This window comes from Erythrobacter sp. NFXS35 (assembly GCF_040148725.1).
Lineage (GTDB): Bacteria > Pseudomonadota > Alphaproteobacteria > Sphingomonadales > Sphingomonadaceae > Erythrobacter.
The window spans coordinates 338,821-795,719 of record NZ_JAGDEB010000001.1; the positions used below are offsets into that span (position 1 = coordinate 338,821).

The 456,899-nt window shown below is 63.1% G+C and carries 432 protein-coding genes, 12 tRNA genes, 1 other RNA gene, 1 pseudogene and 1 other annotated feature (2 of these 447 only partly in view); of the genes and pseudogenes, 224 read left to right on the plus strand and 222 right to left on the minus strand.

What is annotated here, in order from left to right:
* The 6 genes from trpC to J3454_RS01700 form a co-directional block, all read right to left on the minus strand.
* On the minus strand, positions 1-115 hold the start of the coding sequence (gene trpC, locus J3454_RS01675; RefSeq protein WP_349512024.1) for an indole-3-glycerol phosphate synthase TrpC. Its footprint begins 680 nt before the window's first position; the window shows 115 of its 795 coding nt (coding positions 1-115); the start codon lies at positions 113-115; the stop codon falls past the left edge of the window.
* Between the two features lie 4 nt (positions 116-119).
* Positions 120-1,112 (minus strand): anthranilate phosphoribosyltransferase, encoded by a 993-nt coding sequence (gene trpD, locus J3454_RS01680; RefSeq protein ID WP_349512025.1) that lies wholly within the window; start codon positions 1,110-1,112, stop codon positions 120-122.
* Complete coding sequence (locus J3454_RS01685; protein WP_349512026.1) at positions 1,109-1,720, minus strand: anthranilate synthase component II; 612 nt, start codon at positions 1,718-1,720, stop codon at positions 1,109-1,111. Before J3454_RS01685 ends, trpD begins: the two co-directional genes overlap by 4 nt.
* Positions 1,717-2,565: a phosphodiester glycosidase family protein gene (locus J3454_RS01690; protein ID WP_349512027.1), complete on the minus strand. Its 849-nt coding sequence runs from the start codon at positions 2,563-2,565 to the stop codon at positions 1,717-1,719. The genes J3454_RS01685 and J3454_RS01690 overlap by 4 nt, the downstream gene beginning before the upstream one ends.
* Positions 2,562-4,058 (minus strand): anthranilate synthase component I family protein, encoded by a 1,497-nt coding sequence (locus tag J3454_RS01695; protein WP_349513122.1) that lies wholly within the window; start codon positions 4,056-4,058, stop codon positions 2,562-2,564. Before J3454_RS01695 ends, J3454_RS01690 begins: the two co-directional genes overlap by 4 nt.
* Positions 4,059-4,140: 82 nt before the next feature.
* The gene (locus J3454_RS01700) at positions 4,141-6,075 is read right to left on the minus strand and encodes a peptidylprolyl isomerase (protein ID WP_349512028.1); all 1,935 of its coding nucleotides are present in this window, start codon (positions 6,073-6,075) and stop codon (positions 4,141-4,143) included.
* A gap of 267 nt (positions 6,076-6,342) precedes the next feature.
* On the opposite strand from J3454_RS01700, the gene tpiA reads away from it, so the two are divergent.
* From tpiA to pyrG, 3 genes are all read left to right on the plus strand, one after another.
* On the plus strand, positions 6,343-7,116 hold the full coding sequence (tpiA, locus tag J3454_RS01705) for a triose-phosphate isomerase (protein WP_349512029.1): 774 nt from the start codon (positions 6,343-6,345) through the stop codon (positions 7,114-7,116).
* A 118-nt stretch (positions 7,117-7,234) separates the two neighbouring features.
* A complete protein-coding gene (gene secG, locus J3454_RS01710) occupies positions 7,235-7,609 on the plus strand; it encodes a preprotein translocase subunit SecG (protein WP_502878568.1) in 375 nt (124 codons plus the stop codon).
* Between the two features lie 164 nt (positions 7,610-7,773).
* Positions 7,774-9,411: a CTP synthase gene (gene pyrG / locus J3454_RS01715; RefSeq protein ID WP_349512031.1), complete on the plus strand. Its 1,638-nt coding sequence runs from the start codon at positions 7,774-7,776 to the stop codon at positions 9,409-9,411.
* A 371-nt stretch (positions 9,412-9,782) separates the two neighbouring features.
* Here the strand turns inward: pyrG and J3454_RS01720 are convergent, their stop codons facing one another.
* Positions 9,783-10,268, minus strand: coding sequence for an Hsp20 family protein (locus J3454_RS01720; RefSeq protein WP_349512032.1), 486 nt, complete (start codon positions 10,266-10,268; stop codon positions 9,783-9,785).
* 151 nt (positions 10,269-10,419) lie between these two features.
* Between J3454_RS01720 and grxC the strand changes: the two genes are divergently transcribed.
* The 13 genes from grxC to J3454_RS01785 all read left to right on the plus strand — a co-directional run bounded on the left by grxC (position 10,420) and on the right by J3454_RS01785 (position 20,804).
* Positions 10,420-10,683, plus strand: a complete 264-nt coding sequence (gene grxC / locus J3454_RS01725; protein WP_349512033.1) for a glutaredoxin 3 — start codon at positions 10,420-10,422, stop codon at positions 10,681-10,683.
* Positions 10,683-11,501 (plus strand): carbon-nitrogen hydrolase family protein, encoded by an 819-nt coding sequence (locus J3454_RS01730; protein ID WP_349512034.1) that lies wholly within the window; start codon positions 10,683-10,685, stop codon positions 11,499-11,501. The genes grxC and J3454_RS01730 overlap by 1 nt, the downstream gene beginning before the upstream one ends.
* Positions 11,502-11,509: 8 nt before the next feature.
* Entirely contained in the window at positions 11,510-11,983 is a 474-nt protein-coding gene (locus tag J3454_RS01735; protein WP_349512035.1) for a DUF1178 family protein, read from the plus strand.
* Positions 11,984-12,016: 33 nt separating this feature from the next.
* Positions 12,017-12,093: transfer RNA gene (locus tag J3454_RS01740), tRNA-Arg, on the plus strand.
* A 94-nt stretch (positions 12,094-12,187) separates the two neighbouring features.
* Positions 12,188-13,351, plus strand: coding sequence for an acyl-CoA dehydrogenase family protein (locus tag J3454_RS01745; RefSeq protein WP_349512036.1), 1,164 nt, complete (start codon positions 12,188-12,190; stop codon positions 13,349-13,351).
* A gap of 105 nt (positions 13,352-13,456) precedes the next feature.
* Positions 13,457-13,759, plus strand: coding sequence for an FtsB family cell division protein (locus J3454_RS01750; protein WP_349512037.1), 303 nt, complete (start codon positions 13,457-13,459; stop codon positions 13,757-13,759).
* 145 nt (positions 13,760-13,904) lie between these two features.
* Positions 13,905-15,011, plus strand: coding sequence for a pyruvate dehydrogenase (acetyl-transferring) E1 component subunit alpha (gene pdhA / locus J3454_RS01755; protein ID WP_349512038.1), 1,107 nt, complete (start codon positions 13,905-13,907; stop codon positions 15,009-15,011).
* A gap of 3 nt (positions 15,012-15,014) precedes the next feature.
* A complete protein-coding gene (locus J3454_RS01760; RefSeq protein ID WP_349512039.1) occupies positions 15,015-16,376 on the plus strand; it encodes a pyruvate dehydrogenase complex E1 component subunit beta in 1,362 nt (453 codons plus the stop codon).
* 174 nt (positions 16,377-16,550) lie between these two features.
* Positions 16,551-18,293 (plus strand): pilus assembly protein TadG-related protein, encoded by a 1,743-nt coding sequence (locus J3454_RS01765; protein ID WP_349512040.1) that lies wholly within the window; start codon positions 16,551-16,553, stop codon positions 18,291-18,293.
* A gap of 38 nt (positions 18,294-18,331) precedes the next feature.
* Complete coding sequence (locus J3454_RS01770) at positions 18,332-18,880, plus strand: TadE/TadG family type IV pilus assembly protein (protein ID WP_349512041.1); 549 nt, start codon at positions 18,332-18,334, stop codon at positions 18,878-18,880.
* Positions 18,871-19,557 carry a TadE/TadG family type IV pilus assembly protein gene (locus J3454_RS01775; protein ID WP_349512042.1) on the plus strand — a complete coding sequence of 229 codons (687 nt, stop codon included), beginning with the start codon at positions 18,871-18,873 and terminating at the stop codon, positions 19,555-19,557. The genes J3454_RS01770 and J3454_RS01775 overlap by 10 nt, the downstream gene beginning before the upstream one ends.
* 261 nt (positions 19,558-19,818) lie before the next feature.
* Complete coding sequence (locus J3454_RS01780) at positions 19,819-20,295, plus strand: hypothetical protein (RefSeq protein ID WP_349512043.1); 477 nt, start codon at positions 19,819-19,821, stop codon at positions 20,293-20,295.
* 44 nt (positions 20,296-20,339) lie between these two features.
* Positions 20,340-20,804, plus strand: coding sequence for an EF-hand domain-containing protein (locus tag J3454_RS01785; RefSeq protein ID WP_349512044.1), 465 nt, complete (start codon positions 20,340-20,342; stop codon positions 20,802-20,804).
* On the opposite strand, the gene trmFO is transcribed toward J3454_RS01785, so the two are convergent.
* The gene (trmFO, locus tag J3454_RS01790; protein ID WP_349512045.1) at positions 20,805-22,190 is read right to left on the minus strand and encodes a methylenetetrahydrofolate--tRNA-(uracil(54)-C(5))-methyltransferase (FADH(2)-oxidizing) TrmFO; all 1,386 of its coding nucleotides are present in this window, start codon (positions 22,188-22,190) and stop codon (positions 20,805-20,807) included.
* A 78-nt stretch (positions 22,191-22,268) separates the two neighbouring features.
* Between trmFO and J3454_RS01795 the strand changes: the two genes are divergently transcribed.
* Positions 22,269-22,934, plus strand: coding sequence for a lysoplasmalogenase family protein (locus J3454_RS01795; RefSeq protein WP_349512046.1), 666 nt, complete (start codon positions 22,269-22,271; stop codon positions 22,932-22,934).
* Here the strand turns inward: J3454_RS01795 and gyrA are convergent.
* Positions 22,927-25,737: a DNA gyrase subunit A gene (gene gyrA / locus J3454_RS01800; protein ID WP_349512047.1), complete on the minus strand. Its 2,811-nt coding sequence runs from the start codon at positions 25,735-25,737 to the stop codon at positions 22,927-22,929. The two genes, J3454_RS01795 and gyrA, sit on opposite strands and share 8 nt — an antisense overlap.
* Before the next feature lie 313 nt (positions 25,738-26,050).
* Here gyrA and J3454_RS01805 point away from each other — a divergent pair, with 313 nt between their 5' ends.
* The gene (locus J3454_RS01805; protein WP_349512048.1) at positions 26,051-27,391 is read left to right on the plus strand and encodes a hypothetical protein; all 1,341 of its coding nucleotides are present in this window, start codon (positions 26,051-26,053) and stop codon (positions 27,389-27,391) included.
* Positions 27,392-27,473: 82 nt separating this feature from the next.
* Here J3454_RS01805 and J3454_RS01810 read toward each other — a convergent pair whose 3' ends face one another.
* Entirely contained in the window at positions 27,474-28,187 is a 714-nt protein-coding gene (locus tag J3454_RS01810) for an NYN domain-containing protein (RefSeq protein WP_349512049.1), read from the minus strand.
* A gap of 103 nt (positions 28,188-28,290) precedes the next feature.
* Here J3454_RS01810 and lipA point away from each other — a divergent pair, with 103 nt between their 5' ends.
* The gene (gene lipA / locus J3454_RS01815; RefSeq protein WP_349512050.1) at positions 28,291-29,250 is read left to right on the plus strand and encodes a lipoyl synthase; all 960 of its coding nucleotides are present in this window, start codon (positions 28,291-28,293) and stop codon (positions 29,248-29,250) included.
* The gene (locus J3454_RS01820) at positions 29,250-29,711 is read left to right on the plus strand and encodes a type II toxin-antitoxin system RatA family toxin (RefSeq protein ID WP_349512051.1); all 462 of its coding nucleotides are present in this window, start codon (positions 29,250-29,252) and stop codon (positions 29,709-29,711) included. Before lipA ends, J3454_RS01820 begins: the two co-directional genes overlap by 1 nt.
* Here the strand turns inward: J3454_RS01820 and J3454_RS01825 are convergent.
* From J3454_RS01825 to J3454_RS01835, 3 genes are read right to left on the minus strand one after another with little or no spacing between them, the layout of a single operon-like run.
* Entirely contained in the window at positions 29,672-30,184 is a 513-nt protein-coding gene (locus tag J3454_RS01825) for a CinA family protein (RefSeq protein WP_349512052.1), read from the minus strand. The two genes, J3454_RS01820 and J3454_RS01825, sit on opposite strands and share 40 nt — an antisense overlap.
* Before the next feature lie 6 nt (positions 30,185-30,190).
* On the minus strand, positions 30,191-30,757 hold the full coding sequence (locus J3454_RS01830) for a hypothetical protein (RefSeq protein WP_349512053.1): 567 nt from the start codon (positions 30,755-30,757) through the stop codon (positions 30,191-30,193).
* Positions 30,758-30,770: 13 nt separating this feature from the next.
* Entirely contained in the window at positions 30,771-31,940 is a 1,170-nt protein-coding gene (locus tag J3454_RS01835) for a bifunctional 2-C-methyl-D-erythritol 4-phosphate cytidylyltransferase/2-C-methyl-D-erythritol 2,4-cyclodiphosphate synthase (RefSeq protein ID WP_349512054.1), read from the minus strand.
* A 79-nt stretch (positions 31,941-32,019) separates the two neighbouring features.
* Here J3454_RS01835 and dusB point away from each other — a divergent pair, with 79 nt between their 5' ends.
* From dusB to hflX, 7 genes are all read left to right on the plus strand, one after another.
* Positions 32,020-33,036, plus strand: a complete 1,017-nt coding sequence (dusB, locus tag J3454_RS01840) for a tRNA dihydrouridine synthase DusB (protein ID WP_349512055.1) — start codon at positions 32,020-32,022, stop codon at positions 33,034-33,036.
* 30 nt (positions 33,037-33,066) lie between these two features.
* On the plus strand, positions 33,067-34,170 hold the full coding sequence (locus J3454_RS01845; protein WP_349512056.1) for a two-component system sensor histidine kinase NtrB: 1,104 nt from the start codon (positions 33,067-33,069) through the stop codon (positions 34,168-34,170).
* 3 nt (positions 34,171-34,173) lie between these two features.
* A complete protein-coding gene (locus J3454_RS01850; RefSeq protein ID WP_349512057.1) occupies positions 34,174-35,628 on the plus strand; it encodes a sigma-54-dependent transcriptional regulator in 1,455 nt (484 codons plus the stop codon).
* A 79-nt stretch (positions 35,629-35,707) separates the two neighbouring features.
* Positions 35,708-37,927 (plus strand): sensor histidine kinase, encoded by a 2,220-nt coding sequence (locus tag J3454_RS01855; RefSeq protein WP_349512058.1) that lies wholly within the window; start codon positions 35,708-35,710, stop codon positions 37,925-37,927.
* Between the two features lie 34 nt (positions 37,928-37,961).
* On the plus strand, positions 37,962-39,350 hold the full coding sequence (gene ntrX / locus J3454_RS01860) for a nitrogen assimilation response regulator NtrX (RefSeq protein ID WP_349512059.1): 1,389 nt from the start codon (positions 37,962-37,964) through the stop codon (positions 39,348-39,350).
* 159 nt (positions 39,351-39,509) lie between these two features.
* Positions 39,510-40,097: an RNA chaperone Hfq gene (hfq, locus tag J3454_RS01865; protein WP_349512060.1), complete on the plus strand. Its 588-nt coding sequence runs from the start codon at positions 39,510-39,512 to the stop codon at positions 40,095-40,097.
* A 26-nt stretch (positions 40,098-40,123) separates the two neighbouring features.
* Entirely contained in the window at positions 40,124-41,419 is a 1,296-nt protein-coding gene (gene hflX, locus J3454_RS01870) for a GTPase HflX (protein WP_349512061.1), read from the plus strand.
* An 11-nt stretch (positions 41,420-41,430) separates the two neighbouring features.
* Here the strand turns inward: hflX and mazG are convergent, their stop codons facing one another.
* From mazG to J3454_RS01915, 9 genes are read right to left on the minus strand one after another with little or no spacing between them, the layout of a single operon-like run.
* Positions 41,431-42,189, minus strand: coding sequence for a nucleoside triphosphate pyrophosphohydrolase (gene mazG, locus J3454_RS01875; RefSeq protein ID WP_349512062.1), 759 nt, complete (start codon positions 42,187-42,189; stop codon positions 41,431-41,433).
* A 38-nt stretch (positions 42,190-42,227) separates the two neighbouring features.
* Complete coding sequence (locus J3454_RS01880) at positions 42,228-42,425, minus strand: hypothetical protein (protein ID WP_349512063.1); 198 nt, start codon at positions 42,423-42,425, stop codon at positions 42,228-42,230.
* A complete protein-coding gene (locus tag J3454_RS01885) occupies positions 42,422-43,204 on the minus strand; it encodes an MBL fold metallo-hydrolase (RefSeq protein WP_349512064.1) in 783 nt (260 codons plus the stop codon). The genes J3454_RS01880 and J3454_RS01885 overlap by 4 nt, the downstream gene beginning before the upstream one ends.
* Positions 43,201-43,977, minus strand: a complete 777-nt coding sequence (locus J3454_RS01890; RefSeq protein ID WP_349512065.1) for a TatD family hydrolase — start codon at positions 43,975-43,977, stop codon at positions 43,201-43,203. Before J3454_RS01890 ends, J3454_RS01885 begins: the two co-directional genes overlap by 4 nt.
* A complete protein-coding gene (gene metG / locus J3454_RS01895; RefSeq protein ID WP_349512066.1) occupies positions 43,977-45,554 on the minus strand; it encodes a methionine--tRNA ligase in 1,578 nt (525 codons plus the stop codon). Before metG ends, J3454_RS01890 begins: the two co-directional genes overlap by 1 nt.
* On the minus strand, positions 45,547-46,503 hold the full coding sequence (locus tag J3454_RS01900) for a DNA polymerase III delta subunit-related protein (protein WP_349512067.1): 957 nt from the start codon (positions 46,501-46,503) through the stop codon (positions 45,547-45,549). The genes metG and J3454_RS01900 overlap by 8 nt, the downstream gene beginning before the upstream one ends.
* Entirely contained in the window at positions 46,500-47,153 is a 654-nt protein-coding gene (gene tmk / locus J3454_RS01905; RefSeq protein ID WP_349512068.1) for a dTMP kinase, read from the minus strand. The genes J3454_RS01900 and tmk overlap by 4 nt, the downstream gene beginning before the upstream one ends.
* On the minus strand, positions 47,150-48,346 hold the full coding sequence (locus tag J3454_RS01910; RefSeq protein WP_349512069.1) for a D-alanyl-D-alanine carboxypeptidase family protein: 1,197 nt from the start codon (positions 48,344-48,346) through the stop codon (positions 47,150-47,152). Before J3454_RS01910 ends, tmk begins: the two co-directional genes overlap by 4 nt.
* Positions 48,347-48,378: 32 nt before the next feature.
* Positions 48,379-49,431, minus strand: coding sequence for a lytic murein transglycosylase (locus tag J3454_RS01915; protein ID WP_349512070.1), 1,053 nt, complete (start codon positions 49,429-49,431; stop codon positions 48,379-48,381).
* A gap of 89 nt (positions 49,432-49,520) precedes the next feature.
* Between J3454_RS01915 and J3454_RS01920 the strand changes: the two genes are divergently transcribed.
* Positions 49,521-49,610 (plus strand) — tRNA-Ser (locus J3454_RS01920).
* 68 nt (positions 49,611-49,678) lie between these two features.
* Here the strand turns inward: J3454_RS01920 and J3454_RS01925 are convergent.
* The 4 genes from J3454_RS01925 to J3454_RS01940 form a co-directional block, all read right to left on the minus strand.
* Positions 49,679-50,392 (minus strand): MarR family transcriptional regulator, encoded by a 714-nt coding sequence (locus tag J3454_RS01925; protein ID WP_349512071.1) that lies wholly within the window; start codon positions 50,390-50,392, stop codon positions 49,679-49,681.
* Between the two features lie 172 nt (positions 50,393-50,564).
* The gene (gene lpdA, locus J3454_RS01930; RefSeq protein ID WP_349512072.1) at positions 50,565-51,974 is read right to left on the minus strand and encodes a dihydrolipoyl dehydrogenase; all 1,410 of its coding nucleotides are present in this window, start codon (positions 51,972-51,974) and stop codon (positions 50,565-50,567) included.
* Between the two features lie 163 nt (positions 51,975-52,137).
* Positions 52,138-52,530 (minus strand): acyl-CoA thioesterase, encoded by a 393-nt coding sequence (locus J3454_RS01935; protein ID WP_349512073.1) that lies wholly within the window; start codon positions 52,528-52,530, stop codon positions 52,138-52,140.
* A gap of 534 nt (positions 52,531-53,064) precedes the next feature.
* The gene (locus J3454_RS01940) at positions 53,065-54,519 is read right to left on the minus strand and encodes a 2-oxo acid dehydrogenase subunit E2 (protein ID WP_349512074.1); all 1,455 of its coding nucleotides are present in this window, start codon (positions 54,517-54,519) and stop codon (positions 53,065-53,067) included.
* A 137-nt stretch (positions 54,520-54,656) separates the two neighbouring features.
* Here J3454_RS01940 and J3454_RS01945 point away from each other — a divergent pair, with 137 nt between their 5' ends.
* Positions 54,657-55,109 (plus strand): universal stress protein, encoded by a 453-nt coding sequence (locus J3454_RS01945; protein ID WP_349512075.1) that lies wholly within the window; start codon positions 54,657-54,659, stop codon positions 55,107-55,109.
* 27 nt (positions 55,110-55,136) lie between these two features.
* Here J3454_RS01945 and rnr read toward each other — a convergent pair whose 3' ends face one another.
* The 9 genes from rnr to radA form a co-directional block, all read right to left on the minus strand.
* Positions 55,137-57,437: a ribonuclease R gene (rnr, locus tag J3454_RS01950; RefSeq protein ID WP_349512076.1), complete on the minus strand. Its 2,301-nt coding sequence runs from the start codon at positions 57,435-57,437 to the stop codon at positions 55,137-55,139.
* Positions 57,438-57,595: 158 nt separating this feature from the next.
* On the minus strand, positions 57,596-58,927 hold the full coding sequence (locus J3454_RS01955; RefSeq protein WP_349512077.1) for a M20/M25/M40 family metallo-hydrolase: 1,332 nt from the start codon (positions 58,925-58,927) through the stop codon (positions 57,596-57,598).
* Positions 58,928-58,965: 38 nt separating this feature from the next.
* Positions 58,966-60,519: an aminoacyl--tRNA ligase-related protein gene (locus tag J3454_RS01960; RefSeq protein ID WP_349512078.1), complete on the minus strand. Its 1,554-nt coding sequence runs from the start codon at positions 60,517-60,519 to the stop codon at positions 58,966-58,968.
* A gap of 50 nt (positions 60,520-60,569) precedes the next feature.
* Entirely contained in the window at positions 60,570-61,145 is a 576-nt protein-coding gene (gene phaR / locus J3454_RS01965; protein WP_349512079.1) for a polyhydroxyalkanoate synthesis repressor PhaR, read from the minus strand.
* A 79-nt stretch (positions 61,146-61,224) separates the two neighbouring features.
* Positions 61,225-62,271, minus strand: coding sequence for an alanine racemase (alr, locus tag J3454_RS01970; RefSeq protein WP_349512080.1), 1,047 nt, complete (start codon positions 62,269-62,271; stop codon positions 61,225-61,227).
* Positions 62,264-63,895 (minus strand): MFS transporter, encoded by a 1,632-nt coding sequence (locus J3454_RS01975; RefSeq protein ID WP_349512081.1) that lies wholly within the window; start codon positions 63,893-63,895, stop codon positions 62,264-62,266. The genes alr and J3454_RS01975 overlap by 8 nt, the downstream gene beginning before the upstream one ends.
* A 51-nt stretch (positions 63,896-63,946) precedes the next feature.
* Positions 63,947-64,387 carry an iron-sulfur cluster assembly scaffold protein gene (locus J3454_RS01980; RefSeq protein ID WP_349513123.1) on the minus strand — a complete coding sequence of 147 codons (441 nt, stop codon included), beginning with the start codon at positions 64,385-64,387 and terminating at the stop codon, positions 63,947-63,949.
* Between the two features lie 5 nt (positions 64,388-64,392).
* Entirely contained in the window at positions 64,393-64,938 is a 546-nt protein-coding gene (locus J3454_RS01985) for a CvpA family protein (protein WP_349512082.1), read from the minus strand.
* Positions 64,939-64,950: 12 nt separating this feature from the next.
* Positions 64,951-66,315: a DNA repair protein RadA gene (gene radA / locus J3454_RS01990; RefSeq protein WP_349512083.1), complete on the minus strand. Its 1,365-nt coding sequence runs from the start codon at positions 66,313-66,315 to the stop codon at positions 64,951-64,953.
* Between the two features lie 73 nt (positions 66,316-66,388).
* Between radA and J3454_RS01995 the strand changes: the two genes are divergently transcribed.
* Positions 66,389-68,704 carry a patatin-like protein gene (locus tag J3454_RS01995; RefSeq protein ID WP_349512084.1) on the plus strand — a complete coding sequence of 772 codons (2,316 nt, stop codon included), beginning with the start codon at positions 66,389-66,391 and terminating at the stop codon, positions 68,702-68,704.
* Here the strand turns inward: J3454_RS01995 and J3454_RS02000 are convergent.
* From J3454_RS02000 to dnaK, 3 genes are all read right to left on the minus strand, one after another.
* A complete protein-coding gene (locus tag J3454_RS02000) occupies positions 68,701-69,324 on the minus strand; it encodes a DUF6445 family protein (RefSeq protein ID WP_349512085.1) in 624 nt (207 codons plus the stop codon). The genes J3454_RS01995 and J3454_RS02000 overlap by 4 nt on opposite strands.
* A 6-nt stretch (positions 69,325-69,330) precedes the next feature.
* Positions 69,331-70,479 (minus strand): molecular chaperone DnaJ, encoded by a 1,149-nt coding sequence (gene dnaJ / locus J3454_RS02005; RefSeq protein WP_349512086.1) that lies wholly within the window; start codon positions 70,477-70,479, stop codon positions 69,331-69,333.
* A 91-nt stretch (positions 70,480-70,570) separates the two neighbouring features.
* Positions 70,571-72,493 carry a molecular chaperone DnaK gene (gene dnaK / locus J3454_RS02010; protein WP_349512087.1) on the minus strand — a complete coding sequence of 641 codons (1,923 nt, stop codon included), beginning with the start codon at positions 72,491-72,493 and terminating at the stop codon, positions 70,571-70,573.
* A 166-nt stretch (positions 72,494-72,659) separates the two neighbouring features.
* Between dnaK and J3454_RS02015 the strand changes: the two genes are divergently transcribed.
* Together J3454_RS02015 and J3454_RS02020 are read left to right on the plus strand one after the other, a co-directional pair.
* A complete protein-coding gene (locus J3454_RS02015) occupies positions 72,660-73,199 on the plus strand; it encodes a copper chaperone PCu(A)C (protein ID WP_349512088.1) in 540 nt (179 codons plus the stop codon).
* Between the two features lie 41 nt (positions 73,200-73,240).
* Positions 73,241-73,738 carry a vgr related protein gene (locus J3454_RS02020; RefSeq protein WP_349512089.1) on the plus strand — a complete coding sequence of 166 codons (498 nt, stop codon included), beginning with the start codon at positions 73,241-73,243 and terminating at the stop codon, positions 73,736-73,738.
* Between the two features lie 10 nt (positions 73,739-73,748).
* Here J3454_RS02020 and J3454_RS02025 read toward each other — a convergent pair whose 3' ends face one another.
* The 3 genes from J3454_RS02025 to hrcA all read right to left on the minus strand — a co-directional run bounded on the left by J3454_RS02025 (position 73,749) and on the right by hrcA (position 75,772).
* A complete protein-coding gene (locus J3454_RS02025) occupies positions 73,749-74,018 on the minus strand; it encodes a YMGG-like glycine zipper-containing protein (protein ID WP_349512090.1) in 270 nt (89 codons plus the stop codon).
* Positions 74,019-74,124: 106 nt separating this feature from the next.
* Complete coding sequence (locus tag J3454_RS02030; protein WP_349512091.1) at positions 74,125-74,712, minus strand: nucleotide exchange factor GrpE; 588 nt, start codon at positions 74,710-74,712, stop codon at positions 74,125-74,127.
* A 16-nt stretch (positions 74,713-74,728) separates the two neighbouring features.
* Positions 74,729-75,772, minus strand: coding sequence for a heat-inducible transcriptional repressor HrcA (gene hrcA / locus J3454_RS02035; protein ID WP_349512092.1), 1,044 nt, complete (start codon positions 75,770-75,772; stop codon positions 74,729-74,731).
* 79 nt (positions 75,773-75,851) lie between these two features.
* Between hrcA and rph the strand changes: the two genes are divergently transcribed.
* Genes rph through J3454_RS02055 form a run of 4 tightly spaced genes read left to right on the plus strand, consistent with a single transcriptional unit; the run spans position 75,852 to position 79,239 of the window.
* Positions 75,852-76,565 (plus strand): ribonuclease PH, encoded by a 714-nt coding sequence (rph, locus tag J3454_RS02040; protein WP_349512093.1) that lies wholly within the window; start codon positions 75,852-75,854, stop codon positions 76,563-76,565.
* A complete protein-coding gene (gene rdgB, locus J3454_RS02045) occupies positions 76,562-77,191 on the plus strand; it encodes an RdgB/HAM1 family non-canonical purine NTP pyrophosphatase (protein ID WP_349512094.1) in 630 nt (209 codons plus the stop codon). Before rph ends, rdgB begins: the two co-directional genes overlap by 4 nt.
* A 9-nt stretch (positions 77,192-77,200) precedes the next feature.
* Entirely contained in the window at positions 77,201-78,352 is a 1,152-nt protein-coding gene (gene hemW / locus J3454_RS02050) for a radical SAM family heme chaperone HemW (protein ID WP_349512095.1), read from the plus strand.
* Complete coding sequence (locus J3454_RS02055; protein ID WP_349512096.1) at positions 78,349-79,239, plus strand: tyrosine recombinase XerC; 891 nt, start codon at positions 78,349-78,351, stop codon at positions 79,237-79,239. The genes hemW and J3454_RS02055 overlap by 4 nt, the downstream gene beginning before the upstream one ends.
* A 3-nt stretch (positions 79,240-79,242) precedes the next feature.
* Here J3454_RS02055 and J3454_RS02060 read toward each other — a convergent pair whose 3' ends face one another.
* From J3454_RS02060 to rsmI, 4 genes are all read right to left on the minus strand, one after another.
* A complete protein-coding gene (locus tag J3454_RS02060) occupies positions 79,243-79,860 on the minus strand; it encodes a DedA family protein (RefSeq protein ID WP_349512097.1) in 618 nt (205 codons plus the stop codon).
* 7 nt (positions 79,861-79,867) lie between these two features.
* The gene (gshB, locus tag J3454_RS02065; protein WP_349512098.1) at positions 79,868-80,848 is read right to left on the minus strand and encodes a glutathione synthase; all 981 of its coding nucleotides are present in this window, start codon (positions 80,846-80,848) and stop codon (positions 79,868-79,870) included.
* Positions 80,849-80,955: 107 nt separating this feature from the next.
* Positions 80,956-81,333, minus strand: coding sequence for a YraN family protein (locus J3454_RS02070; RefSeq protein WP_349512099.1), 378 nt, complete (start codon positions 81,331-81,333; stop codon positions 80,956-80,958).
* Positions 81,330-82,187 (minus strand): 16S rRNA (cytidine(1402)-2'-O)-methyltransferase, encoded by an 858-nt coding sequence (rsmI, locus tag J3454_RS02075; protein WP_349512100.1) that lies wholly within the window; start codon positions 82,185-82,187, stop codon positions 81,330-81,332. Before rsmI ends, J3454_RS02070 begins: the two co-directional genes overlap by 4 nt.
* 50 nt (positions 82,188-82,237) lie before the next feature.
* On the opposite strand from rsmI, the gene J3454_RS02080 reads away from it, so the two are divergent.
* From J3454_RS02080 to J3454_RS02100, 5 genes are all read left to right on the plus strand, one after another.
* Positions 82,238-83,437 carry a penicillin-binding protein activator gene (locus J3454_RS02080; RefSeq protein ID WP_349512101.1) on the plus strand — a complete coding sequence of 400 codons (1,200 nt, stop codon included), beginning with the start codon at positions 82,238-82,240 and terminating at the stop codon, positions 83,435-83,437.
* Between the two features lie 56 nt (positions 83,438-83,493).
* Positions 83,494-85,494 carry a DNA topoisomerase IV subunit B gene (gene parE, locus J3454_RS02085; protein ID WP_349512102.1) on the plus strand — a complete coding sequence of 667 codons (2,001 nt, stop codon included), beginning with the start codon at positions 83,494-83,496 and terminating at the stop codon, positions 85,492-85,494.
* The gene (locus tag J3454_RS02090) at positions 85,487-85,852 is read left to right on the plus strand and encodes a hypothetical protein (protein WP_349512103.1); all 366 of its coding nucleotides are present in this window, start codon (positions 85,487-85,489) and stop codon (positions 85,850-85,852) included. Before parE ends, J3454_RS02090 begins: the two co-directional genes overlap by 8 nt.
* A 22-nt stretch (positions 85,853-85,874) precedes the next feature.
* A complete protein-coding gene (locus J3454_RS02095) occupies positions 85,875-87,185 on the plus strand; it encodes a serine hydrolase (protein ID WP_349512104.1) in 1,311 nt (436 codons plus the stop codon).
* 81 nt (positions 87,186-87,266) lie between these two features.
* Positions 87,267-88,124, plus strand: a complete 858-nt coding sequence (locus J3454_RS02100) for an AAA family ATPase (RefSeq protein WP_349512105.1) — start codon at positions 87,267-87,269, stop codon at positions 88,122-88,124.
* Positions 88,125-88,160: 36 nt separating this feature from the next.
* On the opposite strand, the gene J3454_RS02105 is transcribed toward J3454_RS02100, so the two are convergent.
* Positions 88,161-89,561 carry a methyl-accepting chemotaxis protein gene (locus J3454_RS02105; RefSeq protein ID WP_349512106.1) on the minus strand — a complete coding sequence of 467 codons (1,401 nt, stop codon included), beginning with the start codon at positions 89,559-89,561 and terminating at the stop codon, positions 88,161-88,163.
* A 131-nt stretch (positions 89,562-89,692) separates the two neighbouring features.
* Between J3454_RS02105 and J3454_RS02110 the strand changes: the two genes are divergently transcribed.
* The 3 genes from J3454_RS02110 to J3454_RS02120 are packed head-to-tail and all read left to right on the plus strand — an operon-like array spanning position 89,693 to position 92,101.
* On the plus strand, positions 89,693-90,877 hold the full coding sequence (locus J3454_RS02110; RefSeq protein WP_349512107.1) for a vWA domain-containing protein: 1,185 nt from the start codon (positions 89,693-89,695) through the stop codon (positions 90,875-90,877).
* Between the two features lie 47 nt (positions 90,878-90,924).
* Complete coding sequence (locus J3454_RS02115; RefSeq protein ID WP_349512108.1) at positions 90,925-91,239, plus strand: hypothetical protein; 315 nt, start codon at positions 90,925-90,927, stop codon at positions 91,237-91,239.
* A gap of 1 nt (position 91,240) precedes the next feature.
* On the plus strand, positions 91,241-92,101 hold the full coding sequence (locus J3454_RS02120; protein WP_349512109.1) for a DUF817 domain-containing protein: 861 nt from the start codon (positions 91,241-91,243) through the stop codon (positions 92,099-92,101).
* Here the strand turns inward: J3454_RS02120 and J3454_RS02125 are convergent.
* On the minus strand, positions 92,095-93,294 hold the full coding sequence (locus J3454_RS02125; RefSeq protein ID WP_349512110.1) for an exo-beta-N-acetylmuramidase NamZ family protein: 1,200 nt from the start codon (positions 93,292-93,294) through the stop codon (positions 92,095-92,097). The genes J3454_RS02120 and J3454_RS02125 overlap by 7 nt on opposite strands.
* A 72-nt stretch (positions 93,295-93,366) precedes the next feature.
* Between J3454_RS02125 and J3454_RS02130 the strand changes: the two genes are divergently transcribed.
* Complete coding sequence (locus J3454_RS02130; protein ID WP_349512111.1) at positions 93,367-93,867, plus strand: TspO/MBR family protein; 501 nt, start codon at positions 93,367-93,369, stop codon at positions 93,865-93,867.
* On the opposite strand, the gene J3454_RS02135 is transcribed toward J3454_RS02130, so the two are convergent.
* A complete protein-coding gene (locus J3454_RS02135) occupies positions 93,854-94,369 on the minus strand; it encodes a DOMON domain-containing protein (RefSeq protein WP_349512112.1) in 516 nt (171 codons plus the stop codon). The genes J3454_RS02130 and J3454_RS02135 overlap by 14 nt on opposite strands.
* A gap of 77 nt (positions 94,370-94,446) precedes the next feature.
* On the opposite strand from J3454_RS02135, the gene tyrS reads away from it, so the two are divergent.
* The 5 genes from tyrS (at position 94,447) to J3454_RS02160 (ending at position 99,065) form a co-directional block, all read left to right on the plus strand.
* On the plus strand, positions 94,447-95,676 hold the full coding sequence (tyrS, locus tag J3454_RS02140; RefSeq protein ID WP_349512113.1) for a tyrosine--tRNA ligase: 1,230 nt from the start codon (positions 94,447-94,449) through the stop codon (positions 95,674-95,676).
* 99 nt (positions 95,677-95,775) lie between these two features.
* Positions 95,776-96,114: a PilZ domain-containing protein gene (locus tag J3454_RS02145; protein ID WP_296716638.1), complete on the plus strand. Its 339-nt coding sequence runs from the start codon at positions 95,776-95,778 to the stop codon at positions 96,112-96,114.
* Positions 96,115-96,182: 68 nt separating this feature from the next.
* Complete coding sequence (locus tag J3454_RS02150; RefSeq protein WP_502878569.1) at positions 96,183-97,487, plus strand: MFS transporter; 1,305 nt, start codon at positions 96,183-96,185, stop codon at positions 97,485-97,487.
* A complete protein-coding gene (gene cysK, locus J3454_RS02155; RefSeq protein WP_296716643.1) occupies positions 97,484-98,404 on the plus strand; it encodes a cysteine synthase A in 921 nt (306 codons plus the stop codon). Before J3454_RS02150 ends, cysK begins: the two co-directional genes overlap by 4 nt.
* Positions 98,405-98,483: 79 nt before the next feature.
* Positions 98,484-99,065 carry a hypothetical protein gene (locus J3454_RS02160; RefSeq protein ID WP_349512115.1) on the plus strand — a complete coding sequence of 194 codons (582 nt, stop codon included), beginning with the start codon at positions 98,484-98,486 and terminating at the stop codon, positions 99,063-99,065.
* A 50-nt stretch (positions 99,066-99,115) separates the two neighbouring features.
* Here J3454_RS02160 and J3454_RS02165 read toward each other — a convergent pair whose 3' ends face one another.
* The 5 genes from J3454_RS02165 to J3454_RS02185 form a co-directional block, all read right to left on the minus strand.
* Positions 99,116-100,021 carry an alpha/beta hydrolase family protein gene (locus J3454_RS02165; protein WP_349512116.1) on the minus strand — a complete coding sequence of 302 codons (906 nt, stop codon included), beginning with the start codon at positions 100,019-100,021 and terminating at the stop codon, positions 99,116-99,118.
* A 118-nt stretch (positions 100,022-100,139) separates the two neighbouring features.
* Positions 100,140-101,945, minus strand: coding sequence for an acyl-CoA dehydrogenase C-terminal domain-containing protein (locus J3454_RS02170; protein WP_349512117.1), 1,806 nt, complete (start codon positions 101,943-101,945; stop codon positions 100,140-100,142).
* 57 nt (positions 101,946-102,002) lie between these two features.
* The gene (locus J3454_RS02175) at positions 102,003-102,467 is read right to left on the minus strand and encodes a MerR family transcriptional regulator (protein WP_349512118.1); all 465 of its coding nucleotides are present in this window, start codon (positions 102,465-102,467) and stop codon (positions 102,003-102,005) included.
* Between the two features lie 31 nt (positions 102,468-102,498).
* Complete coding sequence (gene hisI, locus J3454_RS02180; protein ID WP_349512119.1) at positions 102,499-102,894, minus strand: phosphoribosyl-AMP cyclohydrolase; 396 nt, start codon at positions 102,892-102,894, stop codon at positions 102,499-102,501.
* A 374-nt stretch (positions 102,895-103,268) separates the two neighbouring features.
* Entirely contained in the window at positions 103,269-104,012 is a 744-nt protein-coding gene (locus J3454_RS02185) for a ComF family protein (protein WP_349512120.1), read from the minus strand.
* A gap of 180 nt (positions 104,013-104,192) precedes the next feature.
* On the opposite strand from J3454_RS02185, the gene J3454_RS02190 reads away from it, so the two are divergent.
* A complete protein-coding gene (locus J3454_RS02190) occupies positions 104,193-104,879 on the plus strand; it encodes a methyltransferase domain-containing protein (protein WP_349512121.1) in 687 nt (228 codons plus the stop codon).
* Here the strand turns inward: J3454_RS02190 and ppdK are convergent.
* From ppdK to J3454_RS02205, 3 genes are all read right to left on the minus strand, one after another.
* Positions 104,876-107,539: a pyruvate, phosphate dikinase gene (gene ppdK, locus J3454_RS02195; RefSeq protein WP_349512122.1), complete on the minus strand. Its 2,664-nt coding sequence runs from the start codon at positions 107,537-107,539 to the stop codon at positions 104,876-104,878. The two genes, J3454_RS02190 and ppdK, sit on opposite strands and share 4 nt — an antisense overlap.
* A 78-nt stretch (positions 107,540-107,617) precedes the next feature.
* Positions 107,618-109,933, minus strand: coding sequence for a glycine--tRNA ligase subunit beta (glyS, locus tag J3454_RS02200; protein WP_349512123.1), 2,316 nt, complete (start codon positions 109,931-109,933; stop codon positions 107,618-107,620).
* A complete protein-coding gene (locus J3454_RS02205) occupies positions 109,933-110,859 on the minus strand; it encodes a glycine--tRNA ligase subunit alpha (protein WP_349512124.1) in 927 nt (308 codons plus the stop codon). Before J3454_RS02205 ends, glyS begins: the two co-directional genes overlap by 1 nt.
* A gap of 432 nt (positions 110,860-111,291) precedes the next feature.
* Here J3454_RS02205 and J3454_RS02210 point away from each other — a divergent pair, with 432 nt between their 5' ends.
* The 5 genes from J3454_RS02210 to J3454_RS02230 all read left to right on the plus strand — a co-directional run bounded on the left by J3454_RS02210 (position 111,292) and on the right by J3454_RS02230 (position 114,641).
* A complete protein-coding gene (locus J3454_RS02210) occupies positions 111,292-111,498 on the plus strand; it encodes a helix-turn-helix transcriptional regulator (RefSeq protein ID WP_349512125.1) in 207 nt (68 codons plus the stop codon).
* Positions 111,488-111,940, plus strand: a complete 453-nt coding sequence (locus tag J3454_RS02215; protein WP_349512126.1) for a hypothetical protein — start codon at positions 111,488-111,490, stop codon at positions 111,938-111,940. Before J3454_RS02210 ends, J3454_RS02215 begins: the two co-directional genes overlap by 11 nt.
* 61 nt (positions 111,941-112,001) lie before the next feature.
* Entirely contained in the window at positions 112,002-112,922 is a 921-nt protein-coding gene (locus J3454_RS02220) for a TraB/GumN family protein (RefSeq protein ID WP_349512127.1), read from the plus strand.
* A gap of 19 nt (positions 112,923-112,941) precedes the next feature.
* A complete protein-coding gene (locus J3454_RS02225; protein ID WP_349512128.1) occupies positions 112,942-113,868 on the plus strand; it encodes a TraB/GumN family protein in 927 nt (308 codons plus the stop codon).
* A 134-nt stretch (positions 113,869-114,002) separates the two neighbouring features.
* Positions 114,003-114,641: a 50S ribosomal protein L25/general stress protein Ctc gene (locus J3454_RS02230; protein WP_349512129.1), complete on the plus strand. Its 639-nt coding sequence runs from the start codon at positions 114,003-114,005 to the stop codon at positions 114,639-114,641.
* Between the two features lie 62 nt (positions 114,642-114,703).
* Here the strand turns inward: J3454_RS02230 and J3454_RS02235 are convergent, their stop codons facing one another.
* Positions 114,704-115,075 carry a hypothetical protein gene (locus tag J3454_RS02235; protein ID WP_349512130.1) on the minus strand — a complete coding sequence of 124 codons (372 nt, stop codon included), beginning with the start codon at positions 115,073-115,075 and terminating at the stop codon, positions 114,704-114,706.
* A gap of 95 nt (positions 115,076-115,170) precedes the next feature.
* On the opposite strand from J3454_RS02235, the gene pth reads away from it, so the two are divergent.
* The 5 genes from pth to J3454_RS02260 all read left to right on the plus strand — a co-directional run bounded on the left by pth (position 115,171) and on the right by J3454_RS02260 (position 120,223).
* Entirely contained in the window at positions 115,171-115,743 is a 573-nt protein-coding gene (gene pth, locus J3454_RS02240) for an aminoacyl-tRNA hydrolase (protein WP_349512131.1), read from the plus strand.
* Between the two features lie 166 nt (positions 115,744-115,909).
* Positions 115,910-116,908, plus strand: coding sequence for an SDR family oxidoreductase (locus J3454_RS02245; protein ID WP_349512132.1), 999 nt, complete (start codon positions 115,910-115,912; stop codon positions 116,906-116,908).
* A gap of 68 nt (positions 116,909-116,976) precedes the next feature.
* The gene (ychF, locus tag J3454_RS02250) at positions 116,977-118,077 is read left to right on the plus strand and encodes a redox-regulated ATPase YchF (protein ID WP_349512133.1); all 1,101 of its coding nucleotides are present in this window, start codon (positions 116,977-116,979) and stop codon (positions 118,075-118,077) included.
* A 46-nt stretch (positions 118,078-118,123) separates the two neighbouring features.
* Positions 118,124-119,329: an alkaline phosphatase family protein gene (locus J3454_RS02255; protein WP_349512134.1), complete on the plus strand. Its 1,206-nt coding sequence runs from the start codon at positions 118,124-118,126 to the stop codon at positions 119,327-119,329.
* 93 nt (positions 119,330-119,422) lie between these two features.
* Complete coding sequence (locus J3454_RS02260) at positions 119,423-120,223, plus strand: DUF1206 domain-containing protein (RefSeq protein WP_349512135.1); 801 nt, start codon at positions 119,423-119,425, stop codon at positions 120,221-120,223.
* 24 nt (positions 120,224-120,247) lie between these two features.
* Here J3454_RS02260 and mutL read toward each other — a convergent pair whose 3' ends face one another.
* Entirely contained in the window at positions 120,248-122,101 is a 1,854-nt protein-coding gene (mutL, locus tag J3454_RS02265; RefSeq protein WP_349512136.1) for a DNA mismatch repair endonuclease MutL, read from the minus strand.
* 204 nt (positions 122,102-122,305) lie between these two features.
* Between mutL and J3454_RS02270 the strand changes: the two genes are divergently transcribed.
* The 10 genes from J3454_RS02270 to J3454_RS02315 all read left to right on the plus strand — a co-directional run bounded on the left by J3454_RS02270 (position 122,306) and on the right by J3454_RS02315 (position 131,438).
* Positions 122,306-123,349, plus strand: a complete 1,044-nt coding sequence (locus J3454_RS02270) for a rod shape-determining protein (RefSeq protein ID WP_296716697.1) — start codon at positions 122,306-122,308, stop codon at positions 123,347-123,349.
* Positions 123,350-123,396: 47 nt separating this feature from the next.
* The gene (locus J3454_RS02275) at positions 123,397-124,338 is read left to right on the plus strand and encodes a rod shape-determining protein MreC (RefSeq protein ID WP_349512137.1); all 942 of its coding nucleotides are present in this window, start codon (positions 123,397-123,399) and stop codon (positions 124,336-124,338) included.
* The gene (locus J3454_RS02280; protein WP_349512138.1) at positions 124,335-124,892 is read left to right on the plus strand and encodes a rod shape-determining protein MreD; all 558 of its coding nucleotides are present in this window, start codon (positions 124,335-124,337) and stop codon (positions 124,890-124,892) included. Before J3454_RS02275 ends, J3454_RS02280 begins: the two co-directional genes overlap by 4 nt.
* Positions 124,889-127,057, plus strand: coding sequence for a penicillin-binding protein 2 (gene mrdA / locus J3454_RS02285; RefSeq protein WP_502878557.1), 2,169 nt, complete (start codon positions 124,889-124,891; stop codon positions 127,055-127,057). The genes J3454_RS02280 and mrdA overlap by 4 nt, the downstream gene beginning before the upstream one ends.
* Entirely contained in the window at positions 127,054-128,196 is a 1,143-nt protein-coding gene (gene rodA / locus J3454_RS02290) for a rod shape-determining protein RodA (RefSeq protein ID WP_349512139.1), read from the plus strand. Before mrdA ends, rodA begins: the two co-directional genes overlap by 4 nt.
* Positions 128,197-128,315: 119 nt before the next feature.
* Positions 128,316-128,391 (plus strand) — tRNA-Lys (locus J3454_RS02295).
* Between the two features lie 358 nt (positions 128,392-128,749).
* The gene (gene ribB / locus J3454_RS02300) at positions 128,750-129,997 is read left to right on the plus strand and encodes a 3,4-dihydroxy-2-butanone-4-phosphate synthase (RefSeq protein ID WP_349512140.1); all 1,248 of its coding nucleotides are present in this window, start codon (positions 128,750-128,752) and stop codon (positions 129,995-129,997) included.
* Between the two features lie 4 nt (positions 129,998-130,001).
* Complete coding sequence (gene ribH, locus J3454_RS02305) at positions 130,002-130,424, plus strand: 6,7-dimethyl-8-ribityllumazine synthase (protein ID WP_349512141.1); 423 nt, start codon at positions 130,002-130,004, stop codon at positions 130,422-130,424.
* Positions 130,425-130,586: 162 nt separating this feature from the next.
* Positions 130,587-130,760 carry a hypothetical protein gene (locus J3454_RS02310; RefSeq protein ID WP_349512142.1) on the plus strand — a complete coding sequence of 58 codons (174 nt, stop codon included), beginning with the start codon at positions 130,587-130,589 and terminating at the stop codon, positions 130,758-130,760.
* Positions 130,761-130,916: 156 nt separating this feature from the next.
* Positions 130,917-131,438, plus strand: a complete 522-nt coding sequence (locus J3454_RS02315) for a winged helix DNA-binding protein (RefSeq protein WP_349512143.1) — start codon at positions 130,917-130,919, stop codon at positions 131,436-131,438.
* Here the strand turns inward: J3454_RS02315 and eno are convergent.
* Positions 131,435-132,724, minus strand: a complete 1,290-nt coding sequence (gene eno, locus J3454_RS02320) for a phosphopyruvate hydratase (protein WP_349512144.1) — start codon at positions 132,722-132,724, stop codon at positions 131,435-131,437. The two genes, J3454_RS02315 and eno, sit on opposite strands and share 4 nt — an antisense overlap.
* Before the next feature lie 191 nt (positions 132,725-132,915).
* On the opposite strand from eno, the gene J3454_RS02325 reads away from it, so the two are divergent.
* From J3454_RS02325 to J3454_RS02350, 6 genes are all read left to right on the plus strand, one after another.
* Entirely contained in the window at positions 132,916-133,548 is a 633-nt protein-coding gene (locus J3454_RS02325; protein ID WP_349512145.1) for a hypothetical protein, read from the plus strand.
* Positions 133,549-133,596: 48 nt separating this feature from the next.
* A complete protein-coding gene (locus tag J3454_RS02330) occupies positions 133,597-134,037 on the plus strand; it encodes a phage holin family protein (protein ID WP_349512146.1) in 441 nt (146 codons plus the stop codon).
* Entirely contained in the window at positions 134,034-134,441 is a 408-nt protein-coding gene (locus J3454_RS02335; protein WP_349512147.1) for a hypothetical protein, read from the plus strand. The genes J3454_RS02330 and J3454_RS02335 overlap by 4 nt, the downstream gene beginning before the upstream one ends.
* Positions 134,438-135,016 carry a hypothetical protein gene (locus tag J3454_RS02340; RefSeq protein ID WP_349512148.1) on the plus strand — a complete coding sequence of 193 codons (579 nt, stop codon included), beginning with the start codon at positions 134,438-134,440 and terminating at the stop codon, positions 135,014-135,016. The genes J3454_RS02335 and J3454_RS02340 overlap by 4 nt, the downstream gene beginning before the upstream one ends.
* 68 nt (positions 135,017-135,084) lie before the next feature.
* Positions 135,085-135,315, plus strand: a complete 231-nt coding sequence (locus tag J3454_RS02345) for a DUF4170 domain-containing protein (protein ID WP_349512149.1) — start codon at positions 135,085-135,087, stop codon at positions 135,313-135,315.
* A gap of 11 nt (positions 135,316-135,326) precedes the next feature.
* Positions 135,327-135,815, plus strand: a complete 489-nt coding sequence (locus J3454_RS02350) for a GNAT family N-acetyltransferase (protein WP_349512150.1) — start codon at positions 135,327-135,329, stop codon at positions 135,813-135,815.
* 33 nt (positions 135,816-135,848) lie between these two features.
* Here J3454_RS02350 and greA read toward each other — a convergent pair whose 3' ends face one another.
* From greA to carA, 5 genes are all read right to left on the minus strand, one after another.
* Positions 135,849-136,325 (minus strand): transcription elongation factor GreA, encoded by a 477-nt coding sequence (greA, locus tag J3454_RS02355; RefSeq protein WP_349512151.1) that lies wholly within the window; start codon positions 136,323-136,325, stop codon positions 135,849-135,851.
* A 123-nt stretch (positions 136,326-136,448) separates the two neighbouring features.
* A complete protein-coding gene (carB, locus tag J3454_RS02360) occupies positions 136,449-139,787 on the minus strand; it encodes a carbamoyl-phosphate synthase large subunit (protein WP_349512152.1) in 3,339 nt (1,112 codons plus the stop codon).
* Positions 139,787-140,365 (minus strand): carbamoyl-phosphate synthase large subunit, encoded by a 579-nt coding sequence (locus J3454_RS02365; protein WP_349512153.1) that lies wholly within the window; start codon positions 140,363-140,365, stop codon positions 139,787-139,789. The genes carB and J3454_RS02365 overlap by 1 nt, the downstream gene beginning before the upstream one ends.
* Before the next feature lie 100 nt (positions 140,366-140,465).
* Complete coding sequence (locus J3454_RS02370) at positions 140,466-140,816, minus strand: hypothetical protein (RefSeq protein ID WP_349512154.1); 351 nt, start codon at positions 140,814-140,816, stop codon at positions 140,466-140,468.
* Between the two features lie 98 nt (positions 140,817-140,914).
* The gene (carA, locus tag J3454_RS02375; protein WP_349512155.1) at positions 140,915-142,093 is read right to left on the minus strand and encodes a glutamine-hydrolyzing carbamoyl-phosphate synthase small subunit; all 1,179 of its coding nucleotides are present in this window, start codon (positions 142,091-142,093) and stop codon (positions 140,915-140,917) included.
* A gap of 140 nt (positions 142,094-142,233) precedes the next feature.
* Here carA and J3454_RS02380 point away from each other — a divergent pair, with 140 nt between their 5' ends.
* The 3 genes from J3454_RS02380 to rpoD all read left to right on the plus strand — a co-directional run bounded on the left by J3454_RS02380 (position 142,234) and on the right by rpoD (position 146,744).
* Positions 142,234-142,686, plus strand: a complete 453-nt coding sequence (locus tag J3454_RS02380; RefSeq protein ID WP_349512156.1) for a GatB/YqeY domain-containing protein — start codon at positions 142,234-142,236, stop codon at positions 142,684-142,686.
* Positions 142,687-142,763: 77 nt separating this feature from the next.
* On the plus strand, positions 142,764-144,650 hold the full coding sequence (gene dnaG, locus J3454_RS02385; RefSeq protein ID WP_349512157.1) for a DNA primase: 1,887 nt from the start codon (positions 142,764-142,766) through the stop codon (positions 144,648-144,650).
* Between the two features lie 63 nt (positions 144,651-144,713).
* Positions 144,714-146,744: an RNA polymerase sigma factor RpoD gene (gene rpoD / locus J3454_RS02390; protein WP_349512158.1), complete on the plus strand. Its 2,031-nt coding sequence runs from the start codon at positions 144,714-144,716 to the stop codon at positions 146,742-146,744.
* A 31-nt stretch (positions 146,745-146,775) separates the two neighbouring features.
* Here rpoD and J3454_RS02395 read toward each other — a convergent pair whose 3' ends face one another.
* The gene (locus J3454_RS02395; protein ID WP_349512159.1) at positions 146,776-147,927 is read right to left on the minus strand and encodes a sterol desaturase family protein; all 1,152 of its coding nucleotides are present in this window, start codon (positions 147,925-147,927) and stop codon (positions 146,776-146,778) included.
* Between the two features lie 116 nt (positions 147,928-148,043).
* Between J3454_RS02395 and J3454_RS02400 the strand changes: the two genes are divergently transcribed.
* From J3454_RS02400 to J3454_RS02430, 7 genes are all read left to right on the plus strand, one after another.
* Positions 148,044-148,523 (plus strand): RpiB/LacA/LacB family sugar-phosphate isomerase, encoded by a 480-nt coding sequence (locus J3454_RS02400; RefSeq protein ID WP_349512160.1) that lies wholly within the window; start codon positions 148,044-148,046, stop codon positions 148,521-148,523.
* On the plus strand, positions 148,520-149,845 hold the full coding sequence (glyA, locus tag J3454_RS02405; RefSeq protein ID WP_349512161.1) for a serine hydroxymethyltransferase: 1,326 nt from the start codon (positions 148,520-148,522) through the stop codon (positions 149,843-149,845). Before J3454_RS02400 ends, glyA begins: the two co-directional genes overlap by 4 nt.
* A 12-nt stretch (positions 149,846-149,857) precedes the next feature.
* A complete protein-coding gene (locus J3454_RS02410) occupies positions 149,858-150,076 on the plus strand; it encodes a hypothetical protein (protein WP_349512162.1) in 219 nt (72 codons plus the stop codon).
* A gap of 8 nt (positions 150,077-150,084) precedes the next feature.
* On the plus strand, positions 150,085-150,561 hold the full coding sequence (gene nrdR, locus J3454_RS02415) for a transcriptional regulator NrdR (RefSeq protein ID WP_349512163.1): 477 nt from the start codon (positions 150,085-150,087) through the stop codon (positions 150,559-150,561).
* A 7-nt stretch (positions 150,562-150,568) separates the two neighbouring features.
* A complete protein-coding gene (locus tag J3454_RS02420; protein WP_349512164.1) occupies positions 150,569-151,315 on the plus strand; it encodes an RNA methyltransferase in 747 nt (248 codons plus the stop codon).
* 181 nt (positions 151,316-151,496) lie between these two features.
* A complete protein-coding gene (gene rpsD, locus J3454_RS02425) occupies positions 151,497-152,111 on the plus strand; it encodes a 30S ribosomal protein S4 (protein WP_349512165.1) in 615 nt (204 codons plus the stop codon).
* A gap of 111 nt (positions 152,112-152,222) precedes the next feature.
* Positions 152,223-152,858, plus strand: coding sequence for an NAD(P)H-dependent oxidoreductase (locus J3454_RS02430; RefSeq protein WP_349512166.1), 636 nt, complete (start codon positions 152,223-152,225; stop codon positions 152,856-152,858).
* Here the strand turns inward: J3454_RS02430 and J3454_RS02435 are convergent.
* The 11 genes from J3454_RS02435 to J3454_RS02485 form a co-directional block, all read right to left on the minus strand.
* Positions 152,855-153,166 carry a chorismate mutase gene (locus J3454_RS02435; protein WP_349512167.1) on the minus strand — a complete coding sequence of 104 codons (312 nt, stop codon included), beginning with the start codon at positions 153,164-153,166 and terminating at the stop codon, positions 152,855-152,857. The two genes, J3454_RS02430 and J3454_RS02435, sit on opposite strands and share 4 nt — an antisense overlap.
* 60 nt (positions 153,167-153,226) lie before the next feature.
* Positions 153,227-155,251, minus strand: a complete 2,025-nt coding sequence (locus tag J3454_RS02440; RefSeq protein WP_349512168.1) for an alpha/beta hydrolase family protein — start codon at positions 155,249-155,251, stop codon at positions 153,227-153,229.
* A 51-nt stretch (positions 155,252-155,302) separates the two neighbouring features.
* A complete protein-coding gene (gene tgt / locus J3454_RS02445; RefSeq protein WP_349512169.1) occupies positions 155,303-156,439 on the minus strand; it encodes a tRNA guanosine(34) transglycosylase Tgt in 1,137 nt (378 codons plus the stop codon).
* A gap of 113 nt (positions 156,440-156,552) precedes the next feature.
* Positions 156,553-157,077, minus strand: coding sequence for an outer membrane protein (locus tag J3454_RS02450; protein ID WP_349512170.1), 525 nt, complete (start codon positions 157,075-157,077; stop codon positions 156,553-156,555).
* 166 nt (positions 157,078-157,243) lie between these two features.
* Positions 157,244-158,014, minus strand: a complete 771-nt coding sequence (locus tag J3454_RS02455; protein WP_349512171.1) for an ABC transporter permease — start codon at positions 158,012-158,014, stop codon at positions 157,244-157,246.
* Positions 158,011-158,952: an ABC transporter ATP-binding protein gene (locus tag J3454_RS02460; RefSeq protein ID WP_349512172.1), complete on the minus strand. Its 942-nt coding sequence runs from the start codon at positions 158,950-158,952 to the stop codon at positions 158,011-158,013. The genes J3454_RS02455 and J3454_RS02460 overlap by 4 nt, the downstream gene beginning before the upstream one ends.
* Positions 158,953-158,963: 11 nt before the next feature.
* On the minus strand, positions 158,964-160,001 hold the full coding sequence (gene queA / locus J3454_RS02465) for a tRNA preQ1(34) S-adenosylmethionine ribosyltransferase-isomerase QueA (RefSeq protein ID WP_349512173.1): 1,038 nt from the start codon (positions 159,999-160,001) through the stop codon (positions 158,964-158,966).
* A gap of 42 nt (positions 160,002-160,043) precedes the next feature.
* Positions 160,044-160,787: a peptidylprolyl isomerase gene (locus J3454_RS02470; protein ID WP_502878558.1), complete on the minus strand. Its 744-nt coding sequence runs from the start codon at positions 160,785-160,787 to the stop codon at positions 160,044-160,046.
* Positions 160,788-160,869: 82 nt separating this feature from the next.
* Complete coding sequence (gene coaD, locus J3454_RS02475) at positions 160,870-161,382, minus strand: pantetheine-phosphate adenylyltransferase (RefSeq protein WP_349512175.1); 513 nt, start codon at positions 161,380-161,382, stop codon at positions 160,870-160,872.
* A gap of 26 nt (positions 161,383-161,408) precedes the next feature.
* Positions 161,409-162,296: a polyprenyl synthetase family protein gene (locus J3454_RS02480; protein WP_349512176.1), complete on the minus strand. Its 888-nt coding sequence runs from the start codon at positions 162,294-162,296 to the stop codon at positions 161,409-161,411.
* Positions 162,297-162,324: 28 nt separating this feature from the next.
* Positions 162,325-162,594, minus strand: a complete 270-nt coding sequence (locus tag J3454_RS02485) for an exodeoxyribonuclease VII small subunit (RefSeq protein ID WP_349512177.1) — start codon at positions 162,592-162,594, stop codon at positions 162,325-162,327.
* Between the two features lie 83 nt (positions 162,595-162,677).
* Here J3454_RS02485 and J3454_RS02490 point away from each other — a divergent pair, with 83 nt between their 5' ends.
* The 3 genes from J3454_RS02490 to purL are packed head-to-tail and all read left to right on the plus strand — an operon-like array spanning position 162,678 to position 166,053.
* Positions 162,678-163,097, plus strand: coding sequence for a DUF2177 family protein (locus tag J3454_RS02490; RefSeq protein WP_349512178.1), 420 nt, complete (start codon positions 162,678-162,680; stop codon positions 163,095-163,097).
* 1 nt (position 163,098) lies between these two features.
* Positions 163,099-163,773 carry a hypothetical protein gene (locus J3454_RS02495; RefSeq protein WP_349512179.1) on the plus strand — a complete coding sequence of 225 codons (675 nt, stop codon included), beginning with the start codon at positions 163,099-163,101 and terminating at the stop codon, positions 163,771-163,773.
* 30 nt (positions 163,774-163,803) lie between these two features.
* Positions 163,804-166,053, plus strand: coding sequence for a phosphoribosylformylglycinamidine synthase subunit PurL (gene purL / locus J3454_RS02500; RefSeq protein ID WP_349512180.1), 2,250 nt, complete (start codon positions 163,804-163,806; stop codon positions 166,051-166,053).
* Positions 166,054-166,059: 6 nt separating this feature from the next.
* Here purL and J3454_RS02505 read toward each other — a convergent pair whose 3' ends face one another.
* Complete coding sequence (locus tag J3454_RS02505; RefSeq protein ID WP_349512181.1) at positions 166,060-166,857, minus strand: Coq4 family protein; 798 nt, start codon at positions 166,855-166,857, stop codon at positions 166,060-166,062.
* 105 nt (positions 166,858-166,962) lie between these two features.
* On the opposite strand from J3454_RS02505, the gene J3454_RS02510 reads away from it, so the two are divergent.
* Positions 166,963-167,649 (plus strand): nitroreductase family protein, encoded by a 687-nt coding sequence (locus J3454_RS02510; protein ID WP_349513125.1) that lies wholly within the window; start codon positions 166,963-166,965, stop codon positions 167,647-167,649.
* A 7-nt stretch (positions 167,650-167,656) separates the two neighbouring features.
* On the opposite strand, the gene J3454_RS02515 is transcribed toward J3454_RS02510, so the two are convergent.
* Both J3454_RS02515 and serB read right to left on the minus strand, forming a co-directional pair.
* Positions 167,657-168,493: a Coq4 family protein gene (locus J3454_RS02515; protein WP_349512182.1), complete on the minus strand. Its 837-nt coding sequence runs from the start codon at positions 168,491-168,493 to the stop codon at positions 167,657-167,659.
* Between the two features lie 128 nt (positions 168,494-168,621).
* A complete protein-coding gene (serB, locus tag J3454_RS02520; protein ID WP_349513126.1) occupies positions 168,622-169,494 on the minus strand; it encodes a phosphoserine phosphatase SerB in 873 nt (290 codons plus the stop codon).
* On the opposite strand from serB, the gene miaA reads away from it, so the two are divergent.
* From miaA to J3454_RS02575, 11 genes are all read left to right on the plus strand, one after another.
* Positions 169,487-170,443: a tRNA (adenosine(37)-N6)-dimethylallyltransferase MiaA gene (gene miaA / locus J3454_RS02525; protein WP_349512183.1), complete on the plus strand. Its 957-nt coding sequence runs from the start codon at positions 169,487-169,489 to the stop codon at positions 170,441-170,443. The two genes, serB and miaA, sit on opposite strands and share 8 nt — an antisense overlap.
* 166 nt (positions 170,444-170,609) lie before the next feature.
* Positions 170,610-172,355: a biosynthetic-type acetolactate synthase large subunit gene (gene ilvB, locus J3454_RS02530; protein WP_349513127.1), complete on the plus strand. Its 1,746-nt coding sequence runs from the start codon at positions 170,610-170,612 to the stop codon at positions 172,353-172,355.
* Between the two features lie 28 nt (positions 172,356-172,383).
* Complete coding sequence (gene ilvN / locus J3454_RS02535; RefSeq protein WP_349512184.1) at positions 172,384-172,899, plus strand: acetolactate synthase small subunit; 516 nt, start codon at positions 172,384-172,386, stop codon at positions 172,897-172,899.
* 129 nt (positions 172,900-173,028) lie between these two features.
* A complete protein-coding gene (ilvC, locus tag J3454_RS02540; protein ID WP_349512185.1) occupies positions 173,029-174,048 on the plus strand; it encodes a ketol-acid reductoisomerase in 1,020 nt (339 codons plus the stop codon).
* A gap of 63 nt (positions 174,049-174,111) precedes the next feature.
* Positions 174,112-174,765 carry a YceI family protein gene (locus J3454_RS02545; RefSeq protein WP_349512186.1) on the plus strand — a complete coding sequence of 218 codons (654 nt, stop codon included), beginning with the start codon at positions 174,112-174,114 and terminating at the stop codon, positions 174,763-174,765.
* Between the two features lie 45 nt (positions 174,766-174,810).
* Positions 174,811-175,968 carry an alpha-hydroxy acid oxidase gene (locus J3454_RS02550; protein WP_349512187.1) on the plus strand — a complete coding sequence of 386 codons (1,158 nt, stop codon included), beginning with the start codon at positions 174,811-174,813 and terminating at the stop codon, positions 175,966-175,968.
* 54 nt (positions 175,969-176,022) lie between these two features.
* A complete protein-coding gene (locus J3454_RS02555) occupies positions 176,023-176,469 on the plus strand; it encodes a hypothetical protein (protein ID WP_349512188.1) in 447 nt (148 codons plus the stop codon).
* A 208-nt stretch (positions 176,470-176,677) separates the two neighbouring features.
* Positions 176,678-178,366: a 2-isopropylmalate synthase gene (gene leuA, locus J3454_RS02560; RefSeq protein WP_349512189.1), complete on the plus strand. Its 1,689-nt coding sequence runs from the start codon at positions 176,678-176,680 to the stop codon at positions 178,364-178,366.
* A 70-nt stretch (positions 178,367-178,436) separates the two neighbouring features.
* The gene (locus tag J3454_RS02565) at positions 178,437-179,237 is read left to right on the plus strand and encodes a DUF2189 domain-containing protein (protein WP_349512190.1); all 801 of its coding nucleotides are present in this window, start codon (positions 178,437-178,439) and stop codon (positions 179,235-179,237) included.
* 162 nt (positions 179,238-179,399) lie between these two features.
* The gene (locus tag J3454_RS02570) at positions 179,400-180,458 is read left to right on the plus strand and encodes an amidohydrolase family protein (protein WP_349512191.1); all 1,059 of its coding nucleotides are present in this window, start codon (positions 179,400-179,402) and stop codon (positions 180,456-180,458) included.
* 93 nt (positions 180,459-180,551) lie between these two features.
* Positions 180,552-181,556, plus strand: a complete 1,005-nt coding sequence (locus J3454_RS02575) for an NAD(P)H-dependent flavin oxidoreductase (RefSeq protein ID WP_349512192.1) — start codon at positions 180,552-180,554, stop codon at positions 181,554-181,556.
* A gap of 5 nt (positions 181,557-181,561) precedes the next feature.
* Here J3454_RS02575 and J3454_RS02580 read toward each other — a convergent pair whose 3' ends face one another.
* From J3454_RS02580 to J3454_RS02590, 3 genes are all read right to left on the minus strand, one after another.
* A complete protein-coding gene (locus tag J3454_RS02580) occupies positions 181,562-182,080 on the minus strand; it encodes an AHH domain-containing protein (RefSeq protein ID WP_349512193.1) in 519 nt (172 codons plus the stop codon).
* Positions 182,081-182,767: a hypothetical protein gene (locus J3454_RS02585; protein ID WP_349512194.1), complete on the minus strand. Its 687-nt coding sequence runs from the start codon at positions 182,765-182,767 to the stop codon at positions 182,081-182,083.
* A 251-nt stretch (positions 182,768-183,018) separates the two neighbouring features.
* Positions 183,019-183,444, minus strand: a complete 426-nt coding sequence (locus tag J3454_RS02590) for a flavodoxin family protein (protein ID WP_349512195.1) — start codon at positions 183,442-183,444, stop codon at positions 183,019-183,021.
* A 154-nt stretch (positions 183,445-183,598) separates the two neighbouring features.
* On the opposite strand from J3454_RS02590, the gene recJ reads away from it, so the two are divergent.
* The 8 genes from recJ (at position 183,599) to phoB (ending at position 191,993) form a co-directional block, all read left to right on the plus strand.
* The gene (gene recJ, locus J3454_RS02595) at positions 183,599-185,398 is read left to right on the plus strand and encodes a single-stranded-DNA-specific exonuclease RecJ (protein ID WP_349512196.1); all 1,800 of its coding nucleotides are present in this window, start codon (positions 183,599-183,601) and stop codon (positions 185,396-185,398) included.
* Between the two features lie 91 nt (positions 185,399-185,489).
* Positions 185,490-185,564: transfer RNA gene (locus tag J3454_RS02600), tRNA-Glu, on the plus strand.
* A 115-nt stretch (positions 185,565-185,679) separates the two neighbouring features.
* Complete coding sequence (locus J3454_RS02605) at positions 185,680-186,933, plus strand: sensor histidine kinase (protein ID WP_349512197.1); 1,254 nt, start codon at positions 185,680-185,682, stop codon at positions 186,931-186,933.
* 112 nt (positions 186,934-187,045) lie between these two features.
* Positions 187,046-188,431 (plus strand): phosphate ABC transporter permease subunit PstC, encoded by a 1,386-nt coding sequence (pstC, locus tag J3454_RS02610; protein ID WP_349512198.1) that lies wholly within the window; start codon positions 187,046-187,048, stop codon positions 188,429-188,431.
* A complete protein-coding gene (gene pstA, locus J3454_RS02615; RefSeq protein WP_349512199.1) occupies positions 188,428-189,735 on the plus strand; it encodes a phosphate ABC transporter permease PstA in 1,308 nt (435 codons plus the stop codon). Before pstC ends, pstA begins: the two co-directional genes overlap by 4 nt.
* Before the next feature lie 17 nt (positions 189,736-189,752).
* Positions 189,753-190,520 carry a phosphate ABC transporter ATP-binding protein PstB gene (gene pstB, locus J3454_RS02620; RefSeq protein ID WP_296717114.1) on the plus strand — a complete coding sequence of 256 codons (768 nt, stop codon included), beginning with the start codon at positions 189,753-189,755 and terminating at the stop codon, positions 190,518-190,520.
* The gene (gene phoU / locus J3454_RS02625) at positions 190,520-191,188 is read left to right on the plus strand and encodes a phosphate signaling complex protein PhoU (protein ID WP_296716849.1); all 669 of its coding nucleotides are present in this window, start codon (positions 190,520-190,522) and stop codon (positions 191,186-191,188) included. Before pstB ends, phoU begins: the two co-directional genes overlap by 1 nt.
* A gap of 115 nt (positions 191,189-191,303) precedes the next feature.
* Complete coding sequence (gene phoB, locus J3454_RS02630; RefSeq protein ID WP_296716852.1) at positions 191,304-191,993, plus strand: phosphate regulon transcriptional regulator PhoB; 690 nt, start codon at positions 191,304-191,306, stop codon at positions 191,991-191,993.
* Between the two features lie 2 nt (positions 191,994-191,995).
* On the opposite strand, the gene J3454_RS02635 is transcribed toward phoB, so the two are convergent.
* The 8 genes from J3454_RS02635 to J3454_RS02670 form a co-directional block, all read right to left on the minus strand.
* Positions 191,996-192,658, minus strand: a complete 663-nt coding sequence (locus tag J3454_RS02635; protein WP_349512200.1) for an extensin-like domain-containing protein — start codon at positions 192,656-192,658, stop codon at positions 191,996-191,998.
* Between the two features lie 80 nt (positions 192,659-192,738).
* On the minus strand, positions 192,739-196,305 hold the full coding sequence (locus J3454_RS02640) for an error-prone DNA polymerase (protein ID WP_349512201.1): 3,567 nt from the start codon (positions 196,303-196,305) through the stop codon (positions 192,739-192,741).
* Position 196,306: 1 nt separating this feature from the next.
* Positions 196,307-197,767 carry a UdgX family uracil-DNA binding protein gene (locus J3454_RS02645; RefSeq protein WP_349512202.1) on the minus strand — a complete coding sequence of 487 codons (1,461 nt, stop codon included), beginning with the start codon at positions 197,765-197,767 and terminating at the stop codon, positions 196,307-196,309.
* Positions 197,767-199,005: a putative DNA modification/repair radical SAM protein gene (locus J3454_RS02650; RefSeq protein WP_349512203.1), complete on the minus strand. Its 1,239-nt coding sequence runs from the start codon at positions 199,003-199,005 to the stop codon at positions 197,767-197,769. The genes J3454_RS02645 and J3454_RS02650 overlap by 1 nt, the downstream gene beginning before the upstream one ends.
* 98 nt (positions 199,006-199,103) lie before the next feature.
* Positions 199,104-199,436: a PilZ domain-containing protein gene (locus J3454_RS02655; RefSeq protein WP_349512204.1), complete on the minus strand. Its 333-nt coding sequence runs from the start codon at positions 199,434-199,436 to the stop codon at positions 199,104-199,106.
* A 55-nt stretch (positions 199,437-199,491) separates the two neighbouring features.
* On the minus strand, positions 199,492-201,105 hold the full coding sequence (locus J3454_RS02660) for a Y-family DNA polymerase (RefSeq protein WP_349512205.1): 1,614 nt from the start codon (positions 201,103-201,105) through the stop codon (positions 199,492-199,494).
* Positions 201,005-201,775 carry a recA-like protein gene (locus J3454_RS02665; RefSeq protein ID WP_349512206.1) on the minus strand — a complete coding sequence of 257 codons (771 nt, stop codon included), beginning with the start codon at positions 201,773-201,775 and terminating at the stop codon, positions 201,005-201,007. The genes J3454_RS02660 and J3454_RS02665 overlap by 101 nt, the downstream gene beginning before the upstream one ends.
* Before the next feature lie 102 nt (positions 201,776-201,877).
* Positions 201,878-203,281: a sodium-dependent transporter gene (locus tag J3454_RS02670; RefSeq protein ID WP_349512207.1), complete on the minus strand. Its 1,404-nt coding sequence runs from the start codon at positions 203,279-203,281 to the stop codon at positions 201,878-201,880.
* A 138-nt stretch (positions 203,282-203,419) separates the two neighbouring features.
* On the opposite strand from J3454_RS02670, the gene panB reads away from it, so the two are divergent.
* Together panB and J3454_RS02680 are read left to right on the plus strand one after the other, a co-directional pair.
* The gene (panB, locus tag J3454_RS02675) at positions 203,420-204,292 is read left to right on the plus strand and encodes a 3-methyl-2-oxobutanoate hydroxymethyltransferase (protein WP_349512208.1); all 873 of its coding nucleotides are present in this window, start codon (positions 203,420-203,422) and stop codon (positions 204,290-204,292) included.
* A gap of 32 nt (positions 204,293-204,324) precedes the next feature.
* Entirely contained in the window at positions 204,325-205,398 is a 1,074-nt protein-coding gene (locus tag J3454_RS02680) for a DUF475 domain-containing protein (protein ID WP_349512209.1), read from the plus strand.
* Here the strand turns inward: J3454_RS02680 and J3454_RS02685 are convergent.
* The 6 genes from J3454_RS02685 to J3454_RS02710 form a co-directional block, all read right to left on the minus strand.
* Entirely contained in the window at positions 205,370-206,338 is a 969-nt protein-coding gene (locus J3454_RS02685; RefSeq protein ID WP_349512210.1) for a bile acid:sodium symporter family protein, read from the minus strand. The genes J3454_RS02680 and J3454_RS02685 overlap by 29 nt on opposite strands.
* Positions 206,339-206,387: 49 nt before the next feature.
* Positions 206,388-207,869, minus strand: coding sequence for a tetratricopeptide repeat protein (locus J3454_RS02690; RefSeq protein ID WP_349512211.1), 1,482 nt, complete (start codon positions 207,867-207,869; stop codon positions 206,388-206,390).
* Positions 207,853-209,217 (minus strand): PEP-CTERM-box response regulator transcription factor, encoded by a 1,365-nt coding sequence (prsR, locus tag J3454_RS02695; RefSeq protein WP_349512212.1) that lies wholly within the window; start codon positions 209,215-209,217, stop codon positions 207,853-207,855. Before prsR ends, J3454_RS02690 begins: the two co-directional genes overlap by 17 nt.
* Positions 209,217-211,136 carry an XrtA/PEP-CTERM system histidine kinase PrsK gene (gene prsK, locus J3454_RS02700; RefSeq protein WP_349512213.1) on the minus strand — a complete coding sequence of 640 codons (1,920 nt, stop codon included), beginning with the start codon at positions 211,134-211,136 and terminating at the stop codon, positions 209,217-209,219. Before prsK ends, prsR begins: the two co-directional genes overlap by 1 nt.
* Positions 211,137-211,339: 203 nt before the next feature.
* A complete protein-coding gene (locus J3454_RS02705) occupies positions 211,340-212,725 on the minus strand; it encodes a TIGR03013 family XrtA/PEP-CTERM system glycosyltransferase (RefSeq protein WP_349512214.1) in 1,386 nt (461 codons plus the stop codon).
* A gap of 119 nt (positions 212,726-212,844) precedes the next feature.
* Positions 212,845-214,197, minus strand: a complete 1,353-nt coding sequence (locus J3454_RS02710) for a helix-turn-helix domain-containing protein (protein ID WP_349512215.1) — start codon at positions 214,195-214,197, stop codon at positions 212,845-212,847.
* Between the two features lie 177 nt (positions 214,198-214,374).
* On the opposite strand from J3454_RS02710, the gene J3454_RS02715 reads away from it, so the two are divergent.
* Positions 214,375-215,973, plus strand: a complete 1,599-nt coding sequence (locus J3454_RS02715) for an isocitrate lyase (RefSeq protein ID WP_349512216.1) — start codon at positions 214,375-214,377, stop codon at positions 215,971-215,973.
* Between the two features lie 98 nt (positions 215,974-216,071).
* Positions 216,072-216,257 (plus strand): hypothetical protein, encoded by a 186-nt coding sequence (locus tag J3454_RS02720; protein ID WP_349512217.1) that lies wholly within the window; start codon positions 216,072-216,074, stop codon positions 216,255-216,257.
* 85 nt (positions 216,258-216,342) lie between these two features.
* On the opposite strand, the gene J3454_RS02725 is transcribed toward J3454_RS02720, so the two are convergent.
* The 5 genes from J3454_RS02725 to efp form a co-directional block, all read right to left on the minus strand.
* Positions 216,343-217,662 carry an amidohydrolase gene (locus J3454_RS02725; RefSeq protein ID WP_349512218.1) on the minus strand — a complete coding sequence of 440 codons (1,320 nt, stop codon included), beginning with the start codon at positions 217,660-217,662 and terminating at the stop codon, positions 216,343-216,345.
* Positions 217,663-217,863: 201 nt separating this feature from the next.
* Positions 217,864-219,699 (minus strand): SLC13 family permease, encoded by a 1,836-nt coding sequence (locus J3454_RS02730; protein ID WP_349512219.1) that lies wholly within the window; start codon positions 219,697-219,699, stop codon positions 217,864-217,866.
* Positions 219,700-219,767: 68 nt separating this feature from the next.
* Positions 219,768-219,852 (minus strand) — tRNA-Leu (locus J3454_RS02735).
* 57 nt (positions 219,853-219,909) lie between these two features.
* Entirely contained in the window at positions 219,910-220,728 is an 819-nt protein-coding gene (locus J3454_RS02740) for an inositol monophosphatase family protein (RefSeq protein ID WP_349512220.1), read from the minus strand.
* Between the two features lie 9 nt (positions 220,729-220,737).
* A complete protein-coding gene (gene efp, locus J3454_RS02745; RefSeq protein WP_349512221.1) occupies positions 220,738-221,301 on the minus strand; it encodes an elongation factor P in 564 nt (187 codons plus the stop codon).
* A 169-nt stretch (positions 221,302-221,470) separates the two neighbouring features.
* On the opposite strand from efp, the gene J3454_RS02750 reads away from it, so the two are divergent.
* Positions 221,471-221,896, plus strand: a complete 426-nt coding sequence (locus tag J3454_RS02750; RefSeq protein WP_349512222.1) for an elongation factor P — start codon at positions 221,471-221,473, stop codon at positions 221,894-221,896.
* 77 nt (positions 221,897-221,973) lie between these two features.
* Here the strand turns inward: J3454_RS02750 and J3454_RS02755 are convergent, their stop codons facing one another.
* Positions 221,974-222,753: a hypothetical protein gene (locus J3454_RS02755; RefSeq protein WP_349512223.1), complete on the minus strand. Its 780-nt coding sequence runs from the start codon at positions 222,751-222,753 to the stop codon at positions 221,974-221,976.
* A 694-nt stretch (positions 222,754-223,447) separates the two neighbouring features.
* Between J3454_RS02755 and J3454_RS02760 the strand changes: the two genes are divergently transcribed.
* From J3454_RS02760 to J3454_RS02785, 6 genes are all read left to right on the plus strand, one after another.
* Complete coding sequence (locus J3454_RS02760) at positions 223,448-224,692, plus strand: HlyD family secretion protein (RefSeq protein WP_349512224.1); 1,245 nt, start codon at positions 223,448-223,450, stop codon at positions 224,690-224,692.
* A complete protein-coding gene (locus J3454_RS02765; RefSeq protein ID WP_349512225.1) occupies positions 224,689-225,327 on the plus strand; it encodes a cysteine peptidase family C39 domain-containing protein in 639 nt (212 codons plus the stop codon). Before J3454_RS02760 ends, J3454_RS02765 begins: the two co-directional genes overlap by 4 nt.
* Before the next feature lie 23 nt (positions 225,328-225,350).
* Positions 225,351-226,907: a peptidase domain-containing ABC transporter gene (locus J3454_RS02770; protein WP_349512226.1), complete on the plus strand. Its 1,557-nt coding sequence runs from the start codon at positions 225,351-225,353 to the stop codon at positions 226,905-226,907.
* Positions 226,908-226,995: 88 nt separating this feature from the next.
* A complete protein-coding gene (locus tag J3454_RS02775) occupies positions 226,996-227,517 on the plus strand; it encodes a hypothetical protein (RefSeq protein ID WP_349512227.1) in 522 nt (173 codons plus the stop codon).
* 21 nt (positions 227,518-227,538) lie between these two features.
* Entirely contained in the window at positions 227,539-228,492 is a 954-nt protein-coding gene (locus J3454_RS02780; protein ID WP_349512228.1) for a retropepsin-like aspartic protease, read from the plus strand.
* 399 nt (positions 228,493-228,891) lie between these two features.
* Entirely contained in the window at positions 228,892-229,842 is a 951-nt protein-coding gene (locus tag J3454_RS02785) for a retropepsin-like aspartic protease (RefSeq protein ID WP_349512229.1), read from the plus strand.
* An 827-nt stretch (positions 229,843-230,669) separates the two neighbouring features.
* Here the strand turns inward: J3454_RS02785 and thiE are convergent.
* The 7 genes from thiE to tkt form a co-directional block, all read right to left on the minus strand.
* Positions 230,670-231,302, minus strand: a complete 633-nt coding sequence (thiE, locus tag J3454_RS02790) for a thiamine phosphate synthase (RefSeq protein ID WP_349512230.1) — start codon at positions 231,300-231,302, stop codon at positions 230,670-230,672.
* A gap of 58 nt (positions 231,303-231,360) precedes the next feature.
* Positions 231,361-232,245, minus strand: coding sequence for a fructose bisphosphate aldolase (locus tag J3454_RS02795; RefSeq protein WP_349512231.1), 885 nt, complete (start codon positions 232,243-232,245; stop codon positions 231,361-231,363).
* Between the two features lie 166 nt (positions 232,246-232,411).
* Positions 232,412-232,864: a PaaI family thioesterase gene (locus J3454_RS02800; protein WP_349512232.1), complete on the minus strand. Its 453-nt coding sequence runs from the start codon at positions 232,862-232,864 to the stop codon at positions 232,412-232,414.
* A gap of 2 nt (positions 232,865-232,866) precedes the next feature.
* Positions 232,867-233,292 carry a YybH family protein gene (locus J3454_RS02805; RefSeq protein ID WP_349512233.1) on the minus strand — a complete coding sequence of 142 codons (426 nt, stop codon included), beginning with the start codon at positions 233,290-233,292 and terminating at the stop codon, positions 232,867-232,869.
* 1 nt (position 233,293) lies between these two features.
* Positions 233,294-234,496, minus strand: a complete 1,203-nt coding sequence (locus J3454_RS02810) for a phosphoglycerate kinase (protein ID WP_349512234.1) — start codon at positions 234,494-234,496, stop codon at positions 233,294-233,296.
* Positions 234,497-234,613: 117 nt separating this feature from the next.
* The gene (gene gap / locus J3454_RS02815; protein WP_349512235.1) at positions 234,614-235,621 is read right to left on the minus strand and encodes a type I glyceraldehyde-3-phosphate dehydrogenase; all 1,008 of its coding nucleotides are present in this window, start codon (positions 235,619-235,621) and stop codon (positions 234,614-234,616) included.
* A 15-nt stretch (positions 235,622-235,636) separates the two neighbouring features.
* Positions 235,637-237,613, minus strand: coding sequence for a transketolase (tkt, locus tag J3454_RS02820; protein WP_349512236.1), 1,977 nt, complete (start codon positions 237,611-237,613; stop codon positions 235,637-235,639).
* A gap of 236 nt (positions 237,614-237,849) precedes the next feature.
* Here tkt and J3454_RS02825 point away from each other — a divergent pair, with 236 nt between their 5' ends.
* From J3454_RS02825 to J3454_RS02845, 5 genes are all read left to right on the plus strand, one after another.
* Positions 237,850-238,065 carry a hypothetical protein gene (locus J3454_RS02825; protein ID WP_349512237.1) on the plus strand — a complete coding sequence of 72 codons (216 nt, stop codon included), beginning with the start codon at positions 237,850-237,852 and terminating at the stop codon, positions 238,063-238,065.
* Between the two features lie 6 nt (positions 238,066-238,071).
* Positions 238,072-238,509 (plus strand): cell division protein ZapA, encoded by a 438-nt coding sequence (locus J3454_RS02830; protein WP_349512238.1) that lies wholly within the window; start codon positions 238,072-238,074, stop codon positions 238,507-238,509.
* 11 nt (positions 238,510-238,520) lie between these two features.
* Positions 238,521-238,694, plus strand: a non-coding RNA gene (gene ssrS / locus J3454_RS02835) — 6S RNA.
* 144 nt (positions 238,695-238,838) lie between these two features.
* Positions 238,839-239,417 carry a 5-formyltetrahydrofolate cyclo-ligase gene (locus tag J3454_RS02840; protein ID WP_349512239.1) on the plus strand — a complete coding sequence of 193 codons (579 nt, stop codon included), beginning with the start codon at positions 238,839-238,841 and terminating at the stop codon, positions 239,415-239,417.
* Positions 239,417-239,668, plus strand: a complete 252-nt coding sequence (locus J3454_RS02845; RefSeq protein WP_349512240.1) for a DUF2842 domain-containing protein — start codon at positions 239,417-239,419, stop codon at positions 239,666-239,668. The genes J3454_RS02840 and J3454_RS02845 overlap by 1 nt, the downstream gene beginning before the upstream one ends.
* Before the next feature lie 56 nt (positions 239,669-239,724).
* Here the strand turns inward: J3454_RS02845 and J3454_RS02850 are convergent.
* The 5 genes from J3454_RS02850 to thyA all read right to left on the minus strand — a co-directional run bounded on the left by J3454_RS02850 (position 239,725) and on the right by thyA (position 244,697).
* A tRNA-Asp gene (locus tag J3454_RS02850) sits at positions 239,725-239,801 on the minus strand.
* Between the two features lie 118 nt (positions 239,802-239,919).
* Positions 239,920-241,239, minus strand: coding sequence for a dihydrolipoamide acetyltransferase family protein (locus tag J3454_RS02855; RefSeq protein ID WP_349512241.1), 1,320 nt, complete (start codon positions 241,237-241,239; stop codon positions 239,920-239,922).
* 7 nt (positions 241,240-241,246) lie between these two features.
* Complete coding sequence (locus J3454_RS02860; RefSeq protein WP_349512242.1) at positions 241,247-242,305, minus strand: alpha-ketoacid dehydrogenase subunit beta; 1,059 nt, start codon at positions 242,303-242,305, stop codon at positions 241,247-241,249.
* Positions 242,302-243,618, minus strand: coding sequence for a thiamine pyrophosphate-dependent enzyme (locus J3454_RS02865; RefSeq protein WP_349512243.1), 1,317 nt, complete (start codon positions 243,616-243,618; stop codon positions 242,302-242,304). Before J3454_RS02865 ends, J3454_RS02860 begins: the two co-directional genes overlap by 4 nt.
* Before the next feature lie 110 nt (positions 243,619-243,728).
* Positions 243,729-244,697: a thymidylate synthase gene (thyA, locus tag J3454_RS02870; RefSeq protein WP_349512244.1), complete on the minus strand. Its 969-nt coding sequence runs from the start codon at positions 244,695-244,697 to the stop codon at positions 243,729-243,731.
* Between the two features lie 111 nt (positions 244,698-244,808).
* On the opposite strand from thyA, the gene J3454_RS02875 reads away from it, so the two are divergent.
* Positions 244,809-244,885 (plus strand) — tRNA-Pro (locus J3454_RS02875).
* A gap of 291 nt (positions 244,886-245,176) precedes the next feature.
* Here J3454_RS02875 and J3454_RS02880 read toward each other — a convergent pair.
* Together J3454_RS02880 and J3454_RS02885 are read right to left on the minus strand one after the other, a co-directional pair.
* Positions 245,177-246,142, minus strand: coding sequence for an O-methyltransferase (locus tag J3454_RS02880; protein WP_349512245.1), 966 nt, complete (start codon positions 246,140-246,142; stop codon positions 245,177-245,179).
* Positions 246,139-247,473 (minus strand): ATP-binding protein, encoded by a 1,335-nt coding sequence (locus J3454_RS02885; protein WP_349512246.1) that lies wholly within the window; start codon positions 247,471-247,473, stop codon positions 246,139-246,141. Before J3454_RS02885 ends, J3454_RS02880 begins: the two co-directional genes overlap by 4 nt.
* A gap of 137 nt (positions 247,474-247,610) precedes the next feature.
* On the opposite strand from J3454_RS02885, the gene J3454_RS02890 reads away from it, so the two are divergent.
* Both J3454_RS02890 and J3454_RS02895 read left to right on the plus strand, forming a co-directional pair.
* Entirely contained in the window at positions 247,611-248,096 is a 486-nt protein-coding gene (locus tag J3454_RS02890) for a very short patch repair endonuclease (RefSeq protein ID WP_349512247.1), read from the plus strand.
* Complete coding sequence (locus tag J3454_RS02895) at positions 248,093-249,418, plus strand: DNA cytosine methyltransferase (RefSeq protein WP_349512248.1); 1,326 nt, start codon at positions 248,093-248,095, stop codon at positions 249,416-249,418. The genes J3454_RS02890 and J3454_RS02895 overlap by 4 nt, the downstream gene beginning before the upstream one ends.
* On the opposite strand, the gene J3454_RS02900 is transcribed toward J3454_RS02895, so the two are convergent.
* The gene (locus J3454_RS02900; RefSeq protein ID WP_349512249.1) at positions 249,392-250,147 is read right to left on the minus strand and encodes a hypothetical protein; all 756 of its coding nucleotides are present in this window, start codon (positions 250,145-250,147) and stop codon (positions 249,392-249,394) included. The genes J3454_RS02895 and J3454_RS02900 overlap by 27 nt on opposite strands.
* Positions 250,148-250,447: 300 nt before the next feature.
* Here J3454_RS02900 and J3454_RS02905 point away from each other — a divergent pair, with 300 nt between their 5' ends.
* Entirely contained in the window at positions 250,448-251,512 is a 1,065-nt protein-coding gene (locus tag J3454_RS02905; RefSeq protein ID WP_349512250.1) for a tyrosine-type recombinase/integrase, read from the plus strand.
* 464 nt (positions 251,513-251,976) lie between these two features.
* Here J3454_RS02905 and J3454_RS02910 read toward each other — a convergent pair whose 3' ends face one another.
* Positions 251,977-252,555 (minus strand): class I SAM-dependent methyltransferase, encoded by a 579-nt coding sequence (locus tag J3454_RS02910; protein WP_349512251.1) that lies wholly within the window; start codon positions 252,553-252,555, stop codon positions 251,977-251,979.
* Between the two features lie 602 nt (positions 252,556-253,157).
* Between J3454_RS02910 and J3454_RS02915 the strand changes: the two genes are divergently transcribed.
* From J3454_RS02915 to J3454_RS02955, 9 genes are all read left to right on the plus strand, one after another.
* Positions 253,158-253,643: a copper chaperone PCu(A)C domain-containing protein gene (locus tag J3454_RS02915; RefSeq protein WP_349512252.1), complete on the plus strand. Its 486-nt coding sequence runs from the start codon at positions 253,158-253,160 to the stop codon at positions 253,641-253,643.
* A 91-nt stretch (positions 253,644-253,734) separates the two neighbouring features.
* Positions 253,735-255,990, plus strand: a complete 2,256-nt coding sequence (locus tag J3454_RS02920; RefSeq protein ID WP_349512253.1) for a PAS domain S-box protein — start codon at positions 253,735-253,737, stop codon at positions 255,988-255,990.
* A 19-nt stretch (positions 255,991-256,009) separates the two neighbouring features.
* A complete protein-coding gene (locus tag J3454_RS02925; RefSeq protein ID WP_349512254.1) occupies positions 256,010-256,384 on the plus strand; it encodes a response regulator in 375 nt (124 codons plus the stop codon).
* A 129-nt stretch (positions 256,385-256,513) separates the two neighbouring features.
* Complete coding sequence (locus tag J3454_RS02930; RefSeq protein WP_349512255.1) at positions 256,514-256,861, plus strand: ArsR/SmtB family transcription factor; 348 nt, start codon at positions 256,514-256,516, stop codon at positions 256,859-256,861.
* Positions 256,862-256,865: 4 nt separating this feature from the next.
* Positions 256,866-257,294, plus strand: a complete 429-nt coding sequence (arsC, locus tag J3454_RS02935; protein ID WP_349512256.1) for an arsenate reductase (glutaredoxin) — start codon at positions 256,866-256,868, stop codon at positions 257,292-257,294.
* Positions 257,291-258,361, plus strand: coding sequence for an ACR3 family arsenite efflux transporter (arsB, locus tag J3454_RS02940; RefSeq protein WP_349512257.1), 1,071 nt, complete (start codon positions 257,291-257,293; stop codon positions 258,359-258,361). Before arsC ends, arsB begins: the two co-directional genes overlap by 4 nt.
* Positions 258,362-258,375: 14 nt before the next feature.
* Positions 258,376-259,116, plus strand: coding sequence for an arsenical resistance protein ArsH (gene arsH / locus J3454_RS02945; RefSeq protein WP_349512258.1), 741 nt, complete (start codon positions 258,376-258,378; stop codon positions 259,114-259,116).
* 101 nt (positions 259,117-259,217) lie between these two features.
* Positions 259,218-259,272: a sequence feature (sul1 is cis-regulatory element that is thought to sense ions involved in sulfur or methionine metabolism; They are found in Alphaproteobacteria), on the plus strand.
* Between the two features lie 92 nt (positions 259,273-259,364).
* Positions 259,365-260,849, plus strand: coding sequence for a SulP family inorganic anion transporter (locus J3454_RS02950; protein ID WP_349512259.1), 1,485 nt, complete (start codon positions 259,365-259,367; stop codon positions 260,847-260,849).
* A gap of 14 nt (positions 260,850-260,863) precedes the next feature.
* Complete coding sequence (locus J3454_RS02955) at positions 260,864-261,715, plus strand: universal stress protein (RefSeq protein WP_349512260.1); 852 nt, start codon at positions 260,864-260,866, stop codon at positions 261,713-261,715.
* A 14-nt stretch (positions 261,716-261,729) separates the two neighbouring features.
* Here J3454_RS02955 and ctaD read toward each other — a convergent pair whose 3' ends face one another.
* Together ctaD and coxB are read right to left on the minus strand one after the other, a co-directional pair.
* Positions 261,730-264,258, minus strand: a complete 2,529-nt coding sequence (gene ctaD, locus J3454_RS02960) for a cytochrome c oxidase subunit I (RefSeq protein ID WP_349512261.1) — start codon at positions 264,256-264,258, stop codon at positions 261,730-261,732.
* Entirely contained in the window at positions 264,255-265,004 is a 750-nt protein-coding gene (gene coxB / locus J3454_RS02965) for a cytochrome c oxidase subunit II (RefSeq protein ID WP_349512262.1), read from the minus strand. Before coxB ends, ctaD begins: the two co-directional genes overlap by 4 nt.
* 57 nt (positions 265,005-265,061) lie before the next feature.
* Between coxB and J3454_RS02970 the strand changes: the two genes are divergently transcribed.
* Positions 265,062-265,598, plus strand: a complete 537-nt coding sequence (locus tag J3454_RS02970) for a DUF2231 domain-containing protein (RefSeq protein ID WP_349512263.1) — start codon at positions 265,062-265,064, stop codon at positions 265,596-265,598.
* On the opposite strand, the gene J3454_RS02975 is transcribed toward J3454_RS02970, so the two are convergent.
* From J3454_RS02975 to J3454_RS02995, 5 genes are all read right to left on the minus strand, one after another.
* Complete coding sequence (locus J3454_RS02975) at positions 265,519-266,037, minus strand: CopD family protein (protein WP_349512264.1); 519 nt, start codon at positions 266,035-266,037, stop codon at positions 265,519-265,521. The genes J3454_RS02970 and J3454_RS02975 overlap by 80 nt on opposite strands.
* A 3-nt stretch (positions 266,038-266,040) precedes the next feature.
* On the minus strand, positions 266,041-266,745 hold the full coding sequence (locus tag J3454_RS02980; protein ID WP_349512265.1) for a cytochrome c oxidase assembly protein: 705 nt from the start codon (positions 266,743-266,745) through the stop codon (positions 266,041-266,043).
* A gap of 104 nt (positions 266,746-266,849) precedes the next feature.
* Positions 266,850-267,839 (minus strand): SDR family oxidoreductase, encoded by a 990-nt coding sequence (locus J3454_RS02985; RefSeq protein WP_349512266.1) that lies wholly within the window; start codon positions 267,837-267,839, stop codon positions 266,850-266,852.
* A gap of 646 nt (positions 267,840-268,485) precedes the next feature.
* Positions 268,486-270,849 carry an EAL domain-containing protein gene (locus J3454_RS02990; RefSeq protein ID WP_349512267.1) on the minus strand — a complete coding sequence of 788 codons (2,364 nt, stop codon included), beginning with the start codon at positions 270,847-270,849 and terminating at the stop codon, positions 268,486-268,488.
* Positions 270,850-270,976: 127 nt separating this feature from the next.
* Entirely contained in the window at positions 270,977-271,447 is a 471-nt protein-coding gene (locus J3454_RS02995; RefSeq protein ID WP_349512268.1) for a DUF3429 domain-containing protein, read from the minus strand.
* Positions 271,448-271,523: 76 nt separating this feature from the next.
* Between J3454_RS02995 and J3454_RS03000 the strand changes: the two genes are divergently transcribed.
* The 3 genes from J3454_RS03000 to J3454_RS03010 all read left to right on the plus strand — a co-directional run bounded on the left by J3454_RS03000 (position 271,524) and on the right by J3454_RS03010 (position 274,397).
* Complete coding sequence (locus tag J3454_RS03000; RefSeq protein ID WP_349512269.1) at positions 271,524-272,297, plus strand: SDR family NAD(P)-dependent oxidoreductase; 774 nt, start codon at positions 271,524-271,526, stop codon at positions 272,295-272,297.
* A gap of 93 nt (positions 272,298-272,390) precedes the next feature.
* Positions 272,391-273,773, plus strand: coding sequence for an ABC1 kinase family protein (locus J3454_RS03005; protein ID WP_349512270.1), 1,383 nt, complete (start codon positions 272,391-272,393; stop codon positions 273,771-273,773).
* Between the two features lie 123 nt (positions 273,774-273,896).
* On the plus strand, positions 273,897-274,397 hold the full coding sequence (locus J3454_RS03010) for a low molecular weight protein-tyrosine-phosphatase (RefSeq protein WP_349512271.1): 501 nt from the start codon (positions 273,897-273,899) through the stop codon (positions 274,395-274,397).
* Here J3454_RS03010 and recG read toward each other — a convergent pair.
* On the minus strand, positions 274,394-276,457 hold the full coding sequence (recG, locus tag J3454_RS03015) for an ATP-dependent DNA helicase RecG (RefSeq protein WP_349512272.1): 2,064 nt from the start codon (positions 276,455-276,457) through the stop codon (positions 274,394-274,396). The two genes, J3454_RS03010 and recG, sit on opposite strands and share 4 nt — an antisense overlap.
* A 71-nt stretch (positions 276,458-276,528) precedes the next feature.
* Between recG and J3454_RS03020 the strand changes: the two genes are divergently transcribed.
* Positions 276,529-276,807, plus strand: a complete 279-nt coding sequence (locus J3454_RS03020) for an FAD assembly factor SdhE (RefSeq protein ID WP_349512273.1) — start codon at positions 276,529-276,531, stop codon at positions 276,805-276,807.
* Positions 276,808-276,868: 61 nt separating this feature from the next.
* Positions 276,869-280,384: a transcription-repair coupling factor gene (gene mfd, locus J3454_RS03025; protein ID WP_349512274.1), complete on the plus strand. Its 3,516-nt coding sequence runs from the start codon at positions 276,869-276,871 to the stop codon at positions 280,382-280,384.
* A gap of 128 nt (positions 280,385-280,512) precedes the next feature.
* On the opposite strand, the gene J3454_RS03030 is transcribed toward mfd, so the two are convergent.
* On the minus strand, positions 280,513-280,791 hold the full coding sequence (locus tag J3454_RS03030; RefSeq protein ID WP_349512275.1) for a hypothetical protein: 279 nt from the start codon (positions 280,789-280,791) through the stop codon (positions 280,513-280,515).
* Between J3454_RS03030 and J3454_RS03035 the strand changes: the two genes are divergently transcribed.
* A complete protein-coding gene (locus tag J3454_RS03035; protein WP_349512276.1) occupies positions 280,790-281,026 on the plus strand; it encodes a hypothetical protein in 237 nt (78 codons plus the stop codon). The two genes, J3454_RS03030 and J3454_RS03035, sit on opposite strands and share 2 nt — an antisense overlap.
* 33 nt (positions 281,027-281,059) lie before the next feature.
* On the opposite strand, the gene J3454_RS03040 is transcribed toward J3454_RS03035, so the two are convergent.
* Positions 281,060-281,134, minus strand: a tRNA-Asn gene (locus J3454_RS03040).
* 95 nt (positions 281,135-281,229) lie between these two features.
* Positions 281,230-282,024 (minus strand): NAD kinase, encoded by a 795-nt coding sequence (locus J3454_RS03045; protein ID WP_349512277.1) that lies wholly within the window; start codon positions 282,022-282,024, stop codon positions 281,230-281,232.
* A gap of 148 nt (positions 282,025-282,172) precedes the next feature.
* On the opposite strand from J3454_RS03045, the gene J3454_RS03050 reads away from it, so the two are divergent.
* Positions 282,173-283,003: an EAL domain-containing protein gene (locus tag J3454_RS03050; RefSeq protein ID WP_349512278.1), complete on the plus strand. Its 831-nt coding sequence runs from the start codon at positions 282,173-282,175 to the stop codon at positions 283,001-283,003.
* Positions 283,004-283,128: 125 nt separating this feature from the next.
* A complete protein-coding gene (locus J3454_RS03055) occupies positions 283,129-283,905 on the plus strand; it encodes a transglutaminase-like domain-containing protein (protein ID WP_349512279.1) in 777 nt (258 codons plus the stop codon).
* 163 nt (positions 283,906-284,068) lie between these two features.
* Here the strand turns inward: J3454_RS03055 and J3454_RS03060 are convergent, their stop codons facing one another.
* The 4 genes from J3454_RS03060 to J3454_RS03075 form a co-directional block, all read right to left on the minus strand.
* The gene (locus tag J3454_RS03060) at positions 284,069-287,071 is read right to left on the minus strand and encodes a TonB-dependent receptor domain-containing protein (protein ID WP_349512280.1); all 3,003 of its coding nucleotides are present in this window, start codon (positions 287,069-287,071) and stop codon (positions 284,069-284,071) included.
* 428 nt (positions 287,072-287,499) lie between these two features.
* Entirely contained in the window at positions 287,500-288,255 is a 756-nt protein-coding gene (locus J3454_RS03065; RefSeq protein ID WP_349512281.1) for a sulfite exporter TauE/SafE family protein, read from the minus strand.
* Positions 288,256-288,284: 29 nt separating this feature from the next.
* Positions 288,285-291,044: a preprotein translocase subunit SecA gene (gene secA, locus J3454_RS03070; RefSeq protein WP_349512282.1), complete on the minus strand. Its 2,760-nt coding sequence runs from the start codon at positions 291,042-291,044 to the stop codon at positions 288,285-288,287.
* A 116-nt stretch (positions 291,045-291,160) separates the two neighbouring features.
* Entirely contained in the window at positions 291,161-291,436 is a 276-nt protein-coding gene (locus tag J3454_RS03075; RefSeq protein ID WP_349512283.1) for a hypothetical protein, read from the minus strand.
* 88 nt (positions 291,437-291,524) lie between these two features.
* Between J3454_RS03075 and argJ the strand changes: the two genes are divergently transcribed.
* Together argJ and J3454_RS03085 are read left to right on the plus strand one after the other, a co-directional pair.
* The gene (argJ, locus tag J3454_RS03080) at positions 291,525-292,751 is read left to right on the plus strand and encodes a bifunctional glutamate N-acetyltransferase/amino-acid acetyltransferase ArgJ (protein WP_349512284.1); all 1,227 of its coding nucleotides are present in this window, start codon (positions 291,525-291,527) and stop codon (positions 292,749-292,751) included.
* A complete protein-coding gene (locus tag J3454_RS03085; RefSeq protein ID WP_349512285.1) occupies positions 292,748-293,542 on the plus strand; it encodes an inositol monophosphatase family protein in 795 nt (264 codons plus the stop codon). The genes argJ and J3454_RS03085 overlap by 4 nt, the downstream gene beginning before the upstream one ends.
* 192 nt (positions 293,543-293,734) lie before the next feature.
* On the opposite strand, the gene trxA is transcribed toward J3454_RS03085, so the two are convergent.
* The 8 genes from trxA to ahcY form a co-directional block, all read right to left on the minus strand.
* Positions 293,735-294,055 (minus strand): thioredoxin, encoded by a 321-nt coding sequence (trxA, locus tag J3454_RS03090; protein WP_349512286.1) that lies wholly within the window; start codon positions 294,053-294,055, stop codon positions 293,735-293,737.
* Positions 294,056-294,126: 71 nt separating this feature from the next.
* The gene (gene addA / locus J3454_RS03095; RefSeq protein WP_349512287.1) at positions 294,127-297,672 is read right to left on the minus strand and encodes a double-strand break repair helicase AddA; all 3,546 of its coding nucleotides are present in this window, start codon (positions 297,670-297,672) and stop codon (positions 294,127-294,129) included.
* Positions 297,669-300,701 (minus strand): double-strand break repair protein AddB, encoded by a 3,033-nt coding sequence (gene addB / locus J3454_RS03100; RefSeq protein ID WP_349512288.1) that lies wholly within the window; start codon positions 300,699-300,701, stop codon positions 297,669-297,671. Before addB ends, addA begins: the two co-directional genes overlap by 4 nt.
* Complete coding sequence (locus J3454_RS03105) at positions 300,694-301,416, minus strand: nucleotidyltransferase family protein (protein ID WP_349512289.1); 723 nt, start codon at positions 301,414-301,416, stop codon at positions 300,694-300,696. Before J3454_RS03105 ends, addB begins: the two co-directional genes overlap by 8 nt.
* Positions 301,413-302,402, minus strand: a complete 990-nt coding sequence (locus tag J3454_RS03110; protein WP_349512290.1) for an aminoglycoside phosphotransferase family protein — start codon at positions 302,400-302,402, stop codon at positions 301,413-301,415. Before J3454_RS03110 ends, J3454_RS03105 begins: the two co-directional genes overlap by 4 nt.
* Complete coding sequence (tsaE, locus tag J3454_RS03115) at positions 302,399-302,854, minus strand: tRNA (adenosine(37)-N6)-threonylcarbamoyltransferase complex ATPase subunit type 1 TsaE (RefSeq protein WP_349513128.1); 456 nt, start codon at positions 302,852-302,854, stop codon at positions 302,399-302,401. Before tsaE ends, J3454_RS03110 begins: the two co-directional genes overlap by 4 nt.
* A gap of 5 nt (positions 302,855-302,859) precedes the next feature.
* Positions 302,860-305,220, minus strand: a complete 2,361-nt coding sequence (locus tag J3454_RS03120) for a PAS domain-containing sensor histidine kinase (protein ID WP_349512291.1) — start codon at positions 305,218-305,220, stop codon at positions 302,860-302,862.
* 111 nt (positions 305,221-305,331) lie between these two features.
* Positions 305,332-306,756: an adenosylhomocysteinase gene (gene ahcY / locus J3454_RS03125; protein WP_349512292.1), complete on the minus strand. Its 1,425-nt coding sequence runs from the start codon at positions 306,754-306,756 to the stop codon at positions 305,332-305,334.
* A gap of 181 nt (positions 306,757-306,937) precedes the next feature.
* Here ahcY and J3454_RS03130 point away from each other — a divergent pair, with 181 nt between their 5' ends.
* Entirely contained in the window at positions 306,938-307,417 is a 480-nt protein-coding gene (locus tag J3454_RS03130; RefSeq protein ID WP_349512293.1) for a peroxiredoxin, read from the plus strand.
* Positions 307,418-307,493: 76 nt separating this feature from the next.
* Here J3454_RS03130 and J3454_RS03135 read toward each other — a convergent pair whose 3' ends face one another.
* The 4 genes from J3454_RS03135 to folE all read right to left on the minus strand — a co-directional run bounded on the left by J3454_RS03135 (position 307,494) and on the right by folE (position 310,104).
* Entirely contained in the window at positions 307,494-308,183 is a 690-nt protein-coding gene (locus tag J3454_RS03135; protein ID WP_349512294.1) for a cytochrome b/b6 domain-containing protein, read from the minus strand.
* Between the two features lie 6 nt (positions 308,184-308,189).
* Complete coding sequence (locus tag J3454_RS03140) at positions 308,190-308,690, minus strand: c-type cytochrome (RefSeq protein WP_349512295.1); 501 nt, start codon at positions 308,688-308,690, stop codon at positions 308,190-308,192.
* Between the two features lie 183 nt (positions 308,691-308,873).
* Positions 308,874-309,323 (minus strand): hypothetical protein, encoded by a 450-nt coding sequence (locus J3454_RS03145; protein ID WP_349512296.1) that lies wholly within the window; start codon positions 309,321-309,323, stop codon positions 308,874-308,876.
* A gap of 160 nt (positions 309,324-309,483) precedes the next feature.
* Positions 309,484-310,104 carry a GTP cyclohydrolase I FolE gene (gene folE / locus J3454_RS03150; protein WP_349512297.1) on the minus strand — a complete coding sequence of 207 codons (621 nt, stop codon included), beginning with the start codon at positions 310,102-310,104 and terminating at the stop codon, positions 309,484-309,486.
* A gap of 218 nt (positions 310,105-310,322) precedes the next feature.
* Between folE and J3454_RS03155 the strand changes: the two genes are divergently transcribed.
* Positions 310,323-310,712 (plus strand): metallopeptidase family protein, encoded by a 390-nt coding sequence (locus tag J3454_RS03155; RefSeq protein ID WP_349512298.1) that lies wholly within the window; start codon positions 310,323-310,325, stop codon positions 310,710-310,712.
* 103 nt (positions 310,713-310,815) lie between these two features.
* On the opposite strand, the gene J3454_RS03160 is transcribed toward J3454_RS03155, so the two are convergent.
* Both J3454_RS03160 and J3454_RS03165 read right to left on the minus strand, forming a co-directional pair.
* Positions 310,816-310,892, minus strand: a tRNA-Arg gene (locus J3454_RS03160).
* Between the two features lie 60 nt (positions 310,893-310,952).
* Complete coding sequence (locus J3454_RS03165; protein WP_349512299.1) at positions 310,953-311,384, minus strand: (deoxy)nucleoside triphosphate pyrophosphohydrolase; 432 nt, start codon at positions 311,382-311,384, stop codon at positions 310,953-310,955.
* Positions 311,385-311,462: 78 nt separating this feature from the next.
* Between J3454_RS03165 and J3454_RS03170 the strand changes: the two genes are divergently transcribed.
* Both J3454_RS03170 and J3454_RS03175 read left to right on the plus strand, forming a co-directional pair.
* The gene (locus J3454_RS03170; protein ID WP_349512300.1) at positions 311,463-311,645 is read left to right on the plus strand and encodes a Flp family type IVb pilin; all 183 of its coding nucleotides are present in this window, start codon (positions 311,463-311,465) and stop codon (positions 311,643-311,645) included.
* 117 nt (positions 311,646-311,762) lie between these two features.
* On the plus strand, positions 311,763-311,951 hold the full coding sequence (locus J3454_RS03175; protein WP_349512301.1) for a Flp family type IVb pilin: 189 nt from the start codon (positions 311,763-311,765) through the stop codon (positions 311,949-311,951).
* A 99-nt stretch (positions 311,952-312,050) separates the two neighbouring features.
* Here J3454_RS03175 and J3454_RS03180 read toward each other — a convergent pair whose 3' ends face one another.
* The 5 genes from J3454_RS03180 to J3454_RS03200 form a co-directional block, all read right to left on the minus strand.
* A complete protein-coding gene (locus tag J3454_RS03180; protein ID WP_349512302.1) occupies positions 312,051-313,526 on the minus strand; it encodes a M48 family metalloprotease in 1,476 nt (491 codons plus the stop codon).
* A gap of 78 nt (positions 313,527-313,604) precedes the next feature.
* Entirely contained in the window at positions 313,605-314,549 is a 945-nt protein-coding gene (locus J3454_RS03185; RefSeq protein ID WP_349512303.1) for an acetyl-CoA carboxylase carboxyltransferase subunit alpha, read from the minus strand.
* Between the two features lie 9 nt (positions 314,550-314,558).
* Positions 314,559-315,461 (minus strand): tyrosine recombinase, encoded by a 903-nt coding sequence (locus tag J3454_RS03190; RefSeq protein WP_349512304.1) that lies wholly within the window; start codon positions 315,459-315,461, stop codon positions 314,559-314,561.
* 11 nt (positions 315,462-315,472) lie between these two features.
* Entirely contained in the window at positions 315,473-317,383 is a 1,911-nt protein-coding gene (locus J3454_RS03195; RefSeq protein WP_349512305.1) for a hypothetical protein, read from the minus strand.
* Positions 317,380-317,580, minus strand: a complete 201-nt coding sequence (locus J3454_RS03200) for a hypothetical protein (RefSeq protein ID WP_349512306.1) — start codon at positions 317,578-317,580, stop codon at positions 317,380-317,382. The genes J3454_RS03195 and J3454_RS03200 overlap by 4 nt, the downstream gene beginning before the upstream one ends.
* Positions 317,581-317,618: 38 nt before the next feature.
* Here J3454_RS03200 and J3454_RS03205 point away from each other — a divergent pair, with 38 nt between their 5' ends.
* Both J3454_RS03205 and aroB read left to right on the plus strand, forming a co-directional pair.
* The gene (locus tag J3454_RS03205) at positions 317,619-318,194 is read left to right on the plus strand and encodes a shikimate kinase (protein WP_349512307.1); all 576 of its coding nucleotides are present in this window, start codon (positions 317,619-317,621) and stop codon (positions 318,192-318,194) included.
* Positions 318,185-319,306 carry a 3-dehydroquinate synthase gene (gene aroB / locus J3454_RS03210; RefSeq protein ID WP_349512308.1) on the plus strand — a complete coding sequence of 374 codons (1,122 nt, stop codon included), beginning with the start codon at positions 318,185-318,187 and terminating at the stop codon, positions 319,304-319,306. Before J3454_RS03205 ends, aroB begins: the two co-directional genes overlap by 10 nt.
* Here aroB and J3454_RS03215 read toward each other — a convergent pair whose 3' ends face one another.
* From J3454_RS03215 to J3454_RS03275, 13 genes are all read right to left on the minus strand, one after another.
* A complete protein-coding gene (locus J3454_RS03215; protein WP_349512309.1) occupies positions 319,307-319,582 on the minus strand; it encodes a hypothetical protein in 276 nt (91 codons plus the stop codon).
* A 226-nt stretch (positions 319,583-319,808) separates the two neighbouring features.
* On the minus strand, positions 319,809-320,180 hold the full coding sequence (locus tag J3454_RS03220; protein ID WP_349512310.1) for a tRNA-binding protein: 372 nt from the start codon (positions 320,178-320,180) through the stop codon (positions 319,809-319,811).
* Positions 320,180-322,252: an ATP-binding protein gene (locus J3454_RS03225; RefSeq protein WP_349513129.1), complete on the minus strand. Its 2,073-nt coding sequence runs from the start codon at positions 322,250-322,252 to the stop codon at positions 320,180-320,182. The genes J3454_RS03220 and J3454_RS03225 overlap by 1 nt, the downstream gene beginning before the upstream one ends.
* An 88-nt stretch (positions 322,253-322,340) precedes the next feature.
* Positions 322,341-322,751, minus strand: a complete 411-nt coding sequence (locus tag J3454_RS03230) for a lysozyme inhibitor LprI family protein (protein ID WP_349512311.1) — start codon at positions 322,749-322,751, stop codon at positions 322,341-322,343.
* The gene (locus tag J3454_RS03235; protein WP_349512312.1) at positions 322,748-323,539 is read right to left on the minus strand and encodes a heme-dependent oxidative N-demethylase family protein; all 792 of its coding nucleotides are present in this window, start codon (positions 323,537-323,539) and stop codon (positions 322,748-322,750) included. The genes J3454_RS03230 and J3454_RS03235 overlap by 4 nt, the downstream gene beginning before the upstream one ends.
* A complete protein-coding gene (locus J3454_RS03240) occupies positions 323,540-324,388 on the minus strand; it encodes an alpha/beta hydrolase (protein ID WP_349512313.1) in 849 nt (282 codons plus the stop codon). It abuts the gene before it with no gap.
* Positions 324,361-325,371, minus strand: coding sequence for a biotin synthase BioB (gene bioB, locus J3454_RS03245; protein WP_349512314.1), 1,011 nt, complete (start codon positions 325,369-325,371; stop codon positions 324,361-324,363). Before bioB ends, J3454_RS03240 begins: the two co-directional genes overlap by 28 nt.
* The gene (locus J3454_RS03250; protein ID WP_349512315.1) at positions 325,368-325,730 is read right to left on the minus strand and encodes a hypothetical protein; all 363 of its coding nucleotides are present in this window, start codon (positions 325,728-325,730) and stop codon (positions 325,368-325,370) included. Before J3454_RS03250 ends, bioB begins: the two co-directional genes overlap by 4 nt.
* Positions 325,727-327,949, minus strand: a complete 2,223-nt coding sequence (gene scpA / locus J3454_RS03255; protein ID WP_349512316.1) for a methylmalonyl-CoA mutase — start codon at positions 327,947-327,949, stop codon at positions 325,727-325,729. Before scpA ends, J3454_RS03250 begins: the two co-directional genes overlap by 4 nt.
* 147 nt (positions 327,950-328,096) lie before the next feature.
* A complete protein-coding gene (locus J3454_RS03260) occupies positions 328,097-328,882 on the minus strand; it encodes an enoyl-CoA hydratase-related protein (protein ID WP_349512317.1) in 786 nt (261 codons plus the stop codon).
* A 21-nt stretch (positions 328,883-328,903) separates the two neighbouring features.
* Positions 328,904-329,356: a methylmalonyl-CoA epimerase gene (gene mce / locus J3454_RS03265; RefSeq protein ID WP_349512318.1), complete on the minus strand. Its 453-nt coding sequence runs from the start codon at positions 329,354-329,356 to the stop codon at positions 328,904-328,906.
* 120 nt (positions 329,357-329,476) lie between these two features.
* Positions 329,477-329,770, minus strand: coding sequence for a GIY-YIG nuclease family protein (locus tag J3454_RS03270; protein ID WP_349512319.1), 294 nt, complete (start codon positions 329,768-329,770; stop codon positions 329,477-329,479).
* 396 nt (positions 329,771-330,166) lie between these two features.
* Positions 330,167-331,699, minus strand: a complete 1,533-nt coding sequence (locus J3454_RS03275; protein WP_349512320.1) for an acyl-CoA carboxylase subunit beta — start codon at positions 331,697-331,699, stop codon at positions 330,167-330,169.
* Positions 331,700-331,796: 97 nt separating this feature from the next.
* Here J3454_RS03275 and J3454_RS03280 point away from each other — a divergent pair, with 97 nt between their 5' ends.
* Entirely contained in the window at positions 331,797-332,912 is a 1,116-nt protein-coding gene (locus J3454_RS03280; RefSeq protein WP_349512321.1) for an NAD(P)/FAD-dependent oxidoreductase, read from the plus strand.
* Here the strand turns inward: J3454_RS03280 and J3454_RS03285 are convergent.
* From J3454_RS03285 to pgi, 4 genes are all read right to left on the minus strand, one after another.
* A complete protein-coding gene (locus tag J3454_RS03285) occupies positions 332,909-333,631 on the minus strand; it encodes an SDR family oxidoreductase (protein WP_349512322.1) in 723 nt (240 codons plus the stop codon). The two genes, J3454_RS03280 and J3454_RS03285, sit on opposite strands and share 4 nt — an antisense overlap.
* A 29-nt stretch (positions 333,632-333,660) precedes the next feature.
* Positions 333,661-335,013, minus strand: a complete 1,353-nt coding sequence (gene gorA, locus J3454_RS03290; RefSeq protein WP_349512323.1) for a glutathione-disulfide reductase — start codon at positions 335,011-335,013, stop codon at positions 333,661-333,663.
* Positions 335,014-335,127: 114 nt separating this feature from the next.
* Positions 335,128-336,597 (minus strand): DEAD/DEAH box helicase, encoded by a 1,470-nt coding sequence (locus tag J3454_RS03295; RefSeq protein ID WP_349512324.1) that lies wholly within the window; start codon positions 336,595-336,597, stop codon positions 335,128-335,130.
* Positions 336,598-336,830: 233 nt separating this feature from the next.
* Positions 336,831-338,378, minus strand: a complete 1,548-nt coding sequence (gene pgi, locus J3454_RS03300) for a glucose-6-phosphate isomerase (RefSeq protein WP_349512325.1) — start codon at positions 338,376-338,378, stop codon at positions 336,831-336,833.
* A 49-nt stretch (positions 338,379-338,427) separates the two neighbouring features.
* Between pgi and lepB the strand changes: the two genes are divergently transcribed.
* From lepB to era, 3 genes are all read left to right on the plus strand, one after another.
* The gene (gene lepB / locus J3454_RS03305) at positions 338,428-339,270 is read left to right on the plus strand and encodes a signal peptidase I (protein WP_349512326.1); all 843 of its coding nucleotides are present in this window, start codon (positions 338,428-338,430) and stop codon (positions 339,268-339,270) included.
* Positions 339,243-339,950 (plus strand): ribonuclease III, encoded by a 708-nt coding sequence (rnc, locus tag J3454_RS03310; RefSeq protein WP_349513130.1) that lies wholly within the window; start codon positions 339,243-339,245, stop codon positions 339,948-339,950. Before lepB ends, rnc begins: the two co-directional genes overlap by 28 nt.
* Positions 339,951-340,034: 84 nt before the next feature.
* A complete protein-coding gene (gene era, locus J3454_RS03315) occupies positions 340,035-340,967 on the plus strand; it encodes a GTPase Era (RefSeq protein WP_349512327.1) in 933 nt (310 codons plus the stop codon).
* Between the two features lie 165 nt (positions 340,968-341,132).
* Here era and katG read toward each other — a convergent pair whose 3' ends face one another.
* The 4 genes from katG to topA all read right to left on the minus strand — a co-directional run bounded on the left by katG (position 341,133) and on the right by topA (position 347,491).
* Positions 341,133-343,457, minus strand: coding sequence for a catalase/peroxidase HPI (gene katG / locus J3454_RS03320; RefSeq protein ID WP_349512328.1), 2,325 nt, complete (start codon positions 343,455-343,457; stop codon positions 341,133-341,135).
* A gap of 404 nt (positions 343,458-343,861) precedes the next feature.
* The gene (locus tag J3454_RS03325) at positions 343,862-344,503 is read right to left on the minus strand and encodes a response regulator (RefSeq protein ID WP_349512329.1); all 642 of its coding nucleotides are present in this window, start codon (positions 344,501-344,503) and stop codon (positions 343,862-343,864) included.
* Positions 344,491-344,802 carry a hypothetical protein gene (locus J3454_RS03330; RefSeq protein ID WP_349512330.1) on the minus strand — a complete coding sequence of 104 codons (312 nt, stop codon included), beginning with the start codon at positions 344,800-344,802 and terminating at the stop codon, positions 344,491-344,493. Before J3454_RS03330 ends, J3454_RS03325 begins: the two co-directional genes overlap by 13 nt.
* Before the next feature lie 88 nt (positions 344,803-344,890).
* Positions 344,891-347,491 carry a type I DNA topoisomerase gene (topA, locus tag J3454_RS03335; RefSeq protein ID WP_349512331.1) on the minus strand — a complete coding sequence of 867 codons (2,601 nt, stop codon included), beginning with the start codon at positions 347,489-347,491 and terminating at the stop codon, positions 344,891-344,893.
* A gap of 253 nt (positions 347,492-347,744) precedes the next feature.
* Between topA and J3454_RS03340 the strand changes: the two genes are divergently transcribed.
* Complete coding sequence (locus J3454_RS03340; RefSeq protein WP_349512332.1) at positions 347,745-348,302, plus strand: superoxide dismutase family protein; 558 nt, start codon at positions 347,745-347,747, stop codon at positions 348,300-348,302.
* A gap of 23 nt (positions 348,303-348,325) precedes the next feature.
* On the opposite strand, the gene dprA is transcribed toward J3454_RS03340, so the two are convergent.
* Both dprA and plsY read right to left on the minus strand, forming a co-directional pair.
* Positions 348,326-349,432 carry a DNA-processing protein DprA gene (gene dprA, locus J3454_RS03345; RefSeq protein WP_349512333.1) on the minus strand — a complete coding sequence of 369 codons (1,107 nt, stop codon included), beginning with the start codon at positions 349,430-349,432 and terminating at the stop codon, positions 348,326-348,328.
* Positions 349,429-350,013: a glycerol-3-phosphate 1-O-acyltransferase PlsY gene (gene plsY, locus J3454_RS03350; RefSeq protein WP_349512334.1), complete on the minus strand. Its 585-nt coding sequence runs from the start codon at positions 350,011-350,013 to the stop codon at positions 349,429-349,431. The genes dprA and plsY overlap by 4 nt, the downstream gene beginning before the upstream one ends.
* A gap of 111 nt (positions 350,014-350,124) precedes the next feature.
* On the opposite strand from plsY, the gene murI reads away from it, so the two are divergent.
* The 3 genes from murI to J3454_RS03365 all read left to right on the plus strand — a co-directional run bounded on the left by murI (position 350,125) and on the right by J3454_RS03365 (position 353,092).
* Positions 350,125-350,925, plus strand: a complete 801-nt coding sequence (gene murI, locus J3454_RS03355; RefSeq protein WP_349512335.1) for a glutamate racemase — start codon at positions 350,125-350,127, stop codon at positions 350,923-350,925.
* A 167-nt stretch (positions 350,926-351,092) separates the two neighbouring features.
* The gene (gene hemA, locus J3454_RS03360) at positions 351,093-352,313 is read left to right on the plus strand and encodes a 5-aminolevulinate synthase (RefSeq protein WP_349512336.1); all 1,221 of its coding nucleotides are present in this window, start codon (positions 351,093-351,095) and stop codon (positions 352,311-352,313) included.
* A gap of 86 nt (positions 352,314-352,399) precedes the next feature.
* Positions 352,400-353,092, plus strand: a complete 693-nt coding sequence (locus J3454_RS03365) for a nitroreductase (protein WP_349513131.1) — start codon at positions 352,400-352,402, stop codon at positions 353,090-353,092.
* A gap of 48 nt (positions 353,093-353,140) precedes the next feature.
* Here the strand turns inward: J3454_RS03365 and J3454_RS03370 are convergent, their stop codons facing one another.
* The 3 genes from J3454_RS03370 to J3454_RS03380 form a co-directional block, all read right to left on the minus strand.
* Positions 353,141-354,208 carry a phosphatase PAP2 family protein gene (locus J3454_RS03370; RefSeq protein ID WP_349512337.1) on the minus strand — a complete coding sequence of 356 codons (1,068 nt, stop codon included), beginning with the start codon at positions 354,206-354,208 and terminating at the stop codon, positions 353,141-353,143.
* A gap of 234 nt (positions 354,209-354,442) precedes the next feature.
* Positions 354,443-355,648 carry a type III PLP-dependent enzyme gene (locus J3454_RS03375; protein ID WP_349512338.1) on the minus strand — a complete coding sequence of 402 codons (1,206 nt, stop codon included), beginning with the start codon at positions 355,646-355,648 and terminating at the stop codon, positions 354,443-354,445.
* A gap of 224 nt (positions 355,649-355,872) precedes the next feature.
* Positions 355,873-356,445 (minus strand): LemA family protein, encoded by a 573-nt coding sequence (locus J3454_RS03380; protein WP_349512339.1) that lies wholly within the window; start codon positions 356,443-356,445, stop codon positions 355,873-355,875.
* 84 nt (positions 356,446-356,529) lie between these two features.
* Between J3454_RS03380 and J3454_RS03385 the strand changes: the two genes are divergently transcribed.
* Positions 356,530-357,591: a DUF3137 domain-containing protein gene (locus J3454_RS03385; RefSeq protein ID WP_349512340.1), complete on the plus strand. Its 1,062-nt coding sequence runs from the start codon at positions 356,530-356,532 to the stop codon at positions 357,589-357,591.
* Here the strand turns inward: J3454_RS03385 and J3454_RS03390 are convergent.
* From J3454_RS03390 to J3454_RS03410, 5 genes are read right to left on the minus strand one after another with little or no spacing between them, the layout of a single operon-like run.
* A complete protein-coding gene (locus J3454_RS03390) occupies positions 357,588-358,124 on the minus strand; it encodes a type III secretion system chaperone family protein (RefSeq protein ID WP_349512341.1) in 537 nt (178 codons plus the stop codon). The two genes, J3454_RS03385 and J3454_RS03390, sit on opposite strands and share 4 nt — an antisense overlap.
* A 36-nt stretch (positions 358,125-358,160) precedes the next feature.
* Positions 358,161-359,354, minus strand: coding sequence for a carboxynorspermidine decarboxylase (locus J3454_RS03395; protein WP_349512342.1), 1,194 nt, complete (start codon positions 359,352-359,354; stop codon positions 358,161-358,163).
* Positions 359,355-359,356: 2 nt separating this feature from the next.
* Positions 359,357-360,340, minus strand: coding sequence for a peptidyl-alpha-hydroxyglycine alpha-amidating lyase family protein (locus J3454_RS03400; protein WP_349512343.1), 984 nt, complete (start codon positions 360,338-360,340; stop codon positions 359,357-359,359).
* Positions 360,341-360,865, minus strand: coding sequence for an O-acetyl-ADP-ribose deacetylase (locus J3454_RS03405; RefSeq protein ID WP_349512344.1), 525 nt, complete (start codon positions 360,863-360,865; stop codon positions 360,341-360,343).
* Between the two features lie 4 nt (positions 360,866-360,869).
* Positions 360,870-362,096 (minus strand): saccharopine dehydrogenase family protein, encoded by a 1,227-nt coding sequence (locus tag J3454_RS03410; protein ID WP_349512345.1) that lies wholly within the window; start codon positions 362,094-362,096, stop codon positions 360,870-360,872.
* 229 nt (positions 362,097-362,325) lie between these two features.
* On the opposite strand from J3454_RS03410, the gene J3454_RS03415 reads away from it, so the two are divergent.
* The 3 genes from J3454_RS03415 (at position 362,326) to J3454_RS03425 (ending at position 365,212) form a co-directional block, all read left to right on the plus strand.
* Positions 362,326-363,276: a threonine ammonia-lyase gene (locus J3454_RS03415; RefSeq protein WP_349512346.1), complete on the plus strand. Its 951-nt coding sequence runs from the start codon at positions 362,326-362,328 to the stop codon at positions 363,274-363,276.
* A 77-nt stretch (positions 363,277-363,353) separates the two neighbouring features.
* Entirely contained in the window at positions 363,354-364,568 is a 1,215-nt protein-coding gene (locus tag J3454_RS03420; RefSeq protein ID WP_349512347.1) for a BtaA family protein, read from the plus strand.
* A complete protein-coding gene (locus tag J3454_RS03425; protein ID WP_349512348.1) occupies positions 364,568-365,212 on the plus strand; it encodes a class I SAM-dependent methyltransferase in 645 nt (214 codons plus the stop codon). Before J3454_RS03420 ends, J3454_RS03425 begins: the two co-directional genes overlap by 1 nt.
* Here the strand turns inward: J3454_RS03425 and J3454_RS03430 are convergent.
* On the minus strand, positions 365,209-365,955 hold the full coding sequence (locus J3454_RS03430) for a MauE/DoxX family redox-associated membrane protein (RefSeq protein ID WP_349512349.1): 747 nt from the start codon (positions 365,953-365,955) through the stop codon (positions 365,209-365,211). The genes J3454_RS03425 and J3454_RS03430 overlap by 4 nt on opposite strands.
* 209 nt (positions 365,956-366,164) lie before the next feature.
* On the opposite strand from J3454_RS03430, the gene J3454_RS03435 reads away from it, so the two are divergent.
* From J3454_RS03435 to J3454_RS03470, 8 genes are all read left to right on the plus strand, one after another.
* The gene (locus J3454_RS03435) at positions 366,165-366,425 is read left to right on the plus strand and encodes a hypothetical protein (RefSeq protein WP_349512350.1); all 261 of its coding nucleotides are present in this window, start codon (positions 366,165-366,167) and stop codon (positions 366,423-366,425) included.
* Positions 366,422-366,859, plus strand: coding sequence for a Spy/CpxP family protein refolding chaperone (locus J3454_RS03440; protein ID WP_349512351.1), 438 nt, complete (start codon positions 366,422-366,424; stop codon positions 366,857-366,859). The genes J3454_RS03435 and J3454_RS03440 overlap by 4 nt, the downstream gene beginning before the upstream one ends.
* Positions 366,856-367,428 (plus strand): RNA polymerase sigma factor, encoded by a 573-nt coding sequence (locus J3454_RS03445; RefSeq protein WP_349512352.1) that lies wholly within the window; start codon positions 366,856-366,858, stop codon positions 367,426-367,428. The genes J3454_RS03440 and J3454_RS03445 overlap by 4 nt, the downstream gene beginning before the upstream one ends.
* A 6-nt stretch (positions 367,429-367,434) precedes the next feature.
* Positions 367,435-369,162 (plus strand): copper resistance system multicopper oxidase, encoded by a 1,728-nt coding sequence (locus tag J3454_RS03450; protein ID WP_349512353.1) that lies wholly within the window; start codon positions 367,435-367,437, stop codon positions 369,160-369,162.
* Positions 369,159-370,091 carry a copper resistance protein B gene (locus J3454_RS03455; RefSeq protein ID WP_349512354.1) on the plus strand — a complete coding sequence of 311 codons (933 nt, stop codon included), beginning with the start codon at positions 369,159-369,161 and terminating at the stop codon, positions 370,089-370,091. The genes J3454_RS03450 and J3454_RS03455 overlap by 4 nt, the downstream gene beginning before the upstream one ends.
* 18 nt (positions 370,092-370,109) lie before the next feature.
* Complete coding sequence (locus J3454_RS03460; RefSeq protein WP_349512355.1) at positions 370,110-370,490, plus strand: copper resistance protein CopC; 381 nt, start codon at positions 370,110-370,112, stop codon at positions 370,488-370,490.
* A 106-nt stretch (positions 370,491-370,596) separates the two neighbouring features.
* Positions 370,597-371,049 carry an MAPEG family protein gene (locus J3454_RS03465; protein WP_349512356.1) on the plus strand — a complete coding sequence of 151 codons (453 nt, stop codon included), beginning with the start codon at positions 370,597-370,599 and terminating at the stop codon, positions 371,047-371,049.
* A gap of 10 nt (positions 371,050-371,059) precedes the next feature.
* The gene (locus J3454_RS03470; RefSeq protein WP_349512357.1) at positions 371,060-371,488 is read left to right on the plus strand and encodes an MAPEG family protein; all 429 of its coding nucleotides are present in this window, start codon (positions 371,060-371,062) and stop codon (positions 371,486-371,488) included.
* Positions 371,489-371,507: 19 nt separating this feature from the next.
* On the opposite strand, the gene trxB is transcribed toward J3454_RS03470, so the two are convergent.
* Both trxB and J3454_RS03480 read right to left on the minus strand, forming a co-directional pair.
* Positions 371,508-372,485: a thioredoxin-disulfide reductase gene (trxB, locus tag J3454_RS03475; protein ID WP_349512358.1), complete on the minus strand. Its 978-nt coding sequence runs from the start codon at positions 372,483-372,485 to the stop codon at positions 371,508-371,510.
* A 57-nt stretch (positions 372,486-372,542) separates the two neighbouring features.
* Positions 372,543-373,358, minus strand: coding sequence for a tyrosine-protein phosphatase (locus tag J3454_RS03480; RefSeq protein WP_349512359.1), 816 nt, complete (start codon positions 373,356-373,358; stop codon positions 372,543-372,545).
* Positions 373,359-373,509: 151 nt separating this feature from the next.
* On the opposite strand from J3454_RS03480, the gene J3454_RS03485 reads away from it, so the two are divergent.
* Positions 373,510-373,974, plus strand: a complete 465-nt coding sequence (locus tag J3454_RS03485) for a response regulator (protein ID WP_349512360.1) — start codon at positions 373,510-373,512, stop codon at positions 373,972-373,974.
* 51 nt (positions 373,975-374,025) lie between these two features.
* Here J3454_RS03485 and J3454_RS03490 read toward each other — a convergent pair whose 3' ends face one another.
* The 5 genes from J3454_RS03490 to J3454_RS03510 all read right to left on the minus strand — a co-directional run bounded on the left by J3454_RS03490 (position 374,026) and on the right by J3454_RS03510 (position 379,784).
* Positions 374,026-374,916 (minus strand): DUF1295 domain-containing protein, encoded by an 891-nt coding sequence (locus tag J3454_RS03490; protein WP_349512361.1) that lies wholly within the window; start codon positions 374,914-374,916, stop codon positions 374,026-374,028.
* A 28-nt stretch (positions 374,917-374,944) separates the two neighbouring features.
* Positions 374,945-376,075, minus strand: coding sequence for an acyl-CoA dehydrogenase family protein (locus tag J3454_RS03495; protein ID WP_349512362.1), 1,131 nt, complete (start codon positions 376,073-376,075; stop codon positions 374,945-374,947).
* Positions 376,076-376,099: 24 nt separating this feature from the next.
* Positions 376,100-377,305, minus strand: coding sequence for an acyl-CoA dehydrogenase family protein (locus J3454_RS03500; RefSeq protein WP_349512363.1), 1,206 nt, complete (start codon positions 377,303-377,305; stop codon positions 376,100-376,102).
* A gap of 125 nt (positions 377,306-377,430) precedes the next feature.
* A complete protein-coding gene (locus J3454_RS03505) occupies positions 377,431-378,453 on the minus strand; it encodes a LacI family DNA-binding transcriptional regulator (protein ID WP_349512364.1) in 1,023 nt (340 codons plus the stop codon).
* The gene (locus J3454_RS03510; RefSeq protein ID WP_349512365.1) at positions 378,450-379,784 is read right to left on the minus strand and encodes an MFS transporter; all 1,335 of its coding nucleotides are present in this window, start codon (positions 379,782-379,784) and stop codon (positions 378,450-378,452) included. The genes J3454_RS03505 and J3454_RS03510 overlap by 4 nt, the downstream gene beginning before the upstream one ends.
* 175 nt (positions 379,785-379,959) lie before the next feature.
* Here J3454_RS03510 and J3454_RS03515 point away from each other — a divergent pair, with 175 nt between their 5' ends.
* From J3454_RS03515 to J3454_RS03525, 3 genes are all read left to right on the plus strand, one after another.
* Positions 379,960-382,422 carry a TonB-dependent receptor domain-containing protein gene (locus tag J3454_RS03515; protein ID WP_349512366.1) on the plus strand — a complete coding sequence of 821 codons (2,463 nt, stop codon included), beginning with the start codon at positions 379,960-379,962 and terminating at the stop codon, positions 382,420-382,422.
* Positions 382,423-382,510: 88 nt separating this feature from the next.
* Positions 382,511-383,596, plus strand: coding sequence for a glycoside hydrolase family 68 protein (locus tag J3454_RS03520; protein ID WP_349512367.1), 1,086 nt, complete (start codon positions 382,511-382,513; stop codon positions 383,594-383,596).
* Positions 383,596-384,453 (plus strand): ROK family protein, encoded by an 858-nt coding sequence (locus tag J3454_RS03525; protein WP_349512368.1) that lies wholly within the window; start codon positions 383,596-383,598, stop codon positions 384,451-384,453. The genes J3454_RS03520 and J3454_RS03525 overlap by 1 nt, the downstream gene beginning before the upstream one ends.
* A 131-nt stretch (positions 384,454-384,584) precedes the next feature.
* On the opposite strand, the pseudogene J3454_RS03530 reads toward J3454_RS03525, so the two are convergent.
* Positions 384,585-385,223, minus strand: a pseudogene (locus J3454_RS03530) (TonB-dependent receptor domain-containing protein); the annotation flags it as partial.
* A 563-nt stretch (positions 385,224-385,786) separates the two neighbouring features.
* Here J3454_RS03530 and J3454_RS03535 point away from each other — a divergent pair.
* Positions 385,787-387,076 carry an amidohydrolase family protein gene (locus tag J3454_RS03535; RefSeq protein ID WP_349512369.1) on the plus strand — a complete coding sequence of 430 codons (1,290 nt, stop codon included), beginning with the start codon at positions 385,787-385,789 and terminating at the stop codon, positions 387,074-387,076.
* Entirely contained in the window at positions 387,073-388,311 is a 1,239-nt protein-coding gene (locus J3454_RS03540; protein WP_349512370.1) for an amidohydrolase family protein, read from the plus strand. Before J3454_RS03535 ends, J3454_RS03540 begins: the two co-directional genes overlap by 4 nt.
* Before the next feature lie 415 nt (positions 388,312-388,726).
* Here J3454_RS03540 and J3454_RS03545 read toward each other — a convergent pair whose 3' ends face one another.
* On the minus strand, positions 388,727-390,718 hold the full coding sequence (locus J3454_RS03545) for a S9 family peptidase (protein ID WP_349512371.1): 1,992 nt from the start codon (positions 390,716-390,718) through the stop codon (positions 388,727-388,729).
* Between the two features lie 249 nt (positions 390,719-390,967).
* Positions 390,968-391,057 (minus strand) — tRNA-Ser (locus J3454_RS03550).
* 179 nt (positions 391,058-391,236) lie between these two features.
* Between J3454_RS03550 and hspQ the strand changes: the two genes are divergently transcribed.
* Positions 391,237-391,617 (plus strand): heat shock protein HspQ, encoded by a 381-nt coding sequence (hspQ, locus tag J3454_RS03555; protein ID WP_349512372.1) that lies wholly within the window; start codon positions 391,237-391,239, stop codon positions 391,615-391,617.
* Positions 391,618-391,716: 99 nt separating this feature from the next.
* Here the strand turns inward: hspQ and J3454_RS03560 are convergent, their stop codons facing one another.
* Positions 391,717-392,619 carry an ABC transporter permease gene (locus J3454_RS03560; RefSeq protein WP_349512373.1) on the minus strand — a complete coding sequence of 301 codons (903 nt, stop codon included), beginning with the start codon at positions 392,617-392,619 and terminating at the stop codon, positions 391,717-391,719.
* Positions 392,620-392,714: 95 nt separating this feature from the next.
* On the opposite strand from J3454_RS03560, the gene J3454_RS03565 reads away from it, so the two are divergent.
* The 3 genes from J3454_RS03565 (at position 392,715) to J3454_RS03575 (ending at position 396,087) form a co-directional block, all read left to right on the plus strand.
* A complete protein-coding gene (locus J3454_RS03565; protein ID WP_349512374.1) occupies positions 392,715-393,428 on the plus strand; it encodes a GcrA family cell cycle regulator in 714 nt (237 codons plus the stop codon).
* Positions 393,429-393,774: 346 nt separating this feature from the next.
* On the plus strand, positions 393,775-394,704 hold the full coding sequence (locus J3454_RS03570; protein WP_349512375.1) for a DUF481 domain-containing protein: 930 nt from the start codon (positions 393,775-393,777) through the stop codon (positions 394,702-394,704).
* 186 nt (positions 394,705-394,890) lie between these two features.
* Positions 394,891-396,087 carry a GGDEF domain-containing protein gene (locus tag J3454_RS03575; protein ID WP_349512376.1) on the plus strand — a complete coding sequence of 399 codons (1,197 nt, stop codon included), beginning with the start codon at positions 394,891-394,893 and terminating at the stop codon, positions 396,085-396,087.
* Positions 396,088-396,103: 16 nt separating this feature from the next.
* Here the strand turns inward: J3454_RS03575 and J3454_RS03580 are convergent, their stop codons facing one another.
* The 4 genes from J3454_RS03580 to truB form a co-directional block, all read right to left on the minus strand.
* Positions 396,104-396,784: a spermidine synthase gene (locus tag J3454_RS03580; protein WP_349512377.1), complete on the minus strand. Its 681-nt coding sequence runs from the start codon at positions 396,782-396,784 to the stop codon at positions 396,104-396,106.
* 79 nt (positions 396,785-396,863) lie between these two features.
* Entirely contained in the window at positions 396,864-399,158 is a 2,295-nt protein-coding gene (gene pnp, locus J3454_RS03585) for a polyribonucleotide nucleotidyltransferase (protein ID WP_349512378.1), read from the minus strand.
* Positions 399,159-399,333: 175 nt separating this feature from the next.
* Positions 399,334-399,603 (minus strand): 30S ribosomal protein S15, encoded by a 270-nt coding sequence (gene rpsO, locus J3454_RS03590; RefSeq protein ID WP_296718511.1) that lies wholly within the window; start codon positions 399,601-399,603, stop codon positions 399,334-399,336.
* A gap of 12 nt (positions 399,604-399,615) precedes the next feature.
* Entirely contained in the window at positions 399,616-400,524 is a 909-nt protein-coding gene (gene truB, locus J3454_RS03595; protein ID WP_349513132.1) for a tRNA pseudouridine(55) synthase TruB, read from the minus strand.
* Between the two features lie 78 nt (positions 400,525-400,602).
* Here truB and glpD point away from each other — a divergent pair, with 78 nt between their 5' ends.
* Positions 400,603-402,147 (plus strand): glycerol-3-phosphate dehydrogenase, encoded by a 1,545-nt coding sequence (gene glpD, locus J3454_RS03600; RefSeq protein ID WP_349512379.1) that lies wholly within the window; start codon positions 400,603-400,605, stop codon positions 402,145-402,147.
* Here the strand turns inward: glpD and J3454_RS03605 are convergent.
* Together J3454_RS03605 and J3454_RS03610 are read right to left on the minus strand one after the other, a co-directional pair.
* Complete coding sequence (locus J3454_RS03605) at positions 402,105-402,830, minus strand: site-2 protease family protein (protein ID WP_349512380.1); 726 nt, start codon at positions 402,828-402,830, stop codon at positions 402,105-402,107. The two genes, glpD and J3454_RS03605, sit on opposite strands and share 43 nt — an antisense overlap.
* 52 nt (positions 402,831-402,882) lie before the next feature.
* Positions 402,883-403,458: a thymidine kinase gene (locus tag J3454_RS03610; RefSeq protein ID WP_349512381.1), complete on the minus strand. Its 576-nt coding sequence runs from the start codon at positions 403,456-403,458 to the stop codon at positions 402,883-402,885.
* 81 nt (positions 403,459-403,539) lie between these two features.
* Between J3454_RS03610 and J3454_RS03615 the strand changes: the two genes are divergently transcribed.
* Entirely contained in the window at positions 403,540-404,121 is a 582-nt protein-coding gene (locus J3454_RS03615) for a YceI family protein (RefSeq protein ID WP_349512382.1), read from the plus strand.
* A 6-nt stretch (positions 404,122-404,127) separates the two neighbouring features.
* On the opposite strand, the gene rbfA is transcribed toward J3454_RS03615, so the two are convergent.
* The 9 genes from rbfA to pspF form a co-directional block, all read right to left on the minus strand.
* A complete protein-coding gene (gene rbfA / locus J3454_RS03620) occupies positions 404,128-404,532 on the minus strand; it encodes a 30S ribosome-binding factor RbfA (RefSeq protein WP_349512383.1) in 405 nt (134 codons plus the stop codon).
* Between the two features lie 2 nt (positions 404,533-404,534).
* On the minus strand, positions 404,535-404,975 hold the full coding sequence (locus tag J3454_RS03625) for a PaaI family thioesterase (RefSeq protein ID WP_349512384.1): 441 nt from the start codon (positions 404,973-404,975) through the stop codon (positions 404,535-404,537).
* Positions 404,972-407,533, minus strand: coding sequence for a translation initiation factor IF-2 (gene infB, locus J3454_RS03630; RefSeq protein ID WP_349512385.1), 2,562 nt, complete (start codon positions 407,531-407,533; stop codon positions 404,972-404,974). The genes J3454_RS03625 and infB overlap by 4 nt, the downstream gene beginning before the upstream one ends.
* 9 nt (positions 407,534-407,542) lie before the next feature.
* On the minus strand, positions 407,543-408,337 hold the full coding sequence (locus J3454_RS03635) for a DUF448 domain-containing protein (protein WP_349512386.1): 795 nt from the start codon (positions 408,335-408,337) through the stop codon (positions 407,543-407,545).
* Complete coding sequence (gene nusA / locus J3454_RS03640; RefSeq protein ID WP_349513133.1) at positions 408,318-409,979, minus strand: transcription termination factor NusA; 1,662 nt, start codon at positions 409,977-409,979, stop codon at positions 408,318-408,320. The genes J3454_RS03635 and nusA overlap by 20 nt, the downstream gene beginning before the upstream one ends.
* The gene (gene rimP, locus J3454_RS03645; RefSeq protein ID WP_349512387.1) at positions 409,976-410,551 is read right to left on the minus strand and encodes a ribosome maturation protein RimP; all 576 of its coding nucleotides are present in this window, start codon (positions 410,549-410,551) and stop codon (positions 409,976-409,978) included. The genes nusA and rimP overlap by 4 nt, the downstream gene beginning before the upstream one ends.
* Positions 410,552-410,711: 160 nt before the next feature.
* The gene (locus J3454_RS03650) at positions 410,712-411,137 is read right to left on the minus strand and encodes a PilZ domain-containing protein (protein ID WP_349512388.1); all 426 of its coding nucleotides are present in this window, start codon (positions 411,135-411,137) and stop codon (positions 410,712-410,714) included.
* A 77-nt stretch (positions 411,138-411,214) separates the two neighbouring features.
* A complete protein-coding gene (locus tag J3454_RS03655) occupies positions 411,215-411,529 on the minus strand; it encodes a hypothetical protein (protein ID WP_349512389.1) in 315 nt (104 codons plus the stop codon).
* 64 nt (positions 411,530-411,593) lie between these two features.
* Entirely contained in the window at positions 411,594-412,646 is a 1,053-nt protein-coding gene (gene pspF, locus J3454_RS03660) for a phage shock protein operon transcriptional activator (RefSeq protein WP_349512390.1), read from the minus strand.
* Between the two features lie 159 nt (positions 412,647-412,805).
* Here pspF and J3454_RS03665 point away from each other — a divergent pair, with 159 nt between their 5' ends.
* The 14 genes from J3454_RS03665 (at position 412,806) to J3454_RS03730 (ending at position 420,577) form a co-directional block, all read left to right on the plus strand.
* On the plus strand, positions 412,806-412,991 hold the full coding sequence (locus J3454_RS03665; RefSeq protein WP_349512391.1) for a hypothetical protein: 186 nt from the start codon (positions 412,806-412,808) through the stop codon (positions 412,989-412,991).
* A gap of 1 nt (position 412,992) precedes the next feature.
* Positions 412,993-413,958: a phage shock protein PspA gene (pspA, locus tag J3454_RS03670; protein ID WP_349512392.1), complete on the plus strand. Its 966-nt coding sequence runs from the start codon at positions 412,993-412,995 to the stop codon at positions 413,956-413,958.
* A gap of 3 nt (positions 413,959-413,961) precedes the next feature.
* The gene (gene pspB / locus J3454_RS03675) at positions 413,962-414,276 is read left to right on the plus strand and encodes an envelope stress response membrane protein PspB (protein WP_349512393.1); all 315 of its coding nucleotides are present in this window, start codon (positions 413,962-413,964) and stop codon (positions 414,274-414,276) included.
* Positions 414,273-414,650, plus strand: coding sequence for an envelope stress response membrane protein PspC (pspC, locus tag J3454_RS03680; RefSeq protein WP_349512394.1), 378 nt, complete (start codon positions 414,273-414,275; stop codon positions 414,648-414,650). Before pspB ends, pspC begins: the two co-directional genes overlap by 4 nt.
* A 44-nt stretch (positions 414,651-414,694) precedes the next feature.
* Complete coding sequence (locus J3454_RS03685; RefSeq protein WP_349512395.1) at positions 414,695-415,003, plus strand: hypothetical protein; 309 nt, start codon at positions 414,695-414,697, stop codon at positions 415,001-415,003.
* Positions 415,003-415,359 (plus strand): hypothetical protein, encoded by a 357-nt coding sequence (locus J3454_RS03690; RefSeq protein ID WP_349512396.1) that lies wholly within the window; start codon positions 415,003-415,005, stop codon positions 415,357-415,359. Before J3454_RS03685 ends, J3454_RS03690 begins: the two co-directional genes overlap by 1 nt.
* On the plus strand, positions 415,359-415,715 hold the full coding sequence (locus J3454_RS03695) for a hypothetical protein (RefSeq protein WP_349512397.1): 357 nt from the start codon (positions 415,359-415,361) through the stop codon (positions 415,713-415,715). The genes J3454_RS03690 and J3454_RS03695 overlap by 1 nt, the downstream gene beginning before the upstream one ends.
* Positions 415,715-416,035: a hypothetical protein gene (locus J3454_RS03700; protein WP_349512398.1), complete on the plus strand. Its 321-nt coding sequence runs from the start codon at positions 415,715-415,717 to the stop codon at positions 416,033-416,035. The genes J3454_RS03695 and J3454_RS03700 overlap by 1 nt, the downstream gene beginning before the upstream one ends.
* On the plus strand, positions 416,032-416,283 hold the full coding sequence (locus J3454_RS03705) for a hypothetical protein (RefSeq protein ID WP_349512399.1): 252 nt from the start codon (positions 416,032-416,034) through the stop codon (positions 416,281-416,283). The genes J3454_RS03700 and J3454_RS03705 overlap by 4 nt, the downstream gene beginning before the upstream one ends.
* Positions 416,280-416,456 carry a hypothetical protein gene (locus tag J3454_RS03710; protein ID WP_349512400.1) on the plus strand — a complete coding sequence of 59 codons (177 nt, stop codon included), beginning with the start codon at positions 416,280-416,282 and terminating at the stop codon, positions 416,454-416,456. Before J3454_RS03705 ends, J3454_RS03710 begins: the two co-directional genes overlap by 4 nt.
* 46 nt (positions 416,457-416,502) lie before the next feature.
* Complete coding sequence (locus J3454_RS03715) at positions 416,503-416,913, plus strand: SufE family protein (RefSeq protein WP_349512401.1); 411 nt, start codon at positions 416,503-416,505, stop codon at positions 416,911-416,913.
* Between the two features lie 112 nt (positions 416,914-417,025).
* On the plus strand, positions 417,026-419,143 hold the full coding sequence (locus tag J3454_RS03720) for a TonB-dependent receptor plug domain-containing protein (protein ID WP_349512402.1): 2,118 nt from the start codon (positions 417,026-417,028) through the stop codon (positions 419,141-419,143).
* Positions 419,144-419,197: 54 nt separating this feature from the next.
* Positions 419,198-420,094, plus strand: coding sequence for an HpcH/HpaI aldolase/citrate lyase family protein (locus tag J3454_RS03725; RefSeq protein ID WP_349512403.1), 897 nt, complete (start codon positions 419,198-419,200; stop codon positions 420,092-420,094).
* Positions 420,095-420,163: 69 nt separating this feature from the next.
* On the plus strand, positions 420,164-420,577 hold the full coding sequence (locus tag J3454_RS03730; protein WP_349512404.1) for a holin family protein: 414 nt from the start codon (positions 420,164-420,166) through the stop codon (positions 420,575-420,577).
* Between the two features lie 21 nt (positions 420,578-420,598).
* On the opposite strand, the gene J3454_RS03735 is transcribed toward J3454_RS03730, so the two are convergent.
* Complete coding sequence (locus J3454_RS03735; RefSeq protein ID WP_349512405.1) at positions 420,599-421,432, minus strand: FkbM family methyltransferase; 834 nt, start codon at positions 421,430-421,432, stop codon at positions 420,599-420,601.
* Positions 421,433-421,657: 225 nt separating this feature from the next.
* Between J3454_RS03735 and J3454_RS03740 the strand changes: the two genes are divergently transcribed.
* From J3454_RS03740 to J3454_RS03755, 4 genes are all read left to right on the plus strand, one after another.
* Positions 421,658-422,098 (plus strand): type II 3-dehydroquinate dehydratase, encoded by a 441-nt coding sequence (locus tag J3454_RS03740; RefSeq protein WP_349512406.1) that lies wholly within the window; start codon positions 421,658-421,660, stop codon positions 422,096-422,098.
* A 108-nt stretch (positions 422,099-422,206) separates the two neighbouring features.
* Entirely contained in the window at positions 422,207-422,725 is a 519-nt protein-coding gene (accB, locus tag J3454_RS03745) for an acetyl-CoA carboxylase biotin carboxyl carrier protein (RefSeq protein WP_349512407.1), read from the plus strand.
* Positions 422,726-422,729: 4 nt separating this feature from the next.
* Positions 422,730-424,079 (plus strand): acetyl-CoA carboxylase biotin carboxylase subunit, encoded by a 1,350-nt coding sequence (accC, locus tag J3454_RS03750; protein ID WP_349512408.1) that lies wholly within the window; start codon positions 422,730-422,732, stop codon positions 424,077-424,079.
* A gap of 180 nt (positions 424,080-424,259) precedes the next feature.
* On the plus strand, positions 424,260-425,570 hold the full coding sequence (locus J3454_RS03755; RefSeq protein WP_349512409.1) for an NAD(P)/FAD-dependent oxidoreductase: 1,311 nt from the start codon (positions 424,260-424,262) through the stop codon (positions 425,568-425,570).
* On the opposite strand, the gene J3454_RS03760 is transcribed toward J3454_RS03755, so the two are convergent.
* The 3 genes from J3454_RS03760 to J3454_RS03770 are packed head-to-tail and all read right to left on the minus strand — an operon-like array spanning position 425,567 to position 426,983.
* Complete coding sequence (locus J3454_RS03760; RefSeq protein ID WP_349512410.1) at positions 425,567-426,088, minus strand: hypothetical protein; 522 nt, start codon at positions 426,086-426,088, stop codon at positions 425,567-425,569. The two genes, J3454_RS03755 and J3454_RS03760, sit on opposite strands and share 4 nt — an antisense overlap.
* A gap of 36 nt (positions 426,089-426,124) precedes the next feature.
* Positions 426,125-426,499 carry a hypothetical protein gene (locus J3454_RS03765; protein WP_349512411.1) on the minus strand — a complete coding sequence of 125 codons (375 nt, stop codon included), beginning with the start codon at positions 426,497-426,499 and terminating at the stop codon, positions 426,125-426,127.
* 22 nt (positions 426,500-426,521) lie between these two features.
* Positions 426,522-426,983 carry an Lrp/AsnC family transcriptional regulator gene (locus J3454_RS03770; RefSeq protein WP_349512412.1) on the minus strand — a complete coding sequence of 154 codons (462 nt, stop codon included), beginning with the start codon at positions 426,981-426,983 and terminating at the stop codon, positions 426,522-426,524.
* A 288-nt stretch (positions 426,984-427,271) separates the two neighbouring features.
* On the opposite strand from J3454_RS03770, the gene J3454_RS03775 reads away from it, so the two are divergent.
* The 9 genes from J3454_RS03775 (at position 427,272) to J3454_RS03815 (ending at position 437,501) form a co-directional block, all read left to right on the plus strand.
* Positions 427,272-429,074 (plus strand): histidine kinase dimerization/phospho-acceptor domain-containing protein, encoded by a 1,803-nt coding sequence (locus tag J3454_RS03775; protein ID WP_349512413.1) that lies wholly within the window; start codon positions 427,272-427,274, stop codon positions 429,072-429,074.
* A gap of 26 nt (positions 429,075-429,100) precedes the next feature.
* A complete protein-coding gene (locus J3454_RS03780; RefSeq protein WP_349512414.1) occupies positions 429,101-430,102 on the plus strand; it encodes a polysaccharide deacetylase family protein in 1,002 nt (333 codons plus the stop codon).
* Positions 430,103-430,187: 85 nt separating this feature from the next.
* Positions 430,188-430,260 (plus strand) — tRNA-Ile (locus J3454_RS03785).
* A gap of 29 nt (positions 430,261-430,289) precedes the next feature.
* A tRNA-Pro gene (locus J3454_RS03790) sits at positions 430,290-430,366 on the plus strand.
* Positions 430,367-431,902: 1,536 nt separating this feature from the next.
* Positions 431,903-433,984: a TonB-dependent siderophore receptor gene (locus J3454_RS03795; protein ID WP_349512415.1), complete on the plus strand. Its 2,082-nt coding sequence runs from the start codon at positions 431,903-431,905 to the stop codon at positions 433,982-433,984.
* A gap of 5 nt (positions 433,985-433,989) precedes the next feature.
* On the plus strand, positions 433,990-435,222 hold the full coding sequence (locus J3454_RS03800; protein WP_349512416.1) for a PepSY-associated TM helix domain-containing protein: 1,233 nt from the start codon (positions 433,990-433,992) through the stop codon (positions 435,220-435,222).
* A 328-nt stretch (positions 435,223-435,550) separates the two neighbouring features.
* Positions 435,551-436,111, plus strand: a complete 561-nt coding sequence (locus J3454_RS03805; RefSeq protein WP_349512417.1) for a hypothetical protein — start codon at positions 435,551-435,553, stop codon at positions 436,109-436,111.
* A 134-nt stretch (positions 436,112-436,245) separates the two neighbouring features.
* On the plus strand, positions 436,246-436,788 hold the full coding sequence (locus tag J3454_RS03810; RefSeq protein ID WP_349512418.1) for a hypothetical protein: 543 nt from the start codon (positions 436,246-436,248) through the stop codon (positions 436,786-436,788).
* Between the two features lie 530 nt (positions 436,789-437,318).
* Entirely contained in the window at positions 437,319-437,501 is a 183-nt protein-coding gene (locus tag J3454_RS03815; RefSeq protein ID WP_349512419.1) for a DUF1328 family protein, read from the plus strand.
* 37 nt (positions 437,502-437,538) lie between these two features.
* On the opposite strand, the gene J3454_RS03820 is transcribed toward J3454_RS03815, so the two are convergent.
* A complete protein-coding gene (locus J3454_RS03820) occupies positions 437,539-438,540 on the minus strand; it encodes an AI-2E family transporter (RefSeq protein ID WP_349512420.1) in 1,002 nt (333 codons plus the stop codon).
* A gap of 519 nt (positions 438,541-439,059) precedes the next feature.
* On the opposite strand from J3454_RS03820, the gene J3454_RS03825 reads away from it, so the two are divergent.
* From J3454_RS03825 to J3454_RS03835, 3 genes are all read left to right on the plus strand, one after another.
* Entirely contained in the window at positions 439,060-439,659 is a 600-nt protein-coding gene (locus J3454_RS03825; protein ID WP_349512421.1) for an OmpA family protein, read from the plus strand.
* Between the two features lie 94 nt (positions 439,660-439,753).
* Entirely contained in the window at positions 439,754-440,446 is a 693-nt protein-coding gene (locus J3454_RS03830; RefSeq protein WP_349512422.1) for a DUF2382 domain-containing protein, read from the plus strand.
* A gap of 79 nt (positions 440,447-440,525) precedes the next feature.
* A complete protein-coding gene (locus tag J3454_RS03835; protein WP_349512423.1) occupies positions 440,526-440,924 on the plus strand; it encodes a YsnF/AvaK domain-containing protein in 399 nt (132 codons plus the stop codon).
* A 146-nt stretch (positions 440,925-441,070) separates the two neighbouring features.
* Here J3454_RS03835 and J3454_RS03840 read toward each other — a convergent pair whose 3' ends face one another.
* Positions 441,071-442,483, minus strand: a complete 1,413-nt coding sequence (locus J3454_RS03840) for a M28 family peptidase (RefSeq protein WP_349512424.1) — start codon at positions 442,481-442,483, stop codon at positions 441,071-441,073.
* Positions 442,484-442,604: 121 nt separating this feature from the next.
* On the opposite strand from J3454_RS03840, the gene ettA reads away from it, so the two are divergent.
* Complete coding sequence (ettA, locus tag J3454_RS03845; RefSeq protein ID WP_349512425.1) at positions 442,605-444,278, plus strand: energy-dependent translational throttle protein EttA; 1,674 nt, start codon at positions 442,605-442,607, stop codon at positions 444,276-444,278.
* A 111-nt stretch (positions 444,279-444,389) separates the two neighbouring features.
* Entirely contained in the window at positions 444,390-445,040 is a 651-nt protein-coding gene (locus J3454_RS03850; RefSeq protein ID WP_349512426.1) for a GGDEF domain-containing protein, read from the plus strand.
* A 9-nt stretch (positions 445,041-445,049) separates the two neighbouring features.
* Here J3454_RS03850 and J3454_RS03855 read toward each other — a convergent pair whose 3' ends face one another.
* The gene (locus tag J3454_RS03855) at positions 445,050-445,631 is read right to left on the minus strand and encodes a pyridoxamine 5'-phosphate oxidase family protein (protein WP_349512427.1); all 582 of its coding nucleotides are present in this window, start codon (positions 445,629-445,631) and stop codon (positions 445,050-445,052) included.
* 190 nt (positions 445,632-445,821) lie between these two features.
* Between J3454_RS03855 and J3454_RS03860 the strand changes: the two genes are divergently transcribed.
* Both J3454_RS03860 and J3454_RS03865 read left to right on the plus strand, forming a co-directional pair.
* A complete protein-coding gene (locus J3454_RS03860) occupies positions 445,822-446,880 on the plus strand; it encodes an RcnB family protein (RefSeq protein ID WP_349512428.1) in 1,059 nt (352 codons plus the stop codon).
* A 72-nt stretch (positions 446,881-446,952) separates the two neighbouring features.
* On the plus strand, positions 446,953-447,621 hold the full coding sequence (locus J3454_RS03865) for a prolyl hydroxylase family protein (protein ID WP_349512429.1): 669 nt from the start codon (positions 446,953-446,955) through the stop codon (positions 447,619-447,621).
* A gap of 3 nt (positions 447,622-447,624) precedes the next feature.
* Here J3454_RS03865 and J3454_RS03870 read toward each other — a convergent pair whose 3' ends face one another.
* The gene (locus J3454_RS03870; RefSeq protein WP_349512430.1) at positions 447,625-449,244 is read right to left on the minus strand and encodes a lysine--tRNA ligase; all 1,620 of its coding nucleotides are present in this window, start codon (positions 449,242-449,244) and stop codon (positions 447,625-447,627) included.
* Between the two features lie 204 nt (positions 449,245-449,448).
* On the opposite strand from J3454_RS03870, the gene J3454_RS03875 reads away from it, so the two are divergent.
* Together J3454_RS03875 and J3454_RS03880 are read left to right on the plus strand one after the other, a co-directional pair.
* Complete coding sequence (locus J3454_RS03875; protein ID WP_349513134.1) at positions 449,449-452,088, plus strand: ATP-dependent DNA helicase; 2,640 nt, start codon at positions 449,449-449,451, stop codon at positions 452,086-452,088.
* Positions 452,085-452,624 (plus strand): SixA phosphatase family protein, encoded by a 540-nt coding sequence (locus J3454_RS03880; protein ID WP_349512431.1) that lies wholly within the window; start codon positions 452,085-452,087, stop codon positions 452,622-452,624. Before J3454_RS03875 ends, J3454_RS03880 begins: the two co-directional genes overlap by 4 nt.
* Positions 452,625-452,648: 24 nt before the next feature.
* On the opposite strand, the gene J3454_RS03885 is transcribed toward J3454_RS03880, so the two are convergent.
* The 4 genes from J3454_RS03885 to J3454_RS03900 form a co-directional block, all read right to left on the minus strand.
* On the minus strand, positions 452,649-454,817 hold the full coding sequence (locus tag J3454_RS03885; protein WP_349512432.1) for a M3 family metallopeptidase: 2,169 nt from the start codon (positions 454,815-454,817) through the stop codon (positions 452,649-452,651).
* A 204-nt stretch (positions 454,818-455,021) separates the two neighbouring features.
* Complete coding sequence (locus tag J3454_RS03890) at positions 455,022-455,624, minus strand: SOS response-associated peptidase (RefSeq protein ID WP_349512433.1); 603 nt, start codon at positions 455,622-455,624, stop codon at positions 455,022-455,024.
* 4 nt (positions 455,625-455,628) lie between these two features.
* Positions 455,629-456,537 (minus strand): 4-hydroxybenzoate octaprenyltransferase, encoded by a 909-nt coding sequence (gene ubiA / locus J3454_RS03895; protein ID WP_349512434.1) that lies wholly within the window; start codon positions 456,535-456,537, stop codon positions 455,629-455,631.
* On the minus strand, positions 456,534-456,899 hold the 3' portion of the coding sequence (locus tag J3454_RS03900) for a hypothetical protein (protein WP_349512435.1). Its footprint extends 18 nt past the window's final position; 366 of the gene's 384 nt are visible here — the last part of the coding sequence; its start codon lies off the right edge, out of view — the gene reads right to left on this strand; the stop codon is at positions 456,534-456,536. Before J3454_RS03900 ends, ubiA begins: the two co-directional genes overlap by 4 nt.

Here is a 456,899-nt window from a genome sequence, read left to right on the forward strand (position 1 = left end):
CCCGCGGAGCGGTCTGGATGCGTGCTGCCGCAGCCAGCTGCGCTTCGCTGATTGCGAGCTTGCGGGCGGCGACCACTTCGCGCTTGGCGGCGCAGATTTCTTCGAGTTTGTTCATGGTCTCACTTTGCCAACGCAATCCAGTTTTCTAGCATTGCCATCGCCCGTCCGGAATCGAGCGCCTCTGCTGCCATTGCTGCGCGGTCGGGCCAGTCGCTTCCGCGCCCTGCGACCTGCAACGCGCCTGCGGCATTGAACAGCACCGCATCGCGATAGGGGCCGGGCGCACCCATCAGCAATGCCTTGAGGGCGGCGGCATTGTGCTTCGGATCGTCGCCGCGGATCGCTTCAATCGGGGCGTGCGGTAGGCCCGCGGCGCTCGCATCGATGCGTTCCATCGCGAAGGCATTGCCGGTTACCACTGCGACCTCGTTGCCGCCCGCAAGGCTGAGTTCGTCGAGCCCCTCATCGCCCGAGACGATCAGCGACCGGCCGGTGCCGAGCCGCGCCATCGCACCTGCATAGATCGGCACATAGGCCGGGCGGGCGATGCCGATCAGCTGGCTTTTGACTTTCGCCGGATTGGACAGCGGTCCCATCAGGTTGAAGATCGTGCGCTTGCCGATTTTCTGACGGATGGGCTGGATCCGCGCCATCGCCGGGTGGTGGTTCTTGGCGAACAGAAAGCAAATGCCGATTTCGGCGAGCGTTGTTTCCGCTGTGCGACCGGCGGCGTCCATGTCAAGGCCGAGCGCTTCCAGCGTATCGGCCGCACCGGCCTTGGAGCTGGCCGCGCGGTTGCCGTGCTTCGCCACCGGCACGCCGCAGGCCGCGACCACCAGACTGACGGCGGTCGAGACGTTGAGGGTATGATGACCGTCGCCCCCGGTGCCGCACACATCGATGGCGCCTTCGGGGGCGTCGATGGGGATCAGCCGCGCTCGCAAGGCCCTCGCCGCACCGGCAATTTCGTCGGCGGTCTCTCCGCGCGCCGACAGATCGACGAGGAACTGCGCGATCTCGTCTTCGGAAGGCGCACCGTCGAGCAGTACACCGAACGCAGCCTCAGCCTCAGCTTCGCTCATCGGAGCGGCAATTGCGGGGAGGGTGCTCATGCCATCGATCCTTCGGCAAACGCTGGTGCGATCCCGCACAGCGCCAGAAAATTGGCAAGCAGCGCATGGCCATGCTCGGTGGCGATGCTTTCGGGATGGAACTGCACCGAATGGATCGGCAGGTTTTCATGCCGGAAACCCATTACGCTGGCATGATCCGCGCCCGGCGTTTCGGCATGGGCGTTGGCGATCAGCTCTGCTGGCACGTTCACCACCTCAAGGCTGTGATAGCGCGTGGCGATGAAGGGGGAGGGGACGCCTGCAAACAATCCGGTCCCGTCATGCGCCACAGGCGAGGTTTTGCCATGCATCAACCCGCCGCGCTGCACCGTGCCGCCGAAATGCTGGCCGATCGCCTGATGGCCCAGGCACACACCCATCAGGGGCTTTCCGGCATCGGCGCAGGCCGCGACCAGATCGAGGCTGATCCCCGCCTCGGTGGGGGTGCAGGGGCCGGGGGAGATCAGATATCCCGCCGCATTCAGCCGGACCGCATCCGCCGCCGTCAGCGCATCATTGCGCTCCACGCGAACATCCGCTCCCAGCTCCATCAGATAATGGACGAGGTTGAAGGTGAAGCTGTCGTAATTGTCGATGACGAGTATCATTCACCCGTTCCTTCGCGCCCGTTATTTCTGATGCGGCTTGCCACGATGATCGGCCCCGCGCGCCCCTGATCGAGCCTCCCGTTCGCCGGATCCCACAGCGCAGAAGTCTGACTGTCGAGATGCAGCGCGTTGGGGGCCTTCACCTCGTCGCGGAAATAGCGCGCCAGTTGCCCGAAGCTGAGCGGCGCATCGGCAATCACGAAATGCGTGCGGCCCTTGGCATCCACGCCCACGCCGTTGCGGATTGCGCGGGAGGGGCCGTTGTCCTGAATATCGGGATGCAGCTTGCCGTCGATCACCAGCATCGGGCCGGACTGCGTCCCGAATTGCGGGCGGTCGCCCACGGTTGCCACGAAGGCCTCGCTTGCCAACACCCGCCACTGCCCGCCGGTGCCGAAGAACACGCCGTTGGGCTTCATGTAGAAATTGCCATCGCCTTCGCCGCGCTCCAGCTCGGTCAGGCGCTCGCCATTCTCGACGTAGTAGCCGACCGCTTTCAGATCATCGCCGAAAATACCGCCGTTGAAAGCAAAGGCGACCGATCCAGCATCGGCGCTGGCGGCATAGGTGCTGAGCGAACCATAGGGCTGCCCGCCTGCTGGAGCATTCGCCATCGCGATCCGGTGCTGCGCGGGATCGGCGGTGCAATGGGTGAGGGGAACCGTTTCGAAGGTCACGGTACTGCACGCCGAAAGACCTGCCGCCTGGGTGCCGGCGGGGGTGGGTGAGGAAGCCCCGACAACCGGCGTGCCATCGAGGTTGACCGTAACCACCGCATCGCCCGCAGGCGCCTCGGAACAGGCCGCTAGCACAAGGCAGGCCGCGAGCAGAGCCGAGCGCCTCATTGCCCATACCCCGGCTCGCCCGCGACGCGCACGGCTTCGCGCGCGGCGGCGATCAGGGCGCCTGCCTTGGCACGGCATTCGGCGAGTTCGTAATCGGGATTGCTATCGGCGACGATTCCGGCGCCCGCCTGCACATGCATGACCCCGTCCTTCACAACGGCGGTGCGCAGGACGATGCACGAATCGAGGCTGCCATCGGGCGCGAAGTAACCGACGCCTCCGGCATAGGCGCCGCGCGTTTCGGGTTCGAGCTCGGAGATGATCTCGCACGCCCGGATTTTCGGCGCGCCCGATACGGTACCCGCCGGAAAGCCTGCAAACAGCGCGTCCAATGCATCCTTGTCGGGCGCAAGGGCGCCGACCACATTGCTGACGATGTGCATGACGTGGCTATAACGTTCGATGGTGAAGCTGTCGGTCACGGTTACAGTGCCTGCCGCTGCCACCCTGCCCACATCATTGCGCCCCAGATCGAGCAGCATGAGGTGTTCGGCGCGCTCCTTGGGATCGGCCAGCAGGCTGGCTTCGTTGGCGATGTCCTCCTCGCGCGTGGTGCCGCGCGGGCGCGTACCGGCTATCGGACGAATGGTGACTTCGGTATCGCCCCCCTCGTCGGGCCGCGCGCGCACGAGGATTTCCGGGCTCGATCCGACCAGCGCAAAGCCGGGCAGATCGAGGAAATACAGAAAGGGCGAAGGGTTCACGCGCCGCAGTGCGCGGTAAAGCGCCAACGGGGGGAGGGTGAAGGGGCAGGTGAAACGCTGCGCCAGCACCACCTGAAAGATGTCGCCTGCCAGGATGTAATCCTTGGCCCGCAAGGCCATCGCCTTGTAGTCGTCAGCCGCGATCACCGGGGCAAGATCGGGCAGGGTATCGGGCAGCGCTGCGTGATCGGGAGCAGGGGCGGGCTGAGCCAGCTGGCTGAGCGCCGCGTCGATCCTCTCGCCCGCGCGCTCCACCGCCGCCTGAGGGTCGTTCGCCTCCCAGACCGGAGCCACCGCGAACAGCGCGTTGGTGAGGCCATCGAACACCAGAATGACCGTCGGCCGCACAAACAGCATGTCGGGCAATTCGAGCGGACTGTCGGCGGCGCGGGGGAGGGTTTCGACCAGACCGATTGTCTCGTAACCCAGATAGCCGACCAGACACGCCAGCGCAGGCGGCAAGCCTTCAGGCATCGGATCGATCCGGCAGGCTGCGGCAAGGTTGCGTAACTCGCCCAGCGCATCGCCTGCGCAAGCGGCGAAGGCATCACGGTCGGTGCGCCAATCGCAATTGATCGCAGCGGTGTTGCCGGTCGCGCGGAACACCAGATCGGGGTCGAGCCCGAGCAGGCTGTAACGCCCGCGCACTTCGCCGCCTTCGACACTTTCAAGCAGGAAATCGCCGCGCCCCGGCGCGATCAGCCGCCGCGCCGCGCCCACCGGGGTATCACTGTCGGCGATGATCCGCCGCCACACCAGCGCCGGGCGGCCATCGCCCAGCGCCTGCATGGCGGCGGCAGCGTTTTCGGGCAGGCCGGGACGCGGCGCAGTCAGATCAGGGCCGTGGGTCACGAAGCGGCGCTGCCTGCGCTTACTGTTCGCCGGCGAGCTGTTTGCGCACCGCTTCGACCGCGTCGTCATTGACGGTGGTGCCCAGCTGCTCGCGCATCGCCACGGCGGCCTGACGGCGGTATTCCTCGGTCAGGGTCGGGGCGAGCTGCCTGCGGGTCTGTTCGAGCAAGCCCGGTTCCCCGTCCACAGGATCGGTCGCGATCTCGTCGAGGCTGATGACATACCAGCCGATGTCGCGCGGCGCTTCGAGCAGCTTCACCGAGCCTTCGGCCATGCTGAACAACAGCACCAACGGCGGCGGAAGATTGCCCTGTCGCTGGGCGAGCAGCTCGCGGCGTTCAAGATCGATCGCTTCGCGTTCGAACCCCGGCTTGTCTTCGGCTGCCATAGCTGCGGCAAGCTCGGTATCGCCGCGCACCTTGCCCACAATTCTGTCTGCGGCGGCGCGGGCAAGCTTTGCGCCCTGCGCGCGGCGCCATGCGGCTTCGGCCTGTTCCTCAACTTCGGCCAGCGGCGGAGCGGCGGCTTCCTCGATGCGGGCGACCTCGAAGGCAACGAACTGCCGGCCCGGCACCACTTCGGCCAGCTGCGGTTCGCTCTCCTCCATCTGGAAAGCGGTCGAAAGCACCGGGGCAAGTTGCGGCACGATCTGTGCATCCGGGCGACCGAAGACCTCGCCGGTAGCGAGCAGCGGCGGCGTGGTTTCGAGCGTCAGGCCATAAGCTTCGGCCACTTCGGTCAGCGCGGTGCCGCTGTCGATCTCGGCCTCGATCTCGGCGGTGAGATCGGCGATGGCGGCGCTGCGTTTTTCTACGCCGAGCTGCGCGACGATGTCATCGCGGACATCGGCGAGGCTGCGTGCAGGCAGGCGCTCGACCTCGTCGACGCGCGCGACATACCAGCCGAGCGTGCCCTGCGCAGGCGCGACCACGCCGCCATCGGGTGCCTCGAAGACATTTTCGGCAAAGGCAAAGCTGGTGGCGTTGGCCAATTCCTCTCGGGTCCGAAGTTCGGTGGCAGAGGCGCTGAACCCTGCTGCCCGCGCTGCCGCTTCGAGCGAAGTGCCACCGCGGATGCGGGTCGCCAGCGCGTTGGCGGCATCCTGGGTCGGCACCACGAAGCTGGTGATCGCACGCCGCTCCGTGGCCTTGTACTGTTCGGCATCACGCTGGAAGCGTGCGGCGATCTCCGCCGCGGTCGGTGTGGCCGAAACGTCAAGCGTGTCCTCGCCGAACACCGCGAACCGCAAGGTGCGGCGTTCGGGCCGGATGAACTGCGTGCGGTTCTCGCCATACCATTCGGTCAGCTGCGCCTGCGTCGGGCCGGTGGTCGGCGCGAAGGCGGCACTCGGGATCAGGGCGATTTCCCCGCGCCGCCGCTCCAGCACCAGTGCGGCATATTGGCGCGCGATTTTCTCGGGCATCTGCGGTGCGATCAGCGCAGGACGTAGCAACTGGTCTTCCAGCAGCCCGTCGGCAAGATCGCGGCGGAACACCGCATCGGACAAACCGCGCTGTTGCAGAGCGGCAAGATACACCTGCTGATCGAAATCGCCGGTGAGCGAATTGAACGCATCGATCTGCAGGATTTCGCTGTTCACCAGGTTCTCGCCAGCCCGCAGGCCGTAGTTTTCGGCATAGTTGGCGATCGCATAGCGATCAATCAGCTGACGCAGCACCTCGTCGAGCACGCCGGCTTCGATGAATTCGGGCATGGTCAGAGTGGGGTTTTGCTGGCGCACCTGATCCAGCGCAGTGTTGGCCGCAGTCACCAGATCGGTGGTGGGTATCTGTTCGCCGTCAACCACCGCAACACGGTCGCCACCGGACACCCCGCCAAAGGTCGAGCCGGTGATGTCGGCAGCGGCGAAAGCCAGCGCCATCAGCACCAGAAAGCCGATGAATATCGGCAGACCGATCTTCGATTGGAAGAAACGACGGAAGAAGGAGATCATTGCTAGTGTGACCCTACCCGGTGGAACTGGCTGCTGACAGGGACGGGCTTCACGCCCCCGGCGCGCCGAACGGACTGATCGGTGCGAGCGCGCTTTATCGACCATGCGACCGCGCGGCAACAGGTGTCCCGGTCTTTTGTTCAACGGGTGCGTTTTGTTCAACGGGTGTTTTGACTGCGAGGATTTCCTCGGCTAGCGCACCGCGTCCGGTGGCCGTAAAGGCTTCGGGGAATCACTTCCCCTCTTCACTTGTGCAGGACACACCCCATGACACGCCGACCCTACATCGTCGGAAACTGGAAGATGCACGGCACCCGCGCGATGCTTTCCGAAGCGCGGGCCATCGACCGTGCGGCCCAGCGGCATATGAAGGTCGAGGTCGCGCTTGCGCCTCCGTTCACGCTGATCCACCCGATCCACCGCGAGGCTGAGCAGATTTCGGTCGGGGCGCAGGATTGCCATCATGAAGATGGCGGCGCCTTTACCGGCGACATCTCGGCCGCCATGGTCGCCGATGCCGGCGCGAAATTCGTGATCCTCGGCCATTCCGAGCGGCGGCAGGGCCATGGCGAAACCGATGGGCTGGTCCGCGCCAAGGCACAGGCGGCGCTGGCGGCGGGCCTGCGGATCATCATGTGCTGCGGCGAAACCATCGACATCCGCGAATCGGGCCGCGCGGTGGCGTTCGTCGGAAAGCAGCTCAAGGCCTCGCTCCCGCCAGCGGACGAGGCACCGGCCGACCTCGCTGAGCGGGTTACCATCGCTTACGAACCGATCTGGGCGATCGGCACCGGCACGGCCGCCACCACCGACGACATCGCCGAGATGCACGCCGAGATCCGTAAGCTGCTGGTCGAGCTGTACGGCGAGGAACAGGGCGGCGAAGCGCGCATCATCTATGGCGGCTCGGTCAAGCCAGAGAACGCTGCCGAGATTTTCGCCGTGCCCGATGTGGGCGGCGCCTTGGTGGGCGGAGCCAGCCTGACGGCCGACAGCTTCATGGGCATCGCTCTTGCCGCGGGCGAGCCGACCGACCACTGACCCTGCCACCCCAGATTCGGAAAGCCGGCGCGCCCTTGCTGTTCGCGTATGGTGAGCCTACATGGCGCGCAGAGCGCCTTTGCGCCGCCTGCCTTCAAGAAGAGATTTGTTCATGTCGCTGTTTATCTTCCTCACCGTAATCCAGGCTCTGGTGGCCGCCACACTTGTGGGTGTGGTGCTGATGCAGCGCTCGGAGGGCGGAGGGCTCGGTATCGGCGGCGGTTCTTCCAGTGGAATCGGTGCGCGCGGGGCGGCGGATTTCCTGACCCGTGCGACCAAGTGGCTGGCGATTGCCTTCGTGTTGCTGTCGATCGTGCTTGCCGCTTTGGCGGTTCGCGAAAGCAGTGTCGGCACGGTGAGTTCCACGCTCGAACGCGGGGCGAATGCTCCCGCAGGCGCGACAGACCTGTTGGCAGAGCCGCAGGTTCCGGCACAAGCCGCTCCGGCAGAACCGACCCCGGCAACACCGGCGCAGGATCCGCTCGCCGAATAGGCCATCCGTAAAGCAGCCATCGCGGCAGCGTGCTTTTTTCCTTCCGTTCCTGTGCGGGGCGGGGGGTGAACGCGGCCATTGGGCCACAGGCCTGTGGATGGGTTTGCTGCGACGCTGCAATTCGCTTGCCCCGAATCCCTCTCGACGCTTAAGGCCCAACTCCCATGGCGCGGTTCATTTTCATCACCGGCGGCGTGGTCTCCTCGCTTGGCAAAGGTCTCATGGCAGCCTCTCTGGCGGCCCTGCTGCAGGCGCGTGGCTACAAGGTCCGCATCCGCAAGTTCGATCCCTATCTCAACGTCGATCCGGGTACGATGAGCCCGTATCAGCACGGTGAGGTCTATGTGACCGATGACGGGGCGGAGACCGATCTCGATCTCGGCCATTACGAACGCTTCACGGGCGTGTCGGCACGGCAGAGCGACAATATCACCAGCGGGCGCGTTTACCGCGACATCATCACCAAGGAACGTCGCGGCGACTATCTCGGCGCGACGGTGCAGGTGATCCCGCACGTGACCGACGCGATCAAGCAGTTTGCGCTGGCCGATCAGGGCGATCACGATTTCATCCTGTGCGAAATCGGCGGAACGGTGGGCGACATCGAATCGCTGCCGTTCATGGAGGCGATCCGCCAGCTCAGGAACGAGCTTGAACCGCTCCAGACCCTCAGCGTCCATGTCACGCTGGTGCCTTATATCAAGGCGGCGGGCGAGTTGAAGACCAAGCCGACCCAGCACTCCGTGCGCGAACTTGCCAGCCTCGGGATAAAGCCCGATCTGCTGCTGTGCCGCGCGGAGCATCCCATCCCCGATAGCGAACGCCGCAAGATTGCGCAGTTCTGCAACGTGCGCGCCGAAGCGGTGATCCCGGCACTCGATGCGCCTTCGATCTATTCGGTCCCTCTGCAATATCACGGCGAGGGTCTCGACCGTGAGGTGTTGCGCGCCTTCGGCATCCATGATGCGCCCGAGCCCGACCTTGCAGCGTGGGACGATGTCACCGACCGCTATTTCAACCCCGAAGGCGAAGTGACCATCGCGGTCGTCGGCAAATATGTCGGCCTGCCCGATGCCTACAAAAGCCTCAACGAGGCGCTGGTGCATGGCGGGCTGGCCAACCGGGTCAAGGTCAACATCAAGTGGATCGACGCTGAGATTTTCGAAGGCGACGATGCATCGCAGATCATCCCAGCGTTGGAACCGATGCACGGCATTCTGGTGCCCGGTGGCTTCGGCGAGCGCGGCAGCGAAGGCAAGATTTCAGCCGTGCGGTTCGCGCGCGAACGAAACGTCCCGTTTTTCGGCATCTGCCTCGGCATGCAAATGGCGTGCATCGAAGGTGCGCGCGCGGCGGGGTTCGCAAATGCTTCGTCCACCGAATTTGGCGTCACCGATGCGCCGGTGGTGGGGATCATCACCGAATGGATGAGCAAGGAAGGCCTTCAGCAGCGCGAGGCGGGCGGCGATCTGGGCGGCACGATGAGGCTTGGCGCCTATCCGGCCAAGCTCAGCGCCAATAGTCATACGGCGCGGATATATGGCGGCGCCGAAGTGATATCGGAGCGCCACCGTCACCGCTACGAAGTCAACAGCGCCTTCATCGAACCGCTGGAGAAGGATGGGCTGGTGTTTGCCGGCATGTCGCCCGATGGCCTACTGCCTGAGATCGTGGAAAGGCCCGATCACCCTTGGTTCGTCGGGGTGCAATTCCATCCCGAGCTGAAATCGCGCCCTTTCGACCCGCATCCGCTGTTCGCCGGGTTCATTGCCGCCGCGCTGGAGCAATCGCGACTGGTTTGATGTGAGGCGGCTCGGGTGCGTGATGGCGGCGCTCGAGCTAATCCTTCCCAAGCCCCTGCACCGTTTTGTTACAAGGATTTGAAGCCTCGTGTCGCATCCTTACAAGTCTGCAAGATTGCGCTTGCGTGACATTGCGTTTCAGCATTAGACGCAGGGCAGTCGAGACGATTTCGTAAGGCGTGCAGGCTAGAGCCAGCGGATCGCGATAATATCGCGCAGACCGCCCTAGTCTGGTGGTTTTACTTTTTGAGCTTGCCGGATTTTGTCCGTCTTCTGCGACCCGGACGGACAGGATCAGGCGAGGCGGCGTAAGCCGTGGGGGCGGATCGCAAGATCCGCCCCCTTTGATTTTTGCTCGAATAATGCCGGGATCAGGCGGCGCTGGCCGCCGATTCCTCGCCATCATCGACTACCGGCACGGCCGAGAGCCGGGCGGCACCGTTGATCGCGATTTTCTTCGGCTTCATCGCCTCGGGCACCTCGCGCACCAGATCGATGACAAGCAATCCGTCGGCAAGATCAGCGCTTTCGACGCGAACGAAATCGGCCAATTCGAAACGTCGCTCGAACCCGCGATTGGCGATGCCGACATGGATCAGTTCGGAACCGTCGGCGGCTTCATCGCGCTTGCGGCCCTGAACGACCAGGAGGTTCTGCTGCGCGGTTATGTCGATATCCTGCGAACGGAAACCCGCCACCGCCAGCGTGATGCGGTAATTGTCCTCGCCGGACCGCGAAATGTTGAACGGCGGGTAATTGTCGCCGGCATTCAACCGCGCCTGATTTTCCAGCAGGTCGAACAGGCGATCGAAGCCCACGGTGCTGCGGCGATAGGGAGTGAAATCGAAACGTGACATAGTGCAAATCCTCGTGCTTGAGCAATTTGGTTCGGATCGCGGGCCTGCCGGAAGCAGCACCCGCATTGTCGCCGGATCGTTCCCCAAGGCTGGCGGAACGCGGCGACAGACACTATCTGGTTTGCAAGTTTTCGCTTTCAAGAGGATCGTAATGGCCCAGCCACAAATCGACATCTACACCAAATTCGGATGCCCTTACTGCGTGCGTGCGAAGCGGCTGCTCGACGACAAGGGGGCGGAATATGCCGAACATGACATCACCATGGGCGGCCCCAAACGGGACGAAATGCGCGAGCGGGCGCCGCGGGCGATGACAGTGCCGCAAATCTTCATCGGGGAAACCCACGTCGGCGGGTCGGACGAACTTGCAGCGTTGGAACGCGCGGGCAAGCTTGATGGATTGCTGGCGGGCTGATGCCGAAGATCGCTGTCTTGCAGATGTGTTCGGGGATCGATCCCGACGCGAACATGGACGTCATCGAGACGGCAGCCAGGGACGCAGCCAAGCAGGGGGCTGAAGTGCTGTTCACCCCTGAAATGTCGCTGTTGCTGGATCGCAACCGCGAACGGGCAGCGCCATGGATCGATTCCGGCGATTCGGATGAGGCCGCCCATTTGCTGTCGATCATCGCTGCCAAGGGTTTCATCGATCTTGCCGTCGGTTCAATGCCGGTCGCGGCCGGTGACGGCAGATGGGCGAACCGATCCCTTTATTGTCGCGCCCAGGGCGGCGATCCTGTCACCTACGACAAGATGCATATGTTCGACGTCGAACTGGCCACAGGCGAGCACTGGCGGGAAAGTTCCGCTTACGAGCCGGGCCGCAAGGTCGTGACCGTCGAGAATACTCCGGTCGGCAGGCTCGGGCTGACGGTGTGTTACGACCTCAGGTTCCCGGCGCTGTTCGGCGAACTGGGCAATCGCCGCTGCGATGCCATCGCCGTGCCCGCAGCTTTCACCAAGCCGACAGGCGAAGCGCATTGGCACGTCCTGCTTCGCGCCCGCGCGATCGAGGCGAGCGCTTTCGTCATTGCCGCCGCGCAGGTGGGCCACCATGCGGACGGGCGCGAAACCTACGGCCACAGCCTTGTCGTCGATCCGTGGGGCGAAGTGCTGCTGGACATGGGCGGCGATGCGCCGGGGCTGGGCTTTTGCGACATCGACCTTGCACGAATTGCCGAGGTACGCGCACAGGTGCCGTCCCTTGCCAACCGCCGTGCGATTCCCGGATAGAATGAACAATGATCGTATTTGACCTTGCGTGCGCCGAAGGCCACCGGTTCGAAGGCTGGTTCGGTTCCTCGACCGACTTTGCCGAGCAGCAGGATCGCGGGCTGGTGGCGTGTCCGCATTGCGGATCGGCCGAGGTGACCAAGGCGCCGATGGCCCCGGCGGTTCCGGCCAAGGGCAACAGCAGGCCCGAGCGTATGCCAGCCGTGCCCGAACCATCGCAGCAACTCGCCAATGTGCCGATGTCGCCTGAGGTGAAGAAGGCGCTCGCCGCGCTCGCCAAGGCGCAGGCGGAGGCGCTCAAGAAAAGCACCTGGGTAGGCGACAAGTTCGCCGATGAAACCCGCAAGATGCATTATGGCGAGCGCGACGAAGCCCCGATTCATGGGCAGGCGAGCCTTTCCGAAGCGAAGGCGCTGATCGAAGAAGGCGTGCCGGTTGCGCCGTTGCCTTTCCCGGTCGCGCCGCCGGAAAAGTTGAATTGAAAGGTGGACGCGCCCTGCTAAGACAAGCGGTGGGACCCCGTAGCTCAGCCGGATAGAGCACCAGATTCCTAATCTGGGGGCCGCGCGTTCGAATCGCGCCGGGGTCACCACCTTTCTCCTCGATTGTGGCATTGCGAACTGGCGAGGTGGACTCGGCCCCGCTCTCCGCGCTAGCAGCCGCGCCACAGGGAGACGCTGCGCGCCATGCAAAACCACGATACTGATGACCTTGCCGAGATCCGCCGTGCTGTCGCTAGCCTCTGCGAAGGATTTCCGGGTGAATACTGGCGCGCCAAGGACGCGGCGCGCGAATATCCGGCGGAGTTTGTCGACGCTCTGACGAAAGCGGGATTCCTCGCCGCGCTGATTCCGGCCGAACATGGCGGCAGCGGCCTCAGCCTTGAGGCGGCGTGCGTCATCATGGAGGAGATTCAGGCGTCGGGCTGCAACGGATCATCCGCTCATGCGCAAATGTACATCATGAACACGCTGCTGCGTTACGGCAGCGAAGCGCAGAAGGCCGAATATCTCCCGCGCATCGCCAGCGGTGAGTTGCGCTTGCAGGCATTCGGCGTGTCCGAACCGACCAGCGGCACCGACACGCTGTCTCTCAAAACCCGCGCGGTCAGGGACGGGAACGAGTACATCATCACCGGCCAGAAGATTTGGACCAGCCGCGCCGAACATTCCGACCTGATGCTGTTGCTCGCCCGGACGACCCCGCGTGAGCAGGCTGCCAGCAAGACCGAAGGGCTGTCGTTGTTTCTCGTCGATATGCAGGCGGCACTGCAAAACGGCATGACGGTGAAGCCGATCCGCACGATGATGAACCATTCGTCCTGCGAGGTGTTCTTCGATGATCTGCGCATTCCCGCATCCGCGCTGGTGGGCGAGGAGGGGAAGGGCTTCCGCTACATCCTGTCGGGTATGAACGCCGAACGCATCCTGATCGCCGCCGAGTGCATCGGCGATGCCAAGTGGTTCATCGAAAAGGCCACAGGCTATGCCAAGGATCGCAACGTCTTCGCTCGTCCGATCGGCCAGAATCAGGGTGTGCAGTTCCCGATCGCCCGCGCCTATGCCCAGATGCGCGCTGCTGAATTGATGGTCCGGCACGCCGCACGGGTCTATGACGAGGGCGGCAATCCGGGCGAAGAGGCCAATATGGCCAAGCTGCTCGCATCGGAGGCCAGCTGGGCCGCGGCCGACATGTGCATTCAGACCTTCGGCGGGTTCGGCTTTGCCGAAGAATATGATGTCGAGCGAAAGTTCCGCGAAGCGCGCCTTTACACCGTCGCGCCGATCTCGACCAACCTGATCCTGTCTTATCTTGCCGAACACGTACTCGGCCTGCCGCGCAGCTATTGAGTCGCAATCCGCAAGGTTTATTGCGCAGGTGCGCGCATGGTGCTTGCGGTGAGCGCCCAAGTGTGATTCTGTCGTTTCTGCGGCGGTAAGGGGATTGAGCCAGACATGCACAACACGGTTTCAGGCGAGCGAAGGAAACGTATTGCCGCGCTGTGCGTGCTGTTGGCGCTGGCTGGCTTCGCAGTCGCGGGGCCGACAGGGCTGTTGGCATGGAGCGAAAGCGCGGCGACGCTTGAGCAACGCGAGGCCGAGATCGCCCAGCTCACCGAAAAGCGCGATGCCCTGCGCAACCGGGTGATGCTGCTCGATCCCGAAGCCGCCGATCCCGACCTCGCCAGCGAGCTAGTGCGCAAACAGCTTGGCGTCATTCACGAGGACGAGGTCGTCATCACGATCGAGGACGAGTGACGCGCAATTTCCCGGTGACGTGCTGATTTCGTATGCGGGCGCTGCTATCTCTGACGCAACACGTTGCACGGCGGGCGATTCCCCGCCAATAGCATTCGCGCGCGCATCTCCTCCCCCGAGCCGCGCCTGAGAGAGGAAACCGATCTTGGCCAAACAGCCTTCCAAAGCCGCATCGGCTGCAAAGAAACCCGCCTCACCGACCAACACGGCCGCCGCACCTTCGGACGATCCCGATTTCGTCCTGAGTTCGCTGCAGGAAGCGTTCGAAGCGAACAAGCGTTATGCCGCAGATGATGCGGAGATGCTTGAATTCTATCGCCAGATGCTGCTGATCCGGCGGTTCGAGGAGAAGGCCGGCCAGCTTTACGGGCTCGGCCTGATCGGCGGGTTCTGTCATCTTTATATTGGTCAGGAAGCGGTCGCTATCGGGCTGCAGTCCGCGCTCGACAATGATCGCGACAGCGTGATCACCGGCTACCGCGATCACGGTCACATGCTCGCTTACGGGATCGATCCCAAGGTCATCATGGCCGAACTGACTGGCCGCGAAGCCGGGATTTCCAAGGGCAAGGGCGGGTCGATGCATATGTTCTCGACCGAGCACAAATTCTACGGCGGGCACGGCATCGTCGGTGCGCAGGTGGCTCTGGGCGGCGGGCTCGCGCTCGCGCACCAGTACAATGAGGATGGCGGGCTGTGCCTTGCCTATTTCGGTGACGGTGCGGCCAATCAGGGACAGGTCTACGAAACCTTCAACATGGCGGCGCTGTGGAACCTGCCGATCGTGTTCGTGGTGGAGGACAACCAATACGCGATGGGCACATCGACCAAGCGTTCGTCGGCGGAAACACGCTTCTACCGGCGCGGCACGTCGTTCCGCATTCCGGGGATGGAAGTGAACGGCATGGACGTGCTCGAAGTGCGCGCCGCCGCCGAAGTCGCTTTTGCCCATGTGCGCGCAGGCAAGGGCCCGGTGCTGATGGAGTGCAACACCTATCGCTATCGCGGGCATTCGATGTCCGACCCGGCCAAATACCGCACCCGCGAGGAAGTGCAGGACCAACGCGACCACCACGATCCGATCGAGCGGCTGAAAAAGACCCTGATCGAGAGCGGCAAGGCCGAGGACGAATTGAAAAGCATCGACAAGGCTATCCGCGCCGAAGTGGCACAGGCGGCTGATTTTGCCGAAAACTCTCCCGAGCCCGGTGCAGGTGAACTCTACACCGATGTGCTGGTGGGGGAGTATTGAGCCATGGCGATCGAACTGAAGATGCCGGCGCTGTCGCCGACGATGGAGCAGGGCACGCTCGCCAAGTGGCTGAAGGCTGAAGGCGACCGGATCGAACCGGGCGACATCATTGCCGAGATCGAAACCGACAAGGCGACGATGGAATTCGAGGCGATCGACGAAGGCGTATTGTCCAAGATCCTGATCGAAGCGGGCACTGAAGATGTGGCCGTTGGCGCGGTGATCGCGCTGATCGAAGGGGAAGGGGAGGGGCCTGCCGAGGTATCTGCGCCTGAGCCGGAAAAGGAACCCGCGCCGGTATCGACGCCCACACCTTCACCGAAGGCTGACAAACCGTCGCCTGCCACTGCCGCGAAAGACCCGGCCATTCCGGAAGGCACCAGCTTCACCAGCACCGCAGTGCGCGAGGCGCTGCGCGATGCCATGGCCGAGGAAATGCGCCGCGATCCCCGCGTCTTCGTGATGGGCGAGGAAGTCGCCGAATATCAGGGCGCCTACAAGGTCACCCAAGGCCTGCTCGACGAGTTCGGGCCGAAGCGCGTGATCGACACGCCGATCACGGAATATGGCTTTGCCGGGATCGGTACCGGTGCGGCGATGGGCGGATTGCGTCCTATCGTCGAGTTCATGACCTTCAACTTCGCCATGCAGGCGATTGACCACATCATCAATTCGGCCGCCAAGACCAACTACATGAGCGGCGGCCAGATGCGCTGCCCGATCGTGTTTCGCGGCCCCAACGGTGCGGCCTCACGCGTGGGCGCGCAGCACAGCCAAAATTACGGGCCGTGGTATGCCAGCGTCCCCGGCCTGATCGTCATCGCGCCGTTCGATGCCGCCGATGCCAAGGGATTGCTCAAGGCGGCAATCCGCAGCGAGGATCCGGTCGTTTTCCTCGAAAACGAGCTGGTCTACGGGCGCAGCTTCGACGTTCCCGATTTGGATGATTATGTGCTGCCAATCGGCAAGGCGCGGATCATGCGCGAAGGCGGCGATGTCACCATCGTCAGCTATTCGATCGGCGTCGGCATGGCGCTGGAAGCGGCGGCGACGCTGGCGGACGAAGGCATCGAGGCCGAGGTTATCGACCTCAGAACATTGCGCCCGCTCGACAAGCAGGCGGTCCTGACCAGCCTTGCCAAGACCAATCGCCTGATCGTGGCCGAGGAAGGCTGGCCGACCTGTTCGATCGCCAGCGAAATCATCAGCATCTGCATGGAGGAGGGCTTCGACCATCTCGATGCACCGGTGCTGCGGGTGTGCAACGAGGATGTGCCGCTGCCCTATGCCGCGAACCTCGAAAAGCTGGCGCTGATCGATCCGGCCCGCATCGCCGAGGCTGCGCGGAAGGTTTGCTACAAGTAGAAGCGCATACATGACGATCCGTGGCGCGGAGCCGGGTGCAGAGCCTGGTTCCAGGTCGGCGCGGGTGCGCGCATTGAATCGATGCAGCGAAAGCAGGTCACCGCTTTAACGTTCAGTTAGGAGTTTCTGCCTAGGCTGTCCGCTGGAAATCCAATGATTCCAGTGGAGGCTGTCTTGTCCAATTCGAATTCACCGGTTTCAGCGCGCCGCGCTTTCGCCAGGTCCGTCCTGGGTGATACGCGTGCGAACGTCTTGCCGATGATGGCTGCCGCGTTGATTCCAACGATGGCGATGATCGGAGCAGGGATCGACTTCGGTCGGGCCTATTTGGCGAACTCCAAACTGCAGGGCGCTGCGGACGCGGGCGCTCTGGCGGCAGTCCGCGCCAAGCAATTGTCCAGCAACACTGCCAGCGAAGCCACCGCGGTCGGACAAAACTATATCAGCGCCAACTTCCCTTCAGGGTACCTTGGTGCCACGCTCCAGACGCCCGGTGTCACGGTCGTGGATCAGAATGATGTCATCACCGCGACGGTCGAGGCCAGCGGTGTCATCAATACGACGCTGCTTCGCCTGGTCGGCATTCCGACCCTCGCCGTTCAGGCTCGCTCGGTTGCGGAAGCTTCCGAAACGCTGCCAACGTCGATCGAAGCGCTCCTGGTGCTGGATAACACCGGGTCGATGGAAGGTCAGCGGATGCGCGATCTTAAGTCCGCGGCCAAGAACTTCGTCGACACGATCTATGGCAGCCGCGAGTCCCGCGACGGATTTGCCGTCGGCATCCTGCCCTACAACACGATGGTCAATGTCGGACACCTTGTCCGCGCCACGAATGCCAGCGCGATCGAGAGCCATCCGGGCTTCACGGACGTGGGCCTGAATGACGAACTCGGGTGGAAGGGCTGCGTCTTTGCGGACGAGACGATCCAGAACATTTCGACCGACCGCTTTACGATTGACAATGGCGCTTACGATCTGACCGACAATATGCCCGGTGAAAACGGGATGCCGAAGATCGAGCCGTTCATCTATCCGCCGATTTACGTCGATTCGTTTCAGGACATCAATAATCGTTACAAAATCCCGTCCGGCCGACAGGACCAGTTCTTCGAGATTCCGACAATCAAGACGGCTTTGATCCGGCTTCATGGCAACAATATCTGCAAGCGCACTTCGAATGGCGCGCCCGGTAGCTGCAACGATAATAATACCGTCATCGACTTCAATCGCCTGCCTGACAAGGACCAGTATCGCGACGCGAGGTTCTACAATCACAAGTCCGGCACCAGCACCAGTGCATCTCCCAACAACCTCTGGGGCGCTTCGCCGAACTACCAGTGTCCGGCACAGGCTCTGCCGCTCTCCTACGCAGCGACGAAGTCCGGCTTGAAGAGCTATGTCGACAACGAAAATTTTGCGCTGAAACCGGGCACCGGCACGTTCCACAATCCCGCAATGACATGGGCGTACCGGCTCATGCAGCGCGAAGATTATTTCCCGCGGAACCGGCCAGCCAATGTGCCCGTCAAGAAGATCGTGATCTTCATGACCGACGGTAACTTTGATAGCCGCGATGACGGCCGGGGCAGTCCCAAGGTGCTCGACACGGCCTACACGGCCTACAAGACCTATGAAGATCGGTTGATCACCACGTCCACCACCAAAGACTCGACGATCGATCACCTCTCGCGGCGCTTCGCCAAGACCTGCGAGGCGATGAAGGCCGACGGGATCGAGATCTACACGATTGCCTTCGCGCTCGACACCGGTACGCAGGGCAACGCCACGCGCGAAATGTTCCGCGTTTGCGCAAGTGACCGCAACACCCACTTCTTCTCGGCGGCGAACGGCGCGGAACTGAACGATGCATTCACGACAATCGCATCCGAGCTGATCGATCTGAGGCTGACCAACTGATGTTGGGGCTGCGGAACCTATCTCGCGACGAGAACGGCGTGACCGCCGTCGAGTTCGCATTTGTCGCGCCGGTGATGTTCCTGCTCCTCTTCGGGCTGCTCGAACTGGGTTATGTGGGCTTCGCCCGATCGACCCTGGAAAGTTCGATCCTCGTGGCCTCGCGCCAATCGAAGGTCGCCCAGTGTCCGGCCCAGAATGCCGACCTGATCAGAGCCGAACTCGCCGAGCGCATGTCGGTCGTCGCGAGCGCGGACGGGAATCCGCCCGTTCTTACTGTCGCATCCTACGGGACCAACTTCGGCAACGTCGGCAATCCGGAACCATTCAATGACGTGAATGGTGACGGGGTATTCAATGACGGCGAGGCCTATACCGACATCAACGGCAATGGTCAGTGGGATGCTGACATGGGCAAGACCGGCAATTTCGGCGCTTTCGGCGAAGTGGTGGAGTTTACCGCGTCGTACAATGTGCCTTCCCTTATCCCGTACATGGCGAAGGCACTCAACAACACAGACGGTTTCTACACCATCACGGCTGAGACGGTGGTGAGAAACGAGCCATTCAAAGAAGTGACATGTCCATAACCAAAATCGCAAAATTCGGGACCGAATCCACCCGGCGCGTCGCGGCTTTTGCGCGGCGTCTGCTTGGGGATTCGAGCGGCCTGGCATTCATCGAATTCGCTTACGTGCTCCCGGTTTTTCTGGGGTTCGGGCTCGTCGGTCTGGAATTTACGAACGTCGTGCTCGCCCGTCAGAAAACCGAGCGGATCGCCTCGACCGTCGCTGATCTGATTGCGAGCAACCAGGTGCCGCCCAACGAACGGCAGATCGGCGATATGTTCGCCGCCGTGCCGCAAATCGCAAGGCCATTCGAATTCGGGGCAGGCGGACAGGTCATCATCACCGCGGTGCTTGGTATTTACGACGACACGGACAATGAAGTCCAAAACAAGGTCGCGTGGCAGCGGTGCATGGAGGCAGACGGTTTTGCTAGTTCATTCGGGACGCAGTGGACCTCCACGAATGATATCGCCGACGGTCCCGAGGTCATCTTGCCCAACACGCTCGAACTCGGCCAGAACCAGATGGTCGTCGTGGCCGAGGTGTTCTACCCCTATCAGTCGATCATTTCGCAGAGCCTGGTGGGCTTTATCTTGCCTCAGAACAATATGTTCAGGGAAGTCGCCACATTCAGAACCCGTGGCGGCGCGATCATGAACGTGACGCCTGTGACCGGGCAGGCCATGCACGCCTGCTGAGGATCGAAGCGTCCTCGGCGGAAAGCTTTTCCCAAAACGCCTGTTGTTGAGGCGGTGCAACGCGCATAAGCCGTGGCTGTGACACCGGGTGACCACGACATACTCCCGCCCGAAGCCGAGCTGGCCCTGGCCTGGAGCTCGCGGAAGGCTCGCGCGCATCTAAGCCTGTTGCTTCAGCTTGATCGGCGTCTGGCGCGGATCGTATCGCGCACCACCGAGCCGATGCTAGGTCAGATGCGTCTGGCATGGTGGCGCGATGTCTTGAAGCAACCCCTTGAACAGCGACCTCTCGGGGATGCGGTGCTGGATGGCATTGGCACGCTTTGGTCCGGACACGAGGAATCGTTGATCGCCATGGTCGATGGCTGGGAAATCCTGATCGGCGAAGAACAGCTTGGGCCGGACGATGTGACTGCATTCGCCGATGGGCGTGCGGCTCCGTTCGTCAGTTTTGCTGGCGATCCCGGCGGCGCTGTGCGCCAGCGTGTCGCGCAGGCGGCGCGGTGCTGGGCATTGGTTGACGTCGCAGCGGGCGTTTCCAATCTTGCAGAACGCGCCTTGTTCCTCGATGCGGCGAAAGCCTGCAGCACCGCACGGGGGAGGCTTCCTGGCGATCTGCGCGGGCTTGCGGTGCTGGAGGCGCTGGCACGGCGCGCACTTCGGAACGATGGCGCGCCGTTGATGGATGGACGCGGCGCTGCGCTGGCCGCGTTGAGAGCGGCTATCTTTCTGACCTGATTAGGTATATTTCCTTATAGGGATGGACAGGATGGGGCAGACTTTTGCGGCAGGCTGTATTGGGCGTTATTGCGGGGCTCGCGTTAGCCGGGATCGGCATGTTCTGGTGGCAAGGGCGCGCGGCAATCGACGACAACGCTCCGCCGCCGCCTTTGCCTGAAGCGGCCGCACCCGATCCCGAAGACCTGCCGCTGACCGATCCGGGGGCTATGGAAGGCCCCAGCCCGCCCGAGGTCAGCCCGCTCACCCGCGAGGAGCAGCGCTTTTTCCGCTATGATCGCAACCGTGACCGGCTGATCACGCGCAACGAAATGCTCTCGACCCGGTCCGACGGGTTCCGCAAGCTCGATGTGGACGGCAATAATCTGCTGACATTCGAGGAATGGGCGGTGACCACGGTCGATCGCTTCGAGGAAGCCGACGCTGATGGCAATGGCCGTCTTACCCCGCGTGAATTCGCCACCACCGCGCCCAGACCGGCGGCGAAGAAGCCCGCCTGCAAATGCTGATCAGGCGGGCACGGCCTCACGCGCCTGGCTGATCCAGCGCACCAGATCGGCCTTGGCGCGGTCAGTATAGGCTTCTTTGCGCACCTTTTTGCCGACCTCGTGCAGCGGCGGGAACAGACCGAAATTGACATTCATCGGCTGAAAGGTATCGGCCTCGGCATCGCCGGTGATGTGGCTCAGCAGTGCGCCCAGCGCCGTGGTGGCGGGCAAAGGCTGCCAATCGTGCCCAGCCAGTTCGGCGGCAGCCATCATTCCCGCCACCAGCCCGATTGAGGCGCTTTCGACATAGCCTTCGCAGCCGGTGACCTGCCCGGCGAAGCGGATATGCGGCGCAGCCTTCAGCCGCAATTGCCGGTCGAGCACCTCCGGCGAATTCAGGAATGTGTTCCGATGCAGCCCGCCCAGCCGCGCGAACTCGGCGTTTTCCAGCCCCGGAATCGTGCGGAACAGCTCGATCTGCGCGGCATATTTCAGCTTGGTCTGGAAGCCGACCATGTTCCACAGCGTGCCCAGCTTGTTGTCCTGCCGCAGTTGCACCACTGCATAGGGCCAGCGGCCCTGCGGAAATTCGGGCGTTGTGTCGAACGGGTTATCCAGCCCCACGCCCTTCATCGGGCCGTAGCGCAGCGTTTCCACCCCGCGTTCCGCCATCACTTCGATCGGCATGCAGCCATTGAAGTAGGGAGTGTCCTTTTCCCACTGCTTGAACTCGGTCTTCTCGCCTTCCATCAGCCCGCGGTGAAAGGCGCGGTATTGCTCCTCGTTCATCGGGCAATTGATGTAATCCCCGCCTTCGTTCGAGGCATCGGTGCGCTTGTTCCAGCGCGACTGAATCCAGCATTTGCTCATGTCGATGCTGTCGTGATGGATGATCGGCGCAATCGCATCGAAGAAGGCGAGCCGTTCGCTGCCGGTGGCCTGCACGATGCTGCCCGCTAGCGCCTGAGCCGTCAGCGGTCCCGTGGCGACGATGGTCAGCCCGGCGGCGGGGAGAGTGTCCACCCGTTCGCGCACGATGGTGACATTGGGATGCTGGCTTAGCGCCTTCTCGACCTCGGCCGAGAATACATCGCGGTCCACGGCCATCGCGCTGCCTGCCGGTACCTGTGCCACTTCGCCCGCGCGCATCACCAAGCTGTCGAGCGCGCGCATTTCGTGGTGCAGCAGGCCGACGGCGTTCTTGGTGTCATCGTCCGAGCGAAAGGAATTGGAACACACCAGTTCCGCGAGGCCATCTGTCTGGTGGGCAGGGGTCATCTCGCCTGAACCGCGCATTTCCGACAGGCGCACCTTCACGCCGCGCCGGGCGAGCTGCCAGGCCGCCTCGCTCCCGGCAAGGCCGCCGCCGATGATGTGAACATCGTGAATAGTCGCTGCCATGGTCATGGAAGGGCAGGTAATTGCGTGTTAGCGCCGCGGCAAGCCCCCTTGGGAGGCGGGATCGGGCAAAGGGAACGGGCAGGGATGGCAAAACAGGCGCTGATCGAACAACGGCCATGGCTGTTGGGGAGCATCGTGGCGGCAACCGCTTTCTATTTCCTGCGCGACAATCCGGTGGGCGAGGGGACGTGGGGGTTGCTGGCGAAGGGGGCTTCGGTCGGCTTGCTCGCCACCTATGCCTGGCTACGGGTGCCGCATGATCGGCGATGGATCGATGGCATTTTGCTGGTGGCGGCGCTGGCGCTGGCGGCTGCGGGCGATGTTGCGATCGAGCTTTATTTCGAGTTGGGCGCCGTATTGTTCGCGGTCGCGCATTGTTTCGCGGTGGCACTCTATCTCAGGAACCGGCGCCAGCGATTGTCGCCCAGCCAACGGATGCTGGGGCTTGCGCTATTCATCGGAACGCCGCTGATAAGCTACCTGGTCAGCGGGCAGGACCAGATCGCCGTCTACGCGGTTTTTCTTGGAGCAATGGCTGCTACCGCTTGGACGAGTCGGTTCCCGCGCTACCGCGTCGGTACGGGCGCGGTCCTGTTCGTCGTCAGCGACTGGCTTATCTTCGCGCGGTTCGGCAGTTACGATCTCGGCGTGCTGCCCGATCTGCTGATCTGGCCGCTCTATTTCGCCGGGCAGGTGATGATCGCCACCGGCATTGTGCAATGCCTGCGCGGAGAGCAGCCCGTCAGGTGACGGGCGGCTCTTCCACGCCGGCATCGCTGGCGATTTCTGCGGCGACAGCTTCCTCGGCCGGGTTTTCCGGCTCCTCGTTATCGTCGATCAGCGCAGCCCCGACGATATGTTCGCCCTTGGCGACATCGAAGATTTTCAGGCCGGACGACCCGCGTCCGTAGATCGAGAAGCCCTTGTGCAGTTCGAACCCGCCTTCGACGAGGTGACGGAAATCGATCCCCAGCCGGATCAACTTGGCCTGATCGGTCACCAGCATCAGCTGCGATCCGTGGCGCACCGGGAAGCTGGCGACAACCGGGCCGTTGCGCTCCGGATTGCTTTCGGGCGTGCCGATATTGGTGATGCCCTGACCGCCGCGTGATGTGGTGCGATATTCATAGGCGGACGAGATCTTGCCATATCCGTTGGCGGTAATGGTGAGGATGAACTCCTCGCCTTCCGCCATCGCCGTCACCTGTTCGGCGGGCAGTGCAGGGACCGCATCATTGTTCTTCCAAGCGGCGGCACGCAGATAGGCCTCGCGCGTTTCCATATCCACGGTGAGCGGATCGAGCACCGCCATGCTGACGACCTTCGCGTCGCCCTTCAGTGCCATGCCGCGCACGCCGATACCGGTCCGGCTTTTGGTTTCGCGGGCATCGGTGGCTGAGAACCGGATCGCCTTGCCTGCATCGCTGGCGAGGAAGATCTGCTGTTCCTCCGTCAGCAACTGCACACCGATCAACCGGTCGCCCGATCCTTCGACAAAACCCATCGCGTATTTGCCGGCAGTCGGGACATTGGTGAAAGCGTCCATCGAATTGCGCCGCACCATGCCCTGTTCGGTGGCGAACACGATGTTAAGGTTCGCCCAGGTGCTCTCGTCTTCGGGCAGCGGCAATACGTTGGTGACGCGCTCTTCCGTGCCCAGCGGCAGCAGGTTGACCATCGGGCGGCCCTTGGTCTGCGGCCCGCCTTCGGGCAGCTTCCACACCTTCATGCGGTAAACGCGGCCCGTGTTCGTGAAAAACAGCACCGGATTGTGGGTGCTGGTCACGAACAATTCGACCACCGCGTCTTCGTCCTTGGTCGCCATGCCGCTGCGACCCTTTCCGCCGCGGCCCTGCGCGCGGAAGGTGTTGAGCGCGGTGCGCTTGATATAGCCGTCATGCGTGACGGTGATAACCATCTCCTCTCGCTCGATCAGGTCTTCGTCTTCCAGACCATCCCATGCGGGGGCGATTTCGGACAGGCGCGGCGTGGCGTAATTCGTGCGGATTTCTTCCAGTTCCGTCCGCATCACGCCGTACAGCTTCACGCGGTCAGCGAGGATCGAGAGGAATTCCTCGATCGACAGCGCCAGGCCTTTCAGCTCGTCGCCGATCTCGTCACGGCCCAGTGCGGTGAGGCGATGCAGGCGCAGTTCGAGAATAGCCTTCACCTGCCGTTCGGACAGGCGATAGGTGCCGCCGCTTTCGTCGGCGGATGGCTCGATCGCTTCGATCAGGCGGATATATTGCGCGATGTCGCCAATCGGCCATTCCTTCGCCAGCAGGCGTGCGCGCGCTTCGGCGGGGTTGGGCGCGCTGCGGATCATCGCCACGACTTCATCGAGGTTCGAAACCGCAACCACCAGTCCGAGCAACATGTGCGCCCGTTCCCGCGCCTTGGCGAGTTCGAATTTAGTGCGGCGGGTGATCACCTCCTCGCGGAAGCTGATGAAGGCCTGAATGAACTCCCTCAGCCGCAGCGTTTCCGGTCGCCCGCCGCGGATCGCCAGCATATTGGCGGGAAACGAAGATTGCGCCGGTGTGTGCCGCCAGATCTGGTTGAGCACGACTTCGGCCGTGGCATCGCGCTTCAGGTCGATAACCACTCGTACGCCTTCACGCGAGGATTCGTCGCGGATGTCGGAAATGCCCTCGATCCGCTTTTCCTTGGCGGCTTCGGCAATTTTCTCGACGAGGTTCGACTTGCCGACCTGATAGGGGATCGAGGTGAAGACGATGCTTTCGCGGCCCTCGCTTTTCGCGCCGCGTGTTGATTCGATTTCGTGGCGGCACCGCATCAGGATCGACCCGCGCCCGGTGGTGTATGCCTGACGCGCGCCGTGCGTGCCGAGGATCAGCGGGGCAGTGGGGAAATCGGGGCCGGGGATATATTCGATCAGTTCCTCAGACGTGATCGCCGGATTGTCCATATAGGCAAAGCAGGCGTCGATCACCTCGCCCAGATTGTGCGGCGGAATGTTGGTCGCCATGCCGACCGCGATCCCGCCTGCGCCGTTGACCAGCAAGTTTGGGAAGCGCGCGGGCAGAACCGTCGGCTCCTTGCGGCTGCCATCGTAGTTGTCGGTGAAATCGACCGTATCCTTGTCGAGATCGTCCAGCAGGCTGTTGGTGACCCGTGCAAGGCGCGCTTCGGTGTAACGCATCGAAGCCGGCGGATCGGGGTCCATCGAGCCGAAATTGCCCTGACCATCGATCAACGGCACCCGCATCGACCACGGCTGCGTCATCCGCGCGAGCGCGTCGTAGATCGCGCTATCGCCGTGCGGGTGATAGTTGCCCATCACGTCGCCGACGATCTTTGCGCTCTTTCGGTATGGTCGCCCGGCGACGAAGCCGCCTTCCTGACTGGCGAACAGAATGCGGCGGTGCACCGGCTTCAATCCGTCGCGCACGTCGGGCAGCGCACGGCTGACGATCACGCTCATCGCATAGTCGAGATAGCTCGACTTCATCTCGTCGACGATGTCGATGCGGTCGAAACCGCCCATCGGCGAAGGTGCCGGGGAATCGAGAATGTCGCTGTCGTCGCTCAAGGCTCGGGCCGTTTCTGCTAGTGTTTACCGGGCCCCGCGTGCGGGGCGGCGGCCATTATGGGCCGGATCGCAACCTATGTAGGCCTGACCCGGCGGTTTCGCCACCTCCAGAGCGGAACACAGCGGGAACGTAGCGGCTTTTTCCACATCTCGCACAGCATGAACGCTGCACAGGGCCGCCATTCAAAAGCCATTCAGCACGCTTGGCCTACCGAGAATTGCAAATTGCTCGCAAGCCGTTCAAAGGCTGCAAAATGCATAATGGCGTCTTGGCGCGCGTGCCGCCCGGACAGACAATTATCTGGAGGATGAATTGACCGAACTTTCTTCGATCCGTCGCGGTAACCGTGGGCTCATGCGGCAACTTGCGCTTGCTATCGCACTGGCCGGCGGCACGGCAATACTGGCCGCGCCCGGCCTTACCGATCCGGCTCATGCGCAGAAGCGCGATAAGAAGAAGAAGGACGAAGAACCGAAGGCGCAGTACTCGAAGGAATTCGTGGCCGCCTATCAGCCGCTTAACGACGCGATCAACGCTGAAGGAACCGATGTCAGCGCGCTGCTTCCGCAGTTGCAGGCGCTGGTCCAGTCTGCCGTGTCGCCGGACGAGAAACAGGCTGTTGGCGGGCTCGTCTACAATGCCGGTTCCAAGATGCAGGACAGATCGCTCCAGCTGCAGGGCATGGAACTGCTGCTTTCGAGCGGGAAGCTGCCTGCCGAACAGGTCGGTCGCTACAATTTCAACGCCTATCAATTGGCCAACGCGCTGCAGGATTACCCCACGTCGCGCACCTATCTGCAGCGGGCGATCGACAATAATTTCACCACTGAAACGGTTACCACTGCCGATCTCGAAATCACCATGGCCGAAAGCTATTTCTCGTCCGGGGATGTTGCCGAGGGGCTGGCATACCTCGACAAGGCAATCGCCGCGCGCAAGGCGCAGGGCCAAGAAGTCGATCCGCAGTGGTATCGCCGCGGGATCACCGTTGCCTACAACAACAAGGCCGTACCGCAGATCTATGACATCGTGGTCGATTGGGTCAGCGATTATCCGTCGCCCGAAAACTGGCGCGATGCGATCAACCTGACCCGCAATCTGAACGATTACGCAGACGCCGAAATTCTCGATCTGCTGCGCCTTTCCAACCGGGCCGGCGTTTTGACCGAGAAGCAGGACTACCTGTATTACATCGAATCCGCCGATCCGCGGCGCCTGCCCAAAGAAGTCAAGGACCTGATCGATCAGGCCTATGCCAAGGGTGCCTTGAGCAAGGATGACATATATGTCGCGGATTCGTTGAGCACGGCCAACAGCCGCATCGCCTCTGATCGTGCCGAACTTCCCTCGTTGGAAAGGGATGCGAGCGCGCCCTCGGCAGGGTTGCGTACCGTATTCGCGGCTGGTGATGCGTTCCTGAGTTATGGCGACTATGCCAAGGCTGTGACCTTCTACGAAAAGAGCCTCGGCATGGCAGGGGTCGATCGGAATGTAGCATTGACCCGCCTCGGGATCGCCCAGACCGCTCTCGGCAACCACGCGGCCGCGCAGGCGTCCTTCGAGAAGGTCGAAGGGGCACGGATGCCTATCGCAAGATTGTGGGCCACGTATGCGGCGCAACAGGCCGGCGGCGCAACCGCAGCGGCCAGCTGAACCGCTCAAGATTGCAGCATTATCGAACGGGGGCGACAGACTTTGGTCTGTCGCCCCTATCCGTTCCGGTGTCCCGCAGGCGTCAGCGAAGGCGCTTCACCCAGATTTGATTGTCAGCGCGACGTTCGGTCTTGAAGTTCTCGAGCGAGGCAAACAGTTCCGAAAGGCTCTTGAAGCCATAGTTGCGCACGTCGAAGCTGGAACGGTTTCCGGCGATCTGACCGACCTGCTGGATCTTCGCGAATCCCTCCTCATCGCGCTTCGCCTCCCTGTAAGCGGCAAGGATGAGTTCCTGTAGGTCCTGCAGCCCTTGGTTTCCTTCGGACTTGGAGACCGGAAGCTCGTCACGCGAGCTGGCGATCAGCTCGTCGATGTAGAGAAAGCGGGTGCAGACCGCCTGGAATGCTTCCGGCGTCTTCTTCTCGCCAAATCCATAGACGAGAATGCCGTCCTGCCGCAGCCGGGTGACGAGCGGTGTGAAGTCGCTGTCGGATGTCATGATCCCGAAGCCGTCGACCTTGCCCTGGTAAAGCAGGTCGATCGCATCGATGGTCATCGCCATATCGGTCGCATTCTTGCCTTTCGATATATCGAATTGCTGCTGCGGGCGGATGCCGAACTTGTTGGTGATCCTGTCCCACTTCGACAGATTGTCCTTGGCGAAATTGCCATAGGCGCGGCGGATATTGACCTGCCCCAACTCGGCCATCACGGTCAGCACCGGATCGATCGCCTGGGGCGAGGTGTTGTCTGCATCAATCAGCAGGGCGATGTTCTTGAGCGTGGTTTCGGACATGGTCGGCCTATGAAGCCTGGTTGCTTGATCGACAAGTCGGCCATCGAAAAGGTGAACTGCGCCGCGCTTGCGGGAAGGGCTCCGCGCCCCTAAATGGCAGGCTATGAACGATCTTGCCAGCACGCCGCAGCCCGACCCTTCTGCCGAGCGCCCCGCGCGTCAGCGCAAGCCCGACTGGATTCGCGTGCGTGCGCCGGTAAGCGAGGGCTATCACGAAACCCGGCGGCTGATGCGCGAACTCAACCTCAACACCGTGTGCGAGGAAGCCGCCTGTCCGAATATCGGCGAATGCTGGACCAAAAAGCACGCCACGGTGATGATCCTAGGTGACGTCTGCACCCGCGCCTGCGCGTTCTGCAACGTCAAGACCGGGATGCCCCGCGCGGTCGATCCGATGGAGCCGGAGAACACCGCCATCGCCGCGGCCAAGATGGGGCTGGAACATATCGTCATCACCAGCGTCGACCGCGACGATCTGCCCGATGGCGGCGCGATGCAGTTCGTCAAGGTGATCGAGGCGCTGCGCCGCAATACGCCCAGCACCACGATCGAGATTCTCACCCCCGATTTCCGCGGCAAGATGCGCCGTGCGGTGGAGATGATCTGCGAAGCCGGGCCTGATGTCTACAATCACAATCTCGAAACCGTGCCGCGGCTCTATCCCACCATCCGTCCGGGGGCGCGCTACTATGCCTCGCTGCGGTTGCTGGAAGAGGTGAAAGCGCACAATCCGCTGATTTTCACCAAGTCGGGCATCATGCTGGGGCTGGGCGAACAGCGGCTCGAAGTGCATCAGGTGATGGATGACATGCGCAGCGCCGAAGTCGATTTCATCACGATGGGGCAGTATCTCCAGCCCACGCCGAAGCACGCCAAGGTCGAGGAATTCGTCACTCCCAAGGCGTTCAACGCCTATGGCGCGATTGCCCGCGCGAAGGGCTTCCTTCAGGTTGCGGCAACGCCGCTGACCCGGTCAAGCTACCATGCTGGTGATGATTTCGCAGTGATGCGCGCCGCGCGCGAGGAAAAACTTGCAGCCGCGCGGGAGCGGGCAAAGCCGTAATGCCCGGCATCCGCGAAACCCGGCGATTGCCCTACAGCGCGCAGCAGATGTTCGATCTGGTGGCGGATGTGGGTCGCTATGGCGAATTCCTGCCGTGGGTGATCGCGACGCGGGTGCGCAGCGATTCCGAGACGGAGATGGTTGCCGACATGGTGGTGGGTTTCAAATCCTTGCGGGAAAGCTTCACCTCGCGGGTGTCCAAGGAGCGGCCCCGGATGATCGACGTTCATTACATCGACGGGCCGTTGAGCGATCTCGATAATATCTGGACGTTCCGGCCGATCGACGAGACCAGTTGCGAAATAGATTTCGTGGTCGAATTCACCTTCAAGAACCGCCTGTTTGAGCGGATTGCCGGGCAATATTTCGACAAGGCCTTCCGCAAGATGGTGGAAGCCTTCGAAAAGCGGGCAGAGCAGCTTTACGGCAGCAGCAATTCGAGCGCACAGAGCGTCGCCTGACGGCGGATTTCGGCCCGTCCATCCGGCCCTTCGCCCCCTTCGAAGAACTTCAATTCGCCCTCGGGCTCTCCGGCGGCGGTACGGACCACGCGGGCGAAGACCACCGTGCCGACCGGCTTCAATGACGTGCCGCCGCCCGGCCCGGCCACCCCGCTGATCGCCACCGCGACATCGGCTCCCGAACGCTCCAGCGCGCCCTTCGCCATCGCCCAGGCACACGCGATCGAGACCGCGCCGAAGGTTTCGATGATGTCGCTGGCGACCCCCAGCATCTCCATCTTGGCTTCGTTCGAATAGGTCACGAAGCCACGGTCGAGCACTGCGGATGAGCCTGCGATTTCGGTCAACGCTGCCGCAACGAGTCCCCCGGTGCAGCTTTCCGCCACGGCGACCTTGCGCGAAGAAGCCGTGTTTTCCGACACGACCCTGGCGGCAAGTGCAGCAACATCATCGGGCAGGAGGGAAAGGGGCATTGCCGGTTACTTCCTCGCCGGAGCGGGTGCGGGCGCAGCGCCGCAGATCGTCGGGTTCTTGAGATCGGTCAGTTCGGCGATAAAGGCGATCAGCCCCGCGACATTCTCGGTCGGCAGCGGGCTCAGCAACTCCAGTCCGCGCTCGATCTTGTCGCATGATTCGGGTTTGATCTCCTCGGCAATCATCTGACCCACCAGGCCGTCGACAAACGGACGCAGCGATTCTTCGGGCAGGGCGGCGATCATCGCCGTCATATCGGCGTCCGCTCTGCCCTTGTCGGCGCTGTCCTGTGCCATGAAGGTCTTGAGTAGCCGAAAGGCGCCGGGCCAAGCACCGTCCTGCCGTTCGCGGAAACCGTCGATGAAGGTGTCGCCGCCGCGCGCCATGAAGCCATCCGTGTTGAGCCGAGCGGCGCATCGGGTGCTGAACGCGTCATAGGCGATCGGCATGGCATAGATCACCGTGTCGCCGAGATCGTCCGGCGCAACGCATGCCTGCTGCTGCGCCTGAGCGGCCTGCGCAGAAACAAGCGCGGCAAAAGCCATGGCAGGGGCAAGAATATTTCTGTTCATCAAGCTCATCCTCTCACGCAAGCGTCAATGCAACAATGGCTTGGGCTGCGATCCCTTCGCCGCGTCCGGTGAAGCCCAGTTTTTCGGTAGTGGTCGCCTTGATGCTCACCGCGCCCTCCGCAAGGCCGGTCAGCCGAGCCACTTCGGCACGCATGGCAGGCCGGTGCGGGCCGATCTTGGGCGCTTCGCAGATCAGGGTAAGATCGATATTGGCGATTGCATAGCCTGCATCGCGGGCAAGGCCGACAGCGTGTTCGAGAAAGCGCCCTGATCGTGCGCCGCGCCATTGCGGATCGCTGGGGGGGAAATGCGTGCCGATATCGCCTTCGCCGATCGCCCCGAGCACGGCATCGGTGATGGCATGGAGCGCGACGTCGGCATCCGAATGACCGGCCAGCCCCATGTCGTGCGGGACCTGCACCCCGCACAGCCACAATTCCTCGCCCGGTTCGAGCCGGTGGACATCGAAGCCCTGACCGACCCGAAAGGCGGGCAAATGGGAAGGGGGTGAGCCGGTATTCACGAAATCCTCCGCAAAGGTGATTTTCCTGAGGCGCTCGTCACCTTCGACCAGCGCAACTGAACCGGAGCTTTCCATCAGCACCTGCGCGTCATCGCCTGCATCGGTCGCGCCGTCCCAGTCGCGGTGGGCCGCAAGAATCGCGTCGAAGCGAAAGGCCTGCGGCGTCTGCACACGGCGCAGCGCTTCGCGGACTGCCTTGCCGGCCATCACCTCGCCATCCCCCGCCACCGCAAGGCTGTCCACCACGGGAAGCACGGGAATAGCGCCCGGTTGACGATCCAGCGCCGCCAGCAGCCGCTCAATAACGGCAGTCGGCAGATCGGGGCGGGCGGCATCGTGGATCAGAACCGATCCAGGCGCATCGGCGGCAAGCGCCTCCAGCCCATTGCGGACCGAATCCTGACGGGTTGCACCTCCGGCGACAAGTCGTACGCCGTCGACACCCGCGAGCGCAGCTTCGGCGGCATTTTCTCCATCGGCGGCAATCACCACCACCAGCGGCTGTGCACCTGCCGCGACCAGCGCTTCGACCGAATGGCGGATCAGCGGCTTGCCGCGCCAGATGCGAAACTGCTTGGGCAGATCGCCGCCGACGCGCAGGCCTTTGCCCGCGGCAACCACTATGGCCGCAAATGAGGGAAGGGCTGGGGGGATCGCCATGGCGGCCGTTCGCTTAAGGTCTGGACGCGCTTTCGGCAATCCACTATGCGACTGCCTAAATATTAGGCACCCCTAGGCAATGACCATGTTTCTCACCCCTCCGGCGCTCAAGCCGATTGCCATCGGCTCGGTCGCAATTGCCGAGCCGGTGGTGCTGGCGCCGATGACCGGTGTCACCGATATGCCGTTCCGGACGCTGGTGCGGCGCTATGGCTCAGGGCTCAACGTCACAGAGATGGTGGCGACCGAGGCGGCGATCCGCGAAACCCGCCAGAGCGTTCAGAAGACCGCGTGGGACCGGATCGAGGAGCCGGTTTCGATGCAGCTGGTCGGCTGCGATCCCGCCAGCATGGCCGAGGCGGCGAAACTGCAGGAAGGCAACGGCGCGGCGATCATCGACATCAATTTCGGCTGCCCGGTGCGCAAGGTCGTCGGCCAGCTCGCCGGCAGCGCTTTGATGCGCGAAGTGCCGCTCGCCGTGCGCCTGATGGAAGCGACGGTGAAGGCGGTAAAGGTGCCCGTCACGGTCAAGATGCGCATGGGCTGGTGCCATGATAGCCTGAACGCGCCGGAACTGGCCCGCATGGCCGAAGATATCGGCGTGCAGATGATCACCGTCCACGGCCGCACCCGCAACCAGATGTACAAGGGCAGCGCGGACTGGGCTTTCGTGCGCAAGGTCAAGGACGCGGTGAACATTCCCGTGATCGTCAATGGCGACATCTGCACCATCGACGATGCTGCAAAGGCCCTCGAACAATCCGGCGCAGACGGGCTGATGATCGGGCGCGGTGCCTATGGCAAGCCGTGGCTGCTGGGGCAGGTGATGCACTGGTGGCGCACCGGAGAAGCGCGGGCAGAACCCGGCATCAACGAACAATACGCTGTGCTGATGGAACACTACCAGCGCATGCTCGATCATTATGGCCGTGACACCGGAGTGAAGATGGCTCGCAAGCATCTGGGCTGGTATTCCAAGGGCCTGCACGGTTCGGCCGAGTTCCGCAATAAGGCCAATTTCATCGACGACCCCGATCAGGTGCTCGGCGAAATCGAGCGGTTTTATACGCCTTTCCTGATGCAGCAGGCAGCCTGATCGGTGGCTTCCATTGTGCCGACGGGAGAAATGGGCACTCCCGCTATGGCCGCAGCGCTCAAGGCCGACAGCCTGCCAGATGCCCGCGCGCAGATTTCCGGGCTTATCTTTGCGGTCATTCTGATCGATCAAGTCGGCGTGATCGCGGAGGTCAATCATGCTGCCGAAAGCTTGCTCGGCACCAGCGCAAGCCGGATTGTCGGTGCATCTTTGACTGAGCGGATCGGGCCGCTCGACCCGCGCGTCGAAGCGCGCCTGCGCGAGCCGGACGAGGCACTGGTTGCGCGGGACCTCGCCATCATGGCGGGTAGTGCGGAAATCCGCGTCAACATGACCGTGTCGCCGCTCGGCACATTTCCGGGGTGGCGCGTGGTGACGATTTCGGAAATCGGCCATGAAGATCCCGGCCAAAAGCAGGGCGGTGATGCCATGCTCGGCGCGCCTGCAGTGCTCGCGCATGAGATCAAGAACCCGCTCGCGGCCATTCGCGGTGCAGGCCAGCTGATTGCGCGCAAGCTTCCCGATGGCGACAAGAAACTGGCCCGCATGATTACCGACGAGGTCGACCGGATTGCCCGGCTGATTGACCGGATGCAGCAACTTGGCAGCACCCGAACCGGACCGGTCGAGCCGTGCAATCCCCACGAGGCCATCCGCACGGCCATCGCCACGGTGCGCGCGGCAGAGGGCGAGCGGGGCGCGGTCGAGATTCGCGAGGAATTCGACCCTTCGCTTCCGCCAGTGTTGGCCAATCGCGATGCTCTGGAACAGGTGCTCATCAACCTTGTATCGAATGCCCGGGATGCGGCACTCGAAGGGTTGGGGGCAGCCGAAATCGCGGTGCAGACCCGGTTTGTCAGCGGGCTGGCGTTCAGCGCGATCAGGCATGGCCGTGCAGTGCCGCTTTCGATCGAGATCACAGTGACCGACAATGGTCCCGGCATCGCGCCCGAACTGCGCGATCATGTGTTCGAACCGTTCGTTTCGTCCAAGACCTCGGGACAGGGGTTGGGCCTTTCGTTGGTGCGCAAGCTCGTGCGCGACATGAATGGCAATATCAGTCACGACCGCGACCAGCGCGGTGGGTTGACGAATTTTCGTCTGCATCTTCCGCAGGCCCGGCGCGAAGGGTAATCGATGGGCACTTCGGGCAAACAGGCGATCCTTCTGGTCGAAGATGATGCGGCCATCGCAACGGTCATAACGGCGGCGCTCGAGGACGAGGGCTTCGCGATCTCCCACTGCACCGGCATTGCAGCTCGCGACCGCCTGCTGAAGCAGCACGGCTTTGCATTGATGCTGACGGACGTAATTCTCGAAGACGGAGATGGCCTTGCCAGCCTTGCGGCGGTCCGCGAACGCGCGCCGGACATGCCGGTCATCGTGCTGTCGGCACAGAACACGCTCGACACCGCAGTGCGCGCGAGCGAGAGCGACGCCTTCGAATACTTTCCGAAGCCATTCGATCTCGACGAGCTCGTCCATGCGGTGCGGCAAGCGGTGGGCCAACGCGCCAACCTTGCGCAGTCCGAGGCAGAGGTCGAGGGAGAAGCGGAAGGCGTGGGCACGCGCATGCCGCTGGTTGGGCGCAGCACGGCAATGCAAAGCGTCTACCGCATGATAACCCGCGTGCTGCGTAACGATCTCACGGTGTTGATAACCGGGGAAAGCGGCACCGGTAAGGAACTGGTGGCCGAAGCGATCCACGAACTCGGCAATCGTCGCACTGGCCCTTTCGTGGCGGTCAATACCGCCGCGATCCCGGCGGATCTGGTGGAAAGCGAGCTGTTCGGGCACGAAAAGGGTGCATTTACCGGAGCGATTGCGCAGGCGATCGGAAAGTTCGAGCAGGCTAATGGCGGGACCCTGTTCCTAGACGAGATCGGCGATATGCCCGCCGAAGCGCAGACCCGGCTGCTGCGGGCGCTGCAATCGGGGCGCATCCGGCGGGTTGGCGGGCGGCAGGAAATCGCCGTCAATGTCCGTATCATCGCCGCCACCAATCGCGATCTTGCGCCGATGATCGCTGCCGGCACCTTTCGAGAGGATCTGTTCTATCGCCTCAACGTGGTGCCGATCGAATTGCCGCCGTTGCGCGAGCGGCGCGAGGATATCGGCGCCTTGGTGCAGCATTTCCTGATCCTTGCCGCCGAAGATGGCCTGCCGCGCCGCACGCTGACGCCCGAGGCCGTCAACCGACTTGAGCAGCGGGCGTGGCGCGGCAATGTGCGCGAATTGCGGAATGTGGTATACCGACTTGCGCTGATGGCGCGGGAGGACCGGATCGATGCGGAAAGCCTTGCGGACATCATCGGGGAGGAAATCACCTTTGGCGCCGGCCCGGTTCGCGAAAATGGCGGCAGTTTCGCATCCGCTTTGGCTGCATGGCTGGCAAGCGAAACGTTGCCGCCCGGAACGCTTTATCACCGCGCTTTGGCGGCATTCGAGAAGCCCTTGATCGAGCATGCTCTGGGGAGAACCGGTGGCAACCAACTGCGCGCGGCGCAGTTGCTCGGCATCAATCGCAACACCTTGCGCAAACGAATCGGTGAACTGGGCCTCGAACCCGATCGTTTCTCGCAGCCATCCTGAGCGGGATTGGCCATAACCTCAGTTTCGGCTTGCGCAATTGCCACACCATTGTTGTAAAGGAGCAACGATGGATGCGCCCATGACCCGAACGCCGAGCCTTGCGCCGCGACAATCTCCGCGTTGGTGGCGCCGGTTTATCGTCGCCTCGCGGCGCGCAAATATCTTTGGGTGGCTCGAGCTGTTGTGTGCCGTCGCGCTGTTGGCGGCCATTGGTGCCACTTATCTGACCTATTCGCGCACATCGGCACCCGACGATCTGCTGCCGACAATGCAGGTTTCGCTCATCCTCATGGCGACCCTGGTGCCGGCGATGGCATTGCTCGTGCTGATCGGTCGCCGGGTGGCGTTGCGCCGCGCTTCCGGCAGCACCGCGCGGCTGCACGTACGATTGGTGTTCTTTTTCTCGATGGTGGCCGCTCTGCCCACGCTGCTGGTTGCCGGGTTTGCCGCGTTCCTGTTTCAGACCGGAGTCGATTTCTGGTTCTCCGATGATTCCCGCGGCCTGATGGAGAACGCCAACGCGCTGGCGCAGAATTACTACGATGCCAATCAACGCGACGTGCAGCAGGAAACGCTGGCGATGGCGAGCGATATGCGTTTCATTCTGGAACGAGTCGCGATCACCGATGGCGATTTCCCGGATTTCTACGCCTTGCAGGCGCAAGGCCGAAAAATTTCGGAAAGCGCGATCCTGCAACGCATGTCAGACGGTTCTCTGCGTACGGCGGCCATCCTGGACCTGACCGAGGACAATAGCCTACTCGATTTCAGTCGTGATGCCCTGCCGCGTCTCGCTCAGGGGGAATTTGTCGTGGTGGTCGGAAGCCCCGAGCGCATCGAAGCGCTTGCGCCGATCGATCCTGATAGCGGCATCTTCCTATATAACGCCCGCACCACCGAAGAGAGCATGTTCAACTCGTGGTCGCGAGCGCAGTCGATTGTCGGCGCTTATGACCGGCTGACTGGCAGCGCACGGATGCTGCAGTTGCGCTTCAACATCGCACTGGTGGCGGTCAGCCTATTTTTGGTGGGATTGGCCATCTGGTTTGCGCTGCGCTTTGCCGACAGGCAGGTGAAACCTTTGACAGACCTTGTGGGGGCGGCGCGCAAGGTTGGGCAGGGCAACTTCGCGCTCAGGCTCGAAGGGCGCACCGGGGCGGACGAGATCGGCCTGCTCAATCGCGCGTTCAACCGGATGACCGGGCAGCTCGAGAAGCAGACACAGGCACTGGTCAGCGCCAATCGCCAGATCGACGATCGCCGCGCTTTCATGGAGGCGGTGCTCGAATCGGTCACGGCAGGCGTCATCTCGGTCGATGCGGAAAACCGCGTCATGCTGATGAATTCCTCGGCACAGGCGCTGCTCTCGCCTCCCGGCGCTGAAGGGGCGGACATGATCGGCCACGCGCTGGAGGAGCTTGCGCCCGAATTGTGCCGCATGATTGCGGAAGGCAAGGAACGGGCAATCATCACTCACGCCAAGGGAGCAGAATTGCTGACGCTCGCGGTAAAGCTGGCGCCCGGCACCAGCGGCCATGTCATCACCTTCGAGGATATCACCCGCCAGTTGCTCGATCAGCGGCAGGCGGCATGGGCCGATGTCGCCCGGCGGATCGCGCATGAGATCAAGAACCCGCTCACGCCCATCCAGCTCGCGACCGAGCGCCTCAAGCGGCGTTACCGCACGCAGGTCGGCGATGAGGACCGCGACCTGTTCGACGAACTGACCAGCACCATCGTGCGCCAGGTCGGCGACCTCAGAAAAATGGTCGACGAGTTCTCATCCTTCGCTCGCCTGCCCAAGCCGGTGTTCCGTGACGAGGATGCTCTGGATTTGGTGCGTCAGGCGGTTTTCCTGCAGGAAGTCGCGCATTCCGGGATTGCCTTCGGTGTCTCATCCACGAAACTTCTCGACCGCGAAGTACGCTGTGACCGGCATCAGTTCGGGCAGGCCATGACCAACGTGCTCAAGAATGCCGTGGAAGCCGTGGAAGCCCGAGCGAGCGAGGCGCGCGGCGAATATGCCGGCGAAATCGCGGTTACAATCGGCGATGCCGGGGATTCGATCATGGTCACGGTCGAGGATAACGGCGTCGGCCTTCCATCGGATCGTGACCGCATCACCGAGCCTTACGTGACCACCCGAGAGAAAGGTACCGGCCTCGGTCTCGCGATCGTCAACAAGATCGTCGACGAACATGGCGGCGACATGAGCTTCGCCAGTGCGGAGAGCGGAGGAACGCGCGTGACCATGCGCTTTGCCCGCAATCCCCAACCCGTCGATGGCCTGCCCGCCTGATGAACCCTGAACAGCTGACCGAAGGACACTGCCGATGGCGCTCGAAATCCTGATCGTCGACGACGAACGCGATATCCGCGAACTGGTTGCCGGCGTGCTCGGCGACGAGGGGTATGAATGCCGCACGGCCGCCGACAGCACCGAAGCCCTGGCCGCGATCGACGAGCGCCGACCGAGCCTCGTCTTGCTCGATGTATGGCTGCACGGAAGCCAGATGGACGGACTGGAACTGCTCGATGCGATCAAGGCGCGCGAACCAGGTTTGCCGGTGATCATCTTTTCGGGACACGGTAATATCGATACCGCAGTTGCCGCCGTGGGGCGCGGCGCAATGGACTTCATCGAAAAGCCGTTCGAGGCCGAACGGCTGCTGTTGCTGGTCGAGCGCGCGACCGAGACGGAGCGATTGCGCCGCGAAAACAGCCGCCTGCGTGAAGGCAGTTGGGGCAGCGCGGAATTCACTGGCAATTCGCCCACCATCAACGGCGTTCGCGCGACGCTGAAAAGGGTGGCCAATACCGGAAGCCGCGTACTGATTTCCGGCCCTGCCGGCGCCGGGAAGGAAGTGGCCGCGCGCCTGCTCCACGCCTGGAGCGGGCGCGCGCAAGGCGCCTTCGTGCTGGTCAATTCGGCCCGCATCACGCCCGAGCGCTTCGAGCAGGAATTATTCGGGGAGGAAGTCAACGGCAAGCAGATGCGTCCGGGCCTGCTCGAACTGGCCGATGGCGGAACGCTGTATCTGGACGAGATCGCGGACATGCCGCTGTCCACGCAGGCGCGTATCCTGCGTGTTCTGACCGACCAGAGCTTCGTGCGGGTCGGGGGCAGTCGGCAGATCGGGGTCGATGTTCGTGTGGTGTCATCGACGACGCGCGATCTGAATGTGGAAATGGCGGAAAAGCGTTTCCGCGAAGACCTGTTCTATCGCCTCAACGTGGTGCCGGTGGCAATTCCGTCGCTTTCCCAACGGCGTGAGGATATCCCATCGCTGGCGGAGCATTTCTTCACCCGCTATTCGAACGACCAAGGCCTCACCCCGCCGGAAATTTCGTCCGAGGCAATGGCGGCGCTGCAGGCCTATGATTGGCCGGGCAATGTCCGCCAGCTAAGGAACGTGGTCGAGCGGACGATCATCATGACCCCGCGCGAAAAGCTAAACACGGTCGAGCCAGACATGCTTCCGACCGAAATCACCGGCGGACAGGTCGGGGCGGGGGGTGAGAGCCTGTCCGCCATCATGGGCGTCCCGCTGCGCGAGGCGCGCGAAAGTTTCGAGCGCGAATACTTGGCGATCCAGATCCGGCGGTTCTCCGGCAACATCTCTAAAACTGCTAGCTTTATTGGGATGGAGCGTTCGGCCTTGCATCGTAAACTCAAGTTGCTGGGAATGGCAGACCGCCGCGACGAGGCGGACGGCGAGTAGAGCAGCACGCCAGCAAGCCACGCCTGCAGTCCAAATCAAGCCTTGTCGCAAGGCGTTCCAATCGCCATTATATTGCAAGGGTGTGGTGGCCAACCATTTGGCGCGCCTGCTCTTAACTGCGGTCACTTTCGATGGTCGCCAAGAACAGGAGGCAAAATCATGTCCAACGGGCGAACACTCTCTCCCCGCCCCATCGTCCGCCCAACCGCCCCTAGCGAGCCGCGATCTACCGACAATGGCGGATCGACGGGACGGCAGGGGAACTTGCAGGACATGTTCCTGAACTTGCTGCGGAAGAATAAGGTCCCGGTCACCATGTTCCTGGTCAAGGGGGTCAAGCTCCAGGGTATCGTGACGTGGTTCGACAATTTCTCGATCCTGCTACGCCGCGATGGACAGTCACAGCTGGTCTACAAGCACGCGATCTCGACCATCATGCCCGGCCAGATGCTCGATCCGCAGCAGTTCCAGGCCCGGCCCGGTGGCAAGAAGCAGAAGCAACTGCAGGACGTGTTCCTCAGCCGCGTCGCCGATGCCGAGGTTCAGGTGACGATGTTTCTGGTGAACGGGGTCATGTTGCAGGGCCGAATCGCGGCCTATGATCTGTTCTGCATGATGCTGGAACGCGACGGCGCGGTGCAACTGGCTTACAAGCATGCAGTATCCACTATTCAGCCCGCCGGACCCGTCGATCTGAGTGTCGGCGATGACGACGATGCTGTAATTGATGACGGAATAGCAGACTGAGCTTCGACAGCGAATTCAGTGAAGAGGTGACCCGCGGTGCGCGGGCGCTTGTGCTGTGCCCGGATATTAGGGTGTTGCGCTATGATCTCGATGCATCCGATCGCTTGGCGGAGGCCGAAGGGCTTGCGCTGGCGATTGGCATTGTCATCGCGCACTCGGCAATTTTGCCTGTTCGCAAAATGCAGCCCAACACGCTGTTCGGCTCCGGGCAGGTCGAAAATATCGCGGTGTGGTGCGAACAGCACGAAGCCGAACTGGTGATCGTCGACGGGGCGCTCACCCCGATCCAGCAGCGCAATCTCGAAGACCGGCTGAAACGCAAGGTGATCGACCGGACAGGGCTGATCCTCGAGATTTTCGGTGAGCGTGCCGCGACCGCCGAAGGCCGTCTGCAAGTCGAACTGGCGCATCTCGATTATCAGCAAAGCCGCCTTGTGCGCAGCTGGACGCACCTCGAACGCCAGCGTGGCGGCTTCGGCTTTCTCGGCGGCCCCGGCGAAACACAGATCGAAGCTGACCGGCGGATGATCCGGCAACGCATGACCCGGCTGCGCCGCGAACTGGAGCAGGTGCGAAAGACCCGCGCCTTGCACCGCGAGCGGAGGGGCAGGGCGCCGTGGCCGATCATTGCTCTGGTAGGCTACACCAATGCTGGAAAATCCACTTTGTTCAACCGTCTGACCGGTGCCGACGTGATGGCCGAGGACCTGCTGTTCGCAACGCTAGATCCGACGATGCGCGCTATCGGTCTGCCGGGAGTAGAAAAGGCGATCCTGTCCGACACGGTGGGCTTTATCTCCGACCTGCCGACGCAGCTAGTGGCCGCTTTCCGCGCGACACTGGAGGAAGTGACCTTCGCAGACGTCATTTTCCACGTCCGCGACATGGCGAATGCCAGCAATTCAGCGCAGAAAAAGCAGGTGATAGAGGTGCTTGGCGATCTGGGTATCGTCGATACCGACACCGGAGACAGTACGATCCCGATCGTCGAAGTGTGGAACAAGTGCGACCTTCTGGCCACTGAAGACCAAGACGAATTGCGCGGCATGGCCGAACTTCAGGGTGCGGTGATGGTATCGGCCGTCACCGGGGAAGGTGTGGCCGCGCTGGAAGATCGCGCCGCCGCCATGCTGACCGGAACGGCACGTGAAGTGACTTTTACTCTGCCCGTCAGCGAAGGTCGGCAGATCGCGTGGCTACACGCGCACGGCGAGGTTGTCGCAGAGGAGGATGCCGGGGAGGGGGTTGCAGGGCCAATGCGCCGGGTGACTGTGCGCCTCAATCCCAAGGAGCTTGGGCAGTTTGCCACCCTTGGCCATTGATTTTCAAACTTCTATTCGGCGTCCTTCACCTGCTGCCACAAGACCTCCTGCGCGTCGAGAGCAAGGTTCTGGAAGTTGCCGCTTGCTTTGTCTTCCATTGCGCGGAAGCGTCGCTCGAATTTCGCATTGGCTGCCCGCAACGCATCTTCGGCGTTGATGCCGTGGGCCCGAACGAAGTTGACCACCGCGAACAGCAGATCGCCGGCTTCCTCGATTCGATTTGCTTCTGATGTTGCCGAATTAAGCTCTTCGAGTTCCTCGATGACTTTGGCTTCGGAGCCTGAGGGGTCGGGCCAGTCGAAGCCGGTGCGGGCGGCACGTTTTTGCAATTTTTGCGCGCGCATCAGTGCCGGTAGCGCGCTCGCCACACCGTCGAGTGCACTGGTTACGCCTTTGGCGGTGCGCTCGCCTTCCTTGATATCTTCCCAGCGCGCATCGTCCATTGTGCCGCCAGCACCGGCGAAGATGTGGGGATGGCGGGCTTCCATCTTGTTACTGATGGCGTTGGCCACATCGGCAAAAACGAAATAGCCACGTTCCTCAGCCAAGCGCGCATGAAAGACGACCTGAAACAGGAGATCGCCGAGTTCGTCCTTGAGGTCGGCGACGTCGTTGCGCGCGATCGCATCGGCAACTTCGTAGGCTTCCTCGATCGTGTATGGAGCGATGGTTTCGAAGGTCTGCGCAAGATCCCATTCGCAACCGGTTGCACGGTCACGCAACCGGGCCATTATAGTCAGCAGCCGTTCGATAGGGGGCACCTCGCTCATGTCTCACCTTAAGATTGATAATATATATTATGTAAAACCTAAAGCAGTGCGCTGGCAGAGCCCTGGGCAGTCAAAAACCACTCCACCATTAGATAGAGCCCACCGAAAATGGCTAACCAAACCAGCGCCATACGGATGATCTGGCTCCATTTCAGGCGGTAGGACGCGAAAGCGGCGCCGACCAGTATCAGCCAACCGAGGCTTGTGACGATCGGCAGGAGCATGTCTTCGTTCATGCGACAATCTCCAACCCGTCATAGCCGACCGTGACGAAGTCCGGCACCTCGTCACACAGACTGCGATAATCCATGCTCTTGTCTAGATGGCTCAGCACGACGCGACCGGCGTCGCAGCGTTCGCCGAGCTCGATTGCCATCGCCAAATGGGCATGCGTCGGATGAGGCTCCCGCCGCAGACAGTCGGACACAAGGACGTCGACATCATCGAACAGATCGATCATATCTTCGGAAATTTCGCTGAAATCGGTCGCATAGCCGATGGATTTCCCATCGGCTTCGAACCGGAATGCGGTCGTTTCGCCTGGCCCATGCGCCATCTGGCACCATTCGACCCCGAAGCCTGCCACCATCCGCATCCGATCGAGTGTATCGATCGTGCAGATCGTGGGGTAACCGTCCTGTCCCGCAAAGACATAGCCGAAACGTTGCCGCAGGCGCCGCACTGTTTCGGTCGATGCGAAGCCGGGTATAGGCCCAGCGCGCCCGTAACGCAGCACCCGCAGATCATCGATGCCGTGGCAATGATCAGCATGGTCATGCGTCCAGAAAACCGCGTCGATGCTGCCGATCCGGTTCGCCAACAGCTGCGCACGACAATCCGATGACGTATCGACCAGCAGTCGCCTGCCTTCGCCGCTCTCGATCAGGATCGAAACCCGCGTGCGGCGATTGCGCGGCTCGTCCGGGTCGCAGTCGCCCCAATCCCCGGTGCCGTCCGCCCCGCCCAGTCGCGGCACCCCGGTGGAGGTTCCGGAGCCGAGCATCACCACCTTCACGGGCGCGCCTTGCTGAAAAGTTTGAAGAAATTGGCGGTGGTCTGCGCTTTCAGATGTTCCACATTCGTTCCGCGCAAGTCAGCGATGAAGGCTGCCGTATCCGCAACATAGGCCGGTTCGCACACCCGCCCTCGATGGGGCACGGGGGCCAGAAACGGGCTATCGGTCTCCACCAGCAGCCGGTCTTCAGGAACGGTCTTTGCAACCTCCTGCAAGGCTTTGGCATTCTTGAAGGTCACGATGCCGGACAGCGAAATCGTCAATCCCAATTCCAGCACCTTCGCGCCAAACTCTGCCGATGCGGTGAAGCAGTGGATCAGCGCCGGAAAGGCCCCCTTCCCCATTTCATCGGCCAGGATCGAAAAACTATCCTCTTCAGCATCGCGGGTATGGATGATGAGCGGCAGCTGCGTTTCGCGAGCGACATCAATATGCATTCGGAACAGCCGCTTCTGTGCCATTCTGTCAGAATGGTCATAATAGTAGTCGAGCCCCGTTTCGCCGATCGCGATAACGCGCGGATGTTGCGTCGCCTCGAGCAAGGCGGCACGTCCCAAATCCTGATGCGCATCGGCCTCGTGCGGATGGATGCCTACACTGGCGAATACATCGTGTTCGCGCACTGCGGTGGCGACGACCTGATCCCATTCGCTCTGCCGGGTGGAAATGTTGAGGAATGCCCCTACGCCAGCCTGCCGCGCACGGTCGAGTACTGCGGACTGATCCTCGACCAGGCCTTTGTATTCGAGATGGCAGTGGCTATCGACCAGCATCAGGCAGCGGGCTCCGTTTCCGGCAGTTCGAGGCGCGGGAACAGCGGGGTCGGCGGCGCGACCGTGAAACCGCCAGCGACGAGGCGGGCAAACCAGTCGGTGTCCGACATCGCTGCGTAGCTGCGTTCGCCCTCTGGAATGCCAAGTTGATCCAGCAATGCAGCGGCCTTGTCCGGCACAACGGCCTGAATCGCGATGGCAAGATCGCGCAAAGCCACAAACAGCGTTTGCAGCACTGCCTTCATCCGCCCAGGATCGGTCTTCTTCAGCGTCCAGGGTGCCTGTTCGTCGACATACTGGTTGCAGGCATAGACCGCCCGCAGCCATGCCTCGATCCCGGTCGAGAATGACAGATCATTGAATTCACGGGGAAGTTCGGAGCCGCACGCAGCGCGAACTGTTGTCAGCAACGCCGCGTCCGCATCCTGCTGCTCGAACATTTCCAGCCGCCCATCCATGTTCTTCACGATCATCGACAAGGTGCGCTGCGCCAGATTGCCGAAGCTGTTCGCCAGCTCCGCATTGGCCCGTAAAACAATTGCTTCGGGAGAATAGCTGCCATCCTGTCCGAACGCGACCTCGCGCATCAGGAAGTAGCGCAAGGCATCCACACCGAAGCGCTCCGCCAAGGCCAGCGGATCGGTGACGTTGCCAAGCGACTTCGATTCCTTTTGCCCGCGGTTGAGAAGGAAACCGTGACCGAACACCTTTTGCGGCAGCGGTAGCTGTGCGCTCATCAGGAAGGCTGGCCAGTAGATCGTGTGGAAGCGCACGATATCCTTGCCGATCAGGTGCAGGCTGGCAGGCCAGAAGGTGCCCATTCCCTCTGACGTATCGTCTGGATAACCAAGACCCGTCAGATAGTTGGTGAGCGCATCGACCCACACATACATCACATGGCCTTCGCTGCCCGGCACCTTCACGCCCCAATCGAAACTGGTGCGGCTGATCGAAAGATCGCGCAGGCCGCCTTCGACAAAGGCGATCATCTCGTTGCGGCGGCTCGCCGGTTCGAGGAATCCGGGGGTGCGCAGCAGATCGAGCAGCGGCTGCTCATATTTGGAAAGACGGAAGAACCAGCTCTCCTCGACCGTCCATTCGACAGGCGTCCCCTGCGGCGAAAGCTTTTCCCCGCCCTCGCCTTCAGTAAGTTCGCTCGCGTCGTAATAGGCTTCGTCGCGAACCGAATACCATCCCTCATAGCGGTCGAGGTACAGGTCGCCTGCAGCCTCCATCGCCTGCCAAATCGCCTGGCTGGCGTGATGGTGATCGGGATCGGAGGTGCGGATAAATCGGTCATACGAAACATTCAGAGCATCGCACATCTCACGGAAATAGCCGGACATTTCATTCGCGAGATCGGCCGGCGTGCGGCCCTGCTCCTCGGCCTTGCGCGCCATCTTCAGGCCGTGCTCGTCCGTGCCGGTCTGGAACCGCACCTGCCGGCCCTGAAGGCGTTGGAACCGGGCGATCACATCCGCGGCAATCGCCTCATAGGCATGGCCGATATGCGGCCTTCCGTTGGGGTAGCTGATCGCGGTGGTGATGTAGAAGGGGGCGTGGTCAGGGTCAGGCATGGGCCGTTTCGCTAGCTGGGGCGGCGGAGACAAGCAAGGTGCCGATCTCGAACGGAAGCATCGTGGGATCGAAATTGGCGGTAGGCGCATCAGCGGCGAGCGTGACCAGCGCAGCATGGGTATCGATCAGACGGGCGCGTTGCTCTGGCGACTCGCAAGACCGCGCCGCGCGGGCGACGAGGCCTTGCGCCAGATCGAGCACGGCCTGTATCCGTTCCCGGTCAGCGCGCGGCCCGATCAGCCGCGCCAGCTGGCCGCGCTGCTTGAAATCGCTGTCTCTGGTGGACAGCAAGGATGCAATCACTTGCGCCAACGGATTGAGATCCTGCGAAGCAAACCGCAAGGCCGCGCCGAACGAGCCTTCAGCGGCAGCGATGGCAGCCGGATCGACCGGAAGTCCGCCGTCCTCCAGCATCGCGGCAAGCTGGCCATCGGTGAGCGCTGGAAACCGCAAGGTGCGGCAGCGCGAACGGATCGTGGGGAGCAAGCGCGCCGAACGGTGGGAAACAAGCAGAAAGAAAGTGCCGACCGGCGGTTCCTCCAGGCTCTTGAGCAGCGCGTTCGCGGCTGACTTTTCAAGATCATCTGCAGGATCGATGATGATCGCACGGCGCGCGCCGAGTGTCGGACGGGTGGACAGCCGTCGCTGCATTGCGCGGATCTGCTTGATACGGATGCTGCGGGCCAGTTCGAAGGATTTGCCATCGGCCTGTGCTTTTTCCGCCTTGTCGTCCTTTGGCCCATAGCTGAGCACCAGAATGTCCGGATGATCGCCCTGCGGCTGCGGCACGCCGGGCTCTGCCACCAGTTCGCGCGCGGCCTCCATCGCGAAGTCACGCTTGCCTACGCCTGCCTTGCCCGACAACAGCCAGCCATGATGCATCCGTTCGCTGCCGAGCGCATCGCGCCACTGCCGCCAAGGCTCGATGTGGTTCGGCCAGCGGGTCATCGCCCTTCGCCCTCGCCGTCCAGCAGATCGGCCAATGCGTCCATGATGCGGGCGTGGACGTTATCGGGTGCGCCAATGCCGTCGATCCGCACGATCCCGACAGGGTCGGCCACGGCCAAGGCGCGGAAGGCCTCGGCCACCGCACGGTGGTAGGTGGCGGGCCGCCCTTCAATGGCGTCGCTGATCGCACCGCGCGCCGTAAGCCGTCCGGCCAGCACAGTCTCGTCGCCTTCGAGCAGGATCACCCGGTCGGGTCTCAGCCCGCCGCTACCGAAGGCGTGGAGCGACAGGATGGCGTCGTCGCCCAACCCGCCCGCTCCGCCCTGATATGCGCGGCTCGAATCGACGAAGCGGTCGCAAACCACCCATTCGCCGCGTGCGAGCGCCGGGCGGATCAGGTGCGCGACGTGGTCGGCGCGGGCGGCCGCGAACAGCAAGGCCTCTGCCTCGGCGGTCCAGCCCGCATCACCCGGCGGATCGAGCAGCAAGCGCCGGATCGCCTCTGCGCCCAGCGTTCCGCCCGGCTCACGCGTGGTGACCACCGCCAGCCCGCGGGCCTGCAGCGCCTCGACAAGCAACCGCGCCTGGGTGGATTTGCCCGCCCCCTCGCCGCCTTCGAACGCGATGAACCGGCCCTCCGGCGCGCTCATGCAAACAGCCCCGCGACGGCGTTGATGATCCGCTCGAGCGGGCCAGCGACTGCCACATCCTCGCGTGCGTAGAGGGGGATCCGTGCAGGCGCGACGCCGGGCGCGGTGACCTCGAGCACAGCGACGTTCTGCCCGGCCGCAATCGGGGCGCGCAGTGGGCCTTCATAACGGATCGTCGCGGTCAGCCTGCCCTTGCTTCCGCGTGGCATGTTCACAGCCACCGGTCCTTCCGCTACCAGCGGCAGGTCCCGCGCATCGCCATTCTGCACCCGCGCCGCGCCCACGACGGCTCCGGATGCAAACAGGCGGCGGCGGTCGAACGCGGTAAAGCCCCACTCCATGTAACTGCGAGCCAGCCGCCCCCTGAGCCGTCCGTTCTCAACTCCCGCCAGCACCAGCACCAGCCTTTGCCCATCGCGCTGCGCAGTGCCGAGATAGGAGAAACCCGATTCGTTGGTGAACCCGGTCTTGATCCCGTCTGCGCCCGCAGTACGACCGATCAGCGGATCATGATTGATCTGAGCGATACCTTTGTAATTGAAGCCCGCGCGACCGACATAATAGCCGAACTTGTCGCGGTGCCGCGTCACCATCGCCTGCGCGAGCCGTACGAGATCGCTGGCGGTAGTGAACGTCTGCCCTTCGTCGGGGAAGCCATTGGGGGAAGCGAAGTGGCTCCCGCTCATGCCGATCGCGTATGCCGCCTCGTTCATGGCCGCCGTCCATGCTGCGACCGAGCCCGCCTGCCCATCAGCCAGCACTGCGGCCCCGTCATTGGCCGACACATTGGCGATGCCGAGCAGCAGATCATCCACCCGCACTTGCTCGCCGGCGTCGAGGAACATCGTCGATCCCCGGCGCCGCCACTCGCGCGCGATCGCAGGGCTCATCGTGAAGACCTGCGCAGTATCGAGCCGACCCTGTTCGATCAACTCGAATGCCAGATAGAGCGTCATTGCCTTGGTTACCGACGCCGGCATGAAGCGCCGGTCGGGGTTGCGGGCATGGAGCACCTGACCGCTGGTGATGTCGACCAGCAACGCCACCGGCGCTTCGTTAGCAAGCGGAACCGCAGGAACGACAGGCACGCTGGTACGCTGCGCGCCCGCAGGCGATATCACTGCGGCGAGCAGAATCAGCAGCAGGGCCGGGCGAAATTTGAGAATGGCAATCACGGCGCAAGCTATAGCCACACCCCCTGCCCTTGGCGAGGCGTGCGCTGCCCTCAGTTCACGATTTCATCGGCCAAAAGCCCCACACTCATCGCGTAATAGTTGGAGCAGTTATATTCGAGGATAGAGCGGTAGTTGCTGGTCAGCAGCCATGCCGGAGCGCCCGGCCCGTCGGGCTGGAACAACGAGACCATCACCGCGTCAGCCAATCCGCCCTGCCCCACCACGCCGAGCGCACGCCACTCGGCAACCGTCTTCCAAACGCTATGCCGCTCGTGCACCCGCGGGCAGAGCGGTGCGACCAGTTCGGTGTTGTATGCATCGACATCGAAGCCCGAAGGCACATAGGCCCGCACGCCCCACGGTTGGCCCGGACGCCATCCCGCATCGCGGAAATAGTTGGCGATCGAGGCGAAGGTGTCGGCGCGGTTGGAGAAAATGTCGGCGCGGCCGTCCCCGTCGCCATCGGTAGCGAGGCGAATGTAGACGCTCGGCAGGAATTGCGGATTGCCGAAAGCTCCGGCGTAGCTGCCGACCAGTTGCGACCGGGCAAAGCCCCTGTCCGCAATCTTGAGCAGCGCGATGAACTCGCCTTCGAACAGCTCGCGCCGCCGCCCCTCCCAAGCAAGCGTGGCGAGGCTGCGGGCGAGATCGAAATCGCCCTTGATCCTGCCGTAGCTGGTCTCGTGACCGAAGATTGCGACGATGATCGCACCGGGCACTCCGGTTTCGCGCTCGATCCGGGCGAGCAGATCGCGGTGCTGGGCATAGACCGCACGCCCGCTGCCGATCCGCGCACCATTGACGTGGGTGGCGATATACGGCGCAAGCGGTGGATAACCCTGCGCCGTGGCGCTGCCGGGCTGGTTGCGATCGAGCCGGATCACGCGATCATTCGGGGTGAGGCCGGCGGTCATCCGGTCGATCGTCGCGCTGCTCACCCCTTCCGCCTGTGCGCGCGCCTTCAACACCTCGACGTAGGCATCGAACGGAAGCGCCAGTTGATCGGGCGCCTGTGCGGTCGCGGGTGCTAGCACGGCGCTGGTGCCGAACAGGGAGACTGCGGCAAGCGCAACACAGGCGACGGGGAGCAGACGGTGAATCATGTCCGAGGGGATGTCATACCTTTGCTGAATTCCCAACAACCGAAGTATAGTGACTTGTGAATCCGGCTTGGCTAGAGAGCGCGTCATGCGGACAGGTGGCCGAGTGGTTTAAGGCAGCGGTCTTGAAAACCGCCGAGGGTGCAAGCCCTCCGTGGGTTCGAATCCCACCCTGTCCGCCAATTGCCTGCGCGGCATCATGCAGATGCAGCAGCGAGATAAAGCGAAACGACCGAGGCTGCTCTTTAACTCAGGGGCACTGTTCGAGAGCACGACCCACCGCCAAAACTCCCTGTTTAGTCAATGTAATCAGCGTAACTCGGCCATCGGTGAGGCTAGGTTGCCGCTTGATAAGCCCTTCCAGTTCCAATTTATCGACTTGTCGCAGCGCTGTGCTTGGCGCTGCGCCGGAAGCGATAGTCAGGCTTTTTAAGGAAATAGCGGCACCACCAGCAAACTGACAGAAAAGCTCCAGCAGCATCTCCCATGCCGGTTCTCCAAGCAGGTCGGGCGCAATCGTTTTCGTGCGTTCCTTTCGAAAACGAAGGATCGACATTGCGCGCTTTGACAGCCTTGGAGAGTTCCGCTCGATCCTCGCAGCGGCGGAAGGCCAGTGATAGGCGGAACGCACCTTCTCCGGGTGCCAATCCTGATCGATAGCATCGGCGATCTTCAAGAGCGTTTGCGCTACGTCGCGCAATTCTTCTGGCTCTAGATTTTCCAGAAGATTGTTTAGCAATGAGCGCCGGGATGTCGCCGGACTGTCCTGATTGGATGTCAGGTCCGTTGATTTTTGATCATTTGAATACTCGATGGCTTCAGCTTCCATCAGAAAGTCGTCGATGGCGCTATCATTAGAAGCCATAAGATATCTGATTGAGCGAACCCGTTTTCTGGCATCTTCGAGCGACACACCGGCCCTCGCCGCCGCTTCATTCAGAGGCATTCCTTCACCGAGACCCAAAAGCAAGCGCCTCTGAGCGCGATCTGTCGTTGGCCTAGTCGATTTGGTCAATTCACGCCCCCGTCATGTGCTTCGAAGAGAGTGAAGGCTAACGAGTTAGTCGGCAGCGACAACTTTAGAAAACCTGTAGCCCGTTACGGGAGACAAGCGCCTTTCCGCACTAGTTGCGCCATCAGAAGTGGATCGCCCGCCCGTATGCGTCGAGCACGCTTTCGTGCATCATTTCGCTCAAAGTCGGGTGCGGGAAGACGGTTTGCATCAGTTCCGCCTCGGTTGTCTCCAGCACTTTGCCGACGGTGTAGCCCTGGATCAACTCGGTCACTTCCGCGCCGACCATATGCGCGCCCAGCAGTTCGCCGGTCTTGGCGTCGAAGATGGTCTTGATGAAGCCTTCCGCCTCGCCCAGCGCGATGGCCTTGCCATTGCCGATGAAGGGGAAGCTGCCGACCTTGATCTCGAGGCCCGCTGCCTTCGCCCTCGCCTCGGTCAGGCCGACGCTGGCGACCTGCGGGTGGCAATAGGTGCAGCCGGGAATGGCGTTGCGGTCAAGCGGGTGCGGGTGGACGTTTGTGTTGCCCAGTTCCTGCGCGATTGCTTCAGCGGCAGTGACGCCTTCATGGCTCGCCTTGTGCGCCAGCCATGGGCCGGGCGTGCAATCGCCGATGGCCCACAGCCCCTTGGTCTTGGTGCGGCCATAGGGATCGATCTGAATGAAGCCGCGCTCCATTTCCGTCAGCCCGTCGAGCCCGATATTCTCGGTATTGGGGACGATCCCGATGGCGACGATGACGTGGGTGAAGTCCTGCGGTGCGGCTTTGCCGGACTTGTCCTTGATGGTGGCGGTGATGCCGTTCTCGCTGACTTTCATGTCCTCGACACCCGCGCCGGTCAGAAACGTAATGCCCTGCTTCTTCAGCGACTTTTCAAGGAAGGTCGAGACGTCCGCATCCTCAGCCGGCACGATCCGGTCGAGCATTTCGACCACGGTCACGTCAACGCCGAGGTCGTTGTAGAAACTGGCGAATTCGATCCCGATTGCGCCCGATCCGATCACCAGCAGCTTTTCGGGAAGTTCGCTGGGGGTCATGGCGTGGCGGTATGTCCACACGCGCTTGCCGTCAGCCGGGGCAAACGGCAGGTCGCGCGCGCGCGCGCCGGTGGCGACGATGATGTGTTTCGCGGTCAGGGATTCCTCGCCCTTTTCGCCCTTCACCGTGAGGGAGGTCGCGGCGGTCAGCGTCCCCTCGCCCATGTGGACTGTGACCTTGTTCTTCTTCATCAGGTGGCCGATGCCCTGATTGAGCTGTTTTGCCACCCCGCGGCTGCGCTTGACGATCGCGCCTAGATCCGCCTCGATCCCCTTGGCGACGAGACCGTAATCGCCCGCGTGCTGCATGTAGTGGTAGATTTCGGCCGAGCGCAGCATCGCCTTGGTCGGGATGCAGCCCCAGTTGAGGCAGATGCCGCCGAGATTCTCGCGTTCCACTATCGCGGTCTTCAACCCCAACTGCGCGCAGCGAATCGCCGCGACATAGCCGCCGGGGCCGGAACCGAGCACGATCACGTCATAGGAGGCAGACATTCAGGTTATTCCTCGTTTGGCTGAACTGTAGGAGACAGTGAGACACTGTCCAGGAAGCGAAAACCGGCTCCGGTCGCGGGGGTCCGGAGCAATAGTGGGCGGAAAGGCGCGAAGCGAGCGGCATGGCCCAAGTATGGCAAGCGCCGCTTATGTAGGACAGGTGTCACTTACCCGGCTCGGGCAAAGCCGCTGCAGCGATGGGCCGCGGGCAGTTATCTTCGCCCAGCAACACGAATTTGAAGGTGCCTTGGGCAACCTTGGTGGTCGCCTCGCCATTGCGTTCCCGCGCGATGGCTTCGGCAGCGATGGTGAGCGAGGTGGTGCCGGTGGCGTTTACGTCGCAATAGACGCTGAGTTCATCGCCCACCGCCATCGCGCCCGGAAAGGCGAAATCGGTGGCGGAGACGACCACCGCCTTGCCCTGCCCCACGCGGCTCGCGAGCGACCCTGCGCCCAGCGCCATCTGCGCCATCAGCCACCCGCCGAACACCCCGCCATAGGGGTTGGTGTCAGCCGGCATGGCGGTGACGCGGATTTGGGGAGTGCGGTCAGTCATCGTGCTCGGTGGTCTTTGCTACATCTGAGCCGAAAATTTCCGCCAAATTCCTTCGATAGAACTCCCGAGCGGCAGGATCTGATACGTTGAAAAATCTCATGTAGCCTGCGAATGGAACTGTGATTTGGATTACATAGCGTTTTGACGAATGTCTTGGTGGCGGGCTACAGAACGTCTCGAGGTGAGGCTCTCCAATAACGACATCGAATGTCGCATCCAGCCCTGCATGACTGTAGGCGTACTGCGCGTTCACGTCGGTCAGATCGAAAGTCTCCGTTCCATCTCGCGCAGCAGCGCCATTGACGAATGAGACTGACCCAAGACTGTTCTTACCATGCGCCTCATAGAAGCCAACTAGGCGATCCCGTTTCGGATAAGACACCGAAGGGAACGGTATACTAAAATTTGGGCCTCGGTAAGAAACCAGCCTCGGATCGTCCTCATCTAGTCGTGTGACCGATAGATGTCCGTGAGAATATTGGACAGATGAGGTCTGATAAACGAGCTGCTCGGCACAAAAGACGTTACCGACAATCACACCACCAGCCCCATTGGGTTCTCGCACAGCTGCTTGATTGCCTCCATCAGCTGCGCGCCGTCCGCGCCGTCGATGGCGCGGTGGTCGAAGCTGCCGCTGGCGTGCAGCACCGTCGCCACTTCCACCTCGCCGTTCACCACATAGGGCTGCTTCTGCCCCGCGCCGACGGCGAGGATCATGCCCTGCGGCGGGTTGATCACCGCGTCGAACTGCTTGATCCCGAACATCCCGAGGTTGCTGAGGCTCGCCGTGCCGCCCTGATATTCATGCGGCATCAGCTTGCCATCACGCGCCTTGCCCGCAAGCGTCTTCATCTCGGTCGAGATCGCGGCCAGGCCCTTGGTGTCGGCGCTCGTGATGACCGGTGTAATCAGGCCCGAAGGCGCGGCCACCGCCACCGATACGTCAGCGCGTTCGTAACGGCGCAGCGTATCGCCCTGGAAGCTGACATTGCACTGCGGCACGCGCATCAGCGCGCGGGCGAGCGCCTTGATCAGCAGATCGTTGACCGACAGCTTCACGTCGTCCGGTTCCAGCGAAGTGTTCAATTGCGCGCGCAGTTCCAGCAGCGGATCGAGCCGGATGTCGATGGTGAGGTAGAAGTGCGGGACGGTCTGCTTGCTCTCGGTCAGGCGGCGGGCGATGACCTTGCGGACGCCCGAAAGCTTCTCGTCGGTAAACGGCGCGCTGCCGTTCGTCGTGTGAGCACCCGCGGAGGCGGGTGTCTCAGGCTTGGGCGCGCTAGGGCCAGAGGTCCCCGCCTGCGCGGGGACTCGCTCGGTGGCTCCGGGCGTGAAGTTTTCGACGTCGTCCTTCACGATCCGGCCATTGGGGCCGCTGCCCTTGACCTGCGACAGATCGATCCCCTTGTCCGCCGCGATCCGCTTGGCCAGCGGCGAGGCGATAATGCGCTCTCCGTCTGCAGCTGGGGGCGCGGTAGCCGGAGCGGGCGCGGGCGCGGGCTGGGGTGAGCGCGCGCCGGTGACGGATGCAGCGCCGCCCCCGCCCATGGCTGCTTCGATATCGTCCTTGGTGATCTTGCCCTTGGGGCCGGTGCCTTCGATCTGCGCCAGATCGATCCCGTTCGCCTCGGCCAGCTTGCGTGCCGTCGGGGTTGCAGCCGGGCCTTCGTTCGCAGGTGCCGGGGCAGGAGCAGGAGCCGGTTCGGACGATGACGCAGCAGGCTTCGAGGCCGGAGCCTCCTCCTCGCCCTCCACCGTCAGCCGCGCGATCACTGCGCCGACCTTGACGTTCTCGGTCCCGGCTTGGATCAGGATCTCGGCAATCACGCCTTCATCGACCGCTTCGAACTCCATCGTCGCCTTGTCGGTTTCGATCTCGGCCATGATGTCGCCCGATTGCACCGTGTCACCGACGCTCACCAGCCACTTTGCCAGCGTGCCTTCTTCCATGGTGGGCGACAAAGCCGGCATCTTGATATCCAGGGCCATGATCCAGTGTAACTCCCGTAAACGATCCTTGCCCGTTCTCTGGCCAATTCCCTAGCGTCGGGCAAGTGGTCAGAGCGGGGGACTTGCCATTCCATACGAATGCATCGATACCACCGCACCCAACGGGGCTCGAAGACATGCGCACATTTCTGGTCATCATCGACGAAAGCGAAGAGGCGCTGGCCGCCTTGCGCTATGCCGCGCGCAGAGCGGTGGCGGTGGGCGGCGCGGTGCATGTGTTGGCGCTGGTGCCGCAGCAGAACTTCAGCGCGTTCGGCGCCGTGCAGGCCACCATCGAGGAGGAGGCGCGCGACCGCGCGGAGATGCTCGCCCATGGAGTCGCCGGCAATCTGCTGGCGGAAAGCGGGATCATGCCGACGATTTCTGTCAAGATCGGTAATGGGCAAAGGATCGTCAGCGAATTTCTGGCCGAGCATGATGAAGTCGCCGCGTTGGTGCTGGGCGCCGCCACCGGCACAGCCCCCGGACCGCTGGTAACGCACTTCTCGGCCGCTGCCGGCACGCTGCCCTGCCCGCTCTACATCGTCCCCGCCGGTTACGACGAGACCAAGAGCGACCATCAGGTCTAATTCAGGGCCCAGATCAGGTCAGAGCCGCTACTTCTTGCGCCCCTGATGCCTGATATTGCCGGGCCGCCCGCGCTGGCCCGCCATGTATTTGCCCGCTTTCTTCGGCGGCCCGCCGGAACCCCGGCGGCGATTATCGGGACGGGCGCCGCGCTGCTCGATCGCGCCCGCATCGGTATCGGGCAGCACGAACTTCAGCGCGCCGGTGAGCGCGTTGGCCTCGGCCAGTTTCAGCTTCAGCCGGTCGCCGCTCGCATAGGTTGTGCCGCTGTCGGTTCCCACCAGCGCCTGCGCCGCCTCGTCATGGCGGAAGTACTCGCCGCCCAAGGTCGAGATCGGTACGAGGCCATCTCCCCCCAGCCCGACGATGGTGGCGAAAAAGCCGAAGCCCTGCACCCCGGTGATGCGGGTATCGAACACCTCACCCACCCGTGCCGATAGCCACGCCGCGACGTAGCGGTCGATGGTGTCGCGTTCGGCCTCCATCGCCCGGCGTTCTGTCTGGCTGATCGCGTCGGAGACTTGTTGCAAGCTGGCGCGGTCGCGGTCCGACAGGCCGGAAGTGTCCGGCAGTGATCCCGGCGGGGCGGGCTGTTCCAGCTTGTAGGCATCCACCAGCGCGCGGTGCACCAGCAAGTCGGCATAGCGGCGGATTGGCGAGGTGAAGTGCGCGTAAGACCCCAGCGAAAGCCCGAAATGTCCGGCATTGGCGGGGCCGTAATAGGCCTGCGTCTGGCTGCGCAGCACCGCCTCCATCACCAGCGCCTTTTCCGCCTCGTCGGTGACGTCCTTCAGCATCCGGTTGAACAGGCCTGGCGTCACCACCTGACCCAGCGCCAGCTTCTTGTCCATCGTGGCAAGATAATCGCGCAGCGCGATCAACTTTTCGCGGCTCGGCGGTTCATGGACGCGGTAGACGACAGGGGCGGTCTTCGCCTCCAGCGCCTTGGCTGCAGCGACATTGGCAGCAATCATGAAGTCTTCCACCACGCGGTGCGCATCGAGCCGTTCGCGCAGCGCGATCTCGGCGATTTGGCCTTGCTCGTTCAGCACCACGCGGCGTTCGGGCAGTTCCAGCGCGAGCGGATCGCGGGCATCGCGGGCGGCGGAGAGCGCCTTCCATGCGTCCCACAAGTGAGCGAGGTATTCCGGCGGGCTGCCGCTATCGACGGCCTTCTGCGCATCCTCATAGGCAATGTTGTGCGCAATCCGCACCAGCGCGCGGGTGAAGCGGAAGCTGCTGACCTTGCCGTCACCATTGATATGGAGGTGACACGCCATCGCCGCGCGGTCCTCGCCCTCCTTAAGCGAGCACACATCGGCGGACAGGATTTCGGGCAGCATCGGCACCACGCGGTCGGGGAAGTAGACCGAATTGCCGCGCTTCCTCGCCTCGCGGTCGAGCGCGGAGCCGGGACGGACGTAGAATGACACATCGGCAATCGCGACGAGCGCGTTAAACCCGCCCTGCCCGTCCGGCTCGGCCCAGATCGCATCGTCATGGTCACGCGCATCGGCGGGGTCGATCGCGACAATGGGCAAATGCCGCAGGTCCTCGCGGGTCTTTTCCGACAGCTTGAGCTTGGCCGCGCGCGGTGCTTCTTCCAACGCTTCTTCGGGGAACACGTTGGGGATCCCGTGCTTGGCGATGGCAATCAGGCTGAAGCTTTTGGGGGCGAGCGGATCACCCACCACTTCGACCACCTTCACGCCAGCGCGGTCGGACCGCCCGACCCGTTCGGCGATCACCAACTGGCCTTCCTCGGCCTCACCCACGTCGGCAATGGCTGCGGACTGGCGCACGCGTTTGTCTACTGGCGCGAGCCATGCCTTGCCGCTCTTGTCGAACTCGACCACGCCCATCAGCCCTTCGGTGCGCGAAGGCAGCTTCTTCATCGGGTGGGCGATCCAGCCTGCGTCCGTTTCCTCGGTGCGCGCCAGCACCCGGTCGCCGCGCTTGAGCGCAGGCGGGCGCTTTACGCCGGGCTTCGGGCGCGGTTCGCGGATGGTGAGACGCGGAGCATCGCCGGGGGCTTCGGGGTCCCAGTTATCGGGCTCGGCAATCAGATCGCCGTCTTCGATGGCGACGATCTTGAGCGTGGTCACCTTGGGGACTCCGCCCATGCGGTGAAAGGCGGATTTCTTGCCGTCGATCAGCCCATCTTCCGCCATGTCCTTGAGCAGGGCTTTCAGCTTGATCTTCTCCTGCCCCTTCAGCCCGAATGCCTTGGCGATCTCGCGCTTGCCGGCGGGAATGTCGGAGGACTGGATGAAGTCGAGCACCTGTTTGGCGGTCGGCATTCCTTGGGGAAGTTTGGGGGGCTTGGGCATAGGTTAGCCCTAACTCATAAGCCACGTCATTGCGAGCCGAAGGCGAAGCAATCCAGCATCAGACGGCGAGACTGGTTGCAGCGCCGGTTTATGGATTCCCGGGTGGCGCTTCGCGCCGTCTGCGACTCCGCCTTACGGCGCCTCGCAATGACGAAGGTCTATTCCTTCGCCACCGGTTCAAACGCCCCGCCGGGGACAGCGCTGGACACAGGCGAACAGTAATTGCCATCGCAGGCGGCGACGCCGAAAATCCAGTCGTCGCCGCGATAAGGCATGACCTTTGTGCTTGTCGGAGCCGCCACCATGATGACTTCATCGCCACCCCATGCAGGAGCATCGCTTCGGCGTTTGATCAGCCGGTAGGCTTCTGCACCGGCGACCGTCTGCCATTTGACTTCGGTATCCACGCGCACCGCCGCGTCCACCGTCACCTTTGGCGGCATCGGCGCTCGGGCGAGCGCATCCAGTGCCCGCACATTCAGCTGCGTCACCCCGGCCAGATAGGCGAAATCCATTTCGTCCACCGTGTCGCCGTAGAACACCCCGTCCTCGGTGCGCAGGTCCTGATGCTGGTGGTCGTAATCCTCGACCCCGACGGAGAATCGAATCGCGGGATAGCCCTTCTGCAGGAACGGCACCTGATCCCCGCCCCGCCCCATCCGGTCGGTGCGCCAGATCTGGCGGACTTGCATTGCGTCCGGTTGCTCGGCCGCCAGCCCCGCGACCCAGCGCGACAGGTTGCGCGAAGGCGTGTCGTTCTCGCCCCCGAACCGGGTTTGCGCGGCGCGCAAACGGTCGGTCAGGTCGGCGCGTGGGCCTTCGGAGAACACGCGCACCACCTTGGGCTCGCAATATCCGTCCTTGCCGCAGGAATTGCCGACGATGTCGTTGTTGAGCACGGCTTTCACGGTGAAGCCCTGTGCCTCGGCCCAATCGGCGAGTATTCGCCCGCCGTGGAGCCCCTGTTCCTCACCAGACAGCAGAGCGTAGATGATGGTGGAGGGGTATGTCTCGCCCGACAGCGCCCGCGCCGCTTCCAGCACCAACGCGGTGCCCGATCCATCATCGTTCGCGCCCGGCGCATCACTGGTGAAATCGAGCGCTTCGGACACACGGCTGTCGATGTGACCCTGCACGATCACGACCTCTTTGGGGCGTTCGGTGCCGCGCTGGATGGCGACGGCGTTGCGCACCAACGTGGGTGTGGGGATGCGCGGGGCAGCGGTGATCGTGTCGCTGACAGGCAGGACTTCGAGGCAGCCACCGCACTTCGCGCCGATCCGCTTGAATTCAGCCAGCCCCCAATCCACAGCCGCGCCAATGCCGCGTTCGGGATCGGTCTGCGATGACAGGGTATGGCGGGTGCCGAAGCTGACCAGCTTTTCGACATCGCTGCGCAGGCGCTCTGCGGATACCTCGTCTGCGGGATGGGTCTGGGCGGAAAGCGGGCTGGCCAGCAGTGCGGCGAGCAGAAGGGCGCGTTTGATCATGATGCACTGTCTGCCCGCCCTGCGGGATCGACGCAAGCCTAGTAAGCGCGGGCGATCAGAATGCGCTCGGTCGCCGGTGCGCCGGTGAAGATACAGGTGCCGCCAGCAGGTTCGCCGCCGCGCGGTACGTTACGGATGGTGAGCTTCACCGCCTTCAGCTTTTCCACCACTGCATCGAGCGCCGCGCCGGTTGGCTTGGCCCATTCGACCTCGACCCAGCCGGGATGTTTGCCGCCGTTTTCGAAGTGGCGCACGACTGCGGCCCAGTCGGTGATCCCGCGAGTGATGTTGGCATCGCGTCGCAAGCGGGCTTCGTCGAACAGGCCGTGCTGGATTTCCTCGAGCAGCGCGCCTGCTGCCGCAGCAAATTCGTCATGGGCGACGAACTGCATCGCGGGCTTGCCGTTTTCGGCATTCCACAGCCGGTCGCGGCGCAGGACCGCCAGCTTGCCTTCGGCCATGTCGCGCGGGCCGACTTCGACGATGATGGGCGCACCCTTTCGCACCCAGCTCCAGCGCTTGGCCGCAGCCTTGCCCGGCCTGGTATCGAGCAGCACGCGCACCTTTTCTCCCGAGGCGTTTTGCGAAGCCAGCGCGGAGCGAACGTTTTCGCAGTAGGCCAGCAATTCGGCATCCTCGGGCGTTTCGCGCAGCATCGGGATGATGACGATCTGCTGCGGCGCGATAGCGGGCGGAACGCGCAAGCCATCGTCATCGCCGTGCGTCATGATCACCCCGCCGATCAGCCGGGTCGACGTGCCCCAGCTGGTCGTGTGGCAATATTGCTGCGCGCCTTCGCGGTCCTGATATTGAATGCCGGCAGCGTGCGCGAAATTGGTGCCGAGATAGTGGCTGGTGCCCGCCTGCAGCGCCTTGCCGTCCTGCATCATCGCTTCGATCGACCAGGTTTCGACCGCGCCGGGGAAGCGTTCATTCTCCGGCTTTTCGCCCGCGATCACCGGCAGCGCCAGGTCTTCCTCGGCGCAGGCACGATACATTTCCAGCGCGCGGTGCGTTTCGGCAACTGCCTGCTCGCGGTTCTCGTGCGCGGTATGGCCTTCCTGCCAGAGGAATTCGCTGGTGCGCAGAAACATTCGCGTGCGCATTTCCCAGCGCACCACGTTGGCCCACTGATTGGTGAGCAGCGGCAGATCGCGCCACGACTGGATCCAGCGCGCCATTGCATCGCCGATGATCGTTTCCGAGGTCGGGCGCACCACCAGCGGTTCTTCCAGCTTGGCAGCGGGATCGGGGATCAGCCCGCCCTTGCCGTCGGAAATCAGGCGGTGGTGGGTGACGACCGCCATTTCCTTGGCGAAACCTTCGACGTGCGCGGCCTCACGTTCGAAATTGGCAAGCGGGATGAACAGCGGAAAATAGCAGTTCTGCACGCCCGCGGCCTTGATCCGGTCGTCCATCAGGCGCTGGATGCGTTCCCAGATGCCGTAGCCCCATGGCTTGATGACCATGCAGCCGCGCACCCCCGATTCCTCGGCGAGGTCGGCGGCGGCGATCACTTCCTGATACCATTTGGCGAAATCGTCTTCGCGCTTCACGGTCAGCGCGTGGCGGATCTGGGACACGGACTTCATTCCTGACTTTTCTCACGCGGCCCTGTGCCGCAGGCGCGCCGCGCTTCGCGCTATTTGCCCAATTCGTCCAGCTTCTTTTGCATCGCGGCCATCTGTTCGCGCAGCTGGGCGATTTCGTCCTTCGATTCTGCAACGGGCGCGGCAGGCTTATCCTTGCCCTTGGCGACGCCCGGCATAAAAGCTCCGGCAGCAGCGCGCATCATCGCCATATTGGTCTCGTGTATCGCGGCGAAGGGATTGCCGGTCATGCCCTTTTCGAAAGCTTCGCGAATCTTCGACTGGTTCTCGCGGAAGTTCGTCATGCTGGCTTCCAGATAGGACGGCATCAGCGCCTGCATCGAATTGCCGTACATCCCGATCAGCTGGCGCAGGAAGCTTACCGGCAGCATCTGCTCGCCATTGGCTTCTTCGTCCATGATGATCTGAGTCAGTATCGAATGGGTGATATCGTCCCCGCTTTTGGCGTCGAGCACCTGAAAATCGATGTTCTCACGTACCATCCGGGCCAGATCCTCAAGCGTGATGTAGCTTGACGAGGCGGTGTTGTAGAGCCTCCGGTTGGCGTACTTCTTGATGATTACGACACCGCCGTTTTCGCCCGATGCCGCCTTCGACCTGCCCACCATTATGTTATCCTGTCAGTTGACGCTGCACACCCTTAGCACCTGCACAAGCTGCAGTGCAATATAAGCGGCAAGGATAAGCTTACCCTCGGCGCAGACGCTGGCCGATTACCGTCAGCAATTCATAAGGCGAAAGAATATTTTGCTGCGCACAATTTGCGATATCCCACGGCACCTGCAGCCAGTCGCCCGCGGCCAGATCGGGCGCGGCTGAAAGATCGACCACCACCATGTCCATCGAAACCTTGCCAAGGATCGGCAGTCGGCGACCCAGATGGAGCAAGGCGTTGCCGACCCCGCGCAGACGCAGGAACCCGTCCGCATAGCCGATCGACACTGTGCCCACACGCATCGGCGCGGTAGCGGTGAAGGCGGCGTTGTAGCCCACGCTTTCACCCGGCAGGATGGTGCGACATTGCAGGATCGCCGCCTCCACCCGCGCCACCGGGCGGATTGCCGATGCCAGTTGCGGCTGGGGCACTCCGCCGTAAAGCGCGAGCCCGGGCCGGGTCAGATCGAACGCATAGTCGACCCCCAGTGCAATCCCGGCGCTGTTGGCAAGGCTTGCACGGCGATGCGTCACCTGCGCCGCCGCCGTCACGAAGGCATCGCGTTGCAGGGCGTTCATCGCGCTATCCTCGTCCGCGCAGGCGAGGTGGCTCATCACGATATCGATATCCAGCGCGGCGATGCAAGGATCGCTGACCTCGGCAGGGGCGATGCCAAGCCGGTTGATCCCGGTATCGATCATCAGGTGGCACAGTCCGCCGCCCGACGCACGCCAGCGTTCCGCCTGTTCGAGCGAGTTGATGACAGGCAAGGCACCAACGCTGCGCGCATAGTCGCAATCGCTTGCGGTCAGGGGGCCGTGCAGCACCGCGATCTGCGCAGGCGGCACATGACGCGCGACCGCCGCGACCTCGTCCCAGTGGGCCACGAAGAAGGTTTCGCACCCAGCATCGCGCAGCACCGGAACGCAGGTGTCAACGCCCAGTCCATAGCAATCGGCCTTAACCGCCGCGCCTGCCCTGCCCCCGCCCGACAGGTCATCGAGCGCGCGCCAGTTGGCCGCGAGCGCCTGCGTGTCGAGCGACAACCGCAAGGTCGGCTGCGGCATCACCTCAGTCATCGGTAAAGTCCGTCGGCGGTCCGGAGGGAAGGCCCCACCATGCCACCACAAGTCCGAAGGCGACGATCACCCAAGTGTACCACAGGCCCGAATACATATCCCCCGTGCTCGCCACGATCACGCCCGCGATCAACGGCAGGAACCCGCCGAGATATCCGGCCCCGATGTGATAGGGGATCGACATCGAGGAATAGCGGATGCGCGGCGGGAACATCTCGCTCAGCAGTGCCGCGACCGAACCATAGGTCAGCGCCGAAAGCATCCCCAGCGCCAGCAGAATGCCGACGATGCCGATGATGTTGGCGGTATCCGGCTGCTGTTTGGAAAAGTCGAAGCCATACTGGCCCAGCGCGGCATGAATGCCGGTGCGCCGCGCTGCACTGTCGGCGAACCATACCGGGTCGATCGCCACCGGTTCTCCGCCCGCGGTCACGCTCAGCGTGTCGCCGGGGATCAGCGTGTACGGCACGCCCGAGGCGGTCAGCGTCTCCAGCACCTTGCCGCAATCGGTCTGTTCGCGCTGAAACAGTTCGGCGAACGGGTCGGTGACGCAATTGGGACCGCTGACGACGATTGGCGTGCGCTCGGCCGCCGATGCAAGGCCCGGATTGGCAAGGCTGCCCATCATCCAGAATAGCGGGAATAACAGTGCCAGCGTCAACGCAGCGCCGATGATGATCGGCAGCTTGCGGCCTACCCGGTCGGACCATTTGCCGACAAAGATGTAAAAACTCATCGCAATCAGACCGGACACCAGCAGCACCAGTTCCACCGTCTGATCATCGACATGCATCGGGCCGCGTAGAAAGCTCATGCCGGAGAAGAAGGCGGTGTACCAGATCGTCGTCAGGACGCCGGTGATCCCGAACAGCGCGACGAAGATACGTTTCGGATTGCCGGGATAAGTAAAGCTTTCGACGAAGGGATTGCCCGAGGTCTCGCCCGCCTCCTTCATCGCCTGAAACACCGGACTTTCCGACAGCTTCAGCCGCATCCACAGCGATATGACCAGCAGTACGATCGACAGCAGGAACGGCACGCGCCAACCCCACGCCGCGAAGGCATCGGCCGGGATCAGGAACCGGCAGGCCAGCACAACGATGATCGACAGCACGAAACCGCCCGCGACGCTCGCCTGAATGAAGCTGGTGTAGAAGCCGCGCTTTTCCGGCGGGGCGTGTTCGGCGACATAGATCGCCGCTCCGCCATATTCTCCGCCCAGCGCAAGGCCTTGCAGCACCCGCAGCAGGATGACGATGATCGGCGCGGCCATGCCAATGGTGTCCACGGTGGGGATCAGGCCGACGCCTGCCGTCGCAATGCCCATCAGCGTGACTGTGACGAGGAAGGTGTATTTGCGGCCCAGCCTGTCGCCCAGAAAGCCGAACAGGATCGCGCCCAGCGGACGGAAGGCGAAGCCGACCGCAAAGGTAGACCACACCAGCAACAGGCCCAGCGTTTCGTTATCGGTGGCGTAGAACGCGTCTTTCAGAATGTAGGCGAGCGTCCCGTAGATGAAGAAATCGTACCATTCGAAGATGGTGCCCGCGCTCGACGCGCCGATCACCAACCGAATTTCCTTCTCGCTCGGCTCGCGGTTTGCGAGCGCCTGCGCTTCTGCCATGTCGATCGATCCCCTTATGCCGCCTGCGGGGGCGGTCTTGTGGCATGACCCCTAGCCCGCAGCGGCGCGGCTTGAAAGCGCCTTGCTGGCGGCCTTCCACGGCAACAGCAAGGCTGCGTGCCGTGCGGGGTGATCGCGTGCGGGTGCCAGCACGATCAGATCGGGCCACGCGGGCAGTTCCCCTGTCCCGGCCAGCCAGCGCTCGAGGCTGGTCAACACGTCGGCGATCGACCCGGCGCTGCGTCCTTGCGCACTGCGCGCCAGCAGAGCGGCTGAGCCCTGTCCGATTGCGCAGGCGCTCACCTGCATCCCGACCCGGCCGATCGTCCCATCCGCATCCAGAGACAACCCGACAGCTATGGTGCTGCCGCACGTGCGCGACCGGGCCTCGGCCCGCAACGGGAGTGTATCGTCGAGCGGATGTGCGGCAAGTTCGGTTGTGAGCGCTAGGACTTGAGGAGAATACAGCCGAGCCGGGCGTGTGCCGGACATCGCGCTCAACCGCCAGCCTTGGCGGCGGCAGCTTTCTGCACATCGGATTCGCGCCGCAACTGCTCGCGCCGGGCGGCGATCATCGGCACCAGCTGGCGCGAAAAACTGTCCGCCGCAGGATAGGTGCGTGCGGTGGTGATCCATGTCGGGCGACCCTGATAGCCCCAGGATTGGTCGAACCCGAGCACCAGCAGCGAAAAGGCGAAAATGCCGATCAAGGCCCCTTTGACGGCGCCAAAGCCGAAGCCGAGCACCCGATCGATCGGCCCCAGAATCGCGCCCTCTGAAACCCCGCTTATATTGCCGGCGATCAGTTTCATCGCCGCATAGGGAATAAGCAGCAGAAGAACGAAGGAGAAAACCGGCGTCAGCCGCGCCGAATTGAGCAGGTCGCTGAGCGCAGGGGTGAGGACGGGGTGCATGAAATGCACCGCCAGCGCGGCGAACACCCATGCCGCAAGCGAAAGGACTTCCTGCACCAACCCGCGCAGGAATCCACCGATTGCCGCAACACCGGCGATGAACAGAAAGATGAAATCCAGCCCAGCCATAGCCGCGCCTGTCTATGCGTTGCCCATCACCTGGTCAACGAGGTTCGCAAGTGCGGCAAAGCCTCGATATCCCTTCGCATCCTCCGGCTTTACCCCATTCGGGCCGAAACTGCGGGTAAAGCCCAGCTTTGCCGCTTCACGCAAGCGCAGCGGAGCGTGAGCAACCGGGCGGATTTCCCCCGCCAGACTGACTTCACCGAACCACGCCGCCTTGTCCGGCAAGGGCCTGTCCGCCAGCGCGGAAACCAGTGCAGCGGCCACTGCAAGATCGGCGGCGGGATCGGTCAGCCGGTAACCCCCGGCGATGTTGAGATAGACCTCGGCCGACGAGAAGTTCAGCCCGCAGCGCGATTCGAGCACCGCCAGCAACATCGCCAGCCGCCCGCTGTCCCACCCCACCACTGCGCGGCGCGGTGTTGCGCCCGATTGCAGCCGGACGATCAGCGCCTGGATCTCCACCAGAACAGGCCGTGTGCCTTCCAGCGCCGGGAACACCGCGCTGCCCGCCAGGGGCTGATCCCGCCCCGACAGGAACAGAAGCGATGGATTGGCGACCTCCTCCAGCCCCTCGGCCGCCATTGCAAACACGCCGATTTCATCGACCGCGCCGAAGCGGTTTTTCAAAGCGCGCAGGATGCGGTACTGGTGCGAGCGTTCGCCCTCGAAGCTCATCACCACATCGACCATGTGTTCGAGCACGCGCGGCCCGGCGATGGTGCCATCCTTGGTCACATGGCCCACCAGCACCACCGCGCAGCCGGTTTCCTTGGCATAACGGATCAGTTCGAGCGCGCAGCCGCGCACTTGCGACACCGTGCCCGGCGCGCCCTCGATCGTGTCGGAATGCATCGTCTGGATCGAATCGATTACCAGCAGCGCGGGCGGATCGCCCTGCCCTAATGTGGTCAGGATATCGCGCACCGAGGTTTCCGACGCCAGCCGGATTGGCGCATCGACCACCCCCATGCGCGACGCGCGCAGGCGCACCTGCCCTGCCGCTTCCTCGCCGCTGACATAGACCACATCATTGCCGCCGCGCGCGATCGTGGCGGCGGTCTGCAGCAGCAAGGTCGATTTGCCGATCCCCGGATCGCCGCCCATCAGCACCGCCGATCCCGGCACCAACCCGCCGCCGAGCGCGCGGTCGAACTCTGCCAGCCCGGTCGACTTGCGCACCGGCAGTTGGGTCGGCGCATTGAGCGGCTCGAACGCCAGCGCCCTGCCCCCGCGTGACAGATCATGCTTCTGCGAGAACACTGTCGCCGGCACATCCTCCACCAGCGTGTTCCATTCCGCACAATCGGCGCACTGACCCTGCCAGCGCGGCGATACGCTGCCGCAGGCCTGACACACATAGCGGCGTTTCGATTTTGCCATGGGATGCGTCCATAATCGGAACAGAATTAGAACGCAATTGCATTGCCGCGATCTTCCACGCTAGGAGAATGTCATGCGTCAGAAGGAATTGCGCCTTGCCCTTGTCTGCTACGGCGGCGTCAGCCTTGCTGTCTATATGCACGGCATCACCAAGGAAATCTGGCACATGGCACGCGCCAGCCGGGCGTTTCACCAGCCGGGTGCGGTGCCGCTCGACGGGGTGGCGGAGGCCTATCGCGACTTTCTGACCGGGATCGAGCGGGAGAACGGACTGCGGCTGCGAATTCTGCCCGACATCCTGACGGGGGCGAGCGCGGGCGGGATCAATGCGGTGTTCCTGGCGCAGGCGATCCATTCGGGCCACAGCCTCGAACCGCTGACCGACCTGTGGCTGGAAAACGCCGATGTCAGCGAGCTGACCGATCCCAAGGCTGAACCCTTGTGGCGTTATGGCAAGCTGTGGGCTCAGCCGATCGCCGAATGGTTCCTGAGCCGCCCGGGCAATGCGGTGAGCGAGACAGTATCGCCCGAAACGCGTGAGGAAGTGCGCCGCAAGGTATCCCGCTTCGTTCGCGGGCGGTGGTTCAGCCCGCCGTTCTCGGGAGCGCGGTTTTCGGCAATGCTGTACGAAGCGCTGGTGAAAATGGCGGAAAAGGGCGATGGTGTTCCCTTGCTGCCGCCGGGCTACCCAGTCGATCTGGTGGTTACGGCCACCGATTTTCGCGGACATCCGCAGACCCTGCGCCTGAATTCGCCGCCGACAGTGGAGGAGACCGAGCACCGCCTGTCGATCAGCTTTCGCAAGCGGGTTGCCGCCGATGCTCCGCAGCCGTTCGCCGATAACCTTGAACTGGTGCTGGCGGCGCGGGCGACGGCGAGTTTTCCGGGTGCCTTTCCGCCGCTCGGCATCGACGAGATCGACCGGTTGGCTGCCGCTGAAAACCACCACTGGGCGACCCGCGGGCAATTCCTGAAGCGGATCATGCCGGTGCATGTCCGCGATGGCACCATCGGCGAAGTGGCGCTGATTGATGGATCGGTGCTGGTCAACGCCCCGTTCGGGGCAGCACTGGCCGCGCTTCACGGCCGCCCGGCGCAGCGCGAGGTCGATCGGCGTTTCGTCTATATCGACCCGCGCCCGGACAGCCGCGCCCACACGCCCTCCGGCCCGGCGCGTGAAATCGGCTTTTTCGGCGCGATCTTCGGTTCGCTCTCTACCATCCCGCGCGAACAGCCGATCCGAGACGATCTGGAGCGGATCGAGCGCCAGTCGCGCGATGCGGCGCGGCTGAAACGGATCGTGATGGATTTGCAGCCCGATATCGACCGCGCGGTGGAAAAGCTGTTCGGCTACACCTTCCTGCTCGACCGCCCGACGCCAAAGCGACTGGCCGGTTGGCGGGCCAAGGCGCAGCAGGCTGCGGCTGAGCGGGCGGATTATGCCTTCGGCGCCTATGCGCTGGCGAAGTTCGACGCGATCCTCGATCAACTCGCCCGCCTGACGCTGCGGGTGGCGGGCGCGGGGGCGGCAGACACATCCTTCGTGGTTGCTGCCCTGCGCCGGGAACTTGCCGCGCGCGGGCTTGATCGCCTGACCGATGCGCATGGCGGCGCCAGTGCGGAGGCCATCGCTTTCTTCCGTGCGCACGATACCGGCTTCCGCATCCGCCGCCTGCAATTGCTGGCGCGCAAGCTGTCGCGTGATTGGGAGCTCGATCCCGATATTCCCGACGATGCGCTCGACCATGCGCGAGACCGGCTCTACGCGATCCTGGCGCTGTATTACCGCACCGACGAGCGGGTGTTGCAGAACACCCATTTCGCCACGCTCGCTGGCGCTGCTGTGGAGACTCCGGGCGCGGTGCTCGATTTCCTCGCGACCGAGCGTCTGCTGCCCGGCACCGATCTTGCCGCCGAAGAACTGCTGATCGATGCGTTCGAGGAAATGCCGAAAAACTTGAAGCGGCGGATGCTGCTGACCTATCTCGGCTTTCCGTTCTACGATGTCGCCACCTTGCCGATGACCCGAAAGGAAGGGCTGGACGAATTCAACCCGGTCAAGGTCGACCGCATTTCACCCGAGGATGCGCGCGCGATCCGCGAAGGCGGCACCAGCGCCACCTTGCGCGGTATCGAATTCTACAATTTCGGTGCTTTCTTCAGCCGCGACTACCGTGAGAACGATTATCTGTGGGGACGCTTGCACGGGGCCGAACGGATGATCGATCTGGTGGTCTCGACCGTACCCGACGCCCTTCCCGAAGCGCGCATCCGCGAGGCCAAGCGCAAGGTGTTCCTCGCTGTGCTGGAGGAGGAGGAGATCGCCGGGCGCTGCCGACAGCGGCTGATCGAGCAGATCCGGCGAGAGGTTGGGGAACGGTTGGGCTAGTTCTTCACCGGCGCGAAGAACAGCAGCATCACCAGCCGCGCGTCTTCCGGGGTCCGGCCGAAGCCCGGTGCGGCGTTGTGGAACTGCCACGGCGAAAACAGCAGCAACCGGTTGAACCGGGCGGGCACGCGCAGCACCCGTTCCCACTTGGCAGGCGCAAGCGTGTCCGTGTTGACCACATCCTCGATCAGCGCGTTGATATCGGCGTATCCTGACGCAGCAATGCGGGCGGGATCCTGCGGAACGGCCTCGAGCCCTGTGCGCCGGTGCCGGAAGAAGTCGGTGCCGCCAGCGTCGGGCTTGGCGCAGTCCTCGGGACGGGAGAGGTAAAGGATGCCGGAATAGGCGGCGGGGTCGATATGCACTCCGCTTTTGCCCCTGTCTCCCTTGCGCGTCAGCCGGCACGCGCCGTGCTGCGTGCCGGGTGCAGCGCCAAGTTTCATCCCGAGATGCCGGGACACGGCAGCGTCCACCGCTGCAGTATCGAGCGGGGTTGAGGAATTGAGTCCCGGAAAATTGCCGTGCTGACGCGCCGGATCATAACCCAGCGCCAATGCCGCACGCCGCGCCGCCCACGGGTCCTTCAGAAAATCATCGATGATGATGAGCGATGGCAGCATCGCCCATCAGCCGCCGAACACGTCCTTGAGCTTGTCAAGGAAGCCGCGGCTTTCGGGGCATTCGTCGCCGGTTTCGGTGGCGCGGAATTCCTCGAGGATCTCCTTTTGGCGGCGCGACAGCTTTGTCGGGGTTTCGACCGCAATTTCGACCACCAGATCGCCGCGCCCACGGCCTTGCAATACCGGCATCCCGGCGCCGCGAATACGCAGTTGCTTGCCCGACTGGATGCCGGCCGGAATGTCGAGCCGGTTGGTGCTGCCGTCGAGATCAGGGATCTCGACACAGCCGCCAAGCGCCGCAGTGGAGATGCTCACCGGCACGCGGGTCATCAGGGTAGTGCCTTCGCGTTCGAACACGCGGTGCTGCTGGACGTGGAGGAAAATATAAAGATCGCCCGGAGGCGAGCCGCGCTGACCCGCTTCGCCCTTGCCTGTCAGGCGGATGCGGGTGCCGGTGTCGACGCCTGCGGGAATATCGACCTGCAGCGCCTGGGCCTTGTCCACGCGGCCTTCGCCCCGGCAGACCCGGCACGGATCCTCGATAACGCTGCCCCGACCGCCGCACGTCGGACAGGGACGTTCGATCACGAACAGTCCCTGCTTGGCCCGCACCGCGCCCATTCCGTTGCATAGGTTGCACTGGCGTTCGCTGGTGCCGGGCGTTGCGCCGGTGCCGTCGCAGGTGTCGCACGACTGGCTGACCTCAATCTCGACCTCGGTGGACTTGCCGTGGAACGCCTCTTCGAGCGTTACCCGCATATCATAGCGCAGATCGGCGCCGCGGCGGTTCTGCTGCCGCGCGCCTGCCGCGCCGCCAAAGGCACTGCCGAAGATCGTTTCGAAAATGTCACCGATATCGGCAAAGTCACCGCGACCGCCGCCGCCGCCGAACGGGCCGCCGCCGCCGCCGCCGTTCATGCCCTGGGTGAAGGCTTCATGGCCAAAGCGATCATAGGCCGCGCGCTTTTGCGGGTCCTTGAGGCAATCATAGGCCTCGTTGATCGACTTGAACTTGGCTTCGCAGGTGGCATCGCCAGGATTGCGGTCCGGGTGAAACTTCATCGCGAGCTTGCGATAGGCGCTTTTAAGGGTCGCGCCATCGGCATCGCGCGAAACTTCGAGCGTCTGGTAGTAATCTGTTTGGGCGCTGGACATTGGTCTGACCTATTCCCCGTGACCGGTCGCCACCGATGCGCCGGACATCGCGTCCGGGCGCATCGGTACGATACCGGGTTGCATCGGGGCCTTAGCCCTTCTTGTCTTCATCCACTTCGGAGAATTCGGCGTCGACGACGTCTTCTTCGCCCGCCGGTTCAGCCTCAGCCTCGGCAGCCGCATCCGGCCCTGCCGCCTGCTGCTGTTCGTAGATCTGCTGGCCCATCTTCATCGCCGCTTCGGTCAAGGCTTGCGCTTTGGCGTTGATGTCATCGGCATCGCCGCCTTCGAGCGCCGTCTTGGTCGCCGCAAGAGCTTCCTCGACTGCGGTCTTGGTGGCGGCGTCGATCTTGTCGCCGTGTTCGGCCAGTTGCTTTTCGGTCGCGTGGACAAGGCTGTCGGCTTGGTTGCGCGCTTCCGCGGCAGCCCGGCGCTTCTTGTCCTCCTCGGCGAACTTCTCGGCATCCTTGACCATCTGGTCGATGTCGCTGTCATTCAGACCGCCCGACGCCTGGATCTTGATCGTCTGTTCCTTGCCGGTGCCCTTGTCCTTGGCCGCGACCGAAACGATGCCGTTGGCGTCGATGTCGAAGGTGACTTCGATTTGCGGCACGCCGCGCGGTGCGGGCGGGATGCCGATCAGGTCGAAATTGCCGAGCAGCTTGTTGTCCGCCGCCATCTCGCGTTCGCCCTGATAGACCTTGATCGTCACCGCGTTCTGATTGTCTTCGGCGGTCGAATAGGTCTGGGTCTTCTTGGTCGGGATGGTGGTATTGCGGTCGATCATGCGGGTGAATACGCCGCCCAGCGTCTCGATGCCGAGCGAAAGCGGAGTCACGTCGAGCAGCAGCACGTCCTTGACGTCGCCCTGCAGCACGCCCGCCTGAATGGCCGCGCCCATGGCGACGACTTCATCCGGGTTCACGCCGGTGTGCGGCTTGGCACCGAAGAACTGCTCCACCACTTCGCGCACGCGGGGCATACGGGTCATGCCGCCGACAAGGATGACCTCGTCGACCTGATCCTTCGAGATACCGGCATCGACCAGCGCCTTCTTGCACGGATCGAGCGTGCGCTGGATCAGCTTGTCGACCATCTTTTCAAGATCGGAGCGGGAGATCGTTTCGACCAGGTGCAGCGGGGTGGTGCTGCCACCTTCCATGCGCGCAGTGATGAACGGCAGGTTGATCTCGGTCGTGGCCGCGCTTGAAAGCTCGATCTTGGCCTTTTCGGCCGCTTCTTTCAGACGCTGCAGGGCGAGCTTGTCCGTCTTGAGATCCATGCCCTCCTTTTTCTTGAAGGCATCGGCAAGGTATTCGACGATTGCGTTGTCGAAATCCTCACCGCCGAGGAAGGTGTCGCCGTTGGTCGACTTCACTTCGAACACGCCGTCCCCAATTTCGAGGATCGACACGTCAAAGGTACCGCCGCCAAGGTCATAGACAGCGATGGTCTTGCCCTCGTCCTTGTCCATGCCATAGGCGAGCGCGGCAGCCGTCGGCTCGTTGATGATGCGCAGCACTTCGAGACCCGCGATCTGGCCGGCGTCCTTGGTGGCCTGACGCTGGGCATCGTTGAAATATGCGGGAACGGTGATCACCGCCTGCGTCACGGTTTCGCCGAGATAGCTTTCGGCGGTTTCCTTCATCTTCTGCAGAATGAAGGCGGAAACCTGCGACGGGCTGTAATCTTCGCCGCCTGCATTCACCCAGGCATCGCCATTCTTGCCCTTGGTGATCTGGTAGGGGACGAGTTCCATGTCCTTCTTGGTCAGCGGGTCTTCGAACCGGCGACCGATCAGGCGCTTGATCGCGAACAGGGTGTTGTCGGGGTTGGTCACCGCCTGACGCTTGGCCGGTTGGCCGATCAGCCGTTCGCCATCCTTGGTGAAGGCGACGATCGAAGGCGTGGTGCGCGCGCCTTCGGAATTCTCGATCACCTTGGGTTTGCCGCCGTCCATGACAGCAACGCAGGAATTGGTGGTTCCGAGGTCAATACCGATTACTTTACCCATTGTTTCCCCATCCATCTGGAAATTGTTGGACACCGCGCATCGCGCTTCCCACAGGGCGGCAAAGCGCTTTGGCGGCTCGTTGGTGAGCGCGATATAGGTGCGGTTTCGCTTGGCACAAGACTTCCGACGGCCTAGTTTTCCGCCATTCCACAAGGAGACATGTGAAGTGAACAGATCAACGGGGATGCAGGGGCTTACGAAAAACCGGGGCACAGGGTTCGGCGCGATCCGCAGGGGGGCAGCAAGGTTGGGCTTGGCCGCGATGCTCGGTCTGGCCGCCTGCGGGGGCGAGACCGAAACTGCCGCGACGGAGGCGGTGGCAGGGCAGGTGCCCGGCATGACGATCAGCAATGCTCGCATGGTTCTTCCCCCGGTGGCGGGCAACCCGGCGGCGGTCTATTTCGATCTTGCGTATGAAGGCGACAGGGGGCTGACCATCCGCAAGGCCGAGGTGGCCGAAGCGGGCAGCGCCATGATGCACGATTATGGCGAATATGATTTCAAGGTGCAGATGATGGAAGCGTTGCCCATCGCACTCACGACAGGCACCAAGGTCGCGTTCGAGCCGGGCGGGCTGCACGTGATGGCGATGGAGCCTTCCGCAGACCTCGCGCCTGGCGACAAGGTGACGGTGACGCTCACCATGTCGGGCGGTGCGACGCAGGTGTTTCAGGCGGACGTGCGGGCTGCGGGTGAAGAACGCTGAGTGATCCGCTGACCGGGACGGGCGCGGCGGCGGGCAATGGCTTGCCGCACGCCTGCCCGGTCGGCGGCCAGCGCCCGCTTACTCTCGGTGAGGTCGGTCTTGCACGCAGTGTGTTCGGCGAAGCGATCGACTATGCGCGGGTATCGATCCGGCGGCGCAAGTTCTTTGCGTTCCAGCCCCGCAAGGTCACAATGGCCCCGATGGGGCACATCCATTTCCACCCCGCAGCCGCAAGCTACCGCGATGATTTCGCCATCGCATCGCTGTCGCTCCAGGCGCATTTTATACACGAGATGACCCACGTCTGGCAGACCCAGACGCGCGGGCAGTGGTATCTGATCCTCAACCGGCACCCGCTGTGCCGCTACGATTACGCGCTGAAGCCGGGCTGGATTTTGGAACGCTACGGGATCGAACAACAGGCCGAGATCGTGCGGCACACATTTCTGCTCATGAAAGGCGCCAGCGTGGCGGGTGCGCCACCACTGACGACCTATGCCGCCATCTTGCCCTTCGGGCCGAAGGCGGCGTCCTCTTAGCGCGGGCGGCCTAGTTCGGGCAGCGCACCGGATATTCGCGCCCGTCATCGCCGACGCGGTAGCAGTCGCCGTCATCCTTTTCGATCAACGCGCCGCCAGCGCCGCCGGCCGCTGCACCGACTGCTGCACCCGTGCCGACATCACCGCCGGTTACGGCGCCGATCGCAGCGCCCGCAGCCGCGCCAGCTCCGGCGCCCTCTAACGCGTAATTATCAGCACACGCGCCAAGCGATAGGGCGCAGGCAGCAGTGATGGCGGATAGTTTGAGACGATGAGTCATTGGGTATCTCCGTATTCCTGTTACTCTTCCTCAACGGAAAAGCCGGATACAGAGTTCCACCGCTCGTCGCGTCCATCAGGGTATGCGGCGCAGCGAAGGCCAGATACTAGTCGGGCTTCTTCGCCACCGCCACCATCGCCGCGCGCAGCAGGCGATCCTTGATCATCCAACCGGCCTGCATTTCCTGCACCACCGTGCCGGGTTCGTGATCGGCGCTGGGCACTTCAAGCATTGCCTGATGCTGATTGGGATCGAGCGGCAGGCCGATTGACGCAATGCGGGTGATGCCGTGGCTGGCGAAAACCTTTTCCAGCTCGCGCTGAGTGGCTTCGAGACCGATGACGAGGCCCTTCATCTTCTCGTCCTCGCGCAATGACTCCGGAATGGCCTGCACCGCGCGCGTCAGGTTATCGGCCACGCTCAGGACATCGCGGGCAAAGCCGGTTGCGGCATAGGCGCGCGCTTCGTCCTTCTCGCGTTCGAGTCTGCGGCGCACGTTCTGCGTTTCGGCCTGCGCGTAAAGCACGTCCTGCTTGGCGGCTTCGAGATCGCGGCGCAGTCCGGCAAGCGCCTCACCAAGGGCGTCGTCCGCCCCGCCTTCGGTTTCGTCCTCGCCGTCATCGAGGAACTCCTCCGGCACGCCCTTCAATTCATCTTCAGCCGCAGAATCGCGCGGCTTGTCGTTATCGATCATGTCTCGTGTGTTCCATTCAAGCGATGAGCTTGCCCAGCGAACGGGCGGTCATATCCACCATGGGGACAACCCGCGCGTAATTCAACCGCGTCGGCCCGATCACACCCAGCACGCCGACCACCCGCCCTTCCCGATCGCGGTAGGGTGAGGCGATGACAGAGGAGCCGGACAGCGCGAACAACCGGTTTTCGCTACCGATGAATATCCGGGTCGCCTCGGCATCGCGGGCCGAATCGAGCAATTCGGCCACCGACTGCTTGTTTTCGAGGTCTTCGAGCAGGCGTCGCACGCGTTCGATATCGCCCACCGCGCTTTCATCGAGCAGATTGGCCGCCCCGCGTACGATCAGTACCGGGCGCGCAGCGGCATCCTCGCTCCACACGGCGAGGCCGCGTTCGACGAGATCGCGGCTGGCATCGTCGAGCTGCGATTTGCCGGCGTTGATCTCGGTCCGCATCGCTTGCGCCGCCTCGGCGAGCGTGCGCCCGGCGAGCCGCGCGGTGATGTAATTGCTCGCCTGATCGAGCGCGCTGGAGCTGATCGCGCCGCCGATGTTTACGATGCGGTTTTCTACCCCGCCATCCTCGCCCACCAATACCGCGAGCGCCCGCCCCTGCCCCAGATCCACCAGACTGAACTGGGCAAGGCGCTGTTCACGATGTGGCACCAGGACCATGCCCGCTGCCCCCGAAAGGTCGGAGAGGATCGCCGAAGCCTGCTGCAACGCCGCCTCCACCGGGCCCGCTTCGGCCAAGCGGGATTCGATTGCCGTCCGTTCCTGCAGGGTCGGTTCGGCCACCCGCATCAGACCGTCCACGAAAATGCGCAAGCCTGCGTCGGTCGGCATCCGCCCCGCGCTGGTATGCGGCGCTGCAAGCAGGCCCGCCGCCTCGAGATCGGCCAATACAGAGCGGATCGAAGCCGGCGAGAGGTTGAGGGTGCCATCGGCCGCCAGCGTCTTGGACCCGACCGGCTGCCCGCTGTCGATAAACTCCTCCACTACCCGGCGAAAGATTTCGCGGGCGCGGGAGGTCAGTTCGGTGACGGGGAGCGAGGTCATGCAAATCACTTTAGTGTTTGCGCTTGCCGCGACAAGTGGGCCGCGCCTATTGGCCCGGAACTCATCAAAGGACACAACCATGCGGCCATCAGGACGCGCGCCCGACGAGATGCGCGCTATCACCATCGAAACCGGCTTTACCCGCCACGCCGAAGGGTCGGTGCTGATCGGCTTCGGCGATACCAAGGTGCTGTGCACTGCCAGCGTCGAACGCGGCGTGCCGCCGTGGATGCGCGGCAAGGGCGAAGGCTGGGTGACGGGCGAATATTCGATGCTCCCGCGTGCCACTCACACCCGCGGACAGCGCGAGGCTGCCAAGGGCAAGCAATCGGGCCGCACGCAGGAAATCCAGCGGCTGATCGGGCGCAGCCTTCGTGCCGTGGTCGATCTGCAAAAGCTGGGCGAGCGGCAGATCACGCTCGATTGCGACGTGATTCAGGCCGATGGTGGCACGCGTACCGCCGCGATTTCCGGCGCGTGGATTGCGCTGCGGCTTGCGATCAACGGGTTGATGGCGTCGGGCGATATCAAGCATGATCCGATCACCGCACAGGTCGCCGGCATTTCCTGCGGCATCTTCAAGGGCACCCCGGTGCTCGATCTCGATTACGACGAGGATTCCAACGCCGAGGCTGACGGCAACTTCGTGCTGCTGTCGGGCGGCAAGATCGCCGAAGTTCAGGCCACAGCCGAAGGCGCGACCTATGACGAGGAAGCTTTGCTGCGCCTCCTGCGCCTCGCCCGCATGGGCTGCGACCGGATCTTTGCCGCGCAGTTGGATGCGGTAAAATGACACGCCGCCTCGGCTCAGGCTCCCTTGTAATTGCCACGCATAACGCGGGCAAGCTGAAGGAAATCGGCGCTCTGCTTGAGCCTTACGGTGTCAAGTGCCTCTCCGCTGGATCGCTTGGCCTGCCCGAACCGGCCGAGACCGGCACCACTTTCGCGCAGAATGCGCTGCTCAAGGCGCGAGCGGCGGCGGAGGCTTCGGGTCTGACGGCTTTGGCTGACGATAGCGGGCTGAGCGTCGCCGCGCTGGATGGCCGCCCCGGCGTCTACACCGCCGACTGGGCGGAGCGGCAGTGGTTCGAAGGCGCTCCAGGCCGCGACTGGTACATGGCGATGGGCAAGGTCGAAGGGATGCTGGCCGAGAAGGGCGAAAGCGTCGACCGCAGCGCCGCGTTCCATTGCGTGCTGGCGCTGGCGTGGCCCGACGGCGAATATGCGATTTATGAGGGTCGCTGCGAGGGTAGCCTGACTTGGCCGCCGCGCGGCACGCTCGGCTTCGGCTATGATCCGGTGTTCGTGCCCACAGGCCGCAGCCAAACCTTCGCCGAGATTGCGCCGGAGGAGAAACACGCGATCAGCCACCGCGCCGATGCCTTTGCGAAGCTGGTCGCGGAGCAGTTCGGCCGCTAGACTGCGCTGATGGCTCGCGCGCTTTATATACACTGGCCCTTCTGTGCCAAGAAATGCCCCTATTGCGACTTCAACTCGCACGTGCGCGAGCGGGTCGAGATGGGCGCATGGCAGAACGCGCTGATTGCCGATATGCGTGCCGAAGCGGTAACGGCTAATGGAGCGCCGCTGACCTCAATCTTCTTCGGCGGCGGCACCCCATCGCTGATGCCGCCTGCAGTTGTCGCCGCGCTGCTGGGTGAGGCCGAGCGGCTGTGGGGGTTCGATCCGGCAGTTGAGATCACGCTGGAGGCCAACCCATCCTCGGTCGAAGCCGCCAATTTCGCTGCTTTGGCAGGCGCGGGGGTGAACCGCGTTTCGCTGGGCGTGCAATCGCTCGACGATACCGAGTTGCGCTTTCTCGGGCGGCTGCACGGCGCGGACGAGGCACTGGCGGCGCTGGAGATGGCGCAGGCGCACTTCAAGCGCGTCAGTTTCGATCTGATCTATGCCCTGCCTGGACACACGCCCGAGTTGTGGAACGAACGTCTGATGCGGGCGCTCTCCTTCGGCACCGGACACCTGTCGCTCTATCAGCTCACGATCGAGCCCGGCACGCGGTTTGCCAGCGATGTACGGCGCGGGCGGCTGACCCCGCTCGACGATGACGCCGCAGCAGAACTGTTCGACATAACGCAGGAATTGACCGAGGCGGTGGGGCTGCCCGCCTATGAAACCAGCAATCACGCGCGCCCCGGCGAGGAGAGCCGCCACAATCTCGTCTACTGGCGCTATCAGGACTATTGCGGCATCGGCCCCGGCGCGCATGGGCGGCGCGGCGGCGCGGCGACGGTGCGGCACAAGAAACCAGAGAATTTCCTGCGGTCGGTTCGCGAGCGGGGTGACGGCATTACCGAAACGCGCCTGCTCACCCGTAACGAACAGGCGACCGAGGCGTTGCTGATGGGCTTGCGACTTGGCGAGGGGATCGATCTTGCCGCGATGGAGCGCCGCTTCGGCCTGCCTGGCGCCGATCTGGTGGATATGTCCGCCCTCGCCCGCCTGATGGCGCTCGATCTGATATGGCAGGATGGGGATCGCATCGGCGTTTTGCCCAAGGGTCGCGGATTGCTGGATGCGCTGCTGGCGGAGGTCGTGGCCGATGGGCTGGTGGCGGCATGACGTCGCATGAGCTTGTCGCGGCGTGGCGTGCCTATCTGACCGACAACAAGCGCCGATCGCCGCACACAGTGCGCGCCTATGTCGCTGCGGCGCAAAGGCTGGTGGCCGCTAACGGCCTGGACGACTGGGCCGCCGTTGCCCGCACCGAAGCACATCACCTGCGTACCTTCCTTGCCGCACGCCGGGCCGACGGGATCGGCAATGCCAGTGCGGCGCGAGAACTTTCCGCGCTCAAGGCCTTCATCGCCTTCGCCCGGCGGGAGAGCGGCGATCCCGATCCAGCGCCGCCCCGGCTGCGCGGGCCGCGCCTGAAAAAAGGCCTGCCCCGCCCTGTTACGCCCGACGAAGCGGTCAATCTCACCGATCTGGTCGACAGTCTGGCGGGCGAGGAGTGGATCGGTGCGCGTGATCGAGCGGTGCTGCTTCTGCTCTACGGTTCGGGCCTGCGCATTGCCGAAGCCCTGTCACTGACCGGACGCGACGCGATGCTGGGCGAAGTGCTGCAAGTCACCGGCAAGGGCGGCAAGCAGCGCATGGTGCCGGTCCTGCCGATCACTCGCGCCGCCGTGGCCGAATATGTACGGCTGTGCCCGTGGCCGCTGTCCACGAAGGAGCCATTGTTCCGGGGTGCCAAGGGTGGGCCGCTGTCTCCGGGCATGGTGCAGCGCACCGTGGCGCAGGCCCGCCGTGCGCTGGGCCTGCCCGACACAGCGACGCCCCATGCGCTGCGGCATTCGTTTGCCACGCATCTGCTTAGCGCCGGCGCGGATCTGCGATCACTTCAGGAACTGCTCGGCCATGCATCACTGGGATCGACCCAGATCTACACCCGCGTCGATGCGGCTAGCCTGCTGGAGAATTACCGCAAGGCGCATCCGCGCGGCTAGGGCTCAATCCTGCCGCTCATGCGCCTTGACCGGCTTCCATGTGACCACGCGGTAAACATAGAACGCCACCCCCGCGAGCACGAAGAGAACCACGCCGTAACCCGCCAGCTTTTCGAACCGTTCGATGAGCGGTTCGAGCGCCTGGCCGCCGAAGATCAGGATGCCGTTCCAGATCGCCGAGCCCAGCGCGGTGAACAGCACGAAGCGCCACAGCTTCATCTTGGCAAGGCCCGCGGGCAGCGAGACGATGGTGCGCAGGATCGGCGAAAAGCGCAGCAGGAACACAATCCAGTCGCCATATTTGCGGAAGATGTCGCGCGCCTTGGTGAATTCGTCCCATTCGAAGGTCAGCCAGCGGCCCCAGCGGTCGATGATCGCCTTCAGCTGTTCCTCGCTCCAGCGTACGCCGATCCAGTACCAGAACAGATTGCCCACCACCGTTCCGGCAGTGGCGACGATCCACAAGGTCATGAAAGTCATCTGCCCACGCGCTACCAGCACGCCCGCCGCGCCCATGATTACCTCGGAAGGAATCGGGGGGAACACGTTTTCGGCCATCATCAGGAAGAAGATGCCCACATATCCGCCCTTGTCGAGCAGTTCGAGCAGGAAGTCGGTCATTGGGTTCCTAAGCGTTGTCGGCAGCAGCGGCGCGGCGTTCGGTAAGCCGCCGCTCGATCGCATCCCAGATCATGCTCGCCGTATCAGTGTTGTTAAAACGGTCAATCGCAACGATCCCGGTAGGCGAGGTGACGTTGATTTCGGTCAGCCATTTACCACCGATCACGTCGATGCCCACGAAGGTGAGGCCGAGGCGTTGCAAATCCGGGCCGAGCGCATCGCAGATTTCCTGTTCGCGGGGCGTCAGTTCGGTTGCCAGCGCGCTGCCGCCCATGGCGAGGTTGGAGCGGAACTCGCCCTCCCCCGGCACGCGGTTGATCGCGCCCGCCACTTCGCCATCGACCAGCACGATGCGTTTATCTCCCTCGGCCACTTCCGGCAGGAAAGGCTGCACCATGTGCGGTTCGGGCCAAGTCTGGTTGAACACTTCGAACAATGCGGTGAGGTTCTCGCCGCTCTCGCCAATGCGGAAGATCGCCTTGCCGCCGTTGCCGTGGATCGGCTTGACCACGATTGCTCCATGCTTAGCCATGAAGCGCCGTACTTCTTCGACCGAGCGGGTCACCAGAGTCGGCGGCATGAAACGGCGGTAGTTCAGCACCATCACCTTTTCGGGCGCATTGCGGACATTGGCGGGATCGTTGACCACCAGTGTTTCCTGCCCGATGCGTTCGAGCATGTGGGTGGCAGTGATGTAGCCCATGTGGAACGGCGGATCCTGCCGCATCAGTACGACATCGATATCGGTGCCGAGATCGAGCCGCACCTGCTCGCCGCGCTTGAAGTGATCGCCCTCGACCGGCTGCACCGTCACCGGAAAGGCGTGCGCGAACAGGCGATCATCCTCGTCCAGCGTGAGGCTTTCGACGTGATATTCGAACAGCGTGTAGCCGCGTGCCTGCGCCGACAGCATCAGCGCAAAGGACGAATCCCCCGCGATGTTGATCTTGTCGATGGGGTCCATCTGGACAGCGACTCTGAGCGACATTTTCCAAATCCGTTCGTGCTGAGCTTGTCGAAGCACCGTTTTGCTTCGCGGCGGCGGTTTAGAAGGAAATACGGCCCTTCGACAAGCTCAGGGAGAACGGGCGGAATTTATGCAAAGGGCATCCAGGCGTTTTCGATGTGGGTCGGCTTGCGTCCGGGTGCAAGCAGGATGACGTCGATACGGATGTCCTCGCCGTCCGTCGCATAGTTTTGCCACACGCACTCCACTGCCGCCGCCACCCGCCTGAGCCGCCGTTCGTCAATGGCATCGCCCAGCGCAGCGGCACGAGCACGCCATTTGACCTCGACAAAGGCGACCAGACCGGTTCGCTTGGCAATCAGGTCGATCTCGCCCGCCTTGGTCTTGACCCGTTCGGCGACGATCTGCCAGCCCTGCTGGACAAGGTACATTGCGGCCTCCGCCTCGCCTTCGCGTCCGCGCCGGTCCGCCTCGCGGCGCTCGGGAGCGGACCGTTCGACAGTCATTCGCCCTTCAACTCCAAGGCGCGGGCGTAGAGCACCGTCCGATCGATTCCGGTCGCCTTGGCTACCTGCCCTGCAGCCTTGCCCGGCCCCGCATCGTCCAATGCCGCGCGCAGAAGTGCATCGACATCCGCCACCGGCGCCTCGGCCTCAGCGGGCGGGCCGACCAGCAGCACGATCTCCCCCTTGGGCGGGTGCGCTGCGTAATGCGCGGCAAGGCTGGCAGCGGTCCCAGTGCGGCATTCCTCGTGCAGCTTGGTAAGTTCGCGAGCGACAGCCACTTCGCGCTCCGGCCACAACTCGGCGATGGCGAGTAGCGACCGTGTGATACGGGGTGCCGTTTCATAGAACACCAGCGTTGCCGCGACTTCCGCCAGACCTTCCAGCGTCTCACGCCGCGCCTTGTCCTTGACCGGCAGGAAGCCCGCGAACAGGAAACGATCGCTCGGCAGGCCAGCGATCGCAATGCCCGCAATTGCCGCGCAGGCACCCGGAATGCTCGTCACCGTCACGCCCGCCGCGCGCGCTTCGCGCACCAGACGATAGCCTGGATCGGAGATCAGCGGCGTGCCCGCATCGCTCAGCAGCGCGACCGCTCCAGACCTCGCTTGGTCGATAAGACGCGCGCGCACCTCTGGCGGGGCATGATCGTCAAGCCGCTGGAGCCGCGCCTTGATCCCGAGATGTTTGAGCAGCTTGCCCGTGACCCGCGTATCCTCGCATGCAATCAGTGTGCAGGTTTCCAGCACTCTGATCGCGCGCAGGGTAATGTCGGCGAGATTGCCAATCGGGGTCGCCACGATATAGAGCCCGGGTTCGGGAATCCCCGGAGGGATGGATGGAAGCTCACGCGTCATTGCGGGCAGAGCATTGAAGCACCAGCGAGAGGTCGGCAAGGATGAAGCTTATGGTAACGCCAAAATGGGCAGGATGGCTGGCGGCTGCCGGCGGGATCCTGACCCGCCGCAATCTCGCGCTCGCGGGCGCGGCGATGCTGGCTGCCGGGTGCCAAGTCATCCCCAAGGTCGATGTCCCCACCGCGCCGCCCCCGTCTGCGCCGACGCCGGAACCTTCGGCCACCGCGTTGCCGACCGATTCCGGACGCCACCGCATCGCCTTGCTGGTGCCGATGAACGGCGATACCGCAGCCGTGGGGCAAGCCATCGCCAATGCCACCACGATGGCCCTGCTCGACACCAATGCCGCCAACCTGCGGATCACCACCTATGATACCTCTGCCGGCGCATCGGCAGCCGCGCGGCAGGCAATCGCGGACGGGAACCGGCTTATCCTCGGCCCGCTGATGGCCGATGCGGTGCCTGCGGTGCAATCCGCCGCGCGCGGAGCAGGAGTGCCGGTGATCGCGTTCTCGAACGATACCAGCATCGCCAGCCCCGATGTGTTCGTGATGGGTCACAACCCGGAACAATCGATCCGGCGCAGCGTGGAGTTCGCGCGCGGGCGTGGAGCCAACCGTTTCGCCGCGCTGCTGCCCGAAGGCGATTATGGCCAGCGTTCGGCCTCTGCACTCGAAAACGCGCTGCGCGATTACGGCGGCGCGCTGGTCGGGCGCGAAACCTATGCGCGCGGCAATACTGCGATTGTCGGCGCAGCCCAGCGCCTGCGGACCGCGGGCGGATATGACACGGTCGTGATCGCCGACAGCGCGCGGCTCGGGATCGAGGCGGCGGACGTGTTGCAGCGCGATGCCGCATTGCCTACGCGCATCATCGGAACCGAATTATGGAGCGGCGAAGCCGTGCTGGCCCGCGCCGCATCGATGGAAGGTGCGTTGTTTTCGGCGGTCTCCGACCAGCGATACAAACGGTTCGCCGAGAGCTACGAAGCCCGTTTCGGAGCTAAACCCTACCGCGTGGCGACGCTCGGCTATGATGCGGTGCTGCTGACCTTGCGGATCGCACGCGACTGGAAGACTGGCACGCCCTTCCCCAAAAACGAACTCTATGATCGCGGCGGGTTTCTGGGGGTCGACGGCCCGTTCCGTTTCGCCCGCACCGGGGTTGCTGAACGGGCTCTTGAAGTGCGCGAGGTGCGCGGAGGCGAGGTGATCGCGGTCGATCCGGCGCCAAACGATTTCGGTCGCTGAGCAAAACCATGGCGGAACGCTTGTGAGGCGGGCGGACGTGCGCCTATAGCTGGCGTATGTCCGACACCGCCTCCGACGATCTTTTCGCCAACACCCCGACCTCCAGCGGCGATTACAACGCCTCGGCCATCGAGGTGCTGGAAGGACTGGAGCCTGTGCGGCGGCGGCCGGGTATGTATATCGGCGGCACCGACGACCGCGCGCTGCACCATCTGGCTGCCGAAGTGCTCGACAATGCGATGGACGAAGCGGTGGCGGGCCATGCCACGCGGATCGAGATGCGGCTGGAGGAAGGTAACCGCCTTAGCATTGCCGATAACGGACGCGGGATACCCGTCGATGAACACCCCAAGTTTCCGGGCAAGTCCACTCTCGAAGTGATCCTTGCCACGCTGCATTCGGGCGGCAAGTTTTCAGGCAAGGCCTATGCCACCAGCGGTGGGTTGCACGGGGTCGGGGTCAGCGTCGTCAACGCGCTGTCGTCGGACACACGGGTCGAGGTTGCGCGCGATAAACAGCTTTACGCGCAGGAGTTCTCACGCGGGATCACCCAAGGCCCGCTGCAGAGCCTAGGCGCGGCGCCCAACCGGCGCGGCACCACCGTTGTCTTCACTCCCGACACTGAGATTTTCGGCGACCGCAAATTCAGCCCCAAGCGCCTGTTTAAACTCGCCCGCTCGAAGGCCTATCTGTTTGCCGGGGTCGAGATCCGCTGGAAATGCGCGAGCGCCCTCACAAGCGAGGATGTCCCGGCAGAGGCAGTGTTCAAGTTTCCCGGCGGTCTGGCGGATCACCTGGTCGAACAGGTGGGGGCGCGCGAATGCGTTACCGCCCAGCCCTTTACCGGCAAGCAGGACTTCGCGGAAGTCGCGGGCGTGGCGCAGGGCCGGGTCGAATGGGCGATCGCCTGGCCGCTCTATTCCGACGGCTCGACCAGCTGGTATTGCAACACCGTGCCTACCCCCGATGGCGGCACGCATGAGCAAGGTCTGCGCACTGCGCTTACCCGCGGGCTGCGCGCTTTCGGCGAACTGGTCGGTGCAAAGAAGGCCAAGGACATTACCGCCGACGATGTGATGACCGGTGCAGAAGTGATGCTCAGCGTCTTTGTCCGCGATCCGCAATTCCAGTCGCAGACCAAGGACCGCCTGACCTCCCCTGAGGCCGCGCGCCTCGTCGAAAACGCGGTGCGCGATCACTTCGACCACTTCCTCACCGACAATATGGAGCGCGGCAAGGCGCTGCTTGGCGAGGTGATGGAGCGGATGGACGAGCGCCTGAAGCGCAAGCAGGAACGCGAGATCAAGCGCAAGACCGCGACCAGCGCCAAGAAACTGCGCCTGCCTGGCAAGCTCACGGATTGCAGCGGCGAAGGCGGGCGCGAGACCGAACTGTTCATCGTCGAAGGCGACAGTGCGGGCGGCAGCGCTAAACAGGCGCGCGACCGCAAGAGCCAAGCGATTCTGCCGATCCGTGGCAAGATATTGAACGTCGCTTCAGCCACCAACGACAAGATCCGCGCCAATTCCGAAATCGCCGATCTGGCGCTGGCGCTGGGCTGCGGCACCCGCAAGGACTGCGACGCGGAAAACCTGCGCTATGACCGCATCATCATCATGACCGACGCCGATGTCGACGGCGCGCATATCGCGACACTGCTGATGACGTTCTTCTTTCAGGAAATGCCCGACATCGTGCGCAAAGGGCACCTGTTCCTCGCCCAGCCTCCGCTCTACCGCCTGACTGCGGGCAAGGAGAGCCATTATGCCCGCGACGATATGCACCGGTCGGAACTGGAAGCGACGGTGTTCAAGGGCAAAAAGGTCGAAGTAAGCCGCTTCAAAGGGCTCGGCGAAATGAACCCACAGCAATTGCGCGAAACCACCATGGCGCCCGAAACGCGCGGGCTGATCCGCATCACGCTGCCACAGGAGTTCGAGGAACGCGCAGGCGTGGCGCGTCTGGTGGACGAGTTGATGGGCCGCAACCCCGAACACCGCTTCAACTTCATCCAGAACCGCGCGGGCGAGGTGGATCGCGCGTCGATCGATGCCTGATCGCTATCCCGACCCGCGCAAGGAAGACATCATGGCGGGCGACCGCCGCTTGTCGCGTCCCGACAGCGCCTTGCCGGATTCGATCATCCCCGATGCCGCCTATCGTCCCATCCCGATCGCGTGGTTCGCAGCGGCGTTCCTGCTGCAGATGGCGGCGTTGTACGCGATCTTTGTTGCGTTGCTCGGCCAGTCGGGCTGGGTGACGATCGGCCTGTCGGCCCTCGCCACCGGAGCCATCGGTAAGTGGACATGGGAGCGCGGGATGCAGGGCGCCGGGCCGGGCTGGAGGCTTGCAACGGTGCTGTTACTGGCAGGGCAGCTTGGCTTCGTGTGTCTGGGGGCTGCCGCCCGCTTGTGACGAACATGACCGGAGAAAAACGATGCTGCACAAGCGCGTGCTTGTCATTGCCGGATTAATTCTGAGCCTGCCTGCGGTGCCGCTGATGGCTCAGCAATCCGCCGGGATCGCGGCGCCGGCGGCGCAAACCCCGTTGGAGATTCGGAGCCAGCAGATCGTGGGCGTGATCAACGGCACCGTCATGCCCGAGGACGTGTTCAGTGAAGCCTTTCTGGCCGCCATTCCCGCCGCCCAGTTGACGCAGTTGAGCGCCAACCTGACGGCCCAATTCGGCCCCGCGGTCGAGGTTGCGCTGCTCGATCCGCGCGACGGCACCAGCGCTGCGCTGGAAATCCGGTTCGAGCGCGGGCTCGCCAAGGGCGGCATCGCTATCGATCCGGCAGCGGATAACCGGGTGACCGGACTTGTCTTCAACACAGTGGATTCGCTGGCGATCGAAGGCGACACGCCGGAGCAGATCGCCGCTGACCTGGCCGCGTTGCCGGGAAGTGTGAATGCATGGTTCGCCCCGCTCGATGGCGGCACGCCGGCGATCAGCATCGGCGCCGACACACCAATGGCGCTGGGTTCGACCTTCAAGCTGTACGTGCTGGCCGCGCTGGCGGAGGATGTGAAGGCGGGCAAGCGGCGATGGGGTGACGTCGTGCCGCTCACCCAGAGGAGCTATCCCAGCGGCAAGCTACAGGATTGGCCCGCGGGCGCGCCGCTGACGCTGCACACGCTCGCCAGCCTGATGATCTCGATCAGCGACAACACCGCGACCGATCAGCTGATTGCAGTGCTGGGCAAGAAGCGCATCCATGATCTGATGCGCGATAGCGGCCACGCCGATCCTGCGGCCAACGATCCGTTTCTGACAACGCGCGAGTTCTTCACCCTCAAGGCAAGCGAACCGGAAATCATAGCGGCATGGCGCACCAGAAATGTGGCGGGACGCGTCGCGCTGCTGTTGGCCGAAGTGGCACACAGCAGGCCTGCGCTTGAAACCGTGAATGCCGCCTTCGCTGGCGGCCCCAAGGCAATCGACATCGAATGGTTCGCCTCGCCCGCCGACCTTGCCAAGCTGTTTGTCCACATGCGCCGCACCGGCGACCCCAAGGTGTTCGACATCATGGCGATCAACCCGTCGGCCACACCGGCGATAAGAGCGAATTGGGACTATATCGGCTTCAAGGGCGGATCGGAGCCGGGGGTGCTCAACCTCACCTGGTTGCTGCGCGACAAGGCCGGTGCGTTGCATGTGCTGACCTTGGCGTGGAACAATCCGGCGGCGAGCGTCGATCAAGGCGCATTGGAAGCAATTGCCCAGCGCATCCTGTTGCTGCCGCGCTGATCTGCTGCCCCACAACCCCTTGCGCGAGGCGGTGCCGCCCCTTATCGCTTGCCGTCAAATTCAGTCTCACAAGGAAACCCGATGTCAGATCAACAGCGTTTCGAAGGCACCAAGTCCTATATCGCGACCGAAGACCTCAAGGTTGCGGTCAATGCCGCCGTCACGCTGCGCCGCCCGTTGCTGGTGAAGGGCGAACCCGGCACCGGCAAGACCGTGCTGGCGCATGAGATTTCCAAGGCATTGGGCGCCCCCCTGTTCGAATGGAACATCAAGTCGACCACCAAGGCGCATCAAGGCCTGTACGAATACGATGCGGTGGCGCGTCTGCGTGACGGCCAGTTGGGTGAAGAGCGCGTCCACGACATCCGCAACTACATTAAGAAGGGCAAGCTGTGGGAAGCCTTCACCGCGCCGCAGTTGCCCGTGCTGCTGATCGACGAGATCGACAAGGCTGATATCGAATTCCCGAACGACCTGTTGCAGGAATTGGACCGGATGAGCTTCGACGTTTACGAAACGCAGGAGCGGATCGAGGCCAAGGAGCGCCCGATCGTCGTCATCACCTCGAACAATGAAAAGGAACTGCCGGACGCATTTCTGCGCCGCTGTTTCTTCCACTACATCAAGTTCCCCGACCGCGAGACGATGCAGGAAATCATCGACGTCCACTTCCCCGGTATCCAGAAGGTACTGGTGAAGAAGGCGATGGATATCTTCTACGACCTGCGCGACGTGCCAGGCTTGAAGAAGAAGCCGTCGACTTCTGAACTCCTCGATTGGCTGAAGTTGCTGCTGAACGAGGACATGCCGCTGGAGGTGTTGCAGAACAGCAATCCGGCGAGCGCAATCCCGCCACTCCACGGCGCGCTGCTGAAGAACGAACAGGACATCATGCTGTTCGAACGCCTAGCCTTCATGGCGCGGCGCAACCCGACCTGAGGGGGGCATGGGCGGGATCGGCTCCCGCCCTAAACCTCAATCGAAGCGGTAAGCCAGCTCGAAATCGCCCCAGCGCCGACCGCCGATCACCAGCGGGACATAGACGTTGCGCACCACGTGATATGTCCGCCCATCGCCCTCCTGACGATAGACCGCCATCATGTAGGGCGCCCGGCTCTCCTTGGCTTTGCGGTCGATCGCTTCCAACATGATCCGGCCGTTGCGGCAGAACTGGGTGTCGTGCGTGACGTCGCCGGTGGGGTTGCGCGAACGTTCGGTCAGGTGGGTCGGCAGGAAACCGTTCATATCAGTGCAGGCCGCCGCCAGCACGCGCGTGTCGCTGGCCTTTGCGCGGTCGAGGAACGGGCGCCATTCTGATTGCGCCCAGTCTGACAGGCGCGTGCGGAACAGCTGCGGATTGGTGTTCGGCACCGGCTTGTAATCGGTGTCGAAAATCGCTCCTACATCGAGCTTGCCTGCCGCCAGAGCCGCCTCGGTATGCGCCGCCAGCGCCTTCATCATTTCTTGCGCACGCTCCACCATCGCGCTGTCATCGGGGCTGAGCCCGGCCTGCACGATCCGGTCGAACATTTCGCTGGCGGTGATTTCCAGATCTTCCATCTTGCGATGCGCGCCGTGCAGCCGGTCTTCATTGCTGCGCGAGGCCGCGTCATAGCTGGTCAGCACGCGCTGCACCTTGTCGACATGGCCGCTGATCGTGCCGGTGGAACGGGCGATGACGTCGTTCTGCTTGTCGACCTCTTCGACCAGTTCGCCAACATTGGCGATCGTGTTTTCGATCCGTGCAACCGAAGCCTTGGCCTCGCCGCTGGCGCGTGCACCGGCCTCGATCCGGCCGATCACCAGTTCCGCCTCGCCGCCCAATGCATCGATGGTCTGGGCGATTTCCTCGGTTGCCTTGCGGGTGTCGTTGGCGAGGCTTTTCACCTCGCTCGCCACCACTGCAAACGTCCGCCCGGCATCGCCTGCGCGCATGGCCTCGATGGTGGCGTTCAGCGCGAGGATGTTGGTCGTCTCGGCGATGTTGTCGATATCCTGCGCGCTGCGGCGCACCTGTTCCATCGCGGCGGAAAAACTGGTGACGTGCTGGCCGAGTGCTTCCACCAGCTCGATCAAGGATCCGATCTGGCCGAGCGATGATTGAATCAGTGCCGTCCCTTCAGATAGCCGGTCGATCGCGCGTTCGGACAGCAACCGCGCCTCGTCGCTTGCTTCGGCGACCTTCGTCTGGTCAGCCTCCAGCGCGCGCACAGTATCGCGCAGCGCTTCGTGTTCGGAACGCAGCGTCTTGGACGAAGCGATCACTGCTTCGACCACACCCGCCACATCGGTGCACCCCACCGTCACCGCGCCGCAGCTTTCGGGGATCATCCCCAAGGCATGAGCATTGGCGACGTCAATGGCGATGGGTTTCATGTTCTGTGCGGCCCTTGTTCCGGTCGGCGCACTTTAGGCTTGCGATGGTAAGCGAAGCGTTAAGGCCCGGCGTCCGGCCAACCCGATAAAGGGGACTGGTCAGGCCCGCACACGCGGGTTAAGCAGCCCCCATGTTCTTCAATTTCATCGACGAGCTGCGGGCTGCCGGGATCGGTGCCAGTTTCAAGGAGCACCTCACGCTGCTGGAGGCGCTCGACCGCGACGTGATCGACCAGACGCCCGAGGCGTTCTATTACCTCTCCCGCGCCACTTTTGTGAAGGATGAAGGCCTGCTCGATCGGTTCGATCAGGTGTTCCACAAGGTGTTCAAGGGGATCATGTCCGATTACGGCCAGAACCCGGTCGAGATCCCCGAGGACTGGTTGAAAGCCGTCGCCGAGAAGTTCCTTTCCCCCGAGGAAATGGAGAAGATCAAGTCACTCGGCGATTGGGACGAGATCATGGAGACGCTGAAGAAGCGGCTCGAAGAACAGGAAAAGCGCCACCAAGGTGGCAACAAGTGGGTCGGCACCGGCGGCACCTCCCCCTTCGGCCATTCGGGCTACAACCCCGAAGGCGTGCGCATCGGCGGCGAGAGCAAGCACGGCAAGGCGATCAAGGTCTGGGAAAAGCGCGAGTTCAAGAACCTCGATAACACCAAGGAACTTGGCACCCGCAACATTAAGATGGCGCTGCGGCGCTTGCGGCGTTTCGCCCGCGAAGGTGCGCAGGACCAGCTCGATATCGACGCCACGATCAAGGGCACGGCCAAGCAAGGCTGGCTCGACATCCACATGCGCGCCGAACGGCGCAATGCGGTGAAATTGCTGTTGTTCCTCGACGTCGGCGGGTCGATGGACCCTTTCATCAAGCTGGTCGAGGAGCTGTTCAGCGCCGCGACGTCAGAATTCAAGAACATGGAGTTCTTCTACTTCCACAACTGCCTCTACGAGGGCGTGTGGAAGGACAACAAGCGCCGCTGGCAGGAACGCACCAAGACCTGGGACGTGCTCCACAAATACGGGCACGATTACAAGATCGTGTTCGTCGGCGATGCGGCGATGAGCCCCTACGAGGTCACGCATCCGGGCGGTAGCGTCGAACACATGAACGAGGAAGCCGGCGCGGTGTGGCTACAGCGCGTGACCAACACCTATCCCGCGACCGTGTGGCTCAACCCGGTGCCGGAAAAGCAGTGGAACTATTCGCAGTCGACCAAGATGATCAAGCAGCTCGTCAATGACCGGATGTATCCGCTGACGCTTGACGGGCTGGACGATGCGATGCGGGAGCTGTCGCGGAAACACGGGGCTTGAGACTGAGGGCGTTCCTCGCTGCGAGAAGGCTGGAGATACGACGACGTTTGTTCAGCTCACCGCGGGCCAGCTATTTTATTTTGAGCAGCGGTCTCGAGCGTGAAATGGCAAAGGGTTGGGTGTTCGCCCTGCCCGTTTTGTTCGCGCTGACAACTCGCTCTGACCCTGCCTTTATCCTCATACTCTCGATCGTTGCCCTTCCCGGTATCGCCTATGCCGTTTTCGCGGGGATAGTAGGCTTCAAAGCATATGCCGAATGGAGCGACACCTTTTACGACAAGCACACGAAGAAGACCCTGGCTCCCGAATATCAAGCAACTGAAAGTGCAATCCGAGCGCGAAGAAAGCGTCGCAAATCGTAACATGGTGGTTGAGTTCCGCCACACCCGCTTCGAGGCCGTCCGCCTCCGGCTCGAAGCCTTCGATCCCGGCACGGGCTGGCGGCTGTGGCTTTATGAGTTCCTGCTGTTCGGGTTCAAGCAAGGCTGGGCCTGCCTGTTCGGCGGCGTGCTGCTGGCGCTGCTGCTCGGCACGCACCTGTTTTACCCCGATGACGCACCCATCCACCGCTATGACTTCCTGACCATCGCCGCCATCGCCATCCAGGCATGGATGCTCGCATTCAGGCTTGAGACATGGCGCGAGGCGCGGGTGATCCTCATCTTCCATGTCGTCGGCACCGTAATGGAGTTGTTCAAGACGCAGGCCGGATCATGGACCTATCCCGAGGCGAGCGTGCTCCACATTGGCGCGGTGCCGCTGTTTTCGGGGTTCCTGTATGCCGCCGTTGGCAGCTACATCGCGCGGGTGTGGCGGATTTTCGATTTCCGCTTCACCGGCTATCCGCCCGCTTGGGTCACATGGGCGCTGGCGGCGGCGATCTATATCAACTTCTTTGCCCACCACTACACGATCGACGTCAGATGGGGACTGTTTGCCGCCACGGCGGTGATCTTCTGGCGTACCCGCGTCCACTTCCGCAATTGGCGCGCCCACCGCTGGATGCCGCTGCTGGTTGGTTTCGGTCTCGTCGCGCTATTCATCTGGTTTGCCGAGAACATCGCCACCTTCGCCAATGCCTGGAACTATCCCGGGCAGGAGAACGAGTGGCGCATGGTCAGCCTCGCCAAATATGGAAGCTGGTATCTGCTGATGCTGATCAGCTTCGTGTTGGTGACGCTGGTGCAGCCAGTGCGCAGGCCCGAGGGCGACGCCGATCAGTAAAGCAAATGCCCGCGTACCATCTGCACCCACGCCGCCTCGTCATGTGACGCCACGACGTCAAGATCATGCGACGTCGCGGCGCTGTCATCGACCCATTGCCGCAGGGATGGTCCGCCGTTGATGACGTCGATGGCAAGGCGCGACAATTCGTATTCGTAAGGGAAGTCGCGCCACAGCGGATAGCTGGGATACAGCCGCCGGATTGCCTTGAACCCCAGCGCCTGCAGCCGCCAAGGCTTGAAGGCATGGTGCTCGTAGAATCCAGCTTCTGCGTGGATCATCAGTGCGTTGCAAAGCTTTCCTGCGTGCTTGTGGAAAGTCGGTTCGAACCAGCATTCACGGATCGCGCAACCCGCCAGCCACTCGGGCGCGTGGCGGTGCATTTCTGTCAGCACCGCTTTGGCGTCGATATCGGGCGCGCCAAACAGCACCTCCAATGGCCGCGTGGTGCCGCGCCCTTCTGACAGCGTGGTGCCTTCCAGCATCACGGTTCCAGCATAGCAGCGCGCCATGTTGACGTTGGCGGCATTGGGGGAGGGATTGATCCACAGCCGTGACGTCGGCCAGCCCCAGCTGCCATCCTCGTCGGGCCGCCAGCCTTCCATCGCCACCACGCGGTATGCGACGTCGAGACTGAAGTGCTCGATGAACCAGTGGCCCATCTCACCCATCGTCAGCCCGTGGCGCATCGGCATCGGAGCGGCGCCGACGAAGCTTTCCTGACCCGGCACCAGCAGCGTACCTTCGACCGGGCGACCAGCGGGATTGGGCCGGTCGAGAACCCAGACTTCCTTGCCCGCCTTGGCCGCTTCCTCCAGCAAATACAGCAAGGTGGTGACGAAGGTATAGATCCGGCAGCCGAGATCCTGCAGGTCGAACAGGAAGACATCCGCACTGGTCATCATCTGCCCGGTCGGACGGCGCACCTCGCCATAGAGCGAGAAGATCGGGATGCCGTAATGCGGATCCATCTCGTCCGCGGTCTCGACCATGTTGTCTTGCTTGTCGCCCTTTAGCCCGTGCTGCGGGCCGAACGCGCTGGAGATCGTCACCCCCGCCGCGATCAGCGCATCGAGGCTGTGCTGAAGGTCTGACGTCACGCTGGCCGGATGGGCAACCAGCGCCACGCGGCGGCCCTTGAGTTGTGCCAGCAGTGCGGGATCGGCGAGCAGCCGGTCAATTCCTGTCTTCATAAGCGGACGGGTTGAAGCAGCCCTGCGGCAAAGGCAATGGCATTTGCGCCAGCTTTGCCTATATGCAGTAGCATGGATTGGACCTACGCCCTCATCGCCGCCGCCTGGGCCATCATCTTGGGCGGCGCGGGCGGCGCGCTGACCGATATCGGTCAATGGTATCGCGATCTGAACAAGCCGCGCTGGCAGCCGCCCGATTGGCTGTTCGGCCCTGCCTGGACGATCATCCTCGGCCTGGCTGGCTGGAGCTTCTATATTGGTCTGACGTCAGCCCCCACGCCAGAGGCGCGCATTGGGGTTTATGCGCTGTTCGGGGCCAATTTTGTGCTGCATTTCCTGTGGTCGCCATTGTTCTTCAAACTGCGCCGTCCGGATTGGGCGCTGGCGGAGAACGTGCTGCTGTGGACGTCTGTTACCGCGCTCATGGTGGTGTTGCCACGCCTTGTGGGGGATAGCTTTGCAGGCTGGCTCAACGTACCCTATTTCATCTGGGTAAGCTTCGCCTTCGTGCTCAACGCCACCATCGTGAAGCTGAACGCCCCGTTCGGGGCTCAGAAGGCTAGCGCTCGATAATCAGCTGACGGCAGGCTTCGGAGTGGAACTCCGGCTTGCCCGGCGCGAAAGCCAGAGCCCAGAACTGCATTCCGCCATCGGGGTGCTCGACAATCGCGTTGAGCGCCACCTGTGCGGGTGATGGGAGTTCGGCGGCGATGCTGGCTTTGAGCACAAGGCCGTCCCCATCATGCCAACATGAGATCGCGATGGATTCTACCGGCGCATCCCGCATCCCTTCGCGGAACGAGTCGAAGTCGTAAGCCGCCCAGCGTCCCGACGGCGAGAGGTTGAACTCGCGGTAATATGTCCCGCCCAGCGGCTGCCAGAATATTTCGAAGCAAGTGGTCTGCCACAAACTATCCATCCGTTCGGGCGCAGCGGGAGCAGGCAGGACAATTGCGGGGACATGGCCGTCGAGCCGGAACTCCGCTTCGCAGCCCTGCGGCGTGGCGGTGATGGCAGCGGTCACGGCGCGTACGGGTCCGAGATCGCAGGTCTGATGGAGCATGAGCGGTTGCATCGCCTGTCCATGCCGCTGACCCGCATGGCGGGCAAGTCTCTTCCCGTCGCCCTCCCCCGCTGTTAAGCGCCGCCCTTATGACCAGCTACGAATCCGACCTCCTGCGCCTGCTTGATGAGCGCGGCCATATTCACCAGATGACCGATCCGGTCGCACTGGACAAGCTTGCGCGCAGCGAAATAATCACGGCCTATGTCGGGTTCGATCCCACCGCACCCTCGCTGCACATCGGCAACCTCGCATCGATCATGCTGCTGCGCCGGGTCCAGCAGGCCGGACATCGGCCGATTGTGATTATGGGAGGCGGAACCGCCAAGGTGGGTGATCCATCGGGCAAGGACGAAACCCGCCAGATGCTTACCGATGCGGTGCTGGCCAGCAACATCGCGTCGATCAAGAACAGCTTTCGCCAGATACTCCGATTCGACGACAGTCCGACAGGGGCGCTGCTCATCAACAATGACGATTGGTTGAGCCAACTGGGTTACATCGAATTGCTGCGCGCGGTAGGATCGCATCTCACCATCAACCGGATGCTCACGTTCGACTCAGTGCGCTTGCGGCTTGATCGCGAACAGCCGCTCACCTTTCTCGAATTCAATTACATGATCATGCAAGCCTATGATTTCGTAGTGCTTTCACGGGAATATGGCTGCAAGCTGCAACTCGGTGGCAGCGACCAATGGGGCAACATCATCAATGGCGTCGAGTTGGCGCGCCGGATCGACGGAACCGAAGTCTATGGTGTGACAGCGCCACTGATCACCCGCGCGGACGGGCAGAAGATGGGCAAGTCGGTTTCGGGAGCAGTGTGGCTCAACGAGGACCAGCTGCCCGCCTACGATTTCTGGCAATATTGGCGCAATGTCGATGATCGCGACGTGGGCCGGTTCCTGCGGTTGTTCACCGATTTGCCGCTGGATGAGATCACGCGGCTCGAAGCGCTCGAAGGGGCAGAAATCAACGCCGCCAAAACCGTTCTGGCCAATCAGGTGACCGCATTGGTACGCGGTGCCGAAGCCGCTGCGCGCGCCGAGGCGACCGCCCGCGAGACTTTCGCCGGGAGCGGGGCGGGAGAGGATTTGCCCAGCATGGCCACCGGCCCCGAGGGTGCGCGCATCGCCGCCCTGCTGACCGAACTCGGCCTCACCGCCTCCAACGGAGAGGCCAAGCGCAAGCTCGCTGAAGGCGCTGTGAAGCTGGATGGCGCGACGATCACCGATCCGGCGTATCTTGTCGTGCCTGAAGACGGTCAGACGCTTCGGCTCAGCCTCGGCAAGAAACGCCACGCGCTGATCCGGCGTTGAAGCGCGCCCACAAACCGGGGCCAGAGGCTTTTACCAAATCGAAGGCTTTCTGAGGCAATCTTGTCGTTCGGGTCGATATCAGAACAAAGGATCGCATTGGTGGCTGGCGGAGCGAGTCTAAGCGTAACCGACATGCGGCGCGCCGCGCGTCATCCGGTCGACTTTCCGGTGATTGCCGAGCATTTCGAGCACGGCGATATCAAATTGCATATCTGCAACCTTTCGGCCCACGGTTTCATGGTCGATGATGGGGCTCGCCTCGCACGCGGCGACCGGATCATCATTCGCCTTCCGATTGTCGGGCGGATCGAAGCCTACGTGATCTGGACGAGGGACCTGCGCGCTGGCTTCCAGTTCGAACGGATCATCCGGCTCGATGATTTCATCGCCATCATTGACGAGCTGCAACCCAATCCACGCTTGCGCCGCTCGCGCTGACCGGGACGGATAGGCGAGCCTGAAGGCCGTCAAGTTTCGCTAGGTTGGCAGTCGGTGTGCAGCCTGCCATGGGCTGCGGTGTGAGCGATTCCCCCACCCATCCCTTCCGCGTCCATAACTTCCGCTGTTACTGGACCGCACGGCTTTCCATGACTTTGGCGCAGGATGCCATGCTGCTGGTGATCCAGTGGCAGGCCTATAACCTCGCGCGCGACAGCGGCATGAACGTGGCCGAGGGCGCGGGCCAACTTGCGATCATCGGCCTGCTGCAATTCGTACCGCTATTCCTGCTGACCCCATTCTCGGGCCTTGCTGCCGACCGGTTTGACCGAAGGCTGCTCGGATTGCTGACCATCCTCCTGCAACTGGCAACCGCCGTTGTTCTGGTCTGGGCAACCTGGAACGACAGCGTCGATCTTCCGCTGCTGTTTGCCCTTGCAATTGTTCTGGGCATCGCCCGCGGCTTTGCCGGGCCTGCCCTATCCGCGCTCGCCCCGAATCTGGTGCCTCGCGCGATCCTCCCCACGGCCATCGCGCTGTCATCGATTTCGTGGCAGGTCGGCAGGCTGGTTGGTCCGGCGATCGGCGCGGTGCTTTATGCATTCGAGCCCGCCCTGCCCTACGCGATATCCGCCGTGCTGTTCTGCACCGCGTTCGGAGCTTTGGCGCTGGTGGGCAAGGTGCCGCAACCGGCGATGCGCAAGGATCAACGCCCGATCGGCGCTATCGTGGATGGTCTGCGGTATGTCGGACGCAACCGCATGGTTCTGGGTGCGATCACTCTGGATCTGTTTGCGGTGTTCCTGGCAGGCGCCAATGCGCTAATCCCGGTGTTCGCCCGTGACATCCTCCATACGGACGAAGTCGGGCTGGCCCTGCTCGCTTCGGCCACGCCGGCCGGCGCGATCATCACAGGATTGTGGTTCTCCATTCGTCCACTGCACAGCCAGGTCGGGCCGAAGATGCTGGGATCGGTCGCGGTGTTCGGGTTGGCGACCATATTCTTCGGGCTTTCGACCAGTCTTGCCTTCAGTTTGGCGATGTTATTCGTGATTGGCGCGGCGGACATGTTCAGCGTCTATGTCCGCCAGTCGCTAATCCAGCTGCACACGCCCGACGACAAACGCGGCCGCGTATCCTCGGTTAGCATGATGACAATCAGCGCATCGAACGAAGGCGGCGATTTCTTCTCCGGCAGCCTGGCTTTCCTGATAGGGCCCGTCGCGGCTGTGGCCGCTGGCGGTGTGGGTGCGATCATAACCGTTGCGGTGTGGAGCAGGATTTTTCCCGTGCTGTGGACGACGAAGACCTTCGATCCGCCGCCAGACGTGGTACAAGTGGACCAACCCCGAAACACAGGAGGCCTGACATGAAAGCCGACTCCATCCTCGCTACCATCGGCGCCACCCCGCATATCCGCCTTGCCCGGATCTTCCCCGATCACGAGGTCTGGGTGAAGTCCGAACGCGCTAACCCCGGCGGTTCGATCAAGGATCGCATTGCGCTCGCAATGGTTGAAGACGCGGAAAAGTCCGGCGCGCTGCAGCCCGGCGGCACCATAGTCGAGCCGACCAGCGGCAACACCGGCATCGGACTTGCGATGGTGGCGGCGGTCAAGGGCTACAAGCTGGTGCTGGTCATGCCCGAATCGATGTCGATCGAGCGCCGCCGGTTGATGCTGGCCTATGGTGCCAGCTTTGATCTGACGCCGCGCGAGAAGGGCATGAAGGGCGCAATCGAGCGCGCGTCCGAGCTGGTCGAGCAGACTCCCGGCGCATGGATGCCGAGCCAGTTCGACAACCCCGCCAACGTCGCAGTCCACGTGCGAACCACCGCACAGGAGATCCTCGCCGATTTCGCCGATGCGCCGATCGACGTGATGATTACAGGCGTTGGCACCGGCGGACATCTGACCGGCTGCGCCGAGGAGCTTAAGAAGCATTGGGCGGATATGAAGGCTTACGGTGTCGAACCTGCGCAATCACCGGTGATCAGCGGCGGGCAGCCCGGCCCGCACCCGATTCAGGGCATCGGCGCTGGCTTCATTCCCGGTAATCTTCACACCGACGCTATCGACGGCGCAATCACGGTCGATGCCGAGGACGCCAAGGAGATGGCACGTCGTGCTGCGCGCGAAGAAGGGATGCTGGTGGGTATCTCCAGCGGCGCAACGCTCGCCGCTATTGCCAAGAAATTGCCGGAGTTGCCGGCGGGCGCACGTGTGATGGGCTTCAACTACGACACTGGCGAGCGCTATCTTTCCGTCCCGGATTTCTTGCCGGTCGAATAGACCGATTCCTTAACCGGGACGCATTATCCCCGCAGCAAATCCACGAGGCATTCGTGGTGCTGCTCGGGAGAAGGCGCCCATGAAGTTCATCAAGCTCGAATCGCGCGGCGGCAATTACCTTGTCGTGGCCGAGAACATTGCGTGGCTGCGCACCGGCGAAAACGGCCAAACCAATGTCGGCATGGTCGGCGGGTCACCATTGCTGGTGGTCGGTTCGATCGAGGAGGTCGCCGAGAAGATCCTCGCTGCGACCGCGCAGGACGCACAGCCCACCGCGCAAGCACCGGCGGCGGCACCGGCCCAGCCCGCGCCTGAGCCCGCGGCTGTAGCTGCGGATGCTGCTCCCGCTCCCGCGGCTCCCGCGCTGGCTCCCCCGCAGCCGGTGGCCGAGGCACCCGTTGCCGCGTCCGAGCCGCAGCCCGACACGCATGCGGTCGAGGAGGGTCCTTCTGCGGCCCCCGCGCCGCCTGCGCCCGTTCAGGCGAAGGAAGCTCCCGCTCCCCAAGCAGCGCCTCCGAAGCCGAAAGCGGCACCGCCCTCGGAACGTCGCGGCGCGCCTGCTGCGCGCCCATCGACCTTGGCGGACAGGATTGCCCGATCGTCAAGCCCGACAGTCAAGGCCGGGAAACAGCGGTTCATGTCGATGTCGGAAACAGGTTGAGGCGGAACCGGACCTAGGGAGCGGGCGCCCGGTTCCGTCGAACGATCCGATCACTCCCCCGCGATCAGCGCCGCCGCAGCCTCGGCCATACCAGCATTGCTATGGCCGATCCCTGGCACCGTAACCAATGTCCACGCAAGTGGCGTGCGCCTCTCGAAGGCAGATTGTTGCGCCAGCGCGAAGAACTGCAGCCCTCGCGCCAGACGATGCGGCCCCTGCGCCTCGGCTTCGGGGGTCTTGCGCAGGTTAAGCGCGGCAGGATCGATATCGGCGGTGCCCAGCATGATCGTGAGCGGCTTCGCCAGCGCTGCTTCCAGCCCTTCCGCATCCACTGGCGTCCCCGCAAGGCCATAGGTGAAAGCTGCGTTCAAGTCCGGCATGGTGTACCAGCCCGCATTGGCCGCAATCGCGCGTTCGATCCGCGCTTCGGGCATGAACATGATGTAGCGATGTACGAACTGCGCGCCCGCGGAATGGCCGTAGATGGAATAGCGCCGCGCATCGCTGCCGAACCGGCGGCGGACGTCGTCGAACAGCGGTTCGATAGCGGCAAATGACCACAATGCGCGTTTGCGCGAGGTGCCGTCAGGATAGGAGAAATAGCCTGTGTTGTAGCCGAGCGAGCCCGGAAACTCCGTCTTGCTGAACTGCGGAACCACCACGATCAGCCCGCGCCGCCGCGCCAGATCGGCCCATTCGTCGCGGTAACGATCGGCATCGCGGTTGACGCCATGCATGATGAACACAACCGGGGTTTCGGGCGTGACCTCGTCCGGAAGCTGATACCACACCGGCAGATCCGGACCGTCCCATTTGGTGAAGATGAAACGGTCGGCGCGCGCGGAAACGTGCGCCTGATCGCCATCCTGCGCCCCGGAATGCGCGAGCGAGGTGCCCGCAATCAGCGCCGCCGCAAGCAAGGCAATCCACAACCGCCGCACCGTCACCCCCATCAAAGCTTTGTCGTGAGATGCTTTAGCGGCACCGCGGCGTTACGTCTTGCGCAAATCAAAGGGCCGCCCTGCGCACTGCAGAACGGCCCTTGTTTGATGTGCGCCGGAGGCGCCTCGGGTCTCAGGCGGCGGTGGCGAAGGCCTCTTCAGGAAGCTTCATCAGATATTCGCTGCCCGCTTCCAGTTTGCGACGCAGCGCGCCCGCATCGGGAAGGTACCTTTCGGCGTAGTAATTTGCCGACACCAACTTGGCTTCGTAGAATGCCTTGCCCTCAGGCTCGCCCGCAAGCTTGCCCAGCGCGACCTTGGCCATCTTCAGCCAGAAAAAGCCCAGCGTTACGATGCCCATAATGTGCATGTAGTGGTGCGCGCCCGCGCCCAGGTGATTGGGATTTGCCATCGCGTTCTGCATGAACCAGATGGTCGCCGCCTTCTGCTCGCCCAGCGCCTTTTCGAGGCGTTCGGCGATGTCCTTGAGTTCGGCAACCTGCTTAGCCGCGGCGATTTCCTCGTCGAGCATTGCAAAGAAGGCCTGAATGGCCTTGCCGCCGTTCGCTGCCAGCTTGCGGCCGCACAGATCCATCGCCTGCACGCCATTGGCGCCTTCGTAGATCATGGCGATGCGGCTATCGCGCACGAACTGCTCCATCCCCCATTCGCGCACATAGCCGTGGCCGCCATAGACCTGCTGCATGTTGGTTGCGATGTCATAGCCCTTGTCGGTGCCGTAGCCCTTGATGACCGGGGTCATGAGGCCGATCAGCAGATCGGCCTGCTCGCGTTCCTCGGCGGTCTGCGCCTTGTGGGTCAAATCGACCTGCAATGCGCCCCACAGGCACAGCGCGCGCATCGATTCGGTGAAGACCTTGGCGTCCATCAGCATCCGGCGCACATCGGGGTGGACGAAGATCGGGTCGGCCTTCGCCTCGGGCTCTGCGGGGCCGCTGAGTGCGCGGCCCTGACGGCGGTCGAGCGCATAGGTGACAGCGTTCTGATAGGCGACCTCGGCCTGGGCATAGCCCTGAATGCCGACACCAAGGCGTGCGGCGTTCATCATGATGAACATCGCGGCAAGGCCCTTGTTCTCCTCGCCGACGAGGTACCCCGTCGCGCCGTCATAGTTGAGCAGGCAGGTGGCGTTGCCGTGGATGCCCATCTTCTTTTCGATCGAACCGCAGGTAACGCCGTTGCGCTCTGCCGGTTCGCCATTTTCGTCGAGCACGAACTTGGGCACGATGAACAGCGAAATGCCTTTGGTCGAATCCGGAGCGCCCGGAGTCTTGGCCAGGACGAGATGGATGATGTTGCTGGTCAGGTCATGCTCGCCAGCGGAAATGAAGATCTTGGTGCCGGTGATCGCATAGGAACCGTCGCCGTTCGGCACCGCCTTGGTGCGGATCATGCCGAGATCGGTGCCGCAATGCGGCTCGGTCAGGTTCATGGTGCCGGACCATTCGCCCGATATCATCTTGGGCAGATACACCGCCTTCTGCTCGTCCGAACCCTTCGCGAGGATTGCCGAGATCGCACCGGCGGTAAGGCCGGGATACATCGCGAAAGCCTGATTGGCGGTGCCCGCATATTCCTCAAGCACGAAGCCGAGCACATGCGGCAGGCCTTGCCCGCCGAATTCCTCAGGCTGCGCCAGCGTGCCCCAGCCACTCTCGACATAGGCCTGATAAGCTTCCTTGAAGCCCGGAGGCGTAGTGACGCTGCCGTCTTCATGGCGGGTGCAGCCATGCTCGTCCCCGGCTTGGTTAACCGGCGCGAGCACCTCGGCGCAGAACTTGCCGGCTTCGTTGATGACGGTGTCGATCATGTCAGGCGTAGCGTTCTCGAAGCCCGGCAGGTTGCCGTAGCTTGCAAGATCAAGCACTTCGTTGACGATGAAACGCGTGTCGCGGGTGGGGGCGGTATAGGTCGGCATCACATGATCCCTTGAGTGTGCATGGACGGATTATAAATCGCGGAAACGGCCGATCGTTCAGCGCAGGTCGAGCTTCTCGATTTCGGCCACGAAGTCGGTCAGTTCATTGATCGACGAATCGATGTCATCGCGCTGCGCCTTGAGCTTGGCGATATGCGCGCGGCACTTTTCAATCGTGACGCGGCGCTGTTCGACCCGGCCATCATCGAGATCGTAAAGGTCGATCATTTCGCGGATCTCGGTGAGCGAGAATCCGACATTCTTGGCCCGCATGATCCATGCGAGCCGCGCCCGGTCGCGCTTGGAATAGACGCGGGTCAGCCCAACGCGGGCTGGATTGATCAGCCCTTCATCCTCGTAAAAGCGCAGCGCACGAGCGGTGCAGCCGAATTCCGAGGTAAGGTCGGAAATGGTGAATTGTTCGCGCGCATGAACATCCGGCCGATCGAGATGGGCGCCATTACGGCGCGGTTCACCAGTGGCCTGACGGGCGGCGGAATCCTGAGCGGGAGCGGTAGCCATGCCGCCCAATTACCTTACCTTTACGTGAGCGTCAAGTCTTGACCTTAACGAGAACGGAGCCGGAATCGTCATGCTCGATCCGGCGATAGAAGCAGGTGCGTTCACCGGTGTGGCACGTCGGGCCAGCGGCGCGCGCGCGAATCACCAAGGCATCCTGATCGCAATCAACCAGCACTTCCTCTACCGTGAGGATGTTTCCCGAAGTCTCGCCCTTCATCCATAGTGCCTGCCGCGACCGCGACCAGAAATGCACCCGGCCGCTAGCGAGCGTCGCATCCAGCGCCTCGCGGTTCATGTGCGCCACCACCAACACATCGCACGATTGCGCGTCCACCACGACCGCCGTCAGCAATCCAAGCGCATCGAACTTCGGGGAGAATTGCGCTCCCTCCTCGCGTTCCTGGTTGGTCAGGGACTGTTCGGCCATAAAAATACTCCAGCGAAACTGCATCTCCGGCCATCCTGGACCGGAAATCATCGTCACGAAAACGCGGCGCTCATGCGTCGATTGTTGCACGTTCACAACAGAAGGATGCAAAAAACTGCTTATGCGGAGGTTTGCCCTTCCGCCCTGCCCCTCAGGATGGAACAAAGAGGTGTGAGCATCGCAAGGGGCTCTCCACCGAAGAACGGCATCGCCCGATGCCAGGTTCAGGGGGTGATCGGGACGCAGGCTGGCAGCGGGGTGCCAGAGCGACCGGTTGAACGATGAGGGACAGGATCCTGATGGCCAAGTTAGGGGGTGGCCATCTTAGCCCGCAAGGGTGGATCCACACCGTTTCGTCACGCGGCGCCCGAGGCTCAAAAGGCCTCGGGCGTTTCGTTTTGGGCGGATACCTTTTCCAAGTCGGATGTCGTCTCTGCGCTCTGCCTGTCGCCATGATCGCGGCTTGCGGCATTATCCACTCTCGCAAAGCAGGCCACCGCGATGCTGCGCGCTCCGGCGTGCTTCAGCGCCGCGATGCAGGCGCGGGCCGTCGCACCGCTGGTGAACACATCGTCGACCAGCACGACATCGCGCCCGGCGATCAGCCCGATCCTGTGACGATTTACGGCGATTGCTCCGGCCATCGCCCGGTCGCGTGCCTCGCGCCCTAGCCCGCCAAGGCTGGGTGTCCGTTTCCGGCGTTCCAGACCGTCAACCAACGGTTCGCCCTTCCCCAGACTTGCGAGTTCGTGGGTCAATAGTGCGGCCTGATTGAACCCGCGTTGCCATAGTCGCCAGCGGTGCAGTGGCACCGGCACAAGCAACGGCGGCGCACATGACTGCGCCGGACCGGGCAACCGCGCCGCCATCAACCGCGCAAGCAGGCGGGCAAGCGCGATCCGGCCACCATGCTTGTAGGCCAGCACCAGGCGCCGCGAAGCATCGGTGTAGAAGGTCGCCGCATACACCGGTACCCCGGCGCCGATCTCCTGCCGCATACCGATCCCGCCCGCAGAGCCGTCGGCGGGAATGTCGAGCTCGCTCCAGCATCCGGCGCACAGCCCATCCTGGTCGGCAAGCGCCTCGCCGCATAGCGGGCAGCGTGGCGGATAGACCAAGTCGACGACCGGCCTTAAAACTTCGGCAAGTCGTGACCCCCACCTCATTCGTGCGGGTGTGCACCTCTTGCGCACTGCGCGCAAGCACGGCAGGGGGCAGGTATGACCGGACCGAGCGTTCCCCGGATTTTCTCTCGCAGCCGCGTCAGCTCACGAATCCTGCGGCAGAATGCGCGCGCTTTGAAGGGCCCATCTCAGCAGTTCATCTGGCAGGATATCTGCGAAGACACCGCCGAGCGATTGGCGTTCGTTCGGCACGAACCCAGGCGCGCATTGGTGCTGGGCATGCGCCACGATCCGCTCCGGACATTGCTGGATCAGTGCGAGGCCGATGTCTGCGACGGGGCCGGTTGGACCATCGAGGAGCCCTTTCCCGACGGTGGATACGATTTCATCGGCGTGGTGGGCCTCCTCGATGCCGTGAATGATCTGCCCGGCGCACTGATCCATATCCGCAATGCGCTGGTGCCGGGCGGGCTTGCGATTGCCAGTTTCGTCGGTGGGGCCAGCCTGCCGCGCCTGCGGACGGCAATGCTGTCCGCGGACGGCGATCGGCCCGCAGCGCGCATTCACCCGATGGTCGATCCGCGTGCAGTGCCGCAATTGCTCCAGCGTGCGGGGTGGAAGGACCCGGTGGTTGACACCCGCAGCCTGACCGTGCGCTATTCCGCGCTCGACCAGCTTGTATCCGACCTGCGCGACCATGGCCTGACCAGCGCCCTCGCCAATGCCGGACCACCGCTCGGCAAGACCGCGCTGGACCGCGCGCGGGCCGCGTTCGGCAATCAAGCCGACCCTGACGGCAAGACCGCCGAAATCTTCGAGATCGTCACCCTGACCGGACGCCGATCCCTCGCAGGAACCTAACCCTTCAGTGCAGCCTGCGCCGCCGCCAACCGCGCAATCGGCACCCGGTAGGGCGAGGCGCTGACGTAGTCGAGCCCGACCTTTTCGCAGAATGCGATGCTGGCCGGATCACCGCCATGTTCGCCGCAGATGCCCAGCTTGATATCAGGCCGGGTCGCCCTGCCCCGTTCGGCCGCCAGTTCGACCAGTTGGCCGACGCCTTCGATATCGAGGCTGACAAACGGATCGCGTGGGAAAATGCCCTTGTCGACATAGACGCTGAGGAAGCGCGCCGCATCGTCGCGCGACACGCCCAAGGTGGTCTGCGTCAGATCATTGGTGCCGAAGCTGAAGAACGCGCCCTCCTCGGCGATTTCCCCGGCCATCAGAGCCGCGCGCGGCAGTTCGATCATGGTGCCGACGAGGTATTCAACCCGCGTCCCGACTTCGGCGAACACCGCCTCGGCCACCCGGTCGACCAGCGCGCGCAAGATCGCGAGTTCTCGCTTGGTCGCCACCAGCGGGATCATGATCTCAGGCAGAGGTGCCTCGCCAGAAGACGCCTTCACGGCGCACACAGCCTCGAAAATGGCACGCGCCTGCATTTCGTAGATCTCGGGGAAGGTGATCCCAAGCCGGCAGCCGCGATGGCCCAGCATGGGGTTGAATTCGTGCAGTTCCCCCGCCCGGCGCTTGAGGTGATCGACACCCAGCCCGGTCGCATCGGAGAGTTCGGCGAAGTCTTCATCCGCGTGCGGCAGGAATTCGTGCAGCGGCGGATCAAGCAGCCGGATGGTGCATGGCAGGCCCGCCATCACCTCGAAGATCGCGGTGAAATCGGCGCGCTGTTCAGGCAGAAGCTTCTCCAGCGCCCGCCTGCGGCCCGCCTCGTCGTCGGCCAGAATCATCTGGCGAACCAGACTGATACGCGATGCTTCGAAGAACATGTGTTCAGTGCGACACAGCCCAATACCCTCCGCGCCGAACTGCCGCGCCATGCGGCAATCCTCTGGCGTTTCGGCATTGGTGCGCACCCCCATCCGCCGTAGCTTGTCCGCCCACACCATCAAGGTGCCGAAATCGCCCGCCAATTCCGGTTCGACGGTGGGCACGATGCCGAGCATCACCTGCCCGGTCGCACCGTCGAGGGTAATTGCATCGCCCTCTTTCAGTTCATGGTTGCCGACCCGCAGCGCGCGGCTGACCCGGTCGATCGAGACCGCGCCTGCACCGGATACGCAGGGACGTCCCATCCCGCGCGCAACCACCGCTGCGTGGCTGGTCATTCCGCCGCGCGCGGTCAGAATGCCCTGCGCGGCATGCATCCCGTGAATGTCCTCCGGCGAGGTCTCGACCCGCACCAGAATGACCTTCTCGCCGCGCCCGGCCCATTGTTCGGCGGTATCAGCATCGAGCACGATCTTGCCCGCCGCCGCCCCCGGCGAGGCGGGAAGCCCGGTGGTCAACACATTGCGCTCCGCCTTCGGGTCCAGCGTGGGGTGGAGCAGCTGGTCCAATGCCATCGGATCGACCCGCCGCACCGCTTCGCGTTCATCAATCAGGCCCTCTTCGACCATGTCGACCGCCATCTTGAGCGCGGCCTTGGCAGTGCGCTTGCCCGTGCGGGTTTGCAGCATCCAAAGCTTGCCACGTTCTACCGTGAATTCAATGTCCTGCATGTCCTTGTAGTGAAGTTCCAGCAGGTCGAATACGCGCGCCAGTTCTGCGTAAGCGTCGGGCAGCGCCTCTTCCATGCTGAGCGGCTTGGCCCCGGCCTTTTCGCGCGCTTCCCTGGTCAGGTATTGCGGCGTGCGGATCCCCGCGACCACGTCCTCACCCTGCGCGTTGATCAGGTATTCGCCGTAATAGGCGCGCGTACCCGTGGCCGGATCGCGGGTGAAGGCAACGCCGGTGGCGCTGGTGTCGCCCATGTTGCCGAACACCATTGCCTGCACGTTCACCGCAGTGCCCCAATCACCCGGGATGTCATTGAGACGGCGATAGATCTTGGCCCGGTCGCTATCCCAGCTGTCGAACACGGCGCGGATCGCGCCCCACAATTGTTCGTGGACGTCCTGCGGGAACGGGCGACCCAATTCCTCCTCGACAATCCTCTTGAACTGGCCGACCAGCGCCTGCCAGTCTTCGGACGTCATCTCCGTATCGTTATAAAAGCCCTTGTCTTCCTTCACAATCTCCAGCGCTTCTTCGAACAGGCCGTGATCGAGGCCGAGCACCACGTCGGAATACATCTGGATAAAGCGACGATAGGAATCCCAGGCGAACCGCGCATCGCCCGACGATGTGGCAAGACCTTCGACCGTGGCATCGTTCAGCCCGAGGTTGAGGACGGTGTCCATCATCCCCGGCATCGAAACCCGTGCGCCGGAACGAACGGACACGAGCAGCGGATCGGCCGCGTCGCCGAAATTCTTGCCCACCGTCTCTTCGACATGGGTCAGCGCGGTGGCAACAGCATTTCGCAACTCATCCGAGAAGTCCGTTCCATCGCGCAGATAACGAACGCTTTCCTCGGTCGTGATGGTGAACCCAGGGGGGACTGGCAGGCCGATGCTGGCCATAACGGCAAGGTTCGCGCCTTTGCCTCCGGTGATTGTCTTGTCTTTCTGGCGCGGGTCGTCGTGCGCAGCGTTTCCGCCGAAGGAGTAGACTGTTTGCACTTCACATCATCCTGTTAAGCTTGGCCATCGCAAGGCTGAACCGTGAGACACTTGAGACACTGTCCAGAGATCGAAAACTCACCCTTCGATCCGGCTGAAATCGGCTACCCGGTGGACGGCATCGCGAAACCGGGCGAGCAATGCGAGCCGCGCAGCGCGCTTGTTCGCCTCGTGGTCGTTGACAGTCACCTCTTCAAAGAACCGGTCGATGGGCGCTCGCAAGGTGGCTAGCGCGGCCATAGCATCGGCGAACCGTTCTGCCTCGACTGCCTCGGTAGCCCGAGGTGCAGCCACGGCGAGCGCATCGATCAGCGCCTTTTCGGCCGGTTCGGGCGTGTAGGAAAGGTGGTCTGTCGTTGCATGGCGATCCGCCATTTTGGCCGCGATCACCGGCGCGAGATCGGGATCGTCGACCAGCGCCAACGGATCTTCCTCGCCGGTCTGCGCGATTTCGCCTTCGACCCCGCGCCAGTCTTCCTTCTTGAGGATATTGGCGGCGCGCTTGTAGCCTGCGAGGAGGTTGGTGCCGTCCTCGGTGGCCAAGAAATTTGCTAACGCACGGGCACGAGCTTCGACCCTATCGAGGCAACCATCAGTATCCGAACCTTCAATCCAAGCGCGAGATGCTTGAATGTAGTCGTAACGAACGCCTTCGTCCTTCAACTGTACGCCCAAACGGTCGAACAGGAAATCAGCGACCCGCAAACCCTGAATACCATCGAATGGCTCACCCCAAGCCTGTGCCGCCGATTGGAGATTTAATCGAAGACCATTTCGCTGAACCAAGCTGAGATAGCCCAACCCAGCGCGTCGGAGAGCGAAGGGGTCCTTGGATCCCGTTGGTAACAAGTCGATTTTGAAAAAGCTCAAGAGGTTGTCCAGCTTATCCGCCAGCGACACCGCCACAGTGACCGGAGCCGTCGGCACATCATCGCCCTGCCCGACCGGCTTGTAATGATCGCGGACCGCGTCTGAAACTTCCTGCGGCAGGCCTTCCTTGGCGGCGTAATATCCGCCCATAAGCCCCTGCAATTCGGGGAACTCGCCGACCATCTCGGTGACCAGATCGGCCTTGCACAGCCGCGCGGCCTGTTCGGCCATTTCCGCTAAATCCTCGCGAGTCCCCGCGAAGGCGGGGACCTCAGACGATGGAGCGCCAAGCCGACCGAGGTCCCCGCCTGCGCGGGGACTCGCGTCGGGTGTGACAATCCCCTCTTCGCACAACCACCGCGCCAGCTTGGCCACCCGCTCGACCTTGTCGGCGACCGTGCCCAGCTTTTCGTGGAAGGTGATCCGCTCCAGCCCCTTGGCATGCTCGGCCAGCGTCTTCTTCTGATCCTGCTCCCAGAAGAACCGCGCATCGGACAGCCGCGCGGCGAGGACCTTGCGGTTGCCGTCAATCACCACCGCCGGATCAAGCGCGTCGATATTGGCGGTGCAGACGAAGGCGTTGTCCAAATTGCGAGTCCCCGCGAAGGCGGGGACCTCGTGCGGTTGGGCGCCATCGCCTGAGACCCCCGCCTTCGCGGGGGCTCGCTGACAAACAAAGTATTTCTGGTTCACGCGCGCAGTCAGCTGGATCACTTCGGGCGGCACATCGAGAAACGCCTCGTCGAAGCGGCCCAGCAGCGGCACCGGCCATTCGGTGAGGCCCGCGTTCTCAATCACCAGCCCTTCGTCGGCGACCAGCGTCAGACCCGCATCGGCGGCGGCCTTGGCAGCGCCTTCGCGAATGATTGCGGCGCGTTCCTCGTGATCGACGATTACATGGCAGGCACGCAGCTTTTCAGCGTAGTCGTCGGCGCTGCCTATCGTGATTTCGCCCTCGTGGTGGAAGCGGTGGCCATGCGTTGCGGCGCCCGCGGCAATGCCGTCCACCGCGCAGGGCACCACTTCACCGTCGAGCAACGCGACGATGCCGGAGAGCGGGCGCACCCAGCGCAGGCTATCGGTCGCAACCGACGCTGCGCCCCAGCGCATCGACTTGGGCCAGCTGAAATCGCGGATGATCGCGGGGATCGCGGCGGCGAGAACATCGGCCATGGCTCGCCCCGGTTGCTCAATCACCGCGAAGTAGGTCATACGACCTTTGATGTCGCGCAGTTCGAGCGCATCGCGGCTCACGCCGTTCTTTTTGCAGAAGCCGTCAATCGCCGCATCGGGCGCGCCTTCGGGCGGGCCCTTCGCTTCCTCGCTAACCGCCTCGGTAGCGAGCGGCAGTCCGCGCGCGATCAGCGCAAGGCGGCGCGGGGTCGACCAGATGGTGAGTTCGCCAACCTTGACCCCGGCAACATCCAACTCGCGCCGGAACAGCTTTTCCAGTTTAGCGCGCGCACCCGCCTGCATCCGGGCAGGAATTTCCTCGCAGGCCAGTTCGAGCAGGAAGTCAGCCATTACAGCACCCACCCCGGATATTTCGCTTCCCATTCGGGCGTCATCTTGAGCGCGTGAGCCTCGCACGACGACCGCGCCAGATCGCGCACCCGGCCCATGTAGCTGGCACGTTCCTGCACCGAAATTACACCGCGCGCCTGAAGCAGGTTGAACACGTGGCTTGCCTCGACCGCCTGTTCATAGGCGGCAATCGGTACGCCTGCGGACAGCGCGTTGCGGCACTCGGCTTCGGCCTTGACGAACAGATCGAACAACGCATCCGTATCGGCGACCTCGAAGTTCCACTTCGACATCTGGCGTTCGTTTTCGAGGAACACGTCGCCATACGAAACGCCCGCCGCGTTGAACGCCAGGTCATAGACGTTGTCGACGCCCTGAATATACATCGCGAGCCGTTCGAGGCCGTAGGTCAGCTCGCCCGCGACCGGCTTGCAATCGAACCCTCCCATCTGCTGGAAATAGGTGAATTGCGTCACCTCCATCCCGTCGCACCAGACCTCCCAGCCCAGCCCCCATGCGCCCAGCGTCGGCGATTCCCAATCATCCTCGACAAAGCGGATATCGTGGGCCAGCGGATCGATGCCGATGGCCCGCAGGCTGGCGAGATAGAGTTCCTGAATGTTCGGCGGCGAAGGCTTCAGGATCACCTGATACTGGTAATAATGCTGCAGCCGGTTGGGGTTCTCGCCGTAACGCCCGTCGGTCGGGCGGCGGCACGGCTGGACGAAGGCCGCATTCCAAGGCTCCGGACCGAGCGCCCGCAGGGTCGTCGCGGTGTGGAACGTGCCTGCTCCCATGCGCATGTCATAGGGCTGTAGAATTGCGCATCCTTGCGCGCTCCAGAAGTCATGCAGCGTCAGGATCATGTCCTGAAACGAGCGCGCCGGATCGCGCGGTGCAGGGGTGAATGAAGGTACGGCGTTCATGGCGGCTCGCCATGGCCGAACACCCCGAAAGCGTCAATGCCGCAGCGCAGCAACCCTCAGGCGAATGACGCGCTGGTCGCGTTGAGGTGACACAAAGTCAGGTCATCTTGACATAGTCAGCGAATCGCGACATATAGTCAGGCACACCTGACATACAGTCAGGGTCACCTGATGGACGGAGCCCATGAGACCAGATCAAGACAAGCCCCGGAAATGCGGCAGCACCATGAGCCGCGACGATGAGATCGCGTTCTGGATCGCGATTGGTATCTGTCTGTTCACCGTGTTCATTTGAAAGGAAAAGATCATGAAATCCCTTAACCAAACAACCTGCGTCAAGACTTGGCAGATCATTGTCCTGCTCGGTGCCTCCGGCTTCGCATTCGGCACCATTCTATCCAAGACCGCAACCGCACTGGGCTTCTGACGGTCGTGAAAAACCGCCTCAAGGTCCTGCGCGCGGAACGCGACTGGTCACAGGCCGAACTGGCCGGGCGGCTCGACGTGTCGCGTCAGGCGGTGAACGCCATCGAGACCGGCAAGCACGACCCTTCCCTTCCCCTGGCATTTCGAATTGCCCGCCTGTTCGGTATGCGGATCGAGGAGATTTTTGATGATGGAGAGCATCATGACGGATAGGAAAACCCGGCAGGTCGGCCCCGGCGAAGCGCGCAGCATGGCGCGCCGTCGGCGCTACTTTACCTATGTCGCGTTCGGCGGCCTTGTTGGCGGGATTGCCGGATTTGCCACCGGCTTCTTCGATCAGGGTGATGGAAACCTGTTCGCCGGCGATTGGGAACTCCTGCGCCTGCCGCCCGCGCTTGCCCTTGTGATCGCGGGCCTGTTGCTGGCGGGCTTTCTGGCCCTGCCCATCTACAGTTTTCGGCTGATCGACGATTACCAGCGCGAGCAAGGCCTGATCGGCTATTCGGGCGGGTACCTCGGAGTGATGGCCGGATTTCCGACTTGGGCCGCACTTTACGGAGGCGGGTTCGTGCCAGCACCTCATGCCTTCGGAATATTCGCGATCGGCTTTGTGTCGATGTGCGTATCTTACCTCTATGCCCGCTGGCGTCTTTGAAACGCCTTGTTCAACCCACTGAAATCACCCACACACCTCACGAACCCTGAAAGGAAACACCATGAAACTCGCTTCCGTTCTTGCCCTAACCGCCGCTCCGTTCGCGCTGTTTGCCGCCAGCCCCGCGCTGGCCGACAATCACGCCGCCGCGAAAGCCGACCCTGCAACTGCAACCGCAGCCGCAAACGGTCCGGCGATGTGGAAGGTATCTGACGAGGACACCACGATCTACCTGTTCGGCACGGTCCACGTCCTGCCCGAGGGCATCGAGTGGTATGACACCACGATCGCCGACGCGCTGGAAGGGGCGGACATGATCGTCACCGAAGTTCCGATGGACAAGGCGAGCGAGGCGCAGATGCAGCAACTCGCCATGTCGATCGGCGTGCTGCCTGCGGGAACCACGCTGCGTTCGCTGCTCACGCCGGAACAGACTGCCGCATACGAGGCGGGGCTTGCCAAGCTCGGCGCGCCAGCAGCGGCTTTCGATCCGGTCAAGCCATGGCTGGCGGGCCTGACCATGGTCATTCTGCCCTTGATGCAGCAAGGCTATTCGCCCGAAAGCGGCGTGGAAAAGGTGCTGCTGTCCAAGGTCGGCGACAAGCCGCAGGGCGCACTGGAGACCGCAGAGTTCCAGTTCGGCATCTTCGACGGCATGACCACAGAGGCGCAAGTCGCCTTCCTGATGGAAGCGGTGGAAGGCATGGACGAGGCGAAGCCGATGCTCGATCGGATGGTGGCCGAATGGGTCGAGGGTGACGCGGTCGAACTGGCCAGCATCATGAATGAAGGAATGAGCGATCCCGCAGTCGCCGAAGCGCTGCTTTACAGCCGTAACGCCAATTGGGCAGAATGGATCGATGCGCGCATGGACGAGCCTGGTTCGGTGTTCATCGCAGTCGGTGCGGGACATCTGGCCGGTGAGCGCAGCGTGCAGGATTACCTCGCCGAGAAAGGCATTGCCGTGGACCGGGTGAAGTGAGCGGAAAGGTCAGGCGACGATGATCGCTTTGTCAGGGGCCAGTATCGCCAGCCGCGCGTGGGTTGCCGTTGCTGCGCTGCTGGCCCTTGTTCTCGCACTAAACCTCGCCGGGTGCAGTGATGCTCCCGGCGAGGATGCAGCCGGCCCGCCGCCAAACCCGCTGCTGTATGAAATCGCCAGCGCCGGTGGCGCGGTGGAGGGCTGGATGCTCGGAACCATCCATGCCCTCCCCCCCGGCGCCTCATGGCAGACCCCCGCGATCGGCCGGGTGACTGAGGCGGCAGATATTCTGGTGGTTGAAATCGCCGCGCTGGATGATCGCCGGGGTCTTGCCGCCACCTTCGCCGCGCTCGGCACCACCCCGGGCCTGCGCCCGCTGGACGAGCGCGTGCCTCCGGCTCTGCGTCCCGGGCTCGCCGCATTGCTCGACCGCGGCGACATGGAAGCGGATCAGTTCACCACCACCGAAAGCTGGGCCGCAGCCCTGATGCTCGCCCAGATCGATGCGGAGGGCGATTCCGAATACGGCGTCGACCGCGCGCTGATCCGCGACTTCCCCTCGGAAAAGGTGCACGAACTCGAAGGCGCGCGCGGTCAGCTTGCCATCTTCGATACCTTGCCCGAACCCGAGCAGCGCGCACTGATCGCAGCAGTGGTCGCGGAATTCGATGTGTCCCGCACCCGCGCGCGCGCGCTGCGCCGCGCCTGGCTGATGGGCGACGAGGCGGCGCTGATCGAAGCCACCACCACCGGCATCATGGCCGATCCAGAGCTACGCGAAGCATTGCTGCTGGCCCGCAACCGCCGCTGGGACGCCGCCATCGCAACATTGCTCGATCAGGCGGAGCGTCCGCTGATCGCCGTCGGCACTGCGCATCTGGTTGGTGCGGAGGGCCTCGTCGCACTGCTTGAAGCGCGGGGCTACCGCGTAACGCGCCTGCGCTGACGGGCGCAGCGCTGCGCAAAGCGGTTGCCATTCGCCCCTCCTGCCTATAAGGGCCCGCGCTTCGGCGCTCTGGTCATCCCTGGAGGCGGCGCGCCGGACATTCTGTTATAACACGCATTCGAAAGGCACAGCCCATGAGCGAAGCTCTCACTCTGCCGGCAGAAGCGCGCGAACGGGCTGGCAAGGGAGCCTCCCGAGCACTTCGCCGCGATGGTCGGACTCCCGCCGTGATTTACGGCGGCAAGGAAGAACCCACGACGATCCACGTCGAGCAGAAGGAACTGGTCAAGCAATTGATGACCGGTCACTTCATGAACTCGGTCGTGAATATCGAGATTGGCGGCAAGATGATCCGCACCCTTCCCAAGGATGTAGCGTTTCATCCCGTTACCGATCTTCCGACCCACGTCGACTTCCTGCGCCTTACCGGCGATTCCATGGTCGAAGTGCAGGTGCCGGTGGTGTTCATCAATGAAGCCGCCTCACCCGGCCTGAAGAAGGGCGGCGTGCTGAACGTGGTTCGTCACGAGCTCGAACTGATCTGCCCGAATGCCGACATCCCTGAAGAAATCCAGATCGATGTCACCGGCAAGGAAGTCGGCGATGCGATCCACATCAGCGAAGTCACTCTGCCCAAGGGCGTGAAGAGCGCGATTACCGATCGCGATTTCACCATCGCTACGCTGGTCGCCCCTTCGGCGCTGAAGAGCAGCGGTCCCGAAACTGCTGATGCTGATGCTGCTGACGCTGCCGAGGAAACCGAAGTCGAGTAAATTGCGCGGTTTTACCTTGATTCACGACGCCGGGCTTCGCGAGAAGTCCGGCGTTTTCGCGTTCAATTAACTGACGTCATGAAAGCGGAGAGGCCGACCGCCGTCGCAGCAATTGAAACGCTCGAAAATACAAACCAGTCCAGAGCTGTAGGTAGTTGCTCCGGAACGACTTTTTTGATGGCTCGGTCCAACACGAAACCCAATGCCATCGTACCGCCCAATACCGGCAGCCCGATTACCACAACGAACCATGCCCCGCTCAAGTCTGCGACAGAAAGTCCGGATGACGACAGGATGCCTGACACCAGTCCCAGCATCATCGAAGCCGATATGAAACCGGTCAATGGTCCCTGTGCGCCGCTTGGAAAACGCGCTTGTAGATACCTCAGGCAGCGGGCAAACGGCCCAGTGAACATCCTGATGCGCAGCGTCACAACAATTATTCCCCGACCCCATGACGGGTGTCGCATTTACAGCAAACTGGTACCGGCGCGATTGAAATTTCGCGCAAGCGCAGTATGCGGCATCCATGCAAATCTGGGTCGGCCTAGGAAATCCGGGACCGCGTTATGCGCTCCACCGGCACAATGTCGGCTTCATGGCTGTGGATGTCATTGCTGACATGCATGGCTTCGGCCCGATCCAGACCAAGTTTCAGGGCTGGGTTCAGGAAGGTCGGATTGGCGGCGACAAGGTGCTGCTGCTGAAGCCCGCCACTTTCATGAACGAAAGCGGCCGCGCCGTGGGCGAGGTGCTGCGGTTCTACAAGCTGGGCACCGACGCGCTGACCGTGTTCCATGACGAGCTCGATCTTGCCCCCTTCAAGGTCAAGGTAAAGCAGGGCGGCGGCCATGCCGGGCATAACGGCCTGCGATCCATCGACCAGCATCTGGGCGCAGAATTCCGCCGCATTAGGCTGGGCATTGGCCATCCGGGGCATAAGGAGCGCGTCACCGGCCACGTGCTCGGCAACTTCGCCAAGGATGAACAGGATGATCTGGTGGCCATGCTCGGCGCGATCGGCGCGGAAGCGGATTGGCTGGCGAAGGGCGATGACGCCCGGTTCATGAACGACGTTGCGCTCAGGATGCAGGATAACTGACATCCATGCGCAGGCTCATGATCACCGGCCCGCGCCTGCGCACCGATGCGGCGACTACGCCTTCGAGGGCCAGAGTGGTGCGGTTTCGATCTCGGCGTGAGCTTGCGCTTTGGCGGGAACGCAATAACCTTGTGTGACGCTGCCCCTGCCAAGAAGGATTGCGCTCATGACCCAGATCAACCGCCGCCTGCTCCTTGCCGGAGCCGCCGCCACCGGCGCGCTCGCCGCCATCTCGCGGGCGGCAGCTGCCGATCCCGCCTACAGCCCTGATGCCGATTTCAGCGGCAAGAGCGTGCTGATCACTGGCTGTTCGTCCGGCTTCGGGCGGCTGACGGCGGAACTGCTGGCACGGCAGGGCGCGCGGGTGTTTGCCACCATGCGCAATCTCCCCCGCCCCGAGGCTGACGAACTGGCCAGGTTGGCGTCGGCAGAGAACCTCGATCTTCACGTCATCGGTATCGACGTGACCGACCTCAAGCAGGTCAACGTCGGCGTCCAAGAGGCCGAGCGCATCAACGGCGGCCCTATCGACGTTCTCGTCAACAATGCTGGGATCGGTATCACCTCCCCGGTCGAGGTGCAGGACATGGAAGCCACCCGCCTGATCTTCGACACCAACGTCTTCGGCCCGCACCGCATGGCGCGTGCGGTGGTGCCGGGGATGCGCAGCAAGGGCGGCGGCCAGATCATCCAGATTTCCAGCCAGCTGGGCCGGGTAATCGTGCCCTATTCGGGGCATTATTCCGCCACCAAGTTTGCGCTGGAGGCGATGAGTGAACAGCTCGCCTATGAACTGGTGCCGCACCAGATCGATGTCACCATCATCGAACCGGGCGGTTATCCCACCAAGGTCTGGGAGAACCGCAACATCTATTCCGCAGCCCTGAAGGAACGTTCGATGGCGATGCATTCCGAAGGTTATCCGCAGCAGGTGGCGCGCATGGGCGAAGAGGACGGCTCCGGCCGCAATGCCGATCCCGCCGATGTGGCGCGCGCCATTGCCGGGCTGATGGCGCAGGTTCCTGGCACCCGCCCGCTGCGCCTGCCGGTCCATCCGGGGGCCAAGCCGCAAATCCCGATCAACGAAGTCACCGCAAGGGTGCAGACCCAGTGGCTCGGCAATTCCGGCTATGGCCCGCTGATCCGCGCAGTGCATGACAGCTAGCACACTGGTCATGTCGGCAAAGCGGCGCTAAGGGCCAGCGCTTTCCAGCTAGCCAAGAGACAATCATCATGGGTTTCCGTTGCGGGATCGTCGGCCTGCCCAACGTGGGCAAATCCACCTTGTTCAATGCATTGACGCAGACACAGGCGGCCCAGGCTGCCAATTATCCGTTCTGCACGATCGAGCCCAACGTCGGCCAGGTCGCGGTGCCGGACGAACGCCTGCAAAAGATCGCCGCCATCGGCAAGAGCGCCAAGATCATCGAAACCCAGCTCGGCTTCGTGGATATCGCAGGGCTGGTGAAAGGCGCGAGCAAGGGCGAAGGCTTGGGCAACCAGTTCCTCGGCAACATTCGCGAGGTCGACGCGATCGTCCATGTGCTGCGTTGTTTCGAGGATGACGATATCCAGCACGTCGCCAACAAGGTCGATCCCATCGCGGACGCCGAAGTGGTCGAAACCGAGCTGATGCTGTCAGACCTCGAAAGCCTGGAAAAGCGCGTCCCCGCCGCCGCCAAGCGCGGAGCCACCGGTGACAAGGAAGCAAAGGCGATGGCCAGCGTGCTCGGCCAAGCCCTGGAACTGCTGCGCGAAGGCAAGCCTGCGCGCCTGACTGTCCCGGCTGATGACGAGGAGGAACGGCTGTTCAAACAGGCCCAGCTCCTCACCGCCAAGCCGGTGCTGTATGTTTGCAACGTCGCCGAGGAAGATGCCGCGAGCGGCAATGACTTTTCCGCAAAGGTCTTCGAAAAGGCCGCCGCCGAGGGCGCGCAGGCTGTGGTCGTCTCCGCCGCGATCGAGGCCGAACTGGTTGCTATGCCCGAAGAAGACCGCGGCGAATTTCTCGAAGCATTGGGCCTCACCGAAAGCGGCCTCGCCCGCGTGATCCGTGCCGGATACAAGCTGCTCGGTCTGAAGACCTTTTTCACCTGCGGCCCCAAGGAAGCGCGCGCCTGGACCTTCCCGGACGGCGCGAAAGCTCCACAGGCGGCGGGCGAGATCCACTCCGATTTCGAACGCGGCTTCATCCGCGCCGAAACGATTGCCTATGACGATTTCGTCGCGCTGGGCGGTGAAGCCGGCGCGAAGGAAGCGGGCAAGCTGCGGCAGGAAGGCAAGGAATACGTGGTGCAGGACGGCGACGTGCTATTGTTCAAGTTCAACGTTTAAGCCGCGGCGACCCATAATTGTCGCACGTTGCTCGTAGGAACCCGCCATGCACCGTATCCTGATCCTGCTCGCCCTCCTGTTGTTCCCGGTTGCCGTTGCAGCGCAGGACGAACCGCAACCCGTCACCCTACTGATCGGGATCGACGGGTTCCGTCCCGATTACCTCGATCGCGGCATCACCCCGCGCCTTAGCGCGTTGGCTGCCAGCGGTGTTACGGGTGAGATGCGGCCGAGTTTCCCGACCAAGACCTTCCCCAACCATTACGCCATCGTCACCGGAAAGGTTCCGGATCGAAGCGGCATCGTCGGCAATTCGATGATCGATCCGCGCCGTCCGGGGCAGATCTTCAGCATGGGCAATGCGCGTCAGGCGCTCGATCCGTTTTGGTGGGACGAGGCCGAACCGGTGTGGATCACTGCCGAGCGTGCGGGCATCCGCACCGCGACCATGTTCTGGCCGGGTAGCGAGGTAGCGATCCGTGGTCAGCGCCCGAGCGATTGGCTGCGGTTCGACCAGAATGTCGGCAATATCCAGCGGGTCAACACGATGCTCGACTGGCTGCGGAGGCCTGCGGCCATCCGTCCGGCTTTCGCCACGCTCTACTTCGACACGGTGGATACCCAGGGCCACCGCTTCGGCCCCGACAGCGCCGAGGTGAACGCCGCCATCGCCGAAGTCGATGCGCGGATCGGCGATCTGGTGGACGGCATCGCCGCGCTGGGTCTGCAGGCGAACCTCGTCGTCGTCGCCGACCATGGGATGCGTGAGACGGACGAAACCCGGGTGATCCAGCTCGACGACCTGATCGACCGCGCCAGCTACATCGCGGTGGAGGCTGGCCCCTACGCCGCCATCGAACCGGTCGCGGGCACCGACGATCGGGTGGCCGAAGCCCTGCTGGTGCCGCACGATCACATGACTTGCCATCGCAAGGAAGACCTGCCGACGCGGCTTAACTACGGCACCAACCCGCGTGTCGCGGCGATCATCTGTCTTGCGGAGAATGGCTGGACCATCCTGTCCGGCCCGCCTGCCTACCCCGTCAAGGGCGGCGCGCATGGTTATGACAATGCCGACCCTGCCATGCTGGCGCTGTTCGTCGCTCACGGCCCCGCTTTTGCCGAGGGCACACGCTTGCCGGTGTTCGACAATGTCGCGGTGGCAGCCTTGCTGCGCGCGGTGATGGGTCTGCCTCAGGATACCGACGCCGACGGGAAGCTTGCCGACGTGAACGCTGCGCTGCGGCGTTGATGTGTGCCGATGCCGGGCAGACCTAACCTGTGATGGAACACCTCCCGCCGAGTTGCTGTTGAACAGCAAAACGCAAATCAGGGAGATGCTGCGATGGTCGACAAGTCCGAGAAATTCAATTGGCTGGTGCGGGTCGGCTATTTCAGTCGAGCGGTTCTCTATATCGTGCTCGGGTTCATCGCTCTCACCAGTGCGGGACGGGTCAGCGAAGGGACCGAGGGCATCTTCCGCGCGGTGGAGGAACTGCCGGCCGGAACCGCGCTGTTATGGGTGTTGGTGGTGGGTCTTGCCGCCTATGCGCTGTTCCGCCTTGCCTCACCGCTGTTCGATATCGAGAATAACGGCTCGGACGCGAAGGGCTGGGCCATGCGCATCGGCCATGCGGGCAGCGCCATTGCGCATGTCGCATTAGCCTGGACAGCTTACCAATTCGCCACTGGCCAGCCTTCATCGGGAGGACAGGGCGCCTCGCAGGCGGCGGCCGGCGTGCTGTCGATCCAGTTTGGCGATGTAGTGATCGGGCTGCTGGGCATCGCATTCTTTGTCGCGGCGGCGGCGCAGGCGCGCAAGGGCATCAGCGGAAAGTTCATGCAGCGCATTTCGCCTGCCGCACCCGATGCGACCCGCTGGGTCGGCGCGGCAGGTTATCTCGCGCGTGCGGTGGTGTTCGTGGTGATCGGCTGGTCGTTGATCGAGACCGGATTTCTTGCCAGCGGGGCCGGCAACGTCAAGACTTTGGGCGATGCGGTCGCTTCGCTTGCCGACACTGGCTGGCTGTTCACGGTGACGGCAATAGGGCTGCTGCTGTTCGGATTGTTCAGTCTGATCCTCGCTCGCTATCGGATCATCCCCGAGCTCGACCCGAGCGGACGCGTGCCGAACTTTCGCGCGTGAATGGCGCGTCGCGGAGCGTTCGGGTCAATGCCTCCCGAACAGCTTCTCGACGTCCTCCATCGAAAGCTTCACCCATGTCGGGCGTCCGTGGTTGCACTGGCCTGAGCGCGGGGTTGCTTCCATCTCGCGCAGCAGAGCGTTCATCTCCGCGACGCTGAGCGTGCGCCCTGCCCGCACCGAGCCGTGGCAGGCCATCGTCGCCAGCACCAGTTCGAGCCGCTCGGCCAGCAGCAGTGCGCCGCTATCGTCCTGCTTGCCGTGCTTGGCGATGTCGTCGGCAAGGTCGCGTAGCAGCGCGCCGCCATCGGCCTTGGGCAGAGCGGCGGGGATGGCGCGCACCAACATCGCCGCCGGGCCGAAACGTTCGATCACCAGCCCATAGCGCGCCAGGCCTTCCGCCGCGTCTTCCAGTCTGTCGCAATCGACCTCGTCCAGTTCGACCACGTCGGGCACAAGCAAAGCCTGACTGCGGCGGTTGGCCTCCCCTGCCCCGGCGGCGCGCAGGCGTTCGAGCACAAGGCGTTCGTGCGCGGCGTGCTGATCGACCAGCACGAGGCCATCACCGGATTCGGCGACGATATAGGTGTTTGCGACCTGTCCCCGAGCGATGCCGAGAGGGTATTCGCGGGCTTCCTCAGCCATCGGCGCGGCTTCCTCAGCGCGGCCCTGTGGCTGTGCCAAGGGTGCGCTCCAATCGCTCCGTGCTTCGCCGAGCCGTTGTTGCGGCGCATTCCAGTCGCGGCCTGAAAAAATGCTGGAGAGCGCCGGGGAAACCGCAGCCTCTGGAGCAATCGGTTCAGACTGCCAGCGCCCCATCGCGCCGCGATCCGGCCCCTGCGCGCTCCGCCGATCCCCGGTGCCAAGCGCTTGCCGCAGTCCGCTGACGATGAACCCGCGTACCCCCGCGCTGTCGCGGAACCGCACTTCGGTTTTTGCGGGGTGGACGTTCACATCCACATCCTGCGGCGGCAGGTCGAGGAACAGGGCCAGCACGGCATGGCGATCACGCGCCAACATATCAGCATAGGCTCCGCGCACCGCGCCCACCAGCAGCCGGTCTTTCACCGGACGGCCATTGACGAACAGATACTGGTGATCGGCAACCCCGCGATTATAGGTCGGCAGGCCCGCAACACCGGTCAGTCGCATGATCCCGTGCGGTGTTTCGCGCAGCAGTTCGATGGCGACCGAATTGTCCTTCAATTCATGCGCGATGATCCGTGCCACGCGGGTCGCCAGTTCCTCGCCCGCCTGCAAGGACAGCGCGGTGCGTTTGCCTGCCGCGCCGACAGTTTCGAGCGTAAACGCGACATCGGGCCGCGCCATTGCCAGCCGTCGCACCACGTCGAGGCAGGCGGCATATTCGCTGCGGGGCGTGCGCAAGAACTTACGGCGTGCGGGCACCTTGGCGAACAATTGCTCCACCCGCACGCGGGTGCCATGCGGCAGCGCGGCAGGCTCGTCCGCGAGCAGGGCGCCGTGGTCGATCAGCTTGCGCCAGCCTTCAGCCGCGCCAACTTCGCGGCTTTCGATAGTCAGCCGGGCGACACTGGCGATCGAGGGCAGCGCCTCGCCGCGAAAGCCCAGCGTCGTCACCAGTTCGATCGCGCCATCGGGGCCGATCAGCGAATCGGGGAGCTTTGATGTCGCGTGCCGTTCCAGTGCCAGCGCCATCCCATCGGGCGCCATGCCGCAACCGTCGTCCACCACCTCGATCCGGTCCAGACCGCCCTCGGCCAGCGTCACGGTGATTCGCCGCGCACCGGCATCAATCGCGTTCTCAACCAGCTCCTTGAGCGCCGCTGCCGGGCGTTCGACCACCTCGCCCGCCGCAATGCGGTTCACCAGAGCGGAAGGGAGGCGGCGGATTTCGGGCATTTGTCGCACGCTAGCTGGCGGTGGTCGCAAATTCGAGGGGAAGCGCGGAGAAATCACCAGTACCGTGGACAAATATTTTGGCGTTTTCGATACGGATTCGCTAGGCGCGTGAGGTCATGTCATAACCGGGTCGAAATACTCGCAGCCGCCTTCCCTGTCCGGTCTGCTTACGCGCGTCCCGCCACCACTGGAACAGCACCACAGATGAGCTTCCTGTCCAATCTCTTCAAGTTCGGATCGCAGAACCTGGCGATCGATCTCGGCACCGCAAACACCCTTGTTTATGTACAGGATCAGGGCATCGTCCTGAATGAGCCATCGGTGGTCGCGATCGAAACGATCAACGGGATCAAACGGGTCAAGGCCGTGGGCGACGATGCGAAGATGATGATGGGCAAGACCCCCGACAGCATCGAGGCGATCCGACCCTTGCGGGACGGCGTAATCGCCGACATCGAAATTGCCGAGGAGATGATCAAGCACTTCATCCGCAAGGTGCATGGCAAGCGCAATCTGTTCCGTTACCCTGAAATCGTCATCTGCGTTCCTTCGGGATCGACATCGGTGGAAAAGCGCGCGATTCGCGACGCCGCGTCGAACGCGGGCGCTTCGCAGGTGCACCTGATCCTTGAACCGATGGCTGCAGCAATCGGGGCCGATATGCCTGTGACCGAGCCGGTCGGCAGCATGGTGGTCGATATTGGCGGCGGCACAACTGAAGTCGCGGTGCTTTCGCTGCGCGGTCTCGCCTATACCACCTCGGTTCGCACCGGTGGCGACAAGATGGACGAAGCGATCGTCTCCTATGTCCGCCGCCACCACAACCTGCTGATCGGCGATGCCACGGCCGAGCGGATCAAAAAGGAATATGGCATCGCAGTCATCCCCGAAGACGGGATCGGCGAGATCATCACCTTGAAGGGCCGCGACCTCGTGAACGGGGTGCCCAAGGAAATCACTATCAATCAGGCGCACGTCGCTGAGGCTCTGAGCGAACCGATCGGCGCGATCGTCGAAGGCGTGCGCATCGCGCTGGAAAATACCGCGCCTGAACTTGCGGCCGACATCGTGGATCAGGGCATCGTGCTGACCGGTGGCGGCGCGCTGATCCGGCGGCTCGACGAGCACCTGCGCGAGGAAACGGGCCTACCCGTCTCGGTCGCGGAAGACCCGCTCACCTGCGTCGCCATTGGCACCGGGCGCGCGATGGAAGACCCGATTTATCGCGGCGTTCTGATGACTGCGTAAGTAGCGCCAGCTTGAGCCGGGGGATCTGGCAGAAGGGACTATAAGCCATGGCGCCGCCTTCATCGCGACGGTCGGGCTTTTCGAAGAAGGCACAATTCTCGGTGTTCACCGGCTACCTGCTGGCTGGTGTTGGGGCGTTGGCGGGCTTCGGATTGCTGTTGCTGTCCTTGTGGCAACCATCGGCATTTGCGCCCTTGCGGGGCGCTGCGGGTGACGTCGTCGCTCCCGCGGGCGAGGTGACCGCAGCAGCGCGCACCGGCAGCAATGACCTGTTCGATGGCGTCGCGGCCTATTTCCGCGCGGGCAGCCAGAACGCCGCGCTACGCGAAGAGGTCGAAATCGCCCGCATTCGTCTCGCCGAGGCCGAAGCCGTCGAGGCGGAAAACCGGCGGCTGATGGCATTGCTAGAGCTGCGCGAGGGACAGACCAAAGCGGTCGCGACCGCACGATTGGTCGGTTCGACGGCAACAAGCGGCCGGCGACTCGCGTTTCTCGGGGTTGGCCGCAACGACGGCGTCGTGCCGGGAATGCCGGTGACCTCCCAACGCGGAGTGATTGGCCGGGTGCTGGAAACCGGACGCAACTCCGCAAGGGTCCTGCTGCTGACCGACAGCGAAAGCGTGCTGCCGGTGCGCCGGGCAAAAGATGATGTCGTGGCCTTCGCCGAAGGTCGCGGAAATGGTCTGCTGCGCGTACGGCTGGTCAATCTCGGGATCAATCCGCTCAAGCCGGGAGACATGATGGTGACCAGCGGTGCAGGCGGCTATTACCGCCCCGGCGTGGCTGTTGCGGTGATCAGCGAAATCACTCCCGATGGGGGGATTGCGCGATTGGTGGCCGAACCTTCGGCGACCAATTTCGTTGCAGTCGAACCGATTTTCGAGCCTGCTGCCGTGGCCGCCCTGAAAAGCCCGCGCGAACCGCTTGACGAAGCCGATGCAACGCCGCCGCAAGCCGCACCGACGCCTTCCGATCAGGCCAGTGAATGATGGAGCGGCTCAACCAGCGGTCCCGATCCGATCCCTATGGCAGTCGTATCAATCGCACCCAGTCGCCCTTGCGCGCTGGGAGCGTGCCTTACCTGTCGATCATGCTCGGATCGCTGCTCCCGGTGCTGCTGATCGCCGACGTGATGCCGCTGGTGCCGCCGCTGGGATTTCTGGTGCTGCTGGCGTGGCGCCTGATGCGGCCGGGCCTGCTGCCGCTTTGGGCCGGAGCGCCGCTCGGCGCGTTCGACGATCTTGTCAGCGGGCAGCCTTTCGGCAGCGCGGTGCTGCTATGGTCGCTGGCTATGATCGCGATCGAGCTGATCGAAGCGCGCTTCCCCTGGCGCGGGTTTTGGCAAGACTGGTTCACCGCCGCGCTGGCCGCTGCGCTTTACTGGGTCGCCGCGCTGATGCTTTCGGGCGCGCCGGTCACGCCTGAATTACTGGTGGTTGCCTTGCCGCAGGCCTTGTTGTCCGTGCTGATCTACCCAATATTGGTTCGTATGGTGGCCAGTCTCGATCGATTTCGCCTTGCCCGGGCCCGGAGGATTGAGTGAAGTCGCTGTTTTCGCGCGGCAAACGCAATCCTCGCCAGGCCAAGGTCCTCAACGCTTCGATCCTGCGCACTACGTTTGAGCGCCGCGCGGTGCTGATCGGCACGGTGCAGGGTGGGATCGGGGTGCTGCTGGCTGTGCGCATGGGCTATCTGGCGATTGCCGAGAACGAGAAATATCGCCTCGAATCCGAAAGCAACCGGGTCAATCTGACCTTGATCCCGCCGCGGCGCGGTTGGATTCTGGATCGTAATGGTGCGCCGCTTGCCTCAAACCGCGCCGATTTCCGGGTCGACATCATCCCCGAACGGCTGACCGATCCCGAAACGACGATCGACCGGATCGGCGTGCTCCTGTCGCTCGAACCTTCGCGGATCGCCGATATCAAGGACAAGGTGGCTGAATCGCGGGGGTTCCAGCCAATCGAGGTTGCAAGCGGACTGAACTACGATCAATTCGCTGCGCTCAGCGTCCGCCTGCCCGATTTGCCCGGCGTCGTCCCTCAGCGTGGGTTTTCACGGTTCTATCCGACCGCGTCCAGCGTCGGCCACCTGATCGGCTATGTCGGTCCGGCCTCGGCGGAGGAGTTCGAAGAAGACCCCAACCCACTGCTGATCACGCCCGGCTATAAGATCGGCAAGGATGGGTTGGAGAAGCAGTTCGAGAAGGAGTTGCGCGGCATCCCCGGTGCGCGGCGGGTCGAGGTCACTGCCAGAGGCCGGATCGTGCGCGATCTCGAAACCCGCGAAGATATTCAGGGCGACCCTGTGCGTCTCACCATCGATGGGCCGCTGCAGGATTATGCCGCGCGCCGCATCGGGCTCGAAAGCGGGTCGGTGGTGGTGATGGACTGCCGCACCGGCGATCTCATGTGCATGGCCTCGATGCCGAGCTTCGATCCCAACAGTTTTTCCGACGGGATCGGTAGCGTCGAATACGCAATGCTGCGCGATGACGAGCGCGTGCCTTTGCGCAACAAAGTTTTGAAGGGCCTCTATCCGCCCGGCTCCACGGTCAAACCGATGGTGTCGATGGCGCTGATGGAACAGGGCGTCGACCCGAACGAAACGGTGTTCTGTGGCGGTGGCCTGCGGGTCGGCAACCGCGTGTTCGGCTGCTGGAACCGGCGCGGACACGGCGCGGTCGACATGGCCAAGGGCATCTATCAAAGCTGCGATGTCTATTTTTATGCCATGGCCCAGCGCGTTGGCATGGATCCGATCGCGGCAATGGCGCGGCGCTGCGGCATGGGGCAGGAATTCCCGCTCCCCGTCATAAGCCAGTTCTATGGCACCGTACCTGATCCGGCGTGGAAAATGAACAAGTGGGGCCGCGAATGGCAAGCGTTCGACACCGTCAACGCCACCATCGGTCAGGGCTACATGCTTTCCAGCCCGTTGCAGTTGGCCGTGATGGCTTCGCGCCTTGCCACAGGGCGCCACGTGATGCCGCGCCTGACGCTTGGAACCAAGCCGCAGGGGTTCGACAAGATCGATTTCCCTTCCGAGCAGGTCGAATATGTCCGGCAGGCGATGAGCGATGTGGTGAACGGTCCCGGTACCGCCGGGCGCGCGCGGCTGCCGGTCGACGGCACGCTGATGGCGGGAAAGACAGGTACTGCGCAGGTCGTCTCGCTCAGCATCTCCAATGGCCGCACCGGTCCGTGGAAATATCGCGACCACGGACTATTCATCTTCTTCGCGCCTTACGATAATCCGCGTTATGCCGGAGCGGTGGTGATCGAACATGGCGGCGGATCCGGCGCGGCATATCCGATTGCGCGCGATGTGATGACTTTCATGTTCGATCCGGCCAAGGGGATGGAGGCGCTAAGCGCGCTGGAAAAGCAGTGGGGCGGCACAGCCCAGCAGCGGCTTGACATGCGCTATGCCGCTTATGCCGCAGAGCGTGGGGCGCAAGTGCAGCGCCCGCCCCGCCGGGACGAGGAAATCTTCGACCGGGTCGAGGCTGAAGCGCGGCTGGCAGCCGAGCAATCACAGGCCATCGCCAGTGATGTCGTTACTCCGCGTCCGATCGCCAATCCCTCCGGTACACCGCCGGTATCGCCTCCGGGCGAGGCGGCGTCCTCCCCGGCGCCAACTCCCGCACCGGCGCCCGAACCTGCGCCAGCATCGGCAAGCATGCCGGATGGGAGCGCAACGCAATGAGGCTTGGCGGCGGCGCCAGCAACTCGGGTATCGTTCCCGAGCCGATTGCGCGCCAGCCATGGGGAATGCTCATCCCGTTATTCGCGCTGGTCGGCTTTGGCGCGGCGGTGCTGTATTCCGCCGGCGGAGGCGCGATGCAGCCATTTGCCTCGTCGCACCTTCTGCGCTTCGCCATCTTCATGACCATGGCGATCGTCATCACCGTTTTTCCGCGCGATCTGGTGCGGATGCTGAGCTATCCCGCTTACATCATCGTGCTGCTGCTACTGATGGCAGTGGAGGCGATCGGGCAGGTAGGCGGTGGCAGCCAGCGCTGGCTCGACCTCGGCTTCATGGTACTCCAGCCGTCGGAACTGATGAAGCCGACCGTGGTGGTGACATTGGCGATGTTCTATTCGAGCCTGCCGGTGGGCATGACGAACACCTGGCGGGCGCTGCTGATCCCGGGCGGGCTGGTAGCCTTGCCGATGGCGCTGGTGCTGCTCCAGCCCGATCTTGGCACGGCGTTGGCGATCGGATTCGGCGGGGCGATGGTCATGCTACTGGCCGGCCTCCCGCTCAGGTGGTTCGTGGGCGGGGCGGCGGCGGGCATGGTCATAGCCCCGCTTGCCTTTTTCTACGGGCTGCAAGAATACCAGCAGCGCCGGGTGATGACGATGTTCAATCCCGAAGCCGATCCGCTCGGTGCGGGCTATCACATCACCCAGTCGAAGATTGCAATCGGATCGGGCGGCATTTTCGGCAAGGGTTTCAACGAAGGCTCGCAAAGCCATCTGAACTACCTGCCCGAACCGCACACCGATTTCGTCTTCTCCACGATGGCGGAAGAATGGGGCTTCATAGGGGGCATATTCGTTCTCGCAGCGTTTGCGATCATCTTGCGGTGGGGCTGGAAGGTGGCGCAGGATTCGACCGATCGCTTCGGCAGCCTGCTGGCAGGTGGCATGGTGGTGACGATCTTTTTCTATGTCGCGGTCAACCTGTTGATGGTGATGGGCATGGCGCCGGTGGTCGGTATTCCGCTGCCGTGGATGAGCCACGGCGGATCATCGATGCTGACCAACATGATCTGCATCGGCGTGCTGATGATGGTGAACCGCTGGAACAAGAACGCTCCGCGGCGCGGCTTGACGGGCTGAGGGAAACTTTCCCGCGATTACACCCTTGCCATCGGCGCACCGCACGCTAAATGCAGCGCCTCACGCGAATCGGAGCCCGTCAATGGCGGCCTGAATTCGGGCTCCGACCAGGTCGGAATGGACGCATAGCTCAGTTGGTAGAGCAGCTGACTCTTAATCAGCGGGTCCTAGGTTCGAACCCTAGTGCGTCCACCATCCTTTTCTCTAGTTGATATCTTGGCGCTTGAGCAGTCAAGCTCCCGGCGCTGGCGACGATCCGGAGGGCGGGTGGTGTTTCACGCGCCCCGTGTCGCAGAAGGGGCTTGGGCAACACCAGGCAAGCGTTCGCTGCGGCTCAGTTCTTCCCTGAGGATGATCCTGTCGATTGTGAGAAGGCAGACCGCTGTTCGCAGTCGGATGTTTTCCCGTTCCAGCTCCGCGACGACATAGCTCCGCGCTTCCCGGCGCGCCTAGTTTTTCGGCCCTGCCTGGTTGCTCCAAACGCAAATCTGTTCGGAGGTTCAGGCATGACAATCGCGCTTGCCAACACACTGCCGTGTGATATTGGAGGCAAATGAACACATCGCTCATCACACGCGTCCGCGATCTCGTCACATCGGGCGCGATGACACGCGCCGGGCTTGCCCGCGCTGCCGGCCTCCACGCCAACACCTTGCGCGACTGCGGCGAGGATAGCTGGAATCCGACGGCCGAAACGCTCGCCAAGCTGGAAGCCTTTCTCGACGCGAATGATGACCGCCCGGTGCTCGCCAGCATCGAGACAATCATCGACGAGGCCCGCAACGGCCGGATGTACATCCTCGTTGATGACGAGGACCGTGAGAACGAAGGCGACCTCATCATCCCGGCGCAGATGGCGACACCACAGGCGATCAACTTCATGGCGATGCATGGACGCGGCCTGATCTGCCTCGCGCTCGCCAAGGACCGCGTCGACACCCTCGGCCTGCAACCAATGAGCCGCAATAACAAGGAATCGATGCAGACCGCCTTCACTATCTCGATAGAGGCGAAGGAAGGCGTCACCACCGGCATTTCCGCAGCAGACCGCGCCCGCACCATATCGGTGGCGATCGATGCGACCAAGGGTGCGGACGATCTCGTCACACCCGGGCATGTTTTTCCCCTGATGGCGCGCGATGGCGGCACGCTGGTGCGCGCTGGCCATACCGAAGCGGCAGTCGATATCTCGCGTCTCGCGGGTCTCAATCCTTCGGGCGTGATCTGTGAAATCATGAATGATGACGGTAGTATGGCGAGGCTTGATGACCTCGTCACTTTCGCCCGCAAGCACGATCTCAAGATCGGGACGATCCGCGATCTCATCGCTTATCGTATGCGCAATGATCATCTGGTCGAGCGGCTGAGCGAGCGCAGCTTCGAAAGCGACTACGGCGGCCAATGGCGAATGATCACCTACCGCGACCGGGTGGCCGGCAACGAAGCCTACGTGCTGCAGAAAGGGCACGTGATCCCCGGCGAGCCCACCCTCGCACGCGTCCACCCCATTTCGGTATTCGATGACCTGCTGGGTCAGCCCGGCCCGCGCAAGCGCACGCTCCAGCGTGCCATGCAGGCGATCGGCGATCACGGTTCAGGCGTGATCGTCATCCTGACAGGCCGCGTCGGCACCGGCGAATGGCGGCCGGACGAGGAATTGCGCAGTATCGGCATCGGCTCGCAGATCCTCGTCGATTTGGGCGTGTCGGAAATGGTGCTGCTGTCGAACAGCCGCCCCGATCTGGTGGCGCTCGAAGGCTACGGTCTCACCATCACCAGCTTCCATCCCATTCCGGAGTAACCCCATGGCCCGCATTCTGATCGTCGAAGCGCGCTTCTACGCCCATCTGAACGACATGCTCATTACAGGCGCGCGCGCGGCGATAATGGACGCCGGCCACGAGGTTGAAGTGTTGACCGTTCCCGGCGCTCTCGAAATCCCCGGCGCCATCGCCCTGGCCATGGAGAGCGAGCAGTATGACGGCTTTGTCGCCATCGGGGTCGTGATCCGCGGCGAAACCTATCACTTTGAAATCGTTGCGGGAGAAAGCGCACGAGCGATCATGGCGCTGACGATGGATGGCATTCCCATCGGCAACGGCATCATCACCGTCGAGAACGAAGCGCAGGCGCTGGTGCGGGCCGACCCGGCACAGAGGAACAAGGGCGGCGAGGCGGCAAAGGCGGCATTGGCGCTGCTGCATTTGCAGGACCGTTTCGCGCGTTGAGGCTTGGCGTCGGGCGTGTCCCATTCTGAAGCCTCACGCCGACTAGGTATTTTCCCTCTGTAGATTTCCGTAAGCCATTAACGCGATATCCGAGCAGGTTCTGCTGTTGCTCGCCGGTCGCACGGGTTAGCAGCTTCGTGCAGTCAGCCTTGGGATTTTACCGTGAATGACCTCGACACTCCGGCGCCCGATCTATCCGGACTGCCATGTATCATTGCCGTGCTGGAAGATCAGCTAACCGAGCTCGATCGGATGAGCCTCCACATCGGAGCCGCCCATGTCGATGCTGCAATACAGCATCTGCGCACCGAGCAGGCCCGCAGCATGATTGGCTGATAAAACGACGCGGATTATAGAAGGGCAACCTTTCTTCAAAAATTGAATAGCCTCCGTATTCGCCCTTAAAGCCAAACAGGCTCGCTCCCGGTAATTTTCGGGCTGTGGTTCAAGATTCCTTCCCAGCGAACAGACCGTCGCGGATGCGTCCAGCATATGGATGATGCCGCGTCCCTGCCGGGCTACGAGAGGCAGACCGACATCGCCTGGCCATCGAAAGAGGATCTTCATCCGTTGGCCGATGAGCTTGTGGCGGTCGCCGAACGGCTACGCAAATTCGCTGCGGCGCCCACCGATGTCCGCGTAAATCCCGGCGCTGAACGCGCACCGCGCGATTCGCGCCGATATCTCGCCCTCGCACGAATGGCCTATTCCCTCCGGCGTAAGCGGGCGGCGATCTTCGGCAATCCCGAATTGTTCGGCGAGCCCGCGTGGGACATTCTGCTGGATCTGTTCATCGCCCATGGAGAGGACAAACCCGTTTCGGTATCGAGTGCGTGCATCGGCTCGGCCGCGCCTGCGACCACCGGCCTGCGGTGGCTCGGCGTGTTGGCCGAGGAAGGGCTGATCGTGCGCGAGAATGATGCGCAGGACAACCGCCGCGTGCTGGTGCGGCTGACCCGCGCCGGCGTCACGGCCATGGAGCGATTTTTCGACGCTTCGGAAAGCGGCGGCTAGCCGCGCAGATTGCCGAAGCAGCCCTTGCCCGCATAGGCCGCGCTGTCGCCCAATTCTTCTTCGATGCGGATCAGCTGGTTGTACTTGGCAAGCCGATCGGACCGGGCGAGCGAGCCGGTCTTGATTTGCCCGCAATTGGTGGCGACTGCCAGATCGGCGATGGTCGCATCCTCGGTCTCGCCCGAACGATGGCTCATGACGCAGGTGTAACGCGCACGGTGTGCCATATCGACCGCAGCCAGCGTTTCGGTGAGCGTGCCGATCTGGTTGACCTTTACCAGCAGCGAATTGGCAAGGCCGCGCGCGATCCCGTCCTGCAATCGCACCGGATTGGTGACGAACAGGTCATCGCCGACCAACTGAACCTTATCTCCGATCTTCCCGGTGAGCGCTGCCCAGCCTGCAAAATCATCTTCGCTCATACCGTCCTCGATCGAACGGATCGGGTATTCTGCGCACAGCTTGGCAAGGTAATCGGCCATGTCATCGGGCGACAGGCTGAGCCCCTCGCCCGAAATTTCGTAGCGGCCGTCTTTGAAGAACTCGGTCGCCGCGCAATCGAGCGCAAGAACGATGTCCTCGCCGGGGGTGAAACCGGCCTTCGCAATCGACTCCATGATGAAATCGAGCGCGGCGCGGGTGCTGGCAAGGTCAGGCGCGAACCCGCCCTCGTCCCCGACGCTGGTCGCGAGGCCCTTTTGCGCCAGACCCTTTTTCAGGGTGTGGAACACTTCTGCGCCCCAACGCACCGCTTCGGCAATGCTGTCCGCGCCGACCGGCATGATCATGAATTCCTGAATGTCGATCGGATTGTCGGCGTGTTCGCCGCCGTTGATGATGTTCATCATTGGCACCGGCAGCAAGTGCGCCGAAACGCCGCCGAGATAGGAATAGAGCGGCAATCCGCGCGCATTGGCCGCGGCCTTCGCTACCGCAAGGCTGGTGCCGAGAATTGCGTTTGCACCGAGCCGGGCCTTGTTGGGCGTACCGTCGAGCGCGATCAGCGCCAGATCGATATCGCGCTGGTCCTCGGCATCGAATATGTCGACCAGCAGTTCGCGGATTTCGCCGTTGACCGCGTTTACAGCACCCGTCACCCCCTTGCCGAGATAACGCGCCGGATCGCCATCGCGCAGCTCCACCGCCTCGTGAGCGCCGGTCGATGCCCCGGAAGGTACCGCCGCCCGTCCGAAACTGCCATCATCCAGCAGCACGTCGACTTCAACGGTGGGATTTCCGCGGCTGTCGAGAATCTCGCGGCCGTGCAGGTCGATGATCGCGGTCATATTTGGCTCCGGCGGTAAAGTGGTTTAGGATGTTAAGACACTTGTTCGGTATGATATTCGGGACGGCACGATTCTGGCTTGCTGAATCAGGCAGACGCCCGGATGCGAAAAGTCCCTATGCGCGGGAATGGCCCTGCGCAAGCGGGCGGCGGCTCGCAGACCGGACGGAACAATAAACAAGGAGCATCGCAATGGCAGACACCACCCCGATCAAGAAGACTCCGGCCAAATCCGCCAAGGGCGCAACCACCAAGACCGAAGGCCCCACCAAATCCGCTGCGCGCAAGTCGGGAGCGACGAAGCGCGGCACGGACGCGGCGCCCGCTTCTGCAACCGTCGCAGGCAATCACACAGCCGAGGCCAAAAGCCGGTTCAACGCCGCGCTCGAAGAAGCCAAGGCTGGTGCCGCCGCGTTGCGGGCAGAGGCGGGAACCCGCGTCGGCAGCTATGGCGAACAGGCCAAATCCAAGGGCGGCAATTTTGTGACCGAGGCCAAAACTTATGGCGACAAGGCTATGGTGAAGGCGGGAGACATCGCGGTCGAAGGCAAGAAGGTCACGAGCGATGCGATCGCCTCGCTCGGCAAGGTGGTCGGCGAAAGCGCCGAGCAGATCGACGAGAAGCTGGGCGAACAATATGGCGATTACGCCCGCAAGGCTTCGCGCACTTTGCAGGAAACATCGGCCAAACTCGATACCAAGACCGTCGAGGAACTGGGCGACGACGCGCGCGAAATGGTGCGCAAGAGCCCGGGTGTTGCTGTTGGGATTGCGGCGGTGGTGGGTTTCTTCCTCGCCCGATTGCTGGGCGGAAAGCGCAGCTGATCGGACATCTCACCCCCGCGATTGCAGGCATTATTGCAGGACCCGTCAATGCAGGACAGTAACCCCGGCGATCAGGAGCCTTCCGTTGATGCGCCCGGTGCCGGCGATGATGCAGCGGATTCCGCCTTCGCTGCTGCCGAGGATGCGCTGACCGGCCTGCGCGACGAAATCGCCGTGCTGGTGGAAGACGCGCGCACCTATGCCGAAGCCGAGGTCGCGTTTCAGAAAACCCGTGCGGCGGTGGCCGGCAGGACCGCCGGGCGCGCGGCGGCGCTGCTCGTGCTCGCATTGGTGTTCCTGCACATCGCGCTGATTGCGCTGGCAGTGGGCGCGGTGATCGCGCTTGCTCCGCTGGTGAGCATCTGGGGCGCGATTGCAATTGTGGTCGGCGTGCTGCTGGCCGTCGTCGCCGCATTGGTGCTGACCGCCCGCAAGGATGCAGCCATTCTCGCAGCCTTGTTCGCCAGCGTGAAGGGAGACAGCGCATGACCCGCCTTCCCTCCCGCTTTGTCGAGGACCGCGCGCTACGCGATGCCGCTCGCGCGGTGATAGAGGAAGACATCGCCCGCATCCGCGCCAGCCTTGGTGAACAGGGCGTCGCAAGCCGGGTGTCGTCGAGCGTAAGCAGCAGCATTTCCGGCCGTGTGCGCGCCGGAGCCTCAGACGTGCTCGAGCAAGCCAAGCGGCAGGCGAGCGATCATCGCGGCGTTCTGGCGCTGCTGGTCGGCGCAATCATGCTGTGGCTGATGCGCGGCCCCTTGCTAGCGCTGGTGGATCGCGACGAGGAAGAAGACGCGCAAGACGCACAAGACGAGGAGAACGGCGAGGATGTCGGCGCAGATGCCGACACCGGGGCTGAAGCAGCCCGCGCCACCGAAGGAGATTTGCAATGACCGATGTGACCGTACACACACCCACAGACAAGCGTGACGCCCTGCGTGCGAAAATCGATGCAGCCGAGCGCCGCAATGCCGAACGTTCACTGGCAGATCAGGCCCGCGAAGCCGCCTCCGCTGCCGCCGACTACACCCGCGAACATCCGTTGACTGTCCTCAGCGGAGCAGTCGTGCTGGGGCTGTTGATTGGCCTTGCCACCCGCCCCGGACGGCGTGTTGCGACCCGCGCGGCCGGCGCTGTCGGCGCTGCCGCCTCGGGCGCGGCAGGTTCCGCTGCGTCCGGCGTAAAGGGGCTGACCGCTCGCGGCGGAACACGCATTGGCACGTTGATGAACGATGCCGCTCTGGCCTATGTCATGAAGCTGATCGACGATGTGATGGACGCGGCGCGCTCGGGCCAGGACAGAATCGAGGATCTGGGCGACGAAGCCGAGGCGACTGCCCGCCGTATCCGGCGCGATGCTGCGCATGCCATCGGCACCGCCGCCGATACGACGCGCGGCGCAGCGCGCAAATCCCGCCGCAAGACCGCCCGCGTGGTTCGCGACACCGTGAACAAGGTCAAGGGCTGATGCGGGCTTGCCCTCGGCACGGGAATTGTTAAGGCAACGGGCAACGTTCTTCCCCAAGGGCTTGCAAAATGGCAGAAACCACTCCGAACCAGCGCCTCCACCTTGTGATGGGTGGCCGCGTGAAAGACCCGCGCGGGATTGAGTTCCAAGACCCGGAAAGCATCCACGTCGTCGGCGTCTACAGTTCCTATGATGCGGCGGTTGACGCATGGCGTGCGCAGGCGCAGCGCACGGTCGATGATGCCGAGATGAAATATGTCGTTGTGCACATCCACAAGCTGCTGACGCCCGAAGAATAGGGCAGACACGCTTGACCGGCATCATCCGCCCGTTCCGCACGGATGATGCCGAGGCAATGGCGGTGCTGACCGGCGCGGCCATCCGCGGCATCGGTTCCCGCGCCTACGCGCCCGCGCAGGTGGCGGCATGGAACGCGCGCCATCCCGGGCCGGAGCGGTTCCTTGCCAGCGCGGCCAAGGGCGACACCATCCTTGTTGCTGTCAATGCGGCGGACCTTCCGACGGCTTACGCGCTGCTGGAGCCTGACGGGCATCTGGACATGCTATATTGCCACCCCGATTACGCGGGACAGGGTTACGCAGGGAAATTGCTGGCCATGGCAGAGAACCGCGCACGGGCATCGGGGACCACGCGGCTATTCACCGAAGCGAGCGAGTTGGCGCGCCCGGTGTTCGCGCGCGCCGGTTTTCGGGTGGTGCAGCGGCGCGACTTCACCATTCCCCACGCAGGGGCCGACGTCGCAATCCATAATTACGCTATGGAGAAGGTGCTGGACTGACCGGCAGAACACGCTGCGGTCAGCCCCGCCCGATCAGATGAATTCGATCTTTTCGACGTGGTAGAACTTCTCGCCGGAAGGTACCGTCACTTCGATGTCGTCGCCCACCTGCTTGCCGATCAGCGCACGCGCGAGCGGTGAGCTGTAGGAGATGCGACCCTTGTTCGCATCCGCTTCGGTTTGGCCGACAATCTGGTAACGGATCGGCTTGTCGTTATCATCGAGCAAGGTCACGGTCGCGCCGAAAATAATCTTATCGCCGGAAAGCGTCGCAGGATCGATGATCTGCGCACGGCTGACCATGTTCTCGATCTCGCCGATCATCGCTTCGACCTGGCCCTGGCGTTCCTTCGCGGCGTGGTATTCCGCGTTTTCGGAAAGGTCGCCGTGAGCGCGGGCCTCCTCGATCGCCTCGACGATCTTGGGGCGCTCCTCACGCAGCACCTTGAGGTCGGCGGTGAGCCGCTCGTAACCCTCGGCCAGCATCGGGACCTTTTCCATGGTTGCCATAGCCTTTGTCTCTTCCTGTTTGCTCTTGGCTCTGCCCGGCGGACGCTGATTAAATCGTGATAAGGCCGCATTTCAAGAAAACGCAGCCGCGACTGAACAGAATGTCGGGGAGGGCGAGGTCAATTAGACTCCATAATAGTCCTGCAACGACCGGACTTCAAGCTGATCCGGCCTGATTGCGGCAATCGCGGCCGCCGCAGCCAACGAAGCAGCGGCAGTCGTGTAGTAGGGCACCTTGCCTGCGAGCGCCGCCTGACGGATCGATTTGCTGTCCATCAACGACTGCCAACCCTCCGTCGTGTTGAAGATCAGCGCGACGTCGCCGTCGATAATCCGGTCAACGATATGCGGCTGGCCTTCCGCCACCTTGTTGACCCGCTCTACCGGCAACCCCCGTTCGGCCAGCCATGTCTGGGTCCCGCCGGTAGCGATGACGGTGAAACCGTGCTCAATCAATCGTCTGATCGCCGGGACGATCGCCGGCTTGTCGGTATCCTTGACCGATACGAACAAGGTGCCGCCACGCGGAAGGTTCATACCCGCACCGATCTGGGACTTGAGAAACGCAGCCTCGAAGCTGGCATCGATTCCCATGACCTCGCCGGTCGACTTCATCTCCGGGCTGAGTACGGGATCGGCGCCGGGGAAGCGCGCAAATGGAAACACTGCTTCTTTCACCGACATATAAGGCAGATCGCGCTTGAACGGCTCGAAGCTGGAGAGCGACTCGCCCGCCATCACCCGTGCGGCGATCTTGGCGACCGGCTGCCCGGTAGCCTTGGCGACGAAGGGTACAGTGCGGCTCGCGCGTGGGTTGACCTCGATCAGGAAAACGACGCCGTCCTTGACCGCGAACTGCACGTTCATCAACCCCTTGACACCGAGCGCGAAGGCCAGCGCCTCGGTCTGGCGCTCCATCTCGGCGACGATTTCCGGGGCGAGCGAATAGGGCGGCAAGGTGCAGGCGCTGTCGCCGGAATGGACGCCGGCCTCCTCAATATGCTGCATCACCGCCGCAACCCGCACTTCGGTGCCATCGCACACCGCATCGACATCGCACTCGATCGCATCGCGCAAATATTGGTCGATCAGCACTGGACTATCGCCCGATACGTTCACGGCCGTGGCGATGTAATTGTCGAGCTGGGCCTCGGAATCGACGATCTCCATCGCCCGTCCGCCCAGCACATAGGACGGGCGCAGCAGCACCGGATAGCCGATCCGCGCCGCCACCGCCGCGGCCTCGTCGCGGCTGCGAGCGATGCCGTTTTCCGGCTGCTGGAGCTTCAGCTTGCTCACCAGCTTGGCGAAGCGTTCGCGGTCTTCGGCAAGGTCGATCGCATCGGGCGATGTGCCGAGGATCGGGATCCCCGCGTCCTCCAGCGCCTGCGCCAGCTTCAGCGGAGTCTGCCCGCCGAACTGCACGATGACGCCGACAAGCTCGCCGCTCTGCTGTTCGACTCGCAGGATTTCGAGCACGTCTTCAGCCGTCAATGGCTCGAAATAGAGCCGGTCGGAGGTGTCGTAATCGGTAGAGACGGTTTCAGGATTGCAGTTGACCATGATCGTTTCGAACGCCGGGCCGTGCCATTCCTCGCCCAGCGCAAAGCAGGCATGGACGCAGCAATAATCGAACTCGATCCCCTGCCCGATCCGGTTTGGCCCGCCGCCGAGGATCACGATCTTGCGCCGTTCGGACGGCATCGCTTCGCACTCGGCTTCCCCGAAGCTGGGGGCTTCATAGGTCGAATACATATAGGGCGTGATCGCCTCGAACTCGGCGGCGCAGCTGTCGATCCGCTTGAACACGGGCAGCACGCCAAGCTTGTGGCGCAGCGCCCTCACCTCGTCCTCGCTGGTCGCTCCGGCCATCGCGACGAGCGCATCGTGAAGCAGTCCAGACCGCTTCGCCTGTGTTTCCGCCATACCGCCCGCAACCCCCACCGACCGCACCGCCAGCGTGGCAAGGCGCCGATCGGAAAAGCCCATCGCTTTCAAGCGGCGCAGGCCCGCAGCATCGCGCGGCAAACCATCGGCCTGCACTTCGCGTTCGACGGCGATGATCGCCTCGATCTGGCGCAGGAACCACGGATCGTAGAAGGTCACGGCGGCGATGTCCTCGACGCTCAGGCCTTCGCGGAACGCCTGCCCCACCTTAAGCAGCCGGTCGGGCGTGCGGCGTGACAGGGCTGCGTTGATGACATCGCGGCTCACGCCCTCCAACTCAGGCATACGGTTGAAGCCGTCGAGGCCCGTTTCCAACCCCCGCAGCGCCTTTTGCATCGATTCCTGGAAATTGCGGCCAATTGCCATAACCTCGCCAACCGACTTCATCGCGGTCGAAAGATCGGTGGCTGCGCCCTTGAACTTCTCGAAAGCGAAGCGCGGGATCTTGGTGACGACGTAATCGAGCGTCGGTTCAAAGCTGGCAGGCGTCGCCCCGGTGATCTCGTTAGTCAATTCGTCCAGCGTGTAGCCGACTGCCAGTTTCGCCGCGACGCGGGCAATGGGAAAGCCGGTGGCCTTGGATGCCAGCGCGGACGAGCGCGACACGCGCGGGTTCATCTCGATCACGATCAGACGGCCATCCGCCGGATTGACCGCGAACTGCACGTTGGATCCGCCCGTCTCCACCCCGATTTCACGCAGGCAAGCGATGCTCGCATTGCGCATGATCTGGTATTCCTTGTCGGTCAGCGTCAGTGCCGGGGCGACGGTGATGCTGTCCCCGGTATGCACGCCCATCGGATCGACATTTTCGATGGCGCAGATGATGATCGCGTTATCCTTGCGGTCGCGCACCACTTCCATCTCGAATTCTTTCCACCCGAGCAGCGATTCCTCAATCAGCACTTCGGTGGTGGGCGATGCATCGAGCCCTTCGCGCACGATCTGTTCGAATTCGGCCTTGTTATAGGCAATCCCGCCGCCGGTGCCGCCAAGGGTGAAGCTGGGGCGGATGATCGAAGGCAGGCCGGTGCGTTCAAGAATGACCCGCGCCTGTTCCAGTGTCGTAGCAACGCCCGAACGTGCACTTTCCAGCCCAATGGAGTCCATCGCATCGCGGAACCGCTGGCGGTTTTCGGCCTTGTCGATCGCGTCGGCCTTGGCGCCGATCATCTCGACGCCGTATTTTTCGAGCGTGCCGTCCGCATCCAGCGCCAGCGCGCAGTTCAGCGCCGTCTGTCCGCCCATGGTCGGCAGCAGCGCGTCGGGGCGTTCCTTGGCAATGATCTTGGCGACGATCTCGGGCGTGATCGGCTCGATATAGGTCGCGTCGGCAAACTCCGGATCGGTCATGATCGTTGCTGGATTGGAGTTGACGAGGATGACGCGGTAGCCCTCCTCCTTCAACGCCTTGATTGCCTGCGTGCCGGAGTAATCGAACTCGCACGCCTGCCCGATGATGATGGGGCCGGCGCCGATGACGAGGATCGAGGAAATGTCGGTTCTTTTGGGCATCAGGATTCCTGCTCGGAAAGGTCGGGCGCGAAGGCGAAGGTGAATTTGGTGTAGCGGTTCACCAGCGGCAGCACGTCGGGCCTGGACGCGGCGCTGCCGAAGGTGAAGGTGCAATTGCGGCGGATGTCGACCATGCGGTTGCCATCGCGGGCCATGATGTAACTCAGCACGTAATAGCTGCGCGGGGCGTTGCGGCGGCCGATCACGTCGAGCTGGCGCAGGTTGCCATCCTCGGAGGCGAGGCGCTCAGTGTCGATGAAGCCCTGCTGCTTGCGCTGGTCAGCGACGGCTTCGTGGCGAGCGGCGGGGTCGAAGGTGGCTTCGTCGAACGGGCCTTGGCTGGCAGCGACGCGGCAATCCATCCGGCCAGCGACGGGATAGCGGGAACCCTCGTCATGCAGCACCGGCCGCCAGAAGGAGAGCACTGGTAGCCCGGTTTCGGGCGAGGCATCGAGCGTGACGGAGCCATCGCCTTGAAACGCGACGCCCTCGGCGATCTCCGCACCGGGCCATTGGGCGATGGGCGCGGGATTTTGGGCGAGCGCGGGGGCGGCGAGCACGGCGGCCGCAAGAAACAAGGTGCCCCGCCGCCTCACCGCCGAACCCCCATCCCCACCCGTCCCCAAGGGGAAGGGAGAACGAAGGCAGCATTTGCCTTTAAGCAGGATCGCGGATCGATCACCAAACGGATCCCGTGAATGCCTTGAAGGCGCGGCTAAACTTGGCAAACTTGAATTTCTTGGCGATTCCCGGCTTGCTGCAAAGGAACTCGATCTGGTGAAGCCACGCTCGCATGTCAGCTTCGACCCGCGGGCGGGTGACTTGTTCGTCGTTACGCCACTTGCTTGTCGAAAGACTATACCCCGCTTCGAAGTCAGAACCTTCAAACTCGCAATTGGCGGCGGTCGCTGACACAGAGATACTCGAACCCTCTGCCCATCTCACTTCAAGTGCGACCTCGTCATGCTGCTGAGTAAGGTATGCGGCAGCATCGTTCGGCCCGACGCCCGACACGCTGCTGATGCCCATAACTCGCCATTCGCCGAACGTTCGAGTCCACGGCATTGACCCTTGCGCCGCAGACGGCAACACAATTGCGGCGAGCAAGAAAAGGGGCGCTCTTGCGTTCACAGCCCCCCCACGAACTTCTCGAACAGATAGAACGAATCCTGCGGCCCCGGACTTGCCTCGGGGTGATACTGCACCGCGAAGGCCCGCTTGTCCTTGATCGCGATCCCGCAATTCGTACCGTCGAACAGCGATACATGGGTCTGCTCGACATTCTCCGGCAAGGTTGCCGCATCCACCGCGAAGCCGTGGTTCATGCTCGTGATCTCGACGAGGCCCGCAGTTTCCCCCCAGCCCTCGCCAACCCGCTGCACCGGGTGGTTCGCGCCGCGGTGGCCCTGGTGCATCTTGATCGTCTTTGCGCCCGCTGCCAGCGCGAGCAGCTGGTGGCCGAGGCAGATGCCGAAGATCGGCACGTCCGCCTCCAGCAGCCGAGCAATCACAGGAACCGCATATTCGCCCGTCGCCGCCGGATCGCCGGGGCCGTTGGAAAGGAACACGCCATCGGGCGACAACGCCATTACGTCCTCGAACGAGGTTTTCGCCGGCACCACCGTCACCCGCGCCCCGGCCTTCACCAGATTGCGGAAGATATTGTCCTTCGCGCCGTAATCAATCGCGACCACGTGCGGCTTGGCATCGCGCGCGGCGCGCCCGTAACCGTGGCCGAGCCGCCAATAGCCGCCTTCCCAATTCTCGTGCTTGTCGCGCGTGACGCGCACGGCGAGGTCCATGCCTTCCAGCCCCGGCCAGCCCTGCGCCCGCGCCAGCAGTGCGGGGATATCGAACTTGCCGTCGGGCGCATGGACGATCACCGCATTGGGCGCACCGCTCTGGCGGATGCGACGGGTCAGGGCTCGGGTGTCCACGCCCGAAAGCCCGATCTTGCCGTTGCGCACCATCCACTCGCCGAATTTCTCGATGCTGCGGAAGCTGCTCGGCTCGGTCACGTCCTCGCGCACGATGCAGCCGACTGCACCTTCGACCTTGCTTTCGACATCCTCGGCATTCGCGCCGACATTGCCGATATGCGGAAAGGTGAAGGTGACGATCTGCGCGGCGTAGCTGGGATCGGTCATCACCTCCTGATAGCCGGTCATTGCGGTGTTGAAGCACACCTCACCCACCGCGCTGCCTGCCGCACCGAAGCCCCGCCCCCAGATCACCGTACCATCGGCCAGAACGATACAGCCGGTCGCGCCTGAAGGTTGCGCGCGGAAAGATGCGGGGTCGGCCATGGGGCGCTCCGTTACAGGTAAAGCCAGCGATGTTGCTAAGTTTCGTCCGCTAAGCCCGTGGGCCGCGCGCGTCAACCTAGGCTTGGCCCCGCAATTGGGTTAGAGGCCCCTGCATTCAATCCATCCACAGGAAACACGTGATGATCCGTGACGATATCAAGGCCGCTACCATCACCGCGATGAAGGCAGGCGAGAAAGACCGCACCGCCGCGCTCCGCCAGATCAGCGCCAAGATCAAGGACCGCGACATTGAGGAGCGCACCAGCGCCAAGGACATCCCCGACGATGAACTGGTCGTCAGCGTGCTCCAGAAAATGGCCAAGCAGCGGCGCGAATCGATCGAAATGTACGAGGCTGGCGGGCGCGAAGAGTTGGCGGCTAAGGAACGCGCCGAACTGGAAGTGATCGAGGAATTCCTGCCGCGGATGATGGACGAGGCCGAAACCAAAGCCGCGATCGCAGCGATCAAGGCCGAAACAGGCGCGTCCAGCATGAAAGACATGGGCACGGTGATGGGCGAATTGAAAGCCCGCCACGGCGCAGTGCTCGACGGCAAACTGGCGAGCACGCTGGTGAAGGCGGGGCTTTCCTGATCGAAGGCCGTTCTTGACCACAGAACCATCCACAGACCGCGCTTGAACCAGCGCGCCTTCGGGCGCACCTAACCTGCATGGCCATCACCCCGCAATGGAAGGACGAACTGCGCGCGCGGATCACGCTGTCGACGCTTGTCATGCGGTCGGTCAAGCTGACACGCGCTGGGCGCGAATGGAAAGGGTGCTGCCCGTTCCATGACGAAAAGACGCCCAGCTTTTACGTCAACGACCAGAAACAGTTCTACCACTGCTTCGGCTGCGGCGCGCATGGCGATGCGATCAGCTGGATGGTCGATCATGCCGGCCTGCAGTTCATGGACGCGGTCAAGGAACTCGCCGCAGAGGCCGGGATGGAAGTCCCCGCGCCCGACCCGCAGATGGCCAAGCGTGCCGAGCAGCGCGCCAGCCTGATCGACGTGACCGACGCGGCGCAGGCGTTCTATGTCGCAAGCCTCGCCGGGCCGGGCGGCAAGGCGGCAAGGGACTATCTGGAACAACGCGGCTTTTCTCCCGCCGTCATGCGCGAATTCGGCTTCGGCTGGGCGCCCGATGATCGGCAGGCAATGCCGAAGGCGCTGTCGCAATTCGGCGAAGATATGCTGGAGGGCGCAGGCATGCGCGCCGCCAAAGAAGCGGGCGAGCGATACGACCGTTTCCGGGGCCGGGTGATGCTGCCGATTCAGGACGCGCGCGGACGTGTGATCGCGTTTGGCGGGCGGATTCTGGACAAACGGGAAGGTGTCGCCAAGTATCTGAACTCGCCCGACACCGATCTGTTCGACAAGGGCCGCACGCTCTACAACCTCCACCGCGCCGCCCCCGCCTCGCGCCAGACCGGACGGGTGGTCGTGGTCGAAGGCTACATGGACGTGATCGCGCTGGCGAATGCGGGAATTGCCGATGTGGTCGCGCCGCTCGGCACCGCGCTTACCGAAATGCAATTGGAACTGCTGTGGCGCATGACCGAGGTGCCGGTGCTCTGCTTCGACGGCGATGCGGCGGGCCAGCGCGCGGCGATGCGGGCGGTGACCCGCGCCCTGCCCCTGCTCGGCCCGATGCGCTCGCTCAGTATCGTGCGCCTGCCCGCCGGACTGGATCCCGATGATCTCATCAAGCAGCAAGGCACAGGCGCAATGGAGACGCTGCTCAGCCGCCCCGCCAGTCTGGTCGCTACGCTGTGGGAGTTCGAACGCGATGCCCAGCCCCTCGCCACGCCCGAAGCCAAGGCTGGATTGAAAGCGCGTCTGATGGCCCATGTCGAAACCATTGCCGATCCCGAAGTCAAGGGTCTGTACCGCCGCGAACTGGGCGATAGGTTTTCAGCCTTTGCCTATCCCCCACGTCCTCCGCGCGCGCCATACTCCCCGCAGCAGGGCAATCAGCGAGGCCCTTGGCGCGGAACCCCCATGCCGCTGCCGGGCCTTTCGGAGGATGCGCGCGCACGGCTGTCGGGGATCATGTCCGGCGGCCAACGGCAAGGGTTGCTGGCCGCCGTGATTGCCGGCCTCACCCGCTTCCCGCAGGAGATCGACCGCCATGGCGAGGCGCTTTCGCAGCTTGCCCGACATGACCCGAAATCCGCACCATTGGTCGAATCGCTCTTCGAACTTGCAGAAATGCTTGATTCGTCGCCCCCAAGCGCCATATGCGATTCGCTAGGTCATCCTGCCCCGCCGGCAGACATCCGTTACGCCTTCCTTGATGAAGGCACATCCACCGGCGCTGCGTGTGAGGAATTGGCCGAAGCTGTGTCGCTGCTGGTCGAACGGCCGGCGCTTGAGGCTGCGCTTGCGGCCACGATAGCCCGTTTCGACAACGATCCCGAAGGATCGTTCGCCGAACAGACCAGGCTGCGCGCACAGCTCATGACAGTTGACGAGCGCCTCAGGGCATTCGGGCGCAGAAAGGCTGCCCCGGCAGCTAAGGGTGACAACTCCGCCCCTGCGGAGGACATTGGTTAAACAGGCGGCGGTTTTCTGCGAAGCGCAGGAAGCTGCCGCCCGGCAACGGATTGATTGAAAAATATGGCCGACAAGGAAGACGCCCCGCTGATCGATCTCAACGAAGCTTCGATCAAGAAGCTGATCAGCAAGGCTAAGAAGCGCGGCTATGTCACCTATGACGAGCTCAACGAAGCGCTGCCTTCGGGCGAGATGAGCCCCGACCAGATCGAGGATATTCAGACCGCCTTGTCCGAAATGGGCGTTCAGATCGTCGAAAACGACGAGGAAGCCGAAGCCGAAAGCGACGAGGACGGAGAGCGGGTCGAGCCGTTGGTCCCTGACGATGAGGACGAGGACGAGGACGACGAAAAGAAAGGCCCGAGCAAGGATGCTCGCGCTGGGAACAAGAAGCTCGTCACCGGCGAACGCACCGATGATCCGGTGCGCATGTACCTGCGCGAGATGGGTGCTGTCGAGCTGCTGAGCCGCGAGGGCGAGATTGCGATCGCCAAGCGGATCGAGGCCGGTCGTGACATGATGATCATGGGGCTGTGCGAAAGCCCGATCACCTTCCATGCGATCATCCACTGGTCCGAAGCGCTCAACAACGGCGACATGCAGTTGCGCGAGATCCTCGATCTTGACGCGATGCTGTCAAAGGAGCCGCCGGCCGACAAGATGGCCGAAGGCGCCGAGGACGACGACGACGACGGCGAAATCTCCGAAGCCACCGCAGGCCCGACCATCCGCGAGGATGACGAAGTCGAGGACGAACCCGAGGCGGAAGACGATGACGAGGACGGCGAAGGCCGCCCCAAGCGCGAAGAGGAAGAGGAGGAGGACAACACCCTCTCCCTTGCGCAGATGGAAGCGGCGCTGAAGCCCGAGGCGATCGAACGGTTCGCCCGCATTACCGCGCTGTTCAAGAGCTTCGAGAAATTGCAGGGCGAGCGCGTCGATACGCTGGCGGCAGGCAATGATTTCCCCGCGGCGAAGGAAAAGAAGTACGAAGCCCTTCGCGAAGAACTGACCGCAGAGGTCGAAAGCGTGCAGTTCCACGCAACCAAGATCGAGTTTTTGGTCGACAATCTTTATGCCTTCAACCGCCGCCTGACCACGCTGGGCGGTCAGATGCTGCGACTGGCCGAGCGCCACAAGATCAAGCGTATCGATTTTCTCGGCTCGTACCTCGGTAACGAGATGGACGATGCGTGGATCAAGGAACGCGCGAAGAAGGACAAGAAATGGGCCGCCTTCGCCGAACGCGAAGAAGCCGCCATCGAACGCATCCGTTCCGAGATCGCCGATATCGCCGCGCAGACCGGCATGAGCCTCACCGAATTCCGCCGCATCGTGAACATGGTGCAGAAGGGAGAGCGCGAGGCGCGCATCGCCAAGAAGGAAATGGTCGAGGCGAACCTGCGTCTGGTGATCTCGATCGCCAAGAAATACACCAATCGCGGCCTGCAATTCCTTGATCTCATTCAGGAGGGCAATATCGGGCTGATGAAGGCGGTCGACAAGTTCGAATACCGCCGCGGCTACAAGTTCTCCACCTATGCGACATGGTGGATCCGTCAGGCGATCACTCGCTCGATCGCCGATCAGGCGCGCACCATCCGCATTCCGGTGCACATGATCGAGACGATCAACAAGCTGGTGCGCACAAGCCGCCAGTTCCTGCACGAGGAAGGCCGCGAGCCGACCCCGGAAGAAATGGCGCAGCGCCTCTCCATGCCGCTCGAAAAAGTGCGCAAGGTGATGAAAATCGCCAAGGAGCCGATCAGCCTCGAAACGCCGATCGGTGACGAGGAAGACAGCCATCTGGGCGATTTCATCGAGGACAAAAACGCGATCATCCCGGTCGATGCCGCGATTCAGGCGAACCTCAAGGAAACCGTCACCCGCGTGCTGGCGTCGCTCACGCCGCGTGAAGAGCGCGTGCTGCGGATGCGTTTCGGCATCGGGATGAACACCGATCACACGCTGGAGGAAGTCGGCCAGCAGTTCAGCGTGACTCGCGAACGCATCCGGCAGATCGAAGCCAAGGCGCTGCGCAAGCTCAAGCACCCGAGCCGGTCAAGGAAGATGCGGTCGTTCCTCGATCAGTAAAGCCCGGAAAGCCCCGCTTCGGCGGGGTTTTTCATGGCTGCCGCCCCAACGGCCATACCAACTGTCGCACCCAGCCCTCAGGGGCGCGTTCTCCAGCAATCCCGTAGCCTTCGGGCCAGCGTCCTTCCGGCATGTGATAGGTCCCGAACCAGCGGTCGATCATCGGCAAATGTACCGCGAAGTTCACATCGCGTGCCTCCGACTCCACTCCGTGGTGCCAATGGTGGAAACGGGGCATGGCAACCCAGCGCTCCAGCCACTCCCGCCTCGGCGCAAAGTTCGCGTGGATGAACACCGCGTGGAAGCTCACCAGAGCAAGGTAAGCGTAGACCGCCACAGAATCGAACCCCAGCACCACCAGCGGCAGCAGCACCAGCCCGCGCGTCACGATCACATCGACCAGATGCAGCCGCGATCCGGCGAGCCAGTCCATCACCTCGACAGAGTGGTGTACCTTGTGAAACCGCCAAAGGAACGGCAACGCATGAAACGCGCGGTGCACACCATATTGCGACAAATCGGCAACCAGCACTGCCAGCGCAAATTGCAACACCACCGGAAGGCTTTGCACCAAGATCTGCGCAGACGGCACAGCCAGCACCTCTCCAACGGCCACCGCAGGAGCGAGCACGGCGATGCTCATCACCTGCGCCAACACATGGCTGGCAAAGAAATACTGCGTATCGGTCAACCAGCCCCGCCGGAAGGCGTCCTGTTCGCGCCGCCGCGCAAAGGCGCGCTCCAGCGGTACGAAGATCGCCGCCGTGGTCAGCACCCCCAGCACAAACCAGTCAAGCCCGAGATAGAGCACGCTCGCACCGCCGCGCGGAATCTCCACCCCGCCCGCCCCCAGCGCCAACGCCGCGCCCGCCAGCATAAGCCCCGTCACCCCCAGCGCCTTGCGCTTCCTCAGCAGCATCGACAGCCCCGCCAGCGCCAGCGCCGCAAGCAACCCGACATCTATCGCCAACCGCACCAGTTCCAGCGGATAGCGCGCGCGCAGTTCCGGCAGCGTCAGATAGTGCGGGAAATGCAGACACAGCACTGCAAACCAAGCCAACAGCCCCAGCACGATGCCCAGAACGCCGCTGATCCAGCCTGTGCCGAAATGACGCGGCGCGGCGTCGGCAAATACGCGTGCCAGCCATTGCTCGGCCGTCGGACGGGAAGCAGGATTGCTCATCGGGCGGGGGGTAGCACGCCGCCTGTTACGACGGCGTAAACCAAAACCGGCGCTGACCGTCGAAAAGCCCATCCTACGGGGTGGAGAATCTCGTTCCCAGCGACTATGGCGAACCCATGCGCATAGCAATTGCATCCGATCACGCCGCGACCGAGCTGAAGGCCGAACTGGCCGAATGGCTCATCGAAGAAGGCCATGACGTCGCCGATCTCGGCCCTGAGCCGGGGGTGAGCGTCGATTACCCTGATTACGGCTACCGTCTGGCCGAGATCATTGCCGAGGGCACGGTCGAATTCGGCGTCGCCCTGTGCGGCAGCGGGATCGGCATTTCGATGAGCGTCAACCGCCACCCGCAGGTGCGTTGCGCGCTCGTTTCCGAACCGCTTTCCGCTGCGCTCGCCCGTGAACATAATGATGCCAACTGCATCGCAATGGGCGCGCGTCTCGTAGGTATCGAAATGGCCAAGAGCTGCGTCGCCACGTTCCTGGACACCGAATTCGCCGATGCCGGCGATCCTGCCGGGCGCCACCAGCGCCGGGTGGGCAAGCTCGGCAAGCCCCCGTTTCTGCCCGATCATATCGAGACCCATCAATGAGCACAGCCCCGATTGATTTCGCCGCCCGCAGTTCCGCCGCCCCGATGGACGGGTTCTGGAACGATGACTTGGCCCACGCCGATCCCGAAATTGCAGCGGCAGTCACCAAGGAACTGGCTCGTCAGCGTGACAAGATCGAACTGATCGCATCCGAAAACATCGCGAGCCGCGCCGTGCTCGAAGCGGCGGGCAGCGTGTTCACCAACAAATATGCCGAAGGCTATCCTGGCAAGCGGTACTATGGCGGCTGCGAATATGCCGATGTGATCGAAACACTGGCAATCGACCGTGCCAAGCAATTGTTCGGCTGCAATTTCGCCAATGTGCAGCCTAACAGCGGCAGCCAGATGAACCAGGCCGTGTTCCTCGCCCTGCTCAATCCGGGCGACACCTTCATGGGGCTCGATCTGAACTCCGGCGGACATCTCACCCACGGATCGCCTGTTAATATGAGCGGCAAGTGGTTCAATGTCGTATCTTACGGCGTGAGCCGCGACACTGAGACTATCGACATGGACGAGGTCGCCGCCAAGGCGCGCGAAAGTAAGCCGAAGATCATCATTTGCGGCGGCACCGCCTATTCGCGCCTTTGGGATTTCCCGGCTTTCCGTGCCATCGCAGACGAAGTGGGCGCGATTTTGCTGTGCGACATGAGCCACATCTCAGGCCTCGTTGCCGGCGGCGCGCACCCCTCGCCCTTCCCTCATTGCGACATCGTCACTTCGACCACGCATAAATCGCTGCGCGGTCCGCGGTCGGGGATCATCCTATGGAACAATGAGAAGTTCACCAAGCCTTTGAACATGGCGGTTTTCCCCGGCCTTCAGGGTGGTCCGCTGATGCACATTGTCGCGGCCAAGGCGGTCGCGTTCCGGGAGGCGCTGGCCCCGGAATTCAAGACTTACGCCCACCGTATTGTCGAAAACGCCCGCGCACTCGCCGCCAGCCTTGAGGAAAACGGCTTGCGGATCGTTTCGGGCGGCACCGATAACCACTCGATGCTGGTCGATCTCACCGCGAAGGATGTAACCGGCAAGGACGCCGAAAAGGGTCTCGACCGGGCATGGCTCACTTGCAACAAGAACGGCATTCCGTTCGATACCCGCTCGCCCTTCGTCACCAGCGGCATCCGGCTCGGCACGCCTGCAGGAACGACCCGCGGTTTCGGTGCACAGGAGTTCCGCATCATCGGCAAACTCATCGCCGAAGTCGTTGATGGGCTTTCGAAAAATGGCCCTGAAGGCGACGCGCAGGTCGAGGAAAGCGTGCGCGCGCGGGTTTCGGAACTTTGCGCAGCCTTTCCCGTCTATCCCGGACTGTAAGGACACGATGCGATGAACGATCAGGAACCCCGCCAGACCCCGGAATGGGTCGAAGATGCCAAGGCCGAGATTTCTGCCATGGCGAAGGAAGGGGTAAACCATCCCTCGACCAAGCCGGTTCTGATCGGCACAGGGATCGGCGCGCTGGCTGGTGCATTCATCATCGGTGGCCCGATCCTTGGCGGACTGGCCGGAGCAGGCCTTGCGCTCTATCAGCGGATCAGGAAGTAACCCTTTGAATGCGCTGCCCCTTTTGCGCCCACGACGATACCCAGGTCAAGGATAGCCGCCCGACCGAGGACAATGCCTCGATCCGGCGGCGTCGCCAGTGCTCGTCCTGCGGCGCGCGCTTCACGACCTTCGAGCGTGTGCAATTGCGCGAGGTTGTGGTGGTCAAATCCGGAGCCGACGGAGGACCAGGACGCCGCGAACCGTTCGAACGCTCCAAGCTGGAACAATCGGTGGCACTCGCCTGCCGCAAACGGGCAATCGAGCAGGAACGGCTCGACCAGCTGATATCGGGCATTCAGCGCCAAGTTGAAACCTCGGGCGAGCCGGAGGTCCCATCCTCCCGCATCGGCGAACTGGTGATGGATGGTCTTCGCCAGATCGATTCGGTAGCCTATATCCGTTTCGCCAGCGTCTACCGCGATTTTTCCGAGGCGCGCGACTTCGAGGAATTTGCCAGCACCGTTCAGCAAGCGGCGAAAGAATAACCGCGAAATGGGCGACCTCAACAAGCCGGTCATCGTGCTGGTGCGTCCGCAACTGGGCGAGAACATCGGCAAGGCGGCGCGCGCGATGCTTAATTTTGGGTTGACCGAGATGCGGTTGGTCGCCCCGCGCGATGGCTGGCCCAACCCCTCTGCCGGCCCTGCTGCGGCGGGAGCCGATATCGTGCTCGAACAGGCGCGCATTTACGACACGACTGCCGAAGCTGTGGCCGACTGCGCGCATGTCCACGCCACCACCGTGCGCAAGCGGGGTGTGACGAAGCCGGTGATCGGTGCCGACGAGGCCGGACGACAGGTGCACACGCTGACCGGGCGCCACGCGATCATCTTCGGTCCCGAACGTTCCGGACTTGAAACCGAGGACGTCGCGCTAGCTCGCAATATCCTGACGGTCCCGATCAATCCCGAATTCGGATCGCTGAACCTGGCGCAGGCTGTAATTCTGGTGGCCTATGAATGGTCGCGTATTGGGCGCGAAATCGCGGATGCCGGCTGCGCGCTGGTGCAGCCCACGGTCGAGGACGTGCTGCCCCCCGCCCCGCAGGAGGAGCTTGACGGGCTGATCGCACACCTCGAGACGATGCTGAAGCCGCGCGGCTATTTCCTGCCTGAAGGGCGCGCCGAGGCGACTCGCCGGACGTTGCGCGGCGTGCTGACGAAGCCGGGCTGGAACCATTTTGAAGTGCGCACCCTGCGCGGTGTTCTCACCACACTGGGCCGCAAGATTCGCGACTGACCCTTCCGTGCTGGCAGCAATGCTTGACCTTGCGCCCCGTCCTGCTATGCGCGCGCCTTCGCAATTGGCCCTGCACCCCGGTGAAGCAGTGGCCGCATCAGGCATATCGGTCTGGTGGTGCGATGCCGGGTTCAATGGCTGCCCAAAGGGGGCGGTCCAGCAGATATGAAGGACACGACTTATGTCGAAGCGCAAAAGCGCCAAGTACAAGCTTGACCGGCGGATGGGCGAAAACATCTGGGGTCGCCCGAATTCCCCAGTGAACAAGCGTTCCTACGGCCCTGGTCAGCACGGTCAACGCCGCAAGGGCAAGATGAGCGACTTCGGCCTGCAGCTGCGGGCCAAGCAGAAGCTCAAGGGCTATTACGGCGACGTCACCGAAAAGCAGTTCAAGCGCACTTATGCCGAAGCATCGCGCATGAAGGGCGATACCAGCCAGAACCTGATCGGCCTGCTCGAGCGTCGACTCGACATGGTGGTCTACCGCGCCAAGTTCGCGCCGACGGTTTGGTCTGCACGCCAGCTTGTCAGCCACGGTCACATCTATGTGAACGGCGTGAAGTGCAACATCGCCTCGCGCCGGATCGATATCGGCGATGTCATCAGCCTCGGCAGCAAAGCCAAGGAAATGGCGCTGGTGATCGAAGCGCAGAGCCTGGCCGAGCGTGACATTCCCGATTACGTCGCGCCCGACGGCAACGAAAAGGTGCAGTTCACCCGCGTGCCGAAGCTCGACGAAGTGCCCTATCCGGTGACGATGGAACCGAATCTGGTGGTGGAATTCTACTCGCGCTGATCCGGTTTTCAGCGATGGACATACCAAAGGGCGGCCTTGCGGGGCCGCCCTTTATCTTTTGTGCCTCGCAATGCGATTGACCGGCTAGCGAAGGCGTGGGGGTGACGGGCGATGAATGTGCTGCTGATTGACGGGCACCCTGACGAGGGGCGCTATTGCTCGTTCCTGATGGAAGAATACCGAGTCGCGCTGCCTGCACACGCCAAAATTACTGCGGTGGCCTTGCGCGATCTGCGGTTCGACCCCAACCTCGCCCACGGCTATCGCCAGCGCACTGAATGGGAGCCAGATCTGCTCCAACTGGCCGAGGCGCTGGATGCCTGCGATCACCTCGCTCTCGCCTTTCCGATGTGGTGGGGAGCGGAACCGGCGATGCTCAAAGGCCTGCTCGACCGGCTGTTCCTGCCCGGCTTCACCTTTGCCTATCACGATCAGGATACCTTCTGGGATCGCAACATGGCAGGGCGCTCCGCCGATGTGATTATCACAATGGACACGCCGCCGTTCTTTCTATGGCTTGTCTACGGCAATGCCGTGATCCGCCGCTGGAAGGGGCAGGTGCTGGGCTTTGTCGGCTTCAAACCGGTGCGCATTCTGCCGCTGGGTCAGGTCAAGTTCGGCGGGGCGGAGAAGCATGCCGCGAAATGGACCGGCAAGGTGAGGCGGCTGGCGCAAACCATTCGGCAGGCAGAACCGGCAAAAAAGGAACCAAGGTTGGAGCGATTCCTGAACCGCAAGAAACCTTAGCCTTTTACTCGGTCCCACTCGCCGAACTCATACGCGATCGAGCCTTCGACGAGCCGTTCCCAGATATCGCCCACCACATCGCCGGGGATGCCATGCGCCTCTGCCTCGGCGACTGCAGCTGCGATCACGCTGGTCTTGCGCGCTTCGTCGCGAACAGCCTCACGGCTTTTTTTGATCCGGGCAGCGGCACGCATGTAGCCAAAGCGGGTCGCGAGCAAAGCAATCAGTTCACGGTCGAGCGCATCGACCCCGACGCGCACTTCAACCATCGTGGTGCAGTCAGCCGGGCTAAGGGGAATATCGGTCATCCTTGCGGCCCTAGGCGGTACGGGACGGATTTGTCGAGTGCCTTCCAGCGTCAGATCGCGTTACCCACCGCGCCCCAGCGACTCGTCAAGAAAGCGGCCGATGGTGGTGAGCATATCGGTGCGCGCCTTGCTGTCGCCCAGGCCGTGCTGGAGGTCTTCGTATTCATGGTAGATGACAGGCTTGCCAGAATCCTTCAGCGCTTTTTCCATCGCCCGTGCATGGCGGACGTCGACGTTGAGATCGCGGGTACCGTGGAACAGCGCGACCGGTGCAGCGAACTTATCAGCATGGCGGCGCGGGCTGCCCGCCTCGACATGCGACCCCTGCCCGACAAAATCGCGCACCAGACGAAAGCTGGTATAGCCGCGCTTGTCGTCGGCCAGATAGGCGAGATCGGTGACCGGTGCGATCGCCACCACCGCCTTGAACAGCGACGGATCGAGCACCTGCGATTGCAGCGCGGCATAGCCGCCATAGGACCACCCGGCGATGGCCAACTGGTCAGGTCGGGCGATGCCTTCGCTCACCAGCCAGCGCCCCGCGTCGTTGACATCGCCGATCGCCACGTCCCACGCCTTGAACCCGTTGCGGCCATACCAATCCGCGCCGTAGCCCGATGAACCGCGGTAATTGGGCTGCAGCACCGCGAACCCGCGCGCGGTGAAGAACTGCACAAGCCAATCGAACCCCCATTCATCGCGCGCCGACGGTCCGCCGTGCGGCATGACGATAGCCGGCAGGTTCTTGCCGTCCGATCCCGGTGGCAGTGTGAGGTAGCCCGGGATCTGCGTCCCGTCCGCAGCCGGATAGGTCACCGGCTGCATCCGGCCCAACGGCCTCTCGCCGATTTCGGCGCGCACCGGCAAGACCGGTTCGAGCGTGCGCTTGCCCTTGTCGAACAGGTAGACCTGCCCCGGCTGGGTATCGCTCGATGCGATCAGCAGCAATTGCTGTTCGTCACCGCTGGCCCCGACGATGTTGATCATCGGCTGATTAGGCAAAGCCTTGCCAAGATCGCTTGCCAGCTTGTTCAGTTCGGGACTGAAATAGGCGATGGTGCGCTTTTCAGTGGCGTAACTCGCGCCCACGACGCGGCGCTTGCGCCCGATGCGGATCAGGGCATCGACATCGACATCTTCGCGCGCCATCAGCACTTTGCCGGCGCCGCTTCCGTCCAGCACGAACTCCGCGATCGCATCATAGCCGCCGATGTTCACGAAACCGACCGCAATATTGCGGCTGCTCTCCACGGACAGCGGCGAAAACCAGGGAACGGGCTTGTCCGCGATGGTCAGATTGTCGAGCGCTGTCCAACGGCTGCTGTCCGGAGTCCGAAAGAAGTAATCATAGTCACCGGTCAGCCGCCCGCTCGAATCGTAGCGCGCCCGCACCTTGATTCTGATCTGTCCGAACTCGTCAGCGACATAGCGCTGCGCAGCCGGATCGGCCCGTTCCTGCGCCCGCCGCTTGCCGGAGGTGGCGTCGACTAGATCGACCGCCAGCCCGTTGTCGCGTTCCGCGATGCGGGTGCCGGTCGACGATTCCTCGACCGCCTCGCGCGACATCAGGATCTGTCCCTGTTCGCCGCCTACGTCCAGCGCCAGCACATCCCCGCCCTGCTGCGCGAAGCCGAGCGCCCGCGGGGATTGGCGCTTACTCAACTCCTGCACATTGTCTCCATCGGCATCCAACGAGAACAACCGGTCGAACGGCAACAGGAACCCGTCGCCTCGCTGCGCCATCGCCGACACCTGACACACCAATCGCGTGTCGTTGGCCCATTCGCACCAATCAAGATCGGCGCTTATCTCCGAATTGACGAGGATCCGCTTGATCTCGGCATCGCCTGCCAGGTCGATCACGTTGAGCATTTCGGTATGCTCCGGCCCGGCGGCAACGAAAGCGATCTTCGTACCCGACGGCGAAAGCGAAATGTCGAGCACGGTCTCGCGCGCGCCGAACAGCGCTGCCACTGCTTCCACGTCGCCGTCCTGTGCCGCTGCCGAGGCAGCGCCGCCCGCGATACCGCAAAGCGCCATGCCAACGCACACCGCCAGCCTGCTTACCTCGGTTCGGATTTTCATATTTGCGCCCCTGTTCACCAGATCAGCAGGCTAACCCATACCGCTCGTCGATCAAGGCCCTTGGTGCAGGTAATCGCGGCGGAAGTCGCTGGCAAAGCTGGCGAAGGCTCCTGCCGCAATCGCATCGCGCATCGCCTGCATCAGCGCCTGATAGAAGCAGAGGTTATGCTCGGTCACCAGCATCGCTCCGAGGATCTCGCCGGATTTGACGAGGTGGTGGATATAGGCGCGGGAATAGGTCGAACACACCGGACATGCGCAGCGTTCATCGAGCGGTCCGGTGTCCTCGGCAAAGCGCGCATTGCGCAGGTTCAGCGGTCCGTTCCAGGTGAAGGCCTGCCCATTGCGGCCCGAACGGGTCGGCAGTACGCAATCGAACATGTCGATCCCGCGCTCGACTGCGCCCACAAGGTCATCCGGCTTGCCCACGCCCATCAGGTAACGCGGGCGATCTTCGGGGAGCATGGCGGGCGCATAGTCGAGCACGCAGAACATCGCCTCCTGCCCTTCCCCCACTGCCAAGCCGCCGACGGCATAGCCATCGAAGCCGATCTGGGTCAGCGCGTCGGCGCTGATCCGCCGCAGGTCTTCGTGCAGCGCGCCCTGCTGGATGCCGAACAGCGCGGCGCTCTCCGCGTGTTCTTCGCCCGCGTCGAAGCCGTCGCGGCTACGTTTGGCCCAGCGCATCGATAGTTCCATGCTAGCGGCGATTTCATCCTTCGGGCGGTCGGCGCGGGGGCATTCGTCGAACGCCATGACGATGTCGGAGCCAAGCAATTGCTGGATTTCCATCGATCGTTCGGGGGTCAGCATATGCTTTGACCCGTCAAGGTGGCTGCGAAACTCCACCCCTTCTTCGGTCAGCTTGCGCAGTTCGGACAGGCTCATCACCTGATACCCGCCGGAATCGGTGAGGATCGGGCGCTGCCAATTCATGAACTTGTGCAACCCGCCAAGCCGCGCCACCCGCTCCGCGCCGGGACGCAGCATCAGGTGGTAGGTATTGCCAAGGATGATGTCGGCGCCCGTCTGGCGCACGCTTTCAGGCTTCATCGCCTTCACTGTGGCGGCGGTACCGACCGGCATAAAGGCAGGTGTGCGAATGTCCCCGCGGCGCATGGCGATGGTGCCGGTGCGCGCCTTGCCGTCGCGCGCGTGGAGAGTGAAGGAGAAGCGGGTTCTGGTCATTGCGCTCGCCCGCTAGCGCCGCAGCGTGCCGATGTCACGTCCGGGCGTCCGTGCAAGAAAAAGGCAGGAGCAACGCGGGGCTGCTCCTGCCTGATCGTGACGGCTATCAGGTGTCAGAAACCGAACAGCACACCCACGGTTGCGCGGGTGGTGTCGAACGCGATGGTATCGAGCCCGGCACGGAAGCGGATCGGGCTGTCGCCCAGACCAAATTCGACGCCCGCACCGACAAGGTAATCGCCGTCGCTGGTGTCGAAACCGGCGGGCGGATTGATGCCGAACAGGTTACCTACATCGAGATCGACTTCCTGATAGCCACCGCGGACGAACAGCTTGGCCGAGTCGCCAACACGCACACCGGCGCGGGCGGCAAGGCCGTATTCGTTATCGATCGCGCCGCTCCCGAAGTGGTAGTTCCCTTCAGCGCCCACGAAAAAGGTCTCGCCAACCGGAAAATCGACGCCGGCGACGACGCCGTAAATCGTGCCATCATCATCCGGGATGCCAAGCTCCAGATCGTGAATACCGGCGGACGCGCCGACATAGACTTCCGGAGCTTCGTTGGACTGCGCGTGGGCAGCGGCCGGAAGTGCCATCGCGCCCATCGCAACGATCGTAGTGATTGCGAATTTCCTCATGCGTTTGTATCCTTGTTTTTTCTTGCCTGCCACAGGGGGTGCGGCGGTGCGCAAGCCACTAGGATTCAGTGACTTTCTGTTTGATGAACAGGGCGACCAGTGGCGGTTCAGATCAGACAGACGACGTTTGCGGTTCGATCGAAGGCGCTCGCAGACCGGTTCGGCGTTACTCGCGCAGTCGCCACCCTGTACGGAAGATCACGGCAATGATGGCGACGCACAGCGCGAGAAAGCCGAGTGTCAGGCCGAGTGACACGCCAATCGGCACATCGGCAGTGCCATAGAAGGTCCAGCGCAGCCCGCTCACCAGAAACGCGATAGGGTTGGCCAGCGCCACCGCATCCCACGGCGCCGGCAGATCGCGGATCGAATAGAAGGTGCCGCCCAGAAACGTGAGTGGGGTAAGGATCAGGAGCGGAATAATTCCCAACTTCTCGAACGAATCGGCCCAGATGCCGAGGATAAAGCCGAACAGCGCAAAACTGGATGCCACCAGCATGATGTAGAACGCGGCGAGCAGCGGATAGCGGATTTCGTAATCGACAAACAATGTCGCTGTAGCAAGGATGATCGCCGCCAATATCAGACCCTTGGTCATCGCTGCGCCGACGAACCCGGCGAGCGTTTCGGCCACACCGACAGGCGCGGACAGCAATTCGTAAATCGTGCCGGTGAAGCGCGGCATGTAGATGCCGAAGCTGGCATTGCTGGTGGTTTCGCCCAGCAGCGTCAGCATCAGCAGGCCGGGGATGATGAATGCGCCATAAGGCACCCCGCCGATCGGCTCCATCCGCGCGCCGATCACCGATCCGAACACCACGAAATAGAGCGACGTGGTCAGCACCGGCGAAAGGATCGACTGGAACGCCGTGCGGAAGGCGCGGCTCATTTCGCGGCGGTAGATCGCATAGGCGCTGCGGACATTAAAATGCGTCACGCGGCCCGTCCTTCGCCCAGCAGCCCTACGAATATGTCCTCCAGCGAGGAATCGTGGATATCGAGGCTGAGGTAATCGATTCCCGCACGGGTCAGCGACTGCGCCAGCTGCGCCACCTCTGCCCGGCCCCCGCCCTGCCCGTTCCCGCCGCGATAGGTCAGGCAAGTCCCGCCGGCATCCAACTCGACCGGAAAACCAGCGATTTCGGGCGGGAGTGCGCGCAGCGGCGCGGCGAGCGCGATCACCGCTTCGGTGGTGCCCAACCGCTCCATCATCGCCCTTTTTTCATCGACCATCAGAATGCGCCCGCCCTGAATGATGCCGACCCGGTCAGCCATCTCCTCGGCTTCCTCGATGTAATGCGTGGTGAGGATGATGGTGACGCCCCGTTCCTTCAGCGCGGCGATCTGCTGCCACATGCTCTTCCTGAGTTCCACGTCCACGCCTGCGGTGGGCTCATCCAGGAACAGCAATTCGGGATCGTGCGCCAGTGCCTTGGCGATCAGCACGCGGCGCTTCATGCCGCCCGATAGCGCGCGGATCTGGGTATCGCGCTTATCCCACAGCGACAGGCTTTTGAGGATATCCTCGATCCTTGCGGCATCGCTCGGTTTTCCGAACAGTCCTCGCGAATAGGAGACCGCACGCCACACGGTCTCGAACATGTCGGTGGCAAGTTCCTGCGGCACCAGCCCGATCCGCGCCCGCGCCCGCCGCCAATCGCGCGCAAGATCGTGGCCGAAGGCGGTCATTGTCCCGCCGGTGGGCCGCACCAGCCCGCACACCGCGCCGATCAGCGTGGTCTTGCCCGCGCCGTTGGGGCCAAGCAGCGCGAAAATCTCGCCCGGGCGAATCGACAGGTCGACATTGTCGAGCGCCCGAACACCGCCCTTGTAGACCTTGGACAGGCCGCTGATTTCGAGAATGGATTCGGGCATACCTCAATGAGCTAGGGCAGCAGCAACGAGGAGTCACCATAGGAATAGAAGCGATATTCATTGGTGATGGCATGAGCATAGGCCGCCAGCATGCGATCGCGCCCCATCAGCGCGCTGACCAGCATCATCAGCGTCGATTTGGGCAGGTGGAAATTGGTCATCAACCCATTCACCGCCCTGATGCGGTATCCCGGCGTGATGAAAATATCGGTGTCCCCGGCGAATGGCAGAATCGTGCCGTCCTCGGCCGCTGCGCTTTCGAGCAGCCTCAGCGACGTGGTGCCGACCGCGATGATCCGGCCTCCGGCAGCGCGGGCATCGTTCAGTTGCCGCGCGGTGTCTTCGGGGATGCGGCCGAACTCGGCGTGCATCCGGTGGTCGTCGGTATCGTCGGCCTTCACTGGAAGAAAGGTCCCCGCACCGACATGCAGCGTCAGCATCGCCCGCCCGATCCCGGCAGCATCGATCGCATCGACCAGCCTTCGGGTGAAATGCAGCGAGGCAGTTGGTGCGGCGACTGCGCCTTCCTCGCGCGCGAACATGGTCTGATAGTCTTCCAGATCCTGCGCATCGACCCCGCGTTTGGAGGCGATATAGGGTGGCAGCGGCATGGTGCCCGCCCGGTCGAGCAACACCTCGACCGGCTCCTCGCCTGCGAAGAACAGCGTCATCGAGCCATCGGCGTGGCGCGCTTCGGCGATGGCGGTGACGCCGCCGCCAAATACCAGCGTGTCTCCTTCCTTCACCCGCTTGGCATTGCGGATGAAGGCCTGCCAGCGCCGCAGATCGATCCGCTTGTGCAGCGTCGCGCTGATCTTCGCCTCACCGTCTGCACGGCGGCCTTCGAGCTGTGCGGGGATCACGCGGGTATCGTTGAACACCAGCACGTCGCCCCGGTTGAGAAGGTCTGGCAGGTCGCGAACGCCCCGATCCTCGAACGGCGCATCAGCCCCGCGCACCACCAGCATCCGCGCTGCATCACGCGGTCGCACAGGACGCAAGGCAATGCGCTCGGGCGGAAGCTCGAAATCGAACAGGTCAACTTTCATGGGCAGCGCGACTAGCGCGGCGCGGCATCCACGAAAAGCATTTTAGCTCAGCGGGCTGCTCAACATATCGGCGGTGATCGGCGTATTGTCGACCGGAGCAGCCGGCGGAGGCGGCGGCGGGACGTTGTCGCTCGCCAGCGAGGCTTGCACGATATAGGTCGGATCGGCGGGCGGCTCGCCGCGATTGATCGCGTCGACCGCGTCCATGTTCTCGATTACTCGACCAAAATTGGTGTAATTCTTGTCGAGACTGAAACGCGGATAGAACACGATGAAGAACTGGCTGTTGGCGCTGTCTTCCTCGCTAGCGCGGGCCATCGACACCGTGCCGCGCACATGTGGCATCGGGTTGAACTCTGCCTCCAGATCGGGCAGGTCTGACGCGCCCTGACCGGTGCCGGTGGGATCGCCGCCCTGCGCCATGAAGCCTTCGATCACGCGGTGGAAGATCACGCCGCTGTAAAAGCCGTCGCGGGTCAGCGTCTTGATGCGTTCAACATGGGCGGGCGCCCAGTCGGCCATCAACCGGATCTTGACCCGTTCGCCGTTCGACAGATCGAGCACCCAGACATTCTCGGGTTCCACGGCAGGATCATAATTGATCGGGCCAAAGCTGCGCGGCGCAGCGACGGCTGCTTCATCTTGGTCCTCGTCGTCCGTGTCGACGTTATCGCCGAAAGCGACCGGGGGCGTGTCATCGCGCTGTGGTTGCGCCAGCGCAGGATGCGCCGATGCAAGCAGGAAAAGCGCGCCAAGGGCGGTAGGGAGCGTGGCTTTGATCATCATTTCTTCCGTAGCAGACGCGCCGTGTAGCCATGCCCGGCTGACACTTCAATGAATGAAGCGACGCGCTGTCGACAACCCGCGCTCAATAATCGCCCTTCAAGCCCTGTTCGCGAACCCGCGCCTCGACCTCGCCGCAGACAGGAGCGCTGACAAAGCGCGCGATATCGCCGCCATATTGCGCAATTTCCTTGACCAGCTTGGACGCAATCGGCTGCAATGATACATCCGCCATCAGGAACACGGTTTCGATATCGTCGTCCAGCTGTTGGTTCATGCCCGCCATCTGATATTCGTATTCGAAATCGGCGACAGCCCGCAGTCCGCGGATGATGACGCTGGCGCCCTGTTTCTGCGCGAACTTCACCAGCAGCGCGTTGAACCCCACCACTTCGACATTGCCGAGACCCATATTGGCAACCTCGCGTTCGACCATGCGAAAGCGCTCCTCGGTCGAGAACATCGGGTTCTTAGAAGGATTCGTGGTGACCCCGATAATCAGCCAGTCGACTAGCTTGGACCCGCGCCGGATGATGTCGGCGTGGCCCAAGGTGATCGGATCGAAAGTTCCGGGATAGATCCCGACGCGGCGTGTCATCGCGGTTGTCCTTGTAGCTTGGGGAATTACCGATCCCGCTCGACAATATATCGGGCGAGCGCGCGCAGGATGTCGGCTTCGGGGCCATAGGAGGCGAGCCGCAGCACCGCCTGATCCACCAGCGCACGCGCCTGTTCGCGCGCCTTGTCGGCGCCCATCAAGGTGACGAAGGTCTGTTTGCCCTGCTCGTCGTCCTTGCGCAGCGCTTTGCCTGCCTTTTCCTCGTCACCCACCACGTCGAGCAGATCATCGGCGATCTGGAACGCGAGGCCGATGTCGCGGGCATAAGCACGCAGGTGCGCCCGCCCCTGCGGCGCCACCCGGCCGAGGACTGCGCCCATTTCGACACTGGCGGCAAGCAGTGCCCCGGTTTTCAGCTGTTGCAGCCTTGTGATGGTGTGGAGGTCATAGATCACACCTTCCTCGTCGGCGACCATGTCCATCATCTGCCCGCCGGCCATGCCATGCATGCCCGAAGCCTTGCCGAGCGTGGCGATCAGTTCGGATCGCACGAATGGATCGGCGCTGGTCTCATCATCGGCCAGAACCTCGAACGCCAGCGCGTGCAGCGCGTCGCCTGCCAGAACCGCGGTCGCCTCGTCATAGACCTTGTGCAACGTCGGCTTGCCGTGGCGCAGATCGTCATTGTCCATGCAGGGCAGATCATCGTGGATCAGCGAATAGACATGGATCGCCTCGATCGCCGCGCCCGCACGCAAGGCCGCATCGCGCGATACGCCGAACAGGCTGGCAGTGCAGCACACCAGCAAGGGCCGCACCCGCTTGCCCCCGCCAATCGCGGCATAGCGCATCGCTTCGACCAGACGCGCGCTGGTATCGTCCGGCACCGGCAATAGCGCATCGAACAGCGAATCAATATCGGCCTGAACGCTTGCGATCGCGTCGCTCAGCATACTGCCCCCCGTTTGCGCCAGCATCACGTCAGCTTTCCGCGTCGAACGGCTGGGTGGCCGCCGCGCGGCCATCGGCGCCGGTCACGATCTTCTCGATCCGTGCCTGCGCCGCATCGAGCCGCTGCTGGCACGCAAGCCGCAGCGCCTCGCCGCGTTCATACAGGCTGATCGATTGATCGAGCGGCACGTCGCCGCGTTCCAGTTGCTGCACGATCTGTTCGAGCGCGGCCAGCGCCTGCTCGAAGCTCATTTTCGAAATTTCCGGCTGTGCCGCCGGTGATGCTGTGCCCTCGTCCATGGTCATGAGCATTGACGAGGCAAGCCTGCCCGGTCAAGGCTGCCGGTCGTGGGCAGGGCGATGAAACAGGGAATTGCAGACAGATGTTGAAATGGATCATCGCCTACGTGACGGCGGCTGTCGCATTTGGTGTGCTGGATGCGATCTGGCTGCGCTGGGCGGCGGGCAACCTGTATCGCCCGGTGATCGGCGACATAATGGCCAAGGATTTCAACATGGCCGCAGCCGGGGTGTTCTACCTGATCTATCTCGCCGGGATGACGTGGTTCGCGATCAAGCCCGGCATAGAGAGCGGCACGGTTCAGGCTGCGGTGCTTAACGGCATACTGCTGGGTGCGCTGTGCTATGCCACCTTCGACCTTACATCGCAGGCTGTGTTCAAGGTGTGGGCGACCCATATCAGTGTTCTCGATATCCTCTGGGGCGCGTTCGCGACCGGCATGGCGAGCGGGATCGCAACTTACGTCGCCCTGCGGTTCGCCCCATCGGCTCTGCCCGCCTGACATGTTCATCGGTCATTTTGCCCCGGCGTTCGTCGCCGCTGCTGTCAGCCCGCGCAGCCCGCGCCTCGGCACGCTGTTCATCGCTGCACAGCTGGTCGACTGGGGGTTCTTCGCGCTGGCATTGATCGGGGTGGAGAGATTGCGAGTCGATCCGGGGGCGAGCGTGATGGTCCCGCTCGATCTCTATCACATGCCCTATACCCACAGCCTGATCGGCACCGGACTATGGGCGCTTGCCTGCCTGCTGGTGGTGGCGCTGGCGCAGCGCGACGTGTTCGCCGGCGTGCTGGCTGGTCTAGTGGTCGTCTCGCACTGGTTGCTGGACTGGCTGGTGCACGTGCCCGATCTGACCGTCGACGGCGATCCGCCCAAGCTGGGCTTGGGGTTGTGGAACTATCCTGCCATCGCGATGCCGTTGGAATTGTTGCTGGTGGGCGCCGCTTTCGCGTTCTATGTGCGCCGCACCCGCGGCCCGCTCGGCCCGCCGCTGGTATTGCTGTTGACGATGCTGCTCCTTCAGGCGGTCAACTGGTTTGGCCCTCATCCACAAGAGGCGGGCGCCCTCCTGTATCTTCAGGCGCTGCTGGCCTTTGCGATTCTGACTACGATCGCACTTTGGGTAGGGGAGAATCGCTGGTTCCAGAAACGCGGCGGCTTGGCCTTCGGCGAGCAGTGATTTAGGGGGCGAGCCAAGGAGCCGACCCCCATGACTGAATCTTCCGCCATCACCCCCGAAATCGTCGAACAGCACGGCCTTTCCGCCGAGGAATACGAGCGGGTGCTCGCTGCATTGGGGCGAGAGCCGAACCTCGTGGAACTTGGCATCTTTTCGGTAATGTGGTCCGAGCATTGCAGCTACAAGTCCTCGCGACTGCATCTGAAAAGGCTCCCGACCGAGGCTCCGTGGGTGATCTGCGGCCCCGGCGAGAACGCGGGCGTGATCGACATTGGCGATGGCCAAGCCGCGATCTTCAAGATGGAGAGCCACAACCACCCGAGCTACATCGAGCCCTATCAGGGCGCGGCGACCGGCGTGGGCGGCATTCTGCGCGATGTCTTCACCATGGGCGCACGGCCCATTGCCAACGCCAATGCACTGCGGTTCGGGCGGCCCGAACACCCGAAGATGAAGCATCTGGTGCAGGGCGTGGTCGCGGGCATCGGCGGCTACGGCAATTGCGTCGGCGTGCCTACGGTCGCGGGGGAAACGAACTTCCACCCGGCCTATGACGGCAACATCCTCGTCAACGCCATGACGGTGGGCGTCGCCCAGCAGGACAAGATCTTCTACTCCGCCGCCACCGGCCTTGGGAACCCCATCGTCTATGTCGGCAGCAAGACCGGGCGCGACGGCATTCACGGCGCAACCATGGCTTCCGCCGACTTTGGTGAAGACGCCGAGGCCAAGCGGCCGACGGTGCAGGTCGGCGATCCCTTCACCGAAAAGCTGCTGATCGAAGCCTGTCTCGAACTGATGGCGACCGATGCGATCGTCGCCATTCAGGACATGGGCGCGGCGGGCCTCACGTCGTCCAGCGTCGAAATGGCGAGCAAGGGCGGCGCGGGCATCCGGCTCGACATGAACGCTGTGCCCTGCCGCGAAGATGGCATGACGCCTTATGAAATGATGCTGTCGGAAAGCCAGGAGCGGATGCTGATGGTGCTGAAGCCTGGCCGCGAGGCCGAGGCCGAGGCGATCTTCACCAAGTGGGAACTGGATTTCGCGGTGATTGGCGAAGTTACCGATACGGGCCACATGGTCTTGGAGTTCAACGGTGAGGTGGTGTGCGACATCCCGCTGGCCCCGCTCGCCGACGAGGCACCGCTGTATGACCGGCCTTACCTCTCCAAGGCCGAGTACAAGGCGTGGGCGGGCATCAAGCCGCTCGCCGAAGTGCCTGCCAGCGACGATATCGCCGCCGACCTGCTGGCGATGATGGGCTCACCCGATCTTGCGTCGCGCCGCTGGATTGCCGAGCAATACGATTCGCAGGTCGGCGGCGACACGCTCCAGACCGGAGGCGATGCGGGCGTGGTGCGCGTCCACGGCACCGGCAAGGCGCTGGCGATCACCACCGACTGCACCCCCCGTTACGTGTTTGCAGACCCCTATGAAGGCGGCAAGCAGGCGATTGCCGAGGCGTACCGCAATCTCTGCGCCGTGGGCGCGCGGCCGCTGGCGGTGACCAATTGCCTCAACTTCGCCAATCCCCAACGCCCCGAGATCATGGCGCAGATCGTCTACGCGCTCGAAGGCATGGGCGACGCCTGCCGTGCGCTCGATTTCCCAATCGTGAGCGGGAACGTCAGCCTATATAACGAAAGCAAGGCGACCGGCGGCGGCTCGGCGATCCTGCCCACCCCGGCGATTGGCGGCGTCGGCATCATCACCGACCTGTCGAAGATGATGACGATGCACTTCAAGGCTGCGGGCGATGCGATCTACCTCGTCGGGCCGGAATTCTGGGCCAAGCCCGATCCGACCCGGTCGCACCTTGGCCGTTCGCTGTGGCTGAAGGTCATCAAAGGGCTGGAGGATGGCCGCACCCCGCCCACCGACCTTGTCGTCGAACGCAGCGCGGGCGCCATCATCCACGAACTCATCGCCGATGGACTGGTGAATGCCGTGCATGATCTCAGCGACGGCGGGCTTGCGGTGGCGCTGGCCGAGATGGCGCTGGCGGGCGGGATCGGGGCAGATGCCGATCTGGCGGGTAACCCCGATTATACGCCCGCGCAGTGGTGGTTTGGCGAGGATCAGGGGCGCTATCTGGTGACGGTGCCCGATGTCGCCGCCCTCAACGCTGCGCTCGCCAAGGGTACGCGCGACGAAGACACCGCGCAGATCGGGTTTCAGCGGATCGGCACCGTGGGCGGTGATACGGTGCTGGGCGTGCCGCTTGCCGAATTGCGCGCTGCGAACCGACGGTTCTTCGACGAGTGGATGGAGGGGTAACGGGGCTTAAGCCGCCTGCGCCCCTGCCCCGCCCAGCGTCAACTGTTCGCGCATGGTGCCCTCGCTTTCGAGGATCGCGAGGCATCGCCGATAGACCTCGGGCTGGCCGATATTCAGCCGCGCCCGCGCTGCGGCGATGTCCTCGCGCATCAGTGCGGCGATGTCTTGATGGGAAATCTTGGCCGCAGCCCTTCCCAGCCTGCGCCCTTCCTTTATCGCGGCGAAGATCGGCGCTTTCGTGCCGCTCATCCTCTTGATTTGGCGCGCACCGGCATAGGCGATGAACAGAATCCCGGCATTGTGGTTCTGTTGGTAACTGAAACCAAGCAGGCTAGTTTCGCCCAGCGCATCGCGGCCATAGCCGGTCAACACGTGGAACAGGTCATGCGTGTCGCGCAGGCGGTCGAAATACCACTGCGTCTGGTCGCGCGGCAGGTTTTCGGGCGGTGCCCACCGGTGGCTTTCGGCCACCAGTCCCGCCGCAGACAATCCCTCGCGCTTCATGAAGGCAATGTAGTGCGCCGCAACCGTGTTCGGCCCGCAATCGGCCCAGCGGTCATGATCGTCGAGCATCACGGGAATATCGACTTCATCGGCAAGGAAGCGCTGTCCTTCTGGCGAACGAATGAACTCGCGCGCCTGGCGGTGGCTACGCCTGCCCTTGGTCGCTTCGATGATGTGGAACACCTGCTCGGTGTCCTCCTTGTCCTCGACCAGCTTGCCGAAATGGTGGAGCACCTTGAACGGGCGGAAGCCGGAAACCTTGCGTTCGGGAGCCACCAGCGGGAGATCGAGCAACGCCATCGTGTAACATCCTTTGCGCGAGTCGCGAATTAGGTACTTGCAAGGCTACTTACATTGATGTCAGTTATTTGTCCATTCCCCTTGATCGAGGTCGATAGCGAGCCGATGTCCGAACCCGAAACGATCCCCTACACACTGCCGCGCCTGTCCGACGACGAGTCCGTCAAACGCGCGCGCAACCTTGCCGAACGGCTGAAGCAGCGCCGCACCTGCCGCTGGTTTTCCGCCGAACCGGTGCCGCGCGGCATCATCGAAGCGGCAATCGCCGCCGCAGGCAGCGCGCCCAGCGGGGCCAACCACCAGCCCTGGCATTTTGCCGTGGTCACCTCACCCGAAAAGAAACAGGCGATCCGCGAAGCCGCTGAGGCCGAGGAACGGCGGTTCTATGGCGCTGACGGTGACAGTCCCAAGGCATCGGCAGAATGGCTCGAAGCGCTGGCCGACCTTGGCACGGACGCCGACAAACCGTTCCTGGAAACCGCGCCCTACCTCATCGTGGTGTTCGCGCAGCGCAAGGGCGGGATCGACGAAGACGAGGTGACGCAGAACTACTATGTGGGCGAAAGCGTCGGGATCGCGTGCGGCATGTTGCTGACGACCCTGCACGAGGCAGGGTTGGCGACACTGACCCACACGCCCTCCCCGATGGGGTTTCTGCGCGACGTGTGCGGGCGTCCGGAATGGGAAAAGCCGGTGATGATCGTGGTTGCCGGTCACCCGGCGGCCGATGCCACCGTACCAGCGAAAGCGCTGATCAAGAAGCCGCTGGAGCAGATCGCCAGCTGGCTCTGAGCGAATCCTACGCCGCCGCCATTTCCTGCGGCGCATTGTCACTTGCAAGCAGATTGTAGGGATCGATCCCCTCATTGCTCCAAATCCGGTGACATTCGCGATATTGTGTTGGCGCGGGGATGTTGAGCTGCGCACGAACAGCTTCGAGCGGCTGTGCCAAAAGTTCGCGGATCGATTGTTCGATCAACCGCGGCGCGCCTTTGCCGGTGCGATGCGCCTGCCGCACAGCGCCGAACACCGGAGCCTCGCTGCCCTTGACCATCTTCTTGATATTGGCCGCTCCGGCGTAACCGATCAGCAGGTGGCCCTGACTGGGCGACTGGCCGTGGGTGAACAGCAGCACGCATTGTTCGCCCAGTGCGTCGCGGCCATAACCGGTCAGAATGTGGAACAGATCATGCGTGTCGCGCGATCGTTCCATGAACCACTGCACCAGATCGGGATATTTGGGCCGACCGAGCCGCTCGGCCTCGGCCACAAGACCTGCCGCCGACAATCCTTCGGTTTCCATGAAATCGCAATAGGCGTGCGCCAAACTACCCTTCGGCGTGCGCCGCAGCGCAGCGTGATCGTCGAGAATTTCGGGGAGGCGCGGTTCACTGCGGCGCAGATGCTCGCCATGCTCCGACAGCGCTAACTCCGCGACCCGCGGCAGGAAAGTCTTCGAAGGTAACGATTCGAATATCTTGAAGACCAGGCTGGTGTCTTCCTTGTCCGCGATCAGCAGGCGAAAATTCTTCCACGCCCGCAAAGGGCGATAGCGTGGCGGCACCCGGTCGGGGTGGCGCAGTATCGTCCCGTCGGCGGCGAACATCTGGCTATAATCTGCGGTGGAGGCGGTCATCGGCTTTGATCCTGATTGGCGTGCGAGGAGTGCCATGAAATGCTTACATCAGTGTAAATAAGCGATTCGCATCCCGATTCAAAACCCTTTTTTGCGATTGGAACCGCCGCACTCCAAACGCCTCTGCGTTATGCCCCCCGCCAATCCTTGCGCGGAATGCCGAGCAGGCTCAGAACCGCGGTCAGATCGCCGTGATCGACCCGCCCATTGGCCGCCTCCCGCGCCTTGGGCTTGGCACGATAGGCAAATCCATAAGTCGCAGCCTCGATCATCGGGATGTCGTTGGCCCCGTCCCCCGTAGCAAGGCTGATGCGGCCATCGCCGGCTTGTTCACGAAGCACCTCGGCTTTCACTCCGCTATCGACAATCGCCCCCAGCAGGCTGCCGGTGAGCCGTCCGTCCGCAACATCGAGCCGGTTGCCCACCACCCGGTCGAACCCGAGCATGTCCCCGACCGGATCGGCGAAGTGATGAAACCCGCCTGTCACCAGCACCGTGCGCGCGCCGTGTGCCGCCATCGTCGCCACCAGCGTCCGGGCACCCGGCGTAGGGGTAATCCGTTCGTTCAGACAGGCACTTACGGCGCTTTCCTCCAACCCTTCAAGCAGCGCTACGCGTTCCCGCAGCGCGGCGACGAAATCGAGTTCGCCCTGCATCGCGCGTTCGGTGATAGCGGCGATCTGCGGCTTCAAACCGGCGTAATCGGCCAGCTCGTCGATGCATTCCTGCCCGATCATTGTCGAATCCATGTCGGAAACGAAAACCTGCGGCATCTCGATGGTATCGCGGCTCACCAGCATGTCTGCGGGTGCAAAGTGGTGGTCGATCGCGGCCAGCACCTTTTCTGGCTCACCTTCGGCAAAGCGTATCTCCAGCACTTCCTCGCCCGCCAGCAGCGCCGCCGAGGCGAGCGCTGCGCCCTCGCCCTTCAGCGCATCGACCAGGGCATCAAGGCGTGTTTCCCTTGTCGCTGTGTCTGCTATCAGCCGGGCTATGAGCATCGTCACTTCTCCACCATTACCGCTCGCGCTCATTGCAGGGCCGACCGCCAGCGGCAAGAGCGCGATTGCGCTCGCTCTCGCCCATCGCCTCGCCGAAACCGGGCGCACAGGCGTGATCGTCAATGCCGACAGCGCGCAGGTCTATGCCGACCTGCAAGTTCTGTCCGCTCGCCCGTCCGAGGACGAGATGGAGGGGATCGAACACCGCCTGTTCGGCGCGTGGGATGGGGCCGAAGCGTGCTCGGCAGCAGCGTGGGCGGCGCGGGCCAAGGCCGAAATCGCCGATTGCCACGCAGCGGGCGCGGTGCCGATCCTTGTCGGCGGTACGGGCCTTTATGTGAAGGTGCTGCTCGAAGGTATCGCCCCGATCCCGGACATCGACCCTGACGTGCGCGCCACGGTGCGCGCGATGACCGAGGAAGCGGCCTATACATTGCTGCAGATCGAGGACCCGCAGCGCGCCGCAGAGCTGAATCCGGGTGACAGCCAGCGCATCGCACGCGCGCTGGAGGTCAAGCGGTCGACCGGCGTGACGCTAGGGGACTGGCAATTGGCCAAGGCGGGCGGGATCGGCGAGGACGTGACACTTCACCCTCTGCTGCTGCTTCCCGACCGGGCATGGCTTTACGCCCGCTGCGAACATCGGTTCGAAGCGATGCTGCAGACCGGCGCGGTTGCCGAAGTCGAGGCACTTCTGGCACGCGATCTCGACCCGGATTTGCCGGTGATGCGCGCCATCGGCGTAGCGGAAATCGCCGCTTTTCTGGCCGACGATCTGACCGAGGCGGACATGATCGCTGCGGGGCAACAGGCCACCCGCAACTATGCCAAGCGGCAATTCACATGGTTCCGGCGTCAGCCACCCGAAGATTGGCCCCGTATCGCGCCTGAAGCTGAGTCCGATTATATCGACATCGGCGATCATTTCGCATCTTTATTACGCGGCTAGGGGTTGACCCATCAGATTATAACCGATAGCGGCAACCTCACTCGGCTTGATGCGTCCCCTACTGCGTCGGGCCGGTTTTATTGTTATGTTCCCTTTCGCGATGATGGAGTTCGCCGTGCCCGGCCTGCCGGATCCCGCCCCGAGTGACAGCCCCGCCCCTGCCCCGATCAGCGGCGCCGCGATCCTCGTCCAATGCCTGATCGAACAGGGCGTGGAGTACGTGTTCGGCTATCCCGGCGGCGCGGTGCTGCCGATCTATGACGAACTCTTCGGCGATGAGCGGATCAGGCACATCCTTGTCCGGCATGAAGCAGGCGCGGCGCACGCGGCGGAAGGCTACGCCCGCGCCACCGGCAAGCCCGGCGTGGTGCTGGTTACCTCCGGCCCCGGCGCGACCAATGCCATCACCGGGATTGCCGATGCATGGATGGATTCGATCCCGCTGGTGGTGATCACCGGACAGGTGCCGACCGCGCTGATCGGCACCGACGCCTTTCAGGAAGCCGACACCATCGGCATCACCCGCCACTGCACCAAGCATAATTATCTGGTGAAAGACCCGGCAGACCTCGCCGCAACCGTCGAAGAGGCGTTTCGCATTGCCACCACGGGCCGCCCCGGCCCGGTGGTGATTGACATTCCCAAGGACGTGCAGATCGCCGTTCCGTCGGAGCGCCGCACGCTGCTGCGCGCCGGTTCACATCGCTACACCCCGCAGACGGTCGCACCCGCCGATCAGATCATCGAAGCGATCGACATGATCGCCGCTGCCGAACGCCCGATCTTCTACACCGGCGGCGGGGTGATCAATTCCGGTCCGCAAGCGAGCGAATTGCTGCGCCAGCTTCAGGATATCACCGGCGCGCCGGTCACTTCGACACTGATGGGGCTCGGCGCTTTTCCCTCGACCAGTCCCGATTGGCTGGGAATGCTGGGGATGCACGGCACTTACGAAGCCAATATGGCGATGAACAAGGCCGACGTGATGGTTTGCATCGGCGCGCGCTTCGATGACCGGGTGACGGGCAGGCTCGACGCGTTCAGCCCGGATTCGAAGAAGATCCACATTGATATCGACCGCTCCTCGATCAACAAGACCGTGGCGGTGGAACTGGGGATTGTCGGCGATTGCGGCACGGTGCTCGGCCAAATGATCGAAGCCTGGGGCAACCGCAAGCCGCGTGATCTGGGCGACTGGAAGGCGCGGATCGCCGGCTGGCGCGCACGCGAATGCCTTGCCTATCCCGAACGTTCGGTGAAGCACCCGAACATGATCATGCCGCAAAAGGCGGTTGAGCGGCTGTACGCCCTGACCCACAAGCAAAAGCCGATCATCTCCACCGAGGTGGGCCAGCACCAGATGTGGGCGGCGCAGTATTTCCACTTCGACGATCCGAACAAGTGGCTGACCAGCGGTGGGCTCGGCACGATGGGTTACGGGCTTCCGGCGGCAATCGGCGCGCAACTGGGCCACCCCGATGCGCTGGTGATCGACATCGCGGGCGAAGCGAGCATCCAGATGAACATTCAGGAACTCGGCACCGCCAGCCAGTATCGCCTGCCGGTCAAGGTGTTCATCCTCAACAACGAATACATGGGCATGGTCCGCCAGTGGCAGGAACTGACCTATGAAAGCCGCTATTCGAATTCCTATTCGGACAGTCTGCCCGATTTCGTGCGGCTGGCTGAGGCTTACGGATGGAAGGGCATCCGCATCCACGACGAAAGCGAACTCGACGAAGGCATCGCCGCGATGCTCGCGCATGATGGGCCGGTCATGGTCGATTGCCTCGTCGCGCCGGATGCCAATTGCCTGCCGATGATCCCCAGCGGGGCAGCGCATACCGACATGATGCTGTATGGTGACACAGTCGAAGGCACGATGGACGACGAAGCCAAGGCGCTGGTTTGACAGCCGCTTCGGGGAAAGATTGTTGAACATGAAAATCGCTGAAGCTGCCTCTGAGCGCCATGTGCTGGCCGTCACGGTCGATAACGAGCCGGGGATTCTCGCCAAGATCACGGGCCTGTTCACCGCGCGCGGCTATAACATCGACAGCCTGACTGTGGCCGACATTACCGAGGATCATGCCCTCAGCCGCATCACCATCGTCACCAACGGCCCGCCGCAGGTGATCGACCAGATCGAGGCACAGTTGGAACGGCTGGTGCCGGTGCACAAGGTCGTCGACCTCACCACCGCCGGCCCGCATGTCGAGCGCGAACTGGCGCTGATCAAGGTCACCGGCACGGGCGAAAAGCGGGTCGAGGCGCTGCGGCTGGCCGATATCTTTCGCGCGCGGCCCGTCGATACCACCACCGGAAGCTTCATCTTCGAGATCACCGGCCCACCCGACAAGGTCGACAGCTTTATCGCCCTGATGCGCGAATTAGGGCTGGTCGAAGTCGGCCGCACCGGCATCGTCGGGATGCTGCGCGGGGCCGATGGGGCGTGACTTTAACCGTATCTCTCACTCCGCCTTCCCGGGCTTGACCCGGGACCCCGCTTCTTTCGGCAAGTAAGGAAGGCAGCGGGGCCTCGGCTAAATGCCGGGGAGCCGATCAATGGAAAGCAAGGACGAACAATGAAAGTCTATTACGACGCCGATGCCGATCTGAACCTGATCAAGCCCAAAAAGGTCGCGATTGTCGGCTACGGCTCGCAGGGCCACGCTCACGCACAGAATCTGCGCGACAGCGGCGTTGCCGAAGTCGCCATCGCCTTGCGTGAAGGCTCGGCTACCGCGAAGAAGGCGGAAGGCGCGGGCTTCAAGGTGCTCTCCAACACCGACGCCGCCAAGTGGGCCGACGTGCTGATGATCCTCGCGCCCGACGAACATCAGGCCGGCATCTGGGAAAACGACATCAAGGGCCACATGAAGCCCGGCAGCGCGCTCGCTTTCGCGCACGGCCTCAACATTCACTTTGGCCTGATCGAAGCGCCGTCGGACATCGACGTCATCATGATCGCGCCCAAAGGCCCGGGCCACACCGTCCGGTCAGAATACGTGCGCGGCGGCGGGGTGCCCTGCCTGATCGCGATCCATCAGGACGCGAGCGGCGCGGCGCATGATGTCGCCCTCGCCTATGCCAGCGCGGTCGGCGGCGGACGCTCCGGCATCATCGAGACCAACTTCAAGGAAGAATGTGAAACCGATCTGTTCGGCGAGCAGGCGGTGCTGTGCGGCGGGATCACCCACCTGATCCAGGCCGGGTTCGAAACCCTGGTCGAGGCCGGCTACGCCCCTGAAATGGCCTATTTCGAGTGCTTGCACGAAACCAAGCTGATCGTCGATCTGCTGTATGAAGGCGGCATCGCCAACATGCGCTATTCGATCAGCAACACCGCCGAATATGGCGACATTACCACCGGCCCGCGCATCATCACCGATGAAACCAAGGCTGAAATGAAGCGCGTGCTCGCCGACATCCAGTCGGGCCGGTTCGTGAAGAACTTCGTGCTCGATAACCGTGCCGGCCAGCCCGAACTGAAGGCCGCCCGCAAGGCTGCCGAGGCGCACCCGATCGAGAAGACCGGGGCGGAGCTGCGCGCGATGATGCCTTGGATCGGCGCCAACAAGCTGGTCGACAAGTCGAAGAACTGACAGCGGAACTGAAGGTGTGTCTCGTTCATTGCTGACCGAGACACACTTCAGGAGACGCCCGCCATGAAAAGAATCGCTCTTGCCGCCGCCGCCACGATTACCGCCGTGACAGGAGGCATCGCCGCAGCACCGGCCATCTTCGCGCAGGGCGCGCCGCAGGTGCCGGGCCAGATGGATCCGGCGCGGGTGACGGCTGGAACCTACTCCGCCGATCCCGCCCACTCGCTGATCACGTTCGAGGTCAACCACTTCGGCTTTAACGACTACTACGGCATCTTCGGCGATGTCGCGGGAACGCTGGTGATCGATCCGGCGAACCTGGAAGCTGCCAAGGTCGACGTCACGATCCCGGTTGCCAGTGTCACCACCGCGAGCAAGGGGCTCACCGAGCACCTGCTGCGCCCCGGCAAGGATGGCGGCAGCCCCGATTTCTTCGGTCCTGCCCCCGCCCCTGCACGCTTCGTTTCGACTGGGGTCGAGGTCGACGGCACAACCGCGATGATCACCGGCAACCTGACCTTGAACGGCATCACCAAGCCGGTCACCTTGGAGGCCAAGTTCACAGGCGCTGGCACGAACCCGTACAACAAGAAAGAAACCATTGGTTTCGAAGCCGAGACCGAAATCAAGCGGTCGGATTTTGGGGTGAACACTGCGATTCCGCTGGTCAGCGACGAGGTCGAACTCGATATCAGCATGGCGTTCGAAAAGCAGTAAAAGCGCTCTCGACAGCAATCCGGCAATCGGGCAGGCAGCACGCCTATGCGCCTGACCGATTGCCACAATATCGACGATTTCCGCAAGCTGGCCAAGGCCCGCCTGCCCTTCCCCGTGTTCGACTATATAGACGGGGCGGCGGATGACGAGCTGACCAAGGTGCGCAACACGTCCGCTTTCGACTATGTCGATCTGGTGCCCGATGTGCTCGCCGGCGTGGAGGTGATCGACACCTCCTGCACCATGCTCGGCCGCAAATCCGCGCTGCCATTGATGCTCTCGCCCACCGCAGTGCAGCGCGCATTCCACTGGCAGGGTGAGACGGCAGTGGCGAAAGCGGCGGAGAAGTTCGGCCTGTGGTTCGGCATCTCCAGCCTCGCCACCCGCAGCATTGAGGATATCGCCGCGCTGACCAGCGGTCCCAAGCTGTTCCAGCTTTATGTCCACAAGGACACCGGGCTGAATACCCACATGATCGAACGCTGTCAGGCGGCGAAGTTCGATGCGCTGGCGCTGACGGTCGACACAATCGTTTCGGGCAAGCGCGAACGCTGCCTGCGGAGCGGCTTCACCACCCCGCCGCGCTTCACCCCGGCCAGCATCGTCAGCTACGCCACCCGCCCGCGCTGGACGCTCGATTACGTTTTCCGCGAGAAATTCCGCCTGCCCAATCTCGACACCCACGTGTCCGAAGGTAGCGGCAAGGCGGTGAGCATTGCCGAATATTTCAACACCATGCTCGATACCGCGATGGATTGGGACACCGCCGCCGCCATCCGCCAGCAATGGGGTGGGACATTCGTGCTCAAGGGCGTGATGAGCGCCGCCGACGCCCGCCGCGCCGTGGACATCGGCGCCGACGCGATCATGATCTCGAACCACGGCGGCAGACAGCTGGATGGCAGCCGCGCGCCGTTCGACCAGCTGCCGGAAATCGTCGACGCGGTGGGCGGCGAGATCGAGATCATCTGCGACGGCGGCGTGCGGCGCGGCACCCATGTGCTGAAGGCGCTGGCGAGCGGCGCGACGGCGGCTTCTGGCGGGCGGCTTTACCTCTATGCGCTGGCTGCCGCCGGGCAGGAGGGCGTCGAACGCGCGCTCGGCATTCTCAAGGACGAGATCGAGCGCGGTATGCGGCTGATGGGCGTGAGGCGCATCGAGCAATTGACGACCGACCGGCTGAGAAATCGCGGCGTGTCATAATCTTGCAATGCAAGGCGCGCTTGAGGCTGGCAACTCTTCGAATGGATCGACACCATGCCCAAGATTTCGCCTTTACTCCTCGCCCTCCCCCTTGCGCTGGCTCTGTCCGCGTGCGGCAGCGAACCCGACCCGGTCGCCAATGATGCTGACAGTTTCGCCGCGCGAATTAACCAGAACGGCGGAGCGACACCCGCACCGCAAGGCACGGTCGCACCGAAAGTGGCCGAAACACTCCCCGGCGCTGCGCCTGGACCGTTCGCGCCGGGCACGCTCACCGATCCCGCCTCCGCCACCTGCGGTGCCAACCTGATGGGTCCCTTCATCGGCAGACCGGCCGACGATGCGACCCGTAGCGAAATCGTTCTGGCGCTGGGGCGCAGCGACAACCTGCGGTTCGTGGCCTATGGTAGCCCGGGCTATGTCAATCCCGACGCCACCAACCCGCGGCTAAGCCTAATGCTCGATGCGCAGGACATTATCCGCGATGCGCGCTGCGGGTGAGGATTAAGGCGCGGACGGGGCCAATCCCTGCTTGCACCCGGTATAATAATCGGCAAAGACTGCTGTCCATGACGCGGAACGGAAACCTGCTGCTTCGACTTATGCGCCCTTGGGCGTAGGGCACCGCGCGCGAGGAACGCCGCGGCCCCGCTCCCAAGGGTGACCGCCGCCAGCTTTCCTTTTCCATTACCGCGACGAGCCTTATCCCATGCCCATGCTCAAGGATCCTTCCGCCAAGTACCGTGCCTTCGGGCAGATCGACTTGCCCGCCCGCCAGTGGCCATCACGCCTGATCGAACGGGCGCCGCGCTGGCTTTCGACCGACCTTCGCGATGGCAACCAGTCGATCATCGATCCGATGGACGCCGTCAAGAAGCGCCGGTTTTTCGACTTGCTGATCGACATCGGGGTCAAGGAAATCGAAGTCGGCTTCCCCAGTGCAGGCGCGACCGAGTTCGACTTCATTTCCGGCCTCGTGAAATCCGACGCGGTCCCCGATGACGTGATCGTGCAGGTGCTTACGCAGAGCCGCGAAGACCTGATCCGCACCAGCTTTGCCAGTCTCGAAGGCGCCCGGGCAGCGATCGTCCACCTTTACAATGCGGTCAGCCCGGCATGGCGCGACATCGTGTTCCGGATGAGCCGGGACGAGGTGAAGGCCATCTCCGTCGCCGGTGCCCAGGTGATGCGCGACGAGGCGGCCAAGCAGCCCGGAACAGAGTGGCATTTCCAGTATTCGCCCGAAACCTTCTCGACCGCCGAACTGGACTTCAGCATCGAGGTCTGCGCGGCGGTGATGGAGGTGCTTGCGCCCACGCCCGACCATCCGATCATCCTCAACCTGCCCGCCACGGTCGAAGCGGCGACGCCCAACATCTACGCCGACCAGATTGAGTATTTCTGCCGCCACCTGCCAAACCGTGACAGCGCTGTGATATCCCTGCACACCCACAACGACCGCGGCACCGGGGTCGCCGCAGCGGAACTCGGTCTGATGGCGGGGGCCGACCGCGTCGAAGGCTGCCTGTTCGGCAATGGCGAGCGCACCGGCAATTGCTGCCTGGTGACGATGGCGCTCAACCTCTACAGTCAGGGCGTCGATCCGGGGCTGGATTTCTCCGACATCGACCGCGTGATCGCGACGGTGGAATATTGCAACGATATCCCCGTGCACCAGCGCCACCCCTATGGCGGCGAACTGGTCTATACCGCGTTCTCCGGCAGCCATCAGGACGCGATCAAGAAGGGCTTCGAGGCCCGAGACGCGCAGAACGACGAATATTGGCGCGTGCCCTACCTGCCGATCGATCCGGCTGACTTGGGGCGCAGTTACGAAGCGGTGATCCGGGTCAATTCGCAATCCGGCAAGGGCGGGTTTGCCTGGGTGCTGGAGAAGGACCAGGGCCTGAAGCTGCCCAAGAAGATGCAGGCCGATTTCAGCGCCCATGTGCAGCGCATGGCGGACGCTTTGGGCCGCGAATTGAACGCCGCCGATATCTGGGATGCCTTCCGCAAGGCCTATCAGGTTCAGACCCACCCCAAGCATTTCCAGCTGGTGCGTTACGAGGAAAGCCGCAGTTCCGACGGCACGCGCATCTTCGCCGGGACCATCGCGGTCGACGGGGTCGAACAAAGTGTATTGGGGCGCGGCAACGGCCTGATCTCCAGCGTCATGGGCACCTTGCGCGAAGCCTTCGGCGTGGATCTCGAAGTCGCCGATTACACCGAACACGCGCTCGGCTCGGGCACGGATGCGCGCGCGGCGGCCTATCTCGAATGCCGCGCGGCCGATGGCCGCACGATCTGGGGCTGCGGCATCGACGAGGACGTGGCCACCGCCAGCGTGCGCGCGGTGCTTTCAGCCGCAAACGTCGCGGTTGCACAAAGCGCCGCATAGACGCGCCCTACCCGCTTGCACCACGCGCAATTTCCGCGCAATCTTGCGGTCCGCGCATCAGACGCGGATCATGGGTGGGGGAGGCGAGCCGATGGAAGTGCTGGAACAAGATCCCGCCGTGCCGCTGCCGCCGCCGCAGGTTGCTTTCGATCTGTCGTTCGGCGATCTCGGCAGGGCGCTGGCCGCAGGCTGGCGCGATTTCCTCAGAATGCCGCAATACGGAATGTTCTTCGGCGGGGTCTATGTGCTGGCGGGCCTCGCGATCGGGTGGGCAGCGCTTTACGGGGGCGAGCCGACGTGGCTGATCCCGGCAATGGCGGGTTTCCCGCTGGTCGCGCCCTTCGTTGCAGTCGGCCTTTATGAAGCGAGCCGCAGGCGCGAAGCGGGTGAGGCAATCGGCTGGCGCGCGGTGCTGGGGGCGCTGAAGGGGCATGACGACGACCAGATCCTCTCGATGGGGGTGATCGTGTTCGTCGCCTTTTCGTTCTGGATGATCGTCGCCCATGCGATCTTCGCGGTGTTCATGGCCGAAAGCGGTATGGGCGGGGAATCGCTCGCCGCTCTGCTCACCCCGGCAGGCCTGATGATGCTGGCGGTCGGCAGCGCGGTCGGCGCGGTGATGGCATTCGCGTTCTATGCGATGACGGTCATCAGCCTGCCGATGCTGGTCGAACGCAAGGTCGATTTTCTCACCGCGATCATCGCCAGCTTCAAGACTGTGCGCGGCAATTTCGCGGTTATGCTGGCCTGGGCGGCGATCATCGCAGCGGTGTTGTTTGCAGCGATGATCCCGGCGTTTCTCGGCCTTATGGTGGCGCTGCCAGTGCTCGGCCATGCGACCTGGCACCTCTATCGCCGCGCGGTGGTTTAGGCGTTTCCTACCGCCAGACCGTTCCCTACCAGAAGAGGCATGACGCGCGCCGTTCGAACCATTAGAGCTAACCGGATAAAGAGCGGCGCGGGGCGGCGGGTTTTCTGTTCCTGAACAGTGTCTCATGTGTCTCCTACACGCCGCACCAAGAGGGAGAGAACCATGACCGACAGCCGCACGCCCGAAGCGATTCTCGAACCCGATCTGCCCATCATCGATCCGCACCACCACCTGTGGGACTTGCGGCCGATGCTGCCGATGTTCCCCGAACCACATCACCACTTCATCGCCGCGCTGGTGGATAATGCGCACTACACCTTCGACCAGCTGCAGACGCACCTGAACAGCGGGCACAACATCATCGGCACGGTCTTCATGGAATGCGGCGCGTTCTACGATGCTTCGCTGGGCGATACGTTGAAGCCGGTGGGCGAGGTCGAATTCGTCAACGGCGTCGCTGCGCAGGCGGCAAGCGGGCTTTACGGGCCGGGCCGGCCATGCGCCGGCATTGTCGGCCATGCCGATCTGATGCTGGGCAGCGAAGCGGGGGCAGTGCTCGATGCGCTCCGCGCCGCCGCGCCGCGCCGATTCAGGGGCATCCGACATCAGGGCGCGTGGGATGCCGATCCGGTGGTGTTGGGCCCCCCGTTCCATGCACCCGAAGGACTGTACCGCGACGCGACCTTCCGCCAGGGCTTCGCGGAACTCGGCAAGCGCGCGATGACGTTCGATGCGTGGGTGCTGGAACCGCAATTGCCCGACGTGATCGATCTGGCGCGCGCCTTCCCCGATCAGCCGATCTGCCTCGACCATTGCGGTACGCCGCTTGGGGTCGCGGCCTACAAGGGGCGGCTGCATGAACGCTTCGACATCTGGCGCCGCAACATCCACGAACTGGCGAAGTGCGAAAACGTGGTGGTCAAACTCGGCGGGATGGCGATGGCATTCTGCGCCCTGCCCGAAGATGGCCCCGCCGCCGGACACGGATCGGAGCATCTTGCTGCGCTGTGGCGCCCCTATATCGAAACCTGCATCGAAGCTTTCGGGCCGGATCGCGCGATGTTCGAAAGCAACTATCCGGTCGATTACTGGGGCGCGGATTACGCTGTGCTGTGGAACGCGTTCAAACACCTCACCCGCTCGGCCAGCGCGGACGAGAAAGCCACGCTTTACGCAGGCACTGCCGCGCGGTTCTACGGGCTGGATCATTTGCTGGGCTGATGCTGCGCGGGTCTTGCAAAGATCACGCTTGGCAGGTTCGGAACCGCCGCTAGAGACGCGGGTTAATGCCGAATACGTTTTGAGGAGAAACCGATGCCCCTTCCCGCCCCGTTCGATCGCCTGCGTCTACCCCTGATCGGATCGCCGCTGTTCATCGTCTCCGGCCCGGAACTGGTGATTGCGCAGTGCAAGGCGGGGATCATCGGCAGCTTTCCGGCGCTCAACGCGCGGCCGCAAACGCTGCTGGATGAATGGCTGCACCAGATCACCGAGGAACTGGCCGCGCACAACCGGGCGAACCCGGATCGCCCCGCAGCGCCGTTCGCGGTCAACCAGATCGTCCACAAGTCGAACGACCGGGTAATGCAGGATCTGGCCACCTGCGAGAAATGGCAGGTGCCGTTGGTCATCACCTCGCTGGGCGCGCGGACCGAGATCTTCGATGCGGTCCGCAACTGGGGCGGGATCACCATGCACGATGTGATCAACAACCGCTTTGCCCATAAGGCGATCGAAAAGGGCGCGGACGGGCTGATCCCGGTCGCCGCAGGGGCCGGCGGCCATGCGGGAACGCAGTCGCCGTTCGCGCTGATGCAGGAAATCCGCGAATGGTTCGGCGGGCTGGTCGCGCTGTCGGGCTCGATTGCCCACGGCGGCTCGATCCTCGCGGCGCAGGCGATGGGCGCGGACTTTGGTTACGCCGGTAGCGCCTTCATCGCGACCGAGGAAGCCAACGCGGATCAGGCTTACAAGCAGGGCATCGTCGATGGGTCGGCGGAAGGGATCGTCTATTCGAACCTGTTCACCGGGGTGCACGGCAATTACCTGCGCTCCTCGATCGAGAATGCCGGTCTTGATCCCGACGCCTTGCCTGAGAGCGACCCCAGCAAGATGAACTTCGGCAGCGGCGGCAACACCAAGGCCAAGGCGTGGAAGGACATCTGGGGATCGGGTCAGGGGATCGGCGCGGTCAAATCAGTCGGCACCGTCGAGGACATGGTGGCCCGGATGGAGCGCGAATATCACGCTGCCAAGGCGCGGCTGATCGCCAATTCGGGCTATTCGTCATGGGGAGCGCTGGCGGAGGCGGCCGAATAGCTGCGTCACTGCGCCGACCACAGCGCCTCTGCCATCGCGTCGAGATCGGAAAAGTCGAACCCAGTGCCGAGCGGATCTCGCCGATTGAGCACCACGCGGCGACGCTCGGCCAGCAGCTGTCGGCGCAGCGCGCTCTGCAGCAGATGGAGCCGCATCAGCGCGTCCGACAAGGCGGCTTCGGGATCGCTGCTGCGCGCAAGCGCCCAGCTTTCCTCGATCCGGCCGACACGCGCGATGACGACTTGGTTGTAGCGTTGGTGCGGGCCGCGATGCAGCGGCATGCCGGTGCGCACAGTCGCATCCTCGTTGGCTGGAAGTAGCAAGCCATTGGTGCGGAAATCGTCGAACCCGACCTGATCGCGCCCGAGCACATCGAACATCGCGCCAAAACAGCGGCGCGACAGCAATTGCCGGGGAAGCAGGTGGTGGCGCTGCAAGGACGGATCATGACCGGGATCGCCGCGGCGGTTGACCGAGCGGAAGGTGATGACTGTACGGAACGTGGTGCGACCCCGATGCTGCATCTATTCGCGTCTGACCCGGATGTACTCGCTGTTGCGCGACGTCTGCATCACCAGCCGGGTGCCGTCCGGAGCGACGATCCGTTCGCTTTCCTCGATCCCGCCGACGATCACCAACTGGTTGATCAGGCGCACGGCAAGGCGCGTGGCGGCGATCTTGTCGATGGTGAGGGGGGGTTCGATGCGGAGTTCCTGCCCGATCCAGAATGCCAGACCGACGCTTTGCAGCGCGCCATCCGCAGTCTCGTCGAAGGCAGTCAGGCCGAGCGCAGGGAAGGCGCCCCCATCCAGCCATGCGGTGATGACCGATTCGAAGAACCGCCGCCCGATGGCGCTCCCCGACGGGGGCCAGAACACGGCCTGCAAATCCTCGAAGTGCATGGCGAGGTCGCGGGCCACCGCGAGCATGCCCCTGAGAACCGGCATGGTTCGCGCGCCCGCCGACAAATGCGGCCCCGGCGCGATGGCAAGCACCTCCAGATCGGAGTGATCGGGATATGTGCCGAAGTCGAAGCGGTGCGAAATTACGGGAAGCGTCAAAGCGGGGCCGGGAGCAAGGCCGCTGAGGTCAAAGGTCAGCCCATCACGCAGCAGTTCGATCCACAAATGGCCATGCGGTTCCATGTCAGCCGCGATCTGGTGCGCTCGAAGACCTTCAGCGGTCACCGGATCGATGCCGGCGTCTTGCAACGGGTCATGGCTCAGCGAAACTGTGTGCTGGTGCGATATGAAATCCACTATCGCGTCGCGCGTCGGCCTCTTGCCCGGCGCGAACAGCAATTGCAGCCCTGCGGCCTCAGCATGCTGCGACTGTGAAATTGTCCCGATCCCCCCTCGTATCGCGCCTGACCCGGGCCACAATCCGCCAAACATCTTTGGCTGTTTTGACTTATATCGTCGAGTCCCGAATGTCTCCAAACCATGTCAGTACGGGTCATACCTTAGAAGACCCCGAGGTTCAGCCCCTCTGCCATCGCGGCACCCAATTCCCGGCATTGATTCAGGACCTTGTCGGGAACGCGCTTGGGCGCAGCAATCGCTTCAGGGGTCTGGGCAGAAAAATTCACGATCATCGGTTCGACCACGCGTTTGATCCGCCAACCGGTTGCGATCCGGTCAATCTGGCGCTGCGCCCCTTCTCCGTCCGACCCGGCGGCAATGATCGTAGCATAGGGACGGCCTTCTATCTTGCCGAGCACATGGTAGTAGGTGCGGTCGAACATCTCTTTCATCAGGCCGCTCATGCTTGCCAGATTTTCGGGGCAGGCAAAGATATAGCCGCCAGCTTCAAGCAGCGTCTCCCCCGTTACCGCATCGGCCCGCAACAGCCGCGCATCGGGGGCGCCTTCGGCAGCGGCACGCGCCATCGCTTCGCTCGCACCGGTTCGGCTGTGCCAGACTATAAGAAGGTGCGCAGGCGAATTTGTGTCGGACATCGGATGACTGCGTGCCGTTCGTTCCTGTCTATTGTCAATCGCCTGCGCCTGTCCGCCGTGCCCAGTTTGCGATAGGGAGCGAAATATGGCCTCTGCCCCGCTCTCCACTGCCCCGCTTGCCCATGTGCTTGGCGTAACCGCTTCGCTTTCGGGAAAGGCGTGGCGTTGGCGTGGCGGCAATATGGAACTGGGCGATGCCGGGGCGCTCGGGCTGGAGCACTCGATCCTCGATCAATTGCTGCTGACTCGCGGGGTCGCGCCGGACGACCTGGCGCGACACGCTCGCCCGACCTTGCGCGAATTCCTGCCCGATCCTTCCGCCTTTCGCGACATGGATGCCGCTGCCGATCGCATTTCCCATGCGGTGATGACCGGCGAACAGGTAACGATCTACGGCGATTACGACGTCGATGGCGCCACTAGCGCGGCATTGCTGGTCGAATTGCTGCGCCAGCTTGGCCTTGATGCGGGCTATTACATTCCCGATCGGCTGCTCGAAGGCTATGGCCCAAGCGGCGAGGCGCTGGTGAAGCTGGCCGAGGGCGGGTCCAGCCTGATCGTCACGGTCGATTGCGGCGCGATGGCGCACGAAGCGCTCGGTATGGCGAAGCGTGCGGGCGTCGATGTGATTGTGGTCGACCACCACAAGTGTTCGCCTGAGCTCCCCGAGACGGCGGCTCTGGTCAATCCAAACCGCCTGGACGAAAGCGATCTTGGCGCGGCGTACGGGCACCTGGCGGCGGTGGGGGTTGCCTTCCTGCTCGGCATCGCATTGGTGCGCACCTTGCGGACCAAGGGCTGGTTCTCGCAGCGTCGTGAGCCGGACCTCATGGGTCTGCTCGATCTGGTCGCGCTCGGCACGGTCGCCGATGTCGCCGCACTCCACGGCCTGAACCGTGCCTTCGTGGCCCAAGGCCTGAAGGTGCTTGCCCGGCGTGAGCGGATCGGGATGGCGGCGCTGATCGACGCAAGCCGCCTCACCCGCGCACCTGTGTGCAGCGATCTCGGCTTTGCGCTCGGCCCGCGTATCAATGCAGGCGGCAGGGTCGGCGAATCGACGCTTGGCGTGCGATTGCTCACCACCACCGACCCCGAAGAAGCGCGCGCCATCGCGACCCAGCTATCGCAATTGAACGAGGAACGCCGCGCCATAGAGGCGGAGGTGCAGGAAGCCGCCGAGGCGCAGCTCGCAGGCCAGCATAACATGGCGGTGCAGCTATTGTCTGGTCACGGCTGGCACCCCGGCGTGATCGGAATCGTTGCCGGGAGGGTCAAGGAAAAAACCGGCAAGCCTGCCATCGTGATCGCTCTGGACGGATCACTGGGCAAAGGTTCGGGCCGCTCGATCAGCGGGGTCGATCTCGGGGCGGCCATTATCGCTGCGCGAGAGGCCGGGTTGCTGGTGGCGGGCGGCGGCCACGCGATGGCCGCAGGGTTGACCATCGACAGCGGCAGGCTGGCCGATTTTGCCGGGTTCCTCGACGAACGGTTGGCCCGCGATGTCGATCGTGCGCGGGCGGGCGCGGCGATGCTGCTCGATCTTGCACTGGCACCGGGCGGGCTTACGCCGGAACTGGTCGAATCATTGGAAGCAGCTGGCCCCTACGGCGTCGGCTGGCCTGCTCCGCGTGTCGTCGTCGGGCCGGTGCGGATCGTCAAGGCGGATATCGTCGGCAAGGATCATCTGCGGCTGGTCGCCAGCGGAATGGATGGGCGCTCGTTCAAGGCCATCGCCTTCCGTGCAGCCGAAACCGATATGGCGCAGACGCTGCTTCACCGCAGCCAAGGCCGCCGGTTCCATCTTGCAGGCCGGGTCAAGCTCGACGATTGGGGCAACCGTCCTGCCGCCGAACTGCACCTTGAAGACGCCGCCTTCGCCGATTGAGCGCGATGCGCGAAAATTTCCCGCAAGCCAAGCAAACGGGGCTTGACCGATCCCATTCACCCCCCTAGTTGCGCGCTCTCGCAATCGCGACGGCCCCTTCGTCTAGCGGTTAGGACGCGGCCCTTTCACGGCTGAAACACGGGTTCGATTCCCGTAGGGGTCACCACTTCCGGTTACGGAAGGACAATGGGCGGCAGGCTTCGGCCTTGCCGCCCTTTTCGTGTGCTGAACCCGGCTTGCCCGCTTTCCTCACCCGGCGCTTGCCTGTAAGGCCGTGCGCCATGGGCATGGGCCAGAACTTTCCCGTTGCAGGCATCCTGCTGGCAGGCATGGCCGTGGTGGCGATGATACTGCTTGGAGTCGATGCGGTTATCGCCCTTGCTGTGCTGCTGGTGTGGTTCGGCTCGCTCCTCGTCGCAGCCGGTCGACCGCCAGAACCGCCCAAAGCGGTCGTGCGGCAGAAACTTGATCTCGATTCGATCCGCGACCTGATCGAAAATTTTTCGACCCCCGTGCTGATCACCGAACGCAATACGATCGCGCTGGCCAATCGCGCTGCACGCACCATGCTGGGCCTGCATATGATCGGACAGGATGCGCGGGTCGCGCTGCGCCAGCCCGAGGCGATCTCGCTGCTTAACGACAGCCGGAGCGGTGAGGCGATCGTGCGCGGCCTGGTGCGGCGGCAGGACATCTGGCAGATAAGCCGCCGGGCAATAGACGACCGGCTTGCGATGCTGGAACTGACCAACCAGACCGCCGAGGCTGATATCAGCCGCGCCCACACCGATTTCGTCGCCAATGCCAGCCACGAACTGCGCACACCGCTGGCGGCGATCCTCGGTTATGTCGAGACCCTGCGCGAAGACGATGGCAGGGTCGACACACCGACCGCACAGAAATTCCTCGGCATAATCGAGCGCGAGGCGCAGCGCCTGCACGCGCTTGTAAGTGACCTGATGAGCCTATCGCGGGTCGAAGCCGAAAAGCACGAATTGCCGACCGAGCGTATAGAACTTGCCTCGCTCGTCGAGCGGGCTGCGCGCGATGCCGCCGGCTCCGCCCGCATGGATCGGCTAGATCTGGAATTGGCAGCGCAGCCCTGCGTGCTGGGCGACCTCCACCAATTGGAACAGGTCGTGCGCAATCTGGTGGACAACGCTCTGAAATATGGAGCACATGACCAGGCGGTGACTGTCACACTCGATCTTGCGCCGGGCGATCAGGCGCGGATCACGGTTTCCGACGAAGGCGAAGGCGTCTCGCCAGAGCAAATCCCACATCTCACCCGCCGATTTTATCGGACCGATCCGGGCCGCAGCCGTGCCTCTGGTGGAACGGGCCTTGGTCTGGCGATCGTAAAACATATCGTCGAACGCCATCGCGGGCGGCTCGACATCACGAGCGAACGTGGCAAGGGAACCCGCGTCGTGGTGCGCATCCCCTTGGCAGGGCAACAGAATGAGGTCGAAGGCGCATCAGAAGACGGACTGAGCGAGGATGCGATCGGCGCGGAAACCCAAGAACTGTCATAGCTGTGTCTTATTTCTTCAACATGCGCCCGTCATGGCAGGCATACCGGGTCAGCGGGGCCACACCGGCATTCCGATTCACGCGCGCCTCCTGCGGGGTTAACAGGTTCATTAAATGTCGCCGATCACGCTCATCCTGATAGCCATTGGGCTTGCCCTTGCCGGATGGCTGGCGGGGCGGGCCAAGGCGTGGAGTTTCCAGAGCAGCGATCCCGCGTTGCGCCCGGTTTCGCGCCCCATCTACCATGCCTGGTACGTGGCCCTGTGGGTGGTGCTGCCGGTTCTGGCTTTCGTGACCCTGTGGTCGATCATATCGCCGCAGCTGGTGGCGCAGAGCGTGCTCGCCTCGCCGGCGGCGGCAGAGCTTCCCGCCTTCGGGTTCGAGCGCGATGCGTTTCTGGGCGAAGCGCGTGCGGTTGCCCAAGGCAATGCGCCCGGGGTGTTCAACGATGAAGCGGAGGCGCTGATCGAGCCCTATCGCGAGGCGCTCTCCCGCTATAATATCATCGGTATTATCGTTACCGTGCTGATCGCGATTGGCGCAGGCGGGCTCGCATTCCTGCGCGTGCGTCCGGATTTCCGCGCCCGTACGCGGGTTGAACGCACCGTGATGGTGATCTTGTTGCTTGCCTCGCTGGTGGCGATCCTCACCACCTTCGGCATCTTCGCCAGTCTCGTGTTCGAAACCGTGCGTTTCTTCGGCATGGTTTCGCCGGTGGAATTTCTGTTCGGCACGAAGTGGGGGCCAGACACGATGGTCAGCCCCGATGCCGTCGATCCCTCGCGCTATGGCGCACTGCCACTGTTCTGGGGAACGATCTTCATCGGTGCGATAATCGCCATGATCGTCGCGATTCCGCTGGGCTTGATGAGCGCGGTTTACCTCACACAATATGCCGATCCGCGCGTGCGCCGCTACGTCAAACCGCTGCTGGAGATCCTCGCCGGGGTGCCGACCGTGGTTTACGGTTATTTCGCCGCACTCACTATTGCTCCGGCTATCCGCGATGCGGCTGTCTCAATCGGCATCACCAGTGCTTCGACGGAAAGCGCACTCGCTGCGGGGATCGTGATGGGGGTGATGATCATCCCGTTCGTTTCCTCGATGGCAGACGATTCGATGGCGGCCGTTCCCGGTGCGATGCGTGACGGCAGTCTTGCCATGGGTGCAACCAAGTCGGAAACGATCCGCCGGGTGCTGTTTCCCGCCGCGTTGCCGGGTATCGTTGCAGGCATCATGCTGGCGGTCAGCCGCGCCATCGGCGAGACCATGATCGTGGTGATGGCCGCCTCGCCCGCCGCCAATCTGACCGCCAACCCGCTCGAACCGATGTCGACCGTGACAGTGCAGATCGTGAAGCTGTTGACCGGCGAGCAGAGCACCGACCATCCGGCGACGCTCAGTGCCTTTGCGCTCGGCTTTGTGCTGTTCATGGTGACATTGGCACTCAACTTTATCGCCCTGCGCGTCGTCAAACGCTTCCGTGAGGCCTACGAATGAGCAGTTCAGCCCTCCCCCCCGCCGGGTCGATATCGCAGGCTCTGGCATCAGGCCGGCCCGATGCGCTTGGCCCGACCCGCACTGCGGCTTTCGAAAAACGGCTTGCGAAGCGGTATCGCTCCGAACGCAATTTTCGCCTGCTAGGCCTGTCGGCGGTGATGTTCTCTGTTGCCGTCTTGATTTTCCTGCTGGGCAACATGTTGATCAACGGCATCGGTGGTTTCCAGCGCGCGGAAGTGACCGTGACCGTCGACTTTCCCGCCAGTGGCGTGAGCGGCGATGCTGTCTCGCTCACCGCGCCGAGTGCCATGCAGACGCTGGAAATGCAGGGCCTGCCCGAGGTCGTGTCCTTCTTCGCCGAAGAACAGCTCGGCGCCGAGGCAGCGACCAAGCTGTCGGCCGATGCCTGGCGCGATGTCGCAGCGGCACTGGCCGAAGACCCGTCGCTTATCAATCGCACCGCAACGTTCGAACTTCCTGCATCTTCCGGCCTTGCCGCCGGGTTGGAGGGCGAAGGACCGCCTGAGGATCAGGCGTTGGCAGCTCGATTGGCCGAAGCCGGAAAGCTCTCCAAAAACTGGGACTGGGGTTTCCTCGCCCGTTCCGATGCGACTAGCCCGCAGGCAGTCGGCATCTGGGGGGCGCTGAAGGGATCGATGCTCACCATGTTGGTAACGCTGGCGCTGGCCTTTCCAATCGGCATTCTGTCCGCACTTTATCTGGAAGAATATGCGCCGAAGAACCGCTGGACCGATGTGATCGAAGTCTCGATCAACAATCTAGCCGCCGTGCCTTCGATCATTTTCGGTCTGCTCGGTCTTGCGATCTTTCTCACGCTGTTCCCCAACCTGCGATCCGCTCCCATGATCGGGGGAATGACGCTGGCGCTGATGACCATGCCGGTCATCGTCATATCAAGCCGCAACGCGATTAAGGCGGTGCCGCCTTCGATCCGTGATGGCGCGCTGGCGATCGGCGCATCGCCGGTCCAGGTGGTGTTTCATCACGTGCTGCCCTTGGCGCTGCCGGGGATGCTGACCGGCACGATCATCGGCATGGCGCGAGCATTGGGAGAGACCGCGCCGCTGCTGCTCATCGGAATGCGCGCCTTCGTCGCCACTCCGCCTGAAGGCTTCACCTCGCCCGCCACGGTTCTTCCGATGCAGATTTTCCTGTGGTCGGACGAAATCGATCGCGGCTTTGTCGAGCGCACCAGTGCGGCTATCATCGTGCTACTGGTGTTCCTGCTCGCCATGAACGGCCTTGCCATCTACCTCCGCAACAAATTCGAGAAACGCTGGTGACTGTGATCCATCCCAATATGACAGACGAAAGCGCGAAGATTCGCGCGCGCGATGTCTCGGTCTATTACGGCGACAAGAAAGCGATCGACGATGTTTCGATCGACATTTCGCCCGATTACGTCACCGCGTTCATCGGGCCGTCGGGTTGCGGGAAATCCACATTTCTGCGCTGCTTCAACCGGATGAACGACACCATCAGTGCCGCGCGCGTCACCGGCCTGATCGAACTGGAGGGCGAGGATATTCACGGCGACCGGATGGATGTCGTCCAGCTGCGTGCACGGGTCGGGATGGTGTTCCAGAAACCCAACCCCTTCCCCAAGTCGATCTACGAAAACATAGCCTATGGCCCCAAGATCCACGGGCTGGCCGAAAAGAAGGCCGATCTCGACGTGGTGGTCGAACGTTCACTGACCCGCGCCGGACTGTGGGAAGAGGTCAAGGACCGGCTCGAGGATTCGGGCACCGCGTTGTCCGGCGGCCAACAGCAGCGCCTGTGCATCGCCCGCGCGATCGCGGTCGATCCCGAGGTCATCCTGATGGATGAACCCGCCTCGGCGCTCGATCCGATTGCCACTGCCAAGATCGAGGAACTGATCGACGATCTTTCCGGCCGCTATGCGATTGTCATCGTCACCCACTCCATGCAACAGGCTGCCCGCGTCAGCCAGCGCACGGCCTTCTTCCACCTCGGCAAGATGGTGGAATATGGTCCCACATCCGAGATCTTCACCAATCCGATAGAGGAACGGACGAAGGACTACATCACAGGAAGGTACGGCTGATGGCCGAACATACGGTCAAGGCATTCGACGAAGACATCACCCGCTTGCGCGGGCTGATCGCCGAGATGGGCGGCCTTGCTGAGGTCGCGATCCACGAAGCGCTCGATGCGCTGGTGCGCGGCGACGTGGAGCTCGCGGAAAAGGTGGTCGCGCGTGACAAGCGGATCGATGCGCTGGAAACCGAGGTTGACAAGCTCTCCGTGCGCATCATCGCCCTGCGCGCGCCCATGGCCGACGACCTGCGCGAAGTCATTGCCGCGCTCAAGATCGGCGGGGTGGTCGAACGGATCGGGGATTATTCCAAGAACATCGCCAAGCGGGTCGGCATGATCGAAGGCCGCGCGCGGTTCGAACCGCTGACCCTGTTGCCTGCGATGGGCGAACTCGCCAGCGAGATGGTGCACGATGTGCTGACGGCCTATGCTGCGCGCGATCCTGATCTGGCGCGCGAAGTGATCGCCACCGACGCGAAGGTCGACGCCTTCTACAACAGCATTTTTCGCAATCTCGTCAGTCATATGGTGGAAAATCCTTCGACCATTTCTAGTGCTGCGCAGTTGCTGTTCGTGGCCCGCAATATCGAGCGGATCGGTGACCACGCGACCAACGTCGCCGAGATGGTGTATTTCGCCGCGACTGGCTCTTACCCGCCCGAAGGCGACCGATAAGTCTTGTCATTTCCGTGTGGAAAACTTGTCGGCTGCGGTTTCATCAAATTGTAGCTGAAGTGAAACATAGGATCAGGCACCGCCCCTCAGGAGGGGCTTGAGGAGGCATCACCGTATGTCCGCTGCCAAACTGCTGCTGGTCGAAGACGATCCTGCCCTGTCCGAACTGCTGGAATACCGTTTCCAGAATGAAGGTTACAACGTGCGCTGCACCGGCGATGGTGACGAGGCACTGGTGCTGGCGAGCGAAGACGTGCCCGACCTCATCATTCTCGACTGGATGATCGAAGGCACCAGCGGGATCGAGGTCTGCCGCCGGTTGCGCCGCGACAAGGAAACCGCGCACGTGCCGATCATCATGCTGACCGCGCGCGAGGCCGAGGATGACCGCGTGCGCGGGCTGGAAACCGGCGCGGACGATTACCTGACCAAGCCGTTCTCCCCGCGCGAATTGCTGGCCCGCGTGGCGGCAGTGATGCGCCGGATTCGTCCAGCGCTAGCCGGGGAGACGATCGAGGTGGGCGATATCCGGCTCGATCCGGTGGCACACAAGGTGCAGCGCCGCGGCCGCGCATTGCAGCTGGGACCGACCGAATACCGCTTGCTCAAGTTCTTCATGGAAAGCCCCGGCCGGGTGTTCAGCCGCGGGCAGCTGCTCGACGGCGTCTGGGGCACCGGCTCGGACATCGAACTGCGCACGGTCGACGTTCATATCCGCCGCCTGCGCAAGGCGATTGGGTTCGACGGCGCGAAAGACCCGATCCGCACGGTGCGCTCGGCCGGATACGCGCTCGAAGCCACCTGACCCTAGCGGCAGACACCCGACCAGCGTGGGCTCTGGTCGAGGTGGAAGTGATCGGCATGGGCGGCGTTGTAGTCGGGCGACAGCACGGTGGAAAACCACTGGCATGCTCCCTCGCGCGCGCGGCGCAGGAAGCGTGCTTTTTCGCCTTCGCCATCCCAGTCCGCGACAAGGCTGATGCGGCGTCCGTCGTCCAGCACGAAGGCGGTGATGTCGATGGCATTGGCGGTCGCGTGTTCGCTCCACGGCCCTTCGGCACTGCCATAGGTGCGGCGGCAGGAATACGCGCCGAGATGCTCGATTCGGGCGATGCCGGTGCCGAAAATCTCCTGCGCCGCCGGAGCCAATGTCTTGCTGCGCCACAATTCGAGCGCAGCGGCGGCGGAGCAGGTAACCGGCGGGGTATCCGGCGCGAGAGGGTAATCTTCCAGCCTGGTGCGATCGGGCCGTGCGCAAGGCCCCTCGCCCACCGGGTCGAGCGTTTCATTAACCACTCCGCTGCGCTCCAGCACTGCCCGGCAATTGGCGACATCGTCTCGCAGTGTCGCCAGCTTGCCGGCGGTTGCCCACCCGACCGGGTGGTTGAGATTGAGCGGTGCGGTGGGATCGTGTTCGGGGTGGTCCTTGATCCAGCGCCACCCTGCGATGGGCAGCGCAGCGAACATCATCAGCACAATAATCGCACGATCGGTTCGAAATCTTCCGATGCGGCGACTGATCGGGGTTTGGGACCGCTTGCTTGCCATGCTCAGTGAAAGTCGCGGGAACGCGGAAGTATCCGGTGGTTGCGCGGATGGGTGCTGACATTGGGACGGGGTGCAAGTTCATCGATCATGTCCCGCGCGGTCAGCGCCTCGCGTCCCTGCGGCGGCTTGCGCCCGGTAAGCGGCGCGTTCACGTGATCGGCGCGAGCGAGCGGTGCTTCCAACAGATCGTCCGAAAGCGCGTGGAGCGCAGGTGTCGCATCGGTCATCGACTGGGCGATCACGTGGATCACCTCGTCATCATATTCCACCCGCCCGCGCACCTCCATCAACCGCGCGCCCATCACCACCTTGCGATGCTTTTCCTTGAGATCGGGCCACACCACGAGGTTGATCACGCCGGTCTCGTCCTCCAGCGTGATGAAGGTCACACCCTTGGCGCTGCCGGGACGCTGACGGATCAGCACCACGCCCGCGACCTGCACCATGCTGCGGAACTTACGGCTACGCAGATCGGAAGCGCGCACAAATCCGCGCGCGGCAAGGTCTGCGCGCAGGAACGCCATCGGGTGCGCTTTCAGGCTGAGCCGGGTGGTCTGGTAATCGGCCACTACCTCTTCCGACAAGGGCATGGAAGGCAGCGCAATCCGCGTCCGCTCGGCCCCCTCCTCGCGCACTCCGGCAGCGCGGAACAACGGCAGATCGGGCGCGGCAATCAGGCTGCGGGCGTCCCATAGTGCCTGCCTGCGGGACAGCCCCAGCGAGATGAAGGCATCGGCGCTGGCAAGCCGCTCGATATGCGCAGGCGAAAGCTCGGCGCGCGTCCGCAGATCGGCGATATTGCGGAAAGGTTCGCCCTCTTCACGCGCAGCTACCAGCGCGGCAGCGACATGCTCGGGCAGCCCGTCGATCTGCCGCAGGCCGAGGCGCAGGGCGTGCTTGCCATCCTCCCCCTCCCCTTTGAGCGTGCAATCCCAGCCTGAATGGTTCACATCCACCGGCAGCACCCGCACCCCATGCTCCGCCGCATCACGCACGATCTGAGCCGGAGCGTAGAAGCCCATCGGCTGCGAATTGAGCAACCCGCAGGCAAACGCTGCCGGATAATGGCACTTCAGCCAGCTTGAGACATACACCAACTGGGCAAAGCTGGCGGCGTGGCTTTCGGGAAAGCCGTACTCGCCGAAGCCCCGGATCTGGTTGAAGCAGCGCTGGGCGAAATCGCGGTCGTATCCGCGCGCGACCATGCGTTCGACCATCATGTCCTGCAATTCATCGACCATGCCCCGGCTGCGGAAGGTCGCCATCGCCTTGCGCAGACGGTTGGCTTCGAGGCTGGAAAATTTCGCCGCATCCAGCGCGATCTTCATCGCCTGTTCCTGAAAGATCGGCACGCCCAGCGTTCGCCCGAGGATGCTGGTTAGCTCGTCCGGCGGGCCGTGTTCAGACGCGGGCGCGGGGATTTGCACCGGTTCCGCCCCTCGGCGGCGCTTCAGATAGGGGTGCACCATGTCGCCCTGAATCGGGCCGGGACGCACGATCGCGACCTGAATGACCAGATCGTAGAACTCCCTCGGGCGCAGGCGTGGCAACATGTTCATCTGCGCCCGGCTTTCGACCTGAAACACCCCGAGCGAATCGCCCTTGCGCAGCATCGCGTAGGTTTCCGGATCTTCGCGGGGGACGGTGGCCAGCGTCAGTGCGCGGCCATGATGCGCCCCCAGCAGATCGAGGCATTTGCGGATGCAGGTCAGCATCCCCAGCGCCAGCACATCGACCTTGAGAATGCCCAGCGCCTCGATATCGTCCTTGTCCCACTCGATAAAACTGCGTTCGGGCATCGCGCCGTTGCCGATCGGCACGGTTTCGGTCAGCGCGCTTTCGGTGAGGATGAAGCCGCCGACGTGCTGGCCCAGATGGCGCGGCATTCCAATCATCTGCTCGGTCAGCTTCAGAACGCGCCGGAGGTGTGGATCGGTCACGTCCAGCCCAGTCTCGGCCGCATGCTTCTCGCTGATCTCGCGTCCCCACCCGCCCCATACCGTGCGGGCTAGCGCGGAGGTGACGTCCTCCGACAGCCCCATGGCCTTGCCCACCTCGCGGATCGCCATGCGCGGGCGGTAGTGGATCACGGTGGCGCATAACCCTGCGCGGTGGCGGCCATATTTGCGGTAGATGTACTGGATCACCTCCTCGCGCCGCTCATGCTCGAAATCGACGTCGATATCGGGCGGTTCCTTGCGTTCTTCGGAGATGAAGCGGTCGAACAGCAGCTGGTGCTTGGCCGGGTCGACGCTGGTGATGCCGAGGACATAGCAGACGGCGGAGTTCGCGGCGCTCCCCCGCCCCTGGCACAAAATCGGCGGATCGCACCCGCGCGCGAAGTCGACGATGTCCTTGATGGTGAGGAAGTAGCGCGCCAGATCAAGCTTGGCGATCAGCGCCAGTTCGCGTTCGAGCGTGGCCCGCACGGTTTCAGGCAGGCAGTCGGGATAGCGCCGCCCTGCCCCGGACCAGACTTCGGTTTCGAGGAATGCCTGCGGAGTCTGGCCGTCAGGATAGATTTCTTCCGGGTATTCATATCGCAATTCGTCTAGGCTGAAGCGGCAGCGGTCCGCCACCTCGCGTGCTGCGGCGATGGCATGGGGCCAACGCGCGAACAGACGCTGTATTTCGCCCGGAGACTTGAAATGCCGCTCGGCATTGGGGTGGAGCAGGTGGCCGGCTGCCGCCACAGTGGTCTTGTGCCGGATCGCGGTCATCACGTCCTGCAACGCACGGCGTTCGGGCGCATGATAATGCACATCGTTGGTGGCGAGGAGACCGAGACCGTGGATACAGGCCAGCGCGTCCAGCCTTTCAATCCGGGCAATGTCGTCGCCGCGGTAGAGGTAAGCGGCGGCGATGTGGCGCAAGTTCGGCAGCTGGCGGGTCAGGTGGGGCAAGATCTCGGGGAAGGTGGCGGTGAACTCAATAGGGCCAAAATGGGTGGTAATGGCACCCCCATCCTGCTTGCAGGAGGGGCTGGGGGTAGGCCCTTCGTCAGGCTCGCCACACTCGCTCCCACCCCTAACCCCTCCCGCAAGCGGGAGGGGAATTACATTGCTGGGCACTTTGATCGTGAACGCAGCATCCAGATCGTCGGGCGGCAGCAGGATCAGCTGCACGCCTTCGGAATGTGCGCCCAGCAGGGCAAGGTCGATCTCACACACCCCCTTGTCCTGCCATTCCCCGGCAAGCGTCTGCATCCGGCCCGCACTGATCAACCGGCACAGGCGGCCATAGGCGGCGCGGGTTTCGGGGTAGGCGAGGAACGCCAGCCCTTCGACCGTCTCAATCCGGCAACCGATCACCGGGCGCAGCTTGAGCGTCTTGGCCTCGGTATGTAGCCGCACCACCCCGGCCATCGAATTGACGTCCGCAATCCCGACCGCGTCGTAGCCGTGGCTGTGCGCGGTCAGCACCAGATCGACCGCATCTGATGCCCCGCGCAGAAAGCTGAAGCAGCTCGCCAGACCCAGCTCGACGAAGGGCGCACGCGGCGGGGCGGCGACCGCATCGGGATCAATCGCAAGCGTGCGCTTGTCGGGGGTCAGCGGGGCGTCGGGCATCTCAGCCTGCCAGCTCTTCCAGCCGCTCCTTCACCGCCGCAAGGTCGCTTGCGAACAGTGCGGCCTGTGTTTCGCGCGCCTCGCCATCCAGACGCAGCAGGTAGGATGGGTGCGCCGTCACCCACAGCTCGCCCCCATCTTCAAGCGCGAGCGGTGCCCCACGCGCCCTGGAGATGCTCACCGTCCGGCCCAGCAGCCCGCGCGCCGCGCTGGCACCGAGCGCCAGCACGAGGCGAGGTTTCACAATTTCGCGTTCGGCTTCCAGCCACCAGCGGCAGGTATCGATCTCCTTTGCGCCCGGCGACTGATGCAGCCGGCGCTTGCCCTTCCACACGAATTTGAAGTGCTTGACCGTGTTGGTGACATAGGCGGCGCTCCGATCAATGCCGGCGCGGACGAGATAGTCGTCGAGCAGCTGCCCGGCAGGCCCGACGAAGGGCCGTCCGGCGACATCCTCCTGATCGCCCGGCTGTTCGCCAACGATCATCAGCGCAGCGCCAATCGGCCCTTCTCCCATCACCGCGTGGTTATCGAGCTCGCCGATCGGGCAGTTGCGACAGGCGTGGATCGCCTTGTCCACACCTGCCAGCGTCGCGGGCTTTTCGCCCATATTCAGGCTGCCCGATGACACCATCTGCGCCTCCCTCGCCTGTGCCCCGGCGATCAGCTGCGGGATCAACTCCGCCTCGGGCAGGTTCTTCCAGTATTTCTTCGGCATCTCCGAAAGCATCGCGCCGACCTTGAGCCGCGCGGGATTGAAGATCGAAGCGTAGTAGGAGCGCCACAGATCTTCGACAGGATCACCTGCGGGCGCGTCGGAGCGCCGGGCGGGCGGGCCTTCGTGCATGGTCTTGCCGTCCCAATGCACGCTGCCGCGCGGGGTCAGGATCGACCAGCGCATATTGGCGAAACGGCGCATGAAGAATGCCGCCTCGGCGCGCAGGATATGGTGATCGGGTTCGAACCAGGCGACGAAGTGCGGCGTGCCATCCTCCTCGGCAACCTCGCGGAAGCGGACGAAGGCGTGCATCTTGTGCGCATCGCGCCGCACCGCCTTGGCCAGTTCCTCAATCCGGCGCACCTCGAGATCGGCCTTGTCTTCCATCAGCCGCGGATTGCGCTGAAGCCGCCACAGCACGCGATACAGCAGCCCGAATCGCGCCGGATCGGTGTGCAACGCGGCGCTGCGGGCCACCGTCAGGAAGCGCTGGCTGGCGCGCACCGGAGAGCCATCAGCAGGCGGCACCGGCAGGCGCATTTCGCTGCGCGATGGTCCATCGGACGCGAACAGATCGCCGGTGCCGCCCGGCTCGATCCACGAAACCCGGTCAGGCGGGACATCGCATTGGATCAACCCGCGCGCCCGTTCACGCCAGAACGCGAAATCGTCGGGCGCGGGCAGATGCACGGCGTAATGCGCGCCGAGGCTGACGTTCTGCCCCAAGCGTGTTTGGACGGTCATCAGAACAGCTCCAGCTGTTCCTGCTTCGGCGCGAGCAGACCGCGCAGGTCGGCGCGGTCGGTCAACAGCGTGGGCCGCCAGTCGAGCGTGCAGATGAAGGGCCGCACCTTGGCGATCGAGGCAGTCAGCCGCGCGACATCGTCCAATCGCAGCGTCCGGTGCCGCCGCGCCGCGAGTATCCGTCCGACCGCCTGCGTTCCCAGCCCCGGCACCCGCAGCAGTTGTTCTTTCGCAGCGCGGTTCACGTCGACCGGAAAGCTTGCGCGGAACTTCAGCGCCCAGGCGAGCTTGGGATCGATATCGAGCGGCAGATTGCCATCCGCCTCGGCCGCATCGGCGACCTCTCCCGGCGCAAAGCCATAAAACCGCATCAGCCAGTCCGACTGGTACAAGCGGTGTTCGCGCAGCAGTGGCGGGCGCTTCAGCGGGAGCACCGCAGAAGCATCGGGAATCGGCGAGAAGGCGCTGTAATAGACGCGTCTGAGGCCAAAACTGCCATACAGCCGGCTCGCCTTGCCGATGATCGCCGTGTCATTGGCATCATCCGCGCCGACGATCATTTGGGTCGACTGACCCGCAGGCGCAAACCTGGGCGCGTGGCGGAACCGCTTGCGTTCGTCCTTGGCCTCGATGATCCGCGCCCTGGTGCGCCCCATGGCGCCTTCGATCTGCGTTTCGTCCTTATCGGGTGCAAGCCGTGTGAGGCCTGCGCGGGTCGGCAGTTCGACATTGATCGAAACCCGGTCGGCATACAGCCCGGCCTCGTGGATGATCTCGGCATCGGCTTCGGGGATGGTCTTGAGGTGAATATAGCCGCGAAAATCGTGCTCTTCCCGCAGTATCCGCGCAACTTCGACCATCTGCTCCATCGTGTGATTGGCGCTCTTGACGATGCCGGAGGACAGGAACAGCCCCTCGATATAATTGCGGCGATAGAAGTTGAGCGTGAGATCCACCACCTCCTGCGGGGTGAACCGCGCACGCGCCACGTTCGAGCTTTTGCGATTGATGCAGTAGTGGCAATCGAAGATGCAGTGGTTGGTCAGCAGCAATTTGAGCAGCGAGATGCAGCGGCCATCGGGCGCATAGGCGTGGCAGATGCCCATCCCTTCGGTCGAGCCCACGCCTTTCCCGCCCAGCGAATTCTTTTTCGCCGTGCCGGATGACGCGCACGAAGCGTCATACTTCGCCGCGTCAGCAAGGATTTCGAGTTTCTGGCGGAGTGTTTGCTGAGTCATCGGAGGCTTGCGGGAACCATGGGGAACACCTTTCGTGTTCCTTATATGTTCCTACACACTCATTGCCAAATGCAAAGCTTGCAAGCGGCTATGACTGTTCAGGTCGATTGATCCTCTGGAGGAGCACTCTGCACAAATCCGATCTTTTCAAGCAGGAAGTCCAGCACCGCCGGGTGAATCGCGCCTTCAAAGGCCACTCCGGCCACCGGCCCATCCACCCATGCAACCGTACCGAGCGGCGCATTGATGCCGCCGACCTTCATGGTCACCCGGTCGCCGATGGCGGCGAAGCCGGGCTTGCCGCGAAGCTTGCAACCGCCTTCGGAAATGTCGATCAGATCCACGAACACCACGCGCGAACGCACACGGCTCTTCACCATCAGGCTGAGCGGACGGCGCTCCGAGGCGCGGCGGATCGTTTGCAGATTCATGTCGGCTTCAATTGCACAAATCGGTAAAGGAAATCTGAGCGCCGAGCTGCAAATTTCACGCGAACAGGCCTTGCAGGAACCATTCCGGCACGCCCCCGCGTCCATCGCCCGCCAGCCCCGAACGATAAATCCAGTAACGCCGCCCCGCCTCGTCCTCGATTCGGTAGTAATCGCGCAATCGCGTGGTCGAACGTTCGCGCCACCATTCGGGCGCGATGCGTTCCGGCCCCTCCACTCGCACCACTTCCCGCACCCCCCCGCGCCAGCGGAAGCGCTGCGGGAAACCATCGGGCGAGGCGTAAAGCACTGCAATCGGCTCTGCCCGGTCGAGCAGCTTCAAGGGGCGGGCATGGAAGGCAAGCAGCCCTTGCGTCGGGACGAGCTGATCGAGCGGGGCCTGCCAACCCTGCGCACGTTCGGGAATGTGGCTGGCGCGAGGCACCGGGCGCGAGACCGCTTTCGGCCCCAGTCGTACGCTCAGCCGGTCGATGCAGGCCGCGATTGATGTGCCATGCTGCTCGGCCGCCGCATCAAGATCCGCCTGCGACAGCGCCAGCGGCTCGCTCCAGCTGGCGCGTAGCTGCACTGTCTCGATCCCGAATCCCGCCTCGATGTCGTCGAGCCGCGCCGCGAACAACCGGATCATATGGCTTGCCTCGCGGGTGGCGGCGGCGAGTTCGATGCGGCGCCACAGCACCTCGCCATCGACCCGCCACAGCGCCAGTTCGAGCCGCCGCGCGCCCTCCCCCCGCGCCTCGAGCGCACGCACCATGTCCGCGGCAAGATCGCCCACCACCTTATCGAGCAAGGTGCGGTGACGCAGCGGCTCCATCAACCGGCGCTGCACCATCGGCTGCGGCCGGGCGAGCACCGGCAGCAGCGGCTCGGGCACCTTGCCCAGCAGCTGATCGAGCCGCAGCAGCGGATTGGCGGCGGGCGAACGGCGATTGCGGAACCGGCGGCGCAAGCCGTCGCGGGCGGCGGCCTCACCCGCTGGGTCATCCTCCGCACCGCTGACCCCGGCGAGTTCGCCCAGCCGCTTGATCCCCAACCGCCGCAGCACGGTCAGCACATCATCATCAAGCCGCAGCGCCGCCACCGGCAGATCGCCGAGCAGCCGCATCGGATCGTCTCCGGGCAGAAGGATGGCCCCCGGTGGCGCGAAACGGGCAAGCGCCCATGCCGCTCCGGCAGTGGGACCAAGCGCGGCGCGCACCGTCAGCCCGCGCTGCGCAAAGGCGGCGGCGACATCGGCCAGCAGCCGCGCCTCGCCCCCGAACAGATGCGCCGCGCCGGTGACATCCACCAGCACGCCATCGGGCGGATCGAGCGCGCTCCACGGCCCCCAGCGCTGCGCCCACAGGGCAAGCTTCTCCAGCGCGGTCAGATCGCCTGCCGGATCAGCCGGGACAGCGGCAAGTTGCGGACACAGCGCGCGCGCATCAGCCAGCAGCATCCCGGCCTGCGCACCGGCAGCAAGGCCTGCGTCATTGGCGGCGGAAATCCGGGGGCCGTGCGCGGTCTCGGTGATCAGCGCGGTCGGCACTGTGTCGGCAGCGGCACGATTGTCAGGCGCGTGCGCGAGCCGCCAGCGATCGACCGACAGTCGGACGAACCAGATCGCCAGAATCCGTCGCGGCGAAGGCTGGATCGGGGCGTAGTGTTCCATTTGCATCGTTCAATATCCATTCGCCCGGCGCATGGCTGCGCGCGCGAAACAGCTCTGCCCGCCACGTGGCATAGCCTGGCGCAGCCGGGTTCCAGCGGGGGTGCGGCGACGGGGCGGCACTCACCCGCCAACGCATACGGGCCGAGGACAGATCAGGCGCGGCATCCAGCCGCACCAGCCACAAGGAAACCCCATGGCGTTCGGCGGTCAGGCTCAAACGTCGCGACGCGGTGAAGGACAGCGCGCGCGGATTGCCAGCAATCTCGCCGATAACGCAGACCAGATCGCGGCATCTGAGCCCTTCTTCGAGTGCGAACAGCGCATCCTCTGGCGTAGCAGCGGCGACATGAATCAGACGGTGACGCAGATCGGGTGGCAGGCCTTGCACACAGGGCCGCCCGCCCAGCCGGATCGTCACGCGATCCTGCACCCACAGCACCTGGCGACGATCATCATCCTCGCCTGCCGCAGCAAGCGCATCGCGCGCCAAGGCAAGCGCCAGCCCTGCTCCGCTCGCCTCGCCGCCGGATGCAAAAATCTCGGAGTGCAGCGGCTGCTCTTCCAGACCCGGACGCCAGCGCGCATCAGGTCGCCGGGCGGCAAGCGCGCGCGGGATGCGGGAGCGGAGGAAGGGCGCAATCGCCCGCGATGAGGCAGTGACTTCAGGCATGGAACGACTCGCTACCGGACTCGGGTTAGTCCGTTTCGTTCCTATTATGTTCCATATCGGGCGTGCGATTGCAACGCCCGGATCGTAGCCACCCGGTTGAAATCAACCCATCAAGCCAAACACCATGATTGCCCCAAGCGCGAGCGGACAGGCAAAGCGCACAAGGAAACGCCAAAACAGGTGCAACCCGCCCGACAGGCCATTCTCGCTATCGACCAATCGCCGGTCTGCGATCCAGCCGATGAAGATCGACGTGAGCAGCGCCCCGATCGGCATCGTCAGTTTGCTGGTCAAGGCATCGAGCGCATCCAGCGTGCCGAGCCCTTCGAAAATCGGAATGAAGCCGAGTGGGTGGAAGCCCGACAGCGCTCCGGTCGAAAGCGCCGACAGCACGCCAAGTACTGCCGCGCCCAGCGTCACCAACCCCGCCGCAGCCCCGCGGCGCAGGCCGAAACGGTCGATCACCCAAGCGGTCGGCACCTCCATCAACGCCACCGAACTGGTCAGAGCGGCAAAGCCGACCATGACGAAGAACGCGAGCCCGATGAGCGAACCGAACGGGATTTCCTGAAACGCGTGCGGCAGGGTCTGGAACATCAGACCGAACCCGCCATTGGGTGCAAGCCCTGCAGCGAACACGATCGGGAAGATGCACAAGCCTGCGATCAGCGCCACCGCTGTATCGGCCCCGGCAATAATCGCCGAAGTCCCAGCCAGATTCACATCGCGCCCGACATAGGCACCATAGGTGACCATGCCAGCCACCCCGAGCGAGAGCGAGAAGAACGCCTGCCCCACCGCCGCCAGCATGATTTCAGGCGTCAGTTTCTCCGGCTCGAAACTGAACAGATAGGCAAAGGTCTGCTCCATCGCTCCGCCGAAAAGCCCGTAGATCGTGATCCCCAGCAGCAGCACGAAAAAGGTCGGCATGAGATAGACCGCCACCTTCTCGATCCCGCCTGAAACCCCGCGCGAAACGAACACCAGCGTGACGGCGAGAAACACAAGGTCGAGCAGGCTGGTGGCGGTGCCATTGCCTATCATCGCCGGGAACAGCGCATCGACTTCTTCATACGAAAGCCCGTCGAACGCCGGGCCCGTCACACCGGTTGCCACCAGATCGGCGACGAACGTGCCGATATAGTAAAGCACCCAACCGCCCAGGACACAGTAGAAGCTGAGCACCAGAAAGGCCGAGAACACGCCGAGCGAGGCGACCATCTCCCACGCCCTCGACGCCCCCGATTCCATCGCAAGCTTGCGATAGCTCTCCGGAGCCGCCGCCTGCCCGTGGCGGCCGATCAGCGTCTCGCACAGCAAGACCGGCAGACCGATCAGTACGATGCACAAGATATAGAACAGCACGAAGGCACCGCCGCCATTGGCACCGGCCTCGGCCGGAAAACGCACGAGATTGCCAAGCCCGACCGCAGAACCGATCGCCGCCAGAATGAATGCCGTGCGCGAAGACCAGCCGTCGCGTGCCGTACCCGAACTCGCTACCATGATCAAAAGCCCTCTCGCCGCATGTCCCGGACACGTCATCGACGTGTCAGCGCAATTGTCACCTCTGTGCAATGTTTCCGGGGCCGCGCCAAGGGGGAGGTTTTGCGTTCTGACCAAGCGGAGGCTAAAGGCGGCGTCATGTCCACGACTTTTCAGCTCGACACCAGCACCAGCCGGGCCACTCCCACCCCGCAGCCGATGCGGCGCCTCACCGTGCCGCGCATCAGGGCGCGCAAGGTGGACGGCGTCACCGCTGAACCGCTGGTGATGCTCACCGCCTACACCGCGCGCCAGGCGCAATTGCTCGATGCCCATTGCGACCTGCTGCTTGTGGGCGATTCGCTCGGCCAGGTGATCTACGGCCTGCCCTCGACCATTCCGGTCACGCTCGACATGATGGCGAACCACGGTGCGGCGGTGGTACGCGGTTCCTATCATTCGGTAGTGGTTGTCGACATGCCATTCGGCAGTTACGAAAGCTCGCCGCAGCAGGCCTTTGAAAGCGCCGCCTATCTGCTGAAGCAGACCGGAGCAGCGGCCGTGAAGCTGGAAGGCGGGGCGGCAATGGCACCGACGGTCGAATTCCTCAACAACCGCGGCATTCCGGTGATGGGCCATGTCGGCCTGACCCCGCAGGCGGTCAACGTGTTGGGTGGTTATGGGGCGCGCGGACGCTCCGATGCCGAGGCGGAGAAGATCGTGTCCGATGCGGTTGCGCTTGAGGAGGCGGGCGCTTTCGCGATCGTGATCGAAGGCGTGGTGGAACCCATCGCCATCACTGCGACCAAGGCGGTGTCCTGCCCCACCATCGGCATTGGCGCTTCGGCGCAGTGCGATGGGCAGGTGCTGGTGACAGATGATATGCTCGGCATGTTCGAACGCGTCCCGCGCTTCGTGAAGCGCTACGAGGACATTGCAGGCGTGATTGACCGCACCGTCGCGCGTTATGCCGAGGAAGTGCGCGCCCGCGCCTTCCCCGGCGAAGAACAGACATACCAGCCTAAAGACTGACTTTCCCCTCCCACGCAAGGCCCTCCACGAACATGCAGACCCTGCTGCGCTTTTACACGTTTTCCTTCGCTTTCACTGCTGTCTGCTTCGCTTTGGCGGGCTATTACGGGTGGGTCAGCACCGGCACAATTTCCGGCTTGCTCTCGATCCTTTGGATCGTGTTCGTGCTATCGATCCTCGAAGTTTCGCTGAGCTTCGACAATGCCGTGGTCAACGCCACGGTGCTGCGCGAGATGGATCCGGTGTGGCAGCAGCGCTTTCTAACCATCGGCATCCTTATCGCGGTGTTCGGGATGCGGATCGTGTTCCCGATTGCGATTGTCTCAATCGCGGCCAGCATCGGCCCGTGGGAGGCAGTACAGCTTTCACTCGGCGATCCGGAGGAATATGAGCGCATCGTTTCCAGCGCGCATATCGGCATTGCCGGCTTCGGCGGCGCGTTCCTGGCGATGGTCGGGCTCAGTTTCTTCTTCGATGCCGACAAGGAAGTGCACTGGATCCGCACTCTGGAGCAGGGGATCAACCGCTTCTCGACCGTTCCGGCAGTCGAGATCGGGCTGGTGCTGGGGTTGGTCTACGGCGTTTCCACCCTGCTGGGGCCGGATGAATCGCTCACCTTCCTCACCGCTGCCGTGCTGGGCCTCGTTACCTATATCGGGGTCAATGCCCTGGGCGCAATCATCGAACAGCGCGAGGCGGCCAAGAAGGCGAGCGGGGCTATTGTTCGGTCGGGCCTTGGCGGGTTCCTGTATCTCGAAGTGCTCGATGCCAGCTTCAGTTTCGACGGCGTGATCGGGGCGTTCGCCCTGTCCAACAACATGATCGTGATCGCCATCGGCCTATCGGTCGGTGCGATGTTCGTGCGTTCGATGACGATCCACCTGGTCAAGGCGGGAACGCTGGCGGAGTATCGCTATCTGGAACATGGCGCGTTCTGGGCGATCATCGTCCTGGGGGTCATCATGCTGGTCTCGGCACGCTATCATATCCCGGAAACCTTCACGGGGTTGATCGGCGCAGTCCTGATCGGCTTGTCGCTGTGGTGGTCAATCCGCCACAACCGCGCCGAACGAATAGCTAATGGCGAGGCTGTGCCAGACGCGTAGCCAGCGGCGCGGCAAGCACCAACTGTGCAAGGTGATACAGCAGCAGCGGCGCGATCACGAATCCGGCGCTCGCTGGCGGGAACAGGATCGCGGCGAGCGGCGCGCCGATGGCCACGCTTTTCTGCGAACCGGCGAACAGAAAGGTGATGCGATCTTCACGCGCAAGGCCCAGCACGCCCCCGGCGCCCCACGCCGCCGCCAGCGCCAGCGCCAGCAGTATCAGCACCAGACCGACCAGAACCACCCAGTCGGCAGGCGTGAACAATCGCGCCAGCCCCTGATCGACCGCTCCTGAAAAGGCGACATATACCGCCAGCCCGATCACAGCCCGGTCAAGCCAGACAATACGCGCTCGCTGCGCTGCGACACGATCGATCACGAAGTCCTGCACTGCCTGCCCGATCAGAAACGGCAGCACCAAGATCAGACCGATACGGATAATCGCTTCCCTGCCGATATCGCCTGCTTCGCCTCCGCCCAGTAGTGCGAACAGCGGTGCGCTGATGAACACGCCTGCGATATTGATGAGCGCCGCACCCACTACTGCCAGCGCGACATTGCCGCCCGCAAGGCTGGTGTAGGACGTCGCCGACTGAATGGTGGATGGCAGACACCCCAGATAGATGAAGCCGATCGCCACCAGCGGCGGCAGCACGCTTGCGGCAATTGCGGCAAAGCCCAGCCCTGCCAGCGCCATGCCGCCGAACACGAACAGCATCAGCGGCCCGAAAAACCGCCAGTTGGCGATCCCGCGCGTGATTTCGCTGCGTCGAATACGCATCCCATTGACCAGGAACAGCACGAAAATCCCGCCATTCGACACGTCCCCGGCAATCTCACGCCCCTCGCCCATCGCCGGCAGCAACAGCGCCAGCGTTGTCGCCAACAACAGCACCGCGATCATCGGGTCGGACACGAAAGGCAGGCGGCGCGGCATCATGGCGCGAGCGCCCTGCCCCGCCTTGCGCCAATTGTCGAGCGGCGCGGCGTCAGCGTCGGGTGAGCGCGGGCGGCCTCAGGTCTGCTGCCAGCGTCGCGAACCGCTCCGCCGCATCGTTCTGGCCTAGGGCGTGGGCAACTTCGCCGCGAGAAACCAACAGCGCCGGATCATGCCCGCCGCCGAGCGCGATGGCGTGATCGAGAAGCAATGCCGCGCGCTCCCATTCCTTCCGCACGGCGAGCGCATCCGCCAGCGCGGCCAGTGCAGCGATATTGTCGGGCTCGCCTGCCACATGACGGGCAAGCAAGGTATCGGCGGCGATATCATCACCCGTGCGGCGATAGGCGTGCGCCGCCTTGCGGGTGAGATGCCAAGGGCGGCGCATGCGGGCGGCCGGGGCATAGGCTTCCAATGCCGCTGCAGCGTCGCCTCCGCCCAATGCCGCGTCACCGACCAGCTGGGCGAAATCCGCCGAAGCGGGAAACCGGATCCGGAAATCCTGTGCCATGTTGCGCGCCCCGGTCCAGTCTCCCGCCGCACTGCGCCTGCGCAGATCGGCGGTTGGCTCAGGCAGACCGGGACGGTCCGCCAAGGCCACTGGCGCGGCGCTCGATGCCGCGAATGCCCGCTCCAGCAGTGGCGCCGCACGGGCGCGGTCGCCCATCTGTTCGTAAGCACGGCCTGCAATCATCGCGAAATAGGCCGAGGCTTCAGGTTGCGCAGCTTCTGCCGCAAAGCGCTCCACCACCTCGGCGTTGCGTCCGCTGAGCAGTAAAGCGCGGGCCAGCAATTGACGCAGCCGCGCATTGGCAGGCTGGCGCGCGAAAAGGACTTCGAGTTGTTGGGCTGCGCTGTCATGATTGCCTTGATCGAGGCTGATCAGCGCATCGAGCAGCACCGCGGCCGGAACACCCCGCGCCGCCATGCCGCTGCGTTCGAGCAGGCTGCGCGCCAGTACCGGCCTGCCGCCGCGCTGGGCCAGCACCGCCTGAAGGTAGAATATGCGCCTGTCATCCGGCGCCCGGTCCGCCAGTTCCCGAACGGCATCCAGCATGTCGCGGTACCGTCCGTAGTCACCGAGCGTTGCAGCATATCCGGCCCATACGTCCGCATTCGTGCGATCCACTGCCAACGCCGCCTCGAACCACGGCAGGGCATCGGCAAACCCATGGGCGTCGCGCACCATCAGCGCCCGCATCAGCAGCGCAGGGGCATGATCGGGGCCGAGTTGCAGCGCCCGATCCGCAGCTTCGATTGCCGTAAGATGCTCGCCGCCGCGGAACCTCAGGCGGGCGATGGCCACCCACAGATCGGCGTTCTCCGGCGCTATTGCCCGCGCTTCGTCCAGCAAGCGCCCGGCCACGGCAAGATCGCCGCCTGCCATCGCTTCGTCCGCTCTGCCAAGCAGGCGAGTCAAAACCGGTTCGCCCGATGCTGGTCCGCTCTGCGGCGCAAGTTCACTCTGTCCGCCCGAACATCCCGTCAGCGCCAGCGCCACGAGCAGCGCGATGGCGCTAGGTCTGAAGGTCATACTGCTTGATGAGGTCATACAGAGTGGGCCGGCTGATTCCGAGCAGCTTGGCGGTGCTGGAGATATTACCCTCGCTGCGAGCGAGCGCGTGGCGGATCACCCGGCGGTCGGCCGCTTCGCGCGCTGACTTGAGGTTGAGCACGTTGGCATCTTCCTCATCGTCGTCGCCGAAGTCCAGATCTTCGGCGCTCACCAGCTTGCCGTCAGCCATGATGACCGCACGCTTTACGCGGTTTTCGAGTTCGCGCACATTGCCCGGCCACACATGCGCGTCGATCACAGAAAGCGCATCGGGTGCAAAGCCGGTGACAGCCGGGTTCATCTCGGCGGCAAAACGCTTGAGAAACACCTTGGCGAGCAGCACTGCATCGCCGTGGCGCTCGGCTAGGCCCGGAATGCGCACCACGATTTCGGCCAGGCGATAGAACAGGTCCTCGCGGAAGGTTCCCGCAGCAATCATGCTTTCGAGATCCTGATGAGTCGCGCACACAATCCGGGTGTTCACCGGGATCGCCTTGCGTCCGCCGACGCGTTCGATTGTGCGTTCCTGCAGAAACCGCAGCAGCTTGACCTGCAACGGCAGCGGAATATCGCCGACCTCGTCAAGGAATAGCGTCCCGCCATTTGCGCTTTCGATCTTGCCTTCGATCGTCTTCACTGCGCCGGTGAAGGCGCCCTTTTCGTGACCGAACAGCTCGCTTTCGAGCAGGTTTTCAGGGATTGCGGCACAATTGATGGCGACGAACGGCCCTTCGACGCGGTCGCTGGCATCATGCAGGCCGCGCGCGAGCAATTCCTTGCCGGTGCCGCTCGCGCCGAGCAGCATTACCGACACGCCGGTTTTGGCGACACGTTCAATGGTGCGGGCAACCTTGACCATCTCGGGAGCGCCGGTGATCAGGCGGCCCAGCACGGTCTTGTCGGCGCTGGCATTGGCGATGAGCCTGCGGTTTTCCTGTTCGATCCGATGAAGGTTGAACGCGCGCCGGACGATCAGGCCCAATGAATCGATGTCGAGCGGCTTCTGGTAGAAGTCGTAAGCCCCGCGAGCGATCGCCTGCAATGTGCTTTCGCGCGCGCCATGGCCGCTGGCGACGATCACCTTTGTATCGGGCTTGAGCGCCATGATCGCATCGAGCACGGCAAAGCCTTCGCTGGTGCCGTCGGGATCGGGCGGCAGACCGAGATCGAGCGTCACCACCGCTGGCGCTTCAGACCGCAGCGCGGCGAGTGCGCTGTCGCGGTCTCCGGCGATAATCACCTCGAAATCGTCGTAAGACCATTTGAGCTGTGCTTGCAGACCGGGATCGTCTTCGATCACCAGCAAGGGGGGTTTTTTGTCGGCCATCAAGCAATCTCTTTCGAAGACGAGTCGTCAAATTCGTGCGCGCCGATCAGGCGCACGGCATCGGCCGTCGGCAGCACGACGCTGAAACGGGTGCCGACGCCTTCGCGCGATTCCACCGCAACCCGTCCGCCCATCGCCTTGACCAGTTCGCGCGCTTCGAAGGCGCCAATGCCGAAGCCCCCCTGCTTGGAGGAGACAAACGGCTTGAACAGACCAGTGCGCACAAATTCGGGGCTCATGCCGCAGCCCGTATCGATCACTTCAAGCGTGCCGTGCAGGCAATCTGCCGTCACATCGAGATATACCGGCATGGCGGCATCGCTGGCATCGATGGCGTTTTGCACCAGATGCATAATGGTCTGCTCCAGCGCTTCGACATTGCCCATCACGCGCACGTTTTCGTCACGGGTCAGTGCGACCGGATGCACGCCGCGGAAACGGTCTGCAATCGCGCGCGCCAACTGACCGAGATCGATCGCGCGCAGATCGTGGTTGGGGCTTGCACCATACCGCCCGAGACGCGCCAGCAAGCCGGAAAGCTTGTCCGCCGAATTGCGCAAGGTCACCAGCATGTCAGCCCGGAAGGCCGGGTTGTCGGCGTGCTTCTGGGCGTTGGCGGCCAATAGTGACAGCTGGCTGGTGAGATTCTTGATGTCGTGCATGACGAAGGCCATGCGCCGGTTGAAATCGTCGAACCGGGATGCGTCCATCAACGCCTGCTGGCCGGCCTGCTCGGACAGATAGCTTGCCAGCTGCTGGCCCACCACCTTGAGCAGATCGAAATCCTCCCAGTCGAGCCGCCGCTCGATTCGCGGACGGGCCAGCACGACCACACCCACAAGCCGATCGAAATGGATCAGCGGAACCAGCGCCCAGACATCCTCGGCTTCGATCAGCCAGTCAGGAATCAGCGCCAGCTCACCATGGTGATCGATACCGCTGCGGGCCTCGTCCATCGCAATCACGAATTGGTTCTGTTCGAACAGCCCGGACAGCTTATGCTCAGCGGCGACGGCAGGCACAGCGATCGTCGGCCAGTTGAAGCGCGCCACGAGTTCCAGTTGCGCCTCATCATTGGGCATCAGCAACATGCCTGCCGGGCTTTCGGTGATATCGGCAAGCGCCTTGACCGCGCGTTCTTCGAGACTGGCGCTGCCCTTGCCGCCCAGGCCGATCGTGCGCGTAAACCGGAGCCATTCCTCGCGGTAGTCATACCGATGCTGAAACAGGTGCTTCGTGGCCATCACCCGCAGCCAACCGCGCAGGCGCGGAGAAGGAAGCGCCATGATCGCACCGCCCGCGGCCAACACGAGGAAGACCACTTGGCTTGTGCGTGCAAAGTCACCGCCGATCAGCGGCAGAGCCTTGGCCACCAGCAGCATCACGGCAAGATAGGTCCCGATCAGCAGCAGGGAGAGCGTGCGAAAGGTAACGGTCCGCGAAGGGCTGAACTGGACCCGAGGGCCAGCGGGGTTCGCGCCGAGCGCAAACAGCATGGCCATCATTCCGGCGAACAGTCCGCGCAGATCCCGCAGCAATGCCGGGTATTCACCGCTGAGATAGGCAATCGTGGCAAGGTTCAGATCATAGGCGAAAATCCCAGACAGGGCGATAACCGACCAGCGCAGCAGGTAACGCGATGCCGCCGCTGCACCGGCATAGAGGTTGTGCAGCAACATCAGCGCACCTATTGCCACCAGCAGGTCGATTATCATCCGCACCTCGAAAGCGACCTGCGCAACCGCTGGAAAAGCCGAAGCCCGCATTCCCAGGCCCAAAACCAGCGGCTCGCACAGTTGCACCAGCACCAGAGAGACAATCACCGGCCGGATGGGTTTGAGGCTCGCAGCCCGGCCATCTGCGCTGAACATCGCGAAGATCGCCCCGATCAGAGCAAGGTTGCGAGCCATTGTAGCCATGGCGCTGGATGCACTATCCGGGCCGACAGCCGCACTCAGAACGCACCCCGCCCCCACGAATGCGCTGGCAATGGCAAGGGGTTGGCGATCTGGCCGCGCCGGATCGCCGCGACGCCACAGCCACATGATCGCACCGAAACACAACACGGCACCCGCCATCGACGCAATCAAGGCGACAAGGGCCAATTGCTGAGCCATCCCGATCACCGTGCACCTTCCGGCCACAGGATAACGCGCACCGTCTGCAGCAGGATCACAAGATCGAGAAACGGGGTGTAATTCTTGGCGTAGTAAAGATCATATTCGAGCTTGCGGCGGCTATCCTCGACCGAGGCACCATAAGGAAAATTGATCTGGGCCCAGCCGGTAATGCCTGGCTTGACCATATGACGCTCGCCGTAGAACGGGATCACCTCCTCCAGGCTATCAACGAAGGACGGCACTTCGGGGCGCGGGCCGACAAAGCTCATGTGCCCTTTCAGCACGCTCCATGTCTGCGGAAGCTCATCGATGCGGATCCTGCGGATGAAGCGGCCCATCCGGGTGATCCGCGGGTCATTCTCCTCGGCCCATTTGGCCCCGTCCTTTTCGGCATCGGTGCGCATCGAACGCAGCTTCACCAGCGTGAACGGCTCGCCATAAAGCCCCACCCGTTGTTGGCGGAAGAACGCCGGCCCCTTGCTGTCCAGCCTCACCAGAACCGCGAACAGCGCGATGATCGGCAAGGTCAGGGACAGCAGCACCGTGCTGGCGACGACATCGAAAATGCGCTTCACCGCGCTGGAAAACATCCGCCCGCTGGAAAATCCGTCCGAGAAGATCAGCCAGCTGGGATTGATCGTGTCGAGATCGACCCGGCCGGTCTCGCGTTCGATGAAGCTGGAAAAGTCGTTGACGTGCACGCCCTTGGTCTTGATGCGCAATAAATCCTTCAGCGGCAGTGCGTTGCGGCGTTCCTGCAGGGCCAGCACGACCTCACTGACGCCAAGATTTTCGACGAACCGCCCGAGATCGTGCACCGCCGCGCGCGGGATCGCCTCTTCGACAATGCGTTGGTCATCGCTCATCGCAATATAGGACACAACGACAAAGCCGGTTTCGGGCTTGTCTCCCAGTTCGCGCAGTCGCTGCGCCCGGTCGCCCGCACCCAGCACCATCACCCGCCGCCTAAACGCCGATGAACCGAGAAAACTGGTCAGCAAAAGGCGATCCGCCACCAGCACCAAAATCGTCAGACCCATGGTGTAGAGCAGCGTTGAGCGCCAGAAAAAGTTGCTCGGAAAAACGAAGTCGATTACCGCCAGAGCGATGATGCCGAGGCTGATCGCCACCAGCAGACGCGCGCCTGCAAATCGCAAGCTGCGCAAGGCATTGGGGCCGTAAACACCGACCGCGATCATCGCCAGCCAGATGACCAGCGCGGTGCCGATCAGCGACATCCAGCGGTATGAAAAATGATCGATGTCCATGCCGATCTGGCTGGAGCGTAGCTGCCACGCAAGCTCGCTCGCCAGCACCAGCAAGCCCAGATCGAGCAGCCCGAGCAGTAGCACGGCGTGCGGGATATAGTGCTTGAACAGGCGGATCATTGCGGGGCATGCCTTTGGTCGCTTGACCCCGACGTCTAGTTCATAGACCTTAAGTGTCGGTAAACTTTACACCGCTCCGCAACCCTGCTTTTCTGCGGTTCGCGAAGGTTAATGCAACCTCAGGAGCGGCGGCGTCCCGGAGGCAGGGCGCTTGCCATTCGGGCCGGCGCCGGGGTCAGACATTCCGCCCGTCCGCAGCGCAGGCAGGGCGTGCCCAACGGCACCGCATCGGACGGATCGAGCGAGACCCCGCGCGCATAGGCAAGCTCTCCGGCAAAGCGCGCCTCGATCCCCAGCACCACCGCCGCGCGGGCCGCACACATCACGCCGTCGCCATCGACCGTGCGGGTGATGGTGAACCAATGCCGCGGGCTTGCCTCACCTTCGCTGAAGGTGACCGCCTGAGTCAGCACGCTGCCGGGCCGTTCGAACGCGGCATAGGGTATCCACGCTGGCCAGCGTGCGCCGTCGAGCGGATGGAGCACGCCGCTACCCCCGGCAGTAAAGTGCGTCATCCGTCCGGCGCGGTCGATGGTGGCGGTGAAGAACGGAAGCCCACGTTCGCCGATTCGCCCCAGCGTGGTCAGCCGCTGCGCGGCCTGATCGAAACTGACCGCAAACCGACGCTGCAACACCGCCAGATCATATCCGGTCTGCTCGCAAGCGCGCAGGAAGCGGCGATAGGGCAGCAGCAACGCACCGGCGAGGTAATCTGTGATGTGTTCACGAAACAGGTTCTTCGCATCGGACGAATTCAGACCAGCCCCGGCAACCAGCGTCTCGATCATCTCGCGCATTTCCAGCGCGCCGACCTGCCGGGCGATCTGGAAACGTCGCGCCGCGCCGGGCAGCATCTCGGAAAGCTGCAACTGTCGGGCGTGCAGATCGAGCCGATGCACCTGCGCCGGCATCACCTCAGCCGGTAAAACGCGCACCGTCATGCGGTGCTTTTCGCGCAGCCGCTCGCCCAGAGCCGCGCTGATTTCGCCGCGCGACAGGCGCAATTCATCTGCCAGATCCTCGGCTGCATGATCGAGATCGGCGAAGTGATTTTGCCAGCGTTCGATCGCGCGGCGCGCGGCTGCGGCGGCGTTCTCGCCTTCGGCCTTTTCGGAACCGCCGGTGTCATACAGCCGGGCGAAAGCAGCCGCAATCTGCGGCGCGGCGGCAAGGAATTCCTGCACCTCCTCGCGATCGATGGCGAGATCGGCGAAGCGCCGGTCGCTCATGCGGCGCACCAACCCGTCAAGACCGCCGATCGCCTCGTCTTCGCGCAAGGAACGCGGATCGAAGTCGAACCGCTCGATCACCTGTACCAACACGCGGGCCGAAAGCGGGCGCTGGTTGCGCTCGATCAGGTTGAGATAGGACGGCGAAATGCCCAGCGCAGCGGCCATTGCGGCCTGGGTCAGTCCTTCACGCTTGCGCAAGCGGCGTAGCGCGGGTCCGGCGAGGAGATTCGTGTCTGCCATACGCTCTTGTAAATAACTTTACCGATTTACACAAGTTTGCGGCCAAATGTCGGGATGCCGACACGATTTCTTGTAATTTTTCCTGTCATGCTGCGCCGCAACACGCCAAAGCCCGCCTATCCGAAGGCGTGCGCATTTATGCAGCGCGCCGCTCCCCAGGACGGACAGGAGAAGAATATGACTTACCAGAACACCATCACCCGGATGCGCGAAATCGTGACCGCGAACGGCCCGAGCTGGGCTGCCATTGACCCCGAGAGCGCCGCTCGCATGGTCATCCAGAACCGTTTCGCCACCGGGCTCGACATTGCCAAGTATACTGCCAAGATCATGCGCGCCGATATGGATGCCTATGATGCGGACCCGGCACAGTACACCCAGTCGCTCGGCTGCTGGCATGGCTTCATCGCGCAGCAGAAGATGATCGCGATCAAGAAGCATTTCGGGACCACCAAGCAGCGTTACCTCTATCTTTCGGGCTGGATGGTCGCCGCGCTCCGCAGCGAATTCGGCCCACTTCCCGATCAGTCGATGCACGAGAAGACCTCGGTGCCTGCGCTGATCGATGAACTTTACACGTTTCTCAAGCAAGCCGACGCCCGCGAACTTGGCGGCATGTTCCGCGCCCTCGACAAGGCCCGTGAAGCAGGGGACGCGGTTGAAGCCCGCCGCCTCGAAAACGCGATCGACAGCTACGAAACCCACGTCGTGCCGATCATCGCCGATATCGACGCTGGGTTCGGCAATGCCGAAGCGACTTACCTGCTCGCCAAGAAGATGATCGAAGCAGGCGCCTGCGCGCTGCAGATCGAGAACCAGGTCTCGGACGAAAAGCAGTGCGGTCACCAGGACGGCAAGGTAACTGTGCCGCACGAGGATTTCCTCCAGAAGATCCGCGCCTGCCGCATGGCGTTCCTTGAAATGGGCGTGGAAGACGGCGTCATCGTCGCCCGCACCGACTCCCTCGGCGCCGGCCTGACCAAGCAGATCGCTTTCTCCAAGGAGCCGGGCGATCTGGGCGATCAATACAACGCCTTCCTCGATGCCGATGAAGTCGATCCTGCCAACGTCACCAACGGTCAGGTCTTCATCAGCCGCGACGGCAAGCTGCTTGCCCCCAAGCGTCTGCCTTCGAACCTCTACCAGTTCCGCCCCGGTACCGGCGTGGACCGCGTGGTGCTCGACTGCATCACTTCGCTCCAGAACGGCGCCGACCTGCTGTGGATCGAGACCGAGAAGCCGCATGTCGAACAGATCGCCAGCATGGTCGATCGCATCCGCGAAGTCGTGCCCAACGCGAAGCTCGTCTACAACAACTCGCCCAGCTTCAACTGGACGCTGAGCTTCCGCCAGCAGATCTTCGACGCCTGGGCCGAAGCCGGCAAGGATGTGTCCGCCTATGAGCGTGACCGCCTGATGAGCGTCGATTACGACGGCACCCCGCTCGCGGATGAAGCTGACGAGAAGATCCGCACCTTCCAGCGCGACGGCGCAGCGCGGGCCGGCATCTTCCACCACCTCATCACCCTGCCAACGTACCACACTGCGGCGCTCAGCACCGACAACCTCGCCCGCGAGTACTTCGGCGAGCAGGCGATGCTCGGCTACGTCAAGAACGTCCAGCGCGAGGAGATCCGTCAGGGCATCGCCTGCGTGAAGCATCAGAACATGGCAGGCAGCGACATCGGCGACGATCACAAGGAGTACTTCGCCGGTGAAGCGGCCCTGAAGGCTGGCGGCGCGCACAACACGATGAACCAGTTCGAAGCGGCATAAGCTCTGGGAGAGAGCGCCGGAGGGCCGCAATTTTGTGGCCTTCCGGTTGCCCGTAAAGCCGCCTAAGGACTGCGGGTATTCACCCGAGGAGAGTGACAATGAGTGATACCGACGCCCCCAAGACCGAACCTGCCCGCGCCCGCGCGCTGCTTTCGACCGCTGACATGAAGCTGCTGCGCCGCGCGCTGGAAAGCCATGCCCGCAACACCGAAGACCGCGAGGAACTGGCCAAGATCAACGCCCTGCATCATCGCCTGGGCACCTACGTTCCTTCTTCGGAATAAACCGTTTCACAATTCTCCTGGGGAGGAGAACCGGCCGTCGGAATGCGCCTCAACAGGCGCGCTCCGGCGGCCGTATTTTGTGCGCTCAGCGTTTTGGCATGAGATCCAGCGTCGCGGCAGTCAGCGCCTCGGTCGCAGTGGCGATCACCACCGGGGCATCGGGCGCCCAGAACGGCGAATGCAGCGAGGGCAGATCGATCTCGCCCGCCTGCGCCTTTTCCCATTCGCTCTGCCGCACGCCCCCGACCCAGAAGATCAGCGATTCGACCGTCTCCGGGTCGGCGCGGTAGAACTGGCTGAAGTCCTCGCCCCCCATCACGCTCGGCGTTTCGAACACGCGGCCATCGAATCGCTGCTTCAGCCCGGTCATCACGGTTTCGGTGAATTCGGGCGTGTTGTAAGTCGCAGGCGTATAGGGATCGGAAACGGTTACCTTGGGCAGCTTGTCCTCGGGCATTCCGGCGGCCAGCGCCTCTCCCTTGGCGATGCGGGCGATCCCATCAAGCAGGTGCGCGCGTGTTTCATCGGCATAGCTGCGCACGGTGATCTGCAGCCGCGCTTCATCGGGGATGATGTTGTGCTTCGATCCGGCCTGAAAGCTGCCGACGGTGACCACGGCAGGCTCCTGCGGGTCGAGTTCGCGGCTCACCAGCGTCTGCAACCGGCCGACGATGCTGGCCGCGATCACGATCGGGTCCTTGGTGGTGTGCGGATAGGCTCCGTGCCCGCCCACCCCAGGCACGATCACATCGACTGAATCAACATTGGCAAGCGCGAAGCCTTTGGAATAGCCGATGAACCCGGCTGGCGCCTGCGCGGCATCATGGAAGGCGAGCACATAGTCCGGCTTCGGGAAGCGGGTATACAGCCCATCATCCAGCATTGCCTTCGCGCCCTCGCCGATTTCCTCGGCGGGTTGCAGGATCATCACCAGCGTACCGGACCACTGGTCCTTGCGCTCCGCCAGCAGCTGCGCGGTGCCGATCCATGCGGCCATATGCGTATCATGGCCGCAGGCATGCATGATCCCGGTTTCGATCCCGCTCGCCGGAACGCCGGTGCGTTTGGAGGCATAGGGCAAACCGGTCTGTTCGATCACCGGCAACCCGTCCATGTCGGCGCGCAGCATCACCGTGGGGCCTTTCCCGTTTGTCATTACCGCCACCACGCCAGTCTTGCCGACGCCTTCGGTCACTTCGAAACCCAGCGCCCGCGCGCGAGCGGCGAGCTTCTTCGCGGTCTCAACCTCCTGAAAGCTCAGTTCGGGATTGGCGTGCAAGTCCTGATACAGTGCCACAAGTCCGGGCATATCCGCCGCTACCGCATCGCGCAGTTCGTCGGCCTGCGCCGGCACTGCCATCAGCGCCAGCGCGCTTGCCCCTCCCAAGATCGCCGTGATTCGCATCGCTTTCCCCTTCGTTATCCGCTGACTTATGCGTCGTGTAGGAGACACATGAGACACTGTTCAGGACTCGAAAAACCGGGCCCGCTAAGCGCCCCGTTCTGCAATGCATCGCAGAGGTCGGCAAGGGCGGAGCGGATCAACATGGCGGCAGCCTGGCACATTCCCCTGCCGTTAGGAAAGTGCACCCACCGCACCGGCCCGTCACAGCCCGTACCACAGCACCAATATGACCGAGAGCACCGTCACCATCAGAGCGACCAGCGGCACGCCTGCGCGCATGTAATCGCCGAATTCGTATCCGCCCTCGGACATGATCAGCATGTTGGTCTGGTAAGCGATGGGCGTGGCGTAAGCCAGATTGCAGCCGAACAGCACCGCCAGCACCAGCGGCTCAGCCGGCAGACCAAGCTCGGTCGCGATGCTGAAGGCAATTGGGGTGCCGATGGTGGCGGCCGTGGCGTTCGACGCGAAATTGGTGAGGATCGTGACGAACATCATGATCGCCGCCAGCACCAGCGCGGGCGGCAGGTAAGCGAGCCCGAGCGAGAGCGCCTGCCCCAGAAATTCCGCCGCCCCGCTGGCGTCGATCACCCGTCCAATGGCGATGCTGGCCGCGATCAGGACGATCACCTTGGCCGAAAGCGCGCGGCCCACGCGGTCGAACTTCACGCAGCCTGTTACGAACATCAGGATCGAGCCCGCCAGCGCGGAAATCGCAATCGGCAATTTGATCGGCGCAAAGCCATTGGCATCGAACCACGGCAGGCCGACCGAGGCGGTGGCAATTGCACCTGCCATGATCGCACCTGCCAGCACGGCTTTCGACCGGCGCGGCAACTCGCGCGCGCCTTCGAGCCGCAGCAAGCCGTCATTATAGGCGAAGCTCTGCAGGTCTTCCTCGATCCCCATTACCAGCAGCACATCGCCTTCGAGGATTCTTAGATCGCCCGCTTCGGAATAGGTATCGCGCTCGCCCAGAACGCGGGCGGGCCGGTGAATGCCGAGCACAGCCACGCCGTAGAGATCGGCGATGCCCGAACTGGCGAGCGTGCGGGTGATGAGGCGCGAATCCCCCGTCACCGTCATCTCCACCGCGACGATATCCTCACCCTGATCCTTGGCGACGCGCCGGATGCGGTCGAGCACCCAAGTCGGGGCAAGCTCCCCTTTCAGCGCGCGCGCCGCTTCCTCGATCGCCTCGTGCGTGCCGGAGATATGCAGGCGTTGCTGCGGCTGCAGCGGGCCGCTGGGCTGATCGTGGAACGTGATCCCCTCAGGCAGCTTGTCCTGCACCGCGGCAAGCTCTGCCCCGGCAAGCAGGCTACTGCTTCCGACCCGCAACCGGGTGTGAAAAGTGCGGCGAATATTTTCGGGAATAACGCTGTTGTCACGCAGCAGGCGCGGCATCACCAGCCACAGATAAGGCAGCGCAACCACCGCCGCCATCAACACGATCGGGGTGAACTGAAACACCCCGATGGTTTCCATCCCGATATCCTCGGCAATGCTGACCACGAGGATGTTGGTCGAGGTGCCGATGGTCGTGCCCATGCCGCCGATAAGCACCGCGGCATTGACCGGCATCAGCGTCTTGGATGACGCGGCGACCCCCTTGCCCGCCAAGGCGACAAGGATCGGCAACAGCAACACCATAACCGGCGTATCATTGACGAACATCGACAGGCTGAAGGCCACCAGCAGGGCGAACAGCAACCCGATCTGGCTGTTGGTGCGGAACACGCCTTCCAGCAGGCGCGCGAACGGGTCCAGCGCCCCGGTAACCACCAGCCCGCGTCCCATGATCATCAGCGCGCAAATGGTGATCAGCGCCTGATGCCCGAACCCGCCGAACGCGAGGGCGAGCCCGTCAGTCGGCTTGGTCCCGGCGAGCGGTGCGAAATAGAGCCCCACGCCGATGACCGCGATGGTGATGAGCGAGATGATTTCGACCGGATAGCGACCCCGCGCAAAGGCGATGAACATCGCAACGGTCACCGCCATAGCCGCTATCGCGTGATAGGATGGGGGATCCAGCATGGTTATGCCCTCGTGGCTACCCAATAGCGCAGGGCAAAGACAAGCGGTTTATATGAAGGCGAGGTGGGTGGTGCCCCTGGCCAGACTCGAACTGGCACTTCTTTCGAAACTCGATTTTGAGTCGAGCGCGTCTACCAATTCCACCACAGGGGCACACCGGGCAGCGTCGGCACGGCTGTTAAACGTGCCTTCGCTGCAAATCAACTCGCCTTAACGCAGGCTCCCCGCCAGCAATTTATGCAGCCGGGAATGCAGCGCATCATTGGCCGCCAGCACCTGATCGGCATGGATCGGGGCGGAGCGGCCACGGAAATCGGATACGAACCCGCCCGCCTCGCGCACCAGCAGGCAGCCAGCAGCGGTGTCCCATTCGGACAAGCCGCTTTCCCAGAACCCGTCAAACCGGCCCTGCGCGACATAAGCCAGATCGAGTGATGCTGCGCCGAAACGGCGGATGCCCGCCACTTCGGGACCGATCGCACCGAAAATCCGGCTCCATTCCGAAAAGTCGCCGTGGCCGAAGAACGGGATTCCGGTGGCCACCAGCGCATCGCCAAGGCGCGAACGGGCCGAGACGCGCAGCCGCGCATCCTGCAGCCACGCGCCGCGCGATTTTTCGGCCCAGAAGGTCTGATCGGTGATCGGCTGATACACCACACCCGCGACCACATCGCCCCAGCCGCTGCCATCCGGCTTGGGCTCCTGCGCGGCGATCGAAATGGCGAAGTGCGGGATGCCGTGGAGAAAGTTGGTGGTGCCATCGAGCGGATCGATGATCCAGCGCGGCATGCCCGGATCGCCTTCGATGACGCCGGCTTCCTCCATCACAAAGCCCCAACCCGGCCGTGCGGCGAGCAGTTCGTCATAGATCGTGCGTTCGGCACGGATGTCGGCCTTGCTGACGAAATCGGCCGGGCCCTTGCGGCTGGCCTGCAAATGTTCGACTTCGCCGAAATCACGCCGCAAACGCCCGCCCGCCTTGCGCGCGGCGCGTTCCATCACGCGGATCAGGCCGGAAATAGCTGCCATTTTCTGTGCTCAGCTCGCCTTGCCAACATAGGCTTGTTCATAAACATCGACGATGATGCGCGTGCCGCTGCCGATATGCGGCGGCACCATGATGCGCACCCCGTTGTCGAGGATCGCGGGCTTGTAGCTGGACGAGGCCGTCTGACCCTTAACCACAGCGTCCGCCTCAACGATGGTGGCTTCGATCTGTGAAGGCAGTTCGACCGAAATCGGCTTTTCGTCCCACAATTCGAGGTTCACCTGCATACCGTCCTGCAAAAACGGGCGTGCATCGCCCAGCAGATCGCCGGGCAGCGTGATCTGTTCGAAGGTGTCGTTGTCCATGAACACCAGATCGTCGCCCTCGGCATACAGGAACTGGAATTCCTTGGTGTCGAGCCGCACACGCTCGATCGTGTCGGCGCTGCGGAAGCGCACGTTGGTCTTGCGACCATCCTGCAGGTTTTTCATCTCGACCTGCATATAGGCCCCGCCCTTGCCGGGCTGGGTGTGCTGGATCTTGGCAACTTTCCAGATGCCTTTTTCATATTCCAGAATATTGCCGGGGCGAATATCGACGCCGCTGATCTTCATGGGGCTATGGGCCTTTTGCTGAAGGAAATCGTGGGAGGGTGCGCCGCCGACCGGCAGGCATCCCGCAAATATAGCGCGCCGATAGCCGATAGCTGACGGCACGGCAAGCGTGGGCCGACAAGCGGGAAAGCCGTGGCATCGGCGGGATCGGACTGATAGAGGCTGCCCTATGCGAACTCGCTACATCTTCATGCTCACCCTGTGTGCCGCAGCCATTGCGACCTTCGGATCGGGACTGGCCGGCGCGCAGGACCGCAACGCGGCGCGCCCGCAAGGCAGCCCCGGCATAGCCCCCGGCGGCACCATGCTGCGCACCTTGCAGCGCGGCGAGTGGGAGTGCGCTCTACCTGGAGACGCCGGGGGCAAGGCCTACCAGGTGGTCGAGGCTGAGGGCTTCCGCATTGGCAACGCCTCCAGCTATCGCAACCCGCAAGGGCGCGGCATCTACCTGATGCGCGGGGACGAACTGGTCTTCACCCGCGGCCCCAAGACCGACGAGAAGTTTCGGCGGCTGGGCGACAACATGCTGCAAAAGCTGAACCCCGACGGCAGCACGTCACGGCTCATCTGCACACGGGTTAGCGGCAGCGGCTAGGCTGTCGGTTCAGCGCGGCATCCGGGGCCGGGCGCAATTACCCAGCCATCATGGCGATGGCTGTTCAGCCGCCCACCTCAACCACGAGCCAGCATCAGGCTCCATGTCGTGCACAGGTCTTCGGCAGACTTGTTGCGGAACCGTGGTGGCAGCTTTTGCGGCTCGATCGAGGCCAGCGCATCTTGCGCGACGTAAACCTGCGTGTCGAGCAGTCGGAAACCGGCGTCGTCGAGCAGATCGAGGTAATCCGAGTGCCGCAGGCGGTTGGTGTAATCCTGCGGATTGATGCACTGCATTTTCCACGTAACATCGGAGTAGCGCAGGAAATCGACGATCGAGAGTTCTTCGTCATAGGACCGCCGGTGGTCGCTGTTGTCGATCCCATTGCAGAACAAACCACCCTTCCCCAGCCTGTCACGGACCAGCGCAAAAATCTCCGCAAGGGCTGCAGGCGGGATGTGTTCTAGCACGGTGTGGCTGTAGGCGATGTCGATCTCGCCCTTCAGCGTATCGCCGTTGAGCGGAACGGCATAGCAAAGGCCGAGCGCGTCCAGCATCGCGTCCAGGCTTCCTTGTAGCGGAACCTCGAGCACCTCCGAAACCCTCGCCTCCGGCACGCCCAGTTCGCTTGCGAGCCGACCGGCGCGCTGCCGCAGAAAAGCGGCCGCTGCCTGAACCGAGCGCGGGTGAAGCAGCCGGTGCTGGTCCGATAAGATAACCTCGCGCGCCCCGGCGATCCGGTAGATCAGCGGAGCAACGGGTATCCAGCCACTCCCGATCTCGAGCACCCTTGCCCCGGCGATCCGCCCTCCAGCGGCTCTGATCATCGCGACCTGTTCGAATATCCCGTCAAGCACGAGTTCGTGATGCCGGCCGGGGACAGGCGGATTGATCGAGTGCTTCAGCTTTCGCAGCGGCGTTTGAAAGGGAATGCATGCCTTCACGGAATTGGCCGCGATGCGCCTTTGCCATTTGAGCATAGGATCTGGAGCCCCCGGGTGATTTCTGCGTCGGAGCGTTCACAATCAGGGCGATAATCGAAGCTCGCCAGAACCCACGTTCCCCAACCAGATTGGAATGTGCGGGGTTTGCGTTGCAAAACCTCCGAAACCAGATCGGCAATTCCGTGACGCCATGCATTAGGCTTCGGCGGTTGTCTGCAAGCGTTTCAGAGGGTGAGGGGAAAGCGGGCTGAGGCAATGTCTGCTTGTAGGGCTGCTGAGAAAAAACCTGCCATTCGGCTTGCGACCCCAATTCAGACATTAGCTGCCGCTCAAAAAGCGACCGCTGCTCTGCTAACGCCGAGGCACCAAAGCCATGAACTGCTTGCGGTAAGAGATACCGCGAAGGTCCTGTCAATCGCAGCCTGGACATCCGTTAGCGGTAAGTCGATCCGCGGGCACAACGTCAGCTTATCGCGCCTGAAGCACGTCTGAAAATCACAGCCGAAAGCCGGGAATTTCTGGGATTTCTGGAAAAGTGCAAATTTTTCATTTGCCTAATTGATGATCATTCGTGACCTTGCCTCCGGTTTGAAACGCGAGGTCGCACTTGACGTTATTCCGGACAGAAGCGCTTGAGCAGCAAAACGACCGTCTGCATGGCGAAGTCGTCCTTACTCAGCCGCTGTCCACCAAGCTGTTTGCGGGTTCACTTTTTGGCATCATCGCCATCGCGGCTGTCTGGGTGAGTGTAGGCACATACGCTCGGATTGAGACGGTGCCGGGAATGCTGGTGACCAGCGTTCCCAGTGCCAAGGTCGTGGCGCTTCAACCCGGGGTGGTGAGCGAACTGCCAGTTCAGGAAGGACAACTGGTCCGCAAAGGGGACCGGCTGCTGGTGATCAATTCAGACCGCGGGTCGACCGGCGGCGGTGATGTCGCTGGGAGGGGGCTTGGAGCGCTTGCCGCCAGGCAGCAGCTGACCGAGGCTCAGGTTGCAATGGCGGGTGGGCGCGCGACTGCCGAACGTGGGCGGCTCGCTACCATCATCACCTCGGCCGAGCAGCAGGCGATGAGCCTGCGCGATCAGATCGGCCTGCAGGAACAGGTGGTGGTCTCGAACCAGCAAATGTTCGATCAGGTCACAGCCGTGGTCGAACGTGGGTTCGTGAGCAAGGTTGAGATGGAGCGTCGCCGCCAGACCCTGCTGTCATCGCAGCAGAGCCTAGCCAACCTTCGCCAGCAGCTGACCGCGAGAACTTCTGACGCGCAGCAGGCACGTGCTCAACTCGCCAGCGTCGCCATTGAGGCCGAGCAGGGCGTCTCGCAGATCCGCGAGAGCTTGCAAGCGCTGAACGCTGAGCAAGCCCGGCTTGAGGGCGAGCAAAGCTACGCTATAAGTGCGCCCATTGACGGGCGCGTCACCGCCTTGGCCGCAGGCGTCGGCCGCTCTGTCAACGCATCCCGCCCCGTGATGGTAATCGTGCCTGAAGGCGCGGAGCTAGTTGCCGAGCTGTATGCCCCGACCCGCGCAGTTGGATTTGTGGAGGCGGGGAAGGAGACCCGGCTCCTTTATGACGCGTTCCCTTACCAGCGTTTCGGGAGCTTCGGCGGCAAGGTGGCCAATATCTCACGCACGGCTGTTGACCCGCGCGAGACGGACATCCCGTTCCCTTTCGACGAGCCGGTTTACCGGATCAAAGTCTCGCTTGATCAGCAGCGCATAGATGCGTTCGGAGGCCCCAGCCCGCTGCAGGCCGGAATGACGCTTCAGGCCAATATTGTGCTTGAGCGCCAGACATTTCTCGCCTGGCTGTTACAGCCGCTCAATGCCGTGCTGAACCGCACAGCATGAACAGCCCGCTCGACCTTGTGGAGTTTTCCGGGCGGCAACGGACCCCCTATATTCCGCAAGGCGAGGCAAGCGAATGCGCTCTTGCGTGTCTGGCGATGGTCGCCGGGTTCCACGGCTATAAGACCGATCTTATCACCTTGCGCCAGCGCTACGGGATGAGCCTAAAAGGAGCGAACCTCAAGCAGGTGATGCAGGTCGCCGAGGACATCGGGTTCAACGCGCGGCCGCTTCGAGGCGAGATCGAGGATCTGCCGCACCTTGGCATGCCCGCAATCCTGCACTGGAACCTGAACCACTTCGTGGTCCTGACCGCGATCACGGGTGGTATCCGCGGACGGCGCTACCACATCCACGATCCGGCGCGCGGTGCCGTGGTGCTGAGCGAGGCCGACGTCTCGCGCTCATGGACTGGCGTTGCGCTCGATCTGCTGCGCTCGGAAAGCTTCAAGCCGAAGATCGAGCAGCGCCAGCTCAACATCACCCAGCTCTGGTCGAAGATGACCGGCCTTTGGGGGACGATCCGGCAAGTCGTGCTGCTGAGCCTCGTGATGCAGCTGGTGGTGCTGGCAACGCCATTTTTCCTGCAAATTTCGATCGACACGGTTTCCCCGCGTTCGACAGCGATCTCCTGCTGATACTGGCGCTGGGGTTCGGCGGCTTGGCTGTGATCAACCTCTTAGCGAGCTGGCTGCGCTCGCTGATCCTGATGACCCTGTCGAACTCGCTGTCCTATCAGGTGATCGTCAACCTGTTCCGGCACCTGATGCGCCTGCCGCTCGATTACTTCGAGAAGCGTCACGTCGGCGACATCATTTCGCGGTTCGGTTCGACCCAGCCCATCAGCCAGCTGATCAGCCAAGGGATGATCGCGGCCTTCATCGATGGGCTGATGGCGGTGCTGACGTTGGCGCTGATGTTCGTCTATTCGCCGGTTCTTGGCGGGGTCGCTTGCGTGGCCCTCGGGCTTTACGTCACCCTGCGCCTTGCCTTCCTGCAAGCGATTAAGCTCCGCAACCTCGATGTTATCACCACGATGGCGAAGGAGAACTCCAACTTCATCGAGAGCGTGCGCGGGATCGCCGCGATCAAGGCGTTCGGACAAGAAGGCAACCGCCAGCGGTTGTGGCAGAAGAACAAGGCCGATGCGGTCAATGCGCAGGTCAAGCTCGGACGGTTAACCGCCGGTTTCGACGCGCTTGGCCAGTTTGTGATCGGCGCCGAGCGGGTAATGTTTGTCTACATTGCGATAACCCTTGCTTTCGACAGCGTCCTGACGGTCGGCATGATCTTCGCGTTCCAGGCCTACAAGCAGCAGTTCTTGGATGCCGGGATGCGGCTGACCGAGCAGGCGATTAACTACCAGATCGTCAAGGTGCACCTCACCCGCATTGCTGACATTGCGCTTTCTCCAACCGAGGAAGGCGAGACCGAGAAGAGCACCGAGGAGCCGGACTTTTCCAGGCCACTAGTGCTCGACCGTGTGTTCTATCGTTACGGCACCAACGAACCGATGGTGCTCAACGACGTGAGCCTGAACATCGAGCCGGGCGAGTTCATTGCGATCACCGGGCCTTCGGGCGGTGGCAAGACCACGCTGATGAAAATCCTAATGGGCCTGTTCGAACCTACCAGCGGGGCTATCCGCTTGGGCGGAAGGCCGATCTTCTCCTATCGCAAGCGCACATACCGCCGATGCATCGGATCGGTTGCGCAGGGCGATATCCTCTATGCGGGCTCACTCGCCGAGAACATTGCGTTCTTCGACCCCGAGATCGATATGATGCGCGTGCGCGAGGTTGCGCGGCAAGCGCAGATCGATGCCGAGATCGAGAAGATGCCAATGGGCTATGAGACCCTTGTAGGCGACATGGGCTCGGTGCTCTCAGGCGGGCAATTGCAACGCGTGCTGCTAGCGAGGGCACTCTATCCAGACCCCAAGGTGCTGATCCTCGATGAAGGCACCGCCAATCTCGATGCCGAAAACGAGGCGAAGATTCTTGAGGTGCTCAAAGCGCTCAGCATCACCCGCATTGCAGTCGCGCATCGGCCTGCGACGCTGGAAGCGGCTGGACGGATAATTACGGTCAGAAAGGGCAGGCTTGTGACCCACGAAATGATGGATCGAGCGAACGCACTACGCGAGAAGGCGTTGGTCTACGCTGCTGAAAGCAAACGCCCAGACAGCACTGCCAAGCGAATTCAAGCTCATGAGTGATTGAGCTCGAGAGTGTCAGGTTCCGAACGCTCCACCGGGACTCGGTAAAGTGAACCAAAAGAGGAGCGCATTTCTGAGGAGAACTGTAATGTTGCATCGTAGGATTGCTGAAACAAAAGGTTTCCGCTCGCTGAGTGCTTCAGAGCTTGAAACTGTTGCTGGTGGGATTGGGGAGATAATTGTCACGGGACGGCGTCCTGGCGATCCTGACTTCGGCGGCGGCGGAAGCGGCTTTGGCGGCGGCGGGAATGAAACCGGGAACAGCCCCGATCCGGCCCTCGACCCTAACGGTGGCGGTGGTAGCTTTGAGTTGCCAACCGATATCTCAATTAATCCAAACGAGGGAACTGTTGATCTTTCCGTGGAGGTTGAAGAAGGGTTAATCCTTACCGGGACCATCGATCTCGATGGATTTACTTTAGAAAAATTGTCACTATCTTTTTTAAATGGTGGCAACGAGTTGAATTTTGACTTGAACATAAACAGTCTGCAATTTGGCGTCGATACATTATTCGATCTCGGTGGCGGCGTTACACTTCGAGCCATGCTTCAGCTTGATAATGATGGGACATTCAGTAACGGAAGCGTCATTTTCACGGTGGTGTTTTAAATGGATCAGATGAGGGTCGCTATGAAATTTATCTTTGTGCCCTTCGTCAATGGCCTGATCGCCTGCGCAGTTTTTGCTGCGCAGGCGATTATGCCTGCGAGCGAAGCGTCGGCGGCGGAGCAAAGGCAAGCCGACCCGGTCCGGCGAGAGGGAGTCAATCTTAAACTCGAATTTCTCCAACGGACTGGGAGCATCTCTTCGGCAATCTACGACGACAGCATGGGAGTGATCACATTCCGGGCGTTGATCAATGGTCAGGTAGTGTGGGCAGTGATCGATACGGGGGCGGAGGCAACTTTCGTTGACGTCAAGTTCTCCAAGGAAATAGGCCTCGACGTTGAAGCACTTTCGGGGAGCATTCGGGGTTTGGCCGGTGAAATGACCCGAAGCAAAATCACCGGCATTGAACTTGAAATCCCGGGCCAGTTTGTAGTTCGCGAGGCCGTATTCAATGGAACCGATTTAAGTGGGCTGTCGAGGGCGCTGAACAAAAAAACTGCGATCATTATTGGAAGGGATATTCTTAACGTAATATCCTTTTACGTAGACGCTAGCGCAAAAAGAGTAGTTTTTCTGCCATCAAAGTCGATGAAATTTCAAGATACACAGATTGTCCGTCTCCCGATGATCGACGGGCTTCTTACCGGGACAATCAACGGGGTTGCTGCTTCTATGGCGATTGATCTCGGAGCTTCTGGCGTTCTGAACATCCGGAGAGGCGTATGGGACCGCTATATACCTAGCGGCACCACGATTGATGAAGTTACCAGCACTGACCTGGGCGGCGAGACTTATACCTCTGTTTTTACGCAAGGTGTGACTCTCGGTATTGGTTCAATAAGCTCTCTACCGGCGGCAAAACAGGTCCCCGATCTAGATGCGAATTTTGATGCCTACATCGGGTATGGATTTTTCCAAGGCCGTCGAACTTTGTTTGATTATGCGGCCGAAGAGATCTTGATACTCAAAGATTAGGCCGGGTCTTCTCTTTCCTCATCGCGGAGCCGTCGAGTCAGCTGCAGTTCCGGATCCCACAATAGCGACCAACCGATCGTCTGCTGTGCACGTGCAGGTTGCCAAACCCTGAAGAGGGCACTGCCACCGTCTCCGTTGATATCGTAGAAGACGTGGTGAGTGTAGAAGGCGTAATTGACCTAGATGGTTTCAATTTGGAGACTGTGTCTTTATCATTCAATAATAATGGTAGCGAAGTGACATTCGAACTTGACGTCGCAAGTCTCGAGTTTGGAGTCGAATCACAATTCTCATTAGGTAACGGCGTCACTCTTTTTGCCAACCTCCAATTAGATGAAGACGGGACTTTCGATAATGCCAACATAGTGTTTAGACTTACATTTTGATTAGGGCGTATAGATGGCTATGATGAGTAGTATTTTCAAAGGTCTCGTTAGCACTCTCGTCGCCTGTGCAGTATTAGCTGCACAGGCGACATCGATGCCTAGTGAAGCGATTGCACAGCAATCGCAACGAAGCGAGAGACGACTAGCGAACTTCAAGCTTCAATTTTTGCAAGAACAGGGGAGCATCAAGTCCGCGATTTTCGACGACACCAACGCCATAGTAATGTTTCGCGCCATCTTGAACGAACGGGAGGTTTGGGCTGTTCTGGATACTGGCTCCGAAGCGACCTTAATTGACATCCAATTTGCCGAAGCGGCGGGGCTAAAGGTTGTCAGTAAAGGCGGAGGGATCGAAACTGGAAAAAACACTTTGGCCCGCAGTGTAGTGCACGGCGTTAGACTGAAGGTTCCTGGTCAGTTTGAGATTCCTGCTGACTTCAATGGCGTTGATCTAACTGGCCTCGCCAAAGCCTTGAGCAAAGATGTAAAAGTTGTGCTTGGTCGAGATATTTTAAACGCCCTTTCTTTCTATCTGGACACCAAACTGAAACGAATTGTTTTCGTCCCATCGCGCTCTATGAAAGTTAAAGATGAGCAGGTTTTTCGTATTCCGATGACCGATGGTCTCTTGAATGGTAGGATTAACGGTGCCGAGGCAACTCTAGCGATCGATCTTGGTGCCACGGGTGCTCTGCAGATACAGCGCGGCGCATGGGATCGCTACATCGGCAGTAATGCGTCGCTTGGCGAAGTTACCAGCAAAGATCTAACAGGAAAAACCTATAAATCGATCTTTACTCAAGGCGTTTCCATTGATGTTGGCCCCATAAATTCACGATTTGCTGCCAAACAAATCCCTGATTTAAATAAGAGATTTGACGCCTATCTCGGCTATCGATTTTTTCAGGGCCGTCGTATTTTGTTTGACTACGCAGCCGATGAGATTCTGATCTTAAAGGAATAGTCAGCGTGGTCTCGCTTTGCCTCTGCGACGTTCGACGCGGCCAGAGCCTGTGTCTCCTAATCATTGGTAGTCCTCCAACCTGACATTCGCGTTTCCACCCAGTTGAAGTCATTCCCGGCAGCACGCCGCGTTCCTAAAACCGGACGGGCAGCTTCAGCGGGTTTTTTGCTAAGAGCTGCCTTTCAGAAACCGACCCCGTTGCTGCCGTTCATTTTTCAATGCGATAGTGTGGGGATGAGGAAATGGCTCAGTCTCGTTGGGGCGCTCTGCGTGATTGGGTGCAGCGATAACGATGGCGCAGCAGGTATTGTCGCGACAGTTCAGCACTGCGGCGGCGAGGCCCTTGCGCCTGAACTATGGACTAGGGTCAGCCAGTATTCGGTGGGCATACCCTCCAATGATGTCTACGTTCTGCAGATATGCCACCCTGAGCGGGGCTGTTCCGCAGTAGCCTCCTATAAAGATGGCTTCGCGCCAGTCGCTGAACTGCAGAAGGACAGGCTGATCTTTCAGATTCCCGGCGCCAGAGCTCTCAAACCACTTAAAGCCGCTACCTGGATAGGCGAACGTGAGATACCCATCACGGTGATTGCGCCCAAAGCGCCCCAAGATGATGTGGCCAGAAAATCGCTGCAAGGATGCCGGACTGATTGGGAGTTGAGGCCCTATTCTGAGCCAGCGCCTCGCGCTTGATACCATCGAACTGGGCTCGGAAAGCCGCCATTCGCTTTTCCACCCATTTCCGGCCATCCACGCCTCGAAGCGCAGCGCCCGAAAGCGGACGTCTGAAGGCCGATCAGTAGTTCAGGACCATTCGCGCGCCGCAATCAGGCGGGTTTGAAAGCCTCGGCGAAGGCCTCGATCGCGGCCACTTCGTCGCCGTTCCACACCGCGCCCGATACCGCGATGAAATCGGCGCCCGCGGCAATCAGCGGGGCGCAATTTTCCGGTGTGATGCCGCCGATGGCGACGCAGGGGATTTCGAAAATCTGGCTCCACCATTGCAGCGTTTCAAGCTCGGGCACTTCGGCGTCCGGCCCCTTATCCTTGGTGGTGGAAGGGTAGAACGCGCCGAAGGCAACGTAATCCGCCCCCGCCTCGCCTGCTTCCATCGCCATGTGGCGGCTGGCGTGGCAGGTGACGCCGATCTGCGCCTCGCGCCCCAATTCCTCGCGCGCATCACGCGGCGAGCCATCGTCCTGCCCCAGATGCACCCCGTCGGCCTTCAGTCGCTTGGCCAGCGCCACCGAATCGTTGACGATGAACGCCACATCATGCGCGGCGCAGATCGCCTGCAGCGGCGCGGCCAGTTCGGCGGCTTCGTGGCTGTCGATGCCCTTCACCCGGAACTGGAAGGCGGTGACGAGACCCTTCCCCGCCGTCAGCGCGCGTTCGAGCCGCTGAGGGAAGTCGCCGCCGACTTCGAGCGGCGAGATGAGATAAAGCTGCGTATCGGTCATGCCGCGCTCGCTACTGCCTTGTAGCGCGGCTGTCACCTATTCAGGGGCAGACGCCGCGTCAGACGCTGGCGCTGGCAATCTGGTCGATTGCCTTGCCGAGCACGGTATCGAACTCGTCGTCCGACTGGGTTTTACGCAAGTCCTGCAGCAGCCCGCGGCTGAAGCTGGCGATCATGCCGGGGTTCTGCGCAAGCCGCGTGCAAGCATCGTCGGTCGAGAACCCGCCCGACAGCGCGACCACGCGCAGCACCTTGAGGTGGCGGGTCAGCGGGGTGTACAGGCCCGCGGTCGCCGGGATCGACAGCTTGAGCATCACCTGCTGGCCTTCGGGCAGCGCATCGAGGTGCCGGGTGATTTCGGCGAGCAGGATATTCTCGCCGTCAGCACGGTCTGCGGCGGTGATGTCATATTCCGGCTCGATGATCGGCATCAGCCCGGCGGCGATGATCTGCGCTGCCACGTCGAACTGCTGGGCGACCACATCGGCGATTCCGGCCGGATTGGCAGACTTGATGACCGAACGCATCTTGGTGCCGAACATGCCCTGCGCGACCGACTTTTCCAGCAGCGCCGCCAGCTTCGTCATCGGCTTCATCAACTGCACGCCGTCCGCTTCATCCGCGAGACCTTCGTCGACCTTGATGAACGGCACGATGCCGCGCGCTTTCAAGGCTTCGGCGGTGGGCTTGCCTTCGACCGCGCCGTCCATGGTCTTTTCAAACAAAATCGCGCCGATCACCTTGCCGCTGCCGAAGCACGGCGCGGTGATGACGCGGGCGCGCATCGCGTGGATTGCGCCGAACATCTCGTCGTCGCCCGACCACTCGCTGTCATCGACCCCGTACCCGCGCAGCGCCTTTGGCGTGGAGCCGCCCGACTGGTCGAGCGCCGCGATGAAACCCTGTCCGGTGGCGATGCGGGTCGTCATTTCCTGGCTGTTCATAGCGGCGTTCTCCAGTGGCGCGCGGCGTGCGCGATGTGGCTGTTATGGCTGCCTGCACAGGTTTATGCATACCTATGCAGGCGAAGGTTCGCCCGGGCACTTAGCGAGCGTTCGGGCGGGCTGCAACATCCATGCTGCACCTGCACAAGCCGAACAGCAACCTATGTCAGCGCCGGGTCAATCGCCGGATAATGCCGGTAAAGCTGAGCGCAGGCTTGCCGTTACCCGTCACCATCCCGCGCACGAAGATCGTCTTGCCTCCGCCGCGCGTCACCTCGCCGCGCGCCTCGACCATCGAGCCCGATTGCACCGCGCCGAGAAAGTCGCCGGCAAGGTTGAGCGTCACCGCGTGATCGCCGTTCAATTCATCGGTCGCGATGGCGAACAATGCGAAATCGGCGAAGGTCATCAGGCAGCCGCCGTGCATGAACCCGCCGCCGTTCATGTGACGCGGCTCGGCGCGGAAGGCGCTGACATAGGAGCCATCATCCTCGCGGCGGTAGAAGAACGGTCCGGAACGGGACTCGAAAGGATCGCCCTGCCAATAACGCCAGCCTGCGAACTCACCCGTATTCATGACGGAAAGCTGTCCGTAGCTGGTGTCGTCTGCTTCGCTCATGCCTATTTCCACAATTGCAGCTTGCCGACTGCCCCAGCGAGGTTGTCGCCCTCGTCGAGCCGCGCGAGGCTGCGTTCGGCAAGCTTCCACCCCCCGATCGTACCCTTGCGCCACAGGCCGGTGACAAGGAACGGCCCGGACCAGAGCTTTGCCCCCATCGCCAGTTCGAGCTCGGCTCCGCCTACGAACCATGCGGCTTTGCCGTGGCGGCGCACGAACACCTCGTGAAAGGCGAACTTGGTGCAGGCAAAGCCGCGTTCGAGACCGGCGAGGAAGCTCGGCCGGTCGAGCAACTGCGGCGGCAAGGTGCCGACCATGCACATGAAGTCGCGTGCGGTGAGCTTTTTGGCTTCCTTGGCGTCGCCCGCCACCCACGCCCGCATCAGGCGCAGTTCGAGCGCCTCTATCTCGGATTCCACGTTCGCCATGTCAGGCTTCCAGCGCCGCCACGCCCGGCAGGACGCGACCTTCCATCCATTCGAGGAAGGCGCCGCCCGCCGTTGAAACGTAAGAGAAATCGTTGGACGCTCCTGCCTGCGCGAGTGCTGCGACCGTATCTCCGCCGCCAGCCACGCTGATCAGCGATCCTTCGAGCGTCAGTGCCGCAGTCGTGCGTGCCAGCGCGACCGTGGCCGCATCGAACGGCGGCGTCTCGAATGCGCCCAGTGGCCCGTTCCAAACCAGCGTACGGCAGGTCTTCAGCACATCCCCCAGCGCCTCGACCGCCTGCGGGCCAAGGTCCAGGATCATCTCGTCCGCTTCGACTTCATGGACGTTGCAGGTGCGCAAAGACGCAGGGTTCGCCGCAAATTCTTTCGCCACCACCACGTCATAGGGCAGGTGAACGGTGCAACCTGCGTGGTCCGCCTCGTCCATGATCTTCGCCACGGTATCGGCCAGATCATGCTCGCACAGGCTCTTGCCGACATTCACCCCGCGCGCGGCGAGGAAGGTGTTGGCCATGCCGCCGCCGATGATAAGGTGCTGCACCTTGCCCACCAGATGTTCGAGCACGGCAAGCTTGGTCGAAACCTTGGCCCCGCCGACAACAGCCGCGACCGGCGTTTCAGGATTGCCGAGCGCGGCATCAAGCGCCTTCAGCTCGGCTTCCATCGAACGCCCTGCATAGGCTGGCAGGAAGTGCGCCAGCCCTTCGGTCGTCGCATGGGCGCGGTGCACGGCGCTGAAGGCATCGTTGACATACAGCGTTCCGTTGGCCGCGATCGCCTGTGCCAGGTTGGGATCATTGGCCTCCTCGCCCGGCCAGAAGCGGGTATTGTCGAGCAGGCCGATATCGCCGCCCCGCAGAATGCCGATCGACTGAGCCACCACCGGGCCGGTGATTTCGGGGATGAACATCACTTCCTTGCCGAGCACCTTCTCGACATCGCCCACCACCATGCTGGTCGATAGGACGGAGGAGCGCTGGCCGCCCGGTCGTCCGAAATGCGCCAGCAGCAGCACTTTGGCCCCGCGCTCCGCGAGTTCGAGGATCGTCGGCTTGACCGCCTCGACGCGGGTCAGGTCAGTGGCCGAACCATCCTTCATCGGCAGGTTGAGATCGACCCGCACCAGCGCAACCTCTCCGGTGAGATCGGCAGGCAGATCGTCAAGAGTCTTGAAAGAACTCACGTCACATCTCCGTTCGCCCTGAGCCTGTCGAAGGGCTGTTCTTTCTTCCGAACCGACGCTCCAGAAGAAGAGCGGTGCTTCGACAAGCTCAGCACGAACGGTTTTTCGAAGCTCCCCTTAGAGAAACTTCGCCATCACTCCGGCGGTGTCGATCATCCGGTTGGAAAAGCCCCATTCGTTGTCGTACCAGCTGACCACACGGGCAAGCTTGCCTTCCATGACGCTGGTTTCCAGCGAATCCACGGTAGAAGACGCCGGGTAGTGATTGAAATCACTCGAAACAAGCGGCTGATCGGTGAAATCGAGCACGCCCTTCATCGGGCCATCCGCCGCCGCCTTCAAGGCAGCATTGATTTCTTCCGCGGTCGTGTCGCGGCCCGGCACGAACACCAGATCCACAAGGCTTACATTGGGCGTCGGCACGCGCACGCTCGATCCGTCCAGCTTGCCCTTGAGTTCGGGCAACACGAGGCCCACCGCGCGCGCGGCGCCAGTGGTGGTCGGGATCATGTTCTGCGCACCGGCACGGGCACGGCGCAAATCGCTGTGGATCTGATCGAGCATCCGCTGATCGTTGGTGTAGGAATGGATCGTGGTCATGAACCCGCGCTCGATCCCGAACGCATCGTTCAACACCTTGGCCACCGGCGCGAGGCAGTTTGTGGTGCAGCTCGCGTTGGAGATGATGACATCATCACCGCTCAGCGTGTCGTGGTTGACACCGTAAACGATGGTCTTGGACACGCCGGTTGCAGGCGCGGAAATCAGTACGCGCTTGGCCCCGGCGGTGAGATGCGGGCGGCTGGCTTCGTCCGACTGGAAGAACCCGGTGCATTCCAGCACGATGTCCACGCCCATGTCGCCATGCGGCAGCTTGCCCGGATCGCGTTCCTTGGTCACGGCAATCCGCTTGCCATTGACGATGATCGCGTCGCCATCGGCGGTCACGTCACCGTCAAAGCGGCCATGGACGGAATCGTAAGCGAACAACAGCGCGTTCGCCTTGGCATCGGCGAGATCATTGATCGCGACCAGTTCCAGATCGTGGTCGCTGCGTTCGAGGATCGCGCGCGCGACAAGCCGGCCGATGCGACCGAAGCCATTGATGGCAACCTTGGTGGCCATGATAGATACTCCTGCTTAAGCGTTCAATTTGCTTTGGATTTGCGGGACTATTGCCTCCGCGGTGAAGCCGAAATGGGCGAACAGATCGCCCGCCGGCGCCGAAGCCCCGAAACGGTCCAGCCCGATATTGATACCGCCGGTGCCGGTGTAGCGCTGCCATCCGAAGGTGCTGGCAGCCTCGATCGAGACGATCAGCGCGTCGGCAGGCAGCACATCGGCGCGGTAAGCTTCGGGCTGTTCGTCGAACAATTCGCTGCACACCATCGAAACGACATCCACGCCCACGCCAGCCGCTTCAAGCTGCGCGGCGCAATCATACGCCAGCGCGACTTCCGATCCGGTGGCTAGGATCACAACCTTGCGCGTAGCTTCCGCAGATTTGATCCGGTAACCGCCCTTGGCCGACAGGTTCTCGCCCGCTTCCAACCGCAATTGCGGCAAGTTCTGGCGGGTCAGCGCCAGCACCGTGGGGCGATCCTTCTGCTGCAGCGCAATTTCCCAGCATTCGGCTGTCTCGACCGCATCGGCAGGGCGCATCACCAGCAGGTTCGGCATCGCCCGCAGCGAAGCGATGTGTTCAATCGGCTGGTGAGTCGGCCCGTCCTCCCCCAGCCCGATGCTGTCATGGGTCATCACGTAGATGACCCGCGCACGCTGGAGCGCCGAAAGGCGGATCGCGCCGCGGGCATAGTCGGTGAACACCAGGAATGTGCCGCCATAAGGGATCACGCCGCCGTGCAGCGCCATCCCGTTCATCGCCGCCGCCATGCCGAATTCGCGGATGCCGTAATAGACATAGCGACCGGCATAATTGTCACGTTTGAAGGTGCCGATCCCGCCTGCGAGGGTGTTGTTCGATCCCGTCAGGTCGGCACTGCCGCCGATGGTATCGGGCAACGCCGGATTGATGGCAGCCAGCGCGATTTCTGAAGCCTTGCGCGTGGCAATTTTTTGCGGTTCGCCGATCAGGCACGCGATGTGGCTTTCAAGGCTGAAACCCTCCGGCAAATCGCCTGCCATGCGGCGTTCGAATTCGGCCTTGTGGTCCGAAGCCTCCAGCCGCCCAGCCCACGCGCCGTGCGCCGCGCGGCCCGGTTCGCCGGCCATGTGCCAATCGGCGAGGATTTCGGAAGGGATTTCGAACGGCGCGGCTTCCCAGCCCAGCGTTTCGCGGGCGGCGGCAACCTCGCCTGCGCCGAGCGGCGATCCGTGAGTGGCGCTGGTGCCCTGCTTGTTGGGCGCGCCTTTGCCGATCACGGTGCGACAGGCCACGAGCGAGGGCCGCGGATCGGCCTTAGCTTCCTGCAGCGCGCGCTCGATATCGGCGAAATCGTGCCCGTCGCACTCCGTCACGTGCCAACCGGTCGCAACATAGCGCGCCTTGATGTCTTCGCTGGTGGAAAGATCGGTCGCGCCGTCGATGGTGATGCGGTTATCGTCCCACAGAACATTGAGATGTCCGAGCCCGAGGTGTCCGGCCAGCCCGATCGCCTCGTGGTTGATGCCCTCCATCAGGCACCCGTCGCCCGCAATCACCCAGGTGCGGTGATCGACCAGATCGTTGCCGAACACGGCGTTGAGGTGCCGTTCCGCCATCGCCATGCCTACTGCCATCGCAACGCCCTGCCCCAGAGGGCCGGTAGTGCATTCCACCCCGTCGAGCAGGAAGTTTTCCGGGTGGCCCGCACACGGGCTGCTGATCTGGCGGAAGTTGCGGATATCCTCGATCGTCGGGCGCTCGTAACCTGTCAGGTGGAGCAGCGCGTAGATCAGCATCGATCCGTGACCGGCGGACAGCACAAAGCGATCGCGATCGGCCCAGAACGGCGCATTCGGATCGAACTTCAGATGCCGCGTCCACAGCACCGTCGCCACGTCGGCCATGCCCATCGGCATTCCCGGATGGCCCGAATTGGCCGCCTCCACCGCGTCCATCGAAAGGGCGCGGATCGCGTTTGCCATCAGCGGCAGGCGGGCGGGTTCGATCGTCATGGGCGCGCGTGTCTCCTGTGGTATCCCGTGGCTGCCATCCAGCCCCGGAGCCGTGCCCACCACGCCGTCCGGGCGGGCGGGCGATTCGATCCCTCGATTGCGGGCTGAGCCATTGCCGAGCCGTCCGGAGAGGTCAACCTCGCGTGCAAGCGCGGGAGCTGCGGCAATAGGGACGACTTATCAACAGGCCCCGGCAAGACTTTGCGCGAACATGCCAATCTTGATATTTTGCCTGCATGGTAGCCGACCGCATCGAGAACGCTGTGCAGCGCATTGAAGCCGCGATGGAACGCATTGCTGCCGCGCGCGAAGCGGCGCAAAACAATGCCGCCCAGCAGGCAGCAGGCTCCAAACGGGTCGTGGAACTGGTCAACAGCCATGAGAAGTTGAAGGAACAGGTGGCTGAAAGCCTTCGCGAAATCGACGATCTGATCGGCAAGCTGGAAGAATAATGCATCATGAGCACGGTGATGATCTCCATCGGCCCCAAGAACTATCCGGTGGCGTGCGCGGATGGCGAGGAAGCGCATATCGCAGCGCTGGGCGCGATGATTGCAGAGAAATATGCGCTGATCGGTTCAGCCCGCGCGCCTTTGGAAGCGCAGAACCTGCTGTTCGCAGCACTGTTCCTTGCCGACGAACTGGCCGAGGCGAGGAAAGCTGAGCCCGGGAGCACGGCCAAACAGGACGAAGCGCCCGCTTTACGCGCTGAAATCGCGACACTCGAATCGGAACTGGCCGAACTGCGCCGTGCACCAGCCACCGCTCCGTCGCCCCAATCCGAGGCGTCCGCCAGCCCGGAACCCAGTGCCGCCATTGCCGAACAGCTCGAAGCGCTTGCCGAGCGGGCGGAAGCCAGCGCAGCGGCGCTTGAAGCTATCGCGCCAAGCGCCTAGATAAGGCGTTGACGGGACTGCCCGGCACGAGCCGATTGAATATCCCTGAGGCTATAAGTAATCCAAATGGGAGCTGTCCCTGTCCTTGCTTGCTGGTTCGTCCGGAAAGCTTGGGCATACGGCGCCCACCTGACGTACCACGCGTCAGAGGATTTCTAGCGCAAACGACCCATGGTGGTTCCGTCACAACCATTTTTTTAGCCTCAAGCGCTGGCGCGCGCATCCGCGCGCCTGGCTATCCTCCGGGGCCCCGGCCTCTGCGGGGCCACCCCTCCGGGCGGACAGTCACCCTTGCGGCCCTTTGGGCCGTGGCCTACCGCAAGACTGTCATGACCAATCTCACCAAATCGGAACTTCGTCGCACCCTCCGCGCTGCGCGGCGGGCGCATGTTGCCGCGCAGCCCGATGCGATCCGCGCGCTGCTGTTCCATCGTCCGCCCGCGCTGCTTGCCGCGCGAATTGCGCCGGGAGCGACCATCGGCCTTTACCACGCGGCAACACACGAAACCCCGGCGCGTGGTTATGCGCGGTTCTTCCATGAAGCCGGTCACGCCATCGCCCTGCCCCGCTTCGCGTCGCGCGATGCACCCATGGTTCTGGCCCGGCACACTGATCCCTATGGTGAGACCGATTGCGAGCTCGGCCCGTTCGGCATCCTGCAACCCGATGCTGCCGCCGAAGTGATGGTTCCCGATGTCCTGTTCGTGCCGCTGCTCGGCTTTACCGACAGGTGCGAGCGGCTGGGACAAGGCGGGGGGCATTATGATCGCTGGCTGGCGGAACATCCCGGGCGCATGACCATTGGGCTTGCGTGGGACGTGCAGCTTTGCGCTGAATTGCCTGCCGAAGCCCATGACATGCCGCTCGATGCGGTCGTGACCCCGACGCGGATTTACGGATTCAACTGATGCGCGAAACCCCGACCTGGCGAATCCCTCTCGGCATCTTCAGCCTGTTCATCGGACTGATGGTCTATGGCGCGGTCATCGCCCGCTATGCGCCCGGGCTGATCGGTAGCTGGCCCGGTTGGGCGCAGACGGTCATCTACGTGGTGCTGGGCCTCATATGGCTACTGCCTCTGCGGCGCTTCCTGATCTGGATGGAAACCGGTAGCTGGAGCCCGCCTGTAACGGCCGCACCAACGAAAAAGGCGGACTGACGCCCGCCTCGTTTTCCTGATTGGATCTGTCGATGGCCATTCCCGCTGAGGGGAAGTGGCGCGAGTGACGGGACTTGAACCCGCGACCTCCGGCGTGACAGGCCGGCGCTCTAACCAACTGAGCTACACCCGCGTATTTATTCGTCCAATGACGTCCCGGCGATGCCGTTCCGTTCGTTGGAGCAGCGCCATTAGGGCTGGCTTCGAAGGCTGTCAACGCCCTCGTCACCTGCCCCGACGCGAATTTTTCATCAATCCACCAGCAACAATGCCGGGGTTTCAATCAGGCGCTTGATCCCTTGCACAAAGCTGGCCGCATTATGCCCATCGACCACGCGATGATCGCATGAAATCGAGATGTTCATCAGCTTGCGCTTGGCGATTCGTTCACCTCCCATGCCGTCGGAAACGAACATCGGACGTTCGACGATACGGTTTGGGCCGATGATCGCGACTTCGGGTCGGTTGATGACTGGCGTGGTCGCCACCCCGCCGAGCGGCCCGAGCGAGGTGATGGTGAGGGTCGAACCGGAAAGCTCCTCCGACGTCGCCTTGCCGCTGCGCGCGGCTTCCGCCAGACGCACGATCTCGCGCGCCAATTGCCACAGGTTGCGGCTTTGCGCATCGCGAATCACCGGCACCATCAGGCCCGCATCGGTCTGCGCGGCCATGCCGAGATGCACGCTGCCATAGCGCTTCACCACGCCCGCCTCGTCATCATAGCGCGCGTTGATCATCGGATAGTCGGGCACCACCTTGCAGATCGCGCGGATCAGCAGCGGCAGCATGGTCAGCTTGGGCTTGTCACCGCGCGCGGAGTTGAGATCAGCGCGCAGTTCTTCAAGCGCGGTGACATCGCATTCCTCGACATAAGTGAAGTGCGGGATATGACGCTTGGCAGCGGCCATATTCTGGGCGATGCGTTTGCGCAGGCCGATGACCTTGATCGTCTCGTCACCGCGCGCCTTGCCTGCAGTGCCGAACCCGCTGCCTGCATTGTAGGCGAGGAAAGCGTCCAGATCGCCGTGGCGCACGCGGCCATCCTCGGCGGGTTTCACCTCGCCCAGATCGATCCCCAAGTCGCGGGCGCGCTGACGCACGGCGGGGCTGGCGAGGACTTTGTGATCCGTTCGTGCCGAGCTTGTCGAAGCCCTGCCTTTCTCTTGCTCGGCCTCAGCCGGAGTGAAGGAAGACCATTCGGCAGGCTCAGGGAGAACGGTGGCAGGCTCGGGTTCTTTATCGTCCGCCCCTTCGGCATCCGACATATCGTCTTCGATCTGCTCGGCAGCGGCCTCGGCCTGCTCCTCCGAAGCTTCGCCCCCTTCTTCCTGGGCGACTTCGATCACCAGCAGCATCGAACCGATCGCGATTACGTCGCCGACCTCGCCCGCGACTTCGACGACGGTGCCCGCCACCGGGCTTTCGATGTCGATCGTCGCCTTGTCGGTCATCACGTCGACAAGGTGCTGGTCTTCCTCGACCCGGTCTCCGACCTTCACGTGCCATTCGACGACTTCCGCCTCGGCCACGCCTTCGCCCACGTCGGGCATCTTGAAAATGAACTTCGCCATGGTGCGTTCAGTCCTTGAGAAGCTTGTCGATGGCATCGCCGATGCGGACCGGGCCGGGGAAATAGGCCCATTCGAGGCTGTGGGGATAGGGCGTATCGAAGCCGGTGACGCGTTCAACCGGGGCTTCGAGGTGGTAGAAACAGCGTTCCGTGACGAGCGCGGAAAGCTCAGCGCCGAAGCCGGAAGTGCGGGTCGCCTCGTGCACGATCATACAGCGCCCGGTCTTTTCCACCGAGGCTTCGATCGCTTCGATATCGAGCGGAACCAGTGTGCGCAGGTCGATGATTTCGGCGTCGACGCCCTTTTCGCGGGCCACCGCTTCGGCGACATGAACCATCGTGCCATAGGTCAGGATCGTCATCGCCTCGCCTGCACGCACGATACGCGCCTTGCCCAGCGGGATGCGGTAATATCCTTCGGGCACCACGCTGTCGGCGTGCTTCTTCCACGGCTCGACCGGCTTGTCGTAGAAGCCGGAGAACGGCCCGTTATAGATGCGCTTGGGCTCGAAGAAGATGACCGGGTCATTATCCTCGATCGCCGCGATCAGCAGGCCCTTGGCATCATAGGGGGTCGCCGGGATGACGGTCTTGAGGCCCGAAACATGTGTGAAGATCGCCTCGGGGCTCTGGCTGTGGGTCTGCCCGCCGAAGATGCCCCCGCCGAAGGGCGAGCGCACGGTCATTGGCGCGATGAAATCTCCGGCCGAACGGTAACGCAGCCGCGCAGCCTCGCTGATGAGCTGGTCGAGACCGGGGTAAATGTAATCGGCGAACTGGATTTCCGGTACGGGACGCAAGCCGTAAGCGCCCATTCCCACCGCCACACCGATGATCCCGCATTCGGAAATCGGTGTGTCGAAAACGCGGGTCTTGCCGTGTTTCGCCTGCAGCCCAGCAGTGGCGCGGAACACCCCGCCGAAATAGCCCACATCCTCGCCCATGATGATAACATCGGGATCACGCGCCAGCATGATGTCGAGCGCTTCGTTGATCGCCTCGATCATGTTGAGGCGGCGTTCGGGAGCAGCCTCGGCGTTCGCCACAGTCTGGGTATCTTCGCTCATCCGAAGGGCCTTTCGGTGCCGAACTTGGCGAGGCGTTCGCGGATCGCCTGATCGGCCTGTTCCTCAAGGTGCCAGGGCAGCTCCTCGTAGACATCCTCGAACATGGTGTGGAACGGATGGTGCAGGCCGTGGCCGAGGATGCCGTTCTTCTCGGCCTCCTTGGTGGTGGCCTTGACCAGTTCGGCACATTCCAGATCCATCGCCGCGTGGCGCTCTTCGTCCCATTCGCCGATCGCGATAAGATGCGCCTTGAGCCGCGTCACCGGATCGCCCAGCGGCCATTCCTCGCGTTCCTGCGCGCTGCGGTAGCCACTGGGATCGTCCGACGTGGAGTGCCCTTCTGCCCTGTAGGTGAAATATTCGATCAGCGTCGGCCCCTGATTGGCGCGCGCGCGGTTGGCGGCCCATTGCGCGGCGGCGAAGCAGGCGAGCGCATCATTGCCGTCGACCCGCAGCGCGGCAATGCCATAGCCCAGCCCGCGCGCGGCGAAGGTGGTGCGTTCGGCCCCCGCGAACCCGCTGAAGCTGCTGATGGCCCACTGGTTGTTGATAACATTGAGGATAACCGGTGCATTATACACCGCCGCAAAGGTGCAGGCGCTGTGGAAATCGCCCTCTGCCGTGCTACCCTCCCCCACCCAGGTCGCTGCGATCCGGCTGTCGCCCTTGATCGCGCTCGCCATCGCCCAGCCCACTGCCTGCGGGGTCTGCGTGGCGAGGTTGCCGGAAATGCTGAAGAAGCCGTGCTCGCGGCTGGAATACATGATCGGCAGCTGGCGCCCCTTCAGCTTGTCAGCCTTGTTCGAATAGATCTGGTTGATCATCTCGATCAGCGGATACCCGCGCGCGATGAGGATGCCCTGCTGGCGGTAGGACGGGAACACCATGTCGTCGCTCGCCAGCGCCATGGCGGGCGCGATCGAGGTCGCCTCCTCGCCGGTGCACTTCATGTAAAAGCTGGTCTTGCCCTGCCGCTGGCCGCGGAACATGCGTTCATCGAACGCCCGCACCATCGCCATATGGCCGAGCATCTTGCGCAGGGTTTCGGGATCGAGCCGCGGGTTCCACGGGCCGTGCGCCTGATTGTCGTCGCCCAGCACCCGGATCAGGCTATAGGCCAGTTCACCCATCTGTGAAGGATGCGCGCTTTCATCGGGACGTAGTTGACCACCGGGCGTGCCGATGTCGATATCGGAGAAATCGACTGTGTCGCCGGGCCGGTACTTCGGCTCGGGAACATGTAGCGACAACGACGGGCGATTGCCGTCCGGCGCGGGGGCTGGCTGTTTTTCAGAATCGACCGGCTCGGCCATGGCAGCGCTCTCCCAAATGCTTCGCACCGCCAACGGTAGTGCAATCATTGCTTGATCGCGTATTTTTATTTCAACGCCGGCCTCCGGTCAAGCATCGCGCGTTGCGGCCATCACACCGCAACAGGCGCCTTGATCGGAGGCAGCGGAGCGTAATCATGCACCACGAAATCATGGATGCGGTAATCGAATATTGTTTCCGGCGTGCGGGTGATCTCCAGCCTCGGATGGCCCTGCGGTACACGGCCTAGCTGTTCCGCGATCAGATGTTCGTGATTGCGGTAGAGATGCACGTCCCCGCCCATCCACACCAATTCGCCCGGCGCGATGCCAGTCTGCTGCGCGATCACGCGGGTGAGCAACGCCGCCGACCACAGGTTGAACGGCAGGCCCAGCGCGACATCGCAGCTGCGCTGATACAGCAGGCAGTTGAGCCGTGCGCCCTCTCCCTCGCCTGCGACATGGAACTGGTAGGTCTTGTGGCACGGCGGCAGCGCCATCCGGTCTAACTCGGCGACGTTCCAGCCTTCGATGATGTGGCGGCGGCTGCCGGGGCTGGCGCGCAGGCTTTCGATTACGGCTGCGACCTGATTGATGCCCTCGCCCTTCTCGTAAAGGCCATCGGCACGATAGCGGTAGGTTGGCCAATCGACCCATTGCTTGCCGTAAACCGGCCCAAGATCACCCCAGCGCGCGGCGAATGCTTCGTCTGCGGCGATTCGCGAGACGAAATCATCGATGCCGATGTCCTCGCCCGTCTCGCGGACATAGTGCGCGTGCGGCCATTCGTTCCAGATTTTCACGCCTTGCAGCACCAGCGGGCGGATATTGGTTGAACCCGTCAGGAACCACAGCAATTCGCGCGTTGCGGTCTTCCAGTAGACCCGCTTGGTGGTGAGCAGCGGCATCGCGCCATCCGCCAGATCGAATCGAAGCATCGCTCCGCACACCGAGCGCGTGCCCACGCCGGTGCGATCGAGCCGCTCGCTTCCGGTCTCCCAGACCACGCGCATCAGGTCGAGATATTGCTGCTCCGGATGAGGAGCGGCGGGGTCGGAAACGGGAATCGCTGCGCTGGCCATGAATGCGACTATACGAGTGCAATTGCCCGCTTGCCACTATGCTCATCCACACCTATAGGGCGCGCCTTGCCTCGACCCGCGTGAAGCATTTTCATGCGGGACCGACACGGTCGGGGAGTAGCTCAGCCTGGTAGAGCACTGTCTTCGGGAGGCAGGGGCCGGAGGTTCGAATCCTCTCTCCCCGACCAATTATCCATTGTTTTCAAAGCCATAAAGGCCTTCACCTTCCAGTGATCGGCCTTTTTTGCTTTTAATTGTGCCGATAATGCGTCCGTTACCCGATCTAAGTTGCAAACATCGGGTGGGTAAAAATGTTTAACCTAATGTAAAACGTGGCTTTTATTCGTCACGGTTTGGAGGGGCTCTGCTGATGGGAGGCAGGGGCCGAAGGTTCTCACCGACCAACCAAGTGCCTATTCGACGCACTCGCGGGAGAGTAGGCGCATCCTGCGGCCCACGTTGACCCCGGAAAGCGGTGTCTATCGTTCGAATGAAGCGAAGTTGGGCAAATACCGATAAAATTTTGCATATCGGTTCGCCTCCTTCAGAGGAATGGGATCAGCGTTTAATCCGCTGCTGACGGGTGCGGGTAGCTGTCTGTCTAAGTGGCGCATCTCGTGCGGAGTGACCAACGGCATATGAATACGCAATGCCTCCTCATCGTCGCGGAAAAACTCTAAGTCCCTTAATCCAGCGCCGTCGAAATGTGCGTTCTGACCTTGGTCCACGAAAACGCCGCCGACGGTCGTCATTTTTGCGCCGTCCTTGTACTCAAAAGCAACCGTCTGGCGGAACTCGATCCTCTGTCCAGCAGGCCTCGCTGCGTTGGCCAAATTCAGCCCTTCGTTAATTTCTGATCGAAGCATTTGGCGGGAGGTTTTGGAAAGTGTCCAACCACGAAGGTCGGACTGCGCTAAAGCTTCGGGTGTCCGATTGGCTCCGAAGTAGTCTGCAAACTCGTCCTTCGATTGGACGTGGACTGGGTTTTCTTGGTCTCGCTTGTCGAAAATTTTCTCAGATTGGACAGAGACGACAAATGCGGTTCCTGATCTCGCACGTGAAGCGACTGTACGAACGTCCTCTAGGATGCCTAAATTCAATGGATCATCGTAGTCTAACCAAATGATTGAACGGATATCCCAGTCAAGTGTGGGAAGGACATCACTGGCCTCTCCCATAATCAATTTGATGCCCCGCAGCGGATTGTTAAATTCAAATCGCTTCTGGTGATCGATTTCACACTCAATCGATATAATATCCGAGATGCCTAAAGCTCGATGAAAAAGAATGCAGTCAGAAAACCAAATTGATCCGAAACCGACATACCTATAGCTTTCCAAAGACCCAAACACACGCAGGCGTGAGAAAAAATCGCATAGCATTTTCCTCTCTGCGAATTTTGCAGGCCTTAGCGAATAATCAATCAGCTCATAGCTGGCGGTCATTCGTCCTCCCCCTGTTCTGAGAGGATCATATCGAAGGTGGTTTCACCGACGGCTTTAGCGCTATTGACACCCAGAGCTTCCATCAAGGTACGTATCTTGGCGACTTCGCGTGAGTATTGAATCTTAGTCAACTTTGGGCCGGGCGCCTTCGGATTCATATTCCAAGCGAAAGGCCGTGCTCCTCGAATTTTTTCAACGTCCAGCGCGCTCGCTTCCTTAGCTAAAGTTGAGAGCGTGGGAGAATTTTTTCCATATTCTTCGAATTCTTCATCAAGACGATTCAGAAACTTAATGATCGTTCTGGTGTGGTCGAGCATCTTCGGAAACACAGATTGCCATATAGCCGACGCCTCATCGAGCCCAGTCTTTGTGGTGTTCCACGGCAGCTTTTGCGAAGAACTACAATCGAAAAAAACGATCCCCCGAAAGCGAGCATACTGGTTATGAAATTTAGGAATCCCGTCCTTTTGTTCTGAGACTGAATTCCAACCTGTAGCCTCAGAGCGATCTGCTGAAAGGATGACCCTACCGTTACAAACTATGTACCAGCCGGCGTCAGCAGGTTTTGATTCGGAAATTCCAGCGATGATGCGGACTAGGACTGGGGCCTCGGTTTCGCGATCAAAGGTAATTTCTTCGACGACTGGGGAGTAAGAACCACCGCTCAGAACTCGCAGGTCTGTGTGTGTGAGATGCTGGCCGTTGAATTCGATAGCTAAGCCGGAGGACAGGAATTGGCGCTGATGGGCCCTAATCGTTTCGGCCAGAGACCGACGAAAGTATTCAGATGAGAATTTATTGGCGATTTCCGGCCTCAGCTTGTTGACCATGATACGCGTGCCGCACTCATCAGCTGTGAAAGCCTTATCTTCTATAAGTTCTGCAAATTCGAATTGCCAGTCTGTGCCGTGTTCCCACTCATCCACGTCCACCTTCATTGCCCACTTCTCATAGGAAGTAGTGGAATGAACCTCGAAATATCGGCCAAACTTGAAAAGTGCCCTCTTCATACCGACGCCGAACTGTCCGATAGAGTAATCCGTTGATTTGGCATCTGCCGGTCGACCAAAGCGGAATGCATAATTCATTGCAGTTTCCGTATCGAAACCGCCGCAGTTGTCCGATATCTCAAATCGGTCCCCATCCAAGTGTATCTTCACCCATAGGCCATCGAAATTTTCGTCACTGCCGGGCCGGAGTCGTTTTGCCCCATCGATGCAGTTGTCGACAAGGTCGAGGATGGCCCGTTCGGTTGGAATATCGCGCACAAGCATGTCGACAAAGAACGCTTTGGTCGGCATCGCGTTGATGTGTTTAGCTTCGCCTGTCATGATTACTCACTTTCGAAGAGATCGCTATATGCTCGCCCGGCGCTCGTCCAGCATAGACACAGCAGCTTACGTTAGCGGCAACGTTCGCAGGTCGTTACGTCCCGGCATTCCTCCCCACTCAAAACCGAAGCAGCAACTTGACTGATCATGTCGACCCCGAGCGGCGCAGCAAAATTATGGCAAGTGTCAGTGGGAAAGACACAAAGCCTGAGATGATCGTGCGCCGAAGGTTACATCGTCTCGGCTTCCGCTACCGTCTCCATAGACGGGATCTACCAGGATCGCCCGATCTTGTTTTTCCAACACGACGCAAAGTGGTTTTCGTCCACGGCTGCTACTGGCATGGGCATGGGTGTAGGTGGGGCAAGCTTCCGAAATCAAATCAGATCTATTGGCGCTCAAAAATCGAGGCAAACCGCGATCGAGATTCACGCAACATTGCAGACCTTCGCAAAATGGGGTGGAGTTCCCTCGTTGTTTGGCAATGCGCCCTTCGAGCCGAGGATGCCGCGATCAACGCGATTGTGGAATACCTACGATCAGGCGACGACAGCGGTGGCAATCCGGCCGCGCCTTGCATAGAGGAATGTTCCCTAATCGTTCAAACGCGGTGCCACCCATGACACGCCCTACCGGTATCGATCTCTTTGCAGGCGCTGGCGGAATGAGCCTCGGCTTCGAGCAAGCCGGCTTTGACGTCGTTGCGGCCGTTGAGATCGACCCCGTACATTGTGCGACCCATCACTACAATTTTCCAAACTGCACTGTGATCCCGAGTTCCGTTACCGAAGTCACAGGAGATCAAATTCGAACGGCAGCAGGCCTTGGAGACAGGAAGGTTGACGTCGTGTTCGGAGGAGCACCTTGCCAAGGCTTCTCCATGATTGGACAGCGGGCTCTAGACGACCCTCGCAATTCGCTTGTCCGCGATTTCGTTCGCATCGTTCATGAACTTCAAGCCAGCTTCTTCGTTTTTGAGAATGTCAAAGGTCTGACAGTCGGCAGACATCGGAAGTTCCTCGAAGAGGTGATCGAAGCTTTCGAAAACGGCGGCGAGTACCGCGTCGTTCTTAAAGAAAAGGTTTTGAACGCAGCTGATTACGGTGTTCCGCAAAATAGACATCGTTTGTTTCTGATCGGTGCTCGCAAAGGATACAGTCTTCCGAACTATCCAGCACCGCGAACGCACGCCACTGGAACTTCAAATTGCGGATCACCCGAAGGTCCGACCTGTGCAGACGCGTTAGACGACTTGCCCGACGCGGAAAGCTTCGATTCGCTGTGGAAGTCTGATGAGGTCGAGACAAAGAGCTGGGGACCGCTAAGCGCCTATGCCGCCGAGCTCCGGTGCTTGACGAATGATGCATGGCATAACGGGTATCCCCGCGAGTGGGATTCAAGTAAGCTGACATCAAGCCTGCTCACCAGCCACACTCAAATATCTCGTCGCCGGTTTTCGGAAACTCAAGGTGGCTCGGTCGAGCCGATCTCACGCTTTTTCAAACTCGCTGCGGACGGCGTATCCAACACCCTTCGCGCGGGGACGGACGCTGCGAGGGGAGCCTTCACCAGCCCTCGCCCAATTCATTATAAGTACCCTAGGTGCGTGACCGTCCGAGAGATGGCCCGGCTTCATGGCTATCCGGATTGGTTCCGTTTCCATGAGACCAAGTGGCATGGGGCGCGTCAGATAGGAAACTCGGTTCCTCCGCCACTCGCCCGCGCTGTTGCAAGCGAAATTATAAAGGCGCTCGGTCAAGAGACTACGCGACCAATCGAAAGTCTGAAGCTCGGCGATGTCAGTCTTCTGCGTATGGACCTTTCACAGGCATCCAAATATTGGAAAATAACAAACCCGATCGGTAGAAGAGATCGCAAAAGCGGCGCGCGCAAGCGGAAGCAGTCAGAGATTGAAGCGCTAAACGCCCCTAACGCTCGGCTTTAGTTCCAAAATCGAATCGCTCGCGAGCGTAAGAGCTTTTAACATCGGTGCCTCTTCGCGCTTCACACACGCGAACTCGCTGACGTAGAATCCAACGCCTTTGATCGCTCGCAAACCGATTGGGACCGTGACCTCAACATCCGGATTGGCAGCGAACGCTGCTTGGACCTGATTGATTATCTGACTAGGGATGAGTGGATCGGAAGCCTGCTTTGCCTCGCAGGTAACAAGCACCTGAGTTGGAGCTGCCTCCGAACCCGTCTTGCCAAGAAACAGCGCGTCAATTTCGGTGGACCGGAGTTTAATGCCTGACTGTAAGTGCGCGAGTTCAAGAATATTAAAAGCACCGGCGACCGCGAAATGTGTCTCAACAACCCGAAGCTGAACTGCCACTTGGATGTGCCACGTTTCATCGGATCGTCCGAGTGATTTCGTGACAAGCGGAATACTGGTAGACTGTATTAGAAAGCGTTCCGCTTCGAGCCTGACTGGGAAATCGTCCGGAAATGGCTCCGTTTGCCCCGGCAGGTAGGGGATGAATTCAAAACATTCTCCGGCCCCTGTGCGCTGCACGGCAGTATACCGTCGTTTTGAAACGGAAGTCGGCCATCTCGACGACGCATTCCCTCCGCGCAGGATGTCCTTCAGAAAATTCGCAGGATTGCGGTCGCTTAACGTGACTCCTTGATTCCGGCACGCCCGAATTGCGTCAGCAACATCAGTGAGACTCATCAGAGTCCTACGAAGGCGCTGAGCCCCCTGATCCCAATGAAGATCGAATAGATATTCGATGACGAGTGTCTTCTGCGAGGGCATGTTGAAAGATGGCTCCTTTGCTTGCTCAATCTCCTGCGGCTTCCGAATGAATCCGTCAACGTTTCGAACAAGCACCTCCCTCGCTCTCGCTCACTGCTAATCGCTGCTGACGATAGAAGGAGTTTAATTGCCAGTCATGTCAAATAATTATGCCGATGACATCTGAAGAATCGTGCATCATATGGAACGATCTCAGATCGAATCACAGAGGTCGTAATGCCCAGAAAGAGTACCGGCCCCAAGCTTAAGTGGGCCGAAGATCGTAAAACTTACTATATTGTTTGGTACGAGAAAGGAAAAAGGAGGTCCCGCTCGACAGGCACTTCAGATGAGAAACTGGCTCACGAGATTTACGTCGAATACTGTCATTCTCTTTACACCTTCGACAACGAGACGCGACCAGACAGGTTTCTCGTTGTGGATGCGTTAAGATATTACGGTGAGCACAAGGCAATCCACGCGATGGACCCCGCGCGGATCGGATATGCGATGAGCGCTTTGATCCCGTTTTGGAAAACTCGCATGCTGTCAGAGGTCAATCAAGCTTCATGCAACGAGTATGCGGAGTACCGCAGAAAGAGCAGGCCCAAAGGAATTTCCAACGCTACAATTCGCAAAGAATTAGCGACAATCACTGCTGCGCAGAATTTCTGCTTTCAAGAGGGAAAGCTGACGCGCGTGGTCCACGTCCCCTTACCTAAAAAAACGCCTCCCAAGGAGAGATTTCTCACCATAAACGAGATGGCGCGCCTTTTGTGGCAGTCGCGAGGCGGTCACCCTCATACCCGCACCTATCTCCCTCTGTTCATGTTGATCGGCATCTATTCGGGCGCACGCTCCGAAGCTATACTCTCGCTCACGTGGGATCGGATCGACTTGGATCGGCGACGCATAACCTTTCAGATTCCGGGTCGGGAAGTTACCAAAAAGCGCCGTCCAACCGTACCGATACCGGAACGCTTGATGACCTTTCTGAGGTATGCGTACGCGAAGCGGACAGCAGACAATTCACCTGTAATCCTTGCGCGCGGCAAATCGCCAACCCGTGTGATTCGTAGCTTCAAGTCCGCAGCCGAACGGGCCAACCTACATGGCATCACGCCTCATGTGCTCAGGCATACGATCGCCACGTGGATGGCTCAGGACGGCGTGAGTATGTGGGAGATCGCTGGCTATCTCGGACAAGATCACGAGACGACGGCTCGCATTTATTCTCATCACAGTCCCGACTTTTTACAAGACGCGGTCCGTTCAATTGATCGGCGGAAACGGGACAAATGACGGGTGCAAAGCAAACAGATTTCTGTGTCACTCGCTGGGCTACCCAGCTGAACTTATGTCAATCGTCGGTTGCGCTGACCGACACAATCACAATCAGCTTGTCCTAGGTCTTGTCCTAGGTCTTAGCGTCAAACTGGGGCATTTTGCGGCACTTTACGTCACCAAAAACCGCAGAAATCCGCCATTTCCGTGCTGGGGACAGATTTTCGGGAGGCAGGGGCCGGAGGTTCGAATCCTCTCTCCCCGACCAATTTGCCCCTTAAATTGCAAGGGGGAATTCCCCACCGGTTATCCAGACGCGCGACACGGATCGATCACGGCGCTCTCTTGTCAGAATCGCTCTCGATGGTTCGCGCATAACGGGAGACGGAGCGATTGCCGCGCGCCGGCGGCGGAGGGAGCCGGTGTCACAGTGTCCCCAACCCCGAAGGAAATCATGCAAGGCCCGGCTCGCCCGGAGCTCGTTACTGCTGCGACAGCTTCCAGCCCCACGTCAGCAGGCATGGAGGAACATTCAAAAGCGCAAAGCCGGTCTCAACCTTGGCGAATCTTTCCTCTGTAAGCCTGCGCGCCGCATCGCGGAACTGGTAGGTCAGGAAGGCTCCGCCCTCGCGCAGGACCGAATAAGATGTATCGACGATTTCCTGCCCCTGCTCGACCGACAAAGCTGAAAACGGCAACCCCGAAAGGATGTAATCGGCTTTGTCGTGCCCGGTCGCGCGAATGAACTTGTCGACATCGGTGGCAGAGCCGAGAACCGCCTGGAACCGATCGTCATGGATCGACTGCCTGAGATAATCGATGAAGCGAGAATTGGTATCGATCACCAACAGCATGCCGTCGGCGGGCAGGCGGTCAAGAATATGCGACGTGAAGGTGCCGACGCCCGGCCCGTACTCTACGAACAGTTTGCAATTCGCCCAATCGACACGTTCCAGCAGGGCGTCGATCGTGCTTTTCGACGAAGGAACGATCGATGCGACCATGCGCGGATGATCGAGAAATCCGCGAAAGAAGATCGCCGCGGCGTGGGCAAACCGCATCACTGGCCTTCGGGGTTTGCGGATGACCGTTTCATTCAACTCGTCTACCTTCATTTTCGTCTACCTGCGTGAGGTGCTGCGCCAATCGGCGCGCATCCTGATTAAACCAAGAGACCGGCATACATGCACCGGCTTCCCAAAAACTATCCGCCCAAGCGATCTATCGGCTTTTGAGAACTGTCGACCTCCGATGCGAGCAACGTGCGCAACACAGCCGTAGCCGGTCCGCAAAAACTCCCGGTCAGGACCGGCATGTCGATACTGTTGTCCCATGCGCCCTAACTAGGGATTGTGAAAGATTCAGCAATGCAGGGCATGGCCCCCTAACCACCTCGAACCGAGCCGGCAAGGCGAGGAATTTCGATGGATCTTGCCTCCCGAATGCGTTGTGATGGCGCTTTAGGCGCAAGCCGTTTCAAAATCATACCGGAACTTCAGGGTCGCTAACGTGCATCAGCATTGCGCCGCACAGTGCCGTATCGCAGCAACCGCGGACGAAGCGTCCGGAGCCATACACATGTAAGCAAAGCTCGCATCGGCACCTGCTATTTCATCTGCCCCATGGCCGCTTGGCCGCAGTCCAGACTGGATGAGGTGATCCCTTGAGCAAACACAAATGGCTGATTGCAGCACTGATTGTGGGAGGGTTGATCGCAACCATCATGCTGTTGTGGCCTCTTTGGCAGACAGGCACCATATCCGGCACCGAAGCCTCGCAGGCTCCCGATTTCGGCTCGACCATACGAGTCGAAAACCCGCGAATCATGCTGCCCGAACGGGCGGGCGATGGTGCGAGGATTTATCTCGATATCACGAACGTCGGCGACCAGACGACTGTCCTCTCGGAAGTGCGGCTCGCACACGCAAGTGCCACGGGAATCCAGGAAATCGAAGGGCCCGCATGGATGCCGGTCGCCAATCTGCCGATCGAACCGGGCGAGACGCTGAGTCTCAATCCGGACGGCGAGTTCGCCGTTGTCTCGAATTATGATTCCAATGTCGTTCCCGGCGCGATGATCGATGTCTCGCTGGTTTTCGGTACATCGGCCACGATCACTGTGCCCGCGCAGGTATTCAAGGCGGTCTAGGCGGCGTTGCCGACCGCCTGCGCCGAATAAATACCGCTGCGGAAACCAACTCCGAATTGCACGACCACCAAAGAGCTAGCGACAAGAAAGAATGACCAGTAGATCCCAGGTTGAGCGACACCAGGCAGCGCTTTCCGCGTTCGGCGACTTTGTGCTCAATAATGCTGATCTCGATGACATCCTGACCGAAGCCTGCCGCCACGTCGCGCGGGGTCTCGACGTCGAACTAGCAAAGGTCATCGAGATCGACTGCAGCAATGACACCGGACTGGTCCGCGCCGGTGTTGGCTGGCGCCCGGGGATTGTCGGGCAAGAGCGCGTGAGCCTATCGGAAAAATCGTCAGAGGCTTTCGCTATCGAAGAAGAGCGGCCGGTGATCTCCAATGACATATCCAGAGAGGACAGGTTCGAATTCCCGCAATTTTTGATCGACCACGGTGTGGCGGCACTGGTCAACGTCCCGATTTTCCTGCCTGAGCGGGTGCCGTTCGGCCTGTTGCAGGTGGATGCGCGCGAGCCGCGCGAATTCGGCGATCGGGATATCCACTTTCTGAAAACCTACGCCATGATCCTCGGTCCGGTCATCGACCGGCACCGGACCGCCGCCGCTCTGAAAATCGCTGACGGACGTCTTAAGCTGATCGAGAATGCGCGCGCCTATGTCATGATAGTCAGCGACGCCGACGACCGCATCACGGACTGGCTGGCGGGATCCGAGGAAATCCTGGGTTGGTCGGCGGACGAGGCAATCGGGCGGCCCACCGAGATGATATTCACAGACGAAGACCGCAGCGCGAACGTGCCCGAGGACGAATTGGCGCGCGCATCCGATAGCGGATCGACAATAAACCGCCGCTGGCACCAACGGCGCGATGGCTCGCGCGTATTTCTGGATGGACAGACGATTGCGGTACGGGATTCCTGCGGGAACCTGACCGGTTACCTCAAGATTGCGCAGGACGTGACCGAGCGGGTGCAGACCGAATTGGCGCTCAGGGAAAGCGAGAACCGGTTTCGCCAATTCGGCGAAGCATCGCAGGACATCCTGTGGATGCGCGATGCGCAGACCCTTCAGTGGCAATACCTCACCCCCGCATTCGAGAATATCTATGGGCTATCCCGGCATGACGCCCTTGAAGGCAATGATTTTGACAACTGGATCGATATGATCCTGGAGGAAGACCGCGCTCTGGTGCTGGATGCCATTAAGCGGGTTCGCGCAGGTAACCACGTCACTTTCGACTACCGTATCCGGCGCCCTTTGGACGGGTCGATCCGGTGGCTGCGCAATACGGACTTCCCGCTTACCGATGCGCAGGGCAACGTCACGCTGATCGGCGGCGTGGGCCACGACATGACCGAACTGCGCAAAACGGAATTGCGCCTCAAAGTTCTGATGGAAGGTATTCCCCAACTGGTCTGGCGCGCCGACAAGAATGGCGACTGGACCTGGTCCAGCCCGCAATGGAGTGAATACACCGGCTATTCGCGTGAAGACAGCAAGGGCGATGGCTGGCTGCAAGCATTCCATCCCGATGATCACGCAGCTGCGCGCAGTGCGTGGACCGAGGCCTTGAGTACCGGCAACTTCGCGGTCGAGGCGCGCATTCGCAATGTGTCGAGCCAAGACTATCGTTGGTTTCAAACCCGCGCCTTGCCGGTTCGCAATCACGGCGGATCGATTGTCGAATGGCTGGGCACATCGACCGATATCCATCAGCTCCATGAACTGCAGGGTCGACAGCAGGTTCTGGTGGCCGAACTGCAGCATCGCACGCGCAATCTCATGGCTGTGGTGCAGTCGATGTCGCAAAAGACGATCCGTGCCAGCGCCGACCTCGCCGATTTCAAGGATCGCTTCGGACATCGTCTTGAAGCGCTCTCACGGGTACAGGCCCTGCTATCGAGACTGAACGACTCCGATCGAATCACGTTCGACGAATTGATCGACGCCGAACTCAGGGCGTTGGACGGGCGCGTGGGCCAGGTCATTCTCGATGGACCCGACGGCGTGCGACTGCGATCCTCGACGGTGCAAACCCTGGCAATGGCGCTGCATGAGCTTGCGACAAATGCGATCAAGCACGGTGCTCTCAGCCAACCTGCGGCCAAGCTTCATATAAGCTGGTCACTGCTTTGCGATCCCGGCAGCGAATATCCCCTGCTTCGGATCGATTGGCGCGAGATGGGGGTGACCATGCCGCCCGATGTCGCTCAACGGCCCGGTGGACACGGGCGCGAGCTGATCGAGCAGGCGCTGCCTTACCAGCTCGATGCCAAGACGAGTTTTACCCTCCATCCAGACGGTGTTCACTGCACCATTCTGCTGCCGGTTTCGGCGAACTGATCGATCGAGGAGCACCGGAATGACCGCGCTATCATTAAGCAATTGCCGGATCCTGTTGGTCGAGGATGAATATCTCCTCGCCGCAGAGTTGCGTGACGAACTGCAAGATGCAGGTGCAACCGTTGTCGGACCGGCTGCAAGTTTGTCCAAGGCGCTGACGCTCATCGAAGGCACCAAACGTATCGATGGCGCAGTGCTGGACGTGAACCTGCGGGGTGAAACCGCTTTTCCTGCGGCGGCGATCCTGCAAGAGCGCAAGGTGCCGACCTTGTTCGTCAGCGGTTATGACCCGAAGGCGATTCCGCAACGCTTTGAACACACACCGCATTGCGAAAAGCCGGTTGCGGTGCGGCGGGTGATCGAGACACTGATCCGAACCATGCAGCGGACGTAACCTGCGGAACGGGCAGTAGGCGCTGCACTGGTCCCAAGCGCGCCTGTGTTTCTAGTACGAATATTTTCGAAACGTTGATTGACTCGCTCACTGCCCGGTTTAATTCGATATTTCTCGAAAGGTGGTATTTTGGGCAATCTCAATCCTCAGGACTGGGCAGTCGATGCGCTGGGCGCACTGGCGCATGAAACGCGGCTGTCGGTGTTCCGCACGCTGGTGAAAGCCGGTCCGGCTGGCATGATTGCAGGCGCCATCGCCGACCACCAAGGCGTGCCGCCCTCTACGATGTCGCACCACCTGGCGACGCTGGAGCGCGCCGGTCTGGTTCAGTCCACCCGCGAAAGCCGGTTGATCCACTACTGCGCCGATTTTGCCGGGATGCGTCGGTTGCTGACCTATTTGATGCAGGATTGTTGCCAGGGCGCGCCGGAAATGTGCGGCGGCCTGCTGGGTGAAATCTCATGTGCTGTGGAGTAATGGCATGAACACCGATATCATAATTTACCATAACCCGGAATGCGGCACGTCGCGCAATACGCTGGCGATGATCCGCAATGCCGGGATCGAACCGCATGTTGTGGAATACCTCAAGACCCCGCCTTCGCGTGCGCTGCTGGAAAGCCTGATTGCGCGCGCTGGTATAGCGCCCCGCGATCTGCTGCGCGAGAAAGGCACGCCGTTTGCCGAGCTTGGGCTGGATGATCCTACGCTGCGAGATGATCAGCTGATCGACGCGATGATGGCGCATCCGATCCTGATCAACCGTCCGTTGGTGGTTTCGCCGCTGGGCGTGAAGCTGTGCCGCCCTTCCGAAGAGGTGCTCGACCTGATCCCCGCCGACCAGCGCGGAGCTTTTGTGAAAGAAGATGGCGAACAGGTCGTCGATACATCGGGGCTGCGCATGAAATGACCCAGACTCTCGCCAATCCTGCGCCTGCCGCCTCGCCGCTAGGCACGTTCGAACGATACCTGTCGGTCTGGGTGCTGCTCGCCATTGTAGCGGGGCTGGGGCTCGGATTGGTTGCACCCGATGCGGTCGGGGTGCTGGCGGGGCTGGAATATGCCTCGGTCAATCTGGTGGTTGCCTTGCTGATCTGGGCGATGATCTTTCCGATGATGGTTGGCGTCGATTTCGGCAGCATCAAGGACATCGGCCGCAAGCCCAAGGGGCTGGTGATCACGCTGGTGGTCAACTGGCTGGTCAAGCCGTTCACGATGGCGGCGCTGGCGGTGCTGTTCTTCGATTACCTTTATGCCGGGCTTATGAGCGAAGGCGACGCTGATCAGTACATCGCCGGGTTGATCCTGCTGGGCGCTGCTCCCTGCACCGCGATGGTATTCGTGTGGTCGCAACTGACCCGCGGCGATCCTGCCTATACGCTGGTGCAGGTATCGGTGAACGATCTGGTGATGATCGTTGCATTTGCTCCGCTCGTGGCGCTGCTGCTGGGTGTGACCGATATTGTGGTGCCGTGGGATACGCTGCTTTTGTCGGTGGTGCTGTATGTTGTCGTGCCATTGGTGGCGGGGGCCATCACGCGGAGCCGGGTGATTGCGTCGCATAGCGGCGATGAAGCGGCGGTCGATGCCTTCACCGCCCGGCTGAAGCCGTGGTCGATTATTGGCCTGCTGGCGACAGTGGTGCTGTTGTTTGCATTTCAGGCAGGCACGATTGTGTCCAACCCGCTGCTGATCGTGCTGATCGCGATCCCGATCATCATTCAGTCCTATGGCATTTTCGCGGTCGCCTATGCAGCAGCGATGGCGTGGAAAGTGCCCCACAACATCGCCGCGCCCTGCGCGCTGATCGGCACGTCGAACTTCTTTGAACTCGCCGTGGCGGTCGCCATCGGGCTGTTCGGGTTATCCAGCGGCGCGGCGCTGGCGACAGTGGTGGGCGTGCTGGTCGAAGTGCCGGTGATGCTGTCGCTGGTCGCCTTCGCCAACCGCACACGTGGCCGGTTCCCCGCGGCATGACCGAAAGCACGCCGATGACCCGTCTGCGCCCGCTGCCCGATCCCGATCACTTGCCCGCACTGCGCCGCGAATACCTGCATAGCAATCCGGCGAGCGGGCTCGGCGCGATCGATCCGCCGCCGCGTATCCTGCTGCTCTACGGCTCGCTGCGGGAGCGTTCTTTTTCGCGGCTCGCGGTGGAGGAGGCCGCACGCCTACTGCAACTGTTCGGGTGCGAAACACGCATTTTCAATCCGTCCGATCTGCCACTGCCCGATCAGGTGGGCGGCGACGATCACCCCGCAGTGCATGAACTGCGCGAACACTCGCTGTGGTCCGAAGGCCAGGTGTGGTGCAGCCCGGAACGCCATGGGACCATCACCGGGATCATGAAATCCCAGATCGATCACCTGCCGCTGGCCTACAAAGGGCTGCGCCCCACGCAGGGCCGCACGCTGGCGGTGATGCAGGTCTGCGCGGGGTCGCAAAGCTTCAACACCGTCAATTCCCTCCGCGTGCTGGGCCGCTGGATGCGGATGGTCACCATTCCCAATCAGTCGTCCATCGCCAAGGCCTACGAGGAATTCGACGAGGCCGGGCGCATGAAGCCCTCACCCTTTTACGACCGCATCGTTGACGTGATGGAGGAACTGGTGCGCTTCACCGTACTGCTTCGCCCCCACGCAGATTCACTGGTGGATCGCTATTCCGAGCGGAAGGAACGGGACGAGCCGGTGGCAACGCCGGTGGAGGACGCAGGTATCGCTTCGGCCTGAGATGGCGGAGACTTTCGGTAACCCCTAACAGAAGTTGCGTCGACATCGCGTTCTTCGCACTTGCAGCAATGGCAGACTTCGCATATTGCTCGCATCAATTCACCGGACCCGGGTTATCCCGGGTGGCTCGGCCCGGCGCCTATCCCCGGGATAACCTTTTCTTCTCGTTCGATCCGCTTCCTGCATCGCGGCCAAGATAGCCAGCGCGCCGGGTTTTGCGGGACGTCAGGTTGCAAGCAAGGTCACTCATGCCCAATTTCGAAACCCTCAAGCGCGAGTGGTTGTCCAACCCGCGCGGCGACATCCTGGCCGGGATCGTTGTGGCGCTCGCGCTCATTCCCGAAGCGATCGGATTCTCGATCATCGCCGGGGTCGATCCGCGCGTCGGTCTGTATGCCTCGTTCTCGATTGCGGTCATCATCTCGCTGGTCGGCGGTCGGCCGGGGATGATCTCGGCCGCCACGGCTGCCATTGCTGTGCTGGTTCTGCCGCTGGTGCGCGATCACGGCGTGGAATACCTGTTTGCCGCCACGATCCTGATGGGCGTGATCCAGATGATTGCCGGGTTCCTGCGATTGAACCTGCTGATGCAATATGTCTCGCGCTCGGTCATCACCGGGTTCGTGAATGCGCTGGCGATCCTGATCTTCATGGCGCAGTGGCCCGAACTGACCGGCGTGCCAATGCTGACCTATGCGCTGGTGGCAGGCGGTCTCGCGATCATCTACCTGTTTCCGTACCTGACCCGCGCGGTCCCATCGCCGCTGGTCGCCATCGTGGTGCTGACCGTGCTGGTCTACTACACCGGCTTTGACGTGCGCAGCGTAGGCGACATGGGCGAACTGCCGACTTCGCTGCCGATGTGGCTGATACCCGATGTGCCGTTCACACTGGAAACGCTGCGGATAATCCTGCCGTTTTCGGCGACGATGGCGGCGGTCGGCCTGCTGGAATCGATGATGACCGCACAGATCGTGGACGATTTGACCGATACCCCTTCCAACAAGCAGCGCGAGATGAAGGGTCAGGGCATCGCCAACTTCTTCACTGGCTTTCTGGGCGGTATGGGCGGCTGTGCGATGATCGGCCAATCGGTCATCAACGTGAAGTCCGGCGGTTTGACCCGGCTTTCGACCTTCGTGTCCGGCACGTTCCTGCTATTCCTGCTGATGGTGCTGGGCGGATTGGTCGCGATCATTCCGATGGCCGCACTGGTCGCGGTAATGATCATGGTGTCGATCGGCACGTTCTCGTGGCGGTCGATCAAGGATCTTCGCTTCAATCCTTGGCAGTCGTCGGTGGTGATGGTGGTCACCGTCGTCATCACCGTATGGACCCATGACTTGGCGCAGGGCGTGCTGGCAGGCGTCATCCTGTCGGGCCTGTTCTTCGCCAGTAAGGTCAAGCGGCTGTTCGTCGTAGATTCGCAGCTTTCCGACGATGGCCGGACCCGCCATTATCAGGTCTCGGGGCAGGTGTTCTTCGCGTCTTCCGACAACTTCGTCGATGCGTTCGATTTCAAGGAGGTGCTCGATCGGGTGGAGATCGATGTCAGCAACGCGCAGTTCTGGGATATCTCGGCGGTCGGCACCCTCGACAAGGCGATCCTGAAGTTCCGGCGCGAAGGCACAGCGGTGGAGATCGTCGGGCTCAACGAAACCAGCGCGGCGCTGATCGAACGATACGCCACGCATGACAAGTCGTGCGCAGAAGCGCAATTGGGCGGCCACTGATGGGAGAGACACCAATGGAACGCATCCTCGCCGCAATCGACGCCTCTGCCCACGCGACCAGCGTCTGCAAATATGCTGTCTGGGCGGCAGAGCGCCTGTCGCTGCCGATCGAGCTGCTCCACGTTGTACAGCGTCAAGACGCGGTGGCCGCGCGGCGCGATCTGTCGGGCGCGATCGGGCTCGGCGTCAAAAGCGATCTGATGGAAGAACTCGTGCGATTGTCAGAAGAAAGCAGCCGTGCCGAGATCGAAAAAGGCCGCGTGCTGCTGGCTGCGGGCGAGCAGATCGTGCGCGAAGCCGGTGTGACTGATGTCACCACCCTGCACCGCCACGGCGGCGTTGTGGAAACCATCCTCGAACGCGAGGAGGATGCGCGGATCGTGGTGCTGGGCCGGCGCGGCACCGATCACGAATTCGCGCCCGAGCATATCGGATCGATGATCGAACGGGTGGTCCGCTCCAGCATAAAGCCGGTGATGATCGTATCGCGCGCTTATTCACAGCCGGAGCACGTGGTGTTCGCCTATGACGCCAGCCCCGCAGCGAAACGCGCGCTGGAACGGCTCGCCAATTCACCGCTCTTCGATGGCCTGCCGGTTACCATCGTCATGGCCGAAGCATCGGGCAACGCCAAACGCGCCGCGCTGGCCGAGGCGGAAGCGGTGTTCGCGCCCGATCACCCGGTCAGCAGCGTGATCGATCCTGGCAAGGCGGAAAAGATCATTCAGCAGGTCATGGGCTCGGTCAGCAATCCGCTGCTTTTGATGGGTGCCTATGGCCACTCGCCGATCCGCAACCTTATCGTCGGCAGCACCACCTCAGAGATGATCCGCACCATTCATGCGCCGGTGCTGCTGGTGCGGTAGGACGGCGCAGCGCGTCAGGCCAACCACGCGGCGAGATACACCGCCACCAGCACGATCAAGCCTGCGCCCGCACTGAACTGGCAGAAAAGGCGCAGGATCAGCAGGTCACCCGCCCTCGCCCGGGACACGAACCCCGCCCGGCAGCGCGCCGCGACGAAGCCGCTGCCGATGGCGGCGAGCCCTGCGTGAAGCCCGCCGAACAGCGATAAGGCCACGACGCAAGCCGCATAGGCGTGGCTGGTCGCAGGCGCGGTCAGCAGCGACAGGATTAGACCGAAACCTATAGCACTCGCAGCCCCGCCCGCCCCGGCAATCGCCAGCCACCAGCCTCGCGCCCTGCCCTTCCCCTGCCCGTTTGCGCCAACGGCACCTTGGGTGCCGACCGCCGCCGCAGCGAGGCCCGCAAGGATGAGGGCGGCGACCAGCCAGTCGGGCTCGATCATTGCCGGAGGCGGCCAGTCCGGCACGCGCGACAGAAGGAACACATATCCGAACAGTAGCGAGACAAGCAGCGTGGCATCGAAGACCAGCGTGAACACCATGCCCCACCAACCCGGCGACTGGTCACGTGCAGGATGCGGCAGAAGCCTTTGCCCCTTGCCGATATCGACCGGTTGCGGGTCTTCGCGCAGCCCGCTCTGCCACAGCCAGCGCAAACAGACGCCGACGAGCACCGCCGCCAGCACCGCCGAACCGGGATAGAAACCGAACAGGAAACACCCTGCCGCGCCGAACAGCGCCAGTGCGGCCAGCAGCGGCAGAAACGTCGGCCCGGGTAGAATGAGCACGTAATCCGGCCTACCATCCAGCGCATCGACGGCCATGGTCTCTCGCTGGCCCGGAACCGTTGGCCCGGCAAGGAAGCCCTCTCCTCCGGCGATACAGACGGGGACCTCCGGATCCTTCCACAGCGGGTCGCGCCCGGTCACTTCGGGCAAGCTGGCGAAGTTATAGGCCGACACTGGACTGGGCATGGCCCATTCGAGCGAACCGGCCTTCCACGGATTGGTCGTCACATGCGGTGCGAACCGCCATTGGACCAGCATATCCAGCAGCACGAGCGCAAAGCCGACCGCCAGAATAAAGCCGCCGATCGACGAGACGAGGTTGGGCACCTCCCACCCCAGCCCTGCGGCATAGGTGTAGACCCGGCGCGGCATCCCCAGCAGCCCGGTCAGATGCATGATGAAGAAGGTCAGGTTGAAGCCGGTGAACACCGTCCAGAAGGCGAATTTCCCAAGCCCCCGATCGGACCTTCGCCCGGTGAATTGCGGCGTCCAGTAATATAAGCCCGCGATCACCGGGAACACGAACCCGCCCACCAGCACATAATGCAGATGCGCCACCACGAAGTGGGTGTCGTGCACCTGCCAATCGAACGGCACCACCGCCACCATCACCCCGGTCAGCCCGCCGCTGACGAAAATGAAGAAGAACCCGAAAATCCACAGCATCGGCAGGCTGAGCCGCGGCCTGCCTTTCAGCAGGGTCGCCAGCCAGGCGAAGATCTGCACGGCTGTCGGTATCACCACCAGCAGGCTCGCCGCCGAGAATATCGCGAGGCTGAGATGCGGGATGCCGGTGGTAAACATATGGTGCGCCCACAGCCCGAAACTGAGGAACGCCTGCGCGATCAGTGCAACCACGATCCACGTGTAACCGACCATCGGCCTGCCGCAGAATACCGGAAGGATCGTCGACACGACGCCCGCTGCGGGCAGGAAGATGATGTAGACCTCAGGGTGGCCGAACAGCCAGAACAGGTGCTGCCAGAGCAGCGGATCGCCGCCGCGCGTCGGGTCGAAGAACGGCAGACCGAAGGCGCGCTCCATTTCGAGCAGGATCGATCCAAGGATCAGCGGAGGAAAGCCCGCCAGCATCATCGCCGCCGTCACCCACAGATACCATGCCAGCAGCGGCATCCTCATCAATGACATGCCCGGACTGCGCACCTTGAGCACGGTCACCATGATCTCGACCGCGGCGCAGACCGCCGAAACCTCGACCACGGTGATCCCTACCAGCCAGATGTCGGCATTGATGCCGGGAGAATAGGGCTTGGACGACAGCGGCGTGTACATGAACCACCCGCTGTCGGGCGCGACACCGGCCAGCAGCGCGCCCAGCAAGGTCAGCCCGCCAAACAGGTAACACCAATATCCGAAGGCGCTCAGACGCGGAAAGGCGAGATCGCGCGCGCCCAGCAATTTGGGCAGCATATACAGCGCAAATCCCTCGATCAGCGGAATCGCGAACAGGAACATCATCACTGTGCCGTGCATGGTGAAGACCTGCGCGTAATCGGCGGCGTCGAGAAATTGCGTGTTCGCCCCTGCCAACTGCGCGCGGATCAGCATTGCCAGCACCCCGCCCACGAGGAAGAATGCGATCGCGGTTAGCATGAAGCGGATTCCGACGACGGTGTGATTGGTCGCCGCGAACCTGCTGAACCGGCCCTTTGGCGGCGAATACAGGTCCTGCAATTCGTAATGCAGGCCAAGCGCGTGCCGATGATCGGGAGTTTGCTGCGGTTCTCCGCTCATGAAATGCCCAATGCTTTGAATACCCGATCCGTCCAGCGTTCGATGATTTCGCCCGCCGGAGCGCTGCGTTGATCGAGCACCGGCAGCGGCCGGGCCGCGACATCATCGGCATTGGCCAGCGCGGCGGCGTAATCTGCAGGCTGGTGGGCGTGCACCTCGAACTGCATATGGGCATGGCCCAGCCCGCAATACTCCGAACACTGGCCGTAATAGATGCCGGGTTGGTCAGCCTGCAGACGAAGGCGGTTGAGCCTGCCCGGAACAGCATCCATCTTGCCGCCGAGGCGCGGCACCCAGAATGAATGGATCACATCCCCGCTGGTGATCGCGACCGTGAATTCGCGGCCCGCAGGAATATGAAGGACTCTGGCCGACTGCTCGCCGCCAGGGTAGGCAAACCGCCATTCCCATCGCTCGGCATGGACCCGAATGACGTCGCTCTCGTCTTCGCTGCGCGCCAGCAATTGTTCGCCGCGCAGAAATGCGAACGCCATCAGCGCGCTGAGCGTCAACGCCGGGAAGATCAGCCCCCATCCCACCAGAACGCGCCGGGTTGAGAACGCCCGCTCCCGATCGCGGGTGGCCATCGCATAGATCGCGGTCGCCATCACGCCCGTCACAATCGCGACCGCGCTCCAGAACATGATGACCCATAGGACCTCGACCCGCTCGGCAGCTGGCCCAGCGGGGTCGAGCGCCGAATAAATACCGGAACAGGCCGGCAGGGCGATGAGCGGGGGGATCAACGCGGCGAGCCGCGCCGTTCGTCCGTAACCTGCGCTGATGCCGCGTGTTGAGGTGGCATGGCCCGACTCGATGAAGCAAAGGACCTCGGCGTCTCCTCGCGCATCGCACTGGCCGGTCACCCGATCCACGCCATGCTGGTGACGTTCCCCATCGCCCTGATCGTGGCGACATTGGGCGCGGATATCTTCTGGTGGCTGCTGGCCGATCCCTTCTTCGCTCGCGTGGGCCTGTGGACCAGCGGCTGGGGCTTCGGCATGGGCGTGCTTTCCGCCGTTGCCGGCACGGTCGAGCTGCTCGCCGGGCCGGGCATCCGCCGCAATCCGGCCAGTTGGAGTCACGCGGTCGCCGCCATGACGCTGCTCGCGGTGATCGGAGCGAACTGGGGCTGGCGCCTGCCCGATCCCGAAGCTGCAATATTGCCCTGGGGCCTGCTGTTGTCGGCAGGGGGCTTGGTGATGGTCGGCATCGCAGGCTGGCAAGGCGGAAGGCTGGTGTTCGAACATGGCGTCGGCATCATTGTCGATGAGGAAGCTGAAGCGCAGAGGGAGCCTGAGCCGGATCTTCCGAACGTTTCAAAAAACCCGGCTCGCTGAGCCATTCGGGCAGGATCGCGCCGTCCAGAGCAGGCTTGGCGAGCACGAGGTAGAAAATTGCGCACGCCGCCGCGCCCACAGCAATGACAATGATCCTGATCCGCAGCGTCGGCTGCTGCGCGCCTTCTTCCGCCAGATGGGTCAGGACATAGGCATATTGCACATGCGCCACAGCCAGCACCGCCACCGCCGCAAGCTTCGCGAACATCCATGGGTGCAGCGCATCGCCGACGAACAGCAATGCGCTGCCCGCTCCGACTGCGATGAAGCCCGCGGGCGAAACCAGCCCCATATATGCGAACCGGCTCGCCATGCGGATGCGGGCGAAGTCCTGCTGGTCCCGAACAGTACTGTGGCCCACGAGCAGAGCGGCGAGGTAGATCAGTCCGGCGACCCAGATGGCAACGCCGCAGATATGAATGAACTTGAGCCACAGCATCGCTCAGGCCGCGATCCGGCGCCGGGTCTGGGTGAAAAGCCGCACCAGCGGCGGCCATCCGGCCAGGATGGTCAGCGGAAGACTGCCGACCCACATTATCAGCCCGGCAATCTGCTGATCCTCGAGTACGCCGAAACCAAGGCCTTGGGTGGTCAGGAAATGCGGGGCATAGAGCGCGTGCGGTGCGAATGTCAGGATCGCACCCAGCATTCCCATCTGCATCACCATCGCCGCGATGACGAAGAAGACTGAAGTCGGAAGAATATCCTCCCGTCCCAGCGCGCGCCATAGCAAGATCGCCGATCCGAGGAGGGCAAACTGCCCAATCCAATATGCGAGGTCGCTCGACAAAGCCAACTCGTAAGCGGCTGGAAGGTGCCACAGCCAGAACACTGCAAGATGCGCTATCAGCGCCGGAACGAGCCGAACGCGGTCAAGGCGCAGCGCCTCGGCCAGCAGCGGCGCTGCTCCCAGAACGATGACGAGGTGATGCACCGTTCGCGCCGAAAAGAGGCCCGCACTCAGCGCACACAGGGGCGAGACATAGGCAAGCGCAAGCAATCCGAGACCGATCCGGACACGCAAGCCCCGTCGATGCAGCCCCAACGTGAGCAGCGCCAGAGCTACGAGCACCACAGGATCGAAATTCCATGCGGCAAGAACGCCGCCGGGATGCGGGGCTGGACCGCAATAGGGGATGTAATCCAATGATCACTCTCCTCTTGCCGAACTCTCGGTGGCCCGGAGAACCACGGACGTGACGCCAGTGCCGCGCCCGGAAATGGCCCAGGATCGGCGCTGCTGAAAGGGCGTCATCGGTTCCTGAGTGCCAGCCCGGCCACGCCAGCGGCGATTGCCACCCCCGCCAGCGACGCGAAGGGATAGCTGCGCAGCGTGGTGTAAACACTCGTGTGGCGCATGTGCTGTTCGCCATAACGGTCGCCGCGGCCACCGCCGGTGTAAAACCCGCCGCTCTTCTCGCGCTTCGGCTCGTCCTTGTTGATTGCGGTTTTGAAGAAGGCGTAGGCGAAGACCTGATCGGCAAGATTGGGGAAAAGCCGCGAGAACAGCGTCATCGCCCTCCCCGCACCGCCGACGATCATGTCGCGCGTGGGATGCTCGGCTGCACGGCAGATCGCCTCTGCAACGATATCGGGCGAATAGACCGGCGGTGGCACTTTGGATCGCCCATCCATCTGGTTGAGCGCGTGCTCCCCAAATGGCGTATTGATCCCCGAAGGCTGGATCAAGGTGACTGAAACGGGCGCATCTTCGTCAATCAGTTCAAGCCGCAGCGAATCGATATAGCCTTTCACCGCGTATTTGCTGGCGGTATAGGACGACAACACTGGCGCGGGCATTTGAGAGGATATCGACCCGGTGGTAATCAACGCGCCGCCGCGCTGCTTGAGGTGCGGCAGGGCCTCGGTCGCGCAGTGGACCACACCCCAGTAATTGGTGTCGAACAATTGGTGGTGATCCTCGTCGCTCAGTTCCTCCAGCTTGGCATAGGCCCCGACCCCGGCGTTGCTGACCCAGGTATCGAAACCGCCGTGACGCGCGATGACGGTCCGGACCGCGGCCTTCACATCCTCGCGCTGGCCGACATCTGCGCTGATCGTATCGCAGCGCCCGCCATCTGCCCGGATTTGTTCCGCTGCCGCCTCAAGTCCGTCCTCCCTGCGGGCGATGATGACGACATTGGCGCCACGCTCCGCTGCGTGCCTGGCGGTTGCAAGCCCGATACCGGACGATCCACCGGTGATGACGATGGTCTGTTCTTCGAGAGGCTTCAGTTTCATTGATGGCTCCATCAGGTTCCAGGTGGCTTCAGGCTGCTGACCGGGCTTGTCGGCCCTCAGCGATTTTCGGTCCATCCGCGGCCGAGGAGGCGAACGGGACGCACCCCGATCGGTGCGCGCCGATGCGGCCCCCAAGGGGGATTCATGAACGCCGACAGCATCACCGCGCTGCCCGAAGCAGCAGGCTTGGTCGTCGCCAAGGTGTTGCGGTGAAGTAGGCGCGCGCGCGCGGGCCTCACCATAACCTAGGTCAATCGTGAGAGAACCGATGCAGTCACTCGCTAGGTATGGCGAACTTGCGGTGCCGAACAGCACATGCCGCAGGCCGAGATGCACGGGGACGCCCACGCGGGTCGGAGACTGCTACTGCAGGTACGGTAATTGGTCGATCGCTTGCATGGTCCGCTTTAACCAATCGACCGGTCGTAGGAGCGAGGTCGGAAGCGACCCCATGCGGATTTCCCCGGCGCTATGCAGGGCGCGTTTTTCGAGACCCCAACGAAAAAGCCCCGGTTTCCCGGGGCTTTGATGAAATTTTCGGTAGCGAATTAACGCCCGCCAAACGACTCGCGAAACCATACCCAAATCATGTCGATCTCCTACTGGTGATTAGCCGGTAGGATCTTTAACACAAAATTAACCTTAATCAACCGTTAACTATATTTTTCCTGAGGTCCATCATTGCCAGAAGCTCGGCCATGGAGATGGCGTGAGAGAACAGAAAGCCTTGGGCCTGATCGCAGCCCATTGCGCGCAACTCGGCAGCGACAGCTTCGGTTTCCACGCCCTCCGCCACCACGACCTTGCCGAGGGAGTGCGCGATCTCGATGGTTGCCCGCACGACGGCGCGGCTCTCCTCCGACCGGGCCATCTGCTGGACGAACTTCTTGTCGATCTTGAGTTCGGAGCTGGGAAGCTTCTCGAGATATTCGAGATTGGACTGCCCCGTCCCGAAATCATCGATCGACAGGCCGATGCCGCGCTGCTTGAGCGCGGCGATCTGCGGAGCGATCAGTTTGTCTTCCAACTTCGCCGTCTCGGTCAGTTCAAGGGTAAGGTTTTCAGCGGGAAACCCTACGCGGCCCATAATCATCATCATCTCGAACAGTAAATGCGTGTCGCTCAGGCTCTTGGCCGACATATTGATCGCAAGCTTGAAGCCCGGATCGAAGGCAATGGCTTGCCTACCCTCTGATAGCGCGGCCTCCATGACGATCAGGGTCAGTTCGTTAATGCGGTCATTGGCTTCGGCCGCGAGCACCAGTTCCTGCGGGTTTACGAATTCCTTTCCATCAGGCTTCCAGCGGATCAGCGTTTCCGCGCCTACGATACGGCCCGTCGCCAGATCGATCTTGGGTTGATAGGCGACCCCGACAATGCGATCGCGCAGGCCCTTTTCCAGCACTCGGACAATCTCGAGCCGGTGGTTGCGAGCTTCCAGATAGGCAGCATCATTGATAATGAAGCGCGCCCCGCGCGAAGCGGCATCGTCGGCCGCCTGCATGGCCTTCTTGATCCGCTGTCCAACCGGCAGAGCGTAGTTCGTATCGATACCTAGAGCAGGTGCGCTGCTGGTCGACTGCCAATCGTAACTGATTGCAGTCTTGAGCATTGTCGCCAGCCCATCCGCATGGCGTTCCAGGCTCCCTGCCTCCATGCGCGGCGCGAACCAGACGAGGACATCACGCTCGAACGCGACGTCACCGGCGTCGCCCGGCCCTTTGACGTAAGTGATTAAGGTATTGACGAATTCGCCTAACTCGCGCGCGCTCCAGTCTTCAGAAATTTCAGACAAATTGGAGATTTTCAGCGCATAAATATCACGTTCCGCATTGGTCTTCTCGAGGCTCAGAGCAGACGTCGTCATTGCGTCGACCTCGCTGCTGTAATACTTTTTGGCGAGGCGATAGAATCCCAGCGCGGCCGCTCCCATGGCGAGCAGCGCGGACATGACGTCGGCATTGATTCCCGCCTCATCGAGACCCAGCGTGGCGATAGGCAGGCCGAAAGCGGCAATCCACAGCGGCCGTGACGATCGCGACCGGCCGATCGCCTGCATCAGGATGGCGATGCCGGCCACCAGCATTGCCGGAAACCACATCAGTTCGAGCGGAGTGCCCTGTTTGAGCGTGTGGGCGGCGAGGACATGGTAATAGGCACCAGGGACCCTGCCATAGCGCGGATGGCGGAAAATGTCCGTCGACTTGGTGAAGGTCTGGCCAATGATCGCATTTTTGCCGGCAAGCTCGTCGGCGTCAACGCGCCCGCGCAAGATATCGACATAGCGATAGGTTGGCACGCTGTGCGGATTGAATGCAAAGTCCGGCCGATAGCGGATCGGCGGGCCATCATAGCCTGCCAGCACGGCCGAGATCGACGGGTACCTGACGCCTTGATTTACGCTATCGGTCGGGAACTGGGCGGACAGGCCGAAGGGCGACAGGTAACCCACCATCGAAGCCATGCCGGCCCGCTCACGGAAGGTTTCGAGCGGAAGAATTGCCGGGTTCTTCTGCAACTCCACATCCTCTTCCGGCAACATGCCCAGCCACACCCTGCCCCGATGCCGTTCGAGCGTACGAGCAAATTGCGCATCCGCCTGCGGGGTTTCGGGATCGGCATGGGCGCGGTCGAACACGATCTTCTCGACCCCGGACTCGACCAGGCGATTGATGACCTCGCCCTCCTCCTTTCGGGAGGGCATGGAAACGCCGAGCTCGTTGAGCGTGGGATCGTCGACCGCGATCATGACGATGTCCTGCGGCACGGGACGCTCACGTAATTTCGCGCGCACGATGCGGAAGCCATCTTCGGCGGGAAGCGGCAGATCAATCGCAGCCGACACAAGACCGAACAGGATCGCGAAAATGGCTACCTTGATTCGTTTGCGTTTGAGCAGCGCCTCGCCCGGATTGAGGTAAGCCTGATCGCCGGGTTCATCGTGCACCACTCCGGTGTCGCCGGAGTTGCGGCGCAGAAATGCTTTCAATGATGCCAATGATGAAGACATGGCGCGCCCGGACTGTGATAAACCGGCTCCCGGACTAGCGAAGAGTGGTTAATTCATCGCAAACGAATTGCCTGTGCTTGCGGTCCGGACGCGCGCCCCATCAGGTGCAAAGCGCTGTGCTGGTCCCTCAGACGATCTGTCCCGCCAGAAGTCCCAGCGCGATCGTCAGGCCGCCAAGTCCGACCGACAAATGGGTTCGCAGCCGCAAAAAGTCGCTCGATGCATACTCCAGAGCCCGGTCTATCGCAGGCGACAGCAGGATCAGCGCACCAAGGTAAAGCAGAGCCGGGCCCGGCCATTCCCAGCCGAACGTCCACGGCAGAAACAGCGCCACGGCCAGCAGGCTCGGCATGACCGCCACCAGATACGCGCCAGCTGAAGCCCGGCCACTTTGCACCGCCTGCCCCCACCACACGCCGCCCAGAAAGCTGAAGATCGCCGCTGCATAGGCAAACCCGCCCGCGAGCGCGGAATACCGCCATTCATGCCCGCTCGCGACCATGGTGAGGCAGATGATCTGCGGCAGCAGCCCGGCGTAACCGAGGAGCCGAGCAGCGGGAGACAGGCCGGTAGCCTGAGGGTTGGGTGTTCCGTTCATGCGGCGTCAAAACTTGCCGCGCCTGAGGGTTCCCGCATGCTTGCGCGGGACGGGCGTTTGCGACAGACATGCCTGCATGAACCTGTTCGATCTCACCGACCGCACGGCCATTGTAACCGGGGGAAATGGCGGGTTGGGCCTGGCAATGGCGCGTGGGCTGGCGAAAGCTGGGGCCGACGTCGCGATTTGGGCGCGCAACCCGGAAAAAAACGCTTCGGCCCGAAGCGAATTGCAGGCTTTGGGACGGGGTGAGGTCATCGCAATCGCCTGCGACGTGGTTGAGGAGGAAGCAATAGCCGCAGCGGTCGCGAAAACGATCAACGAGCTGGGGCGGATTGATGGCTGTTTCGCCAATGCCGGAGTTTCCGGTGCGGGTACTCCGATCCCCGATATCACCGTCGAGGGGTGGGATCACACGATGGCGATCAACACTCGCGGTGCGGCGCTGGTCTACAAGCACGTGTCGCGCCATATGATCGAGCGGGCCAAGCAAGGCGATGCGGGCGGCAAGCTGATTGCCACCTCATCGGGCCAGTCGATCATGGGGGTCAACCGATCGTCCGATTATGCAGCCTCGAAGGCTGCGCTGAATGGCCTAACCCGAGCCGCCGCGTTTGAACTCGCGCGTTACCGGATTACCGCCAATGCATTGCTGTTCGGCTATTACGAAACCGATATCACCGCGAAGGCCGATCCGCGGTTCGGCGAATGGATGGCAAAGCGTATCCCGCTTCGCCGCCCTGGCGATCACGCCGGCCTGGAAGGGTTGGCGGTATTCCTGGCCTCGTCGCACAGCGATTACATTACCGGACAATGCCTGCCGGTAGATGGCGGACTGTCGATTTCCTGATGGCATCGCGACCGCCCGGCACCATCTCTGCCGGAACGCAGGCCCGCGCCAGCCGTTGCGGCACAAAGCCTTTTACCAAATGGAACCCCCAAAGTGGCCGACGATGATATTTCCGATTTCGATAAACTCCCAGGCGACCGTGCGCGCCAGCGGGCTGTGCCATCGGGCCGGATTGCGCGTATCGGAACCTTCGGCCGACTGGTGAGCGGTGTTGCAGGCGGAATGGTGGCCGAGGGCGCCCGGCGCCTTGCCAGCGGTGAGGGCATATCCACCCGCGATCTCATTCTCACCCCGGGCAATGTCCAGCGGCTGACCGACCGCCTATCGCACCTGCGCGGCGCGGCGATGAAGATGGGGCAGATGATCAGCTTGGATGCGGGAGATTTCCTGCCCGAGGAATTGTCGAAGATCCTCGCCACCTTGCGCGATCAGGCCAATTTTATGCCGACCAAGCAGCTCGACGCGGTGTTGCGCGCTGAATGGGGGACCGATTGGCGCAAGCAATTCCGCTGGTTCAACCCAAGGCCGATTGCCGCTGCCAGCATCGGGCAGGTGCACAAGGCCCTGACCCGGGACGGCGAGGAACTGGCGATCAAGGTGCAATATCCCGGCATCGCCAAATCGATCGACAGCGACGTCGATAACGTGATGACGTTGCTGAAAGTGGCAGGTTTTGCCCCGCCCGAGTTGGAGATGGACAAGCTGATGGCGGCGGCCAAGCAGCAGCTCCACGAAGAAGCCGATTACCAGCGCGAAGGCGAGCAAATGGCGCTGTATCGGGAGCGACTGGCCGACACCCCCGGTTTTGTCGTCCCGCGCCTGCACGAAGGGCTGACGCGCGGTTCGATCCTCGCCATGAGTTTCGAAGACGGCGTCTCGATCGAAGACCTCGGGACTGAACCGCCCGAGCGCCGCGATGAGGTTTTCGCCCGGTTGATCCGGCTGGTGGCGCGTGAATTGTTCGATTTCGGTGTCATGCAGACCGATCCCAACTTCGCCAATTTCCGTTACCGCCGCGAAACCGGCGAGATCGTGCTGCTCGATTTCGGCGCGTGCCGTCCGGTCGATCCGGCGGTGGCGAACGGATATCGCAAGATGCTCGACGCTGGGCTGCGAGGCAGCGCGCAGGAAGTGCTTGCCGCTACGATCGAAGCGGGCTTCATGATGCCGATCGTCGCCGAAAAGCACCCAGAACGCGTAAATCGCATGATCGATATCGTCGTGGGCGAAATGCGCGAGGACGCGCCTTTCGACTTCGGAGACCGGGCCTTCATCCCGCTACTGCGCGACGAAGGCTATGCCATCGCACAGGACAAGGACACCTGGGCGTTCCCGCCGATCGAGACGTTGTTCGTACAGCGTAAGGTGTCCGGCACGGCGCTGCTCGGCGCGCGGCTGAAAGCCAAGGTGAATATCCGCCGCATCACCGAAGATGTTCTCGCGAACACCGCTCCGCTTCCGGCAGCGGCCGCTTGATCGCGTTCGTCCCTGTCAGAACCAGCAACACCCGATTCCTATCCGCAGGCCGTTGGTCCGCGAATGTTTCATGTGAAACATAGCCTGCTGGACTTTGGTGCAAGCACGTAATATCGCACATGAATGCCTGTGGGGGGTGATCATACATTGTCGGTGCTGTTCGTGTGTCTGGGCAACATTTGCCGTTCACCGATGGCTCAGGGGGCGTTTCGGGCGGCTGCTGCGCGCCAGGGGATCGAATGCCACGTGGATTCGGCAGGCACCGCATCCTATCACATCGGAAGTCCGCCCGATCCGCGCGCGATAGCCGCAGCCAGCGCCCAGGGCGTCGACATTGCCGATCAGACCGCGCGCCAGCTGGAACGCGAAGACTTCTTCCGCTTCTCCCACATCTTCGCAATGGACGAAGCCAATCTTGTTGGCATTCAGGCGCGGGCTCCGCGCGACGGAACGGCCAAAATCGCGATGCTGAACGACGCGCTCGAAAATAATGTCCGCAAATCCATTGCCGACCCGTACTATGGCGATGAGGAACTGTTCGCGAAGGTATGGGACGAGATCGCTGCTGCCGCTGAAGATCTCGCCGCACGCATTGCGGGCGGAGGTATCGTGGCCCGCCCCTAACCCCCGCGCAGCAGTTGCACGCCCCAGTCGCGCTCGAATAGATACAGCAGCAGCCGCGCTGCCTCGCCGCGTTCGCTGGTGAGGCCGCCGTCCCGATCGACCAGTAGCCGCGCGTCGGCGTGGGCGACAGGCAGAAGCCGCTGCACCTGATCCAGATTGGCGATCCGGAATGCCGCCTCGCCCGATTGCCTTGTGCCCAGCAACTCACCCCCGCCGCGCAGCTCGAGATCTTCCTCGGCGATGCGGAAACCGTCCTGCGTTTCGCGCATCAGCGCCAGCCGCGCACGACCCGTTTCCGTCAGCGCTCCGCCGCGCAGCAGCAGGCAAGTGGATTTCTCGGCACCCCGCCCCACCCGCCCGCGCAACTGGTGCAGTTGGGCCAGACCGAAGCGTTCGGCCTGTTCGATCACCATCAACGTGGCCGATGGGACATCCACCCCGACTTCGATCACCGTCGTCGCAACCAGCAGCTTCGCCTGACCGCTGGCAAAGCGTTCCATCGCGGCGTCCTTGATCTCGGGCCGCAATTGGCCGTGCACCAGCACGACATCATCGCCGAACCGCTCTTTCAGCGTCGCATACCGCGCTTCGGCGGCGGCGATATCGGCGACTTCGCTGTCATTCACCATCGGGCAGACCCAGTAGGCCTGCTGTCCGCCTGCCAGATGCCGCGCGACGCCTTCGACCACTTCGTCCATCCGTTCCTGCGGGATCACGCGGGTATCGATCGCCTGCCTTCCGGGGGGCAGTTCATCAAGGCGGCTCACATCCATCTCGCCATATTGCGCCAATGTCAGCGATCGCGGGATCGGGGTCGCCGTCATCGCCAGCGTGTGCGGCGCGCGCCTGCCCTTCCCTGCCAGCGCCAGCCTCTGCGCAACGCCGAACCGGTGCTGTTCATCGACCACCGCAAGGCCCAGATCCCTGTAGGCGACGGTGTCCTGAAAAATCGAATGGGTGCCGACGAGCAGCTGGATCGATCCGTCCATCAGCCCCATCAGAATGCTCTCGCGCTCCCTGCCCTTGGCTCGCCCGGTCAGCAGCGCAATCTCCACACCTGTCGGCCCGAGCATTCGGCGCAAGGTTTCGTAATGCTGCCGCGCAAGGATCTCGGTCGGGGCGAGCAGCGCCGCCTGCCTGCCCGCCTCGACCGCGATCAGCATCGCATTCAACGCAACCACCGTCTTGCCCGCGCCGACATCGCCTTGCAGCAGCCGCAGCATCGGTGCCTCCTGCGCCATGTCGCCTTCGATCTCGGCAATGGAACGCACCTGTGCCCCGGTGAGCGCGAAGGGGAGCTGCAGCTTTCCACGCAGGCGTCCGTCGCCAACCAGCGCCTGACCCCTGCGCCGCCGCCCTTCCGCCTTGACCAGCAGCAGCGCGAGACTGTTGGCGAGCAATTCGTCATAGGCCAGCCGGTCACGCGCCCGCTCGTCCGTGCATTCCTGCGCAAGCTGCAAGGCCGCGCCCCAGGCAGGCCATCCGCTGCGTTCCAGCTGGCCCGGTTCGATCCATTCGGGCAGATCGGGCAGCCGCGCCAGCGCCTGTTCCACCAGCCCGGCTACGCGCGGCTGGGTGAGCCCTTCGGCGAGGCGATAGACCGGTTCGGACAAACGCGCCATCTGGCCTGCGCTGTCCACCTCGATGTGGTCGGGATGAACGATCTGCAGCATATCGCCATAGCGGTCGAGCCGCCCGGCGACCCAGCGCAGCTCGCCGACCGGCAGCAATTTCTTCGCGGAATAGGCCGCCTTGCCGAACCATGTCAGCGCGCAGATATTGCCCACCGCGTCCTGCGCCAGCACCCGGTGAGGCCCGCGGCTGCCGGGGCGCGGCGCGCGGTGTTCAACAGCGGTGAGCGCGATGATGACCTGCTCGCCTTCAGTCCCTTCATCCAGATCGGCAATCGTCCGGCGGCTGACGAAGCGTTCCGGCAGGTGATAGGCGACATCCTTCACCCGCGTCAGACCCAGCCGTTCGAGCGGCTTCAGCAGCTTCGGCCCGACGCCTTCGAGCGTCTCGACTTCGGCAAACAGCGGATTGAGAGCCTCTGGGCGCATGGCGGTTCGCTATCATCCATCGGATCGCATTGCGAGTTGAAGCGGCGAAGACCTGTGGCTAGGTGGACAGCATGACCGACACACCGACTTTCGACCAGCGTCTCGCCCGCGCCAAGTTCCGTTCATGGCATCGCGGCACGCGTGAGGCCGATTACATGATCGGCGGGTTCTACGATCGCTATCATGCCGATTGGGGCGATCCCGAGCTGGCATGGTTCGAGGCGCTGCTGGACGAGGACGATGTCGACGTGATGGCGTGGGCACTCGGCAGCGTCCCGCCGCCGGAACATCTCGCCGGGGACCTGCTGGGCGCGATGCAGAAACTGGATTACGTCGACATTCCGCGCTGATCGCGCGCGCCTGCCCGTTCGCGCAACTTTCTGCTGCGCGCGGGGTTTGACTGGATAGACCATGCCCGACCTTAACCGCATCCTGACGGCCAAGGAGCCGCTGACCCTGTCCTCGCTGCCGCGCGGCAGCCTGCCGCTGGTGCTGGCCGATCTTGCGCGGGCGGCGCAGGGCGTCAAAGGCGGGCAACGCGCCGTGTTCATCGCGCCGGACGAGGCGGCGATGCGCGCGGCGGCCGATGCGGCGAAGTTCTTCGCTCCCGAGGTCGAGGTGCTGACCTTCCCGGCGTGGGATTGCCTGCCCTATGACCGCGCCAGCCCTGCCCTGTCCATCAGTGCGGAACGGCTGGCCGCGCTCCATCGTTTGCAGAACCCTGCGGCAACCGCGCAATTGCTGGTGACCACCGCCAACGCCGTGCTCCAACGGGTGCTGACCCCGTTCCGGGTGCGCGAAAGCGTGCGCGAGTTTCGGGTGGGCACCAGCATCGGCCACGCCAGCCTTGCCGCGCTGCTGACCCGGCAGGGCTATAACCGCACCGACACAGTGATCGACCACGGCGAATTCGCGGTGCGCGGGTCGATCGTCGATATCTTCCCCTCGTCGCTCGATGCCGGGTTGCGGCTCGATTTCTTCGGGGACGAGCTGGAAAGCCTGCGGCTGTTCGATCCCGCCACCCAGCTCACTATCGAGCGGATCGATTCGCACCTGCTGCTCCCCGCTTCGGAAGCGCTGCTGGACGAAGACAGCATCAAGCGGTTCCGCAGCCGTTACCGCGAGCAGTTCGGCGCCAACGCCACGCAGGATCCGCTTTACGAAGCTGTCTCGGACGGACGGCGACTGGCAGGCATGGAACACTGGCTGCCGCTGTTCGAGGAACGGCTGGCGACCCTGTTCGATCACATTGCCCCGCATGATCTGGTGGTAATCGATCAAGGCGCGATGGGTGCAGTGGATGAACGCCTGACCGACATCGCCGATTACCACACGCAGCGTGGGCGGATTGCGGGCGAGCGGGCCGGAAGCTACCGCCCCCTTAGCCCAGACGCGCTTTATCTCACCCGCGCCGAGATCGACGCCGCTATGGCCGCCGCCCCGGCCCACCGCGCCACAGGCTTTGCATCGGAAGGCGCCGCCGATGTGGTCGATTTCGGCTTCCGTTCGGCGCGGGATTTCTCGCCCGAACGCGGACGCGGCGAAAATGTGTACGAGGCCGCCGCAGCGCATCTAAAGTCGGTCGCAAAATCCGGGCGCAAGCCGTTGTTCGCCGCCTATTCCAACGGCAGCGCGCGGCGTATCGCCTCGATCCTGGAGGAAGCCGGAGCGCCAACGGTACTGGCGGATGGCTGGCAACAGGGGCTCGGCCTTGCGGCAAAATCCAAGGCCGCGGTGCTGGTGCTGCCGCTCGAGACCGGCTTTGCCAATGATACGCTGGAACTCGTCACCGAAGCCGATGTGCTGGGCGACCGGCTGGTACGCCGCAAGAAGAAGCGCAAGGATTCCGATGCCTTCCTCGCCGAACTTCAGGCACTTTCGCGCGGCGATCTGGTCGTCCATGTCGAACACGGGATCGGCAAGTATCTCGGGCTTGAGCCGATTGCCGTCGGCAAAAGCCAGCATGATTGCGTCGCGCTGGAATATGCGGGCGGGGACAAGCTGTTCATCCCGGTCGAGAATATCGACGTGCTCAGCCGCTACGGCTCGTCCGAACAGGCGGTGCAGCTGGATCGGCTGGGCGGCGAGGCGTGGCAGCGCCGCCGCGCGAAGCTCAAGGAACGCATCACCGCCATCGCCGGCGATCTGATGCAGGTCGCCGCCGCCCGCGCGCTGCGGCAGGCCACGGTGCTCGCGGCAGAGGAGGCCAGCCTCAACCAGTTCGTCGACCGGTTCCCCTGGTCGGAGACCGACGATCAGGAACGCGCCATAGCCGATGTGCTCGGCGATCTGGAAAGCGGGCGGCCGATGGACCGGCTGGTGTGCGGCGATGTCGGCTTCGGCAAGACCGAGGTTGCCTTGCGTGCGGCGTTCGTGGCGGCAATGGCCGGGCAGCAGGTGGCGATTGTCGCCCCCACCACCTTGCTCGCGCGCCAGCATTACCAGAATTTCGCCGAACGATTCGCAGGCTTTCCGCTGAAGGTCGGGCGGCTATCGCGGCTGGTCGCGGCCAAGGAAACGACAGAGACACGCGAAGGGCTGGAAAACGGCCAGATCGATCTCGTCGTCGGCACGCACGCGATCCTGTCCAAGTCCACCAAGTTCAAGAACCTCGGCCTCGTCATCGTCGACGAGGAACAGCGGTTCGGCGTCACCCACAAGGAAAAGCTGAAACAGCTGCGCGCCGACGTGCACGTTCTCACCCTCACCGCCACACCGATCCCGCGCACCTTGCAGATGGCGATGAGCGGCCTGCGCGAACTTTCCACTATCCAGACCCCGCCGGTCGACCGGCTGGCGGTGCGCACCTACGTGATGGAATGGGACGACATGGTGATGCGCGAAGCCCTGCTGCGCGAACACCACCGCGGCGGGCAGAGCTTTATCGTCGTGCCGCGCATCTCCGACATGGCCAATGTCGAAGACTGGCTGCGCGAACATGTGCCCGAGATCAAGCCTGTCACCGCCCACGGCCAGATGAGCCCAAGCGAGGTCGAGGAGCGCATGGGCGCGTTCTACGATCGCAAGTACGACGTGCTGCTATCGACCACCATCGTCGAAAGCGGGCTGGACATCCCCAGCGCCAATACCATCATCATCCACCGCGCCGACCGGTTCGGCCTGGCCCAGCTGTACCAGCTGCGCGGACGCGTGGGCCGCGCGAAGCTGCGCGCTTATGCCTATCTGACGCATGAAAAGGACGTGGCGCTGTCGGAAGTCGCGCAAAAGCGGCTGAAGGTGCTGGGCGATCTCGACAGCCTTGGGGCAGGCTTCCAGCTCGCCAGCCACGATCTCGACATTCGCGGCGCGGGCAACCTTCTGGGCGACGAACAATCGGGCCACATTCGCGAGGTCGGGTTCGAGCTGTATCAGGCGATGCTGGAGGAGGCGATCCTGGCCGCCAAGGCGGGCGAGATGGGCCTTGAGCCTGCACGCGACAAGGTTTCACCCCAGATCACCGTCGATGCGCCGATCATGATACCGGAGGAATATGTCCCCGATCTCGCGGTGCGCATGGCGCTCTACCGCCGCCTCAATCAGGCTGATGGTCAGCACGAGATCGAAAGCCTCGCCGCTGAAATGATCGACCGCTTCGGCGACCTGCCGCAGCCGACCAAGAACCTGATCCGCCTGATCGAAATCAAGCATCAGGCGGTCGGCGCCAATATCGCCAAGATCGATGTCGGCGCACGCGGGACGCTTGTGACGTTCCACAAGGACGATTTCCCCAACCCCCTTGGCCTGATCGCCTATGTCGAGCGGCTCAACGAAGGTGGCAAGGAAACAGCGCGCCTGCGCCCCGATATGAAGCTGGTGATCAACCGCGCATGGGGCGATCCGACCAGCCGCCTGAACGGCCTGTTTCAGCTGACCAAGGGGCTTTCCGGCATCGTGAAGAGGGCCGCCAAGGCCAAGAAGGTGGCCTGAAGGCCGGTGTGCTGAGCTGGCGTCGGACAGCACCGATCTTCGTCCATGCCAGCCCCAGACGTTGCGGCGCCCCACGATTCCCCGTGGGACGCCGCGGAATCAGATCGGGCCAAGGCGGCCCGCTGCAATCACTCCATTTCGTCGGCTACTTCGTTGATCGCATCGGCCCGTTCGTCGCCGATGTCGTCGATCCGTTCAGCCCGTTGGTTGAGAGCGTCCTCACCGGCATCCGTCGGCATTTCGTCGGCGCGTTCTTCAAGGGCTGCGGCGCGGTCGTCGCCATAATCCTCGACTGCATCGGCACGCTCTTCCAGGGCGTCCCCTGTTTCCTCGACCGCGCTGTCCTGGCCGCAAGCAGCCAGCGCGAAAGCAGGGATCGCCGCAATTGCAATAAGATTCGTTTTCATGATCGTTCTCCTGTTGAAGGTGCTCCGTGTTGGTGCGCTGTTCTTCAACCGAGAAAAGATTGCTGGTGTTCCGAGAGTTCGGGTGAGCCGTGCAACTACACCGCCCGGTCGCCATCAGTTCATGATCCATCCACTTGCGATCACCATGCCAATCAACGCATCGGCGATCAAACGTCAACAGGTCGACAGGGTGAGGGCAAGCGTGTGGGGGGCGCTGGGGCCTGCCCGACCCTAGCCACCTGATAAGTGTGACATATTCAGAAGAATTTGGCTCCCCGAGTAGGATTCGAACCTACGGCCAAGTGATTAACAGTCACCTACTCTACCGCTGAGCTATCGGGGAGCAGCTCTTCCAAGCGGTCTAAGGAAGAGCGGAAGCGCGCCTATATGGGGGAGGCCAACGGAATGCAAGGGGGTTTTGATGGGCCATCGCCTATCTCACTCCGTTACGAACTGCTCCGCCACGATGCGTTCCTCCAGCGATTGGCCGGGGTCGAATAACAGAGTCAGCGCGATCTCCTGCGCGATGGCGAGGCGCACCTCGGCGATGTCGCGCAGTTCCTTCTGATCGGCAACCGCGGCTACGGGCCGCTTGGCCGGGTCGAGCACCTTGAGGATGATTTTCATCCGGTCCGGCAGGATCGCTCCGCGCCAGCGCCGAGGCCGAAACGGGCTGATCGGCGTGAGCGCCAGCAGCTTGCTGTCGAGCGGCAGGATCGGGCCGTTGGCGGACAGGTTGTAAGCGGTCGATCCGGCTGGTGTCGCTACCAGCACCCCGTCGCACACCAGCTCCTTGATCCGCACCCGATCGCCCACCGTCACTTCGATCTTCGCGGTCTGCCGGGTCTCGCGCAGCAGAGAAATTTCGTTGATGGCGCACAATTCGTGGCTCTCGCCGTCCTGGGTGATCGCCTCGACCCATAACGGCGCGATACTCCAGCGGCGCGCCTTGGCCACCCGCGATGCGATTGCCGCGCGCTTGTCGTATCGATTCATGAGAAAGCCGACCGTACCGAGGTTCATTCCATAAGCCGGGATCACGCGGCCGGCGTCGATCATGGCGTGGAGCGTGTGCAGCATGAAGCCGTCGCCGCCGAGCACCACGACCGCATCGGCTTGTTCCAGCGGCACCCAGTCGCCCTGCGCCAGAAGTGCGGCGAACGCCTCCTGCGCGCGCGGGGTATCGGATGCGAGCAGCGCGAGGCGCTCGAACGGTGCTGCGTTGCTCGCCAAATTTCCTCCCCCGTGTGCAGGCGCGAAGATGTCGATTATCCCCGCTGCCGTGCTAGCGGATGCTCTGATGTGCCAGATTCGGTCGGATTGCAATTGATGCAGGCCAGCCGCACAATCATGGGCTACGGAGTTGGCCGAAAGGGCGCAAATGGAACAGGGTCGGGCTTCACTGCGCGGATCGCCGACTGGCAGCTTGCCGGGCATTCGCCCGGGCGTGCTTGAGAACGATTTGCTGCGCGCGCTCGACCGGCGCGAGATCGAGGTGCTGTTCCAGCCGCAATTCTCCTGCATCAGCGGCGCAGTCGTCGGTGCCGAGGCATTGGCGCGCTGGCGGCATCCGTCGCTCGGCGAAATCGGCGCACGGGACCTGTTCGCGATTGCCGAGCGCGCGGCGCTGGTTGCGCCATTATCGCGCCATGTCGTCGCCCGCGCGCTTGAAGACGCCTCGACCTGGCCCGATAGCCTCACCCTGTCGCTCAACATTACGCCCGAGGAATTGGCCGATCCGCACTTTGCCGCCGATTTCGCCGCACTGATCGGCCGATCGGACATTGCGCCGCAGCGGCTGATGCTGGAAATCACCGAGGATCTGCTGCTGCGCAACCTCGCACAGGCGGCGAGCGCGCTGAAGGCTCTGCGCGGTCTCGGCTTTCGCACCGCGCTCGACGATTTCGGAGCGGGGTTCTGCAATTTCCGCTATCTGCGCGAATTGCCGCTGGATGCGCTGAAACTCGACAAGACGATGATCGATGGCGTACCGGGAGATGCTACCGCATTGGCCGTGTTGCGCGCGATCATGGCCTTGGGCAAGGCGCTCGGCCTTGCCGTCTATGCCGAGGGAATCGAAAGCGAAATTCAGCGCGCCGCGATCACCGCTGAGGATTGCGATTACTGGCAAGGCTTCTTGCGCGCGCAACCCATGCGAAGCGAAAGCGTGCTGGCACTTGCCCGCACCGCGCGGGGAATGGGGCACGGGTAAGGGAGGCGGTTGACGCTGCCCGGAATAAACCTGCCATCCCCGAAACAAAGCGCCGCCCGGCGGGGTTATCATGCGCACTGCCTCGCCCAATTCCGGTAATCTTACCCCGAACGGAAACGCAAATCGTGAAGCTTCAGATCGACGTGCAACTTGATTACCGGTTCGAACGATCATGCGATGTCCTGCTTCAGGTGGAAGTCGCCGCCGTTCCCGATCAGCTTATCGAGCGCACGCAGATTGCGATCACGCCGTGCGAGCATCTTGTCCGGGTTGCGGCGCAGGACGGTATTGGTGAACGCATCTGGCTGCGGGCTGAGGGGCAGGTGCTGGTCGACTACACGGCGACGGTCGGCATCGACAGGGCCGCTCGCGATGTTGGGCAATTGCCGGCGGTGCCGCTCCACCGATTGCCGGGCGAAGCCGTCCAATATCTGCTGCCGTCGCGATATTGTCCGTCCCACCAATTCGCCGATTTCGTCCAAACGGAATTCGGCGCATTCGAGGGCGGCAGGAAGATCATCGCCATGCGCGACTGGATCGCCGGGCACCTCTCCTATGAAGCGGGATCGAGCAATTCGGACACCACCGCAGCCGATACGTTTCACGACGGCAAGGGAATATGCCGCGACTATGCGCATCTGATGATCACGCTCGCCCGCGCCGCAGACATCCCGGCGAGGATCGCCAGCGTGTACGCACCGCGTGTGACCCCTCCCGATTTCCACGCTGTGGCCGAAGTCTTCGTGGGCGACGAATGGCATCAGGTCGACCCGACCGAAATGGCGGAAGGGGGAGAGATCGCGGTTATCGGGGTCGGCCGCGACATCGGCGATGTCGCTTTCCTGACGGCGTTCGGGGCCTTGCAGATGAACGGTCAGAGCGTCTCCGTGCGGACCCTCTGACCGGAGATTCGCTGGATAATCCCTCTAAGGCGGCAGCACATTTTTCAGGTACGGCGCGCCAGGGCTTGCCAGCCATGCACCGGTCCACCCCGTCCCCGACCGAAAACAAAGGGCACCGCAGGATTGCTCCTGCGATGCCCATTCGTATCCCAAGCCTGAACGATCAGAAGCCGAGGGTTTCGGTGTTGATCCGCACCCCTGCATAGAAGAACCGGCCCAGCCATCCGGTCGGCGAATTGGACAAGCCGCGAGAGGGCTGCTCGTTGGTGAGATTGTTCACCCCGAGGAAGAAGCTTGCCTGCTCGTTGTCGGTCCGGAACTCGGCGCGCAGATCGTGGATGAAGCGATCGTCGAGCTCGAGGAACTCGGGCGCCGCAATATCCGGATCGGCAGCGATCACGTCGTTCTCGAAGCGCAGCTGCTCGCCGATGTAGCGGACGCCGTAGTTGAGGCTGATGCTGTCCAGATCCCACGTCAGGTCGGCCACGCCGGTCCACTCGGGAAAGCCAACCTCGCCGCGTTCATCATCGACGATGCCGCCATTGGCCGGCAGGAACTCGAACTTGTCGAGATAGCCCACCGTCCCGCTGAGATTGAAGCTGCCCAGGTCGCCGTCACCCGGCTCGAACCGGTAGCTGACGGTCAGATCGGCACCGGCAGTCTCGATGAAGGCAACGTTCTGCGGGCCAAGCACGTAGCTGGTCACGAAGGCGGTGCCTTCTGCGCGGGTGATCGAATCGCAGAAGATGTTGTCGAGCGATGCGGAATCGACGCAGAACTCGGCGGTCTCCTGCAGGCCCGGCGTGCGCACGGCATCGCTCAGGCGGATGTCGTACCAGTCGGCGGTGATGAGCAGGCCGGGCACGAAGCGCGGCTGAACGATCACACCCGCCGTCCAGGTCTTGGCTTCCTCCTCGAGCAAGTCCTCATTGCCCGACACGATCCCTTCGAGGCTGGCGCTCGACGCGATATCGCTCTCGAAATCGAAAGTATCGAAATCTGCACCGAGGCCGGTAATCAGCGCCTCGCAATTGTCGCGGCGGAAGCTGGTGCCCTGATTGATGTTCACCGGGCTGCACGGGTCGGTGAGGAAGGCGAAGGTGCCGGTGCGCGGCGCGAACAGTTCGGTGATGTTCGGCGCACGCACCGATTCCGAATAGCCGCCGCGGAAGCGGACATCGCGGATCGGCGCCCATTGGCCATTCACCGACCAAGCCTCGGTGCTGCCGACTGTGGAATAGTCGGAGTACCGGCCAGCAACGGTGAATTCGAGCGTTTCGAAAAACGGCCGGTCGGACAGGATCGGCACGTTGAGTTCGCCGAACACCTCCCAAACGTCGAAGCTGCCGGTTTCGCGCCCGAGCAACGCGAGATCGGCGAGCACGCCCGAGTTGGGATCGAAATCGGTCACCTGAGTCGATATCTCGTCAGGCCGGAAGTCGCTCTTTTCCTTGCGGTATTCGCCGCCGAACGCGAAGTTCACCGCGCCGCCGGGCAGTTCGAAGAAGTTGCCGAAATCGCCCGAAATGAACGCGTTGGCGACATGCTGTTCGATGCGGTAATCATTCGACGTGTCGGTCAGAACGAAGTCGAGCGCTTCCTGGCTGGCGACGCCCTCTCCGAACAGGTTGAGCGGCACGCACTCGCCCGGCTGGAAAGTCTGCGGCGCCTCGCCATAGTTGAGGTTTCCGGCGTCGACGATCGCCCCACCATCCACATTGACGCGGCAATCGAACACACCGCTGGGCGTGCCGGTGGTGAATTCACCCACGTCGACCACGTCGAGCGCCGCGAAGTAGCGATCCTCGATCCGCTGGTTGGTGGAGGTGTAGGTGGTATCGTTGCGCCCATAGACATAGCTCGCCTCGAACCGCACGCGGTCGCTGATGTTGCCGTCGAAGCCCACCACCGTGCGATAAAGATCGCGTTCGAACAGTTCGTTGCGGGTGCCGAGATCAAAGTTGTCGCGGTTGAACAGCAGGCCGCCGAAGGTGTCGAGCCCGGCTGCGCGGACATTGTCCGGGATAAGCGGGTTGTCTTCCGAAATGGCGGTGAAGAAGTCGAAGCTCGGCTGCGCGATAGTGAAGTTGTCACTCTTCACGTACTTGCCTTCGGCAAAGAACCGAAGATCTGGCGAAATCTCGAAGTTGAAGAAGGCATTGAACGCGTGGTGCTCGGTGCCCGCCTGCAGGTCGCCTTGATAATTGGCAATGGGCGTGTTGTCGCCGCCAACCGCGAGGAAACCCGACTGGGGCAGGAAGATGCCCGGATCATAGGGTGTGCCGTCGCCGCTAAAGAGCGGCGCGAAGCTGTCGTCGAGCACCAGCGCGCCCGCGGGCGAGCTGTCGGCATATCCGAGATTGCGGAAGAATACCCGGTCCGGCACGTTCGGATCGTCGGGGATGTCATCCGGGTTGCGTACCAGCCGTTCTGCGTCGGGCCGCCCGAACGGACGATCGCCGAAGCCGACGCGGGCGTCGTCGCGGTATTCGTAGGACAGCGTTATATTGGCGCGGTCGTCGGCGAAATTGCTGCCGACTGTGGCTCCGAAGAACAGGCTTTCAGCGTCGCCGAAATCTGAGATGCCGCTCTGCGCACGGATGTCGACGCCCTCGAAATCGCGGCGCATGATGAAGTTGACCACGCCGGAGACGCCGTCTGCACCATAGACCGAGGAAACGCCGCCGGTGAGCACATCGACGCGTTCGATCAGGCTGGTGGGGATGGTGTTGATGTCGACCGCAGCCTCACCCGCAACACCCGCCACATGGCGGCGGCCATTGACCAGCACCAGAGTGCGATTCGCGCCGAGATTGCGCAGGTTAAGCAGGTTGACGCCAGCCGCACCGGTGCGCGCCTGCGAACCGGCGGCATCGAAATTGGCCTCCGAGTTGAACAGCGCCGGTGTCTGGGTGAGCAGTTCGGTGACGTTCGTGACACCTGACTGAACGATGTTCTCGCTGGTGATGGCCACGATCGGGGTCGCGGTCGCGGCTTCGGGCCGCTGGATACGCGTGCCGGTAACAACGATGGCATTCACGTCGTCTTCAGGAGTTGCTTCGGTGAGGGCTGCGGCGTCTTGCGCGACCGCTACCGATGGCAGCGTAACCGCAAGGGCAACAACAGCCACGCCCGACATGAAGCGAACATTCTGATAGCTATTCAAATTACGTCGCATGGGAAAATGCATCCTCCGAAGAAATTACTCTGCCGTGGCCGTATTATCGACCATCTCCGGAATCATGTCTAAATCGGTACCTGGCCACAACGGCAAATGAAGCGAGTCCGATATTTGCTATTTACGAGTCACAATTTTACAACAATCTGTTTTTACTTGGCTTTTAAACAGAATCTTGCCAACTATATAGTAGCGACTGAGTGCGTAACCTGCGCCCACATATGTTACTTTCTCCCGGCGGGAATAGCCAAAGCGGCTCTTTTCGGTGAATTGCACTATATCTTCGACAAGCTGCAGATACGCATGCCACGTCCCTCAGGTCTTGGCCGTCGGCCTGATGACGATCCGAAAAATCGCAATGTGGGCCGCGCCCGCAGCGAAAGATAAACGAACACGGGATCAGTGCGCTCGGCGAATCACGCGCCCGCCAGAAGTCGCACCCCGACGACAAGCACCAGCACAGCCGTCAGCCAGCGTATCCAATGCAGCGGCAACAGCCGCACGGCCAGCAGGCTGCCAACCTGACCGCCGATCACCACTGCCAGCAGCAGGGGCAAGGCAGCACCGATGGCCTGCCCCATCAAACCCGGCCCGCTCTTGAGCAGCTGCCCAGCAAGCCCGAACAGCGAATTGACGAGGATGAACAGGCTCGCGGTCGCCGCAATCGCGCGCGGCCCTTGCCAGCGCACCAGATGCAGTAGCGGAGCGAGGAATATCCCTCCCCCTATGCCCACAAGTCCCGCGAGAAAACCCAGCGGCGGCGCGACGAAAGGCACCCAGCGGGCAAGGCGAGTGGGGCTCCCCACCAGCTCCTTGGCGACGGGGATCAGCATGGTGAGACTGGTCAGCACCAGGCTTGCGCCCAGCAGCGCCAGGAACGTCTCGCGCCCGATCGGGATCAGGCCGCCCACGAAGCTCGCTGGTGCGGCCAGCCCGACCAGCACCAGCGCCGGTTTCCACAGCGTAATCCCTGCGCGGGCAAAGCGGATGCTGGCGCCCGCAACAACCACGATATTGCAGGCCAGCGAGACCAGCGGCAGCAGCCGGTAATCGAGGCCCGACAGTGCGAGCAGCGCGGAATAGGTGGAGCCGCCACCGAAACCGACGCTGGCATAGAGCAGCGCGGTAACAAAGAAGCCGACCGCCAGCAGCACCGGCACCGCCCCGATCATCGCTCAGCCCCCCTTCCCCGCGCTGCGGATCAGACGATCTGTTTGGCGCCGACTGCGCCGTGGCAATGCTTGTACTTGTTGCCGCTCCCGCAGGGGCACGGCGCATTGCGGCTGATGTCGAGATTGGCGAAAGGGTTGTCGGGATTGGCCCCGCCCGGCCCCGATGCCGCCCGCGTAGAACCCGCGAGCGAGCCGAACAATTCGGGCCGCCGTTCCGACCCGTCGCCATCGTTCGAATTGTCGAATCCGGTCAGCGGATCGATATGCCCGGTGAGAAAATCCGGCAGTTCGGGGAGCTGTTGCATCTGCGGCGGCCTGTTCCGCAGTTCGGCGCGGAACAGAATTTTCGTGACCTCCTCGCGCAGGGTTTCGAGCATCGTTTCAAACAGGCCGAAGGCTTCCTGCTTGTATTCGTTGATCGGCTGCTTCTGTGCGATCGACCGCATCCAGATCACCTGCCGCAGCGCATCGAGCGTGGCGAGGTGTTCCTTCCAGTGGTGATCGAGCTGGCGCAACAGCACGTCCTTTTCCGCAATGCGCCAGTCTGCCGTGTTGGCGGCCATCTTCTCGTCCATCATGGCATCGGTCAGCGTGCGCAGGCGTTCTTCGAGCAGTTCGGGCTCGACCTGATCCTCGGCGAGCCATTCGTCGAACGGCGGCTGCAGCCCGAAGATGTCCTCCACCTTCTGCTTCAAACCATCCATGTCCCACTGTTCGGGATAGGAGCCCGGCGGGCAGGCGGTGCCGACGATGGTGTTGATCGTGTCGTGGCGCATATCGACGACCACGTCGTCCACCGCCTCGGAATCCATGATCTCGGCGCGCTGTTCGTAAACCACCTTGCGCTGATCGTTCATCACGTCGTCGTATTGCACGACCTGTTTGCGCATGTCGTAATTGCGCGCCTCGACCTTCTTCTGCGCGGTCTCGATCGCCTTGGACAGCCACTTCGAGCCGATCGCCTCGCCGTCCGCAAGGTTTGATTTCATCATCTTGGAAAACAGCGTGTCGGGGCCGAAGATGCGCAGCAGGTCGTCCTCAAGGCACAGGTAGAAGCGCGACAGGCCGGGGTCGCCCTGACGGCCCGAGCGACCGCGCAGCTGGTTGTCGATCCGGCGCGATTCGTGGCGTTCGGTGCCGAGCACAAACAAGCCGCCCGCCTCGATCACCTGCTTCTTTTCCGCGGCGACTTCGGCCTTGATGCGGGCGATGGCGTCATCGCGCTCCGGCCCTTCAGGCAACGCACCGAGCTCGTCCTGAATGCGGTATTCGACATTGCCGCCCAGCTGGATATCGGTACCGCGCCCAGCCATGTTGGTGGCGATGGTGACGGCCCCGAGGCGTCCTGCCTGCGCGACGATGCGTGCTTCCTGCTCGTGCATCCGGGCATTGAGCACCGCATGGATCACTCCCTCCTTGTCGAGGAACTGGCTGAGCAATTCGGATTTCTCGATCGAAACCGTGCCGACGAGCACCGGCTGGCCGATCTCGTTCTTCTCCTTGATCGCCTTGGCAATCGCGCCGAACTTGTCGATCGTGTTCTTGTAGAACTCGTCTTCCTCGTCGACGCGGGCGACCGGCAGATTGGTGGGGATTTCGACCACGCCGACCTTGTAGATGTCCCAGAACTCCGCCGCCTCGGTGGCCGCCGTGCCGGTCATACCGGAAAGCTTGGGGTACATCCGGAAATAGTTCTGGAAGGTGATCGAAGCCATGGTCTGATTTTCAGGCTCGATCTTGACCCCTTCCTTGGCCTCGACCGCCTGATGCAGCCCGTTCGACCAGCGGCGCCCATCCATCATGCGGCCGGTGAATTCGTCGATGATGATGACCTTGCCGTCCTTGACGATGTAATCGGTATCGCGCTTGCGTGCGAAGACGGCGACCAGCGCCTGATCGAGATGGTGGACGACCTGTGTGTTCTCGACATCGTAAAGGTTCGAGGTGGCGAGCAGGCCCTTCTCGATCAGCAGCTTCTCGACTTCTTCCAGCCCGTCTTCGGTCAGCTGGACGCGCTTCACCTTCTCGTCGATGTCGAGCCATTCGACCGGTATCTCGCGCGCGACCTGGTCGAGTTGAACGTAAAGCTCGGACTTGTCCTCGGTCGGGCCGGAGATGATCAGCGGGGTGCGGGCTTCGTCGATCAGGATCGAATCCACCTCGTCGACGATGGCGAAGTTGAATGGGCGCTGCGCCATCTGGGCGCGCTCGTGCTTCATGTTGTCGCGCAGGTAATCGAAGCCGAATTCATTGTTGGTGCCGTAGGTGATGTCGGCGTGATAGGCGTCGCGCTTCATCTCTTCGGGCATGCCGGGCACGATCACGCCGACGCTGAGGCCGAGCCAGTTGTACAGCCGCCCCATCTCCGCCGCATCGCGTCGGGCAAGGTAATCGTTGACGGTAACGACGTGGACGCCCTTGCCCTCGATCGCGTTAAGATAGACCGCCAGCGTCGCCATCAGGGTCTTGCCCTCGCCGGTGCGCATTTCGGCGATCTCGCCGCGGTGGAGTACGATGCCGCCGATCAGCTGCACATCGAAATGGCGCATCCCGAACACCCGCACCGCTGCTTCGCGCACGGTGGCGAAAGCTTCGGGCATGATATCGTCGAGCTTTGAGCCGCCATCGATCAGCCCGCGCAGCTTGGTGGTCTGCGCTTTCAGGTCATCGTCGGAGAGCGCCTGAAGCTGCGGCTCCAATGCGTTGATCTGGTTAACGATCTTGCCGAGCGATTTGACGTAGCGGTCGTTGGTCGATCCGAAAACGGACTTCATGATGGTGTTGAACATGGTCGGGCGTGCCTTTGAAGCGGTGCGGCCCTGCAATGCGGGCCGGAATTGTGCGGGGAATATGCGCGCGCGTGGGCGCTGTGCGCAAAAACGTCGTAATCGGGCGAAGGCGCGGCCTATTCGTAGGCGCGTTCGATCCCCATCAGCACCGGCAGGCGCAACGCCTCAGGCACGACCGGCGGCGCTTCGGGCACTTCGGCCGCACGGGTCGCGCGGATCGTTGCCGGAACAGGCTGAGCGGGTGCAGTATCGCTGCTGCGCGCGTCATCCCCGGCGGCTGCGGCGATGCTGGAATCGCACGCCAGCGCTTCGGCCAGCGACGCATGCGCCGGGCTGCCGATGGCGGCAAGGCCGGTAAGCAAGGCCAGAAGGGCGAAGAAATGCCGGGTCATTGGGGGTGCAGATAAGGATTCCGTCGCGTTTCGTCCACCGGCTTGTGCGATATTTACTGGACGCTGCCAGCATCCTAGAGCGCCGGTCATGCAAATCACCCGATCTCCGTTGGCCCTTCCCTTTCCGCAACTGCCTGCCATCGCCGGCGTCACGCTGCGCATTGCGCAAGCGCGCTACAAGGATTGGGACCGCTGTGACCTGACCTTCGCCGAACTGGCGCAGGGCACCACCGTCGCGGGCGTATTCACGCAGAGCGCCTGCGCCTCGTCAGAAGTCGAACTGGGACGCGAGGCGGTGAAACAGGGGCGCGCGCGGGCGCTAATCGTCAACGCGGGCAATTCCAACGCCTTCACCGGCTATCGCGGGCGCGAGGCGGTGGAACAGATCATGGATCAGGTCGCCGTCCATCTCGGCTGCGCACGAGACGAGGTCTTCGTCTCCTCCACCGGCGTAATCGGCGTGCCGCTGCCCAAGGACAAGGCACGTGCCGGCGTCGAAGCGGCGCTGCATGCGCAGCCGTGCGGATGGGAGGATGCCGTCCATGCAATCGGCACCACCGACACCTTCGCCAAGGGCGCTGGCGCAAGCGCGATGGTGGGCGATGTGCGGGTGGAACTCGCCGGGATCATCAAGGGATCCGGCATGATCGCGCCCGACATGGCGACCATGCTCGGTTACATATTCACCGATGCCGATGTCGCGCCTGCATTCCTGCAAGAAGCGCTGGGGCGCGCCAATGCAGCGACGTTCAGTTGCATCACGGTCGACGGCGACACCTCGACCAGCGATACCGTGCTCGTTTTTGCGACAGGCAAGGCTGGCAATACCCGGATCGCAGGCTGGGACAGCCCCGGCGCGGATGCCTTTGCCGCCGCGCTCGCCGATGTGTGCCGCAATCTTGCGCAGGCTGTTGTGCGCGATGGCGAGGGTGCCCAAAAATTCATCACCATCCGCGTGAGCGGCGCGGCGAGTGATGAAAGTGCGCGCACTATCGGCCTTTCCATTGCCAATTCGCCGCTGGTGAAAACGGCCATTGCGGGTGAGGACGCCAACTGGGGCCGCGTGGTCATGGCCGTCGGCAAGGCAGGCGAACCGGCTGACCGTGACAAGCTTTCGATCGCTTTCGGCGGAGTGTGGACGGCGAAGAACGGCCTGCCGGTTGATGGGTATGACGAAGCCCCGGTTGCCGCACACCTCAAGGGCGACGCGATCGATATTGCAGTCGATCTCGGCCTCGGCGACGGGCGGGCAAGCGTTTGGACCTGCGATCTCACGCATGGCTACATCGCGATCAACGCGGATTACCGGTCGTGAGCGCACTGGATGACGAAATTGGTGATCTGATGCGCTTCGCCGCGCAGCGTTCGATGCTGCCGCGCTTTCGCCAGTTGGCGGCGCATGACATCGAAATGAAGGGCGCAAACGATCCGGTGACCATTGTCGACCGCGAGGTGGAAGCCTTCCTGACAGAAGCCCTCACCCGGCTCGCGCCCGGCGTGGCGGTGGTGGGCGAGGAAGCCGCCCATGCCGACCCGGCCGTGCTCGACGCGCTTTCTGGCCAGTGCTGGATCATCGATCCATTGGACGGCACGGCCAATTTTTCGGAGGGCAGGGAGCCGTTCGGAATCATCGTCGCGCTCGCCGACGCGGGTCGGGCAGTGGCGGGCTGGATTTATGATCCGCTGCGCGAGCGGTTCTGCCATGCCCGCAGCGGCGAAGGTGCCTTTGTCGATGGGACACGGATCGCCGCGCGCACCACCGGGCAGCAGCCGCCCGTCACCGCCGTCAGCCGACTATTTCTGACCCCCGAGGAATCGCGCGACGTCGATGCCAGGCTGGCGCCGCATTACACGCTGGTCGACATCCCGCGCTGCGCCGCCGAGCAGTACCCGCGCCTCGCGCTGGGCGAAAACGACATTTCCAGCTTCAAGCGCACGCTGGCCTGGGATCATGCCGCAGGCGTGCTGTGGTTGAACGAGGCGGGCGGCAAGGCGGCGCGGATCGATGGCAGCGATTACCGGGTCGATGAGCAGGACAGGCCCGACCTTGTCGGTGCATCGAGCCCGGCGATCTGGGATGAATTCATTGCGCGGATCACGGTCTGATCCAGCGACGGCTCGGGAGCGCTTTCCTAATCGAACAGGCCATGCCAGCACACCCGGCATGGCCTGTCTTCACCCGCACTCCATCGCCCTTTGCCCAACTCCCGATGCGCGGGCAGCTTTTCCGTTCCTGGACAGTGTCTCATGTGTCTCCTACACGCGCGCCGCGGCGGCGTGGAGGCGGCGCGGCGGGCGTTACAGTTCGCTTTCGATCCACGACTTGAGCTGGCTTTTCGGCGCAGCGCCAAGCTTGCGCGCGACTGCTTCACCGTTCTTGAACAGCACCATCAGCGGGATCGACTGTACGCCCATTTGCGCGGCGATATCGGTGTTCTCCATGATGTCGACCTTGGCGATCCGCACCTGCCCGTCGAGTTCCTCGCTGATTTCCTCCAGCGCCGGAGCGATCATCTTGCACGGGCCGCACCAATCGGCCCAGAAATCGACCAGAACGGGGGTATCGCTGTCGAGCACATCGGCCTGAAAGCTGGCATCGGTGACATTGACGGTGGCCATAACAAATCTCCTTTGAGGCGGCAGCATAGGGGCGCCGCATCTTGCAATGCAATCTAGTGCGCGCCGCTTGTTCACTCAATATCCGGCGGCGGAAAGGATTGCTGCGGGGTCTGCAATGCGTTCTTGTGACGCTGAAGGTCTTCGGGTGGCAGGTCGTACAACACAGGCGCGTGGGTGTAGAGCACACCTGCACGCACGTCGCGCCCCGGATAGATCGCTTCGACCGCTGCGACATAGGCCGCCATCTGGCGCAAGGTCGCCAGCGGAATATCGGCAGTGCTGGCGGGGGGACGACGGGTGGTCTTGAAATCCACCACCGTGATGCGCGTCTCCTCGATCAGCAGCCGGTCGGCAGTGCCGGCCACCACCACGCCCCCGACCGTGGCGGCGAGCGGGACTTCGGCCAGCGCTTGCGAGGAAAACAGCATGGCAAAGTCAGGATGATCGATCACTGCCAACGCCGCGGCTAGCATCTCGTCGCGGACGTCGTCAGGCAGATCGCCCGCCTGCCGTTCGAGCCAGCGCCGCGCGGCAGGCTCGCGCTCATCCGCCGCAACATCCGGGAGCCGTTCAAGAAGGCGGTGGATCAGGTTGCCCCGCCGCGCAGCATGGCGCGCAGCCTCGGGCGGCAGCGGCGGTTCTGCCCCGCTCTCCTCGCCCGCGCTCGACGGCGCAAGCGGGCGCGGCGGGCGCGGCTCGGGGCCGATCGGGGTCGTCGCCCAGTGCGGGAGTTCGGGAGGTGCAGTATCGGCGGCAGCGCCATCGTCGGACACCAATGGCTCGGCCCGCTCGCCCCATTCCTTGCGCCACAGCCACACCGGGTCGTCGATCTGTTGACCTTCGAACAGCGGTGCGAGCCGCGCATACCAGCTATCCTCGTGCGCCGCGCCCTTCTTCGCTTCGTTCTTGTTGAGCGACCCGCCAATGAACAGCGCTTCCTCGGCGCGGGTCAGCGCGACATAGAGCAGCCGCCAATGTTCCTGCAGCGCGCTCGTCCGCTTGGCTTCCTCGGCCTCGGCAACTCTCCCCTTGCGCTCATCCTTCGACAGCGGCGGGAGCGGCACTTGGCGCGCGCGATCCAGCACTTCGCCCAGCGGATTGTCCTCCAGCGCCAGATCACCCGGATCGCCCAGCGCGCCGGTGGCATCGGCAAGGATCACGATCGGCGCCTGCAAGCCCTTGGAGCCATGCACCGTCATCACCCGCACCTGACCGCGGGCACTGTCCGAATCGCGCTTCAAATCACCCGTTCCGGCATCGAACCAGGCGATGAAGCCCGCAAGGCTGGGCCAGTGCTCGGCCTGATAGGCGAAGGCGGCATTGATGAGCTCGTCGAGCGGATTATTGGCCTCCGCGCCCAAACGCTCGATCAGACGCGCACGGCCGTGCCACGGGCCGGTCAGCAGCCACGCGATCAGCGACTGCGGGGTCTGGTAATCGGCACGGCGTAGCAGATCGCGCAATTTGTCGGCAGTGGCAGTCACCAATTCCGGCGCGTCCTCGCGGCGCAGATGATCCCACAGGCGCTGCTTGGGCGCACGCGGGACATGAGCGAGGATATCGTCCTGCGTCCAGCCGATCAGCGGCGATGCGAGCAGGTTGGCGAGGCTCAGATCATCCTGCGGCTGCGCGGCAAAGCGCAGCGCGGCCAGCACATCCTTCACCGCCAACGGCGCGCCCAGCCGCAACCGGTCAACCCCCGCGACCGGCACGCCGCGCGCATAAAGCTTGGCGACGATCTGCGCGGCGAGTTCCTTGCGCTGGCGCACGAGCACCATGATGTCGCCCGCCCCTGCATGGCGGCGGGTCCCCTTTTCCAGCACGAAGGGTTCTTCAAGGCTGACCCAGCGGTGCACCTGATCGGCAATGCGCTCGGCCAGCAGCGTATCATGCCGGGGCAGCCAGTCGCGTTCGCTGTTCCCGCTTTCGCCCGCGCCCCTGTCCTCGTAATCGTCCTCGCTATCACGCTCACCTTTGTCCGGCACCACCGGCGGCCAAAGGGTAACAAGGCCGGGTCGCACGGCGCCAATGTGTGGGGGCGGCTCGCGGTCGAGCCCAAAGGACGGAAAGCCCAGCGCATCAATCATGCGGTTGACGAAATTCAGCACGATGTCGGCGGTCCGAAAGGATTGGCCGAGATCGAGATCCTGCCACCCCGGCGCACGGCGATTGACGCGGCCCGCGCGGATCCCGTCACGGGCCTGCATTATCCGCGCCTCGACGCGGCTCTTGGCGCGGGCGAAGTTTTCGGGGCTAGTGCCCTGAAAGCCGAAGATCGCCTGCTTGTAATCGCCGACGGTGAAGATTGTGCGCAGCGTATCGCCGCGCGCGCCCTCGCCGCTGAAGAAATCGTCGATCAGGGCTTCGACAATGTCCCACTGGCTCTGGTTGGTATCCTGCGCCTCGTCGATCAGGATGTGATCGAAATGGCGATCGAGCTTGTAGCGGATCCAGTCCGAAGCCTCGCGGTCGGAAAGCAGCGCGGCAGCCTTGCGGATCAGGTCGCCGAAATCAAGCAAGCCTTCGCGGGCCTTGCGCGCTTCCCAGCGCACGGCAAAGGCGCGGCCGATTTCGAGCGCGGCAGTGACGACTTCGGCGCAGGCGAGCAGCGCGCGGCGGTCTTCATATTCGCGAACCGCCTCGGCAATGTCCTCCTGATGGCGGGTGTAGTCGGGGTCATTCTTCGCTGCCCCCTCCATCTTGCGCGGCTCACCATCGGCCTTGAGGATGGACTTGCGAAAGCCCGCCACGGCTTCCACCCGCGCTGCCAGATCCAACGCCAGCCACTGTCGAAGAAAGGCCGCGGCCTCCTGCCCGGTCTTGGCTTTCCAGCCATCCAGCGCAGGCAGCATTGCCATCAGAATATCGTCAGGAAAAAGATCGGGATCGAGCGGCTGGGCCGTCCAGACCTCATCCGCATCGGCAGGCATGCCCAGCGTCTGCCGCACCTGCGCTGCCATCGGCGATTGCCAGCCGGTCGGCCCTTCCCACAAGTCCTGCGCCTCGGCCGCGCGCATCAACCACTTGTGCAGCGCAGCCGGATCCTTGCGGGTGGTGAAGAGTTCGATCCCGTCCAGCACGCGGACATCATTGCTGCGCTCGGCTTCCTCGACCAGTTCGGTCAACACCTCGCGCGCCAGCAATTCGCGGCTGCGATCATCCATCACCCGCGTGCCGGGCGCAAGGCCCGCTTCCTCAGGGAAATTGCCGATCAGGTATTGAGCAAAGGCGTGGATCGTGTCGATCCGCAGTCCGCCTCCGGGGCAATCGAGGACGCTTGCGAACAAGCTGCGGGCGCGTTCAAGGCTGGCGGGGTCGATATCCGCGCCCAGATGCCCAAGTTCCTTCGCCAGCGCTGTCGCGGGCAGGCGTACCCAGCGGGCGAGCACCGCGTTGATGCGGTTGGCCATTTCAGCCGCGCCCGCCTTGGTGAAGGTGAGGCACAATATTTGCGATGGTGCGACATCGGGCAGCAGCAGCAACCGCAGCACGCGCGCGGACAGCACCTGCGTCTTGCCCGTTCCCGCCGAGGCCGAAAGCCAGACATTGTCCTGCGGCTCGGCCGCGAGCAACTGGTTGCCCTGCAGCGGGAAGACGAGGCCGTTACCGCCGCTCATGCGTCGCCATCCTTCTGCGTCAGGCGGACGAACCATTCATCCAGCCGCATCAGCTGGTCATATTCGTTGTAGCCCTTGTAATCGGGGTTTTCGCGCGCTTTGAAGGGTTCTGCGCCCTTGATGTACTTGCCGATGGCCTCGGCCAGTTTGGCAGTGTGGTGGGGAAGAAACTCCTCCAGCGTCAGGCCTTTTTCGCGCGATGTCAGCTTCATCGGGCCCTGCCGCTTGCCGAAGTCGCTGTCATCCTTGCCGAACGACCAGTATTCGAAGGTGCTAGCAGCGCCTGCCGTCACGCCTTCCTTCGCGAAGCCCCCAGCTTGCGCAATCAGGCCGAGCAGACCGAGCTGCAGCGCAAAGCCCTTTTCAACCTGCAGCTTGGAAGGCACCGAACCCGTCTTGTAATCCACTATACCGAGCGTTCCATCGCCCATCCGGTCAATCCGGTCGGCGCGGCCCATCACCTTGACCCCATCAACGGTCATCACACCTGAAATCTCGCTCGCCAGCACGGTGCGGCCCTGTTCGGCGTTATCCTGAGCAATCCACTGCTCAAACCGTTCGAGCGCGGCGATCAGACGCGGCTGCCACAATGCCCGGAACAGCGGGTGCACCCGCTCGGCGGCGAAATGGGCAGCGGCAAAGGGGGCGAGCGCAAGACCGGGATTGGCGGCGCGGGCCTTATGCCACTTGTCCAGCAGATCATGCACCAGCGTTCCGCGCAGCGCCGGATCGCTGAACGGATCGGCGGCGAGCGGCTGAAGCTGGCGCAGATCGAGGATCGCTTGCGCATAGAACTGGTAGGGGTCGCCCAGCAGCCGGTCGAGCGCAGTGACCTTGATTGCGACATTGCGCAATGCGGGCGACGGATTAGGCGCGGGGCGCGGATATTCGGGCGCGGGTGGGCGCTGACGGTCAAGGTGCTGCAACAGCGCGGGTATCGCAGTTTCGCGGTGCTCCCTGTCCAGATCATCGCCCAGCAGCGCCTCGACCCGCAGCAGAAAGCGCGACGGCAGTGTCGGCCCGTCGGCATCGCGCAAGGCGCGGCTCAGCACCACCTGCGGCGCACCCAGCGCACCGGCGAGATCATGCGCGGCCAGGCCGATGCGGAACTCCGCCCCCGGCACCCCCAGCGCCCGCAGGATCGGCGGGGCAAGCAAGGCATCGGCGCCAGGCGGCTGCGGCCAGATGCCTTCGTTAAGGCCGCCGCAGATCACCAGATCGGCGCGGGCCATGCGCGCCTCCAGCAGGCCGTAGATCGCCACGCGCGGATGACCGCCATAGCCGGGACGGACCGCGATTTCGTCCATCGCATCGCGCAGGATCCCGGCGATGTCGTCGCTATCGATCCCGGTCTCCAGCGCCTCGGCAAATCCGCGTAATTCTTCGATCATGGTGCCGAGCGCACGCCCGTCCTCGCGCTCCCATGCCGCGGTCCCCGCGAAATCCTCGGCCGCTGCGGCCAGCCGGGCCAGCGCCTCGGCCAACGGCATGTGCGGCGGCCAGTCGACAAGCGGCGCAATCAGCGCCTCCGCCCCGGACCACCAATCGGCAATCTCAGCCTTCGCGGCTGCCTTGCGCAGCGGCTCCATCCCCGGCGCAGGCGTGGGTCCGCGCAGCTGCCGGTCGAACGCGCGCAGCCCGCTTAGCCATGCCCGCCGCGAATCCCCGTCCGCGCTACGCACCAGCGGATGGCCGAAGGCCGCAACAAGGTTCGCAGGGTCGGGGCCATGCGCCGCGACCTCTGCCAACAGGCCCAGCAGTCGCCCTGCCGGGGTCAGCGCCAGCGGCTGGCCCGCGCTGTCATCGGCGGCGATATTCCAGCGTTCGAGATGCTGCACCACCCGTCGCGCCAAGCCCCGGTCGGCGGTGACCACCGCGATACGATGTTCGGGGTGTTCGAGAGCTTCGCGCACCAGCAGCGCAATCGCCTGCGCTTCTTCTTCGATGGTGGCGCTGGTCAGCAGCCGCACGCCTGCCAGACGGCGCTTGTCGGCAGGCAGGTCGACCCAGGCGCGGCTGGCGAGCGGCGGCAGGAACAGCGATGAAATCGCCCGCGTCCGCGCAGGCTCTGCCGCCGAAATCCCGCGCCGGTGCCACGGCTGCACCTCGGCCCGGTTAACCCCCATGCGACCCAGCAACAGCTTCAGGTGATATTGCGGATGGGTGAGCGCGTCGCCCGCGGCGAACACTGCCCCGCCCGGCTCGCTGGCTGCGCCCGCTAGGCCGAGTTCTTCCCAGGCTTCCTCGTCCATCTCGCGGTCGAAATCGGGCAGCACCACCGCCCCTTGCGGCAAATCGGCGACCGCCCGGAGCAATCGCGCCAGTGCGGGCGATGCGCTGGTGACGCCCGCCGCCACGACCGGGTGCGACGGCGGAAGCTCCTTCCAGCGGCGTGCGGCACGGTCGAACAGCAGGTTGCGGCGGGTGGCCGCATCAATCTCGCCATGCGCAGCCAATTCCGCCTGCCACCGGGCATTGACCCGCGCGAACAGGCGGATCGCGTGCTGCCAATGACCTGCAATTCCGCCCAGCTGATCAAGCACCGCCTTGCTGGTAAGATCCTCGGGCCGCTTCTCCTCGACCAGCAGCCGGTCGATGCTGCGCGCCATTTCCCGCGCCAGATTGAGCCGGGCACGCCCCGGCAGCGGCTCCATCCCTTCGGCAGCGCGTTCCTCGCCGATCAGGCGGTCGATAACGAGCCAGCGCCGCACCGGATCGCAGGCCGGGGGGATATCGGCCGCGCCCAGCGGATCGAGCGCCGCGCCGAGTTTCTCGTCGAGGTCAAGATCGCCGACCGCAATCATGCGCGGCATCAGCAGGCCGCCCTCGCCGCTGGCCCCGGCATGGCGGATGAAGGCTTCGGACAGAGTTCGCGCTGCACGGCTCGACGGCACCAGCAGGGTCAGCCGGGCAAGGCCGAAACCCGGTTCGCGGTAGCGCGGCACAAGCCCCGCCACCAGTGCATCGGCGAATCCACGATGCGCGGCGATGGAATAGACCAGCGGGCCGACGCGGCGCGGCTCAGCCACGCCGCAGTGCCTCTTCGGTCGGGCGTATCGCCTGCGGGGTGCCGACTTCGAACCACAACCCGCCGAACGACAGGCCGTAAAGCCGCCCTTCGTCGATTGCGCGGCTCCACAGGATGTTGGTCGAAAACGGCCCTTTTGGCGCATCGCGCAACAGGCGGTGCGAAACCAGCTGGATGCCGGTGTAGATGAACGGCGCGATCCGTCCGGCCTTGCGTCGCGACAGCAGGCCGTTGGGGTCCATGTGGAAATCGCCCGGCCCGTTGAAATTGGCCGCGCGCGCGTGCGGCACCAGCAGCAGCAACGCGTCAATATGGTCGGGATTCCAGCGGCGCGACAATTCGGCAAAGGCGTTGTTCGGCCCGTCGAGCCAGATGTTGTCGGCGTTCAGCGCAAAGAACGGATCGGGCAGGTGCGACTGTGCCTTCACCATCCCGCCGCCGGTTTCCAGCAACTGCGCGCGTTCGTTCGAGACTGTCACCTGCGGCACAGCCCGAGCGGTGACATGCGCTTCGAGCGCGTCGGCGAGGTAGTGGACATTGACGACCGCCCGCGCCACGCCCGCCTCGGCAAGGCGATCCAGGGCGTGATCGATCAGTGCGCGCCCTGCAACCCGCACCAGCGGCTTGGGCTGGCTTGCGGTAAGCGGACGCATCCGTTTGCCTAGCCCGGCAGCAAGGATCATCGCGGTGTCGGAAACCAGCGCCTTATCGTTCATGTCGCGAAGGCTCCGTGAGCGAAGCGCAGCGTATCGGGGATGTTGGCATCGAACCAGCGTGCCACCGGGGCCAGCGCCGGGTGGGCCAGATCGCGCTCCAGCGCAGCCCAGACCCGCGGGATCATGCCCAGATACTTGGGCTTACCATCGCGCCGGTCGAGCCGCGTGAATATGCCGACGATCTTGGCGTTCCGCTGTGCGCCGAGCCGGGCGTAGTCTGCGAGGAAGTCCTCGTCCGCACCGCCGGCATGATGAACATAGTGAAGCAGCATTGCGGTTTCGAGATCCTCGGACACGTCGCGCCGGGCATCCTGTAACAGCGACACGAGATCATAGGCCGGATGGCCCACCAGCGCGTCCTGGAAATCGATAAGACCTTGCGGGCCGCCCGCCTTGCCGGCCAGCAGCATGATGTTTTCGGCATGGTAGTCGCGCAGCACAGTGACGCCGGGTTGCTGACGGGTGAGAGCGGGTGCGAGCACCTCCTCCCACGTAGCAGCATAGCCCGCGACATCGACGCTGAGCCCCTGGGCCGGACACCACCATTCGGTCAGCAGCGTAGCCTCGCGCACGTAGGTCGCCATGTCATAGGGTGCGAACGGGCCGGGCGGCAGGCGGTGCAACGCCACCAGCGCCTCGACGGCGGATTCATAGGCTGAGCGTTCATCCGCCGGGTTGGCGTCCAGCCAATCACGCATCCGGTCATCGCCGAAATCCTCGGTCAGCACCCAGCCCGCGGCGGCATCTTCGGCAAGGATCGCAGGCGCGCGCATCCCGCTTGCGTTCAACCAGTGCGCGACATGCAGAAACGGCGCAGGGTCTTCGTGCGGCGGCGGCGCGTGCATCAGCATCGCCGATCCGCCGCCCGCGCGGGCAAGCCGAAAATAGCGCCGGAACGAGGCATCGCCCGGCAAGGGCTGCACCTGCGCATCGGCCCAGCCCACACGGGCGGTGAATTCGGCAAGACCTTGGGGGATCTGGTTCATGGCATTCGCCCTACCCAATCGAGGCCCGCGCGGGCAATCGCAATCCGCCCGCCTTCCCCGCTTTCTCCCGCCGGTTCGAGCAGGATCGAAAGGCACGCCGCTTCGTGTTCGAACCCGCCCGCATGATCGGGCCACTCAGCCAGCAACACCGCGCCCCCACGGTAATCGTCGAGCCCGATTTCAGCCAGTTCGGACGGGTGCTCCAGCCGGTAGAAGTCGGCGTGCACAACTGGAAGGTGCAATCGCGGTGCGTCATAGGTTTCAATGATGGTGAACGTGGGGGAAGGCACCTCGCCTTCGTGCCCGAGCGCAGCCAGGATAGCGCGTGCCAGCGTGGTCTTACCCGCCCCGAGCCCGCCGGTCAGCGCCACTACGTCGCCCGCCCGCAATCGTGCCGCAATACGCGCACCGAACGCGGTCATCGCCGCCAGATCAGGCAAAATTTCGCGCAGTTCGCTCACGGCAGGCGGATCGTCGCGGTGGTGCCGGCGCCCTTGCGACTGGCGATTTCCAACGTGCCCTCATGCGCCTCGATAAGCTGCCGGGCGAGCGGAATGCCCAGCCCTGTGCGGCGCTCGGGGGTGCCGGGCTTGCCCGCCTTGGCCCCGCCTTGCGCGCGGGCGAGTTCCTGCGCGGTCATACCCCGGCCATTATCGGCGATGCGGACTTCGAAGTTCCAGTCCGTACTCTCAGGCGCCTTGCTGATTTCGATCACGATACGCCCGCCATCGGGCGTACCGGACACTGCGTTGTCGATGAGGTTGCCCAGCGCCCTTGCAAGCTGGCGCGGATCGCCTTCGATCACCCGGCCCTTGCGCCCTTTAAGATCGAGGCTGAGACCGGCCGCGATGATCGCCGCCTCGCGATCGCGCACCAGCGTCGTCAGAAACTCGAGCAGATCGAGCCGTTCCTTGCGGATCGGCAGCAGCCCCGCTTCGCTTTGCGACAGGTCGAGCACGTTTTCGACCTGCTCAGTCAGACGCTCGACCGCGCTCAGGATGGCGTCGACATATTCGCCTGCCGCCTGCGGATCAGCCGCCACGCCTGATTTCAGCAGTTCGGCATAGCCGCCAATGGTGGTGAGCGGGGTGCGGAATTCGTAGGACATGTTGGCCAGGAACCGCGCCTTCACCGCGTCAGCCTCCTCCAGCGCCTCGGCGCGTTCACGCAGCGCTTGCTCCGCCTTCTGTGAGGCAGTGATGTCGAGCACGGTCAGCAGGCCGTTCCCATCCGGCAGCGGCACCCCGGCAAACCGCAACGTGCGCCCGTCCGCCAAGTCAACCTGACCGCCCTTTTCGCGCCGGTCGAGCGTGGCTGCACGCACGGCGGCGCCAATCAGTCCGGCTTCTTCCGGTCGCACCAGATTGCGGCCGATCGCACCGAGCAGTTCGTCGGCGCTGGGATGCGCATCAAGCAGTTCGGGGGTCAGCCCCCAGGTCCCCGCAAAGCTACGGTTCCAAAGCTGCACCGAACCATCGGGCGAGAAGATCGCCAGCGCCTCGAACAGACTGTCGAGCGTGGCCGTGCGGGTACGCAGCAGGGTGTCGCGCACCGCCGAAAGCGCAAGCTGTTCGGTGCGGTCTTCGGCGATAAGCACGAGCCCGCCATCGGGCAGCGGCTGGGCCACGATCCGCAGATGCGTGCCGCCCGGTAGCGGCCAGGCTTCCTCCAGCGTGGCGCTCGCCTCAAACCACCCCGCCCGTTCGCTTCGCCATTCGGGAAAATCGCGCACTTCGGGTGTGCGTCCGCGCTCACGTGCTTCGGCAAGGAACCGATCGAACGGCGTGCGCGCCGCGATCGCCTCGTCCGTGAGCGAAAACAGGCGGCGGAACGGGCGATTGGCGAAGACCAGCCGCTCCTCGGCATCGAATTGCGCGACGCCGACCGAAAGCTGATCGAGCAACGCGCGCTGGGCATCGCGGAAGGCGCGGAATTCGCGCGCGACCTGCTGCTGTTCCTCGATATCGATGGCATAGCCAGCCACACCCTCCTGACCCAGCGGAAGGTCGCTGACGCGCAGCGTGCGTCGCGCACCGTGGATGGTGGCGGCAACGATGCGCTCGGACTTGTCCTGGCTTTGCAGGGATGCACGCGCGATTGCGGCAGGGGATTGGCCATCTTCAGGTTCGAGCAGTTCGATCTGGCCCTGCACCACCTCGGCTGCGCCGGTGGCACCGACGGCATCGACATAGGCCTGATTGACCAACTGGAGCGAAAGGTCGCTGCCGCGGAACCACATCGGCATCGGCGCCGCTTCGATCAGACCGACCAGCGCGCCGAAATCGCCCGTTGCCCGCGTGGCGGCGGCGCGCAGGCGGGCCATTTCGGCATGACTTTCGGTGAAATCGAAAACCCACACCAGCGCCGCACCACCGGGCGAGACCTGCGGATCGGCGAGCGTGCCGTACAGAGCCAAGCTGCGCCGCGAGCCGGGGGGATTGAGCGCCATGCGAAACGGCGCAGCGGTTTTCTGGGTCGCCTGGACCTTCGCCCAGAGCTGTTCGTACTGATCGGGTGCCAGCCCTCCGGCTTCAGCATCGCCGGGAGCCGACGCCAGCTCACTGAGATATCTGGGGGTTGCGGACAGCCCGAGCAGCCGTGCAAGCTTGTCCGGCGCCTCGATCCGCCCGTCGATCCGCACCAGCAACGGAACCGCCGGTGCGACATCGAGCAGGGTCTGGATCCGCTTGAAGGTGCTTTTGAGCGCCTTGGCCCGCTTCATCCCGGCGTTCGCGCGCAGCACCACCACCGCCGCGCCTACCGTCCATGCGGCGAGCAGCAGCGCAATCAGCACAAGCGAAAGCGGCGAGATTTCCATCGCCTCACCGCTATGCGCGTGCGCGCGTCAGTGCAACGGGGTTAAGACGTTGAAGCCACAGCCCCGCGCTGCCCCGGACATGGTCGGGGGCAAAGCGGGGCCTGCAAACGATCAGTAACGGTAGTGATCGGGCTTGAACGGACCGGCCTGGGGCACGCCGATGTAGCTGGCCTGCTTGTTGCTGAGCTGGGTCAGCCTGACGCCGAGCTTCTCGAGATGCAGCGCGGCGACCTTTTCATCGAGGTGCTTGGGCAGAACGTAAACGTCGTTGTCGTATTCGTCCGCCTTGGTGAACAATTCGATCTGGGCAAGCGTCTGGTTGGTGAAGCTGGCGCTCATCACGAAACTCGGGTGGCCGGTGGCACAGCCGAGGTTCACCAGACGGCCCTTGGCGAGAATCAGGATCGACTTGCCATCGGGGAAGGTGACGAGATCGGTGCCTTCCTTGATCTCCTTCCAATCATAGTTGGAAAGCGCAGAAATCTGGATCTCGCTGTCGAAGTGGCCGATGTTGCAGACGATCGCCATCGGCTTCATCGCTTCCATGTGCTCGGCAGTGATCACGTCTTCGTTGCCGGTGGCGGTGACGAAGATGTCGGCGCGCTTGACGGCATCTTCCATGGTGACGACTTCGAACCCGTCCATCGCCGCCTGCAGCGCGCAGATCGGATCGATCTCGGTCACCATCACGCGGGCGCCGCCATCACGCAAGCTGGCGGCCGAACCCTTGCCGACATCGCCGTAGCCGGCAACGCAAGCAACCTTGCCGGCCAGCATCACATCGGTCGCACGGCGGATCGCATCGACCAGCGATTCCTTGCAGCCGTAGAGATTATCGAACTTCGACTTGGTGACGCTGTCATTCACGTTGATCGCCGGGAAAGGCAGCTTGCCCTGCTTGGCGATCTGATACAGCCGCATCACGCCGGTGGTGGTTTCTTCCGACACGCCCTTGATCGCCTTCACCGTCTTGGTGAGATAGCCCGGCTTCGCCGCGACGAACGCCTTCAGGGCCCGCTGAAGTTCGATTTCCTCGGCATTGGCGGGCGCGGGCATTTCTTCGCCCGCTTCGATCCGGGCGCCCCACAGCGCGAACATGGTGGCGTCGCCGCCATCATCCAGAATCAGGTTGGTGGTGAGATCGGGATTGTCCTCAGTCGACCAGTCGAAGATGCGGCCGACATAGTCCCAGTAATCACCCAGTGTCTCGCCCTTGATAGCGAACACCGGAATACCGCGTTCGGCGATAGCGGCCGCAGCGTGATCCTGCGTCGAAAAGATATTGCAGGTCGCCCAGCGCACTTCGGCACCGAGCGCCACCAGCGTCTCGATCAGCACAGCGGTCTGGATGGTCATGTGCAAGCTGCCAGTGATGCGCGCGCCCTTCAGCGGCTGGGGTGCGCCGTATTCTTCGCGCAGTGCCATCAAGCCGGGCATCTCGGTTTCGGCGATCTGAATCTCGTCGCGGCCGAAGCGGGCGAGCGCGATATCCTTGATGACATATTCATGGGTCGGGGCGGCAGCGAGGGTAGCCATACTAGTTTCTCCTGCGCGACAGCGCGCGTTATGGGCGGAAATGCTCTGGCTCCGCCCCTAGCCGCACGGCCGCCCTGAGGCAAATATAAACTTATCTTTATATGTCTAATTGTTGCCCATGCCGCTGCGATGGCTATAGACGGCCACAGGACATACCTCCGCTGGAAGGACACCAAAGCACATGACGATTTCCGTTGGCGACAAGCTCCCCGAAGTCACGCTGGTCAAGGCTACCGCCGAAGGGCCGCAGGCTGTGAAATCCTCCGAATATTTCGCCGGCAAGAAGGTCGCACTGTTCTCGGTGCCGGGTGCCTTCACCCCGACCTGCTCGGCCAAGCACCTGCCGGGCTTTGTCGAAAAGGCAGGCGATCTCAAGTCCAAGGGCGTTGATGAAATTGTCGGTACCGCCGTGAACGACGCGTTCGTGATGGGCGCCTGGAACAAGGCTTCAGGGAGCGACGACATCACGATGCTGGCCGACGGCAATGCCGATTTCGTCGAGGCGATCGGGCTGACCATGGACGGGTCGGGCTTCGGCATGGGCACGCGCGGTCAGCGTTTCTCGATGGTCATCAATGATGGCGTGGTCGAACAGCTCAACGTCGAAGAACCGGGCGACTTCAAGGTGTCGAGCGCGGAACACATGCTCAGCCAACTCTGAGACGCGAGACTCTGGATAATGGAAGGGGCGCTCCCGCGGTCGGGCGCGCCCCTTTTTTTGTTGCCGAAATACAGGTTCAGCCGAGCGGCGGAGCGCCAGCGGCGACCCACAGGGCGAATCCTGCAGCCAGAGCGATAGCCAGTAGCCCCCGCACCTGCGGTACCGGCCCTATCCCGGTGACCCCGGCCATCGGCGGGCGATCACCGCTCAGCATCGGGCTGACAAGGTCGTTGCGCTTCACTGTGGCGTAGAAAACGATCGCTGCAAGATGCAACGCGATCAGGCCTGCCACAACCCAGAAGAACGTCTCGTGCCAGTCGGTTAGCGTATCGGCAGTCATGACCCCCACAAGCGGATTGAGCGGCCCGGTCATCCCGTTATAGGGATCGCCCGCGAACAGTCCCATGCTCACCTGCAACAGCATCGCCCCGATCAGCGCCAGCGTGCTCCATCCGGCCAACGGACTGTGCCCGATCCGCGTCGCCGCGTCTGTCGTTTGGCCGCGCAAATAGGCGATCACCGCGCCCGGCCCTTTGACGAAGCTGGCAAAGCGCGCGGTTTCCGTCCCGAAAAAGCCCCAAAGCACGCGGAACACGAGGATGCCAAGCAGCACCAAACCCAGCCGCCGGTGCCACGCCCAAGCCGAATTCTCTGCCGTCCACCACATTGCCGGCACAAGCAGCGCAAAGCTCCAGTGCGTCAGCCGCAGCAGCGGGTCCCACACCCGGACGTCGGGCGCGCTGGTCGGTCCGTGCGAAGCGCCCATGCGCGCCTACTTTTCGTCGTCGAGCCGGAACTGGTCGTGGCAATCCTTGCACGCGCCGCCCATCGCCATCGCCTGCGCGCCGACAGCGGCCTTGTCGCCCGAAGCTGCGACGGCGGCGAGGTCAGCGCTCTCATCGAGCAATTTCTGCGCCGCCGCCTTGAACTCGACCGGCTTTTCCCAGACCGTGGCCAGCGCCTCGGTATCAAAACCGTCATCGATGCTGGTGCGCTCGACAAAGTGGCGTTCGATATTGCCCGCGCGTGCGTTGATATCATTCGCGCTGGCGGCGATCAGGCCGAAGTCGGGCGTGTCCTTCTCCAACTCGCCCCGCACCGCCTTAAAGGCATCGCCGATCGATTCGAAGTTATCCTGTCGCTCCTTCAGTACCGCCGGTTCGGCGATCGCATCGGCGGGCGCTTCGTCAGCGGGGGTTTCGCTGGCGCAGGCGGCAAGCGCACCGGCAAGTGTAGCGACAACAGCGAGGCGAGTGGCAAGAGTGCGAACCATCGTCGAAAAGCTCCTTGGTTAAGCCGAACGGCAGATCCCTCGTGCAAGCTATGCTGCTTTAAGCGGCATCGCAAACACAAGATTCGCTCTGCGCTCAAGTGGTTCGGGCCGGCGGTACGCAAAAACACGAAAAAGGGGCGCCCCGATTGGGGACGCCCCGATTACTGCAACCACGAAACGCAATCAGCCGTCGCGGCCATTCGCCACGACGTTTTCGGCTTCGGCAAGGATCGCGGAACGATCCTGCTCTACCAGTTCCAGCATCGCGGTGCGGAAGGTGTCGCGGCGCGCATCGACCAGCGCATCGATCGCTTCGGCCTTGTGATTGCACCAGCCCGGTGTCGAACCGTTGGTAACGTCATCGCGGATCATCGAGCGGCGCGTCTGCAGCACATCGCCCACCTTGGCGGTGCGCTCCACCTTGAGAGCGGCGCTCCATTGGCAGCGCAGCGTGCTGGGTCGCCCAGCAACACCTGCAGTACCGATCTGACGGGTTTCGACCTTCACCGCGCCTTCATAATCGGCGGCGATCGTGCCCGCGGGATGATCGATCACGACCTCATGTTCCAGCGCAGCCGCTGGCGAAGCGAGGCACGCTGCGGCAAAAAGGCCCGCAAAAGCGAGTTTTTTCATCATCATGTCTCCTGCATTATTCCGGCTTTTTTATCCAGCCGTTGACCAGCACGATCGTAGCAGGGCGAGCCCCGAATTCCAAGCGCATACGACCGCAAACCGATGGCGCGCGCGAGGAGCTTCTACAATGCATACATGACGTTATTGGCAGATACGCCGATCAATAGCCCATCAGGCTCATGACTTCCTTGCGGCTGCGATGGTCATCGAGGAAGCACCCGAGGATGCGGCTGGTCACCATCTCGACCCCATGGGTCTTGACCCCGCGCCCGGTCATGCAGCCGTGCTGCGCCTCGATCACCACAGCAACGCCGTGGGGTTCGAGATTGTCCCAGATGCACTGCGCGACCTCTGCGGTCAGACGCTCCTGAATCTGCAACCGGTGCGCGAACCCGTGCAGCACGCGCGCGAGCTTGGAAATCCCCACAACCTTCTTGTTGGGCAGATAGGCGATGGCCGCCTTGCCTGTGATCGGCGCCATGTGGTGTTCGCAATGCGACTGGAACGGGATGTCCTTGAGCAGCACAATTTCGTCATAGCCGCCGACTTCGGAAAACTGACGGCTGAGATGGATGGCCGGGTCTTCCTTGTAACCTTCGCAGTATTCGAGCCACGCCCGGCCCACACGCTTGGGCGTGTCGAGCAGCCCTTCGCGCGACGGATCATCGCCGGCCCATTCGATCAGCGTGCGGATCGCATCCTGCACATGCGCAGGGACATCGGGCTTGCCCAACGGATTGTCCGGGTCGAACTCGTCATCATGGGCACAGACATAATTCATCGTAATGTTCTTTCTTCGCAAATCGGCGGCGCAGGAACGGCCCCTGCCCACTCCAGTGTCGATCTCGCGAGAGGTAAACCGACAAGGCCGCCTGACGTTCCGCAACATTCGGCTTTTGGCCTGACCGGTTGTGCGATGGAACCTGCGCCCCATATCCGCAATATAGGTTGCATTCGCCGTAATTCACGCCCCGAAACGGCCAAAAAAAGGACTTTGGCGTGCCGAGCCCCAGCGCATTCGACTTCGAAACCGCCGCACGAAAGGTGCTGAACCGGTTGCCAACCGCATTTCGCGAACACCTGGCCGACGTCGTGCTCAGAATCGATGAATTCGCCAGTCCCGAGCAACTTGCCGCAGTCGGATTGGAGAATCGTTGGGAACTGACCGGGCTTTATGAAGGCATTGCGCTGCCCGAACAGTCGCAATGGGATCATGAGCGCATGCCGCCCGTCATCAGCCTTTTCCGCCAACCACTACTGGCCGAAATACAGGAAACCGGCGTGGGCTTCGCCGATCTCGTGCGCCACGTGGTGATCCACGAGGCCGGGCACCATTTCGGGCTGTCCGACGACGATATGCATGCGCTCGAGGAAAGCGTGCAGGACTGAGGCTGCTGTCGCGGCGCAGGTTCCGGACGCATTCGAAGCGAGGTGCCGGAAAAGAACCACAAAACCAATAACGCCCGCCCCTCTTTCGAGGAGCGGGCGTTATTGGTGCACCCGGAGCGATTCGAACGCCCGGCCCCCAGATTCGTAGTCTGGTGCTCTATCCAGCTGAGCTACGGGTGCACACTGGAGGGGGGCACATAAGAGGGTCGGTGGGGCTTGGCAAGTGGCCTTGAGCGGGTTTCAAAGATTTTGGAACAGCCGCGCCGCCAATGCCTCGTCGAGCGGCGGCTTGGGCAGCCCGATCACCTCGGCGGGGGTGAACCAGCCGACCTCGCCCCCTTCAAGCGCCACCGGATCGCCCTTCCACCCGGCAATAGTGTAAAGCAGTATGACAATCGCGTGCTCTTCGCCCGCCCCACAAATTTCGGCGAATCCGGAGGGGCTCATGGTTCCGGGGCGGCATTCGATACCAAGCTCCTCGTGCAGTTCACGTACAAGCGCTTCTTCGGGCATTTCAGATGGTTCTACCTTGCCGCCGGGAAACTCCCAGAGGCCGCCATGGTGCTTCCCCGGGGGGCGTCGGTGCATCATCCAGAACCCGTCGCCGCGCTGCAATGCGCCTGCCACAACGGCAATCCATTGTCCCCGAGCGTCGGATTTTTTTCCAACCATAAGCCGATCATCAACCTTTTCTTAACCCGCGAGGGCGATTCTGAGCAGGTCGAACCGCAGTAGACAGGTGGGTTTCAAATGTTGACGACCTTTTTCAGGACCATGAAGGCCGATACATCTGGCGCCACCGCCGTCGAATACGGCTTGATTGTAGCCCTCATCGTTGTCGCGATGATTGTCTCGCTGCAAGCAGTTGCAGATGTGACCATCGGAACTTGGCAGAGGGTCGAGACGGCTTCGGTGGCAGCAATGGGGGCGTAACATTCCGAAACAGAATTCGAGTTAGGAATTTCTCAATAGTTGCCACTTAACAAATGAAACACCGGGCCGGGCCAAGCGGAACGGTAGGGTACCGAAGACCAAACCAGGAGACTACACATGACCTTCTTCAAGAACCTCATTCGTGACGAGCAGGGCGCCACCGCCATCGAATACGGCCTGATCGCTGCTCTGATCGCCGTTGCTGCCATCACCGGCATGACCGCGCTGGGCGGCACTCTGGAGAGCACCTTCCAGAACGTGTCGACCAAGATGCAGCCGGGCGTTACCGGCGGCGCTTCAGCCTAATCTTCGGTTACCATAACCGACGGAAGCGGCGGGGGGAAACCCCCGCCGCTTTTCGTTTGGGCGCCATGTTATCGGGGATGCGCCAATGCGCTGCCAAGGTTACCGCCCACGCACCACCAGCTTGACCTTCTGACCCGGCACCAGCTGATCGCGGCTGCCGAGCGCATTTAGCACCCGGAAGCGTTCTTCCTGTGCAGCCGGATAGGCCATGCGCCGCGCCAGACTCGCCACCGTGTCCCCGCGCTGCACCGTCACAACTTGCAGTTTTTTTGGTACCACGTTGCCAGCTTCGGCCGAGGTGATCCGCCGCATCGACTGAAACATCGGGTTGAACGTGCCCGCACGGCCTGCAGGCGCAATCGCGAGGAAGTGATAAGCGCGGTCGCGCGCGAATTCATAGGCGAACACCACGACATCCACCTGATTTCCGCCGCTGTTGACCCGCGCCTCGCCGACAAGGGCGGGCAGCCCGTTGACAGTGGTGCGCTGCATCCGCGCCGGTGCCAAAGTGGCATTCTCTCCGCCCAATGCCGCAAACTGCTGGCGCACATAGGTGTCGAGGTCACCATTATAGGGCGCCAGCGTCATCTTGGCCTGCCCCCCCTGCCCGTTGATACTGACTTCACGCGTACCGTTGACCATGAAGAAGCCCTGCGGCGCGGTAAAGGACAGGCGCAGTTCGGGATGAATGAACTGGCTGCCTTCGATGACACCTTGCGCCGGATCATCGCCGTAGAGCAGCCCGTCGACCCTCGCGAGGAAGGTATCGCGGTTGGTGACGGTGGCCCCAGTTGGAGGCGTGGCCTTGGCAAGCGCTGCCTGAACGCGGCTGGCTGGATCGGGATGGGTCGAGGCCCATTCCGGGGCGGTCGCATTGCGGCCCTGCAATCTGGCGTCGAGCGCGTTCTGCGCCGCAAGGCTGGCGAGAACCGTACCCATCGCCCGCGGATCATAGCCCGCGCGATTGAGATAAGAGATGCCGAGCGTATCGGCTTCAAGCTCCTGCTGGCGTGAATAGCTCAGGGTCAGCAGTTGCGAACCCTGCAGAAAGGTCCGCGAAAGCGTGTCTGCAATGCCGCTATCGCCCAGCAGCACCGAACTCCCGATCGCGCCCAGCACACCGAGGATTGAGTTGCGCTGCGCGGTCTGCGCCCGGCGCTGGGAATGGCGGGCGGCGACGTGGCCGACCTCATGCCCCAGAACAGCCGCCAACTCGGCCTCGTTATTCATCAGCGTCACCAACTGGCGCGTGGTATAGACATAGCCGCCCGGCACCGCGAAAGCATTGTGAATGGGCGAATTCAGCAGGCTGACGGTAAAGCTCTCGCGCGCATTGCCGAGCCCCGACTGCACCGCGATGTTCTTGCCCACCTGTTCCACATACGCGGCGTACGGCCCGCTCATCGCGCCGCCGAATTCCGCCAGGAATTGCGGGTGATATTCCGCCCCCTGCTGCGCCTCTTGCTGAGTGATGGGGGTTGAAGCAGAAGGGATCGGCCCGCCCATGCCCACGCACCCGGCCAGTGCCAACGGCGCGGCACCGATTGCCAGCATCCTGCGTGTAAATCGCGTCATCGCCTGTTCTCCCGCTATGTTATCTTTCCCGAAAATATCGGTAAACCACATACGGGCATAGCCGTGGACGCCTGAACCTTAACCCCCAATGGCGAGGAAGCGTTCCTCACGCACGGCGATCAGTTGTTCACCAGTCTTGGCCGAAAGCCCGTCAAGCTCCTCGGTCAGCGCGTCTCCGAGCATCCGTGCCGCCGCCGCCGCATCGCGCTGCGCCCCGCCGAGCGGCTCCTTGACGATCCGGTCAATCACGTTGTCGCGTTTGAGATGCTGGGCGGTGACCTTCATCGCCTGGGCTGCATCCGCTGCCTTTTCGGACGTGCGCCACAGGATCGAGGCGCAGCCTTCGGGCGAGATCACCGAATAGACCGCGTGCTCCATCATCAGCACCCGGTTGGCCGAAGCCAGCGCCACCGCGCCGCCCGATCCGCCCTCGCCCACGATCGCCGCAATCATCGGCACCGGCAGCGCGAGGCAGGCCTCGGTCGAACGGGCGATGGCTTCGGCCTGCCCGCGCTCCTCCGCTTCGATCCCCGGAAACGCGCCCGAGGTATCCACCAGCGTGACCACTGGCAGTCCGAACCGGCCCGCCAGTTCCATCAGCCGGATCGCCTTGCGATAACCTTCGGGCTTGCCCATCCCGAAATTGTGCTTGATCCGGCTCTGAGTATCATTGCCCTTTTCGTGCCCGATCAGCATCACCCTGCGACCGTTCAGACGCGCAAAACCGCCCATGATAGCAAGGTCGTCGCCATATAGCCGGTCTCCGCCCAGCGGCATAAAATCGGTAAACGCATGCGCAACGTAGTCGCGGAAATGCGGCCGCTGCGGATGGCGCGCGACCTGCGTCTTCTGCCACGGGGTAAGCGAGGCATAGGTGCTGGCGAGCAGTTCGGTGCTCTTGGCTTCAAGCCGGGCGATCTCTTGGGCGACATCGACATCGTGCAGCGCATTCACGTTGCGCAATTGAGCGATGCGTTCTTCGAGCTGGGCAACCGGCTTCTCGAAATCGAGATAGGATATCATCGCGCGGCGCTAGTCCGATGTTGCCCGGGTTGCAAGTGAAGGCTGGGCAAGCGGGTGGCGCGAATTGACCAGCGCCACCAGTCTTGCAGGCTCGACATGGGTGTAGATTTGCGTGGTTGCGATGTCGGCATGGCCAAGCAGGGTCTGCAGCACGCGCAGGTCCGCGCCGCCTTCCAGCAGGTGTGTCGCAAAGGCATGGCGCAACACGTGGGGACTAATTGCGGAAGGATCGAGGTCAGCGCGCGCAGCCAATGCCTTGATGATCTGGAACAGGCGAATACGGGTCAGGTGCGTGCCGCCGCGCGACCGAAACAGGTATCGCGAGGCGGGCAGGCTCGGTCGCACCGCCACCCAGCGCGCCAGCGCCTCCAGCGCGCGGTCACCCACCGGCACCAGGCGAGTCTGGCCGCCCTTGCCGGTGACGGTCAGGAACGGCGCATCGCGCGGCACCGCATGCAGCGGTAGCGCCACCAGTTCGCTCGCCCGCAAGCCCGAACCATACAGCAGTTCGATCAGCGCCAGTTGCCGCACCGCCCTGGGCTCATCGCTTGCCGCTTCCAGCTCGGCGCGGGCGAACAGGGTGGCGATGGCATCGTGGGACAGCACCTTGGGCAAGGGACGCCGGGTGCGCGGGGAAGGCAACACGCCCGAAGGATCGTCGCGCCGCCACCCTTCGCCGATGGCGAAGCCGAAGAATTGCCGCAGCGCCGAAGCCTTGCGTGCGACGGTGGCCGGGGCAAGCGTAGCCCATTCCCGAGAGAGACCGGCGACGGCATCGCGCGGCGCAATCGCCAGATCGCCGATCGCCTCTTCCGCCCCCGCCAGATCGCGGCGGTAGGCAGCCAGCGTGTTGATCGCGGCACCGCGCTCGGCGGCGAGCATGGCGAGAAAGGCCTCGGTCGCTGCCGACACCGCGCCGCGCCTCAACCGCGCGCGACCGCCTCGGCGGCGATCATCCTTGCCTCGGCATCCAGCCCGACGCGGCGCAGGGCAGACGTGATGTGATACAGGTGCAGCGGGGTCATCGCTTCCCAGCTTGTCCCCTGCATCCCCAGCCCCGCCAACAGCGCCACCAGCGCCGGATTGTTCACTTCGGCCGCACGTGCAATGGCGCGAGACCAGCGGGTCTCACGGCCGATGTCGATTCCGATACGTTCTGCCAGCGTGCCCGCATCGCCCGACGAAAGCTTGCCCAATCCGGCCAGCCCCGCCACCAGAAACGCCGATTTGCGCGCCCCGGTGCTGTCATCGTCGGCGATGAAAGCGTCGACTGCCCCTGTCGATACCTCGCCGGTGCCGGGCGCGGAAAGCGCAATCAGCGCCCAGCCGAGCGAGCCGTCTTCCACCACACCGCGCCAAGCCATCGCATCGCGATCGAGCCCGGCCGTCAGCATCGCGGCGATCAGTGCGCCTGCTGCATCGGCGTGCACAGCACTGGCCGGGATACGCGCCGCGGCATAGGCGGTCAGCACCTGCGCGGCGTAACCATCGCCGCCGCCAATCTCCTGACCCGCATCCCACAGGCTTTTCATCGCGGCGATCCGAGCGGCAGGATCATCGGCCAGATAGGCATCGCGCAGAGTGGCTGCATGGGCCGCAGCCTCGCCCTCCGCAGCGGGATCGGCATACAACGCGCTGTAGAAATCGATCAGCGCCTGCGAGGAGAGGATGCCCTCCCGTGCGGCCCGCCCGGCGAAGGGCACGCGCTGGACGATTGGCAGCATGGGCAGCAGCGCGCCGCTGCGCGCGTAATATGCCCCGCCGCGCACGGACATTGCGGATTGCAGCAACGGATCCGGCACCGGCTCACCCAGTGCAGTCGCTAGACCGAAGCGCCAGGGGTTAAGTTCCTCCACCCCGTCCCACTCGATCTCAACCGCACGCTGGCCGCGCCCTGCCGCCCCGGCGAAGCGGCGCGCCAGCAGCACGTCGATGCGCGGAGCGGTGCCGCGGAACAGCGCCCGGTCAAGCTGCGATGCGGCGAGCGCGCTTTCCCCGGCATAGGCGTTGCAGATCGCCTGCAGCATCTGCCATTCGCCATCTTCGCGCGCTGAACCCTGCAGGCGCACCGCCGGACACGCCCCGGTGATGTCACCGACGCCGATATAGGCGCTCAGCGCCTCGGCGGTCAGTTCCCCCGACCAGTTTGCGGCATCGATATCCTGCACCACCGCGCGCGCCACTGCATATTCGCCCAGCCGGTTGAGCAGGCCAACGCGCAGCGCGGCGAATTCGACCGGCTCCATCCCCGCAGGCGCAGCCATCCGGCTGGCGAGCGCGCGGCGAAGCAGGATATGGCCCCAGCGCGACACCATCGGCCCCGTATTTCCCGCCAGCGCCGCGCGCACCAGCGCGGCAGGCTGATTGGCGAGCGCAAGCGGCGGCAATCCGCCTTCATTGGCCGCCAGCACCCCGATGCGGGTCATCGCCCGGCGCGCGCCCGGAGGAATATCGAACTTGGGTTTCAGCCCGAGCAGTTGGTCAAGCTCCTCGGTCGACATGCTTTCCAGTTCTTCCAGGCTCGGCAGACGTTCCAGATCGTCACGCGTGATCGAAGGCAATGCCGGCAAATCGGCCGGCGTTGCGGGAGTGGGCGACGGCTGGGCCGTGCCGGTTCCGGCCTCATCCGGCGCCGGTCGAGCAATTGGCGGCGGCCCGGAAGTGGGCGTGGCGGTGGGCGTCGGCTCCGGATCGTCGAACCCCGGCGGTAGGATCGATTCGGGCTGGCCCTGCGCCGTCGCAACACCCGCTACGCCAGCCCCGCCGACCGCGCCTGCAAGGCCAAGTGCCAGGACGCTGGCCGCCACGGCACGGTGCGATAGCATGCGGATCATTGCGGCGCTCCGGGCAGTTCGACAGGTTCGGCAATCGGGCGGAGCGGCTTTTCCCCGCCATCGAAATAGGCCAACCCCGCCGCAGCGGCGAACAATACCAGCACCAACACCACGCGCTGCAACCGCAAGCGCGGGCGCAGCGACGGTTCACGCGCGAGAATCTGCCGGGAAGTAGGCGGACTGGAAAGCTTTGCCATATTGCACGCGCCCTAGCCCATCTATAGGCCGTGCGGCAATGTCCGCCGAGCCTGCATCAACCGATCACGATCCCGCTGCAATCGCTGCGATCGCCGCGCGGATCACCCGTCCGGTGGTGCTGGTAGGGTTGATGGGCGTCGGCAAATCGACCGTCGGGCGCAAGCTTGCCCGGATACTGGCGCGCGATTTCGTCGATGCCGATGATGCCATTTCCGAAGCCGCGCAGCTCAGCATTCCGGAAATCTTCGCCCAGTTCGGGGAGGCTTACTTCCGCGATGGCGAGCGCCGCGTGATCGCGCGCCTGATCGAGGAAGGTCACGGCGTCATCGCGACCGGTGGTGGGGCATTCGTCGATCCATCGACAAGGGCGTTGATCCTCGACACGGGCATTGCGGTGTGGATCGATTGCGATGTCGATACGCTTGTAGAACGCACCGCACGACGCAACACCCGCCCGCTGCTGCAGGGCGGCGATCCGCACGAAATTCTCACCCGTCTGGCCGCCGAACGCGCGCCATTCTATGCCGAAGCTCCCATCCGCGTGGTTAGCGAGAACGGCCCACACGCCGATACCGTCCGCGCCATCATCAAGGCGATCGATCAATGGCTGTAATTCCCGTCGCGCTTGCCGGGCGCGGGTATGATGTGGTTATCGAAGAAAATCTGCTGGGGCGGCTGGCGGCAGCGGCTGCGCCATGGCTCCAGAACTATGCGGGCGGGCGGAAGGTGCCGTTCGTTGCCGACACCAACACCCACAGGCTGTATCACGCGGGCGTAGACGCCAACCTCACCGAGCACGGGTTTGCCGCAGAATGGTTCGTGGTCGAACCGGGCGAGGATGCGAAAAGCTGGTCGTCGCTGGCACGGCTGACCGACTGGCTGCTGGCGCTGGGCGTCACCCGTTCGGATCATGTCTTCGCACTGGGAGGCGGGGTGGTGGGCGATCTGGTCGGCTTCGCTTGCGCGATACTGAAGCGCGGCTGCGGCTTCGTGCAGGTGCCTACGACACTGCTGGCGCAGGTCGATTCGTCGGTGGGCGGCAAGACCGCGATCAATACGGCGGCCGGCAAGAACTTGATCGGCGCGTTCCATCAGCCGTCGCTGGTGCTGATCGATCCGAGAGTTCTTGGCACGCTGCCCGACCGCGAAATGCGCGCAGGCTATGCCGAAGTGCTCAAATACGGATTACTCGGCAACGCAGCGTTCTTTGGCTGGCTGGAGGCAAACAGCGCAGCAGTGCTGGCGCGCGAACCGCAGGCGCTCGAACACGCCATCGCCACCAGCATCGCGATGAAAGCCCGGATCGTCGCCGAGGATGAGCGCGAGACGCAGGATTGCCGGGCGCTCCTCAATCTGGGGCATACCTTCGGCCATGCGCTGGAGGCGGAGACCGGCTTTTCCGACCGGCTGCTGCACGGCGAGGCGGTAGCGATGGGTATGGCGCTGGCGGCACGCTATTCCGCACGGCGGCGAGAGATTTCCGCCGATGATGCCGAACGTGCGGCGCGCGCGATCGCGGCGGCGGGGCTCCCCGCTGATCTTCCAGCGCTCGGCCTCACCTGCGACGGCGCGCGGCTGGTGGAGCACATGCGACACGACAAGAAAAAGGAAGGCAAAACCCTGCCCTTTCTGCTGCTGCGTAATCTGGGTGAAGCGTATATGGCGCGCGATGTCGATCTTCGCGACCTTGCCGTGTTCCTCGACGACGCGTTGGGGCGTAGCTGATCAACCTGCCGGACGGCCTTGCAGTTTCGCAACATTATCAGTCAATTGATTGGCATTAGCCAGCAGTAGCTCGGCTTCCATCATGGCATCGTGTTCAGCAAATAATTGTTCGATTTCCGCTCGGCGCTCGAGAATCTTGGAAGCGATGCCGGGTGCGAGACTCTCCCCCTCGCCCACTTGTCCTAGCAGGCTGGCCAAATCGCTGACCGTCGCATCGCGGGCGTTCTTGAAGAAATTACCCTTGCGATCAAAATATCCGGTTTTGCAAATTGCCATCGAAACAGACCCTTTCGCCAAGATTCATCCGAGCGCGTTCGTTCGCGACTCGGCTTGTGTCAGCGTCGGTCCAACTTATCCCAAGCGCCGAAATCGGGTGCTGACTTCGTATAAGATCGGACGAATTCTTCCGAGAAGTTTGTAAGAAAATTACGTTACAAGGTAATTTGCTGCTGCAGCTGCCTTTGCAAACCCCGCCTCATTGGACCGTGCCGATCCGCCTGCGTCAAAACAGCCGCACCCCGTTCGGCACCGGATGGTCAGGCGCGAACAGTACCACCTCGCCAGCATCATCGGCAAAGCCCAGCGTCAGCACTTCGGACATGGCGGGGCCGATCTGGCGCGGAGGGAAGTTGACCACGGCGGCGACCTGCCGCCCAATCAATTCATCCGGATTGTAATTGGCCGCGATCTGCGCGCAGCTTTTCTTCTCGCCGATCACCGCGCCGAAGTTGATGCGGAGGCGGTAGCTCGGCTTGCGCGCTTCGGGAAAATCCTCTGCCGCCACGATGGTACCGATGCGGATATCGACCTTGAGGAAATCCTCGAAGGCGATCGGCTCGCCCTCAGGCGCATCGGGGTCGTGGCTAAGATGCATTATTCCAGTTCCAGAATCACTGCATCCACCGCAAGGCTTTCGCCCTCGGCAGCGTTGATCTTGGCGATCACCCCTTCCTTTTCGGCGCGCAGGATGTTTTCCATCTTCATCGCCTCGACCGTGGCCAGCGGCTGGCCGGGCTGCACTGTCTCGCCCGCCGCCACATGCAGCTTCACCAGCATCCCCGGCATCGGACAGATAAGAAAGCGCGACAGATCGGGCGGCAGCTTTTCGATCATCAACGCTTCGTGCCGCGCCAACCGTAGCGGTAGCACCAGCGCGGTGTGCGCTGCGCCGCGCGTCGTGACCTTCCACTGATTACCGGTCCGCTCGACAATCATGCCAAGCTGCATTTCCGCGCCATCGCCAACCTTGCCGGTAGCTTCGGCCTGCACCATGCCCGGTCGCCAGTCGCAGGTGCCTTCGACCCGCACGCCGTCGACCATGGCATGGCCATCGCCCAGCACCACTTCGAAGCGTTCGTTGCCGAGCTTCACCTGCCACTCGCTGCTCACGCGCTTGACGCCTTCGCTTCCGTCGTCGCCATCGAGTTGGCCACTGATCCGCCGCGCACGGCTTTGCAGGGTGAACTCGTTGCCCGCGCAGACCGCCGCAAGCAGGCGCTGCAGATCGTCGGACGTCGCCGCCCCGTGGAATCCCTCGGGATATTCCTCGGCGATGAAGCCGGTGGTCAGTTCGCCTGATCGGAAGCGCGGATGCTGCATGATCGCGGAGAGAAAATCGACATTGTGGCCAAGGCCCTTGATGCGGAAGTTGTCGAGCGCCTCGATCTGCAGGTCCGCCGCTTCATCGCGGGTGGGGGCCCAGGTGATCAGCTTGGCAATCATCGGATCGTAGAAGCGTGAGACTTCGCCGCCGTGATAGACGCCGTCGTCGACACGCACCGAACCATTGCCGCGAGCGACGCCGCGGCGCGCCATGCCCGCGACGGTTTCATCTTCCGTCCAGCCCGGCAGCGGCGGGGAATATTCAACCAGCCGCCCTGTGCTGGGCAGGAACCCGCGATAGGGGTCTTCGGCATAGACACGGTTTTCGATCGCCCAGCCATCGATCCCGATATCGTCCTGCGTCATGCCGAGCTTCTCGCCGTAAGCGACGCGGATCATCTGTTCGACCAGGTCGATCCCGGTGATCGCTTCGGTAACGGGGTGTTCGACCTGAAGGCGGGTGTTCATTTCGAGGAAGTAGAAGCTCTCCCCCGTCGGGTCAGCGCCAGAAACGATCAGTTCGACCGTGCCCGCCGAATAATACCCCACCGCGCGCGCCAGGGCGACGCATTGCTCGCCCATCGCCTTGCGCATCTTGGGTGTGACGAAGGGCGACGGCGCTTCCTCGACCACCTTCTGGTGGCGGCGCTGGATCGAACATTCGCGCTCGTTGAGGTAAAGTATATTGCCGTGCTGATCGCCGAGGATCTGAATTTCGATGTGGCGCGGATTGAGGATGAACTTCTCGATGAACACGCGGTCATCGCCGAAGCTGCTCAGCCCCTCGCGCTTCACGGCTTCGAAGCCTTCGCGCACGTCGGCTTCGCTGTAAGCAAGGCGCATCCCCTTGCCGCCGCCGCCGGCTGAAGCCTTCATCATCACCGGATAGCCGATCTCGTCCGAAATCCGCACCGCGTGCTCGGTATCATCGATCTCGCCGACAAAGCCGGGGACGACATTCACCCCCGCCTGCATCGCGAGTTTCTTGGATTCGATCTTGTCCCCCATCGCGGCGATGGCGTTCACCGGCGGGCCGATGAAGGCGATGTTTTCCTTGGCCAGCGCCTCGGCGAAAGACGTGCGTTCGGACAGAAAGCCGTAGCCAGGGTGGACCGCTTCGGCCCCGGTCTGCTTGCAGGCTGCGATGATCTTGTCCGCGATCAGATAAGACTCGGCGGCTGGCGACGGGCCAATATGCACCGCCTCGTCCGCCATCGCCACAAAGGGAGCGCGCGCATCGGCATCGGAGTAGACCGCGACGGTCTTGATCCCCATTTTGCGAGCGGTGGTAATGACCCGGCAGGCGATTTCGCCGCGGTTGGCAATCAGGATTTTCGAGAACAAGGCGGACAACCTCTCATGCTTTCGCGTTATCTTGTCACGGGGCTATGCCGAGGGATTGCGCGGCAAGCAAGCTAGCGGATTTGTGCTTTCAGGCAGCGTCTTCGACCAGTTCGCGCAGTTCATCGGTGCGCATCCGGGTGAGCCGGGCCTTGCAGGTCGATACCAGCAACGGTTCCAGACTGCCGCCGCGCGCGTAGTATCCCTCAAGGCGGCAATGCGCGTCGCGGTAGCGCAGCCATGCGCGCTGCGCTTCGAGCAGGCTTTCAAAATAGCCCTCGCGGGTATCGTCACCGGCATATTCGACAAAGCTTTCATCGCGAGCCTTCATCGCGGCGGCGGTTTCTTTCCACTGCGCGTTGAGGCGTTCGTCGGCGACTTCGAAATCGCGTGCGGCGCACCAGTTCATTTCCTGCTGCACCTGCGGGTCTTCGCAATTCCAGCTTGGCACAGGTGGCTCAGCCGATTGCAGCAGCAGCGGGAGGATCAGCGAGGCGATCATGCGGCGTTCCTTTCAGCAAAACCGATCAGGCTGTCAGCATAAGCGGACGCGCCCCGGCGGTCACCCTCGCCGCTGACGAGCGTTTGCACCGCCTTGCCGAGCATGGCGATATTGGCGGGGGAAAGGCTGCCGAGCGGTTCGACATAAACGCCAATGCTGAACAGGATCGCGCCCGTCTGCGGCAGTCGCCGGAGAGTCTGGCGTTCGGAGCGCACGAACAGGGCCTCGCCCGCATTTTCCGGCGTGACGTGGGCAAAGGCCTGATGCGGCGGTCGGTCGGGGAGCCAGCGGCGATTCCCCGTGGCAGCGATGAACCAGTTGCAGCGGGCATAGATCGGGCCGGGGCGGAGCGTCGCCATAAAGCGGTCGACCCCGGTGGCGAGTTGCTCCTCATAGCCTGCGATCGGCGCATGGAGCGCGCGCAGGGGGAGGCCGATTTTCTCGGCGGGGCGCCAGTCCGAGGGCCAAGCCACCGCCGCGCCGATCAGCCGGTAAACCTCCGCATCACCGCGCTTCGTCAGCAGGCACAGGTCTTCGTGCGTGGCGAGTGCTGCTTCGAGAAGCCCGCCGGTGACGCCCAACATCACGGCGAGCTCGCGCCCCGGAGCGGCCGCATCGGGCGTCAGCTGCACCGCTTGCGGCCATTCGGCAAACCCAGCAGCGTGCGCCGCCAGATCGGGCGCGGGATCGAGCCACTGATGCTCCTCCAGCTTGACCAGCCCCATCCGCAACTGCCCGCCCCCGCGCGCCTTGGGCAGCAAGGTGTCGACGGAAAAGCCGAGGGTCATTCAGCCGCCCCGCCGCTCGCACCGCAGCACCATGCCGTATTCCTCCAGCCAGTCCGCCTCGGTCGGCAGCAGATATTGCAGCGCCTCAGGCATCAGGCCGTGCAGGGCGGTGGCGTGTCGCAGTTCGCTGCGGCGGTCGGAGAAGCAGTAGGGCTGATCCTTGGGCAAAACGCTAAACAGCCGCTCCATGCTGGTTTCGGTCGCCCCGCCCTCGTCGGCGAGACTGAGATAGAGCGGCGGCCGGGTGGCGGTACCCAATGCGCGGCGGCTCAGCGCCTCGCTGTCCCATTGCAGGCTTGGTGAAATTGCGGCGTAGCCGGTAAACAGTGCGGGCGTTTCGGCCCATGTCTCGACCACGAAATGCCCCGCCGCACTTTCGCCGACCAGTAAAGCGGTGCCATCGTGGCGATAGCGCGCTTCGACCATCGGCTTGAGCGTGTCCGCCAGCCACGCCCGGAACGCTGCGCTTTCGCCCGCTGAGGGATATTTCGCGCGCTCGACAGCATCGGCGGTTGCAGGGAGCAGTTCGCGCTGGCGGTCCTTGGTTTCGATCCCGACGATGATCGCGTCCTGGCTGCGCCCCCATAGCGCACCCCAGCGCACAAGGCCCGCGCCCATCATCAGGTCCTGCTTCACCGCGCCATCAAGCAGATACACCACCGGCCAGAGCCGCTCCGGCTCGGCTTCGTAGTCGGGCGGCAGAATGATGTTGATGGCGCGTTGTTCGCCCAGCGCCTGCAATTTCACCGTCTCGCCGATGGTCAGTGGCTGCGGCTCCGGCACAGGGGCCGATGCCAATGCCGCTGCGGCGAGGAACGCAATCACTCCGCCGCCACTGCCGTCTTGCACGCCCGCGCCGGTTCCTCGCCTTGCAACGCGGTCAACCCTAGCTTGGCGAAGAGCGCGCCGTCGCTGTCATCGCCCGCGTTGGGCGCGGTCAGCAGCTTGTCGCCGGTGAAGATCGAATTCGCGCCCGCGAGGAAGCACAGCGCCTGTGTGGCTTCCGACATCGACTCCCGCCCGGCCGATAGCCGCACCATCGAACGCGGCATCGTGATCCGCGCGACCGCAACGGTGCGGACGAACTCGATATCGTCGATCTTGGCGAGCGGCGTGTCGGCGAGCATATTGCCCAGCACCGTGCCCTTCACCGGCACAAGCGCATTCACCGGCACGCTTTCGGGATGCTGCGGCAGGGTGGCGAGCGTGTGGACGAAGCCCACCCGGTCCTCGCGCGTCTCCCCCATGCCGACGATACCGCCACTGCACACGTTGATCCCGGCCTTGCGCACGTGATCGAGCGTATCGAGGCGGCACTGGAAATCGCGGGTAGAGATAACGCGCTCGTAATACTCTGGGCTGCTGTCAATATTGTGGTTGTAGTAATCCAGCCCCGCCTCGGCCAGCATCTCGGCCTGATGCGGCTCCAGCATCCCCAGCGTCATGCAGGTCTCCAGCCCCATGTCGCGCACGCCTTTCACGATCTCGACGATCGCGGGCATGTCGCGGTCCTTGGGATTGCGCCACGCAGCCCCCATGCAGAACCGCTGCGAGCCCGCATCCTTGGCTTGCGCGGCACGCTGGAGCACGGCCTGCACATCCATCAGCTTGGTGGCCTCGACGCCGCTGTCAGCCTTCACCGACTGCGAGCAATAGCCGCAATCCTCCGGACACCCGCCGGTCTTGATGCTGAGCAGGGTGCACAGCTGCACCTGCGTGGGCGGGTGGAATGCGCGGTGGACGCTGGCGGCCTGGAACAGCAACTCGGTGAAGGGGAGGTCGAATAGAGCCGCGATTTCGGTGCGGGTCCAATCGGTGCGGGGTTGGGTCATCGATTTTCCTTTACGCAATACTTCTGCCATCGCTTGACCAGCTTCTCGCGCTTGATCGCTTGGGGCATACCGGATTTTCCGATCGTCCGGAGCCACTTGTCATACTCGGACCGTGCGAAGCGACGGCCTTCCTCATTCAGCTGCAACCAGCGCACTACCAGATCGGGCGAGCGCGTGAATTCTACCTCATCGGACAAAAGATTCTGTTCGGCGAGGAACTCGAGGAAGACGTATTGCCCCTCCAATACCTCATGATGCCAATCGGGGTCGGGCCGACTGCCCTGTTCATCATCGATCGTCACGACTGTTCTGGCGATTGCCGGGAGATCGATGAAGATGAAGTCGATTTCCTGGCTCACTCCGCCGCCTCGTCCAGCCCCTCACCGAGCGGCGGCATGTTGTGGCCGAGCAGCACGAGAATATCCGCCGCGCATTCCACCACGTTGCTCCCCGGCCCGTAGATCCCCTGCACCCCTGCCTCGCGCAGATAGTCGTAGTCCTGCGGCGGGATCACGCCGCCTGCGGTCACCTTGATGTCGCCGCGTCCGGCTTCGCGCAGGAGCCGCACCAGTTCGGGGATCAGGGTCTTGTGGCCTGCCGCAAGGCTCGACGCGCCGACCACGTCGACGTCGTGTTCAAGCGCCATTGCAACGGATTCCTCAGGCGTCTGGAACAGAGGGCCGGAGACCACATCGAAACCCATGTCGCCGAAGGCGCTGGCGATCACATTCGCACCGCGATCGTGACCGTCCTGGCCCATCTTGGCGACCATGATACGCGGCTTGCGGCCCAAGCGGCGGCCCACGGCTTCCACGCCGTCGGTCACCTGTGCCCAGCGGCGGTCGAATTCATAGGCGCTCTTGTAGACGCCCGAGACCGGCGCAGGCGTGGCATCATGGCGGCCGAACACCTCTTCCATCGCGGCGGATATCTCGCCGAGGGTTGCGTCCGCTCGGGCAGCTTCGACGGCCAAAGCCAACAAATTGTGATCCCCCGCGAAGGCGGGGGCCTCAGTCGAAGGAGCGCCGGGCCGACCGAGGTCCCCGCCTGCGCGGGGACTCACGCGGGCGCCCTCGGTCAAAGCCGCCAAAGCAGCGCGGCACGCCGCCTCGTCCCTCCCTTCGCGCACCTTGGCGAGGCGGGCGATCTGGCCGGTGCGCACCTTCTGGTTGTCGATATCCAGCGTATCCATCGGGTCTTCGGCGTCTTTGCGATACTTGTTGACCCCGACGATCACCGTCTCGCCCTTGTCGATGCCCGTCTGCTTTTCCGCCGCCGCGCGCTCGATCGCGGCCTTGGGCGCACCGGTGGCGACATAGGCGGTCATGCCGCCCGCCGCATCGACCTCGGCCATCATCGCCTCGACCTCGGCCACCAGCGTGGCGGTCAGGGCCTCGATATAATGCGAGCCGCCAAGCGGATCGACGACGTTGCAGATGCCGCTTTCCTCCTGCAGCACCAATTGGGTGTTGCGCGCGATGCGGGCGCTGAAATCGGTCGGCAGCGCAATGGCTTCATCCAGCGCATTGGTGTGGAGCGACTGCGTGCCGCCCAGCACCGCCGCCATCGCTTCCACCGTGGTGCGGATGACATTGTTGTAGGGGTCCTGCTCTTGCAGCGAGACGCCGCTGGTCTGGCAGTGGGTGCGCAGCATCTTGGAGCGTTCGTCCTTCGCTCCCAGATCGTCCATCACCTTGTACCACAGCGTGCGCGCGGCGCGCAGCTTGGCGATCTCCATGAAGAAGTTCATGCCGATGCCGAAGAAGAAGCTCAAACGCCCTGCAAAGGCATCGATATCCAGCCCCGCCGCCATCGCGCGGCTCGCATATTCCTTGCCATCGGCGATGGTGAAGGCGAGTTCCTGCACCGCCGTCGCTCCGGCTTCGTGCATGTGGTAGCCAGAAATCGAAATCGAGTTGAATTTCGGCATGTTGGCCGAGGTATATGCGATGATGTCCGAAATGATCCGCATCGAAGGTTCGGGCGGGTAGATATAGGTGTTGCGGACCATGAACTCCTTGAGGATGTCGTTCTGGATCGTGCCCTCAAGCTTGTCCTGCGACACGCCCTGACGTTCGGCGGCGACGATGAAGAAGGCCAGCACCGGGATCACTGCGCCGTTCATCGTCATGCTGACGCTCATGGCATCGAGCGGGATCTGGTCGAACAGGATCTGCATATCCGCAACCGTGTCGATCGCCACCCCCGCCTTGCCGACATCGCCGACCACACGCGGGTGATCGGAATCATAGCCCCGGTGCGTGGCCAGATCGAAGGCGACCGACAGGCCCTTCTGCCCCATCGCCAGATTGCGGCGGTAGAAGGCGTTCGATTCCTCGGCGGTGGAGAAGCCAGCGTACTGCCGGATCGTCCATGGGCGGCCCGCATACATTGAGGCTTTTACCCCCCGCGTGAAAGGCGCGAAACCGGGGGGGCCGGGGTCGAAACCGGCGTGGTCTTCCTCGGTATAGAGCGGCTTGACGGCGATACCTTCGGGCGTGTGCCAGGTGAGGTCGCGGCCCTTCACTTCCTTGTCGGCGAGGGCTTTCCAGTCGGCGGGGGTGGGTTTGTTGGTCATTTCTACGCTATATCCGTTCGGGCTCAGCCTGTCGAAGCCCTGCCCTTCTAATTGAACCATACACCCGAAGAAGATCAGCCCTTCGAAAGCGAAGCTGTTGCGCAGCAACACCGCTCAGGGCGAACGGGTGTGGGTTTTATGGGGAGCTTACTCCCCCTTGAATTCCGCTTTCCGCTTCTGGAGGAAAGCCATGCCGCCCTCCGTCGCGTCCTTGCTCGCGCCTGCGATGCGCTGCCCTTCGGCCTCGGCGAGCAGCACCTGCGGGAGCGATCCGTCGAGCGCGGTTGCGATATTGCGCTTCATCGTGGCGTAGGCCACCGTCGGCCCGTTTGCCAGCTTGGTCGCCAGAGCGCGCGCTTCGTCCATCAACGCCGCATCATCGACGCACTTGTAGATCAGGCCCCATTCCTCGGCCTGCTCGCCGGAGATTTTCTCGCCCAGCATCATCATCCGCGTGGCGCGGGCGCGACCAATGGCGCGCAGCAGCAGCCAGGTCGATCCGCCATCGGGCACCAAACCGATGTTGACGAAGGCCTGAAGGAAATAAGCGCTCTTGCCCGCAATCGTGAAATCCGCCGCCAGCGCGAGGCTGCACCCCACACCCGCCGCCGGGCCATTGACCGCGCAGATCACCGGCACCTCGGCCCGCATGATCTGGCTGATCGCGGGATTGTAGTGGTTGGAGAGCGCCTTGTGGCTGCCGCCCTTGCCCGTCACCGCGCTCGATTCGCCGCGTGCGGAAAGGTCCGCGCCCGAACAGAAGCCCTTGCCCTCGCCGGTGATCAGCACTGCGCGAGCATCGCCGAGGTCGTAGAACGCCAGCCCGATCTCGTCCGCCATTTGCGGAGCCATGGCGTTAAGGCGTTCGGGGCGGTTGAGCGTGATGGTCAGCAGCGGGCCGTCGCGTTCGACGCGGATCGTTTCGTAGGACATTCTTCTCTCCGGTAAGATGTGTCAGTTCGACCAGTGCGCATCCTCGCGCGGGGTCTCCATGATCTCGGTAAGCATGCCGCCCATGTCCTTGGGATGGACGAAAAAGATAGGGGTGCCATGCGCGCCGATGCGGGTGGGGCCGAGGATGCGCTTGCCCAGTTCCTCGAGCTCGGCGCGGGCCTCGGCGATATCGGGCACTTCGAAGCACAGATGATGCTGCCCGCCGAGCGGGTTCTTGGCGAGGAAGCCGGCGAGCGTGGAGTTTTCCCCCAGCGGCTCGATCAGCTCGATCTGGGTGCCGTTCATGGCCCCGTCCGCGCCGGGCGTGTCGACGAAGCAGACCTTCACGCCCTGTTCCTCGAGGTCGAACGGCGTGTGGATCTTCGTCGCGCCCATCACGTCGCGGTAGAACGCGATGCTGTCAGCGATGGAGGGCGTGGCGACCCCGATGTGGTTGAGACGGCCGAGTTTCATGTGATCCCTTCGTCATTGCGAGGCGACGCAGTCGCCGTGGCAATCCAGTTCAAACCTCAGTTCCGGGCGCAGACGGCAGGACTGGATTGCTTCACTGCGTCCGCAATGACGAGAACCGGATCATTGTGCAATATCTGCAAACAGATCGCGCCAAGTGGGATTGTTCGCTTCGATCAAAGCAAGCTTAGCCTTGCGATTGCCCGCCTTGATCTGTTTTTCCCGCATGATTGCACTCTCCATCGTATCGTGTCGTTCAGACCAGACCAGCACTTTGCAGCCGTATCGCTTTGTGAAACCCTCGATAAGGCCCTCGCGGTGCTGCCAAACGCGTTGTGGCAGATTGGATGTTACACCAACGTAAATCGCACCGTTCCGTTTGCTGGCAATGATGTACACCGCCGGTAGCTTCGTCATTGCGAGCCATCAAAGGTGGCGCGGCAATGCAGGGCGTCTAACGAGCCGCTCTGGATTGCTTCGCTACGCTCGCAATGACGGACTAGATTCGTAGTCCTCATCTTCGAATCGCTTGGTTCATGTGAGCGCCACAGTTTCTGCACCGTGGCTGAAAGAAAGGGGCGGACCAGAGTTGGTAGAAAGGCTTTTGGCATTCGATGCAGCGAACCTTCACGAGGCAATAAAGATTCGCCAACGTGGCGACCCCGATGCTTAGGAAGAAAAGAAGAAATAGGACCGTGCCAGTGGCCAGGAAGCCTGCCGCTATTGCGCCAAGCGAAAGTAAGAAGATCACCGGGCCTCCCCAGGTGGCGAAGATAGCGAATTTGACTATGAGATGGTCACTCACATTTCACCTCAGAGCGGAATATTGTCATGCTTCTTCCAAGGGTTCTCCAGCTGCTTCGTCCGCAGCTTGCGTAACCCCAAAGCAATCCGGCGGCGGGTCGAGTGCGGGTGGATCACCTCGTCGATGTACCCGCGCGATGCGGCCACGAAGGGGTTGGCGAAGCGGTCCTCGTATTCCTTGGTCTTCTCGGCGATCTTCTCGGGGTTGTCGCGGTCCTGCCGGAAAATGATCTCCACCGCGCCCTTGGCGCCCATCACCGCGATTTCGGCCGTGGGCCAAGCATAGTTCAAATCGCCGCGCAGGTGCTTCGATGCCATCACGTCATAGGCTCCGCCGTATGCCTTGCGGGTGATGATGGTGATCTTGGGCACGGTCGCCTCGGCATAGGCGAACAGCAGTTTCGCGCCGTGCTTGATGATCCCGCCCAGTTCCTGCGCGGTGCCGGGGAGGAAGCCGGGGACGTCGACGAAGGTGATGATCGGGATTTCAAATGCATCGCAGAACCGCACGAAGCGCGCGGCTTTCTTCGATGAATTGATGTCGAGCACGCCTGCCAGCACCATCGGCTGGTTCGCCACCACGCCCACCGTGCGGCCTTCCACGCGGCCGAAACCGCACAGGATGTTGCCTGCATGGGCCGGTTGGATCTCGAAGAAATCGCCTTCATCCAGCACCTTGGCGATGACTTCGTGCATGTCATAGGGCTGGTTGGCATTGTCGGGGATCAGCGTGTCGAGGCTGTCCTCCAGCCGGTTCCACGGATCATTGGTGGGCAGTTCGGGCACGCCTTCACGGTTCGACAGGGGCAGGAAATCGAAAAAGCGGCGGGTCGCCAGCAGCGCATCGATGTCGTTTTCATAGGCGAGATCAGCAACCGAGGCCTTGGTGGTGTGGGTGATCGCCCCGCCCAGTTCCTCCTGCGTCACGACCTCGTTGGTGACGGTCTTCACCACGTCCGGCCCGGTGACGAACATGTAGCTCGAATCCTTCACCATGAAGATGAAGTCGGTCATCGCCGGGCTATACACCGCCCCGCCCGCGCACGGCCCCATGATGAGGCTGATCTGCGGCACCACGCCGCTCGCCAACACGTTGCGCTGGAACACCTCGGCATAGCCGCCAAGGCTCGCCACGCCCTCCTGAATCCGCGCACCGCCCGAATCGTTCAATCCGATCACCGGCGCGCCGACCTTCATCGCGGTGTCCATCACCTTGCAGATTTTCTCGGCATGGCGTTTGGACAGGCTGCCGCCGAACACGGTGAAGTCCTGCGAGAAAACATAGACCAACCGCCCGTTGATCGTGCCGCTGCCGGTCACTACCCCGTCGCCGGGGATCTTCTGCGTCTCCATCCCGAAGTCGGTGCAGTCGTGTTCGACATAGGTGTCGAGTTCCTCGAAGCTACCTTCGTCGAGCAATACGTCCAAACGCTCGCGCGCGGTCAGCTTGCCCTTGGCGTGCTGGGCTTCGATGCGCTTGGCCCCGCCGCCCATCCGGGCAGCTTCGCGGCGGCGTTCCATTTCGGCGATATTGGCGGACACGAGGGATGCTCTCCTGATTGCTTTGCCAAGGTCGTTGCCTTAGCCGGTGCGCAGCGTCAACGTGGCAAAAGTGACGGGCGGCAAGGGAGCGCGGGCGATGCACCAATCCGATATGCTGGTGATCGGCGGCGGAATCGCCGGGCTATCGCTGGCCGCACGCCTAGCACGCTATGGCAAAGTGACCGTGCTGGAAGGCGAAAGCGCGCCCGGATACCACGCTTCGGGCCGCAGCGTCGCCTTCGCGCATTTCGGGCTCGGCGAACGGATCGTGCGTGCGATGACTGCATTGAGCCTGCCCGATCTGGCGGTCGCACCCTTCGGCGTGCGCCATCCGGCGCTTCACATCGCCAGCACGGCGCAGATGGATGCGCTCGATGAGTTGGAGGCGGTGCACCGTCAGTACGGGTGCGATTATTCGCGCATTTCTCCGGAGGAAGCTCGCGCGCTGCTGCCGGTGTTGAAGGCGGGGCCGGAGCATTGCCACGCGGCGCTGGTCGACCACGGATCGCTGAAGCTGGATACGGACGCGATGTTGCAGGCCAATCTGGCCGCTTTGCGCAGCGCTGGCGGGGCGGTGGTGACAGGTGCGCGGGTTAGCGCGATTGCGCGCAAAGGTTCGGGTTGGCGGGTCGAGGCGGGCGGCGCGACCTACGCTGCACCGATCATCGTCAACGCCGCCGGAGCTTGGGCGGATCACATCGCACGGATGGCGCGCGTTACCCCCATTGGCCTCCAGCCGCGCCGCCGCACCGTGATTTCCTTCGCCGCGCCGGAGGGCGAGGACGTGCGGGGCTGGCCCTTCACCAAGACCGCGGGCGAAGGCTTCTACCTGCTGCCCGAGGGGCGCGGGCAATTGCTCGCCTCGTCGATGGACCAGACGCCGAGCGATCCTTGCGATGCGGCGGCCGAGGAACTCGATATCGCCATCGCGGCTGACCGGGTCGAGCAGGCCACCACCCTGCCGATCCGCAGAATCAGCCATTCATGGGCGGGCCTCAGAAGCTTTGCGCCGGACGAATTGCCGGTGATCGGTCACGCGGCGGGCGCAGTGGGCTTCGTGTGGTGCGCAGGTCAAGGCGGCTATGGCTTCCAGACCGCGCCCGCGCTCTCGCGGATCGCGGAAAGCGCGGTGCTGGGGCTGCCGTTCCCCAAGGATTGCACCGCGGCGGGGCTGACGGCAGAGATGTTCTCCCCCGCCCGCCTCGACGCCTAGAATCGCAGCGTGATCCGCCGCGCCAGCGATGGCGCGATCGATTCGACGATCCGCAGTGTCCGGGTCATGCCGATATTGGCCTCGTCGCGTCCGCGCTCGATGGCTGCGACGATCTGGCGGGCGCATTCATCCGCGGACATTTTCTTCATCGGGTTGCCGGCGTTCATCTGGGTATCGACCACCGGCGGCAACGCTTCGATCACGCGGATAGATGTGTCCCTCAGCTGTTCGCGAAGGGCCAGGGTGTAGAACCGCAAGCCCGCCTTGGTGGCGCAATAGACCGGCTGCCGCGCCGCCGGGGCAATGGCGAGGCCGCTGGTGACGTTGACGATTGCCGCCTGCGGACGGTCACGCAGGCGCGGGACGAGTGCCGTTATCAGCCGGATCGGTGCGGAAAGGTTGGCATAGATACCATCATCCGCCGCATCGGCATCGGGCGCGCCTTTGCGGAAGTCGTGATCGACCAGCTGCCCGGCGTTGTTGATGAGGATATCGATGCTGCGGTCCCCCAGCGCCGCCACCAGCGCATCGACCCCGGCGGCGTTCGACAGGTCGGCAGCGAGCACCTCGAACCCCTCCGTGCGCATTGCATCGAGCCGGGCGGGATCGCGGCCCGTCAGGACGACGCCCGCGCCTTTGGCCTTCAATTGGTGCGCGATCTCGCGTCCGATGCCTGCGCTGCCGCCGGTCAGCAGCACCACCTTGCCATTCACATCCATCGCCGTTCCCCCGTTGCGCGTGCTGCCCGTTATTTGAACAGCACCAGTTCTTCCGCCATCGTCGGGTGGATCGCAACCGTCGCGTCGAAATCGGCCTTGGTAAGGCCCGCCTTCACCGCAACGGCAGCGGCCTGCATGATCTCGGGCGCTTCGGGGCCGATCATGTGGATGCCGACGATGCGGTCATTCGCTGCATCGACGATCATCTTGTAAAGGCTGCGTTCGTTACGGCCCGCCACGACGTTTTTCATCGGGCGGAAATCGGCCTGATAGACCCTGACGCTGCCGAGCAGATTGCGCGCCTCGCCTTCGGTCATACCGACGGCGGCGATGGGCGGGTGGCTGAACACCGCGCTGGGCACGCAGGAATGATCGACGGCGTAGGGTTCGACATCGCCGAACACGGAGTCGGCAAAAGCCTGCCCTTCGCGGATGGCCACCGGCGTAAGCTGCACCCGGTCGGTCACATCGCCCACGGCATAGATATAATCGACAGTGGTGCGACTGAACTTGTCGACCACGATCTCGCCGCGCTTGCCGCATTCGACCCCGACGGTCTCCAGCCCCAACCCTTCGATATTGGGCACGCGGCCGGTGGCGACCATCACCACGTCGAATTCGCGTTCGTCCTGCCCGGTGAGCTTGACCTTGAAGGTGCCGTCGTCCTGTTTTTCGACATATTCGAATTCGGCCATGAAGCAGAACTCGATCCCCTTCGTCAGGCTGATCTGCAGCAACCGGTCGCGCACGCTTTCGTCATAGCCGCGCAGGATCGTGTCGGAGCGGTTGGCGATCGTCACCTTGCTGCCGAATTCGTTGAAGATGCCGGCAAATTCATTGGCGATGTAACCGCCGCCGACGATCAGCATCCGGCGCGGGATCGTTTCGAGATGGAACGCCTCGTTCGAGGTGATGACATGCTCGCTCCCCTGGAAATCGGGGACGTGCGGGCGTGCGCCGGTCGCGATCAGGATATACTTGGCGGTCACGACCTTGCCGCTTGCCAGCGTGACTTCATGGTCGCCGGTAATGGTCGCGCGTTCATCGAACACGGTGACGTCGTGATTGCTCAGTGTCTGGCCATACAGCCCTTCGAGCCGGGTCACATCGTTCTGGACATTGTCGCGCAGGCGCGCCCAATCGAAGCTTTTGCCTTCGATCTTCCAGCCGAAATGTTCGGCGTCGACCAGATCCTCGGCGAAGTGCGCGCCGTAGACGAGCATCTTCTTGGGCACGCAGCCGCGGATCACGCAGGTGCCGCCGACGCGGTATTCCTCGGCGACCGCCACCCGCGCGCCGTGCGCGGCGGCAACCCGGCTGGCGCGCACGCCGCCCGATCCTGCGCCGATGGTGAAGAGATCGTAGTCGTAGTGGTCGGCCATTCGCTGCTCCTCCGGACGGTGAAGCGCGCTATGGCCGATGGCACCGCCGATGCCAACCGCAAGGCGCGCCTCTCATGACAGAGAGTTCGCCTCAGGTTGGCTTCGGGTTACATATCAGACGTTGGCTGAACGCGGACGACCGCCACCGCCGCCGGGACGACCCCGACCACGGCCACGATCACCGCCGCCGCCGTTACCGCCCGAAGGACGGCCACCACCGCCACCGGAACGGCCCTGACCGCCCGAACCGTGCGCCTGCTGCGGCTTGCGATCACCCTGCGGACGCCGATCACCGTCAGCCCGGCGCTCACCTTGCGGCTTGCGATCGCCCTGCGGACGCTGGCCTTGCGGGCGCTGGCCCAGCGGGCGCGGATTGACGCGCTTCATCGGTACGCGGGCCGCAGGCTTGGTCGGGCCTTCGCCTTCGACCACGGCGCGGAAATTGTCGGGCAGCGCCAGGCGGTCCAGCTCAGCGCCAGTGACCTTGCGGATATCCTTGAGATATGCGCGTTCGTCCTCGGCACAGAAGGCGATGGCGATCCCACCCTTGCCCGCACGCGCAGTCCGCCCGATGCGGTGAACATATTGTTCGGGCACATTGGGCAGTTCGTAGTTGATGACGTGGCTGACGCCGGGAATGTCGATCCCGCGCGCGGCCACATCGGTCGCGATCAGCACCGGCACGCGGCCCTTGCGGAAATCGTCGAGCGCACGCTGGCGCTGCGGCTGCGATTTGTTGCCGTGGATCGCGTTGCTCTCGATCCCGCCTTGGGCAAGCCGCTTCACCACCCGGTCCGCGCCGTGCTTGGTCCGGGTAAAGATCAGTACGCGTTCGATCTTGCCGGGCACTTCATGGCGGCCCTTGAGGATCATTTCTAGCAGGCTGAGCTTTTCGTCCTGCTGCACCATGAAGAGATACTGGTCGATCCGCTCGGCAGTGGTGCTTTGCGGCGTGACCGAAACCTGCACAGGATTGTTGCAGAACCCGCTGACCAGTTCCTTGATCGCCTTCGGCATGGTCGCGCTGAAGAACAGGGTCTGGCGTTCTTTCGGTGCTAGTTCCTTGATCTTGCGCAGTGCATGGATGAAGCCGAGGTCGAGCATCTGGTCGGCCTCGTCCAGCACCAGCACTTCGATGCCGGAAAGGTTGATCGCCTTCTGGTCGATCAGGTCGAGCAGGCGGCCGGGCGTTGCGACAAGAATGTCGGTGCCGCGGTGCAGCTTGTTACGATCCTTGCCCACAGATGTGCCGCCGACGATGCATTGCACCTTGAGGCCCGCGAGCGCGCCGTAATCCTTGGCGCTGTCGGCGATCTGCACCGCGAGTTCGCGGGTCGGCGCCAGCACCAGCATCCGGCAGGACTTGAACGGAATCTGCTTGTCGGCTTCGCGCAGCCGGTCGATGCTGGGGAGCATGAAGGCGGCGGTCTTGCCGGTGCCGGTCTGCGCGATACCAAGCAGGTCGCGGCCCTTGAGAACCGGCGGGATCGCCTGTTCCTGGATCGGAGTGGGAGTGGAGTAGCCCTTCATGTCGAGGGCCTGAAGAACGGGCTGCGACAGCCCGAGATCAGCAAAAGTGGTCATGAAAACTCGCATAATGTGCGGCGCGCTTCCGCCAATCCCAAACGGATTGCGGGCGCGGCGCGGGGGTTGAAACCGCCCGCGTGAAAAGGGAAGTCTTGAAGGTAGAACCGAAGTGCGGCCGGGGCGGATGCTTTTAGATTTCCGCCGCTTCACGCATGGCTAGCGCGCTTCGATGGCGGGCAGATGGGCGCAAAGTTGCGGAAAGTCAATCGATCATTGCGCAGCGCCAACTTTCACCCCAGCCCCGCCGCCGCCATCAGCGCGCGCGTTGACGGATCGAACTCGCCTTCGCCGCTGTCTATCTGCTTGGCGATGGCTTTGCCCAGCTCCACCCCGAACTGGTCAAACGGGTTAATCCCCATCAGCACCGCGTTCGCAAACGTGCGGTGTTCGTGGAACGCGATCAGCGCGCCGAACGCCGCTGCGTCGCAATCATCGACAAGGATGGTCGTTGACGGGCGGTCCCCCTGATAAGCCCGCGCAGGATCATCGGACGGCTTCCCCGCCATCAACGCCGCGCCTTGTGCAAGGCAGTTCATCAACAGCGTGCGGTGATGCGCAGGATCGAGCACGTCGCCGGGCGCAATGCTGGCGATGAAATCAACCGGTATCAGATGCGTGCCCTGATGCAGCAACTGGAACACCGCGTGCTGCGCGTCAGTGCCCACCCCGCCCCATGTGACCGGCGCTGTCGGTCCGTCCACGGGAGCGCCGTCTGTCGTCACGCTCTTGCCGTTGGATTCCATTTCGAGCTGCTGGAGATAGTCCGGAAGCAGCGCCAGCCGTTCGTCATAGGCGAACACCGCGCGGGTCTGGCAGCCTTTCAGCCGGGTGTAGAACTGATCCACGAAGGCGGCGAGCAGCGGGGCGTTCGCTCTACCCTCGGTCCGGCGGAAGTGATCGTCCACTGCCTTCGCGCCCGCCAGCATGGCGCGGAATTCGTCCATCCCGATGGCCAGAGCCACCGGAAAGCCGATCGAGGAGAATAGCGAATACCGGCCGCCCACACTTTCGGGGAACGGCAGCACGCGGGTTTCATCGACGCCCCATTCCACTGCCTTTTCGGGCGAGGCGGTAAGCGCCACCACCCGCCCGCCGGGATCGGCAACGCCGTTATCCGCCAGCCACTTCAACGCGCTCGCCGCATTGGTCATGGTTTCGATGGTGGTGAAGGTCTTGGACGCGACCGCGATGAGCGTCGTTTCCGGATCGCAGGCGTCAAACGCCTGCTCCAGCGCCAGCCCGTCGATATTCGACACGACATGCACATCCACCATCGCCAGATCGCGGGCCAGCGCGTCCACCGCCAGTGCCGGGCCGAGCGCCGATCCGCCAATACCGATCGCGATGCAATGCCTGATCTCTCCCAGCGCGCCTTGGTGGATCGCTTCGACCAGCATCCCCATGCGGGCGAGCAGCGCATCGGCTTCCTCCACCTGCGCCGGCGTGCCGCTGCCGCGCAGCGCGCCGTGAGTGGCGGCGCGGCCTTCAGTCACGTTGACGATGCCGCCATCGAACAAAGCCTCGCGCGCCGCAGCGAAACCCGCCGCTTCGGCCAGTTGCTCGAACGCGTCCAGCGCATCGCGGCCAAGGTGGGTCTTGGAATAATCGATCACCATGCCCGCCTCAGCCGCGCTATCGGGCATAACCGGCCAGCCGATGCGGCGCGTCATTGCCTCCACCCGGCCCGGATCGGCAGCGAACAGCGCAGATAGGCTGCGGGTCTCCAGCGCGCGCAGGGCATCCCATGCCATGCCTGTCGTGTCGCCCGATCCGTTCATTACCGTTCCCCTTTGCGCAGCTGTGCCGGTGCGAGTAAGGGCATGAGCAATGGATGTTAAGAGCCAATCTCTCGCCAATGCGACGATTGCCCCAGTGCCAGCGGTCAGCCGCGAGCGCGATGGGTGGGGCAGCTTCGCGTGGTTCCTGGTCAAGCTGCTGGCGCTGGTGCTGGCGTTTCGCACGCTGGCGTTCTCGCCGTTCTCGATCCCGTCGGAAAGCATGCTGCCGCGGCTGATGAACGGGGACTATCTGCTCGCGGCAAAGTGGCCCTATGGATTTTCGCGCCAGTCGCTGCCCTTCGATCTGCCGCTGCCCGATGGCCGCCTGTTCGACCGCTCGCCCCAACGCGGGGATGTGGTGATCTTCAAACACCCCATCGATGGGCGCGACTATATCAAGCGGGTGATCGGCCTGCCGGGCGACAATGTGGCGGTCGTGGGTAGCCAGGTGGTGCTCAACGGTAAGCCGGTGCCACGCGAACGGATCGGCGATTTCAAACTCACAATGTCCGCCAACACCGGCTGCGCGTGGGCGGGCCAGACAGGGGCGCTGGCGAACGGCAGTGAGACGTGCAGCTATGTCCGTTATCGTGAGACCCTGCCGAGCGGCAAGACATATGAAGTGCTCGATTTCGGCACTACCCCGGGCGATAATGTCGCGCCTGTTATCGTTCCCGACGGCGCGATGTTCGTGATGGGTGACAACCGCGATAATTCGCGCGACAGCCGCTGGCCTGCTGCGGCTGGCGATGCTGTGGGAATCGTACCGCAGCGCCTGCTGGTCGGGCGGGCGATGCTGGTGGTATGGTCGACAGACGGCAGCGCCGACTGGGTGAAGCCGTGGACTTGGGGTTCCGCCACGCGATGGGACCGGATCGGAGAAAGCCTGTGAGCACGCTCGAACCGGCCACGCGCGACTGGCTCGAAGCACAGGGCTTTGCGGTGGACAACGAAACGCCGTGGATCGAGGCGCTGACCCACGGCAGCTTCAACGGCGGCGGTGGTGGGGCGACCGATTACCAGCGGCTTGAATTCCTGGGCGACCGGGTGCTGGGCCTGTCAGTCGCGGGCTGGCTCTACGGCGCGGTCGACGGGCCGGAGGGCAAGCTTTCGCAACGATTGAACGCGCTGGTCAGCGGCACCACATGCGCCCGCATCGCCCGCGCCATCGGCCTGCCCGAACATATCCGGCTGGGGAAGCAGGCGCGCGACGATGGCGGGCTGGATAGCGACAAGATCCTGGGCGATGTGATGGAGGCGCTTATCGGTGCCTGCTTCATCGAAAACGGCTTCGATGCGGCACGCGATGCCGTCTACCGGCTGTGGTCGCGCGAATTGGAAGGCGATGTCGGCAAGGCCAAGCACCCGAAAAGCGCGCTGCAGGAATGGGCAGCGGGCAACAAGCGAGCGATGCCGGTCTATCAGGTCGTCGAACGCAGCGGCCCCGACCACGCGGCGCGCTTCACCGTGCGGGTTAGTGTCCGCAATGTCGGCGATGCCGATGCCAGCGCCTCCAGCAAGGGCGAGGCTGAACGCCTGGCCGCCAAGGCGTTTCTGGATGCGCACGGGTGAACCAATGCCATTTGTTCCCTAAATGTTTCACGTGAAACATTGCCGCTTCCCCATGTGGTGCGGCGACCAGTATGGAAGTTTGAAATGACCGATACTCCCCCTGAAGAACGCAGTCCCACCCGCTGCGGCATGATCGCCGTGATCGGCGCGCCCAATGCAGGCAAATCGACTTTGGTGAACCAGCTCGTCGGCCAGAAGGTCGCGATCACCTCTGCCAAGGCGCAGACGACGCGGGCGCGAATGCTCGGCATTGCGCTGCACGAATTGGCAGGCACGCCGGTGCAGATGATCCTGGTCGACACCCCCGGCATCTTCGCCCCCCGGCGGCGGCTGGACCGTGCGATGGTGAACGCCGCATGGGAAGGTGCAGAAGCCGCGGACGCGGTGCTGTTGCTGGTCGATCCGATCAAGCAGCGACGGCACGAACTGGAGCCGCTGCTGGAGGCGCTGGCCGGGCGGCCCGAACGCAAGATCCTCGTCATCAACAAGGTCGATCGCTCCAAGAAGGAACCCATGCTGGCGCTGGCGCAGGATCTGGCCGGCAAGGTCGAATTCGCGGAAATCTACTTCGTCTCGGCGCTGACGGGTGACGGGGTGCCGGAACTGAAGGACGCTCTGGCAGGCATGATGCCCGAAGCCGAATGGATGTATCCCGAAGATCAGGTCTCCGACGCGTCCGAACGCCTGCTCGCCGCCGAGATCACCCGCGAACAGCTATATCAGCAGCTGCACGAGGAACTGCCCTACGACAGCGCCGTGCGGCCCGAGAAGTACGAGGTGCGCAAGGACGGCAGCATCGAAATTCACCAGCAAATCGTGGTCGCGCGGGAGACGCAGCGCGCAATCGTGCTCGGCAAGGGGGGATCACGGATCAAGGAAATCGGCGCGGCGGCGCGCAAGGAATTGTCTGAAGTGCTGGGCGTACCGGTGCACCTCTATCTCCACGTCAAACAGTCGGAGAACTGGGCCGAGGACAAGGAGATTTTTGAAGAGATGGGGCTGGATTGGGTGCGGTGACAAGGTCCGCTTGGCCAATATCCGAACTTGAAGTTGCCGTTCGGCTGGCGGGCCCACGGTTGCCAGACAAATTGCGACTTAAGGTTTCTCCTGGTTGAGCGTCCAAAGCCGAGGGATCAACGAGGCGCCGGTCCAATTCCCCGGCGCCTCGCAGTTCTAATTGCCTTACCGCCGATCGAAGCGGTCGAGCATCATGACCTTGTTCCAGGCCTTGGCAAAGTCCGCAGCGAACTTCGCCTCGCCGCCTTCGACAGCGTAAGTTTCGGCCACCGCACGCAGCTCCGAGTTGGAACCGAACACCAGATCAACTTCTGTGGCAGTCCACTTGAGCGCGCCGGTCGCGCGATCGCGGCCCTCGTAAAGCCCCTCGGTCGTCGCCGGCTTCCATTCGTTGCCCATGTCGAGCAGGTTCACGAAGAAGTCGTTGCTCAAGCTGCCGGGACGATCAGTGAAGACCCCGTGTTCCGCTCCGCCGGAGTTGGCATCGAGCATCCGCATCCCGGCCAGCAGCACCGCCATTTCCGGCACCGTCAAGGTCAGCGTGTCGGCCTGATCGATCATCATCTGGGTCGGAGTCAGACGCGCCCTGTCACTGTAGAAGTTCCGGAAGGCGTCGGCTACCGGGCGAAGCAGTTCGAAGCTGGCGACATCGGTGTGCGCGTCGGTCGCATCGACCCGGCCTGGCGTGAAAGGCACGGTGACGGTCTGCCCTGCCGCCGCGGCCGCATCCTCGACCGCGACAACGCCGCCCAGCACCACCAGATCGGCAATCGACACCTTCTTCGCGCCGGAATTCGCGTTGAAGCTGGCTTGCACACCCTCCAGCGCCGTCACTACCGTGGCGACCACTTCGGGATCGTTGAGACCCCAATCCTTCTGCGGGGCAAGCCGGATTCGGGCGCCATTGGCACCGCCGCGCATGTCAGTGTCGCGGAAGGTGACCGCCGCAGCCCAGGCCGTGCGCACCAGGTCCGAGCGGCTGAGACCGGTGGCGCGGATCGCTTGCTTCAGTTCGGCCACGTCGCCAGCCTCGATCATGGCGTAATCCGCACGCGGCAGCGGGTCCTGCCAGATCATGTCTTCCGCCGGAACTTCCTCCCCGACATAGCGCGCCTTGGGGCCAAGATCGCGGTGGGTCAGCTTGAACCACGCGCGGGCGAAGGCCTCGTCCATATCCTTGGGATTCTTGACCCAGCGCTGAGTGATTTCGCCATAGGCCGGATCATAACGCAGCGCGAGGTCGGTGGTGAGCATCACCGGCGCGTGGGTCTTGTTCGGATCGAAGGCATCGGGGACGAACTTCACCTGATCGGCGTTGACAGGTTCCCACTGCTTGGCGCCAGCCGGACTGGTGGTCAGCTTCCATTCGAAGGCATAGAGGTTATCGAGATAGTTGCTGCTCCAGGTCACCGGCGTCGCCGTCCATGCACCTTCAAGCCCGCTGGTGGTTGCATCCGCACCCACGCCGGTGCCGCATGTGTTCCTCCAGCCGAAGCCTTGCGCTTCAACGCCTTCGGCCGCCGGTTCCTTGCCGACGCAGTCGGAAGCCTTGCGCGCGCCGTGCATCTTGCCGATGGTGTGGCCGCCGACGATCAGTGCGACGGTTTCCTCGTCATTCATGCCCATCCGGCCAAAGGTGGTGCGGATTTGCTGGGCGGATTTGAGGATGTCGGGATTGCCTTCCGGCCCTTCGGGATTGACGTAGATCAGCCCCATCTCCGAAGCGGCGAGCGGAGTGTCGAGGTTCTCGCCCTCTGCGTTGCGCTCGGAGGTCAGGAACTTGGTTTCCGGACCCCAGTAGACCAGCTCCGGCTCCCATGCGTCGGTCCGGCCACCGGCGAAGCCGAAGGTCTCGAAGCCGGTGTTCTCCAGCGCGACGTTGCCGGCCAGAATGATGAGATCCGACCACGAAAGGCTGGCGCCATACTTCTGCTTGACTGGCCACAGCACGCGGCGGGCCTTGTCGAGATTGCCGTTATCGGGCCAGGAATTGAGCGGTTCGAAGCGGATCTGCCCGCCATCGGAACCGCCGCGCCCGTCGGCCGAACGATAGGTTCCGGCCGAGTGCCATGCGAGGCGGATGAACAGCCCGGCATAATTGCCGTAATCGGCTGGCCACCACTCCTGCGAATCTGTCAGCGCGATGTTGATGTCCGCCTTCACCGCCGCAAGATCGAGCTTGGCGAACTCGGCCGCGTAATCGAATTCAGGCCCGTTCGGGTCAGGATTATATTCGTTCTGGCGCAGCCGATTGAGGTCGACCACGTCCGGCCACCAGCCCTGCACGTTGCGGGGCGCGGCCTCTCTTTGCGGCCTGACAGCGCGGCCCATACCGGGCTCGTTGAAGCCCGGAGGCGTCGCGCCAGCAGGTGCGGCAAGCAAAAGGCCGGAGGACAGGAGCAGCAGCCCCTTCAATCTGATCGTCATGGAATAGCCCCGTTTATATTGATTATCGGTCACGCCCTGACCGGCGATCGAGACCTTGATCACGATCGGCGCGGCCCTTCGGCCTGAGGGCGGTTAGGCCAGGTCGCCGCGTCGGGAAAACGGCTTGTCGCGATAACTGTGATGTGGTTTGCCGATGATCCGAATGGCTGGAACGCACCCCGACCGAATCTTCCGGTTGCCACCCGGGTTCGGTTGTTCCGAGCAGCACGGCGCGCGCTTGATACCGGGCGGCCGGCTTCGGAGAGATTTTCGCCAAAAGCAGAGAGTCAGCAATTGATCAGGGAGCGGTCTTCGCAGGGGCCCGCCCCCAAGCGCGCCCGGCAAGCGGGAGGAACGCGAGACTTAGCGGGCTGCAGCCGCCCTTCTCCATGGACGAAGGATCGCGGCCATGGCGGAAGAAGAAAAGCAGCGCCCCGTGCCGAGTACCGGAACACGAAGGAAGGATTTCATCCCCGCCCCAGCTTCTCCAGCTTCGCCTTCAGCGCGGCTTCGTCGAACGGCTTGACGATGTAATCATCCGCCCCCGCGGCAATCCCGTCATGGATATCCTTGGCCTCGCCGTTCGAGGTGCAGAACACTACCACCGGCTCCTTGGGCGTGGGGATGGCGCGCAGTTTGGCGACGAAGGTAATGCCGTCCATTTCGGGCATGTTCCAGTCGGTCAGCACCAGATCGGGCATTGATTTCTTGCAGCGCGCAAGGGCTTCCTCGCCGTTCTCGGCCTCAATCGCGATATAGCCCAGGCTGATCGCGATCTTGCTGGAGACCTTGCGGATCACCCGGCTATCATCGACGATCAGGCAGGTTCTGGCCGCAGCCGCTGGCGCAGCGCCGCCGTCATAGCGGTCGCGCATGGCCTTGGCGGCGGCAACGATCGTGTCGATGTCGCCCGAACCCGGATCTGGCGCGGCGGGTGCGCGTGACTGTATTTCGGATTGCGCTTCGGACTCCGGCTCTGGCTCTGGCTCCGGCTCGACCTGAACCGAGTCGCGCACCTTTTCGCTATGGGCGAGTTTTTCGGCCAGCGTCTTGCCTTCCATGCCTGAACGGCGGTTCGGGCCGGAATTGCGCTTGATCAGATTTTGCACGTTTCGCGCTCCCCGCCCATGTTGACGAACCCGGCGTCATAGCTGCGCGCGGCATAATCGTCTGAAAACGGATCCTCGCCCGCCACCGCGCCTTCGCCCGGCGTCATGCGGATATGCAGATAAGGCATCCACACATCGCCGAATTCGGCTTTCTGATACCACACGTCGAGGACGTCATAGCTGGCCCAGATCCCGTCCGGTTCGCGCAGGCGAATCCCTTCGCCGATACGCGGCACCGCGGCAAAGCGGATGCGGTCCTGAGTCTGGTGCGTTTCGTTTTGGACTTCGATTTCAATCACGGTGCAGCCCTTGGTCTCGGGCAACCAGTGATAGGCAGCAATGCTTTATGATTTACGAACGCGGCGGCAGATCAGGGGGCAGCAAAGCTCATTTCGTCGCAGATTCCGCTTTCTTGGCAGGAGCCTTCTTTTTCGCTGGTGCCTTCTTGGCCGGAGCCTTCTTGGCAGGCGCTTTCTTGGCGGCGGCTTTCTTGGGCGCGGCTTTCTTCCTGCCCTTCTTGGCCGGCGGACCCTTGGCAATACGCGCATCGATCAGCGCGATGGCAGCATCGATCGTCACATCCTCGGGCTTTGTATCCTTGGGAATGGTCGCATTAGTGGTGCCGTCAGTGACATAGGGGCCATAGCGGCCCGGCATCACCTTGATCTCGCCTCCGGTGGTCGGATGCGCGCCGAGAGTCGCGATAGGTTCGGCTGCGGCGCGGGTTCCGGGGCCGCGATTGGCCGCCTGCGCCAACAGATCGACGGCGCGGTTCATCCCTACCTCGAACACCTCGCGGGTATTGCCGAGTTTGCCGTATTTCCCGTCATGGCGAAGGTAAGGCCCGTAACGCCCTATATTCGCTTCGATTTCCTTGCCGGTATCGGGATGCGCGCCGACGATGCGCGGCAGATCGAGCAGCTTGACCGCCCAATCGAGATCGAAATCGTCGAGATCCTTGGGAATGCTGGCGCGTTTCGCTTCCTTGCCCTCGCCCATCTGCACGTAAGGCCCGAAGCGACCGGTTTTGCGGTGGATGTCCTCGCCGGTTTCGGGATGCTGGCCCATCACGCCGTCATCCGCGCCGTCCGCACCCTCGCCGCCCGGTTGGGCGAAGCGGCGGGTGAACTTGCATTCGGGATAATTGGCGCAGGCGACGAATGCGCCGAACTTGCCACCGCGCAAACTGAGCCGGCCGCCTTCGCGGCCCTCGCTGGCGCAAAGCGGGCAAGCACGCGGATCGGCGCCATCTTCGCGCGGGGGGAACAGGAAGTCGGAGAGGTATTCGTCCAGCGCCTCGGTCACTTCCGAAGGCAGCTTCTCCATGACTTCATCGGCCTTGGGCTTGAAGTCCTTCCAGAACCGCGCGAGCAGCAGCTTATAATCTTCGCGCCCGTCGGAGACGACATCGAGTTCATCCTCCATTCCGGCGGTGAAATCATAGGCGACATAGGTCGGGAAGAAGCGTTCGAGAAAGGCGGTCAACAGGCGGCCCGATTCTTCGGCGAAGAAGCGGTTCTTTTCCATCCGCACATAGGCGCGGTCACGCAGGGTCTGGATGGTCGAGGCATAAGTGGACGGACGCCCGATACCGAGTTCCTCCAGCCGCTTCACCAGCGATGCTTCGGAGAAACGCGGCGGCGGCTGGGTGAAATGCTGGGTCGCATCGACGGCGCGCTTGGCCGGGCAATCGCCCGCGCGCATCACCGGAAGCAGGCCGCTTTCGTCATCATCCGCGTCGTCGAAATCTTCCTGATACACCGCGAGGAAGCCGGGGAAGCGGATCACCTGACCGGTAGCGCGCAACTCGTGCTGGCCGGTCGCATCGCGGAAGGTGACAGTGGTGCGTTCCATCTGCGCGGTGGCCATCTGGCTTGCCATCGCGCGCTTGAAGATGAGGTCGTAGAGCTTGCCCTCGTCGCCCGACGCCGCCCGTTCGCGGGTGAAATCGGTGGGGCGGATCGCCTCGTGCGCTTCCTGCGCGTTCTTGGCCTTGGTGCTGTAGAATCGCGGCTTTTCAGGGCGGTAATCCTCGCTGAAGCGCGCTGCAATGGCATCGCGCGCGGCGTGAATCGCGCTCATATCCATCTGCACGCCGTCGGTCCGCATGTATGTGATTGCGCCCGCTTCATATAGCGATTGCGCCAGCCGCATGGTGTGCTGCGCCGAGAAGCCGAGCTTGCGCGCCGCTTCCTGCTGGAGCGTGGACGTGGTGAACGGCGGCGCGGGGTTGCGCTTGACAGGCTTGGTCTCGACGCCCTCGACGGTAAAGCGCCCGGCCTCGACCGCGGCTTTTGCCTCCATCGCGATGCCTTCCGCGCCGAGGCTCAGCTTCTCCAGCTTGTCGCCCTTGTAGCGCACCAGTCGCGCATCGAACTCGGTGCCGTCGTGCTGCATCCGCGCCACGACGCTCCAGTATTCGTCGGCCCGGAAGGCTTCGATCTCGCGCTCGCGCTCGACGATCAGGCGCAGCGCCACAGACTGCACGCGGCCCGCGCTCTTGGCGCCGGGCAGCTTGCGCCACAGCACCGGCGACAGGGTGAAACCGAACAGATAATCCAGCGCGCGGCGGGCGAGATAGGCGTCGATCAAAGGCTGATCGAGTTCGCGTGGCTTCGCCATCGCATCGGTCACCGCAGCCTTGGTGATCGCGTTGAAGGTTACGCGGTCGACGCTGGCGGGCAGGCTTTTGCGCTTCTTCAGCAGCTCCAGCACGTGCCAGCTGATCGCTTCGCCTTCGCGGTCAGGGTCAGTTGCCAGCACGAGGCGGCTCGCGCCCTTGGCGGCGTCGGCAATCTCTTTGAAGCGGCTCTGCTTGTCGCGGTAGAGTTCCCACTCCATCGCGAAATCGGCGTCCGGATCGACACTGCCGTCCTTGGGCGGCAGATCGCGGACGTGGCCGTAGGAGGCGAGGACCTTGAAGTCCTTGCCCAGGTATTTCTCGATGGTCTTGGCCTTGGCGGGCGATTCGACGATGACAAGCTGCATGGCGGGTATGGAGGTGTCCCTTACGTGTGTACGCGCGAGGGTGGAGCGCGCCGGAGAGATGCGTCAAGCGCGAAACGGAGTTTGCGGTGGCGCAAGCGGCGCGCAAACTCAAGAGCGGATCGCTTCGGCGCCCTTGCTCGGTTCGGCGTTTGCGATGCCCGATCCGCCCCGCACGGCGGAACAGGGCGCGCCAGCACCGGCTTTTCCGTGAGGCAAGCCCCGCGCACCGCGGGCCGACCGGGAGATGACCGACATGATCCAATCAAACCCTTCAAGCCGCCGCATCGCCGCCGCGTTGTGTGCATTCGCCCTCACCGCCCCGCCGCTCGCCGCGCAACAGATGCAGGCGGGGGAGAAAGAGGTGAGCCTGAGAACCGCCGACGGGCAAGACGCGGGAACCGTGACGTTCGAGCAGACCGAGCACGGCGTGCTCGTCGTCGCGCAGCTCAGGAATCTGAGCCGAGGTCCACACGGCTTCCACATTCACGAAACCGGCGCGTGCAGCCCCGATTTCAAGGCCGCTGGAAGCCATTACGACCCGCTTGGCGCGGACCATGGTTTTAGGACTCCGGGTGGTTATCACGTCGGCGATCTGCCCAACGTCCATGTCGGAGCGGACGGGATGGCGATGACCGAATTCTTCGTGCCGCAGGTCACGCTGACCGGGCCGGAGAACGACCGCTATCCCTTCACCCTTGACGATAGCGACGGATCGGCGATCATGGTCCATGCCTCGGGCGACGACTATATCCTGATGGATTCTGCCGGCGACCGCGCTGCCTGCGGGGTGATCGTGCCCAACGGAGGCTGAGCGGACGCGGAAGCGTGGCTGCGCTATCCGCTGCGCCGCACCAAGCCGTCAGTCTCGCGCACCAAATCGCCGGTCAGTTCCAGTTCCAGCAGCGCCATGTGCACGGTCGCCGCGCTTGCGCCCGACTGGCGGATCAATTCGTCGACCGCGATCGGCGCGCTGGAGAGCATGGCGCCGATCGCTTCGGTGTCCTGTCCGTCCCACGCCGCATCGGCCAGTTCGGCATAGTCGAAATCAGCCGCGTTCTCGCTCACCCGGAAGCGGGATCGCGGTGCGCCAGTGAAGCTTTGCAGCAGTTCCACCACTTCGTCGGGTGTCTGCACCAGCACCGCGCCTTCTCGGATCAGCTGGTTGCAGCCCAGCGCGCGCGCATCGAGCGGGGAGCCGGGGATTGCCATCACCTCGCGCCCGGCCTCACCCGCCAGCCGCGCGGTGATGAGGCTGCCTGATTGCGGCGCAGCCTCGATCACCAGTGTGCCCGATGCGAGTCCCGCGATAATGCGGTTGCGCGATGGGAAATGCCGCCCGCGCGGTTCGGTGCCGGGTGGCTGTTCGGCAATCAGCAGAGCTTCTGACGCGATACGTTCCTGCAAGGCTGTATGCTGCGGGGGATAGGTGATGTCGATCCCACTGGCGATCACGCCGATGGTCTGCGGAAACGCGCCTTCATGCGCGGCGCCATCTATCCCGCGCGCCAGACCTGAAACGACGGTGAAGCCCGCCTCCGCCAGTCCGGCAGCGAATTCACGCGCCAGCTTCACCGCCGCCGCGCTGGCATTGCGCGCGCCGACCAGCGCCACGCACGGCGCGCTCGCCAGCGCCAGATTGCCGCGGCAGGTGACAATCGGCGGTGCGGAATCGAGTTCGGCCAGCAGCGCGGGGTAATCGGGCTGATCGTGGAACAGGTAACGCGCGCCGGCCTTGCGAACGGCGGCGACCTCCCGCTCGATGGTCTCGGCTGCGGCAGGGCGATATGGCCCCCGCCCCCGGCTGGCGAGATCGGGCAGCGCATCCAGCGCCGCCGCCGCCGTGCCGAACCGGGCGAGCAATTGGCGATAGCTGACCGGGCCGATATTGGGCGAGCGCAGCAGACGAATGCGGGCGAATGCTTCGGCTTGGGTCAGGCTCAAGACTTGTTCCCGCCCACCTTCGGCTCCTCACCGCGCATCAGACGGCCGATATTGGCGCGGTGCTGCACCAGGACGATGGCGGCGATGGCAAGCAAGGGCGGGATCGCCTGCGGATAGCCCAGCCCCCACGCGACCAGCGGCGAAGCCACCACCGTGACTATCGAGGCGACGGAGGAAATCCGGCTGAGAAACAGCACCGCCGCCCAAATCACGGCGCAGGCGAACATCGCAGGCCAGGCCAGCGCCAGCAGCGCTCCGGCAGCGCTCGCAAATCCCTTGCCGCCCTTGAAGTGGAGCCACGGCGTGAAGCAATGCCCCGCCACCGCCGCCACGCCCGCGACACCTTCGGTTCCGGGCCAGAAGTACCCCGCCGCCAGCACCGGAACCGCCGCCTTGGCCGCATCCAGCAGCACGGTCGCCGCTGCCAGACCCTTGTTCCCGGTGCGCAGCACGTTGGTCGCGCCAATGCTGCCGCTGCCGATATCGCGCACATCGCCCAACCCGGCGGCGCGGGTCAGGATCAGACCGAAGGGGATCGAGCCGAGGGCAAAGCCCAGAAGCGCGGCGAAAAACAGTTCCATCAGAGCCTTCCCGTTCGTGCTGAGCTTGTCGAAGCACTGCACTTCTTCTAGCGCCCAGAGTGCCAAATGAAAGACGAGGCTTCGACAAGCTCAGCCTGAACGGAGATTTTTTTGAACGTCGAAGCCGCCTCCCCCATCCTGCTGTTCGATTCCGGCGTCGGCGGGCTGACGGTGTATGACGCCTTGCGCAAGGTGTTGCCGCAAGCCCCCGTAATCTACGCTGCCGATCTCGCTGGCCTGCCCTATGGCACCAAAACCGAAGCGCAGATCGCCGCGCGGGTTTCGGGGTTGCTGGGGCGGATGGCGGAGCGTTATCAACCGCGCCTTGCCTGCATCGCCTGCAACACTGCCAGCACGATTGCCTTGGGCATGGTGCGCGATGTGCTGGAGATTCCGGTCGTCGGCACCGTCCCCGCGATCAAGCCTGCCGCCGCGCTGACCCGCAGCGGCACCATCGGCCTGGTCGGCACCGAAGCGACCATCCGGCAGGCCTATGTCGACGATCTGGAGTCGCGGTTCGGCAATGGTACCCGCCTGCTGCGCATCGCTGCGCCGGGGCTGGTCGAAGCTGCCGAAGCGAAGCTGCGTGGCCGCGCCGTCGATCCGGCGTTGATTGCCGATGTGCATGATCGCCTTGCCGCAATGCCGGGGGGCGAGGCCATCGACACGCTGGTGCTCGCCTGCACCCACTTCCCGTTGCTGGCCAAGGAACTGGCCGCAGCCTTCGGCCCGCAGGTCACGCAAGTCGACGGGGCCGAAGGTATCGCGCGGCGCATCGCCGACCTGCTCGAAGGGCAGGACTTCGCATCCACCGGCCCCGATCGCTTTCTCGTTACCGGGCCGCTGGCGGGGGCAGCCGGGCTGGAAGCCGCGTTGACCGCCCGCGGTTTCGGCCCCGCCGAAGCGTTCTGATCGCCGATTTGCTTGCGAGCGGATCGCAAAGATCGCGGGTGGTCAAACCGATCACCCTGACCTAAATATTCACGAAACCATCCCCGGGTTTGTGGGTTATGGCGGTGAGACGACGGAGCCCGAGCGGCTTCGACGAAGCGCCCCGCCCGCAGGACAAAGAGACGCGAGTGAACTACGATCAGATCTTTGATCAGGCGATTGACCGCCTGCATGCAGAAGGCCGCTACCGCGTCTTCATCGACATCCTGCGGAACAAGGGCGCGTATCCGAATGCGCGTTGTTTTCACGGACATAACGGCCCCAAGCCGATCACCGTGTGGTGTTCGAACGATTACCTGTGCATGGGCCAGCACGACAAGGTGATCGGCGCGATGGAAGATGCGCTGCACGATGTCGGCGCAGGATCGGGCGGCACCCGCAATATCGGCGGCAACACGCACCTGCACGTCCAGCTGGAAAACGAACTCGCCGACCTGCACGGCAAGGAAAGCGCGCTGCTGTTCACCAGTGGCTATGTCTCCAACGATGCGACATTGTCGACGCTGGCGAAACTGCTGCCGGGCTGCGTGATTTTCTCGGACGAATTGAACCATGCCAGCATGATCGCCGGCATCCGCAATTCGGGCTGCGAAAAGCGGGTGTTCCGTCACAACGACCTCGCCCATCTCGAAGAATTGTTGGCCGCCGAAGACGCGGACACGCCCAAGCTGATCGCCTTCGAAAGCGTCTATTCGATGGAGGGCGATGTGGCCCCGATCCACGGGATCTGCGACCTGGCCGACAAGTACAACGCGCTAACCTATATCGACGAGGTTCACGCGGTCGGCATGTACGGCGCGCGCGGCGGCGGGATTTCCGAACGGGATGGCGCTGCCGACCGGATCGACATCATCGAGGGCACGCTCGGCAAGGCGTTCGGCGTGATGGGCGGCTACATCGCCTCCAGCAGCAAGGTGGTTGATTGCATCCGCAGCTACGCACCGGGCTTCATCTTCACCACGTCATTGTCGCCGGTGCTGGTTGCAGGCGTGCTGGCTTCGGTCCGGCACCTGAAAGGTTCGAGCGTTGAGCGCAACGCGCAGCAGCGTGCCGCCGCGATGCTCAAGCTGAAGTTTGCCGAGGCGGGCCTGCCGGTAATGGACAGCGTCACCCACATCGTGCCGCTGATGGTGGGCGATCCGGTGCGCGCCAAGAAGATCAGCGATATCCTGCTGGCCGAATACGGCGTTTATGTGCAGCCGATCAACTTCCCCACCGTGCCGCGCGGGACCGAGCGCCTGCGCTTTACCCCCGGCCCGCACCACACCGACGCGATGATGGACGAACTGACCGAGGCGCTGGTCGAGATCTGGGACCGGCTGGAGCTGGAGCTGGCCGAAGCGGCGTAAACGCGCGCGCATTGCCGTAGCGTCCTTTGAGGGACAGCGCGGCTAGGCTAACCCCTCTCTCGAAAGCAGATTCGGGAGAGAGCATGATGGGCGGTACGCCTGACCAGACTTACGCCGAGGTCGTCCTCGGCCGCCGCAGCATTCGCGGATACCTCGACAAGCCGGTGCCGCGGGCGCTGATCGAGGAGGTGCTTCGCCTCGCGATGCGATCGCCCACCTCAATGAACACCCAGCCGTGGCATTTCCACGTCATCACTGGCGAGCCACTGGACCGCATCCGGCGCGGCAACACCGAACGCATTCTGGCAGGCGAACCCGACAGCCGCGAATTCCGCAGGGGCGAGCCCTTCGCTGGCGTCCACCGCGACCGGCAGGTCGAAGTCGCCAAGCAATTGTTCGGCGCCATGGGGATCGAGCGTGACGACAAGCCCGCGCGGCAGGATTGGGTGCTGCGCGGTTTCCGCCAGTTCGACGCGCCGGTCTGCGTGATCGTCACCTATGATCGCGAATTGTCCGGCAGTGATGACACCGCCTTCGATTGCGGCGCGGTGACGACGGCGCTGGTCAACGCCGCCTGGAGCCGGGGCTTGGGCTGCGTGATCAACTCGCAAGGCATCATGCAAAGCCCGGTGGTGCGCGAACATGCGGGCATCCCCGACGATCAGGTAATCATGAAGGCGGTGGCGATGGGTTGGCCCGACCCGGATTTCCCCGCCAACGCGGTGGTGAGCCTGCGCAAGAGCGTGGACGAGGCCGCGCGGTTCGTGGGGTTCGACTGAAATCCGGAAGACCCGCGCTTTAAGTCACAACCCGCGCAAACACCCCGATCATAGCGATGCGGAAGGATCAAGACGGGTTGGGGCCACCGAATAGGGCGAATCGCGTTTCTGGTGGTGTGCATGCTTCGTGTAGTACGCTTCGATCGGCCGGAACACCGCTGCGGCTATGGCGATCGCTAGCGCCGTCAACGCCAGCCCCGCAGCCACATCAATCCAATAATGCCAGCGTGTCGCCACCGCTTCGAAAATAATGAAAAGGAACAGAGGCAGATAGAGCACCCCAAGCCAGCGCGCGTGATTCCAGGCGTAGAAGACAAAAACGGCTGACGAGGCGACGTGCAGCGAGGGCATGGCGGCCACTGCCGCAAACATGAACTGACTTCCCTCGCTTGCGAGCCAAGGTCGACCGCCAGCGATCAAAGCCTTGTAGCTGTCATACATATGCACCTGGCGTGCGGTTTCGAGCGCGTTGGCGCCCTGTTCGTACAGGAACGGCCCGATAGCAGGCATCACCAGATAGCTGAGCGCGCCGAGGACATGCACCAGCATCGCGGTAAAGATGACTTTGCGAAACACGATGAAGCTCTGCATCGAATGCACAATTATGCTGCCCGCGAACATTGCCAGAAAGGCAAACAGGTAAAGGTGTTCGCTCATCGGAAAGATCGCGTCGACCAGATTGCGCGCAGCAAATGATGCATCAACCAATGGCCGCACCATCTGATCGGTCTTCCAGAAAAATTCGTCCCACAAAGCGGGGTTGATCAGGCTCATCCACATCTTGATGTTGAAATGGGTGACGAGGATCACCCCGTAAGCCATTCCAGCGGTGACGTAATACGCCAAACGCATTGCTTGCTTCGTGACAATCAGAAACAGGCCGAGCACGGAAATTAGCGAAAGCGGTACGGCATAGTTCATCCCCGTGAATTCAAGCGCGCCGTCTGACGGAACGACGAAGCCCAGTTCCAGCTGCGATGACAGCAGTTTGGCTATCAACAGGAATCCTAGCGCCAAGGTCAATTCTGGAAAAAGATCGACGCAGAGCAAATTCAAACGTGATGAAGCCTTCGGCGGTCTCACCTCTTCTGCGACAGTCAGCGGCGTTATAATCATGGGAAAGAAGGTTTTCTCACTGGCATTTCTCAGAGAAGTAACTGAATTATCCAAAAAGGATACACTGATTGAGCGACGGAATGCCTTCGGGATGAGTGATCGTCGGTCGCGACAAGAAATGGCCAGCTTGTCTCTGATTACGAATGCTCCGAACAGGCCCCAGCCCGAATGGCAGCATCTTGCACCGAGGCAGGGAAAAACCGCCGTCTCGCCGCAAAGGCAGGACGGCAGGTCTTACCTCAGGCTCACCACATTATCGGTCGCTTCGCGCACGCGGGTGCCGTTGAACAGACTCATCATCGGCTCGTCCGCCACGGTGACCACCTGCGCTGCGCCATAGCCGTTGAAGCCTGTTTTCATCGCGGCGCCGTAGGCTCCGATCATCCCGATTTCGATGTAGTCGCCGGCCTGAATATCGGCGGGCAGCACGAACGGGCCCTTCATGTAATCGGCATCGTCGCAGGTCGGGCCGTAAAAGGCGAAGTCGGCGTCATCCTCGATCAGGTCGTCTTCCAGCGCGCGCACGGGGAAACGCCACGCGACGTGCGCGGCATCGTAGAGCGCGCCGTAAGCGCCGTCATTGATGTAGAGTTCTTCGCCGCGGCGCTTGTTCACCTGCACGATCATCGAGCTGTATTCCGCGCTCAGCGCGCGGCCGGGTTCGCACCACAGCTCGGCGTTGTAGGCGATCGGCAGGGCTTCGAAGTGGCGGGCGATGATCGCGAAGTAATCTTCCATCGGCGGCGGTTCGAGGCCGGGATAGGCGCTGGGGAAGCCTCCGCCCACGTCGATCATGTCGATCACCACCGAAGCTTCGGCAATCGCGGCGCGGGTGCGGTCCATCGCCTGCACGAAGGCGAACGGGGTCATCGCCTGGCTGCCGACGTGGAAGCACACGCCCAGCCAGTCGCAATGCTGGCGGGCCTGCTGCAACAGCTGCGGCGCTTCGATCAGGTCGCAGCCAAACTTGCTGGCCAGCGAAAGCTCCGAATATTCGCTCGACACGCGCAACCGCACGCACAGGCGCAGGTCGCGCGGGGCCTCGCCGGTTTCGCGGTTGCGGCATGCGTTGACGATCTTCTCCAGCTCCTCGACCGAATCGAGGCTGAAGGTCTTCACGCCGTGATCGAAATAGGCCTCGGCAATCGCCGCCGGGGTCTTCACCGGGTGCATGAAGCACAGCACCGCCTGCGGCAGAATGCCGCGCACCAGCCGCACCTCGGCAATCGAGGCGACATCGTAATGGGTGACGCCCGCATCCCACAGCACCGCGATCAGATCGGGCGCGGGGTTGGCCTTGACCGCATAGAGCACCTTGCCGGGAAACTTCTCGACAAAGAAACGGGCGGCTCGCCGCGCGGCGTGCGGGCGATTGAGAATGACGGGTTCGTCCGGAACGAGGTCGCGGACTACAGCCTGTGCGTTGGGATAGATGTGCAACTCAAGGGACCCCCGAAACGGTTTGTGAAAACCATAAAACGACAAGCTGCCTTGCGGTTAGGAAGTCCCCTTGGGGCAGCGGGAACGGGGCAAATAGGGCTTGGGGGCCGAATTGCAATCGAAAAATCGGTCTGCGACCGTGCGGGTGCTGCTTTTTGAAAAAAGGCCATGCCCCAATAACGGAGCATGGCCTGAAAGTTCCGGGTTTTTATGTTCCGCTGCGTTCAGAACGCGATCTGCGGCACCTGGTCGACGGTGCCCTTTTCGCTGTCGTCGAGCCGGTTGAAGTCCGCCTCGCCAAATCCGAGCAAGCCGGCGAACAGCACGGCCGGGAAGGATTCGCGCGCCGAATTGAACCGCGCGACTGCGGCGTTCAGCGCGCGGCGGGCGGCAGCCAGCTTGTCCTCGACATCGCCGAGATCGTTCTGCAGCGACTGGAAGTTGGCCGAAGCCTTGAGATCGGGATAGGCCTCGCCCAGCGCCAGCAGGTTATCGAGCGCCACGCGCAGCTTCTGCTCGCTGCCGGAAGTCGGCCCGCCCTTGGTGGCAGCATTGCGGGCCGCGATCACGGCTTCGAGCGTGCCGGCTTCGTGCCCGGCATAGCCCTTCACCGCTTCGACCAGATTGGGGATCAGATCATGCCGCTGACGCAGCTGCGCATCGATATCCGCCACGCCCTGATTCACGTTCTGCCGCAGGCGGACGAGATTATTGTAAATGCCGATCAACAGCAGCACGAGAGCCACCGCGATGACTAGCACCGCCGAAGTCCAGAACCAGCCGAAAATATCAACCATGACGCAACAACTCCTTTTCTTGCGCGCAAGTATAACGCCCAATTGTTAAGGGATTGCAGACAAGATCGAGCTATAGCGTTCGGCATGCGTGCGAATGTCAATCATCTGATGCAGGGCCAATTGGGCGAGTGGCTGGAATCCCAGTCTCACATGCGCGCCAAGGCTAAGGAAAAGGCGGTGAACCGCTGGACCTGGGGTGCGGCGCTGCTGATGCCCGTGCTGGCCTTCGTGTGGTTTGGGCCCGAATCCCTCGGGGGGCTGCGCAGCTACGCAACCATCGGCGCGGCAATCGGCGTGGGCGTGTGGGGCTATCAGCCGATTGCGGAGGCGAAAAAGCAGATCAAGATTGGGATCAACTCCGCAATCGCACGCAGTCTCGGCGTGTCGTATGACCATGATGTCGAACCGGGCGCCGAGTTCGAAGCAGCCAAGCGTTACGGTCTGGTCGGCTCGTATGAACGGTCGAGCTTCGAGGATCGCTGGCATGGCACGCTCGAAGGACACGGTTTCAATCTTTACGAGGCCCATCTGGAGGAGCGCCGAGGATCGGGCAAGAACCGCCGCTGGGTGACGGTGTTTCGCGGGGTCATCATCCAGATGGCGTTCGGCCGGCCGTTCCGTTCGACCACTCTGCTGCAGCGCGCAGGCAAGCACAAGAAGTGGCTCGGGCTGGGCGCGGCCAAGGACAGCGTCAGCTTCGACGGACACAGGCTGGATTTTGTCGATCAGGTGCATCCCGATTTCGACGATGTGTTCGCGTTGTACAGTGATGATCAGGTGGAAGCGCGGGTGCTGGTGCATCCCTCCTATCTGGAACACCTGCTGCGGCTGGAAAGCGCCTTTGGAGCGAAGGAAATGCGTGCGCTGTTCAGCCTCGGCGCGGTGATCCTTGCGGTCGAAGGCAAAAACATGTTCGAAAGCGGCTCGATGGATGCAAGCCAGGACCGCATGCGCGCCGAGGAAACCGCCGAACAGTTCGCCGCGCTGGCGAGCCTTGCGCTGGCGATCAACCAGACCGAACGCGGGCGGGCCATAGGCGCGGCGCGGATGCCCGAGCCTGACAATCCCCGCCCCTTGCAAGGCGACGTGACTGCCGCTCCTGTCATTGCCCGCCCCGCTGGCGGGTTCGGGCGCAAGGGGATCTAGACGCTGGGGGGCTGCGCATTCTCTGCCTCCCCCGCAGCAACCGGGTAGGCTTCGCCGGTCAGGCTGAGCAACACCTCCACATTGGCGCGCAGGTTGGCCATCGTCACCCCCTGATCGAGCACGACATAGCGCGTGAAGCCCAGCGACTTCTGCTCGAAATCGACCCAGATGTTGAGCGCGGCGAAATTGAGGTTGGCGTCGGCCACGGACGCATAGGTCGCCCCCGGCGGCAGATCGAACTGCGCCTGCATCAGCACGCCCTGACAGCCGGGCACGCCCTCCACATCGCAGGCGGTGCCAAGCAGGACATACCTGATCTGATCGGGGCTTTCAGCGAGGATCATCACCTCGCCGTCCTCGCCCACGCCCTCCTCCTGTTCGATCACCTGATGTCCGAGCGAGCCGACCACCGCCGCCAGATCGGCGGTGCCCACCGAGGCCTTCACATCCCCGGAGATATAGGTCTGCGCGCTGGCGGGCGCGGCGGCTGCGAGCGCGAGTGCGCCTGCCGCAATGATTGAAACGAACCTCATGATACCCCCTGCAATCACTGCCGGGAGCATCCCGCGTCAGCTCAAACGATCCCGGAAATCCTCGTAATCGAACCGCTTGATGCAGTCGAGAGCATCACTCTCGCTGTCCCACATCCAGATCGACGGCAGTTGCACGCCGTTGAAGGTGTTGGTCTTGACCATCGAATAATGCGCCTGATCGAGAAACGCGAACCGCGCGCCCGGTTCGGCAGGCACAGCCAGGCGGTAGTCGCCGATCACGTCGCCTGCGAGGCAGGACGGTCCGCCGAGCCGGATCGGGATCATGTCGGGATCGTCTATTTCGCCCAGCATCGCCGGGCGATAGGGCGCTTCGAGCACATCGGGCATGTGACAGGTGGCGCTGATATCGGTGATGCCGATGGGCACCTCGTTGAACATCGTGTCGAGCAGCGTGCCGACGAGGATGCCCGCATCGAGCGCCACTGCCTCGCCCGGTTCGAGGATGATCTGGCAACCGGTGTCTTCGGCAGCATCTTTGAGGAACTCGACCAGTTCCGCGCGCTGGTAATCGGCGCGGGTGATGTGGTGGCCGCCGCCCATGTTGATCCACTTCAATTGCCCGAAGAACGGCTCGATCACGTCGAACACGCGGTCCCAGGTGGCACGCAGCGGCTCAAAATCCTGTTCGCACAGGTTATGGAAGTGGATGCCCTCCACGCCCTCCATGTGTTCGTCGGTCAGCTGGTCGAGCGGGAAGCCGAGCCGCGATCCCGGCGCGCTGGGATCGTACTTGGCCACTTCCCCGGTGGCGACCTGCGGATTGATGCGCAGGCCGACGCTGACCGGCGCGCCGTTGGCCGCGGCATTGTCGAGGATCAGGCGAGCGCGCTGGTGCTGGAAGGGGGAATTGAAGATGACGTGGTCGGAGAGGCGGCAGATTTCCTCCAGTTCCTCGGGCTTGAAGGCGGCGGAGTAGGTCGCGATTTCGCCATCGTAGAACTCGGACGCGAGGCGCGCTTCCCACAGGCCGGAGGTGGAGACGCCGTCGAGATATTCGCCGATGATGGGCGCGGCCGACCACATGGAGAACGCCTTCAGCGCGGCGAACACCTTGATATCCGCGCCGTCCGCCGCCGCCGCATCGCGCACGTCGGCGAGCACGCGGCAGTTGGCGCGCAGCTTCGCCGCATCGACGACGAAAGCGGGGCTATCGACACGCGACAGATCGAAATAGGCAAAGGCGCCCGGATCACCGGCTTTGGTCTGCATGGCTACTTGTCCGATTTCGCAGGTATCTGAAAACGCACCACGCGGCCCGCAGGAACGTCGGCGACATAGATATGCCCGTCCGGCCCGATCGCAAGATCATGGCCAAGGCTGGCACCATCGCCCGGCAGGCCGATGTCGAAGGCGCGCTCGATCGCTCCGTCGGCAGCATAGATGCGCAGGATCGCGCCGTTGCGGTCGGCGCCGTCGCGGCCCTCCAGCGCCAGCAACCGCCCGTCGCCCAGCGGCTTCATGGCGTAGGTGTGGTTGCCCGCCGGCGAGACGCGGCTTTCGATCAGCGTGCCGCTGTGATCGTGAATCTGGATGCGCGCATTCTCGCGGTCGGCGACATAGATGCGGGCATCATCCACGGCGACCGCGTGAGCAATGGCAAAATCGCCCCAGTCGCGAATGAAGCCGCCGTCGCGGTCGAACTCGGCGACGCGGGTGTTGACGTAGCCATCGGCCACCAGCACGCGCCCATCCGTTCCGGCACCCAGAAAGGCGACATCGGCGGGGCGGCCGAAATGGCTGGCATCCTGTGCGGTGAGGCCGCGCGTGCCGATCGCCAGTTCTTGGCGGCCATCGGCGCTGAAGCGGAACACCTGTTCGTGCGCCACATCGGTGATCCACACCTTGCCATCTGGGTCGATGGAGAGGCCATGCGGCATGATGAACTGCCCTGCCCCCCACTGCGCGAGCAGCGTGCCGTCGGGCGCGAACTTGAACACGGTCGGCTCGGCGATGGGAGCAGTCGGAAACGGCTCCTCCCACACCCGCCCGGCGCGGTGGAGGACGTAGATATTGCCGTTGGCATCGAGATCGACCGCGCTGACATTGCCAAACGGCGCGTCCGCCGGGATGGCGGGCCAACCGGTATCGACGGCAAGCGTGGGCACGTCTTCGCGCGGGGCTGCTTCGCTGCAGGCCGTCGATGCCAGCAGGGTTAGCGCGGGAACCAGAAGCCCCGCCTTTTTCGATCTCGACATCTAAACCCCCTCCAATGCCGCTTCGAATGCCTCGGCGGAATCGGCACTGAAACAGACCAGCGCAATGAATTCAAAGCTCCCCGGACGGGCGCGGACCTCGTCGGCAATAGTCGCGACCGCCACACCGGCTGCCGCAGCCACAGGATAGCCGTAAATGCCGGTCGAAATTGCGGGAAAGCCGATCGTCCTTGCGCCGATCTCGCAGGCGCGGGTGAGCGACTCCCGGTAGCAGCTTGCCAGCAATTCGGGTTCGCCGTTCGAACCGCCGCGCCAGACGGGGCCGACCGTGTGGATGATGTGACGCGCCGGCAACCGATAACCCCTGGTGACCTTGGCCTGTCCCGTCTTGCACCCGCCGAGCAGGCGGCACTCGTGCACCAGTTCCGGTCCGGCCGCACGGTGGATAGCGCCGTCCACCCCGCCCCCGCCCAGCAACGACGAATTGGCGGCGTTGACGATGGCGTCGTAGTCAAGGGTCACGATGTTGCCGGTGACTACCTCGATCGTGGTGGTGCCGAGCTGCAAGGCCTCAGAACCCGACCGGCCCGTCCATCTCCTCGACCGTCCACGGCAGGCCGTGTGCGTTGAGCATATCCATGAACGGATCGGGGTCCAGCTGTTCGATATTGAACACGCCCTCGCCGCGCCAATGCCCTTGCACCATCATTGCTGCGCCGATCATCGCGGGCACCCCGGTGGTGTACGAAACCGCCTGATTGCCGGTTTCCTCATAGGCCGCTTCGTGGCTGCAGATATTCTTGATGTAGAACGTCTTCTCGCCGCTGCCATCCAGCGCCTCACCGGTCGCGATCACGCCGATATTGGTGTTGCCCTTGGTGGTCTCACCCAGTGATTCCGGCTTGGGCAGCACCGCGGCGAGGAATTGCAGCGGGATGATGTCCTTGCCCTGATACTTGACCGGCTCGATCGAAGTCATTCCGACATTCTGCAGCACGGTGAGGTGGGTGATGTACTGATCGCCAAAGGTCATCCAGAACCGGGCGCGCTCCAGTTCGGGGACGAACCTGGCGAGGCTTTCCAGCTCCTCATGATACATCAGGTAGGCGTTCTTTTTGCCGACCGCTTCGAAATCGAACTCGGTCCTGATCTGCATCGCCGGGGTCTCGACCCACTCGCCACCTTCCCAGTGGCGCGCCGGGGCGGTCACTTCGCGGATGTTGATTTCCGGGTTGAAGTTGGTGGCGAAATGCTGGCCATGGTCGCCGCCGTTGCAATCGAGAATATCGAGCTGGCGGATGGTCTTCAGCTTGTGCTTCTTGAGCCACATGGTGAAGACGCTGGTCACACCCGGATCGAAGCCGCTCCCCAGCAGCGCCATCAGGCCAGCGTCCTTGTAACGGTCGTGATAGGCCCACTGCCAGTGGTACTCGAACTTGGCCTCGTCCTTGGGCTCGTAATTGGCGGTGTCGAGGTAATCGACGCCCGCTTCGAGGCAGGCATCCATGATCGGCAGATCCTGATAGGGCAGCGCCAGATTGACCACCAGGCCCGCGCCGGTCTTGCGGATCAGGTTGACCATCGCCGGGACTTCCTCGGCGTCGATTTCGTAGGTGGCAACGTCGCGCCCGCAGCGTTCCTTGACGCTCGCGGCGATGGCATCGCATTTTGATTTGGTGCGGCTGGCGAGATGGATTTCGGGGAAGATATCCGGATTGAACGCCATCTTGTGGACGCAGACCGAACTGACCCCGCCAGCACCAATGACAAGAACCGTTCTGGATTTTGCTGCCGACATTTCAGGAACCTTTCGTAATGCGAATCTTGCGCTGCGCTTAGTCTAACGCAGCCCACGGGACAAATGATCCGCATTTCCTACAGGGGCGTGATGCGCAAGGATGCGCCGATGCGTTACCACGTCCGCCCTGCCCCGCTATCCCCGCCGTCCTGACAGGCTTTGCGCGGGGACAGGTTTTCTGCTTCATGACAGTGTCTCATGTGTCTCCAACAGACAGGTCTGTCGCCCCGTGAATGAACGAATCCCCACATCCCGAGGCGTGATCGCCGCTGCAAAGGCCGTCGCCGACATCCTGCCGCCCTCCCCGCTGTTGCCGGTCGAGCTCAATGGCGTGCAGGCGTGGGTGAAGGCCGATAACCTGCAGCCCATCGGCGCGTTCAAGATCAGGGGGGCATGGTGGCGGCTGGTGAACCTGACGGAAGCGGAGCGCGCAGGCGGCGTGGTCGCAGTGTCATCGGGCAACCATGCGCAAGGCGTGGCGTGGGCGGCAAAGCGGCTGGGAATTCGCGCGGCTATCGTCATGCCGCGCGATGCGCCGCAGGTGAAGCTGGCGAACACCAAAGCGCTCGGGGCCGAGGTGGTGCTGTACGAACGGCCAGGTGAGGATCGTGACGAGGTCGCCGCGCGGCTGATTGCGGAGCGTGGCGGAACGCTTGTCCACGCTTTCGGCGATCCGTGGGTGATCGAAGGGCAAGGCAGCGCCGCGATTGAAGCCACTGCGCAGCTTGGCCGCGCGCCGAGCCGGATCATCGCTTGCTGCGGCGGCGGCGGGCTGGCTGCGGGCCTCGGACTGGGCGCACCGGAAAGCGCTATCCACCCGGTCGAGCCGGTCGGCTGGGACATGGTGGGCCAATCGCTTGCAGCCGGGAGGATTATCCACGCCGCTCCCGATGCGCCGAAGACTATCTGCGATGCGCTGCAACCCAATGCGACCAAGCCGCTCAACCTCGGATTGTTACAGGGACGCTCTGAACCGGGTGTCGCCGTGACCGATGCCGAAGTGCGCACTGCCCAGCGGTTCGCCTTTGCCAACCTGCGGCTGGTGGTCGAACCCGGCGGCGCGGCGGCGCTGGCGGCGGCGTTGGCGGGCAAGGTGCCGGTGGATGGCGATACCGTCATCATGCTGACCGGCGGCAATGCCGATCCGGCCGCCTATGCCGCGATGCTGGCCGAAGCATGATTGTGGAAAGCGTCACATAGCCGACACGCAAGGGCCATATGGCCGCAGCCTGACGTTACGTAAAGGACAGGGGTCGCATGGCAACTCAGGCAAAGCGGATTATCGAGGATGCGGTAATCCGCAGGGACACGGGGCTTGGCGACAAGCTGCTCGACAAGGCGTTCGCGCTGGCGTTCAAGGGGCTCGTCTATGCCCAGATCTGGGAAGACCCGGTGGTAGATATGGAAGGGCTGGCCATCACGCCCGACAGCCGCCTGATGTGCATCGCCAGCGGCAGTTGCAACGCCCTTTCCTACCTGACAGCGAACCCGGAAAGCGTAACCGCAGTCGATCTCAACCACGCGCATGTTGCGCTGGGCAAGCTCAAGATCGCGGCGATTCGCCACCTGCCCAATTACGAACGCTTCCACCGCTTCTTCGCGCACGCCGATCACAAGGAGAACGCGGCGGTCTATCGCGAGATGATCGCCCCGCATCTCGACCCGGAAAGCCGCGCCTATTGGGAAAAGCGCGACATCCGCGGGCGCAAGCGCATCTCGTACTTCACGCGCGGCATTTACCGGAAGGGATTGCTCGGCAATTTCATCGGTTTGGCGCACGTCTTTGCCAGGCTTTACAAGATCGATCTGGGCAAGGTGCTCGAAGCGCAGACGCTGGAGGAACAGCGCGAGGTGTTCGAACGGGAACTCGCCCCGGTGTTCGAGAAGAAGTTCATCCGCTGGCTGACCGATCAGCCCGCCTCGCTGTTCGGCCTCGGCATTCCGCCCGCGCAGTTCGATCATCTCGCCGGTGACGAACGCATGGCCGAGGTGCTGCGGCGCCGGCTGGAGAAACTCGCCTGCGATTTCGAGGTGAAGGACAACTACTTCGCCTGGCAGGCCTTCGGGCGCGGTTACAGCCGGGCCGAGGGCGCGCCGCTGCCGCCCTATCTGCAGCGCGCCAACTGGGAGGCGATGAAGGAGCGGGTGGACCGGCTGGATGTGACGCGCGCCAACATGGTGGGTTGGATCGGTGCGCGCGAGGAGGCGAGCATGGACCGCTTCGTGCTGCTTGATGCGCAGGACTGGATGAACAATGCGCAGCTCGACGATTTGTGGAGCAAGATCACCCGCGCCAGCCGCCCCGGCGCGCGCGTGCTGTTCCGCACTGCTGCCGAGCCGAGCCTGCTACCGGGCCGGCTGGATGACGCGATCTTCGGCAAGTGGAGCTACCTCGAGGAAGTGTCCGCCGATTGCACCCGCCGTGATCGTTCGTCGATCTATGGCGGCGTCCACGTGTACGAGCGGGCGTGATGGCTTCCGCCCCCCGCCCCAACCACGCCGCATTGATGGACGAGATCTATCGCGGGCAGCGGCATATCTATGATTTTACCCGCAAATACTACCTGTTCGGGCGGGATACGCTGATCGCGGGGCTGGATGCGCAGCCGGGAATGCGGGTGCTGGAAATCGCCTGCGGGACGGGCCGCAACCTTGCCAAGATCGGCAAGGCGTGGCCGGGGGTAAAGTTGTACGGCCTCGATATCTCGACCGAAATGCTCAAGAACGCGCGCGCAACCCTGGGGGCCGAGGCGCGGCTGGTAGAAGGCGATGCCTGCGCCTTCGATGCGCCCGCGCTGCTGGGAGAGCCCGCGTTCGAACGCGTGGTGCTGTCCTATTCGCTATCGATGATCCCCGACTGGGAAGGTGCCTTTGCGCACGCAGCGCGCCATCTTGGCCCCGGCGGCGAATTGCACGTGGTCGATTTCGGCGACCTCGGCGGTCTGCCCGGACCGCTGCGGCGGCTGCTGCACGCTTGGCTGGCAAAATTCCACGTCGCCGCACGCAACACCCTTCCGCAGGTCGCAGCGCGGCTGGCGAGCGAGCACGGCTTGACGCTGACGAGCAAACGCGGCGGGCTGGGCTATTTCCAGTTGCACGTGCTGCGGGCGGGTTAGATGGAGGTCGAGAACATCCACAGCGCCATGGCGATCATCATCAGGTTCTCGGTCAGCGACACGAAGCCCAGCGGCACATTGCTGTCACCGCCAACGCAGGCGCATTTCAGCTCGCGCCGGTCGATATAGACCGCCTTGAACACCGATACCGCGCCGATGCTGCCGATGAACAGCGCGACCGGGATCGACACCCAATGCAGCACGCCTGCCACCATCAGCACCCCGGCGAGCCCCTCAGCGAAGGGATAGATGGTCGCGTAAGGCACCCAGCGCTGCGCCAGCAGATCGTAATTGAGGAACATCGTGGCGAACCGCTCGACATTCTGGAGCTTCAGCAGCGCCAGCACGCACATGCTGAAGGCGATGAACCATTCGGCCACGCGGATGGTCAGCACCTCGCCATCGGCAGCGATGCCGGTCGCCATCGCCATCAGCGCGGTCATGGCGAACAGCGCGGCGACAGGGCGATAGCTGGCGGCCTTGGGGTCTGCCACGGGCATTCCGAAGTGGCGGCGCAGATCGTCATAGCCGCCGATCCGCGTCCCGCCGATGAAGGTCTGCGGCGTGGTGGCGACATCGTGCCGCTGCTTGAACGCGTCGGTCTCGGCGCGGGAGGTGAGGTGATGATCCTCGACCGCATATCCCTTCTGCCGCAGCAGGTGCCTTGCCTTGAGCCCGTAGGGGCAGATGTGATCGCCCATCACCATGCGGTGCAGGGCAGCGGTCTTCTCTGGCGCGGTCATGCGGTCATTCCTTGTGGCCTGTTGTCGCCCCCGATACAGGCTTCCTACCATAGCACGGTTTGCGCGGCGAAATCGCCAATCGGCTGATAATGCGCGCCGCACGGGAGCAAATGATGCAGGCCTGCGCGGCGGGACGGGACGGCATGCGCGGCGCGGGATGAGGGGTTTGCCGCGCGCAGGCGTATGCATGGGAAGACAGGAGGCAGGTGATGGATATCGATGATCGCGTGTTGCTGCTGGGGGCTGCCGCCGTACACCCGGACCTTGTAAAGATCGACGGAGCGGCGATCGCCGACCGGGCCTTGCGCGAACAGCGTGAAACACGGCTGGCAACCGGGCTCGCCTTGGTCGCCGCGTTGGGTGTCGGGCTGGTCAGCGGCATCGCGCCGGGGCGCGAGGAAGGCAGCGCGGCCATGCCCTTCGGTCCGCCGGTCGCTTTGACCCCTCTGATTGCACTGAGCCGCGGATGAGCCTGCGCCGGATCGCCGTGATCGCACTGATCGCGTTCCTTGCGGCAGGCGCAGGCGTGTTCGCCGCACGGATGTTCGATCCCGCCCTGCCCGATAGTGGTGCGGCACTTCATGCCTTCATGCATGACGAGCTTGATCTGGATCCCGCGCAGGAACAGCAGCTTGAGGTGCTGGAAGCCGACTTCGCCAGGCGCCGCGCCACGCTTGAAGCGCGGCTAAAGGCCGATAATGCCCGCCTTGCCGAAGCGATCGCTGCCGAGCATGTCTATGGCCCGCGCGTATCGGAAGCGGTCGATGCCACGCACCACTCGATGGGCGCGGTGCAGAAAGCAACGTTGGAACACGTTTTCGCCATGCGGGCGATCCTGAGGCCCGATCAGCAACCGCGGTTCGATGCGGTGGTCGACAAGGCGCTCACAGCTCCAGCCCGGTGAGCCCCCCGGACGAAGACGCTGCGCTCGTCACTCGCGCGCTGGCCGGTGACGCTCAGGCGCAGCGGGCGTTGGTGGAGCGGCACCGCGACGCAATCTATCGGCTCGCCCGCAGCGCCACCGGCGACGCGGACGAAGCCCTGGACATCGTGCAGGAAACCTTCCTTTCCGCCTTCGACGCGCTGAAGCGATATGATCCGGCCCGGCCACTGCGATCGTGGCTTGCGACGATCGCACTGAACAAGGCGCGCGACTGGATGCGACGCCAGAAGGTGCGGCGATTCCTGAAGCTGGCGGTGCCCGAAAACGCGGCCGACTGGATCCGCGACGATGCGCCTCTGCCGGATGAGGTGGCACAGCAGCGCGATGCGCTTGCCGCAACGGCGCTTGCGGTTGCCGCCCTGCCCGCCAATCTCAAGGACGTGCTGCTGCTCCGCACATTGGAAGAGATGAGTCAGTCAGAGACAGCGCTTGCGCTGGGCATCACCGAAAAGGCGGTGGAAACCCGGCTTTATCGTGCGCGGCAGAAACTTGGCGCTGTTCTCAGGGATGATCCGATTGCCCGCGTATAGTTTTGCATGACCCCTATTCACTTGTCCCGCCGCCACATGATGATGGGTGCAGGCGCCGCGTCGGCGCTCGCCGCCATGCCTGCCTGGGCGCAAGGCCACAGCGTTCACCACCAACGCGGCGGCGCACCAATTAAGGTCGGATTCGACGAAGTCAGCGGCGAAGTAATCGACCTGTCGGTGGGCCACGGCCCGCGCATGGTGCAGGGCAGCAAGGGACACGGTATCGCGGTGAACGGCTCGGTGCCCGGCCCGCTGGTGCGGCTGAAGGAAGGGCAGAACGTCCGCCTCAACGTCACCAACCATCTCGCCGAGGACACCTCGATCCACTGGCACGGTCTGCTGCTGCCGTTCCATATGGACGGGGTGCCAGGAATCAGCTTTCCTGGAATCCTGCCGGGCCAGACCTTCGCCTACGAATTCCCTGTGCGGCAAGCGGGGACATACTGGTATCACAGCCATTCCGGTTTGCAGGAACAGCAGGGCCATTACGGCCCGCTGATCATCGACCCGGCGGGCGATGAACCGGCGGATTACGACCGCGACTACATCCTGCTTCTGAGCGAGTTTACCCCGCACCACCCGCACTTCATCATGGATCGCTTGCGCAAAGGCGAAGGCTATTTCAACTACCAGCAGACCAGCTGGGCCGATGATTACCCGCTCACCGCAGAAGACCGCCGGATGTGGGCCGAGATGCGGATGCCTGCGACCGATATCGCCGATGTGACGGGTTCCACCTACACCTATCTCGCCAATGGCCGCGGACCGAAGGAGGGGCTGGAATATCTGTTCAAACCCGGCGAGCGCGTGCGGCTGCGTGTCATCAACGGCTCGGCGATGACCTTCTTCAACCTGCGCATCCCCGGCCTGCCGATGACGGTAATTGCCGCCGACGGCCAGAACGTGCGCCCGGTCGAGGTCGACGAATTGCAGATCGGCACGGCCGAAATCTACGACGTGATCATCGAGCCGGGCGCGGCGGAGGCCTATACTATCGTTGCGGAAAGCATGGACCGTTCGGGCATGGCTCTGGCGACGCTGGCAAGCCGTCCGGGCGCGCGTGCGCCGATCCCGCCGCTACGCGATCCGCCGCTGCTCGACATGGGCGATATGGGGATGAACCATGGCGATGTCGGGGGCGATATGGGTGCTGGGCATTCCATGGACGGTATGTCCATGCGCGATACCTTGCTGCTACCGCCCGACGTGAAGGTCGGGCCCGGGATCGACATGGTCTCGATGGCCCCGGTCGACAAGCTGGGCGATCCCGGCATCGGCCTGCGCGATGTCGATCACCGCGTTCTCAACTACCGGATGCTCACCGCGCTGGAGCCGAACCGCGACACCCGCGCACCCTCGCGCCTGCTCGAACTCCACCTCACCGGCAACATGGAACGCTATATGTGGTCGTTCGACGGCCAGATGTATTCCGCTGTCAGCGACGTGCCGATCCGCTTTGCCTGGAACGAGCGCGTCCGGGTCAAGCTCGTCAACAACACCATGATGGCGCACCCGATCCACCTGCACGGCATGTTCTTCGAACTGGTCAACGGCCAGACGTCCGCCCACCAGCCGCGCAAGAACGTTGTGATCGTGCAGCCGGGCGCGAGCGCGCAGTTCGATCTCACCGCCAACGAGCCGGGCGACTGGGCGTTTCACTGCCACCTGCTCTACCACATGCATGGCGGGATGATGCAAACCGTGACGGTCATGGGCCCGGAGGGCGGCCAGTGAGGGCTGTGCTTTCGGTCGCGCTGATGCTGGCGGCATCACCGCTGACGGCGCAGGATCACGACCCGCATCGGCATCATGCGCCGCCTGCGCCGCAGGACGAGCAAGCCGGACATGACATGGCCGGGCACGACATGGCCGAACCGGAAAAGCCCGCCTCGCGTACTTCGATCTCTCCCGGCCCGACGATGGAAACTCCGCCCCCGCCCGACGCTGGCAGCGGCCCGCCGCGCGCTGCCGATGCGATCTGGGGCGCTGACGCCATGCAGGCCTCACGTGAGGATCTGCGCCGCACGCACGGCGATTTCCCGGTATTCTGGTTGCAAGGGGACCGGCTGGAAGCACAGGTGCGCGAGGGCGACAACCTCTACCTGTGGGACATCCAAGGCTATTACGGCGGCCCGACCGAGCGACTGTGGTTCAAGAGCGAAGGCGAAGGCGCATTCGGTGAGAACCCCGAGGACGCCGAGGTGCAGGCGCTCTACGCCAAGGCGTTTGCGCCGTTCTGGGACGTGCAGGCGGGCATCCGCCATGACATTGCCGGGCCAGACACCACCCATGCGGTGATCGGGGTGCAGGGCATCGCGCCCTATATGTTCGAAGTCGACACCGCCCTGTTCATCTCGCATCGCGGAGACATTACCGCACGCGTCGAAGCCGAAATCGACCAGCGCATCACCCAGCGCCTGATCCTGCAGCCGCGCGTCGAAGCGAACCTTTCCGCGCAGGATGTTCCCGACCTCGGCATCGGCGCCGGGATTGACGAAATCGAGGTCGGCGCGCGGCTGCGTTACGAAATCGCGCGCGAATTCGCGCCCTATATCGGCCTCGAACAGGCGTGGCGCACCGGACGCAGCGCCACCCTAGCAAGGGCGCGCGGCGAAGACCCTTCCACCACCAGCCTTGTTGCCGGCATCCGGTTCTGGTTCTGAAACAAAGAAGGAGACACCATGCGTATCACTGCGTTTTTTGCCGCTCTGGCCCTTTCGGCGGGCGTCCCCTCCGCGCTGCTCGCCCATGTCGAGCTGACAGCGTCGACTCCGGCTGCCGGGACACAGGCGAAGGCTCCGCGCAAGATCGCGCTGACCTTCAGCCAGCCGGTCGTTGCTTCAACTGCCGCCGCCAGCATCGTCATGACGGCGATGCCCGGCATGGCAAACCACGGCGAAATGGTGATCCGCAATTTCACCGCCAGTTGGTCGGATGACGGCCAGATCATGACCCTGATATTGCGCAAGCCCCTGCCCGCAGGCACTTACGAAGTGCGCTGGCAGGCCGCCGCCGCCGACGGCCATTCAATGAGCGGCGCTGTCGGCTTTGACGTGGGTTGATGGCTGCTGCCACCGCTTGGGTTCTCCAACCGAGATAGGTTGCATTTGACAATCCTTCGCGCCTCTCGCAGGTAAGCGGGGGACGCAATCGACAGGGGACCAATCGATGCAAGCGCAAATGCTCGCGCCCGCCGCCGTGCTGGTGGTGTGGACGCTCATCGTCATGTTCTGGATCATTCCGTCGCGGTTCGGTGCGGTTGCAAAGCTATCCGACAAATCCGGGCTGACCAAAAAGGGAATGCGCGGCAATGATCTGGAAGGGTTGATCCCCGATAAGGCCAATTGGCCAGCGCATAACCACACGCATCTGCACGAACAGCCGACGCTGTTCTATGCGACCGTGCTGATCCTTGCCGTGATGGGCCCGGACGCGATCGATGTGGTACTGGCGTGGGTCTATGTCGCCCTGCGGATCGTGCATTCGCTGTGGCAGAACCTCGTCAACACCATACCGGTGCGCTTCACTCTGTTTCTCGCGAGCACAATTGCACTGATCGTACTGGCGTTGCGCGCGGTCATCGCGACGCTGCTGGCAGACCCTTCCGCGCTTCCCGCATAAGGACACAATCATGATCGGAATGGATATCCTGCAACCCGTCGTCGTGCTGCTGGCGTGGACGATGGTGATGTGGCTGTGGATGTATGCCACCCGCATCCCGGCGATGAACAAGGCCGGGATCGACGCCAAGAACCTCGTCGGCGGTGAAGGGGCAAGCCTGCGGGCCAAGCTGCCCGACAATGTCAGCTGGAAGGCAGACAATTACAACCACCTGCACGAGGCACCTACGCTGTTCTATGCCGTCGCGATCGTGCTGGCGATCATCGGACAGGGCGACGGGTTCAACACCATGCTCGCCTGGGCTTATGTGGGGTTGCGGGTCGCGCACAGCCTTGTGCAGGCAACGATCAATCGGGTGATCATCCGGTTTGCGCTCTACGCTCTGTCATCGCTGGTGCTGATGGCGCTGATCCTGCACGCGGCCATTGCAGTGTTCTAGCAACGCCCGAAGCGGCGGATCACTCCGCCGCTTCGGCCTGTTCGGCAACCGCGCTGTGGGCGCGCGCGGCAAGGAAACGCTCGCCGTCAAGCGCAGCCATGCAGCCCATTCCCGCAGCCGTTACCGCCTGCCGGTAGACATGGTCGGTCACGTCACCGGCCGCGAACACGCCGGGGATCACTGTCTTGGGCGTGCCGGGTTCGGTCAGCAGATAACCGCTATCATCCATCGGCAGCTTGCCCTTGAACAATTCGGTCGCGGGCGCGTGGCCGATGGCGACAAACGCGCCGTCGACCTCGATGGTCGATGCCTCGCCCGTTGCCGTATCTGTCAGTGCGAGATGGTGGAGCATTCCGTTCTCGCCCGCCTCGAAGCTTTCGACCGCCTTGTTCCACAGCACCGTGATCTTGGGATTGTTGAACAGCCGTTCCTGCAGGATCTTCTCGGCCCGGAGGCTGTCGCGGCGGTGGATCAGGGTGACGTCATCGGAATGGTTGGTGAGGTACAGCGCCTCTTCCACGGCCGTGTTCCCGCCACCGATCACCGCCACCTTCTTGCCGCGATAGAAAAACCCGTCGCAGGTGGCGCAGGCCGAAACGCCCTTGCCGCCAAGCTCCATCTCGCCCGGAGCGCCCAGCCATTTCGCCTGCGCGCCGGTGCAGATCACCAGAGTCTCGCCGATATATTCATCGCCGCTGTCGCCGATGGCGCGGAACGGCGGGCCGCTTTCCAGATCGACCGAGACGATGGTGTCCCAGATCATCCGCGTGCCGACATGTTCGGCCTGCGCCTGCATCTCCTGCATCAGCCACGGGCCCTGCACCACATCGCGGTAACCGGGGTAATTCTCGACATCCGTGGTGATGGTCAGTTGCCCGCCGGGCTGGAGGCCCTGCACTACAATTGGCTCCAGCATCGCGCGCGCGGCGTAAATCGCAGCGGAATAGCCTGCCGGGCCGGAGCCGATGATCAGCATCTTGGTGTGATGGGTGGCCATGATGAAGCGCCTCTGTTGAATGTCAGGCCAGGGATATGGGGCGCAGCATCGCGATTGTCACGCCACCAGCCGCGCTCGCAGGCGTTCTTTCCTTGCCTCGTCCACACCTAATGTTGTGGCCAGATAGGCGTCAAGCGAGCCGTGATCGCGGGTCACCTCGGCAAAGTAGGTCTCGATATAGTCGGGCAGCACCCCCATCAGGTTGTGCAGTGCCTCGGGCTCGATCGCGCCATAATGCTCCTGCATCCGGGGAAGCGACTGGCGTTCCAGCACATGGCGCGAGGGCGCATCATTGGTGCGCAGAAATTCAGCCACCACGTCGTCGCGATGGGCGCCGAGCACGTGCAGCAGCAGGCTCGCCGCGATCCCGGTGCGATCCTTGCCGGCAAAGCAGTGGACAAGGCTGCCGCCTTCGCGGGTCTCCAGCGCGGCGAAGTAGCGGGTGAACATCGCGATCATCGCGGGGTTCACCGGCATCCGCGTATAGACCGCCAGCATTCGCTCGCGCGCCTTCTGCGGCGTCATGACCAGCCGCCCGCCCCCGCCTTCATGCGGCGGCGAATTGCTGGTCTCACCTTCATACGCGATGACTTCGGCGGCGAAGCGCGGGTGGCGGCGGCAGGGGAAGCCTTCCCGCTCGCTTGCTCCGCGCAAGTCGATGATGGTGCGGATGTCGAGCCGGTCGAGCGTTTCCAGGTCCGCGTCGCTCGCCTCCATATGCTGGCCCGAACGGAACAGCACGCCGGTGCGCACCCGCGCCCCGCCCGGCACGGCATACCCGCCATAATCGCGCAGGTTGTGAATGCCTTCGGTCGGCAGGAAGGGGCCGATGGCAGGGATTTCGGCAGCGGTGCAGGAAGTATCGCGAATCATCGTCAGCGACACTGACAGGGCCGCACCACCAGGGCAAGGCGGCGGCAGCGCCCATGCTCTAGGGGGAAATGCTGAGGGCCGCGCCAAGTCGGCCTTGAGCGCAATATGGTTAAGCGGGAAGCCGAATTTAAACTAACGAAAGCTCTTTGCTGTGGCCCGGATCCTGATTGCAGACGATGACGAGCTTGTCGCCGAACTGGCGAGCGAGGTGTTGATAGATGCCGGTCACGCCTGCGGTTGGGTTACAAGCGCCGAGGCGGCGTGGGACTGCGCGCGCCATAAGCGTCCCGATATCCTGCTGCTCGATCAGAACATGCCGGGCGAGTCTGGCTTTACCCTGCTGCGTCGCGTGCGACAGTCAGCCCACCTTTACGACCTCCCGGTGATCATGTTCACTGCGATGAGCGGCGAAGCGGACGAGGCACAGGCGATCTACGCCGGGGCACAGGACTTCATCCGCAAGCCGTTCGATCCTGCACTGCTGGTGCGCCGCGTCAAACGGCTCATCACGCTGCGCGGCGACCGTCCGCGCCACATCGATCTGAGTACCGCGCTCGCGATCGATAGTGGCTTCGCCCCGCAACCCCGCGTGGAAATACGTCGCCGTGTCCTTTAGGCGCTCCCCTTTCAGGGGGTTAAGCGCCTCGATGTGAAAATCACAACGCAATTACCGCGTCGGACGCGGGATCAGCACTGGCGTGTCGCGGTAATAGGCCTGCCATGCCGGATCGTCGCCCCAGCGTTTGCGTGCGATTCCATCCAGCAGGTTGATCCCGCTCACCTTTGTCAGCAGCAGCGCGACGAACAGCGGCGATGCGACCACCAGCCAGTTCCAGCCGCCAAGCTGCGGCAACGCGATCACCAGAATGCCGGTCCACAGCGTGATCTCGCCGAAATAATTGGGGTGCTGCGACCATGCCCATAGCCCGGTCGTTATATAACGCCCACGATTGACGGGATCAGCCTTGAACCGGCGTTTCTGCTCGTCGGCGATCACTTCAAAGGCAAAGCCGATGACCCACAGCGCCGCGCCGACCCAGAAGAACACGCCGAGCGGCTGCGGGTCTGGCGCAGTAATGACGACCAGCGCCGCCGAGGCGGTGAAGATCACCCACACCGCCTGCAACGTCCAGGCGACCAGGAACCGCGGCGGGTTCACCTTGAACTTCTCGAACCGCACGTCGGTGCCACCTGCCGCATGGATGCGGCTGAACAGGAAGCTGCCCAGCCGGATCGTCCAGATCGCGACCATGCCCGCCACCACGCCGCTGCGCACATCGAGCGATCCATTGGCCTCGATCGCGGCGGCGCAAGCGAGCGCGATCACCGTCAGATAGGTGATTGCGCCTGTGGTGTCGTAGAAGCGGTCGCTTTGAAACAGCGCGGCCGGGATGAAGACCAGCCAGTTCACCAAGAAGGCGACGGCTGCGCACAGGAGCACGGCGGGAACACCCGAATAGACGATGCTCCCGCTGCCCGCGCCCCAGGCGAAGGCGAGCCCGATATTCGCCGCGATCACCGCGATGATCAGGCTGCGCCCTGCGTGTGCGAACGACACGCCCTTCTCCCCCACTGCCGCCATTTCGTCAGGCCAGCGCGATGTGGCGCTTCATGTGATGATCGACATTGCCGAATTCGGCATCGAAGATCGTCAGCCGCTTGAAGTAATGGCCGATGGCATATTCATCGGTCACGCCGTTGCCGCCGTGGATCTGCACCGCTTCCTGCCCGATCAGCCGTGCCGCCTGCCCGACACCGACCTTGGCGGCAGAAACCGCGCGCTTGCGCTCGGTCTCGGACGCGCCGAGCCGCAGGGTGGCGAGATAGGTCAGCGAGACCGATTGTTCGTAGGCAGTGTACATGTCGACCATGCGGTGCTGCAGCACCTGAAACTTTCCGATCGGCACGCCGAACTGCTTGCGCTGGCGTGAATATTCAACCGTCATCGCGTGGGCGACCTTCATCGCTCCGCAGGCCTCGGCACACAGTGCGGCGATGGCTTCGTCGGTGACCAGTTCGATCAGCGCCAGCCCTTCGCCTTCCGCGCCGATCAGCGCTTCGGCAGGAACCGAGACATTCTCGAAATAGACTTCCGCAGCGCGGCGGCCATCGACCGTTTCGTAATCGCGGGTTACGATGCCTGCGCTGTCCTTGGCGACCACGAACACCGAGACGCCGTCGCGATCCCGCCGCTCGCCGCCGGTGCGGGCGGTAACGATCAGGTGGGTTGCCCAAGGCGCGCCGATCACGACCGCCTTGTGGCCGTTCAGCACATAGCCGCTGCCGTCCTTCTTGGCGGTGGTTTCCAGATCAGCATAATCGAACCGCCCGCGCGGTTCGGCATAGGCGAACGCGAAGACGCTGCTGCCCGCAACGATGCCGCCGATGTGCTCTTCCTTTTGCGCCGCGGTGCCGCCGTGCTTCAGAAAGCCGCCCGCGCAGACCACGGTCGGCAGGAAAGGCTCGACCACCAGACCCTTGCCGAATTCTTCCATGATCACCATCGCATCGACCGCGCCGCCGCCAAAGCCGCCATCGGCTTCGGAAAACGGCATGCCGAGGATGCCGAGTTCGGCCAGCTGCGCCCACACCTCGGGCCGCCATCCGGCGTCGCTGGCAATGGCCTTGCGCCGCGTTTCCCAGTCGTACTGTTCACGCACCATGCGCGACAGGCCGTCGCGCACCATGTCCTGTTCTTCGGTGAAATTGAAGTCCACGTAATCTCTCCCGTCGCTCGGGCCTTACAGGCCGAGGATCATCTTGGTGATGATGTTGCGCTGAATTTCGTTCGACCCGCCATAGATCGAGGTCTTGCGCATGTTAAAATAGGTCGCCGCCGCGTGGTGGGCATAATCGGGGCCGACCGGATACTGGTTGGACCCGGCATCGCCCGGCACATTCGCGATATTGCCGTACAGCGGCGCACCATAGGTGCCGACCGCCTCCAGCGTCAGCTCGGTCAGGCGCTGCTGGATTTCGGTGCCCTTGATCTTGAGGATCGAGCTTTCCGGCCCCGGACCTTTGCCGGCCTGCTCGCCAGCCAGCGTGCGCAATTCAGTAATTTCCAACGCGGCAAGGTCAATTTCGAGCTGGCTCACCTTGCGGGCGAAATCGAAATCCTTGATCAGCGGCGCGCCGTCCAGCGTCTCGTTGGCGGCGATCTCGCGCAGCTTTTCCACGCCGCGCTTCGACCGGGCGACCCCGGCAATGCCGCTGCGTTCGTGGGCGAGCAGGAACTTGGCATAGGTCCAGCCCTTGTTCTCCTGCCCCACGAGGTTCTCTACCGGCACGCGCACATCGGTCAGCCAGGTTTCGTTGACCTCGTATCCGCCGTCGAGCAGCTTGATCGGCTTCACTTCCACGCCGGGTGTCTTCATGTCGATCAGGATAAAGCTGATGCCTTCCTGCGCCTTGGCAGAAGGATCGGTGCGGCACAGGAAAAAGCCCCAATCGGCATGCTGCGCCAGCGTAGTCCAGGTCTTCTGGCCGTTGATGATGTAGTGCTCGCCATCGCGCACAGCGGTGGTTTTGAGGCTGGCGAGGTCGGAGCCTGCGCCCGGTTCCGAATAGCCCTGACACCACCACACATCGCCGCTGACGATGCCGGGCAGGTGCCGCGCCTTCTGTTCTGCATTGCCGAAGGTGTAGATCACCGGGCCGACCATCGAAACGCCGAATGGCAGCGGCATCACGGTGCTGGCGCGGGCGTTTTCTTCCGACCAGATATAACGCTGGGTCGGCGTCCAGTCGGTGCCGCCATATTCGACCGGCCATGCGGGAACCGACCAGCCCTTTTTGCCAAGGATCTTGTGCCACGCGAGGAAGTCCTCACGCTCCATGTCCTCGCGCATCCCGAAATCAGCCAGGTGCTTGGGGTAATTCTCGGCGATGAAGGTGCGGACCTCGTCGCGGAACGCCTGCTCTTCCGGGGTGAATTCGAGATTCATGATCCTCGTCTCCTGAATGGGTCTGTGTTTGCAACCTGCCTCTTGTCACGACAGGGCGCTGACTGAAAGGGGGCAATTGCGGACTAATCGCGTTTCACTGCCCGTTTTGCAGCCTTAGCTACGGATCAGGACGACTGACGGATTACCAGTTGCGGGGGCAGGACGAGGCTTTCGGTCTCTTCGCCCGCCAGTCGCCGCAGCAGCAATTGCACCATTCCGCGTGCGCCCGCCGCGATATCCTGCCTGACGGTGGTCAGCGGCGGCACAGTCTGGCTGGCGATCGGCAGATCGTCGAACCCCACCAGCCGCACCGCCTCCGGCACAGCGATCCCGCGTTCGCGCAGGGCGGTGAGGCATAACGCTGCCAGCGTATCGGTTGCGGCAAATATCCCGTCGATCCGACCATCTGCTGCGGCAAGGTGGCGGGCGATCTCGTCACTGGCGCGATCGGGGGAAAGATGGGTGGGCAAGGCGACGATGTCCGCGCCCATTCGCTGGGCCACATCCTCGGCCCCGGCAAAGCGGGCGGCGAATTCAATCGGTGTGGTGTCCCCGACGAATGCGATGCGGCGCGCGCCGGCAGCGATCAGCCGCTCCGCTGCCATCCTGCCGCCGAGCCGGCTGTCGGTTCCGACAACGCAATGCCGCTGGCCCTGTTGGTGATTCCCCCAGACCACCATCGGCAGATAGCCGTCGGCCACGTCCTCGATCCGCGCGAACTGATCGGACTGGCCGATCACGATCACCCCGTCGATCATCCCCGACCCGATGAAGCGGTCCAGCCAATCGGCATCATCTTCGGGCACCACGCGGCGCAGCATCAGGTCATAACCCTCCAGCGTCAGCTCATCGGCAAGATGGCCGAGCAAGGTCATGAAAAAGGTATCGGAAATCTGCTGCCGGACATCATGGCCAAGCGGGATGGCGACCCCGATCACGCCGGTCTTCTGGCGGCGCAATCCGCTCGCCATCTGATTGGGTCGGAACCCGTGTTCGCGGGCAATCGCCTCGATCTTTTCGCGGGTCTTGGCGTTGACAAGGCTCTTGCCCGCCAGCGCACGCGACACCGTGCCGGGCGACACGCCGGCTAAACGCGCCAGATCGGTGATGGTCCGCACGGCTGTGCGGGTGGTTCTGTCTTCGCTCATCCCTGTCCCGTCGCCAGTCCCTGCTGCCGGGGCTTGCGATGCCCGGCGTCGACCAGCAGCGTAGCCACCGCGCCCGCCAGCATCAAGACGCCGCCCAGCATCAACACATTGCGCGGGTCACCACCAAGCAGCGGGCGATAGATCAGCGGCATGGTCAGGGTCTGGATCAGCATCGGGATGACGATGAACAGGTTGAAGATGCCCATGTAGATGCCGTTGCGCTGCGGCGGGATGCAATCGGCCAGCATGACATAGGTGTTGCCCATCATCCCGGCCCAGCCGATGCCGATGCCCAGCATCAGCACGAACAGCGCCATCGGCGTGCTTGCTCCCGGTATCATCAGCATGGCCGCGCCCGAGGCGGCAAGGCACGCAGCATGCACATGCCGCGCCCCGAACCGGGCCACGACCGGTATCAGCGCCAAGGCACCGAGAAATGCGATAAAGTTGTACAGCGCCCCCGCTTGCTGTGTGGTCAGCGTCGCTTCGCGAAACGCAGTGCTCGACGGATTGCTTGTGTCATAAATGCTGCGGCCAACGGCAAAGGTGATGTACTGCCAGTACGCGAACATCGCATACCACTGGCAGAGCATGGCCGCCGCCAACTGCTTCATCGGGCGCGGCATTGAGCGGATCGCATCGCCGATTTCGGTGAACGTGGCGCGCGCGGTGAGCGGCTTGTCCTCCAGATCGGCGCACTCGGCAGCGGTAAGCGGCAGTTCCGGCACCCGAAACACCGACCAGACGATGGTGGAGATCGAAAGGATCGCGCCGATGACGAAGGCGATCCGCACAATCACCGGAATACCGTTGGCGTCCAGCACATCGCGCGCAACAAACGCTGTCAGCAGGCTGGGCGCGAGATAGGAAAGGGTCTGGGCAAGCCCGGTAAACGCGCTTTGGGTCAAGAACCCGGTCGAACGCTGATCCGCCGCCAACCGATCGGCGACATAGGCGCGATAAGGCTCCATCGTGATGTTGTTGCCCGCATCGAGGATCCACAGGAGAGAAGCGGCCATCCACAGCGTGCTGGAATAGGGCATGGCGAACAGGCTGAGCGTGCAGATCACCGCGCCGATAAGGAAATAGGGCGTCCTGCGGCCCATCCGCGTATTGGTGCGATCGCTCATGGCGCCGACAATCGGCTGGATGATGAGGCCGGTCATCGGCCCCGCCAGCCACAAAAGCGGCATGGTCGCCTCGTCCGCGCCAAGAAAGCCGTAGATCGGCCCCATGTTGGCCTGTTGCAGACCGAAGCTGAACTGCAAGCCAAAGAAGCCGATATTCATTTCGACGATTCGCAACAGCGAAAGACGCGGTTTTTCCGTCATCTGGGCCTGTCCATCCTCTGTAATGCACGATCATGCCGCCGCGCTGTGTCTTTGAAGTGACACGATTTCACACGATTTGCAAACGATTGCAGTTTTCCTGTTGCAAACGTTTGCAGAGGCGCTAGGCCTTATGGGGTCGTCGCCAGAGAAGCGCGAAATCGAGAGGAGAACAGTCATGAGATTGCGTACTGCGCTTTGCGCAAGTGTGGCCCTTTGCGGCATGATGAGCCCGGCTCTGGCGCAGGATAGTGCCGCCGAGGCCGCCCAGGCCGAAAACAACGAAATCATCGTTACCGCCGTTGCGCGGGGCCAGAACCGGGTGGAAAGCTCGGTCTCGGTCAGCACCATAGGCGCCGATACGATCGCCAATCTGGCCGCCCCCTCTTCCGCCGATCTGATCCGCCAGATCCCCGGCATTCGGTCCGAAGCTTCGGGCGGTGAAGGCAACGCCAACATCGCGGTGCGCGGGATCCCGGTATCGACCGGCGGCGCGCGTTACATCCAACTGCAGGAAGACGGCCTGCCGATCCTCGAATTCGGCGATATTGTGTTCGGCAATGCCGACAACTTCCTGCGCGTCGACCGCTCGGTTGCCCGTGTCGAAGCGGTGCGCGGCGGCTCGGCCTCGACCTTTGCCTCAAACGCGCCGGGTGCGGTGATCAACTTCATCTCGAAGACCGGCGCAGTCGAAGGTGGCGCGATCCAGGGCAGCGTGGGGCTCGACTTCGAAAGTTACCGGCTCGACTTCGATTACGGCGCGCCACTGGCTGAAGATCTCTACTTCCACGTCGGCGGCTTCTATCGCACCGGCGAAGGCCCGCGTGACATCGGTTACAACGGCTACGACGGCGGCCAGATCAAGGCCAACATAACCAAGGAATTCGACGGCGGCTATGTCCGGTTTCTGGCGAAATATCTCGACGATCGCACGCCAACGATCCTGCCGCAGCCGGTGTCTGTTGGCGGCACCAATGGCGATCCGGATTATCGGGCGATCCCCGGCTTCGACCCGCGCACCGATTCGCTCTACAGCCCTTTCCTGACCCCGGCGGTGACGCTGGACGGCAGCAACAACCCTACCAGCTTCGATTTCCGCGACGGTCTTTCGGTGCAGAGCATCGCCTTCGGGATCGAAAGCGAGATCGACGTGGGCGGCGGGTGGACGCTGACCAACCGGTTCCGATTCTCGGACAATTCGGGCAGCTTCCAGTCGCCCTTCCCTGCCGGCGCGGGCGCGGCGCAGGATATCGCCAACGGCATCGGCGGCGCGGGTTCCACGATCGAATTCGCCACTGGCCCGAATTCAGGCGGCCTCGCCAACGCGGCCAATATCGGCGGCAACGGCCTGCTCGCAAATGTCGTGGTGTTCAATGTCAGGCTCAACAGCCTCGACAATGTCACCAATGACTTCCGTGTGAACAAGGAATTCGATTTCGGCGGCGGTACGGCCAACTTCACCACCGGCTTCTACATGTCGCGGCAGGATATCAACACCGACTGGCTGTGGACCTCGCATGTCCAGACCGTGGAAGGCGACGGAAATGCCGTGCTGGTCGATATCCGCGATGCGGGCGGCGAACTGGTCACGCAGAACGGCACGGTCGGCTTCGGGGCAAGCTTCTTCGGCAATTGCTGCCGCCGTAATTACGATGTGGCCTACAGCACCTATGCCCCCTTCGCGTCGCTTTCCGTCGAACTGAACCGGCTGACGATCGATGCCAGCATCCGTTATGATTACGGCGATGCCAGCGGCACGATCACAGGCGCGGACAGCGGGTTCGGGATCGGCCTGACAAGTTTTGATTTCGACAACGATGGCGACATCAGCCCGGCCGAGGCGCAGACCAGCGTGCTGCCGCTCGGCAATGCCCGTCCGGTCAATTACGACTTCGATTATTTCAGCTTCTCACTGGGCGCGAATTACCTGCTGACTGATGATTTGGGCGTGTTCGCACGCTACAGTCAGGGCGGCCGTCATACCGCCGACCGCAGCCTGTTCTCTCCGGCCGTGAGCGCAGTTGACGGCAGCCTTCCGGGCGGCGATGCGGGCGTGATCGCGCGGGTCAACCAGTTGGAAGCGGGGCTGAAATACCAGTCTGGCGGGCTCGCGCTCTATGCGACCGGCTTCTATGCCGAAACCGCCGAGACCAACGTCGATATTGCGCCGGTCGTGCTGTTCGATACCGAGTTCGAAGCTTACGGCATCGAACTCGAAGGCGCGTATCGCAGCGGGCCGTTCACCCTGTCGGCCGGGGCGACCTGGACCGATGCGGAGATTGTCGACGCGCTCGATACCAGCGTAATCGGCAACACGCCCCGCCGTCAGGCTGATTTGGTCTATCAAGCGACCGCTCAATACGACACCGACATGTTCACGCTTGGCGCGAACATGGTCGGCACCACCGACAGCTTCACGCAGGATGTGAACCAGCTTGAACTGCCGGCATTCGCTCAGGTCAACGCCTTCCTCGCAGTGCGGCCGATCGACCGGATCGAAATCGGTCTCAACGCGCAGAACCTGTTCAACGCCACCGGCTTCACCGAGGCAGAGGAAGGTTCGATCCCGGCCAACGGCATCGTGCGCGCGCGCTCGATCGCAGGGCGGACGGTGCTTGCCTCGGTCAGGTTCGATTTCTGATCCACCACTTCCTGCGGGCTGGCCGCTCCTCTCCCCCCCTTGCGGCCAGCCCTTTTTTTGGTTTCGAGACCTTGGATTTACTGCTGCCATGACCACCGCTTGGACTGCGGAGCAACTGCACCGGATCGTGCCCGAGGCAGCGGCGCTTGTCCCGCCCGTTACCATCCTGAACCGCTCTCGCCTCGCTATCGGGCGGCTGTACTGGGACATGTGGCCAGTGCAGAACGCGAAGGGCCAACGCACCTCCACAACCGGCGGTGAGTTGTGGATGGCACTGACTGCGCCCGATCGCGGCGATCCGGCGCTGCGGCATTTCGAAGCGAAGATCCACATGCTGGAGCGGCGCGGCAACGTCTGGGTCGATCTTGGCCCGGCCCTGCCCGAGCTTGCCGTTCCCTATGAACGCGAATGGGCCGGATCGGCGTTGCTCGATGCAGGCGTGCTGACCCTGTTCTTCACCGCTGCTGGAACTGCGGCGCGCAGCCACGGCTATCAGCAGGAACTGTGGCAGGCGAGCGCGCGCATCGGCACCGGGGGATTGCCGACGGAGTGGTCGCGCCCTGCCCCCCTGATCGACGGCTACGGCCCCCATTACATGTCCGCCGCCACGCATGAGGGCGCACCGGGGACGATCAAGGCATTCCGCGATCCGGCCTATTTTCGTGACCCTGCCGACGGCGCGGAATACCTCGCCTTCACCGCGTCGCTGGCGCGGTCCGACAGCGCCTTCAACGGCGCTTTCGGCCTGGCGCGCAAGACCTCGTCCGGTTGGCAGCTCACCCCGCCGATCATTCATGCAGAGGGCGTCAACAACGAGTTGGAACGCGCCCATCTGGTGTTTCACGGTGAACATTACTACGCCTTCTGGTCGACGCAGACCGCGACCTTCGCGCCCGGTCTGCGTCATGCGCCGGGAGGGCTCTACGGAATGGTCGCGGACAGTTTGCGCGGGGAATGGCGGCCGCTGAACGGAACGGGGCTGGTGCTGGCAAACCCGGAGGATCGCCCGATGCAGACCTATAGCTGGTTCGTCGATGCCTCTCTGACCGTTTGCAGCTTTGTCGATGTGCTGCCCAATGGGCAATTCGGCGGCGTGCCCGCCTCGCTGCTGCAACTCACGCTCGACGGCGAGCGGACGACGGTGCGGGTTGCGGCATCCGAAAGCGCCGGGTGATGCTTGCTGCAATAGAGGCCGGCGGCACCAAGTTCGTGCTGGCGACCGGGCCATCGCCCGATACCATGACCGCGCGCCACACCATTCCCACCCGCGATCCGGCGACGACCTTGGCCGAGGCGGCACAGTGGCTTGCGGCGCAAGGAACCATCACCGCAATCGGGATCGGCAGCTTCGGGCCGGTGGAGCTCGACCCCGGTTCGGACCGTTGGGGTTTCATCACCAACACCCCCAAGCCGGGCTGGGCCGATTGCGACATCGCCGGGTATTTCCGCACCCGCCTTGGCGTACTGGTCGGCTTCGATACCGACGTCAACGCTGCCGCGCTGGCAGAATATCGCGCCGCGGAGACAGCAGGCTGCCGTAGCCTTGCCTATCTCACCATCGGCACCGGGATCGGCGCCGGACTGGTGCTGAACGGCGTTCCAGTCCATGGCGTCGCGCACCCTGAGATGGGCCATATCTACCCGCGCCGCCATCCGCTCGACCGCGATTTCGCCGGGGTCTGTCCGCATCACGGCGATTGCCTTGAAGGGCTTGCCAGCGGCCCGGCGATCATGGCGCGCTGGGGGGTCTCGCTGTCGCAGCTGCCGCAGGATCATCCGGGCCACGCGATCATCGCCGATTACATTGCGCAGGCCTGCCATGTGCTGTTCGCCGCAGTCGCGGTGGAACGCATCGTCATCGGAGGCGGGGTGGCGAAGACCGCTGAACTGATGGAGTGCATCATGGCGCGCACCGCAGAGCTTGGCGCAGGCTACTTGCCCGGCACCGCCCGCCACCGAATTCATGGCCCGCAGTGTGGCGAGGATGCTGGCATCAGCGGTGCCATGATGCTTGCCCAAACCGCGCGCTGAAAGCCTCGCTCGAAGTTCAGGGTCCGACTTGATCCGCGCCCATGTTCATCCGGAGCCGTCGCCCATCGTCTGGCCCGAGATCACGGTGCGATGAACTGGCACCGCACCATGACCTCGGGTCCGGGCTTCGCTTACCTTGAACCGAAGGCGAACCTCAGGTTGATGCCGAATTCACGCTCGGACGAGATCCCCACGTTGCGATAAAGCGCTGTGGCCGTCTGCGCTGCCGGTGTCCGGTAAGCAGTCGACACCAATGCGTCCGATCGCGTCACATTGACTTCGTCGAGGACATTTTTCGCGTAAGCCATAATTTCCCAACTGCCAGCGGGATGACGCAATCCGGCAAACAGATCGAGGATGCCGAACGCTCCCAGATCGTCATTGGCGACTTGCGGATCTCCCTGCGAGGCACCTGTGAAGCTGTAAAGTCCGCGAGCGAAGCCTTGCAGGCCAGAATTGAAATCATGATTATAGGATGTGCGCACAGAAGCCGAGAACGGGGCCAACGGGCTGGCACGCTGGCTCAACAGACAAGACCCGAGATAATCGGTCCCATAAGCCTCCTGAAGTTGCGCAAGGGTTGGGGGCGCCTGCAGATTATCCGGACGGTTGTCCCCGTCCAGATCGTCACACGGAACCAGAGCGTCGCTGAACTTTGACAGCGAATAGGCGGCATTTAGACCCACATCCCAATCTGGCGTGATGTCGTAGGCTACCTCGACTTCAGCCCCTCTGACGGTGGCGGGAACACCTGCAACGAAATCGAAGGAGCCTACACCCGGCCTGACTACGCCTCTCTGGTTGACGAACTCCTGATAGAAGACCGGCGCTCCGCGCTAGGGCACCGGCCTGATCCGCTCCAGCCCGAGCGTATCGCCATCGCGGAGGCGATGGAGGCGGCCTTGGCTGCCGATGCCTCAGCGCTTATGGAGGCTGCAATCACGTTCCGGCGACAACGCCGACCGTTCGGCGATTGTTCTATAAGATGCAGCGCGGCGGAGTGGTCAGGATCCGCCGGAGCATTGCCTGCAACCGGCCCTAGCTGTCCAAGACGGTCGCCCGGCCACTATGTCGGTTCTTGGCATCAGCCAGCAAGGCGCTTCACCGTTGAAACCGGGTGCAAGATTGCTTCCCTCTTCCCTTGAGGCGAAGATCCGGCCCGTGCCCTTCACAACCGCGAATAAGCAGCAAGCTCTGCCGTCCGGATGCAAACCTTCCGGGCCCTTCCGATGCGCCTTTTTGCTTGTGCGCGACGAGACGAGGCCCCTATTGATACTGATATGAACGAACAGGGGAGGTGCGCTTCGTGATCCATCCGAAGTCAGGATACCGAATGCTTCAAGGCCTTGCGGCGATATCGACGACCGCTCTGGCGCTGGCCGGGGGCCCGCTCGCGGCGCAGGATCGTACGATTGCCTTTACCGGTGCACGCATCCTCACCATGGCGGGCGAGACAATCGACAACGCTACGCTGGTGATCAGGGACGGCCGGATCGTCGCGGTCGGCAGCAATGTCACCATTCCGGCCGATGCGGAGCGCCGGACGATGGAAGGGAGCGTCATCATGCCTGGCATCGTCGACACCCATTCGCATATCGGTCAGGTCGCTGGCGCCGACAGCTCCAGCCCGATCCAGCCGGAAATCCGGGCACTGGATTCGATCGATCCGCTCTCCTCCAATATCGCCAAGGCGCGCGCCGGCGGTGTCACCACCGCCAATGTCATGCCCGGTTCCGGCCATCTTATGAGCGGTCAGACCTATTACATGAAGCTGCGCGATGGAAAGACGGTCGAGGATATCGCCTTCGAATGGAAGGACGGTAGCGCGCTGGGCGGCATGAAGATGGCCAATGGCACCAACCCGATGGGCGGCAACGGCTTCCCAGGCACGCGCGCGAAATCGGCTTCGCTGGTGCGTGAGAACTTCGTTGCGGCCAAGGCCTATTGCGACGGCGACCGCAAGAAGCGCGATCTGGCCAAGGATGCGCTGTGTGAGGTGCTATCGGGCGATCGGCTGGTCCATTTCCACACCCACCGCGCCGATGACATCATGACGGTGCTCCGGTTGAAGCGCGAATTCGGCTTCGACGTGCTGATCCAGCACGGCAGCGAGACATGGAAGGTGGCCGACGAACTCGCCAGGGCGGGCATTCCGGTTTCGAACATCACGCTCGATTCGCCAGGCGGCAAGCTGGAGGCGACGGGCATGAAAATGGACAATGCCGGGATCCTCGAACGGGCAGGCGTCCTTGTGTCGATCCATTCGGACGATCCGATCGTGGATTCGCGCATGATGTTGCGCGAGGCGGCGCTCGCGGTGCGCGGCGGGATGAGCCGCGAAGGCGCGCTGAAGGCACTAACCATCAACGGGGCAAAGCAGATGCGTCTCGATGCCCGCGTCGGCTCGCTTGAGCCGGGCAAGGATGCCGATTTCATCATTCTCGATGGTGATCCGCTGTCGGCCTATAGCCATGTGATGGAAACATGGGTCGAAGGCGAAAAGCTGTTCGATCGCAGCCGACCCGAAGATTTGCTGATGGCAACCGGCGGCTATGGCGCAGGCAGCCCGATGGAAGCCTCGCACCACCACTGGGAAATCGCCGAAGCGGAGGCCGGACAATGAAGCGCATGACGAATTATCTCGCCGCCGCGAGCGCGCTGGTGCTGGCCGCCGGCGCACAGGCGCAGGACATCGCCATCAAGGGCGAACAGGTGCACACCATGGCCGGTCCTGTGATCGAAAACGGCGTGGTGGTGATCGACGACGGCAAGATCGTTGCGGTCGGTCCGGCTGCGAGCACGGCGATTCCGGCAGGGTTCGAAGTGCTGGAAGCCAAGGTGGTTACCCCCGGACTGGTCGATGCGCGCAGCGTCGTGGGCCTCGCCGGTTATCTCAACCAACCGCACGATCAGGACCAGCTCGATGAAAGCGCCCCGGTCCAGCCGCATTTGCGCGCCATCGATGCCTACAATCCGCAGGAGCCGCTAGTGGAATGGCTCCGCGGCTTCGGCGTCACCACAGTCCACACCGGCCACGGACCGGGCGCGCTGGTTTCCGGACAAACAATGATCGCCAAGACCATCGGAAACACTGCCGATGCGGCGGCGATCGTCGAGCGGGCGATGGTCGCGGCCAATCTTGGCCCGATGGCGCTGACCGAAAGGGGTAAGTCCCCCGGCACGCGCGCCAAGCAAATGGCAATGCTGCGGCAGGCGCTGATCAGCGCCAAGCAGGGTGATGCAGCCAAACCAGCCGGTGGCAGGTCAAATGACGACAAGTCCAACGCTGACAAGCCCCCGACCCTTGAAACGCAGGTGATGCGCGACGTACTGGCGGGCAAACTTCCGCTGCTGGTTACCGCGAACCGTGCGCAGGACATCATGAGCGCGCTGCGGCTGAAGCAGGAGTTCGGCATCGATCTCGTGCTCGATGGCGCGTCCGAGGCCTATCTGCTGACCGACGAGATCAAGGCCGCAGGGGTGAAGGTGATTCTCCACCCGCCGATGACCCGGCAGTATGGCGAGTTCGAAAATGCCAGCTTTACCACCGGCGAGGCCATGCGTGCAGCGGGCATCCCGTTCGCCTACCAGTCCAGCTACGAAGGCTACGTTCCCAAGACCCGTGTGGTATTGTTCGAAGCGGCCATTGCTGCCGCGAACGGGCTTTCCTGGAACGACGCGCTCGCCAGCGTGACGATCGACGCTGCACGCATCATCGGTGTGGGGGACCGGGTCGGCTCGCTTGAAATCGGCAAGGACGGGGACGTAGCCCTGTTTGACGGCGATCCGTTCGAATATACCTCCCACGCGGTCGGAGTAGTGATCGACGGGAAGGTTGTGAGCACCGCGTCCCAGTAATCCGCCGTATTGGGTCAAGGTGGCTGTTCCGGAAGGGAACGTTGGATCGGTCCCGACTGGCAGCCTTGTCCTTTTGATAGCGGAGACCTGCCCTCGCGCAATCGGCCCAGGTTCTGCCGGTGTCCAGTGACAGGAGACATCGCAAGCCCGCTGCCTGCGGTTGCGCACCCCCGCGGGGCCCCGCGATGCCGAAAAGCCTGTCAGGACAAAGCGTCCCGTTACCCAGAAGCAGGTCTGGGAGATCCTCTTTTTCCTTGATCGTCAAGAACGATCTCGGGATCGGGGGCCGTTCGGTTCGCCATTAGCTGAAGCGCGGGCGAGCCTTGCTGCATGGCTTGAGCACCGCAGCCCACACCGAGCTTCCGGAAGATACTCAGGCCGCGCCCGGATCGCGCGGCCCGGTAGTTGCTTCGCCTTATTTCGGCGCCGCAGCCTTGAGGTGTCGGTCGAACCATTCGATCACCCGGCTAAGCGAGTCGATCTGGTTCTCACGCTTGGCAAAGCCGTGGCCTTCGTCGGCATAGAACACCGTCTCGTTCGGTGTCCCGATCTCGGCAAGGATGGCCGCGACCTCTTCTGCCTGTCCACGCGGCACGCGGATGTCGCGGTCTCCCTGGAGCGAGAGCAGCGGAGCCTTGATGTCCCGGATATAAGTGATCGGCGAGTTCGATTCGTAGACCTTGCGGTCATCGACCGGATCGCCGAGCAGCGAGATCAGATATTGCTGCAACAGAGCGTCCGAGGTCTCGTACATGCTGAACCAGTTGATGATCCCGAACAGTTGCGCACCAGCGGCGAATTCCTCTGGCGTCTTGGCGAGCGCGATCAGGGTCATGTAGCCGCCATAGGAGCCGCCGGTGATGCCGACCTTGGCCGGATCGACATAGCCGCTTTCGACGAGGAACTGCTTGCCGGCGATCACATCGCGCAGGTCCCCGCCGCCAAGGTCCTGATAATTGGCGTTCTGAAACGGCTGACCGTAGCCGGTCGAGCCGCGGACATTGGGCTGCATAACGATATAGCCGCGGCTGGCGAGCGCGGTGGCGGTGCGATTGAAACCATCACGGCTTTGGCCGGTCGGACCGCCGTGGGGCAGGAGGACGGCAGGGTTCGTCCCGTCGCGCGCGAGGTTGAAGGGCATGGTGACGATCGCGCTGACCAGTGTCCCGTCGAAGCTCTTGTAGGTGACGATTCGGGACTTGGGCAGGTTCTCGGATTTCAGGCTTGCGAGGCCCATCGCGGTGAGGGTATCGGCCTTGCCCGAAGCGAGTTCGACCACCTGAAGGTCGCTTGGCGTGTCGGCCCCGGAATGGACCACAAGGATGCGCGAGCCATCGGGCGAGAAGGGCGAAGTCGATCCGGCGAAGTAATTGACCCCGGCCGGCAGCGGCACCGGCGTTTCGGCCAGCGTGGTCAAATCGACCAACGCGGCCGAGGTGCGTCCATCCTCGTTGCGGGTGACTGTCATGGTCTTGCCGTCAGGGCTGAAGGAGCCGGCCGATTGCTCCCACGGGGTCGGCGCGAGCCAGCGCCAGACCTTGGCCCGGGTGTCGTAAATTCCGGCGCGCAGCTGGCCGGTTCCCTCGTTGGTGCTCACCGCGATCAGCCGCCCGTCAGCGGTCGCGTCGGCTGCTTCGTAAAGCGTCGCCTCTTTGCCCAGCAGCAAGGTTTTCGTGCCGCTCGGCACCTCGACCCGCCATACTTCGGCGACCGTCGAATTGGCGTTGGAGCGCGACGCGATCAGCGCTTTGCCTCCTTCCACCCAGGCGATAGGGGCCCAACGGTAGACCGGGTCAGGCTCAGTCACCAGCGGGGTGGTTTTGCCGGTGGCAAGATTGATCAGCGCAAGGTTGACCTGCCCATCGCTGCGCAGCTTGGTCGAGATAGCGCCGGTGGTGCCGCCGGGGGCGATCACCAGCGAAACCTCGCGCAGTTCTGGCGTATTGGTGAGGTTGCGTACCGCACCGCCGTTGGTGGGAACGGAATAGATGTCGAACTGCTCGTCGCCGCCCACGTCCTGCGTATAGTACAGCAACCGTCCGTCATGCGAGGGGACCAGCCCCCCTTGGCGTTCCTCGGAGCGGGTGAGTTGTACCGGCCAGCCACCAGTCGAAGGGATTTTCCAGATATTGTTGCGGCCCGTCAGGTTGGTGACGAGGAATATCTCGCTGCCGTCCTGGCTCCAGGCGTTCGAGCCGAGCGTGCGCGAATAGGACAAGTCTTCGACCGGGACTGGCACGGCATCGGGATTAACCGGGCTTTCAAGCACAGCCGGATCGCTGACCGCGCGCGCCGGGCTTTCTACCTGTGCAAAGGCCGGCGCCGAGAAGAATAGTGCAAGCGCCGAAGCACCGGCGAGGCGGCTGGCGGACAGGCCCGGAAGGGCCGCAAAAAAGGTCTGGTTCATGTTATGTCTGCTCTCCCCTGAGAATCATTCGAAAAGCCTAGCAGATCGCGCCAAGCTGTCATCGCCGATCTGCGTCCGGGGTCGCTGCCTTCGGCAGCTTGCGAGCATCAGCCTTCCTCGTCACGCATCAATGCCCCGAACCGTCGTGGACACATACCGAAACACCAAAACAATGTAGAACATTTTCGAGAACGAAACGGCCAGAAATCAAGGGAACCCTCAGTTTTTAAACGTTTGCTGAAGGATGCCTGGCGGAGAGGGTGGGATTCGAACCCACGTTACCGTTGCCGGTAAACCGCATTTCGAGTGCGGCGCATTCGACCACTCTGCCACCTCTCCGCGAGGCCCGCCGTGCGTTTCGATAGCCGCGTGGTCGGGCGGCTGACGACAGGAAGCGCGCCCGTTAGCCCAAGCCCTGCGCCTTGCCAAGTCCTGACTCGCCACAAAATGCGGGCATATCTCGCACCTGCACCAAAGCCGCGCTTGTTTTGCGCGTTCAAGGCTCCATATTGCCTCGAATGGAACGCGCAGAGTTCTTTTCCAGCCAAGCCGGACGCACCATCACCGCGCCGCGCCAGACCCGCTCCCGCTTCGGTATCGGCGATGTCGTGCGGCACCGCCTGTTCGAATTCCGCGGCGTCGTGTTCGATATCGACCCGGTCTTTGCCAACAGCGAGGAATGGTATCAATCCATCCCCGAGGACATCCGCCCACCGCGCGATCAGCCGTTCTACCACCTGCTCGCCGAAAACGAGGATTCATCCTACGTCGCCTATGTCAGCCAGGGCAACTTGCTGGCCGATCCTGACGGCGGGCCGATCGATCACCCCACCGTGCGCCAGTTGTTCGAAAGCTTCAAGGACGGGCGTTACCGGATGCGGCGTGCGCTGACGCATTGATGTTAGTGGCAGGCACTCCGGCCTGCCGTTCCTCGCAAAGGCTCGGGCGGGCAGTCGCCCTTGCGGCCCTGCGGGCCGGTAATGAGCGCGCCGCACATCTCAGCTCTTCAGCTTCCAGCCCGACCGCAGCAGCGCATAGACGGCCGCCGCCAGAATCACATTGAGCAACAGCAGCCCTCCCCCCGCTGCGACCACCGCAGCCGCATTGCCGATGTCGCTTTCACCCAGAAAGCCATAGCGGAAGCCCGAAATCACATAGAAGAACGGATTGGCGCGGCTGACCCACTGGAATGCCGGATCGAGGTTATCGATCACGTAAAAGGTGCCGGATAACAGCGACAGCGGGGCGATGATGAAATTGGTGATCGCGGCATTGTGATCAAACTTTTCGGCCCAGACCGAGGTCGCAAGGCCCAGCAAGGCCAACATCAGCGCCCCCATCAGGCCGAACAACAGCACTGCCCAAACATGCGCCACCGCCAGCGAGACACTGGGCCACAGCGCCATCGCCAGCGCCACGGTGCAGCCCACCGCGATCGCGCGGGTCATCGCGGCGGCGAGAATCCCGCTCATCAATTCGCCGGGGGACAGGGGCGGCATCAGCAGATCGATGATCGTCCCCTGCATCTTGCCTGACAGCAGCGAGAAGCTGGAATTGGCAAAAGCGTTCTGCATCATCCCCATCACGATCAGCCCCGGCGCAACGAAGCTGGCGAACGGCACGCCCAGCACTTCGCGCCCGCCGCGCCCCAGTGCCACGGTGAAGATCACCAGAAACAGCAGCGTGGTGAAGGCCGGTGCCCAGATCGTCTGCGTCTGCACCTTGAGAAACCGCCGCACCTCCTTCATATAGAGGGCAAGCAGGCCCACGCGGTTGATCCCGGTTATCACCGGAACGCCGCGCGGGCTAAAACGGGCGCTCCCGCCGGTCTTGTCACGGGCAAGGTTTTCCGTCACGGGAGCGGGATTATCATCAGGGTTCGCTGGAGCAGTGTCGGCCATAGGGCTTGCGCCTAGGCTGCAGCGGCTTCCGTGACAAGCATGGGCCGATATCAGAGCCACGGCGCACGCGCCGGACACAGGAACAGGTAAAGTATATGAGCTGGACGGACGAGCGCATCGGGACGCTCAGGAAAATGTGGGAAGGCGGCTCCACCGCCAGCGAGATCGCCACTGAACTCGGCGGGGTCAGCCGCAATGCTGTTATCGGCAAGGCGCACCGGCTCGGGCTGAAGGCGCGCCCTTCCCCGGTGAAGGCCAATGACAAGAAAAAGCCCGCTGCGCCGAAGAAGCCGGTCGCTCCTGCGCCCAAGCCCGCGCCGGAGCCCCGCGCCGATGCAGCCGAACGCGCGCCCTCTACGGCAGCCGAGCGCGCTCCCGCTCGCCCGGCCCCGGCGCCTGTGCGTAACGATGCCGATGGCAGCGGCGCCGGCGCGTCGCCTTCGCAGCCTATGCCCAATCCCGCATCCGATCTTCCGAAGATCGTTTCGGTCGGCCCCGGCGGCTTCCTGCGGCAAGGTCCGGGCGATCAGCAGGCGCCGATCCCGCCCGCCCCGCCGCGCCGCCTCGTGCCAGCCAAACCGAGCGCCGAGATCGCGGACAAGACCACCCTGCTCGATCTGTCGGACAAGGTCTGCCGCTGGCCGATGGGTCATCCGGGCGAACCCGATTTCCACTTCTGCGGCGTGCAGGTTAACCCGGGCTTCCCATACTGCGTCGAACATTGCGGCCGCGCCTATCAGGCGCAATTGCCGCGCGGCGTGCGTCGCCCGCCCCCGCCGCTGCCCTTCGGAGGGCCGCGGGTACGCTGATCCGCCCGCTGACACTGGATCCTGCGTCCCCGATTCGGCCTCCGCTGCGTTCAGCCTGAACGGCGGTGGGCTGAAGTAGGAGACACATGAGACACTGTTCAGAACGCAAAAACCCTTCCCGCGCAAACGGCTGTTGCATTGATCACGCGCCGATCGGTGGGATGCTGACCAGGTCATGGAAGTAACCCTTCCTTGCCTTCGTGCGGGTAGGAAAGCGGCAATTGCACTTCAATCTGCACTTCGCATCGGCCTTGGCTTGGCACGCGGTGGATTGACGGGATTGTCAGGGTTGCAACGCTCATTCGCAGGCCCCTATGCCCGAGATGCCAACACAGGGGGAAATCTCATGCAATTATCCATTCCGCTGGCGCGCGCGCTGACGCTCGGGCTGCTCGCCTGTGCAGCCGCACCGGCGCTCGCCGCCCTGCCGCAGCCGGTGCGCGCCATGATTGATGCAGCCATTGCCACGGGTGACGAAACCAAGGTGCGCACTGTCCTGGAGCTTGCCCGCGCCACCAATCCGTCGGACGCCGCTGAAGTTAATGCGATCGAAGCGGAGTATGACATCATCCTCGCCCGCATTGCCGAAGCCGAGGCTGCTGCCGAGCAAGAGGCGATCCGCACCTCCGGACTGCTGGAAAACTGGTCCGGCAAGGGCGAACTCGGCGCATTCCAGTCGACCGGCAATGCCGATAACGTCGGCATTACCGCCGGGCTGGGACTGGTACGCGAGGGGATAAACTGGCGCCACAAGCTTTCAGGCCGCGCCGATTATCAGGAATCCGAAGGCGTGGTGACACGCGAGCAATATCTCGCCGCCTACGAGCCCAACTACAAGCTGTCAGACCGCCTCTATGCCTATGGCCTTGCGCAATACGAGCGCGACCGGTTCCAGGGATTTTCGGCGCGCTACTCTGCATCCGGCGGTCTGGGCTATGATGTGCTGACCGGAGAGTCGATGACGCTGTCGGTCAAGGCCGGCCCGGCCTGGCGGCGCACCGAGCTGGTCGGCGGCGCCAGTAGCAGCAGCTTTGCAGGGCTCGCGGCTGCCGATTTCGACTGGAAGCTGGCCGAGACCATCTCGCTGACGCAGGATGCCAGCGCGCTGGTGCAATCGGGCAGCAGCACTTTCATTTCCGATACCGGACTGGTGGCGAAGCTATCGGGCAAGGTGTCGGTGCGGTTGTCCTACACACTCGAACACGACACCGCCCCGCCGCAGGGCGCAGTGAAGACCGATACCCTGAGCCGGGTAACGCTGATCTACGATTTCTGAGCATACCACCTGACATAATGCGTGCGCAGGCAGAGCCGGTGTCGACATCGGGCTGGATTGCCTGCGTCCCGCATTGCAGCGCAGCCAGAGTCCGCTTGTCACAAATAGCGGGCCTCGACCCGCCAGTTTAGGGTTGGGCAATGAATTTGCGCTAGGAACTTCCGAGTTTTGGGAGACCCCGGTCAAATGGTTGAGATGTCGGATATGGTTGCGGGAGGCTACTATGCCTCGACAGCTTTATTCGGCATCGGCGGCGCAGGCTTTGCGTTGGCGACGCGTGATCGGCTGTATGCCTATTTTGCGCTGCATGCGCTGGCGGTGGGCGCGCTTGCGCTGACATTTCCGCCGGTCTCGCCTGTCGCCGATGCGGTCGAACCGTGGCATATCGCCTGCCGCATCGCTGCCGAAGGCCTGGTGGTTGCCACGATCGGGCTGGGAATTGCACATTTGCTCGCCCCGCGCCTCTCGGGCCTTTTGGGGCAAGCAATCAAGTGCATTTTCCCGATCGGCCTGATGGCCTCGGCGAGCTCGCTCTGGTTCCTGTTCAATATTGATGCAACCTTCATCTACGCTCTGGTCATGCTGGCGGTTATCCTGACGATCGCGGCCGCCCTGGCTTTCGGCATTGCGCGCAGGCACCGCGCGGCGATCTGGATTGCGGTGGCCCTCGCCCCATTGCTGGGCGTTGGCGCGATTGCGGCGGTGATGGACGGTTTTGAACTGGGATCGATGCAGAACTATGCCGAAGGCATGCTGCTCGGTTTCGCGTTCGAACTGGTCTGCATTTCAGGGCTGCTGGCCGTGCGTTTTCGCACCACCTTGCGCGAACGGGACGCCGCCATGGCCGAGGCGGTCGCAGCGCGCAATGCGAGCGAGATCGATGCGCTGACCGGGATCGCCAATCGCCGCGTGTTCGAGCATGATCTGCGCAACACCCCCCATGAAAGCTACACCGCGTTGGCGATTGTCGATTGCGATCACTTCAAGCGGATCAATGACCAGTTCGGCCATGCGACCGGCGATGTCGTGCTGCAATCGATCGCGCGCAGCCTCGATTGCGTTCCGGGAAAAGCGATGCGGATCGGCGGGGAGGAGTTCGCCGTCTTCCTCACCGCGCCCGATTGGCACCGCGAACTTGAGTTATTGCGTGAGGCAATCGCGCACCAGACCCGCCATGCGCTGACCGGATTGGAGATCGTGCAGAATGTCACGGTCAGCATCGGAGCGGTGGAACTGTCGCAGGGCCGCCCGACCGAGCAGGCGCTGATGTTGGCTGACGAGGCCCTGTACCGTGCCAAACGTCTGGGGCGCAATCGACTGGAGATTCAACTGTCTTTCCAGGCCGAAGCGCCGACCAATCCACAAATCGCTTGCGCTGCCTAGGCTTTGTGCCGAGGTTTCAGGACTTCTGCGCAAACCAGATGATGTGATGCGCGCCCTTGTTGTTGGGGCGTGATCGGACCTTCCATTCAACAATTTCCAGCCCGGTGTCGTGCAGCCGCTTGCGGAATGCCGGATCGGGACCGGCTGACCATACCGCAAGGATACCGCCCGGCTTCAGCGCATCGCGCGCCTTGGCCAGCCCGGTGCGCGAATAGATGCGGTTGTTGGCATCGCGCACCAATCCGTCCGGGCCGTTGTCGACATCCAGCAGGATCGCGTCGAATTTTGCGCGGGTGCCGTCATTGGCATCGTCGATCAGCGCAGCGACATCGCCGATTTTCAGGTCGAGCCGCGGGTCTGACAGGCTGTCGCCGGTCAGGTCGGCCATCGGCCCCTTGGCCCAGTCGATGATGGTTTCGGAAATCTCGGCGACGACGATTTGCGCATTCTCGCCCAGCCGTTCGCGTGCGGCGCGGTAGGTGAAGCCCATGCCGTAACCGCCGATCAGGATGCGGGGGGCCTGCTTGCCCAGCCGCTCGATCGTCAGCGCAGCGAGCTGCTCCTCGGAAAAGCGCATCCGCGTGCTCATCAGCTCGTTGCGCCCCATCACGATCATGAAGTGGCCAGCGTGGGTGTAGAGTTCGAGCACTTCGCCATCGGCGATCTGCGTCGAGGCAATCAGTTCGCGTTTCAGCATCGGTCAGCCTACCTTCTTCAACAAAGAGGCCGCCCGGATCGCTCCGGACGGCCCCGATTGTTTGCCTCGGATGAGGCGATCAGTCCTTGAGGAAGTCGGGCAGACCGGCCGGGCCGCTGTCGCGCCCACCACGATCGCCGCCGCCGCCGCGACCACCACGATCACCGCCGCGACCGCCGCCGCCGCCGCGAGGCCCGCGACGATCACCGCCGCGATCACCGCCGCGCCCACCTTCGCGCGGTTCACGCGGTTCGCGTGCCGGGCGGGTGTCTTCCAGCTCTTCGCCGGTTTCCTGATCGACGACGCGCATCGACAGGCGAACCTTGCCGCGCTGATCGATCTCGAGCACCTTGACCTTCACTTCCATGCCTTCGGACACGACATCGGTGGGCTTTTCGACCCGCTCGTTCTTCATTTCGCTGACGTGGACGAGACCGTCCTTGCCGCCCATGAAGTTCACGAAGGCGCCGAAATCGACGATGTTCACGACCTTGCCTTCGTAGATCTTGCCGACTTCGGCTTCCTCGACGATGCCGAGGATCCACTTCCTGGCAGCTTCGATCTCTTCGACGTTGCTGGACGAGATCTTGATCACGCCTTCATCGTCGATGTCGACCTTGGCGCCGGTTTCGGCGACGATCTCGCGGATCACCTTGCCGCCGGTGCCGATGACGTCACGGATCTTCGACTTGTCGATCTGGATCGTCTCGATGCGCGGTGCGTGCTTCGACACTTCGGTGCGGGCACCGGTCAGCGCCTTGGCCATTTCGCCGAGGATGTGCATCCGTCCGGCCTTGGCCTGTTCCAGCGCCTTGGCCATGATTTCCTGCGTGATGCCGGCAATCTTGATGTCCATCTGCATCGTGGTGATGCCGTTTTCGGTACCGGCAACCTTGAAGTCCATGTCGCCGAGGTGATCTTCATCACCCAGAATGTCCGACAGAACCGCAAAGTCGTCGCCTTCGAGGATCAGGCCCATGGCGATGCCCGAAACGGGCGACTTCACCGGAACACCGGCATCCATCATCGACAGACAGCCGCCGCACACTGTCGCCATCGAGGACGAGCCGTTGGACTCGGTGATGTCGCTGAGAACGCGGATGGTGTAGGGGAAGTCTTCCTTGCTCGGCAGCACCGGATTGAGCGCCCGCCATGCCAGCTTGCCGTGACCGACTTCGCGGCGACCGGGAGCGCCGAAGCGGCCCACTTCACCGACCGAGTACGGCGGGAAGTTGTAGTGCAGCATGAAGCTGGTGTAGCTCAGGCCTTCCAGACCATCGATCATCTGCTCGGAATCCTTGGTGCCGAGCGTGGTGGTGCAGATCGCCTGCGTTTCACCGCGGGTGAACAGCGACGAACCATGGGTGCGCGGCAGGAAACCGACGATCGCTTCGATCGGGCGCACCTGATCGAGCTTGCGGCCATCGATGCGCTGACCATCCTTGAGGATCGCCCCGCGCACGATTTCGGCTTCGAGCTTCTTCATCAGCTTGCCCGCGACCATCTGGGTCTGCCCCCCTTCGTCAGCGAAAGCCGCCTTGGCCTTGGCCCGCGCTTCGTTGAGCATGTTCGAACGCGCCGACTTGTCGGTGACCTTGTAGGCCGCAGCAATGTCGCCGCCGATCAGGTCCTTGAGCTTGGCCTTCATGTCAGCGGTGTTGTCGCTGAGGTCGACATCCCACGGATCCTTGGCAGCCTGTTCAGCCAGATCGATGATCGCGCCGATCACGTTCCGGATTTCGCCATGTGCGAACATGACGGCGCCGAGCATTTCTTCCTCGGTCAGTTCCTTGGCCTCGGATTCGACCATCATCACCGCGTCTTGCGTGGCGGCAACAACCAGATCGAGGCGGCCATCGGCCAGCGCACGGTCCTGCTTGGGATTGAGCGTGTATTCGCCATCGACATAGCCGACACGGCAAGCGCCGATCGGGCCCATGAACGGAACGCCCGAGATCGTCAGCGCAGCCGAAGCGGCTATCATCGCCACCATGTCCGGCTCGTTTTCGCCGTCGAACGACAGCACCTGACAAATAACGTTGATTTCGTTGTAGAAACCTTCGGGGAACAGCGGGCGGATCGGACGGTCGATCAGGCGGCTGGTCAGCGTTTCCTTTTCGGTCGCGCCGCGCTCACGCTTGAAGAAGCCACCCGGAATGCGTCCGGCAGCGGAGAACTTTTCCTGGTAGTGGACGGTGAGCGGGAAGAAATCCTGCCCTTCCTTCACACTCTTGGCGGCTGTCACGGCGCACAGCACCACGGTCTCGCCATAGGTGGCCAGCACTGCGCCATCGGCCTGACGGGCAACGCGCCCAGTTTCCAGAGTGAGGGTCTTGCCGCCCCACTCCAGCGATACGGTTTTCGTGTCGAACATTGATTTTCCTTTTGACCCGCACGGCCATATTGCCGGGCGGGGCCTCTTGTGCCGGGGAAACAACCGTCCCGGTCCGGTGCGGGGCTATTTTGGCCCCAAGGCGCGGGCAGACCGGATGTCTGCATGCCCCAGATGCGAAAAAGGCGGCCCGTTGGAGCCGCCTTTCGCAAAACTCTTACTTACGCAGGCCCAGCTTCTGGATCAGGGCGTTGTACCGCTCCACATCCTTCTTCTTGAGATAGGCCAGCAGCGTGCGGCGCTTGTTGACCATCATCAACAGGCCGCGACGCGAATGGTTGTCCTTGTGGTGATCCTTGAAGTGCTCGGTCAGGTTGCGAATACGCTGCGTGAGGATCGCAACCTGCACTTCGGGGCTGCCGGTGTCGTTGGGATCACGGGCGTTATCGGAAATGATTTCCTGTTTTGCTTCGGCGGTCACCGACATAGTATTTCTCTTTCACTCAGCGACATCGGGAAGGTTGAACCCCCGCACGACCGTGGCCGTGCCACCCGTGATTTCCATCAGCGCGACCGGGACTTGGCCCAGTTTCGCCAGATAAAGCCCGGATGATTGGGGCATGTCAGACAGTACCCGGCCCTGTCGGACCGCCTGCGCGCTTGTCTGATCGAGGTGAAGGGCCGGGATGTCGTCCAGCCCTGCCTCCAGCGGCAGGAGAAGGTATTCAAGGTTCGCGCCCTTAGCGGTTTCGTCCAACAAGTCCAGCGAAATCGCCTGTTCCTGGGTGAACGGCCCGGCCTTGATGCGTCGGAGATAAGTGACATGGCCGCAGGTGCCAAGCGCGTACGCGATGTCCCGTGCGAGGCTGCGGATATAGGTGCCTTTGGAAACGTGGGCAACGAGGGTGACAGCATCTGTATCCTCGTCACCACAGCGGATGGTGAGCGCGTGGATCGTCACCGCCCTAGCCTTCAGCTCCACCACCTCCCCCGCCCGCGCCAGATCATAGGCGCGCTGCCCGCCCACTTTCAGTGCGGAATAGGCGGGCGGCACCTGCTCGATCGGCCCGGTAAAGCGCGCCAGCACTGCCTCGACCTGCGCCAGCGTCGGACGCACATCGCTGGTCGCAATCACTGGCCCCTCGGTGTCGAGCGTCGATGTCTCCTCGCCGAAGCGCACCGTAAAAGCGTAGATCTTGTCGCTATCGAGCATTCGCCCGGCCAGCTTGGTCGCCTCGCCCAACGCAATCGGCAGCACGCCTTCGGCCAGCGGGTCGAGCGTGCCGCCGTGGCCGACCTTGGTCTTGGCATAACCGTTCTGGCGCAGCACGCGTTTGACCGCGCTCACACCTTGCGTGCTGCCCATGCCCTTCGGCTTGTCCAGGATCAGCCAGCCGGAGAGGGGAATTCGCGAGGGGGTGTGCAATATGTCTTTCACCCCGCCCCCCTAGCCAAGCCGCATCGAAAACGCCAAGTTTCGCAGTGTATGGACATTACCGGGCCCAAAGATTTCAATTTGCTGGTGATTGGCGGCGGCATCAACGGCGCCGGGATCGCGCGCGATGCCGCCGGGCGGGGCCTTTCGGTGTGCCTGGCTGAGAAAGGCGATCTGGCGGGCGCGACCTCGTCGGCCTCAACCAAGCTGGTGCATGGGGGCTTGCGCTACCTCGAACATTACGAATTCCGGCTGGTGCGCGAAAGCCTGATCGAACGCGAGCGGCTTCTCGCCATCGCGCCGCACATCATCTGGCCGCTGCGCTTCGTGCTGCCGCATGACAAAGGCCTGCGCCCGCGCTGGCTGCTGCGGCTGGGGCTGTTCCTGTATGACCATATCGGCGGGCGCAAGCTGCTGCCGCCTGCGCGCAGCCTTGATCTCACCCGCCCGCCGCACGCCGGGGTGCTGGATGAGCGGCTGACGCGCGGGTTCGAATATTCCGATTGCTGGGTCGAGGATTCGCGACTGGTGGTGCTCAATGCGGTCGACGCAGCCGAACGCGGCGCGGATATCCGCACCCGCACCGAATGCACCGGGCTGGAACGGACGCGCGGCCAGTGGCAGGCCCGCCTCTCCGGCCCGGCAGGCACGCAGACCGTGACCGCAAAAATGGTGGTGAACGCCGCAGGGCCGTGGGTGGACACGGTGCTGGCCCGCGCCATGCCGGGCCGCAATGCGAGCAATCTGCGGCTGGTCAAGGGCAGCCATCTGATCTTCCCGCGCCTATTCCAGGGTGACCACTGCTACATCTTTCAGAACCGCGACGGGCGGATTGTTTTTGCCATTCCCTATGAAGGGGAATTCACGCTGGTCGGCACCACCGATGTCGCATTTGAAGGCGATCCGGCGGGAATTGCGATCAGCCCTGCGGAGGCGGATTACATTTGCGCGGCGGTGAACGAATATCTTGCCGTCGATGTCTCGCCCGATCAGGCGGTGTGGTCCTATGCCGGGGTGCGCCCGCTGTATGACGACCAGTCGGCCAATAACTCCACCGTGACGCGCGATTACGTGTTCGAACTGGACCGCGGGCTAAACGACGAGGGGGCAGCGCTGCTGTCGATCTTCGGAGGCAAGATCACCACCTATCGCAAGCTTGCCGAACACGCGCTGGAGAAGCTGGGCGTCGGCGAGCGATCATGGACAGCGGACGCGGCGCTGCCCGGGGGCGACATTCCCGCGCTCGATTTCGAAGGGTTCGTGGCTGCGCAGGCTGCCATCCAGCCGTGGCTGCCCGCGCCGGTGCTGCAGCGTATGGCCCGCGCCTATGGCACGCGGTTGGGCGCAGTGCTGGGGGATGCGGGCGCGTTCGGCGACCTCGGCCAGCATTTCGGCGCGGGGCTGACGGCGGCAGAAGTGATTTATCTGGTCCGCCACGAATACGCCCGCAGCGCCGAAGACGTGCTGTGGCGCCGTTCCAAGCTGGGGCTGCATATGAGCGCCGAGGAACGCGAGAGCCTGTCCCACTGGTTCGAGCGGGCGCAAATCGAGGATCAGGCGATCAGCGCCGCGACCCAGTCTGCCAGCGACAGATAGAACCCCATCGCGAAGGTCACCGGCGGCATCAGCACCGTGCCGACCCACGCCGTGCCGAACACCCAGCTGGCCGCGATCAGCGCGATCAGCAGCACCATGCCGACACCCTGAAGCTTTTCCCACCCGGCGCGCATCCGATCCGGCATCAGCCCGCCGACGATGTGCGATCCATCAAATGGCGGGATCGGCAGCAAGTTGAACAGGCCGAGGAAGATGTTGACGAGGATGAAGTAGAACAACCCGGTCGCCAGCCATTGCGGCTCGCCCAAGGCATTGACCAGCAGGGCCGCGCCCGCCTCCATATCGCCGCCAAAGCCGAGCCCGGCGGGCATCGCCAGTCCCAGCAGCACCGCGCCGACCCCTGCGAGCACGAAATTGCTCCCCGGGCCGGCCGCCGCGACCGCCATCATACCGAAGCGCGGGTTGTCGAGCCGCCACTTGTTGACCGGCACCGGCTTGGCCCACCCGAACACCGGCCCGCCCAGCAATGCCAGCGCGCCCGGCACCAGCAGCGTGCCGACCGGATCCACATGCTTGATCGGGTTCAACGTCAGCCGCCCGCGATCCGACGCGGTGGAATCGCCCAGCAGCCGCGCCATATAACCATGCGCGACCTCGTGGAAAACGATTGCGATCACCAGTGCGGGGATCAGCACGAGCGCGAATGTCAGGGTGTCGGTCATTGCCTGTCAGATAGGATGCGCACGCACCCTGCGCCAGTGCGCCAGCGCGAAATCATGTGGCAAGCGCCTGCGAAAAATGCTTGCGGCACAGCGCGACATAGCGATCATTTCCGCCGATCTCGGTCTGCGCGCCCTGCTTCACCGCTGCGCCGCTATCGTCCACGCGGAGGTTCATCGTCGCCTTGCGCCCGCAATGGCACACCGCCTTCAGCTCCACCAGCGCATCAGCGATACCCAGCAGCACCGCCGATCCGGGGAACAGCTCGCCCTGAAAATCGGTGCGCAAGCCATAGCACAGCACCGGAATCCCCGCCTCGTCCGCCAGCCGCGCCAGTTGCCACACTTGATCGGGCAGGAGGAACTGCGCCTCGTCGACCAGCACGCAATCGAGCGGTTCGGCAGCATGAGCGGCGCTGACGGCGGCCCACAAGTCGGTATCGGGGTGATAGAGGTGCGCGCCCGATTCCAGCCCGATGCGGCTCTGCACTTGCCCAGCCGACCGGCTATCCAGCGCGGCAGTCCACAACATGGTGCGCATCCCTCGTTCACGGTAGTTGAAATCGGCCTGCAAAAGGCTCGACGATTTGCCCGCGTTCATGCTGGCATAGTAGAAATACAGCTTCGCCATGACGCTTGCCTATCGCTTCGCAGAGCGCGCGGCGATGCTTTGTTGAACCTTTTTGCCCGGTTCATGCGTATTCTATTGCAGATGACCGATCGCAGCACCCTTTTCCGCCTGTTGTTCGTGCCGCTGCTGGCGCTGTTGGCTCTGGCCAATGCCGGCGCGCCGCAGCGCTACACCCTCGATGCGGGCGCAAGCAACGTGTCGGCCAAGGTGCCGTTCTTTGGCATTGCCAGCAAGACCGCGCGCTTCCCGCGGATGCAGGGCGCGGTGACCATCGTGCCGGGCGCGCCCGAACGCGCCGTGATCGACGTGACTTTCGATGCGACCGCCATCGAAGCGCCGGACGAAGTCACGCTCAGCCGACTGCGGGGCGAGAAGTTCTTCTGGGTCGACAAGTATCCCAGCGTGCGGTTCGTCGGGCGCTCGCTGAAACTCACCAGCCCGACCCGAGGCACCGTGACCGGAGAATTGACCGCGCGCGGCGTTACCCGCCCGCAGACGCTGGATGTGACATTCAACGCCGATCCGCTGACGCAGGTCGGCAAGCCGGTCAGCTTCACCGGCACGACCACCATCGATCGGCGGCAATACGGCATGAAAAGCTACCAGCTGATCGTCGGCAACAAGGTGGACATCACGCTGAAGGCGCGGATGGTGCCGCGCTAGAGCGGGCTATTCTTCCTCTTCTTCGCCCAGATCGCGGACGACCTTGGGATCGCGCAGCAGGGCTTCGATCCGGTCGGCCTCGGCAAAGCTTTCATCCTTGCGGAAGCGCAGCTTGGGCGCGAATTTGAGGCCGAGCCGCTTGGCGACCTCGCGTTGCAGGAACGCGGTGTTCTGCCGCAGCGCGTGCACCACCTCGTCCTCGCCTGCACCCAGCAGCGGCTTGATATAGGCGGTCGCGTGGCGCAGGTCGGGGGTCATGCGCACCTCGGTGACCGAGATGTTTGCCGCGCTCACCACATCGTCATGCACTTCGCCGCGCGCCAGCAGTTCGGACAGGATATGCCGCACCCGCTCGCCCACCTTGAGCACGCGGACGGATTGCTGTTCGGTGGTGAAAGGGGCCTTCGCCATCGCTATTCCATCCCCGTGCTGGTCGGCGTCGGGCGCGGGGTCGGCAGCGCGGTGGAGGTTGCGCGGGCGTAGATCGTCCCGTCCTCTGCCGTCAGTTCGCTTTCGAGGAACACCACGCGCCGCCCGGCCTTGACCACCCTGCCCTTGGCCAGAATCGTCGCGCCTTCGGGGATCAGCCGGATCAGCGACATCGAAATGTCGAGGTTGAGCGGCGCCATCTCGCCCCCGGTGGCCGCGACGAAGGCATAGCCCATCACATCGTCCAGATAGCCCGCAACCAAGCCCCCCTGTACGCCTCCGCGCCAGGTGGTCATTTCGCGCTTCACGGTGAAGCGCATTGTCGCGGTCTGCGTTTCTGCGTCCCAGCCGACGAATTCCGAGCCGAGCAGCGCCGTATGCGGCGACTGCCCGGCGTCGTCTGGGTAGTAAGCCTCGTCGATCACAGCGTCCGCTCACGCTCCTCGACCGAGAAGACCTCGAGCTGGTCGCCCGGCTTGATGTCGTTGGTGTCTTCCAGCACCACGCCGCATTCCAGACCGGTGCGGACTTCGTCGACATCGTCCTTGAAGCGCCGCAGCGACTGGATCTTGGTTGCCGAAACGATGACATCGGCGCGGGTAAGACGGGCGAACAGTCCCTTGCGAATGACCCCTTCTTCCACCAGCAGACCAGCGGCCTTGTCGCGCTTGCCCGACTTGAACACCTCTTTGACCAGCGCGCGGCCGACCACATGTTCAATCCGTTCTGGGCCAAGCTCGCCGACCATCTCCTTCGCGATCGCATCAGTCAGGTGATAGATGACATCGTAGTACATCATCCGCACATTATCGCGTTTCAGCAGTTCGCGCGCCTTGGCGTTCGGACGGACGTTGAACCCGATAATCGGCGCCTTCGATCCGCCTGCCAGCACCACGTCACTTTCGGTGATCGCACCGACGCCGCCATTGAGCACACGCACCTTGATGTCGTCGTTCGACAGGTTGTGCAGTGCATTGACGATCGCCTCGACCGACCCTTGCACGTCGGCCTTCACCACCACCGGGAATTCGATGACGTTGGAAGACAGGGTGCTGAACATCGTGTCGAAATTGGTCGGCGCCAGCGCGGTGCGCTTTTCGGTCGCCAATTCCTGACGATATTCGGCCACTTCGCGGGCGCGCTGTTCGTTTTCGACCACGGTGAGCACGTCGCCCGCCGACGGCACGCCGCCCAGCCCCAGCACTTCGACCGGCATCGAAGGCCCGGCTTCCTTGAGTTGCTGGCCCTTGTCGTCGACCAATGCGCGAACCTTGCCGCTTTGTGTGCCGACCACGAAGTTGTCGCCCCGCTTCAGCGTTCCGCGCGTGACAAGCACCGTGGCTACCGGGCCGCGACCCTTGTCCAGCTGTGCTTCGATCACGGTCGCTTCGGCATCGCGGTCAGGACGGGCCTTCAGCTCGAGCAGTTCGGCCTGCAGCGCGATGGCTTCAAGCAGCTTGTCGAGATTCATGCCGGTCTTGGCCGACAGTTCGACATCCTGCACTTCGCCGCTCATCGCTTCGACCATCACATTGTGTTCGAGCAGCCGCTCACGCACCTTCTGCGGGTTGGCTTCGGGCTTGTCGCACTTGTTGATCGCCACGATCATCGGCACGCCGGCAGCCTGAGTGTGATTGATCGCCTCGATCGTCTGCGGCATGATCCCGTCATCGGCCGCGACCACCAGGATCACGATGTCGGTAACGTTCGCGCCGCGCGCACGCATTTCGCTGAAGGCGGCGTGGCCCGGCGTGTCGAGGAAGGTGATCTTGTCCTTCGCCTTGGTGGTGATCTGGTAGGCGCCGATATGCTGGGTGATGCCGCCGGCCTCGCCCTTCACCACATCGGTGCCGCGCAGCGCGTCGAGCAGGCTGGTCTTGCCGTGGTCGACGTGGCCCATAATCGTGACCACCGGCGGACGCGGACGCAGCGTTTCTTCCGGATCCATGTCCGCGCTGGTGTTGATATCGACATCGCTGGCCGACACGCGTTCAATGTTGTGGCCGAACTCTTCGACCAGCAGTTCCGCGGTGTCCTGATCGATGGTCTGGTTGACAGTCACCATCATGCCCAGATTGAACAGCGCCTTCACCAGATCCGCGCCCTTTTCGGCCATGCGGTTGGCGAGTTCGCCGACAGTGATCGCCTCGGGCACGACCACGTCGCGCACCTGCTTTTCGCGCGGCTTTGAGGGGCCGCCCTGACCGCGACGTTCCTTTTCGCGCGCACGCTTCAACGCGGCGAGGCTGCGCGCACGGCGGCCTTCATCTTCGTTAAGCGCACGGGTGACGGTCAGCTTGCCCGAACGGCGGCTATCCTTGCCCGCATCGATCGGCGCGGCACGCTTATCTTCCTTCTTCTTCTTTTCGGGACGCTTGGTCTCGGGCCGTTCCACCGGCGTAAACTTGCGCGGTCCAGGGGCCGGTTCCTGCTTGGCCGCCGGGGCAGCTGCAGCTTCGTCGGCGGGAGCAGGCGTGGCAGAAGCTTCGGCAGTCGAGGCGGCGGCATCATCCACCGGGGGCGCTTTCGCCGGCGAAGCAGCGGCAGCGGCGCGCTGTTTTTCGGCATCTTCCTCGGCGCGGCGGTTTTCCTCGGCGCGGCGGCGTTCTTCTTCATCGCGCTCGCGGGCTTCGGCTTCCTCGCGCTTGCGGCCTTCCTCGGCCATCCGCAGCCGTTCTTCCTCGGCCTCCAGCTGGAGCCGCTTGACGCGCTCCTGCGGGGTCTCGCCAGCCGGAGCCGGACGCGCGGGACGCGGCGCAGGCTTCGGCGCGGCCGCAGCGGGCGGCGCGGGCGGCGGCGGCGGGGGCGGCGGCGGGGGTGCTGCCGCTTCGCTACCGGGTTTGCCGAGCACGCGGCGGCGCTTTACCTCGACCACCACCTTGTTGGTGCGGCCGTGGCTGAAGGTCTGCTTGACCTCGCCCGCATCGACCGACCGTTTGAGGCCAAGGGGTTTGCGGGGGCGCTGGTTGTTGTCGTCGCTCATTATCGCTCGTCAATCCTTCACGTATTCATCATCTATCGGGCTGCCGGAAAGCGGCTGCCCGTTTTGGTCGGGCGTATCCCGACCGGAAATATCCACCTTGTCCGCCGCGCCAGCAGGCGTATCGGCGTTACCGACAAAGCGCGAAAGCCGGGAGACCGCCTGCAACACCCGCGTCGCAGCGCGCATGTCACCGGCATGGCCGGCAACGCCGAGGTGGACCACATTGTCGCGGCCCAATGCCACAGACAGCGCCGTGCGGTCCAGAGGCAAGACCTGCCCGCGCTCGCCCGATCCTTCGACCTCGCGCCCGACGCGCCAAGCCTGGTCGAGCTTGCGTCGCCCGTCCTCGCTGCTGTCGCTGGCGTGAAGCAGCGCCGCAATCCGTCCGGAGCGAGCCTGTTCCTCGATCCGGGCCGATCCCATCACGATATTGCCGCTGCGCAGTTCCAGCCCGAGACGATCGCCGAGATGGCGCGCCAACGCAGCTTCGATGCGGGTGGCAAGATCATCGGGAATGGTGAGCGGGGCACCCTTGAAGGCACGCATCAACGCCCGCTTCAATTGGCCATCGGACAGCGCGGTTTCAAGTACGTCCCGGCTTACGCCGATCCACGCGCCGCGGCCCGGCGCCTTTGCGGCCGGATCGGGCAGCACCAGACCATCAGGAGAGATCGCCAGCCGCACGAGTGTTTCGCGCGGGGCGGTCTCTCCCGAAAGAATGCAGCGGCGTTCGCTCCCGGAATCAGCCGAAAGCGAAGGCTCAGCGATGTCGGACGTCAGGCGCTCATTGTGGGGAGTCCGCATCGGCGGCCTCCTGGGTTTCGGGTTCGCCAGCGGGAGCCGCTACCGGCTCCTCGTCTTCGAACCAGTGCGCGCGGGCAGCCATGATGATCTCGTTGCCCTGTTCTTCGCTGAGGCCGTATTCGCCCAGCACGCCGCCCTTGTCAGCCTCACGCTGCGGACGCCGCATTGGCGGGCCGGCAGCATCATTGTTGCGGCGGCGCGGCGCTTCGCGCTTCTTGGCGATCAGTTCATCGGTGGCGAGATCGGCGAGATCATCCAGCGTCTTGATCCCCGCCTTGCCGAGCGTGACCAGCATCGCTTCGGAAAGGTGCGGGATTTCCGCCAGCGCATCTTCGACGCCAAGTTCGCGGCGCACCAGACGGTGGCCTTCTTCGCGCCGTTCGAGCGCTTCGAGAGCGCGGCTCTGAAGTTCCTCGGCAAGGTCGTCATCGAAACCTTCGATGCTGGCCAATTCGGAGAGATCGACATAGCCGACTTCCTCGAGTTCGGCGAAGCCTTCGGCCACCAGCAGCTGCGACAGGGTTTCGTCGACGTCGAGTTCTTCTTCGAACATCTTCGAACGTTCGGCGAATTCCTTCGATCGCTTTTCCGAAGATTCTTCTTCGGTCAGGATGTCGATCTGGTGGCCGGTGAGCTGGCTTGCCAGACGCACGTTCTGGCCGCGGCGACCGATCGCCAGGCTGAGCTGATCGTCGGGTACAACCACTTCAATGCGGCCATCATCCTCGTCCAGCACCACGCGGCTGACGGTGGCGGGCTGAAGCGCGTTGACCACGAAGGTCGCGGTGTCTTCCGACCACGGAATGATGTCGATCTTCTCGCCCTGCAATTCCTGCACCACCGCCTGCACGCGGCTGCCCTTCATGCCGACGCAGGCGCCGACCGGATCGATGCTGGAATCGTGGCTGATCACGCCGATCTTGGCGCGACTGCCCGGATCGCGGGCAGCGGCCTTGATCTCGATGATGCCATCGTAGATTTCGGGCACTTCCTGCGCGAACAGCTTCTTCATGAAATCGGGATGCGCGCGGCTGAGGAAAATCTGCGGGCCGCGATTGTTACGCTCCACCTTGGTGATCAGCGCGCGGACGCGCTCGCCGGTGCGGGCGGCTTCGCGCGGAATCTGCTGGTCCCGGCGGATGACGCCCTCGGCGCGGCCGAGGTTGACGATCACGTGGCCGAATTCGACCGACTTGATGACGCCGGTGATGATTTCACCTGCGCGGTCCTTGAACTCTTCGAACTGGCGCTCACGCTCGGCATCGCGGACTTTCTGGAAGATCACCTGCTTGGCGCTCTGCGCATCAATGCGGCCCAGATCGACAGGAGGCAGCGGATCGACGATGAAATCGCCGACTTGCGCACCGGGCTGCAGCTTTTCGCCCTGCTTGAGGTCGACCTGCTTGAAGTAGTCTTCGACTTCCTCAACCACCTCGACCACGCGCCACAGCGTCAGATCGCCGGTCAGCGGATCGAGCTTGGCCCGGATATCGTTTTCCGCGCCGTAACGGTTACGCGCGGATTTCTGGATCGCTTCTTCCATCGCCTCGATGACAATCGACTTGTCGATCATCTTTTCCGAGGCGACCGCATTGGCGATCGCGAGCAGTTCGGCCTTGTTGGCGGAAATGGCACTCATCAGTCGTCTGCCTTTTCTGTGTCTTCGATGAGTTCATCGGCACCGCTGGTATCCAGCGGACGGGTGGCGGCGATCAGCGCGTCTGTAAGGACGAGCTTAGCGCTATGAATTTGGCCGGATGCGATCATATGCGTCACACCCTTTGCGTCCGTAACATGGACGAAGTTGATTCCGCGATCGGCGTGCAGTCCTTCAAGGGTGCCCTTAACCGTTCGCGGTCCGTCAGCGTCCTTGACACGCGCTATTTTCACTTCGTGCCCGACCCAGTTGGCGAAATCCTTTTCGCGGGTCAGGGGCCGGTCGATCCCCGGCGAGCTGACCTCGAGGTGATAAGTACCTTCGATCAGCACCTCGCCCGCTTCTTCAGCGGTATCGATGACATCGGAAACCCGGCGCGAAAGCGCAGCGCATTGGTCGATCACCAGCTGCCCGGTGGCCGGATCTTCGGCCATGATCTGCAAGGCCATGCCGCCATCCCCGGCCTCGGAGGCGATCATCGCCACGCGCACGAGCTCAAATCCGAGAGCTTGCGCCTCGGGTTCGATCAGTGCTGTGAGGCGCGCGATATCGGCCATTAAATCTCCGGTCGGATCGAATCATCGCAAGGGCGTTCGGGCCGGCCCCCGAAGGCGCCAGCATCCAAACCTTGTCACGACAATGCAGGGATTGGCGCTCACTTAGGCCCGGGCTTGCGATTTGGCAAGCGCCAAGCACGCACAGGGCTGTGGTCAGGGATCAGGTCAGCTTTTCGCCGCTCACCCAGCGCCGCACCTGATCGCGCAGGGAATTGCGCTCGCGCTGCTCCAGCGTCTCCGCATGCCGCCGCACTGCCAGCACCGCCGCGTCAGGCAGCGGGTCGTCAAACGCAAGGCCGTTGACGCCGCCCGCCTGTCCACAGTGCCGCCGCACGACTTCAGCGAAAACTTCGAGCCGGGCGACGTTGAGATAAATCAGTTCTCCCGGCCTCAAAGGCGTCGCCAGCCCGATCCGCGCACCAGTGCGGGACAGATCAAGGAGGACGCAGGGTTGGTTTGCGCGGGTGGAAATCACCCGCACAGGGATCGAGAGCCGCAAACGTGCAGCGCCGCGTCGCCCCGTTGCCGAAGCCTGCGCCGGTTCACCGGCCACAGCCGGTTCGGTAAAGGTGAAAGGCTGCGCCATGGGACGACAGCCTGAGGGAGATTGGTTAAAGGCGTAGTAACCACGCCCCAGGGATCACTACCGGTGCCGCGGCAGACTCAATTCGCCCAGCCATCCTTCGCGGAGCCTGAGCGACTGGTGCGCTCGGAGCGGTCCGACTTGGTGGTCGCAGCATCATAGCCCCAACCGTCCTTGCCCATTTCATGCGCGCGCCGTTCCTGCTGAGCCGCCTCGATCGCCTTCTCGCCCACCCGCTCGGCTCCTTCAGCCAACGATTCGACGGCTCTTGGAGCGACATACGTGGCGCCGAGCGTCAGCATCAGCCCGAATCCCATCACGGCGAGCACAAACAAACCGATGACGAAGCGGATCGAACTGGTGAGACTTTCGAAAATGTCGACAAGCGCGCGCATGAATTAGTCCAGTGGCTGTTGAAGCAGTGGTGCGCAGAATAATACGTGATTCCTTATCAAGCGGTTAGCCGGCGTCGCTTTCCTGCCCTTCCATCAGGCCGTGCTTCTTGATGCAGTGGCGCAGCTGGTCATAGGTCAGCCCCAACCCGCGTGCGGTCTGGCGCTGGTTCCAGCGATGTTTGCCCAGCGCATGTTCCAGGATCGCGCGTTCGTGGGCATCCACCGCAGCGCGCAGATCGGCAATCGTGTCGAATTCATCTGCGGACGCGGATGCCGTTGCTGCCGGAGCAGGTGCATTCCCCGCAACCGAAGCGCTCCGGCGATGCTCGGGCGCACGCGGGCGCCAAGGGCTATCGAACGGATCGAACTGGACGTGCGCGATCGGCGCTTCGGGGTCGCCCCAGCGATAGACGGCGCGCTCGACCACGTTGCGCAATTCGCGGACGTTGCCGGGCCAGGCGTAATCCTCAAGGCTGTTCATCACGTGCTGCGCGAAGCCGGGCCATGCGTGCCAATCGAGCTCGGATGCCATGCGGCGCCCGAAATATTCCGCCAACACGCCGATATCCCCTTCGCGCACCCGCAGCGGCGGCAGTGTGATGACCTCGAAACTGAGCCGGTCGAGAAGGTCGGCGCGGAACTCGCCCGATGCCGCCAGCGCGGGCAGATCATCGTTGGTCGCGGCCACGATGCGCACATCCACGCGGATCGGGCGCGAGGCACCGATGCGGGTGACTTCGCCGTATTCGACCGCGCGCAGCAGCCGTTCCTGCGCGCCCATGCTGAGAGTGCCGAGTTCATCGAGGAACAGGGTGCCGCGATCAGCTTCCTCGAAGCGGCCGACGCGCGCCTTGGTCGCGCCGGTGAAGGCGCCCGCTTCATGTCCGAACAATTCGGCTTCGATCAGCGTTTCGGGCAGCGCCGCGCAGTTCATCGTGACCAGCGGTTCGTCCCAGCGTGTGGAGAGGCGGTGGAGCCGCTCGGCAATCAGTTCCTTGCCCGTGCCGCGTTCGCCGATCACCAGCACCGGGCGGTTCATCGATGCGGCACGGCTGGCCCGCTCGACCGCGTCGAGGAAGGCGCCCGATTGGCCGATGAATTGGCTTTCCCGCTCCATGGCCAACCTATAGTGAAATTCCCCAATGCTTGGCAATAGGGACCAATGATCTGACACCAAAAGGGCAAGAAAACAGCGGAATTCAGCCATTTTCGGAGTTTGGCACGGCGATTGCAAAATGAATGGCAACATCACTGACAACCACGGGGGATGCCCACAATGATCGACCGCAAAACCGCAGACAGCAGCTTCTGGAACACCAAGCTGGGGCAGGCAGCAATGGCCAGCATTGCCGCCATGGTGATGGTGATCGCGCTGTCATCGCAGATCCAGCCCGGCGCGGCCAACGCCGCCCCGATCGGTCACCCCGGCGCCGAAGCGGGCGCCATGATCGAGATCGCCTAAGATGGGCGATCCGAAAAATCCCCTCGGGCCGGAGCGTAACGTCCCCCCCGCAGATGCTGCCGGTGACGCAAGCCCCGATCGCGACACCCAGAGCAGCGACGCTCCGGCCCACCCTTCCCGCCTGCTGTCGTCCGGACGGCTATCGCGGCTCGACGAGGAAATCGAAGCCTTGCGCCGCAGCCCCACTCCGACGCAGTCTCGCCGGAACACCGATGGTTCAGACGGCCCGCGAGTCGCCGCTCAGGACCCGGTCAGTTCATTTCTCGATGGAGTAGCCTTCATGGGCATTTTCAGCCGCACCCGCGATATCATCGCCGCCAATTTCAACGACATGCTCGACAAGGCGGATGATCCGACCAAGATGATCCGCATGATCATCCTCGAAATGGAGGAAACCCTGGTCGAAGTCCGCGCCAGCGCGGCGCGCACCATTGCCGACCAGAAGGAAATGCACCGCCACTGCGTGAAACTTGACCGGTTGCAGGCCGATTGGGCCGAAAAGGCGCAGCTCGCCCTTTCCAAGGAGCGCGAGGATCTTGCCCGCGCCGCGCTGGTCGAGAAGAAGAAGGCTGGCGACATGGCCGACCAGCTCAAGACCGAGATCGCGGTGCTCGACGATGCCCTGCGCGCTTACGAGGAAGACATCGCCAAGCTGCAGCACCGCCTGCGCGAAGCCCGCAGCCGCCAGACCGCGATTGCCGCACGGCTCGAAAGCGCGGAGAACCGCGTCAAGCTGCGCACGCTGATGAGCACCGAACGCACCGACGAAGCGCTGGCGCGCTTCGACCAGCTCGAACGCCGGGTCGATTACGCCGAAGGCCGCGCCGATGCGTTGCAGATCGCCGAAGGCAAGACCCCGACGCTCGCCGATGAAATCGCGGCGCTCGCCGGATCGGACGCGATCGACGACGAATTGGAAGCCATGAAGAAAGCGCTCGGCAAGGATGCGCCGAGCAAGGGAGAGTAAGCGATGATTGAAGATGTTCTCTTGCCCATCCTGATCGTCGGAATGCTCTTTATCGGCCTTCCCTGGATCATCATGCACTATGTTACCAAGTGGAAGACCGCCGCAACCATCACCACTGACGATGAAGTGCTGCTGGAGGAGCTCTATAACCTCGCCAAGCGGCTCGATGAGCGGATGGACACGGTCGAACGGCTGGTCGCCTCGGACGACCCGGAATTCACCCCCGCCCGCCGGCTGATCGCCGATCAGGAAAAAGACAACCAGCAGCTGCGCGAACTGGAAGCGCTGATGGCCGAGAAGAAAGGAACCCGCGCATGAACAGCCCCCGCACCACGCTTTACCGCGACAAGCACAATGGCAAGCTGATGGGCGTGTGCTCCGGCATCGCCGACTATACCGGGATCAACGTCTTCTGGGTCCGGCTGGTCGCGGTCGCATCGATCTTCGTCACCGGCGGCCCTTCGATCATCGCCTACCTGATCGCCGGTTTCCTGCTGAACAAGAAGCCGCCCTATCTCTACCGCGACGAAAGCGAGCAAAAATACTGGCAGGGCGTGCGGCAGAACCCGAAGCGGACCGCCCGCGAAATCCGCGCAAATTTCCGCGATATCGACCGGCGGCTGGCTGCAGTGGAAAGCCACTATGTCAGCAGCAACCCGCGCTTGACCGCCGAAATCGAACGGCTGCGCTGAGGCCCTGAATCAACCCGGAGGGGGACGTTACAATGGAAGGTTACATGGCCCTTATGATCCCGATCCTGGGCATTCTGCTCGGCTTCTTCGGGGTCTGGACCAACCACAAGGAAAAGGTCGCCAAGCTGCAGACCAGGGTGGTCGCCACGGAAACGGCCGAAAAGGCCGCACAATATGCGAGCCATGTCCAGCGGCTCGAAGACCGGGTGCAGGTGCTCGAACGCATCGTCACCGATCGCGGCTACGACATTGCCACCCAGATCGAAGCATTGCGCGATACGCGGCGGGTGGATGCCCACAGCGACAAAGACGCAGGCGTGCCGCTTGGCTTTGAGAACAAGGAGCGCGTGTGATGGATATCACAGGATCGGAATTCGTCCTCGCCATCATCGCCCTCAGCACCAGCGGCTGGCTGCTCAACAACTGGATCCGGGCCAGGCACGGCTACTCGCTCGAGGATGAGTGGGGCGGCAAGACCGAGCGCGCGGACGGCACGGAGGCGCAGCGGCTGAAGGCCGAAAACCGTGAATTGCACGGCAAGATCGACGCAATGCAGGATCGCATGATCGTGCTGGAGAAGATCGTCACCGACCGCGGCTATTCGCTCAGCGAAGAAATCGAAGCACTGCGTGACACGCGCAGTTCGGATGCCAAAGAGCTTGGTGGCGCGGGCGTGCCGCTCGGCCTCGACAAGAAGGAGCGTGCGTGATGGAAGCCACCGATTTCCTCCCCTATCTCGGCTGGATCATCGGCGGGGCGTTTCTGCTCGGCGCGGGCGGCATTCTGACCTCGTTCCAGACCACCCGCATGAAGATCAAGAACGGCTACCCGCTCGAAGGAATGTGGGGCCAATCGCTAAAGCCCGGGTCGGACAAGCAGACCGCACACCGCGTTACGCTTCTGACCCAGGAAAACGCCGAATTGCGGGCTGAACTGGGCGCAATGAAGGATCGGCTGGTCAACGTCGAACGGATCGTGACTGACAGCGGTTATCATCTGGGCGCCGAGATCGATGCCCTCCGCGACCGCGCGCTGGCAAACCTCAAGGACAAGGGCGAGGCGTGATGAGTTTCTGGACCGCAGCCGTTATCATTGTTGCGATCTGGGGCTTTGTCACGATCTGGTCGCGCCGCCATGATCGCGATCTGGGCGTCACTCGCGACGAAGACGGCAACCCGATCTTCGCTCCGCGCGATGACAACCGCAGCGCCGCCGAACTTGAAGCCGCGCACCACGAACTTGAAGACCTGCGCGAGCGCATCAAGGTGCTCGAGCGCATCGCCACCGACAGTAACAACAGCGATGCTCGTGAACGTGCGCGGATTTCCGCCGAGATCGAAGCCCTCCGGGGCTTGCCAAACGCCAAGGAGGACAAGAGCGAATGATGACGCCCCTTCTCGACCCGACCATGATCGTGGCGACCTCCGGTCTGCTCGCGATTATCGTGATCGCCGCCGCCCTGCTCCACGCATGGAACGGCTGGCTTGAACTGAAGCGGCAGGAACTTGGCCGCAGCGGTTCGCGCCCGGCAGCCGAAGAAAGTTCCGGCATCGGCACCGCGCGGATCGAACTCGCCGACCTGAGGGAACGCATCCGCAAACTTGAAGCCATCGCCAGCGGGGTGGAATTATGAGCGATGCGCGCGGCACAGCGGCGCAGGCCGGGATCGGGTTCGGAAGCGCGCTTGCCATCGCCATCAGCTGGAGCCTGCACCAATCGATCTTCTGGGCGATCGTGCAAGGCTTCTTCGGCTGGTTCTACGTGATTTACTATGCCTTCACACGCCCCGGCGGGCTGATGGGCTAACCAATCCCCCTTTGCGTTTTCGGGCCGCCCTGCCTAATTGCGCCCCATGCGCACCCTTTCCGACATTCTCGAAGAATATGAATTTCTCGAAGGCGATGATCGCTATGGCCTGCTGATCGAGCTTGGCCGCGAGCTTGAACCGATGCCCGATGCGCTGAAAACCGATGCGACGCTGGTGCGCGGGTGTTCGGCGGCCGTGTGGGTCTATCCTGCCTCGCAGGAGAATGAACGGCTGCACTTTCTGGCCGACAGCAATGCCGCCATTACCAAGGGCATTGTCGCGCTGGTGATCGCCGCCGTGCAGGACAAGACCGCCGCCGAAGTCGCCGGTATGGACGTTGCCGGCGCACTTGCGCCGTTCGACCTCCGGAACCAGTTGTCGAGCAACCGCACGCAGGGCGTACCCAACATGATCGGGCTGGTGCAACAGCACGCGGCGCGCCTCGCCGCAGCCTGAGCTTCGGCAGTTTGCACGGCGCAATCCGTTCGTCGGTCTGTAATGCCGTTTGGACGGATGCAATCGTGCAGCATTATCGACAACGCGTCTCACTTGCGGAAAAGAGCCACGCATGAGCCTGCTTGCCCGATCGCTTAGCCATACCCGCCTGCTGGCATTCCTCGGCGCGGGAACCGCCCTGATCTCACCGGCCCACGCGACGCAGGACGCGGCCGAAACGCCGGACGATGCCACCATGCTGGAGGCAGGCTCGGCAGCCGGAACAACGCGCAACACCTATACGCCCGAAGATTTTGCCCGCTTTGCGCCGCGCAGCGCACTCGACATGGCGCGGCAGGTGCCCGGCTTTTCGATCCGATCGGGCGGCGGCGCGCGCGGTCTGGGGCAGGCCGATACCAATGTGATCGTCAATGGCCGGCGCATTTCGGGCAAGTCGAACGGCCCGGTGGAGGCATTGCAGCGCATCCCAGTCGAAGACGTGGTGAGGCTGGAACTGGTCGACGGGGCCAGTCTGGATATCGGGGGCCTGAGCGGACAGGTGCTCAATGTCGTCACCTTGTCCAGCGGGCGCATCGCGGGCCAGTTCCGGCTCGCCCCGCAATTCCGCAGCAAGGGCACGCCCGGGCAATTCCTCGATGGTTCGGTCGCGTTTGCGGGCGGCGGCACCAAGACCGACTGGACGCTGGCATTGGAAAACGATTCCAACCGGCGCGGGGATCAGGGGATCGAACGGGTGTTCGACGGCACCGGCGCGCTGATCGACATTCGCAATGAAAAGGCCAATTTCAACTCCGACCGGATCGGGCTTTCCGGATCGTTCACCCGCATCGCCGACAATGCCAATGTGCTGAACCTGACTGGACAGGTGCAAGGCTTGATCTTTCGCGAAACCGAACTGTCGCGGCAGGCCGGGCCGGGCTTCGCCGTCGACCGGCAACGTACCTTCCGCAATGCCGAGGACGAATTCAATTTCGAAGTGGGCGCGGATTACCAGTTTGCCGTCGGCCCCGGACAGCTCAAGCTGATCGGCTATCACGGGTATGAAGACAGTCCCTTCGTCTCGCGAGTGCTGACGGAATTTGCCGACGGCAGCGCGCCGCAGGGCAGCGTCTTCACCCGCGATGCCGACGAGGGCGAAACGATCCTGCGGTCGGAATACAATGTCGCCGCAGCAGGCGGAAACCTTGTCGCGGCATTGGAAGGGGTTCGAAATTTCCTCGATATCACCTCAGCGCTCGAAGTGCGCGACGCGGACGGGGTGCTGCGGCCTGCGGTGCTGCCGGGCGCTTCGGCGCGGGTCGACGAAGACCGCGCCGATGCCGGGCTGACCTATAGCCGCGCCCTCGCGCCCGCGTTGCAATTGCAGCTATCGGCGGGCGGCGAATATTCGCGCCTCAGCCAAAGCGGACCTTTGGGGCAGACCCGCAGTTTCTGGCGGCCCAAGGGGTTCGTGGCGCTCGACTGGAAAGCCAGCCCGGCGCTCAACCTCGCAGGCCGGGTCGAACGGGTGGTGGGGCAGCTCAATTTCTTCGATTTCATCGCCTCGGTCGATCTCAATCAAGAACGCACTGATGTGACCAACGCCGACTTAGTGCCGCCGCAAAGCTGGAACTACGAAATCGAGGCGAGCCTGCGGCTGGGCGCACTGGGCAATGTGAACCTGCGCGGGTTCTATGAAGACATCACCGATATCGTCGATCAGATCCCGATCACCGGCGGCGGACAAGCGCCAGGCAACCTGCCTGCGGCCCAGCGGTTCGGCATTACGGGCGATGTCACGCTGCTGTCCGACCCGATCGGCTGGCGCGGCACCCGGATCGATTTCAGCTTCGGCCTGCGCGATAGCGATGTGACAGACCCCTTGCTGGGCACGAGCCGCCGCTTGTCGGGCACCGACATCATCGATCTGCGCGCCAATCTGCGCCACGATTTTCCCGGTACGGTCTGGGCGATGGGCGGGAATGCCGATTGGGAAGACAATTCGCCTTCCGTTCGACTCGACGAGATTTCGCTGAACACGCAGACATTCGGCTTTGCCTCGGTGTTCGTCGAAAACAAGGACGTGGCCGGGATGACGATGCGCGCCAGCGCGGGCAACCTGCTCGATCGCCGCAATCAGTTCGAACGCACGCTTTTTACCGACCGGAAAGCAGGACAGGTTGCGTTCTTGGAACAACGCTCGCGCGATTTCGGCATGATCTTCACGCTGGAGGTCGAAGGCTCGTTCTAGACTTTACCTTGCCGGGGCGGCTTCGTAAGCGACCTTTGCGATAGGAGAAGCCCGATGCCTGAGTCCCCCGCCCTGCCGATGCGTTCCTGGCTGTTCGCGCCGGGCGACAGTGCGAAGAAGATGGGCAAGGCAGCCGCAAGTGCTGCCGATATCGCTCTGCTGGATCTGGAAGATTCGGTTGCGCCCGAAAACAAGGCAGCGGCCCGCGCGATGGTGGCGGAGCAGCTTGCCGCGTCGGACAGTAGCGCGCGGCTCTGGGTGCGGATCAACCCGCTATCAACATCCGATTGTATCGCCGATTTGGCCGCTATCATTCCCTCGCAGCCGGGCGGCGTGTTCCTCCCCAAGGCTGAAGGGGCGGCTGATATCACGCAGCTTCATTACTATCTCACCGCGCTGGAGGCCGCGAACGGTATCCCGCAGGGGCGTACGGCTGTAGCCGCGCTGGTGACAGAAACGGCAGCGGCGATGTTTCGCACTGGCGAATATGCGGGCGATTATCCCGGCAAGGCACGGCTGGTGGCGATGAGCTGGGGGGCGGAGGATCTGTCCTCGGCGCTCGGCGCCAGCGAGCAGCGCGGGGCGGACGGCGAATATGCGCACACCTATGAAATGGCGCGCAGCCTGTGCTTGATCGGCGCTTCGGCGGCGGGTGTGGCGGCGATCGAGACGGTGCAGCCCGAATTTCGCGATCTGGAGGCGCTGGAAAAGCGCGCACGCGGCGTTCGGGCGGCGGGCTTTCGCGGAATGCTGGCGATCCACCCGGCGCAAGTCGATCCGATCAATGCCGCCTTCACCCCGAGCGCCGAGGAATTGGCCCATGCCCGCGCAGTGGTGCAGGCCTTCGCCGATCATCCGGGCGCGGGCGTGGTGGCGCTCGACGGCGCGATGCTCGACCGGCCGCATCTGGCGTTGGCTCAGCGGCTGTTGGCTGAGGCGGGCGAAGAATAGGTTCGCTCGCTTTCCTACTTTAACCTATTTGGTTATTTGTTGCACGAATCAAGTCACGGAGCGCAGCAAATGGCCCTAATCGACGCCCTCATCGGCCCCATCGCCGCAATCATCGACAAGATCATTCCGGATAAGGAAGCCCGCGCCAAGGCGAAGCTGGAACTGATCGCACTCGAAGGCACGCAGGAAATGCGCATGATCGAAGCGCAATTGCAGGCCATTGTCGCCGAGGCCAGCTCCTCCGACCCCTGGACCAGTCGCGCGCGCCCCAGCTTCCTTTACGTGATGTACATCCTGCTGCTGACAGCGCTGCCGATGGGTCTGCTTAGCGCCTTTCACCCGATGGCTGCGAGGGACATTGCGGCGGGCATCAACGCGTATCTGAATGGACTGCCAGAGCCGCTCTATGCGCTGTTCGGCACCGGATATTTGGGCTATACGGCGGCGCGGCAGTGGGGAAAGGTCAAGGGGGTTGATCGGTAACCGGCTGCAATCGGGCGCCGTTCAGGACGGATATTCGCGGCCGTTCAATGCCGCCTCGCAACACCCCGCAACCGCCTGCCAATCGCGTTCGCGCGGTACGAAAATAAAATTGTTGGCATAGTTGGCCTGATGGCGCCGCATCTGACCGGGTAGCGGAGCAGTATCCTGCATGTCGATTGAAAAGCGATCAACGGGAAGGACCCGGTTTTCATAGCAGAAAAACCCTTCGTAGCCGTGTTGTGCAGTCCATTCGAACACCGACCACGGCGCGCCTTCGCAATGGCGCGCCTCGCTTTCGATCAGAAGGTTGGGACGATGCCGCTCGATCAGCTCGCCCGCGCCGCGCAACACCACGGTCTCGTGGCCTTCGACGTCAATCTTGATGAAACCTGTCGGTTGATCGGAAAACTGATCCAGCGTCAGGGTCGGCACCCGGTAGCGCCGTGCCGATGCTGTCGCCGGACCTCGGGCTACGCGGCCCAATGCATCGACTTCGCGTGAGCCCTTCAGCACGACCTCCAGTTCGATCATCTCACCCGCACTGTCCGTGGCTACCGCCTGATGAACCTGAGCCCGGTCGCGGGGAAAACCGCGCAGCAATCTTGCAAGCCGCGGATGGGGTTCGATAAGGATCACGCGCTGGCTCAATGGCAACAAGGCAGCGGCATAGCACCCCGCGTTCGCCCCCACATCGATCGAGACCTTGTTTCGGTTCGTGAGCAGCGGGAGCAACTCGATCTCCTGCTCGAGTTCGACCTTCCGCGCCAGGTTGCGCCGCAAGGCCTGTTCGGGAAACACCCGCTGAAAGGCGAGAGTCCGCCACCATGCGGCACGGTTTGCAACCGCTGCGTACATCCTCGGACTCCCTCAAGTCCGCTCCGGGAGCGTGAAACGTCACTCAAGAAGCGTGGCAAACCATCAACGTATCTGAAGCTGAGCCTGCACCCACTCCGCGCCCAAGGGTAGACCCACTTCGGCAAGCGGTTTCCCGTTTGCGTTAACCGGTGTTCACACCGCTTCGCGGTCGGCTGGTGCGTGAATTCTCTTTCGCGCCGTTCCCAGGGCCGTTACGGTATCAATATGACCCACCTTGTCTACGTCCTCAACGGCCCCAACCTCAATCTCCTCGGCACGCGTGAGCCGGAAATCTACGGCACCACCACGCTCGACGACATTGCCGGGATGCTGGAAGACCGCGCCCGCGAACTCGGGCTCGAAATCGAAATGCGCCAGACCAATCACGAAGGGATGCTCGTCGACTGGCTGCACGAAGCGCAAGCCGAAGGTGCGCGGGCGGTGCTGCTCAATGCAGCGGCCTATACCCACACATCTGTCGCACTGCTCGACGCGATCAAGGCGATCCGTACGCCGGTGATCGAAGTCCACCTGTCCGATCCCAATACACGCGAGGCCTTCCGCCACCTCTCCTATGTAGGGATGGCCGCCGCGCTCACCGTGGAGGGTCACGGCGCGGACTCCTACCGGATAGCGCTCGAAGCTGTAGCGTCGGACGAGGTCTGATCGGGGATTTTCCTTGCACAGATTGCACCCATTGCCACTTGCCAGCCGCAATTGGCGGCAATAGTCCCCTTTCGCTGTAACGAGCGTTTCATAAAACAAGGGACACACATGGCAAACGACGGTGCCGAGGGCAGAAAGTCGAACGGGCGCAAGTCCGGCATGAACATCGACACCGCGCTGGTGCGCGAACTGGCCGAACTGCTGAACGAAACGGGCCTGACCGAAATCGAGGTCGAGGACGATGATCGCAAGATTCGCGTTTCGCGCGGTGCGGTAGCGGCTGCGCCGGTCTATGCCGCGGCGCCCGCGCCCACTCAGGCTGCTGCTGCTGCGGCGCCTGCGCCCGCCGCTGCGGCTCCAGCAGCGCCTGAACCCACGGCTGGCCCGGACATGACCAACGCGGTGAAATCACCGATGGTCGGCACCTGCTATCTGACGCCCGAGCCCGGCGCCGCGCCGTTCATCGCGGTCGGCAAGGAAGTGAAGGAAGGCGACACTCTGCTGATCGTCGAGGCGATGAAGGTAATGAACCCGATCACCGCGCCGCGATCGGGCACCATCGGCGCGATCCTCGTCGACAATGCCCAGCCGGTCGAATTCGATCAGCCGCTCGTCGTGATTTCCTGACGCCATGGGGATCAAACGCATTCTGATCGCCAATCGCGGCGAAATCGCGCTGCGCATCCACCGTGCGGCGCATGAAATCGGGATTGAAACGGTGGCGGTGCACTCCACCGCCGATGCCGACGCGATGCATGTACGGCTGGCCGATCACGCGGTGTGCATCGGCCCGCCCGCTGCATCCGAAAGCTATCTCAACATCGCCAACATCATTTCGGCGGCCGAAATCGCGCAGTGCGATGCGATCCACCCCGGCTATGGCTTCTTGTCGGAGAACGCGAAGTTTGCCGAGATCGTCGAAGCGCATGACATCGCGTGGATCGGCCCCAAGCCCGAACATATCCGCACCATGGGCGACAAGGTCGAGGCCAAGCGCACCGCTGGCGCACTCGGGCTGCCGCTGGTTCCGGGATCGGACGGCGCCATCTCGGACTTCGACGAGGCACGCCGCATTGCCAAGGAGATCGGCTATCCCGTCATCATCAAGGCCGCCAGCGGCGGCGGCGGGCGCGGCATGAAGGTGTGCGAGAGCGAGGACAAGCTCGAAACCCTGATGCAGCAGGCCGGGAGCGAAGCCAAATCCGCGTTCGGCGATGCCACCGTCTATCTCGAAAAATACCTCGGCAACCCGCGCCACATCGAATTTCAGGTGTTCGGCGACGGGAACGGCAATGCGATCCATCTGGGCGAGCGCGATTGCTCGCTCCAGCGCCGCCACCAGAAGGTGCTAGAAGAAGCGCCCTCCCCCGTCATCTCGCCCGAGGAACGTGAGCGCATGGGCGACGTCTGCGCGCAGGCGATGCGCGACATGGCCTATCGGGGCGCAGGCACGATCGAATTCCTGTGGGAAAACGGCGAGTTCTTCTTCATTGAAATGAACACCCGCCTGCAGGTCGAACACCCCGTCACCGAAGCCATCACCGGGGTCGATCTGGTGCGCGAGCAGATCCGCATCGCGGAAGGCAAGCCGCTATCGGTCAAGCAGGAAGAGCTCGAGTTCAAGGGCCACGCGATCGAATGCCGGATCAACGCCGAAGACCCCTTCAACTTCGCGCCCTCGCCCGGCCTGGTGACCTATTATCACGCATCGGGCGGCATGCATGTGCGGGTGGATAGCGGACTGTATGCCGGATACCGGATCCCGCCCTATTACGACAGCATGATCGCCAAGCTGATCGTCTACGGGCGCACCCGCGAAGGTTGCATCATGCGCCTGCGCCGCGCGCTTGAGGAAATGGTGGTCGAAGGGGTAAAAACCAACATCCCGCTTCATCAGGAACTGCTACGGCAGGACGATGTGCTGAACGGCGACTATTCGATCAAGTGGCTGGAGCAATGGCTGGAGGGGCGCGAAGCTTGAAGGCTGCGGAGAACGCAGCCCCCTGCGCGCCAAGCTGTGGAGACGATTGATGCTGCAATGCAGCAAGAAATCGCGTAACAGCTGCGGGCGGACCTCGGGTCAGGATGCGGCTGCGGCTAAGGCCATTGTCTCCTCCCCGCCAGGATCCGCTCGCGCCACGTGGGCGCCAAGGAGTGTTGGATGAGCCGCAAGACCCAGATCGTTGTCGTCGGCGGAGGTGCCGGTGGGCTGGAGCTGGTGCGCCGGCTCGGCGCGAAGTTCGGGCGCAAAAATCACGACATCATCCTTGTCGACAAGAACCTCAGCCACATCTGGAAGCCGCTGCTGCACGAGGTCGCTGCCGGATCGCTCGATGCCAATCTCGACGAGGTTGGCTACCGCGGGCACTGTTATCGCTGGGGCTACCGGTTCTTTCAGGGCAGCCTCGACGGGATCGACCGCGAGACCAAGACAATCCGCCTCGCCCCGGTCATGGACGAGGACGGCAGCGAGCTGATCGCTGGGCACACCATCCGCTACGATATCCTCGCATTGGCGCTCGGATCAGTATCGAACGACTTCGGCGTTCCGGGCGTGTCGGAACACTGCCTTTACCTCGACAGCCGCACGCAGGCCGACCGGTTCCGCACCCGGCTGCTCAATCACTGCCTGCGCGTCAGCCGGGCGATGATGAACGATCCGACTGCCAACGAGCAGGTGCGCATCGCCATCGTCGGCGGCGGGGCCACCGGGGTGGAGCTTGCAGCGGAACTATACAACGCGGCGGGTGCGCTGCGCCACTACGGGCTGGAGGTGTTCGACGAGAGCCGTCTGCATGTCACCCTGCTCGAAGCCGGCCCACGCATTCTGCCCGCCCTGCCAGACAAACTGGCGGCGGCGGCGCGGCACGAACTGGAGCAACTCGGCGTGCAGGTGCGGCCTGACACGCAAGTGATCGAGGCCAATCCGCGCCAGCTTGTCACCAGGTGCGGCGAGGTGATCGAGGCCGATCTGATGGTCTGGGCAGCAGGCGTGAAGGGGGCCGAGTTCCTGTCCGATCTGGGACTGGAAACCAATGGCCGCAACCAGATCATCGTCACCGACACACTGCAGACGCCGAGCGATCCCTGCATCTTCGCGCTGGGTGACTGCGCCAGCTACACCCCGCCGGGCGAGGATCGTCCCGTGCCGCCGCGTGCGCAGGCCGCGCACCAGATGGCTGAAGTGGTGTTCGACAATATCTGCCGGATGCAGAAAGACCGCCCGCTCAAGCACTTCGTGTACCGCGACAATGGTTCACTGGTGTCGCTCAGCCGGTTTTCGACCGTCGGCAGCCTGATGGGCAATCTGATCGGCGGCAGCATGGCGATTGAAGGGCGGCTGGCGCGGTTCATCTATACCTCGCTGTACCGGCTGCATCTGATCGGCATCCACGGCTGGGTGAAGGCGACCTTCCTGATCCTGATCGGCCGCGTGAACCGCATCGTGCGGCCCAAGCTGAAACTGCACTAACCGAAAGTCAGTGCAGCCCTGGCCCGCTCGGCCTCGGCGACAAAGGCGCGCGCCGCATCCTGATCGACCATCGCAATCTTGATCCGCTTGCCGTCGCCGTGCTCGAGCCACAGGATTGATTTGATCTCGCCCGCTTCGTGGGTAATTACCGTCAGCGCGTGCAGAGGCAGCGGGTGGCGGCGCACGGTGGGATGGAACCGGATCATGTCGCCTTCGATCCAGACCGCGCGCCTGTCGACAAACCGGCGCGCGGCCTTCACCGCCTCCCACGTCGCGATGCCAGCAAACAGCAGGGCGCCGATGTCAATCGGCCCGATGCGAAACACCCCCACAGGGTTGCGGCGCGCGCCGGTATCGGCGAGGATTCCAGCGAAGTCGCTGCTGAATGCAGCAATGCCGCCAAGGACGGCGATCGGCACCATCAGCACGAACAGGCAACCGAGGCAGCCACTATCGAACGGCGCCTCAGGAACGTCGCCCGGATCGGGATCGGCGCGGTCTGGGTTTATTCCGGACATTTGCCTGCACCTAGGCAACAACAAACGAAAAACACATCAGAAATCGATTTTGAACCGCAATTCGCCGCCCTTCGCATTCCAGCCGCCGACGCTCGGCGCGGTGGCATTGGCTTCGGCAGCGGTGGTATCGGACAGCTTGATCCGGGCGCGGGGGATCGCGCTGCCGAAATCGTCGATCTCGGGCAGCATGTCGGGGCCGATCCGCGGCGACATTCTGGTCTGGCGGCACACGATGATTTCGGGATTGAGCGGATGACGCTCCTCCTGCGCGCATAGGGAAGGCGGCGGAGCAAGCGGGAGGAGATCGATCACCAGTGTGCCGTCCGTACGCTGCTTCATCGGCAGATGCGGCGCGACCTCGCTTTCTTCCATTTCGGAAATTATCTCGGCAGCGGGCGGTGTATCAATCATCGGGATCGCCGCGCGCCCCTGCTCACAGCGGTACGCCGGGATCCTGCTTGGCGGTGCGGATCGTCAGCGACGTCTTCACGCTTTCCACATTGGGCGCGGGGGTCAGCTTGCCGGTCAGAAATTCCTGAAAGCTTTGCAGATCCTTGCTTACAACCTTCAGGATGAAGTCGATCTCTCCGTTCAGCATGTGGCACTCGCGCACTTCGGGCAGCGCACGCATATGCTCCTCGAACTCGCGCAGACTGGATTCGGCCTGACTTTTCAGGCTGACCATCGCGAAGACGGTGATCGCAAAGCCCAGCTTTGACGGGTCCAGATCGGCATGATAGCCGCGAATCACCCCGTCTTCTTCCAGCCCGCGAACCCGGCGCAGACACGGCGGCGCTGTCAGCCCGACCCGCTGGGCGAGCTCGACATTGGTAACGCGGCCTTCCGCTTGCAATTCCGCCAGCAGGCGGCGGTCGATTTCGTCCAGATTGGCCACAGGGATTGCACTCCTTCGGCAGCGCGCCGTCCATTGCACGACAAAGGCGCGCGCCTACCATTCCAAAGTAAGAAGATGCGCGCCGAAAGGCCCGCTTCGCTAATATTATTAGGTCTGCCAGCAATTGTCCCGCTTTGCAACGCACCTTGCACGCCAGACTGTGACAATTGCCTCTGGCTGGTAAAAGGGTGCATAATAGCGTTGCTGCCCGCAGTTTCCGGGCGACGCCTGCCGATCTTGATTCGCAACGTGCCATCGCCAGCGGGCTAGCAGCGTGGGAGTGCCAACTTGTTCTTCGACGACCGTCTTGCCACCGTGCTGCGCCTGCGCGCCACCGGCGAGGCAGGATTGCGCACGCAATATCGGCAGTTGCTCGACCTGCTGGGCAAGAACCGCGTGCATCCGACCGGACGCCAATATCAAAGCTTGATTGCCGCCGCGTGGCTACGGATGGACGCCTTGGCCGACGCGATTCCAGCCGAAGATCGCGCGCGCATGATCCGCGAGGCCGGCTGGCGTTTCCGCAGCGCCGATCTGGCCGCGCACCTGGCCGAACAGGAGCCCGAAGTGGCAATTGCGGCGCTTTCCCGCGCCGATCTGTCGGTCGGTGACTGGTCGTCGCTGATCCCGCGCATTCCGGTGCGCGCGCGCGGATTTCTGCGCCTGCGCCGCGACCTGCCGCTGGATGTCGAGGCCCTGCTGGCTCGGCTGGGTATTCAGGATCGCGGCTTGCCTGCGCCGGAGCCAACGGTAGAAACAACTCCCGTGCAGCCTGTTGCGGTGGGGCAGCCCGAACACTCGTCTGTGCAGCATGTTCAAGCGGCCATACCGGTACAACCGGTAGCGGCGCGGACACGCGCGGCAGACCAACGCAACGCACAGCGCGAACGCGACGAAACCGGGCGCAGCGAAATTTCAGCGCTGGTGGAACGCATCGCCCAGTTCCGGCGCGAGCGCGGCGCCAGCCGGATCGAGGCCGACATCGCCCCGCGCCTGCCACTGGGCGAGATGCCTGACCTGCCCGACCGCGCCATTGGCAGCTTCGGCTTTGCTACTGATGCGAGGGGAAAGATCGTCTGGGCATCGGGCGATGTCGCACCCATGGTGATCGGCACGCGGCTGACGTCGGGGCGCGAAGTCGAAGCCGCACCGATGCAAGCGGACGCGCTCACGCAATTCATTTCCCGCCGCCAGCCGATCATCGGGCTGCCATTCGTGCTTGGCGGCGCTGCGGCCGTCGCCGGAGATTGGACCCTCGATGCCCAGCCCGCCTTCAGCAACGAAGGCCATTTCACCGGCTACACAGGACGCTTCCGGCGCATTCTGGCCGAACCCGGCGACGCGACCGCACGTGACCATCACGAGGCCGACCGGATCCGCCAACTGCTTCACGAACTGCGCACCCCGGTCACCGCGGTGCAGGGCTATGCCGAGGTGATACAGCAGCAATTATTCGGCCCTGCCCCGAACGAATACCGCGCGCTGGCCGCCGCGATCGCGGCCGATGCGGCGCGTATTCTGGCAGGCTTCGACGAACTCGACCGGCTCGCCCGGCTGGAAACCGGCGCGGCCACAATGGAGGCAGGCGAAACCGATCTCGTCCAGCTTGTGCACCGAATTCTCGGGCAGATCGCCCCCATCCTCGCAACGCGCACGGCAGCGGTGGAGTTTGCGCCCGGAACCGGTATCAGCATGCTGGTGCCCTGCGATGCAGAGGACCTCGAATCCCTGCTGTGGCGACTACTCGCCAGCCTGGGTGCAGCCTGCGGTGAAGGCGAAAAGCTCGAAACACGCCTCGATCCGCTGATAGGCAACGGATCGGCACTGGCACGCCTGACCTGCACATTGCCGGCCGATCTGGCGCGCGAGGAAAACCTGTTCGCCGCATCTGCCCGGCCCGCCGAAACCACCATCAATCCCGGACTGTTCGGCGCCGGCTTCGCGTTCCGGCTGGCGCGTGCCGAAGCGCGGGCGGCAGGCGGTGCACTCGCGCGGGAAGGCGACCAAATCGTGCTGACCCTGCCGCTTTTGAGCGGTGCCGAGGAAGTGCCCAGTGCCGACCGGGTCGATGCAGGTCGGGCCGCAGGCTAGCAGTCGGCGTCCGGGGGAACAGGTCCATGGCACATGTTTCGATGCTGAACCCGCCATCGGCGAACGGTTCGGCGTGGCTCGGCCCGGAATTCGGGCAGCGGGTTCTGCTGACCGTTGATACCGAAGAGGAATTCGACTGGCGCGCACCGTTCCGGCGTGACGGATACGGACTTTCGCACGTGACGGCGATTCCGCGTTTCCAGAGCTTCTGCGAGACCATCGGCGCCCATCCGGTCTATCTGGTCGACTGGCCGATCGCGACCGATGCGGGCGCGGTGGAGATCATCGGCGATGCCGTGCGGCGCGGCACAGCCGAAGTCGGCGTGCAATTGCACCCCTGGGTCAATCCGCCGTTCGATGAAGAAGTATGTGTCCGCAATTCCTTCGCAGGAAATCTGCCACAAGCGCTGGAAGCGGCCAAGTTCATGGCGCTGTGCGACAGGATCGAGCAAGCCTTCGGCACAGCGCCGCTGATCTATCGCGCAGGGCGTTACGGACTAGGACCGGACACCGCGGCGCTACTGAAATCTGCAGGAATCCGGATCGACACCTCGGTTCGCGCCCTGTTCGATTACAGCGATCAGGGCGGGCCGGATTACTCCGGCCACCCGCTCGCGCCCTATTGGGTGGACGAGGAGCGTGAACTTCTCGAACTGCCTGTCACCAGCGTTCACTGGGGCTTGCTGCGCAATCTCGGACGGCAGCTGCAACGGATAGGCGAGCGCATACCACGCGCGATGGGCGTCTTGTCGCGCCTCAACCTGCTCGAACGGATTGCGCTCACGCCCGAAGGCGTCTCGATCGAAGAGGCACTGCGCGGAATCGACATCGCGCTCGATACAGGCTTGCCGGTGCTGGTGCTGTCGTTCCACAGCCCCACCCTTGCGCCGGGCCATACCCCCTATGCTGCCACCGAAGCGGACGTTGAGGCGCTGTATGACTGGTTCGAACAGGTCTATGCGACGCTTGATCGGCGCGGTGTACGCAGTTGCACTGTGGCAGACATTGTTGCTGCAAGTGGCAGCTGAATACGCGCCGTATGCATCACCGCTTGTTTCCGCCACGGCTCCGGAGTAGGGGCACCCAATCGCCCCGTCTCGGGTCCCGGCATACGGGCCTGTAGCTCAGCGGTTAGAGCTGGCCGCTCATAACGGCTAGGTCGCGGGTTCGAATCCTGCCGGGCCCACCGGGGGCGGGGCGAGGTGAATGTAGTGTCGGGGAGTAGCGCAGCCTGGTAGCGCATCTGGTTTGGGACCAGAGGGTCGCAGGTTCGAATCCTGTCTCCCCGACCACTTTTCATAGACTTAGCCTAGTCAATTGGGCGATCTCACAGGTTGTGGGTTACAGATGGGGTTGCACCAAACCGTGGCCCTAGTGGGCGCGACTCGACTCCCCTTATAGAATTCCTCATAATCTCAAAGCGTTCGGAAACAGCCGGGTTGGATACCCGGCCCAGTGGAAGGCGCACGGTAATGCCAACTGACCAGAAGGGGCATGATTGGACCGGGCAATGTCTGGCCACCAATCTGCTGCGATGCCGCATTCGCTGATGCCGAGCGCGGGACGTTGGACTCCACATTGCCATTGTCGGGACCGGCTCATGAACGGAAGCGGCAGGGGGATTGCTCGCAACCCGCCTTAATGGTGACACTAGAAGCTTTTCGTATCCCTCTAAGGGCTGCGGGCGCTTGCGACCTTGGGAGCCTTCAATGGCAAACAAGTTCCGTAAAAAAATGACGGTTAAAGTGAAAGTGAATGCTGGCGTGTGCCTTTGGGCGCTTGTTTGGCTTGTCGCAATCTTTGCAGCCTGAATTCCTTGGCGGGCTTTCGGGTCCGCCAAGGTTTTACCCCCCAGCCCCGGCCCCACTCGCCAAGGTTTGCGCTCGGATCGCTCGCAGCGCAACCGCCCCGCCACTGTGTCCAGCCTGTAGCTGATGCGCCTCGCTTGGCAGGCGGTAATGATCTTGTGCGGATCGGCCATCACCACGCGCCCGCACTCGCATTCGATCCTAAGCAGGTATTTGTGCCTCGCGAAGTCGGAAAGGGTGTCTAGGCGCTTGCTGTTCACCCCCTCTAGTAGAACGTATGGGGAACGGTTTTGCAACCGGCCAAGCTGAAAGCCATCTGATAAACGCCCCCAGCGGGTCGATCTAAGGCATGCGGCGAGTTCGGTTCACCGCCCACGCAACTGCGCAGCCTAGCAGCGCACCGCCTAGCGCGGTTCCAGCGTAATACGGCACGGTCTGCACAGGCTCACCATTTGCGATTACGAAATAGACCTGCAAAGCGATGGCTAAAGGCGCACCGATATACGATGCTCTTAGATAGCTGACCTGTGGCTTCATGCTTTGCCCACAACCTCTCAACTGTCCGATGCGTCGGGCGACGCGGCCAAAAAGTAAATGGGCGAGAGGCACCCTTAACAGCGCAGTTCTGAGACACCGCTCAGCTCTCGCACAAGGCTTCCTTGCATGTGACGACGTGCAGGGGAGCTTGGCGCGGTTTGTGAGCGAATGACCGAAACGGCACCGCTTTGAGAATTCCGGCTTCCGGCGAGCAAGCCCTTGAAGCCAACTATCAGGTCCTAAGGCCGCGCAGCGTGGCCATGGACGACTGCTTGTGGGTGGGAAGGCGAATGACGGATATTCGCTCATAATTGATAATGATATTGATTCGCAGATGCGGCATGCCTATGCGCCTTTGAGTTTGATTCTCAACAAAGGGTTCTCATGTTCGTCCGCTTCACTGGCTTTCGGCTTCTTCTTCTTTCAGCTGCCATCATCCCAGCTCCGCTGCTTGCGCAGTCCGGCACAGAACCAGGCGATGCGGTGGATGACGCTGCGGAAACCGGCGAGACCGCAGCCGAAGGCATTGTCGTTACTGGACGCGCGCAAAAGCTTTACCGGGTCGAGACCACCACGGCGAGCAAGCTGCCAACCGAGCCGCTGCTGTCGAGCCAGAATATTACTGTCATCACCAGCGACCTGATCCAGGATCAGGGCGCACGCGATGCGCAGGACATCTATCGCAACATCTCGGGCGTCAGCTTCTTCAGTTATGCCGGAGTCACCGCGCGCGGGTTCCGGCAGGAGGAAATCTTCTTCGACGGGTTGCGCGGTGATCCTTATGCGGGCTTTTCGGGTCCGCAGCTTTTCAACCTTGAGCGGGTCGAGTTCCTGAAGGGACCGGCCGGAATGCTCTACGGTCCCGGTGCACCAGGCGGGCTGTTCAACTATGTCACCAAGAAGCCGCAGCTGAACGGCTTCTCCGCAGACGTGCGTGGGATCGTCGGCAATGCCGACCGGTTCGGCGGCTCTGCCGAGGTCAATGCACCGCTCGGCGGCGATTTTGCGGCGCGCGGCGGTCTGTTCTACGAGGATCGCGGCCTGTTCCGCTTCAACGCCTCCTCGCGCACCTTCATCGCCGATGGCGGGGTGTCCTATGAACCCGGCCCCTTCAAGCTGATCCTGCAGGCGACCCGCTACGATCAGGAACTCGACGCCAACCGGCTGCGCGGCGTGCCGACCGACGATGATGGCAACTTCCTCGCCAGCCGCCGCTGGAACCACAATGAGCCGGGCGACTTTCTCAACCTGCGCTCTGACGTGCTGCAAGGCCGGGTCGAGGCTGAGCCGCTGCCGGGCATCACCTTCGATGCGACTCTGCGCTACAACAACGCTGTCGAGGAGCAGGAATATCACGAGCCGCGCGGTCTGTTCGATTCCGATGGTGACGGGGTACGCGATGCCAGCGTCCGCGAATTCCGCGACCAGCGCCGCGAACAGGAAAACTGGTCGTTCGGCACCAATCTCGTATGGTCCACGGATATTGGCGATCTCGGCAACCGGATGCTGGTCGGTGGCGACTATTTCGACGGCTCACTCGATTTCGACAGCCGGTTGGTCCGCGGTCGCGCCGCGCCAACGCCGGGTCTTCCCGGTCCGCTCAGCCTTCTCAATCCGGTTTACGGCGTCTCAGACCCCGCGACCTACAACCTGCCTGCCTTCCAGAACCGCCTGACCGAAGGTTATCGCTGGGGAATTTACCTGCTTGACGAACTGACGATCGACCGGCTGATCCTGACCGGCGGTCTGCGCTTCGACCGCTTCAGCGACACGATCACCGGCGGCGCCTTCGGCATCGTGCAGGAAGACAGCTTTGCCGACGAGGACGTGACCTGGCGCGTGGGCGCGGTCTATCGCGTGACCGACGAAGTTTCCGCCTTCGCGCAATATTCGACCAGCTTCGAGCCGCAGGGTATCGGATCGCAGGATCCGCGCGCAGGCGGCCCCTTCAGCCCCACCACCGGCGACATGTTCGAAGGCGGGATGAAGACGGCGCTGATGAACGGGCGCGTGCAGTCCTCGCTCTCAGCCTATCAGATCCGCCGCCGCAACATCCTGCAGGTCGATCCGCGCGGCGACGTTGGCAATGATGGGGTCGATGATTTCGTCGCTTTCGGCGAAGTCACGTCCAGGGGCATCGAGTTCGATCTTGCCGCAGACATCACGCCCGATTGGGTTGTGACCGTCGCCTACGCCTATAACGACACCACCGTTACGGACGACAACGGCGGTGGAGGAATCGGCAACCGGGTGGGCGACCGCTTCGCCAATGCGCCCGAACACCAACTCGGCTTCTGGACCCGCTATCAGATCCCCGATCTCGGCCTCGCCGCGGCTTTCGGGGGCGATTACGTGTCGGAACAGGTCAGCCTTTCGGGCCAGCGGGTGCAGCCTTTCATGATCTTCGATGCCTCGCTAATTTACGAAGTCGGACCGGTGCGCACAATGCTGCGGGTCGATAACCTGTTCGACAAAACCTATGCGGTTTCGGGCTTCATCGACCGCACCGGCCATTTCCCGGGAGAACCGCGTTCGATCTTCCTCGAAGTAGGTTACGCCTTCTGATGGACATGGTGCGCGATCTTGACGCCGCCGGGCACGCGCGTCCGGCGAAGAAGCGCAAGACATCGCGCATCTGGTGGACGGTGCATCAATGGGTGGGCATCAAGCTCAGCCTGTTCATGGCGTTCATCATGTTCACCGGCACGCTCGCGGTGGTCAGCGACGAGATCGACTGGGTGCTGCAACCCAGCCTGAGGGTCGCCCCGGTGAGCGCGCAAGGGCCAGTGGAATGGGCGGCGATCGCGGAAAATGCCGCGCGGCATCCCGGCGTGGTGGTGGTCCGGTCGATGGAGGCACCGGTTGCCTCGGCCTTTGCCGTGAAGGTCACGGTGGAGGATGCGGCGGGCAACCTGTTTTACCTTCATGCCCACCCCGCCACCGGAACAATCCAGGGTGAGGGGCCGTGGGCAGGAGCACAGCGGGTGCTGCGCAACATGCACCGCCACCTCAACCTGCCAACCAGGATCGGCGTGCCGATCGTCGCCTTTCTCGGTTTCCTGCTGCTGGTCAGCCTCGTCACCTCGCTGGTGGTCTACAAGAAATGGTGGCGCGGTTTCACCAAACCGCTGCGCAATCGCGACGCACGGACGTGGTGGGGGGATTTCCACCGCCTCGCCGGAGTGTGGTCGCTGTGGTTCGTGGCGCTGATGGCGTTGACCGGAATGTGGTATTTCGTCGAAAGCCTGGGCCTCGCCGCCCCGTCCCCGCCGAAGGTGAAGATCGAAGCAACGGTCGAGCCGGGCTCGCAGGGGCTTGAACCGGCGTTTGCGGCAGCGATAGCAGCCTATCCGGAACTGGAAGTGCGGCGGGTATTGCTTCCAGGCAAGGAAAGCCCTGTGCTGCAATTGCACGGTGACCATGAGGCGGTGCTGGTGCGTCCGCGCGCCAACACCGTGTGGGTCGATCCGGTGAGCGCCAAGGTGCTGCTGACGACAGACGGGCGCGACATGAATGTCCACCAGCGCATCGGCGAGATGGCCGATCCGCTGCATTTCGGTGACTTCGGTGGCTACTGGACCAAGGTCCCATGGTTTCTGTTCGGCCTGCTGCTCACCGGCCTTTCGGTGTCCGGCGCGGCGATCTATTCGCTGCGCATCGCCCGCGAACGCGGCGGAGAGGTCCGCCTTGCGCAAGCGTTCGCCGGCGTCTGGCGCGACCAGCCACGATGGCGCTGGGTGTCGGCAGGCCTGATCGCCGTCGGCTTCGCCCTGCTGCCCGCCTTGATCTGGCAAATATCCTAGTCGGTGACTGGGGCGCCTCCAAAAGTCCCTACGAAGCTCCGGATGCGGACAACCGCTTCAGCTTCGTTTTCTGAATTCCGGTTGTGGCCGACCAAATGCTGTAGCCGCCTCTCAGGTATCAGGATCGCGCCCGGCGACCGAGAATGCACTCGTGGGGAGGGACCGGATGGCTAATGGCTCCCATCCCTGCCATTCCTCAATGCGCATCGGATCAGGCGAAGCATGATCGCGGCGGAATGCGGTGCAGGCCTTGCCATCCTGACTGGAAGACCCCTAGCATTGCCAATGCTAATGCTCTGGTCACGAGGTTCGGATAGGGATGCGTGCAATGAAGCCCGTCACAAAATTGGGAGCCGCACTGGCGGCAGTCCTGTTCGCCTGCTTCTCGGTTGGTGCAGCCGCAGCCAGTTCCGGATTTGCTACCGGTTTGCAGGTGCTGGGAACCGACGGTGAGCCGGTCGGCACGATCGAGGAAGTGCAGGATGACGCCGTGGTGGTGAACACCGGGACGCACCGCGCGCCGATCAGCAAGCGTTCAGTCGATCGTTCCGGCAACGCCCTGCGGATCAATGCGACCAGGTCGCAGATCGACGACATGATCGCCGAGCAACGCCGACACGAAGCCTCGCGCCGGGACGAATACCTCGCCCCGGGTCGGCTGGTGCGGAGTGTGGACCGGGAGGCGGTCGGCCGCATCGTGGCGATCGAGAACGAAGCGGATTCGGTGGTGATCCTGCGCAACGAAGGCGTCATTGCCCTTAAACGCGATCATTTTGCCGTCATAGAGGATCGGCTGGTGGCCCTGTTCACGCGCCAGCAGATCGATCAGAACACCAAGCCTGTACCCGATGCCTTGCGGCAACGGCTGGCGGGCCTTTCGGGCAGCTGACACGCGGCATCGCGGCGGATGAAGCGTCATGCATGGCATCTCACGCACGGCTCACCCGCCCTTTGCTTGTCGCATTGATTCGCCTCCCTACCCTGCGCAAGGTTTATGCAATGACCTTACGAAGGAACGACATTATGAAGAAGCTCCTCGCAGCAACCGCCGCCGTCACCATAGCCGTTGCCGCGCCCGTGGCCGCGCAGCAGGGCATGGCGCCTGACGCGACACAGGCGGCCACAGTTCAGCCAGGTACGGTGATTTACGGCTCCGACGGTTCGGAAATCGGCACGGTTGCCGGTCAGGAAGGTGAGGTTGTACTGGTCAAGGTCGGCGAGAGGATGGTGCCGATTGCGAGCGCAGCGATCAATCCCGGCGCCAGCGGGCCGATGATCGCACTGACGCGGGCCGAAGTCGTGGCGCGGTTCGACCAGCAGATGGCAGCCTATCAGGCCGAGTTCGATGCGGCCCTCAAAAAGGGTGCAGAGGTGCAGACCGCCGACAACCGGCAGCTTGGGATGATTCAGAGCGTGTCCGGCAACACTGTCGCCGTTCAGGGCGCGGACGGTTCGATGACTCTTCCCAAAGCGTCGCTGGCGCTGAACAATCAGGGCAAGGTCACGGTGCGAGCGACGATGGCGCAGATCCGCGAAGCCATGGGTGCTGCATCCCAACCCCGCTGATCGCCCAATGCAATGCCGGGCGGCGTGTCGGACGAGCGTCGCCCGGATTTACCCTTAGATCTTCCTGGAGTGGCAATTTGCGCTTCCTCATCCCTCTTTTCGCCATTCCGATCGCCGCATGCGGGCCTGCCGAAGCTCCGGCACCCGATCGTTCGGAGGTTACCGCCGCTGAACAGCCAGCCTCGCCGCGCCTGTCACCGCCCGGCGCGGCCGAATTCCGCGCCGCTTGGGTGGACCAATGCAATGCGCCCGAAGACGCTATCGGGAGCGCCTTGTGCAAAGCGACCTCGTTGGGCTCGAGCAGCTTCTCATGCGACTTCGCGCTGGGAGATGACGAATACCGGCGACATTCGGCGGAGCTGGAACGAAGCGTGGATCGCTGGGTTCTCGCCGACCCTGCGGCGGCATGCGCGGTCACGCAACAAGGATAACCCCGTATAGGGCGCCGCTTCTCTCGTGGAAGTATCGGATTTCAGCGCAAGCCCATGACCCTGAGGGGCAGGCGGCGCACGGCGGGACAGGAGACGAATATGTTCAAGTGGGCCATCATTCTTGCAATCATTGCCCTGATCGCCGCCATCCTTGGCTTCGGCGGAATTGCAGGCGCACTGGCCGACATCGCGCTCATCATCTTTGTGATCGCCCTGATCGGAACCGTCATCCTCTTCGTCCTTGGCTGGAAGGCAGCCAAGGGTGTTTCGCGCCGACTCTGAGCAGCTATCGTCCGAAAGTCAGAGCGAAGGCCCGGCGTCAGGAGCGATCTTCAAGCGAATTTTCGCCCGCAACGGCGATGGGTTTGCAAAGGAGCTCGCGCACATAAATGCGCTGAACGAAGAGAAACACAACGATCGTCAGCGGCGCCGCCAGAAGCACCCCGGGGACGCCGAACAGGATCCCGGCAGCCAAGACTGCGAAAAGCAGAACCGCCGGCGGAACATTCACTGCATGCTTCTGAATCATCGGCTGCAGGTAGTTGCCCTGCAATTGCTGGATCACGAGATAGAGGACCACTGTCCAGAGCGCCGCTGCCGGAGACACGGTGAAGGCCAACAAGACCGCCGGAACCCCGGCAATTACGGGACCGACCATAGGGATAACGTCGAGCAGACCGGCAATGACTGCCAGCCCGCCGGATGCCGGTACCCCCAGTAATGAAAGTCCGATCCAGCTCAGCACCCCGACCACCAGCGAAGACACAGCCTGCCCCAGCATCCAGCCGCGCAGCCCGCGCGACGCATCGTCGAGAAAGTCGTCGGCAGGCTGCACCGCCCGGCCAGGCAGCAGCAGCAGCAGGCCCCGCCGATAGACGCCCGGGTTGGCGGCAATGAAAATCGCACCCGCCAGCACCAGCACGAAATCGGTCACTCCGCTGGTGATGGCCATGGCATAATCGCCGAGCCGCGCGGCAAGGCCGGAAATGTCCCGCGTTCCCCTGTCGATCAGGTTGGCGAGCGATCCGTCTGCCCCGATCTGGTTGGCCAGGGCCTCGATGCTGTCGATTGCCGGAGGAAGGCTTTGCCGGATGGTATCCAGTTCGCGACTGAGCTGGGCGCCCAACAATATGAATGTGCCGAGGATCAGCGCGAACAACGCCACCACCGAAGCGGTCAGCCCCAAGGCGCGGCTCCGCAACCCGGTGAGCCGGCACAGACCACGGGTCATGGTATCGAAAATGGCCGCGAGCACCACGGCGGCGAAAACCAGAAGCAGGAAGCCTGCCAACTGGACAAGCATCCAGGCAATGCCTGCCACGGCCAGCACCGCAACGGCTGCGATAGTGATCCGGCCGATATTTTCTGGCGGACGAGGTTGCGGGCGATCAGGCTGCTTCATTCGTCGCGGCTCCCCTGTCGCCGAGTGGGCGGTGCAAATTGCGTGCCGTCAGGCCTCAGCGGCGAAGTCGGCTCGATCGCCGTGAATACTATATTGCACACTTGTGCCTTGGGGAAGTGTGCGGTCCATCGGTCCTACCCCAGCCGGAACTTCGCCGGCCTCCAGCGCGTCGGCACGCCCGTTAAGCGCTTCGACCTGCATAAAGAGCGGGTCATGCTTCACTGCCGCTCGATCTGACAGGCCTTAGGTCTTGTCCGATCGGGCTGTTCGCGTTGCTCGGCAAGGTCGGGACGCTCGTCTCGTTCCGGTGCGCGCCCGCCTAGCCATCGCGTTCTCGCGCACCCCTCGATCGGCAAGAACTGGTTTGAATAAGGTATGTAAGGGCGAAATTTTCGCCCCTGTTTATCCTTCAGGAACAACCCGCCAAGGAGATGAAATTTGGCAGATATTCGCGTGAAGGAGAAGTCCAGCTTCACATGGCTCTGGATATTGCTGGGCCTGCTGGCGGCCGCACTGCTGGTGTGGGCGCTGTTGAACGCTGGCGATGACGAAGAGATCGTTGCCAACACGCAGGACGACACTGCGCTCGCGATGCAACCGGATGCCGGTGACGAAGGAGTGGCTGCAGGTGGCCTGATGACTGCCGAAAGCGTTGAGGCTGCCAACCAGCGTTCGCTCGAACGGATTCGCTCCAATCCGGACGCCACACCGCGCATGTTCTTCATGTTCGACTCTGCCGAACTGACCTCCGGGGCAACCGCCGTGCTGGATGCGACGATGGAAGCTCGGCCGAATATCCGCGACAACGGTATTACACTTGTCGGTTTTGCCGATCGTGCTGGCCCCAGGCCCTACAACCAGGAGTTGTCTGAACAGCGCGCCGACCAGGTCAGGCAATATCTGATGACGCAAGGCATGACCGAGGATCAGATCGACGTCGAAGCCGAGGGCGAAACCCCGCCGCTCGTGGAAACAGGCAACGACGTGCGCGAACCGCTCAATCGCAGGGTCCGGCTCGAGTTTGCCGATAGCGAATGAGGCAGTTCTGACCAGCGCCACCCGAGGGCGGCGACAAAGCTGCGCACGGCAGGCTGGTTCACCCAGGACAATCAACAAAGCTAGGAGAGAAATGATGCGCCACGACAAACGTTACGAAAACCTCGATGCGCTCGGCGATTGGAAGCTCGAACACAGCTCGCAGGACATTCGCGGCAAACCGCTGGTCAGCCCGGAAGGACATCAATTCGGAATAATCGATGATCTGCTCGTCGATCGGCAGAGCGAGCGGGTCGCCGCAGTCCGCTTGGAGGATGGCCGCGTCACGCCGGTCGAGCCGCTCGACATTCACGACAACTGCGTTGTCTATGGAGAGGAAGCCCGCCGCCATGCCGATCGCGGTGTGACCGAGGGCCATGTGGTCGACGAGGAAGTCGTCCCGGTGGTCGAGGAGCGCGTTGCGGTGGGCAAGCGGGTCGCGGACCGCGGTCGCCAGATCAATGTCCGCACCAATGTGGTGACGGGCACGGTCAGCGAGGATGTCGAACTGCGACAGGAGAACGTCTCGGTCGACAAGCGCCCGGTAGAGAACCGCCGCGTTTCCGCAGCTGATGCCGATGCCATGCTCGAAGGAAAGACGGTCAGCATGACCGAGCGCAGCGAAGAGGCGGTGGTCGCGAAGGATGCAGTCGTGACCGACGAGGTGGTCGTCAGGAAAACCGCAGATGACAAGGTCGAGCATGTCGAAGAAACCGTTCGCAAGACCGAAGTGGATGTCGACACTGACCGAACCGGTAGCAACGTCAATAAAGATCATCGCCGCACCTGAAGCTGTGCGAAATCCGGGAAGGGGCTGGGAGCGCACTTGACGCTGCCAGCCCCTTTGTCGTCGAGAATGGAGTGTCGGAATGACCAACCCTGAAAAACCCGCCCCCCAGCGCAAGCCAGATGTCGATGAGGAAATCATACCCGTTATCGAAGAACGCGCCAGGGTGGAGAAGATCCTCGACAAGGGGCGCACAGTCACCGTCCGAACGCGCCCCGTGACAGAGACGATCACACGCAGCGAAACGCTTCAGCATGAAAATGTCACCGTAGAACGTGTTCCCGTCGGCAAAACGGTTACCGAGGTGCCCGCCGTGCGCGAGGAAGGGGATGTAACCATCATCCCGGTGATTGAGGAACGGCTTCGCGTTATCGTGGATCTTGTGGTGCGCGAGGAGATCCATCTGCGGCGAACGCGCACCAAGGTCGTCGAGGACTTGGAAGTTGAACTCCGGTCGACCGAAATCGATATCGAGGATTGAGCAAAGCTCAGCACCCCTTAACAGACCTAGCCAGAAGGCGGGCGGAGCCTACACTGCGGGCATGTTGACGCATTGGCTCAAGGCCGTTGCAGGCATCGCTCGACGGCTTGGGTAGCACACCTGCGGGGCGGAGCGGCGATGGCGGATTATTCCTGCATGATCGCGGGGGCCGAGGGAACAGGCCCGCCGGTTAGGATCGATGTGCTCTCGTTCGCGAGAATACCGACAACCTGCGTCCACACCGCGACATTCTGGCGCAGCTGCGCCTTGTCGATCTTGTCGAGCGTGTCGTCCGGCGTGTGGTGCAGGTCGAAATAGCGGGTGCCGTCCTGCTGCAGATCGACCAGTGCGCCTTTTTGGTCGCGCACGATGTTGAGATCCGCGCCGCCGGTGGCGACATCGCTACCACTCGACACGCCGAACCGCGCCACGGCGAGGGCGATTTTCTTGTGCAAGGCCGGATTGGTTTCGCGGAAGTTGGAATCGAAGCGCCAGATGCGGTCGGCGCCAAAATCGCTTTCCAGTCCGACGGCAATCGGCTCGTCCAAATGGGCCGCGCTATAGGCCCTGCTGCCCCACAGCCCGGTTTCCTCCGCACCCGCCAACAATACGCGGATGGTGCGCAGCGGCTGTCCCGCCTCGGCAGCACTGAGCGCAGCGGCGGCGATGATCCCGCAGCCTGCACCGTCGTCGAACGCGCCCGGCGCATTCCACCAGCTGTCGATATGACAGGCCAGAAGAACCGGCGGAAGTGAAGGATTGCGCCCCACGATCTCGCCCACCACGTTGCCGCTTTGGGTCTGGCCGATCTGGCGGGGGTTCATCTCCAGCTTGAGGGTAAGCGGACGGCCCCCAGCGCGCGCGAACATGCGTTCGAGGTTCTCGGCATCCGGCAGGCTCAGCGCGCCAGCCGGGATCGCGTCCACGCCTTCGGGAAAGCTGGTGCCGCCGGTGTGCGGGTTGCGGTGGTGATCGGTGCCGACTGACTTGATAACGGCGCCAATCGCGCCCTTGCTGGCCGCGATGCCGGGGCCGACCCAGCGCGCCGGTCCGGCAAAGCCATAATGCGATCCGTCCTGCGCAGGGCGCATCTGGTGGCTGATATAGGCGATCTTGCCCGCAAGGCTTCCCGCAGGCGCGGCGCGCAGATCGTCGACCGTGCGGAAGAACACCACTTCGGCCTCGATCCCTCCCGCAGGTGTGGCGGCCGAATTGCCGAGCGGCAGAACCACCAAATCCTGCGCAAATGGCGCGGTCACACGCGCACGGGCGATGTCGCCGGGCACCCAAGTGTCCATCATGAACGGTTCGTCCGCAACATTGGCGAAGCCCTTGGCCTTCAGCCACGCCATCGCCCACGCCCGCGCCCGGGACTCGGCCTCGGTTCCGGCCTGCCGTGGGCCGACCTCGGTGGTCAGACCTTCAACGAAATCCCAGGCATGGGTATCGCCTTCCAGCGCGGCACCTGCCGCCGCTTCGAGCGACGGGGTTTGACCAGAGGCGGTGGTGGAAAGCAGGGCTAGCGAAAGTGCGCCGAACGCGGTCAGGGTATGGTTCATGCAAGCGTAGCTATCGCCGCCCCGCCGCCAAGTCTAGCCGCTTGCCCTTGCCTCTCCCCTTCCCTATCTGCGCACCCGAACCCCAGAACCCGATTACCCGATCCCAGCAAGGACTGATCCGATGGCCGCCCAATATGCCTTCGTCATGAAGGACATGACCAAGACCTTCCCCGGTGCCCAGAAGCCGGTACTCTCCAACATCTCGCTCCAATTCTATCAGGGCGCGAAGATCGGCATCGTCGGCCCCAACGGCGCGGGCAAATCGACCCTCATCAAGATCATGGCCGGGATCGACAAAGATTTCACCGGCGAGGCATGGCCGGGCGAGAACATCACGGTCGGCTATCTGGAGCAGGAGCCGGAGCTGGATAGCAGCAAGACCGTGCTCGAAAACGTTAAGGATGGCGCGCGCGGCATTGCCGATATGGTCGACCGCTTCAACGCAATCGGCATGGAGATGGGTGAAGACGGCGCTGATTTCGACGCGCTGGGCGCGGAAATGAGCGAGCTTCAGGATAAGATCGACGCGGTCGATGGCTGGACGCTCGACAACCAGCTTGAAGTGGCGATGGAAGCCCTGCGCTGCCCGCCGGGCGACATGGGCGTGGAAAGCCTTTCCGGCGGTGAAAAGCGCCGCGTCGCGCTGACCCGCTTGCTGATCCAGAAGCCTTCGATCCTGCTGCTGGACGAACCCACCAACCACCTCGACGCGGAAAGCGTGCAGTGGCTGGAAAACCACCTCAAGGAATATGCCGGCGCGGTGCTGATGATCACCCACGATCGCTACTTCCTTGATAACGTGGTGGAATGGATCCTCGAACTCGATCGGGGCAGCTACTACCCGTACGAGGGCAACTATTCGACCTACCTCGAAAAGAAGGCCAAGCGTCTGGAGCAGGAAAGCCGCGAGGAATCCGGCAAGCAGAAGGCGCTGCAGCGCGAACTGGAATGGATCAGGCAGACCCCGGCTGCGCGCCAGACCAAGAGCAAGGCGCGTGTCCGCAAGTTCGAGGAATTGCAGAACGCGCAGGATAATCGTTCGCTCGGCAAGGCGCAGATTGTCATTCAGGTGCCTGAACGGCTCGGCGGGAAGGTGATCGAGGCCAAGAACATCACCAAGGCCTACGGCGACAAGCTGTTGTTCGAAAACCTCTCGTTCATTCTGCCGCCGGGCGGAATCGTCGGCGTGATCGGGCCGAACGGTGCCGGCAAGTCCACGCTATTCAAAATCCTGACGGGCAAGGAACAGCCCGACAGCGGCACGATCGAGATCGGCAGCACTGTCCACCTCGGCTATGTCGACCAGAGCCGCGACCATCTGAACCCCGCCAACAACGTGTGGCAGGAGATTTCCGACGGGCTGGATTACATGACCGTCAACAAGCAGGAAACCTCGACCCGCGCCTATGTCGGTGCGTTCAACTTCAAGGGCGCGGACCAGCAGAAGAACGTCGGCAAGCTTTCCGGCGGTGAACGCAACCGCGTGCATATGGCCAAGATGCTGAAGCAGGGCGGCAACGTTCTGCTGCTCGACGAGCCGACCAACGATCTCGACGTCGAAACGCTGGGCGCATTGGAAGATGCAATCGAAAACTTCGCGGGCTGCGCCGTGGTCATCAGCCACGATCGCTTCTTCCTCGATCGCCTCGCCACCCACATCCTCGCGTTCGAAGGCAACAGCCATGTCGAATGGTTCGAAGGCAATTTCGAAGCCTACGAGGAAGACAAGCGCCGCCGGCTGGGCGATGCCGCCGACCGTCCGACCCGGTTGGCCTACAAGAAGCTGAGCCGCTAAGCGCATCAAACGGCGGGCGTTTTGCTTTGCGCCCGCCGCTTCTTTACGGCCTCTTAACCAGACTGCGTCACTCTCCTTCAAGGCAGCAGGCCGGATGAGGATGATTGGGGCGTGGGCACGGGGATCGAAGTATCGCTTGAAGCGGCAATCGCAGCATGCCTGCTAACACTAGCCCTGGGCGCGCTGATCGGGCGTGGACGACACATCGGCCAGCAGGCAATCGTCTCTGATCCGCTGACCGACCTGTTCGCGCCTAGGAACTTCGGAAAGATCATTGATGGCGCCAACCGTCGCGCCGCCGGACAGGCAGCCGCGCAGGCGGTCGTGCACGGCCGGATCGACCAGACCGCCACCTTGCACGCCGGCTGGAATCTGCAAGCCCGAGAGGAGTTCCTCGGTCATGTCAGCGCGGTGATGAAAGCCGGAATCCGACACGACGATACATTCATCCGTGCGGAAGGCGCCGGTTTCACCATCGTCATGCCCGGCGCGGACGAGCGCGCTGCCAAGGGCGTCGCAGAGCGCCTGCGCGGCGCACTGGCGCTTATCAGGCTGCCGCAATTCGGCAGCGGCAATGCGTTCACCGCCAGCTTCGGGGTTGCGGCAGGCACGGCCGCTGACAGAAGCAAGACCCTGGTCGCGCGCGCACTGGCGGCAGTCGAAGCTGCACAGACGGCTGGCGTAGATCATATCGTGGTCGCAAGCGAGATGCAGGACGTGATTTTTCTGCCAGCGCCCGACCGTTCCGCCGAAGCTGCCTGAAGCCCGCGATCAGGGCGCGACCCAGCGCGCCGACCAGCTTTCCCCCTCGCGGGTGAATTGCGCGCGCATGTGGCCGGTATGCGCAAGATAAAGCCAGTCCATCTCGGTAATGTCGATCAGCATCACCGCGAAATTCTCCCGCGCGGGAATGACCTGCGTCTCGTCCGGCTCCACACCCTCAAACTCGGGCGGCAGACCTGACGTGGCGCTGTTGGAAAGCGCCCCCGGCCCCTCGCCCAAATAGCAGCGCCGTGCGAAATTGTTGCTCGCCGCCCAGGCTGCATCCGCCACTGGCCCATTCGCCTCGATGCGCCCGGTTCCGCGCACGCGAATCTGGATCTTCGTGCCCTTGTCATAGAATACTGCGGCAACCCGCGGATCGGCGATAATCGCCTGCGCCTTGGGGGCGCGGGCATCGGTGTGGAGCCGCAATCGCCAAGCATCGGCCTCGAAGGCGCGCAGCACCATCACTCGCGCATCGACATCGGCTGTGACGATCACCGGGGTGTGCATCGGCGATTTGCGGTCGCGCGCAGCACGGATCAGGCGATTGACGCAGTCGGCGCGAATTTCGTCAAGCTGTTCGAACATGGTGCGATGTGCCTTCGGTCCCAGTACCGGACACGTCAAGTCAGCGCGGCAAAATCTGGATGACTTGTTCATCAATCTTGATATTTTTCTGAATGTCGATGGTCCGGTTCAGGCAAGCGACAGTTCGCAGCACGTAACCAGAACCCATCAACACGCCGCTTGTGGTGGGCGGGCGACACTGGAGGCAATGATGTCCAAGACCCTGTTCGACAGGGGCGTTGCGCTTTCGGCACTCGCCCTGGTATTTATTCTCCCACTCGCCCCGGCGTCTGCACAGAGCGATTCCGTTCGCCTGCAGGTGCAAGCCGAGAATCGCGGCGGACCGCAGCGTGTCGAACGGCGGTCACAGCCGCGCAGCGAGCGCCGGGCCGAACGGCGTGCCGAACGCCGGGCCCAGCCCCGTGCCGAGCGTCGTGCCGAGCGTCAGGTCGAACGCCGGGCTCAACCTAGCGCCGAACGTCCTGATCGCGTCAGCCGCGCTCCGGAAGGTGGCGGATTCGGTTCCGATGTCGTCCGCCGCGCCGAACGCGTCCAGCAGTCCCAGCGCGCCGAGCGCGTCGAACGGCGCAGCGAGCGCCGCGCCGACGGCATAGACCGCCGCAGCGAACGCCGGGCCGGGAACGTCGAACGGCGCGGAGAGCGTCGCGGCGACCGGCTCGATCGGCAGGGCCGCAATGGCGCAGCCGATGGGGTCGAACGCCGCGGTGAGCGCCGTGCCGATCGTATTGAGAATCGCGGTGATCGCCGAGCGATCCGGGTCGAGCAGCGCGGTAATGATCGCGCCGGACGCATCGGTCGCCGTGATGACTGGCGCGATGGCCGCCGTGACAACTGGCGCGGAGACCGCCGTGACTACCGCCGGGATCAGCGCAACTGGCGCCGCGACGACTGGCGCCACAGCTACCGCGGCCGCAATGGCTGGGACAATCGCGATTTCCGCCGATGGGATCGCGGCTGGCGCGGCAATCAGCGGTTCGACTGGGTAGACTTCCGCCGGGCCAACCGCTTCCACTATCGCCCCGGCCCGTATTTCGCCCCGTTCCGGTCGCATCGTTACAGCCGCCTGCAGACCGGGTTCTTCCTCGACAGCCTGTTCTTCCAGCCGCGGTTCTTCATCAACGACCCATGGGACTATCGCCTGCCCCCTGTCTACGGCCCTTACCAGTGGGTGCGCTATTACGATGATGTGTTGCTGGTCGATATCTACACCGGCGAAGTGGTCGACGTGATAAACGACTTCTTCTGGTAAACACTTCAGGGCGCGCGGTGAAGTACGGTTCACCCGCTTGCACCGCGCGCCTCGCTTGCTAACAGCTGCAATATGACCACCGCCGATTGTGTCCCCGACCAGCAAGCCCTCGTCCGCGTCGGTGCCTCCGTGCGCGAACGGCTCGTCGCCGATCCCGGCGTTTACCGGATCGAGAACGACCGCGTGGAACTGTTCGCAGTCGGCGATTTCCTCAGCCTTGCCGAATGCGAAAAGCTGTGCGCGATGATCGACGATGTCGCGCGCCCCTCCTCGCTCCATGAACTCGACTATGCGAGCGGGTTCCGCACCTCCTATTCGGGCGATCTCGATCCGCACGAAAGCTTCGTGAAGGGCATTTCGCGGCGGATCGATGATCTGATGGGTCTGGATCCGGCGACCGGCGAACCGGTGCAGGGCCAGCGCTATCTGCCCGGACAGCAGTTCCAGCCGCATAATGACTGGTTCTACACCTCCGAGAAATACTGGCAGCTCGAAGAAGCGCGCGGCGGGCAGCGCAGCTGGACGACGATGGCCTATCTCAATACGGTCGAAGCAGGGGGCGGCACGCACTTCACCGAGCTCGGTTTCGAGATCGAACCCAAGCCCGGCGTGCTGCTGATCTGGAACAATGCCCTGCCCGATGGCCGCCCCAACGAAGCCACGATGCACGCCGGAATGCCGGTGCTGAAGGGCGCGAAATACGTCATCACAAAGTGGTACCGTACCCGCCAGTGGCGCTAAGATTTACGTCTTGGCCAGCGCCTCGGCGATCAGTTGGCGGGTCGGCGCGATACCATACAGGGCGATAAAGCTGCCCATGCGCGGGCCTTGTTCGCTGCCCAGCAGGGTCTCGTAAAGCGCCTTGAACCAATCGCGTAAGGATTCGAACCCGAATTCTTCCTGCTTGCCGATTTCATAGATAATGGTCTGTAAATCCTCCGCACCGGTCGCCGGATCGGCTGCCGCAAGTGTCGTATCGAGCGCCTGCAATGCCGCCACTTCGCCGCCCGCAGGCGCACGCTTGGCCAGCGTCGGCGCGACGAAATCGCGGTTATAGGCCAGCGCCTTGTCCACCAGTACATCCAGCGCCGGATGCGCCGCCGGATCGGCATCTTCGACATAATTGCCGAGATACGACCACACCGCTTCACGCGTTGCGCCTGCACCCAGTACACCGATCAGGTTCAGCAACAGGCTGAACGGCACCGGCAGCGTATCGCCCGCGCCGGGAGCCTCCGCGCCAGCATGGCTCCGGTTCGCGCGCAGCAGGTGCCACACCGGGTTGCCCAGCTGCTTGTCGATTGCCTGTCCCGGCAGGGCACTGCGGAACTGCCAGTAATCGTCCACCGCCTTGGGGATGACGCCCGCGTGCAACTGCTTGGCGCTCTTGGGATTGGCGAAGATGTAGTAGCCGAGGCTTTCCTCGCTGCCATATTGCAGCCATTCGTCGATGGTCAAACCGTTGCCCTTGGACTTGGAGATCTTCTCGCCCTTGGCATCGAGGAACAGTTCGTAGATCAGGCCTTCGGGCTTGTGACCGCCCAGCACGCGGGCGATCTTGCCCGACTGAATGCCGCTGTCGGTCAGATCCTTGCCGTACATCTCGTAATCAACGCCAAGCGCGACCCAGCGCATCGCCCAATCGACCTTCCACTGGCACTTGGCCATCCCGCCAAGCGCGGATTGTTCGACCGTGCTGCCATCCTCATCGGTGAAGCGGATAATCCCGGCAACGGCGTCCACGACTTCGATCGGCACCTGCAACACCGCACCGGTGGTGGGCGAAACCGGCATCACCGGCGAATAGGTCTGACGCCGTTCCTCGCCGAGCGTCGGCAGCATGATATCCATGATCGCGCCGAAGTTCGTCAGCACGCCCTTCAGCGCGTCATCGAACCGCCCCGAATTGTAGCAATCGGACGAACTGACGAATTCATATTCGAACCCGAACTGATTCAGAAAATCGCGCAGCATCGCGTTGTTGTGCGCGGCGAAGCTTTCGTATGGAGAGGCGAACGGATTGGGAATGCGGCTCAGCGGCTTGCCCATGTGCTTCGCCAGCATTTCGCGGTTCGGCACGTTGTCGGGCACTTTGCGAAGGCCGTCCATATCGTCCGAAAACGCCACCAGCCGGGTCGGCGCACCGCCGGTCAGCGCTTCGTAAGCCCGGCGCACCAGCGTGGTGCGCAGCACTTCCTGAAACGTGCCGATATGTGGCAGGCCCGATGGGCCATAGCCGGTTTCGAACAGCACCCCGCCGTCTTTGCCCTGCGGCACCCGCTTGGCGAGGCGCTGCGCTTCCTGAAACGGCCAGGCCTTGGAGGATTGGGCTGCGGTGATAAGTGCATCTTGGGATATCGTCATGACGCAGCGGCTATTAGGCATGGCGGACAGGCTTGCAAGCGTACGTTTACAATCCCGCCCGCCTCGCCCATCTTGGGCTGCGTGACCTCCCCCGCCACTTCCCCCGATCCCGTGAACTTGCCCGCGCTGCACGCCAGCCACGGCGGACACTGGCTGCGCGCCGGTGGCGGTCCAACGAACGCGGTGTCCAAGGGCGATGCGATCATGGCCGCCGCCGATACGCCGGTGCTACTGCTCAACGCGCCGCTGGTGGCGAGCCGGCTGGGCTATCCCGACCTCTCCGGGCTCGATCTGCTCGAAGCCTTCGCCTTCGTCCACCCAGCCCGCTTCTGCGTGCCGACACCGCGCGGATTGGCCGAGGCGCTGGGTCTGCCGCAGCCGGAAGGCGACGCGGGCGTGCCCGACCTGCTCCAGCATGCCGCCGGAGCGCTGATCGCGGTCTGCCGCGATCCCGAATGGTTCGAACGTGAAGGCGCGTGGAGCGCGCTGCAATCGCTCGAACGGCTGCGCTGGCCGTGGGCACAGGTGTTGAAGCCCCACATCGCCAAGCCCGAACGTGCCGAACGCTGGCTGTTTTCGCGCCTGCCCGAATGGGAGGAAGCAGGAGAGCGCCCCGCCCCGCGTGCCGTTGAACTTTCCTCGCAAGCCGTGGCCGAACAACTGGCACGGCTCACCGGAGAAGGCGCGGAACAGCGCGAAGGCCAACGCGATTATGCGCAGAACGCCGCCCGCGTCTTTGCCCCGCGCCCGCGCGAAGCCCGCCCGCATCTGGCGCTTGCGCAAGCGGGGACAGGCATCGGCAAGACGCTGGGCTATCTCGCGCCCGCCTCGTTGTGGGCGGAGCATTCGGGTGGCACGGTTTGGGTGTCGACCTTCACCAAGAACCTGCAACGGCAATTGCGCGCCGAAAGCCGCCGCGCCTGGCCCGCAAAACGCGCCGACGGCACCCCGCCGGTGGTGGTGCGCAAGGGCCGCGAAAACTACCTTTGCTTGCTCAATCTGGAAGACGCGCTGCAAGGCGGATTTGCCGGGCGCGCGGCAATTCTGGCGCAGTTGGTGGCGCGCTGGGGCGGCTATACACGCGATGGCGACATGATCGGCGGCGACCTGCCGGGTTGGCTGGGCACCTTGTTCCGCAAGCGTGGCATCGCCGCGCTCACCGACCAGCGGGGCGAGTGCATCTATGCCGGGTGCCCGCATTACCGCAAATGCTTCATCGAGCGCGCCGCGCGGGACAGCGCGCAGGCCGATCTCGTCATCGCCAATCACGCGCTGGTGATGGTCAACGCCGCGCGTGCCCGCGATCCGGCGGCGCGGCCCACGCGGCTGATCTTCGATGAAGGTCACTACGTGTTCGACGCGGCGGATTCGACTTTCGCCGCCACGCTGTCCGGACAGGAGGCGATTGAACTGCGACGCTGGATCATCGGGCCCGAACGCGAGGCGCGCGGGCGGCGGCGCGGGCTGGCCGCGCGGTTGGCCGATGTGGCGAGTTACGACGAAGCCGGCGGAGAGGCAATCGCGGCTGCCTGCAAGGCCGGACAGTTGCTCCCGTCGGACGGCTGGCTCCAGCGGCTCAATGAAAACGCGCCCCTAGGCCCGGTCGAAGCTCTGCTCGCGGCAGTCCGCACCGCGACCTATGCCCGCGACGAAAGCGGCGGAATCGATGCGGGATACGGCATCGAGACCGAGGCTTCGGGCCTACCCGGCGAAGTGATCGAGGCTGCGGGCGCTGCGGCCGAAGCGCTCGCCAGCATCCGGGTGCCGCTGATCCGGCTGGGCGGACGGCTGGAGGCGATCTTGGCCGATCCGCCCGACTGGCTCGATGCGCAAGGCCGCGCGCGGATCGAAGGGGCGCGGTTTGCGTTGGCGTGGCGAATCGATCTGGTGGCGGCGTGGGAATCGTTGCTGGCGCGGCTCGGCGGCCCGGCAGACCCGGAATTTGTCGACTGGCTTGCGGTTGACCGTTCCGACGCGCGCGAATTCGACGTGGCGATCCACCGCCGTTGGCTCGATCCGATGAAGCCATTCGCCCGCGTGGTGCTGGAACCGGCGCACGGCGTGCTACTGACCAGCGCGACCCTGACTGATCGCGGCGCCCAAAGCATTGGCAGCGAGGAGGTCTGGGCTAGCGCCATCGCGCGATCAGGCGCGGCGCATATCGAAGGCGCCCCATTGCTGTCGGCGGCGGAAAGTCCGTTCGATTACGCCACCCGCGCCGAGGTGCTGATCGTCACCGATGTGGCCAAGGGCGATCTACCCGCCCTCGCCGGAGCCTATGCGCGGCTGATCGAGGCGAGCGGCGGCGGCGTGCTGGGCCTGTTCACCGCGATCCGGCGGCTGCGCAGTGTGCATGGCCGTGTTGCCGATAGGCTCGCCCGTGCGGGCCTGCCGGTCTATGCCCAGCATGTCGACCCGATCGACACCGGTACGCTGGTGGATATCTTCCGCGACGATCCGCGTGCCACCCTGCTCGGCACCGATGCCTTGCGGGACGGGGTGGACGTGCCGGGACACAGTTTGCGCTGCGTGGTGCTGGAACAGGTGCCGTGGGCCCGGCCCAATATCCTTCACAAGGCCCGCCGCGCCGCTGGGGGCGGGAGCCAGTATGATGATCGCATTATCCGTGCACGGTTGGCGCAGGCATTCGGGCGGCTGATCCGCAGCAAGGACGATGCTGGGCACTTTGTGGTCCTCTCGCCCGCCTTCCCCAGCAGGCTGCTATCCGCCTTCCCCGCCGGCACGCCGGTCTTGCGCGTGACGCTCGATCAGGCTTTACAACGCGTCGCCGCTGGTGTTGGGGGCATGCAGTCCCTCCCCACGCAAGGAGCCTTGCTGCCATGAAGATCCTTGGCCTCCTGCGCCACGCCAAGTCCGACTGGGACGATACCAGCCAGCGCGATTTCGACCGCGGCCTGAACGCCCGCGGGCGCAAGGGCGCGCGGCTGGTCGGCACGCATATCCGCGAACATGGCGTCGAATGGGGCAAGCTCATCGCCAGCCCTGCCGTGCGGGTGAAGGCCACGCTGGAGGGCGCACTGCCCGACATGGATGCGGAATTTGACCAGAAGCTCTATCTGGCCAGCGCCGATACCATCATGGAGACGATCGAGGCCCATGCCGGAAGCGGCGCTGACGAGGCCGACGCGATCCTGATCTGCGGGCACAATCCCGGCTTGCAGGACGTGCTGCTGGAACTGGTTTCGCCCGGCAAGGAAAACGACCTGTTCCGCGAGGCGGTAGTGAAGTTTCCGACCGCTGCCTTCGCCGTGCTCGAATGCGATATCGAACATTGGTCGCAGTTGAAGCGGTACTGCGCGGGGCTGGTGCATTTCGCCCGCCCGCGCGATCTCGATCCGGCGTTGGGGCCGGAGAACTAGTCCCCGACCCGGCCACCCGGCGGATTATTCGACGCTGCGCGGCGGCAATTCGCCGTCGGAAGCCTCGGTGTCGACCATGTCACTCTGCCCGGCTAGTCCACGCGCTTCGAGCATCGGCTGCACATCGGGCTGACGACCGGCGAAGTTCTCGAACATTTCGAAATAGTCCATCGTCCCGCCGCGGCTCAGCACCGTCTGGCGATAGTGGTCGCCATTGGCGCGGGTCAGCCCGCCGTTTTCGCGGAACCACTTGCGGCTGTCGCGATCGAGCATCTCGGTCCACAAATAGCTGTAATAGCCTGCGGAATAGCCCGCCGGATCGCTGAAGATGTGGTTGAAATAGGTCGAACGGTAGCGCGGCGGCACCAGATCGATCTCCAGCCCGAGTTCCTCCAGCGACTTGCGTTCGAAGGCATCGACTTGCGCTGGGGTGTCGATTGCGGCGGCTTCCTGCGGCGTCAGCGCAGCCCATTTCATATCGAGCAATGCGGCGGCGACCACCTCGCCGAAATCATAGCCCTGGTTGAACTTGGATGCCGCCTCGATCTTCTCGACCAGCTCCATCGGGATAGTTTCACCGGTCTGGTAGTGCTTGGCATAGTTCTGCAGCACCTCGGGCCAGGTCGCCCACATCTCGTGAACCTGGCTGGGATATTCCACGAAATCGCGTGCGGTCGCGGTGCCCGAAAGGCTTTCGAACTTCTGGTCTGCGAAGAAGCCGTGCAGCGCGTGTCCGAATTCATGGAAGATGGTGTTGACGTTGTCGAAGCTCACCAATTGCACTTCGCCGGGCGCGGCCTTGGGGATGTTCAGCACATTGTAGATCACCGGCTGGGTGCCCCACAGATCGCTTTGTTCGACGAAATTGCTCATCCATGCACCGCCGCGCTTGGACGGACGCTGGAACGGGTCGAAATAGAACAGGCCGAGTTCCGATCCATCGGCGTCGAACACGGTGTAGGTCCACACGTCGGGATGATAGGTCGGGATATCGGTGCGGCGTTCGAAATCGAGGCCGTAAAGCTTGTTCGCCATGAAGAACACGCCGTCTTCCAGCACCTTTTCAAGCTGGAAATATTCCATCACCGCGTCTTCATCCAGATCGTAGCGTTCGGCCTTGATCTGGTTGGCGTAGCGATACCAGTCCCACGGCTGCACCTGATAATTGCCGCCATCAGCCGCAATCGCCTGAGTCAGCAATTCCGCCTCGCGCCGCTGGGTGGCGGCAAGCGCCGGCACCATCTGCTGCATGAAGTTCAGCGCGGTTTCCGGTGTCTTGGCCATGCGATCATACATGGCGTAGCTGGCCCAATCCCGCTCGCCGAACAGTGCGGCCTTCTGCGCGCGCAGGGCGGCGATCCGCGCCAGCAGCATACGGGTGTCATATTCGGGGTTCGTCCCGTCGGCGCGGTTGTAGCTCAGTTTGAACAGCGCCTCGCGGGTGGCGCGGTTTTCGAGCGTGGGGAGCAAGGGCTGCTGCGTGGTGTTCTGCAGAGCGATGGCATATTTGCCGGGGAAGCCCTTTTCAGTGGCAAGATCGGCGGCAGCCTTGATGTCGGCCTCGCTCAGCCCGGCGAGTTGCTCGGCGGTATCCACGATCAGCGGCTGGCTGTTGGTGGCGGTGCGCAGGTTCTGGCTGAATTCGGTGGTCAGCGTCGACAATTCGGAATTGATCGCTTTCACCTGCTCACGCTCGGCTTGGGTCAGCAGCGCGCCGGCGTGGACCATTTCCCTGTAGGTTTCTTCCAGCAGGCGCGTTTCCTCGACTGACAGGTTCAGGCTCTCGCGGCTGTCATAAACCGCCTTCACCCGCGCGAAGAGTTCGGGGTTGAGCGTAATCGAATCCGAATGCGCCGAAAGCTGCGGGCTGATCTCGGTGTCGATCGCGTCGAGCCTGTCGGTCGTGTTGGAGCCTGTCAGCGCGTAGAACACGCGCGAGACACGGCCGAGCATTCGGCCCGATGTCTCCAGCGCGACAATCGTGTTCTCGAATGTCGGCGCTTCGGGATTGGCGATGATCTGCGCAACTTCGGCCTTGTGGATCGCCATGCCCTGCCGGAAGGCGGGTACGTAGTCATCCTCACTGATCTTCGTGAAATCGGGGGCGAGGAACGGCAGCGTGCTGTCGGCGGCAAAATAGCCCGTGCCTTGGGGAATGGCTGTGGCTTGAGCGGCGGCGGCAGGGGCGGTCATTGCGGTGCCTCCGGGGGTGGTTGCGCAGGCGGAAAGCAGCGCGGCGGCTGAAACGGTTGTAAGTGCGGCAACAAGGTTACGCGTTGTCATAAAGGGAATGTCTCTTTCAGGTCTTTTGCAAAGCGCTGCAAATGGGCAGCTTCATGAGCTTTTATGCATGATCGCTGTTGAACAGAGTATGACCGAGGTTTGCAAGATACCGGATCAGCGCCGCCAGCTTTCGGTGGTGCGATCGATGGTGAGAGGCGCCGCCCATGCGCGGCACAAGCCCAGCGCCTCGTCCGGCGGCGCGTCGACCCAGCACGGCTGATCTTCAGGCGCGAGCAACACAGGCATTCGGGTGTGGACGGCAGCAGCGTCGGTGCTTTCGCTATCCGTCATGACCATCGAATAACACTCGCCCCATTCCTCGCTGTGCCGCCACACTCCGGCGGCAGCAAACAGCGGCGCGTTGGGCAGAGACAGCCACGTGCGGGTCATGCGGCCCTTTGCCCCTTGCGCCTCGGCCCATCCGGTCAGCGGGATCAGGCAGCGACGCTCGGCAAAGGAATGGCGCCAGAAAAAGGTATCGAGCTTGTCGGTCCGCGCATTGTTGACCGGCTTCGGCTTCAGCGGCTGGCCCTGCTTGCCTTTCAGAACCAGCGGAAAGCCCCAAATCATCGCCCGGACTTCACCTTCAGCCACCACTACTCCGGGGTAGCCGGGGTAGACCTCCTCCCCGAAATTCGCACCCTGTGCGGCATTGACCACATCGAACCACGCGGCGACTTCGCTGGCGTTTTTCGTCATGCGATAGAGATTGCACATGGCCTCAGGCTCCGGCGTTACCGACCACGAAGCACGCCGCCGCCATCAGCGCCCCGGCCCAGCGGTTCGACCGGAACCGGGCGAGCGGATTGGCGGGGTCGCCTGCGTCCAGCGTCGCCACCTGCCAAGCCAGATGGCCCGCGACCGGCAACAGCGTAAGCAGCGCCAGCGGATCGGGCCGGTACAGCCAGAAGCCCAACGCCCACAGCGCGATTGCCGCGCCATAGAACCCTACGATCCCCGCCTGCACGCGCGCGCCCATCGCCAAGGCGGATGAGCGGATGCCAACCATCGCATCGTCCTCGCGATCCTGCAGCGCGTAGATCGTGTCGTAGCCGATCACCCAGCAGATGCACCCGGTATAGACCGCCGCCAGCGCATCCCAGTTATCCCAGCGCAGCTCACTCCAGCCAACCAGCAGTCCCCAGGTGAACACCAGCCCCAGCCACGCCTGCGGCCACCATGTGATCCGCTTCATGAAGGGATAGGCCGCGACCAGCGCGAGGCTGCCGAGCGCAACCATCTGCGCCTGCCATCGCAATTGCAGCAGCACGATGAGCCCGATGAGGCACAGCGCGATGAGCCAGCCCCACGCGAGCTTTTTTGACACGCGCCCGCTCGCCACCGGGCGCGCAGCGGTGCGCGCCACCTGCCGGTCAAGATCGGCATCGACGATATCATTATAGACGCACCCCGCCCCGCGCATCGCGATGCTGCCGAGCAGCAGCCAGCCTAGCAGACCAAGCTGCGTCCCCGCTCCCGCCAGCCACACCCCGAACACGCACGGCCAGAACAACAGCCACCACCCGATCGGCCGGTCGAAGCGCGCCAGCTGCGCAAGATCACGCGGAAGCTGCGGCAGCCGCGCCACCAGTCCCCTATGTTCGCTGTCAGGAACGATATCGCTGTTCACTTCTCCGCCTCGCTGCGCGCCGCGCGCCAGCCGATGATCGCCAGCACCAGCATGGTGACATTACCGGCGAAATCGAGCATCCCGATCGAGGTCAGCACCGGCACTTCGTAATGGAAATACCAGTTGAACACGAAGAACGGCAGTAGCAGCACGGCAAAGACAAGGAACCCCCGCGCACTCCATCGCACCACCAGCGCCATCAACCCGAACAACACAGCTTGCGCACCGAAGCACGCCATGGCGAAGCGGGTGAGGAAGGTGTTCTCGCGGTAGGCCTCGGTCACGCCGATTTCGATCACGTTGGACGGCGCGAACAGCGCCCAGCCGCCCAGCAAGAGGAAAACGGCGGCGATCCCGAATTG

What these genes read in the sequence shown, in the direction of transcription:
- trpD (WP_349512025.1), bottom strand. Translation starts at nt 1,112, where the DNA reads ATGAGCACCCTCCCCGCAATTGCCGCTCCGATGAGCGAAGCTGAGGCT.
- J3454_RS01685 (WP_349512026.1), bottom strand. Translation starts at nt 1,720, where the DNA reads ATGATACTCGTCATCGACAATTACGACAGCTTCACCTTCAACCTCGTC.
- J3454_RS01690 (WP_349512027.1), bottom strand. Translation starts at nt 2,565, where the DNA reads ATGAGGCGCTCGGCTCTGCTCGCGGCCTGCCTTGTGCTAGCGGCCTGT.
- J3454_RS01695 (WP_349513122.1), bottom strand. Translation starts at nt 4,058, where the DNA reads ATGCAGGCGCTGGGCGATGGCCGCCCGGCGCTGGTGTGGCGGCGGATC.
- J3454_RS01700 (WP_349512028.1), bottom strand. Translation starts at nt 6,075, where the DNA reads ATGATCTCCTTCTTCCGTCGTTTCTTCCAATCGAAGATCGGTCTGCCG.
- tpiA (WP_349512029.1), top strand. Translation starts at nt 6,343, where the DNA reads ATGACACGCCGACCCTACATCGTCGGAAACTGGAAGATGCACGGCACC.
- pyrG (WP_349512031.1), top strand. Translation starts at nt 7,774, where the DNA reads ATGGCGCGGTTCATTTTCATCACCGGCGGCGTGGTCTCCTCGCTTGGC.
- J3454_RS01720 (WP_349512032.1), bottom strand. Translation starts at nt 10,268, where the DNA reads ATGTCACGTTTCGATTTCACTCCCTATCGCCGCAGCACCGTGGGCTTC.
- grxC (WP_349512033.1), top strand. Translation starts at nt 10,420, where the DNA reads ATGGCCCAGCCACAAATCGACATCTACACCAAATTCGGATGCCCTTAC.
- J3454_RS01730 (WP_349512034.1), top strand. Translation starts at nt 10,683, where the DNA reads ATGCCGAAGATCGCTGTCTTGCAGATGTGTTCGGGGATCGATCCCGAC.
- J3454_RS01735 (WP_349512035.1), top strand. Translation starts at nt 11,510, where the DNA reads ATGATCGTATTTGACCTTGCGTGCGCCGAAGGCCACCGGTTCGAAGGC.
- J3454_RS01745 (WP_349512036.1), top strand. Translation starts at nt 12,188, where the DNA reads ATGCAAAACCACGATACTGATGACCTTGCCGAGATCCGCCGTGCTGTC.
- J3454_RS01750 (WP_349512037.1), top strand. Translation starts at nt 13,457, where the DNA reads ATGCACAACACGGTTTCAGGCGAGCGAAGGAAACGTATTGCCGCGCTG.
- J3454_RS01760 (WP_349512039.1), top strand. Translation starts at nt 15,015, where the DNA reads ATGGCGATCGAACTGAAGATGCCGGCGCTGTCGCCGACGATGGAGCAG.
- J3454_RS01775 (WP_349512042.1), top strand. Translation starts at nt 18,871, where the DNA reads ATGTCCATAACCAAAATCGCAAAATTCGGGACCGAATCCACCCGGCGC.
- trmFO (WP_349512045.1), bottom strand. Translation starts at nt 22,190, where the DNA reads ATGACCATGGCAGCGACTATTCACGATGTTCACATCATCGGCGGCGGC.
- J3454_RS01795 (WP_349512046.1), top strand. Translation starts at nt 22,269, where the DNA reads ATGGCAAAACAGGCGCTGATCGAACAACGGCCATGGCTGTTGGGGAGC.
- J3454_RS01810 (WP_349512049.1), bottom strand. Translation starts at nt 28,187, where the DNA reads ATGTCCGAAACCACGCTCAAGAACATCGCCCTGCTGATTGATGCAGAC.
- lipA (WP_349512050.1), top strand. Translation starts at nt 28,291, where the DNA reads ATGAACGATCTTGCCAGCACGCCGCAGCCCGACCCTTCTGCCGAGCGC.
- J3454_RS01820 (WP_349512051.1), top strand. Translation starts at nt 29,250, where the DNA reads ATGCCCGGCATCCGCGAAACCCGGCGATTGCCCTACAGCGCGCAGCAG.
- J3454_RS01825 (WP_349512052.1), bottom strand. Translation starts at nt 30,184, where the DNA reads ATGCCCCTTTCCCTCCTGCCCGATGATGTTGCTGCACTTGCCGCCAGG.
- J3454_RS01830 (WP_349512053.1), bottom strand. Translation starts at nt 30,757, where the DNA reads ATGAACAGAAATATTCTTGCCCCTGCCATGGCTTTTGCCGCGCTTGTT.
- J3454_RS01835 (WP_349512054.1), bottom strand. Translation starts at nt 31,940, where the DNA reads ATGGCGATCCCCCCAGCCCTTCCCTCATTTGCGGCCATAGTGGTTGCC.
- dusB (WP_349512055.1), top strand. Translation starts at nt 32,020, where the DNA reads ATGACCATGTTTCTCACCCCTCCGGCGCTCAAGCCGATTGCCATCGGC.
- J3454_RS01845 (WP_349512056.1), top strand. Translation starts at nt 33,067, where the DNA reads ATGGGCACTCCCGCTATGGCCGCAGCGCTCAAGGCCGACAGCCTGCCA.
- J3454_RS01850 (WP_349512057.1), top strand. Translation starts at nt 34,174, where the DNA reads ATGGGCACTTCGGGCAAACAGGCGATCCTTCTGGTCGAAGATGATGCG.
- J3454_RS01855 (WP_349512058.1), top strand. Translation starts at nt 35,708, where the DNA reads ATGACCCGAACGCCGAGCCTTGCGCCGCGACAATCTCCGCGTTGGTGG.
- ntrX (WP_349512059.1), top strand. Translation starts at nt 37,962, where the DNA reads ATGGCGCTCGAAATCCTGATCGTCGACGACGAACGCGATATCCGCGAA.
- hfq (WP_349512060.1), top strand. Translation starts at nt 39,510, where the DNA reads ATGTCCAACGGGCGAACACTCTCTCCCCGCCCCATCGTCCGCCCAACC.
- mazG (WP_349512062.1), bottom strand. Translation starts at nt 42,189, where the DNA reads ATGAGCGAGGTGCCCCCTATCGAACGGCTGCTGACTATAATGGCCCGG.
- J3454_RS01880 (WP_349512063.1), bottom strand. Translation starts at nt 42,425, where the DNA reads ATGAACGAAGACATGCTCCTGCCGATCGTCACAAGCCTCGGTTGGCTG.
- J3454_RS01890 (WP_349512065.1), bottom strand. Translation starts at nt 43,977, where the DNA reads ATGCTGGTCGATAGCCACTGCCATCTCGAATACAAAGGCCTGGTCGAG.
- metG (WP_349512066.1), bottom strand. Translation starts at nt 45,554, where the DNA reads ATGCCTGACCCTGACCACGCCCCCTTCTACATCACCACCGCGATCAGC.
- J3454_RS01900 (WP_349512067.1), bottom strand. Translation starts at nt 46,503, where the DNA reads ATGACCCGCTGGCCGAACCACATCGAGCCTTGGCGGCAGTGGCGCGAT.
- tmk (WP_349512068.1), bottom strand. Translation starts at nt 47,153, where the DNA reads ATGAGCGCGCCGGAGGGCCGGTTCATCGCGTTCGAAGGCGGCGAGGGG.
- J3454_RS01915 (WP_349512070.1), bottom strand. Translation starts at nt 49,431, where the DNA reads ATGATTCACCGTCTGCTCCCCGTCGCCTGTGTTGCGCTTGCCGCAGTC.
- lpdA (WP_349512072.1), bottom strand. Translation starts at nt 51,974, where the DNA reads ATGTCTGCCTCCTATGACGTGATCGTGCTCGGTTCCGGCCCCGGCGGC.
- J3454_RS01935 (WP_349512073.1), bottom strand. Translation starts at nt 52,530, where the DNA reads ATGACTGACCGCACTCCCCAAATCCGCGTCACCGCCATGCCGGCTGAC.
- J3454_RS01940 (WP_349512074.1), bottom strand. Translation starts at nt 54,519, where the DNA reads ATGGCCCTGGATATCAAGATGCCGGCTTTGTCGCCCACCATGGAAGAA.
- J3454_RS01945 (WP_349512075.1), top strand. Translation starts at nt 54,657, where the DNA reads ATGCGCACATTTCTGGTCATCATCGACGAAAGCGAAGAGGCGCTGGCC.
- rnr (WP_349512076.1), bottom strand. Translation starts at nt 57,437, where the DNA reads ATGCCCAAGCCCCCCAAACTTCCCCAAGGAATGCCGACCGCCAAACAG.
- J3454_RS01955 (WP_349512077.1), bottom strand. Translation starts at nt 58,927, where the DNA reads ATGATCAAACGCGCCCTTCTGCTCGCCGCACTGCTGGCCAGCCCGCTT.
- J3454_RS01960 (WP_349512078.1), bottom strand. Translation starts at nt 60,519, where the DNA reads ATGAAGTCCGTGTCCCAGATCCGCCACGCGCTGACCGTGAAGCGCGAA.
- phaR (WP_349512079.1), bottom strand. Translation starts at nt 61,145, where the DNA reads ATGGTGGGCAGGTCGAAGGCGGCATCGGGCGAAAACGGCGGTGTCGTA.
- alr (WP_349512080.1), bottom strand. Translation starts at nt 62,271, where the DNA reads ATGACTGAGGTGATGCCGCAGCCGACCTTGCGGTTGTCGCTCGACACG.
- J3454_RS01975 (WP_349512081.1), bottom strand. Translation starts at nt 63,895, where the DNA reads ATGGCAGAAGCGCAGGCGCTCGCAAACCGCGAGCCGAGCGAGAAGGAA.
- J3454_RS01980 (WP_349513123.1), bottom strand. Translation starts at nt 64,387, where the DNA reads ATGTCCGGCACACGCCCGGCTCGGCTGTATTCTCCTCAAGTCCTAGCG.
- J3454_RS01985 (WP_349512082.1), bottom strand. Translation starts at nt 64,938, where the DNA reads ATGGCTGGGCTGGATTTCATCTTTCTGTTCATCGCCGGTGTTGCGGCA.
- radA (WP_349512083.1), bottom strand. Translation starts at nt 66,315, where the DNA reads ATGGCAAAATCGAAACGCCGCTATGTGTGTCAGGCCTGCGGCAGCGTA.
- J3454_RS01995 (WP_349512084.1), top strand. Translation starts at nt 66,389, where the DNA reads ATGCGTCAGAAGGAATTGCGCCTTGCCCTTGTCTGCTACGGCGGCGTC.
- J3454_RS02000 (WP_349512085.1), bottom strand. Translation starts at nt 69,324, where the DNA reads ATGCTGCCATCGCTCATCATCATCGATGATTTTCTGAAGGACCCGTGG.
- dnaJ (WP_349512086.1), bottom strand. Translation starts at nt 70,479, where the DNA reads ATGTCCAGCGCCCAAACAGATTACTACCAGACGCTCGAAGTTTCGCGC.
- dnaK (WP_349512087.1), bottom strand. Translation starts at nt 72,493, where the DNA reads ATGGGTAAAGTAATCGGTATTGACCTCGGAACCACCAATTCCTGCGTT.
- J3454_RS02025 (WP_349512090.1), bottom strand. Translation starts at nt 74,018, where the DNA reads ATGACTCATCGTCTCAAACTATCCGCCATCACTGCTGCCTGCGCCCTA.
- J3454_RS02030 (WP_349512091.1), bottom strand. Translation starts at nt 74,712, where the DNA reads ATGATCGATAACGACAAGCCGCGCGATTCTGCGGCTGAAGATGAATTG.
- hrcA (WP_349512092.1), bottom strand. Translation starts at nt 75,772, where the DNA reads ATGACCTCGCTCCCCGTCACCGAACTGACCTCCCGCGCCCGCGAAATC.
- rph (WP_349512093.1), top strand. Translation starts at nt 75,852, where the DNA reads ATGCGGCCATCAGGACGCGCGCCCGACGAGATGCGCGCTATCACCATC.
- rdgB (WP_349512094.1), top strand. Translation starts at nt 76,562, where the DNA reads ATGACACGCCGCCTCGGCTCAGGCTCCCTTGTAATTGCCACGCATAAC.
- hemW (WP_349512095.1), top strand. Translation starts at nt 77,201, where the DNA reads ATGGCTCGCGCGCTTTATATACACTGGCCCTTCTGTGCCAAGAAATGC.
- J3454_RS02055 (WP_349512096.1), top strand. Translation starts at nt 78,349, where the DNA reads ATGACGTCGCATGAGCTTGTCGCGGCGTGGCGTGCCTATCTGACCGAC.
- J3454_RS02060 (WP_349512097.1), bottom strand. Translation starts at nt 79,860, where the DNA reads ATGACCGACTTCCTGCTCGAACTGCTCGACAAGGGCGGATATGTGGGC.
- gshB (WP_349512098.1), bottom strand. Translation starts at nt 80,848, where the DNA reads ATGTCGCTCAGAGTCGCTGTCCAGATGGACCCCATCGACAAGATCAAC.
- J3454_RS02070 (WP_349512099.1), bottom strand. Translation starts at nt 81,333, where the DNA reads ATGACTGTCGAACGGTCCGCTCCCGAGCGCCGCGAGGCGGACCGGCGC.
- rsmI (WP_349512100.1), bottom strand. Translation starts at nt 82,187, where the DNA reads ATGACGCGTGAGCTTCCATCCATCCCTCCGGGGATTCCCGAACCCGGG.
- J3454_RS02080 (WP_349512101.1), top strand. Translation starts at nt 82,238, where the DNA reads ATGGTAACGCCAAAATGGGCAGGATGGCTGGCGGCTGCCGGCGGGATC.
- parE (WP_349512102.1), top strand. Translation starts at nt 83,494, where the DNA reads ATGTCCGACACCGCCTCCGACGATCTTTTCGCCAACACCCCGACCTCC.
- J3454_RS02090 (WP_349512103.1), top strand. Translation starts at nt 85,487, where the DNA reads ATGCCTGATCGCTATCCCGACCCGCGCAAGGAAGACATCATGGCGGGC.
- J3454_RS02095 (WP_349512104.1), top strand. Translation starts at nt 85,875, where the DNA reads ATGCTGCACAAGCGCGTGCTTGTCATTGCCGGATTAATTCTGAGCCTG.
- J3454_RS02100 (WP_349512105.1), top strand. Translation starts at nt 87,267, where the DNA reads ATGTCAGATCAACAGCGTTTCGAAGGCACCAAGTCCTATATCGCGACC.
- J3454_RS02105 (WP_349512106.1), bottom strand. Translation starts at nt 89,561, where the DNA reads ATGAAACCCATCGCCATTGACGTCGCCAATGCTCATGCCTTGGGGATG.
- J3454_RS02110 (WP_349512107.1), top strand. Translation starts at nt 89,693, where the DNA reads ATGTTCTTCAATTTCATCGACGAGCTGCGGGCTGCCGGGATCGGTGCC.
- J3454_RS02120 (WP_349512109.1), top strand. Translation starts at nt 91,241, where the DNA reads ATGGTGGTTGAGTTCCGCCACACCCGCTTCGAGGCCGTCCGCCTCCGG.
- J3454_RS02125 (WP_349512110.1), bottom strand. Translation starts at nt 93,294, where the DNA reads ATGAAGACAGGAATTGACCGGCTGCTCGCCGATCCCGCACTGCTGGCA.
- J3454_RS02130 (WP_349512111.1), top strand. Translation starts at nt 93,367, where the DNA reads ATGGATTGGACCTACGCCCTCATCGCCGCCGCCTGGGCCATCATCTTG.
- J3454_RS02135 (WP_349512112.1), bottom strand. Translation starts at nt 94,369, where the DNA reads ATGCAACCGCTCATGCTCCATCAGACCTGCGATCTCGGACCCGTACGC.
- tyrS (WP_349512113.1), top strand. Translation starts at nt 94,447, where the DNA reads ATGACCAGCTACGAATCCGACCTCCTGCGCCTGCTTGATGAGCGCGGC.
- J3454_RS02150 (WP_502878569.1), top strand. Translation starts at nt 96,183, where the DNA reads ATGGGCTGCGGTGTGAGCGATTCCCCCACCCATCCCTTCCGCGTCCAT.
- cysK (WP_296716643.1), top strand. Translation starts at nt 97,484, where the DNA reads ATGAAAGCCGACTCCATCCTCGCTACCATCGGCGCCACCCCGCATATC.
- J3454_RS02160 (WP_349512115.1), top strand. Translation starts at nt 98,484, where the DNA reads ATGAAGTTCATCAAGCTCGAATCGCGCGGCGGCAATTACCTTGTCGTG.
- J3454_RS02170 (WP_349512117.1), bottom strand. Translation starts at nt 101,945, where the DNA reads ATGCCGACCTATACCGCCCCCACCCGCGACACGCGTTTCATCGTCAAC.
- J3454_RS02175 (WP_349512118.1), bottom strand. Translation starts at nt 102,467, where the DNA reads ATGGCTACCGCTCCCGCTCAGGATTCCGCCGCCCGTCAGGCCACTGGT.
- hisI (WP_349512119.1), bottom strand. Translation starts at nt 102,894, where the DNA reads ATGGCCGAACAGTCCCTGACCAACCAGGAACGCGAGGAGGGAGCGCAA.
- glyS (WP_349512123.1), bottom strand. Translation starts at nt 109,933, where the DNA reads ATGGCTGACTTCCTGCTCGAACTGGCCTGCGAGGAAATTCCTGCCCGG.
- J3454_RS02205 (WP_349512124.1), bottom strand. Translation starts at nt 110,859, where the DNA reads ATGAACGCCGTACCTTCATTCACCCCTGCACCGCGCGATCCGGCGCGC.
- J3454_RS02215 (WP_349512126.1), top strand. Translation starts at nt 111,488, where the DNA reads ATGACGGATAGGAAAACCCGGCAGGTCGGCCCCGGCGAAGCGCGCAGC.
- J3454_RS02220 (WP_349512127.1), top strand. Translation starts at nt 112,002, where the DNA reads ATGAAACTCGCTTCCGTTCTTGCCCTAACCGCCGCTCCGTTCGCGCTG.
- J3454_RS02225 (WP_349512128.1), top strand. Translation starts at nt 112,942, where the DNA reads ATGATCGCTTTGTCAGGGGCCAGTATCGCCAGCCGCGCGTGGGTTGCC.
- J3454_RS02230 (WP_349512129.1), top strand. Translation starts at nt 114,003, where the DNA reads ATGAGCGAAGCTCTCACTCTGCCGGCAGAAGCGCGCGAACGGGCTGGC.
- pth (WP_349512131.1), top strand. Translation starts at nt 115,171, where the DNA reads ATGCAAATCTGGGTCGGCCTAGGAAATCCGGGACCGCGTTATGCGCTC.
- J3454_RS02245 (WP_349512132.1), top strand. Translation starts at nt 115,910, where the DNA reads ATGACCCAGATCAACCGCCGCCTGCTCCTTGCCGGAGCCGCCGCCACC.
- ychF (WP_349512133.1), top strand. Translation starts at nt 116,977, where the DNA reads ATGGGTTTCCGTTGCGGGATCGTCGGCCTGCCCAACGTGGGCAAATCC.
- J3454_RS02255 (WP_349512134.1), top strand. Translation starts at nt 118,124, where the DNA reads ATGCACCGTATCCTGATCCTGCTCGCCCTCCTGTTGTTCCCGGTTGCC.
- J3454_RS02260 (WP_349512135.1), top strand. Translation starts at nt 119,423, where the DNA reads ATGGTCGACAAGTCCGAGAAATTCAATTGGCTGGTGCGGGTCGGCTAT.
- mutL (WP_349512136.1), bottom strand. Translation starts at nt 122,101, where the DNA reads ATGCCCGAAATCCGCCGCCTCCCTTCCGCTCTGGTGAACCGCATTGCG.
- J3454_RS02270 (WP_296716697.1), top strand. Translation starts at nt 122,306, where the DNA reads ATGAGCTTCCTGTCCAATCTCTTCAAGTTCGGATCGCAGAACCTGGCG.
- J3454_RS02275 (WP_349512137.1), top strand. Translation starts at nt 123,397, where the DNA reads ATGGCGCCGCCTTCATCGCGACGGTCGGGCTTTTCGAAGAAGGCACAA.
- J3454_RS02280 (WP_349512138.1), top strand. Translation starts at nt 124,335, where the DNA reads ATGATGGAGCGGCTCAACCAGCGGTCCCGATCCGATCCCTATGGCAGT.
- rodA (WP_349512139.1), top strand. Translation starts at nt 127,054, where the DNA reads ATGAGGCTTGGCGGCGGCGCCAGCAACTCGGGTATCGTTCCCGAGCCG.
- ribB (WP_349512140.1), top strand. Translation starts at nt 128,750, where the DNA reads ATGAACACATCGCTCATCACACGCGTCCGCGATCTCGTCACATCGGGC.
- ribH (WP_349512141.1), top strand. Translation starts at nt 130,002, where the DNA reads ATGGCCCGCATTCTGATCGTCGAAGCGCGCTTCTACGCCCATCTGAAC.
- J3454_RS02315 (WP_349512143.1), top strand. Translation starts at nt 130,917, where the DNA reads ATGGATGATGCCGCGTCCCTGCCGGGCTACGAGAGGCAGACCGACATC.
- eno (WP_349512144.1), bottom strand. Translation starts at nt 132,724, where the DNA reads ATGACCGCGATCATCGACCTGCACGGCCGCGAGATTCTCGACAGCCGC.
- J3454_RS02325 (WP_349512145.1), top strand. Translation starts at nt 132,916, where the DNA reads ATGGCAGACACCACCCCGATCAAGAAGACTCCGGCCAAATCCGCCAAG.
- J3454_RS02330 (WP_349512146.1), top strand. Translation starts at nt 133,597, where the DNA reads ATGCAGGACAGTAACCCCGGCGATCAGGAGCCTTCCGTTGATGCGCCC.
- J3454_RS02335 (WP_349512147.1), top strand. Translation starts at nt 134,034, where the DNA reads ATGACCCGCCTTCCCTCCCGCTTTGTCGAGGACCGCGCGCTACGCGAT.
- J3454_RS02340 (WP_349512148.1), top strand. Translation starts at nt 134,438, where the DNA reads ATGACCGATGTGACCGTACACACACCCACAGACAAGCGTGACGCCCTG.
- J3454_RS02345 (WP_349512149.1), top strand. Translation starts at nt 135,085, where the DNA reads ATGGCAGAAACCACTCCGAACCAGCGCCTCCACCTTGTGATGGGTGGC.
- greA (WP_349512151.1), bottom strand. Translation starts at nt 136,325, where the DNA reads ATGGCAACCATGGAAAAGGTCCCGATGCTGGCCGAGGGTTACGAGCGG.
- carB (WP_349512152.1), bottom strand. Translation starts at nt 139,787, where the DNA reads ATGCCCAAAAGAACCGACATTTCCTCGATCCTCGTCATCGGCGCCGGC.
- J3454_RS02370 (WP_349512154.1), bottom strand. Translation starts at nt 140,816, where the DNA reads ATGGGCATCAGCAGCGTGTCGGGCGTCGGGCCGAACGATGCTGCCGCA.
- carA (WP_349512155.1), bottom strand. Translation starts at nt 142,093, where the DNA reads ATGGCCGACCCCGCATCTTTCCGCGCGCAACCTTCAGGCGCGACCGGC.
- J3454_RS02380 (WP_349512156.1), top strand. Translation starts at nt 142,234, where the DNA reads ATGATCCGTGACGATATCAAGGCCGCTACCATCACCGCGATGAAGGCA.
- dnaG (WP_349512157.1), top strand. Translation starts at nt 142,764, where the DNA reads ATGGCCATCACCCCGCAATGGAAGGACGAACTGCGCGCGCGGATCACG.
- rpoD (WP_349512158.1), top strand. Translation starts at nt 144,714, where the DNA reads ATGGCCGACAAGGAAGACGCCCCGCTGATCGATCTCAACGAAGCTTCG.
- J3454_RS02395 (WP_349512159.1), bottom strand. Translation starts at nt 147,927, where the DNA reads ATGAGCAATCCTGCTTCCCGTCCGACGGCCGAGCAATGGCTGGCACGC.
- J3454_RS02400 (WP_349512160.1), top strand. Translation starts at nt 148,044, where the DNA reads ATGCGCATAGCAATTGCATCCGATCACGCCGCGACCGAGCTGAAGGCC.
- glyA (WP_349512161.1), top strand. Translation starts at nt 148,520, where the DNA reads ATGAGCACAGCCCCGATTGATTTCGCCGCCCGCAGTTCCGCCGCCCCG.
- J3454_RS02410 (WP_349512162.1), top strand. Translation starts at nt 149,858, where the DNA reads ATGAACGATCAGGAACCCCGCCAGACCCCGGAATGGGTCGAAGATGCC.
- nrdR (WP_349512163.1), top strand. Translation starts at nt 150,085, where the DNA reads ATGCGCTGCCCCTTTTGCGCCCACGACGATACCCAGGTCAAGGATAGC.
- J3454_RS02420 (WP_349512164.1), top strand. Translation starts at nt 150,569, where the DNA reads ATGGGCGACCTCAACAAGCCGGTCATCGTGCTGGTGCGTCCGCAACTG.
- rpsD (WP_349512165.1), top strand. Translation starts at nt 151,497, where the DNA reads ATGTCGAAGCGCAAAAGCGCCAAGTACAAGCTTGACCGGCGGATGGGC.
- J3454_RS02430 (WP_349512166.1), top strand. Translation starts at nt 152,223, where the DNA reads ATGAATGTGCTGCTGATTGACGGGCACCCTGACGAGGGGCGCTATTGC.
- J3454_RS02435 (WP_349512167.1), bottom strand. Translation starts at nt 153,166, where the DNA reads ATGACCGATATTCCCCTTAGCCCGGCTGACTGCACCACGATGGTTGAA.
- J3454_RS02440 (WP_349512168.1), bottom strand. Translation starts at nt 155,251, where the DNA reads ATGAAAATCCGAACCGAGGTAAGCAGGCTGGCGGTGTGCGTTGGCATG.
- tgt (WP_349512169.1), bottom strand. Translation starts at nt 156,439, where the DNA reads ATGACCAGAACCCGCTTCTCCTTCACTCTCCACGCGCGCGACGGCAAG.
- J3454_RS02450 (WP_349512170.1), bottom strand. Translation starts at nt 157,077, where the DNA reads ATGAGGAAATTCGCAATCACTACGATCGTTGCGATGGGCGCGATGGCA.
- J3454_RS02460 (WP_349512172.1), bottom strand. Translation starts at nt 158,952, where the DNA reads ATGCCCGAATCCATTCTCGAAATCAGCGGCCTGTCCAAGGTCTACAAG.
- queA (WP_349512173.1), bottom strand. Translation starts at nt 160,001, where the DNA reads ATGAAAGTTGACCTGTTCGATTTCGAGCTTCCGCCCGAGCGCATTGCC.
- J3454_RS02470 (WP_502878558.1), bottom strand. Translation starts at nt 160,787, where the DNA reads ATGATGATCAAAGCCACGCTCCCTACCGCCCTTGGCGCGCTTTTCCTG.
- coaD (WP_349512175.1), bottom strand. Translation starts at nt 161,382, where the DNA reads ATGACACGCCGCGTCGGGATCTATCCCGGAACTTTCGATCCGATCACC.
- J3454_RS02480 (WP_349512176.1), bottom strand. Translation starts at nt 162,296, where the DNA reads ATGCTGAGCGACGCGATCGCAAGCGTTCAGGCCGATATTGATTCGCTG.
- J3454_RS02485 (WP_349512177.1), bottom strand. Translation starts at nt 162,594, where the DNA reads ATGGACGAGGGCACAGCATCACCGGCGGCACAGCCGGAAATTTCGAAA.
- J3454_RS02490 (WP_349512178.1), top strand. Translation starts at nt 162,678, where the DNA reads ATGTTGAAATGGATCATCGCCTACGTGACGGCGGCTGTCGCATTTGGT.
- J3454_RS02495 (WP_349512179.1), top strand. Translation starts at nt 163,099, where the DNA reads ATGTTCATCGGTCATTTTGCCCCGGCGTTCGTCGCCGCTGCTGTCAGC.
- purL (WP_349512180.1), top strand. Translation starts at nt 163,804, where the DNA reads ATGACTGAATCTTCCGCCATCACCCCCGAAATCGTCGAACAGCACGGC.
- J3454_RS02505 (WP_349512181.1), bottom strand. Translation starts at nt 166,857, where the DNA reads ATGGCGTTGCTCGATCTCCCGCTGGTGGCTCCCGAACGCAAGGTTTCC.
- J3454_RS02510 (WP_349513125.1), top strand. Translation starts at nt 166,963, where the DNA reads ATGTCCGAACCCGAAACGATCCCCTACACACTGCCGCGCCTGTCCGAC.
- J3454_RS02515 (WP_349512182.1), bottom strand. Translation starts at nt 168,493, where the DNA reads ATGACCGCCTCCACCGCAGATTATAGCCAGATGTTCGCCGCCGACGGG.
- miaA (WP_349512183.1), top strand. Translation starts at nt 169,487, where the DNA reads ATGAGCATCGTCACTTCTCCACCATTACCGCTCGCGCTCATTGCAGGG.
- serB (WP_349513126.1), bottom strand. Translation starts at nt 169,494, where the DNA reads ATGCTCATAGCCCGGCTGATAGCAGACACAGCGACAAGGGAAACACGC.
- ilvN (WP_349512184.1), top strand. Translation starts at nt 172,384, where the DNA reads ATGAAAATCGCTGAAGCTGCCTCTGAGCGCCATGTGCTGGCCGTCACG.
- ilvC (WP_349512185.1), top strand. Translation starts at nt 173,029, where the DNA reads ATGAAAGTCTATTACGACGCCGATGCCGATCTGAACCTGATCAAGCCC.
- J3454_RS02545 (WP_349512186.1), top strand. Translation starts at nt 174,112, where the DNA reads ATGAAAAGAATCGCTCTTGCCGCCGCCGCCACGATTACCGCCGTGACA.
- J3454_RS02550 (WP_349512187.1), top strand. Translation starts at nt 174,811, where the DNA reads ATGCGCCTGACCGATTGCCACAATATCGACGATTTCCGCAAGCTGGCC.
- J3454_RS02555 (WP_349512188.1), top strand. Translation starts at nt 176,023, where the DNA reads ATGCCCAAGATTTCGCCTTTACTCCTCGCCCTCCCCCTTGCGCTGGCT.
- leuA (WP_349512189.1), top strand. Translation starts at nt 176,678, where the DNA reads ATGCCCATGCTCAAGGATCCTTCCGCCAAGTACCGTGCCTTCGGGCAG.
- J3454_RS02565 (WP_349512190.1), top strand. Translation starts at nt 178,437, where the DNA reads ATGGGTGGGGGAGGCGAGCCGATGGAAGTGCTGGAACAAGATCCCGCC.
- J3454_RS02570 (WP_349512191.1), top strand. Translation starts at nt 179,400, where the DNA reads ATGACCGACAGCCGCACGCCCGAAGCGATTCTCGAACCCGATCTGCCC.
- J3454_RS02575 (WP_349512192.1), top strand. Translation starts at nt 180,552, where the DNA reads ATGCCCCTTCCCGCCCCGTTCGATCGCCTGCGTCTACCCCTGATCGGA.
- J3454_RS02580 (WP_349512193.1), bottom strand. Translation starts at nt 182,080, where the DNA reads ATGCAGCATCGGGGTCGCACCACGTTCCGTACAGTCATCACCTTCCGC.
- J3454_RS02590 (WP_349512195.1), bottom strand. Translation starts at nt 183,444, where the DNA reads ATGGCGCGTGCCGCTGCCGAAGGCGCCCCCGATGCGCGGCTGTTGCGG.
- recJ (WP_349512196.1), top strand. Translation starts at nt 183,599, where the DNA reads ATGGCCTCTGCCCCGCTCTCCACTGCCCCGCTTGCCCATGTGCTTGGC.
- J3454_RS02605 (WP_349512197.1), top strand. Translation starts at nt 185,680, where the DNA reads ATGGGCATGGGCCAGAACTTTCCCGTTGCAGGCATCCTGCTGGCAGGC.
- pstC (WP_349512198.1), top strand. Translation starts at nt 187,046, where the DNA reads ATGTCGCCGATCACGCTCATCCTGATAGCCATTGGGCTTGCCCTTGCC.
- pstA (WP_349512199.1), top strand. Translation starts at nt 188,428, where the DNA reads ATGAGCAGTTCAGCCCTCCCCCCCGCCGGGTCGATATCGCAGGCTCTG.
- pstB (WP_296717114.1), top strand. Translation starts at nt 189,753, where the DNA reads ATGACAGACGAAAGCGCGAAGATTCGCGCGCGCGATGTCTCGGTCTAT.
- phoU (WP_296716849.1), top strand. Translation starts at nt 190,520, where the DNA reads ATGGCCGAACATACGGTCAAGGCATTCGACGAAGACATCACCCGCTTG.
- phoB (WP_296716852.1), top strand. Translation starts at nt 191,304, where the DNA reads ATGTCCGCTGCCAAACTGCTGCTGGTCGAAGACGATCCTGCCCTGTCC.
- J3454_RS02635 (WP_349512200.1), bottom strand. Translation starts at nt 192,658, where the DNA reads ATGATGTTCGCTGCGCTGCCCATCGCAGGGTGGCGCTGGATCAAGGAC.
- J3454_RS02640 (WP_349512201.1), bottom strand. Translation starts at nt 196,305, where the DNA reads ATGCCCGACGCCCCGCTGACCCCCGACAAGCGCACGCTTGCGATTGAT.
- J3454_RS02645 (WP_349512202.1), bottom strand. Translation starts at nt 197,767, where the DNA reads ATGACCGTCCAAACACGCTTGGGGCAGAACGTCAGCCTCGGCGCGCAT.
- J3454_RS02650 (WP_349512203.1), bottom strand. Translation starts at nt 199,005, where the DNA reads ATGACTCAGCAAACACTCCGCCAGAAACTCGAAATCCTTGCTGACGCG.
- J3454_RS02655 (WP_349512204.1), bottom strand. Translation starts at nt 199,436, where the DNA reads ATGAATCTGCAAACGATCCGCCGCGCCTCGGAGCGCCGTCCGCTCAGC.
- J3454_RS02660 (WP_349512205.1), bottom strand. Translation starts at nt 201,105, where the DNA reads ATGGAACACTACGCCCCGATCCAGCCTTCGCCGCGACGGATTCTGGCG.
- J3454_RS02665 (WP_349512206.1), bottom strand. Translation starts at nt 201,775, where the DNA reads ATGCCTGAAGTCACTGCCTCATCGCGGGCGATTGCGCCCTTCCTCCGC.
- J3454_RS02670 (WP_349512207.1), bottom strand. Translation starts at nt 203,281, where the DNA reads ATGGTAGCGAGTTCGGGTACGGCACGCGACGGCTGGTCTTCGCGCACG.
- panB (WP_349512208.1), top strand. Translation starts at nt 203,420, where the DNA reads ATGTCCACGACTTTTCAGCTCGACACCAGCACCAGCCGGGCCACTCCC.
- J3454_RS02680 (WP_349512209.1), top strand. Translation starts at nt 204,325, where the DNA reads ATGCAGACCCTGCTGCGCTTTTACACGTTTTCCTTCGCTTTCACTGCT.
- J3454_RS02685 (WP_349512210.1), bottom strand. Translation starts at nt 206,338, where the DNA reads ATGATGCCGCGCCGCCTGCCTTTCGTGTCCGACCCGATGATCGCGGTG.
- J3454_RS02690 (WP_349512211.1), bottom strand. Translation starts at nt 207,869, where the DNA reads ATGACCTTCAGACCTAGCGCCATCGCGCTGCTCGTGGCGCTGGCGCTG.
- prsR (WP_349512212.1), bottom strand. Translation starts at nt 209,217, where the DNA reads ATGGCCGACAAAAAACCCCCCTTGCTGGTGATCGAAGACGATCCCGGT.
- prsK (WP_349512213.1), bottom strand. Translation starts at nt 211,136, where the DNA reads ATGGCTACAATGGCTCGCAACCTTGCTCTGATCGGGGCGATCTTCGCG.
- J3454_RS02705 (WP_349512214.1), bottom strand. Translation starts at nt 212,725, where the DNA reads ATGATCCGCCTGTTCAAGCACTATATCCCGCACGCCGTGCTACTGCTC.
- J3454_RS02710 (WP_349512215.1), bottom strand. Translation starts at nt 214,197, where the DNA reads ATGGCAGACACGAATCTCCTCGCCGGACCCGCGCTACGCCGCTTGCGC.
- J3454_RS02715 (WP_349512216.1), top strand. Translation starts at nt 214,375, where the DNA reads ATGACTTACCAGAACACCATCACCCGGATGCGCGAAATCGTGACCGCG.
- J3454_RS02720 (WP_349512217.1), top strand. Translation starts at nt 216,072, where the DNA reads ATGAGTGATACCGACGCCCCCAAGACCGAACCTGCCCGCGCCCGCGCG.
- J3454_RS02725 (WP_349512218.1), bottom strand. Translation starts at nt 217,662, where the DNA reads ATGCGAATCACGGCGATCTTGGGAGGGGCAAGCGCGCTGGCGCTGATG.
- J3454_RS02730 (WP_349512219.1), bottom strand. Translation starts at nt 219,699, where the DNA reads ATGCTGGATCCCCCATCCTATCACGCGATAGCGGCTATGGCGGTGACC.
- J3454_RS02740 (WP_349512220.1), bottom strand. Translation starts at nt 220,728, where the DNA reads ATGGCAGCTATTTCCGGCCTGATCCGCGTGATGGAACGCGCCGCGCGC.
- efp (WP_349512221.1), bottom strand. Translation starts at nt 221,301, where the DNA reads ATGAAGATCAGCGGCGTCGATATTCGCCCCGGCAATATTCTGGAATAT.
- J3454_RS02750 (WP_349512222.1), top strand. Translation starts at nt 221,471, where the DNA reads ATGCGAACTCGCTACATCTTCATGCTCACCCTGTGTGCCGCAGCCATT.
- J3454_RS02765 (WP_349512225.1), top strand. Translation starts at nt 224,689, where the DNA reads ATGAACAGCCCGCTCGACCTTGTGGAGTTTTCCGGGCGGCAACGGACC.
- J3454_RS02775 (WP_349512227.1), top strand. Translation starts at nt 226,996, where the DNA reads ATGTTGCATCGTAGGATTGCTGAAACAAAAGGTTTCCGCTCGCTGAGT.
- J3454_RS02780 (WP_349512228.1), top strand. Translation starts at nt 227,539, where the DNA reads ATGAAATTTATCTTTGTGCCCTTCGTCAATGGCCTGATCGCCTGCGCA.
- J3454_RS02785 (WP_349512229.1), top strand. Translation starts at nt 228,892, where the DNA reads ATGGCTATGATGAGTAGTATTTTCAAAGGTCTCGTTAGCACTCTCGTC.
- thiE (WP_349512230.1), bottom strand. Translation starts at nt 231,302, where the DNA reads ATGACCGATACGCAGCTTTATCTCATCTCGCCGCTCGAAGTCGGCGGC.
- J3454_RS02795 (WP_349512231.1), bottom strand. Translation starts at nt 232,245, where the DNA reads ATGAACAGCCAGGAAATGACGACCCGCATCGCCACCGGACAGGGTTTC.
- J3454_RS02800 (WP_349512232.1), bottom strand. Translation starts at nt 232,864, where the DNA reads ATGAGCGAAGCAGACGACACCAGCTACGGACAGCTTTCCGTCATGAAT.
- J3454_RS02805 (WP_349512233.1), bottom strand. Translation starts at nt 233,292, where the DNA reads ATGGCGAACGTGGAATCCGAGATAGAGGCGCTCGAACTGCGCCTGATG.
- gap (WP_349512235.1), bottom strand. Translation starts at nt 235,621, where the DNA reads ATGGCCACCAAGGTTGCCATCAATGGCTTCGGTCGCATCGGCCGGCTT.
- tkt (WP_349512236.1), bottom strand. Translation starts at nt 237,613, where the DNA reads ATGACGATCGAACCCGCCCGCCTGCCGCTGATGGCAAACGCGATCCGC.
- J3454_RS02825 (WP_349512237.1), top strand. Translation starts at nt 237,850, where the DNA reads ATGGTAGCCGACCGCATCGAGAACGCTGTGCAGCGCATTGAAGCCGCG.
- J3454_RS02830 (WP_349512238.1), top strand. Translation starts at nt 238,072, where the DNA reads ATGAGCACGGTGATGATCTCCATCGGCCCCAAGAACTATCCGGTGGCG.
- J3454_RS02840 (WP_349512239.1), top strand. Translation starts at nt 238,839, where the DNA reads ATGACCAATCTCACCAAATCGGAACTTCGTCGCACCCTCCGCGCTGCG.
- J3454_RS02845 (WP_349512240.1), top strand. Translation starts at nt 239,417, where the DNA reads ATGCGCGAAACCCCGACCTGGCGAATCCCTCTCGGCATCTTCAGCCTG.
- J3454_RS02855 (WP_349512241.1), bottom strand. Translation starts at nt 241,239, where the DNA reads ATGGCGAAGTTCATTTTCAAGATGCCCGACGTGGGCGAAGGCGTGGCC.
- J3454_RS02860 (WP_349512242.1), bottom strand. Translation starts at nt 242,305, where the DNA reads ATGAGCGAAGATACCCAGACTGTGGCGAACGCCGAGGCTGCTCCCGAA.
- J3454_RS02865 (WP_349512243.1), bottom strand. Translation starts at nt 243,618, where the DNA reads ATGGCCGAGCCGGTCGATTCTGAAAAACAGCCAGCCCCCGCGCCGGAC.
- thyA (WP_349512244.1), bottom strand. Translation starts at nt 244,697, where the DNA reads ATGGCCAGCGCAGCGATTCCCGTTTCCGACCCCGCCGCTCCTCATCCG.
- J3454_RS02880 (WP_349512245.1), bottom strand. Translation starts at nt 246,142, where the DNA reads ATGACCGCCAGCTATGAGCTGATTGATTATTCGCTAAGGCCTGCAAAA.
- J3454_RS02885 (WP_349512246.1), bottom strand. Translation starts at nt 247,473, where the DNA reads ATGACAGGCGAAGCTAAACACATCAACGCGATGCCGACCAAAGCGTTC.
- J3454_RS02895 (WP_349512248.1), top strand. Translation starts at nt 248,093, where the DNA reads ATGACACGCCCTACCGGTATCGATCTCTTTGCAGGCGCTGGCGGAATG.
- J3454_RS02900 (WP_349512249.1), bottom strand. Translation starts at nt 250,147, where the DNA reads ATGAGTCTCACTGATGTTGCTGACGCAATTCGGGCGTGCCGGAATCAA.
- J3454_RS02905 (WP_349512250.1), top strand. Translation starts at nt 250,448, where the DNA reads ATGCCCAGAAAGAGTACCGGCCCCAAGCTTAAGTGGGCCGAAGATCGT.
- J3454_RS02910 (WP_349512251.1), bottom strand. Translation starts at nt 252,555, where the DNA reads ATGCGGTTTGCCCACGCCGCGGCGATCTTCTTTCGCGGATTTCTCGAT.
- J3454_RS02920 (WP_349512253.1), top strand. Translation starts at nt 253,735, where the DNA reads ATGACCAGTAGATCCCAGGTTGAGCGACACCAGGCAGCGCTTTCCGCG.
- J3454_RS02925 (WP_349512254.1), top strand. Translation starts at nt 256,010, where the DNA reads ATGACCGCGCTATCATTAAGCAATTGCCGGATCCTGTTGGTCGAGGAT.
- arsC (WP_349512256.1), top strand. Translation starts at nt 256,866, where the DNA reads ATGAACACCGATATCATAATTTACCATAACCCGGAATGCGGCACGTCG.
- arsB (WP_349512257.1), top strand. Translation starts at nt 257,291, where the DNA reads ATGACCCAGACTCTCGCCAATCCTGCGCCTGCCGCCTCGCCGCTAGGC.
- arsH (WP_349512258.1), top strand. Translation starts at nt 258,376, where the DNA reads ATGACCCGTCTGCGCCCGCTGCCCGATCCCGATCACTTGCCCGCACTG.
- J3454_RS02950 (WP_349512259.1), top strand. Translation starts at nt 259,365, where the DNA reads ATGCCCAATTTCGAAACCCTCAAGCGCGAGTGGTTGTCCAACCCGCGC.
- J3454_RS02955 (WP_349512260.1), top strand. Translation starts at nt 260,864, where the DNA reads ATGGAACGCATCCTCGCCGCAATCGACGCCTCTGCCCACGCGACCAGC.
- ctaD (WP_349512261.1), bottom strand. Translation starts at nt 264,258, where the DNA reads ATGAGCGGAGAACCGCAGCAAACTCCCGATCATCGGCACGCGCTTGGC.
- J3454_RS02970 (WP_349512263.1), top strand. Translation starts at nt 265,062, where the DNA reads ATGGCCCGACTCGATGAAGCAAAGGACCTCGGCGTCTCCTCGCGCATC.
- J3454_RS02975 (WP_349512264.1), bottom strand. Translation starts at nt 266,037, where the DNA reads ATGCTGTGGCTCAAGTTCATTCATATCTGCGGCGTTGCCATCTGGGTC.
- J3454_RS02985 (WP_349512266.1), bottom strand. Translation starts at nt 267,839, where the DNA reads ATGAAACTGAAGCCTCTCGAAGAACAGACCATCGTCATCACCGGTGGA.
- J3454_RS02990 (WP_349512267.1), bottom strand. Translation starts at nt 270,849, where the DNA reads ATGTCTTCATCATTGGCATCATTGAAAGCATTTCTGCGCCGCAACTCC.
- J3454_RS02995 (WP_349512268.1), bottom strand. Translation starts at nt 271,447, where the DNA reads ATGAACGGAACACCCAACCCTCAGGCTACCGGCCTGTCTCCCGCTGCT.
- J3454_RS03000 (WP_349512269.1), top strand. Translation starts at nt 271,524, where the DNA reads ATGAACCTGTTCGATCTCACCGACCGCACGGCCATTGTAACCGGGGGA.
- J3454_RS03010 (WP_349512271.1), top strand. Translation starts at nt 273,897, where the DNA reads ATGCCTGTGGGGGGTGATCATACATTGTCGGTGCTGTTCGTGTGTCTG.
- recG (WP_349512272.1), bottom strand. Translation starts at nt 276,457, where the DNA reads ATGCGCCCAGAGGCTCTCAATCCGCTGTTTGCCGAAGTCGAGACGCTC.
- J3454_RS03020 (WP_349512273.1), top strand. Translation starts at nt 276,529, where the DNA reads ATGACCGACACACCGACTTTCGACCAGCGTCTCGCCCGCGCCAAGTTC.
- mfd (WP_349512274.1), top strand. Translation starts at nt 276,869, where the DNA reads ATGCCCGACCTTAACCGCATCCTGACGGCCAAGGAGCCGCTGACCCTG.
- J3454_RS03035 (WP_349512276.1), top strand. Translation starts at nt 280,790, where the DNA reads ATGATCGTTCTCCTGTTGAAGGTGCTCCGTGTTGGTGCGCTGTTCTTC.
- J3454_RS03030 (WP_349512275.1), bottom strand. Translation starts at nt 280,791, where the DNA reads ATGAAAACGAATCTTATTGCAATTGCGGCGATCCCTGCTTTCGCGCTG.
- J3454_RS03050 (WP_349512278.1), top strand. Translation starts at nt 282,173, where the DNA reads ATGGAACAGGGTCGGGCTTCACTGCGCGGATCGCCGACTGGCAGCTTG.
- J3454_RS03065 (WP_349512281.1), bottom strand. Translation starts at nt 288,255, where the DNA reads ATGATCGGGGCGGTGCCGGTGCTGCTGGCGGTCGGCTTCTTTGTTACC.
- secA (WP_349512282.1), bottom strand. Translation starts at nt 291,044, where the DNA reads ATGTTCAACACCATCATGAAGTCCGTTTTCGGATCGACCAACGACCGC.
- J3454_RS03075 (WP_349512283.1), bottom strand. Translation starts at nt 291,436, where the DNA reads ATGACCCGGCATTTCTTCGCCCTTCTGGCCTTGCTTACCGGCCTTGCC.
- argJ (WP_349512284.1), top strand. Translation starts at nt 291,525, where the DNA reads ATGCAAATCACCCGATCTCCGTTGGCCCTTCCCTTTCCGCAACTGCCT.
- trxA (WP_349512286.1), bottom strand. Translation starts at nt 294,055, where the DNA reads ATGGCCACCGTCAATGTCACCGATGCCAGCTTTCAGGCCGATGTGCTC.
- addA (WP_349512287.1), bottom strand. Translation starts at nt 297,672, where the DNA reads ATGAGCGGCGGTAACGGCCTCGTCTTCCCGCTGCAGGGCAACCAGTTG.
- J3454_RS03105 (WP_349512289.1), bottom strand. Translation starts at nt 301,416, where the DNA reads ATGAACGATAAGGCGCTGGTTTCCGACACCGCGATGATCCTTGCTGCC.
- J3454_RS03110 (WP_349512290.1), bottom strand. Translation starts at nt 302,402, where the DNA reads ATGAACCAGATCCCCCAAGGTCTTGCCGAATTCACCGCCCGTGTGGGC.
- J3454_RS03120 (WP_349512291.1), bottom strand. Translation starts at nt 305,220, where the DNA reads ATGGAAATCTCGCCGCTTTCGCTTGTGCTGATTGCGCTGCTGCTCGCC.
- ahcY (WP_349512292.1), bottom strand. Translation starts at nt 306,756, where the DNA reads ATGGCTACCCTCGCTGCCGCCCCGACCCATGAATATGTCATCAAGGAT.
- J3454_RS03130 (WP_349512293.1), top strand. Translation starts at nt 306,938, where the DNA reads ATGACGATTTCCGTTGGCGACAAGCTCCCCGAAGTCACGCTGGTCAAG.
- J3454_RS03135 (WP_349512294.1), bottom strand. Translation starts at nt 308,183, where the DNA reads ATGGGCGCTTCGCACGGACCGACCAGCGCGCCCGACGTCCGGGTGTGG.
- J3454_RS03140 (WP_349512295.1), bottom strand. Translation starts at nt 308,690, where the DNA reads ATGGTTCGCACTCTTGCCACTCGCCTCGCTGTTGTCGCTACACTTGCC.
- J3454_RS03145 (WP_349512296.1), bottom strand. Translation starts at nt 309,323, where the DNA reads ATGAAAAAACTCGCTTTTGCGGGCCTTTTTGCCGCAGCGTGCCTCGCT.
- folE (WP_349512297.1), bottom strand. Translation starts at nt 310,104, where the DNA reads ATGAATTATGTCTGTGCCCATGATGACGAGTTCGACCCGGACAATCCG.
- J3454_RS03165 (WP_349512299.1), bottom strand. Translation starts at nt 311,384, where the DNA reads ATGGTTGGAAAAAAATCCGACGCTCGGGGACAATGGATTGCCGTTGTG.
- J3454_RS03170 (WP_349512300.1), top strand. Translation starts at nt 311,463, where the DNA reads ATGTTGACGACCTTTTTCAGGACCATGAAGGCCGATACATCTGGCGCC.
- J3454_RS03175 (WP_349512301.1), top strand. Translation starts at nt 311,763, where the DNA reads ATGACCTTCTTCAAGAACCTCATTCGTGACGAGCAGGGCGCCACCGCC.
- J3454_RS03180 (WP_349512302.1), bottom strand. Translation starts at nt 313,526, where the DNA reads ATGACGCGATTTACACGCAGGATGCTGGCAATCGGTGCCGCGCCGTTG.
- J3454_RS03185 (WP_349512303.1), bottom strand. Translation starts at nt 314,549, where the DNA reads ATGATATCCTATCTCGATTTCGAGAAGCCGGTTGCCCAGCTCGAAGAA.
- J3454_RS03195 (WP_349512305.1), bottom strand. Translation starts at nt 317,383, where the DNA reads ATGATCCGCATGCTATCGCACCGTGCCGTGGCGGCCAGCGTCCTGGCA.
- J3454_RS03200 (WP_349512306.1), bottom strand. Translation starts at nt 317,580, where the DNA reads ATGGCAAAGCTTTCCAGTCCGCCTACTTCCCGGCAGATTCTCGCGCGT.
- J3454_RS03205 (WP_349512307.1), top strand. Translation starts at nt 317,619, where the DNA reads ATGTCCGCCGAGCCTGCATCAACCGATCACGATCCCGCTGCAATCGCT.
- aroB (WP_349512308.1), top strand. Translation starts at nt 318,185, where the DNA reads ATGGCTGTAATTCCCGTCGCGCTTGCCGGGCGCGGGTATGATGTGGTT.
- J3454_RS03215 (WP_349512309.1), bottom strand. Translation starts at nt 319,582, where the DNA reads ATGGCAATTTGCAAAACCGGATATTTTGATCGCAAGGGTAATTTCTTC.
- J3454_RS03220 (WP_349512310.1), bottom strand. Translation starts at nt 320,180, where the DNA reads ATGCATCTTAGCCACGACCCCGATGCGCCTGAGGGCGAGCCGATCGCC.
- J3454_RS03230 (WP_349512311.1), bottom strand. Translation starts at nt 322,751, where the DNA reads ATGATCGCCTCGCTGATCCTCCCGCTGCTGCTGCAATCGGCTGAGCCA.
- J3454_RS03235 (WP_349512312.1), bottom strand. Translation starts at nt 323,539, where the DNA reads ATGACCCTCGGCTTTTCCGTCGACACCTTGCTGCCCAAGGCGCGCGGG.
- bioB (WP_349512314.1), bottom strand. Translation starts at nt 325,371, where the DNA reads ATGACCCAACCCCGCACCGATTGGACCCGCACCGAAATCGCGGCTCTA.
- scpA (WP_349512316.1), bottom strand. Translation starts at nt 327,949, where the DNA reads ATGACCAACAAACCCACCCCCGCCGACTGGAAAGCCCTCGCCGACAAG.
- J3454_RS03260 (WP_349512317.1), bottom strand. Translation starts at nt 328,882, where the DNA reads ATGTCCTACGAAACGATCCGCGTCGAACGCGACGGCCCGCTGCTGACC.
- mce (WP_349512318.1), bottom strand. Translation starts at nt 329,356, where the DNA reads ATGAAACTCGGCCGTCTCAACCACATCGGGGTCGCCACGCCCTCCATC.
- J3454_RS03270 (WP_349512319.1), bottom strand. Translation starts at nt 329,770, where the DNA reads ATGACGAAGCTACCGGCGGTGTACATCATTGCCAGCAAACGGAACGGT.
- J3454_RS03280 (WP_349512321.1), top strand. Translation starts at nt 331,797, where the DNA reads ATGCACCAATCCGATATGCTGGTGATCGGCGGCGGAATCGCCGGGCTA.
- J3454_RS03285 (WP_349512322.1), bottom strand. Translation starts at nt 333,631, where the DNA reads ATGGATGTGAATGGCAAGGTGGTGCTGCTGACCGGCGGCAGCGCAGGC.
- gorA (WP_349512323.1), bottom strand. Translation starts at nt 335,013, where the DNA reads ATGGCCGACCACTACGACTACGATCTCTTCACCATCGGCGCAGGATCG.
- J3454_RS03295 (WP_349512324.1), bottom strand. Translation starts at nt 336,597, where the DNA reads ATGACCACTTTTGCTGATCTCGGGCTGTCGCAGCCCGTTCTTCAGGCC.
- pgi (WP_349512325.1), bottom strand. Translation starts at nt 338,378, where the DNA reads ATGAACGGATCGGGCGACACGACAGGCATGGCATGGGATGCCCTGCGC.
- lepB (WP_349512326.1), top strand. Translation starts at nt 338,428, where the DNA reads ATGGATGTTAAGAGCCAATCTCTCGCCAATGCGACGATTGCCCCAGTG.
- rnc (WP_349513130.1), top strand. Translation starts at nt 339,243, where the DNA reads ATGGGACCGGATCGGAGAAAGCCTGTGAGCACGCTCGAACCGGCCACG.
- era (WP_349512327.1), top strand. Translation starts at nt 340,035, where the DNA reads ATGACCGATACTCCCCCTGAAGAACGCAGTCCCACCCGCTGCGGCATG.
- topA (WP_349512331.1), bottom strand. Translation starts at nt 347,491, where the DNA reads ATGCAGCTTGTCATCGTCGAATCGCCCGCCAAGGCCAAGACCATCGAG.
- J3454_RS03340 (WP_349512332.1), top strand. Translation starts at nt 347,745, where the DNA reads ATGATCCAATCAAACCCTTCAAGCCGCCGCATCGCCGCCGCGTTGTGT.
- plsY (WP_349512334.1), bottom strand. Translation starts at nt 350,013, where the DNA reads ATGGAACTGTTTTTCGCCGCGCTTCTGGGCTTTGCCCTCGGCTCGATC.
- J3454_RS03365 (WP_349513131.1), top strand. Translation starts at nt 352,400, where the DNA reads ATGGGCGGTACGCCTGACCAGACTTACGCCGAGGTCGTCCTCGGCCGC.
- J3454_RS03370 (WP_349512337.1), bottom strand. Translation starts at nt 354,208, where the DNA reads ATGATTATAACGCCGCTGACTGTCGCAGAAGAGGTGAGACCGCCGAAG.
- J3454_RS03380 (WP_349512339.1), bottom strand. Translation starts at nt 356,445, where the DNA reads ATGGTTGATATTTTCGGCTGGTTCTGGACTTCGGCGGTGCTAGTCATC.
- J3454_RS03385 (WP_349512340.1), top strand. Translation starts at nt 356,530, where the DNA reads ATGCGTGCGAATGTCAATCATCTGATGCAGGGCCAATTGGGCGAGTGG.
- J3454_RS03390 (WP_349512341.1), bottom strand. Translation starts at nt 358,124, where the DNA reads ATGAGGTTCGTTTCAATCATTGCGGCAGGCGCACTCGCGCTCGCAGCC.
- J3454_RS03395 (WP_349512342.1), bottom strand. Translation starts at nt 359,354, where the DNA reads ATGCAGACCAAAGCCGGTGATCCGGGCGCCTTTGCCTATTTCGATCTG.
- J3454_RS03400 (WP_349512343.1), bottom strand. Translation starts at nt 360,340, where the DNA reads ATGTCGAGATCGAAAAAGGCGGGGCTTCTGGTTCCCGCGCTAACCCTG.
- J3454_RS03410 (WP_349512345.1), bottom strand. Translation starts at nt 362,096, where the DNA reads ATGTCGGCAGCAAAATCCAGAACGGTTCTTGTCATTGGTGCTGGCGGG.
- J3454_RS03420 (WP_349512347.1), top strand. Translation starts at nt 363,354, where the DNA reads ATGGCAACTCAGGCAAAGCGGATTATCGAGGATGCGGTAATCCGCAGG.
- J3454_RS03425 (WP_349512348.1), top strand. Translation starts at nt 364,568, where the DNA reads ATGGCTTCCGCCCCCCGCCCCAACCACGCCGCATTGATGGACGAGATC.
- J3454_RS03430 (WP_349512349.1), bottom strand. Translation starts at nt 365,955, where the DNA reads ATGACCGCGCCAGAGAAGACCGCTGCCCTGCACCGCATGGTGATGGGC.
- J3454_RS03435 (WP_349512350.1), top strand. Translation starts at nt 366,165, where the DNA reads ATGGATATCGATGATCGCGTGTTGCTGCTGGGGGCTGCCGCCGTACAC.
- J3454_RS03440 (WP_349512351.1), top strand. Translation starts at nt 366,422, where the DNA reads ATGAGCCTGCGCCGGATCGCCGTGATCGCACTGATCGCGTTCCTTGCG.
- J3454_RS03450 (WP_349512353.1), top strand. Translation starts at nt 367,435, where the DNA reads ATGACCCCTATTCACTTGTCCCGCCGCCACATGATGATGGGTGCAGGC.
- J3454_RS03460 (WP_349512355.1), top strand. Translation starts at nt 370,110, where the DNA reads ATGCGTATCACTGCGTTTTTTGCCGCTCTGGCCCTTTCGGCGGGCGTC.
- J3454_RS03465 (WP_349512356.1), top strand. Translation starts at nt 370,597, where the DNA reads ATGCAAGCGCAAATGCTCGCGCCCGCCGCCGTGCTGGTGGTGTGGACG.
- J3454_RS03470 (WP_349512357.1), top strand. Translation starts at nt 371,060, where the DNA reads ATGATCGGAATGGATATCCTGCAACCCGTCGTCGTGCTGCTGGCGTGG.
- trxB (WP_349512358.1), bottom strand. Translation starts at nt 372,485, where the DNA reads ATGGCCACCCATCACACCAAGATGCTGATCATCGGCTCCGGCCCGGCA.
- J3454_RS03480 (WP_349512359.1), bottom strand. Translation starts at nt 373,358, where the DNA reads ATGATTCGCGATACTTCCTGCACCGCTGCCGAAATCCCTGCCATCGGC.
- J3454_RS03500 (WP_349512363.1), bottom strand. Translation starts at nt 377,305, where the DNA reads ATGAATCTCGAATTCACCCCGGAAGAGCAGGCGTTCCGCGACGAGGTC.
- J3454_RS03505 (WP_349512364.1), bottom strand. Translation starts at nt 378,453, where the DNA reads ATGAGCGAAGACAGAACCACCCGCACAGCCGTGCGGACCATCACCGAT.
- J3454_RS03510 (WP_349512365.1), bottom strand. Translation starts at nt 379,784, where the DNA reads ATGACGGAAAAACCGCGTCTTTCGCTGTTGCGAATCGTCGAAATGAAT.
- J3454_RS03515 (WP_349512366.1), top strand. Translation starts at nt 379,960, where the DNA reads ATGAGATTGCGTACTGCGCTTTGCGCAAGTGTGGCCCTTTGCGGCATG.
- J3454_RS03520 (WP_349512367.1), top strand. Translation starts at nt 382,511, where the DNA reads ATGACCACCGCTTGGACTGCGGAGCAACTGCACCGGATCGTGCCCGAG.
- J3454_RS03525 (WP_349512368.1), top strand. Translation starts at nt 383,596, where the DNA reads ATGCTTGCTGCAATAGAGGCCGGCGGCACCAAGTTCGTGCTGGCGACC.
- J3454_RS03535 (WP_349512369.1), top strand. Translation starts at nt 385,787, where the DNA reads ATGCTTCAAGGCCTTGCGGCGATATCGACGACCGCTCTGGCGCTGGCC.
- J3454_RS03540 (WP_349512370.1), top strand. Translation starts at nt 387,073, where the DNA reads ATGAAGCGCATGACGAATTATCTCGCCGCCGCGAGCGCGCTGGTGCTG.
- J3454_RS03545 (WP_349512371.1), bottom strand. Translation starts at nt 390,718, where the DNA reads ATGAACCAGACCTTTTTTGCGGCCCTTCCGGGCCTGTCCGCCAGCCGC.
- hspQ (WP_349512372.1), top strand. Translation starts at nt 391,237, where the DNA reads ATGGAACGCGCAGAGTTCTTTTCCAGCCAAGCCGGACGCACCATCACC.
- J3454_RS03560 (WP_349512373.1), bottom strand. Translation starts at nt 392,619, where the DNA reads ATGGCCGACACTGCTCCAGCGAACCCTGATGATAATCCCGCTCCCGTG.
- J3454_RS03565 (WP_349512374.1), top strand. Translation starts at nt 392,715, where the DNA reads ATGAGCTGGACGGACGAGCGCATCGGGACGCTCAGGAAAATGTGGGAA.
- J3454_RS03570 (WP_349512375.1), top strand. Translation starts at nt 393,775, where the DNA reads ATGCAATTATCCATTCCGCTGGCGCGCGCGCTGACGCTCGGGCTGCTC.
- J3454_RS03575 (WP_349512376.1), top strand. Translation starts at nt 394,891, where the DNA reads ATGGTTGAGATGTCGGATATGGTTGCGGGAGGCTACTATGCCTCGACA.
- J3454_RS03580 (WP_349512377.1), bottom strand. Translation starts at nt 396,784, where the DNA reads ATGCTGAAACGCGAACTGATTGCCTCGACGCAGATCGCCGATGGCGAA.
- pnp (WP_349512378.1), bottom strand. Translation starts at nt 399,158, where the DNA reads ATGTTCGACACGAAAACCGTATCGCTGGAGTGGGGCGGCAAGACCCTC.
- rpsO (WP_296718511.1), bottom strand. Translation starts at nt 399,603, where the DNA reads ATGTCGGTGACCGCCGAAGCAAAACAGGAAATCATTTCCGATAACGCC.
- glpD (WP_349512379.1), top strand. Translation starts at nt 400,603, where the DNA reads ATGGACATTACCGGGCCCAAAGATTTCAATTTGCTGGTGATTGGCGGC.
- J3454_RS03605 (WP_349512380.1), bottom strand. Translation starts at nt 402,830, where the DNA reads ATGACCGACACCCTGACATTCGCGCTCGTGCTGATCCCCGCACTGGTG.
- J3454_RS03610 (WP_349512381.1), bottom strand. Translation starts at nt 403,458, where the DNA reads ATGGCGAAGCTGTATTTCTACTATGCCAGCATGAACGCGGGCAAATCG.
- J3454_RS03615 (WP_349512382.1), top strand. Translation starts at nt 403,540, where the DNA reads ATGACCGATCGCAGCACCCTTTTCCGCCTGTTGTTCGTGCCGCTGCTG.
- rbfA (WP_349512383.1), bottom strand. Translation starts at nt 404,532, where the DNA reads ATGGCGAAGGCCCCTTTCACCACCGAACAGCAATCCGTCCGCGTGCTC.
- infB (WP_349512385.1), bottom strand. Translation starts at nt 407,533, where the DNA reads ATGAGCGACGACAACAACCAGCGCCCCCGCAAACCCCTTGGCCTCAAA.
- J3454_RS03635 (WP_349512386.1), bottom strand. Translation starts at nt 408,337, where the DNA reads ATGCGGACTCCCCACAATGAGCGCCTGACGTCCGACATCGCTGAGCCT.
- rimP (WP_349512387.1), bottom strand. Translation starts at nt 410,551, where the DNA reads ATGGCCGATATCGCGCGCCTCACAGCACTGATCGAACCCGAGGCGCAA.
- J3454_RS03650 (WP_349512388.1), bottom strand. Translation starts at nt 411,137, where the DNA reads ATGGCGCAGCCTTTCACCTTTACCGAACCGGCTGTGGCCGGTGAACCG.
- J3454_RS03655 (WP_349512389.1), bottom strand. Translation starts at nt 411,529, where the DNA reads ATGCGCGCGCTTGTCGACATTTTCGAAAGTCTCACCAGTTCGATCCGC.
- pspF (WP_349512390.1), bottom strand. Translation starts at nt 412,646, where the DNA reads ATGGAGCGGGAAAGCCAATTCATCGGCCAATCGGGCGCCTTCCTCGAC.
- J3454_RS03665 (WP_349512391.1), top strand. Translation starts at nt 412,806, where the DNA reads ATGATCGACCGCAAAACCGCAGACAGCAGCTTCTGGAACACCAAGCTG.
- pspA (WP_349512392.1), top strand. Translation starts at nt 412,993, where the DNA reads ATGGGCGATCCGAAAAATCCCCTCGGGCCGGAGCGTAACGTCCCCCCC.
- pspB (WP_349512393.1), top strand. Translation starts at nt 413,962, where the DNA reads ATGATTGAAGATGTTCTCTTGCCCATCCTGATCGTCGGAATGCTCTTT.
- pspC (WP_349512394.1), top strand. Translation starts at nt 414,273, where the DNA reads ATGAACAGCCCCCGCACCACGCTTTACCGCGACAAGCACAATGGCAAG.
- J3454_RS03685 (WP_349512395.1), top strand. Translation starts at nt 414,695, where the DNA reads ATGGCCCTTATGATCCCGATCCTGGGCATTCTGCTCGGCTTCTTCGGG.
- J3454_RS03690 (WP_349512396.1), top strand. Translation starts at nt 415,003, where the DNA reads ATGGATATCACAGGATCGGAATTCGTCCTCGCCATCATCGCCCTCAGC.
- J3454_RS03695 (WP_349512397.1), top strand. Translation starts at nt 415,359, where the DNA reads ATGGAAGCCACCGATTTCCTCCCCTATCTCGGCTGGATCATCGGCGGG.
- J3454_RS03700 (WP_349512398.1), top strand. Translation starts at nt 415,715, where the DNA reads ATGAGTTTCTGGACCGCAGCCGTTATCATTGTTGCGATCTGGGGCTTT.
- J3454_RS03705 (WP_349512399.1), top strand. Translation starts at nt 416,032, where the DNA reads ATGATGACGCCCCTTCTCGACCCGACCATGATCGTGGCGACCTCCGGT.
- J3454_RS03710 (WP_349512400.1), top strand. Translation starts at nt 416,280, where the DNA reads ATGAGCGATGCGCGCGGCACAGCGGCGCAGGCCGGGATCGGGTTCGGA.
- J3454_RS03715 (WP_349512401.1), top strand. Translation starts at nt 416,503, where the DNA reads ATGCGCACCCTTTCCGACATTCTCGAAGAATATGAATTTCTCGAAGGC.
- J3454_RS03720 (WP_349512402.1), top strand. Translation starts at nt 417,026, where the DNA reads ATGAGCCTGCTTGCCCGATCGCTTAGCCATACCCGCCTGCTGGCATTC.
- J3454_RS03725 (WP_349512403.1), top strand. Translation starts at nt 419,198, where the DNA reads ATGCCTGAGTCCCCCGCCCTGCCGATGCGTTCCTGGCTGTTCGCGCCG.
- J3454_RS03730 (WP_349512404.1), top strand. Translation starts at nt 420,164, where the DNA reads ATGGCCCTAATCGACGCCCTCATCGGCCCCATCGCCGCAATCATCGAC.
- J3454_RS03735 (WP_349512405.1), bottom strand. Translation starts at nt 421,432, where the DNA reads ATGTACGCAGCGGTTGCAAACCGTGCCGCATGGTGGCGGACTCTCGCC.
- J3454_RS03740 (WP_349512406.1), top strand. Translation starts at nt 421,658, where the DNA reads ATGACCCACCTTGTCTACGTCCTCAACGGCCCCAACCTCAATCTCCTC.
- accB (WP_349512407.1), top strand. Translation starts at nt 422,207, where the DNA reads ATGGCAAACGACGGTGCCGAGGGCAGAAAGTCGAACGGGCGCAAGTCC.
- accC (WP_349512408.1), top strand. Translation starts at nt 422,730, where the DNA reads ATGGGGATCAAACGCATTCTGATCGCCAATCGCGGCGAAATCGCGCTG.
- J3454_RS03755 (WP_349512409.1), top strand. Translation starts at nt 424,260, where the DNA reads ATGAGCCGCAAGACCCAGATCGTTGTCGTCGGCGGAGGTGCCGGTGGG.
- J3454_RS03760 (WP_349512410.1), bottom strand. Translation starts at nt 426,088, where the DNA reads ATGTCCGGAATAAACCCAGACCGCGCCGATCCCGATCCGGGCGACGTT.
- J3454_RS03765 (WP_349512411.1), bottom strand. Translation starts at nt 426,499, where the DNA reads ATGATTGATACACCGCCCGCTGCCGAGATAATTTCCGAAATGGAAGAA.
- J3454_RS03780 (WP_349512414.1), top strand. Translation starts at nt 429,101, where the DNA reads ATGGCACATGTTTCGATGCTGAACCCGCCATCGGCGAACGGTTCGGCG.
- J3454_RS03800 (WP_349512416.1), top strand. Translation starts at nt 433,990, where the DNA reads ATGGTGCGCGATCTTGACGCCGCCGGGCACGCGCGTCCGGCGAAGAAG.
- J3454_RS03805 (WP_349512417.1), top strand. Translation starts at nt 435,551, where the DNA reads ATGAAGCCCGTCACAAAATTGGGAGCCGCACTGGCGGCAGTCCTGTTC.
- J3454_RS03810 (WP_349512418.1), top strand. Translation starts at nt 436,246, where the DNA reads ATGAAGAAGCTCCTCGCAGCAACCGCCGCCGTCACCATAGCCGTTGCC.
- J3454_RS03815 (WP_349512419.1), top strand. Translation starts at nt 437,319, where the DNA reads ATGTTCAAGTGGGCCATCATTCTTGCAATCATTGCCCTGATCGCCGCC.
- J3454_RS03830 (WP_349512422.1), top strand. Translation starts at nt 439,754, where the DNA reads ATGCGCCACGACAAACGTTACGAAAACCTCGATGCGCTCGGCGATTGG.
- J3454_RS03835 (WP_349512423.1), top strand. Translation starts at nt 440,526, where the DNA reads ATGACCAACCCTGAAAAACCCGCCCCCCAGCGCAAGCCAGATGTCGAT.
- J3454_RS03840 (WP_349512424.1), bottom strand. Translation starts at nt 442,483, where the DNA reads ATGAACCATACCCTGACCGCGTTCGGCGCACTTTCGCTAGCCCTGCTT.
- ettA (WP_349512425.1), top strand. Translation starts at nt 442,605, where the DNA reads ATGGCCGCCCAATATGCCTTCGTCATGAAGGACATGACCAAGACCTTC.
- J3454_RS03855 (WP_349512427.1), bottom strand. Translation starts at nt 445,631, where the DNA reads ATGTTCGAACAGCTTGACGAAATTCGCGCCGACTGCGTCAATCGCCTG.
- J3454_RS03860 (WP_349512428.1), top strand. Translation starts at nt 445,822, where the DNA reads ATGTCCAAGACCCTGTTCGACAGGGGCGTTGCGCTTTCGGCACTCGCC.
- J3454_RS03865 (WP_349512429.1), top strand. Translation starts at nt 446,953, where the DNA reads ATGACCACCGCCGATTGTGTCCCCGACCAGCAAGCCCTCGTCCGCGTC.
- J3454_RS03870 (WP_349512430.1), bottom strand. Translation starts at nt 449,244, where the DNA reads ATGACGATATCCCAAGATGCACTTATCACCGCAGCCCAATCCTCCAAG.
- J3454_RS03875 (WP_349513134.1), top strand. Translation starts at nt 449,449, where the DNA reads ATGGCCGCCGCCGATACGCCGGTGCTACTGCTCAACGCGCCGCTGGTG.
- J3454_RS03880 (WP_349512431.1), top strand. Translation starts at nt 452,085, where the DNA reads ATGAAGATCCTTGGCCTCCTGCGCCACGCCAAGTCCGACTGGGACGAT.
- J3454_RS03885 (WP_349512432.1), bottom strand. Translation starts at nt 454,817, where the DNA reads ATGACCGCCCCTGCCGCCGCCGCTCAAGCCACAGCCATTCCCCAAGGC.
- J3454_RS03890 (WP_349512433.1), bottom strand. Translation starts at nt 455,624, where the DNA reads ATGTGCAATCTCTATCGCATGACGAAAAACGCCAGCGAAGTCGCCGCG.